The sequence below is a fragment of the Desnuesiella massiliensis genome (assembly GCF_001403615.1).
Taxonomy (GTDB): Bacteria; Bacillota; Clostridia; order Clostridiales; family Clostridiaceae; genus Desnuesiella; species Desnuesiella massiliensis.
Genome location: NZ_LN879456.1, coordinates 1035910 through 1398524, shown reverse-complemented (window position 1 = coordinate 1398524; position 362615 = coordinate 1035910). Strand labels below are relative to the sequence as shown.

Below are 362615 nucleotides of genomic sequence, written 5' to 3'. Positions count from 1 at the left end.
TGAACTGCTCCCTGTCAAGTAGACAGTGAAAAAAAGAAAAAATAGTAAAGTGCCAACCAAGAAGGTTGGTACTTTTTTATGATGAGATACCAAGAAGATACCTACGGTATTCCAGCGGTGTCATACAGTTTAAGCGCTTCTGGTAACGCTTATTATTATAGTAGTCTATGTATGCTTCAATAGCTTTCTTCAAACTCTCATAGTCATTAAACTTATGCAAGTAGTACATCTCAGATTTTAAAATTCCCCAGAATCCCTCCATAGGGCCATTATCTATGCAGCGAGATACCCTTGACATACTTTGTATCATTCCAGCCTTATCTAGCTTTGACTTAAATATTTTGCTGGTATATTGGAATCCACGATCGCTATGAAAGATGGGTTTTACATTAGGATAGGCTGCAACTGCTAAGTCAAAGGTTTCAAACACAAGAGCATTATTGTTTGAATGACCAATGACATAAGATACTATGCTTCTATCCCCAAGGTCAAGGATTGCACTTAAGTATGCTTTTTTTCCATCACCATACTTGAATTCTGTTATATCCGTGAGCCATTTCTCAAAGATATTTTCTGCCTTAAAATCTCGGTTTAGTACATTTTCAGCTGTAACTTCAGGAGTTGATTTTAGGTAGTTATATTTCTTTTTCCTACATACTGATTTCAGCCCAACTATTTTCATAAGACGATATATGCGTTTATAGTTTACCTTAAGGTTATGTTCACGACGAAGTTTTATAGTTATCTGCCTGTAACCAAGTATACCGTCTTTCTCCTCATAAGCTTCCTTAATAAGAATAAGGAGATTTTCGTTTTGAAGTTCATTCTGGCTTTTCTTCCTATGAAGCCATTTATAGTAAGCTGATCTGTTGATTTTAGCAATCTCACACAAAACCGAAACAGGATAGTGGCTTTGTTTTGAAAGCATCTTAATAGCCATGTATACTGTCTCCTGTTTAACCAGGCTCAGAACCGCCCCCTTTCTATTTCCTTGAGTTTTTTTAAGAAATCTATCTCCATCTGTTGCCTTTTATTCTCAGCTTCAAGAAGCTTGTTCTGCGCTCTTAACTTCTCAAGTTCAGACATTTCACCCTCAGGCTTTCTTTTACCCCTTCTGTCCAGAAGCGCTTCTATGCCATCTTTCTCATATTTTGTTGTCCATGCATAAACTTGCTGATATGATACCTTATATTTCTGCGCTGTCTCTGCGTAATTGCTATTGTTCTCAATACAGTATTTAACTATTTCAATTCTTTCATTGTAAGTTGTTTTGCGTCCTTTGGTCATGATAGTTCCTCCTGTTCCAGAAGCCTTTAACTCCTCATGACCATTATACTTCATAACCCATTGCCTGACAGTATCTTGACCTGGAATTTTGTATTTTACGGCAATATCTTGGAGTGAACCTTCTCCACTTAAGTAGGATTGAACAACCATTTCTTTAAACGCAGAAGAATATGAGTTATTTCTCTCATTGTTAATAAATGCCGTTTCACCTTGAGCCTTATATTTAGCAACCCATTTACGAAAAGGTGTACGACTTACACCATATTTACGAGCAATTGACTGAAACGAGCCATCGCCATTCATATACTCTATTACTGCCTGTATTTTTAATTCAGGTGATATTTTATCTTTTCTTCCCATAAAAAATACGCTCCCCTCTGTGGTAAACAGTTTTTATTACTTAAACTGTCTACTACAAGGGGAGCATATCATAACAGGGCTCTTTTTTAATACATAAAATTAAGGAGGTGAGCCTATGGCAAAATCTAGATGGGAAGATGTTAAAGAGAAACTAATCCTAATTGTGGGAAATTACTTGCCAAAATTACTGAATAATCTAGTATTTTAATGGATATTCAACTTATGGTTGAATATCCTTATCATGAGCGGTTATAGTTTTTAAATGATATTATCGGTATAATAATAGAAACAGCGCTGTTTAATTGATATAAGAGGAGAATATATATGAAGTTAGCTATTGGGAATAAAATAAAGTCGCTTCGCAAAAAACGCAATTTGACCCAAGAACAGTTGGGCGAGCATCTTGGTATTTCATTTCAATCTATAAGTAAATGGGAGAATAACATAGCCTTGCCAGATATAACATTAGTACCAAAAATAGCGACAATTTTGGGCATCTCCATTGATGAACTTTTTGACTATGATTTAAAAGAAATAAATGAAAAAATAAAATCAATTTGTAATGAAACATACGAATGTAGATGGAATGATGATTTTAGGAAAGAAAAAGAAATATTATTAGAGGGTTTGAAGGACTATCCTAACAACGAGATGTTACTTAATAATTATCTGTATACAATCAACTATAAGGAAAACCCTGAAGAAGTTATAGCTATTGCAGGAAAACTTGTTGCTGAAACAACAGATGATACAATCAAATACAATGCTTTAAGATTTTTATCTTATGCATATTACACAAAAGGTGAACTGGAATATGCCAAGGCAACACTTGAACAGATACCTGAATTATACTTTACCAAATTATCTGAAATGCACATTTGAAGTTGAGCCGCAATGTTCTTCTAAACCAAACCGTATGATTGCTTTTAAACAGATAAATAAAAAATGAATGCAATTAAACCCTAGGTTAACTTAATACTAACCTAGGGTTTTCCGCTTTATAAGAGGTGAATCTCATGATAAGCAAAATTGTAAGGGAATAAGGATTATTGGGTTCAATATTATTATATTTATCAATAATCGGAGTGTTACATAATATTATACTCATCTAGAAATACTATTCTAGTAAGTTGACTTGATCTTGCCCCTAGTGGGCTCTTTTTTATTTAAAGAGAATTATTAATATTCTTCAATTCCTTTAGCATCAAACTTTTTGTTCCGTATTCATGTAATATTTAATATAATATTCCTTAGGGGACAATCTTTGGATATTGGTTATTTTATATTTAAAAAATATATATATTTATTGAGGTGGATGATAATGGTTAAATCAAAAGAATGGAATTGGTCAGTAGTAACAGATAGCTCTTGGAATGAGCCCAGTGGGGATGTTTATTATTATGTGAACAGGTGGAAAAAGAAGAATTTAAACAGTTTTCTAGATTTAGGATGTGGACTTGGGAGGCATTCAATTTTATTTGCTGAAAATGGATTTGATACATATAGCATTGACTTATCACAATACGGAATAGAAGTACTAGATAACAAGGCTAGTGAACTAGGATTAGATATAAAAACAACAGTAGGAGATATTCACAATCTGCCTTTTGATGCAAATATGTTTGATTGTTTATTGGCTTATCATACAATATCTCATACAGATACTAGAGGAATTAAAATAATTATAAGCGAGATTAATAGAGTATTAAAAACTAATGGAGAATTTTTTGCCACATTATGTTCAAAACATGGCTCAGCATTCACTAACAAGCCTTATCCAAGGATTGATGAAAACACTATTCTTAGAACCGAAGAACCAGAATTAAATGTTCCACATTTTTATACGGACTTAGATGGTGTTAGGAATTTATTTAAAGATTTTGAATTAATCAAGATTAGACATATAGAAGATATATTTAATGACACAAGCAGTTGGCACTATTTCATTCATGGAATAAAGAGAGAATAGGCATTATAAAAATATTTACAGTAGAAAAAAGGAAATGGATTAAAACACCACATAACAAAAATTCCCCATCAGTTTGGCTTTTGAGGATAGCCAAGCTATACCTGTAACTATTTTAGAAAAGGAGAATATATATTGATTAGATATAGTGATATTTGTAAAAAAATACAAAACATTGAAATTAGACCCTTAAAGTTAACGGATTACTCGGCGTGGTTGAGAGGATTCCAAGAGCAAAAGGAATCTCAATCTCAATATGATGAGGGATGGTTCAAAACAGATTTTATGACAGAAGAATGGTACAGAAACAAATTAAAGGAACGTGAAGCGTTGGCAAATAAAGATTATAGCTATATGTTAAATATTTTACGTATTAAGGATGAAGCATCAGTTGGATATTGTGACATCACAACACACATGCGAGAAGATTTTCAGTATGCAAGAGTTGGTTACACTATACATAATCAGTTTTGGAGACAAGGATATGCTAAGGAAGCCATAAAGGCTCTAGTTGACATTGGATTTAATGACTTGAACTTTCATAGGTTGGAAGCACATATCAACCTTGACAATGATATTTCAAAACAGATTGTGTTATCAGCAGGATTTGAGTTTGAATGTATAAGAAAACAATTTATATTGGAGGATAATATTTGGACAGATAACGAAATCTATTACATTATTAATAATAGTTAAAAATAGTTAAAGTACTAACAGGCATTTTAGAAATCCTAGTAAAAATTGAAGTTAACTTGGGAGAGATAAATTTTGTAATGAAAGATTTGAAAAAGGAAATATTAAGGATTTTCAGCAGCCGATAGTAGAGAAGATAATATTACCTATAATTGTTGATGCTATTAAAATTGGTTTAAGTATAAAAATGAAAATGTAGAGATTACATTTATTGAATGGTGTGAAAATAATAAGAAAACTTATTCATGGATTAAATCTTATTATTATGATATAAGAAACCGTACTTAGGTAGAAATATATTTCTATGTGGAGGTAAAAATGATAGTAAGTGTAAGCAGAAGAACGGATATACCAGCCTTCTATAGTGAGTGGTTTTTTAATAGAATAAAAGAGGGTTTTGTATATGTAGTAAACCCCTTTAATCCAAAGCAAGTAAGCAAAATAGAACTTACACCTAAAACAGTAGATTGCTTTGTATTTTGGACTAAAGATGCAGAACCTATGTTAAATAGGTTGGATGAAATAGAAGATTTTAAATATTATTTTCAATTTACCATAACCTCCTATAGAGGTGACGTGGAGCCTGGAGCTAGAATGAAAAAAGATATTGTAGATACTTTTAGGAGACTTTCTGATAAGATTGGAAAAGAAAAAGTTATATGGAGATATGATCCTATACTACTAAATGATTTTTATACTAAAGAGTATCATTATCAATGGTTTGAAAAATTTTGTATGCAGTTAAGTGGACATACAGAAAAGTGCATAATAAGTTTCTTAGATTTGTATAAAAAAACGAAAAGAAATACAAAAGAGTTAAATATAAATTCAATCAGTGAAAATGATATGACGGATTTAGCAAGAAACTTAGCTACCATAGCAGCAAAATATAAAATAGATATTGAAACTTGTTCTGAAGGCATAGATTTATCTAAATATGGGATGAAAAAAGGCAAGTGCATTGATGATAAAATAATTTCTAGAATACTTAATTTGCCTATAGAAGTAAAAAAAGATGATACGCAAAGGGAAGTTTGTGGATGTGTCAAGAGCGTAGATATAGGTCAGTATAATACCTGTAAACATCATTGTTTATATTGTTATGCAAATTTTAACTATAAAACAGTTGAAGATAATTGTTTAAAACATAATTCTAAAGCACCTATATTAGTAGATTGTTTAAAGGGAGACGAAAAAATAGCAACTAGAGAAATGAAGTCTATAAAATCCCTGAATAGTTATAATGAACAGATAAACTTATTTTAATAAACTTTTTACCAAGTTATAACATACTCATAATAATTTCTTAACCTTTATGAATTATACTTATGCTATAAGTGAGGTGAAGAAATAATGAAAAACTTAAATATTTGCATTGATATTGATGGAACTATAACAGAACCATATTTTTGGCTTGAATTTACAAATAAATATTTTAATATGAGCTTAACAGAGGAGCAGGTAACAGAATATGATATACATGAAGTTATTGGTGTAGAGGAAAAGGTATTTTTAGAATTCTACGAAAAATATAAGTTTAAGATTCACTCCGAGCAAAAGCTTAGGGAGGATGTAGAGAGTGTTATAAAAAGGCTAAATTTAATTCATAATATTTATTTCGTTACAGCGAGAGATACAAGCCTTTCAATGGTAACACATTTATATTTAAAAAATAACAAAATTAACTATGATGAATTATTTCTCTTAGGTAGCCATTATAAAGTTGATAAAGCAAAAGAGCTAAACTGCAGCATTTTTATTGAAGATAATTATAATAATGCGCTTCAATTATCAAATGAAGGTTTTAAGGTGTTGCTCCTCGATACTAATTATAATAGAAAGCCTTTAAATGAAAATATAATAAGAGTTTACAACTGGAAGGAAATATACTTAATTATAAATGAACTGTTTTTACAAAGCAAAGCTATGTAATACCAGTTCATTTTTATATATTTAATATGTTGATAAACTAAGGGGAGGTATTTAGTTATTATGAGCGATGAGGAAAGAAAATTATATGACATATTGTTTCCTAATGACAATAATCATTACCACGTAAATTATGCATATTTTAGTGGAGGAAGCATGAGGGCTTTATCTATACTAAAATCCAAAATAAAGAAAAGCTATATAGAACCCATTATAGTAGAGGATGAAGTCAATGAGGGTTCTTTTTTTGCAAGAGTACTTCAAAAGGATGTAGATTTATTTTTAGCTATGGTAGAGCCATTAAAATATAACCAATTAAAGATACCAAATAGATATATGAGCAAGATTAAAGTTTTATTTGAGGATAGTAACTAATCATTTACATTTCATAGATGGCTTAAAAGCTCAAAAGATGATATAATTTCCATGATTAGTATTGTTTAAAATATGGGAGGAAAAAATGATAAAGAATATTGTTTTTGATGTAGGTAATGTATTGGTAAGTTTTAATCCCCTTCAATATTTAGAGAGCTTCAAACTAGATAAAGATGTAAAAGATCATATTATGGAAGCTATATTTAAAAGTAAGGAATGGATAGAACTAGATAGAGGAACTCTTACAGAAGACGAGGCTGTGCAAATGTTCTGCTTGTCTAGCGAAGAACATTCTGAAGCTATAAAAGCTATCATGGCAAATTGGATGTCTATGTTAACCCCTATAGAAGAGTCTATAAGTATACTCAAGGAGTTAAAAAGAAGAGAATACAAAATATACATTTTATCTAATTATCATGAAAAATCCTTTAAATACATCAATGAAAACAATGAATTTTTTAGCCTTATAGATGGTAAAGTGGTATCCTCTGAGATTAAATTGCTTAAGCCTGAAAAAGAGATTTATGAGGAACTTATAAATAAGTATTCCTTAAAGGCAGAAGAATGTTTATTTATAGATGATACTTTAACAAATATAGAGGCTGCTAAAGAAATAGGGATAAAGGGAGTTTGGTTTAAAAATCCTAATGAGCTAAGAAAAGAACTTACTATTAAAAAAATATTATAATACATATATTAAGTTTTATAAAACTTCTGTTTCACTATATAGCAGAAGTTTTTATTTTGAACTTAACTTATACTTAACAAAAAATATATGTAGATTAACAATGAAACTTTAAAATTACAAAAAAGAAAAATAGAATAAATTGACAATAAATGTTCTATATCGTAAAATTGTGTTACTAGATAATTGTTATCAATATAAAGTAATTCCTAATAAATTTCACAAGTTAATTATTTTCTACATACAAGGAGGAATATATGAAAACAAAATTTAATTCTAACGAAAAAGGAGATTTAAGAATCAGTACTAAAATAAAACTCATATTGATGTTTTTAGCACTGTTCTTATTGTTTATAATAGTAAACAATTTTTATACCTTTAATAGACTTAATGGAGATGCCCCAGCTATAAATCTTTCTGGTAGTGAAAGAATGAGAAGCTATAAGTTATCTTATATGGGGAATTTATATTTAGATGAAAAAGATGACAGCAAAAGAGCTCAAATAAAAGATGCTATACAAAAGGAAATTCAAAGCTTTGACAAGATATTAGTAGGTATATCAAAAGGTGATAAGGAGCTGAAACTATCACCCAATAGTGATAAAGAGGTATTAAAGGCCTTAGAAACCATAGATAATAAATGGAACACTATGAAAAGCAAGTACTTAGATATAATAAATAACTCCTCAAATCAGAAGGAAAGCATAAACTACATTAATAGTAATGTGGATGCTCTAGTAAAAGATATAAATGAACTAGTATATCTTTTGGACAACATGTCAACGGACAAAATAGAGCTTTCAAAAAAAGTGAGTATTTCATTCTTTACTCTATCTATAATAATTATAATCTTATCTTATATGTTAGTTAAGATTAGTATTATAAAGCCCATTGAGGTTTTAAAAATAAGAATGAGAGATATAGCTGAAGGTGAAGGAGATTTAACTAGTAGGATCCATATTAAAAAGAAGGATGAAATTGGGGAATTAGCACATTGGTTTAATAGCTTCATGGAGAATATTCATAATATAGTATTGTCAGTAATAGAAACTTCAAAAAGTGTTAAAGATACTTCAGAACAGATATCTCAAATTGCCTTTCAAAACGGACAAGCTATTGAAACCATAGCTGAATCAGCCCAGCAGGTTTCAGAAGGCAGTGACATTCAGAAACAAGGGATGAATGATTTATCTGAAGATATCCATAGTATAAGCGATAATATCAATAAAATAAACTCAATTGTTAATGAGGTAGTAAATAATTCTGAAGGTTCTAAAGATGAGGCTCAGAAGGGAAACGTAAAGATAGAGGAAACAAAAAATCAGTTAGAGGAATTGACTGTTACCATAAAAGATATTGAAAATAAAATGATAAAGCTAGATGATAATTCTAAAGAAATAGGTAAAGTAATAGAATTTATTACTAGTATAGCAGAGCAAACAAATTTATTGGCTTTAAATGCTTCTATCGAAGCGGCTAGGGCTGGAGAGCATGGAAGGGGGTTCTCTGTAGTAGCCGAAGAGGTAAGAAAATTGGCAGAAGAAACTGAGGGAGCCACTAAGCAAATCGTACCCTTTATTGAGCAAGTTCAAAGCAATATATATTATATAAAGAGAGAAATGAATAAAGTAAATGATGAGCTTAATAAGGAATTTAATGTACTTAATGAATCAATTGAAGTTTTACATAACATACTAGTTAAGAGTAATGACACTGTTATTGGTATAGATAGTGTAAGAGAAATAATTAACGCATTAAATTATAAGTTTAATGATACCAAGGAAGCTTCAAATAGGATAATGTCTATTACAAGCAATAATTCTCAAAGCCTACAAAGTGTAGCAGCTGCTGTAGAAGAACAATCGGCATCCACGGAAGAGATTTCAGCATCTATTGCAGATTTATTTTCTATGATTTCTGAGCTTTATAAAAAGGTATCTAGATTTAAAGTTTAGATTCTCTTATAATAGATATGGGGAAATTAAAATTCAAAATTTAATGAGGTAAGAATATGAATCAGCTTTTAAAATCTATTATTGAAAACAATAGAAGATATGCTTTAGAGGGGAAGGTAGCCTCTTATATACCTAGTCTTGCAAAGGCCAATGCTGAGCATTTAGGTATTTGCGTGGCTACTTTAGATGGCAAAGAGTTCAGTGCTGGAGATTGTGATGTTAAGTTTACTATTCAAAGCATATCAAAAGTTATAAGTTTAATGGTAGCCATATTAGATAATGGTACTAAAAACGTTTTTTCTAAGGTAGGAATGGAGCCTACAGGGGATAGCTTTAATTCTATAATGAGCTTAGAAGTGAAAAATCCTCAAAAGCCTTTTAATCCTATGATCAACGCTGGAGCTATAGCTACCACTGCTTTAATTTCAGGAGATAGCTTAGAGGAAAAGTTTGAGAAAATCATTAATTTCACCAGAAAGATCACCGGAAATGATGAGATTAACATCAATGAAGAGGTTTACCTTTCTGAAAGGGTTACAGGGGATAGAAATAGGGCTCTTGCCTACTTCATGAAAAGCAATAAGCTCATTGAGGGCGATGTAGAGGAAATTTTAGATTTATATTTTAGACAGTGCGCCATAGAGGGAACTTGCAGAGATATAGCTAGAATAGCTGCCATGTTAGCTAATGATGGTATATTACCTTGGAGTGGAGAAAGGGTAATTTCTAGAGAAGTCAGTAGAATCGTGAAAACCATAATGGTCACCTGTGGCATGTATGACGCTTCAGGAGAATTTGCTGTACATATAGGTATTCCTGCTAAAAGTGGTGTAGGTGGAGGCATACTGGCCGCAGTGCCTAGAAGAATGGGCATAGGTGTGTTTGGGCCTGCCTTAGATGCTAAGGGTAATACTATAGCAGGTATACAAGTATTACAAGAATTATCTAAAGAATTGGATTTAAGCATATTTTAAGTGGCATAGGAAAATAACTAGTCAGAATAATGACTAGTTATTTTTTCAAAATATTATAAGAATCCTAAAACTTAATGGTTGTCTAACTTTGTAGAGAGGTGATTTTATGTTAAGATTTTTGGATGGAGGAGAATCGCATGGTAAGGCTCTAGTAGCCATATTAGAAGGTTTTCCTTCTAACTTTCATATAGATGTAGAGGAGATTAATAAAGAGCTGCAGCGTAGGCAGCAAGGCTATGGTAGGGGAAAAAGAATGAGCATTGAAAAAGACCAGGTAGAAATTTGGTCTGGGCTTAGAGGAGATAAGACTACCGGGGCACCTATAACTATGATTATTAAAAATAAAGATTATGAAAACTGGAAAGATTTTTTTAATAGAGAGGCAAAGGAAGAAGAAAAAATTAAAATTATTAGACCAGGTCACGGAGATCTGGTTGGTTTTTATAAATATAAGACGGGTGATATAAGAGATGCTATAGAAAGAACCTCTGCAAGAAACACTGCTATAAGAACTGCTATAGGAGCTTTATGCAAACAATTGCTTAAAAGCTTAGACATTGATATAAGAAGTATGACTAAGAGTGTGGGAGCAGTATATGAAAATAAAGTGAATCTTTTTAATGAGGATATATATACTATTATACAAAATAGTGACATAAGGTGTTATAATAAGCCTATAGAGGAAAAGATTAAAGCTGCTATAGACAAATGTAAATTAGAAGGGGATACTATAGGTGGAAGTGTTTTTATATCTATTAAAGGAGTACCCCTAGGCATTGGCAGCTATACCCAATGGGATAGAAAGTTAGATGCCATAATATCTATGGGCATAATGTCAGTGCAAGCAGTAAAGGCCATAGCTTTTGGAGAGGGATTTAATAGTAATATACAAGGTTCCGAATTTAATGATGAAGCTTATTTTAAAAATAATGAGATAATAAGAGGAACAAATCATGCTGGTGGTATAGAGGCTGGAGTTTCCAACGGTGAGAACATAGATATTACAGCATTTATTAAGCCTATTCCCTCAGTGAAAAAAGGTATTGCCTCCATTAATTTAGCTAGTAAAGAAAATGTTATAAGCAGATATGAAAGGTCCGATGTGTGTGCGGTAATTCCAGCGGCAGTGGTCATAGAAAATGTTTGTGCTTTTCATATCCTATCTGAAATTCTTAATAAATTTCCTAGTGATGAATACAATGAGCTAAAACGGAATTTTTATGATTACAAAGCATATTTAAAAAAGATGTAAACTTTGTATTGTTATGTAATAATATACTGTTTACAAGGAGAAAATAATAAATAAGTTTAGGCATCGTAAAAAAATAACTAGTCAAATATACGAGTAGACTGAGTAGTTATTTTTTAGGAGATGACTAATGTAAATGGAGGATTAATGATGGAAAAATTACTGATACTTGACAGCAATAGCCTTTTGAACAGAGCCTTTTACGCACTACCTCCTTTAACAAATAGTGAAGGAATACATACCAACGCTATATTTGGGTTTACTAATATGCTATTTAAAATGAAAGAGGAGATAAATCCTGATTATATAGTTGCTACCTTTGATAGAAAGGCTCCTACCTTTAGGCATAAGGAGTATTTGGACTATAAGGCTGGTAGAAAAAAGATGCCTCCTGAGCTTGCTGAGCAATTCCCAATAGTAAAAGAAATGCTAGATTTACTTGATATAAATATATTTGAGATAGATGGCTTTGAAGCAGATGATTTAATAGGAACCCTATCTAACTTTGCAGAGGATAAGGGTATCGAAGTATATATAGTTACAGGAGATAGGGATGCGCTCCAATTAGCAACAGATAATATAAAGGTAATAATAACTAAAAAGGGTATTACAGAAAAAGAGATATATGATAAAAATAGAATGATAGAGGAAATGGGAGTTACTCCAAAGCAGTTTATAGATGTTAAGGGCCTAATGGGCGATACTTCAGATAATATACCAGGAGTGCCTGGAATAGGTGAAAAAACAGCCTTTAAATTGATTCAGACCTATGGAAGCATAGAAAATGTACTTCAAAATATAGAGGACATCAGTGGTAAAAAGGTAAAAGAAAATTTAGCTCAATATAGTGATCAAGCTATTTTTAGCAAAAAGTTAGCTACTATAGTAACGGAAGTGCCTATAGAAATTGATTTAGATTCCATAAAATCTAAAGAAAAATTTGATGTTGAGGGACTAAAAAAGTTGTTTTTTAGACTTCAATTTAAATCCTTATTAGATAAATTGCCACAAGAAGAAAAGGAAATAAAAGAGGAAACCGAAACAAAATTTAAGCTTATTAACCACACTGAAGCTCTTATAGATTTGAGAGAGAAACTAAAAAACTACAAGAATAGATTATATTTAAATTTTAACATAAATAATCCTATGATGTTTTCAAAAGTAAGCATAGATAAGATTTTTCTTAGCTATGAAGAGAATAATTATGTAATAGATTTAGAAGCCCTACTACAGCTTCAAAGAGAAAACACTATAAAAGACTTAAAAGAAATATTTGAGGTTTATGACCTATCTAAGGTATGCTATGATATAAAAAATGCCTATACAGCTTTATATAAGCTTGGTATTAATCTAAGGAATGTGGAATTTGATATTAAGATTGCAGCATATTTAATAGATTCCTCTAAGGGAGAATATGAACTTTTAACTTTGATTAATGAATACTTAAGCAAGGATCCTAAAGGTGAGGGCATAGAATTATTTGTTAAACAAAATAGTTATTTGAAGGAGCTTTATGAGTTATTAAAGGATAGAATTTCAAATAATGAAATGGATCAATTATTATATGAAATCGAACTGCCTTTAACTAAAGTATTAGCTTCTATGGAGCAGAAAGGCTTTAAGGTAAATAAGGATATACTAGAGGCGCTAGGCAAAAAATTTACTAAGGAAATTAGTAATATGCAAGAGGAAATCTATGCTTTAGCAGAGGAAGAGTTTAATATAAATTCTCCTAAGCAACTAGGGAAGATTCTTTTTGAAAAGCTTGACTTGCCAGTGATTAAAAAAACAAAAACTGGCTATTCCACTAATGCAGAGGTGCTGGAGGAGTTAGCTGATAAACATCCTATAATAGAAAAGATAGTATATTATAGGCAGCTCACAAAGCTTTATTCCACTTATATAGAAGGATTAAAGGCTGTAATAGATGAAGATGGTAAGATACACTCTAACTTTAATCAGACCGTTACTACCACAGGTAGATTATCTAGTACAGAACCCAATCTGCAGAATATACCAATAAAATATGAAATGGGAAGAGAAATAAGAAAGGTCTTTGTAGCAGAAGATGAAGAATCTGTTATATTATCTGCGGACTATTCTCAAATAGAGCTAAGAGTGCTAGCTCATATTGCAGAGGATGAAAATTTAATAGACGCCTTTAAGCATCATAGTGATATACATACAAAGACTGCCTCAGAAGTTTTTAAGGTGCCTTTAGAAGAAGTGACTACACTTATGAGAAGCAGAGCTAAGGCGGTAAATTTTGGTATAGTATATGGTATAAGTGATTTTAGCTTAGCAAAGGATTTAAAAATATCTAAAAAAGAGGCAAAAGAGTATATGGATACTTATTTTGAAAGGTATCCTAAGGTAAAAAAATATATGGAAGATACTATTGGCTTCGGAAGAGAGAAGGGTTATGTTGAGACCATAGTAAAGAGAAGAAGATACATACCTGAGATTAATTCTAGCAATAAAATAGTAAAATCCTTAGGTGATAGATTAGCCATGAATACACCTATACAAGGCAGTGCGGCAGATATAATAAAGCTAGCCATGGTTCATGTTCAAGATAGGCTTGATAAAGAGGAGCTAAAATCCACATTGATTCTTCAGGTACATGATGAATTAATACTAAATGTATACAAAGATGAACTAGAAGAGGTAAAAAATATTGTAAAAACTGAAATGGAAGAAGTTATGACCTTATCTGTACCTTTAGAAGCAGATATTAACATCGGAGATAACTGGTATGAGGCTAAATAAGGGAGTGGTAAAGTGTTAAAGATTGGTCTTACAGGAGGTATTGCCTCAGGTAAAAGTACAGTTTCAAACCTTTTAAAAGAACAGGGTTTTACCATTATTGATGCAGATATCATAGCTAGAGAAGTATTAGAAGTATATCCAGAAATATTAGAAAGCGTAAGAAAACACTTTGGAGAGGGATTTTTTGATTATAGAGGTACCTTTCTCAGAAAGGAATTTGGAAACTATATTTTCAAATATCCTAGAGAGAGAATTAAATATGAAGAAATAATAATGCCCTTTATTAAAAAAGAAATTTTTAATAAATTCGAGGAATATAATAAAAAAGGAGAGAGGGTAGTAATACTAGATGCTCCTACCCTCATAGAAAATAATCTGCAGGATAGTATGGACTATAATATTTTAGTTTGGGTAAGCAGGGAGGTTCAGCTCTCTAGACTTACAAAAAGAGATGTCATAACTAATAATGAAGCATTAAATAGAATAAAATCACAAATGGATTTAGACTTAAAAAAAGAATTTGTAAACTTCATAATAGATAATAGCAAGGACTTAAATAGTACAAAGGAACAGGTTAAGGACATAGTAAATATTCTTAATATGTATAAATAATAGATTCGAGGTATAAAATGAAGCTTAGAAAAAATAATATAACCTTTATTGTTTTAAGCATATTTTTATTAGTTTTAGCAGGAATATTTTTGGCAAAAAAGGCATTTCCGTATGATTATAGGGAATATATAAAAAAATACTCAGCTCAATATAATTTAGATCATTATCTAGTGGCATCACTTATAAGAGCAGAAAGTAATTTTGATCCTAAGGCATGCTCTAATAAAAATGCTATAGGATTAATGCAAATAACTGAAGATACAGGAAAATGGGCGGCTCAAGAGATGGGCATTAAAAACTTTAACAAGGATATGCTTAAAGAACCAGAATTCAATATAAGAATGGGATGTTGGTATTTAGATAATTTAAAGAAAGAATTTAATGGGGATATGAACTTAGTACTAGCTGCTTATAATGGTGGAAGAGGAAATGTACAAAAATGGTTAAAGAGCGAAAAACATTCTAAAGACGGAAAAACTCTTTTTTATATCCCTTTTAAAGAAACAGATAAATATATAAAAAAAATAAAAGTGAATTACAGTGTTTATAAATTATTATATAATTAATTTACGGAGGGTACTATGAACGATTTAAATAGTACAGATGTGGCAAAGGCTTCAGTGAAAATGGCCATATCTTCTAGAGTAGAAGAAGAGAAGCTTATTAAGGATTTTAAAGATCAAAATATTTCAGCAGTAGCAGTGGACATAGGGGGAAATCTTATTTCCTCCATACCTAAAATAATCGAGAGAGCTTTAGTCGCTTCAAAGCGCACTGGCATAATAAAGGATTGTCACGTTCATGATGGAGCCGTAGCCGGCGCTACTAGAGAGGCTATAATTCAGGTGTCTTCAAAAGCTACCGGAATGAATGTAGGAGGGAAAATAGGTATTGCAAGAAGCGGAGAGCATCTAAGTGTATGCATTTTTCTTAGTATAGGATTACTTCATCTAAATGAGGTAGTAATAGGACTAGGTCATAGATCTATTCCAGATATAACATAAGTTAGCTATTGACATATTTTAAAATAGTTTATATAATGATAAATATTTCATTAGTAATATAGTTTAAAATGTAGAATAGTAGTTTAGTAGAATTGTAGTATAGTAGTATGGTAGGAGAAAGACTAATTTTTATAACTAGAATAATAAATTTTATTTTATTATATATGTGAATAGAAGTCTCTCCATGGAGGGACTTTTTATTTTTATAAAAAAATTATATTTTTAGGAGGACAGTAGTATGGTAGGAAAAAACAAATCATCAATTATCATTTCATTAATTTTAATTCTATCTTTATTTGGAGGGTGTTCAAAAGGAGTAAATAGTGGACAAACTTCCTCTAAAAAAGTGAAGATAGGAATCTCTCAAATTGCAGAGCATCCTGCTCTAGATTTATCTCAAAAAGGATTTATTGAAGGTTTAAAATCAAAAGGATTAAAAGAAGGAGAAAACTTTGAAATAGAAGTTCAAAACGCTCAAGGGGATATTGCAAACGCACAGCTTATAGCTAATAATTTTGTATCTCAGAAGAAAGATATGATTTTTGCTATTGCAACACCAGCAGCACAAGCAGCTTATAACGCTACAAAAGATATACCTATATTGATTACTGCAGTAACGGACCCAGTAAAAGCAGGTATTGTAAAATCCATGGACAAATCTGAAACCAATGTGACAGGTACTAGTGATGCTATACCGATGGATAAGCAACTAGCCTTGGCTAAAGAAATACTCCCCAAGGTAAAGAAAGTAGGAGTGCTCTATAACACCGGAGAGATAAATTCTGAAATTCAGCTTTCAAAGCTTAAAGAACTATCCTCAAAATTTGACCTTGAGGTTTTATCTGTTGGAGTTAACAATGTAAATGATGTAGCTCAGGCTCTAGATTCAATCCTAGGTAAAATAGATATGCTTTATGTGTTAACAGATAATTTAGCTGCTTCTTCTATGCCTTTAATAGCTTCGAAGTCCATAGAAAAGAAAGTCCCTGTAATTGGTTCAGAGGAGGCTCATGTTAAAGCTGGAGCCTTAGTTACAGATGGTATAGATTATTTCAAGCTAGGTTTCCAAACTGGTCAAATGGCTTATGAAATTATTCAGGGAAAAGAAGTAAAGAGCATGCCTATAGAAACTTTGAAAGAAACAAAAATAGTGATAAATTTAAATACTGCTAAAAAGCTAGGTATAGACATTCCAGACACCATAGTGAAAAAAGCAGAAGCTGTTAAGGAGGGAAATTAATGAATACCTTCTTATTAGGAATATTTGAACAAGGAATTATATTTGCCATTGCCGCCTTAGGTGTATATATTACCTATAGTATTTTAGATTTTCCAGATCTTTCAGTGGATGGTAGTTTTCCATTAGGAGCAGCGGTTTCAGCAGCATTGATTGTAAAAGGATATAATCCATGGGTTTCAATAGTTGTAGCATTAATGGCGGGAGCCCTAGCAGGTTTCTTTACTGGACTTTTACATGTTAAGTTAAAGATAACCAATTTACTATCTGGAATATTAGTCATGTTTGCATTGTATTCTATTAATTTAAGGATTATGGGAAAGTCTAATGTGCCTTTATTTAAAGAAAGAGTTATCTTTAGTAATTCTATTGAACCTATTTATGTATTGATAGCACTGCTTATAATAGTAAAAATAATCATGGATTTATTTTTTAAGACAAAGCTAGGGTATATTTTAAAAGCTACAGGGGATAATGCCACGGTAGTAACCTCCTTGGGATTAGATACTGGGAAGATAAAAATACTAGGTTTAATGATATCAAATGGTTTAGTAGCTCTTTCAGGAGCTATAATGGTACAATACCAGAGATTTGCAGATATCTCTATGGGAAATGGAACTATAATCATAGCTTTAGCCTCAATTATACTAGGACAATCTATTATAAGAAATAGCAAATTAATAAAAGCTACAACTATTGTAACTATAGGTTCAATACTTTATAAGCTAAGTATTGCTCTAGCTTTAAAATTAGGACTTCCACCTACGGATTTAAAGCTAGTTACAGCGGCTATAGTGGTTTTAACCATAATGCTAAATAGTAAAAAGTTTTCTATTAGCTTCAAGAAATTTGCTGCAAAAGGAGGGGAACGCCGTGCTTCATATAAAGGAATTGGTTAAAGTATTTAACAAAGGAAACTCAGAAGAAAAAACTTTATTTAATAATTTAGACCTTCATGTGAACAAGAAGGATTTTATAACAGTCATAGGAAGTAATGGTGCAGGTAAATCTACACTATTAAATATTATTACGGGCACCTTAAGCTTAGATGAGGGTACCATAAGTCTAGAAAATGAAGAAATCACTAGGGTCCTAGAACATGAAAGGTCGAAATATATGGGTAGGGTATATCAAGATCCTTCGAAAGGAACTTCTCCTTCTATGACTATACTTGAGAATCTATCCTTAGCTTATAATAAAGGCAAAAGTTTTGGATTAGGCTACGGAGTGAATAAGAAGAATTTAAATCACTTTAAAGAGAGATTAGCCACATTAAATTTAGGATTAGAAAATAAGTTAAATGATAAAGTAAGTCTATTATCTGGAGGACAAAGACAAGCTTTGGCTTTACTTATGGCTACCATGGTAACACCTAAATTATTATTGCTAGATGAGCACACTGCAGCTTTAGACCCAAAAACTTCTGAAAATATAATTGGGCTAACAGATTCCATTGTAAAAGAAAAAAATATAACTACTTTAATGGTAACCCACAATATAAACCATGCAATAAAATACGGAAATAGAATCATAATGATGCATAAAGGTAGGATTATAATGGATGCTCAAGGGGAGGAAAAGCAAGCTCTAACGCCAGAAAAAATTATCGGGTACTTTAACAATATAAGCCAAGATGAAGGATTGAGTGATAGAATAATTCTAAATTAATGTTAGTCAGTTAAATTATCCAATAATAGGAGAATTACTTTCATTTATTGATGAAAATTCTTCTTTATCCATTTAAATCAGAGTATAAAAAACTTGACTCTTTATTTTTAGGTTGATATAATATGAATACGTTAAGGGCACAAAGTGATCTTAACAGATTTCATATGCGAGAGTGGCGGAATGGCAGACGCGCACGTTTGAGGGGCGTGTGGGAGACCGTGTGGGTTCAAGTCCCATCTTTCGCACCAATGGTCTAGAATATTCGAGAGGCTCTATATTTTGAACCTACATCACAACATCGGGAGTTCAATACCTAGAAGTGGATATGTACTTTCTTATGAGACCCTTAGACGGCATAGAAGGCGATAGAAACATCTGTGAGAACACCCACCTATCGAGAGATAGGTGTCAAAATTAGGGCGACGGTATTTTGGATTATATTTTGTAAATAGAGACACTGATCTAAGAGTGTCTTTTAAATACGATTATGTTAAAAAAACTATCACACACTTAGTGTCTAGAACAGGCAGTAAATGTGTGATAATTTTTTATGTTTTAGATTTATTACATAGGAAGGAGTCACCCCTTCCTATATTATTTTTTTAGAGTTAAAAGAAAGTTTTTTATATCTTCATAGGGTTGAGCTCCAACTATTTTGTATTTATCATTAATTATAAAAGTTGGGACGCTAGTGATGTTATATTGTTTAGCTAAGAACTTTGCTTTTTTTAGATTTTCATCAAAGTCACCCATATCAATCATGCTATTCATTTCCTTTATGTCTAAACCAGCATTCTTTCCTATTTCATTGATTATTTCAGCGTCACCAATATTCTTATTTTCTTCGAAATAGTATTTAAATAGTTTTAAAGAAAAGTCTTCATATTTACCTTTAAGTTTTGAATATTCAGCAGCTTTTAAAGCTCTGTTAGAGTTTGACAGTATAGTGAGATTTTCAAAGTTTATATTGAATTCTTTACCTTTTAAACTCAACATTTTTAGCATATTGTCAATATTGCTGCCAAACTTGTTTTTTAACAATTCTCCCTCTATAGGTGTTTCTGAGTGTAATTCAAAGGGAATCCATTCTACTTCTATATCCATTTCATCTTTTAATTTTTGCACAATACCTTTGGCAAGATAGCAGAAGGGTCAAACAAAATCTGAAAATACTTTTATATTAGTACTCATAGTTAATTCCTCCAATTTATTTATTTTCTCTTTAATATTATTATATATCAAAATATTTAAAAGTATAATAAAAAATATTTGTTAATAAAAATTATCATAATGCCATAGAAAAAGCCACATAAAAAATATATAATAATCTTATATTTGATGAATCTATAAAATATTATTATTAAATTTATCTAAAACTAGCATAGATAAGAATGTAGAGAGATATTCTAAAGCCATAGAGTTAAACTAGATATCATATGGAAATAGGAGTTGAAAGTATGAAAAAAAGTAACATTGATAAATCTGATAAGGAAGAATTGAAGAAGGTGCTTACACCTCTACAATTCAGTGTCACTCAAGAAAATGCTACAGAAAGACCTTTTGATAACGAATTCTGGAATCATAAGGAACAAGGGATTTATGTGGATATTGTTTCAGGTGAACCTCTGTTTAGTTCTTTAGATAAATTCGATTCTGGATGTGGATGGCCTAGTTTTACTAAGCCTATAGATAGAGAAAACATTAAAGAAAAAGCGGATTTTAGCTACAATATGCATAGGATTGAAGTTAGAAGTAAGGAAGGAGATTCTCATTTAGGTCATGTTTTTACAGATGGGCCAAGAGATAAAGGGGGGCTTAGGTATTGTATAAATAGTGCTGCACTTAGGTTTATTCCTGTAGATAAATTAAAAGAAGAAGGATTTGAAGAGTATTTAAATTTCTTTAAGTAAAGAGTAAATCACCCCTATATTATGAATAGAGGGTGATTTTTTATATGAAGTTTTTAAATATTCATAACAATATAATCATAGGAAAATGAAGGTGTTTATAAAAAAATATAGAATATATATTTTAAGAGTTTTTGTAAGGCATTTTGATAAAATACAATATTAGGAGGAATGAAGATGTTTAAAGAAATGAGAAAAATACAAAGACAGTTATCTCATGAAGAGACTATTGAAATATTAAATTCTGCAGACTATGGCTTTATTGCTATTAATGGAGAGGAATATGGCTATGGGGTGCCTGTTAATCATGTGTATTTAAATGATAAAATATATTTTCACTGTGCAAGGGAAGGTTATAAATTAGATAGGATAAGTAAAAACAATAAAGTTTCTTTTACAGCAGTAACAAAGCATGACATACTTGCGGATAAATTTAGTACGGACTTTAGGAGTGTAATGGCTTTCGGTGAAGCAGAAGAGGTATTTGGAGAAGAAAAAATAATGGCACTTATGGCTTTAATAGAAAAATTTTCTCCGCAATATATAGAAGAAGGAAGAAAGTATATAGAGAGAGGGGAAAAGGCTACAAAAGTATATGGAATAACAGTTAATCATATAACTGGAAAGGGTAGAAAGTAGGAAAAGCGGCATAGGTCGCTTTTTTTTTATTGACAAAAGAGGGTATATAGATTATTATATATTTACGGAGAATAATTATTAATTAATATAAATTATTAAAGTGTGGTGTTGAGTTATGAAAGAAGAAAAGAGACTTGATTTAGTTATAATAGGTTCAGGCCCTTCAGGTCTTACTGCAGCTATTTATGCGGCTAGATCTAGATTAGATTTTATAGTTTTAGAGGATGATTTAATAGGTGGACAAATTCGTTCTACTTATGTAGTTGAAAATTATCCAGGTTTTCTGAGCATAGGTGGTCAAGAATTAGTAGATAAAATGTATGAGCAAGCAATAAAAGCTGGAGCTAATATTGATGAATTTGATCCTATAATTTCTGTAAGATTAACAGAGGAAGAAAAGGTAGTTGAAACAGAAAATTACATATATAAACCAGAAGCGGTAATAATCGCAACAGGATCTAAATATAGGAGTCTTCCAATTCCAGAAGAATCTACATATCATGGTAATGGGATACATCACTGTGAATTATGTGATGGAGAGATGTACGATGGAAAAGATATTGTAGTGGTTGGAGGGGGTAACTCCGCTGTAGAGGGAGCTATGTTCTTATCAAAATATGGTAAGACAGTAACTATAGTTCATCAATTTGATACTTTACAGGCAGAAAAAAGACTGCAAGAAGAGTTGTTTAGGAATAAAAAGATAAAAATTATATGGGACAGCGAGGTAAGACACGCCTTAGGAGAGAGCAGACTAGAAAGTCTCCAAATAGAAAATATAAAAACTAAAGAAGTAACAAATATTAAAGCTGATGGAGTATTTGCTTATATAGGCATGATTCCTAAAACAGAATTATTCAAGGAGTATGTAAAGCTGAATGTTTGGGGTTACATCGAAGCTGGAGAAACCACAGAAACTAATGTAAAGGGAGTTTTTGTTGCAGGAGATGTGAGAAGCAAAATTATAAGGCAGCTTACTACTGCTACCGCTGATGGAACTGTGGCAGCTCTTATGGCAGAAAGGTATATTGTCGAAAAGAGGAGGAATAAATAAATGGTGAAGATTTATACAGCTCCAAATTGTCCTTACTGCAGGAAAGTAAAGACTTACTTGGATATGAATAATATTATCTATGATGATATAAATGTGGTTCAGAACAAAGAGGAAAGGGAAGAAATGATAAAGCTTTCAGGTCAGCAATCTGTTCCTGTGGTTAATATCGATGGAAAGATTATATTAGGTTTTAATAAGTTTGCTATAGATTCTGCTTTAGCAGAAATTAATAAATAAATTAAAAAATATTTTACATATAGGAGGTCTATTATGGAAAGATTAGTAGGTAAATTAGCACCAGAATTTAGAATGAATGCTGTTAAGGGAGATGGAAGTGACTTCTTAACAGTTAAATCAGAGGATTATAAAGGTAAATGGTTAGTGATGTTTTTCTATCCTCTAGATTTTACTTTTGTATGCCCAACAGAAATAACTGGATTCAGCGATAGATATGAAGATTTTAAGGCCGTAGGTACAGAACTTTTAGCTGTTAGCTGCGATAGCGAATATTCACATCAAGCTTGGATTAAACAAAGCAAGGAAGAAGGAGGACTAGGAAAGATCAATTTCCCAATAGCCTCTGATATGACTAAAGAAGTGGCTAAAAATTATGGAATACTTATTGAAGAAGAAGGTATTGCACTAAGGGGATTATTTATAATTGATCCTGAAGGTGCGGTTAGATATTCAGTAGTTCATGATTTAAACGTAGGTAGAAGCGTAGATGAAGCTTTAAGAGTATTAAAGGCTCTTCAAACTGGAGGATTATGCGCAGTTGACTGGGAAGAAGGAGACTCTAATCTATAAAAGCTCTTAGATACTTTTATAGTATGTACAATTTACGGTGCATGATGAAAGAAAAATTTTAAAATTATAGAGTTAAAGAGCAAGGCTTAAGGCTAAATATATAGTGCTAGGCCTTGCTTTTTAATTAAGAACATATAAATTACATATTTTTTTGTAGAGAAGGAAAAAAATTATCCGAAATTGTGCTCTCTGAATTGTGCATTGAGAATTAACCATGGTATTATATAGATATAAAATTAGCTTTAAAGTATTTTAGGAGGATATTATGAAAAATATTGTTACTTTAGATTGGTTAAAGAAGCATTTAAATGATGAAAACTTAATTATATTTGATTGTAGATTTGATTTAAAGGATGCTGAATATGGAGAAAAGGCTTATTCTCAAGCTCATATACCTAATGCCATACTTATAAACTTAGAAAAGGATTTAACAGGAGAAAAATCAAAACACGGAGGCAGACATCCATTACCTGATATGAAAATGTTTGCAAAGAGGATGAATAGCCTTGGTGTTTGCAATGAAACTAGAGTTTTGATTTATGATGATGGAGATTTATCAGGAGCGTCAAGACTATGGTGGATGTTAAAATACATAGGAAAGAAAGAGGTATTTGTATTAGAAGGAGGTATTGCAGCATGGATAAAACATAGTATGCCTATGTCTCAGGATGCAAATCTAGGTAAAAGTTGCGGAGCTCCTTTAGATGTTAAACTAAATGCTAATATGCATTGTGAAATGGAATATGTTAAAGAAAACATTAACAAAGATCATGTGGTAATCATTGATTCTAGAGAAAAAGATAGATATTTAGGTAAAATAGAGCCTGTAGATACTAAAGCAGGGCATATACCTAGTGCTTTAAACTACTTTTGGAAGGATAATCTTGATGGCATTAATTTAAAGAGCAAAGAGGCTTTAGAAGAGAGGTTTGAGGATTTAAAGAACTATAAAGAGGTAATTGTACATTGTGGTTCTGGAATTACTGGAGCAGTGAATGTTTTAATATTAGAGGAGTTAGGAATTGATTCTAAGCTTTATGCTGGAAGTTGGAGTGACTGGATTAGCTACGAAGAAAATGAAATAGTACAAGAATAATATGCGTTTTTGCAATATTTATAGATTTTTGTCATAATAAATGGTATAATTTTCTGAAAATAGATTGTAGGAGGTTATAAAATGAGTACTTTAGAAAAAGTTTTAGAAGTTCTAAAAAATTCTAAGGAGCCTTTAAAAGCTGGAGATATCGCTGAGTTAGCAGGGATAGATAAAGCTGAGGTAGATAAGGCTATAAAGGAATTAAAGAAAGAGGAAAAAATAACTTCACCTAAAAGATGTTTTTATTCTGTAAACCAATAAGAATTACATAGTCAATGAGTTAAGCTTACATGCAAATATAGAGAAACAACGTTAAAAGCTCAGGTTGTTTCCCTATGGTGTATGTAAGCTTTTTTATGTAAAAGTTTATGCATTTGAAAAAAACACAGCTAGCAAGTATAATATTAAATAATTCATTAATAAATAACTGATTATCAATGGTGGTGATTTTTTGAAAATAGGAATGAGAACTATAAAAACGGCCTTAGCTGTTTCTATATGTGTGTTTATATCAAGGCTATTTAACGTGACTACTGCATTCTATGCCTGCATAGGAGCCATTATATCCATGGAGAGTACAGTAGTATATTCTTATAGAGCTGGAGTAAATAGAATATTAGGTACAGTACTAGGTGCATTTATAGGTATGATATTTTCCTATATAAGACCTGGAGATGTGATTTTATCCGGCATAGGTATTGTAATTGTCATTACCTTATGTAATTTATTTAAATGGAAGAAATCCATAGTTATTGCGTCCACTGTTTTTTGTATTATAATGACAAATCTTCAAGGGAGAAATCCTTTGATGTATAGTGCATACAGGACCTTAGATACCTTGTTAGGTATTGGTATAGCAGTTATTGTCAATTTTTCTATTTTTCCTCCTAAGGTTCATGAAAACATAAATGAAAGATATAAAATATTAAAAGACATATGCATAAATGAATTTATAAATACGGTAAAAATCCATGGAAAAATAGACCTAAATAAAATTAAAGAAGGACTCGATGGATTTAACAAGTATATACAATTATATGAGGAAGAGTTTGAAATTATAAAAAAACATCATTATGATTTATATACTTTAAAAATTATGTATAGTAATTTTGAAAAAATATATGTATATTTAGAGATGATATCTTTTATAAATTTAGAATGCGTTGTTGATGAAACAAATCTATTAAGACTACAGCAATTTATGGATATAGAGGAAATTAGTCTGTTAGAAAAATGTAATAGTAATATTTACAGTAAAGAGAATATATTATTTAATTATAATCTATCTAAAATTATGGATTGTTTTATAATAATAAGCAATCTAGAAAAGAAAGAGATTATATAAAGAGTTATTTACGCAAAGAAGGGACAGTAAATATATGTTTAAACAAAGATATTTAAAAATTTTATTGTTATTTTTGATAGGAGTTGCTTTGTTTTTTATTTATCTAAATAGAGATAAAATAAGCAATTTGAAAGATCTACATTCTTTGTTGGAATTTATTAAGGAACATGGAAAGTATGCAGGTGTATGTTTTATTTTAATTTTTTCACTAAAACCTATTTTGTTAATAATACCTTCAGCTATGCTTTCTATCAGCGGAGGGGTTATATTTGGACCAATTGCAGGTTTTTTGCTTAACATGATAGGATTTTTTATCTCTGGAACCTTAGCCTTTTTTATATCCAGGATTCTTGGAAAAAGCTTTGTAGATAGAATATTAAAAGGTAAGATTATAGACTTAAACAATAATTTAGAGAAAAATGGTTTTAGAGTGCTGTTCTTATTAAGGCTTCCGCCAGTTCTTCCTTATGATCCATTAAGCTATACCTGTGGGCTTACTAAAATAAAATACTTAGACTTTATTGCTGCCTCGCTTTTGGGAGTAATCCCAGAAACCTTATGTTATTCTTTCATGGGAGAAAATATACTTAATCCTTTTTCATTAAAGTTCATAATTCCTCTAGCAATAATAATAATTGCCACAGCTACATCAGGATTTGTATTTAGTAAAACGAAAAAACTAACTTAAACTTCTTTAAAACAGTGATTTTTAACCTATTGGGTTAGAGATCACTGTTTTCATATGAAGGGGTATATTAGATAAAAATATATAATTTATACAGGAATAATTTTACAATTATTTTATTTCAGAGCACTAAAGGATTTTATACACATATGTAGAATTATATAAATCGGGAAGAGGTGATTTTATGTTTGATGTAGATATTATATTTGATGGTATTACTGTTTCGGGAATTGATAAATCAGATATATTAAAAATTCAACATTGGATGAACTCTCAAAGAGATGTAGAAGTGAATTTTAAAGATTTTTTTGAAAGATTCGTTGAATATTATATGAGTGAAAATGAAGTTTTTCTAAAAATAGAGCGTGAAAATAAGATATTAGGACTATTAAAAGGTAGGATAGAGTTTAAAAATAACAATGAGTTTTTAATATGGTATTATATTATAGATGATAAGTATAGGGGTAAAGGACTTGGATCTTTAATACTCAATAGTATCCAGAACTACTTTATTAAAGAATTTAATATTAAAGATTTTTTTGCAATAGTAAATGAAGACAATAAGCAAGGCTTAAGATTTTGGAACAAAAATCACTTTTATTTGCTAAGAGTAGCAAAAGATTTTTTTGAAAAGGATCATGAAATGAAGGATATGTTTGTTCTAAAAAGGACAAGTAAGGCATAATTTGTTAAAATAAGCATATAATTTATTATCATAATTAAAGTTGGATAAATTAGCTTTATTGACTTTTAAATAAAAATTTTATATAATATTTATTGTGCTGAATCCGAAATGGTACGGAGGAACCAATTTTGTACTAGAGGGGTTAATCTGGTTTTTGTACAAGCACCTTTTAAATTTGGGGGAATATGAAAAGGTTTGTATTTAATCTAGTAGGGTAATAACCTTCACCCGAACCCGACAGCTAACTCCGGAAGCAATAAGGAGGTAAAATCTATGAAAACGAGAACTATTAAACAGGGGATGAAAGTAATCGTATTAGCTTTATCTGTAGTAGCTATTAATGCTTTTGCATCTAAAGCTGATACTATAAGTAGTTCACAACAGGGGGTAGTACTTAGGTCCACTAATTTAGTTAGTAACAAGACCATTAAAGTACCAAAGAAAGAGCAAGAGATAAAAGCAAGTCAATCCTCAACTGCAAAAGCATCATCTAACATTTCTTATTCCAGAGGTGGAAATGAAGCCACTGCAAATTTAATTTCTTATGCATTTAAGTTCATAGGAAGACCCTATGTATTTGGAGCTTCTGGTCCTAAGGCCTTTGATTGTTCCGGATATACAGCTTATGTGTATGGAGCTTATGGCGTTACCTTACCACATTATACTGGTTCGCAGTTCCAAATGGGACAGGCGGTTTCAAAATCCAATTTAATACCAGGGGATTTAGTTTTCTTTAATACCTATGGTCCTATATCACATGTAGGTATATATATAGGTGGAGGAGAATTTATCCATGCAGCATCTGGAAGCAAGAATGTTACAGTTAGTGATTTAAGTGAAAGCTATTATGCAAAACGATATGCAGGTGCAAGAAGAATATTTAGATAAAACCCGGCAAACTTTGTCGGGTTTTTTTTATTATAAAAGTCCAAGTATAAGAATATTAATTTAATATAACAATTAAATTTGTTGTTGGATATTTTTATGTTTGGAGGGATGGTAAGATGAAATACACAAGATATAATTACAAAAATAAAAAAAATGATATGTTCATATTGTTTGGGACTCTGTTATTTATAGTGGTAACATCGGTTTTATTAGGAACTTTATTATCTAACATGTTTATAAAAGACTCTAAAACCATAAAAAATAACACTATAAGTCCTGGGGTGGAAGCTAATAAAAATGTCGAGGTAACTTCAACAAAATTTGTAGCACTACAATGTGGATATTTTGAACAAAAGGAAAATGCGGAAGAATTAAAGAATAAAATTAAGAGTCTAGTAATGCCATTTTCTATAGTTGATAATAATAAAATAAGAATTATGGCAGGTATATATGATGAAAAGGAAGCTGCTAACGTTATTAAAACTTTAAAGGATAATAATATTGATAGCGCTAAAATGGTTTTTGAAATCGCTAAAAGCGATGGATGTAATAGTGAAATTATAGAAATAATTAATGCTAAAATAGAGGTATTAACTAAACTAAAAGAAAAAGATGTCAAATCTATAAAGATTGAGGATCTTAAAAAATGGACTTTGTCATTAAAAGATGTAGATAAAAATTCCAAAAATTATTCTTTATTAGATGCATTGAAAAAGTATATAAATGAACTTCCTAATGAATTAACTAAGGACAAAGTAGAGGGCATATATATTTATTTATACGACATATTATATAAGCTTAAAAATTAGAAAAGCAATTAATGCTATGGATTATAGAATATTAAAAAAGGGTTAAAATTATGCAAACCGATGGTGTTGCATAATTTTTTTGTCATGTCTAAAATCTTAAAATTTTTTTAAATAAATTCTATATACTTGTTAAGTAATATATTAAATGCTAAACTATATAGTATGTATAAAAGGGGGGAAAGCTGTGAAGAATTCCAGTAAAAGCGTAGCTTTTTTGTTTTTTATTATTATACTAGGTGGAGTTTTTGGAAGTATAATAGGAGAATTTCTTGGAAGTAATATTCAGTCACTTTATTTTTTAAAGATCGTATATAATATTGGTACTACAGTTCCCCTAACAATCAATCTAAAATTTTTCAGTATTTCATTTGGTATTAATTTTAGTTTGAATATTATGTCTATAATTGGCATTATTTTGGCAATAATATTATATAGAAGATATTAGGAAGTGGTTTATATGAGAGTTATTCTAGCATCTGCCTCTGAGAGAAGGCATGAGCTGCTTAAAAAGGTAGTAGAAGATTTTGAAATTAAAGTTAGCAATTTTGATGAGGATTCTGTAAAATTTTTAGGAGACTTCTCGAAATATGTAATAGATTTATCTAAAGGCAAGGCACTAGAGGTAGGTAGACAATATATGGATGAAGATGTCTTAATAATTGGCTGTGATACCATAGTAGCCTTTGATGGAAGAGTTTTAGGAAAGCCTAAGGACAAAGAGCAGGCCTTCCAAATGCTTAAAGACTTAAGCGGAAATACTCATGGAGTCTACTCAGGAATAACCTTGATTAATCCTAAAAAGAGTATTATTATATCAGAAGCTATTTATACAGAGGTTAGGTTCTCCGAATTAAGTGATGATGAAATATGGGGCTATATCCGTACGGGAGAACCTATGGATAAGGCAGGGGCATATGGAATCCAAGGTTTTGGAGGAATTTTTGTTGAAGAAATTAAAGGATGCTATTATAATGTTGTAGGGCTACCTATTAATAAATTAAACAAAATGTTAAAAAGCTTAAATAAATAAAAATGGAGAGAGGGTAAATTTATATAATTAAGGAGACTAATATTTTAATGAGTAACAATATTAAGATAATGGATTTACCCGAAAATGAAAGACCTCGAGAGAAACTCTTAAGATATGGTGCAGACAGCCTATCAAACTCAGAGCTGTTAGCAATCATATTAAGAAGTGGCACTAGGAAAGAGAATGTAATATCTTTATGCAATAGGATTATGGCTCAGGCTAAAGGATTGAATGGCCTTTTAAATTCTAGTGCTGAAGAGCTTATGAACATCCAAGGAGTTAAGAGCTGTAAGGCTAGTCAATTGATGGCTATATGTGAACTATATAAAAGGTTTAAAGCTTTTAAGTCTGGTGATGAATACAAAATTTCTAATCCTAAAGATGCAGCTTTATTAGTGATGGAAGACATGAAGGAGTTAAAAAAGGAAGTTTTGAAAATAATACTTCTAAATACTAAAAATATGGTGATAGGAATTAGAGATGTTTCTCTTGGAAGTTTAAATTCTTCCATAGTCCATCCAAGAGAAGTGTTTTTGGAAGCCATAAAAAATAGTAGTGCATCCATAATAGTTTGTCACAATCATCCTTCAGGAGATCCAACTCCAAGTAATGAAGACATAAATATTACAATGAGATTAAAAGAATGCGGTAAGTTATTGGGGATAGAATTGCTAGACCATGTAATAATAGGGAATGGGATTTATGTAAGTTTAAAAGAAAAAAGTATCTTATAGTTTGAAAGGAGAATACATAATGGGATTGTTTGGAATTAATAAGGATATGGGTATAGATTTAGGGACAGCTAATACTTTAGTATTTGTAAAGGGAAAGGGAATAGTACTAAGAGAACCCTCAGTAGTAGCTATAAATAATATGACTAAAAAGCCTTTAGCTGTTGGAACTGATGCGAAGCAAATGATAGGAAGAACTCCTGGAAATATAGTTGCCATTAGGCCATTAAAGGATGGAGTAATTGCAGACTTTGACGTTACTCAAACCATGTTAAAAAAGTTTATAGAAAAAATAACAGCAAGAAGCTCTTTTGCGAGTCCTAGAATAATTGTATGTTTTCCATCTGGAGTTACAGAGGTTGAAAAACGAGCTATTGAAGAGGCAACAAAGCAAGCTGGAGCTAGAGATGTAGTTCTTATGGAAGAACCTATGGCAGCTGCTATAGGTGCAGGCTTACCTGTAGATGAACCTACCGGAAGCATGATTGTTGATATTGGAGGAGGAACCACTGAGGTAGCAATTATATCTCTTGGAGGTATTGTTACAAGCAAGTCCTTAAGGGTAGCAGGAGATGAGCTTGATCACGCAATTATAAGCTATATAAAAAGAGAATATAATTTAATGATTGGTGAGAGAACCGCTGAAACAGTAAAAATGGAGCTAGGTTCTGCTTTCAAGGTGGATGAGGAAGAAAGAACTATGGAGATAAAAGGTAGAGATTTGATATCAGGACTACCAAAAATAATAGTGGTTTCTGAGGTTCAAATAAGAGAAGCTCTAAAAGATCCTGTAGCTTCCATTATTGATTCTATTAAGACTACTTTAGAAAAAACTCCACCAGAATTAGCAGCAGACATTATGGATAAGGGCATTATGTTAGCTGGAGGTGGAGCGCTTCTAAGAGGGCTTGACGCATTAATTAATAACGAAACTCATATGCCAGTGCATATTGCAGAATCCCCTCTTGACTGTGTAGCACTTGGAACAGGTAAGGCTTTAGATAATTTTGATAGCATAGCTAGAAGCAGAAGAGGATAATTCTATGAAATTCTTTAGAAATAAACTGGCAGTAACTATAATAGTTCTGTCAGTTACCTTTTTAGGTATAATATTTTATAGTGTCAAGAGGGATAATAAATCAATAATCGAGAGCGGAGCAGGAAGCGTATTAAATCCTGTACAGAAGGTCTTATATTCCGTAAATAATTCCGTAAAGAATTTTCTTGACTTTGCCTTTAACTTTAGGGAGGTTAAAGAAGAAAACAAAAGATTGACGGAGAGAAATAATGACCTTGAAACAAAAGCTGTAGAGTATGACAATTTAAAGAACGAGAATGATAGATTAAGAGAAATGCTTGATTTTAAAAATCAAAGATCAGACTACGACTATATTTCCTGCAATATAATCGGAAAGAGCGGAGGAAGTCTCTTAGAAGGATATACCATAGATAGAGGTAAGAAAGATGGTTTAGAAGTTGGAATGGTGGTTGTGGGCGCTAAAGGATTAGTAGGTCAAGTTACCTCCGTAGATTCTAATTATGCTATAGTGCAAACTCTTCTTAATGAAAACATCGCTGTTAGTGTCTTGGTGGAAAGTACAAGGGAGACCACAGGGATAGTAAAAGGCTATAAGGATAGTAATAATAGATTATTAGCAAAGGTATATTATCTTCCTATAGATTCTCAGATAAAGGAAGGAGATGTAATTTTAACTTCGAATCAAGGAGGGATTTATCCAAAGGAAATAAAGATTGGACAAGTACTCTCCGTGGAAGAGGATAAAGGTAAAATTATGAAAAATGCTATAATAGAGCCCTACGTAGACTTCAATAAATTAGAAGAGCTACTTGTGGTAGTACCTAAAGATAAAAAGAATATAAAGTATTAGCAAAAAGGTGAAAGTATGAAGAAATTAGTTTTATTTTTAATAACCATAATGTTACTAATATTAGATAATACATTAATGCCTTTTTTTGCTGTTCATGGTATTTTTCCTAGTTTACTTTTTGCCTTTATAATCTGCTACTCTATAATTAATGGACCCTGGGAGGGGTTAACTCTAGGTATTTTCGCAGGAGTGCTGCAGGATTTATATCTATTTAGAGGCTTCGGAGTAAATGCGTTATGTAACATGTTAGTATGTGTTATAGCAGCAAAAATCGGAGAAAATATATTTAAAGAAAAAAAACTGGTACCAGTTTTCGCTGCTTTCCTGCTATCTTTGTTAAAAGGGCTATTACTATATGTTATACTTTATGTAAGCGGCGTTAAATTTGAAGCAATAAAAATTATTTATGTTAGTATATACAACCTGATAGTAACCATCATTATGTATAAGAAAATTTATAAACTTTCTTATAAAAGATTTATGAAAAAGGATTGGAATTTTTAATAAGCAGGTGATTAAGTGAAAAAGAAAGAGAGTTTAAGTAGATATACTGCTTTGAATATAGTGATGCTGTTAGCTTTTGCAGCAATATTGTGCAGATTATTTTATCTTCAGATAATTAAATACGAAGATAATAAAGATTTAGCAAATAACAATTCCGTTAGACAATTACCAGAGGCAGCTCCTCGTGGAGAAATTAAAGATAAAAATGGAATAGTTTTAGCCACAAACGTTCAAAGTTATAATTTAGAATTCATGGAAACTGATGAAAGTAAAAAATACTTTTTTCCAACCATGGATAAAGTTTTTAAGCTATTAGATTCTACTGGAGAAAAGCTGCAGGATGATTTTAAGCTTAAGGTAAATCCTTTTAGATTAGAATTTAATACTTCAGATCCAGAGGTTCAAAAGAGCATGGAGTTGCGTTTTAAAAAGGATAGAGGATTTGATTTTTATGTAACAAGGGAACTATATCCAAATCAAAAAGGGGATTTAACAGATGATCAAAAGGCTAAAATAGATGAAGAGCTTTTGAAAATAAGTCCTGAAAATGCGTTTTATACCCTGGTTAAAGATTATGAGTTGTATAAATTGCTAGGATTGACTGAAGAGGAAGAAAAAGCTCTAAAGAAAAATTCTTCTGGAGAAGAGATTACAAAATTATTGCTGGAAAAGTATTCTCTAGAAGAGCTAAGAAAATATATGCTAGTTAAGGATTCCTTAAAAATGCAAAGTTTCTCTGGATTTAAGCCTGTTACTATAGCTAGTAACATTAAAAGAGAGGACGCTGCCTTTATATTTTTGCAACAATTAAACAACTTACCAGGTGTAGATGTAAGATTGCAGCCTATAAGATATTATCCTTATAATGAGCTAGCCTCCTCTGTAATAGGATATATCGGGGCTATAGACAGTGGTCAAAAGAACAAATACGAAGAAAGAGGCTATGATGTTTCTACGGATTTAATAGGTAAGTCTGGTATAGAGTCTGCTTTTGAAGATAGGTTAAAGGGATCTAAAGGCGGAACTACTGTTAAGGTTAATAAGCAAGGAAGAAAAACTGAGGAACTATTTAAGTTAGAACCTTATCCTGGTCAAAATATTCAATTGACTATTGATGCCAATATACAAAGCGTAGCACAACAAGCTATGGATAATACTTTACAGTATTTGCAGAAAAATAGAATGCAAGATCAAGGAAAGCTAGATACTGGAAATGCTACAAGGGCAGCTGTAATAGCTACTGAGGTTAACACAGGTAAAATACTAGCTTTAGTAAGTAATCCAGGTTTTGATCCAAATATATTTGCAGTACCAGGAAGGCTTACTCCTGAACTTAGAAAAGAGTATTTCGCACCGGATTTAAAAGCTTTTGCTCAACAGCATATAAACAAGATGAATCTGCTTCAAAATCCTCTGAATAAAGATAGTAACATGAATAAATTAATAGATAAACTATTCCCTCTAGAATCAGGACAAAAGGAAGATGGCTTAAGAAAAGATCAGTATGATTTATATCCTAAACCATTCTTCAATTATGCTACTATGGGAACAATACCTCCAGGATCCACCTTTAAGCCTTTGACCTTGATAGCAGGCTTAGAAGAGGGTGTTATAAATCCTGGCACTCAGATACAAGATAAGGTAACCTTTGATTCTCATGGAGAAACGGATTATAAAGGATCTAATGATGGATTGAGAAATGATGGAACTGTAGATGTTAGAAAAGCTCTAGAAGTATCCAATAACTACTTTGTTTATGAGACAGGATATAGATTATATAAGAAGTTAGGACTTAATGCATTAGCAGAATATGCATGGAGATTTGGGTTAGGGGTAAAGCCTGGAAGTAATAGCAAATCCTCTACAGGTATAGAAATAGCTGAAAATCCTTATGCTCAGGTATTTAATGTGGAAAAACAAAGAAATGATGTAGCTTACTATGCTGTTTTTGGTTTAGTAGAGTTATTAGATAAGGGTTATTACGGTAATTATAGATTTAAGCCCTTAGACATTTCTGCTAATAATAGTGATAAGGAAGAAGTTAAAAAGCTGAAGGATGATATAAAAAACGCTGTAAGAGACAAGCTAAAAGAAGACATAAAAGAGAATCAAAAGGCACAAGAATATAAAAATTTGTCTGAAGATCTAAAGAAGAAAATTCAGGCTTATATAAATTCCTTACCTGAGGATCAGAAGAAAATTTATAGTAAATCTGATGTTAATTCCATGGCCTATGCTGTAGCGGATTATGTAATCTTCGATAGATTGACACAAATAAATACCCCTGCTAATGTATTCAATGCTTCTATAGGGCAAGGAACCAATGAAATTACTCCACTTCAGCTAGTAAACTATATTGCTACCCTTGCCAATGGAGGCACAAGGTACAAAACTCACTTAGTTGATAAAATCTTTGACGCTAATGGAAATCTAGTAGAAGAAGTTAAACCTGAGGTGATGGATAAGATTGATTTAAAGCCTGAAAATCTTGCTGCTATTAAAGAAGGTATGAGAAGGGTTAATGCAATCTATCCTAGTGGTTCGGCTTCCAGTGTATTTGCAGCTAATAATCCTTTCCCAATACCTACAGCTGGTAAAACTGGTACAGCAACTTACAAGGAGAATGGGGTACAAGAGTCTCTTGGTAGAGCTGCCTTTGGTGTATATGTAAGCTTTGCTCCAGTGGATAAACCAGAAATAGCTGTATGCGTGGTTATATACGATGGCGGCCACGGTTATTTAGGGGCTCCAGTAACTAGAGCGATATATGAGGCCTATTTCAAGGATAGACTTCAAAAGGAGTTCCCAAATTATGTACCAATGTATGACTATGCTTATAAAACTATAAAATAAATGTCAATAGCGGGTTTTAGGACCCGCTATTATAATAAAAATTTTTATGAAATTTAACTTTTTAAAGAAGGATTTTCTTTTACCATTGTTGAAATATAATAAAATATGTTGCCTGCATAATGGAGGTTTTTTATGAACGAAGACAGAATAATTATAAAAGGAAATAGGGAAGGAATTAATGCCATAATAAATATGGATAAATTCAATGACTTCGAAGATATGCTTGAGGCATTATTGGATAAGCTATCAAAGGGTAAAAGATTCTATAAAGGGGCTACTTTAAAAATCACAACAAGTTTAAAGTACATTAACGATAAAGAGGCTAAGAGGCTAAAGGATATTCTTTTTGAAGAAATTCTTATAAAAGATTGCATTTTTGAGGATAAAGAGGAGAAAACTAATAAAGTCTTTTCAGGAATTTACGAAGGTAGAACTAAATTTATAAGAAAGACCGTAAGAGGTGGACAAAGTATAAATTATCCTGGAAATATAGTGATTATCGGAGATGTAAATCATGGAGCAGAAATATATGCAGCTGGAAATGTTATCGTTCTAGGATCTTTAAAAGGTCAGGTTCATGCAGGTATAAATGGTAATGATAAAGCAATCATTGCAGCTTTTAGCTTACAACCGGAGATTTTGCAGATAGCAGATATTATTACCAGATCACCAGAAGACATAGAAAGACCTCATTACCCTGAGGTTGCCAAGATAAAAGATGGCGCTATTATTGTTGAGCCATATTTACCAAATAAGTACATATATTAAAAAAGTTTTAGCGGAGGTAGTGAACATGGGAGAATCTATAGTTATAACTTCAGGAAAAGGCGGAGTAGGTAAGACAACAACCACAGCAAACTTAGGAACAGCCTTAGCTTCTATGGGAAAAAAAGTTGTTGTAATTGATGGAGATACAGGTTTAAGAAATCTTGATGTTTTAATGGGTTTAGAAAATAGAATCGTATATACTTTACTTGATGTATTAGAAGAGAGATGCAGACTTAAGCAAGCTCTTATAAAGGACAAGAGGTTTCCAAATTTATTTTTATTGCCTACAGCACAAACTAGGGATAAAAATGATATAAGTACCAATCAAATGCTAGCCTTAGTTGAGGAACTAAAAAATGAATTTGATTATGTGCTATTAGATTGCCCAGCGGGAATTGAGCAAGGCTTTGAAAATGCTATAGTGGGAGCAGATAGGGCTATAGTAGTAGTAAATCCTGAAATAACCTCAGTAAGAGATGCAGACAGAGTAATCGGGAAGCTTGATGCAAAGGGATTAGATAGACATGAGCTTATTATAAATAGATTAAATTATGAAATGACTAAAAATGGGGATATGCTTGATATAAATGATATTATTGAGACTTTATCAGTAAAGCTTATAGGAGTAGTACCTGATGATAAGAATATAACTATATCCACTAATAAAGGGGAGCCTATAGTTTTAGATGAAAAAGCTTTTTCTGGACAAGCGTTTAAAAATATTGCTAGAAGAATAATGGGTGAAGAGGTTCCTTTAATGAATTTAGATATAGAGGAAACTGGATTTATTAATGCACTAAAAAAATTATTTAAGAGGAAATAGGGGGGATAGTAATGGATTTGTTCAAAATATTTTCAAATAGGTCATCCTCCAAAGAAGTAGCAAAGGATAGATTAAAGCTTATTTTGATTCATGATAGAGGTGACTTGTCTCCACAACTATTGGAAATGATTAAGAGTGAAATACTGGGAGTTATTTCCAAATACGTAGAGATAGATAGTTCAGATGTGGAAATAGCCTTAACTAGGACAGATTCCACAGAAGGTAATTCACCAGCTTTAGTAGCTAATATACCTATTAAGAATATGAGAGCAAGATAGGAAATTGTTAATTTTCTATAACCCCTTCGGAGTAATTTTAAATACATTGTAAAATTTTTTTCGTATCTATAATTAGTTACGTAATTTATGTTATACTATTTCTTGACTTACTTTTGGGAGGGGATAATGTGTTTAGTAAACTAAAAATTGACACTAAGGTTCTAAAAGAGTTAGATTTCGGGGTACTTATAGTATCAATAATCATTATGCTTTATGGAACCATTAATATATATAGTGCCACTAAAGCAAAATATGGAATTTATTATTTGAAACAACAGGCTATCTGGTTAGTATTATGCTTAATATTAACTTATGTAGTGCTATTGGTGGATTATACCATACTACAAAATTATGCTAATATTATATACTGGCTGACTATAGGGCTTCTTGTGATTACTAAATATTCGGGTATGGGCAAAACTGTAAATGGAGCTAGGGGTTGGATAAGAATCGGCGGTTTTGGATTTCAACCTGCGGAGCTAGCTAAGCTAGCTATGATAATAATGCTGGCTAAGAAGCTGGAGGAAATGGAAGGGAACATAAATAATGTGAAAAACTTTTTCGAATTATTATTTTATGCTGCTGTTCCTATGGCCTTGATAGTAATTCAACCGGATATGGGAATGACTATGGTTTGTTTCTTTATTGTGCTAGGTATATTTTTTGCAGCGGGACTAAATGGAAAAGTAATAGCAGGCGGCTTTATGGGAGTTCTGACAGTTATTGCTCTACTGTGGAATTCTGGCCTCATGCAAGAATATTGGAAAAGAAGATTAACCTCCTTTATTAATCCTCAGGCAGATGAGCTAGGAATGAATCTTCAGCTTTCTCAGTCTAAGATAGGTATAGGTTCTGGTGGATTATTTGGAACAGGACCAAGCTTTTTGCCAGGTGCAAAAAGGAGCTACGTGGCTGAATTCGTGCCAGAGGCCCATAACGATTTTATATTTGCAGTATCCGCAGAGCAATGGGGATATATAGGTGCAATTTTCTTGTTGACCTTATATGGAATATTTATCTATAGAACTATAAAGATTGCAAAGAGTTCTAAAGATATATTTGGTAGTATTATATGTATAGGTGTGGTATCCACATTTTTATTTTCCATATTTCAGAATATAGGCATGACTATTGGACTAATGCCTATCACAGGTATTACTTTACCTTTGATGAGTTATGGTGGAAGCTCAGCTTTAACTAATTTTTTAGCTATAGCTTTAGTATTAAATGTAGGAATGAGAAGAAAAAAGATTAATTTTTAATTTGAGCAAGGGAAAAAGTAACTAACAAAGATGGGGGACATATTTAATGAAAATAGCACTTATTGCACATGACAAGAAAAAAGACGATATTATTGATTTGGTTAGAAGGTATAAGGACGTATTTAAAGATCATGAGCTATATGCTACAGGTACTACAGGAAGATTGATTAATGAAATAATAGGATTAGAGGTACAACGATTTTTATCCGGGCCTCTAGGTGGAGATCAACAAATAGGGGCAAAAATCTGTGAAGGAAAAATTGATTTAGTAATATTTTTAAGAGATCCTTTAACCGCTCAGCCGCATGAACCAGATGTTTCAGCTTTATTAAGATTATGTGATGTACACTGCATACCTGTGGCTACAAATTTAGGATCTGCAGAAGTGTTTTTAAAGGTTTTAAAAACTAGGTAGTAATACCTAGTTTTTTTATTTTTAAGTAATAAATTTCAGTAAATAAAATATATATAGATTGTATATATAATAATATGTGTGAGGAGGAAGGTTGTGGGAAGCTATAATTCTCAATATGAAAGTTATTACGCAAAGATATTACAAAAAAGAAATGCTGGACCTTATTCATCTTATAGCTCTAGTAATAAGGAAAGTAATCCTATTATTCCTAAACTTGATATAAATTATCTATACAAAAGATTGATTAGAGATTTTATTGGAGTATTATGCCTCTTATTTATGGTAATAAGTTGTAAGCTTATAACTACCCCGCAGACCCTATCAGTTTATAGATATTCAAAAGAAATAGTTTCATATAATATAGACTATAAGATTATATACTCTAAAATAGTAAATATTAACCTAGAGGACATAAAGGATAAAATAGAGGATTGGATTGATGGAATTAAAGTTAAGATAACAGGAGATAAAGCTTTTAAAGATAAAATAAAAGAAGATTACTTGGTTCCTTTAAAAGGCAGCATAACCTCTGGCTTTGGTAAGAGAGAGGATCCTTTTACAAAGCAAATGAGTATGCATGAAGGTGTTGATATAGATGCTAAGGAGAATACAGAGATTAAAACTCCCTATAAAGGTAAAGTGAGAGAGGTTGGGGATGATAATATCTTTGGTAAATTTATTTTAATAAGCCATGGAGATGGAATTGAAACAAAGTACGCACATTTAAATGAGATATCAGTTAAAAAGGATGAAGAGGTTGAGAAAGCTCAAGTTATAGGTAAGAGTGGCAATACAGGAAGATCCACAGCTCCACATTTACATTTTGAATTTATATATATGGGACAAAATAAAAATCCGTTGGAGTATTTAAACTTTAATTAGCAATTATTACAGGAGTTTTCCATGATCAAAATTAACGTGATGAAAGTAAACAAGTATATTTCATACATATTAATACTAATGCTTGTGGTAGGTTTAAAATTTGATTTTGTTTTATCCTTCCTTTGGATTATGTTACATGAGCTTGCTCATTACTTTTCTGCGAAGTGTATGGGTATTAAAGATATGAAAATCACTGTAATGCCATTAGGCACTTCCTTGTACATGGAGGAATTAGATAATATTACTTTAAAACAGGATATAATAATATCTATGGCTGGACCAATGCTCAATTTATTATTTGGTATAATACTTTTTATTATTAATAATTATTATTCAAGCTATTTACTTCAAAAATCTATTATGATTAATATTGTACTTTTTATATTTAATATAATGCCAGCTTTCCCTTTAGATGGGGCAAGACTTCTGAGAGATATATTGGGTACGAGAATTATATACAAAAGAGCTAATAAAATAACCGTAAAATGCAGTTTTGTTATTGGTTTTATATTATGCGGTTGTTTTATTTTTTTGCTTTTTTTAAGAAAAGTTAATATAACTCTTCTTTTTGCCTCCCTTCTTATTCTGTTGAATACATATAAAGAAAAAGAAAGGATAGTATATATTATTATGGCAGATATTGTTAAGAAAAGAACAAGATTTATAAAATATAAGTATATTGAAAATAAAAGTATTTCTATTCATTATAAGAAGGATCTTATAAGCGCCCTAAGCATATTAGATAAAAATAAATTTAATATATTTACCGTATTAGATGATGATATGAAGGTACTGGCTGTAATATATGAAAGTGACATTATTGAAGAACTTAGAATAAGAGGGAATAGGAGCTTGGAAGAATTTATTAAGAGCTCTGACGAAAAATAGATTTTATAATTGAAGTACTACATCTTTAATGATAAAATATTTAGATAGAATATTAATGGGAGTATAATAATTAATTATACTTCTTTATTTTTGAAGCACTAGGAGGAAATTTAATGAATAAAATTACAGATGATATATTGTTCAGGGTTGAGAAACCAGCAAGATATATTGGTGGAGAATTAAATTCCTGCATCAAGGATACCTCTAAGGTAGATATAAGGTTTGCCTTCTGCTTTCCAGATGTTTATGAAGTGGGTATGTCGCACCTTGGAAGCAGGATTTTATACCATTCCTTAAATGAAAGAGAAGATACCTATTGTGAAAGGGCTTATGCTCCTTGGCCAGACATGGAGAAGCTTATGAGAGAGAATGATATAGCCCTTTATGCTTTAGAGAGTAAAGATTCTTTAGCTGATTTCGATTTTTTAGGCTTTACCCTTCAATATGAGATGAGCTATACAAATATTTTAAATATGTTAGATATGAGTGGTATTACTATAAGAGCTTCTAAGAGAGGAGAAGAAGAACCCATTATTATGGCTGGAGGTCCCTGTGCTTATAATCCAGAACCCCTACATGATATTGTAGACTTCTTTGAGTTTGGAGAAGGCGAAGAGGTAATGAATGATGTACTTGACGTTTATAAGAAATATAAAGGTAAAGGTAAGAAAAAAGATTTTTTAAGAGAGATATCTAAAATAGAGGGTGTATATGTACCTTCTCTTTATGAGGTTACCTATAATGAGGATGATACTATTAAAGAATTCCAACCAAAATATGAAGATGTGCCTAAAAAGGTGAGAAAAAGGTTTATTACTAACTTCAATGATGTAACCTACCCTGAAAATATGATAGTGCCTTATACAGAAATAGTTCATGATAGAATAATTTTGGAAACCTTTAGAGGTTGCACCAATGGATGTAGATTCTGTCAAGCAGGAATGATATATAGACCGGTTAGAGAAAAAAATACTAAAACCTTAATTGAATTAGCAGATAAGCTATTGAAGAGCACAGGTTACAGTGAAATATCTCTAAGTTCTTTAAGCATCTGTGACTACTCTGATATTCAAAATTTAGTGTTTACTCTTATAGAAAAGCATAAAGAAAGCAATGTGAGTGTTTCTCTGCCATCTATAAGAATAGATGCCTTTTCTGTAGATCTTATAAAAGAGATTCAAAAGGTAAGAAAGACAGGTTTAACTTTTGCACCAGAAGCAGGCTCCCAAAGAATGAGAGATATTATCAACAAGGGAGTAACGGAAGAAAAGGTATTAGAGGCTGCTAAAAATGCCTTCGAATCAGGTTGGTCTACTATAAAATTATATTTTATGATAGGGTTGCCTTATGAAAATGAAGAGGATGTAAAAGGCATAGGGGAACTTTCAGAAAAGATAGTATCTCAATATTTTATGGTACCTAAAGATGTAAGAAATAAGGGGTTAAGGGTAACAGCCAGCACATCTATCTTTGTGCCAAAACCTTTTACTCCATTCCAATGGGCACCTCAAAGCACCATGGAAGAGGTTAAGGAAAAGATAAAACTAGTTAAGTCTTCAATAAAAAGTAAGGCTGTAGTTTATAACTATCACGAGTCCATAGTTTCTTATATGGAGGCTATGTTTGCTAGAGGAGATAGAAAGCTTTGTGATGTAATAATAAAAGCTTTTGAAAAGGGTGCAAAATTTGATGGATGGTCAGAATACTTTAATTTTGATTATTGGAAAGAGGCATTAGAAGAATGCGCCGTTAATGGTGATTTCTATGCTTATAGAGAAAGAAGCTATGATGAAGTTCTACCTTGGGACTTTGTTGACATAGGAGTGAATAAAGAGTATTTAGTAAAAGAAAATGAAAAAGCTAAAAATGCAGAACTTACTCAAAATTGCAGATTAGGTTGCACCGGATGTGGTGTTAATGTTAATTTTAAAGAAGGGAAGTGTTTTGAAGGTGCGTTACCTAATAAAGTTTACTAAAGATAGTCATATAAAGTTCATATCTCATTTAGACTTAATGAGAACTATTCAGAGAATAATTAAAAGAGGAGATCTACCTATTGAATATTCTCAAGGGTTTAATCCTCATATGAGTTTATCCATTGCGCAGCCACTATCAGTGGGAGCCCACTCAGAAGGTGAGTATATGGATATAGTTCTTAAAGAAGAACTTTCAGAGGAAGAGGTTAAAGAAAGATTAAATGCAAATTGCCCTAGTGGTATAAAAATACTGGAGGCTAAAAAGGTTAAGTCCTTAGAAAATGTTAAAAAGACTCCCCAAGCCATGGCTTTAATCGATGCAGCCAGCTATACTATAAAAATGAGGTATGAGGGTATAGAAGATTTAGAGGCACAAATAACCTCTCTATTAGAGAGAGAACAATGGACTATTTTAAAGAAGAGCAAAAGTGGAGAAAAGATGGTAGATATTAAACCTATGGTAAAGACTATTAAATATTGGACAAAAGAAGATTTTATCGTATTTAACGTTTTAATAAGCTGTGGAAGTAGAGAAAACTTATCTCCAGACTTATTATCACAATATATAAAAGAGAGTACTAAGGGATTTAAGGAAAATAGCTTTATTGACATCAAAAGAGAAGAGATGTATGCTTATAAGCATGATAAGCTAGTTCCTATATATAAATACGTTTAATTAAAAAGTCGTGGCTAGCAGTAGCCACGCTTAATTTTATTCTAAATTGTGAACAGTGCATTAGGCATCTCCAAAAAATAACTAGTCAGTCTACTCGTCTATTTTGCGTAATACTGCGTCTACAGAACCCACTAATAGCCCCACTATTAATGGAACCTGTGTCCTTGCCTTACGCAAAATATACGACCCATCTTTGACTACTTATTTTCTTGCGATGCCTTAAACAAGGAAGGGATTATTATGAGAGAAATATTTATAGAAAGAGGCAATAAGCTTTTAAGGATAGCTATTAAGGAAAAAGAAAAGCTTGTGGAATGCTATATAGAAGAGGACAGTAACGAACCTTTTCCAGGGGAGATATATAAAGGGGTTGTAAAAAATATAGTTCCGGCTATTAAATGTGCCTTTGTAGACATCGGTCATGAAAAAAATGCTTATATGTATATAGACAAGAAATACAATAATGTGAAGCTGAAAAAAGGGGAAGAGGTATTAGTAGAGGTAGTTAAGGAGGAGTTGGGTAATAAAGGAGCCAAGGTAAATAATTTTATAACTCTGCCTGGTAGGTTTGTGGTTTTAACTAATGAGAATACTAATATATCCTTTTCAAAAAAAATTGAAGATGATGCATTTAAAGGGTATATAGAATCAAATATTAAAAAGCCTGAGAATATAGGGATACTTTTAAGAACTAATGCCATGGAGGCAGAGCTAGAGACTATAAATAAAGAGATCGAAGAGCTATATGAGGTATACAAGGATATATATGATAAATGGAAATATAGTTTAAAACCCAAAAAGCTATATGGAGAAGGGAGTATAATATATAAAATACTTAGAGACAGTGTAACTACAGAAACAAAAAAAATATTAGTAGATAGCCTAGAGGATTACAATATAGTAAAGGATTTTATAGACCATAAGCTAAATGCAGAAGTACATGTGGAGTTGTATGAAGGCCATAGAAACTTATTTGATTATTATGGAATAGAGAAAGAAATTCTTTCTCTAAGGAGTCATAAGATAAGCTTAAATTGCGGTGGATACATAACTATAGATAAGACTGAGGCTATGCATGTGGTGGATGTGAACTCGGGAAAGAATACTAGTTCTAAATCTATGGAAAAAACAGCTTTTATAACTAATGCAGAAGCGGCAGCGGAAATAAGCCGTCAAATTAGGCTCAGAAATTTAAGTGGCATTATAGTAATAGACTTTATTGACTTAAATATTGATGAGGATAAAAATAAGATAATGGAGATATTAAAAGAAGGTTTTGCAGAAGATAAAAATAAAACTGTTATATATCCTTTTACTCAGTTAAACTTAGTACAAATCGCTAGAAGAAGGCGAGGAAAAACTATATATGACTATATTGAGGAACCCTGCATGGAATGCAGAGGAATAGGTAAAAGATTAAAACTTTCTTATATTTCTTTACTAATTAGAAATGAGATATTAAAAGTGAACTCAGGTGATACAATAAAGGATATTTACATAGAAATCAATCCAATGTATAAGGAATTTATTGAAGGAAATCTATTAGAGTTTTTATCCTCTATTGGGGCTTTAGACAAAAATGTATATATTAGCTATTTAAGTAATACTGAATATTTTAAGGTAGAACCTTTAATATTTCATAGCCAAATCGAAAACTTAAAGGGTTATAAAGTATGGAGTAAAGATAGCATATAAAAAAATATTGATAAAAGTTTCTTTACAAAAGGTGCCACATATGTTAAAATGGCTTTTGTAGACCGCACACATAAGGTTTTAAAACACTTTTAGTGTACCTGAGATGGCGAGACTGGATAGAGGAGGTGTATTTAATGTACGCAGTATTAACTACAGGAGGAAAACAATACAGAGTTCAAGAGGGAGACGTTATAAGCGTTGAAAAGTTAAACGCTGAAGTTGACTCAGTTGTTGAATTGACATCTGTACTTGTTGTTTCAAAAGAAAACGGAGATTTAGTTGTAGGAAAGCCAGTAGTTGAAGGTGCTAAAGTTGTTGCTAAGGTTTTATCTCAAGGAAAAGCTAAAAAAGTAGTTGTTTTCAAGTACAAACCAAAGAAAGACTACAGAAGAAAGCAAGGACATAGACAACCTTTTACAAAATTAGTTATTGAGAAAATAGAAGCTTAATTATGACTAAGATAATTCTAAAAAAAAAGGATTCTAACATAGTTGCTTTTGCTATTAAAGATCATGCAGGGTTTGCTGAAAGTGGTGAAGACATAGTATGCTCAGCTATTTCAGTATTATCTCAAAGTATTTTAATAGGAATAGAAGAAGTTCTTAACATAAAGGCAGACTATAAAATCCAAGATGGATTTTTAAACTTGGATTTAAGCAAGAATAATAAGGAAGACATTGAAAAGTGTCAGGTTTTATTAAAAACCATGGAGAAGAGTTTAGAAAGCATAAAAGTTGCTTACGGAAAATATATAAAGCTTGAAACAGAGGAGGTGTAGCTCTATGTTAATAATGAACCTTCAGTTATTCGCTCACAAAAAAGGGGTAGGAAGCTCCAAAAACGGTAGAGATAGTGAATCTAAAAGACTTGGTGTTAAAAGTTCTGATGGACAATTCGTACTTGCTGGAAACATATTAGTAAGACAAAGAGGAACAAAGATTCATCCAGGAAACAATGTTGGTATTGGTAAGGATGACACTCTTTTTGCTAAAATCGATGGCGTAGTAAAATACGAGAGATTAGGCAGAGACAAGAAGAAAGCAAGCGTTTATCCAGTAGAAGTAGAAAATGCAATAGCAGAATAATTATTGATTTATAAGCACCCTTAATGGGTGCTTTTTTAAAATCATATTATTTATAAAAATAATATAACTGTAAATAATATTATTATGTTATAATTTGTTAAGGCATCGTAAAAAAATAAATAGTTAAAGATACGAGTAGACTGACCAATTATTTTTGGAGATGCCGTATATATAGGGAAACATTACGAAAACTTAACTTATACATGTTCGAAAATCGCATCTTTAAGCGATTATTGGGCATGTATAAGTTAATAGTTGAAGTTGTTTCTCTATAGAACCATTAAATTTATTAATTACAAGATAGGGTGATAAAAGTATGTTTATAGATACCGCCAAGATATATGTTAAATCTGGAGACGGAGGAAACGGCAGTGTTTCCTTTAGAAGAGAAAAGTATGTTCCATTAGGAGGACCTGATGGAGGTGACGGTGGAAGAGGGGCCGATGTAGTATTAGTAGCAGATAATAACATGACCACTCTTTTAGATTTTGCTTATAAAAGAAAATATGTGGCAGAAAAAGGTGTAGATGGATCTGGTTCAAAATGCTATGGTAAGGATGGAGACACATTATACCTTAAGGTTCCTACAGGAACTATAGTAAGAGATGTAGAAACTAATAAAATTATGGCTGACCTTTCTCATGCTGGGGAAAGCTATGTTGTAGCAAAAGGGGGAAAAGGAGGAAAAGGAAATACTAAATTCTGTACTCCTACAAGGCAAGCACCAAACTTTGCAGAACCTGGAATGCCTGGAGAAGAAAGATGGATTACTCTAGAGTTAAAGTTGTTAGCAGATGTAGGGCTGATAGGATTCCCTAATGTTGGAAAATCAACTCTTTTATCTATGGTGTCAAAGGCTAGACCTAAAATAGCAAATTATCACTTTACTACTCTTAAGCCTAATTTAGGTGTAGCGAGTATATCAGGATTACCTGGTTTTGTTATTGCAGATATACCAGGTATTATTGAAGGAGCCGCTGAAGGAGTAGGATTAGGCCTTGACTTTTTAAGGCATATTGAAAGAACGAGAGTATTGATTCATGTGGTAGATATTTCAGGAGTGGAAGGTAGAGATCCTATAGAAGACTTTATAAAGATAAATGAAGAGCTAAAGAAGTATAGCGTGAAATTATGGGATAGGCCACAGATTATAGCTGCAAATAAAAGTGATATGCTCTATGATGAAGAAAAGTTTGAAGAGTTCAAACAAAAATTAAATGAAATGGGATACAAGAGCATATTTAAGATATCAGCGGCTATAAATGAAGGTGTAGAAGAGCTTATGAAAGAGGCGGCAAGAGTGCTAAGTACAATTCCATTGGTAGACCTTGAAATTTCTGAAGAAGATATGTATATACCAGAGGAAAAGAGATTTACTTATACTATAAGACAAGAAGAAGAGGGTATTTTTGTAGTAGAAGGAACTTTTGTGGATAGACTTTTATCAGCTGTTAATGTCAATGAGCCAGATTCACTAAAATATTTCCATAAGGTTTTAAGAAACAAGGGTATTTTAGATGAGCTTATGGAAATGGGTATACAGGATGGGGATCTAGTAAGATTGAATGATTTTGAATTTGAATTTTTATTATAATAGAGGTGATTTTAGTGATAACGACTAAGCAAAGAGCTTATTTACGTTCCTTAGCTAATGATATGCAGCCTATTTTTCAATTAGGAAAGAACGGTATTGAAGAGAGCTTTTTAAAGCAAATAGACGATGCTTTAGAGGCTAGGGAGCTTATAAAGTTAAATGTATTAAATAATAGCGGATATGAAACTAGAGAGGCTTCAGATATAATTTGTAAAGAATTAAATTGTGAAGGTATTCAGGCTATAGGAAATAAGATAGTACTATATAGAAAGTCAACAAAGAAGCCAAAAATAGAATTATAGAATTTAGCATATGGTGAGGAATTTATGAAAATAGGTGTTTTTGGGGGGACCTTCGATCCCATACATAATGGTCATTTATATATTGCCAATGAGGCTCTTAAAAAACTAAATCTAGACCAAGTAATATTTATGCCTAGCGGTAATCCACCTCATAAAATAAAAAAGGTTATTACTGATGGTAATATAAGATATGAAATGGTGAATATGGCCGTCAGAGATTATAAACTATTTGGAGTAAGTGATTATGAAATAAGAAAGCAAGGTTTGAGCTTTACTTTTGAAACCTTAGAATATCTAAATAAACTATATGAAAATTCAACACTTTATTTTATAACTGGGGCGGATTGTCTTATAGATCTTCATACATGGAAAGCTATTGATAGAATTTTAAATGCTTGTACCTTTGTGGTCTTTAATAGACCTGGATATTCAAAAGAAGATATACTTAAGCAAAAATCCATTATTGAAGAAAGATTTAATAAAGAAATAATCTTTATAGAATTACTAAACTTAGAGATATCTTCAAGTTATATTAGAAATTCTATAAAAGAAAATTTAAGAGTAGATTATTTTCTTCCATCAGGGGTATATAATACCATTGAAGCCTTAGACTTATACAAGGAATAAGGGAAATTAAAGGTAAAATTTAACTTATACATGTTTCCAAATGGCGTACTTAAGCTATTATGGTGCATGTATAAGTTAATAGTTGAACTTATTTCTCTATAGAAAGGAGTATGGCTTATGTGGGATGAAGAGAAGATAAAAGAATACTTAAAAACTAATCTAAAACCTAAGAGATATAGGCATGTTATGGGAGTAAGAGACACAGCTTATAAATTAGCTATTATTCATAATGAGGATAGGAATAAAGCAATTTTGGGAGCACTGATCCATGATTGCGCTAAAAATAAAAGCAATGAAGAGATAATTAAAATAGTAGAGAATAGTCCTTATACAGTAGAGGATGATGAATATAAGATGCCAGAACTATTGCATGGCTTAGCTGGTGCTATCATTGCGAAAGAGCTTATGGGTATAGAGGATGAAGATGTTTTAAATTCTTCCATATACCATACTACAGGAAGGAAGAACATGACTTTGCTAGAAAAAATTATATATATAGCAGATTATATAGAGCCTAACAGGGACTTTCCTGGAGTAGAAGATTTAAGAGAAATTACTTTTAATAATCTAGATGAAGGATTGTTGAAAGCTTTTAACAATACCATCAAATATGTGGTAGAAAAAGGTGGGGTATTGCATAAAAGAACTATTGAAGCAAGAGACTACCTGCTTAAAGAGATGCAAGATAAAGCCTCTCGTAGTAAATAATGAATCATTGATGGTAAACTACAAATGGGTTAAGGGTGATTTTAATGAGTATAAAAGGGTTAAAAAAGAACAGATTAGCTATTAGTCTATTATTGATTTTAATTTTATTACTTTGTGCAGGAGTCAGTACCTTATCTTTTTTTTATGATTACCTTGGAAAATTTAGTAAAAATTCAAAGGAAAATGTTCCTTTAGCAAAAGTTACTGATAAGAATTCACCGATAAATATACTGATTCTGGGCGTAGATATTGGAGACGTTAATAGTAAAGATAATGACAATATAAAAAGAACAGATAGTATAATGGTAGCAAATTATAATCCTAGTATTCCAGAGCTCAAATTAATATCTATTCCAAGAGATACACTGATTCAAGTAAATGGAAAGAATAATAAGATAAATGCAGCTTATGCTTTAGGTGGCATAAAATATACTGTTGCCTCCGTAGAGGGCATATTAGGGATAGATATTAACTATTATGCCAAATTAGATTATGAAGGTTTTAGAAGAGTTATAGATGCCATAGGTGGAGTGGATATGGAAATAACTCAGAATATGAATTATGATGACGATGCTCAGAATCTTCATATACGATTTAAAAAGGGTGAAGTAGTTCATTTAGATGGTAAAAAGGCTGAGGAATTTTTTAGATGGAGAAAAAACAATGATGGCACTGGTTTAGCAGATGGAGATTTAGGTAGAATAGAAAACCAGCATAAGCTTATAAGTAAGGTAATAGAGAAGTTTAAAAGTGTTACTATAATACCTAAGATCAATAATATTTTAAATATTATACCAGAGTATGTTTCTACCAATATGCTGGGAGAAGACATACTTAAATATGGGTTAAGTTTTATAAAAATAGATAAGGCTAATATAGCTATGCATACCATAAAAGGCGATGCTAAATACATTAATGGAATATCCTATTTAATATATAATGAAAAGAATAATAGAGAGCTTTTAGCTAGTATACAACATACTAGCCAAACCTTTAAAAATATATCTAAGGGGAGCTTAAAGATAAAGATCTTAAATGGTACAAAAACCAATGGATTAGCCAGTAATATTTCTAAAAAAGCTGAAGCTTTGGGCTATAAGAATATAAGTATTGGTAATACGGATAAGGTTGAAAAAAGCAGAATACTTGTTAAATCCTACAGCGATGAGATGAAAGCACAATTAGAAAGAGATTTTAATATTCATAACATAGAAACTCTTAAAGAAAATAATGAAGATTTTGATGCCATAGTTTATATAGGTGAGGATTTTAAGAGTAATTAATTAGGAGGAAAGAATGAGTTTCTTGGAGTACAAAATAACAAAAGAATATGAAGGAATGAAAATAAGAGAGTTTTTAAAAAATAATATAGAGCTTTCTACCAGGCTTATAAGAGGAGCAGCTCTTGATAAAAGGCTTAAGGTTAATAAAAAAGATGTTAAGCTAAATTATGTACTAAAAGAAGGGGATATGATTAATATTCAAGTTTCAAAAGAAGAAACTCAAAACATAGAGCCACAAAATATTCCTATAGACATAGTTTATGAAGATGAAGACTTATTAATAGTAAATAAATCTCCATATATGGTAGTACATCCAACCAAAGGGCATCCTTCTGGGACCTTATCTAATGGAGTGTTATATTATTTTAAAGAGAAAGGAGAAAATTGCATAGTTAGATTAGTAAGCCGATTAGATATGAACACTTCAGGTCTGATAATAATAGCTAAAAATCAGTTTTGTCATATGGCTTTATCAAAGGCTATGCAAGGGGACACCTTTAAAAAGTACTATCTTTCAATTATCCACGGAAATTTAAAAGAAAAGGAAGGTACTATAGATTTGCCAATTTATAGACCTAGTGAGGATGTTATTAAGAGGATAGTACATGAAAATGGACAGAATAGTATAACCCATTATAAGGTTTTAGAAAGCTATGCTAAGGGAGAGTTAGTAGAATTATTATTAGAGACAGGCAGAACCCATCAGATAAGAGTACATTTAAGCCATCTAGGACATCCTATTTACGGGGATGAATTGTATGGCGAAGAATTTAGTGATGAAGAATTCATTAAAAGACAGGCTTTACATGCATATGGGGTAGAATTTATACATCCTAAGACTAAGAAAACCATAGTTATAAAGTCCGAGCTGCCAGAAGATATGAAAAAACTAATTGAATTGATAAAGTAAAGGTTCTATAGGTATAGGGAAACAAAGTGAAACTTAACTTATACATGTTCCAAAATAGTATCTTTAAACTATTTTGATGCATGTATAAGTTGATAGTTGAACTTGTTTCTCTAAGCTACCTATAGAACCTTTTTAACTAAGGCGTAGAACTTTTCTTTAAGGCGCTAAATTTTTTCATTCTTCTTGCTCTTCTCATCCTTAAATTAATGATTCTAACGGATATGAGGGCTAAGATAAGAACTATGGGCGTTATAATAAAGATACTTATAGAATTCTTTTTTATAGTTTCCTTTGCAGAGACTAAAGGAGTTATTTCTCTACTAACACCACTAGCTAAAGGAAGTTTGCCTATAATGTCATTATTTAAAGATATATTTGAATCAAGAATTTTATCTCCTCTATTAAAAGAAGTCTTTTCAAGATTTTGAGGAACCACAGAGCATACAGGAGAAAGATCCTTTAAACTGGCATCATCTTTATCCTTAATAAAATAGAAATCGTCATAAGCTAATAAAGGTATTGAGAGGCTATCATTAATTTTATAGGTAGATACTTCATCCCCTCTTGAGTATAGCTTTACAAGTTCGTATTTTGTAAAGCCATACTCAAATAACGCCTTTGCTTCAGGAAAATATACTGATTTATCATCAGATTTTAGTATGGTAACAATCAGTCTTTGACCGTTTCTTTCTGCTGTAGCAGTGAAAGTATGCTTAGAAGGAGTAGTAAATCCTGTTTTTCCAGCTACGCAGTCTTTATCAAAGTAACGATTATTTTTTAAAATTAGATTATTTTTATTATTTACCCATCTTATTTCATTGGATTTATTAGTAGGCTGTATTTTATAAAAAGGCTCTTGAGATATCTTTATATAATCACTAAGCTTTGATACCTCTCTAAGGATTAAGGACAAATCGTAGGCAGTAGTTAAGTGATCCTTTTCATATAGCCCGCTAGGATTTACAAAGTTAGTATTCTCACAACCTAGTTGCTTGGCTCTTTCATTCATGAGTTTAGCAAAGCCATCAATAGAACCTGATATATGCTCAGCTAAAGCTTCTGCACAATCATTAGCAGATTCGAGAAGCAATCCATATAATAAATCCTTTACAGAAATTATCTCTCCTTCTTTTAAGCCTATAGCAGTCCCTTCTGCATTAGGAGGATTCTTTCCTACAGTTACCTGTTCGTCCAATTTGCACTTTTCTATAGTTAATAATGCAGTCATTATCTTAGTGGTGGAGGCTGGAGCTAAAGGTTCCTTCATATTTTTATCATAGAGAACCTTTCCAGTGGTGGCGTCTATTAATACAGCACTTTCACTAGAAATTGAAGGTGGATGTGTAGCAGCCTTAGCCTTATTTGCAGGTAGAATTAAAAAAACTATGAATAATGCAAAAAATATTTTTTTCATATTTTCCTCCGCTTATGGATAACTAAATTATAAATATTCAAAAAAAATGTATCTTTTAAAAGTATATCAAAAAAAAAGTTTAAATGCGATATTTTTATATAAAAAATGTCAATAATCTGTAATAATTATAGTATTTTTTTTGTTGCGAGGTGAAATACATGGGAAAAAAAGAAAAAATAATAGGTTCTATAGCTATATTAATGATTCTTATAATTTTTATAGCTATAAATTTTTTTTCAAATAGACCTCAGAGATATAAGGAAGAAGATATTTTTATTGAAAAGCAAGAGGTTAAAGATACAAATAAATATGAGGAAAAAAAGAAAGGCAGATTAACTGTAGAAATTAAAGGAGAAGTAAAGAAACCTGATGTATATATCATTACAGAGGGAAGTATAATAAAGGATTTAATCACTGAGGCAGGAGGCATTACTGAGAAAGCAGACCTATCTAAGATAAATCAGGCTCGTAAGCTTAAGGACGGAGACTGTATTAGTATTTATTCTAAGGATGATTCATCACTATCCACCTTTTCAAATGGTTCTCAAAGTGCATCTAATGATGGTATGATCAACGTAAATACTGCCACAAAAGATGAGTTAATGAAGGTTCCGGGAATTGGAGAGGTCACTGCTGCTAAAATTATTGAGTTTAGAGAAAAGAATGGGAATTTCAAAAGCCTAGAGGACTTGAAAAAAGTAGGTAGGATAGGAGATAAAACCCTGGAAAAATTTAAAGAAAAGCTGGAAGTGAGATAAATGTCAATTCTTTAAACTTACGATGATATACTGTATAATTAAATAGAGATAATGCTTAATGCACAATTCACAATGCACAATTAAGGATGGATTTATCAGCTTAGCTGATAAATCTTGAATGATAATTTTTTTGCTCAGCAAAAAAAATTATTAATTGTGCATTGTGCTCTGTGCATTGAGAATTGAAAAAAGGTGGGTGATTTTATGGACGTTAAACTAACTCAATATGCTAAAACCTCTGGCTGAGCGGCTAAAATAGGGCCGGAGACCCTTTCAAAAATATTAGATAAACTTCCTAAAATGCATAGTGACAATTTAATTGTTGGTATAGAAACTAGCGATGATGCAGCAGTATATAAATTAAATGAGGAAATGGCTACTATTCAGACCTTAGATTTTTTTACTCCTATTGTAGATGATCCATATACTTTTGGACAGATAGCTGCAGCAAATTCCCTAAGTGATGTATATGCTATGGGAGGAAAACCTGTAGTGGCTTTAAACATAGTGGGATTTCCTAATTGCTTACCTATTGAAATATTAGGTGATATCTTAAGAGGAGGAGCAGATAAGGTTTTAGAAGCTGGAGCAGTGATAGTAGGAGGCCATTCAGTACAGGATGATGAGCCTAAATATGGACTTTCCGTTACAGGCATAGTTCATCCTCAGAAGGTTTTAAAAAACTATGGCTGCAGGGAAGGAGATGTGTTGGTTTTAACTAAACCTTTAGGAACTGGTATAATAAATACCGCTATCAAAGGGGAAATAGCCTCAAAGGAAGCTTATGATGAGGCTGTTAAGGTTATGAGTACCTTAAACAAGTATTCAGGAGAAATAATAGTAAATCATAATATAAATGCTTGTACAGATATTACGGGCTTTGGACTTATGGGACATGGTTATGAAATGGCAGCAGGATCAGAAGTTACACTAAAGATAGATGCAAAAGCTGTACCTTTTATAAGCTATGCAAAAGAGTATGCTGAAATGGGATTGGTACCTGAAGGAAGTTATAGCAACAGAAATTATTTAGAAGGAAAATATAAGCTTATCAATGTAAAAGACTGGATGGAAGATATTTTGTTTGATCCTCAAACCTCAGGAGGATTATTTATATCCATTCCTAAGAAGGATTCAGAGGCTTTAATGAAAGAATTAAGTGCGTTATCCATGCCTTCCGCAGTTGTAGGAGAGGTATTGCCTAAAGGAGAATATTATATTTTAGTTGAAGGATAAAAGGAGATTTAAGGATGAATAAGGAGCTTTTAAGAAGGTTGCCTAAGATGGATGAGCTTTTAGATATGGACAGCGTAAAAAAGTATTTAAAAGATTCTCCAAGAAAAATGGTACTAGAAAGCTTGAGGGAGACCTTAGACTATTTTAGAAAGTCTATTTTAGAAGGTGCCATTGAAGATTTTAATAATGAAGATATAGCAAATAAATTTGAGAATATAATAGAGTTACATAATAAATCAAAGCTTAATAGGGTTATAAACGCAGCAGGCATAGTAATACATACTAATCTAGGCAGGTCTATACTTAGTGAGAAGGCTATGAAAAACGTAATTGAGGTGGCCGCCAATTATAATAATCTAGAGTATGACTTAGAAAAAGGGCAAAGAGGTTCTAGATACAGCCATATAGAAGAACTTATAAAAGAAATAACAGGGGCTGAGGCTGCTTTGGTAGTAAATAATAATGCAGCAGCGGTGATGCTTGTACTTAATACTTTATGTGAAAATAAAGAGGCTATAGTATCAAGAGGGCAATTGGTTGAAATAGGAGGCTCCTTTAGAGTACCAGAGGTTATGAAATTTAGCAGAGCTACTTTGGTAGAGGTAGGCACTACTAATAGAACCCATGTATATGATTATGAAAATAATATAAAGGAAAATACAGGAGTGCTTTTAAAGGTCCATACTTCTAATTTTAAAATTATGGGTTTTACAGAAGAAGTGTCTTTAGAAGAATTAGCTGTTTTAGGAAAGAAATATAGTATTCCTGTGGTAGAGGATATAGGCAGCGGAGTATTAATTGATCTTTCTAAATATGGTTTTATATATGAACCTACTGTTCAAGAAAGCCTTAGAAAAGGTGCTGATGTGGTAACCTTTAGTGGAGATAAGATGCTAGGTGGTCCTCAAGCCGGTATAATCGTAGGTAAGAAAGAGTACATAGATAAAATTAAAAAGAATCAATTAACCAGAGCCCTAAGAATTGATAAAATGACTTTGGCAGCCTTAGAAGGTACCTTAAAATACTATGTGGATGAAGAATATGCTATAAAGAATATACCTACCTTAAATATGATGCTTATGAGTAAAGAAGATTTAAAGAAAAAAGCTTTTAAGCTAAGAAAAAAGCTTAGGAGTGCTACGGAGAATCTTCTATTCAATATGGCAGAGGATTACTCCATGGTAGGAGGAGGATCCATGCCTACAGAAAAGATGCCTACTTATGTTATTAAAGTTAAAAGTGATAAATTATCAGAAAAGCAAATTGAAGAGATGCTAAGAAAAAATAATGTGCCTATAGTGGCAAGAGTTTATAACGGAGAAGTAATACTAGATGTTAGAACTATATTAGAAGAAGATATGGACATTATTGCAGAAGCATTTAAGGTAATAGGAGAGAATGTGATATGAAGCATGTTATTATAGGCACTGCAGGGCATATAGATCATGGAAAAACTACTCTTATAAAGGCACTGACAGGAAGAGAAACAGACACTACTAAGGAAGAAAAGGCTAGAGGAATCTCTATAAACCTAGGATTTACTTTTTTTGATTTACCTTCTGGAAAACAAGCAGGAATAATTGACGTACCAGGCCATGAGAAGTTTATAAAAAACATGTTGGCTGGAGTTAGCAGTGTAGATGTAGTATTGCTAGTTATAGCAGCAGATGAAGGTATAATGCCACAGACAGAAGAGCATTTTGAAATACTTCAGCTATTAAATATAAAAAAGGGAATAGTAGTTTTAACTAAAAGTGATTTAGTGGATGATGAGTGGAAAGAAATGGTGGTAGGAGAGGTTAAAGAAAAATTTAAAAATACTTTTTTAGAAAGTGCACCAATAATTCCCGTTTCATCAAAAACTGGACAGGGACTAGAATCTCTCATAAAAGAAATTGAAAAGGCCACAGAGGAGGTAGCGGCTAAAGATACAGAAGGACATTTTAGACTTCCGGTGGATAGGGTATTTTCAGTTAGTGGCTTTGGTACTGTAGTGACAGGCACTGTAATCAGCGGAAAAATAAAAGAAGGAGAGACCATACAAGTTTATCCTTCTATGGTTTTAGGCAAGATAAGAAATATACAAGTGCATGAAACCAATGTGGAAGTAGCAGAGGCAGGACAGAGATGCGCTTTAAATATAGCTAATGTAAAGGTTGAGGATATAGAAAGAGGAGACGTAATATCAAAGGAAAAGCTGATGGAATCCTCTTTAATAGTGGATGGAAAGCTATATCATTTAAAAAGTGCAGAAAAGCCTATAGAAAATAGGCAAAGGATGAGGCTATATCATGGAACTTCAGAAGTCCTATGTAGAGTTATAATTTTAGATAAGGAAGAGATAAAGCCAGGTGAAGAAGCTTATGTTCAATTTAGACTTGAAAAACCTATTACAACTCAAAGAAATGATAGGTATGTATTAAGAACCTATTCTCCTATGATAACTGTAGCTGGTGGAACAGTTATTCAGCCCGTAGCTCATAAAGCTAAGCGCTTTGATAGTAATTACATTGAGGAGTTGAAAATCAAAGAGAGTGGAGAATTAGGGGGAATATTAGAAAAGACTATAGAGAAGCTAAGCAGTACTTATCCCACTGTTTCTGATATTCTAAAAGCTCTAGGAAAAAATGAAGAAAATATTGAAGAAAAACTGCAAGGATTATTAAGTGAAGGAAAAATTATAGAACTCACCTGGGGAGATAAAAAAGTATATATACATAAGAATTTCTTTAATAAGTCTATAGAAATAATGCAAAAATTATTACAAGCTTACCATAAGGAAAATCCGCTTAAAGCAGGTATTTCTAAAGAGGAATTAAAGGTAAAGGTTTATGGGAAGGCAATAAAACAAAAGAATTATGACGAGATATTAGATAAGCTTCAAAATTTAAATATAATAAAAATAACTAATAGTTATCTGTCTTTAAATGATTTTGAGATTAAATACACCAAAGAGCAGGAAGCTATAAAAGAAAACATTTTAAGGGCATTTAATGAGAATCCTTATTCTCCTCCTAAGTATGAAGAAATCTTAAATAAGGAAAAAGATAAAAAAGGTTTTAAGATGGTGTTTGACTCCTTAATAGATAATGAAGCTTTAGTAAAAACCTCAGAAGAGGCTATATTTTTAAAAGAACATTATGATAAAGCAAAAGAACATATTTTAGAAAAGATAAAAGTTCAAGGCTTTATAACAGCAGGAGAGGCTAGAGATATTCTAAATACCAGCAGAAAGTATGCTGTAGCAATATTAGAGCACTTTGACTCAATAAAATTAACTAAAAGACAAGAAGATAAAAGAGTGTTATATTAGCCGTTTTGTGCTATAATTAATGTAAATTTATAGCATCAAAGATTAATAATATGAGGGGAGGCTCTACTTATGGATGTCATGGAAATATTGAGAAATTTAGGATTAAGTTTAGTTTTTGGACTACTAGGAATTTTTATTATGGCTATAGGCTATAAATTTTTCGATTGGATGATACCTGTAGACTTTAATAAAGAGCTAGAAAATAAGAATATGGCTGTAGCCGTTGTAGTGGCAGGATTATTAATAGGTATAGCTATAATTGTATCTAGGGTTGTAGCGGCTTAGTTAATTCACAATGCACAATTCACAATAAGGGAGGAAATTTTTCCATAGGGAAAATTTCAGATTTAGATGCAATAAAAGGTAGCTAGTCAAATACATAAGTAATAGTGACTAGTTACTTTTTTATTGCGCTCTATATAAAGTTTTTAAACTATTGCATATCACAAGTTAAAAGTATTCAATTGTAAATTTTGTATTGGTAAATTAGAAGTTTAGTATATCTAAACTAATTCCTGAAAATCCAGAGATAATTTTATCTGCTTTATTTAAGATTTCAGGTGAACCTACGCCAATAGCTTTCATATTGGCACTTTTAGCAGCTTCAATGCCAGCCTCGGCATCTTCAAAAACCACACATTCCTCAGAGGAAACTCCTAATTCCTTAGCGCCTAGTACAAATACTTCTGGATCAGGTTTAGCCTTTGAAACCTTGTTCCCATCTATTATGGCATCAAAATATCCTACAATGCCTGTATTTTTTAGAATTGTCATAGAGTTCTTACTAGCAGAACCTAAGGCTATTTTTATTTCATTTTCTTTTAGCAGCTTAAAAAAATCCTCCACACCTGGAAGCAATTCGCTTTTGTCTACTTTAGAGATATATTCTACATACCACTGGTTCTTTTTCTCTGCCAACTCAAGTTTTGATTTTTCTTCCATTTCCATGTTGCCTATGGACAATAATATTTCTAAGGAAGCCATTCTGCTAACTCCCTTTAATCTCTCATTATCTTTTTCTGTAAAATCAAAGCCTAATTCACTAGCTAGTCTTTTCCATGCAAGATAGTGATATTTAGCAGTATCAACAATAACTCCATCTAAATCAAATAAACAAGCCTTTATATTCATATAAATTCCTCCTGTCGTAAAAATAATATGCTTAGGAAAAATTCTACATTAATAAAACAAAAAATGCAACAGGAATAGATGAAAAATATGCAATCGTTTGCGTGAAATGGATCCTAATTTTAATTAATATGGTAAATTTTATAGCACCATAAGAAAAAGTTAAAGAAATATGTAGAATAGAAAGCATACAAACTGTAAACAATTACATTGTAGGAATACACAAAAGAGAAGCATGGATGTAAATTAAGAATTAGAATTTTTAAAGTAAATATGCATAGATATGTGGACCAAAAGAAAATATTTAGTATTTTCTACAAAAGCGTATTGACTATTAAAAATCTATGTATTATAATTAAAACATGCAAACGGTTGCATTGAATAATGCATAAAAGAAAACGTTATAAAACGGAGGGGTTATTTATGAAAAATGTTAAAAAGCTTGTAGCACTAGCTTGCTCAGTAGTTTTAACAGCAGGCATATTTGCAGGATGCTCAAGTAAAGGCGATGATAAAGGTAGCACTGGAAATGATTCTAAGAAGAATGTAACTATCGATATTTTCCAGTTCAAGGTTGAGGCTAAGGATGCTCTTGAAAAAGCTACTAACGAATACACAGCTTTAAACCCAAATGTTAAATTTAATTTACAAACAGTAGGTGGAGGAGAAGATTATGGTGCTGCTTTAAAATCAAAGTTTGCATCAGGTCAGGAGCCAGTAATATACAATATAGGAGGAACTCAAGACGCGCTTGATTGGAAAGAGAAGTTAGAAGACTTGAGTGACCAACCATGGGTGTCAAAAGCATTCCAAGGAACTTTAGAGTCAGTTACATTAGATGGGAAATTATATGGTATGCCATTCAACCAAGAAGGATACGGTTTTATCTACAACAAGGACATATTTAGTAAAGCAGGTATAGATCCAGCTTCTATAAAGACTTTTGCAGATTTAGAAAAGGCTGCTGCAACCCTTGATTCAAAGAAAGCAGATCTAAAAATTGATTCAGTATTTGCCCTACCAGGAAAAGAAACTTGGGTAACAGGATTACATTTATCAAACGTGGCTTTCTCTAATGAATTTAAGAGTGCAAAAGATTCCTTTAATGCTAAACAAATAGAATTCAAGTACAATGATCAATTAAAGAAATTAATAGATCTTCAAATAAAATATGCTTTTAAACCAGACAACACAAATAAGTCTATAAACAGTGTTGACTATGCAACTCAAGTAGAAAAGAAATTCTCTCTAGGAAAAGCTGCTATGATTCAACAAGGTAACTGGGCTTTCGGTTCTGTAAGTGGCGTAGATGCTGACTTAGCAAAAAATATAGGAATATTACCAATGCCTTTAGATGGAGTCAAAGAAGGTGCTATTCCAGTTGGAGTGCCAATGTACTGGTCAATAAACTCTAAGAAGGATGCAGATACAAAGAAAGCAGCTAAAGAGTTCTTAAACTGGTTATATACTTCTGATAAGGGTAAAGAAATGATTATAAAAGACTTTAAATTCATACCAGCATTAAAAGGATATGAAAGTGAAGCTTTACAACCATCAGATCCACTAGCTAAAGATGTTTTAAAATACTCAAATGAAGGAAAAACAATGCCATGGGTATTCATGGGATATCCAACAGGTTGGGGAATGGATAAGCTAGGTGCAGATATTCAAAAATATACTGCAGGTGAAATCACTTGGGATAAGCTAGTTGAAAACGCTAAAAAGACTTGGTCAGAAGCTAGAGCAAAATAATTTTTATAGGAATTAAAAGTAAATATTCCTGGAGGAGTGAACACTCTTCCAGGAATTTAAATATAGTGGATTAATAAAGCAAAAGGGGAGATAGCATTGAAAAAGAATAATATTTCATTTTGGCTGTTTGTAGGGCCAGTACTAGTCGCCTTCCTATTAGTTGTATTACTACCTTTGCTATTCGGAATATATTATTCTTTCACAGATTGGAACGGTATTAAATCAGATGTTTCTTGGATTGGACTCAAAAACTATGTGGCTGCTTTTAAAGATCAAGGATTTTTAGATTCATTCATATTTACTTTCAAGTTTACTGTTGTATCTGTAATAGTATTAAATATATTAGGATTTGGATTAGCATTATTAGTTACAAGAAAATTAAAGATAAATAATTTATTAAGAACATTATTTTTTATGCCAAACCTTATAGGTGGACTCATATTAGGATTTATATGGCAGTTTATATTTAAAGAGATATTTGCCACTTTAGGAAATTTAACTGGACAACAATGGTTATTAGGTTGGCTGTCAGATGGAAAGACAGGATTTTATGGATTGATAATACTCATGTCTTGGCAAATGGCAGGATACCTAATGGTTATATATATAGCGGCTATTCAAAATATTCCGCAAGAGCTTGTAGAAGCTTCTATGATAGATGGGGCTAATACTTGGCAGAGATTAAAAAATATAATCTTCCCTTTGGTTAGACCAGCATTTACTGTAAGTTTATTTTTGACATTGTCAAACTCCTTTAAATTATATGATCAAAACTTATCTTTAACCGCAGGAGGACCAGGTAACTCTACTCAAATGATGGCTATGAACATTTATAATACTGCATTTAAATTTAATGAAATGGGTGTAGCTCAAGCAAAAGCTTTTATTTTATTCTTAATTGTAGGGGTTATAACTATAACTCAAGTTTATGTATCTAAGAAGGGTGAGGTGGAAGCATAATGGAAAAAACAACATCAAAGGGTTTTAAGAGCTCAAACATAGCCAATGGGATAGTCGGAGTGATTTTAGGGTTATTGTTTTTATCACCTTTTTATGTGATTCTTATAAATTCTTTTAAAACTAAAAAGGAGCTTTTCGAAGATACATTATCCTTCCCAAAGGTATGGAGTTTTGCAAATTATAAAGAAGCTTTTAAGCAATTAGACTTTTTTAGGGCACTAGGAAATTCGTTGTTTATTACAGTAACAAGTATAATAGTGATAATTGTTTTCTCCTCCATGGCAGCTTGGATGCTTGAGAGAACAAAAACTAAAACAAGTACCTTTATATTTTACTTATTCGTATCATCTATGTTAGTACCTTTTCAATCTGTAATGCTTCCTTTAGTAAGATTAATGGGTAAACTAAGATTATTGAATATGGGCGGTATCATCTTCATGTATCTTGGCTTTGGAGCAGCTATGTCCATATTCTTGTATCATGGATTTGTTAAAGGTATACCTAAGGAATTAGATGAAGCGGCTATGATAGATGGATGTACTAAATTCCAAACCTTTTGGCATATTATATTTCCACTATTAAAGCCCATAACTATTACTGTGGCTATATTAAATACAGTATGGATTTGGAATGACTTCTTATTGCCATCTTTAGTAATTAATAAGCCATCAACACAGACTATTCCTTTAAAAACCTTTTTCTTCTTTGGACAATATACTAAGCAATGGCATTTAGCCTTAGCGGGGCTAGTTTTAACTATAATTCCGGTAATAATATTCTATTTTAGTGCTCAAAAGCATATTATCAAGTCTATTGCGGCTGGAAGTATTAAGTAATATTTCTATTGATAAAATAATGAAAAGCATTTACACTTAAAATAGGTTATTTGACTAGAGGATGTATAGGAGGATGTGAAAAACATAGGTGTTCTTTTTCACGGGTCGCTCGTGGGGATCCACGTGCGGTGTAGGGAAACCTATAGAACACCTTTTTTCACATCCTCCTGCAGGGAAGCAACTGATTAACTTAACTTAAGCAGGTTCCAAAATTTCGAGCTTTAGGAGATTTCGGTACAAAAGATAAGTTTTAAGTTTGAGTTGTTTCCCTATAAAAATCCTGGTAAGCCAAAATTGTTTAATAGATATGGGAGTGAAATTTACAATGAATACCACAATAAAAGATGTAGCAAGGGAAGCCAATGTTTCCCCATCAACAGTTTCAAGGGTCTTAGCAGGAAATCCTAGAATAAGTGACGAAACAAAAGAGAGAGTTTTAGAAACCATAAAAAAGCTGAATTATCATCCCAATGCTATAGCTAGAAGTTTAGCTAATAGTCAGACTCACACCTTGGGATTAATTCTCCCAAGCGAAGGGGATGATTTGTTTAAAAATCCATTTTTCATACAAGTTATGACAGGTATAAGTGTGTACGCTCAAAAGAAAGGTTATTATATAATGTATGCCTTCAGCAAGAATGAAAATGAAGAGGTAAACTTTATTAAAAATTATACTAATAGCAGATTAGTGGATGGAATTATATTATTGACTTCCAGAGCTAATGATAAATGTATAAAGTTTTTAAATAAAATAAGCTATCCCTTTGTGGTAGTAGGACGACCAGAAAACACGGAAAATACCTTATGGGTAGACAATGACAACTTTCAAGCCATGTATAAAGTGGTAAATACTTTGATAATGAAGGGACATAGAAGTATAGCCTTTATCGGTGGCCCTAAGGATTGGAACATGTCAAAGGATAGATTAGATGGTTATAAGAGAGCCTTTCAGGTTCATGGTATAAACTTTAATGACAATTTAATAGCACAGGAAAATGATTTTACAGAAGAGTGTGGAATGGAGGGCATGAGAAAGATTTTAGATTTTACTATGCCTTCTGCAGTAGTAACTACCGATGATTTATTAGCTTTTGGAGCAAATGCCGTACTAGAGGAAAAAAAGATTAAAGACATATCCTTGGTGGGCTTTAATAATACTCCTTTAGCAGCCTATCAAACACCTTCACTTTCTTCCGTAGACATTAATGCAAATAAGCTAGGATATTATGCTGCAAAGCTATTGATTGATAAATTAAAGGATTCTTCTATTACGGATAATCATTATATCATCGAAACAAACCTAATAGAAAGAGATTCAATAATATAGATGTATTATTAAGAAAAACTAGTCAAATGTATGATTACAACTGACTAGTTTTTTTTATTAAGATAAATAGTAAAGGGAGACGAACTCCCTTTGCTATTTTATATACATTTTACTATAATATTCTTCTAACATTCTTTTTACTGAGAAATATTCTTTAGTGCTTAATATGCTGTTCTTCATCATTTCTACCCATTTTTCTCTGTTTCCATAGTAGGTTGGAAGAACTTCTTCTAATAAAACCTTGTATAAAGCTCTTAGATCATACTCATCTAATTCTTCTAAGGTGCTAAAATCATCTACTGATTTACCATCTCCAAATTGCCATCCATTTACACCATGATTGTAAGCTTCAGGCCACCAGCCATCTAATATGGAGCAGTTTAGAACACCATTCATGGCTGCCTTCATTCCAGAGGTGCCACTAGCTTCTAAAGGTCTTCTAGGATTATTTAGCCATACATCAGAGCCTCTAGTTAGCATTCTTCCAATGGTCATATCATAATTTTCTAAGAAAACCACGGAATTTGGATACTCTTTAGACATAGCTACTATGTTTTCAACTATTTTCTTTCCTGTATCATCTAAAGGATGAGCTTTACCGGAGAATACTATCTGTATCTTTCCTTCTCTTAGTAGAGGTTCAATTATTGCCTTATCTGTGAAAATTAAATTGCTTCTTTTATAAGGTGCCGCACGCCTAGAAAAACCAATCAACAATTTATCAGCAGCTAGCTTCACACCATTTCTTTCATAAACAAAATCTATAAGTGCCTCTTTATTTTTTATATGGTTTTCCCAAAGACCTTCATTACTTTCAGCGGACTTTATCATATTATCATCCACCCAAGTAGGTAAATGAATAGCGTTAGTGATGCCTATAATATCTGATTTATCTTCAATGTGTTCCCACATTTTATTTGAGGTTTCCTTATGGAGCTGGGCTACACCGTTAGATATTCTTGATAATCTTAAGGCTGCTACAGTCATATTAAAAGGAGCTCCACCTAATTCAATCATTTGCTCAATAGTTAATCCATTATTTGCCCCCATGTACATCAATCTATCAAGGGTGTGAGATTCATTTCCTTGAACTATAGGGGTATGCGTGGTGAACACTATCTCGTCTCTAGAAGCTTCCCATGCTTCTTTAAAAGTAAAACCTTTTTCTAGCTTTTCTCTCATTAACTCTAAGCCAGCAAAGACTGCATGACCTTCATTAAAATGATATACCTCAGCTTCATAACCAAGAGCTCTTAAGGCTCTAACTCCGCCAATACCAAGTACCATTTCCTGTGCAATTCTTTCTTCGCCAAACCAGCCATATAATTGACCAGTAATCCATGCATCTTCATTTTCAGGAATATCTGTGTCTAATAAATAAATAGGAGCATTACCGAATTTATCTAATTCCCATACCTTACACACTACATCTCTTTGACGAATTTTCACAGTTACCTTAATACCAGTATCTTTTAAAAAGTCATAGTCATAGTTATGATAGCTATCATAAGGACGGCCATCCTTTCCAATTTTCTGATCGGTATAGCCTTGCTTCCACTTTAGACCTAGGCCAACCAAGGGCACATTGTAATCCTTAGCACCTTTTAAATAGTCTCCAGCTAGTATTCCTAAACCACCAGCATAAGTTCTCATGCTGGTGTCTAAACCGTACTCCATACAAAAATAAGCTACTTTAGGTAAATTATTATTATTTAACATATCAATACCTCACTTATTATATTTTACATTGTTTCTACTACTATAGTAGAGCCTGGTTTAACAGTATATTCTTTTTCGTGTATCTTTAATGCAAGTTCAGAACCATTTTCAAGTTCTATGACCACATTAGATTTATCCACTGTAACCTTTAATAAATTCTTTCTAAACATAATCTTAAAGGAGAATTTGCTCCAAGCATCAGGAATAAATGGATTGAAGCATAGAACTCCTTGTCTTACTCTCATGCCGCCAAAGCCATGAACTATGGACATCCATGTTCCAGCCATGCTTGTAATATGAAGTCCGTCCTCTGTGTCATTATTATAGTTATCCAAATCTAACCTTGCTGTTCTTAGGTACATCTCGTAAGCTTTTTCCTGCATACCTATTTTTGCAGCTAATATGGAGTGAACGCAAGGGGAAAGGGAAGACTCATGAACAGTTCTAGGTTCATAGAAGTCAAAGTTTCTCTTTATAGTATCAAAGTCATATCTATCTTCAAAGAAATAAATACCTTGAAGTACATCTGCTTGCTTTATAAAGCAGGAACGGAGAATTCTATCCCAAGACCATTTTTGATTTAAAGGTAAATGTTTTGAATCTAAGTCCTTAACCAGGATTTGCTCTTTATCCATATAGCCATCTTGTTGAAGGAATATGCCTAATTTTTCTTCCACAGGGAAGTACATGTTTTCTATTATATCCTTCCATTTAACGGTTTCTTCTTCATTAAAGTTTAATATTTTAACTAGCTCTTCATATCTCTTAGGCTCATTGTTCTTCAAGTAGTCCATAACCTCTAAGGTATATTCCATAGTCCAGCAAGCTATGGTATTTGTATACCAGTTATTATTTACATTGTTGTCATATTCATTAGGACCAGTGACACCTAGCATTACATATTTACCTTTTGCTTCTGAGAAGTTTACTCTTTGGGCCCAGAATCTAGAAATACCTACTAGAACCTCAAAGCCATATTGTCCTAAATGCGCTATATCTCCAGTATAGTTTACATAATTATATATTGCATGAGCTATGGCACCGTTTCTGTGAATTTCCTCAAAGGTGATTTCCCATTCATTATGGCACTCTTCACCATTCATAGTAACCATTGGGTATAAAGCTGCTCCATTAGTAAAGCCAAGTTTCTCAGCATTTTCTATAGCTTTATCTAATTGTTTATGTCTATATATCAAAAGATTTTTTGATATAACTTCCTCGGCAGTGCTCAAATAAAAAGGTATACAATAAGCTTCTGTATCCCAATAAGTGCTTCCACCGTATTTTTCGCCAGTAAAGCCCTTTGGTCCAATATTAAGTCTTTCGTCTTCTCCAGTATAGGTCTGATTTAATTGGAAGATATTAAATCTTATGGATTGCTGAGCTTTAACATCACCTTCTATAACTATGTCACTCTCATTCCAATGATGATGCCATTTTTCAGCATGAGCCTTTAATAGAGCTTCAAAACCAGCTTCATAAGCAGCATTTACAGCTTCATAGGCTTTAGAAACTAATTCCTCATTGTTATAATATCTATTGCTAGTTATTGATATATACTTATTTAAAGTTACGGTATGTCCCTTTGAGGCTTCTAGAACTACTTTATTTCCTACGAATTTTTCTTTTTCAGTAAGCTCTGGGGTAAGATCTACCTTATTTCCATCCACTAGAATTTCATATTTCATAGCTGAGGTTACATAGAAATCTAGTTTTTTTGTCTTCATAGTTAGGTCTCCAGCATAGGCAGAAACATTTTTGCTTATTTCATCCCAGAATTTTTCATCATAGTTAGAATCCTTATTTTTAATATCGCCATCTAAATAAGGAGATAATTCTATTACGCCGTGGTAATTTTGAGGAGTTACACTATAAGATATAGCACCAATCTCCTTATTTGCTATACTTAGAAATCTTTTTGCTTCTACTTTTGTTTCTCTTCCTTCACCGTCCTCTATAGTAAAGGTTCTCAAAAGATAGCCATCTCTCATGTTTAGAATTCTTGAGAACTGATTTATTTTAACTTTAGCTAAGTCAAGATTTTCTCCGTTAATACTTACTCTTATTCCAATAAAGTTTACCGCATTTAAAACCTTTGCAAAATACTCCGGATAGCCGTTTTTCCACCAGCCTACGCGAGTTTTATCTGGATAGTAAACCCCAGCAATGTAAGTTCCTTTTAGTGTATTTCCGCTAAAATCCTCTTCGAAGTTTCCTCTCATGCCCATGTTGCCATTACCAAGGCTCATAAAGCTTTCATAGACTTCATTTTCTTCGGCATGAAAACCTTCCTCTATGATTTTCCATTCGTCAATGTTAACATAATTTTTCATATATACACACCTCTTCTAAAAAGTAGTTATAATTACTCAAACAATGCAATCGGTTGCACAAAAAGGTAAAAATAATATATTTCATAGTTTTTATGAAATATACACTTTTCTTTTTATATCATTATAATAATAATATACCATTGAATTATAGATGTTGCAATAAAAATATTATATTTCTTAGATGCAAAATTCAGCCAACTTAATAAGTTAGACGCTAGGGATTTTTGATATATTTATGTTGAAGAAAACACTTCTTGAGTTATATATTTTATTGTGTGATAATTATTTAAGATTGCATAAAGAAAAGGAGGTTATACTATGCATATTAAGCATGTGACCATAATGGTCAACAACTTGGAAGAATCTATTGAATTTTATGAGACGATTACAGAACTAACTATTTCCCGCCGCTTTAAAGCAGGACCTGGAGAACTTGCATTTCTGACAAATGGCAACGGAGAAACTGAGATTGAACTTGTCTGCATGCCACAAGGTCAGAAGTTTGAAGGCAAAGGTATGTTCATCTGCTTTGAGACGGATAAACTGGATGAAATGCATAAGCTTGCACAGGACAGAGGTCTTAACCCTTCTGCCATCCAGAACCCTGGCGATGAAACTCGCTATTTCTATGTTTATGACCCAAACGGGGTATCTGTACAGTTACGGGTTTTTCCGAAGTGATTTTCAAAAGCATCCGGCTTACTGTAATATACAGTTAAGTTGATTCGCTTTCTTATTTTATTACGTACTAAAGTCCAGCAAGTTTATTTGCTGGACTTTTTAATATAACATACTATACATGTATATAATGTTATTGCAATAACCTTGCAGGAGTGAAACCAAAAGTGCAAGGAATTTTATTTATTCATCTACTATACTGTTTTTAGAGAGGAGGGATACGTTTGAACTGGTATGAACGAATCAACGAAGCATTTGATTATATTGAAGATCACTTAGACAGCAACATTGATTTAGATAAAGTTGCAAAAATAATGTGTCAATCTACAGTTAGTTTTCAGCGTACATTTTCAGTGTTTATGAATATATCAATATATGATTATATTCGCAGAAGACGTATGACATTGGCTGCTATTGAACTGCAAACAAATTCTATAAAGGTCATCGATGTAGCCTTGAAATATGGTTATGAATCTCCAGAGTCATTTACGTGCGCTTTCAAAGAGATTCACGGGATATCACCATCAGCAGCACGTAAGAAAGGTGTCCAGCTTAATCTATTTCCACGTATCACTTTTCTACTAACAGTAAAAGGAGATATTGAAATAGATTACAAAATGGATAACAACAGTGAGCAAATTGTCAACCTTAAAGGACATAATTGGATGAATATTGACCCATCACCACATCTTAAGCCTGTAGATAATTGCATTTACTTAGCAAATAAATGGAGGGAATCAGGTTATGTTGATCTTTTAGATTTAGGAACAGGACTTGGTCGCCATGCCATTTATTTTTCAAAACAAGGTTTCAATGTAACAGCAATGGATATTTCTGATTATGCTGTTCAATACTTAAAAACATGGGCTGCAAAAGAAAATCAGCTTATAAATGCAGAGGTTGGTGATATGCTATCCCTCAATTACTCCAATCAATCCTTTGACTGTATCTTTGCTTACCATGTTATTTCTCATACCGATTCAATTGGCATGAAAAAAACAATTGCAGAAATTGAAAGGGTGCTCAAACCAAATGGTGAGGTATATTTGTCATTTTGCTCAAAAGAAAGTACAGAATTTATTGAGAATAGATGTAACAAATTAGACAAAAATGCCATTATAAGCCGAGATGGATTTGAAAAAGGTATACCTCATTTCTACGCCGACTTAAATGATATCAAAGAACTCTTAGCAAATTTTAAGATAGAGCTCATAAAGCATACAGAGTATTTCTACAGTGACTTCAACCCGGATAACCATCGAAGAGAAAAATTTTATTATGTTAATGCGATCCTAAAGTGAAGAAAATAAGCATAATTTAAGGAAAACTTAATACACAATATCTTTGTTATCTATACTTCGATGTATAGATATAAGTTAGATGGCTAACTTTAACGTTGGTTATATATCAACAACGAAAAGCTTTCACTTGAAAAATCTTATTCCAAAGTATGGAACTAAGTGATACTATTATATAGTAAGGTTAATTCAGAATTGTAAATTGGGACGACCTAGTAAGAGTTAAAACTGATAAATAGACAAATAGTAATTTGTAGAGTTGATGTAATATAATTTTAGATTTGTTGGACTGCCGAATCCCCCTTTTTTCTTGAACTAAGTTCTGAAAAGACAAGATAAGAGGAAATTACACTATTGAAAGAAAGTGCAATCCTTAAACATCTCATAACAAAAAATTCCCGTGCAGCTTGGCTTGAAAAGACAGCCAAGCTGCACCTGCGAAGCTAAGAAAAGAGCTTTCTATGCTTCTCGGTGTCGAGAATTAGAAACGTTAGGTGAAATGAGAAGGTAACTGACAATTCAAAAGAAAATAACATAATAGGAAGGATGTATAAAATGCCTAAGTGGAAAACAAGCAAGCAAACCGAGAATAAGGGGATTATTAAGCTAAAAGAAATAGTAAATGAAAATAATTGTATTTATAGAGACGTTCCAGGAGAAACAGATACAGGTATAGATGGTTTTATAGAATTTGTTGACTCTGAAAATGTTACTGGCCAAATAGTTGCAGTTCAAGTTAAGACAGGCCAATCTTACTTTAATAAGACAACAGATGAATTTGAACTAGATATTGATGAAGACAAACTTAACTATTGGAAAAACTATATGTTGCCTGTAATTATCTTCTTTTATTTACCAAGCATAAAGCTGGGGGCATGGATACCTATTAAAGAATTTATTGAACATGAAGAATACCACGGTAGAGTACCTATAACGAAAATTAAGGTTTCAGTTAAACGAGAGTTGAATTGTAACAATTTTCCTGACGTGAGAGAGTATACTAAAATGAATTTTGATTATAAATTTTCACTAACATGGTTAGATAAGTGCCTAGATGGAGATGAAAAAGACATATTAGATAACTTTTTAATTTTATCTAATCACCCATACTCGCGAGATAATAAAGTGACTCTATTTATTGCTAGGCATTTAGTACGTCATAATAGCGAAAAATTATTAAAGGAGGTTTTATGGTTATTGGGGTATGGGGCCGGAAGAAGTAGATGGTCATGGAATCCTAATAATAGTAATGAAAGAGATATTATTGACTATGCCTGTGAGATTTGTTCAAGTTTAAATCAAGATGAATTATATAAATTATTATGTATTATAGACGATGAAGGTTTTCATGGGCCCATGGCACTAGGAGAACGTTATCTTGATGTAGTAAGTTGTTGCGTAGATACTGCTTTACCTATGTTATATAGAGTAGCTGAAAATAAAACGGAACCGCTTCAGCGAAGATTAAATGCCTTATATGTATATTATGGATGTGATGATGAAGCCCTAGAAGAAGCATTTGATGAAAAAAGTTATGATAATTCTCTAGATGATTTATTTGAGTTCATTTTCAAAAAAGAAGATATTTAATATTTCACTTCACCTAACAAAAAATTTCCGTTCGTCTTGTCCTGAAAAGATGGACAAGACACACCTGCGACACTAAGCCAAGTCTGGCTAAGTGTCTCGACGTCGGGAATTAGAAACGTTAGACAAAATTTATTACTATGTTTTAGGAGGACAACATGATTTATACATTAGACGCAAGAGATAATATAATATTAAAATTAATAGCTAGTATATCAAAATCAAATAAAGAAATATATGACACAATAAAGTATTCACTTGAAGAAATGAAGATTATTTTAGCCAATAAGAATATCAGCTATGATGACTTGAAAAATACTTTAATTCCAAGGAATGACAGATTGGAGATGCTAGTACTTTTTAACACACAACATATAGAAAGAGCAGACTATGGTTATTATCTATTTGATAGAATTATTCCACGGTTAAACGTTGAATTAAATTGTAGTATCTTATCAGGAGATTTAATTAATATTGGTATTCCTAGCTATAAATTAGTAGAATTGATTGAATCAAGTATCGAAGATGACTCTTTTCCGTATTATCCCGAATATATGTACTTGGCTTATTTTAATAATTTATCTAAAAATCAATATAATACGCTAAAAGAAAATTTAAGTGAAATGGATGAATATGTTACAGCTGCAGACATGACATATTCGTCTGTATTTAAAGATTATTTATCCTTCATAATTGGAACGACATGCATTAAATTCAATAACTATATTATATTGAAACATGAGGACGATAGGGATCCATATGATAATTGCAATTTACGAGGATATCCTTTTGGTAAACATGGATACATTGAAAGAAGTATACCTGAATTATATTATAATATGTTTTTAAGTTACAAGATAGAAAGATCATATATCGGTGCAGATATTGAGGATATTAATTTTTCAATTAATGCAATAAAATATGATTTTGAAAATATTGAGTTGTTTGATATTTTGATTGAAGAGCCTAAACTCAAATATTTAAAAGAGAATAAGACTGGAGTATTAAAAAAATTAGATTTGCTTGAGATAAGTAAAAGTGATTTTCAGAAATTAATTAAGCAAAAAATTATGTCAAATTATTTTTATAATTTAGCATATGATGAAGAACATAATACTACAAAATTTAATATTTCAATTGAAATCATCAATAAGGATTACAAAAAAAACAAAGCGTTATGTTCATTTGAATATATTAGTGAGTCAAAAACACTTAGGTTAATTACGTTTTACTAGATTATCGTAATAACCTTCGTCTAACACAACATTAAAGTTCACTTTGGCTTGAAAAGAGCGCCAAAGCACATCCTTTCATCAAGCCAAGTCTGGCTAAGGTTCAAGGACGTCTTTAATGCGAGAACGTTATGGGCAGACATGATCGTTAATAAAAGAAATGAGGTAAAGAGAATGAGTATATTGGAAAAATTCTTCAGAAAAAAAGGAAAACAAACAAGAAGTAAATAAACATGAAACAACTATGGAGGAAAACAGGCCATCATTGATATTAGGATTCAAATCATTGCCAATATTAAATAGTTATAAGATTAAAGATATAATATCAAATATAGAAAAATTAAATAAAGAAGTCGAAATTACTTTAGATAATGAATTAAATAATGGGGAAACAACTGTCTTCATTTGGATAAAGCTCTTGAAAACATTATTTGGTTAATGTTTTTTTGATAAAGAAAAATTATTAAGTATTCAACAAAATTAGAGGTATGACGATTAAATAGAAAATTAGCAATAAAATAAAGCGTAATATGAGATTTTACTGAGAGTAACGAATATAATATGCACTATTCTGTTTATGCATATTATATATATTTTAACTGAAGAGAGTAGTTATTAGCATAATATGTTATTTTTAGAGCGGATATTTTAATACAAATTTTTAAAATTTGTAACTGAATTCTCATTGGCGATGTTGATAAAATCTAAGGTTATTAACTACCCATTATCCATATAATTGACCATGTTGTAGATATATTTATTGCGCTAATTATGGGCAGTCTAATGAAAGATGTAGCAGCCTGATAAATAGTAATTTATCGTTAAGTTAATTCGCAACTTTCTTTTATTACGAACTAAAGAAGTCATACATATTTAATTGTATATGGGCTTCTTTTAATTTTGTTATAATATCAACACTATTCTTTTACATAGCCTAAAATATATATTATCAGAAAATACAAAATAATATAAAAATTTAAAGGATTTAATGTAAATATATAGAATATATATAATTGAGAATTTAAGATTAAGGCATCGTAAAAAAATAGCTAGTCAAAGATGCGAAGTACATTTTGCGTAAGACAAAGACACGGGTTCCATTAATAGCGGGGCTATTAGTGGGTTCTGTGGACGCGGTATTACGCAAAATAGACGAATAGACTGACTAGATATTTTTTTGGAGATGCCTAAACTAGAGGGGGAGTATTTTTATGAGCAAACTATTTTATTGTGCAAGCTGTAGAAGAGTTTTTGAAGGAGGAGCAAGCTGTATATACTGTGAAGGAAAGGACATAAAAGAATTAGTAAAGAATTCTCCTGTAAATATATTAGGAACTAAATTAAAAGGTAGAATTTTAAAAATGGACAATAATGTGGTGAGGGTTCTGCTTGTAAATGAAAATAAGGAAAGACTTATAAAGGAATATGAAGCTAATCAATTGAAGAAAATAATATAAACTTATACATTAAAAGAGAGAAGAACAAAGTTTAAATAACAAATAAAGATAGTTCTCAAAGGTTAACTTTTGAGAACTATCTTTTATTTGAGCTTTTATTTTCTATAGCATGTTTATAAGCATCTTTATGGCAACGCCTAAGGACATGGTAACAAAGATAGGCTTAATGAGCTTTGATCCCTTTGCTAAGGCTGCTTTAGTCCCAAGCTGTGCACCTACAATCATAAATAAGGCAATGGGAATGCCATATAAGTATTGAATCTTACCTTCAATAGCAAACATCACTAAAGAGGTAATATTGCTTATGAAATTTAAGAACTTAGCATTGCCGCTGGCATTAGTAAAATCAAACTTAAATATATGAATAAGTCCAAAAATTAAAAAGGAACCAGTGCCTGGACCAAAAAAACCATCGTAAAAGCCAATGGAAAAGCCCAGTAAAATACCTAAAGTTATGTTAGTAGGGGTTATTTTTTCAAATTTATTATCTAGCCCAATAGTTTTAGAGAATAGGCTATATATGCCAACAAAAAGAACCATTACCATTACCAAAGGATACAAGAATTGTTGATCTATGAGCAGCACAGTTTTTACACCTAAGGCAGCCCCAACTAAAGTAAAGGGGATTATAAACTTTAAAACTTTGAAGTTTACTTTTCCCGACTTAGCAAATTTTAAAGAACTTGTAAAAGAGGCGGTAGTAGCGGCAAATTTATTAGTGCCTAAAGCATAATGAGGATTAAACCCTGCAATAAGAAAAGCAGGGACACTTATTAATCCACCACCACCTGCAATAGAATCTACAAAGGCAGCTAAAAATCCAGCAATGCAAAGAAAAAATAAATTAGCATAGTTTAACAATTATAACACCATCCCTAATAAGATTTATCTTAACGTTTTATACATCCCTGTTTAATTATATAATAACTAAAGAAACTTTAAATAGGTTTTAATAAATATCTGTGTCAATTTTAATAAATACTTTACATTTTCACCTCCTTAATTAAGTTTACAATGTAACCCATATGTAGTATATTTAAAGTCGTATATTAATTTTTTAGGAGGCATAAGTATGGAAGAAAAAAATAATTTAGATAAGGGTGCACAAGAAGAAGTTTTGGAAGAAGCAGTAGATTCAGTAGAAGAAGATTTAGCTTCACAAGAAAATCTAGCTACGGAAGAAGCAAGTGAAAGCAGAAAAGGAGAAAAGCCTTCATTCCTTCAAAGATTCCAATCCACTTTAATTGATCAAATCTTTGTAGGAGCGTTATCTCTTATTTTATTATACATATTTGATGGCATAATAGGACTTTTAGGATTCCGTGTTAGTGACAAATTAGGAATGTATTTAGTAGCTTATGTTTTACTTTCAATTATATATCCTCCAATAATAGAAAGCACAAAATTTGGCAATACTATTGGAAAGAAAGCCTCAGATATTATTACTGTAAGAATGAAATAATATTATTTTTCATATTATAGGGTTTCAGCTGAACTATTAACTTATCCATCCATAATCACTTAAAGCTGTGATTATGGATGGATAAATTAAGTTTTCAGGCAGAAAGCCTTTAGATAAAGGAGAACACTGATGAAAAAAGGACAATTATGTGAATTAGATATTATAAGCACTGAATTCGGTGGTTATGGTATAGCGGAAGCAGATGGCTTAAAGGTATATGTAAAAGCTGCTTTTCCAGGACAAAAGGTTTTAGGGAGAATATCTAAAAAAAGAAAAGAATATGCAGAAGCTAAAATAACAGAAGTTTTAGAAAAAGCTCCTTATGAAATAGAGGCTCCCTGTGTTCATTTTAAATATTGCGGCGGATGTCAAAGTCAAAATTTACCTTATGAAAAGCAGCTAGAGCTAAAGAAGGAACAGGTATTAAAGCTTTTTGAAGAAGCAGAGCTACCTACAGGAGATTTTTTAGGTATTGAGCATAGCGAAGAGCGGTATGAATATAGAAATAAAATGGAGTTTACCTTTGGGGATTTAGAAAAGGGTGGGGATCTAACCCTAGGAATGCACCTAAAAGGAAGTCCTTTCGGAATAATAACCGTAGATAACTGCATGTTAATAGATGAAGATTATAGAAAAATATTAAAAGAGGTTATAGAATATTTTAATGATAAAAAGTTACCTTACTATAGAATTATGAGCCACCAAGGCTATTTAAGACATCTTGTAATAAGAAAGACTAAAAATATCGCTGAGATAATGGTGAACTTAGTAACCACCTCTCAAATAGATTTTAATCTAGAAGAGTTTTGCGAGCTTATAAAAGGAATAGAATATAAAGGTAAGCTAAAATCCATCATACATACCTTTAATGATTCTCTATCCGATGCAGTAGTACCTGAAAAGGTAGAAGTGCTTTACGGACAGGATTATATAACAGAAGAGCTATTAGGATTGAAATTCAAGATTTCTCCTTTCTCCTTTTTTCAAACCAACTCAAGGGGAGCGGAAAAGCTTTATAGCTTGGTAAGAAACTTCATGGGTGATGCTGATAATAAAACAGTTTTTGACCTATACTGTGGCACAGGAACCATAGGTCAAATTGCAGCCTCTAAAGCTAAAGAAGTTATAGGTGTTGAACTAATAGAAGAAGCTGTAGCAGCAGCTAACGAAAACGCTAAGTTAAACGGTCTAAATAACTGCAGCTTCATAGCTGGAGATGTAGCTAAGGTGATTCAAGAAGTGAAACAAAAGCCAGATATAATAATACTAGACCCACCAAGAACAGGAGTGCATCCTAAGGCATTAGAATATGTGGTTAAATTTGATGCCAAGGATATAATCTACGTATCCTGCAATCCAAAGACCTTGGTGAATGATTTGAAATATCTAACATATCATGGATATGACATTGAAAAGACGGTGTTGATGGATATGTTCCCGAATACGCCGCATGTGGAGTGCGTAGTAGGAATACGTCGCAAGGATTCCTTATAATCATTGAATTTACTCACTTTGCAAGCTTTTATAACTTTAACACAAATGGTGATGATTTTAGAAATAAAGAAGTTATTCAGGGTGTTAGAGTAAGAGTGGGGATTTGATATGGTGAAAGTAGATATGTAATTATAAAAAGTAAGTATGTGATAAGAAAACTATGAAGTAGAAATATTTTTAATTATAACTTCATAGTTTTTTCTTTATAAATATTTTTATAAATGTATTGGAAAGTCTGTTTGTAAATCATATAAGTATTTTACCGTAATTATTGTTATATTATGACTATTAATGTTATAATTATTGTAAATATATCCAAATTAGCAATGATTAGAGTTTATCAATAAAGAGTGAGTGATGATTTCATGAATACAGAGAGAAAAAGATATGATTTAACTTCAGCGGACACAAAAATAATAGGAACTGACTATCAATTTTTCTATTTTATAAATGAGTTATTAAAATTAAAAAAAGGCCAGCAATTAGGATATGAAGTGAAAGATGATGTTCATATTGATTTGTCATGTGGAAAAACTACACTTATACAACTTAAACATACAACACAGAAACAGGCAAATGGAGAAACAATTAACTTGACGGAACTTGATGATGATCTTTTACATACAATAAACAATTGGATACTTGCAATTTGTGATGAAAATGACGGAAGGAAAAGTTATGATTCTCAAAAAAATTATGTAAAAAACACAACATTTGTACTAGCGACCAATAAATTAATTGATAAAAACCCTTTTATTATTAGCATGAAAAAAGCAAATGGTAATAATAGAAATTTTAAAGAATTTATTGTATATTTAGAGAATTTACTTAAAAATTGCAAAGGAGAAAGTTCTAAAGAATGTATTAGCAATATATTATCAATGAATAGAGTTTTATTAAAAGAATTTATTTCATCGATAAAAATAGAGGTACAAGCAGATACTATTGTTAATGATATTAGAGAAAGTATTTCAAATAAGTATATTCGTGATGAGAAAATAAATGATGTTTTTAGTGATATTTTTTTTGAGTTAAAAGTAAGTTTTTTTGATAAGGTAAATAGTGGACAAAAATTTATTGTAACTTATGAGGAGTGGCAACCTAAAGCAATTGCTATTTTTGAAAAATACCAAACAACAAATTTACCTATAAGGGAGTTCCAAAAGCCTTTACCAAGTAAATTACAAGAGCAGCCATTTATACAGGAGTTAATTGAAATTGGGGATATTGATGAAGAAAATATTGAGGAAATGGCTGAATACACAGGTTTTATGCTTGAAGTAGAAATGAATTTTAAGGAATGGTATGATAATGGAGAAATTACTTTACAACAAAAAGAAAAATTCCATGAAATAGCAACAACATATTGGAAAAATAGTCACAAAAAGTGGCATCGTAAAACTATTTCTTCAAATGATATAGATCATGCTATTCAGTGTATAAATGAAATAAGAGATAAAGAATTAAAATTTGATAAAATTGATTTTAATATACAATTAAGCAATGGAGAATTTTATCACCTTTCAAATAATAGAAAAATAGGATGGTTAAAACATTGGGAGGAAAGGTATAAAAGATGAAACAGATAGATACATTTTATAATAATGAGTTACTTACTGGTATTGCTATTTTAGCAGCACTTAAACAAAAAGGAAAAGTAGAAATAAGCAAAGTTTTGCTAATTCATCCTATATTAAGCTATAAAGGAATAGTGGAATTTTTAAAAGATAAACGAACAAAAATCAGGAGTGTAGAAGAATTAATTATTAAGAAGAATATGGCTTTTGCTAATTTTAATAAAAGATATTTAGAAGATCTGGAATTAAGTATAAATGCAATTTTTCTATTTAAAGAATTGGGAATGTTAGATATTATAAATAATGAATTGATATACATAGAGGCTGGTTTTGATTTTAAGAATAAAGTTTTAGGCAAAAGAGCTTTAGATATTATAGATGCAAGTTATAACCTAATAAATGTTCTTGATAAGGAGGAGGCAAGTAATTTATATTTAAGCTTGCGAGTAGAACTATGAAGTTTTGTATAAATAAGATTATTCTTTGGTTAAAAAATGGAGAAAAAAGAGAACTTTTATTTCAAAAGAATAAAGTTAATGTTATTACTGGTAATAGCGATACAGGCAAGTCAACTATATTGGAGATAATTGACTATTGTTTTTTTGGAAGTGAAAGTGGAATTCCTGATGAACATATTGGGGAAAATGTTGATTGGTATGGTTTAAATTTATCAATGAATGAAAAATGTTACACAATTGCTAGAGGTAAGAAAAAAGGCACTCGTTATTCGAATTCTTATTATTTTTCTGGTGTTGGAGTTATACCTGATTTACCCAACGAAAGTATAGGTGAGGATGAACTTAAAGAAACTATAGAAAGAGAGTTTGGAATAAATGACAAAGTTGTATTTCCTTATAACGGGAAAATAATCAAACAAAATACAAAGATATCTTTTCGCTATTTTTGGATGTTTAATACACAGTCAGGAGATGTTATAACTCATAGTCAAACTTATTTTGACAAACAACATAAAGAAAGGTATAGAGAGGCATTACCAAGAATTTTCGATTTAGCTACTGGTATTACTACAATTGAAAATTTATCTTTAGCAGAAAAGATAATGCGATTAGAAAAAGAAATTGTAAAGCTTGAAAAAAAAGAAAAAGAGGAATTGGCTGAAGAGGAAAAGAAAGATGATAAATTATATGAACTTATAAAAAAAGCAAAGGAATTTAAATTAATTCCAATTCAAACAAATAGCTTCAATGAAGATGTTGCAAACCTTTCATTAATTGTAAAAAATAATAAACTTGATTTGGTCGAATTTCCAGAGAATGATTTACTGGAGGAATTGCTAAAAGAACGACAGGAAATAATTTTAAAGATCAGAAAACTTAAAAGTTTTTCAGGCCGATATCGGAAATATAAAAATAAACTTTCAAAGGATGCGGAAAGTTTAAAACCAATAGAATACTTAAAAAAATATATAGATAATATTGAAAATAGTGAATATAAGAAATTTTTAAACATACTGGAAAATGATTACTATCAGATAAAAGAAACGATTAAGACTAAGATGCCATTTGAAATAGATATTGAGAATAAATTAAATAATTTAGAAGAACAATTGAAGAATAAAGAAGAGGAGATTAATAAGTATCCTAAAATAGATTTTAAACCTATAAGTGAAAAAGAAAGATATATAGCATTTGGAGAGATTAAAGCAGAGATCAACAAATTTTCAGAAGGGACATTAATTTCTTCTGGAACTAGAGAAAAAATAAAAGAAAAAACTAAAGAACTAGAACGTGCTAAGAAATCATTCATTCCATTGGAAGAAAGTAGAGCGAATACTATTGAAGCTTTGAATGAGTATATAAATACATATATTCAATCAGCAAAAGATGTATTTGGAACCTATAGTGATTATAAGGCATCATTTGATTATAAAGATAAAAAATTAAATTTAAGAAAAAGCAAATCATCAGAATGTGCTGGACACACAAGTAGTTCAGTAGATTTATTTAGGCATATTTGTCTATTTTTGGGATTGCATGAAATGATAATGAATAAAGATATTGCATATGTTGCACCATTTTTAATTCTTGATCAACCAACTAGACCATACTTTAATAGTTCAAAGAAACTTAATTATCAGGAAAGCAAAAGTAATACTAAGGATAAAGATGATTGGACAAAAGTAAGAAGAATTTTTTTATTACTAGATGAATTCATAAAAAATGTTGTTGAAAATGATAAAGAAATGCAGCTTATAGTTTTAGAACATGTTTCAACAGATGCATGGGAAGATTGTAATTATGTTCATCTAGTGGAAGAATTTGATGGAATAAAAAATGCTTTAATACCACCGAATATTGCTGAGATAAAATAATATGTTAAACAACACTGGTGAAAAGTCAAATTTAAGTATTCACTAGCGTTGTTTAATTTTTATATTTTATTCCCATCTTCAAAAACAAAAAATCCTTCAAATTTACACCCAAGAGCTTCAGCGATTTGCTGGAGCTCTTTTTCTGAGAAATTATCACGTGAGAGTTTATTGGATAAATTTTGGTTAGTTGTTCCAATTAATTTTGCAAGCTCCGATATAGTAATATTTTTTCTTTTTATTAAAATACGAATTTTTTCACCCATAGTTAATTGCATGTGATTCACCATCCTTAAATTTAAATATACACTTTTTAATGTGAATTTTCAATAATAATAAAAATAATTGATAAAAACAAAAGATTCTTCTTGAATAATTACATTTATAAGTGTAATATTAAATTAAATAGTGTGAATAAGAAAAGCAGGAAAAATGAATTTATAAAGGTGGAGGGTAAAAATGTGTAAAAGTAAAGTGATTTCAATTGTGAATCAAAAAGGGGGCGTTGCTAAAACCGTAACAACTTTAAACTTAGGATATGCATTAGCAGAAATGGGAAAGAAGGTATTGCTTATAGACTTCGACCCGCAGAGCAGTTTAACAGTATGCTTTGGATATGACAATACAGACAGTATAAAAACAACAATATATAATTTGATGTCGCAGGCTATTGAGGAAAAAAGCTTACCTAAGAAGGAAGAGTATATTATTACATCAGGAAATATTGATATTATTCCATGCAACTTAGAGCTATCAGCAATTGAAATAGCACTTGTTAATGTTATGAGCAGAGAACTTGTTTTAAAATCTATTGTTGATGAAATAAAAGATGATTATGACTATGTAATTATTGATTGTTCTCCATCACTAGGGATGCTTACTATAAATGCACTTGCGGCTTGTGATAGTGTGATTATCCCTGTTACTCCTCAATATCTTTCAGCTAAAGGCTTGGAGTTACTTCTTAGAAATATTATAAGAGTTAAAAAGAGAATAAATCCTAAGATTGAGGTTGATGGAATACTTTTAACAATGTATTCAGAAAGAATGAAGCTTTCAAAAGAAGTGTTATCAATAATTCAAGATGCTTATGGAAGTAGAATAAATATTTTTGAGAATAAGATACCAACTTCAGTTAAAGTTGGCGAGGCTAATATGAAAAGTAAGAGTACCATAGAATATGATTCTAAAAATAAAGTATCCATCGCATATAGAGAATTTGCTAAGGAGGTGGCGGCAATATGAGTGAGAAAAAATTAATGAGTTTAGATGATATGTTTGGAGATATCTCATCTGAAAAAGAAACTAATTCAGGAATAGCAGAGATTGAAATAGAAAAACTTGTGCCTTTTTGTAATCACCCTTTTAAGCTTTATGAAGGTGAAAGATTAAATGATATGGTAGAAAGTATTAAGGAGTTTGGAGTTATAGTACCTATAGTTATAAGACCTATAGGTACAAGCTATCAGATCCTATCTGGTCACAATAGAGTAAATGCTGCAAAACTTGCAGGAATACTTAAAGTACCAGCAGTTATTAAGGAAGGACTTACTGAAGATGAAGCTACTTTAATTGTTACTGAAACAAATACAATGCAAAGATCATTTTCAGATTTACTTCATTCAGAAAGAGCTGCTGTCATTTTTACAAGGCACAAAGCTATGGCTAATCAAGGAATTAGAAATGACTTATTAAATGAGATAGAAAGACTTTCTAAATCCAATGAAATCAAGGAAGATGCAACCTTTTCCCCATTGGGGAAAAAGTTAAGAACCCACGAAGAAATAGGTGAAACTTATAAACTTTCTAAAAATTCTATAGCAAGATATTTAAGAATCTTCAAGTTAATAGATGAAATAAAAGAATTTATAGATAAAGAGGAAATATCTATAAGAGCAGGTGTAGATTTATCATATTTATCAGAAGAACATCAAAATATGATTGTAGAAATTACAACAGAAAATAATTATAAAATAGACATGAAAAAAGCCGAAGTACTTAGGGATTACTCAGAGAAAGGTAAATTAAATGAAGAAACAGCTTATTCAATTCTTTCAGGAGAACTAAATAAAAAAACAAAATCAAATAAACCTGCATCTATAAAATTGAAGCCAAAACTAATAAGTAAATATTTTGCACCAGAAGTTAAACAGCCAGAGATTGAAGATATTATTGATAAGGCTTTAAAACTATATTTTGAAACACAGGGGAAGGAGGTACTTGATGAGTAGATTAACAGAGGTAAGAGAAATCTACGAAAAAGTAACAGGAATAGTTACAAGCAATAAAAAGGAATGGAAAGAGTTCTTAGATTTTGCAGCAAGAATTTATAAGTATAACTTTGATAATGCAGTTTTAATTTATGCTCAAAGACCTGATGCTACCATGGTTGCTACCATGGAAATTTGGAATAAAAAAATAGGAAGATATGTAAACAGAGGAACAAGAAGCATAGCAGTTTTTGATACTTCAATGCCAACTCTTAGATTAACATATTTATTTGATATTAAAGACACTAATGGAGAACCTCATACCATTCCTAAGTTATGGAAGTTAAGTGATGCTATTAGTGAAAAACTTTTAGAAAATATAAATGAAAAATATGAGTTAAATTGTAGTTCTATTGAAGAATTGATATTACAGCTTACAGATATCAAGGTTAATGAAAGCTTTGATAATATTTTAGAAGGCTATGAACAGGATATTAAAGAAACGTGGCTTGAAGGTTTACCAGAAGAAGGTTTTATAAGTTGTTTTACTCAAACTGTTCTTGAAAGTATAAATTATATGGTGGCAAAAAGATGTGGAATAGAAGCTTCAAACTTTGACAGCGAAAATAGCTTTAGAGTAATAAATCATTTTAATACGCTGCCATTAACTTTTAGACTTGGAAATTCTGTGTGTAATATATCACAGCAAATTCTTAGAGAATTTGAAAGTGAAATAGTAAAAATAATAAAAAAGCAAAGGAGCGAAAAAAATTATGAAAGAGAACTTAAATTTAAGTTACAAGGATATAGACGGAATATTTTATCCAGAGATACAAATATCCAGGAACAAGGAAGTAGATCAGAAGCCTTTAGGGAAGTACGGGAAGATGGCATTAAATTATCTAAAGAACAATCATCAGAGCAGATACAGCTTACTTTTAGCACAAGGGGAGCTGATGGAGAAAATGCATCAGGTGAACGAGGAAGCATATCAGAGGTTGGAAGTATTAATGGAGCAAATGCTGAAAACAGATCCAATAATGAATCCAGAGAATACAATAGAGAGCTTCAAGCACAGGAAGAGAATAAAGGAAACAGCAGAGGAGATAGTTCTTCACGAAATAGTATACAAAATGAGATAAAGCAAATAGATATTTTTGAGTCACAACAAAGTGGCTCTTTTTTTATTCCTGAAAATAAGCATAAGGAAGCTAAAAATATAGAAGATACTAAAAATGAAGATATTAGTAATAAAGGCGATATTCAAGATAAAATCTATGAGCAGGTTATTTATAAGCTAAAAGCACTAAATGCTGATTATTATAAAAGTGTAGAGTTTGAAGAACCATTAGAAAAGAACCTTTACTCAAAGACTTTACAAAATATATCAAACTTAATTACAAGTAAATTAGCATTAGAAGAAGCAAATATAGAAAGCAAGTTAGAAAAAATTCAAAATGTAATTGATAAAATAGTAAAAGAAATTACTTTTAATGATTTGGAGATAAATGTTGCTGTAAATAAAATAAACTCTTTAATTAATACAGAAGCATCAACTGTAGTAAATACAGAATATATAACTACAGGTAAAAATTCAACTTGGGAAGATTATAAAAATAAAGCCATAGAAAATTATGAAACTAATATTTTAGGGTGGCTAAATAACAATGGAGTTAATAGAAAACCTGAAACTAAAGGAAAAACAAATGCAAAAGAAAAAGATGAGAAAATAAACTACAACTATAGTCCAGATGATGAAATTGGAGTTGGAGGACTTAAAACTAAATTTAGAAACAATATAGAAGCTATTAAAACTTTAAAGGCTATTGAAGAAGAAAATAGATTAGCAACACCAGAGGAACAGAAAATACTTGCTAAATATGTAGGCTGGGGAGGGATGGCTCAAGCCTTTGATATTAATAGCACAGGATGGAATAGCGAATATACAGAGCTAAAAGCACTACTTACTCCTGAAGAATATGTATCTGCAAGAGCATCTACACCTAATGCTCATTATACTTCATCTACAGTAATAGAAGGAATATATAAAGCACTTGAAAGCTTTGGATTTAAAACAGGTAATATATTAGAACCTTCCATGGGAATTGGAAATTTCTTTTCTATGCTTCCAGACAGCATGAAAGATTCTAAGTTATATGGAGTAGAACTTGATGATATTTCAGGAAGAATAGCAAAGCAGCTTTATCAAAAGGCGGATATTAAAATACAAGGCTTTGAAGAAAATAACTATCCAGATAATTTCTTTGATGTTGCTATAGGCAATGTTCCCTTTGGAGATTATAAGCTTCATGATCCTAAATATGATAAATATAATTTTTTAATACACGATTACTTTTTTGCTAAGGCTTTAGATAAAGTAAGACCAGGTGGAATTATAGCTTTTATAACTTCTAAAGGTACTATGGATAAAGAAAACAATAGTGTAAGAAAGTATATTGCAGAAAGAGCAGAACTAATTGGAGCTATAAGACTTCCTAATACTGCCTTTAAATCAAATGCCAATACAGATGTTACAGCGGATATTATATTTCTTCAAAAGAGAGAAAGGCTACAGGTTGTAGAAGAAAATTGGCTTCATGTTGCAAAAACAGAAGATGGAGTGCCTATAAATGAATATTTTCTTGATAATCCAGAAATGCTTCTTGGAAAGATGGTTTTTGACCAGAGAATGTTTGGTGAAGGCAGTAAATACACAGCATTAGTTAATGATGATGAAAATTTTGATTTAAGTGAAGCTTTAGCTAAAGCAGTTCAAAATCTAAATGCTAATATAGTAAGTTTTGAAAGAGAAGAAGATACTGCGAAAGATTTTATTCCTGCTGATCCTAATGTTAGAAATTATACCTATACCTTTATAGATAACCAGCTTTATTATAGAGAAAATGCTGTAATGAGAAAGATTGAAGCTTCAGGAAAGATTTTAGAGAGAATAAAGGGACTTCATGCTATAAGGGAAATCACTAGAGAAATAATAGATATTCAAACTAATGGTTGTACCCATGAAGAGTTAAAAGAAAAGCAGGAAATTTTAAATAAAAGATATGATGCTTTTGTTAAAAGTTATGGATATATAACAGCAAGAACTAATAATACAGCTTTTAGAGATGACAATGATTATCCTCTCTTATGTTCTCTTGAAGTAGTACATGAAAACAAAAATGTTACTAAAGCTGATATGTTCACTAAACAAACTATAAGGCCTCAGATAAAGATAACAGAAGTTGATACAGCCATTGAAGCTCTTACTGTAAGTCTAAATGAAAAAGGAACAGTAGATTTATCTCTAATGTTAGAAATTTATGATAGCACAAGAGAGAACATTATAAATGAACTTAAGGGTTTAATATTCTTAAATCCTGAAAAATATAACAAAGATGATTTACTTCAAGGATGGGAAACTCAAGATGAATATTTAAGTGGAAATGTAAGGCAGAAATTAAAATTAGCAAAGCTTTATGCTGAAACTAATCCAGAGCTTTTTACACAAAATGTAGAAGCTTTAGAAAAAGTGCAGCCAGTAAATTTAGAGGCTAGTGAAATTGATATAAGGCTTGGAACAACATGGATTGAAGAAGGAGATATAGAAAAATTTATTTATGAAACCTTAGGAACTCCAAAGTATGCTCAAAACTCAGGTTCTCGTTATAGCAGCAATGAAATAAAGGTTCATTATAATAATTTCAATTCATCTTGGGTTATAGAAAACAAAGGTATAGATGGTTATTCCGTTGCAGCAACAGAAACCTTTGGAACTAAAAGGCTTAATGCTTACTACATTATTGAAGAAGCCTTAAACCTTAGAACTGTTACTGTAAAAGACAGAATAGAAGATGGAGATACTGTAAGATATGTACTTAATCAAAAGGAAACCATGCTGGCAAGAGAAAAGCAGAATCAGATTAAGGAAGAATTTAAGAACTGGATATTTAGAGATCCTGACAGAAGAAAGAAGTATGTTGAATTCTATAATGAAAACTTTAATAACATAAGGCTTAGAGAATATGATGGGAGCCATTTAACCTTCCCTGGAATGAATCCAGATATTAAGCTTAGACAGCATCAAGTAAATGCTATAGCTAGAATTTTATATGGTGGTAGTACACTTCTTGCTCATTGTGTTGGTGCAGGAAAGAGCTTTGAAATGATAGCAAGTGCTATGGAACTTAAAAGATTAGGTCTTTCAAAGAAAAGCATATTTGTAGTGCCTAATCATTTAACAGAGCAGATGGGAGCAGAGTTTTTAAGATTATATCCTTCAGCGAATATTTTAGTTACAACTAAAAAAGACTTTGAAAAGCAAAACAGAAGAAGATTTGTAAGCAGAATTGCTACAGGAGTTTATGATGCAATAATTATAGGTCATACGCAATTTGAGAAAATACCAATTTCAAAGGAAAGACAAGAAAGAATGTTAAATTACCAGATAGATCAAATGACATATGCCATAGAAGCTACTAAAAGAGAGCGAGGAGAAAACTGGTCTATAAAGCAGATGGAGAAATTTAAAAAGAGTTTAGAGAGTGAACTTAAAAGACTTCTTGATGAATCAAGAAAGGATGATATTATAAACTTTGAAGAGCTTGGTATTGACACTATGTTTGTAGATGAAGCACATTATTATAAAAATTGTGCAGTATTTTCTAAAATGAGAAATGTGGCTGGAATATCCAATACCAGAGCTAAAAAAGCCAGTGACATGCTTATGAAATGCCAATATATCCATGAAATAAATGAAGGCAGGGGAGTAATATTTGCTACAGGAACTCCTATTTCAAATTCTATGACAGAAATGTATGTAATGCAAAGGTATCTTCAAAACCATGAACTTGAAAGGAGAGGTATTCAGCATTTTGATGCTTGGGCAGCTAGCTTTGGTGAAGTGGTTTCTTCATTAGAACTTGCTCCAGAAGGTACAGGCTATAGGTTTAGAAGCAGGTTTTCAAAGTTTAAAAACCTTCCAGAACTAATGACCTTATTTAAAAATATAGCAGATGTTCAAACTTCAGATATGTTAAAGCTTCCAGTGCCAAAACTTAAAGATGATAAATATATTTTAGTATCTTCTGAGCCAAGTGAGTTTATAAAACATGAAATGGAAAACTATGTTGAAAGAGCAGAAAGAATTAGAAATGGCATGGTTGATCCTTCTGTAGATAATATGCTTAAGATAACCAATGAAGCAAGGCTTTTAGGAACTGATCCACGGCTTATAAATAAGGAAGCAATAAATGAGCCCGATTCAAAGGTTAATAAGTGTATTGAAAATATTTATGAAGAATATAAAAAATCAGAAAGTATAAAAGGAACTCAAATAGTATTTTGTGATGTGGGAACCCCTAACTCAGATGGGCGTTTTTCTGTTTATGATTCAATTAAAGCAGAACTAATAAATAAAGGAATTCCTGAAAATGAAATATGCTTTATTCACGATGCTAAAAATGAAATACAACGTGAAGAAATATTTTCTGATATGAGGTCCGGAAATAAAAGAATAATTATAGGAAGTACTCCTAAGATAGGAACAGGAACTAATATTCAAGACAGACTAACTGCACTTCATCATTTAGATTGCCCTTATAGACCAAGTGATATAGAGCAGCGTGAAGGAAGAATTTTAAGGCAAGGGAATATGAACCCAGAGGTAAATATTTATAGATATGTTACCAAAGATACTTTTGATTCATACCTTTGGCAGATTGTAGAGCAAAAACAAAAGTTCATATCGCAGATAATGACTTCCAAATCTGTTGCAAGAAACTGTGAAGATGTAGATGAAACAGTACTGTCCTATGCAGAAGTTAAAGCTTTAGCTACAGGAAATCCATTAATAAAAGAAAAGATGGATGTTGATAATGAAGTAGCAAGACTAAGAGTTTTAAAAGCTGCTTATGATAGTCAAAAATATACCCTTCAAGATAATTTCACTTTCAAATATCCAAAACTCATTAGTGAAGCTAACAGCCAACTTGAATGTGTTATTAAGGATATTGATAAAAGAAATATGGAGGATGGTACGGAGTTTTCAATAATTATAAATGGTAAATTATTTGATGAAAGAGAAAAAGCAGGAACAATGCTTCAGAGTCTTTATGAGAAGATACCTAAAGGTGAGGAACTTCATGTAGGAAGTTATAAAGGTTTTGAGTTAAAACTTAGAAAAAATCTCTTCTATGAAAAGCATGAACTCTTAATTCATGGTAATTTAAAATACACCGTAGACCTTGGAGATAGTGCTCATGGAAATATGCTTAGAATTGAAAATGTACTAAATAATCTTGAAAGCAAAATGGAGAATATAGAAACAAAGATTGAGGAATATAAAAGAAACTTAGAACAGTCAAAGATAGAATATGAAAAACCATTTCCTTATGAAGAAGCATTAAAAGAAAAGCTATCAAGACAATTTGAGCTAAACTCATTACTGGATCTTAATAAAAAAGACAATGAAGTTATAGTAGATGAAGATGCATTAAGTAAGGAATGTGAGGAAAATGAAGGGTTAAAAGAACAGGAATATGATGAAATGGCAATGTAAAAAAGATTTTGAAAAAGATGGGGTGAGGTAAGTGAATAAAAATAAAGGAATAAATAGAGATAACTATAAATATATAAGTTCTTTAATAGCACAGCTTTTAGAACTTGATATAGACACCGAAGAAAAAATAACAGGTTATATTGAAAACTATGGAGTAGATAATTTTATAAAAGACTATGACAAAATGGAACTTCCCTATGATACTTATGAAAAATTAGAAAGCTTAGGGATGATTATAGAAAATATGGGAGGTGCGGTGTAAATGGATAAGAACATGCCCTATACTAATAACTTTTTAAAAGGCTTAACCAGTTTGACAGGTATTCCTATAAAGAAAATTCAAGAATATGCAAAAGAAAATAATCCTTTTAATATATTAGAGCATCCAAAAGTTATAGAACCAAATGAAAAGCAACTTCAAAAAATAGGACTGCTTAATGAATTTATAGCTTCTTACAACCTACTTAAAGTACATGAAAGTGAAAATAAAATTAAGTTTTCATCTCCCAAAGAAGCAGCTGATTACTTTATTCCATTATTAAGTGGTATAAAGGATAAAGAAAAATTTATGGTGGCATTTTTAGATAATGGAAACAACATAATTCAGACAAAAATAATGTCAGAAGGTAATATAGCTCAAGCAGTAATTTATCCAAGAGACATTTTAAAAGAAGCTCTAGCTTGTGACTGCAAAGCAATGATATTAGCACATAATCATCCAGGAGGTTCTAATTCCCCATCCAATGAGGATAAAGCATTAACACAAAAGCTTGTAAATATATTTCATCCATTAGATATAAAAATACATGATCATATAATAGTTGCAGGAGTGAATTTTTGTTCTATGGCTGAAAAAGGTTATATGCCACAAGCTATAAATGAACTAGCTAGCTATGAACCAATAAAAATAGAAAATAAAAATATATTAGAAGAAAATCAAAGCTTCAATTCTCAGTTAGACGAGGAATTGGAGCTTTAACTTTATTTATAGGAGGGAATAGTCCATGGCAATGGAAAAACTAAGATTTACTGATGAAGAAATATCTAAAGCTGATAGTGTAAATATAATAAGCTATGCCTTAAGTGCAGGATATCCAGTAAAGCAAGTTACTTCTCGTTCCTTTAAAATAGATGGCTATGGAGGTTTATATATTCATAGTGATGGCCATAAATGGAATTGGTTTTCTCAGAATAAAGGTGGTGGAGCTATTCAGTTTGTAATGGAAATGGAGAATAAGTCCTGGGTAGATGCAGTAAAAACTCTAATAGGAAAAACAGATGAAATTGTACGATATAAACCTCCAGAAGTTATTGAAGAAGAAACAAAAGGAGAATTTATTCTTCCAGAAAAAAATACTACCTTTAAACATATCTTTGCCTATCTTATTAATTCAAGGGGCATTGATAGTGAAATTGTAAGAGATTTTGTTAAAGAACATAAGCTATATGAAAATACACATGGTAGCTGCGTATTTGTAGGCTTTGATAAGGAAAATAATCCCAAATATGCAAGTATAAGAAGTACTAATACTACAGGGAATTCTTTTAGATGTGATGTAAAAAACTCAGATAAAACCTATCCATTTTGTAAGGAAGGAAAGAATAATACAGTATGTATATTTGAAGCCCCTATAGATTTAATGAGCTATCTTACATTGATAAAAAAACACAATATACGAGGCTTTGATAATCACTGTATTTCTCTTGGAGGAGTTGCGGATAAAGCTCTTGAATACTACTTAAAAGAAAATCCTAATATAAATAAAATAATGCTCTGTCTTGATAATGATGAGGCAGGGCATTTTGCATGTAATCAAATTTTTAATAAATATAAAGATAGATATGAAATTGTAAGGCATAAACCTAAAGGAAAAGATTTTAATGAAGATTTAATAGCTTTAGATGAGGAGTCAAAAGTAACAAAAATAAGTGAAAATGAATCTATGTATGGAAGTAATAATTACTTAAATGAGTTTGATGATATGAGTATTTAGAAAGGCAAAGGATGATTTGAAATGCAATTTTTAAATAAGGAACATGCAGTCAATTTTAATGAACTAATACAGAAGGACAATACACATCCTAGAGATACTGAAAGGTACTCTTTATTTTATATTATTGCAGGTAATGAGGATTTATATAGAAAGAGAAGCTTTCTATATGACTTTGAAAGTAATGGTATTAAAGCTAACTGTCTTGATGATGGTACTGTTGATCTTTCTAGCAGTGCAAAAGCTCTTGTAAGATTAGCTTTTAATTTGTTCAACAACTATGAAGATAAATATACGACACCTATTGATATTTTTTATAGTTTAGATGATAAAAATTATAATCTGGCAATGAATTCAATAGATATAAGGTTTGGAAGGGAGGTTGAAAGTGAAAGAATTTGTGAAATGGAACAGGAAAATGATGAGGAATTCGAAGTTTAGTTCTTTTTTCAATATCCAAGAGGACTGAGCGAAAGCCATGGGCTTGAGGTGAAGGCAAGCTTCCTATTGGTATAGCCAATAGCTTGTATAAAGTTGGGAAATCCCCAAAACCCTTTTTAAAAATGATTCTTTCAAGAAAGAAGTGAAGGAATGAGAAAAAGAAATGTTCAAACTAATATAAGAATGACAGAAGAAGAAGTAGAGCAAATAAAAAAGAGAGCAAAGAAAGCTAATATGACCTTTAGCAATTATGTTATATCTTCTGCACTTAATAAAGAAATTGTGGTTATTGATGGAATAAAAGACTTTACTCATCAGCTTTCTAAAGTAGGTACAAACCTTAATCAGTTAACTATGCTTTGCCACCAAGGAAAGATAAGCTGTCCTGATATAAATTCTGTAAATAAGATGTTGAAAGAGATATGGGAGAAACTTATGCGTATTAGGAAATAGGATAAAAATTTTGGAATTGTTGAGAATTAAACGGGAAAGGAATATAATTTTATATAATCGGATTAACCCCTTTGTTTTGGACAAGGACTAATAAATTCTCTACTTTTCTTAGATTTACGCCCTTATCTCAATATTGGTTAGGCTTTCTCCAAAATAAAGGTTGTAAAACTCATTTGGTGACATAAACTTTAAGCTTGAATGCATTCGCCTATCGTTATAAAAGTCCATGAATTCGTTTACTATCTCATATGCTTCCGCATAATTTTGAAACTCATTGATTTTTAAACATTCATCCTCAAGTATTCTATGAAATGATTCTACATGAGCGTTTTTATTTGGTGTCTTTACTGGTATTCTTTCATGTTCTATTTTAATTTCTGTGCAGCATTTGCTGAATTTATGGCTTACAAACTGTGGACCATTATCTGTTCTTATTACGGGCTTTTTAGCTCCTTCCTCAAATAGATTTCTTCTTATTAGGCACTTTCTAAGTAATGCGGTAGCATCTTTAGCTTCACAGTGTAATCCCATATGGTAATCGATAATACTTCTATCAAAGACGTCAATCAAGTTTAACAGGTAAAAGAATTTATCCTCACCTTGGATGTAGCCATATTTTATATCCATTTCCCATAGTTGATTTGAGCCTGTTATAGTTCTGTTAGCTGCAATAATTCTCTTTATTTTAGGTTTAATAACTCTTTGATCTTTGAGCACACAGAGTTCTTTACATAGTCTATAAACCTTCTTATGATTAATCACAAGATTATAATACTTTCTTAAGTGGTGGGCTATTTTTCTATATCCATAGTTAATAGCATCACCATCGATTGACTCCATAATAAATTCTTTAATTTGCTCATCGCATATCTTTTTATTCTCTTTGTTTAAGCTATATCCTCTAGGCTTTCCGCCTTTAGGTTTTGCTTTTTCTTTGCCTTCCACATTTAAGTTATAGTAATATGTTGATCTCCCAAGCTTAACTACTTTCAGTACAAAAACTGCGTTATATCCTTGATCTATATACTTTTTAGCTATGTCTACTTTATCTTTAATTGAGGGTTTGCTTTTTTTATTAAGTCTTTAAGAATTGCTATTTCTAAGTCTTTTTCTCCTAATAACTTTTTTAACTGATCATTTTCTTTTGTTACTTCTGTAAGCTCGCTTTCAAGCTCCTTTTCTCCCCCAATTAAAGTCTTTCTTCCTGGCTTAACTTTAATTTCATCCTTAGCTTTTGAATTTTTTATCCAAGTAAATATGGTTGACTTTGACACTCCGTGTCTTCTTGCAACTAGTGAAACATTTCCTACTTCCTGTACTTCTCTTAATATTTCATCTTTTAGCTCTTTTGTATAACTTTTACCTTTCATAACTTACCTCCAATCACTTTCTACATTATAATAAATGTATAGGCAATTGTCCAAGTCAATCTAGGGGCTTAAGAGGCAACACAACGCGTGTATTTCTATAGTTCCAATATTTAACCATTTGGAAGATGAACAAATGGCTGAAATTATGGAAGTAACCAGAACTGTTTCATTTAAAAAGGGAGAGATAATTTATAAAGCAGGTGACTTTTCGGAATCACTATATATAGTAAGCGAAGGAAAAATTAAAATATACAGGTTATCTGAATCTGGAAAAGAACAGCTGGTACGTATTTTACGTATAGGAGACTTCACTGGAGAATTGGCGTTGTTTAACGAATCGATTCATGAATCATATGCAGAAGCAATGGAAGCAACCCAGGTTTGTACAATAAAACGTACTGATTTACAAGAATTTCTTATGAAATATCCCTCCATTTCGTTGAAAATATTAGCTGAATTTTCAAATAGATTAGAACATTCAGAAAAACAAACTTCTCGACTTGCTACTTTAAAAGTGGAAACCCGGATTGCGCTTTTCTTAGTTGAGTGCATGGGTGATGAGAAACAATCAGGGAAAATTGTATTACCAATGAGTAAAAAAGATTTAGCATCCTATTTAGGTACAACTCCGGAAACCATAAGTAGAAAGCTAAGTGAGCTTGAGGACGCAGGACTTATTAAACAGAAGATACACAAGAAAATTGAAATATTGGATTTGGATGGGCTTCTTCTTGTTTAACCTACTTCCAACTGGGACATTATGTTCTGGTATATCAAAAGGTTTAGAGCGTGTGTTAATGGGAATATATCGAGGGAAGTTTTTTTGAGTTGGGGGTGCCTTGACCGTTACTACTTTTCTTGATCCATAAGCTTTTGGTGCTCAATACGAAGTGAAATATAATCTACACTTCATAAAAATTCCATGGTGATATGTTCCCAAGAACGCAGACATCAATAATAAGCACTCGAGCCACGTTGAGACTAGAGAACTGCTTTTTGCCTTGCGAGTTAAGGCAAATACTGTATTGGCATGCGTAATCGAAGTATCTGAATCAGCAACTGATCTTATGCATAGATTGTTGTAGAGTCTTTAACATATTTTTTGTACTGTTTATAATTTAAATAAAGGCATTTCTTCCTACCTCAATACTGACAAAGAGCTTTTTATCCTTATCACCATTTTGAAGTACTATGGTGTCAGCAAAAACTGAGAATTGGTTCTAGTAGTATTAAAGTAAGCATGGGTAACAATTTAAATTTATGTTTTTTTATACATTTCCGGTAAATATCAAAAATAAAAGAACTGCGTTTGCAGCTATTATCCCACTTGATATAATCCATCCCATTATATTCGTAATAGGTTTATTTACTAAGGAACCCATTAAATCTTTCCTTTTTGTAATTAATAACATCGGAATGATAGCAACTGGAAGTATAAAACTTAATGTGACCTGACTAAAACAAGAGCATTCATCGGATTAAGGTCTAAAACTATTATGAGCATACTTGGAAACATTGTTACGAGCCTCGTTACATTATCATTGATATTAAGGACTATGAATCCCTGCATTATTGTCTGCCTTGCCATAGTACCAACGGTAGAAGAAAGAGCAGATGCTATAAGTGCCAAACCGAAAGAGCCACTTGATGCGGCACCCAGCAAGGGGGATAACGATTTATGTGTTTGTTCAATGGATTCAACAACCATACCATTTCTATAAAATACAGAAGCTGATACAATTACCATTGCTGCATTAACTATGAAGGCGATATTCATAGCGATGGTAATGTCCAATCTCTCCATTTTTAAATGTTTCTTTTTATCTTCTACTGATAAATCCTTATTTCTGCATCGTACAATTTTGACAATGAAGGTAAATTACATGCGGTGTTACTGTAGCACCTAACATTCCAACAGCAATAAGCACGGCTTCTCCATTTGGTAATGATGGTAAAAGTACATGTAAGCCTGCCAATCCCCAATCAGGCTTTGCTAGAAATAGTTCAATTGTATAAGATATGCAAATGACAGCAACTAAGATGTAGCAGGCACTGATGTGTATACAAAGATAACAGTGATTGTTTCAGGTGTAGTTTTTGTAGTTGTGGCGTATTTATTTATGAAAAAAGTTAAAGAATAAGCAGAACTAGGAGTAGTGGATATTAATAATTTGTAATAATTTATCATTATCGGAGAAATAATAAAATAATAGGAAGAACAGTTAATTGATGTATACACTAAAACAAAAAAACTTTAACAAATCCATCCAATTGTCTTGACAATTAAATAATATTTCGATATGATAATAATATCTCTTTGCGCTGCATTACATTTCTACTTGAAATGCGAGATCAACAGTACAAACTGAGCAGGCGATGAACCTTATTCATTAAGGTCGTGGGGCTGGGCCACCAAAGTGTGGCAGCAGATTGTGATATTATACACATCTGTGGGACAGTAGTATGTTCCATAGGTGTGTTTTTTTTATACCTAAAGGAACAAAGTGAACTTGAATGGAGTGCCATAGAGCTATCAATCGAATGCCAAATAGGCTAAACGGAGGTAACTTTTATGACAGACTACAAACAAAGCATGGCGGGACTAAGCTCCGTCGAAGCGAAGAAACTGCAGGACAAATATGGTAAAAACGAATTGACTCCACAAAAGAAAGATAGCTTCATTAAGAAGGTCTTTCACATCATTTGTGAGCCGATGTTTTTACTGTTAATTGTTGCTGCAGTTATTTATTTTATCCTTGGGGAACCAAGGGATGGTGCAATCATGCTGATTTTTGTTATAGGTATTATCAGTATTGATGTTATTCAAGAATGGAAAACAGATAAAACTTTAAATGCACTTAAAGATTTATCGGCTCCTCATGTCACAGTAATCCGTGATAGAAAAGAAACTGTTATCGCAAGTTCAGACCTTGTACCTGGCGACTTGATGATGATTTATGAGGGTGTGAAAATCCCGGCTGATGGTATTGTAGTAAAATGCAATGACCTTTGTGTCGATGAGTCTTCCCTTACCGGTGAGGCAGAGGGAGTCTGGAAGATAAACACAGAAAACGCAGAGCCTACGAAAGATTATTGGCGTAAAGATTATTGCTATGCGGGAACATTGGTAACTCAAGGAACAGCAACTGTATTGGTTGATAAAATCGGTGCAACGACTGAATATGGTAAAATCGGTGCTAATGTAGCCTCAGCACCAAATGAAGATACCCCTCTCCAGAAACAAACAGGTAATCTAGTGAAAATTTGTGCAGGAATTGCAGCTGTACTGTTTGCACTTGTCGGAGTGGTTACCTATTTTAATCTTCCTGATCATGTTTTTGGGGATAGAATTATTGAAAGTATTCTTTCAGGTATAACTCTTGCAATGGCGATGATACCTGAAGAATTTCCTGTAATTCTAACCGTATTCTTATCTATGGGAGCTTGGCGCTTGGCAAAAAAACAATCCCTTGTGCGTAAATTACCATCTGTTGAGACTTTAGGTGCAGTATCTGTACTATGCGTTGATAAGACGGGAACAATAACCATGAACCAGATGACTGTGCAGAATACCTGGGCACTGAACGATGATACACATTCTCTCATTGAAACTATGGGACTTGGTTGTGAGACAGATGCTTATGATCCCATGGAAAAAGCAATGTTAAGTTATTGTGATAGTCATGGAATTTCGAAGGAGCATTTGTTTGGCGGAGAACTTATCACAGAGTATGCCTTTACAAATGAACTGAAAATGATGGGGCATGTATGGCGCAGAAATGGTGAAATCATCATTGCTGCTAAGGGATCGCCAGAGCGAATTTTGACTGTTTGCAATATGTCAAATAAGGATAGAGAGCTTACTGAACAGAAAATTACTGAAATGTCTAAAGAAGGACTACGTGTTATCGCCGTAGCTAACATGAAGCCACAAACCGAAAGTGACATTCCAGAAAAAATCACAGATTGTTCGCTGACACTTCTTGGATTAATTGGTCTTGCCGATCCTCCGAGAGAGAGCGTAAAAAATGATATTGCTGTCTGTAACAAAGCTGGTATTCGCGTAGTAATGATTACAGGTGACAATGGTATTACCGCTTCATCCATAGCAAAAAAAATTGGTATGCCAAACAGTGACCATATTATAACTGGAGATATGTTAAATGAAATGAGTGACGAGGAGCTTCGTGAAAAAGTCAAGGACGTAAGTATCTTCTCCCGTGTTGTTCCTGAACATAAAATGCGTATTGTTAAAGCATTTAAAGAGAATGGAGAAATCGTTGCAATGACAGGTGATGGTGTAAATGACGCACCGGCACTTAAATATGCGGATATCGGTATAGCAATGGGCAAGCGTGGTAGCGAGGTATCAAGAGAAGCTGCTGATTTAATTCTAATGGATGATAACTTTACAACCATCGTTGAAACAGTGAAAGATGGTAGAAGAATCTACGATAATATTCGTAAGGCAGTAGGATATGTTTTCACAATTCATATTCCGATAGCATTTGCCTCACTTTTAGCTCCAATGTTGGGTATAACACCAGCAGCAATACTTCTTCTGCCTCTTCATGTTGTTTTACTGGAGTTGATTATAGATCCAACCTGTTCCATCGTTTTAGAGCGTCAGCCTGCTGAATCAGACATTATGGATAGGAAACCGCGCAATCCGAAAGAGAAATTATTAAACGCAAGAATCTTTATTAAAAGTATTATTCAGGGACTCGTAATTTTTGCAGCTTCCTTTGGTACTTACTTTACCATTCTTGGAGGCAATCCCGACAATGCACCATTAGCTCGTGCAATGGGGCTTGCAATTATTATGTTATCAAATCTGTTTTTAGTTCAGGTTAATAGCTCGGATCACGATTTTGCATTTCAATCAATTGTTCGTCTTGCAAAGGATAAGGTTATGTGGGCAGTTAATATTTTCACAGTCCTTGGGTTGCTCATTATCCTGTATACACCAATTAACCATTTCTTAAAATTTGAGCCACTATCGGCCAGTCAGTTTTTTGGAGCAGTAGGAATAGCAGCTGCAGCTGTATTGTGGTATGAAATTGTGAAACTTGTTAAGAAAATTATCAAATGATAAATGCTTAGTTATTTCATAAAATGACTTAACTGATATCTGATGGAATTATGACTTAAAGTTTCATCAGATATCGATGAAGTATTACTACTAGATTAAGAGCTATGTTATTTAAACAATGTACAAATTTACTAACCGCGATAACCATTCACAGTGAGAGGAGATACTATTATGCTTGATAACTCTTAAGCCCCTAGATTGACTTGGACAATTGCCTATACATTTATTATAATGTAGAAAGTGATTGGAGGTAAGTTATGAAAGGTAAAAGTTATACAAAAGAGCTAAAAGATGAAATATTAAGAGAAGTACAGGAAGTAGGAAATGTTTCACTAGTTGCAAGAAGACACGGAGTGTCAAAGTCAACCATATTTACTTGGATAAAAAATTCAAAAGCTAAGGATGAAATTAAAGTTAAGCCAGGAAGAAAGACTTTAATTGGGGGAGAAAAGGAGCTTGAAAGCGAGCTTACAGAAGTAACAAAAGAAAATGATCAGTTAAAAAAGTTATTAGGAGAAAAAGACTTAGAAATAGCAATTCTTAAAGACTTAATAAAAAAAGCAAACCCTCAATTAAAGATAAAGTAGACATAGCTAAAAAGTATATAGATCAAGGATATAACGCAGTTTTTGTACTGAAAGTAGTTAAGCTTGGGAGATCAACATATTACTATAACTTAAATGTGGAAGGCAAAGAAAAAGCAAAACCTAAAGGCGGAAAGCCTAGAGGATATAGCTTAAACAAAGAGAATAAAAAGATATGCGATGAGCAAATTAAAGAATTTATTATGGAGTCAATCGATGGTGATGCTATTAACTATGGATATAGAAAAATAGCCCACCACTTAAGAAAGTATTATAATCTTGTGATTAATCATAAGAAGGTTTATAGACTATGTAAAGAACTCTGTGTGCTCAAAGATCAAAGAGTTATTAAACCTAAAATAAAGAGAATTATTGCAGCTAACAGAACTATAACAGGCTCAAATCAACTATGGGAAATGGATATAAAATATGGCTACATCCAAGGTGAGGATAAATTCTTTTACCTGTTAAACTTGATTGACGTCTTTGATAGAAGTATTATCGATTACCATATGGGATTACACTGTGAAGCTAAAGATGCTACCGCATTACTTAGAAAGTGCCTAATAAGAAGAAATCTATTTGAGGAAGGAGCTAAAAAGCCCGTAATAAGAACAGATAATGGTCCACAGTTTGTAAGCCATAAATTCAGCAAATGCTGCACAGAAATTAAAATAGAACATGAAAGAATACCAGTAAAGACACCAAATAAAAACGCTCATGTAGAATCATTTCATAGAATACTTGAGGATGAATGTTTAAAAATCAATGAGTTTCAAAATTATGCGGAAGCATATGAGATAGTAAACGAATTCATGGACTTTTATAACGATAGGCGAATGCATTCAAGCTTAAAGTTTATGTCACCAAATGAGTTTTACAACCTTTATTTTGGAGAAAGCCTAACCAATATTGAGATAAGGGCGTAAATCTAAGAAAAGTAGAGAATTTATTAGTCCTTGTCCAAAACAAAGGGGTTAATCCGATAAAATATTTGAGAGTAAAAATATCGTTCACAAGGCTTTAGATGCAAGTTGGATGCGCAATCAAGTAATAGCTCAGAATATTGCAAATGTTGATACACCAAATTATAAAAGAAAAACGGTAACCTTTGAAGAACAACTACTTCAAGAAATTAGTAAAAGTGATTTTAAAAATAGCGATGTAGAAAATGTTGATATAGAAGTTATACAAGAAAACAGTAATCTAAGTTATAGACTGGATGGTAATAATGTGGATATAGATACTGAATCAGCAGCATTGGCAGAAAATACAATTCGCTATAATGCTTTAGTACAGAGTGCAGGATATTCAAGTTTAAAATACGTTTTAGAAAATGCTAAATAAACTACCAACATTGAACTATCGTATGGATATTACTATATTGTTCTTAAAAAATATAAGTGAAATCCCATCATTAAAAAAATAAAGGAGTGATTAAAATGAGTTTCTTTTCAAAATCATCAAAAGGTCATCACTATAAAAACGGTAATAATGGATACAATCATTACAGACAAAATGGAGTTTTGGGTAATCTTTTTAATACTATTTTTTCGGGAAGCCATTCAAAGGATCATTATGATCCCTACTACCAGCCTCATCCAAATCAACAGCCTTATCCAAATCAGCAGCCGTATCCAAATCAGCAACCGTATACGAACCAACCCAACCCTAATCAGCCAATGTATCCAAATCAACCAATACAAGCGAATCAGCCTTTACAAAATCAGACCATAGGTCAGCATAATAATTTGATTTGCAGTAAATGCAATTCTAAAATCCCTGCGGGTTCAAAATTCTGCTTGGAATGTGGTGAAAGGGTAAACGTAGAATTGACATGCCCTAATTGTAAGGAAAAGCTTTTACCAAACGCAAAATTCTGCATGAATTGCGGATCAAAGATATAGAAAAAGGAGAACCAATGAATAAAGAATCAGGAAATACAAAACAAGCAATATGGGTGTTATGGATTATCATGGGATTGAACTTTGGAGTTGCCATATTTAAAATTGTCATAGGAACAATCGCAAATAGTGGAAGTATAATCGCAGATGGTTATCACTCTTTAAGTGATGGAAGCGGCAATATTGTAGGTATTGTTGGTTTATCCATTGCCGGACGTCCGATAGACAAAAATCATCCATATGGGCACAAGAAATTTGAGACTATTTCAAGCATGATTATTGGAATGTTATTATTTGTTGTAGGAAGTAAAGTTGCATATAATTCTATAATAAATATAATACATCCCAAAACACCTGAGATATCTACGATTAGCTTTGTTGTAATGATTTGTACATTGATTGTAAATATTTTTGTTGTTATATATGAACGTTCACAGGGGATAAAACTATCAAGTGATGTTTTGATATCGGATTCGGAACATACAAAAAGCGATGTACTTATTACGTGTGGGGTTATTGTTACAATGATCTTATTGCGAATGGGTGTTCCTCCAATAATAGATGGATGCGTATCATTACTAATTTCATTGTTTATATTTAAGGCAAGTTTTGAAATTTTTATGGAAGCAACCAAAACATTAACGGACTCAGCAGTTCTGAACAGTGAAGAAATATATGAAGCAACAATGTCGTGTGAAGAAGTAAAAGAGTGTCATAAGATAAGAAGCAGAGGAAGAAAAGATGAAGTGTTTATAGATGAAAGTTGTATAGTAAAAGTACACACCTAAAACAGTTAAAAATATAGTATAATTTTAACAAATGGAGGTTGTGTACTTATGGCAAGAAAATATACAAGTGATTTTAAAATTCAAGCATGCGAATTAGTGGTAAACGAAGGTTTAAAACCGAAGGTTGTCGCTGAAAAATTTGGCATTAGCCATATAATGCTATATAGATGGATTGATGAGTTTAAAACTTACGGACATCAAGCTTTTGTAGGTAGTGGAAAGCTTCGTCCAGAGGACGCTAAATTAAAGAAACTTGAGAAGGAAAATGAAATTCTCAGGCAAGAGGTTGAAATACTAAAAAAAGCAGCGGCATACTTTGCGAAACAACAAAAGCACGATTAGAGTTTGCCAAAAAAGAACTCAATCAATATGACACAAGCTTAGTATGCCGTATCTTAAAAGTGTCAAGAAGTGGCTTGTATAAACACAAATTCAAATGTAAGACAGTTAAAGAAATAGAGGTTGAGCAGGAAGTAATTAATTGTTTTAAAAGACATCATGGAAACTATGGTAGAATTCGTATTAGAAAAGAACTTTTAAATAGGGATATCCATGTCTCGGAACCCAAAATTACTTCAATATTAAAGCATAATGGACTACAACCTAAATGTGGTAAAAAACGTAAAAGCTACGCTAAAAAGACATCTGCAGAATATCTTAGTGAGAATTTGGTTGTAGATAAATTTTCTATCACTAATCCAAATGCTCTTTGGTGTGCTGATATTACTGAAATAAAAATCTATAAATCTAAGCTTTATCTAAGTGCAATAATTGATGTAGCTTCGCGTAGAATAGTAGGTTGGAATATAAACACTCACATGAGACAAGAAATAGTACATGAAGCTATAAACATGGCGTATCATAGATTTAAGCCTACAGAGGGTGTTATATTTCATTCAGATCGTGGTTGTCAGTATACCTCAAACGCTACAAAGGATATTCTTATAGGTTACAAAATGCGTTCAAGCATGTCTAGACCTGGAAATCCAAGTGACAATCAACCTATAGAAACATTTTGGAAAACCCTTAAGCAAGAAATTGAGGACATTTCAAAATTAAAGTTCAAGGAAGCGAAGCGTGCAATTATCAAATATATTGAGTTGTACTACAATAGTGATAGAATGCACTCATCGCTTGATTATAAAACACCAAATCAATTTTGGAAAGAAAAATGTTCTTAAAAATTAACTGTTTTATTTGTGTAATATTCTTGACAGTTTTCGATCTACATGTATTGGTTATTCCAGATATGAAAGTTTCTGAGGCACATGCTTTGCAACATAAAATTGAAAACGTGCTTAAATCAAAATTTGGTAGCCAGACTTCAACGATTATTCATGTTGAACCATATGAGTCTATATAAAATTAATTGCGTAATGAATGTCAAAAAACCCTATATTGCCAGTTGGAAACATATCTCACTATGTAATGTGAGAATGATATTTGCACCAAAATAGCAAGGAGGTCTTCATTATGAAAAGTAAAAATTGTATTAACATAAGAAAATCTTTTCTCCGAAAACCAAGTTGTTCTTGCAATACGAAATATACGTTATTTATATGCTTAATTATTTGCCTATCAGCTGTACTGTTATGGCTTGTAGATTTACTTCTGTCATTTAGTTAAGGATATTAAATTAATTAGTTTGGAAAAAGGATATCATAAAGGAGCAAAAATATAGTACTATGATACTTCCATTTTACTCAAAAACATGCATGGAAAAGGAGATTGGTGGTTATACAGTCGTTCACTCTGTAGGGGAAGGTCGATATGGAAAGTGCTATTTTGCATCTTCTCCATCAGGGTCACCTGTTATAATTAAGCGTTTTAAATCCAAAATGCTTAAGAAGAATAAAGAAAAAAATGTACACGAAGCAGTCATCCTTTCACAGCTCAAACACGAAAAAATTCCAGAATTGTTAGGTGTAATAAATAATAAAGGGTTTTATGCCTTTGTTTTGGAATTTAAGCCGGGCAAGACGATAGAAGAAATGCTTTTCAAACAAAATTATGTTTTCAACGCTTCAGAGATATATAATATAGGACTTCAATTAATTGAGGTTATTAAGTACTTGCATTATAACGGTGTGGTTCACAGAGATATTAGGTGTGCCAATGTTTTGTATGACGGTAATAATATTTCGCTTGTGGATTTTGGATTAGCCAGATGGATTGATGGCAAGCAATATAAATGTGATACCGACTTTTCTTATTTGGGTGATTTGCTGTTATATCTTTTATATTCTACCTTTGAAAAGCCTAAGAAAAGCAAAAAACGCCCATGGTATGAAGAAATAAGTATTAATTACAATCAAAAATTATTTATAAAAAGACTTCTAAGATTAGAGCCTCCTTACAGCGATATCATTGAAGTAGAATGTGATTATATAAAACATTTTAAACCCAAAGAGACCACCATTTAAAGTAAGTGTAAGCTTTTGTACGTAAAACACTTGGCGAAACGCTTCGTGATTTCGGATTAACCCCTTTGTTTTGGACAAGGACTAATAAATTCTCTACTTTTCTTAGATTTACGCCCTTATCTCAATATTGGTTAGGCTTTCTCCAAAATAAAGGTTGTAAAACTCATTTGGTGACATAAACTTTAAGCTTGAATGCATTCGCCTATCGTTATAAAAGTCCATGAATTCGTTTACTATCTCATATGCTTCCGCATAATTTTGAAACTCATTGATTTTTAAACATTCATCCTCAAGTATTCTATGAAATGATTCTACATGAGCGTTTTTATTTGGTGTCTTTACTGGTATTCTTTCATGTTCTATTTTAATTTCTGTGCAGCATTTGCTGAATTTATGGCTTACAAACTGTGGACCATTATCTGTTCTTATTACGGGCTTTTTAGCTCCTTCCTCAAATAGATTTCTTCTTATTAGGCACTTTCTAAGTAATGCGGTAGCATCTTTAGCTTCACAGTGTAATCCCATATGGTAATCGATAATACTTCTATCAAAGACGTCAATCAAGTTTAACAGGTAAAAGAATTTATCCTCACCTTGGATGTAGCCATATTTTATATCCATTTCCCATAGTTGATTTGAGCCTGTTATAGTTCTGTTAGCTGCAATAATTCTCTTTATTTTAGGTTTAATAACTCTTTGATCTTTGAGCACACAGAGTTCTTTACATAGTCTATAAACCTTCTTATGATTAATCACAAGATTATAATACTTTCTTAAGTGGTGGGCTATTTTTCTATATCCATAGTTAATAGCATCACCATCGATTGACTCCATAATAAATTCTTTAATTTGCTCATCGCATATCTTTTTATTCTCTTTGTTTAAGCTATATCCTCTAGGCTTTCCGCCTTTAGGTTTTGCTTTTTCTTTGCCTTCCACATTTAAGTTATAGTAATATGTTGATCTCCCAAGCTTAACTACTTTCAGTACAAAAACTGCGTTATATCCTTGATCTATATACTTTTTAGCTATGTCTACTTTATCTTTAATTGAGGGTTTGCTTTTTTTATTAAGTCTTTAAGAATTGCTATTTCTAAGTCTTTTTCTCCTAATAACTTTTTTAACTGATCATTTTCTTTTGTTACTTCTGTAAGCTCGCTTTCAAGCTCCTTTTCTCCCCCAATTAAAGTCTTTCTTCCTGGCTTAACTTTAATTTCATCCTTAGCTTTTGAATTTTTTATCCAAGTAAATATGGTTGACTTTGACACTCCGTGTCTTCTTGCAACTAGTGAAACATTTCCTACTTCCTGTACTTCTCTTAATATTTCATCTTTTAGCTCTTTTGTATAACTTTTACCTTTCATAACTTACCTCCAATCACTTTCTACATTATAATAAATGTATAGGCAATTGTCCAAGTCAATCTAGGGGCTTAAGAGATAATTTTATATAATGAATCAATATATTTGAAAGAACAATAGAAATTTTATTGAGTTTGTTTATAAATTATGTAGAAGATCTATAACAATCGACAATGAAATGTACAAATTAGAGTTTGTTTAGAGGAGAAAAAGATTCTATGCAGGTACTATATCTTAATACAAATGGATTTTCTGGTAGTGAAGGTAAAAGAAGCAAAGAAATGAAAAATATAAGTATAGCAAAAACAATACTAGAAAAAATATTAGAAAAAGCAGAACCAGAGATAATGATATTTTCAGAATTTGATGTAAATTCACTTGCGGGTAGATATGTAATAGAATATCTCGAAGGTAAAGGATATTATTGTATGTATCCTAATAATTACACATACATAAGTAAAATGTATACATCGATAGTTTTGACATTTGCGAAAAGAAAAATTCATTCGACATCGAGTTTAGGCATAGAGTTAAAATGGAATGAAATACTGTATGGTGATTACAGAATTGTTGGTGTTCATATACCAGATAGTAAAAATGAATATGATAGAGCCGTTAAGTATTGGACTGACTTATCTAATCATTATCAAAAGCATAAAAATGAGAAGGTACTATATATCGGAGATATGAATGTTTTTAAAGATGACAGCTATGGAAAAAGTATGCTGAATGATTTGCTGAATTGTGGTGCAAAGGATGGTTGGATAGAAACAGGACATACTAATAATAAACTAGAGGATTTTACATTTACAGGTAAAACAAGGATTGATTATGCAATAATGTCACAAAAAACATTAGAGTATGTGAATTATATGGAGAATTTTCAAGAATTCTTTGAAAAAAGATTGTCTGATCATTCTGTGCTTTTAGTAGATTTAAAATAAACATACAAAATTCCAATTTATCGAAATTAAATTGCGCATTTTATAAGGATATTAAAATTATAAGAACACTTGTTGTTTTAAAATAGCAAGTGTTTTCTATTTTTACCGTAATTAAGTGAAAAAGTGTGGTGAATTCATGGCGGTAATAGAGTTTATAAATGCATCCAATAATACTTATAAAGGTATGAAAAGAGCTATAAATTATATAAAGAATCCTTTAAAAACAGCAGAATATTTAACTGGAGGAAAAGATTGTTCGCCAGATACAGCTTATGAAGAATTTATCATGACTAAGCAGAACTTCAATAAAGAAAAGGGAAGGCAGTTTATACATTTTATTCAGTCATTTTCCCCTAATGATAAAGTAACACCAGAAGTTATAAATGAGATAGGTAAAAGGCTCTTAGAGCATGAAGTTTTTAAGGATTTTCAGGTACTATATGCAACTCATACAGATAAAGAACATCTTCATACTCATTTTATTATAAATTCAGTTAGGTTTACTAAAGGATATAAGTGGCAGCTATCGAAGGAACAATTAGAAAGTGTGAAGGAATATTCAGATGAGTTATGCAAAGAATATGGTCTTATTGTTGTTGATGGAGAAAAAGGAAAGCATAAAAACAGAGGAGAATATAGAGCAACGGATAAAAAGCAAAGTTGGAAATACGAGCTGTATCTCGCAGTAAAGCATTGTAAATGGTGTAGCAGAAGCAAGAATGAGTTCATAAAAAATATGAATAAGCTTGGTTATAAAGTTGATTGGACAGATGAAAGAAAATATATAACTTTTACAACTTTTGATGGCAAGAAGTACAGGAATAGAAAACTATATCCCCCAGAACAATTTACAAAAGAAGCACTTTTTAAAGCTTTTGAATTAAATAAACAGAAGGCTGATAAAAAGCAACTTGAAGCAAGCATGGAATTATTATTGACAGCAATTGGAATGATTTCTAAGGATAATAGTAATAAGTATAATTCTCGGTTATCCTTGACTGCTCTGGAAGGACAAGCGAAGAAGGAAAGGGCTATTGAAGAAACTAAGGGCAGAGGATTGAATTGGGAAAATGAGAAATAATCTCTTAACAAACTAGTATATTTTTCGAAAATAAAATTGTAATAAATTATAAGTTTTGGGAGGTTAACTATGGACAGTAATTATAAAATTAATAAGAGAGATCCTAGATTAAGATATGCGTTATGGAAAGTGCATGAATTTAGAGATTATTATTCAGGTAATGAATTAGAGTTTGTTAATTTAGAAGTAGATCATATAATTCCGGAATCTTTATGTAAAAATACTGAAAAGTTTAAAGAATATTTGAAATTAATGAACTTAGATGATGATTTTGAAGTCAACAGTATCTTGAATTATGTTCCTACAAATAGATTTATAAATAATAGAAAAAGTAATGGTCTTTTACCACCAGCAATAGCAGCGCTTGCTTTAAATAGAGCTAAAAGAGTAGCTAAAAAAGTAATCAAATACATTGAATTGTTTGACAAAGATATAGAAGTAAATGAAATAATTACAAATTTAAAAACAAACATTAAGAGCGAAAAGGAAATAGAATATGTTTATGACATGATAACAGATGATAACTCTTAAGCCCCTAGATTGACTTGGACAATTGCCTATACATTTATTATAATGTAGAAAGTGATTGGAGGTAAGTTATGAAAGGTAAAAGTTATACAAAAGAGCTAAAAGATGAAATATTAAGAGAAGTACAGGAAGTAGGAAATGTTTCACTAGTTGCAAGAAGACACGGAGTGTCAAAGTCAACCATATTTACTTGGATAAAAAATTCAAAAGCTAAGGATGAAATTAAAGTTAAGCCAGGAAGAAAGACTTTAATTGGGGGAGAAAAGGAGCTTGAAAGCGAGCTTACAGAAGTAACAAAAGAAAATGATCAGTTAAAAAAGTTATTAGGAGAAAAAGACTTAGAAATAGCAATTCTTAAAGACTTAATAAAAAAAGCAAACCCTCAATTAAAGATAAAGTAGACATAGCTAAAAAGTATATAGATCAAGGATATAACGCAGTTTTTGTACTGAAAGTAGTTAAGCTTGGGAGATCAACATATTACTATAACTTAAATGTGGAAGGCAAAGAAAAAGCAAAACCTAAAGGCGGAAAGCCTAGAGGATATAGCTTAAACAAAGAGAATAAAAAGATATGCGATGAGCAAATTAAAGAATTTATTATGGAGTCAATCGATGGTGATGCTATTAACTATGGATATAGAAAAATAGCCCACCACTTAAGAAAGTATTATAATCTTGTGATTAATCATAAGAAGGTTTATAGACTATGTAAAGAACTCTGTGTGCTCAAAGATCAAAGAGTTATTAAACCTAAAATAAAGAGAATTATTGCAGCTAACAGAACTATAACAGGCTCAAATCAACTATGGGAAATGGATATAAAATATGGCTACATCCAAGGTGAGGATAAATTCTTTTACCTGTTAAACTTGATTGACGTCTTTGATAGAAGTATTATCGATTACCATATGGGATTACACTGTGAAGCTAAAGATGCTACCGCATTACTTAGAAAGTGCCTAATAAGAAGAAATCTATTTGAGGAAGGAGCTAAAAAGCCCGTAATAAGAACAGATAATGGTCCACAGTTTGTAAGCCATAAATTCAGCAAATGCTGCACAGAAATTAAAATAGAACATGAAAGAATACCAGTAAAGACACCAAATAAAAACGCTCATGTAGAATCATTTCATAGAATACTTGAGGATGAATGTTTAAAAATTAATGAGTTTCAAAATTATGCGGAAGCATATGAGATAGTAAACGAATTCATGGACTTTTATAACGATAGGCGAATGCATTCAAGCTTAAAGTTTATGTCACCAAATGAGTTTTACAACCTTTATTTTGGAGAAAGCCTAACCAATATTGAGATAAGGGCGTAAATCTAAGAAAAGTAGAGAATTTATTAGTCCTTGTCCAAAACAAAGGGGTTAATCCGATAAAGACCAATTTGAAGATAGAAAATATATTAATAAAGAAGATATATTTAGACCTTATCAAAGAAGTATAAGAAGAATTGATTTAGATGGATTTTTACCATCCTTTAGAGAAAGCGAAGCTAGTTGTATGTTTTTATTTAGGACGCTTTCAATTAGGGGATGTATGATGACATTAAATAATAAGCAAATAATAAATCAATTATTTAAAGGAATAAAAACCGATCCTAAATATGATTTAAGAGGATTTATTTCATATCACACAAAAGAAGATGATTATTGTATTCAATTAGGTAATAACAGATTTATTTTAAATAAAGAAGAAACATATGAGTTATGTACTATAGTAGATGATTTTACGTCTGAATATATGGAATCACTAATGGAAGTTGAAGAAAAATTAGGTACAATAAGCTTTAAGAGAAGTAGAAAAGGCGCTTATAAATTAATTAAAATTAATACAGAATTGTGGAAAATGATAGTAAGATTTATGAGCAAAAATGATGCATATAATACTAGTGGGGAATGGAGTATCTTTGATCCTAATGAATATATGATAAAAGTATATAGTCAAAATCATAAAAGATACCAGAATGGATATCATGCAATAATAAATTTAGAAAGAGACTATGATGATATTTTTGACCAATATAGTATTCCCAATAATGACATATGGCTGGTGTGGAAACCTCATTTTACAGTACATAGTCTTAAGGATCTTCAGAATATAGATGAAAAAAGTAATTGGAATGCCATAATGACATTTAAATGGTTAATAGAAGAACTAATACCAAAGGTTATATATGAAAATACAATATCTAACAATATATTTGGAAAACCTAAAATTGCTTACCGTGATTTTTTGGAGACTTTTAATGTATATTCATACATAAGTACTGATTGTATTCAAATAATTGAAATTGATAAAATTAAAAGTAAATTAAATCTACTAGAGGCTATGAATTGTTTACAAAGCTTTTTCTCAGTTTATGAGTCTACTTTTATGAAAAAAGAAAATATTGATAATATATATTTAGCTCTAATTGAAGTATTGAGAAGCTCTAAAAAATTCGATATAGGATATGTAACAGGAAATTTAGGGTTTACAAAAACAAATGATTATAAAACATTAATTCAAGATATACAAAACTATACAAGTAAAATTCAAGATAGTATAGTTGGTAGTTTTACAATTGATACTACATTAAGGTGTATAGTCGTAACTTTAAGAGATTTTGAGTGTTCACTTTCAGAGAATCAGATTAGTAATATTTGCTCACTGTTGAAGCCCCTGATTGAGATTTATAATAGAGAGATTTTATTAAAGAAACAATAAACGGATTTTTTTGAGTCTGTAAATTAATTTGTGTAAACCCTAAAAATCCTAAAGATGGATATATGAAAATTTAGTTGATAGGAATGCAACAGGATGTGCTGTATTCCTATCTTTTACTTTAATGCTATTTTTATGCATCCATTTAGAAAAAAAGTTATGTCGCCATAGAGTATGAATTGATGGACAAGTACTAAACTATGCTCTTATCAAGCCTATCTTCAAAATGTATAGATAGCTGCGCTAGAACAAGTGCCCAGTTTCTTATGTTTTGAGTCCATTTCTTTGTTATATCCTGAGTTGCTAGATACAGCATCTTTAGAAGTGACTCATCTGATGGGAAGATACTCTTAGCTTTAGTGACCTTCCTTAGTTGTCTATTATAGCTTTCCATTGAGTTAGTAGTGTATATTATCCTTCGGATCTCCTCAGGATACTTAAAGTAGGTAGATAGATCTTCCCAATTGTTCTCCCAACTGCTTATGGCAATTGAATATAGATGTCCCCATTTTGTTTTAAGATTTTCTAACTCCATAAGAGCCATGTCTTCTGTTGCTGAAGTATATACCTGTTTTAAGTCCTTACAGAACTCTTTCCTGTGTTTATACGGTATGTATTTTGTTGAGTTTCTTATCTGGTGGATTATGCATCGCTGAATTTCAGTATTGGGATAAATAGCTCTTATAGCCTCTCTGAATCCAGTTAGACCATCAATGGCAGCTATGAAGATATCTTTTACACCTCTGTTTTTTAAGTCCGTTAGGACACTAAGCCAATACTTAGCACTCTCATTTTCACCTACCCAAATTCCAAGCACATCCTTTATTCCATCAATGTTAACACCAATAATTATGTAAGCTGCTTTGTTTACTACTTTTCCGTCACTTCTAACTTTATAGTGTATAGCGTCTAAAAAAATTATAGGATATATGGGGTCTAATGGCCTATTCTGCCATTCCTGAGCTATAGGCATTATCTTCTCAGTTATCTTTGATATTAGTGTAGGGGATGCCTCCATACCATAAAGCTCCTCTAGGTGTGATGCTATATCTCGTGTGCTCATTCCCTTAGCATACATTCCTAATACCTTATCTTCTATTCCGGATATGTCATTTTGATACTTCTTAATCGCCTTCGGCTCAAAGTCGCCCTCGCGGTCTCTAGGTACTGCAATATCAACTTCACCGAAGTCCGATAGGACTCTCTTTGATGTAGACCCATTTCGGCTATTCTTTGTCGTTTTATTTTTGTAGTCATACTTTGAATATCCTAAGTGGTCATCAAGTTCAGCCTCAAGCATTTCCTGTAGTGTACTTGCAAATAGATCTTTTAACGCTTGTTGTAGTTCTTGTGCATTTGTTAGGTTATTCTCTCTTATAAACTCTCTAAGTAATTCTTTCTTAAGCATAATTGTCTGTGTACCTCCTCTGGATTACTATTTGTTAGTATATCCATCTTGAGGTTTACACAGACTATCATACACACTCATTTTTTTAAAGACTTACCATTTGGTAGGTCTTATTTTTATCCTCAAAAATAAATTCAGAAAGGAGCACTACTATATGAAATCCAAAAAGAAAAAGCTACTAATAAGCCTACTCATATTAGTGAGTGGCATTTTATTTAACCTTTATTTTTCTAGCATTATTCATCAGCTGCTTTCAAAGCAAATGACAATACTAAAAATCCCAAACTTAATAATATGTATCCATAGCATGGCGGTAAGTAAAAAACACTTACTGCTTTTTTTATGTCTTGATGGGTTTATAGCTTTATTTTCGGTATTCTACTATCTAGCAAACAATAAGCCTTATCAGAGTGATTTAAGGGTAATAACACCTAAAATTTCAACACCAGTACCAGCAGGGCAAAAGCAGTTTGGTTCTGCTGAGTGGCTTACAGAAAAAGAGAAGGATTCAGCTTTTAATAGCTTTATTCTAAATACAAATGACAACGGGATAAAGGTATTAATAGAACAAGGATATGATGATTTAAAAGAAATGAAGAAAGGATGGAATGAAAGAAATGAAAGAGAAGATGAAGGGGAAAAGAAGCAAGAAAAATGCTCAGAGAGGAAAGAACAGTTTACCATGGAAGGAGAAAAAGGAAATATTCAAGGAAAATCCAAAGATGAAACCTCAAAATGTTCAGGTGAATTTACCAAAACTCTTTTATCGCAGGGTGGGATAGTTTTAGGTTGTAAAAAACATAAGGGAAGTGAAAAGGTTTATTTTATAGGAGAAGATGTTCATAGCCTTTGTATTGGAGCTACTCGTTCAGGTAAAACAAGAACTGTAGTACTTGAAAGTATAGGTACAATAGCACTTGCAGGGGAAAGTATGATATTAAGTGATCCTAAGGGAGAATTGTATGCTTATACCTATCCTTTTTTAGAAAGGTTAGGTTATGAAGTTATAGCCATAGATTTCAAAAATCCTGAAAAGAGCAGTAGGTATAATTTCTTGCAGCCTATAATTGATGCAGTAGATAATAATGATGTTGCTAAAGCTATTGATGCAACCTGGGATTTAACCTCACAGCTTGTAGGAGAACCAAAGGGTGAGAGAATATGGACAGATGGTGAAGCTTCTATAATTGCAAGTGCTATTATGAGTGTGGTTTATGACAACAAAGATGGCAATAACAGAAAATATCAGAATATGACTAATGTTTACTACTTTATTAGTGAGATGTGCAAGGCTACTGGTAACACTATGCCAATAATAGAATATGTTAAAAAGCTAAATCCTTCCCATCCTGCTAAAGCTTTACTTGCTATTTCAGAAGTAGCACCAAGCAAAACTAGAGGAAGTTTTTATACTGCAGCTCTTACAACTCTAAGATTATTTACTAATCCTTTAATCAATTCCATGACTAATGTAAGTGACTATAATCCTAAGGAAACAGGAAGTAAAAGGAGGGCTATATTTATAATACTTCCAGATGAGAAAACAACTTACTATACCTTGGCAAGTCTATTTGTATCACAGCATTATATTGAACTTGTAAAAAGTGCAGATGAGAGAGGTGGAAGACTAAAAAACAGAGTAAATTTCTTACTTGATGAATTTGGTAATTTTGCTACAATACCTGATTTCTCTAATAAGCTAACCGTTGGTGGTGGCAGGGGAATCAGGTTTAATTTATTTCTACAGAGTTTTGCACAGCTTGATGATAAGTATGGAAAGGAGGTGGCGAAGACCATAAAAGGCAATTGTGAAAACTGGATTTATCTTCAGGCAGACGATATTGAAACTCTTGAGGAAATATCAAAAAAGCTTGGGAACTACACAGTATCTACTTATTCTTTAAGTGCATCCCAGGCAAAATTTTCTACTCCATCTAGCTCTCAAAGTATTAATTTAACCCATAGAGCACTACTTGCAGCAGATGAAATAAGGCTAATATCAAGACCTTACAGCTTAATTACTTCAAGAAATAACCCTGCAATTATGTATTCACCAGATTTGTCAGCTTGGGAGTTTAATAAAATGTTTGGACTTGGAGATAAAGAACATAACAGAAAAGTAAGGGAGCTAAGGCAAAACAGAAGAAAATCAAGAAACATAAACATGGTTGATATGGACTTATGGGGAATATGGCTTTACTATGCGGCAAAGGAGGAAGTAGGTTTAATAAAGCAATCAGTGAGAAATATGGGTATAAAGGCTTCTAAAATCCAATCAGGATATTTTTATGAAGAAAGCGAAAAGAAAGGAGAACTATACAGCGATGAAGATTAAGAATTTATTAAAGGAAGTAAAAGAAAAGGCTTGGGCAGTAATTTTAACTTTATACGCCTTATTTATGAGTAGCTATACAGTCTATGCCGATGATAATGTACAAAATAGCAAACTTGTAAAAGGTACAGAAAAACTTATAAATGACATAACAACTTGGCTTATGATATTTGCTCCAGTAGTAGCAGGAGTGCTTATAATATACTTCTTTATAAGACGTAGCGCTGCCGATGATATGGATCAGAAGAAGTGGAACAACAGAATTGTAGTTGCTATAGTTTCTTGCATAGGTGCAGTTATAGCTTCAGCTACATTAAATTTAATAATTGGATATTACAAATAATTTTAAAAAAAGTGGAGGTATTTATTAATGAGAAATTTAGTATTAATGATGCAATTAAAAGCAATGAATAAGGTGAATTCAGTAAAGGAAGCCTTAAAGAGCAAAAGTGGTGAGGGTTTTGTTGATACCGCAGTAAAGATTCTAATGTCAGTAGTAATAGGAGCACTTGTACTTGGTGGATTATACCTATTATTTAAGGACACAGTTTTACCAACATTAACTCAAAGAATAAAAGATATGTTTAATTTTAAAGGCTAATAAAACCGTTTAAAGGGCTTGCAAGTTGAACTTTAAGCCCTTTAAACTTGGAGGTGATGATGTTGGAGGCATTACTTGTAATTCTAATTGCAGGGATATTAAGTGGCTGCCTTGCATATGTAAATTCTCTTTTAAATGATCTTGTCCCTATAGCTCTTCATGCAGAAAAATATATGGATACTCTAATTGGTACAAATGGATTTACAGAAGTGTTTAATATATTTTTGGCTTTTGGTATATCCCTTATAGTGCTTAAATTTCTAAAGAAAGGCTTTGAGCAGTATGTGCTTTGGACTGAAGGTGATGCAGATACAGATCCCTTAGTATTTCTTACTGGATTTTTTAAAGCGTTGGCAATAGCAGTAAGTTTTCCTACACTATATCTTTGGCTTGCAACAATAGTTGAAGATTTAACAGATAAGGTAATAAATTTAATAAGTAAGGGAATGACAACAGATTTTTCAGCAGTAATAACAGGAATATCAAGTGCAGGACTATTTACAGCTATAATATCACTGATATTTTTCATATGTTTCTTTCTTTTATACTTACAGTTTTTAATGAGAGGTATGGAAATATTAATACTAAGGATAGGACTTCCCTTAGCCTGTGTAGGTATTTTAGATGCAGATAAAGGAGTATTTAGAACCTATATACAAAAGTTTTTTCAATCAACTTTAGCTGTGATGGTTCAGATAGTGCTTGCAAAGGTAGGAGTAGCATTAATGCTTAATACTCATGTGTTTTGGGGAATAGCAGCCCTAATGCTTGCCATAAAAACACCAAGATTCCTTCAAGAATTTATTATCGTATCTGGTGGTCAAGGCTCTGGATTAATGGGGAATATATATCAATCTGTAAGACTTGTACAGATAGCGAAAGGAGCTTTTAAGTAATGGATTTAGTAAAAGAAATGGCAGATGCTTTTATGGTATTAATAAGAGCAGGGGCAGTACTTAGAGTAATTTACTGTCTTATTCGTATGGGAGCATCTGAGGAAGAAAGCTCTATGTATAAGAAAAGAGCAAAAAACACAGCGATTTTTTATATAATAGCTGAGTGTATATGGCAAATTAAAGAATTAATAGTGAACTATTATAACTAGATTTTATCTTTAAGGAGTATTTCTATTTTAGAAATAAATGCACTAGGATTAACTTCTAAACTATCACAAATATTAAAAACAACACTAAGAGTAGGCTTTCTTTTTCCTCTTTCTAAAAGACTAATATAGGTTCTGTCTAAATCACATTTATCTGCTAATTCTTCTTGAGAAAGATTTTTTTCAGTTCTATATTCCTTTAAAACAATAGCTAAAGCTTCTTCTAAAAACATTACAATCATCCCTTTCTATATAATTGTCAAAAAAAAGCGACAAGAAGTCCACGGACTATAGTCTACAAATGATAAAATATATGGTATAATATCTCAATATGATATTATTATGGAAAATATGGGGTGAAGGGTATGAAAAATAGTGTAGAATATATAAATAATGAAATAGAAAATTTAAGAATTGTTTTAAATGAAATATGTGTATCTATAGATGATGAAAGTCTTACAGAAGAAATATTAGATTTAAGCAGACAAATGGACAAACTTATAATTGATTATATAGAAGCAAATAAGGTAAATGGTAAAAATGAAATAAAAATGGAGGATTACAATGGAGCAACTTGAAAAAGAAACTTTATATATACCACTGGGACTTAAAACAAGAACAGAAATTTTTGAAGGTTTTGGGAAAGAAGAGCTTTTAAAATCCATGGGAGCAACCTTTGTTGCAGCATTGATTGATATAGTAGTGTATTTAATCACAAGGAACACCGCATTTTGTGTGGTGTTTATTTTATCTTCAATTGCAGGTTCAGTTATGATGCTTACAAAGGATAAAACTAATGTTTCAGTAGTGGATCAGATAAAATTCATGGTTAGATTTCATAAATCTCAAAAGGTTTATAGATACAAATATTTAGATGAATGGAATATAAGCACCTAACATTTACTTAATTGAATGAAGGGTGTTTTAATTTTGACTGAAAGAAAGGTGAAAAGTTAGGGATGGATATATTTGTTCTTAAGGGTATCTTGTATGTCTTAATTTTAGCCTATGCAAGTTTTTGTGATATAAAGACTAAAACTATTCCAGATAAGGTTCATATCGTAATAATTATTGTAGCATTAATCAATTTAAACAGTTTAAATTCAATAATAGGACTATTACTTGTACCTATTCCATTTTTTACTACAGCTCTAATAAAAAATGGAGGTATAGGTGGTGGTGATGTTAAGTTTATGGGAGCTAATGGATTTTTTCTTGGATTGAAGGGAGGGCTTGTTGGAAGCTTTTTAGGGCTTATCATTGCTATAACAGTAAATAAAATTTATTACAAAATTAGAAATAAGGATATTAACATATCCTTTCCATTAGCACCTTATCTTTCGGTAGGGTGCTTTTTAACATATTTATTATTTTGAGGAGGAATTTTTCAATGAAAAATTTATTAAAAAACAGAACGGTAATAGGACTTTCAGCTATAGTTTTATCTCTTATTATATGCTTTGGTATAACACCATTATACAATAATGCATTACAGTCAAAGGTCAAAATAGTGAGGATAAGTAAAGATATTCCTAAGGGAGAAATTATAAGCTCTGATAAGATTGAAACCGTTGAAATAGGTGGATATAATCTGCCAAAGAATGTATTAATAGATAAAGATAGTGTTGTAGGTAAATATGCTACAGCAGATTTAAGTAAAGGAGATTATATTTTAAGTAGCAAGATTTCAAATAGTCCTTTAGCAGAAAATAAATATCTATATAGTCTTGATGGTAATAATCAGGCGATATCAATAAGCATAAAAAGCTTTGCTGCAGGGCTTTCAGGAAAACTTCAAACAGGAGATATTATTTCTATAATTGCATCAGATTATGGTGAGCTTAGAGAAACTGTTATACCGAAAGAGCTTCAATATGTAAGAGTCCTTGCAGTAACTACTAGCGAAGGAGCAGATAGGGTTTATAATCAAAAGCAAACAAATGAAAAAGATAAGGAACAGGAATTGCCATCTACTATAACTCTTTTAGTAAATAGAACTCAAGCAAAGTTGCTTGCAGATCTTGAGCAAAAAAGTAAAATCCATGTGTCCTTAATATATAGAGGTTCAGAGGAAAACTCTCAAAAATTCTTAGATGAGCAAAAGAAGCTTATAAATGATAATAAAGATAGTAGTACAGGAAATATGAGTAATACAGATAACTCAGTAAGTCAGGGGGCAAGTAGAAATGAACAATAATAAAATAATTGCTCTTTGGGGAAATCCTGATGCAGGAAAAACTACTGTAAGCATTAAACTTGCTAAAGAACTTTCTACAAAAAAGAAAAATGTTATAGTTGTGCTTTGTGATGTGCTTTCACCAAGCATTATGACAATATTACCCTATGCAAAAGAAGAAAATAAATCTTTAGGTAGCATATTATCAGCTCCAGAAATAACTCAGGAAGATATTTTATCAAAATGCATTACCTTAGAAAAAAATCCTTATATAAGTCTCTTGGGATATTCTCAAGGAGAAAATATATTTACTTATGCTTCTTATTCAAAGGAAAGAGCAGTAGATTTTTTAATACTTCTAAGGCATCTTGCAGATTATGTTATTATAGATTGTTCAAGTGTTTTTGCCTATGATACCTTATCAGCAGTAGCACTTGAAATGGCAGATAATGTAGTAAGGCTTTGCAGCAGTAATTTAAAGGCAATATCCTACTTCGCTTCTTATTTGCCACTGCTTGCAGATAGAAGATTTAATGTAGATAAGCATATTAAGGTTTTATCAAAGGTAAAGGAGAAGGAACCAAAGGATCAGATAATAGAAATGTATAGAGGAGTAAGATATGAGCTGACCTATACAGAAGAAATAGAAAATCAATTTTTATCAGCATCTCTTTTTAACCAGCTAAAGGATAAGAATAGCTTAGAATATGAAAATACTATAAGAGCTTTAAGTAATTATCTTATAGATGAAAAAGAGTATACTGTAGAAACTAAATCAAAAATAAAAGAGATTTCTTTATTTAAAAAAGCTTTTGGGAAGGGAGGAACTAATTCATGAATAATGCAGCTTTGTTTTTCAATACAGGGAAAAATTTAAAAGAATTCCCAGACATACTACAGGATGTACAGGAACATATTTCAAATAAATATTCAAATCTTATTTCAGATAACCCAAATGAGCAGAAGGAGCAAATAAAATCCTATATTTCAAAATATATTATGGACTATTCCTTAGGGGTAGAGGGATTAAGTTTTGATGAACTTGTAGAAAAACTTTATTCAGAAATGGCAGAGTTTTCATTCTTAACAAGGTATTTATTTAGAAAAGATGTAGAAGAAATCAATATAAATCAGTGGAGAGATATTAAAATAACTTATACTAACGGAGAAATTCTGCCTACAAAAGAGAAATTCAATTCACCTGAACATGCTATAGATGTAATAAGAAGACTGCTTCATAAGTCGGGAATGATTTTAGATAACTCTCAGCCCATAGTAAGAGGACATTTATCAAATAAAATAAGAATAACTGTATTTGGTACTGGTGTTATAGATGATGATAAAGGAATTTCAGCTTCTATCCGTATTGTAAATCCTCAAAAATTAGCTAAAGAGAACTTTATTAAAAATGGCACAGCTACAGAAGAAATGTTGGATTTTTTAAGTATATGCTTAAGATATGGCATAAGTATGTGTGTAACAGGAGCAACGTCTTCAGGTAAAACTACCTTAATGAGCTGGCTTTTATCTACAATTCCAGATGATAAAAGAATATTTACCATAGAAAATGGAACAAGAGAGTTTGACCTTGTGAAAACAGATGAAGAAGGAAAGGTAATAAACAATATAGTCCATACAGTTACAAGGTATAGTGAAGATAAAAAGCAGAATATAGATCAAGAAAAGCTCCTTGAAAGTGCTTTAACTTTTAACCCTGATTATATATGTGTAGCTGAAATGAAGGGAGAAGAATCCTTTGCAGCTCAGGAGGCAGCAAGAACAGGACATGCAGTAATAACTACAACCCATGCAAATTCCTGTGAAGCTACCTATTTTCGTATGATGACCCTTTGTAAAATGAAATATGATATAAATGATGACACCTTATATTCTTTAGTTACAGAAGCTTTTCCAATAGTTTTGTTTACTAAAAAGCTTGAAGATAATTCAAGAAAAGTAATGGAAATTACAGAGTGTGAAATACTGCCTAATGGTAAAAGGCAAATTCACACTCTTTTTCGTTATCATATTAAAGAGAATACAGTAAAAAATGGAAAAGTTAAAATAATAGGTAACTATGAAAAAGTAAAGGATATATCAAAGAATCTTCAAAAAAGGCTTCTTGAAAATGGAATGCCATTAAGTGTACTAGAAAGCTTGCTTTCTAAAAATGTAGTAGAAGAAGGTGAAGAAAAATGACCTTATTAAAATTAATAGCTTTCTTAGGAATAATTTCAGGGAGTTTTATATTACTTTCCTTGTCACCTTTTGAATTCTTTGAAGCTATAGCAAATAAATTTAAAGGAAAGAAAAAAACTATTAAAACAAAGGTTAAAGAAGCCACAAATAAGAAAAAGCCAAGAGGAATAAAGCTTCTTCTTGAAGAAACTAAAGAAATACTAAAGATTACAGGAAAAACAGAAAAGTTTTATACTCTATGTGTAGCTTCATTTTTCTTATTTTTAATGGGAGTTATTGTAGCTGTATCTATGAATAACTTCTTTTTAGTTCCAGTGCTCTCTATAGGCTTTTCGCTTGTACCCTTTTGGTATATAAAATTCACAGCAAACTTTTTTAAAAAACAGTTAAATGCTGAACTTGAAACAGCTCTTTCAGTAATTACCACATCCTATATGCGAAGTGAAAGTATAATAACCGCAGTAGATGAAAATATAACCTATCTAAATCCACCAGTATCAGATGTTTTTAAAGGCTTTTTAACTCAAACAAAGCTTATAAATTCTAATATGAAAATAGCATTAGAAAACCTTAGAAGCAAAATAGATAATGATGTATTCAGAGAATGGGTGGATGCAGTAATAGCTTGCCAAGAGGATAAAAACTTAAAAACCACATCAACGCCAATAGTATCAAAGCTTTCAGATATGAGAATAGTAGGAGCAGAGCTGGATTATCTCCTTTATGAACCTATGAAAGAGTTTATAACTATGACCATACTTTTAATAGGAAATATACCACTTATGTATTTTCTAAATAAGGAATGGTATGAAACTTTGATGTTCACAAGTTTTGGAAAGGCAATACTTGCAGTTTGCATAACTGTCATATTTGTATCATTGGCAGCAGTAATAAAATTAACTAAACCAGTGGAATATAAGAGATAAGACATTGACTAAAGTTATCGTATATGATAACATATAATTAATAAATGCATATATTATAAAGAGGGAGATATAAACGTGGATTGGAAGGTTGAATTCTACCAAAGAGAAAATGGTAACATCCCTGTAATGGAATTTTTATCATCACTCTCACCTAAAATGAGAGCAAAAGCATATAGTGAAATAGAACTTTTAAAGGAGCATGGCATTTATTTAAAAGAACCTTATGTAAAACCCATTAAAGGGGAACAATATAAAGGAATATATGAGTTAAGAATAAAATTAGGATCAGATGCATCAAGAATATTTTATTTCACTTATCAAAGAGACACTTTTGTATTGTTAAATGGATTTCTTAAAAAAACAGATAAAACGCCAAAGCTAGAGCTTGAAAAAGCAAAAAGATATAAAGAAGATTTTGAAAAGAGGTGTGAAGATGAGTAAAGCAAGTGTTGATTTTTCAGTAATTAAAAAAGAACTTATGAAGGATAATGAGTTCAAAGATGAGTATGAAAAACTAAAACCACGCTATGAGCTTATTTCAGAAGTAATAAAAGCAAGAAGAGAACTAAATTTAACTCAAGAAGAATTAGCTTACCGTATAGGAACTCAAAAATCAAATATTAGCAGGCTTGAAAGTGGAAATTATAATCCCTCTTTAGACTTTCTTAGCAAGCTTGCAAAAGGATTAGGAAAAGAAATTCATATTGAATTAAGGTAATGTAAAATAATTGGAACACGCAAGGCAAAAGCTTTGCGTGTTTTTGTGTGAGGTGAAATTAATATATGTTAACAATACTATTTATATTTTCCTGTCTATTTTCCTTTGGAGTATACATGCTGATGGCAGATTTGTTAAAGCTGCCTAGTTTAAAAGCTTCAAAGGCAGTAATAAGCATAAGCAGGAGAGAAAAGAAAAAGACACACAATGTGGAAATATATATATTACAGCTATCAACTAAGCTTTCAAAAATTATAAAGCTTAATGAGTATAAAAAAAGAAAACTTACAGCAATTTTAAAATCCGCAGAAATAAATTTAACTCCAGAAACCTATATTGCAAAAGCTTATGTTAAAGCAGGTTTAGTACTATTTAGTATTATTCCTGCTTTATTTATTTTACCAATAATAACTCCAGTAATCTTATTTTTAGCTATAGCAATATATTTTAAAGAAATTAAGGTGGCTGAGGATAAGGTTAAAAATCAAAGAGAGGAAATAGAATATGAACTTCCAAGATTTACTGCTACTCTAACTCAAGAGCTTAAAGCAAGCAGAGATATACTGTCTATTCTTGAAACTTATAAGCAAAATGCAGGAAAAGCCATGAAAAGAGAACTTGAAATAACTGTTGCAGATATGAAATCAGGAAGCTTTGAGGGAGCACTTACAAGGTTTGAAACAAGACTTGGAAGTTCAACACTTTCAGAGGTCGTAAGAGGGCTTATAAGCGTACTTCGTGGTGATGATGGAGTGGTATATTTTCAGATGTTATCCCATGATTTAAAGCAATTAGAACTTCAAAGACTTAAAACACTAGCAGCAAAACAGCCATCAAAAATAAGAAAATATTCCTTTGCAATGCTTATGTGCTTTGTACTAATGTATCTTGTTGTAATGGGGATTCAAATAATGAAAACCATGGGGCAATTGTTTTAGGAGGTGGTACAGTGATTAAACTTTTAAAAGAAAAGAAAGGCGAAGGATATATTGATACTGTAGTTATTATAATTGCAGCTATGATGGTTATTGCTTTTGCAGTAAAAATATTTCCTGTATTTGTGGCAAAAAATCAATTAAATACTTATGCCAATGAAATTATGAGAACCGCAGAAATTTCAGGAAGAGTAGGTACGGAAGTAAGTGCGAAGGTAGAAAGTTTAAAAGATCAAACAGGAATAAGTCCTGCTATATCATGGCAGGCAAATTACATTAGTGGAACAAATAAAGTACAGCTAAATGATGAAATTACTGTAACAGTTACTAAAATGGTGGATATAGGTTTCTTTAGTTTTGGCTCTTTTCCTATTGAACTTAAATCTAAAGCTACGGGGAGGAGTGAAGTGTATTGGAAGTAAAAAACATAAGAAGGATATTGAAGGAGAAAAAAGGAAATGCTCTTCCTCTTGCTTGCGCAATAGTTTTATCACTGATAATAATATTTAGTGCAGTATCAGAATACATGAGGCTTCAAATTATAGCAAAGGGAGTAAGGGATGCACTTCAAACTTCTGTAATAGCTGTGGCGGCTCAAAATTATGATGATGTATATAATGGGCTACGTGAAGGATATAGTGGAGGCTATAATCTAAACCAAGCTAATTTATGGGAGAGTAAAGTAGATACAGGAGATATATTTACTTATCTTGATAATCTTTTAGGTTTAGAGAAAAATGGTGTATATCACATTAAATTTACGGGAAAAGAGACAGAATATAAGCTTTCAGATCTTAAAATAAATATTATAAATACATCATTAGCACCGTTAAACCCTAATACTTCAAATAAATTTCAAGCTCAAGCTACTATCCATATTGAAGTACCTTTATCTTTTGGATGGGATAAGCTGCCACCACTACAAATAAACTTAAAGGTCAATGCAGGTTATACTTCTAAGTTCTAAAGTTAATCACATATACACAGGAGAGCGTGTGGACAACGTGTGAATAAGTGAAAATAAAAAATTAAAAAAACATCTGGACAAAATACAAAAAGTATGTTTATTTTTTAACAAGGGCAAAAAAACCCGTTATGTTGAAAAAAAATTAAGGGAGTGAATGTGGATGAAAAAACTTAATTTTAATGTAAAGAAAAATTTAACTGTAACACTTCTTGTTGTTTTAGCTATAGCTCTTGGAGCAGGCTTAATAAGTTATGTAAATAAAACACCTAAAAATAAAGAGGATAAAGTCTTATCAGATATTAATAAGGTAGATGAAGTTAAGGTAGACGAAATAAAAACAGAAAATGAAGAAAAAGCTAAAGTACCAGTTATTAATGCTGCTGATAGTACAGAAAAATCCTCTCAAAATAATGTTGTAAGTAGTAATACTGAAACAGCACCTAAAAAACCAGAACCACCAAAGGAAAAACCTAAGACTACAGATGATATAACAAATAAAAATAAAGTACCTACTTATCCTGAAAAAGCAGTAAAACCACAGAAAGAATCAAGTCCTAAGGGAGGAGAAAAAAATAACAAAGGACAAGTATATGTTCCAGGGTTTGGTTGGGTTAACGATGAAGGTGGTGGTGGTCAAGGAACAAATGTAACATCTGATGGTGATATTAATAAGCAAGTGGGTACAATGGATTAGTTTAATAAAAAAGTATTTTTAGAGAGTATGGTTAAAATCTGTACTCTCTATTTTTTTGGAGGTGTAAGCTTATGAAAAGAGTAACAGCATTTTTACTTTGTTTAATGTTAATAATTTTTTCTGTACCTATAAGTGTATTTGCTGAAGGAGATGGAAACTTTGACGGCGGAGGAGGTGGAATGGGAAATGGATCATCTCAAAACTTTTGGAATCCAGGGAATGATGGGGTAAGGATTACTGTTATCAGGTGTAGAGATCAAATGCCAGTAACTACACCTATTGATTTCTCAAATAAAAATCAAAATAATATAAAAATACATTTTGGAAAGAAATCAAAAATTCAATATAGAAACGGAAGTTCCTTGCAAGCATACACAAGTGTGTATAACTATTATATTCCATCTCAACCTATGCCAAGAATTATAGGTTCAAGTAGCTATACTATAAATATTGAAGCTACTAAAAAATACTTTTGTTCTGAATATGCTCTAAAATTAATTGCAAGCCTTACTGGTATGAATTATGAAAATCTTATAAGCGGAGATTATAAAATACTTATTGAACCTATAGCTTACATGACTTTTCAAGGAGTGTATATGGCAATGACTGCACATGAAGCAGCATTATATGATGAAAAACTTGGAGGAGGTTTAAGAGCAAAGATGGTAAGTTTATCTCATAAGAATTTGCCCCTTGCTTTGTTTTTACAAACTTCTGATTTAGGTTTTGCTGCTTGGTCAGGATCGAGTAATCAAAAGGTATCAAATACTCAAATAAAAGCCTATTTAGGACTTGGTGTCATAAGGTTTAGTGAGGCGGATAAGGGAGTAGATATTGATAGTAATTCCTATGAATATAGATGTGACACAGATGTTATTACTTCAATAACTGTAAATACAGATAGAAGAAGAACACCTGACAATCCTGTATCTGTAAGCTTTAGAGTAAATGGACAAAACTACACTGTAAGTAATATTTATATTCCAGAAGGAGAATCTCAAAAGGTTTGGTTTAAATGGCACACTCCCAAAACACCACAAACATTAAATATAGATGTAAGTATAAGTGGAGCATTTGCAAATAAAGCAAATATTACAGCCAAAATAGTAGACCTTAAAGAAAACACTCCACCAAATCCTACTGCTAATGATAAAAATCCAAGTTTTAAAGCTTCTAGTATTCCAAGTAAAGCTCCAAAAACTTCTGCTACATGGGGAAAATGGGATTGCTATTGGGAACCTAAATGGGAATGGCAGGCAAACTGGAGCTGGGTTAGTACAGGTAAAAACACAGGATACTGGGTTGATAATGGTCATTGGGTTGATAGAGGAGATTGGAAATATAAATGGATAAGTTACTATGCTTATCTTTCAGCCAATATGAACCTTCAGCCAGATGCTAAAGTCCCTACAGCCTATTCAAAAACTATGAAATCAGGATATGGAATAAACTTAAATGTAAATTCTAATCTTAGTTCTAATGCTCCAAGCTCATCCATAACAGGTGCTCAAAATGTTATTTCTTATTATCCTGAATTTAATTATAAAACTTATAATAGAGTATTAGAAATGATAACAGCAGGTTATTCCTCAAGTTTTCAGCTTAAAAAAAATAAATATTCTACCTATAATCAAAGAGTACATTTTACTCCAATATGGTATCCAGATGGAACCTATTCTGTATATGCAGAAGTAATAGATGTATGGACACCAGAGGGTATGCTTTCTGTTAATTTAAATGATTATGTAAACATAAAAGGCAGCTTGTATGACGATTGGCATATAGGCCCACAGTTTTAGGGTGAAACCTATGAGGTTTAATATAATTTATGCTGATCCACCTTGGAGCTATAAAGTGTATTCTAAAAAAGGTAGAGGAAGATCTGCTGAAAATCATTATAATACTATGAGTCATGAAGATATATACAATCTTGACGTAGCAAGTTTAGCTATGGAAGATTGTATTTTATTTTTATGGGTTACTTTTCCTAACTTACTTGTAGGGCTTGAAACTATGAAAAGATGGGGATTTACTTATAAAACCTTAGGGTTTTGCTGGGTAAAGAGAAATAAGAAAAGTCCAAATTGGTTTTGGGGACTGGGATTTTGGACAAGAGCTAATCCGGAAATATGCCTAATTGGAACTAAAGGTCACCCTAAAAGAATATCAAAAGCAGTTCATTCAGTTATAGATTTACCTATTGAAAAGCATAGTAAAAAACCTGAGGAAGTAAGGAAAAGAATAATTGAGCTTTGCGGAGATTTACCCAGAGTTGAACTCTTTGCACGAGAAACTCATGAAGGATGGGTTTGTCTTGGTAATGAAATTGATGGCTTAGATATTAGAGAAAGTATTAAAAAAGTAAAGGAGATGTAAAAACTTATGAGAGTATTAATAGTTCAACCTCAAATAAGGCCTTATGTTGCAGAAATAGAAGAAGGTTTAAAACCTATGCAGGAGATAGTTGGAGGCTCAATTGAAATGGTAGACTTAGATGATAATACAAGCCTTGTTTGTAATGAAGAAGGTAAAATAAGAGGTCTTGAAGGAAACAGACGTATCGGCAGAGACATAATTGCTGGTACGTTTTTTCTTTGCGGCTTTAATGAAGATGGAGCATCTATTTCACTAACAGATGAGCAGATTTCAAAATACTATGAAAGGTTTAGAGAACCAGAGTATTATTCTCAGGAAGAAGTAGAAGACTCAGCTTTTATGGATGTTTATGTACCAGATTATGAAGATGATATGGAGCTATAGGAGGGAGAATACTTGAAGTTTATTGATTTGTTTAGTGGTATAGGCGGATTTAGATTAGGACTTGAATTGGCTGGACATGAATGCGTAGGTCATTGCGAAGTAGATAAATTTGCAGATAGAAGTTATAGAGCTATGTACAGTTGTGAAGGAGAGTGGTTTATTAATGATGTCAGAAAAATCAATCCAAAAGAAATGCCCGAATTTGAATTGCTCTGTGCAGGATTTCCTTGTCAAAGTTTCTCAATTGCAGGAAAAAGGAGAGGATTTGAAGATATTAGAGGAACTATGTTCTTTGAAATTGCCAGATTGGTTAATGAAAGAAAACCTCCACTTCTTCTTCTTGAAAATGTCAAAGGACTGCTATCGCATGACCAAGGCAGGACTTTTAAAACCATCCTCAGTACACTTTATGAATTGGGGTATGATGCTGAATGGCAATTGCTTAACAGCAAAGATTTCGGAGTGCCACAAAACCGTGAAAGAGTGTTCATTATTGCACATATTAGAGGAAGAAGTTTCACAAAAATATTTCCTATCATCAGTTGCAACCCAAAAACTCTTAAGCAGCTTATAGGAGGTAAACAAGGACAAAGGGTATATAGTATAGATGGTTTAAGTACAACATTAACTTCTCATGGAGGCGGTCAAGGAGCAAAAACAGGATTATATTTTGTTGACTTAAATTTAAAACCTCAAGTAACTGAAAATGCAAGATGTATAAAAGCAAGATATAATTCTGGAATTACAAATAGAGCTGCAGATAATAGTGGAGTTTTAGTTATTCCAAGAGCTGTTCTTACCCCAGAAAGATTAAAAAAACGTCAAAATGGGCGTAGATTTAAAAATGAAAATGAACCAATGTTTACTTTAACAGCACAAGATAGACATGGAATATTATTGGGTGGGGCGATAAGAAAACTTACGCCCCTTGAATGTTTTAGATTGCAAGGATTTCCTGATGAATTTTATTATAAAGCACAATCAGTCAATTCAGATAGCCAGTTATATAAGCAAGCTGGTAATTCAGTTACCGTTTCAATAGTATATGAAATTGGCACAAGATTAAGAGTAGAGTGACTAGAATTTTAGATAATATGCACTGCTTAAAGAATAGCAAAAATGAGGATTATGAAAAAAAGATATTAATATTAAAACATGAAAGAATTAAAGAAGGATTAGAGATATAGGAGGTGCACCATGAAACCTATTATACCAATTGTTATGTTATTGCTTTGTTTAATTTGTGGAGGTTTAACACTGTTATTTTTAAAGAAGAATAGTAAAAGAACAAAGGTTACAGAAAATAAAGAGCAGAAAACTGCTAATGAGTTTGTAAATGTAAAAGATGTTAAAGAACGCTATTTATATACACGAGATGGCTACATTATCATGTATATAAAAATTAATCCTATAAGCATTGATTTGCTATCAGAAAGAGAAAAAAAGCTTTTATGTAAGACTCTCACAGCAGAACTTTCAAGTGAGCAAAAGCCTTATAAGTTTTTAGCAGTATCAAGACCAGTAGATATTTCACCACTTATAAATGAGTATACTGGTATTATTTCAAATAGCTCAGATCAAAAGCAAAAGGATTTGTTAAGAAATGAAATGCTTGTAATGAGTAATTATGCCTTATCTGGAGAAGTTGTTGAAAGGCAGTTTTATATAATGCTTTGGGAAAGGTATGAAGAAGATATAGAAAGAGAAATATCTAAAAGATGCTATGAATTTAAGTCAAAGCTTGAAAGTGGAAACATACAATGTGAAATATTAAAGCAGCAGGATATAGTAAGGTTATGTAATCTTGTAAATAATCCAGCTTATACAAATATAGAGGATAGTGAGTTTGAAGCCACTATCCCTATTTTTTAATAGAAAAGGGAGATGTGAAAATGATAAAAAATAAAAATACCTTAAATCAAGAAATATTATTAAACAAATCCTTGCTAAATATAATAACTCCAATGGGACTTGAAATAAAAAGAAACAGCTTGGTTATAGGTGAAAATACGGGAAAAGTATATGGAATAGTTAAATATCCTCAAAAAGTTGATTATGGATGGCTTTCTAAAATTACAAATATACCAAGTACTATTGTCAGTATATCTTTTAAGCCTATTGATAACAGTTCTTTTATTGAAAGTCTTTCAAGAAACGTAATTCAAAGTCGTGGAGCAGCAGAAAGTGCTAAAGATCCACTAGCTCAGAAAAGGGCAGAACGTTCAGCATTAGATGGAGAAAAGATAATGGTGCAAATAGACCAAAATGGTGAAACTGTTGGACTTATGGGAATTACTATTATGCCAATATCAAGAGAAGATGAAAGTTTCAATAAGGTTTGCAGAAAAACTGAAAGTACCTGTGCAATGAGTAAATGTAAACCAAGAAACCTGTCAAACTTGCAAGAGCAGGCATTTAAAAATTGTTCACCCTTTTATACTTCAGATGAAAATATAGAGCAGATAGTAAGCAGAATAGTTCCTTTATCCACCTTTGTAGGTGGATTTCCTTTTTCATCAAGTGGTTATAATGATGGAACAGGTTATTATTTCGGAAGAGATTCCAGTGGTGGATTAATTATACTGGATACTTGGAAGAGAGGAAATGATAGAACCAACACTAACATGGTTATAATGGGAGTAGCTGGTGTTGGAAAGTCTACAGCAGTTAAGCATATAGCCTTATCTGAATATATGAAAGACACTAAAATTATATTTGTAGATCCAGAAAGAGAATACAAAGAGCTATGCGAAGCTTTAAATGGAGATTGGATTAATGCAGGTGGAGGCAGCAATGGAAGAATAAATCCACTCCAAATAAGACCAACACCAGTAGATGATAATGATGAAGTTTATAAAGATGAAGGTCAGGGAATGGGTGATATGGCTCTTTACATTAAGAATTTAGAAATATTTTTTAGTCTATACATTCCATCCTTAACAGATAGAGAAAGAGCTATTCTTAAAGATTGCTTAATTGAGCTATATAATAACTTTGGCATAACTTGGGATACAGATATAACCAAACTTAGTAATGAAGATTTTCCTATATTTTTAGACCTTTATAATTTGATAGATAAAAAAGCAAAGGAAAAAGAAAAAACAAGAAAAGAAAGCGAAGCTAATATTTATGATGACCTTGCACTGCTTTTAAAAGATATAGCTATGGGAAGTGATTCTTTTCTTTGGAATGGATATAGCTCTATCAAAACTAATACAAGATGCATTTGCCTTGATACTCATGATTTGCAAAATACTAATGACAATATTAAAAGAACTCAATATTTTAATATTCTTACTTGGTGCTGGCAGGAAATGAGCAAAGATAGAAATGAAAGAGTGTTGTTAATCTGTGATGAAGCTTATCTTATGATTGATACCAATGTACCTCAAAGCCTAGTATTTTTAAGAAATGTTGAAAAAAGGGCAAGAAAATATGAAGCAGGAGTTGCTATAATAAGCCATTCAGTTGTAGATTTTCTTGATCCACAAATAAAAATGTATGGACAGGCACTTCTTGATATACCATGCTTTAAAATCATAATGGGCTTAATTTACTTAAAGTATGGAATAAATGAAACAGCAAAACAGCATAATTCCTTGATTTTCGTTAATTAATAAAAGGAAGGATGTTGTAAATTGAATAAAATAGATTTAAAGCTAAAGGAAGAAAATATTCAGTTAGGTAAATATGGAATGATGAAGCTGAATTATTTAAAGTATAATAAGCCAGATTTTTTCACAGAACTGCTTTTTAAGGGTGAGTTGATGAAATACTTGTTCAATGTAGAAAATCAATCCTACAAGCTTTTAGAGCGAATTCAAGAGGAATATTTTCAAATACATTCCTTGCCTAAGAACGGAGATTTTATGAAGGCTTATACAATAAGGCAACAGGCAAAAGATTATGCAGAAGAAATAGTTTTAAAAGAGCTTATATATAATTAGATTATATGAGCAGTTAAGTTAATGAGATAAATGCAAAAATATGAATATTATTAAAGCTTGTATGTTAATACTATAAATATTATAATAAACTTAGATTATTGAATGAGTGCATATAAAATATAACTATTTAAGCTAAAAAGCAATTTAGAGGTGATATTTTGGATAATGAAATTAAAGATATGCTCATTAAGTTATTAGAAGGTCAAACAAGGCTTGAAACTGAAATAAATGGAGTTAAAAACGATATAAAAAAGAATTCAATTAAACTTGAAGCCATAGAAAAAAAGATAGATATAATTACAGAAGTACAAACTTCACATAAAGAGCAAAATGAAAAATCATTTAAAAATACAGATTCAGTGATAGAAGAAAAAGCAAGTTTGATGGAAATATCAGTGAAAAGCGTCTCGAAAGATGTGAAGGAAATAAAAGAAAGTATAGAAGTATTAAAAGATATGACAGGAAGACATGAAGTAGATATTAATATATTAAAACGTAGACCAGTATAATTAAATAAAATCTATGCATAAAATAACCATTTTGCAAATAGTAAGATGGTTATTTTTTATTCATAAAATTAGATAAAACAGCGAAGGTAAGTTTACATCTCTTAGGAGATGGCAAGCTTACCTTTTGTGTTACAAAAGTGCTTGAATGATGGGAGAAGCCTCCCAAACCCTCTAAAAAATTACTATGATTAAAAACATGGAAAGGAGCTTTAAAAAGTGAATAAGAATAAATTTATAACCCTTAGGGTAACGGAAGAGGAATATATAAAAATCAAAGAAAAAGCAAAAAAATCTAAAGTAACTTTAAGTAAGTATGTAGCATTTTCAGCTTTAGATAAAAACATTATAGTAATTGATGGCATGAAAGATGTAGCAAAGCAGCTTATTAAAATTGGTACAAATCTAAATCAATTAGTAGTTTTATGTCATGAAGGTAAAATATCCTGCTTAGATTTATCACAGTGCAGAAAGGAGATTCATGAAATATGGCAGTTATTGAATTCATTAACAGACCCAATAAATCCCCCAAGAGTTTAAAGAAAGTTATAGAATATATTCTTAATCCTAAAAAGACCAAAGAACAGCTTATATGGGGCAAAGACTGCAATGGAGATAATGCTTTTATTGAAATGATGGCTATTAAGAAAAGCTATGGTAAAGAAACAGGAAGGCAGTATGTGCATTTTGTTCAATCTTTTGCTCCTTATGATAGAATAACTCCTAAAATAGCCTATGAAATAGGTAAAGAGTTATGCGAAAGGTTTAAGGACTATCAAGTGGTGATGGCTACGCATATAGACAGAAATCATATTCATAATCACTTTGTCATAAATTCAGTAAATTTTGAAACAGGTTATAAGTGGAGACAAAATCCTAAAGAACTCCAAGAAGTAAAAGATTATTCAGATAAAATATGCAGAAAATACGGGTTAATTATAATACCAAAAGTTAATATAGGAAACTATATAAAAAATGGTGAATATAGAAGTATTTCAAAAGAAGCAAGCTGGAAATACGAGCTGTATCTTGCAGTAACTAATTGCATAAAAACTTCTACAAGCAAAGATGAATTTATAAAAAATATGGAGAAATTAAAATACAAAGTAGATTGGCAGGAAAACAGAAAATATATAACCTTTACAACTCCTTCAGGTAAAAAGTGCAGGAATAAAAAACTATATCCTCCTGAGAATTTCACCAAGGAAATGATAGAAAAAAGACTAAGCCTAAATAAGCAATTTGCAAATAAAAGAGAACTTGAAAATGCTATGTATTTTTTAATAGAAGCCATAAATTCCATTTGTAAAGAGCCAGACAATCATTCTAAACAATATCCATTAATGACTCTTGAAGGACAAGCTTTAAAGGAAAAAATCATTGAAGAAAGCAAGGGAAAAGGATTAGATTGGAATACAAAGGAAGGGCAATGGGAGATTTAAAAAAATAGTTTTTTGCCATTAATCTCACCTATGATAGTTTATCTTCCAAGTAAAAGCCAATCTAATGTTACATTTAGAGCTTTTGATATAGCAACAACTTCATAATCAGATACAAACCTATCTCCTGATTCAATTCTTGATATAGATATTCTATCCAGTTTAATATTCATAAGTTCCAGCTTTGCAGATAAATTTTCCTGAGTTAATGGGGGAGTGTGTTTTATTCGAGCTTCTCTAACTCTATTTCCAATTATATTTTTACTTCCTTCATACCAATATATTTTCAAGTGCTACACCACCTATGTGCTAAAGATTAACTTTTATGTTGATTTTACATTTTTATACTGATATAATGGTGCTAAAGATGAACATACATTATATTACATATATCAACAGATTATGGGAGGGGGAAACTTGAAGAAAAACGAAAAACAAATAGAACTTGAAAATAAAATAGAAAAGTTAAGAGAAGAATTAAATATTAATATTATAGCTAATATAGAAAAATCAGAAGTACCTTTAAGTAATAAAGTAATATCTTTAAGTGAAGAGCTTGATATACTTATAGCTGAATACATCAAGGGAAAAGATATTCATATTTATTGAATTAGTCCTTCATTAATAGTAATACCTAGATTCTACGTCAGTACTTCAAAAAGCATAATCAAAGCCTTGATAAATATGCGTTCCTTCGAAATTCAGCTTTCACCCATTGGGTGAAAGAAAAGTGCTCAAAAATATGTTAAATTATCAGCTTTTATGACTCGATATATGGTAAAATAATAGTAAGAAAAGTAGTAAAAAGGGGTTCTAATTATGATTAATAAAATTGATTTCAAAGCTAAGAATCTAACATCAAATGCAGGTCTTTTTCTGCTCCTTGAGAATGCAAAAAGCAATGGGATTTTTGATTTTATTGAAAATGACCTCGTATTTGATAATGACTCAACAAATAAAATCAAGATGAATCATATAAAGACCATGCTCTGCGGTCACTTCATTGGCATTGATAAGTTAGAACGTCTAAAGCTACTTCAAAATGATCCCCTCGTCAACGAGTTTGATATTTCCGTAAAAGAACCTGAAACAGTGTCACGGTTTCTAGGAAACTTCAACTTCAAGACAACCCAAATGTTTAGAGACATTAATTTTAAAGTCTTTAAAAAACTGCTCACTAAAAGTAAATTGACATCCATTACGATTGATATTGATAGTAGTGTAATTAACGTAGAAGGTCATCAAGAAGGTGCGTCAAAAGGATATAATCCTAAGAAACTGGGAAACCGATGCTACAATATCCAATTTGCATTTTGCGACGAATTAAAAGCATATGTTACCGGATTTGTAAGAAGTGGCAATACTTACACTGCAAACGGTGCTGCGGAAATGATCAAAGAAATTGTTGCTAACATCAAATCAGACGATTTAGAAATTTTATTTCGAATGGATAGTGGCTACTTTGATGAAAAAATTATCGAAACGATAGAATCTCTTGGATGCAAATATTTAATTAAAGCCAAAAGTTATTCTACACTCACCTCACAAGCAACGAATTCATCAATTGTATTCGTTAAAGGAGAAGAAGGTAGAGAAACTACAGAACTGTATACAAAATTAGTTAAATGGGAAAAAGACAGAAGATTTGTCGTATCTCGCGTACTGAAACCAGAAAAAGAAAGAGCACAATTATCACTTTTAGAAGGTTCCGAATACGACTACTTTTTCTTTGTAACAAATACTACCTTGCTTTCTGAAAAAGTAGTTATATACTATGAAAAGCGTGGTAATGCTGAAAACTATATCAAAGAAGCCAAATACGACATGGCGGTGGGTCATCTCTTGCTAAAGTCATTTTGGGCGAATGAAGCCGTGTTTCAAATGATGATGCTTTCATATAACCTATTTTTGTTGTTCAAGTTTGATTCCTTGGACTCTTCAGAATACAGACAGCAAATAAAGACCTTTCGTTTGAAGTATGTATTTCTTGCAGCAAAAATAATCAAAACCGCAAGATATGTAATCATGAAGTTGTCGGAAAACTATTCGTACAAGGGAGTGTATGAAAAATGTCTGGTATAATAAGAATATCATCAATAAAATTGAGTGTTGCTCTGTGGATAACTTGCAGAGTTTATTAAGTATCATTGCAGCAAAGATGAAATCAATGATTTATCAAAAATGATTGAAAGGTGGTTGTAAATAATGTTACAATGTGTGAGAAGCAGTCTAAATTCTTCGTGAAATAGTGATTTTTGAAGCTAATAAAAAACACACGTGGAATTTAGGGTATTAACATAGCTTTAGACGATTTTGGAACAGGCTATTCTTCCCTTACCTATTTGAAAAAGCTACCCATAGATATAGTAAAAATAGATAAGGAGTTTATCAGTAATGCATTAAATGAAAAGGTGGATGAAAAGATTGTAAATACTATTATAAATTTAAATCACGAACTTAATTTAAAAGTTGTGGCAGAAGGTATCGAAACAAAGGAGCAGCTTAATTTTCTTAGGGAAACTGGCTGTGACTTTGGCCAAGGATTTTTATTTAGTAAAGCCATACCCGCTGAAGATTTTGAAAGATTACTAAAGGAAGAGAAATATTATTTTTAGGATCATATCTTTTTGAAAGGAGAAGTGAAGTGGAAAGAAAAGTTGTTTCTTATGATAAATTAGAAGAAAGTATAGATTTTTTAAAATCTATGTATGAAATAGTTAGGATAGTAGATCCATTAATGAAAAGAGTAATAAAATATGATAATAATGGTATGGAAGAAACAGGGGATGTATGTCACTCCTGCTGGGAAGATGATAAGATTTGCGACAATTGTATCTCTGTAAGAGCCTTCCTTCAAAAGGATACCTTGATGAAACTGGAGCATACTTCTAATAAGGTGTATATGGTCACTGCTATTCCTATAGAAACTGACAAACGCAGTGTGGTTTTAGAATTGTTAAATGATGTTACTAAGTCCATGCTAATGCAGGATGACAGCTATACGGATATTGAAGAGCTTAAAAAGGTTATTAATAATCTCAATGCTTTGGTGGTAAAAGATACCATAACCAATTTGTATAATAAAAGGTACATAAATGAAAGACTTCCGGTGGATATAATAAAAAGTGTCTTACATGAAAAGCCTTTATCCATTATCATATTTGATATTGATGGGTTTAAAGCTATAAATGACGAATATGGACACCCAGTGGGGGATGAAGTTATAAAATTATTAGGTAGAATATTAGAAAAGTATATAGTGTATAAAAAATCTTGGGCTGCTAGGTATGGAGGGGACGAGTTTATTATAGTTTTAAATGATACCAATAAAGAAGAAGCTTATGACTTTGCAGAGGAACTTAGAAAGACTATTGAAACTTCAACTTTAGATATAAAAGATATAAAAATTAATATCACAGCTTCTTTTGGTATTTATACGGCCTTTAAAGAAGAGCTTACCACAAATGATCTTATAGATTTAGCAGATAAAAATTTATATAAGGCCAAAGCAGCAGGTAAGAATAAGTTAGTAATCAATAATAATTAATAATGCAGAATATATAATACAGTATATATTCTGTATTTTTTATTAAATATGAGGATTTTTTTAATAATACATATTATCTTTGAAAAGTTTTTCAATATTTGAGATAATAATATTAAATTTGGGAGGTGTTTATATGAAAAAATTTATGACGGCAGTTATTATTATATTCATTACTATTTTTGCAGGCTATAATTATTTTTATTTGCCTAGAAACTATGTAAACACCTTCAAGGATAAGAATTCAGGTAATATAATAGTGTAGTTTTATGTTACTTTAATGAAGAAAGAGGAAGAAAAGATGTTAATATCGGAAATACTTAAAGATACAAATTATAAATTAAATCAATTTACAGAAAAAGAAATTAAAGCTTTAGAAAAAAACATATTTTTAAAACAAGTTAAACAAGCTCAAGTGCCATACATTACTTGTTTAATTAGAAAAAAGGAAATAAAGCTTACACCAGAAGAAGTAGTAAGACAATTATTTTTAATGGTGCTTATTGATAGGTATGAGTATCCTGCTTCAAGGATAGAAGTGGAGTTTCCAGTTTCTTTTGGAAGAGAAAAAAAGAGAGCAGATATTGTAGTTTACGAAAAAGAGCACAATGTACCCTATATCATAGTAGAACTTAAAAAGCCTAAATTAAAAGATGGTAAAGAGCAGCTAAAATCCTATTGCAACGCTACAGGTTCACCTATAGGAGTATGGACTAATGGAGAATCTATATCCTACTATCATAGGAAAGACCCTAATTATTTTGAAGATATAACTGTAATTCCAAACAACAATCAAAGACTTTCTGATGTTTTAAATGAAAAGTTTACTCTTGATGATTTGATAAAAAAAGACAAGCTTGTTAATGAAAGAAAGTCCCTAAAGGACTTAATCCTCGAAATGGAAGATGAAGTTCTTGCTAATGCAGGGGTAGACGTGTTTGAAGAAATATTCAAGCTTATTTTTTGTAAATTATATGATGAATGGCTTTCAGGTAAAGATAGGGAAAGGATACTTGAATTTAGAAATTCAGGGCAGACCGATACAGAACTAAAAGATAAGATACAAAGTCTTTTTGATAAGGCAAAAGGGAAATGGGAAGGTGTATTCAGTGAAGATTCAAAAATAATGCTTACTCCATCTCACCTTGCTATATGTGTATCTTCACTTCAAAATGTTAAATTATTTAATTCAAACCTTGATGTAGTAGATGAAGCCTTTGAATATCTTATAAATAAAAGCAGTAAAGGCGAAAAAGGACAATATTTTACTCCAAGATATGTTATAGATATGTGCGTTAAAATGTTAAATCCAAAGGAATCAGAATATCTTATAGATACCGCCTGTGGTTCAGCAGGATTTACCGTACACAGCATATTTCATGTTTGGAAACAGATAATTAAAGAAGAAGGTTTGAATATAAGCAACCTTTTTACCATAGAGAAAAAACCTTATAGATGTGAAGAATACGTTAAAGACAAAGTTTTTGGCATTGATTTTGATGAAAAATCTGTAAGAGTAGCAAGAACTCTTAATCTTATTGCAGGAGACGGACAGACTAATGTACTTCATTTAAACACTTTAGATTATGAAAGATGGAATGAAGTTACAAAAGAAGAAGCTTGGAATGATACTTATAATGAAGGTTTTAAAAAATTGAAAAAATTAGGAAAAGAAAAATCAAGCTACAAACAATTTAACTTTGATGTACTTCTTGCAAACCCTCCTTTTGCAGGAGATATAAAAGAAAGCAGAATACTTGCTAAGTATGAACTGGCTAAGAATGATAAGGGCAAGTGGCAGACAAAAGTAGGAAGAGATATTCTTTTTATAGAAAGAAACATTGATTTTCTAAAACCAGGTGGAAGAATGGCGATTGTACTTCCACAAGGAAGATTTAATAATTCCTCAGATAAAAGAATAAGAGATTATATATGTGAGCATTGCAGAATACTTGCAGTAGTAGGACTTCACCCAAATACTTTTAAACCTCATACAGGAACAAAAACATCAGTATTGTTTGTTCAAAAATGGAATGATGACCCTTCAAAAGGAGCTTTATGTAAAAAGGTAGATGACTATAATATATTCTTTGCCACAATGCAAAAATCAGGCAAAGACAATTCAGGTGAAAAAATATTTGTAAAAGCTAAAGCAGGAGCGAAAAACATATTAACAGCAGAAGAAACTTTAGGAAACTATGAAAATGTAGCTGAAAACAAAGATGTTTATGAAAGCAATGAAGAAAACAATATAGAAAATGGGTATTTACTTGATAGTCATGGACATTTAATAGTAGACCACGATTTATTTAATCATGACGGCTTAACAGAAGATGGAATAGCAGAAGCCTTTATAGAATTTGCAAATAAGGAGAAACTAAGTTTTTTCTAAACAGCCCGTCTTTAGCAGAATTTGATGAAGGCAAATATAAAAAGCTTATGGACGGGCTTGAAGCAGTGGAGATAAAGCTTAGTGAAGTTCTAAAGGAAAATTTAGAGTTTAGAATAGATAGCGAATTTTTTAAAAAAGAATACTTAGAATATGATAATATGATTAATAAATTAGGATATCATTATATAAATGATTTTGCTACTGTAACGGATGGAATTCATGAATCAATAGATTTTGATGAAAATTCAAATATCAATTTGATTTCAGCTAAATCCCCTAAACAAAATGTCTTTGATTTATCAGGTAATGGTTATATTTCTAATAGACAGCATGAAAAAAATCCAAGAACGGCATTAAAATATAAAGATGTAATAATATCAACGGTTGGAACTATAGGAAATTGTGCCGTAGTAAATAAAACTATATTACCTGCTAATTGTGATAGACATGTAGGTATAATTAGAGTAAATAAGACCTATAGTCCATATTACCTATCAACATTTATGCTTACTAAATACGGAGTATATCAGTCTATAAGGCATTCAACTGGAAATGTACAGCTTAATTTATTTATATATAAAATAAAAAATATTAAAATACCTAATGCGGGAAATAAATTTCAAGAGATTGTTGAAAAGACAGTAATTCATGCACATGAGCTACTGGCTCAATCCACCAAGTTATACAAACAAGCAGAAGAAATGCTTTTATCTGAAATAGGATTTAAAGAAAATGAATTAAATAATAAAAATATTTCCGTTAAAACTTTAAGCAGTTCTTTTAATGCTACTGGAAGGTTAGATGCTGAATATTATCAGCCAAAGTATGATGAAATAATAGAAAAAATTAAAAATTATAAAAATGGTAGTAAAAAGATTGCAGAGTTATGTGAATTAAAAGACAGTAACTACCTACCATTAAGTGGTAAAGAATATAAATATATTGAATTATCTAATATCGGAACTTTAGGAAACATTATAGATTCAACAATTGACTTTGGAGAAAATTTGCCATCAAGGGCAAGACGGCAAGTAAAAAGTGGTAATATTATTGTTTCTTCGATAGAAGGTTCATTGAAAAGTTGTGCTATAATTAATGAAAATTACAATAATGCAATATGTTCTACAGGATTTTATGTTCTTTCATCAAAATTAATTAATTCTGAAACTTTATTATTGCTTTTTAAGAGTGAACCTGTTCAACTTATTTTAAAACAAAATTGTTCAGGGACTATTTTGACTTCATTAAATAAAATAGATTTCTTAAACATAGAATTACCAATTATTGATGGAGAAATTCAAAATAATATAAAAGAATTAATTTTAGAAACTAATATTTTAAAACAAAACTCAGAAAAGCTTTTAAACATTGCCAAGCAAGCAGTAGAAATGGCTATAGAAGAAGGTGAACTAACTGCAATAAAATGGATTGAAGAAAAAATGAAAGATATTACTAAGCAATAAAAATCACATAAAAAATAGCAATAAAGTAATTGGATTTATAACTTCAAAATTAAATATAATTCCACAAATTTATTGCTATTTTTCTTTTTTTTTGTAAAATAATAGTATAGAGTTGCGGAATATATGATAAATTCATGAAATTTATATAAGAACATAAATAAAAGAAAGGGGTAAATATTGTGATTTCTAGCAAAAGTGTTATTCGAAGATATTTGTACTTATCACTATTTGTAGGTATTTTGATGGGAATTATTTTTCCTATTTTGGGGAGTTTTTTTACTTATTATAAGAAGTCTTCATATTCGATGTATTTTACTTTGATATGTATAGTAGCAGGTATAATTGTTGGATTTACTTCTTTTTTAATAGGGAAAATTACTTTAATTAATGCTATAAATAAATTGAATGTTTGCTTTAATTTTATAAATAATGGAGATTTAACTTATAAATGTGAATTGAAAAGTAATGATGAAATAGGTGTATTGTATAATAATGTTGCTAAAATGCAGGACTCTTTAAAAACTTTAGTAAGTAATGTCATAAATGAATACAATGAAATAGAAAATGTTTTAGAAAGTGTAAATTCAAATGTAACTAATTTAAATGAAAACATAGAAGAAGTATCGGCAACCACAGAGGAACTGTCTGCAAGTATGGAAGAAACAGCAGCCTCTGCTGAAGAAATGACAGCTACATCACAGGAAATAGAAAGAGCAGTGCATTCCATAGCAGAAAAATCGCAGGAAGGCGCTGTGCAGGCAGGAGAGATAAATAAAAGAGCCTATAAAACAAAAGAAAATGTGGAAAATGCTCAAAAGAAAGCTAATGAAATATTTATTAACACCAAAGCAGGACTTGAAAAGGCTATAGAAGAATCAAAAGTAGTCGAGCAGATTAATGTGCTTTCAAATGCTATTATGCAAATAACAGAACAAACAAATCTTTTAGCATTAAATGCGGCAATAGAAGCTGCAAGGGCTGGAGAAGCAGGAAGAGGATTTTCAGTAGTAGCTGAGGAAGTAAGAAAACTTGCAGAACAATCAAAGGATACTGTGAATGAAATACAAAACATAACAAGTAAAGTAACAAATGCAGTTAAAAACCTTACAGAAAACTCTAACAATCTTTTAAGCTTTGTGTCAACTGATGTGGATAAGGATTACAAAACTATGCTTGAAGTAGCTAATAAATATAGTCAAGATGCTAAATTTGTAGATAGTCTTGTTATGGACTTTAGCTCAACTTCCGAGGAACTTTTAGCTTCCATTAGTGATGTATTAAAAACTATAGATGGAGTAGCACAAGCAGCCAGTGAAGGTGCAGGCGGTACTACGGATATAGCAAACAAAATATCTGAGGTAAATAATAAATCCAATGAAGTTTTAGAAGAAGTTATAAAGACAAAAGAAAGTGCAGAAAAATTAAAATTTGAAATTTCTAAGTTTAAAATTTAAAATAAAGGTATTAAGTAAGGTGGAGGGATATAATGATTAAATGGAAAGATGAATATTCAATTGGTGTTGATAGAATTGATGATGAACATAAGCAATTAGTAAAAATAGCAAATAAGGCTTACGAAGTTTTAAATAATGATTTCTATACTGATAAATATGACAAAATAGTAGAAATTTTAAAAGAACTTGAAGATTATACAGTGTTTCATTTTAATGATGAAGAAGATTATATGCAGCAAGTAGGATATAAAAAATTCTTCTCTCATAAAATTGAGCATGAAGAATTTATTCAAAAGATAAAGAATGTTGATTTAAATAAAATGGATTACAATCAAGATAAATATTTATTGGAAATTGTTAACTTTATAGTTGATTGGTTAGTGAAACATATATTAGAAAAGGACAAACTTATTATAAGTGAAGAATAGAAATATTTCAAGGCGGGTGTCATAGTGTCACCTGCCCCCCGTCATTTTGTGACCCCAATAATATACAATATAAATATATAGGATATTGAAAGAAGGATTATAATATATTAAGTGTATAGAGCTATATATAACAATAGATTTAAGAGAATCGTTTTTAAGTAAGCGGTTCTTTTTTTATTTATCAATATCCTAAATAGAATATAAAAATACTTTTGAAAGTGTCCCCTTATAACCTTTTCTAAGGCTATATAGTGAGGACTTTTTTTAGTTCATTGAAAATTAAATAACACATACCAAGATTTATATTAAGTTTTGCTGAAAGTATGCCATGAACTATTTTAGGGAGCGTACCTGCAAATTAAAGGTCACATAGTGAGGCTTGAAGACGTGCTTATAGGAGCATAGGAATTGTATCGGAAGGTGTGAAGAAGAAAGGTGGAGGAATTTATGGAAATTAGGAGAGAAGAAACTATAAGAAAAGGTAATACAGTATTTTGCATTAAAAGTATTTTTAATGGCACTAAATCAGCTAAGGAAATATTGATTACAGCTATCTCTAAGGATATTGAAGAAAATCTTAATAAAAATAAAAAGAAGGATAGCGGTTAAAAAAATGAAATACATAAAAAGCATGTATGGAAATAATTCTTGATTCTGTATATAATAGATTCAACGGAAATCAAGGTACGTGCTTTTTATGTTGTTTCTTCAAAAAAGGAGGGCAAGAATATTGAAGAAACAAAAGAATTTATACAATGCAGCTTTATATTGCAGATTAAGCAGAGATGATGAAAATTCAAGTGAAAGCGAAAGTATTTTAAATCAAAAGCAAATACTCAGTGATTTTGCTAAGGAAAATAAATTCAATATAGTGGATTATTATGTAGATGATGGGTATAGTGGAACTAACTTTGATAGACCAGCCTTTAAAAGAATGATTAAGGATATTGAAAATGGTACTGTAAATGTGGTTATTACAAAGGATTTAAGCAGATTAGGAAGGAACTATATTCTAACAGGGCAATATACAGAAATATATTTTCCATCAAAAGGAGTAAGATATATTGCCATAAATGATGGTTTTGATTCAAACAATAGTGATAATGACATAGCTCCTTTTAAAAATATAATCAATGAAATGGTAGCAAAAGATACTTCAAAGAAGGTAAAATCAGTATTCCAAGCTAAAATGAAAAAAGGAGAATATATTGGCTCTTATGCACCCTATGGCTACAAGAAAGATCCTGAAAACAAGAACAGGTTTATTATTGATGAACCTGCGGCAGAAATAGTAAAAAGAATGTTTTATCTTGCAACTATAGGATATGGTTCAAGAAAAATTGCTAAAACCTTTAATGAAGAAGGTATATTACCACCTGCTGTATATAGATGTTTGCACTTAACTCATACTCCAGTAGAGAAATTTACAAAAACCTCAAGATGGTCAGACCAAGCTGTAAATGATATGCTCCATAACATGGCATATTTAGGGCATATGGTTCAAGGAAAGAGCAAAAAAACTTCTTTTAAAGTTAAAAAATTAGAAATGCAGCCTAAGGAAGATTGGATTATAGTCTATAATACTCATGAAGCAATTATAGATAAAGAACTATTTGATGAGGTTCAGTATAGGCTTAAATCAAAATATAGGGAAAAAAGAATAGGAATAAACCTATTTGCAGGTATTACTAAATGTGCTGATTGTGGTTATGCCATGACTTATAGTCCAAGACATAAAAAAGGTTTAGCATCTTTATTTTGCAGTAATTACAGAAGGCGTGGGAAAGAAGGCTGTACAAACCACATGATAAACTATGACCTATTATGTGAAATTGTTATAGAGGAAATAAGAAAATATGCACAGCTTGCTATAGAAGATGAAGAAGCTATATTAAAAAAACTTAAAGATAAAACAAAGGATACGGATAAAATAGGAAAGATAGCCTTAGAAGAAGAATTAACAAAGGCTGAGAAAAGGTATAGAGAAATAGATGATTTAATACAGCACCTGTATGAAGATAATGTAAGAGGGAAAATAACGGATGAAAGATTTACTAAACTATCAGTTAATTATGAAAATGAGCAAAAGGAAGTTAAAGAGAGAATAACTAACTTAAAGTTTGATATAGTAAATTTTAAAGATACAAGTAAAAATAATGAACGATTTATAGAACTTATAAAGAAATATTCAAATATAACGGAACTTAACCCTGTTATAATGCACGAACTCATTGATAGGATTGAGATTGGACAAGGCTATTATGAAAAATCTGAAGCAACAGGTAAAAGAGAAAAGCATCAAGACATCACTATTTATTATAAATTTATAGGCAATTTAGAACAAAAATAAAAAGTTGCTTTAAAACAATTAAGCCTGGGTACAGATGGCAGAAATCTACAAGAAACAAAAGACCTTTACAATTTAACAGATGCAGAGGAGGAGCTGCTTGCTAGTAAGAAAAGAGGAAATGCACTACTTATTATAGGGTCTAAGAGACTTCATGTGGTGTTTGAGATACCTGAATATAAATTTGAGTATATTGGGAAAGCTGGGGGAAGATAAATAGTAATATTATTAAAGTATAAAACTTATCGACAATAAAATTTAAGTAAAATAATAGAATAATTAGACAATTTATGATAATATAGTTTATGAAATTAAGGAAGGTGACATATTTATGGGATATAAATCAGAAGGAACTAAAAAAGCTGAAATAAGTATGAGATTTTCAGAGTTTGAAATGCCTCCTATGCAAGACATATTAATTGTTGGTAAGAAAGCGCCAATAGGTCCAGAGGCTGCTAGAAGAATGGTAGATATATTATCTCCTGATCAATATGAAATAGTTAAAATAGAACATCAGTGCGTGGAAGCAATAGTTGTTAGAAGGACTATCTTAAATATGCTTCCGCAAGATAAACTTATTCCAATAATAATGGAGGAGGTTGAAAGGATTGCTAATGAAGATATGATTATAAAGGCGCAAGTTAATATAACTATCAATGTTAGCAAATCTATAGATTTATGATACAAAGGGTTTTAGATATAATAGATAAAAATTTTTATAAAGTAGACGTATTAGATGGAGTAAAAAAAGTTCAGGAGATTTTTTATCAAAATAACATAGAGTGTTCTGCCGTTTATGATAAGAAAAAGTTAGTGGGAGTCTTAACTTTAAGAGAATTAGGAATTGCAAATCCTAACAGAATAGTTGCGGATGTTATGACTAATAGATATATTTGCGTAGGCTCAGAAACCTCTACATGGGAAATTAAAAATTTATTTGATTTTAATCAGAACATAGATGTAATATTTGTAGAAGATAATAGTAAAGTTGTAGGGGTTATTACGAAAAGTCAATTAAAGATAGAATTGGGAAGACATATTGATTTACTAACGGGTTTATATAAAAGCGATTATTTATTTTATAATATATATAGTTTAATAGAGCAAAGAAAAGAAGTTTCATTAATATTTATAGATTTAAATAATTTTGGATATATTGATAAGAAGTTTGGACACATAAATGGAGATAAAGTTTTGAAAATTGTGGCAGATTTACTTAAAAAAAATATACAACCAGATAATTTTTTATGTAGATATGCAGGGGATGAATTTGCAATTTTGACTACATATAATGCGAATAAATGTAAAATTCTTTCTAAAAAAATAGTAACGGCAATAAAAGATTATAATTATCCTTATAATATTCCAGTTTCAGCATCTGTTGGCATAGCATGTTGTAATTTCAGTGACAGAATAATTGACGATAGGATAGAAACAATAAGAAATTTAGTAAATGTAGCAAGTTTAGCATCAACAAAAGCAAAACAGAATAATAATGATCATATTATTATTGAAGATTTTGAAACAGGTATAACGGCATAAAATCTTAATAAATCTATAGTCTAGTAACAATTTGTATATTAGTTTAGAGAAGGATATGTAATAATTCAATCCTTCTTTTTTAGTTTAAAAATAATAATGGAGGCGGGTTCTATGCTATTAGATCCGAAATCAGCAGCTACAATTGCTAAAATAGTAATTCAAGCTGCAAAAGATGATGAAACCAGAAACAAAATAATTTTTATATCACTGGCACCGATTATTTCGGTGCTTTTAATTTTGGCTTTTATTGTATATATTCTTACAAATCCACTTGAAATGCTAAGTAGCATTTTCTTTGGAAATGAGTTAACACAGATTAAAAATATAAGAAGCCAGTATGGATATGAACAGTTGATAAATCCTAATGACAATAGCTATTTAGAAAGTAGTGGATTAGACTTTTCAGGAGTATCTTTTAAAGATGGAGTAACAGAAGTGGTTTATTATAATCAAGCTGATGAAAGGTGGAAGGACAAGCCTTATGGGAAAACAGGTACTATAGGAAGGAGTGGTTGTGGTCCGACTTCTCTTGCTATAGTTGTGTCAAGCCTTACAGATAAAAAAATTGATCCAGTTCAAATGAGCACATGGGCTTATGAAAATGGTTATTACTGCGAAGGGGTGGGTTCTTATCATACTTTAATACCTGATGGAGCAAAACACTTTGGACTTAAAGTAGAAGGTTGTGCTTCAAGTGAGCCACAAAAAATAGTAGATGCTCTTGTAGCGGGTAAACTTATAATTGCTATTATGGCAGAAGGACATTTTACAAGGAATGGTCATTTTATTGTGCTTAGGGGAGTAACAGAAGATAAAAAGATTTTAGTTGCTGATCCAGTAAGTAGGACAAGAAGTGAAGAAAAGTGGGATTTATCAATAGTATTAAATGAAGCAAATAAAGGAGCAGATGCAGGAGGTCCATTTTGGATAATCAGTAAACAATAAATAGAAAGGGGTAGAGTACTTTGAAAAAGAAGTTATTAATAGAGCTATTTATATATATTGTAATTGTGGTTATAGGGTTTATTTTACTATTTACTTATAAACCTAATCACAAACCTATAGACGTACCAGCAGACTATAAAGTGGCAAGGGGTGAGAGCAGTGCTTTTGTATCTATCAAGCAATGAAAATATAGGATTATTTGATTTTTTATCTAAGGAAAAAGGTATGGTAATTAAAAAGCTTTCAGGAGAATTTTATTTAAAAAAATTTGTAATTCATGATATGAGAAATTTAAGTCACTACTCTTATTTTGCTATAGATTTAAAAGCTCTTAAAGATACCGAAAATGAAATAATTGAAGCAATAACAGCCTTTAAAGCCATGTATGATTCAAGAATAATAATCTTTGCTGAAGGATTAAAAAGAGAAGACAAAATAATATCAAACCTTATAGAAGAAAAAATCTACAACGTTATAATTTCTAAAGAAATACAAGAGATTAAAGATGAAATATTAAAATGTTTAAGCAATATAGGAAAGACAGAGGAAGATTGGAATATAAAAGAAATTCATGGAAATCAGTATACATTTAATTATAAAAATATAAAAATAGCAGTTGCGGGAGTATCATCAAGAGTTGGTACAACTACAACTGCTTTTAATATGGCAAGATTTTTATTTAATATTGGAGCTAAGGTAAGTTATACAGAAGCTAATGACAGTGGGCATTTAAAAGAAATAGCTGCTTATTATGAATTTTTAAAGGTAGAAAATTATTATAGATACAAAGGAGTTGAATACTATCCTAATAAGCAATTTCCTAATGATGTAAACTATCAAATCTTTGATTTAGGAAGCTTAAACAAAGGAAATATAGCAATATTTAAAAGCTGTAATATTAAAATTTTATGCAGTGGAAGCAAGCCTTATGAGCTTATAGAAACATATGAAACAACTAATTCTGTAAAAGATTTTAATTATAATATTTTGTTTACTTCAGTATCTAATGAAGAGAATTTTAAAATAAGAAAAAGCTTTGTAAACAGAAAGGATAATATACATTTTCTTAAATATTCACCAAGTCTATTTGATGAAAAGATTAATGAAGATATATACAAAGAAATAATTAATGACTTTATTACCTAAACTTGAAGAGAGGAGGAGCTATTGTGAAAAAAGGAGAAATGCTTGATAAAGTATATAAATCAAATCTACCAAGCAGAGCAAAGCAAATAATGTTTTATTTTATAAATAGAGCTAATGCAGAAGGAACCTGCTTTCCTTCTGTAAAAACTATAGCCAGTGACTGCGGAGTATCAGAAAGAACTATACAAAGAAACATGAATATTCTTGTAGAAGAAGGATTCATTATTAAAGAAGAAAGATATAGGGATAATGGGGGACAAAGTTCTAATCTATATAGACTTCAAATAAAGCCTGAAAATAATAATATTAAACCTAATGCTAATGAAAATAAGTTAGATGAAGAAAAGCTAAAAGATATTGAAGTGAAAGAAGAAATAAGCAATATAGAGAATATTGAAGTAGTTAATTTTGAGGATTATGAAGAAGAAAAAGATGTTATAGAAAATGAAACAAAGAAAGAAAAAACGTATATAGTAGATGTTTCAATGGGCGTTCCTTCGAATAAAGCAAATCTTGTAAATAAATATAATTGTCACCCTAGTATTTTCTATGAAATAGGTAAAAAAAGAAAGCCGATTACAATCATGTCAGCATTAAGTTCACTATGTCATGGGGAGAGCGACAATTTGTACCCTCCATGAACTATACAATATAAGGTTTATAGGGATATTGAAAGATAAGTATAACTTGTCAATTAGTAAAATAAATATATAAGATATCATGTAAATATATGGTGAAATATAAAATAATGCATCTAAATTTATTGTAATTCTACGTTAAAGCGAATAAAATAAAAAGTGGGATATTATATAATTTTCAAATTAACGAGGTGCAATATGAAGGGATACATTACAGTTCAGGATGCAGCTAAAAAATGGAATATTACTATAAGAAGAGTACAAGCATTATGTGCAGAGGGAAGAATCAAAGGAGCTACAAAACACGCATCTGTATGGGCAATTCCAGAAAATGCTGAAAAGCCATCTGATGCACGTATTATATCAGGGAAATATAAAAAAGAATAAATATTTAGAAAGCAGGATGAAATTAATATATGAATTTTATTGACTTATTCGCAGGAGCAGGAGGACTTTCAGATGGATTTGTCTCAGCAGGCTTTAACCCTATTGCACATATAGAGATGAATGAATATGCATCATTAACATTGAAAACAAGAACATGCTATTATTATTTAAAAGAACATAGAAGGATAAACATGTATTATAGATATCTCAGAGGGGAGATTTCTCAAGAGGAATTATATAGTTCAGTACCAAATGAGCTACTATCAACAGTTATGAATGAAGAAATATCAGATAAATCCATTGAGAATATATTTAACAATATTGACAACATAATTCGTGAAAAACAAATTAATAAAATTGATGTTATTATTGGTGGCCCACCATGTCAAGCATATTCCCTTGTAGGTAGGTCGAGAGACGAAAATAACATGGAAGATGATCCTAGAAATTATTTGTATAAACAATACGTGAAATTTTTAAATAAATATCAACCAGATATGTTCGTGTTTGAAAATGTACCAGGAATACTTACAGCCAAAGGTGGAAAAACCTTTAAAAACATTATCGCTTTTATGAAAAGGGTTGGATATGAAGTAGAAGCAAGACCATTAAATGCTAGTGATTTTGGGGTGTTACAAAATAGAAGAAGAATCATTATTATTGGTTGGAGAAAAGGAAGCGGATTAAGATATCCAGATTTTCAGCCTATTAAAATTAATGCAATAGTAAATGATATTCTAAGCGATTTAAGTCCATTAAATCCAGGGGAAGAGATTAATGAATACGTAGAGCCTATAAATAAATATTTAAGATGGAGTGGTATAAGAAAGAAAAATGATATTTTAACTCATCATATGTGCAGAAACCATAATGAAAGAGATAGAAAAATATATAGATTGGCTATTAATGCTTGGAATGATGGACATAGAAGATTAAAATATACAGATTTGCCAGAAGAGCTATGTACTCATAAGAATAAAGAAGCATTTTTAGATAGATTCAAAGTAGTAGCAGGAGATATAGAAAGTGCACAAACAATGATGGCACATATTTCAAAGGATGGACATTATTTCATTCATCCAGATGCTAATCAATGTCGTTCTTTATCAGTCAGAGAAGCAGCTAGAGTACAATCTTTTCCTGACAATTATTATTTTGAAGGCCCTAGAACTGCAAAATTTGTTCAGATAGGCAATGCAGTTCCACCATTAATGGCAAAAGGTATTGCAGAAAAGATTAGGGAAATGTTAGAGTAACGTTATTTTGGGGGAATTAGAATTATGGGAGATAATATTTTTATACAACATTATGCAAGTATAAAAAAGGAGTTTTTGAAAAACAATCCATATAGTTGTTTAATAGGTTCTAATATTGATGTTAATCCACATCAAGTAGAAGCTTTTTGCTCAGCAGTATCTTCTTTAAAAACTGGAGGTATTATACTTGCGGATGAAGTTGGGCTAGGTAAGACTATAGAAGCAGGTCTTGTATTAAAATATGTTATTCAAAATGGTGGTAAAAGAGTGTTATTGATTATGCCATCAAATCTTAGAAAACAATGGCAAATAGAACTTGAAGAAAAATTTAATATATATTCCACAATTGTTGATAGCTATAATATGGATGAATATTATGAAAAGGTCGATTCGGAGAATGAAAATGTTGCAGTAATAATATGTTCTTATAATTATGCTTCTAAAAGGAATGATATATTCAGTAAGACAGCATGGGATTTTATTGTATTTGATGAAGCACATAAATTAAGAAATGTTCATAAATCAGGGACAAAGACATCAAAAAATTTATATCAATTAACAAAAGGAATTCCTAAAATTCTCCTTACTGCAACCCCTATTCAAAATAACTTATTAGACTTATATGGATTAGTTTATTTTATAGATGAGAAAATATTTTTTGATAAACAGATATATGGAAAAAGATATTTGAAGGATAAAAACTATGAAGAATTAAAGAAACAAATAAACCAAGTTATACATAGAACTTTAAGAAAAGATGTAGCAGATTATTTATCTTTTAAAGAAAGAATTTGTGTAACCGTTGATTTTAAATTATCACCTTCAGAAGCTATATTATATAAGATGGTTAATGATTATTTGAAGAGGGAAATCTTGTACTCAATTCCGTCTTCAAATAGAACTTTAATTACAGTGGTTGTAAGAAAATTATTAGCCTCATCAAGTCATGCAGTTGCAGAAACTTTTGAAGTATTAAAGGAAAGACTTAAATTATTAAAAGAAAGCACAAGAATTGAAAGCGTAGATAAAGGACTTGATTATTTTTTCTCTTATTTGGATGATGATAATGAAGATGAGGAAGAAAATAAAATTGCTGAGTTATATGATAAGGAAAAAGTAAATGAATTTATTCAGCATGAAATAGATATAGTTGATAACATTGTAAAATTAGCTAGAGATATAGATAAAAATGCAAAGGCAACTGCATTGTTTAAAGCATTATCTATTGCATTTAAAAGGCAAAATGAGCTAAAAATAGATGAGAAAGTGGTTGTGTTCACAGAATCTGTTAGAACCCAAGAGTATCTTTTTAATGAACTTATTAAAAATGGATATGAGAATGAAGTTTTGGTTTTTAATGGAACTACATCGGATAAACATACTGGAGATATTTACAGAGCATGGAAGGCGAAAAATTTTGGAAAGGTATTTGGTAGTAGAAACGTAGAAGTAAAACATGCTATAGTTGATTATTTTAAAAGCAATTGTAAAATTCTTTTGCTTACTGATGCAGGTTCAGAAGGTTTAAATCTACAATTTTGTAATACTGTTATAAATTATGACTTGCCTTGGAACCCACAAAAAATAGAACAGCGGATAGGTAGATGTCATAGATATGGTCAAAAAAACGATACAATAGTAATTAATTTATTAAATACAGAAAATTTAGCAGATAGAAGAGTTTATGAAATTTTATCGCAAAAGTTTATGTTGTTTGAAGGAGTGTTTGGTGCATCTGATCAAGCACTTGGATTATTAGAATCAGGTATGAATTTTGAAAAAAGGATATTACAGATATATCAAAGCTGTGATAGTATAGGTGAATTTAATAAAGAATTTAAAGCTCTTGAAAAGGACTTTGATAGGAAAAGAAATACTAGGTTCAAAGAATTAAAAACATTACTTGTTGAGGAAAAAGAAAATAATAAAAGTGGCTATTATAAAAGATTTTTATCAGAAATATTTAACTATTTGGATGAAAATGTAGCTTGGGAAAATGTACAGAAGCCAAACAGTAAAATAGGTTTGCCAGCTGCTTTCAAAGTAAAAAGTGACATTTTAAATAAATATAATTTAAGTCATGGATATATTTTCATAGGTGGTTTTTATAATAATGAAAAACTTATATATCCAGTATTAAGTGTTTTTGATGAAAATAATAATAAGATTAATTTAGATGAAAAGAGTATAATTGATATAATTCAAAACATTTATGAAAATACAGCAGAAAAGATAAATATAAAAGAGAAAGAAGTAGATAAGTGCGGTAATAGCATGTATAAAGAATTAACTCTAAATTATTATGCTCAATACCAAAAGTTAATTCAGTATAATAATGTTAAAATAAATAACTGGGCAGAAATTAGAAAAGAGCAGTTTAATTTAGAAATAGAAGCTATAACATCTGAAATACAAGAAATTATGGAGCAGTGTGCTGCAACTAAAGTTTTTAAAGAAAAAATAGATTATAAAAAGAAAGCAGAAGAAAGAGAAAAAGAACGTAACAATATTATTATAAAATATCATGAAGCTATTCAGGAAATAGAGGATGAAGCAAGTAAGCTTAAAGAAGATTTTAAGAAACAGTTTGATATAAATCCTTATTTGATAGTTAGATTAATACTAAAGTTTTGAACGGAGGAACAATAATGCTAAAACAAGGTAAACTTGAGTTAACTTGGGTAGGAAAATATGAAGAGAAAAAGATAGAACCAAGAATATTAATAGAAGATAAGTCAAAATCCTATGGTGATCCTAATACTGAAAATATGCTAATACATGGAGATAACCTTATAGCTTTAAAGGCTTTAGAACAGGATTATGCAGGAAAGATAAAATGTATTTTTATAGATCCACCATATAATACAAAGCAAGCATTTCATGATTATGATGATGGTATAGAACACTCTATTTGGCTAAATTTAATGAAAAATAGAATAGAATTGTTTTATGAGCTGCTGCATGAAGATGGTAGCATTTTTATATGTGTGGATGATAATGAAGTTCATTATTTAAAAGTTTTGTGTGATGAAATTTTTGGTAGGGAAAGATTTGTTTCCACAATAATTTGGCGTTCATCCGATAATAGTAACAACGATGCTAAGAAGTTTTCTCTAGATCATAACTATATTTTGGTATATTCAAAATCAGAAGAGTGGGTTTCAAATAAAATTGATAGAAGTGAATCACAGATGGGGCATTATTCAAATCCGGATAATGATCCAAGAGGTCCATGGTTTGATGGAAATCCTATTTCGTCACCTAAGCCAAGACCTAACTTGAAATATGATATTATAGCACCTAATGGGAATGTTATATCACCACCATCTAATGGGTGGAGATGGTCAAAGGAAACACTTGAAGAAAAAATGAAAACTGGGGAAATTAGATTTAATAGTGATTATACAAATATAAAAAGAAGAACTTATTTGTATGAACAAAAAGGATTACCACCATCAACCTTATGGGTTGATTTAGAGGAGACTGGTCATAATAGACAAGCAAAATATGAACTGAAAAAGATTTTCCCAGATACACCAACAGCAGAGTTATTTTCAACACCTAAGCCAGAGAGATTGATAAAAAAAATACTAGAAATTTCAACTAAACCTGATGATTATGTTTTAGATTCATTTTTAGGTTCAGGGACTACAGCGGCAGTAGCTCATAAAATGAGAAGAAAATGGATAGGAGTTGAATTGGGAGAACATTGTTATTCGTGTTGTATCCCAAGACTTAAAGCAGTTATTGACGGTGAACAAGGAGGCATATCCAAAGCAGTAAATTGGCAAGGTGGAGGAGGTTTTAAATTTTATGAACTTGCAGAACCATTACTTATTAAAAACTCTAAGTTGCCAATTTATAGTATAAATCCATCTTATACTTTTGACATGATGGCTGAGGCAATATGCAAAATAGAAGGATTTAAATATAAACCAATTGGAAATTTTCATGGGAAATCTTCTGAAAATAGATTTATTCATGTAACTAATGAATTTGTTAATAGTAAATATGTATTCTCTCTTGTTAATGAGTTGGAAGAAAGACAATCTTTGTTAATATATTGTACTAAAATGCAATCAGATATTAATCTGCCAGATAACGTTGAGATAAAGAAAATACCAAAAGACCTTTTAAATAAGTGTTCCTTTGAAAGCGAGGGAATGTAAAATGAGTATTGTTGATAAATTAAATTGGGCAATGAGCCTTAGAGAACCTCAATTTGAAGCTCTTAAAATTTTAGATAATATATGTTCTAAAATTGATTATAAAACCTATTCTAAAGAACAGGCGGAAGAAATTGCTACTGAAAATTGTCAAATGGGATCTAAAATAAATATAGATGATACGCTTAGCTTCCCTTCTTTCTGTTTTGAAATGACAACTGGTATTGGTAAGACAAGATTAATGGGGGCTTCTATATATTATTTATATAAAACTAAAGGCTACAAGCACTTTTTTATATTGGCTCCAGGGAATACAATATATGATAAACTGCGTAAGGAAGTAATGCCGCACCATCCTAAATATATGTTTAAGGGATTAGAAGCAGAAATGGGAAGACCTAAGGTATATGATGGTGAGAATTATTTATCCTATCCAGTGAAATATGTTCAAGGCGAGATAGAAATTGATAATTCTTCAGAGATTCAAATATTTATTTTTAACATTGGAAAAATATTTAATAGAGGAGATGTACAATTTAAGTTCCACGAGTTCCAAGAAGCATTAGGAAAGTCCTTTGCGGAAGTACTTGCTAGTTTTGACGATTTAGTAATTTGTATGGATGAGGCACATAGGTATTATGCTCCTGCATCTATGAAAGCTATAGATTATTTGAAACCAATATTAGGATTGGAGTTTACAGCTACACCGAAATCAACAAATAAAAATATTATTTACAGCTATGGATTAGCAGAGGGAGCAGGAAAATTTCTTAAAATACCTGTAGTTATGGGAAGAACAAATACAGCAGGTTTTACTGAAAAAGATATTGAAGAAATGAAAATAAAGGATGGTATTAAGCTGCATGAGCATAGAAAAGCCACAGTTTATAAATACTGTAGTGAAAATGGATTACCTCAAGTAAAACCTATAGTTTTGATATCATGTAAAGATACAAACCATGCTATGGAAATAAGACAGTTAATAGATTCTGATTCCTTTTTTGATGGAAAGTATAAGGGTAAAGTTATAGAAATACATTCTAAAACAGGTAGTGTAGAAACTGAAGATAATATAAAAAAGCTATTAACTATAGAAGAGAATACCAATCCTATTGAAATAGTTTTACATGTATACAAGCTTAAGGAAGGTTGGGATGTTAATAACTTATTTACGATTATTCCTTTAAATGCTGCAAAAAGTGAAATATTGACATTGCAGACGATAGGAAGGGGATTACGTTTACCTTTTGGGAAAATAACTGGACAAGAAGAATTGGATACATTGGATATAGTAGCACATGAGCATTATAGAGAATTAATTGATGAAGTAAAATCAAATCCAGTATATAAGAATCGTAACCTAGATGAAGAAGACATAGAGCAAACAGAAACAGTGGAAATAGAACCAGAGCTTAATAATATGCAGTTAGAATTATTTGAAAAAGCAATAAGTTATACTGATATGAAATCCTTTCAGGATATAAGTGATCTTAGAATACAGGAAGACCTGTATAAAGGATACTTAAAAACATATGCAAAAGAAGTAAAAGCAAAGGATAACTCCGATATACAGCAGATGACATTATTTGAACTAGAAAAGACTGTTGAAGAGAAGATAGATGAAAATTCAAAAGAAGCCTTTGAAGAACTCTCAAAGACTAAAGATAAAGCAAAAATTACTAAAACTCCAATACTGAAAAAAGATGAATTTATTGAAAAAATAAATAAGTTAAAGAAATTCGCTATTTCTGCACCTAAAATAAGTATAGGATACAGTTCTACAATAAAATTCAAACCAATTATGGTTAAGAAAGGCATTGTTAACTTTGAGCTGGAGCAATCATACATTGAAAGATATGATGTTATAAATAATAAATTACTTGAAACACTTGAAGCAGTAGCATTAGAAATTGATGATCCAGTAAATGAACTTGCATGTATGCTTCTTGAAAGTGTACCAGAGTTTAGTTCGGAAGATGCTGACTATATATTAAATGTGGTAGAACAATATCTTAAGCTTATTGAAGGTTCATATGAGGATAAGAAAAAAGTAGTAAGAAGATATGCTACTTTAATAGTAAATGAGATAAAAAAGCAAATTTATGCAGCAAAAGAAGAGCATACAGAATTTATATATAGAATAGAAAAAGACCTGATTATTTTCAAACCTTTTATAAAAAATATAAAACCAGGTGGAAGTGTTGATTTTTACAAGGATATAAAAGATAAAAAGAACATTAGACAATATTTGTTTACAGGATACAAAAAATCTTACTATCCTGAATATGGTTTTGACAGTGATGATGAAAGAAGATTCTCAGTTATATTAGAGGAAGATAAAAAGGTGTTAAGATGGATTAAGCCACCACTAAATCAAATGGGATTATTCTATAAGGCAGGAAAACAATATAATCCTGATTTTATTGTGGAAACTACAGATTCAAAATATTTAATTGAAATTAAAGCTAAAAATGAAACAGAAGATAAGGATGTTCTTGAAAAGGCTAAAGCAGCAATAAAGTGGTCTAAGTGTGCAACAGAAGTGGATGCTGATAAAAAACAATGGAATTATAGACTTATTGCAGGGGATAAAGTTATTATAGGTAATTCTTTCATGTACACAGTTGGTTTAAGTGAAAATTTGGGGGGAATTGAGAATGAATGATAAATCTTATAGTAAAGTTAGGGACAAGCTACTTGACGCTTTAAGAATTGACTTAATGGGGCCTTTGGAAGAAGAAGAGAAGTTAGATGAATCACCACTAAGCAGTTATATAACAGGACTGCTATATCCTAGGAAAATTTCTGTATCTCCTGATGTGGAATATGAGAATAATGATTTTATGTCAGCAATGGATGAAGAATATATAGATGATGAAGAAGACGAAATAGAAGAGATGGTTGGAGCTAAGTTCAAGCTTCAATCTTCTATGGGAATAAGATTTTATGTTAATAGTGACATAGAAAAATTAAAAGTTAAAGTAAAATGGGGACAATATTATAAAGATAAGATAAAACCAGATAAAGATAGTGATGAAGAAAATAAAAAGAAAACTGGTAGGACTGTTTTTGTACGTGTTCCAAAGGAAGAAGAACTTATTCTTGATATAGGAGATAAAAATAAGAATAAGAATATAGAAATGGCACTAAAAGATGATCCATCTATTAAAATTAAATCATCACAAATAAGGCTTAAGAGTGGTGCAAAATTAGTTGCAGTGTATTTGGTTAATGGGAAAGAAACCTGTGATGAAAGAGATTTTGAAAATGTGATGTTTCAAGCAGAACTCATAGTTTCAGGAATAGACAATCAACCAGTTTTTGAACCGGAACATCTTTGCAGAGACATTGAAATAGAAGATGAGTTTTATTATGAAAAAAGACCAATTTATGCTCGTGGCAATGGGTGTGCTGCAGATTGGACTAAATCAGAAGGAGACAAGGCTATAGAGGTTAAAACTGTTTTTATACCTGAACATGAAATTGCTTCTGTTAGTCCAAATCTTGAAGGATTTTCAGAAGATTATTTTTCTATGAAGTTTATGGCTAAGCCTTCAAATAAAGCTGAAACAATTAGCAGATTAAAAGCTTTAAATAGTGATTATTTTAAATGGATTAATGCTTTAAAAAGTAATTTCAAAATGCAAGAAGAGGGGTTTAGAGACAGAGGAGATAAGATTATAAATTCATGCCTAGAAGCTTATAATAGAATTTCTAAAGGTATAGAGCAAATAGAAAGCAATGATTATGCTTTTAAAGCCTTTTGCTTTATGAACCAATGTATGTATTTGCAAAGAGGAATGAGTGAATTCTCAAAAAAATATGGTAGCGGTATAAAGTGTAGTTTTAGAGATGAAGAATTTTGCAAAAAAGATCATAGCAAATGGAGACCATTCCAAATAGCATTTATACTTTTAAATATTTCTGGATGTATAAATCCTATAGATAATGAACGAAAAAATGTTGACTTGCTTTACTTCCCAACTGGAGGAGGAAAAACTGAGGCTTATTTAGGATTGATTGCATTTGTAATTGGACATAGAAGATTAACTGCAAGTAATGAAAAAGAATTTGAAAAAGATGGTGGAGTAACAGTTATTTTAAGATATACATTAAGACTTTTAACCACTCAACAACGTGATAGATTAACCAAAATGATATGTGCAGCAGAGATGATTAGAAGTAAAAATGAAAATGATTATGGTAAATCACCAATTTCAATAGGATTTTGGGTTGGAGGTGGAGTAACTCCAAATAGTTTTAATGAATTTAAGTTTAATAAAGAAGATCCAACAGCTAGTGATAAAGCCGTAAATAAACTTACTAAGCAAATTATTACTTGTCCTTTCTGTGGGAGTGAAATATATAGAGAGGATTATGAAATTGATATTGAAAAAGGAGAAGTAAATATTTATTGTCACGATGCTAATTGCTATTTTTATAAATATAAAGAAAAGCCAATACCAGTTTATATTGTAGATGAAGAAATTTATAGAAAATGCCCAACGGTAATTATTTCAACAGTAGATAAGTTTGCAAGGCTTCCTTGGGATGAAAAAACTGGATTAATCTTCGGTAGAACAGATAGAGTTTGTGAAAGGCATGGATATATAGCTTGTGGAGAAGACCATCCAAATCGCCATAATAAAAAAGAAAATTTAAGTGCAGCTAAAGTTGTTGAAACAAGACAATTCTATCCACCAGAACTTATAGTTCAAGATGAATTGCATCTTATAACAGGTCCTCTCGGAACAATTTATGGAGGTTATGAAACTGTAATAGAAGAAATGTGTTCATTTACAAGGAATGGAAAGAAAATATTACCTAAATACATAGTTTCCACAGCAACTATAAAAAACGCAGATGAACAAATAAGATGTTTATATGGAAGGAATAGTTTCTCTCAATTTCCACCAAGTGGTTTTGATATTGGAGATAGTTATTTTATTAAAGAAATTAGTTTAGCTGATAAGCCCTTTAGAAAATATTGTTCAGTTTGTGCCAGTGGGCAATCAATGAAAACTACTGTACTTAGAATATATGCAGTGCTGCTTCAAACAGTTAAGGAGTTATTAAATGATGAAGAGTATAAAGAATTTATAGATCCTTATTATACTTTAATTGGTTATTTTAATAGTATAAGAGAATTAGGTGGTACTGTAAGGTTATTACAGGATGACATTCCTAAGAGAATAAAAAGAATAAAGAAAAGATATAGATATAATCAGGAAAGATTCTTAAAGAGAACAAAAGAAATTACCTCACGTATATCTTCTTATAAGATTGCAGAACTATTAGAACAATTAACTCTATCCCATGACAATGAAGAATGTTTAGATGTTGCAATAGCTACAAATATGATTGCAGTTGGTATGGATGTTGATAGACTTGGGTTAATGACTGTAATGGGACAACCTAAGCAGAATTCTGAATATATTCAAGCCACAAGCCGTATAGGAAGAAGGTTTCCTGGGCTTGTAGTTACCATTTATAATCCATATAGACCGAGGGATTTATCTCACTATGAAAACTTTAAAGGGTTCCACTCACATATGTATAGATATGTAGAAGGAACTACTGCAACACCATTTTCTGCTCGTGCAAGAGATAGAGTTCTTCATGCAATAGTTGTAGCTTTATTAAGATTAAAAAATGAAGTTATGGCTGCTAACAAAGGAGCAAATAGTATTTGTGATATTGAAAATGAAATAATAGAAGAAACAAAGAAAGTAATAATAGAAAGGCTTAAGGTAGTATCAGCTAAGGCAAAAGAAGATACATCTTTTGAAATCAATCAATTTATTGAAGATTGGAAATGTTTATCAAAAGAAGAAAAAGAGTTATATTATTATATTAAAAATACTGAAAAGTATAATAGATTGTTAAATTATTACAACGAATATTGTACTGCTAAAGAAAAACCTACACTTAATTCAATGAGAGAAGTTGAAAGTTCATCGGCACTTTATTATTTTACAGAGGAGGCTAATAAGAATGAAAATAAATAAACTGGGTGAATTAAGACCTAACCAATTAATAACAACTTTTGGTCCAGGCTCCATATTAGATGCTCTTAATGATTCGGTAACAGTCTTAGATATTAATTATTGGACATCTTATGGAAAAACAATATATGATTCAAGATTAGCTTCTTACTTAGGAGTGGATTTTTTTAAAACACCTAAAGCTTCTTTTATTGGGGATATTCCAGTAGTATCATTTCCAAGCTATCATGTTTGTTCTAATAGTAGGTGCAATAACTTATTTGACATTACAGAAAATTTTAACTTAGATAAATATATTCAAAACGGTCCAGTGTGTCCTTTATGTGGTTTTAAAGCATATCCTGCCAGATTTATTACGGCATGTACTGACGGACATCTTGATGATTTTCCTTGGAGATGGTGGGTTCATAAAGGAGAAACTACTTGTAAAAAAAGTATGAAATTAATTTCTACTGGAAATACATCATCATTAGCAGAGTTAATAGTTCAGTGTGATTGTGGGGCTTCAAGAAATATGAGTGGCGCAACAAGTCCAGATAATTTTAGAGAATTAAAATGTAGTGGTAGACATCCCCATAACCCAAGAATAATTAAAAATTCAAAAGGAGTATATTCTACTTGCAAAAAACAAGTTATTCCATCACAGCGTGGAGCTTCTAACGTTTATTTTTCTGTAATAAGAAGTGCAATATCAATTCCACCTTGGATAAATCCATTATATTCATTAGTTGATGAACACTACAGGGACATTATCAATTATAGGGATGATTTTGGTGAAATGGGAGTAACAAAAGTTTATGAGAAGTATTTTAAAGAAAGATGCTCAAGAGAAGAATTTAATGCTGCAGTTAAAAAAAGAGATGAAAAAATAAAAGAGTTTACTGAGATTAAAGAAATGGAATATGCAGCGATTACTCATCATGATGATATGATATACCAAACAAATGTAAAATACTTTAAAGCAGAGGAAGAAGCCGTTCCTAATTATCTATCAAAATATTTTTCTAGGATTATTAAAGTTCATAGATTAAGAGAAGTAATGGTATTACTAGGTTTTATGAGAATGGAAGCACCTGAACCAGAAGTAGATGATCCTAAAAATATAGTGCCGCTAACAAAAAGTAAAGTAGAACCTTGGCTGCCAGCAGTTGAAATTAATGGTGAAGGGATTTTTATAGAATTTAACAAAGAAACAGTTAAAGAATGGAAGCAAAATCTAAAAACTCAAAAATTATCAGAAAAATATAAGAGTTATTATAGCGAATTTTGTCAATCGAGGGGATGGACAAAATTTAAGGAAAGAAATGCGGAATACGTTCTCTTACATACTTTTGCTCATTTAATGATTAAGGAAATGGCTATGCTTTGCGGTTATTCATCCTCTGCGATTAAAGAGAGAATATACAGTAGTGAAAACATGTGTGGCATATTACTTTATACTGGAAGTGCTGATAAAGAAGGATCTTTAGGTGGATTAGTTGAAATGGGTGAAATAAGGAGTTTTAATAAACTATTAAAGCAGGCATTGGAAAATGCACTGACCTGTACAACAGATCCAGAATGTATGGCAAATGAGCCTTCTGATGAAAGATTAAATGGTGCTGCTTGTCATTCTTGTGCAATGATTTCAGAAACAGCCTGTGAAAATGGAAACAGATTATTAGATAGAAAACTTGTTGTACCTTTAGCTATAGATGGAGATTGTAGTTATTTTAAAGATTTGGTGAAAGAACTATGTGGAATGGAAGTATAAGTGAAGCACTTCTTATAGAAACCATTGTATCAGATATTGAAAAAATTAATGATACTTTGGATTTTAACTTGAATTTTAAGGAATCTCTTATAGAAATTAATAAGAGATTCCCAAATCTATCTGTTGAAGAAGCAAATAGATTACTTCAAGTTGCAATTGGTTTATATAATTATAAAAATACTGAAAAGGTTGAGATTGTAATAACAGCACCAAATAGTTTCAAATTAAATGCCAGAAAGACCAGTGCAATCATAAAAGAATTAATATTTAGTGCGGAGAAGAGTATAACTTTAACAGGTTACTCAATATCCGACTATGCTATAGAACTATTTGATGAGATAGTTAATAAAAGTAGACAAGGTATATATGTAAATTTCTATCTTAATGATTTTGAGAATAAAAAAGAACATTTAGATAAGCTTTTATTGTATAAGAGTAGGTATTTAAATATTTATGATTATAACAAAAACACAAAAGACAAGATGGCAGCTCTTCATGCCAAAGTAATAGTTATAGATTCCTATAAAACTTTTATTTCTTCTTCAAATCTATCTTATCATGGAATTGAAGGAAATATTGAAATGGGTACAGTTATAGAGTCTTTTAAAAAAGCAGAATTAGTTGAGGGGATGTTAAAAGAGCTTAAGAGTCAGAAGGTGTTTGAAAAGATATAAAGAGGAGAGAACAAACTATGTCCGACTACATCTTAACCTACAAAAACTAAATTTTATCCTTTAGAACCATTAATGGAAGATATAAAAATTGAAGATATAGCCCATGCTCTTTCTTTGATGACAAGAGCAAACGGGCATTTTAAACACTTTTATTCTGTAGCGGAGCACTGCGTTAATTGTTATAAGGAAGCAAAAATTAGAGGATATTCAAAGCGAGTTCAGCTGGGCTGTCTTTTACACGATGCCAGTGAAAGCTATATTTCAGATTTAACAAGACCTGTTAAAAAGAATTTATCAGAGTATTTTGTTATAGAAGAAAAGCTTCAAGAGGTAATATATGAAAAATTTGGACTTATTAATTTAACAGAAGATGAAATAGATAAAATAAGAAAAATTGATGATGCAATGCTTTATTATGAATTTATAGAGCTTATGGATGAAAAAATATTTGATGAAAAGCCTTTTATAGCTATGAAGCATAACTTTTCACAAAGAGATTTTAAAAATGTTGAAAGCGAATTTATATATGCCTTTGAAAACATAAACAAATCTGATATTAAGAATAGTTATGTCGGTGTTGATGGCTGTAAATATGGTTATGTAGCAGTAAATATAACAGAAAATAGTTTTGAAATTAATGTTTTTAAAAATATAGAAGAAATATGTGAAAAATATAATGATAGTAATACTATTTTAATAGATATGCCTATCGGACTTCCTGAAAATACATGTGATATAAGACCAGAAACAGAAGGAAGAAAAATATTATCTTCAAGATCATCATGTATATTTACAGTGCCATGTAGACAAACTGTGTATGAAGATGATTATTATAGGGCTAATGAAATAAATAGAGATGTATTAGGAAAAGGTTTAAGCAAACAATCTTTTTCTATTTCCAGCAAAATAAAAGAGATAGATGAATTTTTAAATAATGCACCAGAGTATAAAAATAGGTTTTTAGAAAGCCATCCAGAAATTTGTTTTGCAATGCTTAATTTTGATGGAACAATGGCAATGCCTATTTTTGAAAATAAGAAAACAGAAGAAGGAATGGAAAGAAGATTAGAGGTATTGAGCCGCTATTATGAGAAAACTTATGAAATTAGAGAAGTACTATATTCTGATGAAAAGTTGAAAGGGATTAAGGATGATATCATAGATGCATTATGTCTTGCTATTACTGGAATGCTTGGATATAAAAATGGATTTAAAACTATACCCCAAAATCCAATGAAGGATAGCAGAGGACTGTTTATGCAAATGGTTTATGCTGATAAAATTTAAGAGAGGTATTATAAATGATTTCAAAACAAAATATAATTAACACAATAAATTCCTTGAGCAATAAAAGAAAAATATTTTTTTCCGAAGCAGACTTTCAGTTTGCTCTTTCTTGGGAGCTGCAAAGGCATATGCCCAAAAGTGATGTTAGATTAGAATACTCTCCGGCACATATTGATCCATCTATGCGTATTGATATTCTTCTTAAAGAAGAGGATGAGTTTTATCCTATAGAGTTAAAATATGTAACTGCTGCTTGTGATACTATTGTAGATGGAGAGAGATATTTATTAAAAAATCATGGAGCACAAGATATAAGAAGATATGACTTCTTAAAGGATATTATGAGAATTGAAAAACTCATTTATAACCATAATGAATATAAGAAGGGGTATGCTATTTTTCTAACTAATGACTGTAGTTATTGGACAAAGTCCTCTGCTAAGGAAACCTGTGATAGGAATTTTAGAATAAATCAAGATGAAATAAAATCAGGTGAACTTAAATGGGGAGAAGCAGCAGGAATAGGGACTAAAAAGGGCAGAGAAGAATCTTTATTGCTGCAGGGAAACTATAAATTAAACTGGCAGGATTATAGTAGTATTAGTGATGAAAAATGGGGTAAATTTAAAATTCTTATTGTTGAAGTAGAAAATAGCAAAGATATAACAAGTGTTACTAATAAATATTGGGTTTATGAAAATTGGGTAGCAGAAAAGAAAGCAGTAATTCACAAAGATAGCTGTGTATTTTGTAACCATGGAAAAGGTAATAATAAGAATATTCATGGAAATAGGAATGGAAAATGGCATGGGGAATTTTCAAGTTTTGTTGAAGCAGAAAAATTTGCAAATACACTTAAGGATAGAGAAATAAGAACTTGTAAAAAGTGCATTATATAGAATTATAGGAACATTGTATAAATTTAAAATGAGATGGTAACAATAAAAATGTTAGAATATCTAACATTTTTTGTTGCCAAAACAATCTAAATTGCATATAATAATAGTGAAAGGAAGTGAGAGGTATGTCAAATAAGTTAAATGAAAGGCTTAAACAAGCTAGAAAAAACTTAGGACTTTCACAAGAATATGTTGCCGATGTAATGAAGGTTCATAGAACAACAATAACTGCTATCGAAACGGGAAGTAGAAAAGTAACAGCAGATGAATTAAAGCAATTTGCTGAATTATATGGAGTAACCTTAGATGAGTTAGTTTATGATCAGGACAATACCAAAGAAACTAAAATGTTTGCAAGAGCATTTTCTAGTCTTTCAGATATAGATAAAGAAGAAATAATGAATTTAATTGAATTCAAGAAAAAAATAAAAGAGAGACTTGTAGCAAATGTTTAGTAGTATAGATTTATCAGATTATTTCTATAAGCCAGAAATTCTTGCAAAGAAAGTTTTAGAAATATATTTTTTTCAAAGAATACCTTCTTATCCAATAGATCCTTTTGATATTTTAAAGCAGATGAATGTAGTTTATCAATTCAGGGATTTTAAGGATTTAGAAGGTATTTATATTGTTCCTGAAGATGAGGATGATATAGCTATTGTAGGTATAAATAACAATAGACCAATAACAAGACAAAGATTTACAGCCGCACATGAACTATGCCATCATATAAAAGATAAAAATGAAAGTTCCATATGTCCAATTGATGGAAGAGAAAAAAATCCTATTGAAAAGTATGCTGATAAATTTGCTAGTGAATTATTAATGCCAACAGAAGAATTAAAAAAACAGGTAGAGAAGTTTGAAAATAATGGCTATGTAAGTTTTGAAAATATTATTTACATTGCTGATTATTTTGGCGTAAGTTTTGAAGCATGTGTGTTTAATATAGCTTATAAACTTAATAAAGTTGAGGGAGACATAGAACCCTCAAAGCTAAAAAAGCGAATAAATAAATTTAAACCTGATAAAAAGCGAATTGAGCTAGGGCTTAAGAAATATGATTCATCATTATTAAGAAATATAATAAATTCCTATGATTATTTTTATAACAATGAAAGCAAGGCTGTTTGGTATAAATTCAAAAATGACTTTATTTATAATGAAAATAGACTTGAAGGGGTAAATATTGATAGAGAGGATGTTGCTGAAATTCTAACAGATATTAGAATTTATAAGCAAAACAGTGAATATTGTAAATCTGAATACAAAGATATAATTGAAGTTGTTGGACATGCATCTATCTATGATTTTTTACTAGAAACTGAAGAATCAATTAGTATTTTTAAACTTTTAAAGCTACATACTATGCTTTTTCAATTTGCACCATTCCCAGAAGCCGCAGGGAAAATAAGAAACTCGAATAATTTTGTTACAGAAGCAAAGTTTGAAACAGTTGACTATAATAATATAATTAATGAGCTGTTAAAACTAGAAGAAAAGTTAAAGGAATTAATAAATAAAATGAATAACATGTCTACCGCAGAATATGTTGAAGAAGCTGTAAAAATCCATCATAGAATAACTGTAATTCATCCATTTATTGACGGAAACGGCAGGTGTTCTAGGGTTATGTTAAATTGGCTATTTAAGATTAAAGGGCTACCTCCTGTCTACTTAAAATATGAAAATAAAGATTATTACTATGAAGCTTTAAAAGAAGCAGATCTAAATAATGATTATTCTTATTTATGTGAAGTTTTTTATAGAGAGATACTAAAGTCAATGATTCAATTAAATACTAAATTTAAACTGTAAAATATAAAAAGCATTGACTCAAATCAAAAAAGTTCAATGCTTTTTACTTCTTTAAAAAGTTTCCTTTAGAAATGCATAGTGGACTTATATTATACCCTTTAGCTTTTAATATTTGACTTTTAAAATCAACTAACTCAATAGGCACGTTTAGTTCAGCAGCTACTGATGAAAAGGTACAGTCTTCATTAAATAATTCCATCATAGTAGAGTCTGGAATTAATAGTTCTGATGCGAAAAGATTAGCTTCTCTTTCGGACTTTGAAGTCATGTCAAACAAAGAGAATTCTCTTATGGCATCATTTTTGGCATAATTTTGATGAAATCTATCGTGTCCAAGCTCATGAGCACATATTACTGGTAAAAGTTCTTCTTGAATGTTCTTGTTTATTACAATGTATCTAAATTTAGACTGGTAAAAATAATATCCTTTTAAGTTGCCTAAATCATGATAGCATATATTAATTTTCATATCTTTAGCCATTTCAAAAGGATCTCTTGTCTTATATTTTTTAATAAGCTTATCCACTTCTTTAGAAATAAAATTAGTCATAAGCAATTACCTCTCTTAAGGAGTTTTATTATCGTCATTGCCTATAGATGCTGATTTATTACCATATTTTTTTCTTGCCTTTTGTTTTGCATCAAAATATATTTCCGTAATTGACTTAAAAAAAGCATCCTTATCTTCATCGGACAATTCCCCGCCTGCAAGTACTGCAGAAGTTCTCTTTAAAATCATCTCTGCTTCTTTTTTACCTTTATAACCAAACTCAGCTTTAGCAGAAGATATAAAATTCTCATTTCTTGAAATATTTTCATTATCTGAAATTAAGTAATCTACTGAAACATTGAATATTTCAGCAAGTCCAGTAATAATTTTTTGCCCTTTAGGGAATCTAGTATTATTTTCGTAATTACAGATAGATTTTTGAGTAATACCTAACTTTTTGGCTAAGTCTTCCTGAGAAAGTCCAGCTTCTCTACGGAGTAATTTTATTTTATCACCAAAATTCATTTCCGTGACCTCCAAATATATAAATTTAAAAAACAGAACATTTGTTCTTGAAATTATTGACAAGATAAATTTGCCAATATATACTTATAATTAGAACGAAAGTTCATAATATTATTCTAATTTAGAACAATATTTCTGTCAATGGGTAAAGTGTAAGGGGGATGTGTTAAATGGCTATTTTTGAAGAAATTCAAAGTAATAATATTAATGCTGGAATTGGTAACATAAAAGATAATAAGAAAGTAAGTCCTAATATTTATCATAATACTAAGCTGCTTTTAAAACTATACAATAAAGTTTTATGGAGAATAAATAATTCCTTTGATGAGATAGAGGAAGATTGTATTTCTTTCTCTGGAAAGAGACTGGATGAACTATTACATAGTCTTACTGATACAGAAGAATTCATAACAGAAGCAAGACTTGAAAGTAGGCTGCAATCTATAGAAGATAGTAAAAGTATTATAAATTTAATTGAAAAAGCTTTACTTATGTTAAAGTCCTATCCTGAAAATGGAGAGAGGTATTATTCAATAATTTATAAGATATATATTTCTGCCTACCCTTATAGTGAAAGTGAAATAATTGATTACTTATGTTGTTCAAGAGCTACCTATTATAGAGAGAAGAAAAATGCAATTAATTTACTTGGAACAATACTATGGGGATTTTTATTTCCTAATTTTATGAAAGAAATTAAAAGCATAAAATTGATACAAGATTGATACTAAAAAGATACATAACTGGTACTGACACCATACTTTGATACTGCTATGATATATACAATGGAAATAATATTAGCTGTTTTTTAGCCTTGAAGCGTTTATATACGCCTCAGGGCTTTTTTTATACCCAAAATTAAAAATTAATATAAAAACTCAGGAAGGAGTCGCACATTTTGTGCGGCTCCTTTTTGCGTTCTGAAAGGAGTTATTAAAAATGTCAAAGGAAGAAAAACAAAAATTTAATGAAGAATTCAAAGTTGTTATTGAGGAAGAAAACAAAAAAGAAAAGAACAATGAACGGAAGTATTATAGGCATAACATTTCTCTGGAATATTTACAAAGTTGTGAGGTGCCAGTGGAATTTGCAGAAACAGAAAAAGATTCTCAGGTTGAAAAAGAGGTAGACAAGCTTATGAAATTCATTGATTTAATTTCAAACCCACGGCTTATAAAAGCACTGAAAAGTTTAAAAGAAGATGATCTTAAAGTAATTGAGCTTAGGTATAGATTTGGGCTTTCTATAAATGAAATAGCATTAAAACTGCAAGTAAAGGATGAAACTGCAAAAAAGAAACATCAAAGAGCAATAAAAAAATTAAAAGTAATCTTAGAAAAAAATAAATAAAGTTTTCAACTTTTGTCCCCTAATGTATTTTCTCAAGGCTATATAGTGAAGGCATTTTTTATAAGTGCTTTTATAGTTCTTTGAGAATTTAATACTCCATATATCAAGAAAACTACCTTTGCTGCTGGGACACGGCAAGCAACTTAAGCAGAGCGCCAGGACCATTAAATATGTGAGCGATTAACTCTAGCTTTAAATAGTCTGTGGAAAGACTAATTGCGATGACAGGCAAAGGGATAAATAATGATACTTCTGCCTTGAACGCTTATCGGCATTGGGCAGCCCACAAAGAATGATGGGATAACGCTCCTTTGGTTTGAGAACTTATAGCCATGGCAGCTTATATGATGCTTCTCCAAAAGCAACTTGATATATGCCCGAAGGTGTCAGGGGTGTTGAGAACAAATATGATGCATATTAATTTAGAAAAAATTATTTTTATAAATAAACTGCTTGACAGCAGAAACTATGCGGTGGAGTAAATTCCACCGTATCCTTGTGCTGTCAAGGAGATGTGAGGAGAAGAAAATGAAAAAGGAAAGAGAAAATTTCCTATTGGAGCCACAAGAAATGATTGAATTTATTTTCAAAAGGCTCATGTATGGAAATGGATTTATAGTAAGAGATAATCAAATTGAACTATCTAAAAAAATATTTAATGGTATAAAAAATAATAATATTTCAATCTGTGAAGCAGGGGTAGGTACTGGTAAGACTTATGCATATTTAGTAGCCTCTATAGTATATTCCCTTTATAAAACAGGTAAGAACAAATCAGTTTCAATAATATCAACATCAAGTATTGAGTTACAGAATGCCATAATTAAGAACTATGTACCAGTTTTATCAAAAATTTTAGTTGATAATAAGATTATAGATAAGCCATTAAGTGCAGTTTTAAGAAAAGGTAAAGAACATTATTTTTGTATCTTAAGATTTAGTAGAATAATGAACTATTTGAAAAGCAGTGATAAGGATATTGATAAGGAACTGCTTAATAAATTAATAGGTTTAAGAATAGGAGAAATTTCAATAGATTTAGATGAGTATAAGGGACTTAAAAATCATATAGTACAAAAGATAAATGTACCTAAAGGCTGTAATTATAGTTGTCCTTTTTATGAAAATTGTAGTTATATAGAACTCATGAAATATGTAAAATCATCAACCCATGATTTTCAAGTTTGTAATCATAACTACTATATAGCCGATGCAATTAAAAGATCTAAAGGAAAGACAAGTCTTATGCCAGAGCATTCGGTAGCAATAATTGACGAAGCACATAAATTAATGGATGCTGCCATTCAAATTTTTGAAAAAAGATTTTCTTATGAAGACGTACTTATTATTGTTAATAGCTTAAAAAGTAAAATAAAGGGAAATAAAGCATATTTGACAGTGGCAAAAGGCTATTTAGATGATTTATCTCTGGAGGCTAAAAAGTTCTATCAAAGTCTTTTAAATCAGTTAAAAAACATTGAGCTTGGGGAAGAGAGTTCTCAGATTAGAGTTAAACTTGGAGCATATGAAAGAAAAATACTTGGAAATATCATTTTAAAACTTGATAAGATAAGCCTATATTGTAAAGCTGATATTGAAAAAAATAGACAGCTTGAGTTAATGATTGAAAGTTTAAGAGAAGTTATAGAAATATTTCATGGGTCGGTTAATATAATTTATTGGCTTGAAAATCCACAAAGTGAAAGATTAATTTCTATTTGCTCTATTCCAACGGATATGGAAAAACAGCTTTATAAGGTTCTATGGAAAAGTGGAGTGCCTAAGATACTAACATCAGGTACACTTTCAGATGATAGAGGCTTTAATTATTTTAAAAGCACTTCAGGAATAGATATGAGCTACAGTAATAAGCTAAGTGAAGTTAGTTATTCATCACCCTATGACTATAAGAATAATACCTTACTATATATTAATGAAAACATACCTTATCCAGATAAGCAAAGTGAGGAATATATTTCAGCCATAGCAGATGAAATTTTAAGGCTTATAGATGCATCTTTTGGACATGCAGTAGTTCTATTTACAGCCTATTCACTGTTATCAAAGGTTTATGAATTAACAAAAACTAAAATAGAATATCCATTATTTAAGATGGATAAAAGTGAGAAGAACATCGTTGATGCTTATAAAAGGAGTAAAAACGGTGTTTTATTTGCAACTGGTTCCTTTTGGGAAGGCGTTGACTGTCCTGGAGATATTTTATCATCACTTATAATTGTAAATTTGCCTTTCCCAACACCTACACCTATTTATGAGCATAAAAAAATGCAGTATGAGGAGCTAAAGGAATTTATAGAGTACATTGTGTTCCCTGAAATGCTAATAAAGCTAAAGCAAGGTATGGGAAGGCTTATAAGATGTGAAACGGATACAGGTGTTATTTCAATACTTGATTATAGAGTAAGCTTAAAAGGAAAGTACAGAAAAAGAGTTCTTCAAGCTCTTAAAGATTATAGGGTAACAGATTCTCTTTATGATGTGAGAAGATTTTTTAGGAAAGTTAAAAAAGAAGAATATTTTTTATAACAATATAAAGCAATTACAGGATTAGCTGCTTTTCCTATATTAAAAATTAACAAACACAAATTGTATTTATAAGTAACAGGCAAAGAATTAATGACTTTTTAATTCTTTGCCTGTTATTTTGATTAGAAAAAGTAAGGGGGATATTATTATATGGATAATAACATGAAATATAGTGTTCAGCTTGCAATGTTAAGTCAACTATTAAAATTAAATTTGATATCAAACAAAGAATTTGTAGCAATAAAAAATGAATTAATGAAAAAATATAAGATTAGTATGATCAGCGCTTGAAAAAACATGATAGGAGTCATATAATAGTAACTAATAAGTTATAGGAATACATGTTTTGAAGGAGCGATTCATATGGCAGATGTTCAGGTGATAAAAGCTAGTACAAGCAGAGTTAATAGAAAAAATGCAAAGGTTATAGAAAGATTAAGAGTAGCTGCTTATTGCAGAGTAAGTACGGATTCAGAAGAACAATTAAGTAGTTATAATTCCCAAGTAGAACATTATAGAAATATGGTAGAAAATAAGCCGGATTGGGCACTTGTTGATATATATGCAGATGAAGCGATTAGTGGGACTCAGACAGATAAAAGATTAGATTTCCAAAGAATGATAAATGATGCGGTAGATGGGAAGATTGATTTAATAATAACTAAATCAATATCCAGATTTGCAAGAAACACTTTAGATACATTAAAATATGTAAGACTTCTTAAAGAACATAATGTTGCAATCTTATTTGAAAAGGAAAATATCAATACCCTAACAATGAATGGTGAAATGCTACTTGTCATTTTAAGTTCTTTAGCTCAACAAGAAAGCGAATCTATTTCAGCTAATGTAAAAATGGGATTAAAGATGAAAATGAAAAGAGGAGAAATGGTTGGGTTCAATGGATGTTTAGGGTATGATTATGATCCAATAAATAAAGTAATTACAATAAATGAAGAAGAAGCTAAGACAGTTAGATACATTTTTCAAAGATATGTAGAAGGTGCAGGCTGTTTTGTTATAGCAAAAGAGCTTACCAAATTAAAGTATAAAACAAAGAAGGGAAATACAAATTGGAATGATGGTTCTGTAAGAGGTATAATTAAAAACGAAAAATACAAAGGAGATTTACTGCTAGGTAAGACTTTTACAGTTGATCCAATATCCCATAGAAGACTTGATAATATGGGAGAAGAAGAAAAATATTATATTAACTCACATCACGAACCAATCATTTCAGAAGAAATGTTTAATGAAGCTCAGAAGATATTAAATAAGAGAAATTCAGGAAGCAACAATATGGGAAGAAAAGAAAAATATAGCAGGCAGTTTGCATTTAGCAGTAAAATTGAATGTGGTTTTTGTGGAGGAACGGCTACGAGAAGAAGATGGCATAGTAATACTTCTCATGAAAAGACCATTTGGCATTGTGTTGTATCAACTAAAAAAGGTAAGAAATACTGCCCAGATAGTAAAGGGATAGACGAAAAGATAATAGAAAATGCATTTTTGGAAGCATTTAATATGTTTTGTCTTCAAAATAAAGAAATAGTAGAAGAATTTATGGAAACAGTAGAAAATACAATCAATGCTACTAATTCTATAAAAGAATTAAAAAAGCTTCAAAGAGAAGTTTCAGCTATAGAAAATAAGATTAGAAAATTAGTTGATATGAGAATAGATGAAATGATAGACAAAGATACTTATGAACTTAAATACACAGAACTATCAACAGAATTAGAAAAACTTAAAACACAAAGAGATGAAGCAGAACTGGTTAATGAAGATAATATTGATGTAAAGAAAAGAATTGAAAGTTTTAGAAAAGTTTTTGATAGCAATAAGCCTATAAAAGAATTTGATAGAGTAGTTTTTGAAAGTGCAGTTAATAAAATAATATTAGGTGGAACGGATGAAGAAGGAAATAAAGATCCATATATGCTAACATTCATATTTAATTCTGGCATGAGCCATTCATTAAAAGGTAAAGATGTGGTAAAATTTAATGGTGATTCAAAAGAGGGAAAAGTGTGTTCCTATACAGAACACGCCACATGTGGAGACGGTGGTAAGGCTGCAAAGGAAACACAGTTAGAAACGTTGACATATCTAGTATCAAAAAATAGAGAAAATAGAAATAATAGTGTGTGAAACACTGATAAATAAAGGGTTTCTGAGATTGGAAGTAGTGCTGATGATTTTTTAACAAAGCTTTCTAGTTTCGGGAATCTTTATTTTTGTATTTATTGGCAACTTACCGATTTGAAGAATATTTGTGAGGTTGAGTAGTTGAGATAGATATTAGTAGGTTGTGTAGACAGGATAGATGTGAGAGAGTGAGTAGGTGGGATGGATAAAATAGGATTAACATCTCCTTCTACATCAAATAAGGACTCCAACTTTGATACAATAGCTATCAGAGATGGAGCCCACTCATTTTGCCTGAAAACTTGATTTCAAGCATTTTCAATTAACTTTGAATATATGTCTTCTATAAAACAAGCCAGGCAAATGAGCCTGGCTTGTTTTATAGAGAGAAGTGGATTTTAGAAAATTCCTTTGATGAGGTCACATTCTTGAACAATTTTACGTAACCTCCTGATGTCATCTTTAACAGTTGAATTAGGTATGTCCAAAGTTTCGGCAATTTCACGGCTGTTGTATCCTTGGTAAAGGAGTTCAAAGATGCTAGAGTATTTGGGTTTGATTTCTCCGAGCATCTTAAGAAGCTCTTCAAGAATTACAGTGTAAATTGCAGTTTCATCCATAGAAGATGGATTCTCAGGTTCTACATTGGCTTCTTCATATAAGCGGTCGAGTGATACTACTGAGCCGTTGCGTTTACCAAAATTAAGGTAGTGTTCACACTGAGAACAATCATTTGTGCAACGGATAACCTTACCTTTACCGTCGCTGATAAGACAACGGCTGTTACGTTCTTTGCGTTTTTCCTCTGCCCAGATTGGACGCATATATTCGCTGTATTGCTCTAGGTTGTCCACAGGCATCATAGCAAGAGTGACTATTTCATTTCCACGTCTTTTGTGGATGATCTTTTTGCGGTCAATACCTAAATCACGAACCGCTTCATCGGTGGTTTCCATGGAGATTAATTTTTCTGTGTTTTGGTTATCGGTGCTCTGGTTTGCAGTGATTGACTGCTGGTTTACATCTTTTTTCATAGTTTGCCTCTTTCTCCCGAAGTGAGGCAGTGCGGCAGGATAGCCTTTTGAGAGAAGTAGCCCCAGACCATGCACCTATAAAGGGCGCAGGAAGGAAAGGGTACTTCAGACTGCTTTCAGACTACTGTCGCTTGGACAGCAGATTGAAAGCAATATGATGTATCCTGCCTAACTGCGCACCTTCAGGCTTGATATATTTTTGTTAGTTTAAGGTCATTCCGGACCATTTAGTGTTGCTGATGACATAACGCTTTTCCCGTTCTTTGTCTATGTACTCTGCCCAGGCTGGACATTTATAGGAAAGCTAGACTTCCCTTGTAACATAGGTTTTCTGACGATCAATTTCGAGATATTATCATATTGACTACCCCTACAGATTGACTATTTTTGAGCCTGTGTTAAAATGAATTAGTATGAATTGATATGAAATGTCGTTATTTGTGACATTAAAAAAACCTTCACAGATTGATCTCTAAGGTTATCTTGTAGTTTGTTGGGTTTGTAGTAAAACGTTTATTGGGTTTGTAAGGTTATTTTTTTATAAAGTTAGTCTAAGGAGGAAAAGCAGTGGGAAATTGCAATTATCCACGTCTCTGTGGCGGCACTTTTTACACACTGATGCTGCAAGCGAAAAAGCAACGTCTAAAGGCTCGTGACCGATGTAGCGGGGGAAGTGACGGACTATCGGACGGTGATGTGCTATTAGGGCTTATACGTGTGGCACAACCGCAGTTCATGGAACCGGCAGCATCTACATTTGCGCAGAACACTTCGACATATAAATCGTGTAATATTTCCAATAGCACCTATTTGCCGTTTAATGAAACAAGTTTCAAATCGGCATTTGATGTGAGGATTAAAACCAAATATCCAGAGGCTCTGGCTGCTATGAGGGAGTTTGTGATAAGATTCATAGATACCGGAAATGAGATGAAGTGTGAGCGACTTGTTAAGGCTCTACTCGAACTAATTAAAACAGATGAAAGCATTACAGATAAGTATGTATTCTTCTACAGTGGCGATGGACAGCCTATAAAAAAAGCCGTTATATGCAGCTTGACTGATATTTCCTTACAATCATTTCTATTAGGTGTATGGCATTTTATTGTGATGAATAGAACTGATAACACTGTTGGTAGGAATACATTTGAGCAGTGGCATGAAAAACCGGATACAAAAGGTCAACAGTGGCGTTTTATCAGTCGCATTGGTGAAAACAATACACAACCCATCAAAATAACAATACTTGAAACAAGAACAGATGATACGGAACAAGAAATTGCAGTTGGACACCAGTCGTTCGCTGAATGTGGCAAACCGTATATAGAACAATCTACCGAGGATAATTCCTCAAAATCGAAGGGACAGGTCGACAACCACCTTACCGTTTTTAACCAGTACGGCAACAATAATACTCAAGTAAGAAAATCACTAATTAAAAATGTATGTTTGCCATTCCTTGAAAACGAAAATTTTGTGGGTCAGCTTAAATATATAGAATCTATACGAAGAGTGTTTATTAACAACCGGAATAAAAGGTCAATAATAAACATTTTTGGCTTAGGCGGAATCGGTAAAACGCAGCTCGCATTAAAATATGCTTATGGAAATTTAAATGAATACGACACCGTTTGCTGGGTTTCCTGCACCAATATAGGTGCGGCAACACGGTCTTGTGAAATTTTTTTAGCAGGTGTAGGAAATACAGATAACGGTTTTCCTACTTCTCAGTTTACCCAATGGTTTCAGTCTAATAAAAATTGGCTTTTGATTTTAGATGATGTTAGCGAAGCATTTCCTATTGAACAGATAATACCAAAAATTGGTGAAGGACATATAATTATGACTACTCGCTTAACTAAAAGGAATAATACATACAACTTAGCATTTGAACTTAAAAATTTAAATGAAGAAGACGCAACAGAGTTTCTTATTAAACGTACAGGTATTAATGATAGAGAGAACGCAAAGAGAGTCGCTAAGCGCTTATTTTGTTTTCCGTTAGCTTTAGAACAGGCCGCAGCATATATTTGTGCTTTAGACGTTGATTTTAAATACTACTTTAATTTAATTGACAAATATAATCTTGAGGTTTTCGAGAACGATGATAATGTAGATAATTATAATTGGAATGTAAAAACTGTTTGGAATATAACTTTAGAAAATTTAAGCAATCAAGCAAAGCAATCATTACATTGTTTCGCATATATGTCTGCAGATAGTATAGAACTTAGCTGGTTGGTAGAGCACGCTAACAAGTTAAAAAGTGAAATAGAGAAACCAGATGAATTTATCGAACAAATAGGAAAGGATGGAAAAGTCACAGGTGTTGAGGTTAACATAAGCGAAATTTTCAGGAAGTATATTGAAAAGAGCAAGTTTCCTACAGATTTGATTGGGATTCTAACAAATGAAATCGCACTCAATAAGGCTGTTATGGAATTAAAGAAATTCTCTCTCATTTCCGAAAGAATGGATAAAACGCTCAACATGCACAGCCTCTTACAAGAAGTAATAAGGAACGGGATCACCGAACACACCTATTTGTTATGTGTGTTTGAAGTTCTGCAAGCTCGGTGCAACATGACTGATTTAGTGTATGACGATTATAGAATTGCCTTATCATTACCCCAGGCTAGACCGATACTGCTAAACATCTATACCTTATTACAATACAAAGATGAACTAGAAAAAAATCAATACAAAGAAAAACATAATAGAATAACTATAGACTTTGTAATTCTTCAATTTCAATTTTATAGTTTTTTTGCACAATTTTTAACGCTTGATAAAAAGTACGAGGAAGCAGATGAATGTTACTTCAAGGCTTGCGACTTGGCATTGCATTTATACGGCGGTGGAGAAAATGACACAGTTTCCAGTGCAGGAAGCTTCACATTAATTCAAGAAAAACACAGGAGATTAAGAGTCAACTTGATTCTAGAACGTTATGAAACAGCAATGAAATTATATAAAGAAGTAAAAAATGTTCTTGTTAACTCAATAGACATAAATCCTGGAATGGTGGAACAAGCATTCATTAACTACGGTGATATTTGGGGTGAATTCAAGTTTTTTGAACAAGCAAAAGAAGCATATAAACTAGCAGTTAAATGTGGTATATCACAAAATGCAGAAATTCTACGCGCAAAGATAACAGAATGTGAAAGTAATCTCAAAAATCAATAGAATATGATTGTATTGACAACAAAATCAAGCGGAGGGATCAATAATGCAAAATGTACAGAATGATGATAATAATACTATCCCTGAAAAGTGGGTAAACCTTGAAGATATTGCCGTACACCTCAGTCTGAGCGAAGATACCGTTCGGGCATGGGTCAAAGAGGGTAAGCTACCGTTTTACCGTGCGGGCAAGAGATATAAGTTCAAAATCTCTGAGGTTGATGAATGGGTCAGAAAAGGCAAGATTAGGGGATAAACAAATTGAAGATCTAAGGAGAAAACATTATGGCAGTTAAAAAAAGCGAATTATACAGTAGCCTTTGGGCAAGTTGCGACAGCCTTCGTGGAGGTATGGACAGCTCCCAGTATAAGGATTATATATTAACACTCTTGTTCGTGAAGTATGTTTCTGACAAGTTTAAAGGTGTTGCATATGGTGATATCGATGTGCCGGAAGGCGGTAGTTTTGACGATATGCTTGCGCTTATTGGAACAAAAAACATTGGCGAGGATATGGATAAAATTATTGCCAAACTTGCAGAGGCAAACAATCTTCGTGGTGTTATTGATAATGCACATTTTAATGATGAAGATAAACTTGGCAAGGGCAAAGAAATGGTTGATAAGCTGAGTGAACTGCTCGGTATTTTTCGTGACCAAATGCCGGACTTCAGTAAAAACCGTGCAGATGGTGATGATATAATCGGCGATGCGTATGAATACCTCATGCGAAATTTTGCCACAGAAAGCGGTAAAAGCAAAGGTCAATTTTATACTCCTGCCGAGGTTTCACGCATACTTGCAAAAGTCGTGGGGATTGAGCAAGCAACTGATAGCGTTACATTATATGACCCGGCTTGCGGCTCCGGTTCCCTCCTGATTCGTGCTGCAGAGGCTGCTCATGTTAATGTCGCTATATGGGGACAGGAAAAGGATGTAACAACTGCCGGTCTTGCTCGAATGAATCTTGTTTTGCACAATCATGCAACCGCAGAAATCAAAGGCGGATATAGTACCTTTTCCGATCCTCAATATAAAAACCCAAAAGATGAGAGCGTTTTGCGTCAATTTGATTTTGCCGTTGTCAATCCTCCGTTTTCCGATAAAAACTGGACACATGGGCTTAAAGAGTACGGACGATTTGATGGTTATGGTGACCGTCCACCACAAAAGAATGGTGACTTTGCATGGCTTATGCACATTATTAAATCACTCAAGCGAAACGGTAAAGCAGCTGTAATTTTGCCACACGGTGTGTTGTTCCGCGGTAATGCAGAGGCTACAATTCGTACAACGTTAATTGATAAGGGATTCATTAAAGGCATTATTGGCTTACCTGCTAACTTATTTTATGGAACAGGCATTCCGGCTTGTATTATCATAATCGACAAAGAAAACGCAGATGAGCGGGACGGTATTTTTATGATAGATGCCAGCCGTGATTTTATTAAAGATGGCAACAAAAACCGTCTGCGTGAGCGTGACATTTATAAGATTGTCACTACCTTCAATGAGGGTATCACAAGCGACCCCAAATATGCTCGTTTTGTACCTAATGAGGAAATCAAAGTCAAAAATGCTTATAACCTCAACATTCCACGCTACATAGATGGTAGAACTGCTGAGGATTTGCAAAATATTGACGGTCACTTAAAAGGCGGCATACCGAGTGTTGATATTGAAAGCCTTTCGACTTACTGGCAGACCTTCCCTAAGTTGAAAAGTGCTTTATTTACTCCACTTCGGGATGGCTTTTATTCCCTTGCTGTAGAGAAAGATACAGTCCGTGACACTGTGTATTCCGATGCCGACTTTTCAGCATACGCCGATAAAGTTGAAACAGCCTTTGAAAACTGGAAAAATGGTGTTGATGGTAAACTTCGCAATATTGATTGCAGAGTAAAACCCAAACTTATGATTGCTGAAATAGCACAGCTAATACTTAGCGAATTTGAGCCTGTTACACTTATTGATAAATATGATTCCTATGAAGTCCTTTTGTCCTATTGGAATGATGTTATGTCCGATGATGTTTATATGATTGTAGAGGATGGTTATAAAACCATTCGTGACATCGAAGTGTTTACCAAAACAACAACCAAAAAGAAAAAGGATGGCACGGAGGAAACCAAAACAACTGAAACAGGCTGGGAAGGTAAGCTTGTGCCTAAAAGCCTTATCATAGAAATGTTCTTTTCCACTGAACAAAAGATAATAAATGGCACCGAAACGGTTATTTCTGCCGCACAGGCAGAGCTCGATGAAATGATAGAAAATGCAGAGGATGATTCAGTTATTAACGAGATATTCTCCGATAAAGGTGCTTTGTCAAAGGATAAACTGAAAAAGGAACTCAAAGCACGAAAAGGCATAGATGACGATGATACAGCAATACTTTTGGATATTTCCGAAAAAGTTGCACTTATTGATGAAAAAAATAAACTGCTCAAGGAGTTAAAGGCTGCACTTGATAAAAAGACTCGTGAGCAGTACCCAAAACTGACAGATGATAAGTGTATGGAATTACTACTTGAACGCAAATGGTATTGTTCATTAGTTAAGGGCATTTTTGCACTTTATACAGCGGTATGTCACCGCATAACCGAACGTATTACTGAACTGGTAGAGCGTTACGAGGACACCCTGCCTCAGCTTGAAGAACAGGTGGAAGATTATGAGGTGAAGGTAAAAGCTCATCTGGGAAGGATGGGGTTTAAATGGTAGAGTGGAAAGAATTTTCATTGGAAGAACTCTGTGCTAATAATGGTTTAGTCAGAGGGCCGTTTGGTGGTGCTTTAAAAAAAGAAATATTTACAGATAGCGGATATAAAGTTTACGAACAAAGAAATGCGATATACGAAACTACAGAGATAGGCAATTATTATATATCCAATGAAAAATACAAAGAACTCCAACGTTTTTCAATTTCGGAAGGAGATTTCGTAGTAAGTTGTTCTGGAACCATAGGGTGCATTTATAGAATACCTCCCAACGCTCCAAAAGGTGTTATTAACCAAGCGTTATTAAAAATTACTGTTGATGAAGAGAAAATTGATGCAGAGTTGTTTCAACAATATTTTCGTTCAGAACCTATTCAAAAGTCTATTACTGATGATACTCAAGGTGGTGCGATGAAAAATCTTGTTGGTATGGAAAAATTTAAAAAAACAACATTTTTTATACCTATTGAAACAACAGAGCAACGCCGTATAGCCGAAGCCTTATCGGACATGGATAGCTACATTGTTTCCCTTGAAAAGCTAATAGCAAAAAAGCGCGCCATAAAGCAAGGTACAATGCAGGAACTGCTCACAGGCAAGCGGAGGTTAGCGGGGTTTAGCGGTGAGTGGGTTGAAAAACAAATACGAGACTTAGCAGTATTAGTTACTAAAGGTACAACTCCTACATCACTCGGATATGGCTTTACCAATTCAGGTGTTGCTTTTGTAAAAATAGAAAGCATCGAAAATAGTAAAGTGGTTAATAAATATTGTACATTTATAAGCGAAGAAACAAACAATGCTCTATCACGTTCGATATTGATAGAAAACGACATATTATTTTCTATTGCAGGTGCATTAGGAAGATGTGCAAAAGTAGAAAAAAATATTTTACCGGCAAATACAAATCAAGCTCTTGCAATAATTCGTTTAGATAAACAAAATGTTTGCGTTGATTATGTTTTTAGATTTTTACAAAGTGAGAAGATTATAAGAAACATAGCTGAAATTAATGTTCAAGGAGCACAAGCGAATCTGTCATTAGAGAATATTAACGAATTAACAATACTATTACCCCAAACTATTGAAGAACAAACTGCAATAGCCCAAATTCTCTCCGATATGGATGCAGAGATTGACACCCTAACCGCCAAACTAAGCAAACTGAAATACATCAAGCAAGGCATGATGAGCGAACTTTTAACAGGCAGAATAAGATTAAAGGGGGACACACCAAGTGGCAAAAGTTAACGAAGCCGAACGTATTACTCAAGAGCGTGTTATTGCTTTATTCCGTAATAAGGCGCTTCTGGACTACAAATTTTATGGTAATTTGCACAGACAAATTACCACAAACGTTCTAACGGACAAGCTGATGGCTTTCCTTTTAAGCCGAGGATATAGCGAAAGTCTGTCTAAAAAAGCCGTGGATATCCTTGTTCGTGCTGCAGGGAACTTGCAACAAGGCTTATACAAAGCCAATCAAGACGTTTATTCACTGCTCAAATATGGTGCAAAGGTGAAAGAAAACCCTGGCGAACCGGAAAAGACAGTATATTTCATTGACTGGGAACATTCTTACAACAATGAATTTGCTATTGCTGAAGAAGTGACCATAAAGGATAAAAGTGAACGCCGCCCTGACCTTGTTGTTTATATTAACGGCATTGCTATTGCTGTGGTTGAACTTAAAAGGTCCTCTGTGTCTGTGTCTGCCGGTATTCGCCAAAACCTTTCTAACCAAAGCGAGCATTTTAACAAACCATTTTTTACTACAATTCAATTTGCAATGGCCGGAAATAGCGGAGAAGGCTTACGTTATGGCACTATTGAAACAAAGGAAAAGTATTATCTTGAATGGAAAAACGACACGGTAAATACTGTTGCACAACCCCTTGATGATTTGTCTCTCGATATTTTAGAAAAATGTGAAAAGCTGGCAGATAGACTGGACGCACAGCTTTTCAGTATGTTTCAAAAGCGTAGGCTATTGGATTTAATTCATAACTTTATAATTTATGATAAGGGCATAAAAAAGATTTGCCGCCACAACCAGTATTTTGGTATAAAAAAGGCTCAAATTAAACTTGATAGAAGACAAGGCGGTATTATTTGGCATACCCAAGGTAGCGGTAAAACGCTGACGATGGTATGGCTCTCCAAGTGGATACTTGCAAATAACTCCAATGCAAGGGTTTTAATAGTTACTGACCGCGACGAATTAGATGAACAGATGGAAAAAGTCTATAAAGGTGTAGATGAACAGGTTTACCGCACAAGTTCATGTGCTGATCTTATTGAAAGACTTGATAAAACGGACAAGCGTTTAATTTGTACACTTATTCAAAAGTTTGGGGTGCGTAGAAATGCCGAAATAACTGATGCACAAGCGAAGAAATCTGTTGAAAAATTCATTAAGGACTTAAAAGGATCTCTGCCAAGTAATTTTAAGGCAAAGGGCGATTTTGTAGTATTCGTAGATGAATGTCACAGAACTCAGAGCGGATTGTTGCACGAAGCAATGAAAGAAATTTTGCCTAGTGCAATATTTATTGGTTTTACAGGTACACCGCTTCTTGTAGAAGACAAGAAAACAAGTATTGAGGTGTTCTCGCCTGGGTACATACATTCCTATAAATATGATGAAGCCGTGGCAGATGGTGTTGTGCTTGATCTAAGATATGAGGCCCGTGATATTGAACAGATAATTACTGCACAAGAAAAAATAGACGAATATTTTGAAGCCAAAACACGAGGGCTTAATGATGCCGCAAAAGCAAAGCTTAAGTCCAAGTGGGGCAACATGCAAAAGGTGTGCAGTTCTCGTAAACGCCTTGAGATTATTGCACAAGATATTATCAGTGATTTTGATTTTAAAAATCGACTTGTAGATGGCAACGGAAATGCCATGCTGGTGGCCGATTCAATATATTCAGCCTGTAAATATTACGAGATTTTTCAGTCTCGTGGTTTTAAGCAGTGTGCTATTGTAACATCTTTTGTGCCACTTGAAAGCAATCTGCGTACCGAAGCGGAAGGTTCAAAAGAGTTTGAGCAATATGAAATCTATATGAAGATGCTTGATGGCAAAAAGGCAGAGGACTTTGAAGTTGAGGTGAAACGAAAGTTTATTGAAGAACCTGCTCAAATGAAACTGCTAATTGTCGTAGATAAATTACTAACGGGATTTGATGCTCCACCGTGTACTTATCTTTACATCGACAAATCAATGCATGACCATGGGCTTTTCCAAGCTATATGTCGTGTCAACAGACTTGACGGTGAAGCCAAGGATTTCGGTTATATTGTTGACTACAAGCAGCTTTTTGGTGATTTGGCATCAGCACTTGGAAAATATACAGCTGGTGCATTTGAAGGTTATGCTACTGAGGATATTGAAGGCTTATTAAAAGACCGTCTTGGTGAGGCGAAGAAATATCTTGAAGAAACACTTGAAGAACTTGATGACCTGTGTGGTGGCGTTCCTGCACCTCGTGAAGAAATAGATTATATCCACTATTTCTGCGGTGAAACTGGAGTGGGTGGTATTGATGATGAATCTTGCTCTCGTAGCCGTGAAAAACTGTATAAGCTTGTTAACCGCGTTGTCCGAGCTTATGCCGAGGTCAAGGGAGATTTAGGTAAAATCGGTTATACTTCTGCTCAGCAAATAGATCTTGATAAGAAAGTAGTATTTTATGCTGCAATCAAGGAAACAATATGTAATGTCAGCGGTGACTTTATTGACCTTAAATCTTATGAAGCTGATATGCGACGTTTAATAGACACATATATAAGAGCAGAAGAAAGCCGTAAAATAGGCGAATTTGATGACTTTACTTTACTCGACTTTGTTGTAGCGCAGGGTGAAAAACTTGGTGGTAAAGGGAAAGAATCCGCTGCTGAAGCAATTGAAAACAATATCCGTAAAAAGATAGTTGAGAAAATCCTCATCAATCCAAAGTATTATGAAAAGATGTCTGCCATTCTCGATGAGTTAATTAGGGCAAGACGTGAAGGTGTTATCGCTTACGAAAAGATGCTTGAGCAATATGTTGAGTTGGTAAAAAAATCAGAAGAACCAGAAAACAATACTCATTATCCTGAAAGTGTTCGTCACAGTTGCGCTATGAGGGCATTTTATGATAATTGTGGTGAAGATGAAGCACTGGCAATCGCTCTTGATAAAGCCGTTCTTGAAAGCAAGGAGGAAGACTTCCGTCATAACGAATTTAAAGAGCGAAGAATTAAAAAAGCATTATACAAGATTCTTAATGATAAAGATGAGGTTGAGAGAATTTACAATATTGTTGTTGAGCAAGGAGAATATTAAATGACGCTAAACATTTCAGGCATACCAATTGAGGTGTGTAAAAAGAATATAAAAAATATGCACCTTTATGTTAAGCCGCCAAACGGGAATGTAATGGTGTCCGCCCCTCTTTCAATGAGCGATGAAGCAATAGAGCGTTTTGTGCGTACGAAAGTAAGTTGGATTAAGCGACAGGTTGAAAAATTTGATAATCAACCACGCCAATCCCAGCGTGAATATATTTCCGGTGAAACGCTATATGTTTGGGGCAAACAATACTATTTGAGAACCGAATACGGTAATAGAAACTCTCTTGTATTATCCGGTGATAAAGCGATTTTAACAGTTCGTAAAGAAAGCACTGCGCTTCAGCGTGAAAAATTCATCCGTGAATGGTACAGAGATTTGTTGAAAGCTGAGATTAACGTGCTATTACCCAAATGCGAAAAGATTACCGGCTTAAAAGCAACAAGCTGGCAAACAAAGTATATGACATCCCGTTGGGGGACCTGCAACACGCAATCAGGCAAAATATGGCTTAATTTACAGCTTGCAAAGAAGACGCCTGAATGCCTAGAATACGTTATTATTCATGAACTTGCTCATCTTATAGAAAAGAACCACAATGAGCGTTTTGTATCGCTAATGGATAAGTTTATGCCTATGTGGAGAGAGATCAAGATGACATTGAACGGGCAAACACTCGACTATATGGAATAACTACTTTACTGCCTTTCAGCGAAACAGCAGTGTCAATCAATCAGATACGACACTGCTGTTTTACATCAATCTTTTTTATAAAACATTGTCTCATAGCCATCGGTTCTTAACTGCAGACCTTTCATCCACGGAGGAGTTCTTCCCATCTGTTCACAGATTACATCTAAGGGCACATCCATACTGCGGATTAACCCCTTCGTTTTGGACAAAACCTAATAAATTCTTTTATTTTCTTAGAGTTAGACCATTATTTTAATATTTGTTAGATCTTCTCCAAAATAAAGGTTGTAAAATTCATTCGGTGACATAAACCTTAGACTTGAATGAATCCTCCTATTGTTATAAAACTCCATGAATTCGTTTACTGTTTCATATGCTTCTGCATAGCTCTGAAACTCATACTTTTTCAAGCAGTCATCCTCAAGTATTCTATGAAATGACTCTATATGTGCATTTTTGTTTGATGTTCTAACAGGTATTTTTTCATGTTCTATTCCTATTTCTTCGCAGCACTGGCTGAATTTATGGCTTACAAATTGCGGTCCATTATCCGTTCTTATCACAGGCTTTTTGGCTCCTTCTGCAAATAAGTTTCTACGAATTAAGCATTTTCTCAGTAATGCTGCCGCATCCTTAGCTTCGCAGTGTAAACCCATGTGATAATCAATGATACTTCTATCAAAAATATCAACTAGATTTAGCAGATAGAAAAATTTATCCTCACCATGAACATAACCATATTTTATATCCATTTCCCAAAGCTGATTAGAGCCCGTTATAGTCCTGTTTACTGCGATAGTCTTCTTTACCTTAGGCTTAATAACTCTTTGGCCTTTTAAGTATGCCAAGCACTTTACACAGTCTATAAACCTTCTTATGGTTGATTATGAGGCTATATTGCTTCCTTAGATGGTATGTTATTTTTCTATATCCATAATCACTGGCATCTCCATCAATTAACTTCATAATAAACTCTTTAACCTGCTCATCACATACCTTATTTTCTTTGTTTAGGCGGTATCCACGAGGCTTTGTCTTTTCTTTTCCTGCTACACTCATGTTATAGTAATATGTTGACCTTCCAAGTTTCACCGTCTTTAGTACAAAAACTGCGTTATATCCTTGATCTATTTATTTTTTAGCTATCTCTACTTTACCTTTAATTGAGGGTTTGATTTTTTTATTAGGTCTCTAAGTATTGCTATCTCTAAGTCTTTCTCTCCTAGAAGTTTCTTTAACTGATCATTCTCATTAGTTACTTCTGTCAATTCATCTTTAAGTTCTCTATCTCCCTTAACTAAAGCTTTTCTTCCTGGCTTAACTTTAATCTCTTCCTTATTTACGGAGTTTTTAATCCACGTAAATATGGTTGACTTTGATATTCCATGTCTTCTTGAGACTAGCTATACATTTCCCACTTCTTTAACTTCTCTTAATATTTCTTCCTTCAATTCTTTTGTATAACTTCTTCCCTTCATAGCTTACCTCCAATCACTTTCTACATTATAATAAATGTATAGGCAATTGCCCAAATCAATTTAGGGGCTTATGAGAAAGCATAGTATCTTAGCCGAGGTAATAGACGATATAAATTGTTATAAGGATAAAATTATTAGTTTATTGCGCGATAAGCAAGATTTTGAAGAGATAGCATTATTTTTTAGAGCTAGGTTATAAATTTTAATTAGGTATTGTTTAGATTTCTTTATTAAAAATAAGATTCCATGATAAAGTATATTTCAGCCAAGGGATAACGAGATCTTAATGACATCATTATTGTACTCTCAAGGTATGTGTAGACATTAGTAAGCCTTAAAAGTAAACTGTAACAAAACAATAAACCTCTGCTTTTTATAAAAAAGAATTGATTTAAGAGCTCACAGGATATGCCAGTGGGCTTTTTTCATACCCAAAATGCAAGAGATAAATGCTTAGAAATGAAGGAGAAAAAGCTTGAAACAATGGTTGAAATCATGTATTATCAAATAGTCAGAGGGAGAAAAATAGGCGGAAACCGAAAGAAAAAAGAGAAGAGATATAGAAGAAAATCTTGAAAAAATAGCTTGAAAAAAGCAAGAGATTTTTTTAATTGAACAAAACACATATAGCTAAAAGTTAGTAATATCAATGATTTGAAGCCCTTGGGTGCACATACACACATTCGAGGGTTTTCGTTTGCGGGAACATATTTAATTAGAGGAGGATACATTATGAAAATTTTAAAGAAGGATGCGTTAATGTGGTTTGAATTTTTTTCAATATTGCCAGAAGATGAGGAAGTTATGACAAAACAACAAGAAATCATTTACGCTACCTTTGCGCAAATTGAGGCGGCAATCGATCATAGAAATGATAAGTTAATGTCAGAAATTAAAAACTTTAAAACTTTGAGTAATAGAACTTTTTTTGTGGGAAATGAAGAGAAATTTTCTAAAGGATGTAGGTCTTGTCTCATGGGAACTGGGTTGAGTGCAATTAGAAAAACCAATAAATGTAACTTAGAGTGTAAATTCTGTTATAATTATGGAGAGCTAGATGATATTCCACCCGTTGGTGAAGGTATGTGGGAAATCGGAGGTACAAAATTTTATGACAAGGATATTGATTTACTTCTTTCCATCCACCAGAAACCTACGGGCATTTCATACGTTTATTTAGAGCCATTTATAGAAATTGAAAAATACTATTCGATTATAAAGAAATTTAGTGATGCCCAGATTTATCAACATCTATATACAAATGGCACTTTAGCTACGGAAGAGGCATTGAAAGCATTAGCTGAAGCTGGTCTTGACGAGATACGCTTCAACCTGGGTGCCTCTAATTGTTCGGACAAAGTTATTGAAAATATTAGAATAGCGAAAAAATATATTAAAAATGTAGGTATTGAAACTCCAATGACTCCTGAGTTTTTCGAAGCATTTTTTAAGAAAAAGCAAGCAATCTTAGAGACAAAACTCGATTTTATAAATTGTGCAGAACTACATTTAAATGAGAATAACATATACAATTATTTTGGAGAAAACATGTATATTTCTAGACATGGCTATATTTCTCCAATTTGGAGCAGGGAATTAACTCTGAAATTCATGAAAATAGCCGATGAAGAAAACTGGGATTTAGCAGTTCACGATTGCTCAAATCATACAAAATTTGCTAGAGATTTGAATTTGAGTAGCAAAGAGGGTAAGTGGTTCGGAGCCAGTAATTATGCCTGTGAGTTTTTAAAGGTTCCATACGAAGTATTTTTACCAATACTACGTGACGACAATTTCAAATTTTTAAGTGAAGAAGAACTGCCTTACGGCTATAAACCAGGAGAACTAATTTTTTAGAGAGTCTTGTGATTTTACTTTTCCTTTATAATTCTTTTTACGTAAAGAATGGCAGTTGAAGTGAAGAAGAACAAATAAAATAGAGTGAATAACTTAAATTCTTAAATTAAAGAAGTTAAGTTAATAATATAAATGATTTAAAGCCTTTGAGATGTTAGGTATGCTCAAAGGCTTTACTTATAGGAAAATACGGTAGCTATATTTTTAAAAACAATAGCATATAAAGGAATATCATAGTGGCTGTACATAATATTATTGCGTATTATTATATGTAAAGGGAGTAGGGAGGGTTAAATATGCTATTAAGTGAAAGATCTAAAATGGTTTATATATTTAGGGTAGAACAGAAAAGAGCCTTTAAAAAGATAACCACAGCTTTTGATGGAAATAAATATGCTACAACTAAGTTAGAAAACCAATTGCCTGTAAGAGTAAAGAAACATCAATCTGTACTAATAAGAAAACTTGGCAATTCAAATATAGAGCTTCAATATAATAAGGTGGTTAATTTAAAATTAGCTGCTGAGAAAATCAATGGAGTAATTATAACACCGGGAGAAACCTTTTCCTTTTGGAGACTAGTGGGGAAAACTTCAAAAAAGAAGGGTTACAAGGAAGGAATGTGCCTGTCCATGGGAGAAGTAAAGACAGGCGTAGGGGGAGGCCTTTGTCAATTATCTAACTTAATATATTGGATGGTACTTCACAGTCCTCTTACGGTTACAGAAAGATATAGGCATAGTTTCGACCCGTTCCCTGATAATGGAAGGGTTTTACCCTTTGCAAGTGGGGCTACAGTATTTTATAATTATGTAGACTTAAAATTTATAAATAGTACCCCTTATACTTTTCAAATAAATATAAGCTTTGATAATAAGTATATAAAAGGAGAAATAAGGGCAGACAAAGAACTTGAAGAATCTTATCATGTGTTTGAGAGAAATCATAGATTTATAGAAGGTGATGGTAAATACTATAGGGAAAATGAAATTTGGAGAACTGTTTTAGATAAAAATACAGGGAATAAGATAAGAGAAGAAATGCTTATAAAAAATCATTGCGAAGTTAAGTACAAATTAGATATGGATAATGATAAAATATAAGGAAGATGATAATGGTTTATTTAAATGTTTTTAAGTTTCCAAATGATGACATGGAATTTGACTTTTTGCTAGAGGAAAAAAGAATGTGCTATGACTCCTTTTATCCTTTTAAGATATTATCAAGACATGGTTTTGAAAGAATTGATTTTAAACCAATTACGATTCTATATGGTGGAAATGGTTCAGGAAAATCAACAGCATTAAATGTGATGGCAGAAAAAATAGGAATCCATAGAGATTCTATCTACAATAAATCTAATTTCTATTCTGCCTATGTGAATATGTGTGAGCTGGAGCTTGAAGTTGATATCCCTAAAAATAGCAGAATTATAACCAGTGATGATGTATTTGATTATATGTTGAATATCCGTAATCTCAACGAAGGAATTGACCAAAAGCGGGAAGAACTTTTTGAGGAATATTTAGATGCTAAATATTCTCATTTCCGAATGAAGTCTATAGCAGATTATGAGCAGTTAAAAAAAGTAAATGCTGCTAGAAGCAAAACACAGTCCCGGTTTGTGAGAAGTGAGTTGATGGCTAATGTGAGGGAGTATTCAAATGGAGAAAGCGCATTCAAATATTTTATTGAAAAAATTGGTGAAAATGGACTGTATATGTTAGATGAGCCTGAGAACAGTCTTTCACCAAAACGTCAGATGGAATTAGTGAAGTTTATTGAGGAGTCAGCACGGTATTTAGGCTGCCAATTTATTATATCAACACATTCACCATTTCTCCTTGCGATGAATGGAGCAAAAATATATGATCTTGATGAAGATCCAGTTGATGTGAAAAGATGGACAGAATTAGAAAATGTGCGTACTTATTATGAGTTTTTTAAAAGGCATGAAGAGGAGTTTTAAGCTAAGGTTAGATTTCACTGAAATTTTTTATACTTGACTATGATGTAAGGTCATAGCGTATTTTATATTCATAAATGAATGATACTGAAAAAAATAATTTATTTTATGTTTCTTCACTCATAGAATTTATAGGAAGAAAGTCGAAAAATAGAAGATCAACTATTGTAAAAATACTTGGAAAGAAGGAATGAATTAGGGGCTGCAGGCTTTAGTGCTAAAAAAAGTTTAGGGCCTATAGGCCCTAGTGATAAGTCAACTTTAAGGCCCATAGGCCCTAGTAGTGAACAAAAACTATGGCCTGGGGAAGAAGAAAAAGAAGAAGAAGAAAAAGAAGAATAAAAAGAAGTAGAAGAATATATAGATGCTGCCCAAGATAATTTAAAAGTAAAGATTATAGAAGGAGGACTGTTGTACTAAGAGATTAGTGCAGAGACCTCTTTTTTATGCAGTATTTTAAAAAATAAAAATTATTTTATAAGAACATATAAATTTCTCCTCCATTTGCATATTTACTGATCATAACAGAAACTATGGAAATGGGGGAAGAAAGGTATGAACAAGATTCTGCTTGTAAAGATGGTATGTTGTTGGAATATATTGAATAAATTTGCATTGTAATAATATGTATATGAGTTATACTATATTTAGTTTACTAACATTATACATACTATAATGTTATAAGTAACTTTTTATTTTAAATGGAGGTTTTTATGGAATATTTTACTGTAGGGGAAATGGCAAAACTCAACTGCGTTACAGAACAAACTCTCAGGCTTTATGATAAGATGGACTTGCTCTCACCTTGCTATCGTGATGGTAATAACAAATATAGATATTATGATATAAAACAATGTGCAATACTTGATATTATTCAGTATATGAAATCCTTGGGTATGCAGCTTAAAGAAATTAAATATCAACTGGATAACAAGAATATTGATATTATTGAAAATTTCCTATGTCAAAGGCATAGTCAGATACAGGATGAAATTCAAACCCTAAAATCCCAGATGAGGGGTATTGAACGTACAGTTGAAAGTCTGAAACGGTATCGTACCTCGCCGCCAGTTGGAATTATCATATTGGAATATATTGAAAAACGACAAATGTACTATGTGGATTCTGGGATAAATATCTATGATTATGATATAGAGACCTATGAGAAAATATTACGTGACTTACGTTATAGCCTTATGGCTGATGAACTTCCACAAATTTATTTCTGCAATGCTGGAATGATTTTGCGTAAAAAGGATCTGTTAGAAGGTAAATTTTATTCTACTGAAGCTTTTGTCTTTATTGATGAGGAGTATATGCTTGAAAAGCACAGTATAACCATTCCGGGTAACTACTATTTGAGTATTTTCTGCAATGATTTTTATAAGGAAAAAGAATATGTCTGTAGATTAATGGATGAAATAAAACAGAAAGGTTATGAGATATGTGGGGATTATCTTTGTGAAAGTATAGCAGATATTCCTGCAATAAGTACTAATGAACGTGGAATGCATCTCAGACTTCAGATTCCTATCAGATTTTCTCAAGTATAACATATTTATTTTCTGTTATAATATTTTGCTTGACCTTATTGTTATAATAACCTTTATGATTAAAACTATAGAAAGAATATTTTTTGTTTATACTATACTTTATCATACTAGGAGGTTTATTATGGAACGTAAAGTAAAAATCGCACAGTACGGCTGTGGAAAGATGAGTGCATGGCTTATGCGTTATGCTATGGAAAAGGGTGGGGAAATTGTTGCTGCCTTTGACGTAAATCCTGCAATAATAGGAAAGGATATTTCCGAAATTATTGGAGGCAATCCTATAGGTGTTACTATTTCTAATATCAAAGATGCTGATGCTGTTCTTAAAAACACTAAGCCAGATGTTTGTATTATTGCAACTCGCTCTACGATGAAAGAACTGGAACCAGCTTTTACAGTATGTGCACAAAATGGTGTTAATGCAATTTCTACCTGTGAAGAAGCTCTGTTTCCTTGGAATTCATCTCCAGATATCACTAAAAGACTAGATGAGCTTGCAAAGGCTAATAACTGCACATTATGTGGCAGCGGCTATCCTGACTTGTTTTGGGGTACCCTTGTTACAAATTTAGCTGGATCTTCAGCTAAAATCACAAAAATTGAAGGTGCTTCTAGTTATAATGTTGAGGACTATGGCATTGCTCTAGCAATTGCTCATGGTGCAGGATACGGTATTGAAAAATTTGGAAAGGAAATAGGCAACTATAACAGCTTGTCTTCTGATGAAATTAAAAAATTAGTTGAAAGTGGGGAATATCTTCCTTCCTTCATGTGGAACCAAAACGGCTGGTTATGTGAAAAATTAGGATTGACAATTGTTTCCCAAACACAAAAATGCATTCCTTGTACTTGTAAAGAAGATTTACATTCAAATACATTAGGTATGACTATTAAGGCTGGTGATGCCACTGGAATGCGTGCTGTGGTTACTACTGAAACAGAAGAAGGCATAACTATTGAAACAGCATGTATTGGAAAAGTATATGCTCCAGGAGAATTCGATTCAAATGTTTGGACTTTGAAAGGTGAACCTGATACTACAGTTACTGTTAATAATCCAGCTACAGTGGAGCTTACTTGCGCAACATTAATAGGACGCATACCTCAGTTGATTGATGCTCGTCCTGGTTATGTAACTACAAATAATATGCAAGATAATCAGTATATGGTTAAACCTATGAATTTTTACGTAAAATCATTATAAAAGAAATATACTTAATGTCTTTTAGATTCAGATGTCTATGAAAAATCCAGTTTAGGGGACTATGTTTAGAAGGTAGACATTCATAATCTTCTGTTAGATATGAATGTCTACCTTCTGCCCTATTTATGATATTTTCCTGTACACTCTATGATATCAATCTCAATCACAGCAGTACCCTTAATCATGTTATCAGGAAGCTCTTTCCCAGCAAATTGTGGCGTGTACTTCTCAACCAGCTTATTCAACACTTCACGTTTATAATCCAAGTCCTCAAGCAGCGAAGCGTTTCCAATAATCACAACACTATTGTACTCTGCCTCAGTGTCACAGGCATTCTCTATGTTGTCAGTCAAGAGACCAAACAATTCATCAACCTCAAAGCATGCTTTAGAATTTCGATTTATATTATCGATCTTTTGTCCCTTTGGAAGACCATGCATATAAATTTTGTTATTGTAGAAAACAAAATGCATGGCAATGACATATGGATAACCGTTCTCATTGATAGTAGCGAATCGTCCAGTATTTGCACGATGAAGTAACTCGTCAATCTGCTCCAATGTTAATTGAAACTTCTTCATTCTGTATTGCATAATTTCATCCTCCTCCTAATTATGTAAATTTGACTTTTATTCAATATATATATGTACTTGATATACAATCAAACACATTATATCACATAAGTGTACCTGTAAAAAGATACACTTATGTGATATAATATAGGGTACACTTTGGCATAAGGATGGTTATAATTCTATGATTTATATTCAAGAAAATTCAAATGATCCAATGTATCTTCAGATCTACCATCAGATCAAAGAAGATATTGAACAAGGTAATATTGTACATGGAGAACGGCTTCCAGGTATTCGTACACTAGCCCAAACATTGGGTATTGGGCGTAATACTGTCAGTCGGGCTTATGCCCAGCTGGCTGTGGAGGGATATGCTCAAGCAAGTCATGGTTCAGGATTTTTCGTTCTAGATACCTCAAATAAAGTTATGGAGAGGAATTATGTGCCACAGGATACAAAGGCTTTATCTGTTGAAAGATCAAAACCGAAGCAACCTGTAAGTCTATATGATTTTCAGTACGGCGGGCTTCCTTATGAGCAATTTCCTTTCAAGTTATGGCGGAAATATACCTCTCAAATTCTCTTATCGCCACAAAAAGATGTAGTTAATCAATATCCGGATAAGCAGGGTGATCTGTTGTTAAGACAAGAGATTAAAAAATACCTGCACAGGTTAAGAGGGATGGTTTGTTGTGAGGAGCAGATTATCATCGGCTCTGGGCTACACTATTCGTTAGATATTTTGTGCAAGATTTTGTGTAAAGAAAACAATACCATTGCCATGGAAGAACCTGGTTATAACGGAGCAAGGGATGTATTTATCAACAACAATTATAATTTGTATCCAATCCCAGCTAGTAAAGATGGACTTATCCTCTCGTCAATTCATAGTTCTGGTGCATGTGCTGCTTATGTAACACCTTCACATCAATTTCCTTATGGAACTGTGATGCCAATATCTCAGCGTAAGGAACTGCTTAATTGGGCAATTGCCAACGATGCATATATCATTGAGGATGATTATGACAGTGAACTCAGATATGATGCGGATCCAGTGCCAGCGCTTCATTCCCTAGACACCGACGACCGTACTATCTATATCGGAACTTTTTCAAAGTCCCTTTCTCCTTCCCTGCGTGTTAACTATATGGTGCTACCAGTAAGGTTACTCAAGAGGTATTATAGTGTATTCCGTTCTTACAATTCTCCTGTATCATGGTTGACGCAACGTGTTTTAGCGGAATATATGAGGGATGGAAACTATGAGCGCCATGCTCGAAAAATGTGCATCACCTACAAAAGGCGTCATGATGTGTTAGTACAGGAAGCAACGAAAATGTTTGGCAGCAAAGCAATCCTATATGGTCGTGGAGCAGGGTTGCATTTCATTATGGAGTTTCCAGGTGGCGAAGAACAGGATTGGCTTATTAAACAGGCAGAAAAAGTCGGCGTCAAAGTATATCCCATGATTCCATTCTGGAATGAGAGGAACGCTTGTCCCCGAAACCTTATATTTGTAGGATACAGCTTACTGGGTGAACAACAGATACGAAAAGGCATTGCATTGCTACAATCCGCATGGTTCAGTGCATTACCATAATGAAAATTAAATAGTGAAATTTCGGAAGACATAATGAACTGCTGATTAGTGATGATGTCCTAAAGTTTCCAATTGCTTAGAGCATATAACGCCGGATTTTCTTAATGCGAGGCTATTCTTTTGTATATTATATATAATCTCATTGCGTCGCTGTTATCGTATCTTATTGGAAAGCTGTCGAATAAAACCTGGCGTAAATATACGTTGTGTGCAGGCTACGCCCCACCACATTTGAAAGGCAGCGCATTAGGACGGGTTATTACCGGCTTCTCTTATGTCGGGCTTTTTGTGGTATGCCGAGGGTCAGGCGGCCCTGTTTGTCTTAGGCGGATGTCAATGAAGGTCAAGCAGATCGTTTCATTTGATCTTAGAAACTACGCGGCAGGATTTTCTTCCGATTATCCTGCCGCGTCCTTATGGGATCAAACATTGTATATCAAAATTATATAAATAAAAATAGTTGTTAAAATTAGATCTAAAATTCCAACTCATTGTCTGTATATTCACAACAGGTTGGGATTGGTGAGCCAGTATCATAGGCCTGACAAGCATCATGGTAATAATCGAGCTTTCGATCAATCAAACGAAGATATTTTTTTAAATCTTCGATTTGCTTTAAGACATCTTCTTTGTGGTTGACTAACATATCGTTACGTGCGTGGAGTGTATGATTCCCTTCATTTTGCCAGTCCGTAAATTGTTTTATTTCCTTAATGGGCATTCCGGTATTCTTAAGACAACAGATAAGGGAGAGCATTTCCATATCATCTTTTGCAAAGATACGATTGCCTGACTTATCCCTTTTAACATTAGAGAGCAGTCCCTCACGGTCATAGTATCTTAATGTATATGCTGTTAAGTTCATTTTTTTAGCCGCTTGTGTTATGGTATAGTTCACTTTCATCACCTCATATAGTTTTGTACATATTATATAGCTTACACTTAACTCTAAGTCAAGGGTGTTTATGAAAATTTCTTTTACAAATACTATTGACTTACAGTTAAGTGTAAGGGGTATACTAACCGCATAGTAGAAAAAGAAAGGAGTGTGAATTTATGAAAGTGATAGCTATTAATGGTAGTCCCCGTAAAAACGGTAATACAAGTCAGGCACTCAAGGTTATGACAGATGAGCTGGAGCAGCAGGGTATAGAAATTGAAATCATTCAAATTGGTCAGCTAAATATTCATGGGTGCATTGGCTGTGAATACTGCTTTACTTCCGAGGAAAATCATTGTGTTTTTAAAGATGACATTGTCAATGAGGTTGCAAAAAAAATGCGTGAAGCAGATGGCTTTATTCTTGCATCTCCTACCTATTATGCAGGAATAGCAGGAACAATGAAGTCTTTTCTAGACAGAGTATTCTACACAAGTTCAGATTATTTCAAATATAAAGTTGCAACTTCCATTTCAGTTGTAAGACGTGCCGGTGGTGTAGACGTAGTACACCAGCTCAATAACTATCTTAACTTAGCCCAGACAGTCATGCCGCCGTCTCAATACTGGACAGTAGCATATGGTTTGGAAAAAGGAGAAGTTCATCAGGACGAAGAAGGTATTCAGACCCTTCGTAAAAATGCCAGATCAATGGCCTGGCTCCTTAAGACAATTGACGCTGGAAAAGAAAAAATACCTGTTCCTGTAGAAGAAGACCATGTTATGACAAATTTTATACGATAATAAATTCAGAAAGGAAAATAAGTATGAAAGAAAATTTTTACACATTAAGCAACAACTATAAGATTCCGAATATAGGATTCGGTACATTCCGTACGCCTAGTGGAGATGAAACAGAGCAATCTGTATTAAATGCAATCAAGGCAGGATATCGACATATTGACTGCGCTGCCGCTTATGGAAATGAAAAAAGTGTTGGTGAAGCCATACGTAAATCCGGTGTGGCACGTGAAGAATTATTTGTAACAAGTAAATTGTGGAATGATGACAAAGGATATGAAAAGACGTTAGCAGCTTTTAATCGAACCTTAGAGGATTTACAGCTTGATTATCTGGATTTATACCTTATCCACTGGCCTATTGCAAAAGCATCCAAGAATAACTGGCAGGAAGCAAACAGCGAGAGCTGGAGAGCATTCGAGGAACTTTATAAACAGGGTAAAATCAAAGCAATCGGAGTTAGTAATTTTCTTCCGCATCATTTAGAGCCATTGCTCACAACGGCTAAGATTCAACCGATGGTGAATCAAATTGAATTCCATCCTGGCATGTTGCAGGAGGAAACAGTGGCATTTTGTAAAGAGCGTAATATTTTAGTGGAGGCATGGGCCCCATTTTCAAACGGCCAGATTTTAAAGCATCCGGTATTAATGGAAATTGCGGATCAATACAAAAAATCCGTAGCTCAGCTTAGTCTGCGCTGGATTATTCAAAAGGGTATTGTTCCACTACCGAAGTCCGTTACACCAGAGAGAATTAAAAATAATCTTGAGGTATTTGACTTTGAAATCAGTGCACAAGATGTTGAGAAGATTGACAGACTAACCGATTGTGGAAGTTCAGGGCTTCATCCGGATAAAGTAGATTTCTAAAGCTTTTATTTACAGGAAACTTATTTAGAAAGGATTTTATTACATGTGGAAAAAACAGATGATATTAGAGTTTTCATTAAGATAGATTGGGGAGGTAGTAATGGGGAATACGGATAAATTTGAAATGATAGCTGACATATATGACACTTCTGAAAGAATCCAAATCGCAAAGGTTTCATCAAATGCCATTTGTGAATATTTAGCTGATACTAAAAGTAAGAATGCTATTGATTTTGGGTGTGGAACTGGTCTTGTTGGAATGAACTTGGTAAACGATTTTTACTCTATGCTTTTTCTGGATATATCGCAAAACATGATTAATCAGATAAATCAAAAAATTTCTGGTTCTAATATACAGAATGCAGCTACATTGTGCTTTGACTTTGAAAAAGAAAGTCTTTTGGATTTACATGCAGACTATATTATTATGGCTCAGGTTTTACTCCATATTAATGATGTTGAATTAGTTTTATCAAGATTATATGAGGTTCTAAATGAAAGCGGACATTTACTAATTGTAGATTTTGATAAAAATGAAAATATAGTTTCAGATATGGTTCATAACGGATTTGATCAAATGGCGTTAACTGATATTATGACTAAAATAGGATGCAGGAATATTCAGTCTAAAACTTTTTATACTGGAAGAAAAATATTCATGGGGCATGATGCATCATTGTTTATTCTTGATTCTCAGAAATAGAGTTTGAAGTAGTTACTTCCGTCACTGGATTTAAGAATCTTGAGATTAATTGAAAGAGGCAAGTTATAATAGAGACAATTTGAAGGACTATTCATGTATTGATTTAAGAAAAAATGGCCTGCCTCCAAGGCTCACTAGGTTCAAGCGACATCTTATTTATCTCCTCAAGGCATACAGAGATGGTAGTTAAGCTTGTTAGATAAATGTAACTAAACAATAAACCTATTCTTATTAAATTGATTCAAATAGAAAAAGATTTGATTTTACAGCTCACAGGCTATGCTGTGGGCTTTTACTTAGCGAAAAAGCAAAGAAAATATTTTGCTGAAATTTATACTTGACTATGACGCAAGGTCATAGCGTATCATATATTTATAATAAAAAGTTAATATAGTGGAGCTAATAATTTAGTATTCATAGTAGATTAAATTATATCCCGCATATTTAAATATGGCATGAATCATTTATAAATGACTCGATAAGTCGGGATATTACGAAAGGAAATAACACATATGAACAAAACACTAATTGTTTATTATTCACTTTTCCAAAACACAAAGAATTTAGCATTAGAAATAGCAAAACACACTGGTGGCACTATAAGAGAATTAATTCCTGATAAGAATTATTCCTTTAATTATAATACTGCCGCTAAAGAAGTAAGGAATCAAATTGCGCGAGGATTTTGCCCTAACTTAATATCTGGAAGTGAGTCCATAGATGATTATCAAACAATATTTATAGGTACACCTAACTGGTTTAAAACATTAGCCCCACCAGTTATGAGCTTTATTAAGCAACATGATTTTACAGGTAAAACGATAATTCCCTTCTGTACTCATGGAGGCGGTGGATTTTGCCAAATTGAAAATGATATAACCAAAGAGTGCTCAAAATCCATCATTCTACCTGGTATTGCTGTAAATGGTACTGTTGTGCCTGAAGAGGTTAGAAAATGGCTTGAGACAATTGGATTCGAATTATAGACAGGAGATAAGGATTGTGGAATGAAGAAACTATTTTTTACCGTTAAAGACATTGTTCAGATAACAGGAATAACTCCAAGAACATTACATTACTATGATAAAATAAATCTATTAAAGCCAAGTCATAAGTCGGAAAATGGTTATAGAGGTTATGATAGAAATGATTTAGAAAACCTTCAAATGATTTTGTTTTTTAGGGAGATGGATTTAACTTTAAAAGAAATATCGGATATTATGCAACTTTCAAAACAAGAACAACATAAAAAATTAGAAACACATTACCAAACTTTAATTTTAAAGCAACGGCGATTAGGAACAATTATTAATGCATTAGAAGATTACCTTTCGGGTAAAGAGTTATTTAATTTGAATATATTTAAAAATTCAACAGTTCCACCATTACAGGAACAGTATGACCGTGAAGCCAAAATATTGTATGGTGAAACAGAGAAATACAAAGAATATGAGAGAAAACTAGAAAAATTATCTGACAATGAAAAAGCAGACTTATATTATGAGTTTGGAAAAAACATGGAAAAAATATTTAATAGTTTAGCAAAACATATTAATGAATCTCCTTCATCTAATGAGGTTCAAAAATTAATTGCGGAATGGAAAAGTCTCTTAGAAAAATATATGGCTTGTGATACAGATATACTAGAATGTATTGCAAATACATATAAATCTGATAGCAGATTTAAAAAGTACTTAAATCAATTCAGTGATAAGGATTTGAGTAATTTCCTTTATGAAGCAATTATGTGCTATTGTCATAAAGAGATGCGCTGTTTACACAGTAAATAAAAAACTGTTGTAATTAGCATAAGTTTGTATATGAAAAATAAGTATAGGTCTTATGCAGATAATTTCATCAGTATACTATAGTACTCCAGAATATTTAAATTATTCTTATTTAGAAGGAAAATTATTGGCATAATAAATTAGGATCTGCAGGCTTTAGTTTTAAAGAAAATTTAGCGCCTGTAGGCCCTAGTGATAAATCAAACTTAAGACCTATAGGTTCTATCAGTAAACAAAAACTATGGCATGGGGAAGAAAGAGAGGAACAAGATTATACTTGTAAAGTTTGAAGAAAATCTGTTGCAGATGATATAGAGCGAAGGCAGGAGAGGGATGTTTCAATAAAATCAGCAAATGACATTAGAGTTCCATGGAAATTAAATATTTTTCTTATATTCAGTCGGCGATACACCCTTAATTTTTTTAAATATCTTGGAGAAAAGAAGAGGGTCTGGATATCCGCAGGAATGAGATACCTGGCCTATGGTCAGTGACTTATCGTCCAATAGATTGCAGGCTCTTTGTATTCTATAGTTTATCAGATACTCTTGAGGTGACATACCGGAGTGAGTTTTAAATATGTAATGAAGATACTTTCTGTCAATGCCAACATATTTAGCAATACCTGATATACTTATTTTGCGGGAATAGTTCATACATATAAATTCAAGAGCTTTTTGAAAGTGCTGTTCTTTTCTACTCTTAGTATCTTCTACTCCTCTTTGATCATTATTGCTTTCTATCAGCAGGGCTAGAAAGTCGTAAAGGAGTCCTGTGAATTTTAAATCTCCTGATCTCTTATTTTCTTTACAGGTAAGCATTTCAGAAATGCAATTAAAAAGTAAATTATCCTTGTTATAGCTGATAACGGGATTTTCCAGGGAGAGGCCGGAGCGCCTTAAAAAATATTCTGCCTTAAGTCCGTAAAAGCCTATCCATAGGTAAGACCAAGGATTTGATTCATCAGCCTGGTAGGAATTTATTACATTAGGACAAGTAAGAAATAATTGATCCTTTTCAAGGTGGTATTCCTTATTATTTATTTTAAATGTACCAAAACCATCTATAATATAGTGTATCAAAAAATGGTCTCTGATGCCAGGACCCCAGCTATGGCCAGCGGTGCAATGCTGTATACCACAATAGTAGGGTACTAATTCATTATTAAAGCCTGATTTTGTTACAAACGGTATTAATATTTTATCAATCATGATAGTTCCCCTTATTATCAATTTAGATTAACGACATTATAACATAAGATAACGACTATAGTCCATTTACCACAGATATAAAAAGCTATAAAATTAAAGATGTAAATTAAATCAACCTTTATATGGGAGATTTACAATGGGACATATTAACAGGGGTGATGGTATGAAAAAAATTACTTTCATAGGCGCTGGAAGCTTTGGTTTCACAAGAACATTAGTTAAGGATATTCTTACTTTTCCTGCTCTTTCTGATTGCACAATAGCTTTAATGGATATTGATGAGGAAAGATTATCAGCAATTACAAAAGCAGTAACAAAAATTATTGAAAAGGGAAAATACCAGGCGAAGGTTATCTCGACAACAAACCGTGCAGAAGCTTTAGAGGGGGCAGATGGAGTTGTTTGCACAATACTTGCTGGGGGAGTCAATGTTTGGAGGCATGACATTGAAATTCCTAAAAAATATGGTGTGGATATTAATGTTGGTGATACCAGAGGACCATCAGGTATTTTTAGAGCTTTAAGAACTATTCCAGTTATGCTGGAAATATGCAAGGATATTGAAAAGTATTGCCCAGATGCAGTATTTTTAAATTATACAAATCCCATGGCAATGTTATGCAGAGCAATGCAGGGACAATTTGAGAAAATTAAAGTTACCGGATTATGTCATAGTGTTCAAGGCACTGCAGAAATGCTTGCAAGATGGATCGGAGCTCCTGTGAGTGAAATCACATATCTATGCGCCGGCATTAATCATCAAGCCTTCTATTTAGACTATAAGTGGAATGGACAGGATGCCTATCCATTAATAAGGGAAGCAATGAAAAAAACTGAAATATATAATGAAGAAATTGTTCGTAATGAAATGTTCTTAAACCTAGATTATTATGTCACTGAATCCAGCGGGCATAATTCCGAATATAACGCATGGTTTAGAAAAAGGACTGATTTGATAGAAAAATACTGTATTAACGGTACTGGCTGGAATCCCGGAAAGTATGGATATATACTTGATGAATATTTAAGAAGAGAAGATAGCTGGAAGGATGAAATTAATGAATGGCTACAGAAGGATGATATTGATCTAACCAGGGGCCATGAATACGCAGCATATATCTTTAACGCAACTATAGGCGACGGTTCACTATATGAATTCAATGGAAATGTACGCAATTTTGGACTTATAGACAATCTTCCTTTAGGCTGTTGTGTTGAAGTACCTGTTCTGGCGTCAAAGAGAGGGCTTGACCCTATGCATGTAGGCTCACTACCGGAACAATTGGCCATATTGGTTAATACCAGCGCAAGGTGTGAAGAACTCGCAGTTGAGGGAGCTATTACAGGAGATCCAAGAAAGGTTTTCCATGCCGTTTGCTTTGATCCATTAACATCTGCTGTGCTTTCCTTATCAGAAATAAAACAGATGGTTGATGAAATGTTCGAAGCAAATAAAGACTACCTGCCTCAATTCAAACATATAAAATAAAATCGAAGATTATGAAGGGAAGGGCTGTTGTGCTAAGAAATTAGTGAAGCGGCTCCTTTTATCATGCAACATTTTAAAAAACAAAAAATATTAAAGGGTGTACAATTTTTTATAGTTATTTGCTATAATTTTCATGTTGTTATTTAAATTTAATTATAGCAAAAAAGAGGAGTGATTATTAATGGAGAGCAAGGATTTAATAGGCTCAACCCCCAGCAAAGAAGAATTAGTTCGAGAAATATTAGAAAAAGATAAGGATTTAAAAGGCAGTAATATTGATGAAGAGTTACTTCATGAACTTATTAGTGGTAAGGTTTCTGAGAATATAAATAGTACACATGATGAGAATTTAACATTAGGTCAAAGGGCTGCTGATAAAATAGCAGCATTTGGTGGAAGTTGGCCTTTTATAATCACTTTTTCCTTGACCTTAGCAAGTTGGATTATTTTGAATGCTGTGATATTAAAGACTAAAGCATTTGATCCCTATCCATTTATACTTTTGAATCTGGTGTTGTCATGCCTTGCTGCCATTCAAGCTCCAATTATAATGATGTCACAAAACCGTCAAACCGAAAAAGATAGATTAACTGCTGCAAATGACTACCTTATTAACCTAAAGTCTGAAATTATAATAGAAGATTTGCACCATAAAATTGATATATTAATGGAACAATGCGAAGAGAATAAGAGAAATCAAGAAATACTATTGAAAATAATAGAAGAATTGAGGAATAGGAGTAGTTAATAGTAATTTCCTAAGGGATGTAAGCAATATATCTATCACAATGAAATATATTATAAAAAGACATTTGCATAACAACAAATGTCTTTTATTATTGACACAATAGAATAAAAATGATAGTATAATAATACATTGCCTTCCTTAAATATAATATACTATATTATCTCAATTATATTATACAACTTTTGAAAAGCAATGTCAATAGGTTTTTGGAAAAATCCTATCGAATTATTTATTAGTAGGAGGGGATATTGTGAACAAGAATGATTTTGAATGGAAACTTGAAAATGAATGGCTGCAAGCTGCGCTTAAAGAGGCGCAGAAACAGTTAAATGAAAAACGTGATTTTAAGGAAAAATTTAAAAATAATGCTCTTGAGACCCAAAGGGAGCTATGGCAGGACATAGGATCGGTCTCAATAACCAATGGGCTTGAGCAGATTGTAGATTTTCTGGGATTTATCAATAGCATGAAAATGCAAAAGAGAAACCATGAGTTAACTAGAAAACTTCAAGAGAAATATGAGAAGATGCTTTTATCACCTTATTTCGGAAGAATCGATTTTCTTGAAAAGGGAGAGGACAAAGTAGAGAAGTGCTATATCGGAGTTTCAAATCTCATTAATGATAATTATGATTTCCTCATATATGATTGGAGAGCACCGATTTCCAGCATGTTCTATGATTACGAAATTGGAAAAGCCAGCTATGAATGCCCTGAAGGAATTATTGATGGAAAACTTATGCTAAAAAGACAGTACAAAATTAATAATGGTGAAATTGCGTATATGTTTGACAGCAATCTTAAGATAGACGACGAAATGCTTCAGGATATCCTAAGTAAAAGTACTGATAGCAAAATGAAGGCTATAGTGACAACCATTCAAAGAGAGCAGAATAAAGTAATTCGTAATGAGGAGTACAAAAATTTGATAGTTCAGGGCCCTGCTGGAAGCGGGAAAACCTCCGTTGCTCTTCATAGAATTGCTTATCTCTTATATAAGCATAGAGATAAAATAACACCCCAAAATATAGTAATATTCTCCCCTAATGAAATTTTTAACGATTATATTTCAAATGTATTACCGGAACTTGGAGAAGATAATATGTGCCAGACAACATTTAAGGAATATATGCATAAGGCCTTAGGCAGTGGATTTATTAAGGAAGACTACTGTGAAATGATGGAATATATTCTGGGCTCAAAGAAGGAAGCAACCTATAAAAAGAGAATTAACAATATAAAATTTAAGTCTTCTATGGAATTTATAGATATGTTAAAACAATATGTAACCTATGTAGAAAAAATGGACAGAAACTTTAAAGATATTATTTTCAGAGACAGGCTAATAGTTTCCTGCAACGATCTACAAGAATTGTTTTTTAAAGATTATATACAACTTCCTCTGAAAAGAAGACTTCAAAAGATAAGAGAAAGAGTTTTGTTTCTTATAGAACCTTATGAAAAGCGTCGAGTAGAAGAAGTAGCAAGTGAACTTAGAGATTCAGGCTCTTATATAGATAAAGTAGAAATTATGGAGCACAGCATAGCTATTGTAAAGGATGAAATGAAGGACATATATTATGAAATTGATAGAGTGACAGGATTTGATTTGTTGGATATTTATAAAAAGCTTTTTGAGAATCTAGAGCTTTTTTCTAAAAGTCTAAATACTGAATACTGTGAGAAGGAAATTGATGAAATCAAAAACTATACTTTAGAAAACCTCAAGGCTAAAAAGCTAAATTATGAGGATCAGCCTCCTCTTTTATATCTAAAAAGTACATTTGGAGATATTCCAAAAACTTCAGAAATAAAATATGTGATTGTTGATGAGGCTCAGGACTATACACCGCTGCAGTATGAAATCTTTTATCAGCTTTTCAATCATGCGAATATAACTATGTTAGGTGATCTCAATCAATCCATCAATCCATTCATGAGCCTTAGAGATTATAATAATATTTCCCATATATTCCAAGGAGATAATACCTGCATAATAAATTTAACCAAAAGCTATAGATCTACAATGGAAATTACCATGTTTTCAAGGAGACTGCTTAATAGGGAGACTATGGATGAATGTGTAGAAAGAAGTGGAGATGAGCCTTTACTCGTGGGATTTCCAAACGAAGGAGTTATAAAGGAAAGACTTATTGAGGATATAAAAATGTATAAAGAGAAAGGATACAAATCCATTGGAATCATAACAAGGACTGTAAAGGAAGCAGGTGAGGTATACAATTATTTAAAAGACAAGGTTCATGTTAAAGCTATAATGAAGGATGATGATGAATATGTAAGTGATACCTTAGTAATCCCAGCTTATCTTGCTAAAGGATTAGAATTTGACGTAGTAATTATATATAATGCAGGAAATGAAAAGTACTGCTGTGAGGAGGAACGGTTGCTGCTTTATACCGCTTGTACCAGAGCGCTTCATATTTTATGCATATACTATTCCGGCAAAATTACAGCTTTACTGGAAGGAAGTTATTAACTTTATTTCTGCAAAATAAAAGATTAAATGTGAGATTTTCACTATCTTCTTCTTTTCCTTATTAAGACATATGTCATATTTATCCCAGCATTACAGTGATAAAATTAAATCATTGCCCATGCATATAGGCTATTTAAGATTTATTAGAAACACCGCTAATACCAAACATATGTGGATTGGCGGTGTTTTATTGTTATGGTGATATTTCTTAACATGAAAATATGAAACAAATGAGTTATAGATATTTACAGGGAAATGTTTTTTACATTTTACAGAGAGCTTTGTTTTTAAAAGAGTAGATTCATTTATAGTTATTCTAATAAATGCTATAATGTAGTTTATAAAATCTATTTACATTTATAAACTTGTGTATTACCTAAAAAACATAATAATTATATTTTTTTTACAAACGGTATAAATGCTGAAAATTATGAGGGTGATAGTGTGAAAGCAGTGAAGATAAATTTAAAAAATAGGAACCTCTCTTTAATAAATGAGATACTTTTGAAAATTTTTTACATATCTATAAGTATAGTATCTATTATAGCGTTTATTTCTTATATAAGTGTTTATGAAAGCGAGAAGAATAAACAGTTAGAAGAATTACGTGCTTACGTTTCGGAAAGAGTCAGAATCGATAGTGAGATTTTTAAACTAGCTGAAGATAATTTGAAGATTTTTGAAAAGGAATTTATGAAGCTTTATAATTCTGATATAAAAGTAACAGAAGATGAATTTTGGTCCTATTATTTTATTGACAACCAAGGTGCTACAAGGATGAAGAGAGAATATTTTGCAGGAATTACAGAATATAATAATACCTTTAATAGTCCAGAAGAAATAATAAAAGTTGCAGATGAAAAACTTTATATGGCTAAAGGGAAAGGGCGTAATTGTCTAGAAATTTGATAAATCATAAGTCTATTTTGCCAATAGTAAATAGTACAGCAGACCACCTTAAACAGCTTTCTAGGAGAATCTAATTCTATCCTAGAAAGCTGTTTTTATAGAATTTTTTCAAAATTACTTTTTATATTATTGGGAAGAGCTCTCTTCAGCAGCTTGCGCCATTGCTTTAGTTTTATGAACTGTACCATGTGGGTGATGGGGTGGTGCATAAATGGAGTATAATTTGAGCGGGGTATTACCTGTATTGATTATATTATGCCATTTGCCAGCAGGTATCATAATAGCAAAATTATCATAGATATTCTTCTGATAATCTAGCATATTCTTCCTATCGCCCATTTTAACAATCCCTTCACCTTCCTCAATACGTATAAATTGATCCACATCTGGGTGAATTTCTAAACCTATATCTTCTCCAACATTGATGCTCATCAAGGTAACTTGCAAATTCTCTCCGGTCCATAATGCGGTTCGATAAGTATTATTTTGCTTAGTTGCTTCTTCAATATTTATAACAAAAGGTTCTGGACCATAATCCTTTAATCTATTTAAATCATCATTCTTTATTGATTGCGAAAAATTAAAATTTAAATAATGATTCATTTCATCAGTAAAAGGAATATACCGATTAGTAAATTGCTCAGAAAAGTCTAAGTTGTACATAGGAGGATTAAAACAATAGGGACATGGATACATTTCGCAAGTATTGTACATATTTCTCATAGTATGCATTGGTGTGTTAAAGCAATAAGGGCATGGATATTTTTTATACATATTTTTCATTCCTTTCACAGGTTTACAACATTATCATATGCAATATGTTTAGAAGCTGTGCTCCTATTAACTTCTTTTCCTTATTATGACATATGTCATATTTACTCCAGAATCACAGTGATAAAATGGAAGTTAGAAAGAGGGTGATGAAGATGAAAACAAATTTAGAGACTGTATTATTAAAGATAGCAAAACTATTAAATCAGGAGAACATTTTATGGGGTGTGGGTGATTCTATGCTGCTATGGTGTTATGAATTAGTAGAGGAGTATAATAAAATAAGCATCATCATTGCAGAAAAAGACATTAGAAAAGTGAATATGCTTCTTTCAGATTTGGGTATCAGAACACAGAAAGAAAAAATCTGCTTTTATGATTCAGCATTTTTTCAGCAGTATCAGACTGAAGGAATTATCATTGATGTAATCAGTGGCCCTATAATATATAGTCACGGGAAGGTTTATCGTTACTCCTTTGATGAAAAGTCTATTCCTCATTACACGCGTATATGTGGAGAAAATATTCCCCTTACCACACTAGAAGAGTGGTATATTCTTTATTCTATGATGCCACAGGGCGAAAGTAGAGCAAAACTTATTGAAAACTTTTTTGAGAATATTGGTGTTATTTATCCTGAGGTACTACAACGGATGTTAAAGGATGAATTACCGAAGGATGTTATGAAAAAATGCGGCTCTATGTTAAAAATATCGTGAGAGGAATAAATTTGATGCTTGTTATTAATAATTTTCTAAATATAATTAAATTACTTCCTATGCATCTAGAAAATTTAAGATTTAGTGAGAAACACCGCTAATACCTAAGGTATGGGTATTAGCGGTGTTTTGCTGTCCATATATATGGCGTATGCACACATGATATTAGCCCTTGGGATGCTTATACAAGAATTAACGGTCATATTACAATTTGATAAAGTTAGGAATCTTAGCAATACTTGCATGCTTTGTACTCATACTTAAAAGGAAGAGATCATAGAAATAAGTTAAACCCTTGAATTTTCAAGGGTTTAACTATATTATCTCTAAAGAGAAGCTAATTTTTAAAAATAATAATCCTTTTGTTATTTATTTAAAGTATCAGTTATTTTAGCAAAGTTGCCAGTCATAGCATTTAATAAGTCATCATTACCCTCAATTAACCAACTATTTTTATCTTTAACCAGTTTAATATCAACTTCTGTAACTGTTTTTGGAGCATCTGGAGCATTAATAGAATTTAGAAAAGACTGTAGAATCATCTCTTCTTGTTTCTTTTCATCCTTCTTTTCATCGAATGCAGAAGCTAACATAGTTGGAAGCAAGTCAGCTATGGTTTTTGCAGATATTTTTGGTAAGTCACAGGAAGTTATTTTAGCCTTAACAGTAGCTGTATTACCATTTTTGCTTGTTGATATAATCTCATAATCGAGCTTAGAGAATACAGCTTTAATCATCTGCTCTTGTTCCTTACTATCATATTCAAACTCACTTTTATCATTTTCGTTGCTCATATATTTAGCCGCAGCACTAAAATCTTGTTTTTTTACTGTGTCAAGAAAGCCTTTAACAGCTGCATCAGGTTTTGCTCCACAACCTGTAAAGGATAAGATTACCATTGAAAGTAAAGATAAAGCTAATAATTTTTTAAATAACTTTTTCATATTATATTTCCCCCTCAAATTTTGTCCAATAACCATTATACAAGTAAAATAATGGTATGTAAACAAAGATTATGTAAAAATTACTGTGTTAAGCTTTTTTTCTTTCCCTACAGCTAACTGATTGCTTACACACTGAAATTTAATATTTATTTTTCATAAAATAATTATCTCTATGTTCTTGAGGGCTCTCATTAAACATTTTTCTAAATCTCTTATAAAAAAATCCTAGATTAGAAAATCCCACGTCTAAAGCTATTTCGTATATAGGCTTTTCAGAATTAGTTATGAGCATACTTGCTTCCTTCATCTGGTGCTCTAACTTCAACTCGCCAAAGGTTTTTCCGGTTTTATTTTTTAATAAATTACTCAGATAATTGGAATTATACCCAAAGTGAGCGGCCATGGAACTTAATGTACAATCTATATAATTATTTTCTATGTACTGCAGCATATCAATTATGGTTGCAGATTTTTTTAAGTCTAAGTACTTTTCGTTTGTATTATTTATATTAAATATTCTAACAAGCTCTGAAAATATAATTATTATATAGGAGTCTATAACTTCATTGTAGCAAATATCCCTATCAAGGTACTCACAGAGTAAATTTTTCATTAAGTAGTTTATTTTAGAATCTTTATTTGAATTAAATACTATATACTTATTATGATTTTGATCCTCTAATATGGAGTTTATTAAAAAACTAGTTATGATTCCTTCATTAGAAAGCCTGCTGAGAAAGCTGGTATTAAAAAAGGCTTTGGTCATTGCAATACTTATAACTATATCGTTCTCGCCTATAGGTAAGGTGCTGTGAATCACATTTGTATCGAACAGGCAAAAATCCCCTTCGTTTAGTACTATAGTTTTTTTATCAATTTTATAACTGCAGCTACCTGAGTATATGTAACTCATCATAATATCTGCATTGATGTGTTCTGGAATATAGGTGAATCTAGTATCTTTATTTACTGTTATATTTTCTTTTTTTAGTCTAATTCCAAAGTCAAATAAGTATACTTGAGAATTGTTTACCTTAACTTTATCTACTTTTTTATAAAATTCGCTTATTTTATCTGGGTTCCCTAGGTGCCATTTTTCACTGTTGGTCAATCTTCTTAAATAAACATCTAACTCTTGATAGTTCATTTTTACCTCCATGTAATCTGTAATTTTGTAAGTAAATCTATGTTTATATGTAATTGTTTGATTTCTTTTAATATTTATAATTATAGTTAAAGAAGAATTTATAAATCATTTTATATTCAGTATTATAACTTATATTTAAATCAATTTGTAAATATATGCTTTCAAAGAATACTTTAAGGCGCCTAGGGAGTATTATTTTATTATTAAGAAAGGTAGATGAATATGAATAATAATGATTTAGCAAAAAGTATAATTGAATTATCTGGTGGAGAAGAGAATATTGTTAAAGCAATTCACTGTATAACCCGTATACGTTTTAATTTAAAGGATGATAGTAAGGCCAATAGTAAAGCTATTGAGAATTTAGAAGGCGTTATAGGAACTACCTTTAAAAGTGGCCAATTTCAAATAATTATTGGAAATAACGTAAATAATGTATTTTCAGAAGTAGAAAAAATTTTAAACTTAGAACCTAATGGCATTGAAATTAAGGATAATGAAAAGTCTAGTGGATTCAAAGAAGCTAAAAAAGAAAAAGGTATAAAGAATATAGGAGGTCTTATTTTAGATACTATATCAAGTTCCTTCCAGCCAATCCTACCCGCCATAATAGGTGCAGGTATGATGAAAGGTATATTAGCTTTGTTTGTAGTAGCTGGATGGGTAGCTGATACCAGCGGCACTTATAAGATATTAAGCATTATAGCAGATTCTGCCTTTTACTTTTTACCATTCTTATTGGCTGTATCCGTGTCTAGAAAGTTTAATGTAAACGAATTTCTAGGTATTGTGGTGGCAGGTTCATTGATGTATCCAACTATAATAGACGCAGCAAAGGCAGGGCAATTAGATCCTATTAAATTTTTATCTATTCCGGTACCAATAGTAAACTATAGCTCTACTGTTTTTCCAATTATACTCAGTATTATATTAATGAGCTATATATATAAAGCCATAGATAGATTTATTCCAAAATCCTTGAAATTAGTACTTACACCAACAATAACGCTGCTTATAACTGTGCCCATAGTTTTAATCCTTATAGCGCCTCTTGGTAATTACTTAGGAAATTACTTAGCAATAGGGATGAATTGGCTCTTTGAAAACGCAGGATTCCTTGCTGGGCTATTAATAGGCTTTTTTAATCCTATTATTGTAATGACTGGAATGCACTATGGAATGTTCCCTATAATGATTCAAAACCTTGGAACCTTTGGTTTTGATGCTGGTTATTTACCAGTGAACTTGGTTACAAATCTAGCTCAGGCTGGTTCAGTTTTCGCCGTTGCACTTAGAACTAAGAATAAAACTTTAAAATCTGTGGCTGTATCAAGTGGTATATCTGCACTGTTAGGAACCACGGAGCCGGCGATGTTTGGTGTTAATTTAAAGCTAAAGAAACCTTTTTATGCGGCTATGATTGCTGGAGGAATTTCTGCTTCCATAGTAATAGCCTTTGGGTTAAAGACCTTTGGATTTGTTATACCTGGTCTTATAGCTCTTCCAACTTATATATCACCGGATGGTGCTCTTAAGAATTTTTTACTGGCCCTATTGGGTATAATACTAAGTTTCATAGTATCCTTTATACTAACTTTAGTACTTGGATTTGAAGATATAGATATAGCTAAAAAAGAAATATAACATAGATTATTAGGAGGTTTTCTCATGACAAAAGTAAGAAAAAATTTTCCCAAGGACTTTTTATGGGGAGGTGCCACTGCTGCTAGTCAGGTAGAAGGTGCATATAATGTGGATGGAAAAGGTTTATCTACATCTGATATGGTACCACTTAAATCTAGAACCCATAGCAATGATAACATGAAGATTGAAGTTACATCAAAGCAGCTAGAGGAATATCTTAAAGATGATTCTACTGAATACTTTCCAAAGAGAAGTGGAGTTGACTTTTATCATAGATATAAAGAGGATATCGCATTATTTGCAGAAATGGGCTTTAAAGTGTACAGGCTTTCTATTGCTTGGCCGCGTATATTTCCAAATGGGGATGATGAAAGTCCAAATGAAGCTGGCTTAATGTTTTATGATAAGATATTTGATGAATTAGAGAAATATGGCATTGAACCTCTGGTAACAATAACTCATTACGAAATGCCTATAAATTTAGTTCAAAAATATAATGGTTTTGAAAGCAGAAAGGCTATTGATGACTATCTAAGGTTTGCAGAGGTAATACTTGAAAGATATAAGGGTAGAGTGAAATATTGGGTACCTTTTAACGAGCTAAATATGATGCTTGTTAGCCCATTCACTTGCGCAGGAGTAATCTCAGATAGATCTCTAGAGAAAAATCCTATGCAAATAAAGTATCAAGCTAGCCATCATCAGCTCTTAGCCAGTGCTTTAGCTACCAAGCTTTGCAGAAAAATAATACCGGATGCAAAAATTGGTTGCATGATTGCAAGGTTAGAAACCTATGCCGCTACTTCAAAGCCAGAAGATCAATTGCAGGCTCTGCATGATGATCAGCTCAATGTATTCTACCCTGAAGTGCTAGTAAGGGGAGAATATCCAAAGTATATGTATAGATACTTTGAAGAAAATGGTGTAAGCATAAAAATGGAGCCAGAAGATGAAAAAATTCTAAAAGAAAATACTGCAGATTTTGTAGCTATAAGTTATTATATGACCTATATAGCCTCAGAAGGCGGAGACGGGGAATTGGCTTCAGGAAATCTTGTAGGAACTCAAAAGAATCCTCATCTTAAGATGACAGAATGGGATTGGCCTATTGATGCCATAGGTTTGAGAATTACACTGAATAGATTATATGATAGATTTAGAGTACCTCTATTTGTAGTTGAAAATGGTCTTGGAGCCATTGATAAAGTGGAGGAAGACGGCTCGGTACATGATCCTTATCGCATTGACTATTTACGTGAGCACATAGAGCAGATGAAAGAAGCCATTACCGATGGTGTTGACCTAATAGGATATACCACTTGGGGATGCATTGATCTCATTAGCTGCGGTACATCGGAAATGTCTAAAAGGTATGGATTCATATATGTGGATCAAGATGACCATGGGAATGGAACATTAAACAGAATAAGGAAAGATTCATTCTATTGGTATAAGAAAGTAATAGCTTCAAATGGAGAAGACTTAGAATAAATGCAAAAGGGGTGTTCCTTAAAATAAAGGGACACCCTTTTGCGTTAATGCTTTCTTCTTTGTATAAAATCTAGTACAAAAGCTGTAACTAGTGAGGATGCAAGTCCTACTATACTCATGATGGTTAATAAAATATAAGCTATGTCTAAAAATCCTTCTGTAGAGGTTTTTGCAACATAGAAGGTATATACAGCAAGTAGAAACATTATTATAGAAGGTATATATTTAATAAATTTTCTTTTCTTGAAATAATGATTAAGCAATAAGGTTAGTAATGAAAAAATAACAAGGATTAAAATCAGAATAAATATAAATTTTTTCATATATAGCCTCCTTTTGCATTGCCCTTTATTTTAAATATATCATTATTATTAGGATTAATAAAGTAATTAGAATAATAAAAGTCCGTGGTATATTGTTGAATATTAGCCATGGATATTGAGGAAATTTTTATTAACAAATAATATTTAATATTGACATACAAATGTCATAAATAATGTATATAATAAAACCATAGTTAATAAACAAGTAACCCCCTTTACAAAGCAGCTGGTTAGTCCCCCTTTCCAGCTGCTTTTTTATTTTTTTGTGATGCCTAAATTATAATATTTATTGATAGATTATAAAAATTTTAAGAGCATTAAAAAATTTATAGCATATAAACTATTTTGCGTTAGTCTATGCTTATAAGTTATAATGAGTCAATAACATGGTATGAGGTTAAATAAAGAGAACTGTTAAAGGAAGGTGGAGTATATGTTTTTAACTAAGCCTACAGCATTAAAACCAGGAGATAAAGTAGCTGCCATCAGTTTATCTTGGGGAGGTGCAGGTGATGCTGATGTATTATGGAGATATGTGGTTGGAAAGAAAAGGCTAGAAGAAGAGTTTGGACTAAATGTAGTAGAGATGCCTAATACACTTAAAGGTTCAGATTATTTATATAATAATCCTGAAAAAAGAGCAGAAGATCTCATGGCAGCATTTTCGGATCCTACAATTAAAGCTATTTTTTCTTGCATTGGTGGTTATGAAAGCGTGAGGATGCTGCCTTATATTGACTATAATGTGATAAGAAATAATCCAAAGATTTTTATAGGATATTCTGATACTACAGTTACACATTTTATTTGCCTTAAAGCGGGACTATCAAGTTTTTATGGACCAGCTATTTTATCTGAATTTGCAGAGAATGTTAAAATGTTTGATTATACTAAGCACTGGATAGAAAAGAGTCTCTTTGATAATACTGCTATAGGTGGCATAGAATCCTCTCCTATATGGACAAGTGAGTATTTACCTTGGGAAGAAAAGAATAAATTTATACAGAGAGAAACACATAAAAATGCAGGATATGAATTATTACAAGGCAAAGGTAAGGTACAAGGACATTTAATTGGAGGCTGCATGGAAGTACTAGAAATGTTAAAAGGAACTGAGGTGTGGCCTGAGCTAAAAACTTGGGAAAACAGCATATTATTCTTTGAAACCTCGGAAGATAAACCTAGTCCAACCTACGTTGAGTATTGGTTACGTAGTTATGGTTCTATGGAAATTTTGCAGAAGGCTAAGGGTATAATTTTTGGTAAACCTTATGATAATCTTTATTATGAAGAATATAAAAAAGTAATCATAAAGGTTATAAGAGAAGAATTAAAACTCTATGATTTGCCCATTTTGTATAATATGAATTTTGGTCACACTGCGCCTATGAATGTATTACCCTATGGAGCTATGGCGGAAATTAATTGTTCAACACAGAGCTTTAGTATTATAGAATCAGGTGTGATATAATTTTACTATCAAGAAAGATTTGTACTATAAAATAATTTTTAGTAGCACTTATATATGACAAACTTATGTCATATATAAGTGCTATAATTATTCTAAGGTGATGAATATGAAAATAAATAGGCTCATTGAGATAACGGTATTACTTCTTAACAGAAAAATTATAACTTCAAAAGAACTGGCTGAAAGATTTGGAGTTTCCACAAGGACTATTTATAGAGACATTGAAGAATTATCCGCAGCTGGAGTTCCGGTTTATATGAGTAAAGGAAATGGGGGAGGCATATCTCTTCTTGAGAATTACTCTGTAAGTAGTGCTATTTTATCTAAGGAAGATAAGGAAAGTTTAATTTTGGCCCTAAAGACTTTAGAGGCAACAAGATATCCTAAAATTAAGTCAGCTATTGAAAGATTTAGCAGCATCTTTAATGATGACAAAATAGAAGATTGGGTGCAAGTAGACTTTTCACAATGGGGCAGCAATCCAAACGACAATGATAAGTTTATAAATATAAGGGAGGCTATACTTAAAAGATTAGTTATTAATTTTGATTATATAAATAGCCTTGGTGATACGAGCAATAGGAGTATTGAACCCATGAAGCTTATGTATAAGGCACAGGCATGGTATCTATATGGTTATTGCAGAGGAAAAAAGGATTTTCGAGTTTTTAGAATTTCAAGAATTAAAAAGCTTACTTTTACAGGTGAATCCTATGAGAGAAGAGAGACCCAAACTACGCATATCTTAGAGTATAATGAACTACCTAAAAACATGGTTACTTTAAGGCTTAGGTTTAAGGCTAAAGCTCTATATAGGGCGTTTGATGATTTTGATAATAAACTAATAGTTAAGAATGAAGATAATACCTACGATGTAGAAGTTAGTTTTCCAGAGGATGAGTGGGTATATGGATATATACTTTCTTTTGGAGCATATGTTGAAGTGTTAGAACCAGCTCATATAAAGGAAAATATCGTAAATAGAATGAAAGAAGCAATAAATATTTATCATAAGTAAATTTTAATATGACAAACTATTGTCATATTAGCTTAATTATAATTATAGTATAGTTTTAAACTAAATGAGGATGAGCTAGGAGGAAAATTTATGGAAGATAAGAGGGATTATAAAAAGATATTCAAAGAACTATATAGCCAGTCTGAAAAGGAGATATCTATATTGGAGGTACCAAGATTTAACTACCTTATGATAAAGGGTAATGGCAATCCAAATACCTCAAAGGAATACGAAGACGCTGTACAAGCATTGTTCAGTGTTTCTTATGGCATTAAATTTATGATTAAAAAAAGTGAGTTAAAAATTAATTATGGAGTAATGCCTTTAGAGGGCTTATGGTGGACCGAAGATATGAAGGATTTTTCTATATATAATAAAGATATATGGAAGTGGTGTGCCATGATAATGCAGCCAGATGTGGTTACAGAAAATTATGTAAGTAAAGCATTAGATGAGATAGCTAAAAAGAAACAATTAAATTCACTTTCTAAGATAGAGTACAAGGAACATGAGGAAGGTATTGTTGCTCAAATTATGCATATTGGTCCCTATGCTGATGAAGCACCTACTATAGAGAGACTTCACAGTTTTATTGATGGAAAGGGATATAAGCTTAAAGGTCTGCACCATGAGATATATTTAAATGACCCAAGAAAATGTGCTCCAGAAAAAATGAAAACAATAATCCGTCAGCCTATTGAGAAGATATAAGTGATTATTAATATATTTTTAGAGTTGAAAGGGATGTTAACATGAATTTTATTACTTTGAATAAAGAAAATATAAAGGATGAACATATATGCTGTGCTATTTCAGATAAAAAGTGCAAACAGGGCTATGAGAATAAAAAACTATGGCTTAAGGAACAAATAGAAAAAGGGTATGTGTTTACAAAATTAGACGAGAGGGCTAAGGTGTTCATAGAGTATTGTCCTTCAGAAATAGCCTATCTTCCCATAGATGCACCTAATTATATGGTAGTAAACTGCTTTTGGGTATCTGGCAAATATTCAGGAAAAGGCTATGGAAAGCAATTATTAGATCAATGTATAAATGCTTCTATAAAAGATGGCAAGGATGGTATAGTTACTTTATGTAGTGATAAGAAAAGACCTTATATCAGCGATAAAAAATTTTTTATTAAATATGGATTTTCAGTGATAGATAAAGCTAAGCCTTATTTTGAATTGCTATATCTAAAGCTTAAGGAGGAGGCTGATGATCCAAAATTTTTACCTTCTGTGAGAGAGGGGATTTGTGATGATAATGGAGGGTTTAAAATTTATTATTCCGATGCCTGCCCTTTTACTGATTACTATGTGAATGTTCTTCAAAAGGACATAGCAAAGGATAATAATTGCACATATGAGGCTATTAAGTTAGTTAATAGAGAAGATGCTAGACATAATCCCTGTGCTTATACTAATTACTCTCTTTTCTATAAAGGAAAGTTTATTACTCATGAGATTAATCCTAAGAAATTTAAAAGTATAATAGATCAGATATAAAAACAGGCTGTATTTTTATAAATAAAAGGTTAGGCTAAGATAATAAACTTTTGCCTAGCCTTTTTTATTTTATTATATGTTATAATATAATAGTCTTAAGGAAGGTTTATGTAAATCAGATAACTTAAGTAATGCTTTAATGAAAGGCAGAATAAGGAGGAAACTCATGAAAAGTTTTATAAATTTTTTAAAAGGAATTGCAATTAGCGTGTCCACATTAGTTCCAGGAGTGAGTGGAGGAACCATGGCAATAATTTTAGGAGTATATGATAATTTAATACATGCCATAGGTTCGTTTTTTGAAAATTGGAAAAAACATAGTATTTTACTCATAGAGATAGGATTAGGGGGACTTGTAGGACTTCTATTATTTAGTCGAATTGTAGAGAAAGCTCTTAATACCTATCCTATACAGATGGGATTTTTCTTTATTGGAGTAGTAGCTGGAGGAGTGCCAGTACTTTACAAGAGAGCCACTTCTGGCGAAAAGAAAAAAAGTGATTTCTTATTTCTCATTATAGGACTTATAATAGCGCTGCTTATGTCTCTTGAACCAGAAGCTACAAGTGCCATGGCTACAGCTGGAGGAAGTAAGGGATTTATATTTTTAATCATTGCAGGCATTATAATTGCTGTTGCATTGATACTTCCTGGAATTAGTGGTTCTTTCATGCTACTTATTTTAGGACTCTATGATGTGACATTAAATGCTATTAATACATTTAATGTACCATTTTTAATACCCTTAGGTATTGGAGTTATTATTGGAACTATAGCCACAACTAAGACTATAGAAACACTTTTGAAAAAATATCCAGGTAAAACCTATATGTTAATATTAGGTTTTGTACTAGGATCGGTGCTGCCCATATATCCTGGAATGCCAAATGGATTTCAAGCAATTTGGTCCATATTATCTCTAGCTATTGGATTTGCACTTATATTTTGGATGGGCAAGAAAGAGTTTTAAAAAACTTTCCATATTGTTTGTAATTATTATTTGTGGATATTATTTATAATTTTTAAAATTTTCAAAAAATTAATAAATGCCATATTTATTTTTTGAAAAAACTATGTATAATTATATTTATAAATTCACAAAATTCTGGGAGGTGTAGATTTATGAAAAAATACCCAGACATTAATATTAAGCTTAAAAATTTAAGTGCAAAAATTGAATTACTGAGAAATACTTTAAATGAAACTTATATTAATGAAAATGTGGACTTCGATCAAAAACTAAGAGTTAGCATGGAAATGGACAAGCTTCTTAACAAGTATAATAAGCTATATGACAGTATATGTAACGAAAAAAGAATAATGAATTATAATTTAGGTGAGCTTGCGTTATGCAAAGACTAAGGTTTATTGAATATATATTGTATTTAAAGGTCTTAAAATTTCTAGATTTAAGGAATTTTAAGACCTTTAACTTTATAATCATATTAGCACTTGTTTCTCCGTACTCACTAACAAATATTAGACACTATAAATTAATTGTTCTATAATGGAAATATCACTATGGTTTAACTATTTAAATACATCGATATTCGTGAAGAGGGGAATGGCATGGGGAGATTATTAGAAAGTAAACTGAACTATAAAAAGGTTTTGAAAAGCTTTTTTATATTTTTTATTCCAGTAATTATAATATTTATATGTGTTTTTATTTTAATCTATAATTGGCAAAACCATAATAGTATAGAAAAAGTTAAAATAAAACAAAGTGAACAAGGGGAAATATTAAAGTATAATGTTCAGAATATGTTAAGCAGTGTTATTTCTGATATGGAAATAATAAGGCAATCTAATGATATTACTGATTATTTAGAAAATCAGACTTTGAACAGTAAGTTAAGTATGGATAATATGTTCTACAGATTTGCTGTTAATAAAAAAATATATAACCAAGTGAGATTTTTAGATTTAAAGGGTAAGGAGATAAGTAGAACTGACTTAAACAATGAAAAAGCCTCTATTATTTTAGATGAAAACCTTCAAAATAAAAGAGAGAGCTACTATTTTAAAGAAATAGAAAAATGCGCTGAAAATGAAATATATATATCTCCCTTTGATTTAAATTTGGAGAATGGTAACATAGGAGAGCCTAAAAAACCTATCATAAGATTTGGAATGCCTGTATACTTAAATCATGAAAAAAAAGGATACATTGTTTTAAGCTATTTTGGACAAAAAATATTAGACCAAATAAAAAAATTCGAAGATAATAATAAAGAATTTAGATTCATATTAGTAAATAATACTGGCGGATACATAAAAAGCGGCCTTGAGAGCAAGGATTGGAGCTTTATGAACAATAAAAGTCAGATTTCACTAAGCAATGAAATACCTGATTTGTGGGAAAAGGTAAAAAATAATAGTCAGGGCCATTATAAAGATAATAAAAACCTATATTATTTTTGCAACATAAGTCCTGTTAAATTTGATGCAAATAATATTATAAAACTTTTTAATGCTGATAGCAGTTGGAATTTAGTTATTGACTATCCTTTAAGCAATTTACTTCCTTCCGTTAATTCAGAGCTCAATACTATAATTGTTTTAAGCTCTATAACCTTTCTTTTAGTTATTATAGTAGTTTTTATTGCAGCCATAATAAATTATTATAAGGATGAAGCTTCAGAAAAAGTTGAGCTAGCTTTTACGGTATTTGAGAATGCCAATGAAGCTATCTTAGTTACAGATGAGCAAACAAAGATTATATATGTTAATAAGTCTTTTACTAGGATTACTGGCTTTACAAAGGGAGAAGTGTTAGGTAATAAAACCTCTTCTTTTAAGTCAGGTAGGCATGACCGAAAGTTTTATGAGGATATGTGGAATTCAATAAGTAGATTTGGAAGATGGCAGGGAGAAATATGGGACAGAAAGAAGAATGGAGAGATATATCCTAAGTTTTTAACTATAAATACTTTAAAAATTGGCGATAAGCTTCAATACATAGGCGTATTTCAGGATATGACCAAAATGAAAAAGGATGAAAATCACATAAATAAATTAAGAAATTATGATGCCACTACAGGATTACCTAATCAGCAGTTTTTTATGAAATTATTGAATAGAACTTTAAATAAAGAGAGTAATAAGAGAAAAGCTATTATTTCTATTATAATAAGCAATTTTAATAGCATAAATGACATCCTTGGAGTTAAATATTCTAAGGAATTTATAGTTGAAATAGTAAATAGGATTAGCTTGGAAACTGCTGGAAAAGGAATAGTATCAAGAGTAGCAAAGGATGAATTTATGGTCTTAATAAACAGTGTCTCAAATGAGGATGAAATCGCTAGCATATGTTCTAAGATACTTAAATCTATAAAGAAGCCCTTGACTCTTGATGGTGTAGCAGTATTTTGCGAGGCTTCCATAGGTATTTCCTTAAGTCCTGAAAATTCTAACAGTGGTGAGGAATTAGTAGAGTTAGCTAATATAGCACGAAATTATGTTCAAGAGGAGAACTTAAATAGTTACAAATTTTATAGCCAAGGCTTAAAAGAAAATTACTTATATTACATAAAATTAGAATCTTTATTGAGAACGGCCTTAGAGAAAGAAGAATTTATTCTTCAATATCAGCCTCAAATAAATATTATCACTGGAAAAGTAGAAGGGGCCGAAGCACTTATAAGATGGAATAGTAAGGAGTTAGGAAGAATTCCACCAGATAAATTTATAAGTATTGCAGAAAAAACAGAGCTTATCATCCCTATAGGAGAGTGGGTAATAAGAGAAGCCATAAAAGAAGCCAAGCAATGGATAGCTGTAGGCTTTGAAGATATGGTGGTTTCTGTAAATATATCTCCTATTCAATTTAAAAAATCAGATATTGTTAAAACTATCGGAAAAATATTGAGCAGAGAAAACTTCCAAGCAAAAAATTTGGAGATTGAAATTACTGAAGGCATAGTGTTAGAGAATATAAGTGATATAAAAGAGACGCTGAGTAAACTAAAAGCTATGGGTGTGCGTATAGCTATAGATGATTTTGGTACAGGCTATTCCTCTTTAGGTTATTTAAGGGACTTACCCTTTGACAAGTTAAAAATAGACAGGCAGTTTATTAAGGATTATCCTATAAAAGACGATGGCGCTATAGCAAAGATAATTATTGATCTTTCTCATAGTTTGGGTTTAAAGGTTATTGCAGAGGGAGTAGAAACAGAAGAACAACTAGCTTTTATGAAAGCTGCTAATTGTGATGAGATTCAAGGATATTATTTTAGTCCTCCTATAGATTCTCACCAATATATAAATTATATACAGGAGGTTCAGGATGATAGCAACTATAGTTAATTCTTTAGCCATACTTATAGGTGGATTTATAGGTATATCTTTAAAAAAAGGTATACCAGAGAAGATAAGCGCAACGGTTATGCAAGGCTTAGCCCTTTGTGTATTATACATTGGAATATCAGGAGCTTTAAAGGGACAAAATGTAATGCTCATAATAATATCCGTGGTGTTAGGCTCTCTTGTGGGAGAAGCTATTGATATTGAAGAGAAATTAAGGAGCTTAGGAGAAGTAATAGAAAATAAGTTTAAAGGCAAAAAAGGAAAAATTTCAGAAGGCTTTGTAACTGCCAGCTTATTATTCTGTGTTGGAGCTATGGCTATTGTTGGTTCCTTAGAAAGCGGATTAAGTGGTGAGCATAAAACCTTATTTGCTAAATCTATTTTAGATGGAGTTTCTTCTATTATTTTTGCATCATCTCTTGGTATAGGAGTTATATTTTCCGCCTTTAGTGTCTTGGTTTATCAAGGAGCTATAACCTTAGGAGCATCATTTTTGACTCTTTTATTAACTCCAAATGTGATAAATGATATAACCTCTATAGGAAGCTTGCTTATTATTGGATTAAGCATTAATATGTTAAAAATAGGAAATATAAAAGTAGCAAATTTATTACCAGCAGTATTCATTCCTATTATTTATCAATTTATAAATATGATATTTTTTTAGTCAAAAGGAGACGAGCGTATGAAGAAATACAAAAGTTTAGTATTTATAATAGTATTTATGTTTATTTTTGGAGGATGTAGTTCTAATAAGGTGAAGGAATCTAAGGTGGAGCCAATAAAAGATGTTAAGGTGTTTATGCCTGAAGGATTACCAGCACTAACTATGACAAAAATGATGAAGGATTCTACAAAAATAAAAGATGTAAATATAATTTATGAGGTTCAGAGTACCTCGGATAATTTAGTGACAAAGGTTTTAAATAGTGAAGCGGATATAGCAGTAGTCCCTTCAAATTTAGCTGCACAAGCCTATAATAAAGGATTGAAATATGTGGTAGCAGGAACTGGTGGATGGGGATCCTTATATTTGATTTCCAATGAAAATGTAAAATCTTGGTCGGAATTAAAAGGCAAAGAAATTTATTCCATAGGCAAAGGACTAACTCCAGACATTATGTTTAGATATATATTAAACAGTAATAAAATAGATCCAGATAAGGACTTAAAAATAACCTATTTAAATGCGGCTACAGAGCTGGCTCCTGCATTTATTTCAGGCAAAAGTACTCTATGTGTAATTCCAGAGCCTATGCTGACTACAGTAATGATGAAAAAGACTGATACAAAAATATTATTCGACTTAAATAAGGAATGGATTAATCTAACGGGAAGTAAACTTGGATATCCTCAATCCACTCTTATAATAAAAAAGGAGCTTGTAGAAAAAAACAAGGCTTTTGTAGATGAGTTTATAAAAACTTATGATGAAAGTATTAACTGGGCTAATAATAACAGGGATAAACTTGGAAGTTACATAGAAGAGCTCAAATTAAATATAAACAAATCCGTAGCAGAAAAGGCTCTAGATAGGGCTAATCTAAAATTTGTGAGCTCAAAGGACTCTAGAGAAGATTATGAAAAATATTATAATGTATTGCAAAGCTTTGAGCCTAAATCCATAGGAGGAAAAGTTCCTGATGAAGGATTATTTTTGTACAAATAAGAAGTATTCCCTAATATCTATAGTGATGATACTTGTAATATGGCAGGTGGGCGCTATAGTAATTAATAATGAAATCATTGTGCCTAAGATAGAAACCACTTTATTAAGTCTAGGAGAAATAGTAAATAAAGGAGATATAATTTTAGTAATTAGCTCCACTTTATTAAGAAGCTTTTTAAGCTTCTTAATTTCTCTTTTTTTTGCAGTTATGCTAGGAGTTCTGGGTGGACTTTTTGAAAAGTTTCATTATATGTTATTGCCCCTTTTATCTGTATTTAAATCTCTTCCTACCATGGGAATTATAATTTTAGCATTAATATGGCTAGATACGGACAAAGCGCCAATATTCATAGGATTTATAATTACTTTTCCTATATTGTATGGAAGCATAGTTACCAGTATAAAAAACATGGATACTAATCTTATCAATATGTGTAAGGTTTATAAAGTAAGTAAGGCTGCAATAGTTAAGGAGGTTTATATTCCTCATATATATTATTATGTAGCAGATACCTTCGCTACAGTGCTAGGCCTTACCATAAAAGTAGTTATAGCAGGAGAAGTGGTGGGGCAGGCGAAGAACTCTATAGGCGGATATATTCAGTTAGAAAAAGTATATTTAAATACCTCTGGGGTATTTGCTTGGATGATTATTGTGGTATTACTGAATTTTTTAATTGATTTAGTTTTAAACAGCATTATTTCTCATACTGTAAAATGGAAGTGATTTTATTGAGTTTTTATTTGCATAATATTACAAAAAACTATGAAGATCTAAAAGTATTAGATGGCATAAATCTTAATGTAGAAAGGTTGAAAATAAACTGCATTTTAGGACCCTCAGGCTGTGGAAAAACCACTTTGCTAAAGCTTATTTCTGGAATTTTAGAACCCGATGAAGGCTGTATAGAAAAAATAAAAGGTGAGATAAGCTATATTTTTCAAGAAGATAATCTTATTCCTTGGAAAACTGTCTATGATAATATTGACTTTGTGCTAAAGAATAAGCTGAAGAGCAGTGAAAGGAAAATAATAATAAATACCTACTTAGAAAATTTAGATATGAAGGAATATAGCCACTTTTATCCTAGTAAATTAAGTGGTGGAATGAGGCAAAAGGTAAGCATAGGCAGAGCCTTTGCTTATAATTCAGAATTATTAATAATGGACGAACCCTTTAAGTCCTTAGATTTAAATTCGAAAAATATTATAATAAAGGATTTTTTAAAACTTCAAAAATTGTATCCTAAAACCGTAATATTAGTAACTCATGATGTGGAAGAAGCCTGTATCTTAGGAGATAGGATATTTATACTTAGCAATAAGCCTACTAAAATAAAAAAAGAGATTATAAATACTACTAAATTAGAAAATTCCATAGAAAATAGTCAGGATTTTAAAAGCTTAAAGGAGGAAATAGAGAGTTTATTGATTCTTTGATTCTAATATTAATTCTTGTAGCAAATTTATATTATGCTCTAAGGCTAAATTCTCCTTTAATACTGCATTTTTTTCATGCTCACACTCTAAGTTTTCTTTTGATATTTTTTTTAGTTCTGTTTCTAACAGGTTATTTTGCTCTATAAGCTCTTTTATTTTGTTATCATAGGAACTGTCTATAGTTTTTTTAGATTTAAATATTAAATCTAAATTCTTAAGTATTTTCATTGTATATTGCTTTATAACTTTAGCTGTATGTAAAATAAATTCAGTTATTGCTTCAAGGATTTTATTTATGATTTCCATTCAAAACCCCCCTAATAAATAATAAGGATTATATGTTCAATAATAATACAAAAGATATTAAACAGTAAAGAGATTTTTGTTACTTATAGGAGACTGTGAAAAAAGGTACTCTATAGGTTTCGCTACACCGCGCGTGGAGTCCCACCAGCGGTCCGCGAAAAAGAGCACCTATGTTTTTCACATCCTCCTATAGGGAACATTGAAGGGAGGAAGTGTTATTAATAAAAATTTTAATAATAAATTCCAACACTTTTATACTAGAATAAAAGAAAAAGAATTTTTGAATTTAATAGAAAAGAATAAAGACCTAAACGAAAGGTTAATAAAAGATAAAAAATCCTTAAAGGAGAATAGAGATAGCTTAAATATTCTACTGCAGGAAAATAAATCTTTAAAACTACAATATGAGACTTTAACATCATTACTCCATAAGCAGGGGGTAAATTTTAATATAAGAAATAGAAATTTGAAACTACAAGAATGGGAGAATTTATTTTTCAATAAAAAAAATAGTACTTATTACTTAATTACCAAAAGTGAGGATGAGGTTTATATTATAAATAGCCGATATAACCAGGTCATTGAAGATGTAATTTTACAATATCAATATAGTCTAGTTATTACAAGAATTGATGGAGATAATATTAAAATTAATTTTAGAATAACAGGAGAAAGAGCTGATTAAACAGCTCTTAACCTTCTTTATATTGAAGCTTATACAGATTATAGTACAAGCCTTCTTTTTTCATTAAAGCTTCATGACTGCCTTCCTCTCTTATTTTCCCTTTATGAAGAACTATGATTTTATTACAATTTTTTATAGTAGAAAGTCTGTGAGCTACTATAATTGTAGTTCTATCCTTAGTTATTTTTTCTAAGGCATCTTGTATAAGAACTTCTGTCTCTGTATCTATATTAGAGGTAGCCTCATCTAGCACAAGAATTGGAGGATTAAAGGCAATAGCTCTAGCAAAAGCGATAAGCTGTCTTTGACCTTGGGAGAAGGTTGTACCCCTTTCGTTTACAGGAGAATTATATTTTTCGGGAAGCTTTTCGATAAATCTATCTGCATTAACATATTTACAGGCATCCATAACAGATTCTTCAGATATAGTATTATCATTTAATCTTACATTACTTTTTATATCACCAGTGAAAAGAAACACATCTTGAAGTACTGTGGCGATATTCTTTCTTAATAGCTCTTTTTTCATGCTTCTTATGTCTATACCGTCTATTAAAATCTCTCCCTTTTGAATATCATAAAGCCTTGTAATTAAGCTTATAATTGAGGTCTTACCTGCTCCTGTGGCCCCTACAAAAGCTACTTTTTCTCCTTTTTTGATTTTGAAGCTTACATCTCTTAAGACCCAGTCTTCATCATTATAAGCAAACCAAACATTTTTAAACTCTATGTCTCCTTGAAGTCTTTCTAGAAGTACAGGATTTTCGGGATTTTTAATAATGCTGTCGTTATCCATTAAGTCAAAAATCCTTTCAGAGGAGGCCATGGCTGACTGAAGGATATCATATTTTTCAGTTAAATCAAATATGGGCTGAAAAAACATGGTAATATAATTTACAAATGCAAAGACCACGCCAAATTCTAGTTCGTTACTTATAACTTTAATTCCGCCAAACCAGATTAACAGGGCCATGGTTAAAGAGGATAAAAGCTCAATAGTAGGCCTAAATATTGCAAAAACTGTAAGCTGTTCTAAATTTGCTTTTTTATAATCATTATTTATCTTATCAAATTCCTTAAATTTCTTTTCTTCTTTGCTATAGATTTGCACTACCTTCATACCGGATATATTCTCAGATAAAAAGGCATTGATTTTAGATAATCGCTCTCTTACTTTTCTATAGGCTGCTCTATCATATTTTTTAAATAATATTGCAGTTACAAAAATTATGGGCATAGTTATTAGGGATATAAGAGCTAGTTTAACATTTAATAAAAGCATGGCTATTAATATACCTGATAACATGAATATGTCTTTTATTAGATATATCAATACTCCAGTATACATTTCATTTAAGGTTTGTACATCGTTGGTGAGTCTTGTAACCAATTTTCCCACAGGAGTCTTATCAAAAAAGGAGAGATTTAAAGACTCTATATGTTTAAATAGTTGTTCTCTAATATTAAAAATAATCTTTTGTCCAGTAAATTGCAGCATATAAATTTGAATATAATTTATAATAAATGCTAGTATATAGCTAATAAGAATGACAATTACAATCTTTGTTAAGCCATTAAGGTCTTTTGAGCGTAAAGCCTTAATTTCTTCCTTAGCAAGTTGTTTGTATATATTATAGCTATAGCTTCCTTGATATACTTTATTATCTTCTTTAATTTTAAAAGTAGCATTATGATTTACTTCGCCTTCTACTAAATAAACTTTTTTTTCATAGTATACTAAAGAATAGGTATTTGAATTATCTTTAGTTGCATCATCCTTACCAATAAAGTACAGTTCTCCTATTTTTACAGAGTGTTCTATTTTTAAGTTACTTGCTACATAGTTTTTTCTAAAGCCATTTAAATCTTCATCAATAACATTTTTTATTAAAGCGGGCCTTACCAAGCCTATAACAGTGGATAGGACCATTAAGATTATTACTACAAAAAAGTAAGGTCTATAAGGTTTAGCAAATTTTAAAAGGCGTTTCATCAATTTTGAGTCATATTGTTTAGAAAGAATCTCTTCTTGTTCAAAATTATCCATAGCTAAACTTCACCTTCTTCCTGTATTTTTTGTTCAATCAATTGCTTTTCATAAATGCTAAAATAAAGACCTTTGTTATATAAAAGTTCCTCATGAGTTCCTTCTTCAATAATTTTTCCTTCATCTAAGACTATTATATTATCACTGTCTTTGACTGCTGATATCCTATGAGATATTATTATAGAGGTCTTGTCCTTCATGATGGATTTTAAGTTGTCTAAAATTCTCACCTCTGTTTTAGCATCTACTGCAGATAAGCAATCGTCTAGAATCAATATTTCAGGATCTTTAATTAGTGCTCTAGCTATGGATACTCTCTGTTTCTGTCCACCAGATAGCGTTACGCCTCGTTCACCAACCAAGGTTTCAAATTTCTTTGGAAAATCTATTATATTATCATATATATCAGAGTTTATAGCAGCTTTATGAACTTCATCCATATTAAGTGAGTCCTTAGCTAAATTTATGTTTTCCGCTATAGTAGAGGAAAATAGGAAGGGATCTGACACTAAACCAATGTTTTCTCTAAGAGTTTTTAGAGGGATTTTGTTAATGTCTATACCGTTTATGATTATTTTTCCTTCTTCCACAGCAAATAATTTCACCAATAAATTTATAAGTGTAGTTTTACCACTGCCAGTTCTTCCTACAATGCCTAAGGTATGTCCTTTTTCTACTCTGATATTTATATGGTTTAGGGCGGCTATCTCAGTGCCAGGATAAGTGAAGGTTAAATCTCTTATTTCTACAACCCCATTTATAGAGGGGATATTGTGAGTAGCATTATCATATATCTCAGGTTTTTCCTGCAATACTGCTTCTAATCTTTCCAAGGAAGCAAATCCCCTTTGAATCACATTGATAACCCAACCTATAGCCATCATAGGCCAAATTAGCTGACCTAAGTACATATTAAAAGCTACGAAGTCACCGAGAGTGATCTCTCCATATATTACATAAAAGCCTCCTAAGGCAATAAATATTACAAAACCTAGAGAAGATATAAATTCAACTAAAGGATTCATAAGCCCCCAAAGCTTAGAAAATTTCATATTGGTATTAAAGTTATTTTGATTTTGCTTAGTAAATTTTTTAAATTCTTCTTCTTCCTGCACAAAAGACTTTATTATCCTTATACCAGAAAGATTTTCTTGAACCACATCTGTAAGCTCTGAAAAGGATTTTTGCACCTTTAAAAATCTTTTATGTATTCTTTTTCCAAATTTCGAAGCGGTAAGGGAGATAAATGGTAGAGGGATTAATGAAATTAGAGCTAGTTTGACATTTATGGTCAGCATAGTAATTATGGTAATAGCAGATAAGAAAAGGGAATCTATTATCATAACCACACCAAAGCCTAATGCCATAATCACTGCATTTAAATCGTTAGTAGCTAAAGCCATTAGGTCTCCGGTTTTATTTTTATTATAAAAATTAACTGAAAGTTTTTGTAAGTGACCAAAAAAACTATTTCTTAAATCATATTCAATATGTTTAGACGTGCCTACTATTAAAATCCTCCATACGAATCTACCTACAGCAGTTAAAATTGCAACTATAATGAATAGAGCAATATTCTTTAAAATAAAGCTTTTTTCCGCTTGTCCTGTTGAAAAGCTATCTGTAATTCTTCCTAATATTTTTGGCGGAACAAGATGGAGCGCATCTATTATGATAAGCACTAAAATACCGATTAAGTACTGTCTTTTATATTTTAATGCATATTTAAATAATGCTTTCAATTTATTCATTATTTGGACCCCCTTCCAAAAATTAATACTTATTAATTATAAAATATCTTTTGAAAAATAACTAGGTGATATATTCAAAGATCATTCTTAATTTTTAAGAAAATATTTTAATATAACATTATTATTTGAAAAATATTTAAATTTTTTGTTAATTTATAATTTTTGCGGGCATAATAAATTTGAAAAACGTATTATATTCAATTGACTCAAAATAATGAAAATTCATTAAAAGCCTATATTGATGAAATCATGTGATATACTGTTAAAGGAGTTTAAGGATATATAGATTTCCGATATTTACCAACATGGCGTGAATGGAGTTTAATTATTGAAGAATTTTGTATGCAGGAATAGAAGATTAATATAAATTGGATTCTATATATAAAAGAGGAGGATAACATGGGAAATTACATACTTAATATTACCGCGGTTTTTCAAATTTCAGTGTTTATATTAGCATCGTACTATTTAATACTGTCTATTTTTGGGTTGTATAAGCGTAGAACAAAAGCGAGCTATGATCCTAAAAAAGCCTTTGCCTTAGTAGTAGCTGCTCATAATGAAGAAATAGTTATAGGTAAGATTGTTGAAAGCTTGCTTAAGCTAGATTATCCTAAAGAGCTTTATGATATTTTTGTTATAGCCGATAATTGTACTGATAGCACTGCAGCTATTGCTAGAGAAGCTGGTGCAAAGGTTTTTGAAAGAGCTAATAAAGAAAAAAGAGGTAAGGGTTACGCTCTTGAATGGATGTTTGATAAATTATTCAAGATGAATAAAAAGTATGATGCTATAGCAGTGTTTGATGCTGACAACTTAGTGTCTGCGAACTTTTTAAAGGAAATGAACTCACGCATGTGTGAGGGTTATAAAGTAGTTCAAGGATATATTGATAGTAAAAATCCGCATGATTCGTGGATTACAGAGTCTTACTCCATCTCCTTTTGGTCTGCTAGCAGGCTGTTTCAATTGGCTAGAACTAATTTAGGTCTATCAAACCAAATTGGAGGTACAGGTTTTGTAGTTGATACTGAAGTGTTAAGAAAATTAGGTTGGGGAGCTACCTGCCTAACAGAGGATTTAGAGTTTACCTGTAAGCTTATATTAAACGGTTATAAGGTAGGTTGGGCTCATGAAGCCGTAGTATATGATGAAAAACCTCTGACCTTAAAACAATCTTGGAATCAAAGAAAAAGATGGATGCAGGGCTTTGCAGATGTAGCAAGTAGATTTTTCACAAAGCTTATTAAAAAAGCTGTAAAAGATAGAGATTTTGTGGCTTTTGACTGTGCTTTATATGTTATTCAACCCTTCGTAGTACTTTTGCTTGGAGCTTCTTTAATACTAAACTTTGTTCAAAGCAATAGTGGCGGGTTATATATATTTGCTACAAGTAATTTATTCTCCGATAGCACTTGGAAGATCTTCAGCGTATTACAGTTTTTATTAACTCCTTTTGTAATGCTGTTAGAGAAAAAGCTATCAAAGAAGCTTTTTGCCTTCATGGGATTATACTCTCTAAATATATTTATATTTAGTTATTTCCTAAAAAGCGATGCAGGGCTTATAACCATAATTTTATACCACTTAGCATATCTATTGGTAGTATTACTGATGACATATATGTTCTTAGGTAAGCAATCATGTAAGATGTTTATTTGGTATCTTTTATATGGAGTTTATACTTTAACTTGGATACCTATTACTATTCAAGGAATTTTAAATAAAAATAATAAGGAGTGGAGCCATACTAAACATGTAAGACAAATAGGGATATATGACGTATAGCACCTCCTTAAAAAATAACTAGTCCAGCACTAGTTATTTTTTAATGCCTAAAAAGCTGTTGTTAAAAATCATATATTTTTTTATAATGTATACATTGTAACAGTCTAATATGATATAAGAACATAAGTTTGACATAATTTACATTAGAGCTTATACTATAAAGGTTAAATTCCTGTGTTATTTCTCTGAGTTAGGATGAAGGATTATCCTTATAATGGAAATAATTTTGATAAGGAATTTTTTTAAGGAGGATTTATGCTGAAAACCGTAGAATATAGTGAATTATTAAGTGAAAATAAAGACCATATATTAATCGATGTTAGAACCTCAAAAGAGTACGAAGAAGCTACCATACCTGGAGCTGTTAATATACCGCTTTTTACCGATGAAGATAGGGAAAAAATTGGGTATGTTTACGTAAACGAAAGTATAGAGAAGGCTAAGAGAATGGGCATTGAGGCAGTTTCAGCTCGACTTCCTTTTATTTATGATGAGGTATTAAAGAATTATAAAAAAAGAGGAAAATTGGTTTTCTTTTGTGCCAGAGGTGGCATGAGGAGTTCTAGCATTAGTTCTCTTTTAAATTCTCTAGGAATTAACTCTTATAAAATAAGAGGCGGTTATAAAGCCTACAGGGATTATATAAATGAAAGTTTACCAAAGCTACAAGAGCATGTAACCTATATTGTTATTCACGGTAAAACTGGTGTAGGAAAAACTCAAATACTAAAGGGTCTAAAGAACTCTGGCTATGATGTTATTGATTTAGAATGTGCGGCTAACCACAGAGGGTCATTACTAGGAAGTGTGGGTCTTGGTAAGCAAAGAAGTCAAAAGCTATTTGAGTCCTTGATACATGAGGAGCTTAGTCATAGAAAGAGCAATTATGTATTTATAGAAGGAGAAAGTCAAAGAATAGGAAATATAATAATTCCAAATTTCATGTTTAATAAAATGAGAGAAGGGATACATCTATACTTAGATGCAGATATAGATTTTAGAGCCAGGTTACTTATAGAGGAATATACCGCTAATGATAATGCTAAAGAGCAGATATTAGATTGCTTAGAGCTAATGAAAAGACACATTAGTGACGAAAATATAAAAAGATATAAAAACCTTGTAGAAGAGGAAGCTTTTAAAGAAGTTTGCAAAGAACTCATGGTAAAGTATTATGATCCTATGTATCAAAATTCAATGAAGAAATATAAATATGAAAAAAGTTTTAATATACACGATATAAAGGAAGGATGCTTTTTTATAGAACAATGGTTTGAAGATTATAAAGCATCTTTAAAAGATTGCAAAGGTAATTTGGAGGATTAACATGGAAGAGATAAGCAATGTTCAGTCTTATGATGTTACGGATTTAACATCTCTAGAAAAATTAGAACCTGTAAGAGTAAGGCCAGGTATGTATATTGGATCCACAGGAAGCAAAGGACTCCATCATTGCATATGGGAGATATTAGACAATGCTATAGATGAAATCACTAATGGCTTCGGTAATGAAGCTACTGTAATATTAAATAAGGATAAAAGCGTTACCGTAATAGATAATGGAAGAGGTATTCCTACTGGAATCCATCCTGTGAAGAAAAAGTCTGGAGTGGAGATGGTTTATACAGAACTTCATACTGGTGGGAAATTTAACAATAAAAACTATAAGACCTCTGGAGGTCTCCATGGAGTTGGAGCTGCTGTAGTAAATGCACTATCTGAGTGGCTTGTAGTAGAAGTACACCAAAACGGAAATATTTACAGGCAAAGATTTCAGTATTCCTATGATAAGCAATTAAAAAGAAATATGCCAGGAACTCCGGTAACGTCCTTAGCTATAGTAGGAGAGACTAAGGATAGCGGAACAAGAGTAACTTTTATGCCTGATAAACAGATTTTCACTACAATAGATTTTAAATTTGAAATGATAGATGAAAGGCTTCAGGAGTTAGCCTTCCAAAATAAGGGTATTAGGCTTAAGCTCATAGATGAAAGAAGAGAAGAGCCTATTATAAAAGAGTATTTTTCAGAGAGAGGTCTATTAGATTTTATAGATTACTTAAATGAAAGTAAAACCTCTCTTCATGATAATCCTATTTTATTCGAAGGGGATAGGCAAGTAGAGGGAATAGATATGTACGGGGAAGTTTGTATACAATTTACGGACTCCACCGCAGAATATATTGCGAGTTACGTAAATAATATTCCCACCACAGAGGCAGGCACTCATGAAACAGGATTTAAGACAGGCATGACCAGGGCCTTTAAGGATGGGGCTAAAAAGTTAAATTTGATAAAGGAAAAGGATAAAGATTTTGAAGGCGATGACTTAAGAGAAGGTATGACAGCCATCATAAGAATAAAAATAACTAATCCAATTTTTGAAGGGCAAACAAAGACAAAGTTAGGTAATAATGAAGCCTATACTATGATGAATGATTTAGCTTATACCAAATTAAGCGAATGGATTGAGGATAACAAGGAAATAGCTACTAATATAATAAATAATGCCTTGGAAGCAGCAGCAAGAAGAGAGAAAATTAAAAAGATCAACGAAGCAGAAAAGAAAAAAATTGGTAAGGGAACTGCTCCTTTGGCAGGTAAGATTGCCGTATGTACTCTAAGAGATAAAGGTGTAAATGAATTTATCGTGGTGGAAGGAGATTCCGCAGGAGGAAGTGCAAAGCAGGCTAGAGATAGGAGATTTCAGACTATAATGCCCTCTAAAGGAAAGATAATGAACACTGAAAAGCAGAAGCTAGAAAATGTATTGGCCAGTGAAGAACTAAAGATTTTTAACACTGCTATCGGTACAGGAACCTTAGATAATTATAATGAAGAAGATTTAAAGTATGATAAAATAATAATACTTAGTGATGCGGATGTGGATGGTTATCATATAAGAACTCTATGGATGACCTATATATATAGATATATGAGAGCCTTGATTGCCAATGGACATCTTTATATTGCTCAACCGCCTCTATACAAAGTTTATAAACAAAGCAAAAATGGAGAAGTTCATAAATATGCCTATAGTGATGAAGAACTAGGTAAAGTTAAAAAAGAAATAGGAAAGGGAGCTCTGATTCAAAGATATAAAGGATTAGGAGAAATGAACGCTGACCAGCTTTGGGATACTACTTTAAATCCTGAAACAAGGACTCTTCATAGAGTAACTATTGAAGATGCTTCAAAGGCAGAAAAGATGGTTTCTTTGCTTATGGGAGATATAGTGGAGCCTAGAAAAAATTATATGTATAAATACGCTGAATTCTAAAAGAGCTTTTAGAAAGGTAGAAAATATATGGCAAAAAAACTTGATATACCAAAAGATAATAATATTATAGATATTCCATTAGAAGAGGCAATGCCAGAAAACTATTTGCCTTATGCTGTAGAGGTAGCTAAGGATAGAGCACTTCCAGATGTAAGGGATGGCTTGAAGCCTGTTCATAGGAGAATTATATATGGAGCTTATATGTTAAAGGCTTTCCCAGATAAGCCTTATTTTAAATCTGCTAGAATAGTGGGAGATATATTAGGTAAATACCACCCTCATGGAGATGCTTCAGTTTATGATGCCATGGTAATATTGGCACAGAATTTCTCTACAAGAGAGCCTTTAATAGATGGTCATGGGAACTGGGGAAGTATTGATGGGGACAATGCAGCAGCTATGCGTTATACGGAAGCTAAGCTTACTCCCATTGCCCTAGAGATGATTAGAGATATCGATAAAGAAATAGTGGATATGGTTCCAAACTATTCTGATACAGAAATGGAGCCAAAGGTTTTACCTGGTAGATATCCTAATTTATTAGTAAATGGAACCTTTGGAATAGCAGTAGGTTTAGCTACTAATATTCCTCCTCATAATTTAAAAGAGGTTATAGATGCCACTGTGGCTTATATTGACGATGAAGAAATCACCACTAAAGGACTTATGAATTACATTAAAGGTCCAGACTTGCCTACAGGCGGCATATTAATAGGTAAGGACTCCCTTCTAGCAGCCTATGAAACTGGTGAGGGTAAGGTAACCCTAAGAGCGAAAACCTCTATTGAAAAGTTAGAAAATGGGAGATGGGGCATAGTTATAACGGAATTCCCTTATAGAAGGAATAAGGCTAAGCTTCTTCAGACTATTTCAGAAATGACTGCAGACAAGAAACATATGAAAGCCCTAGAGGCTATTACTGATATCAGGGATGAATCAGACAGAACAGGTATTAGGGCAGTTATTGAATTAAAAAAAGCAGCAGATGAAGATATGGCAAACAAAATACTAAAATATCTTTATAAGAAAACAGATCTTCAATGCAATGTAAACTTTAATATGGTAGCCCTGGCTGATGGCAAACCTGAAACTCTTGGGCTTAAAGCTATAATAAAACATTATGTATTGCATCAAAAGGACATAATTACCAGAAGAACAAGAAGGGAATTAGCCCTAGCGGAAAAAAGATTCCACATAGTTGAAGGCTTTATTAAAGCCATTAGCATTATGGATGAGATAATTGCCACTATTAGAGCTTCCAAATCAAAAAAAGATGCCAGTGAGAATTTAATAAATAAATTTGATTTTTCAGAAGAGCAAGCTCAGGCTATATTGGAGCTTATGCTTTATAGGCTTACAGGATTAGAAATAAAGACTTTTGAAAAAGAATATAAAGAACTAGAAAAAGTAATAAAAAGGTTAAATAAGATTTTGGAAAATGAAAAAGAGCTTTTAAAGGTAATAAAAGAAGAAATATTACAGATTTCAGAAAAACACGGCAGTGCGAGAAGAACAGAAATTGTCCAGGATGATAGTGAAGCTAAGATAGATTTAGATGAACTTGTGGTGGTAGAAGATGTAATGGTGACCTTATCTAAAGAGGGATTTATTAAGAGAGTACCTTTGAAGTCCTATAATAGATTAAACAGTAATTTAGAGGATATAGAATATAGAGAAGGGGATTATGCTAGATTTTTATTCCAGTCCAATACTAAGGAGTCCTTAACTATTTTCACTGATAAAGGCAATATGTATCAAATAAAGTGCAATAATATACCTGAATGCAAGTGGAAAGAAAAAGGTGAAAGACTAGATGAGCTTATTAAGGGGCTTAGTCTAAATGAAGAAAATATATTGAGTGCTTTTTCTATAGATAGCTTTAGCCCTAGTAAAGAATTATTGTTCTTCACTAGCAGAGGGGCTATAAAAAAGACTTCCTTAATTAAATTTGAAACAAGTTATTCTAAGCTACAAGCTTTAAAATTAAGAGAAGGAGAAGTCCTTGTAAAGGTAGAATTAGTAGAAGCAGAAAGAGAAGAAAAATTTATAAGAGTACTTACAAAGAATGGACTAAGCTTTAGCTTGGAAGAGCCTAAACTAGAACCTTTAGAAAGGGCAGTGTTAGGTACTCAAATGATTTTAATGCCTATAAAGGATGAAATAGTTTCTGTGGAATATGTAGAGGAATATGAGTATGCAGAATTTACCCTTGGCATAAACAAATATGGCAAAATCAAAGTTTATGACAAGGTAAAGGAAGATAGCTATAGAAAAGTAAGGACTAATAGTAAAGAAAAAATATTGATATTTGCAGATAATGCAAAGGCTTATTTACTATCTGCTTGCTTATTCCAAAATTTAAAGGATGAAGAGTTTGATTTAAGGAATTTAGTTGAAGGTTTTGAAGAGGAACACAGAGTATTAAATATGCTTTCCATAGATTCCTTTGAGGAGGAACTATATATATACTTCTTTACTAATAGTGGGATGGTAAAAAGGAGCCTTTTAAAGGAATTTGCAGGTGAATATTTAGAAATTCAAAGCTACAAGTATAAACAGCTGAAGGATAAGCTTATAGCTATTGAGTTTTCTGATAATGAGGATTCTAAGGCTCTATTAGTTACTAAAAAAGCTATGGCTATTAAATTTTCCGTGTCAGATATAAGCGTTATGGGAAGAATAGCCTCCGGGGTTACGGGAATAAGTTTAAAAGATGAGGACGAGGTTATTTTTGCGAAGGTGACAGATTCCTACAATACATTATTAAAGAAGGTCAAGGATGAAGTAGCTTTAGATAAAGAAAATAGCGAGGAAATAACCTTAGTGGCTTCAAATAAACAAGAAAAAACCTTTAACGTGGATGAAATTCGCTTACAAAACAGAGCCGGAAGAGGAACCAATTTAATGCTGGTTATTATGGGGATTTTTATAACCAAGGTAAAAAATAAAAAGTAAGAAGGGGTTTGAGGTAAAATGAATAAAACAAAAAAAGTTTTAGTTTTTCTTGCTGAGGGTTTTGAGGAGATAGAGGCTTTAACAGTGGTGGATGTACTTAGAAGAGCCGAAGTAAAATGCCATATGTGCAGTTTGGAAGGAGAGTATGTTTTAGGAGCTCATGATATAAATGTTAAGGCTGATGTTTGTATTTCAAATATAGATATTCACGATTATGATGCTATTGTGCTGCCAGGAGGCATGCCAGGAGCCAATAATTTAAAGAATAATTTAAGGGTTTTAGAAGCAGTAAAGGATTTTTACTCCTACGGACGATTAGTAGCAGCTATTTGTGCAGCTCCTATAGTATTAAAGGAAGCAGGAATATTAGAAGGAAAGGCAGTTACCTCCTATCCAGCTTTTAAAGATGCTTTAGGTAACTGTATATACAAAGAAGATAAAGTGGTAGCAGACATGAACTTATTAACTAGCAGAGGACCAGCTACAGCTTTAAATTTTGCCTACGAGATTTTAAGAAAATTAGGAGAAGAAGAAAAAGCTTCAGAATTAGAAAAAGCAATGCTTTATTAATTCACAATTCACAATGCACAATTAAGGAGAATTTTTCTCAGTGAAGCTGAGAAAAATTAATAAATAAAATTATTTTGCTTTTTTCCGATAAGCGGAAAAAAGCTTCTTTTAATTGTGAATTGTGACTGTGCATTTTGCATTGAAAAAAAGGGTGGTATTCAATGAATAAAGTAGTTTTACAAAATGGATTAACATTAATTCATGAAAAAAAAGAAGGTATTATAACTTCCTTTTGTATTGGTTTTGATGCAGGGGCAGGGAAAGAGAAGGATTTCTTTGGGGCGGCCCATGCTTTGGAGCATATGATATTTAAGGGGAGTAAAAATAGAAGTGAATATGAAATAAATAGGGAATTTGATAATTTATTTGGCTTTAATAATGCTATGACAAACTTTCCTTATGTTATCTATTATGGCACCGCTATAAATGAAAATTTTAAAGAGGCCTTCTCTTTATATATGGACATTTTATTAAACCCAACTCTAAGCCATTATGGCTTTAATGAAGAAATGGATGTGATTTTGCAAGAGTGCAAAGAATGGAGAGAAGATTTTGACCAGCATTGTGAGGATTTATTGTATGGTAATGCCTTTAGCAGCAGAAGAATAAAGGATATAATTATAGGCAATGAAAAGAGTATAAAAAAAATAAACTTAGAAGCCTTAAAACAATATTATAATGAATACTATGTGCCCAATAATTGTGTAATATCCATAGTTACCTCCTTAGATTATGAAGAAGTTTATGAACAGGTGGTAAAGCTTTGTGGACAGTGGAAGGAAAAGCCTTTGTCTATAAAAGCCTATGACTATGAGATTAACAAAAGTGGCATATTTATTAATGAAGTTTATGGATTAGAAGGTGCTAAAATAGAATATTGCTTGGATATCCATCATTTGAATTCAATGGAAATGAAAGCGTTGAATATTTTTAATATGATGCTTGGACAAGGATTGAGTGGAATATTGTTCGATGAAATAAGAACTAAGCGAGGACTAGCCTATGATCTCTCTACTATAATAAGAGAAGAGGAAGGAATTAAGTTGTTTCAAATAAAAGTTAGCACTGGTAAGAGCAATTATAAAGCTGTAATACAAATAATAGATGAAATTTTTAATAACTTAGAGCGCTATAAAAAGCTTTATGAAGAAAGTTATATGAACTACTTAAAGAGATTAAAGCTAAAGAAATTTTTAGAGATTGAAAAGTCCATAGAATTAGCTAAAAAACTTACTACTTATGAAATAATGTATGGAACAGCAGAAAAAGTTTATGAAGAGATGAATATAGATTCAATTATTTCTTGGGAAATACTGACAACCGTTATTGATAAAATTTGGAGCAATAAATCTATACAAGTGGTTATTTAATGCACAATTCACAATGCACAATTGAGGAAGATTTTTTTCTTTAGCGAAATAAATCAAAATAATTTTATATTCTTAAGTTTTCTCAGCGGAGCTGAGAAAATTAGCCTTAATTGTGAACTACGAATTGTGCATTGGAAAAGGAGTGTTTGAATGGAAAAGTGGATGATGAAGAATATTAAAGCAGATTTTAATGGGTTTGCTTCGGCTCTTAATGTAAGTCCCATTTTAGGAAAGCTTTTAATCAATAGAGATATATATAATCTTAAGGATGCTGAAAAATTTTTAAATCCATCCTTAGAGGTATTAAATAGTCCATTGGACTTAAAGGACATGGATAAAGCCATAAACCTCATAAAGGAACATATTGATGAAAATAAAAAAATCTTGATTGTAGGGGATTACGATGTAGATGGTGTTATCAGTACATATATACTATTTTCGGGGCTAAGTGACTTTGAAGCCAATGTAGATTATCATATTCCTGATCGTATAAATGAAGGTTATGGTATAAATGAATCTATAATAAGAAAAGCAAAAGAGATGAACGTAGATTTGATTGTAACCTGTGATAACGGCATAGCGGCTTTAGATCAAATAAAGCTTGCTAAGGAATTGGGATTAAAGGTTATAGTAACAGATCACCATGATATATCCTTTATAGAAAATGAAAGTGGACACAGGGATTACGTTTTACCCTTAGCTGATGCAGTAATAAATCCTAAAAGAAGTGATTGCAATTACAGTTTTAAAAAGCTATGCGGAGCTGGTATAGCCTTTAAGTTAATACAAGCATTATACATTAAAAGAGGAAAAGAAGAAAAAGAGGCTTTTAAATACTTAGAGTTTGCGGCTATAGCTACAGTTTGCGATGTGGTTGATCTCGTTGATGAAAATAGAATCATAGTTAGAAATGGGTTAGCCATGATAAATAGCACAAAGAATATAGGCCTAAAAGCTTTAATTCAAGAAGTGGGATTAGAAGAAAAGGAAATTGGTGCCTATCATCTTGGATTTATCATTGGACCAAGTATTAATGCTACGGGACGACTAGAAAGTGCCATAATTGCTTTAAAGCTATTATTAGCTAAGGAGGAGCAAAGTGCTAGAGAACTAGCAGAGCGGTTACATAATTTAAATATAGAAAGACAAAATATCACTAGCGAAGGATTAGAGAAGGCCATAGATATTATTGAGAGCTCTTCGCTGATAAGAGATAATGTTCTAGTGGTTTATATTCCTGAGGTTCATGAAAGTGTAGCAGGCATAATTGCAGGAAGAATAAGAGAAAAATATAATTTACCTTCTATTGTTTTAACTAAGGCGCAGGAAGGGGTAAAGGGCTCAGGAAGATCTATTGAAGGATATAATATGTTTGAAGAGCTTTTAAAGTGTAAGCATCTTCTAGCAAAATTTGGAGGACATCCTATGGCAGCAGGATTATCCTTAGAAGAAAGCAACATAGATAGGCTTAGGGAAGAGCTAAATAAAAACTGTACATTGACTGAAGAGGATATAATGCCAGAAGTAAATATAGATATGCAGATGAATTTTAAGGATATAACCTTAGAACTAGCAGAAGAAATCTCATACTTAGAACCTTATGGGAAAGCTAATAGTAAACCTAATTTTGCAGAAAAGTCAATCAGTGTTCAAAGGGCAACGGTTTTAGGCAAAAATAAAAATGTGTTAAAGCTAAAGCTTTATTCAAGAAAAAGCAATAAATTTATGGAAGCTGTTTATTTTGGAGATATAGAGAAGTTTAATGATTTAATTGTTGAAAAATATGGCAGAGATATATTAGAAAGGATCTATAATGGTGACAATAATCCTGTATTATTAGATCTAGTTTTTAATATAGGAATAAATGAATACCTGGGAAATAGGAGTATTCAGCTGATTGTTACTAATTATAGATTGTGAAAAATGGCCACGATGCATATTTCTATTCTTTATAAAATTATGTAAAATATTAGAAGGAAATATAAGGTTTTTATAGAATATAAGTAATTTAAAGGCATTAATAGGTGAATGATTATTAAGCATTTTTAACGATTATTTATCTTTATTAAAGGAGTAATTATATGCATATTGAAAGCCGTAAATTAGTACAATCTATAATCGATGCATTACCTTATTATCTATTTGTAACGGATACTGAGGGTAGGATTATATACTTTAATGATGAGGCTAAAGAGCTTTTTGATATAAGCAGCAATATTTTGACTGATATGTGTATGTATGATATATTTGATAACTATGAATTTATCCTTGAAAATGGTCAAAAATTAGATAAAAGTAATAATCCAGTTTTTAAAACAATTAATGAGGGTATAAAGTATAAAGATCTTATTTTAAAGAAAAGTAATGAGGTTAAAGATATATACTTGCTATTAAATTGCTCTCCTTTTATAGAAAATGAACGGGTTCAGGGGGCAGTAATCAGTATTTCTGATGTCACTGATGAATATTTGAAAAATTTAAGAATAAAAAAAGAACGAGAGCAATTTATAAGTATATCTACGGAGCTAAAAACAAAGTGTGATATCATAGAAATATTAAGAAATAGAGAAAAAGAGCATCTAATGCATTTGAAAGATGTGATGAATAATATCTCTGAGGGATTATTAGTTCTTGATTCTAAAGGCAAATTCAGCTTTTCAAATAAATCTCTAAATTCTATTATAGATATCACGCCAGCAGAGCTTTTATATCTGCCAAACATAGAGAAGAAATATATTATTCAGCATGTTAGCGGAGAAGGTGAACACTTATTTAACATATATAATGATGCATTTAAGAATAATCTTCCCATTAGAGATTTAGTTTTAAAGTTTATAGATAGAGAGAGTAATAACACTAAGTATATAGAGTTTAATGCAAATCCTATATCAAATAACAAGAAACAGCTGCTTTATACTATAATAACCTTAAAGGATATAACAGAAATTAAAGAGCATGAAATTTTTGCTGAGGATCAGGCGCGTTTTGTAAGAGATGTGGTAAATAATATGGATATACCTATTGCTGTATTAGAATACCCTTCTTTTAAAACTAAGCTAGCTAATAAGAAGTTTGAATATCTAATCAGATATATGTTAGATAACAACGAAGTTCTCGATGATAGAAGCTTAGTAGATGCATTAACCCAATATGGCAATGAAGGACTATATGACGCTATTGAGTTTTGTGGAAGGGTAGGAAGAGAATATACCTGTTCCCCTTATCATGTTAAGGATAATTCTGGTAATAGTAGATTTTATAAAATAAAATTTAAGCCCTTTAAAAATAGAAATGGTGAGGTGGATAGAATTCACATTCATGCTTCTGATATAACGGAGGAGATAAATCATAGCATGGAGCTAGAAAAGATAACTAAACTCAAGGATGAATTCTTTACAGTGATTTCCCATGAGCTGAGAACTCCTTTAACTATAATTTATTCTTCACTACAATTAGCTTACAACATATATGGAAAAGAAATAACACCTAATATTCATAAGACCTTATTTAGAATAAATCAAAACTGCAGTAGATTATTAAAGTTAATTAATAATATATTAGATATTTCAAAAGCAGAAGCGGGTTTTTTAAATATTAATTCAGTAAATTTTGATATTGTTATCACAACAGAGCTTATAGTAACTTCTGTAAACTCCTATGCAAAGAGCAAAGGTATAGATTTAATTTTCGATACTAATGAGGAGGAAGCAGAGGTACTTCTTGATAAGGATAAATATGAAAAAATACTATTAAATCTACTTTCTAATGCTATAAAGTTTACTCCAGAAGGAAAGCAAATTTTAGTTCAATTACTCATTGATAAAGCTAATATTTCATTGATAGTCAGAGATGAAGGCATAGGTATACCTGAAGAGAAAATCACCTATATTTTTGACAGGTTTGCTCAGGTCAATAGCTCTTTATCTAGGAGAGCAGAAGGTACAGGACTAGGACTTTCTCTGGTAAAAAAGTTAATTGAACTTATGGATGGAGAGATAATGGTAAGAAGCAAGATAGAAAAAGGATCAGAGTTTATTATTAAATTTAAGAGAGCTACGGATTTGACCAAAGAAAGCAAAAGTTATGCTATGATTGATGAAAATATGAATGATAAAATTAATATTGAATTTTCAGATATAGGGTAAGCCAATTCATAATGCACAATTCACAATTCACAATTAAGGATAATATTTTGATTTTTTCCTATAGGAAAAAATCTTCCTTAATTGTGCACTGTGCATTGTGAATTGTGCATTGAAAAAACCCTATTTTTTTTCTTTATAATATTTTATATTAACCTTTTTAAAAAAGTATATTATTATATTATTGTAGGGATTAGATATATATTTTACACAAAGATGAAAATTTTATAATAGTTGAGGAGATGATTTTTTGAGTTCCTATAAGATTATTATGACTGGCGGAGGTTCAGCAGGTCATGTAACTCCAAATTTAGCTCTTCTACCTAAATTAAAGAATAAGGACTATGAAGTACTTTATATAGGTAGTAAAGATGGTATAGAAAAAGAAATAATTAAAAAAGCTAATATACCTTATTTTGAAATATCCTGTGGAAAGTTAAGAAGATATTTTGATATAAAAAATTTTTCTGATCCTTTTAAGGTTATAAAAGGAATTTTCGACGCTAACAAAATTCTTAAAAAGGAAAAACCAGATGTAGTATTTTCTAAAGGTGGGTTTGTAGCTGTGCCCGTGGTAATTAGTGCCTATTTAAATAAGATCCCTGTAATTGCTCACGAATCAGATCTTACTCCAGGATTAGCAAATAAACTTTCAGCACCTTATTGCACAAAGCTATGTGTAACATTTCCAGAATCTATAAAACATATTAAAGAGGATAAAGGAGTTTTGACAGGAACACCTATAAGAGAAGAGTTGCTTCTTGGAAGTAGAGAAAAAGGTCTTAGTTTCTGTGGATTTACTCAAAATAGGCCAGTATTATTGATCATTGGGGGAAGCCTAGGCTCAAAATATATAAATGATTTAGTAAGAAATTCTCTTATGGAATTATTAAAAAAATATAATGTGATTCATATCTGTGGCAAGGGGAATTTTGACGAAAATCTGGCTAAACTTCAAGGGTATAAGCAATTTGAATATATAACTGAAGAACTTCCCCACATTATGAAAGCTGCTGATATGGTTGTATCAAGAGCTGGAGCCAATGCCATATATGAATTTTTAGCTTTAAGAAAGCCTAATTTGTTAATCCCCCTTTCTAAAAAGTCCAGCAGGGGTGATCAAATTTTAAACGCTGCATCTTTTGAAAATAGCGGTTATAGTATGGTGGTTCAAGAAGAGGATATAAATTCAAAAAACTTAGAAGAAAAAATTGATGAATTATATAAAAATAGAAATACTTACATCAAGGCTATGGAAGAAAGTACCGTAAAAAACGGAGTAGACAAAATTATCGATATAATAATAAATTTTTCTAAAAAGTAGATAATAAAGTGGGGAAGTTAATAAACCCCACTTGTTTTTTCGATTTTTTTCTTAATTATTTTAGAAAATTTATAATATTTAGATAAAGTGTGATATAATAACCATATAAAGGTATTATTTTGGAGGTGAAGGAATATGAAGTTAGAGTTTTTTGGAGCAGCAGGTTCTGTTACAGGTTCTTGTCATATACTAAGGGTAAATGACAAAAATATATTACTGGATTGCGGATTATTTCAAGGACGAGACGAAAAAGAAAGAGGTAATGATATATTTCCCTTTAACCCCAAAGATATAGATTATGTTTTACTATCCCATGCTCATATAGATCATAGTGGAAGAATCCCATTACTGTACAAAAAAGGCTTTAAAGGTGAGGTGATTTGTACAGAAGCTACTATGGAACTCAGCAGGGTTATGCTCATTGATAGCGGTCACATTCATGAAATGGAAGCTGAGTGGAAAAATAGGAAAAGAGCAAGACAAGGACTTGAAAAAGTAGATCCCTTATATACAGTAAAGATGGCAGAACTCAGCAGCTATCTATTTAGGGGAATTAAGTATAATGAAGTTATAGAACTTTTTCAAGGCTTTAAAATATGCTTTAAGGATGCAGGACATCTTTTAGGGTCTTCTATTATTGAGCTTTTTATTAAAGAGGAAAACAAAGATGAAGTTAAAATAGTTTATAGTGGTGATTTAGGCAATATAAATATTCCTATTATTAAAGATCCTACCACCATAGATAATGCAGATTATGTAATAATGGAAACTACTTACGGAAACAGATTACATGAAAAAGGAGATAAGGAATTTAGCGAATTAGTAAAAATAATAAAAGATACTTTTAGAAGAGGTGGAAATGTTGTAATCCCTTCTTTTGCAGTAGGAAGAACTCAAGAGATAATATATGTGCTAAATAATTTTATAGAAAATGATGAATTACAAGGAGTAAAAGTATATGTAGATAGTCCTCTTGCTAGAGAGGCCACAAGAATATTTAATAAGCATATTGAGTTATATGATGAAGAGGCTCTTAAGATTATTAACAATGGAGATCATCCTTTAGATTTTGAGGGGCTGGTATTTACTCAAAGCGCTGAAGAATCCGCACAAATAAATAAAGTTCAAAAGGGAGCAATAATTATTGCTGCCTCTGGTATGTGTGAAGCAGGCAGAATAAAGCATCACTTGAAGCACAACCTTTGGAGAAAAGAAAGTTCCATAGTTTTTGTAGGTTATCAAGCAGAAGGTACTTTAGGAAGAGCTATATTAGAAGGAGAGAAAAAGGTTAAGATCTTTGGAGAAGATATAGCAGTAAACGCTAAGATTTATAATTTGCCTGGATTATCAGGTCATGCTGATCAGCTTGGTTTGTTAAATTGGATTAGTAGTTTTAAGAAAAAACCTAAAGAGGTTTTATTAGTTCATGGTGATAAAGAAGCGCAAAATAGCTTTAAAAATCTGCTAACAGATAAAGGTTTTAAAGTGAGAAGAATGAATTTAGGAGATATTTACTATATAAATGAGAAAATTGAAAATACTATGAATGTTAAGGCAGAGATAATTAAATATATTAATTCTATCGCAGATATAGAAAATATGAATCCAGAAGAAATAATTGAGGTAATAAAAAGCCTTATATCAAAAAAATGAAGGTAAATATGCATAAAAGTGCATATTTTGATGTCATATGACAAATTATGAAACTTGCAAAAAATCCACATTATTATATAATAAGTGTGTGAATAACTACTATAAATTAGTATTTTTTATTATCAAAATGATATTAAGAACAGGGGTGAGTTTATGAAGAAGGTATCGATAGTTTATTGGAGTAGTGGAGGAAATGTGGAGGTACTTGCAGATAAAATTTCACAAGGAGCAAAAGATGCAGGTGCTGAGGTAATCATTAAAACAGTTTCTGAAGCTAAGGTTGAAGATGTAGTATCTTCTGATGCTATTGCTTTTGGAAGTCCATCTATGGATAATAATAGAATAGAACAACAAGAGATGGAACCATTCATAAATCAGTTTAAGCTACTTCCTAATAATCAAAAAAGCCTAGTTTTATTTGGTTCTTATGGCTGGGATGAAGGTAAGTTTATGGAAGGCTGGAAAGAAAGAATGAAGGACTATAACTTTAATGTTATAGGAGATTTAACAGTGAAAGAAGCTCCTAGTGCTGAAGAATTGAATAGAGCTTATGAACTAGGAAGATTATTAGCAAAATAATTTATAGGTATTCATTACAATTTATATTTAAGCTATTAGTAAACAGCTTTAATTTTTTATGGGTTGTTTATTTATAAACATATTTAATATAAGAAAAATCGAAAGAGAGGTCAGTAGTAATGAGAAAGATGAAAACTATGGATGGGAATACCGCTGCTGGATATATTTCCTATGCTTTTACAGATGTAGCGGCTATTTACCCAATAACACCATCATCACCAATGGCTGAGCATGTAGATGAGTGGGCGTCTAAAGGACAAAAAAACATATTCGGCCAAGTTGTTAAAGTTATGGAAATGCAATCAGAGGCTGGAGCTGCAGGAGCAGTTCACGGTTCATTACAAGCTGGTGCATTAACTACTACTTTCACAGCTTCTCAAGGTTTATTATTAATGCTTCCAAATATGTACAAGATTGCTGGAGAATTACTACCAGGAGTTTTCCATGTAAGTGCCAGAGCGATAGCAGCTCACGCTTTATCAATATTTGGTGATCATCAAGACGTTATGGCTGCAAGACAAACTGGTTTTGCTTTATTAGCGTCAAGTAATGTCCAAGAGGTTATGGATTTATCACCAGTAGCTCACTTAACTGCTATTAAAGGAAGAGTTCCTTTCTTAAATTTCTTTGATGGTTTCAGAACATCTCATGAAGTTCAGAAGATAGAAGTATTAGAATATGATGAATTAAAGAACCTAGTAGATATGGAAGCTGTTGAAGCTTTCAGAAAGAGAGCTTTAAATCCAGAGCATCCAGTTACTAGAGGAACAGCTCAAAATCCAGATATATACTTCCAAGGAAGAGAAGCTTCTAACAAATACTATGAATCAGTACCTGAGTTAGTTGAAAGCTACATGAACGAAATTAACAAATTAACAGGAAGAGATTATCATCTATTTAATTACTATGGAGCACCAGATGCTGAGAGAGTTATAGTAGCTATGGGATCTGTATGTGATGTTATAGAAGAAACTATAGATTACTTAAATGCAAGAGGGGAAAAAGTAGGTTTAATCAAGATACACTTATTCAGACCATTCTCCTTAAAGCACTTCTTTGCTCAAATGCCAAAGAGCGTTAAGAAGATAGCAGTGCTTGATAGAACTAAGGAACCAGGATCTGCTGGAGAACCATTATATCAAGACGTAAGAAATGCTTACTATGATGAAGCAGTAAGACCAGTTATAGTAGGTGGAAGATATGGATTAGGCTCAAAAGATGTTACACCAGCTCAAATATTAGCTGTATATGACAACTTAAAGGCTGAAAGTCCAAAGAATAGATTTACTGTAGGTATAGAAGATGACGTAACTTTCACATCATTACCAGTAAAGAATGAAATAGATACTACACCAGAAGGAACTAAAGCATGTAAATTCTGGGGACTTGGTTCTGACGGTACTGTTGGAGCAAATAAGAGTGCTATCAAGATTATAGGAGACCATACAGACATGTATGCTCAAGCATATTTTGCTTATGACTCTAAGAAATCTGGTGGTATAACAATTTCTCACTTAAGATTTGGTAAGAAGCTAATAAAATCTCCATATTTAATAAATAGAGCTGATTTCATAGCTTGTCATAACCAATCTTATGTAAATAAATATGATGTTTTAGTGGGATTAAAGAAAAATGGAACTTTCTTATTAAACTGCATCTGGGATAAAGATGAGTTAGAAGCTCACCTACCAGCAAAAATGAAGAGATTTATTGCAGAAAACAATATAAACTTCTACACTCTAAATGCTGTAAAGATAGCTCAAGAAATAGGTCTTGGCGGAAGAATAAACATGGTGATGCAATCAGCCTTCTTCAAATTAGCTAACATAATTCCAGTAGAAGATGCTGTTAAATATTTAAAAGCTGCAGTAGTATCTTCTTATGGTATGAAGGGCGAAAAAGTTGTTAATATGAACAACGAAGCTATAGATAAGGGAATATCTTCTGTAGTTAAAGTAGAGGTACCAGCGCATTGGATAGATGCAAAGGATGCAGAAAAAGCTGAAGATAACAGACCAGAATTCATTAAGAACATATTAGAGCCAATGAATAGACAAGAAGGAGATCATCTTCCAGTAAGTGCTTTTATAGGTATGGAAGACGGTACATTCCCACAAGGAACTGCTGCCTATGAAAAGAGAGGAATAGCTATAAATGTTCCAGAATGGCAAATGGACAAGTGTATACAATGTAACCAATGTTCATATGTATGTCCACATGCTGTAATAAGACCGTTCTTATTAAATGAAGAAGAAGTTAAGAATGCACCAGAAGGCTTTGAAAGCAAGAAGGCTGTTGGTGGAAAGAGCTTTGAAGGATTAAACTTTACAATCAAAATAAGTCCATTAGATTGTACAGGCTGTGGAAACTGTGCTCAAGTATGTCCAGCTCCAGAAAAAGCTTTAATCATGAAGCCAATAGAATCTCAATTAGAGCAAACTAAGAACTGGGATTATGCATTGACATTATCACATAAAGAAAACCCAATGAACAATGAAACTGTAAAGGGTAGCCAATTTGAGCAACCATTATTAGAGTTCAGTGGAGCTTGCGCAGGTTGTGGAGAAACTCCATATGCTAAGCTTATAACTCAATTATATGGAGATAGAATGATGGTAGCTAATGCTACAGGTTGTTCATCAATTTGGGGAGGAAGTGCTCCTTCAACTCCATATTGCACTAATAAAGATGGTCATGGACCAGCTTGGGCTAACTCTCTATTTGAAGATAATGCTGAGTATGGTTTAGGAATGTACTTAGGAGTTAAGCAATTAAGAGAAAAATTAGCAGCTATGGTACTTGGAGCTATGGAAGCTAATGTAAGCCAAGAATTAAAAGAAGCATTAAAAGCTTGGTACGATGTAAGAAATAATGGAAAAGCATCAAAGAAAGCAGCTTTAGCTTTACTACCATTATTAGAAGCTGAAAAAGGAAATAACCTAGTAGCTGATATTTACAAGAATAGAGAATTCTTAATAAAGAAATCTCAATGGATCTTCGGTGGAGACGGTTGGGCTTATGATATAGGCTTCGGTGGATTAGACCATGTACTAGCTTCAGGAGAAGATATAAATGTATTAGTAATGGATACTGAAGTTTACTCAAATACTGGAGGACAATCTTCAAAATCTACACCAACTTCAGCTATAGCTAAATTTGCTGCTTCAGGTAAGAGAACTAAGAAGAAAGACTTAGGAATGATGGCTATGAGCTATGGATATGTATATGTAGCTCAAATAGGTATGGGTGCTGATAAGAACCAAGCTATTAAGGCTATTACAGAAGCAGAAGCTTATGAAGGACCATCCTTAATAATAGCTTATGCTCCATGTATAAATCATGGATTAAGAGCTGGAATGGGTAACAGCCAATTAGAAACTAAGAAGGCTGTAGAATCTGGATATTGGGCACTTTATAGATACAACCCATTATTAAAAGATCAAGGAAAGAATCCATTTAGCTTAGACTCAAAAGAACCAACTGCAAACTTCAGAGAGTTCTTAATGGGTGAAGTTAGATATTCTTCTTTAGCTAAAGCTTATCCAGACGTAGCAGAAGAATTATTTGCTAAGACTGAAAAAGATGCTAAGGAAAGATTAGATGGGTATAAAAAATTAGCAAATCAACAATAATATAAGTGAGGGAGACTTCTGTAGTCTCCCTTATTATTCATATTAAATATATTAAAAACAATAATTATTTTTAAATATTTATATAAAAAGTAAAAAAAACTCTTTTAATATTTCATAATTAAGGTTAAAATTAAACCATAACATATAAGGAGGTGAAAATCTGTACTTCTGAATTGATATTTCAGTTATAGAGGACAGAGAATACATGAATAAAGAAGAATTAAACAAATGTGGTTGTGGCTGCGAAGAGGAGAATACTTCCTGCGGATGCGGTGAAAATGATGAAGCTTGCGGTTGTGGCTGCGGATGCGAAGATCACGATCATGAACATGAATCTTTCGTTGTAGATTTAGAAGATGAGAATGGAAACATTATACCATGTGATGTTATAGATGGATTTGAATATAAAGATACTAACTATATTTTAGTTCAAAATCCTAACGATGGATCAATGTATCTTTTTAAAGCAGAAGGAGAAGATGGAGAGCTAGTAATCCCAGATGATGAAGAGTTTGAAGAAGTTTCTGCTTACTATGAAAGCCTTTTAGAGGAAGAAGAGGAAGAAGAATAATAATATAAAGCATAAAGCTGCTGCACATTGCGGTAGCTTTTGTTTTAATTCACAATACTAATTTTTTAATACCAAATCTCTTTAGCAAAAACCATAAAAACATATATTTTTTCTTAAGAAAAAATACTCATTAATTGCGCATTGTGAACTGTGAATTGTGCATTGAAAAAAGGTTGGTGTTTAAAATAGAAAAACTTGCTATTTTTGATGTAGATTATACCTTAACTAAAAAAGAAACCCTTATGGAACTATATAAATTTATGATAAGTAAGGATTTAAGATATATAAGATTCTTGCCTAGAGCCATATTTTCTGGAACTATGTTTCTAATAGGTGCTTTTGATGAGAAGAAAACAAAAGAAACCTTTTTAAAGTTTATAGAGGGCCTAAAGGAAGAAGATATGGGCAACATAGTAAAAGAATTTTACTCAAAAAGACTGAGTAATATCATTTATAAAGATGCCATGGATATGATTAAAAAATTAAAAGCTGAAGGCTTTAAAATATATCTGATATCTGCTTCACCAGAATTTTATTTAAAAGAGCTGTACAATATTAAAGAAGTAGATAGGGTAATAGGCACTAGGTTCCTTTGCAGTAAAGGTATTCATACGAGAAGAATGGAAGGGGAAAACTGTAAAGGAGAAGAAAAGGTTCTAAGATTAAAAGAGGTGCTAAAAAAAGAAAATATAGAAGTGGATTTTAAAAACTCCTATATGTTTTCTGACTCTTTATCTGACAAACCCTTATTTGACCTAGTAGGTAAGCCCTATTTAATAAATTACAAAAAGAAGCACCCTAATATTGAAATATTAAAATGGAGATAAAAGGAAGTGAGTGTTTTGGAATGCATAAATAATTTTTTTATACAGGAAGGCATTTCTTATGAGATTTCAGACTTTGAACAGCATAAGGTATTTGGCAGTACTAATATATATGAGGTCATAAGAATTATAGAAAATGTACCATTGTTCTTTGAGGCTCATATTAAGCGATTAAACAATTCATTAAAGCTTTTAAATAGAGAAAATGCAGTAAGTTTTGAAGAGGTGAAAAATAATATAAATAAGTTAATTAAGCTAAATAATAATAAAGAAGGCAATATTAAAATTATATTTAATGTAGATAATGAAAAAATTATAGATACTTATTATTATATTAGTCATTCCTACCCCTCAAAAGAAGAATATGAAGATGGAGTTTCCACGGTTTTATATTATGGTGAAAGAGAAAATCCTAATGCTAAAATCATAAATAATAATTTTAGAGAAGAAGTAAATAAGGTTATAAAAGAAAATAAGGCCTATGAGGCTATATTAGTGGATAGGGAAGGATATGTAACTGAAGGAAGCAGGTCCAATATTTTTATGGTGAAAGGTAATGCATTAATCACATCCCCTGTAGAAAAAGTCCTTCCAGGTATAACCAGAGAAGTTATAATAAAATTATGTGTGGAAAATGGAGTGGAAGTTATAGAAAGAAGAGTAAAGGATGATGAAATAGCACAATTAGATGGATTATTCATCTCCGGTACTTCACCTAAGGTGCTTCCTATATGTAAAGTTAATAATTATATTTATAATTCACCAAAAAATGATATAATATCATTAATTATGAAAAAATACGATGACTTTATATATAATTATATTAAAAGCTATAAATAGCATAAAATGTTTAATATAAATTAAAAATGTCAATATTAATCCGTAATTAAATAAAATATTAAATAGTATTATATAATATTTTATAAAGTATTAGCAAAAATTTACGATAAATTAGGAGTAAAAAAACAAAAATAATTAAAAAAAATCAGAATTTATGATATACTTTAATTGAATAGTATGGGTTGAATAGTAATATAAACCTTAATTAGTATAAATGAATTTTATTAAATTTAGGGAGAGTAAAAGGTATGGAGGGTAAAATCTATAATTCTAGTACTGTAGAAAAATGTTTAGAAATGGCATCACAAGAACTTAATGTTCCTATGAATCTATTAGAATATAAGGTTATAGAGGAAAAGAAGGGTTTATTTAAAAAATCTGCCAGTATTGAAGTTTACATAAAGGATGAACCTAAGGAGGCGGCTGTGCAAGAAGTACAGAGCCAGCATGGAACTATAGCTGTAGTAGAAGGGAAATTAGTTGTGAAAAATCCAAAGGACGGGGGGAGTCCTGCTACTATTACACCTTCTAATAATATTTATATAATTGTAAATGAAAAAGCTATTGAAAACAAAACATCAGTATTTGAAGAAAGCCAAATTGAAGTAAGATTTAAAGAAGAAGAAGCAAAGCGAATTTTAAATATTAATATTACTCCAGATAGAATGAAGGCAGTTATTAATATAGAATATATTGCTAAGTGTAAATATAAGCTAAAAGATTTAAAAGAGTCTAATCATGCATCTTTAAGCCTTGAAATAGTGGAGGAGGAGTATCCTCCACTATATACGCTATCAGATATAAGAAATGAATTGTCTAAGGTGGGTATTACCTATGGTATTGTAGAGACTAATCTTATAAAATGCACTATAGAAAGAGATATCAATGAGATGATCATAGCGGAAGGTGTACAAGCTATTGATGAGGAACCTGAGATCTTAGATATTAAATTTAATGCCTCTGGAATGATGCAATTAAAGGAAGATAAAAAAGGGAAAATCGATTATAGAAATCTAAGCGCTATAGAAACTGTAAGACCAGGAGACTTACTAGCTGTTAAGATTGATGGTAAACCAGGTAATGATGGCATAAATATAAGAGGGGAAATCCAAAAACATAAGCTTTCTAAGAAAATTACATTAAAAGCTGGCAATGGAACAGAAATAAGAGAAGACAATAAGGTATATGCAACCATTGAGGGTAAACCTTCAGTGAAAAACGGGGTTTTTATAGTAAATCCAGTGCATGAAATCAATGCAGATGTAGATATGAAAAGTGGTAATGTGAAATTCTTAGGAGATGTATTGATTCATGGAGATGTAAAACAAGGCATGAAGATTGAAGCTGGAAATGCCATTGTTATTGATAAAAATGTAGAATCCTCAGAAGTTATGGGTAAGGGAGATATAACCATTAAGGGTAATGTTATTTTATCTAAGATTTTTGGTGGAGGAGAGGATGTTTTTAAGCTTCAACACTTGAATAATTTAGAAGAACTTAAGAAGCAGCTAAAGCTTTTGATGGATACTGTTGTAGAAATAAAAAGATTTAACCTTTTAGGTAAGAATGCTTCTGATGGAGAGATAGTAAAAGCTCTTATAGAAAATAAATTTAAAGTAATTTCTAAATTATGTATTAATATTATAAGGGATAATTTATTGGATAGTAGTGAAGACAATGAAGTGGTAATAGCTATAAAAGATAAGCTTGTAGGGTTAGCTCCTTTAAAAATAAAGCATTTTGGAGAGATAGATGATATCATATCCTTACTAAGCATGAAAAGTGAAAATATGAGAAATGCTTTAAGTATACCGGTAACTGTAAATATATCTTATTGTCAGGATTCCACTATACAGAGTTCTGGAGATATTATATTTACTGGAAAGGGTATGTATGTATCTAATATAATAGCAAACAAGAGTGTTTATTTTAATAGCGATAAGACCATAGCAAGAGGTGGAACTATAAAGGCAAATAGTGAAATAAGATGTAAAACTGTTGGAAGTTCTGGAGGAGTTACTACTAAACTTATGGTAGGAGCTAAAGGTCATATCTGGGCAGATGTGGCTTTTCAAAACACTATATTTGCAGTAGGAGGAAGAGAATACTTGCTGGAAAACCCTAGTAAGAATATACATGTATATATTCATGAATCTGGCGATCTAATGGTTGACAAACTATTATTGTAGGAGGAGTATACTATGAATGACAAAGAAATAAAAGTATTGGTATTTAACTTAAATGGAGAGTTTTATGCTACAGACATTATGGAGGTAGAAAGAATACTTGGCTATGAGCAAACTACAGTATTACCCGATTCTCCAGATTTTGTAGAAGGGGTAATAAACTATGAAGGAAATATTTTGCCCATAATTAGTTTATCTAAGAGATTTAATCTTCCTTCGCCTGAAAAACAAGATTCTAAAGTAATAGTTGTAAAGCAAGGAAAAACTAAAATAGGAATGATCGTTGATGTGGTATCAGAGGTTAGAGATGTAAAATTAAGCAATATTGAAAATCCACCAGAAATTGCGGCCCCTATATCAAGAAGATATATTAAAGGGCTTATAAAAATAGATAAAAAAATAATCATATTCTTAAATCTAGGAAGCATATTAACAGACGAAGAAAAAGAAATGATAAGTTAATAGGTGCTGCTTATGGAGATAAAAGAGGTAAGAGTAGGTATTGCAGATTTAAATATAGTGAGTTCTCCGGGAAAATTAATTACTGTAGGGTTAGGCTCTTGTATAGGTATAGCTTTTTATGATAAAGTATATGGTTTTGGAGGACTAGCCCATATAATGCTTCCTGATAGTACTCAGTTTTCAAATGTCACAAATCCTTTTAAATTTGCGGATTTAGCACTTCCTGTTCTGTTGGAAAAAATGGAAAAGCAGGGATGCCATAGAAGAAATATAAAGGCAAAAATTGCTGGAGGAGCTTCTATGTTTAACTTTTCAGATAAGAATATGATTATGGACATAGGAAATAGAAATGGTATAGCTGTGAAACAAGCGTTGGATAAGTTATCTATACCTATATTAAGTGAAGATATAGGGGGAAATAAGGGTAGAACCATGATTTTTGATACATCAAATGGAGTAGTTCAAATAAAGACTGTAGGATTAGGCGTTAAAGAAATATGATGGAGTTGATAACTTGAAAAAAATTAAAGTTATAGTAGTAGATGATTCAGCTTTGATGCGAAAAGTCGTATCAGATATGATAAATGAAGAAGAGGATATGGAGGTATTGGACACGGCCAGAAATGGAGAGGACCTATTCTCTAAATTAGAAAAAATGTCACCGGATGCTATAACCTTAGATGTTGAGATGCCAAAAATGGATGGTATATCAGCATTAAAAGAGCTGAAAAAGCGAAACATAGATATACCAGTAATAATGCTTAGCAGCATTTCTACAAAAGGAACCGAGCTGACTATGGAATGCTTAGAAGCTGGAGCTTTTGATTTTATACCAAAACCTTCAGGAACTATATCATTAGACATTAATAAAGTAAAAGATGATCTAGTTCAAAAAATAAGATTAGCTTCTGCAAGAAATAGAAGTAAGGATAATAGTAATATAAAAGCAAGAAAAGAAGTGTCCATAACTAGTAGAGAAACACCTAAAGCAGTTAGGAGTACTCATGCTTCAAAGATAGAAGCTGTGGTTATAGGAGCTTCTACAGGGGGGCCTAAGGCGCTATACACAGTAATAACGGCTTTACCTGCTAATTTAGGAGTACCTATTTTTATTGTTCAGCATATGCCTGCAGGTTTTACAAAAGCCTTTGCAGATAGATTAAATAATAATAGTGATATTAAAGTAGTAGAAGCGAAAGAAGGAGATATGATACAAAATGATGTAGTTTATATAGCTCCTGGTGGATACCATATGGAGATAGGTATGGATAAAAAAATACACTTAAATACCGAGCCAACCCTTTGGGGGGTAAGACCAGCAGTAGATAAGTTATTCTCCTCCGCAGTAAAAGTTTATGGTGCTAATTTAATGAGTGTTGTATTAACAGGTATGGGAAGAGATGGGGCTAATGGTACTGTAGAGGTTAAGAAGGCTGGGGGATATACCCTATCTGAGGACCAATCCACCTGTACCATATATGGAATGCCAAAAGCTACTTTTGAAACTGGGATGGTAGATACTGTACTTCCCATAGATCAGATTCCTATCGAAATTGTGAAGACGTTAGTGGGAAGTAGGAGGTAAATATGGACTTAATTCAATTTGAACAGTGGGTTTTAAAAGAATTTGGTATAAATTTATCCGCATATAAATCTAATCAACTTCATAGAAGGATTTTAAGTTTGATGTCTAGAGTAGGAGTAAATACTGTAGATGAATATATTGCTCTTTTAAAAAAGGATCCTAATCAAAGACAGAAGTTTTTAGATTTTATAACTATAAATGTAACTGAGTTTTTTAGAAATCCTGAAATTTTTGATGATTTAAAAGGCAAGCTTCAATCAGAGTTATTACCTTATAACAAAAACTTAAAGATTTGGAGTGCTGCTTGCTCCATAGGAGCAGAACCCTATTCCATAGCCATGATACTAGACAGTATATCACCAATGTCAAGACACACAATTCTAGCCACGGATATAGATAGTACTATATTAGAAAAGGCTAAGAAGGGTGAATATGTTTATTCAGAGGTGAAAAATGCTAAAAAGGAATACATGGATAAATATTTTAAAATTATAGGGGATAAATACATAATTGACAGTAAAATAAAAAATATGGTTACTTTCAAAAAACATGATTTGATCTTAGAAAAGTATGAAAATAATTTTGATTTAATTGTATGTAGAAATGTAGTAATATATTTTAATCAGGATGTAAAAAACGAAATATATAAAAAGTTCAGTTCTTCTTTAAAAAAAGGCGGCTTACTATTTGTAGGTGCCACAGAAAGCATTTATAACTATAGAGACTTTGGATTTGAAAAAGCTTCAACTTTTATTTATAAGAAGCTATAAGGAGGTATATTTATGGATACACTACAGTATTTATCCATGTTTTTAGAGGAATCTATGGATAATTTGCAAACATTAAATGAATCCTTACTCCAACTTGAACAACAGCCAGATGATATAGATAAGTTAAATGAAATTTTTAGAGTTGCTCATACTATTAAAGGTATGGCTGCAACTATGGGATTTACACATATGGCTGAGTTAACTCATAAGATGGAGGATGTATTATCAAAATTTAGAGAGGGCGAATTAAAGGTTACTCAAAGGGTGGTAACTGTATTATTTGAATGCCTAGATACTTTAGAGCAAATGGTTAATATCATATCAGAAGGAACAGAAGAAGTTGTGTCTATTGAAAGTATAATTGAGCAATTAGAGTCTATAGCAAAGGTTCAAGATGAAGAAGAACAAGTTCATGAAGAAAAGGAAGAATCCGATGGAGATGCTGAAGCACTAAAAGATAGAATGCAATTAAATGAATATGATATAAATATTATAAAGCAAGCTAAAGATAGAGGCTTTGACTCCTATGAGATAAAAATTACATTAAGCGAAAATACATTATTAAAATCTGCCAGAGCATTTTTGATATTTAAGAGCCTCGAAGAAAATGGAGAGATTATAAAATCCTTACCTGGGGCTGAAGAGTTAGAGAATGAAAATTTTGATTTAGAAATTTCTCTAGTTTATTTAACTACAAAGTCACAAGAATATACTAAGGATTTAATAATTAATATTTCAGAGGTAGATAAGGTATATATATCTAAAATCGAGTTAACCAATGAAAAATTAAAGAGCATTGAAGATAACAATGTAAAAGTAATAAAAGAAGAGATAAAGGAAAAAACTATTGAAAACTTTACTAAAGAAGAAAATAAAGTTAATGAAAGTAAAAGAGAAAAAGTAAGCGCTAATAAGGAAAAAGAGGCTTCTACTACTCATAAAAAATCTCATCAGTCTGTAAGAGTAGATTTAGAAAGATTGGATAAATTTATGAACATGGTTTCAGAGCTGGTTATTCATAGAACTAGATTAGAGCAAATAAGTGGTAACCATAAGCTTAATGATTTAAATGAAACCTTAGAGCAGGTAGCGAGAACTACTTCTGATCTTCAAGATTTGGTTATGAAAATAAGAATGCTTCCTTTAGACGTAGTATTTAATAGATTCCCAAGAATGATAAGGGATTTATCTGTAGAATTAGATAAAGAGATGGAGTTTATCATTCAAGGTCAAGACACTGAATTAGATAGAACTGTTATTGACGAAATAGGAGAGCCACTTATTCATCTTATAAGAAATGCGGCAGACCATGGTATAGAATCACGAGAAGACAGAATAGCAAATGGTAAATCTCCAGTGGGGAAAATTAAACTTATCGCTTACCAAGAAGGTACGAAAGCTGTAATTAAAGTAGAAGATGACGGTAAAGGCATTGATGTTGATAAAGTAAGGGCTAAAGCTGAAAAAATTGGAATTAATACTGAAGGCATGAGCGAAAATGATATAAAGAACTTAATTTTTGGACAAGGCTTTAGTACTAATGAGCAAGTTACAGATATATCAGGTAGAGGAGTGGGCATGGATGTAGTTAAGACAAAGATCTCTGCTCTTGGCGGTACCGTAGATGTAATAAGCGAAATAGGTAAAGGCTCTACCTTTATAATTAAATTGCCTTTAACACTTCAAATAATTCAAGCTTTACTAGTTAAAGTAGGAACAGAGACCATGGCTATATCTTTAGGATATATTGATAGAGTAATAGATTATAAGGAAGATTTAATAAAGAAAACTAATAATAAAGAAGTTATTATCTATAGAGGAAATGTGATTCCATTAGTTAGAGTCAATGAAAAAATAGGAATAGAAAAATCATCTCAAGACAAAAACTTTATAGTGATAGTAAAGGTAGGAGAAAAAACTGTAGGTCTATTAGTAGATACTTTACTAGGACAGCAAGAGATAGTAATTAAGCCTCTAGGAAAGACACTACAAGGGTTAAAAGAATATATAGGAGCTACTATCCTAGGAGATGGATTGGTTACACTTATACTTGATGTGGCAGCCTTAATATAGTGTAAGGAGGATGAAGATGAGTTATCAAGAGTTTAATGCATTGCAGTTAGATGCATTAAGGGAAGTAGGTAATATTGGAGCGGGGAATGCGGCTACGGCTCTATCTCAATTACTGAATAGAAAGGTAGACATGACAGTACCAGCAGTAAATATAGTTCCCTTTAGTGATGTTTTTTCTCGCATAGGTGCAGAAGATATTGCTATAGGAGTAATAGTTAGGGTACTAGGGGACACTCCAGGAAATATATTATTTGTTTTTGAAAAAGAGGTGGCCTTAAATATAATAGAATCTTTGACGGGAATGCGAGATGAAGAATTTGGAGAGCTAGGAAGCTCAGTATTGTGTGAAATAGGAAATATCATTTCAGGATCTTATATGAATGCTATAGCTAAATTTACTAACTTAGTTATAATGCCTTCAGTTCCCGCTATGGCTTATGATATGCTAGGAGCCATATTATCCACAACCTTTATTGAATCAGGGCAGTTCGATGATTCTGTCCTTGATATAGAAACAATGTTTATTAATGACGATGAAAATAAGAAAATAGGAGGGCACTTTTACTATGTGCCAATGCCTGGATCTTTAGAAAAAATACTTAATACACTAGGAGTAATTTAAAGTTGGAGGTATGAAAGATGGCTAGAGTGTTAATTGTTGATGATGCTGCTTTTATGAGAATGATGATTAAGGATATTTTAGAGAAAAATGGTTTCGAGGTAGTGGGTGAAGCCAGCAATGGAATTAAAGCAGTGGAAATGTATAAAAAGGATAAACCAGATATAGTAACTATGGATATAACTATGCCTGATATGGATGGAATAGAGGCTGTAAAACAGATAAAAGCTTTTGATCCAGCTGCAAAGGTGATAATGTGTAGTGCTATGGGACAACAAACCATGGTTATGGATGCTATAAGAGCAGGAGCAAGAGACTTTATAGTTAAGCCTTTCCAGGCTGATAGAGTGTTAGAAGCCATAAAAAAAGCTTTAGGCTAAAGGGGGCTTTATAAATGCAAATAGTGATTTTTAAATTAAATGATGAACAATTTGCAGTAGAAACTGCAAAGGTTCAAGGAATAAACGATATGATGGAAATCACCAAGGTTCCGAAGGCACCCAGTCACATTAAAGGATTGATTAATTTAAGAGGAAGCATAATATCCTTACTAGATATTAATTTGCTTTTAGATCTTCCAAAAGACATAAACCAAACTAATATAATCATCCTTAATATGAATGAGGAACAAGTAGGTATCACGGTAGATCAAGTAGATGAAGTGCTTGAAATAGAAGAGAACTTAATAGAGAGAATTGATGATGAAAGAAGAAAAGGGTATATTAAAGGAGTCATTAATTTCAAAGATAGAATAGTTACACTTATAGATATAGACAAACTATTAAATTAATTTGAGAAATGAGGGAATAATATGGCAGAAGTATTATCGCAAAGTGAAATAGATGCCTTGTTATCTGCCTTGTCATCCGGCGAATTGGTGCCGGATGAGCTTCCAAAGGAAGAAGATAAGCAAAAGGTTAAACCCTATGATTTTAGAAGTCCTCAAAAATTCTCAAAGGATCATATAAGGACTCTAGAACTTATTCATGACAATTATGCAAGAATAATAGCAAATTATCTAACTGCTCAGGTTAGGACTAATGTAAAAGTAAAAATAGAATCTGTAGAACAAATAACTTATGAAGAGTTTATACATTCAATACCTAATCCGACCATACTTACTATATTTAAAATGTCACCTTTAAGTGGGTCTATATTATTTGAAACCAACCCACAATTTGTGTTTCAGGTATTAGACATACTACTTGGTGGTAATGGTGATAGAAAGTATAAGATGAGAGAGTTTACTGATATTGATAAAAACATAATAAGACAGGTAAACAAAGGATTGATCTCAAATTTGCGATTGGCCTGGGAGGATGTGCTAGAGGTTCAACCTGAAATTGAAGGACTTGAAACCAATCCAGCCTTAAATCAGACCTTGGCGCCTAATGAACCTGTAGCATTAATAACCTTTTCAGTAGAAATGGGAAAAAGCAATACTTTTATAAATATATGTATACCTTACTTAAGTATAGAAAAAGTTTTAGATAAACTAGTGGTTCAATACTGGTTCCAACAAAATGATGAACAGGTGTTAAGAGAATCAAGAGAAAAACTTAAAAACAGGTTAAATATTGTAGATGTTTCTGTCACTGCTGTATTAGGAAAGACCAATATAATAGTGGATGATTTCCTTAAGCTAAATGCAGGAGATGTATTAACCTTAAATAGTAGGTTTAATGCACCTATTAAATTAGTCATAGAAGATGAAGAATACTTCTACGCTAAACCAGGTATACTAGGAAAAAACATGGGGGTAGAAGTACTAGATATTATAGATAAGGATGTGGAAAATTATGAGTAACGGATTTCTTTCTCAAGAAGAAATTGATTCATTATTAAATGGTGGTCCTAGTGAATCTAGTGTTCAAAAGGAAGAACCAAATGAACAATCAATTTCAGAAATAGATAAAGATTTGCTAGGGGAAATAGGAAATATATCCATGGGATCTGCTTCAACGGCTCTTTCCCAGGTGATCAATCAGCCTGTGAATATAACCACACCTGTGGTAACCGTTACTACTTTAAGAGAGCTTAAAAATAGCTTTGAAATACCTAATATAGCCCTTGAGGTAGAGTTTACCAGCGGTATTTTAGGTAAAAATCTATTAGTGATGAAAACCACAGACTCAGCGGTTATAGCAAATCTTATGATGGGTGGGGATGGTACAAATGTATCTCCGGCATTATCAGAACTGGAGATGAGTGCTGTATCAGAAGCAATGAACCAAATGATAGGTTCTGCAGCTACATCCATGGCTACTATGTTTTCAAGAGAAGTAAATATATCTCCACCTACATCTAAAATATGGGAAGACACTACAGAGCCTCTTTTAGATGATATGGATGATGACGAAGAGATAATTAAAGTTTCCTTTAGCATGACTATAGGAAGTTTAGTTGATAGTACTATAATGCAGTTGTTACCAATAAACACAGGTAAGAAAATAGTATCTATAATGATGGGTGAGGAGGAACCTATGGTTAATACAGAAAAAAGCAAGCCAAGTTCTCAAACTCAAAATACTCAACCAGTACAACCCGCACCACAATATGCTAGCACCACAAATGCAGAACCAACTTATTATGAGCCTGTATATGAAAAACCCATAGAAAGGCCGCAGCCTAAGGTTGAAGTTCATCAAGCCAGCTTCCAGCCTTTAAATGAAAAAACTTACGCTGGAGCACCTAAAAACATAGACTTAATTTTAGATGTACCTTTAGAGATTTCGGTGGTGCTTGGAAGAACTAAGAAAAATATAAAAGATATCTTAAATTTGGGCACTGGTTCTTTAGTAGAATTAGATAAATTAGCAGAAGAACCTGTAGAGATATTAGTAAATGGTAAAAGGGTAGCTTATGGTGAAGTGGTAGTGGTAGATGAGAATTTTGGAGTTAGAATAACAAGTATTGTGAGTAATGCAGAAAGAGTTAAAAGTTTAGGGCAATAACAAAAGTGAATTTTATTGTGTAGGAAGAAATAAAGTAAGAACTTTATTTCTTTTTATTTTCCAATATGATTTATAACTATAAACTTTGATAAAAAAATTTCGATAATGAAATAAGAAGTTTCTTTGATTGATTTGAAGAGGGGATAAAGAAAATATTTAACCTCCACATGAATCAAAGGAATTAATTAAGTATCTTGGAGGTTGTACTATGAATATTAAAGGGGTAAATGCCAGCAATGTTTTAAAGGTTTATTCCGATAAAAAAGTAAAAAATACAGAAGTAAAAGCAGTTAAAGAAAGTAAGGATTCTATAGAAATATCTGCCCTAGGCAAAAGTTTGAGCGGATATAATTTTGATACACCTAACGTAAATAATGCTGAAAAACTTCAAAGAATAAGGGAACAAGTTTCTAATGGAACTTATAAGCCTAATGCTCAATTAGTAGCTAAGAAAATGGTTGATATGATAAAAGGGAGAGAATTTTAGCCATGAAGAGTACATTAAATTCCATAATGCTTGGAGAATTAGATGCTTTAAGGGTTCTTCTAGTTTTGTTAGATACCCAGCATAAACTCATATTAAACAATGATTTGTTTGGATTAGAAGCTATAGTGGAAGATATACAAAAGGCTAATAAAACCATAGCTGAAATAGAAATGGAAAGAAGAGCCTTAACCAAAGGAGAGGCTATGAGCAAAATCATAGCAGATTTAGCCGATGAAGAAACTGAAAACAATTATAATTCAGTAAAAAACATGTTAAAGGAGCTTCAGCTTCAGAAGGATACTAATGAAATGCTTTTAAAGCAGAACTTAACTTTTACATCAAAGATATTAAATGTAATAAATCCACATAGGGAGGCTAAAACTTATAACTCCTATGGTAAATTCAAAAAATAATTTTAGTGATGAGGTGTTTCAATGTCAGGATTATTTGGAACTTTTAATGTGGCGAAAAGGGGGATGTATGTACAACAAAAGTCCTTAGATGTTACGTCCCATAATATAGCCAATGCTAATACAGAGGGTTATTCAAGGCAGAGAGCAAAGATCGAAACCACAAGACCTTTCGGTATGCCTTCTATAAATAGCGTGGCTGAACCAGGGCAGTTAGGAACAGGAGCACAGATAGCAGCTATAGAGAGAATAAGGGATGCTTTTTTAGATTATCAGGTGCGCAGTGAGATAAGTAATTTTTCTAAATTTGGCAGCAGATATAATTTTTTAAATGAGGTAGAGGGCATAATAAATGAACCTACGGATACGGGTATTTCTAATCTTATGACAGAATTCTACAAATCTTGGAGTGAACTTTCTAAGAAAACAGAAAGTTCTAGTGCTAGAACTGTAGTAGCGGAAAAATCACAATCTCTTACCAATGCCTTAAACCACACCTATACTCAATTAAATAAATTAAAGGACAATGCTCAGCAGCTTATAAAAGATAATGTTTTTGAAATAAATAACATACTAAATCAAATCGATGGACTAAATCAAGAGATCATGGCAGTAAAAATAGCTGGAAATATGCCAAATGACCTTATGGATAAAAGAGATCTACTGTTAGATCAGTTAAGTAGTAAATTTAACATAAAAATAGATAAGAAAAAACATGAAGGCATAGACTTGATACCGGAAAGTGGAAACAATCCATTGACAATGGTAAGAGCTGTGGAGAATACAAAGGATATTTATAGGTTATCTTATGTAGATAATATAGAAAAAAATGCTGATGGAACCTATAACATAACGTACTATAAAAATGGTGATAAGCAGAGTTCAGCTAATAGGGTGGTAATAGAAAAACTAAGCCTTACTGATGATCAGAAAAAGCAACTGGAGGAATGTAGAGTTATATGGACAGATCCTAAAAGAGGAGGACCTGTGTATAAAAACGGATCAACAGTAGACCCAGTGGGAAGTCTTAGTGGAGGTACTGTTACAGGGGCAACTACAGCAAGCTTTATGAGTTCTTTATTTAGCCCTAGTACGGGAGAGCTTAATGGACTTATGACAATACAAGAAGATGTAAATAAATACATCAATGAGATCAATAAATTGGCAAAAGCTTTAGCTTGGTCAGTAAATGAGATACATACTAGCGGATTGACTGGAGCAGATGGTGACAGGTTATTCTTTGTTAATAAGGAAGACCCATTAGATGAAAATGGTATTAACGCAGGAAATATAAGTGTTAATGAAGAAATAATGAAGAATGTTATGAAAATAAATGCAAAGAAAGACGCCAATGCGGGTGAATCCGATAATTTAAGGGCTTTATCTATTTCTACCTTAAAAGATGTGATGATGATGATACAGGACATAGGTATTACCATAAATGATAGAGCAAGTTTTATTAGTGCTAATGGAATAGATTCATCTACTTTAATGATAAAAAACAATACTAATGGAATGAAGATGGATACTTATTTTAAAAACACCGTAAATACCTTAGGAGTACAAGCACAAGAAGCTAAAAAAGGAGTAAAAAATAAGCAAGATCTATTAGATACTTTTACCGAAAGCAGAATGAGCGTATCTGGTGTTTCTCTAGATGAAGAAATGGCAAATATGGTTCAATTCATGCATGCTTACCAAGCTAATGCTAAGATCATAGCTACAGTGGATCAACTTTTAGATGTGGTGGTTAACGGGCTTAAAAAGTAGTTTATAAGCTTACTGAGAATTAAAAAAAGAGGTGGTAAAGTGAGAGTTACAAATAAGATGCTTTCTTATAATTTTTTAAAGGATATGAGAAATAATTTAGGCAATATGAAGACTTTGCAGCAGCAGCTTACTTCTGGTAAGGAAATAAGAAGACCTTCAGATAACCCTTTTAAGGTATCTAGGGCTATGCAGCTTCATACTGATATAGGAGCTAATAAACAGTATAATGAAAATATTAAAGACACTATAAATTGGCTAGATACAACAGATACAGCTTTAGGACAAGCTGGAAATGTAATTCAAAGAGTCAGAGAACTTCTATTAGCTTCTGGAAACGCAGGTTATGGTACCTCGGAAAGAAAAGCTATAAAGGATGAAATAAATCAAAAAATTGGAGAGTTTTCTCAGATATTAAATACAAATTTTGACGGTAAGTATATCTTTGGAGGAACTAGAGCTACGTCAAAACCTGTGGATGTAGTAGGTGGAACAAAATTTGATAAAGCAGCCAGCACAGATGCTATAACAATGAGTGATCTTTTGGATAATACTACACCTAGTGGATTAAAGAACGATATAAATATATCTATTGGATCGATTTCTATAATCTTAAAAAAAGATTCTACTATGGAAGTTAAAGAAAGTGCTACAGGGGTAAATCTTGCAGCAGGAGAAAAATTTGCTCCTATTAAAGACTTAAATGATTTATCAAATGTGATAAATAAAGCAATGGGTTACAGTCCATCTCTTGAAAATAATTTGAGAGTAGTACCGAATTTTTCAGATTCAAAATTAATGTTTGTTAATACTAACGAGTCCAACCCAAGCACTTTATATATGATAAGCATGGGAAAAGCTCCAAGTAATAATGATATTATGAATGCTCAAACATCAACTTATGACAGCACTGCTACAGAAAATGCTAGATTAATGTATAGGAAAAAAGATGGTGGAGAACTTGTAAACGGAGTTGAATATGATCAAATTTTAACTAAAATGCAAGTAGAAGTATCCCAAGGTGTGTTTATGGAATATAACACAACAGCTAATGAAGTATTAGAGTTTACCAATGAAAAAGGCGTTTCTAAAGATATAAGAGCTATATTTGAGGATATAGTAAAGCATTTAGACAGTGCAGATCCAGATGATAATAGTCAGTTAACAGGAACTGATTTAGATAATATCTCCGACTGTTTGAAAAACTTATTAAAACTTCGTGCAGTGGCAGGAGCCAAGGAAAACAGAATGGAGGCTGCTAAGGATAGAAACGTTGAAGAAAACTTTAATATGACGGATATATTAGCAAACACTGAGGATATTGACATAACAGAAAAGACCATGGAATTTGCCACTATGCAGACTGTATATGTAGCTTCACTTCAAACCAGTGCAAAGATAATACAACCTTCCTTAATGGATTATTTAAGATAGTAGAGACAGTTCGCAGAGCTTTAGTCTAGGAGGAAAAAACTATGAAACTAGAAACGAAGTACCATGGTGTTTTAAACTATGAAGAAGAGGAAATTATAACTTTCCCAAATGGAATGTTAGGCTTTGAAAATTTAAATAAGTTTATAATGTTTTCTGCTGAGGAAAATCCTATGTTTACCATACTACATTCCTTAGATGATAAGGATATTGGCTTTTTAGTCATATCGCCCTTTGAAGTTATGGAAAACTATGAGGTAAAGCTTTCAGATAATATTATACAACAGTTAAATATAACGGAAGAAAAAGATGTAATTCTATTAAATACAGTGACATTAAATACAAAAGTTGAAAATATAACAGTAAATTTAAGAGCGCCTATAGTAATAAATATAAAACAAAAATTAGGGGAACAAATAATAGTAGATAATGAGGAATACCTGATAAAATATCCTCTAATTAAGGGGTGATAGAATTTGCTAGTTATTACAAGAAAAAAAGGAGAATCTATTTTAATAGGAGATAATATTGAAGTAACCATAGTAAAAGCAGAGGATGGTACTGTAAAATTAGCTATTGAAGCTCCTAAAGAAGTTAGAGTACTTAGAAAAGAATTATATAACCAAGTAAAAGATGAAAATAAAAATGCCCTTAAAGGGGATTTAAGTATTTTAAAACAAATAAAAAAATAATATGGTGATTTTAAGAGGTGTTAATATGGAGATTAACAGGGTTAGTCAGGGAGGACAAAATAATTTACAAGGCAATGCTGGTGAAATTGCCGGAAACACAAATGTAGACAAAATTGTTACGAAAGATGCTGTTTCAAATAGCAAGGATACAGGTAAAAAGGAAGTAGGAAAAGAAGACGTAAAGAATGCAGTAGATAAACTAAATAAGTTTCTAGAAGGTGAACAGGTACATGCAGTCTATGAAATACATGAGAAGCTAAACGATGTGATGATAAAAATAGTAAATAATGAAACAAAAGAGGTAATTCTAGAAATACCACCTAAAAAAATATTAGACATGGTAGCTAAAATGTGTGAGATGGTGGGGATTTTAGTGGACAAGAAGGCTTAATTAATGCACAATTCACAATTCATAATTTAGGAAAACTTTTTTGCAAAGCAAAAAAGTTATATATTTTAAATTTTCTCAGCTATCTGAGAAAAATTATCCTTAATTGTGCATTGTGCACTGTGAATTGTGAATTAAAAAAAGGGGGTTGATTCTATGGAATTTAGGCTTAATAAAATAGAACCAGACCTAAGACAAAAAATAAATGAGGAAACCAAGGAAGGTAAAGTTCATTCTAAAAAGGGTATTGCTATAAATAAAGATAAAAGTGAAGAAAGACAAAGAAGAAATAAAGAACAGCAAAAACCAAAAGAAAAGTTTAATCTATCAAAATACGTCAAAGAAGGTAAAAAGATAACCATAAATGCAATAAAAACTTCAGAAATATCTATAAAAGTAGAGAAACAAGATGAAGAGAAAGTGCAAAATTTGTACAAAGGTGTATTTATTGATGCGGTAAAATAGGAGGAATATAGTATGTATGCTTCAAATGCTTACAATGCTTATAAAAATAATAGTGTAAATTATGCATCTAAAGAGCAATTACTATTGATGCTAGTAGATGGTGCAGTAAAGTTTTCTAAAATAGGAAGACAAGCTATTCTAGAAAAGGATGTTAAAAAAGCTCATGAAAACATCGTGAAAACTCAAGATATTTTTATAGAGCTTATGGCTACCCTAGATATAAATCAAGCAGGCCCTTGGGGGAAACAACTAATGTCCGTTTATGAATTTATAAATTACAATTTAGTTCAAGTTAACTTGAAAAAAGATATTAAAAAATTAGATGAATTAATTCCTGTTATAGAAGAGGTTAGAGATACTTGGCATGAAGCATATAAATTATCTAAGAGAGAAGTATAAGGAGGTAATGGGATATGATGATTAGCCCAAATAGAATAACAGGTCTTGCCACTGGAATGGATACAGACAACATGGTAAAGCAGATGATGAAACCCTATTTAATGAGGATGGATAAACTAAAACAAGATAGACAAATAGTTCAATGGAAACAAGATCTTTTAAGAGAAACGATAGGCAATGTTGGCGGGTTTAAAAGAAATTACTTTGATGTTTTAAAATCAGATAAATATATGCTTTCTGGAAATGCAGTATCTACTTTTAGTGTTGATGGATTAACAGATAATTCACTAAAGGTAAAAGCGGGAGCTGGAGCAAAGGCTGGGAACTATGAGGTTACTATAGATCAATTAGCAAAGGCTGCAGAGCTGGAGGGAAGTTCTATAATAAATACTGTAATAGCTGGAAAAGCAAACTATGGTATAAAAATAGATAGTAATAATAACACCTTTACAGTAGATGGTACACAATTTTCTTTGGATGTAGATTCTGTAAAGGGATATAATAAGTATTCAAGTTTATCCGAATTAGCTGCCGCAATGAACAGCAAAATGGCAGCTACAGACTTAGGTGGAGGACAAAAATTAAGTGATACAGTAAAGGCCGTAGTTAAAAATGATTCTATACAGTTTATGGAGGTAGTTAATTTAGTAGAGGATAAAGCTACTCCAGCAAACAGTAATAACAAAATAACTCTTAATTATGGCGGTAAGGATTACCAAGTTACTTTAGCAGCTGGAAAATACACAGCAGATGAATTAACAGCAGCAATTAACTCAAAGTTAGCAGGTTTAAAATCTACAGATGGAACTACCACATTTCCTAAGGATAAAAAAATAACTGCCACTACTAATGCCAGTGGAACTAATTTTCAAATAGATGGAGCGGCTGTGTCAATTAAGGATGGAAAGAGTGTAGTTTTAAATCCAGCAGCGAAATCCGTTAATTCCAATAATTCTGCTCCAGGGGTAAATACAGATGCAGTAATTGTGGATGGAATATCACTTCAGTATAAAAATGAAATAATAGCAGGCTTTAATGATACTTTAACCTTAAGAATAGGTACAACAATAAAAAACATAAAATTAACTGAACAGATCATAAATAGTGATAATGATTTAAAAAATAGTATTAATGCTGCATTAACTGCTGCAGGGGTTACGACTGATGAGTTGTCTGTAGATATTAATGCGGAGGGAAAATTAGTATTTAACTCTAAATCAGGAAATCAACTAAGCTTTTTTGGAAATGCTTCTTCTGTATTCGGAGCTTTTGATAATTTTGAGATAAATATGGGAGGCAATACAAGACTGTCAGAACTGTCTCAGTTTAGCGGAAAGCAAGTTAATTTCATTATAAATGATAAGGAGTTTAAATATGATTTTAGCACCGATGTTACATCTGGTGATATGATAGGAGCTAAGAATAAAACTCTAGATCAGATTATAGGAGAAATAAATTCCAAAGCAGAGGTAAATATAAGCTATAGTACTGCTAGCAAGAAATTTACCATAGCATCTAATGGAACAGGTGCAAGTTCTTCCTTAACTTTTACTGATAAGTCAGGCGGATTTTTAAATACTATTTTTGGAACTAATTCAACTAATAAGACTGGAGAAGATGCTCAAGTAACTATTAAAGGTCCTAATGGTACAAGTACCTATTCAAAACCACAAAATGCTTTTGAGATAGATGGAGTGTCTTATAATTTAAATTCCATGCCAACAGGCACAGTAAAATTTTCTCTAACTCAAAACGTTGATGAGGCCTTTAATAAAATAAAAGCCTTCATAGATGATTATAATAAACTTATAGGAGATATAAATTCTAAAATAATTGAAAAGAAACAATATAAATATCTTCCATTAACTGATGAACAGAAAAAAGACATGAAAGAAAATGATATAAAGCTTTGGGATGAGAAAGCTAGACAGGGTTTAGTAAGAAATGATTCAGATTTAAGTAATATGCTAGGAAGCTTAAGAAGAGCATTCTATGATAGTGTTAAGGATGTAGGATTATCTCTTAAGGATATAGGATTAGATACATCTAGTGACTACAGTGAAAATGGTAAAATTGTAATAGATGAAACCAAACTAAGAGAAGCCTTAAAAAATAATGGAGATAAAGTTACAGAGTTATTGACTAAAAAATCATCATCTTTCTCAAGATATGACCCTAATATGCCATCTTCTGCTAGGGATACCCGTTATAAAGAAGAAGGTATCTTCCAAAGAATCAGTGATGTTCTAGAAGACTACACTAGAACCACTAGTGGAAAAGGTATATTACTAAATAAGGCAGGCATAAAGGGTGATTTTACTGATAGTAATAACACTATTTCAGAGGATTTGAAAAATAGAGATAAAAAAATAAAGGAAATGGAAGAGAAGCTTTTTGACAGAGAAAACAAATATTATCTACAATTTGCTAGATTGGAAAAAGCTATGCAACAGATGAATGCTCAATCCAATTGGCTTGCACAGCAATTAGGTGGAGGTGGCAAATAATATAAAAATATGGAGAAAAGCATGGATAAGCTATTAGAAGAATCTTTAATAGAATTTAAAAGTATAACTTTAGATTTAATAAATGCCTTAGAATACGATGATTTTGATAAACTTGAATCACTTATAGAAAAACGTCAGGCTATAATAAACATATTAGAAAAGGCTAATTACGCAGAAGAAGAATTTAAACATATAGCTAGCTCCATAGACTTACTAACTCTACAGAAGAAAGTATTGGACTTAATGAATTCTAAAAAAGTAGAGCTAAGAAGTGAAATGGATAAATTGTCAGAAATAAAAACTGCAAATAAGAGCTATAATTCTAAATTTGCTGTGGATTCGGTGTATTTTAATAAAAAGATATAAAACTTTTAATATAAGGTATAAAGTATAATTGATTCATTTCGATTATATGAATATATAAAGAATAAATAATTTAAAAAATATTTATTTTTTATATAAAGTATATGATTTAATATACGATATAAAAAATATAGCTGATCAGCAAATGGTAATAAGTCTAATTAGACTTCATTATAATTAGGACAAGGATGTCCAAAATTTCAAAAATCAAGGAGGAATATAAAATGATAATCAATCACAATCTTAATGCTATGAACGCTCATAGAAATATGGGAGTAAACATCGGAAACTCTGCAAAGGCTATGGAAAAATTAAGCTCAGGTTTAAGAATAAACAGAGCTGGAGATGACGCAGCAGGACTATCAATTTCTGAAAAAATGAGAGCTCAAATCAGAGGTCTTAACCAAGCTTCAAGAAATGCTCAAGACGGTATATCTTTAATTCAAACTGCAGAAGGTGCTTTAAACGAAACTCAAAACATACTTCAAAGAATGAGAGAATTATCTGTACAAGCTGCTAATGACACTAACGTAAAAGTGGATAGAGAGGCTATAGCAGAAGAAATTAAATCATTAAACTCTGAAATCGATAGAATAGCAAAAACAACTCAGTTCAATGAGAAAAACCTATTAAATGGATCATTAAAAGCTACTGGTGCAAAACTTCAAATAGGTGCTAATGCTGATTCAGCTTTAACTTTAGAAATAAAAGTAGGTAGCATGGGAGTATCTGCATTAGGTGTAAATGGTATAGCTGTATCAACAAACGCTAAAGCTACTAGTGCTATATCTCTTGTAAATTCAGCTATAAAGAAAGTTTCTACACAAAGATCACAACTTGGAGCATACCAAAATAGATTAGAACATACTATAGCTAACCTTGATAATGCATCAGAGAACTTACAAGCAGCAGAATCAAGAGTAAGAGACGTAGATATGGCTAAAGAAATGATGAACTTTAGCAAGAACAACATTTTACAACAAGCTGCACAAGCTATGCTTGCACAAGCTAACCAAGCTCCACAAGGAGTTCTACAATTATTAAGATAATATATAATTTAAAAAGGCTCTTAAGATTTTTTCTTAAGAGCCTTTTTTGCGTAAAGTTTTATAGATTATTGTCGATAAATAGTAAAAGGACATACTATTTAAATTGTAGGTGATTAAAAAGTGAAAGTATTAACAGAATATTTAAAAGGGATTGCAGAAGATAAGAATATTAATACTAATGGAGTTATTTTAGAAAAAAGTAAAGATAATAAAGATATTTTTAAGGTAAAACATAATAATAAAATTAGGTATATTGGAAGTAAATATAACGTGCAGCAGGATATAGATAATTTTTGTGAGGATTTTAAAGACATTAATATTGATACAATTATAATTATTTTTGGTCTATCTACAGGAGAACATATAAATAAAATTCAAAAAATAATCAAGAAGTTTAATAGGGTACTAGTAATAGAACCTGATAAAAGGGTATTAAAATCTTTTTTAACTCTGGAAAAATCAAAAGCTATATTAGAAGATGAGCGTATAAGTATAATAGGATTTGAAGAAAAAAATCTACAAGATTACATAGCAGGTTTTATTTGGCATGAAAGTAATTACAATAATATCAAAGTTTGTTTTTATAGTAATTATGATAAGTTATATTTATCAGAATATACTAGTTTTTTGAGAATATTAAAAGATACATTAAGGGCTATAGAAACTAATGTAGCTACAGAAATAGTACTTGGTAAAAAATTTATGGAATCCTATTTAAATAATATTAAACATATTTCAAATAGCTATACCATAAACCATGTTAAAGATAAGTTTAAAGGCTTTACCGCTATAATTGTGTCTGCAGGCCCTTCTTTAGAAAAAAATATACATAAACTGAAGCAGGTAAAGGATAATGCTATAATTATATGCGGTAATAGAACGTTAAAGCCATTGATGGAAAAGGGTATAACTCCACATTTCATGTGTGCCGTAGATTGCAGTGATCTTTTATATGAGATGACTAGTGATTATTTGTATAAAAGAGTACCTTTAGTTTTTACAGAAACAACAAACTCAAAGTTAGTAGAGGCACAAGAGGGACCAAAAGTGTTTTTTAAGTACGGGGTGGTAGACACTAACATAGGAAATATTTTTGGTAAAAGTATAGATAGCCTATATTCAGGAGGTTCTGTAGCTCATTCTTGCGTGGATTTTGCAAAATACTTAGGGTGTATTAGTATAATATTTGTAGGGCAAGATTTGGCTTATACTGAAAATAAACATCATGCAAATATTGCAGGGACAAATGGGGATAAGGAACTTAATTATAATGTAGATCTTATTAAAGTTAAAAGCTTAGAGGGAGATACAGTCTATACCACTAGGGTTCTGGATGGATTTAGAAAAAACTTTGAAGATTATATAGAACAAGAAAAGCAAATTAAGTTTATTAATGCTACAGAAGGTGGGGCGCATATAGAAGGCACAGAAATTCTAACTTTGGAGGAGTCTATAAATAAATATGCTGTAAAATCTGGAATAGATAAAATTATAAGTGAAATATTTCAATATAAAAATACTATAAATGAAAACAAAAATATAATAAAGAAAAATTTAATACATAATTATGATTCTATTGTTGATATGAAAAAAAACCTAGAAAAGCTTAGAAAAGCTATTAAAGACTCTTTAGATAGTGATAGTATAAAAAAGATTAGAAAAACTCAAAAATTAATAGCAGATGTTAATAGAAAAATAGATAATGATAGTTATATGAAGTTTTTAAACTTTTTAACTTTACCGGTTATAAGTAAATCTCCAGTATATTTTAGATACGAAGAGTCAGAAGTAGAAATAGAGAATGTAAAAAATATATTAGAAGGTTTTTATAGATTATATGGTGATTTTATAAAATGCATTGAAGATGTAAAAGTTAAAATAGAAGATTGTATAGAGGCACAATAATTATTATAAGGTATAAATCGATGATTTTAAAGGTGATAAGATTATGAAAAATAACATAAATAGATTGTTTGTTTATAAAAGCCATACTATAAGGCAAGTAATTCAGTCAATTGATTTAGGGGCAAAGGGAATTGCTTTATTAGTAAATCAAGATGGCTTATTATTAGGAACCATTACGGATGGTGATATAAGGAGAGCTATATTAAAAGGAGTACCATTAGATGATTCTATAGAAAATGTAGTTCATTATAATCCTATAATTGTGAAGCAAAACATGACTAAAGAAGAAATAAAAGATATTTTCATTAAAAAAGCAGTTAGGCATATTCCTATAGTAGATGCTAACAATAAAGTTATAGACTTAATAAGTATAAATGATATTTTGTTGCCAGAGGGGAAAGATAACCTAGTAATTATAATGGCAGGTGGTCTGGGTACTAGGTTAAAAGAACTTACTAAGGAAATCCCTAAACCTATGTTAAAGATAGGAAAAGACCCTATTCTTCATCATATAATAAATAACTTTAAGCAGTATGGCTATAACAAAATGGTTTTATCCGTCAATTATAAAGCTGATATAATAGAAAATTATTTTCAAGATGGCTATGCATATGGAGTTAAAATTGAGTATGTAAGAGAAAAAAAGAGACTAGGAACTGGTGGAGGAATAAAATTAGCGAAAAACTATATAGAAGCTCCATTCTTTGTTACCAATGGAGATATATTTACTAGCCTTAATGTAGAAGATATGATGAATTTTCATATAGAAAATAAATTTGATATAACTGTAGGGGTTAGAAGACATTCCTTTCAAATTCCTTATGGAGTTATAAGCTCAGAAGAAAATAACATTAGAAGTGTAGAAGAAAAACCTACTATAGAGTATTTAATCAATGGAGGAATTTATTGTATCAATCCGGAAATTATTGAATATATCCCAGATGATGAATATTATGAAATAACTGATTTAATAAATAAATGCATAAAAGAAGGGAAAAATGTTGGTAGTTATGAGATAAAAGATTATTGGATGGATATAGGGAAGATAGAAGATTACTATAAAGTGAATGAGGATATGTATGAATTAATAGCTTGTGAGAAATTAGGTGATGAAGATGATAAATAGTAAAAGGATTTTGGCTATAATACCAGCTAGAGGAGGTTCAAAAGGTATACCAAGAAAAAATATAAAGGATTTAAATGGTAAGCCACTTATTGCGTATACCATAGAAGAAGCTAAGAAAAGTAGATATATTGATAGTATAGTAGTTTCAACGGAAGATGAGGAAATAGCAAAAGTAAGTAAAAAATATAATGCAGAAGTGCCTTTTTTACGACCTAAGGAATTATCGGAGGATGATACTCCAGGAATAGAACCTATAATATATACAATAAAGAGGCTTCAGGAGAGTGGAGATGATTTTGATTATATAATGTGCCTTCAATGCACTTCTCCCTTTAGAAAGACTGAGCACATTGATGATGCTTTAAAAAAATTAATAAATGAAGATGCAGATTCTATTGTAAGTGTATGTGAAAGTGAAGTAAGTCCTTACTGGATGAAAAAAATAAAAAATGGTATAATGGAGGACTTTTTAGATGATATTCCATTTTATTCAAGAAGACAGGAGATTCCTACAACTTATAGGCTCAATGGAGCAATATACATTGCTAAAAGGGAAGTTTTATTAAAAAATAAGAATTGGTATACGAAAAATACTTTAGCATATATTATGGATAAAAAATCATCAATTGATATAGATGAAATGATTGATTTTAACTTTTCAGAGTTTCTTATGAAGGAGGATGAACATGACTAAAAATATGACATTTGGTGATGGAAAGCCGTGTTTTATAATAGCAGAAGCAGGTGTGAATCATAATGGTGATATAAATATAGCAAAAAAACTTGTAGATGCTGCTTTTGAAGCTGGTGTAGATGCGGTAAAATTTCAAAGCTTTAAAGCTGAAAATTTAGTAACTAATAAGGCACCAAAAGCTGATTATCAAAAGGAAACTACAGGTAATGGGAATCAATACGAAATGCTTAAAAGCTTGGAGTTATCATATGAAGATCATATAGTATTGAAAAGTTATTGTGAAGAAAAGGGAATATTATTTATTTCAACTCCTTTTGATTTTGAAAGTGTAGATTTATTGGAGAAACTAAATGTTCCTCTTTATAAAATAAGCTCTGGAGATTTGACAAATATTCCTCTTTTAAAATACATAGCAAAATTAAAGAGGCCTATGATTATATCAACAGGCATGGCTAACTTAGTGGAAATAGAAGATGCGGTGGAAGTGACAAAAAAAGAAGGAAATGATAAAATTAGTTTATTGCATTGCACATCTAATTATCCCACAGAATATGAGGAGGTAAATTTAAATGCTATGACTACGCTAAAAAATGCTTTTAAATTACCAGTAGGATATTCTGACCATACCATAGGAATAGAGGTACCTATTGCAGCAGTAGCTATGGGTGCAAAGATTATAGAAAAACATTTTACTTTGGATAAAGAAATGGGTGGTCCTGATCATAAAGCATCTTTAAATCCAGAAGAGCTAGGAAGAATGGTGTTAAGCATAAGGAATATTGAAAAAGCCTTTGGGGATGGAATTAAAAAATGTAATAAAAGTGAAGAAAAAAGTAAGTTTGTATCAAGAAAAAGTATTGTAGCTAAAAGATTTATAAAATCTGGGGAGATTATTACAGAGGAAATGTTAGACTTTAAAAGACCGGAGAATGGGCTATCGCCTATATATTTAGATGAAATTTTAAATAAGGTAGCTATTACAGAGATTTGTAAAGATGAAATAATAAATTTCTTTAATGTTAGGTGATTACAATGAAAAAAAATAAGTGTATTTTTTTAGACAGAGATGGGACGATAAATGTCTATAAATGCCTACTTCATGAATCAGAAGATTTTGAGCTATTACCTAGAGTATCAGAAGCAATAAGATTAATTAATAAAAGTGATTTTATGTGTATAGTTGTATCTAATCAACCTGTTGTTGCTAGAAATTTATGTTCTCTAGAAGATGTTTGGAAAATAAATGATAATATGAAAGAGTTATTAGCTGGTGAAGGGGCATATTTAGATGATGTATTTATATGTCCGCATCACCCAGATTCGGGATATTTAGGTGAAAATAAACAATATAAGATTAAATGCAATTGTAGAAAACCAGATATAGGTATGATAGAAAAAGCAGCACAAAAATATAACTTAGATTTATCAAAATCTTATATAATAGGGGATACAACTATAGATATTCAAACAGGAAAAAATTGTGGAATGAAAACTGTACTGCTTAAAACAGGATTAGCTGGAAGTGATAAAAAATACGATGTTTGCTCAGATTATAATGCAGAAACCTTGGTACAAGCTGTGAAAATAATTTTAGAAATAGATGAATAAATAGAATAATTCTTAGATGAATAAGGATAACTTTTGAAAATAATTATTTTAGTTTTGTAAGATTCCATAGAATTTTAGATAGTATATTAGTTGATATTGTATTTAATGTACAAAAGATTATAAACAAGAAGGAGCTGTTTATTATGAGCGAAGCATTTCTTAAGTACGATTATGATGTAAATATAAAATTGAATAATTTTGAAAAGTATATGATAAGACAAGATTTAGCAAGATTTAGCAAGATTTATAGGAAGATATGAAAATTTTAAGCTTATAAAAAACGTAAAGGGCTCAATTATAGAGTGTGGTGTGTACCATGGAGGAGGCCTAATGGACTGGGCTAAGTTATCTTTTAATTTGGAGCCATATGCAATGCATAGAAAAGTAATTGGGTTTGATACATTTGAAGGGTTTCCAAGCATATCAGAGAATGATGGCAGTAAGTATAAAAATGAAAATTTAAAGGAAGCAGGATTTGCCACTGAATATAATGTGCATAATGAACTTATAGATGTTATACAAGAATATGATAATAATAGGTCCTTAAATCAATTTAATAAAATAGAATTGATAAAAGGCGATGCTACAAAAACAATACCTGAATACTTAAGATTTAATAAACATTTAGTAGTAGCTTTATTATTTTTAGATTTTGATTTATATGACCAACTAAAGTAGCTTTAGACACACTTTTACCAAAAACACCCAAAGGTGGAATAATAGCTTTTGATGAAATAAATAATCAATACTGGACAGGAGAAACAATGGTGTTGCTAGATAAATTTACCAAAATAAATGATTTACAGATAAAGAAGTTTGAATTTGATCCTAATATAGCTTACATTCAATTATAAAATAAAGAGGGCGGATATAGATGAAGGTACTAGTAGAAGGCATAGGAAGTATGGTTTTTGGAACTCAATTAAAATACTATAGTGAAATGGATTGGAACTTAGTTGGAATAGATATCACAAATAAATCTTTTGGATTATATAAAGAATTAAAACCATATATTGTACCTAAATATTTAGATAAAGATTGTTTTAATATTATTGAAAATATAATTAGAAGTGAAGAAATACAGCTAGTATTTCCAACTATTAATGAAGGCTTACTCGAGTGGAGCAAAAGAAAAACATATTTTAAGGAAAAATATAACACTAATGTTGTTATATCTGATGAAGAAGTAATAAAGATTTGCACAGATAAGTGGAACACATATAAATTTTTTAGTGATAATAAAATTCCAACGCCTAAGACATCACTTGGTATGGATTATGAATTATTAAAGCCTAGAGTTGGTAGAGGGAGTTCTGGAATATATTTTAGGAATAATGTTGAGAAAAGCTTTGATATGGATGGATATATATCACAAGAAATAGTTAATGGTCAGGAATATACTATTGATGTTTTATGTGATTTAAATTCAAAGCCAATTTATATAATTCCGAGAAAAAGAATTGGGGTTGAATCAGGAGTTTCTGTGATGGGAATGACAGTATTCGATGAACAAATGGTGGGTTATGTAAAAAAAATAGTTAAAATCTTGAAACCAGTAGGTATTATAAATATTCAATGTTTTAAGAATGAAAAAAATATTTATTTTATAGAAATAAATCCTCGAATTGCTGGGGGAAGCTCATTATCTTTTGCTTCTTCGGATAATTGGTTTAACGCTATTAGAGCCTTTTATCAGGGCAAAGAATATGTTCCTAAAAAAGCTATTTATAATAACTATATGTTTAGATATTATCAAGATGTTATTGTAAATGAGAGAAATTTAGTATTTTGGAGTGAACAATAATGAAAAAGATATTAGCAGTAACTGGTATACGGTCTGAGTACTTTATATTGCAACCTATTTTTGAAGAATTAACTAAAAGAAATGATATTAGACTGAAAGTTGTAGTTACTGGAACACATCTTTCACCATTACACGGTAATACATACAAACTAATAGAAAATGATGGATACAACTTAATAAAACTGGAGACGCTGTTATCTTCTGATTTATTATCTGGAAGATGTAAATCAGTAGGAATTCAACTTATGGGACTTACAGATATTGTTCTTAGGGAAAAGCCTGATTGGCTAATGGTTTTAGGCGACAGGGAAGAAAGCATAACTACTGCTACTGTTGGAACTTATATGAACATACCTGTTGCGCACATTTGTGGAGGGGATCGGGTAGTAGGAAATATTGATGATTCTGTTAGACATGCAGTAACTAAATTAGCACATTTACATTTTCCCACTACAAGAGAAAATGGAGATAGAATCTTAAAAATGGGCGAAGAACCTTGGAGAGTTAATGTGGTTGGGAATCCAGCATTAGATTCAATTAGAAAACAAGAAAACTTATCATATGATTATATAAATAACAGGTTGGGAACGAATTTAAAAGAAGAAAAACCGTTTATATTATTAATAAAACATCCATTAAGCTCTGAAATAGAAGAAGCTGAAAATCAAATGAGGGTAACATTAGAAGCAGTATCTGAATTAGGGTATAGTACAATAATAACATATCCTAACTCTGATGCAGGTGGGTATGACATGATAAGAGTTATAAAGGAGTTTGAAAGAAAATACAGTTTTATAAAAGCCTTTGAAACTTTGCCTAGGGATATATTTGTGAATTTACAAAGAAAGGCTGCTTTATTATTAGGTAATTCTAGTTCGGGAATACTAGAAGCACCATTTCTAAAGTTGCCAGTTGTTAATGTCGGAAATAGGCAAAAACAAAGGCAACATGCAGAAAACATTATATTTGTACCTCATGAAAAAGAAAAAATAAAAGAATCTATAGAGAAGGCTATTTTTGATAAAGATTTTATTGAATTATGCAAAAATTGTATTAATCCATATGGTGATGGATATAGTGGAGAAAGAATTGCAAGAATCATTGCTGAAACTGAAATAAACAATGAGTTAATTAATAAGCAAATAATCTATTAACATAAAAGGAGCTAAATGTAATGAAAGTATTAGTAATTTCAGTTCATCCAGATGATGAAACTTTGGGATGCGGTGGAACAATTTTAAAACATAACGAATTAGGAGATGAATTGTATTGGTTAATTATAACTAAAGCAGATGCATCTTTAGGGTTTTCTGATGAATTTTTATTGAAACGTAGAGAGCAAATTAAAAAAGTTTGTAAAAGATATGGGTTTAAAAAGATGCACGAATTATCTTTGTTAACTACAAAATTACATACTATAGACTTTAGTGACTTAATACAAGCTATTTCAAAGGTAATAAATGAAGTAAAACCAGAAATAATTTATATGAATAATAGGTCAGATATTCATACAGATCATCAAGTTGCAGCAAAAGCTATAATGAGTTGTACTAAAAGTTTTAGATATCCTTTTATTAAGAAAATTTTGATGTATGAGTGCATTTCAGAAACAGAAATAGCCCCGGCCTTACCTGAGAATTTGTTTATACCTAATGTATATTCAGATATAACAGAGTTCATTGATAAAAAAATGGAGATAATGAAGATGTATGAGTCAGAAGTCCAGGAACCACCGTTACCCAGAAGTTTAGATAATATAAGAGCTTTAGCAAGATATAGAGGTTCATCGTGTGGTGTTGATTATGCGGAAGCTTTTATGCTTTTAAGGGAAAGATTTTAAAAGGAGATACTTTTTATGAGTAAAAAGATAGTTCTTTTAGGTGCTGGAGGACATTGTAAGGTTATTATAGATATTATAAAAAGTACAAGTCAATATGAAATAATAGGAATAACAGATAAAAATGTTAGAAGGAGTACACTTGATATACCTATACTAGGTGACGATAACATACTTGAAAATTTATACAAAAATGGAATTGAATATGCATTTATATGTTTAGGAGCAATAGATAATTTGTCTCTGAGGAATAATCTTTATAAAATGTTAAAAAATATAGGGTTTAAGATACCTGTACTAATTCATAAAAATGCTATAATTTCACAAAATGTTTCTATTGGTGAGGGTACATGCATAATGCCTGGTGCCATAGTAAATTCAGGAGCTTATATTGGTGAGAATTGTATAATAAATACTGGCAGTGTAATTGAACATGATTGTAAAATACAAAATAACACTCATATATCACCTAAGGTATGTCTAGGTGGAGGTGTTAAAATAGGATATAATTCTCATATAGGAATTGGGGCTAATATAATTCAAGGTATAAGTATAGGCAATGACGTTACTATAGGTGTTGGAGCTGTAGTTATCAATAATTTAGAAGATAATTGTACTGCAGTAGGAGTGCCAGCTAAACCTATAAAATTTAAGTAATTTAAATTAAAGTGCGGATAAGGAAGTGGAATGATGAATTTAAAAGGTAAGAAAGTACTTGTTACTGGTTCAGAAGGTTTTATAGGAAGTCATTTAACAGAAAGACTTATAGAAATTGGAGCAGAGGTAACAGCACTGGTTCAATATAATTCCTTTAATAATTGGGGATGGATAGATATTTTTGATAAAAATACAAAAGATAGCATTAAAGTAGTAACTGGTGATATTAGAGAATATGATGGAATGAAAAGAATTATAAAAGAACAAGATGTAGTTTTCCATTTAGCAGCTCTTATAGCTATTCCTTATTCATATTTATCACCTATGGCATATGTAAGAACTAATGTGGAAGGTACGACAAATGTTTTAGAGGCTTGTAGAGAATATGAGGTGCAAAAGGTTATACATACATCAACTTCAGAAACCTATGGTACAGCACTATATGTCCCTATAGATGAAAAGCATCCTATGCAGGGACAGTCTCCTTACTCAGCATCAAAAATAGGTGCAGATAAGATAGCTGAAAGCTTTTATAAAAGTTTTAACCTTCCAGTAGCTACTATAAGACCATTTAATACCTATGGTCCAAGGCAGTCAGCAAGAGCAGTTATACCGACTATAATATCACAAATTTTGTCAGGTAAAACTGAAATTAAGCTTGGAAGTTTAGTTCCCACAAGAGATTTTAACTACGTAAAAGATACTGTAGAAGCCTTTATAAAAATTGCCGAAAGTGATAAGACCATTGGAGAAGTTATAAATGCTGGATCTAATTATGAAGTTTCAATAGGTAATACAGTTAAAAAGATTATAGATATTATAGGCAAAGATGTAAGGATAGTTACTGATGATGAACGAATCAGGCCAGAAAATAGTGAGGTAAATAGATTGTGGGCAGACAATACTAAGATTAAAGAATTAACGGAATGGAAACCTCAATATAGTTTAGAGGATGGATTAAAAGAAACTATTCAGTGGATAAGAAATAATATGAATTATTTCAAAGCTGATATTTACAATGTTTAGATAATTTAAGTAAATATGAAGGAATTGGAGTTGAGCACATGATACCTTTATGCATACCTAAAATGAAAGGGAATGAATGGAAATATATAAAACATTGTCTTGATACTAATTGGGTATCCTCAGCAGGATCTTATGTAAATAAATTTGAAGAGGATTTTGCTAATTTTACACAGTGTACCAGTGCCGTGGTAACTATGAATGGTACTGCTGCTTTAGAGCTTGCACTTAGAACTCTAGGCATAGGAGTTGGAGATGAAGTTATAGTACCTTCTTTAACTTTTATATCCCCCATAAATACTATAAAGTATGTAGGAGCAGAGCCAGTATTTGTTGATGTGTGTAGAGATACTTGGGTTATAGACGTAGAAAAAATAGAAGAGATGATAACTCCAAGAACAAAAGTTATTTTACCTGTGCATATTTATGGTCACCCAGCAGAGATGAATAAAATTATGGAAATAGCAAAAAAGTACAACCTTTATGTTATAGAGGATGCTACTGAAAGTTTGGGATCTTTATATAATGAAAAGGCTGTAGGCACTATAGGACACATAGGATGTTTTTCTTTTAATGGTAACAAGCTTATAACCACTGGAGCAGGTGGAATGCTTGTAACTAATGATAAAAAGCTAGGAGAAAGAGCAAAATATTTATCCACTCAAACCAAAACAATTTTAGATAATGGTGCTTTTTATCACGAAGAGATAGGTTATAATTTTAGAATGCCTAATTTACTTGCAGCTATGGGTTGTGCACAACTAGAGAATATAGACGAGTATATAAAAATTAAAAGAGAGAATGCAAAAGTTTATAATGAACTTTTAAAGAATGTAAAAGGCGTAACACTACCTGTAGAAAAAGAAGAAGTAAGAAATGTTTATTGGCTATATTCTATTTTAGTAGAGGAGGATTATCCTTTAACTAGAGATGAACTTATAGCTAAATTAAAAGAAAATGGAATAGAATCTAGACCATTTTTTATGCCTATACATGAAATGCCGTCTTATAAGCAGTGTAAATGTGGTGATATGAAGATTACTAATGAATTAGCTGTTAAAGGTATAAATCTTCCAAGTTCTGTAGAATTGAAAAAACAAGATATTGAAAGTATTTGTAGCATAATAAGTAATTATTAAAATAAAATATATTTTATTCAATAATTTAGAATGGAGATAGGCTATGGATAATAAAATAGAATTATTAAAAATTACTAGTGAATATATATTAAGTGTAAAACATTCTATAGAACAAATTATAGAATATTTACAAAGTGATAAGGAAGCAAAAGGACTTTCATTAATAGGGGATGTAGCAAATAATTTAAGTTTGTTGTTCGAGTCAATAGAAAGCACTAAAGATTACCAAAAGGAAGAGGTTAATTTAAACGAATTAAATGAAAAGTTAAGTGAAATAGTTGAAGCTATGGAAAATGGAGATACTATATTAATAGGTGATTTATTTCAATATGAATTAATACCTATTTTAGATAATATACAAAAAATAATTAATGATTCTATAAAATAAGATATCAGTTAAAAATTTCATTGTTAGCTATGAATTTAATCCTAACAAGGAGTATAATATATGTTTTTGTGAGAGGGTAAGTAAACTAGAAAAAGTAATAAATAAATTTCAATCTAATTTTGATTTATATTATAATTTAGCTCTTATTTGTTTTTCCAAAGGCGACTATGAAAAATCTTTAATTTATTATTATACAAATTAATATTTAAGTGGTAATGAAGAGCTAACTGATTCTATTATGAAAAGTATAGATACTTTTACTAATGACAAATTAATTGGATAAAATAAAGTACTTAGTACTATAAAACTCAAAGAAGTATCTTTGAGTTTTCATATAAAGAGATTAAACATTTACTTGGGACTTTTATTTAATTACTTAGAAAAACTTTGAAGATGAAAAAGTATCTGTAAGTTTAATATCAGATTATGGACAAGGCTTTTTAATTTTAGAAAGAAAAGATTTTTATCTCATCACAGCGCTAAAGTTCCTTTTATGTTTATGGGAAATAATATTAAAAGAAGCAATTGTAATGAATTAATAGAGGGATTAGATTTATTTAATATATTATTAAAAGGTGTGAGCATAGAGGTTGATAATAGTAGAGATGCTAAACTACCTAGATATTTTAGAGGACACAAAGAAGAGTATACAGATTTATGTAATAGTTATTTAAAGGTATATTTTAATATATAAAAGAGTATATGATTATATAAGTATTTTAAAAGTAGACTAAATAGGTAAAATTTATATTTTTAGTGCAGGTAAAGAAATATATGAAATAGGAAAAAGATATAATTGTTATGATAATATTTTAAAGGGTTCTAGAGTTAAGTTGCATATTGGAGTTTCTAATGATTTTTTCAACAATTTAAATGCAGTTCTTAAGCAAATTGAAGATATTATTATATATACACCTTCAATTAAAGTGTTACCAAACCAATACTCTAATATTAAGTACGTATTTATTAATTTTAAGATGGCTAGAGATGGAATTAATAAGTTCAAACATATTATAGAGGAAAATTACAAGTCTAATTTAAAAGAATCTTATGGTACAAATAAGGAGTTTTTTAATACCTATACTTTTAATGATAAAAAAATATCATAATGGCTGCTGCAGGTCCATCCTTAGATGAAAATATTAGCTCTTTAAAGATGTTGCAAGATAAGATTAAAATATTTTGTGTGGGAAGTGCTCTTAAGACCTTAATGAATAATTGAATAAAACCTTATATGATATGTATAAAGATTACTCAGAAATTGTATATAATCAAATAAAAGGCTTCGAAAACCTAGATATACCCTTATGCTTTTTAAGCACTGCTTCTAGATGGGCGATGGCTAATTATAATGAATCTAAGCACATGTTTTATAATGAAGAAAATCATAGTAATGATGTAATAATTAATACAGGCAAAACCGTCGCTATTCCTACCATAGATATAGCTGTTAAAGGTGGAGCAAAGGAGATTATTTTAGTAGGACAGGACTTAGCCTTCGTAAATAATAAAACTCATACTGATTCTTTTAATGAAAGTTATAAAGACATAAATTTGACCAATGAAGTAAAAGGAGAAGTTTCTTTATTTAAAAAAGTTGAAGGTGTAACCGGTGAAATTTTGTATACTAAATCAGAGTATCTTAATTTTAAGTACTACTTAGAATTAGAAATAGAACATAATCCTCAAGTAAAGTTTATTAATTGCAGTAGTGGTGCTAGAATAAAAGGAACTAAGGAAATGAAGCTAGATAAAATAATAGAAACTATGTAAGGATATAAAGCAAGCATTAGTAGTTATAGAGATATCTATTGATGCTTTTTATATGTTTAAATAAGAACATCTATGATAATATATAATTAAAAAGTGTAAAGTACTAAGAAAATATTATTGAAAGTATAATAAAATAACGCTTCAGAAATTTAGTAAACTTAATTATAAAGGAGAGAACCTTAATTGATAAATGGCATTTATGAAAAGAATATAAATTATCTAGCTCAGGTTAATCCATCCTTAAGGAATAGATTATTAACAATAAAAAATAGTTCAGCAAAATTAGTACGAGGAGAAGGTGGAAAGCGAACTATATCTGTTGGAAGAGGAGGAGAAATCTTCATCCATAGTACTAAGGATCCAAAGGAAGAGGCTAAAGCTTTTTGCGAAGAGGTTTTTAAGGAGGATTCTCATATAGTGCTTTTATTCGGACTTGGATTAGGTTATGAACTTAGAGAACTGCAAAAGAAAGACCCAAGAAAGGTCTATTTTGTGGTAGAGCCTGATTTAGAGGTATTTAACTGCAGTTTAATGGCTAATGATATCAGGCCTATTATGGAAGAAGTTAATTTATTCGTAGGAAATAATGAAAAGCAGATTATAGAAGCATTAAATTATATAATAAATACTCATAAGTCTATAAAAGTTAAGTTAGCAGTGCTGCCTGCCTATGAGATAATGTATAAAGAGCTTTGGGAGAAAGTTCTTGAAGGTTTGAAAAAGATATTAAATGAATACTATGTGGCTATTAACACTAGTAATTCTCATCATAAGGAGTGGGTTAGAAATTATGTAATGAATTTGAAGTATATGGATAACATGCGTCCGTTAGAAAGCTTAAGACCTTATTTTAAAGATAGACCAGCTATAGTAGTGGCTGCAGGCCCTTCCTTAGAAGAAAATTTAGAAACATTAAAAAAAGTAGGAGATAAAGCCTTAGTTGTAGGAGTAGGTAGTGGTGTAAGTATCCTTGAAAGCCATGGTATAAAGGCTCATATACTAGGTTCCATGGACGGAAGTAAACTTCAAGAAAAGATTTTTATGGATCTAAAATATAATAAAGATTCTATGCTCCTTTATTCCATCCAGGGATATTATAAAGTCCCGAGTCATGTAAGTGGAAGGAAATTTTTAATGAATCAAACTGCCATGGATAGATATTTACATAAACAGCTAGGGTGGAAATATTTTAATAAATACTCTGCACCCTCTATCTCTAATGTTATTACTTACAATCTTTCACAGTTAGGCTGCAATCCTATTATAATTCTAGGGCAAGATATGTGTTATAGTAAAAATAAGTCCTATGCCAAAGGAGCTACCTACTTTGGAGAGTTTAAAGAAGAGGACCTGGAAAATAACCCTAATTACATAAAAACTTTAAATAATAGAGGGGAACAGGTATACACCACAGGCGGATTATTATCCTTCAAATATGCTACAGAGGATATAATTAGAGCTCATACAGGTACTACTTATTTAAATGGTGCAAACCAAGGACTTAAAATTGAAGGAGCAGAAAACATAGACTTTAACCAATATTATGAAGAAAAGCTTTCTTTAAATGAAGATATAGATCTGCCAGAGTCCTTTAAGGAAAACAATGAAAAAGTAGAACTTATAAAAAAACAAATATATGAAGAAAATCAGAAGGTAATACATAGCTGCGAAGAAATAGTAAAGGTTATAGAACAAAAGGATAAAGATTTAATAAGTATTATAAAGGAAAAGGAAGAGATTTTAAGCACTATTCCACTATACAATGAAGTGTTAAAAGATCTTTTGTATTTTATTGAGTATTTGCTTCCTAAGGAATATATAGGAAACATATTAAACAAATACTTGTACATTTTGGATAAGTGTTATATAATGGACAAAGCTTTTAGTGGAGAAGAGCTTATAAAGGAATAAAAGTGTGTGGTTATTAATATGAAGGTGTGGATTTTGTTATGGGTAATGAGAATATAGTGGTGGACAAGGAAACTATGGACAAAATAGAGCTAAAGCTCAGAGGATTAAAGTTACAGCTTCAAGATAAAACCTTAATAAAGGATTTACAGGAAATCATCGATTTATTAGAAGGTGAAATAAAAACTAAAGCTAATTCATTACAGGAAAACATAAAAGAAAAAATGAATGAAACAAAGCATTCTAATCCAGAAGTACATTTTAAATTCTATATGCTTTATAGAAAGCTAGCGGATAATCAAATTACTGAAGAAGAAGCTTTAAAAGCCTATGAAATATACATTAGAGATTAATAAAAAAATTTTAAGTTAAAAACAGAGAAATTATCTCTGTTTTTTTATTACTTAATTTTAGACGAGTATAAAGAATTATTTAGGTTGTACGATAAAGAAGAGAAAACTAAAGGAATAAAAATTAAAAAAATTATATTATTAAATTAAAGTAATAATAATACTAAAATAATCTAAGACTGTAATATTAAATTAAAGTTAGGTGGTGCGTATTATAGTGAAACTGTTTTTGGCTCAGTTACTAACATTGGTTATTATATTATTTTTTGTAAAAGTAATAAATGCTTTATTAGTAAAAAGTCTAGAAAAAACTAAATATAGGATCACATCAAGATTTTATTGCATTTTTAATTATTTGGTTATATTTATAATGGCTTTTGTCATAGGGAAAAAAGTTTTTTATGTTCTATTTTAGTAATAAACAAGTATGAATTAATAATTTAATATAGAGGGGAAGCATTATGGCAAAGATTATGTCTTTTTTAGAGAAATTAAATGTGATTGAAAAAGTTAATACTAATGAGATTAAGAATGAGATTAAGAATGATGAGGCTATGATTCAAAATGATGTGAACATTGAAGAGATTAAGGAAGTAGCTATCGAAGAAAATGTAGAACTGAAACCATATAAAGAGAAGCCGGCAGAGATTAGTTTTGATTATAATTCAAATTTAGAAGTAGACGAGATATATGAAAAATACAATATAGATAATAATAGTATGAACTCTATTTTCATGCTAGAGAACTTTATAAATGCTCTTCCTCAGAATCTACCTAATGATGTGAAAAGAAATTCTGTTTTAAATATATTAAGTGCATCTAAGCTTGAATTATATAATCTTATTGAAAATGGCAATCATAGAGTAAAGGTATTGAATGAGTTTTATGAGAGTTATAACAGAACCACACTGGACTCTATAAATCAATATAAAGAAGAGATAAAAAGATTAAAAGAAACTATCTCCTCTTATGAGCAGCAGATAAAAATTAAGGAAAGAATGCTAGAAGAACAGGGATATAAAGTAGATTATGAGCTTCAAAAGATTTGTAATATCATTAATTTCTTTGAAGGTCATAAATAAATAGATATTTGAGATAAAATAGCTTACATATATTTTACTGGCACCTCCATTTTGCTTTAAGTGAGGTAGTATGAAAAATAGAAGTTACAGGTTAACGAGAAAATTAAAAATATTAATTACAAAAATTTCAATTTGTATTTTTGGTACTTTTTGTGGATATGCCTTAGAGATATATAATGAAAATAATAAATGGGATAATTTAATATATCCTGGAGCTAAAATAGCAGAATTAGATGTAGGTGGAAAAACAAAGGAAGAGGCTATAAAGTTAATAAAATCACATTACATAGATGTATTGGTGAATGAAGAAATCGAAATTAAAGCTAATGATAATAAATATACTATAAATAAAGGTAGAATTATAAAGGAGTATGATTTGAATACTTCTGTAAATAATGCCTTTGATTATGGTAAAGATATGGACTTTTACAAAAAACATAAACTTATAAAGCAAGGTGTTAGTAAAAAATATAATGTTAATTTTATTTTAAATGAAGAGTATATAAAAAACTTCTTAGTTAATTTAGAGAAGGAAATAGATAAATCACCAGTAGGTGCAGCAATCATAAAGGAAAAAGGACAATGGGATAAGGTATGGAAGGATGAAAATGGTGTAAAATTACAAAGTGAGAAGCTTGAGAAATATATTAAGGAAGCTGTATACAATGGGAACAAATACATAGAAGCACCAGTTCAAGAAGAGGTTTCTAGCATTACTTTAGAGGAGATTAATTCTATAAACACAAAAATATCATCTTTTAGTACAAGTTTAGTTGCGTCTTCTATAGAAAGACTTAAGAATGTTGAAGTTGCCACTTCATTTGTTAATGGTAAGCTGCTTATGCCCGATGAGGTTTTTAGCTTTAATGAAACTGTAGGAGAGAGAACTAAAGCCAGAGGGTTTGAGGAGGCGCCTATAATAGTAGGCAACACAGTAGACAATGGGCTTGGCGGAGGCATTTGTCAAGTTTCTTCTACATTATATAACGCATTGCTAAAGGCTGGAATAAAACCTGTGGAAAGGGTTAAGCATAGCATTCCCGTAAATTATGTACCCTTTGGACTTGATGCTACGGTGGTTTGGGGACAAATTGATTTTAAGTTTAGAAATACATTACAGTATCCAATGTATATAGAAGCTTATATAGAGAATAATGAGCTTAAAGTTAATATATATTCTAATGGCTCGTTATTGTATAGAAGCTATGGTATAAATAGAAGTTTATACGGAAGTATACAAGGAAGCTTACAGAGGATTAATATAGATGAAAGCAATGCTTTTAAGCTTAAAAAGCTCTATGATGGGTATGTGGTGAGGGTAACCATGGACTATTATGAAAATGGCAACCTAATAGGTTCAAATTTAATTTCAGAAGATTATTATGGTTGGAATTATATAATAAAATAACTTATTGGATTTAACTATGATTTTATTGGAAATACCATTAAAGAAATCATATATTTACACGATAAAAATATAGAATAAAAATTTATGGAGTTGGTTATATGAGATTATATCACAATACTATGTCTTTAAATGTATATAGAAACTATTCTCAAAATCTAATAAAGCAAAGTAAAACTGTTGAAAAGATTTCTACTGGATATAAAATCAATGGTGCAGGAGACGATCCAAATGCATTAGCTAAAAGTGAGACCATGAGGATGCAAATTAGAGGCATGCAGATGGCTCAAAGAAATGTCCAAGATGGTATAAGCATGCTTCAATCTGTAGAAGGAAGCTTAGACAAAGTAAGTTCCATTTTGAATAGATTAAGAGAGCTTACTATACAGGCAGGGGGAACGGGAACTTTAGAAGATAAGCAGACCATACAAAATGAAATGGAGGAAATGGTAAAAGGCTTAAATACTATAGTAGCTGGAAGTGACTTTAACGAAGTGAATCTTGTTAATGGTTCTATCACTGGCGGTAAAGAATTGGCATGTGGTTCTCTTACGGGAGAAAAAATAACCATACCTGCTAAGAATTTAACACCAGCTGCATTGGGTGTAAATTCTATTGATGTTACTGTCGTGCCTGATGGAGTTAAGAATTCTTTAGGAATTATTGATGCTGCTATTTCAGAGGTAGTATCAATTAGAAGTGAATATGGTGCTATACAGAATAGGCTTGAATCGACCTATGAGATATCTAGCGAAAATCAATTGGTTTCAGAAAAAGCTGAAAGTGGAGTTAGAGATTTGGATGTAGCAGAAGAAATGATGTATTTTTCAAGAAATAATATACTCATAGAAGCTGGAAATGCCATGATGGCTCAAACTAATAGATTCCCTCAGGATATATTAAGAGTGTTAGAAAATGTTAGAGGAAGATAGATAACTAGTTGCTTAAATAATTATAGCACTTAATTAAACAATTTCTTTAAATAAAAGGATTATAAATAAATAAAAATAAAAAAATAACTACATTGCTACATAGCTTTGTAGTTATTTTTTTATTTATTTAATGAAGATTATTATTAAGCTTACATTTTTGGAAAAAGAAGAGCAAAGTATAAAGCGGAAAATATTCAGAATATTCTAAAAATAAAGGTTCGAAGGTACTAAAACTTACCCTAAATACATTAATTAAATTTAAAATAAATTTTAATTAAAAAAAGCTAGAAAAAAATAAAAAAATATAATATAATAAGAAAAGATGGTGAAAGAAAATTTTTACTTTTTAGGTAATTAAACATTTTTTATCATATAAAAACATATTACAGAAATTTTCTATTTATTTCAACATCTACTTTTACAAAAACCACCTTAATTCTTATGAATTTAGTAGACAAATTTTATTATTTAATATAAAGTAAAATTATATAAATCATAATAAAAAGTACTATTATATAAAGAAAAAATAAAATAATCATTTCTTTATAATATGATATATAATTCTACTTAAATTATAGTATAAATGTGGAGGTGAAATTATGAATCTTAATGGATTATCAAAAGATAATATGACCTATGAGCTAATAAAGAAAAGTTTAGATGCCTCTACCATCAGAGGAAAAGCTATAGCAAATAATCTAGCTAATATAAACACAAAAGGATATAAGAGATTTAATGTATCCTTCGAGGAAAGTCTAAAAAATGCTTCTGATGAGTTAGAAATGAAAACTACTAATGAAAAACATTTTAAGAATGGTAATGATTTTGGGGAAATTAAGGTGGAACAAGATGAATCTCATAGTATGAGAGAAGATGGAAATAACGTAGATTTAGACAATGAAAAAGCTAATCAAGCTGCTAACACATTGATGTATAATGCCTTAATTACTCAGATAAATGGAAGATTATCCAATACTAAGTATGTTATAAACGGGGGGAGATAGTTAGATGATGAACGCTTTTAGATCTTTGAGAATCAGTGCTAGTGGACTAGCTGCGGAAAGATTGAGAATGGATACTATAACTTCAAATATGGTCAACGCTACCACCACCAGAGGAGACGATGGTAAACCCTATGTAAGAAAAGTAGCAGTATTTCAGACTAATCTAGACGATGCAATGTCAAAAGGCAAAGAAAATGGAAACACTTTATTAGGTGTTAAAGCAGTAGGCATTGAAGAAGATAAATCACCCTTAAGGAGAGTATATGATCCTACTCATCCAGATTCCGATGCTGAAGGCTATGTTACTATGCCGAATGTAAATATACTAAATGAAATGGCAGACATGATAGCTGCAACTAGAGCCTATGAGGCTAATGTGGATACTTTAAATGCTAATAAACAAATGTTTTCTAAAGCTTTAGAAATTGGTAGATAGGGGAAAAATATATGAAGATAAATGAATTTGTGCCAAGTGGTAAAATTTTTGATAGTATGAGTGTGGATACAAAGAAAAATAACATTGGTAGTGAATCTGAAAATTTTGCTGATATGCTAAAAAACAATCTGGATAAGGTTAATGAAAAACAACTATCTTCTGAAGAATTATCTCAAAAGTTTTTAAGGGGAGAAGATGTAGATATACATGAAGTGATGATTGCCAGTGAAGAAGCTAGAATTTCTTTGCAAATGGCAGTGCAAATACGAAATAAATTAGTAGAAGCCTATCAGGAGTTAAATAGAATGCAGTTATAGTAGGTAAGGAGTGCAAGGAATGGGAAAGCTGTCAGAAACCATTAGGGGGGTATTGCAGCGGTTAAAAGATATGAGAAAGGGTATGAAGATAGCCTTAGGGGCGTCTATTGCAGCCATCATATTAGCCGCTGTATTTTTAGGATTTTATACTAGTTCAAATAAATATGACTTATTATTTGGTAATATGGATAAAAATGACGCAAAAATAGTTAATGACAAATTAAAAGAAATGAAAGTAGATACTAAGGTAAAAGGAAATAATATCTATGTACCTAAAGGACAAGTAGAACAATTAAGACTAGAATTATCACCAGAGATAACTAATGGAAGTAAAGGCTTTGAACTTATGGATAGTGGAAATTCCTTTGGAATGACCGATGAAGAGTTTAAGCTTAAAAAACAAAGAATGCTTCAAGGGGAAATAGAAAAAACTATTAAAAGTTTTCCTCAGATACAAAATGCTAGAGTACATATAACTCCGGCTCAGGAGTCCGCCTTTGTAAGAGATGCTAAGCCAGGAAAGGCAGCAGTATATATCCAGTTAAAACCATCAAACAAGCTGAGTTTAGAACAGGTAAGATCCATTGTAGCTTTAGTATCAGGAGCTTCACAAGGAATACCTAAGGAAAGTGTAGAAGTTGTTGACGATAAGATGAACCTTTTAAGCAGAGATATATTTAAGGATGAAAATGAGCAATTAGTAAGTTCCAGTTCCGTAGAAAAGCAGCAGGATATAGAAGCAGCTTTTGAAAGAAAATTAGAATTAGCACTGATGGACTTATTAGAACCTAGTATTGGAAATGGAAAAGTTAAGGTTAAAGTTAATTCTGATCTAGATTTTGATTCTAAGCAAAAGAGTGTAGTAATAATTGATCCTAATAAGGTGCCAGTAAGTGAAAAAATATTGAAAGAAAACAATACCAATAATGGAGACAGGCTAACTCAAAGTCCTGTTGACAATAATATGAATAATGGAGCTGTAGGTAATGCTAATAACAACTCTACTAGCTCTAAGGAAGAGACTCAAACTAATTATGAAGTAGGAAAAACTGAAAGTAAAACTATAAGTGCTCCAGGAGAGGTTAAAAGAATAACAGCTTCTGTTATAGTAGATGGAAATCTTGATGCAGCCTCTACTCAAAAGATAAAAAATATTGTAGCAGGAGCTATTGGTTATAAACAGGACAGAGGAGATGAAATAAGTGTAGAAAGTCTTCCTTTTGATCCGGAATTAAAGAACGCAGCTACAAAAGAAATGCAAGAGATGCAAAAACAGGCTGAAGCAGAAAGAAGAATGAAATTGTATAGAACTATAGCTATAGCTGGAATAGCATTGCTAGCAATTATTATAACTATTATTGCTTTAAGAAAGAAAAATAAACCAAAAGAACAGCCATTAGAAGAGGCAGTAGGTTTAGATGTTGTTATTGGTGATGAAATTGCACCTAAAGAAGAGATTCAGTATGCACCTATAAATTTTGAGGTCAATGATGAGAAGAGTCATATAGAAAAAGAAATTAAAAAATATGCTACGGATAAGCCTGAACAAGTAGCAGAAATCATTAAATCATGGTTAATTGAGGATGAGAGGTGATAATATATGGCGAAAGAGAATAAGTTGACAGGTATACAAAAGGCTGCCATACTGTTTATTACCCTTGGGCCAGAAGCTTCAGCAGGAATAATAAAGAGATTGCCTGAGTCAGAAATTCAAAAGATTACATATGAAATTGCAAATATAACCTCTGTTTCTCAAGAGCAGAGGCAAGAGATACTGAATGAATTCGTAGTGATGAATCAAGCAAAGGATTTTATTTTAGAAGGCGGATTAGATTATGCACGAACTTTATTAGGTAAAGCATTAGGACCTCAAAGAGCCAAAGAGATATTGGAAAAAGTAACAGAGGCTACTCAACAATATAGACCTTTTGCTATTGCAAGAAAAGCTGATGCTCATCAGCTAATGAATGTTATAGCTAATGAGCATCCTCAAACTATAGCTCTTATTCTATGCTATTTGCAGCCAGATAAATCCGGACAGCTCCTTTCATCTCTATCAGAAGAGGTTCAAAGTGAAGTAGCTTATAGAATTGCAACTATGAGCAATACTTCTCCTATGGTAGTAAAGGAGATTGAAAAAGTTCTAGATAGTAAGCTTTCTTCAGTGGTTAGGTCTGATGTAGCTGTTATTGGTGGCGTAGATACCTTAGTAGATATATTAAACCAAGTGGATAGAACTACAGAAAAGAATATCACTGAAGTATTGGAAAGAGAAGATCCAGAATTAGCAGAAAAGGTAAAGGAATCTATGTTTGTATTCGAAGACATCATTACCTTGGACGATGTTTCTATTCAGAGAATTTTAAGAGAGATAGAAGTGAAGGATTTGGCTCTTGCGCTTAAGGGTTGTTCTGATGAAGTGGCTAATGCTATATTTAGAAATCAATCTAAGAGAGCTGCTGCTTCTCTAAAAGAAGATATGGAATTCTTAGGACCTGTAAGACTTATGGATGTAGAAAAGGCACAACAAAAGATAGTTGGAGTTATTAGAAGGCTAGATGAAGCTGGAGAAATAGTCCTTTCAAGAGGTGGAGAAGATGCAATCATTTTATAGTGTCATAAAAAATAGCAGAGTGGAAACTCAAGGTAAAAAGCTAGTAGACACTTCTTACTTTACAAATAAGCTATCTGAAGTTCAGTTAGAAGATATAAATGAAGAAGTTTCTGAGAAGATGATAGAAAACTATGAAAATCTTGCAAAATCCATATTGGAAAACGCTAGGAAACAGAGCGATGAAATATCCTCTAAAGCCATAGAAGACGCTCATAGATTAGAAAAAGAGGCTTACGAAAAAGGATATTCAGAAGGTGTGACTTCAGGGTATAGCCAAGGGCATGATCAAGGCTATAAAGAGGCTTATGATGCTAATATTGAAAAAGCTCTAAAAGAAGCGGAAGATATTGTGAATAATGCAAAATCTATACTTTTAAGCGCTCAAGATCAGTATGTTAAATACTTTGAAGAAAAGAAAGAAGAATTGATTCAATTGTCTTTAACTATAGCAGGTCATATATTAAAAAGGGAGTTAGAGAAAGACTCTTCTCTAGATAACATAATTTTTGAAGCTTTAGGCGAATCGAGAAGTGCTAGTTCTTGCGTTATAAGATGTAAAGGTAAGTATGTGTCTCATTTAAAATCTCAGCTAGAAGCCTGGAAAGAGCGATTAGCTATGAAGGCTGAAGTATTTGTTGTAGAAGACAATATACTAGAAGATGGTAATGTGGTTATTGAGAAAAATAATGGTAGTGTAGTGGTAGATATAGATGATAGTTTAGATAAGATAAGAAAAGAAATATTAGGGTAGTTGAATTTTGGGAGGCTTAGCTGATGATTGATATAAACTTTGATTACCTAATTAATAAGATTATTGAATGTGATACTATTCATTATGAAGGTCAGGTAAAAAAAGTAATTGGATTAACTGTAGAGGTAGAGGGGATAAAATCCTTCGTAGGTGAATTATGCATTGTGTATAATGAAAAAAATCACCCTATATATTGTGAGGTAGTGGGTTTCAAGGATGATAATGTAATACTGATGCCCCTAGGAGAATTGATAGGTATAGCACCAGGGTGTAAGGTAGTACCTCAAGGTAGGCCCCTTAGTGTAAAGTGCAGTGATAACCTATTTGGAAAAGTATTAGATGGATTAGGTAACCCTCTAAAGGATGAAGAAATAACTAGTGGAGATTATTATGCCTTAGACCGAGAGCCTCCTGACCCTCTTAAAAGAAGAAGAATTAAAAATATTTTACCTACAGGAGTAAGAGCCATTGATGGTTTCTTAACCTGTGGAGAGGGACAAAGAATAGGTATATTTGCTGGTAGTGGAGTAGGAAAAAGTACTACCTTAGGCATGATCGCTAGAGAAGCACAGGCAGACGTGAATGTTATTGCTCTTATAGGAGAGAGGGGAAGAGAGGTCTTAGATTTTATTGAAAAGGATCTAGGAGAGCAGGGACTAAAAAAATCTATAATAGTTTGCGCCACCTCGGACAAACCCGCTTTAATAAGGTTAAAGGGAGCCTTTACGGCTACTGCCATAGCTGAGTACTTTAGAGATCAAGGCAAAAAGGTTATTTTGATGATGGATTCTGTAACTCGTTTTGCTATGGCTCAAAGAGAAGTGGGATTAGCCATAGGAGAACCTCCGGCTACAAAAGGATATACACCTTCTGTATTTGCAATGCTTCCGAGACTTATGGAAAGATCAGGAATGTCTGATAAAGGGTCTATTACGGCTTTTTATACGGTGTTAGTGGATGGTGATGATTTTAATGAGCCAATAGCCGATGCCGTAAGAGGTATTTTAGATGGACATATAGTATTATCTAGATCTCTAGCCCATAAGAATCACTATCCTGCTATAGATATTTTAAACAGTGTCAGCAGGCTTATGCCAGAAATTGCAGAGGATAAACATAAGCAGACAGCTTCCTTTGCCAGAGATTTATTGGCTACCTATAAAGACTCGGAGGATTTGATTAATATAGGAGCCTATGTAAAAGGCAGTAATAAAAAAGTGGATTTAGCTATTAATTATTATGATAATATTATAAATTATTTGAGACAAGGTATTAAAGACCATTCAGATTTTTCAGAAAGTATTGAAAGATTAAAAAATATGTTTAGCTGATCTTCATATACATAAGTGTAATTTTAGAAGAGAAATACAATTAAGAGAGGATATAGAAATTATGATGGGCTTTAATTTTAAACTTCAAAAGCTATTAGATATTAGAATATCCAAGGAAGATGAAAGTAAGAGAGTATTTAAGGAAGCGCAGCAACAAAAACTTAAAACAGAAGAAAAATTAAATAATCTTAAAGAAAACTATAATAAATATAATGTTATAAATAAAAATGAAACTCTAATTCAGCAAAAAATAAAAAAGAATTATTTAAATGTTATTAATACCAGTATAAATGAAACTTCTAAAGAATTAGAGAAGAAGGTATTTGTCTTAGAACAAAAAAGGGAAGATTTGAAGAGAAAGCAAATTGATAGAAAGACAGTAGAGATATTAAAGGAAAAAAAATTAGATAGCTTTGTGAAAGAACAGAATAGGATCGAGCAGATAAATAATGATGAATTTGCTCTTTACTCCTATATAAGAAAGACTGAAAGGAGGTGAGAAAATGCAAATAAAGCCATTAGTAAAAAGCGTTGAAAATATAAACAATGCTAAAGTTAAAGACAAAAATGCGGTGGGAAATAAGGAAGATATGTTTAAGAACTTATTACTCAATAATGCTCAAGGCTCTAAGAGTGAAAAGACTTCAGAAAATAAATCATTATCAGAAAACAAGTCATTAAAAGATAGTGCCGAAAATCTAAATAAATCAGAAAAAAATGTAAATACTGGAGAACAAGAGCTAGAAAAGGTTAAAGATAATGATTCTGAAGATGTCCTAGCTGAAAAAGCTCCTGAAAAAGAAATAACTAAAGATATAGCCACGCTTATTATGCAGCTGCTACAATCTATAGCTAAAGATGCTAATTCCGAAATGAAGCCAGAGGATAAAGCCTTGGTTAACAGCATAAAAGAATTAATTAGCGCTGCAGAAAACATAAATGCTCCTCAGCAACAAATAGTAGCTTTAGCTAATATGCTTAAGGAAAACAATAGTCTGCTAAATTCATTAAAGGAGCTAGTAAATAATTTAGAATCAGTGCCCTTAACTTCTGAGGAGTCATTAGATCTTGAAAGCTTATGGGAGTTTATACCAAATTCTAATGAAAATGCTGTAGATGCTAATAGCGATAATTTGACACAAATTAAAGGCTTAATAAACAAGATTTTAAAAGAAGAAAATACAGAAAATAAAGTAGCTACCAGTACTCCAGAGAATGTAACGGACTTAGAGCCAATCATTAAAGAAGAAAGTATTAGCAAGATTCTTACAGAAAGTGGCACAGAAGAACAAGGAGCATCAGATACTAATGCTCATGCAGCTAATAAGGAAGAAAAACTACTAAACTCCTTAGTTAGAAGCAGTGATGAAGGTAAGAGCAATAAGATAAATATGTTTATGCAAAACCTTACTAAGTTTAATGGAGATGTAGAGAAAATACCTTCTGCTGAAAATATGGTGGTAAATAAAAGTACTTTTAATGCAGATATAATTAAAGCTGTAAAATACATGGATGTAAATAACCTTAAAGAGCTGACGGTAAAATTATATCCAAAGGAACTTGGACAGATAACTATCAAATTAACTATGGAAGCTGGAATTATGAAGGCTAATCTAGCTACTAATAACAAGGATACTTATAATCTTCTTCATGCTAACATAAAAGAATTAAACGAAAACTTAAACAATTCTCAGTTTAAGGTAAATGAAGTTACTATTAATATTTATAACGAAGATACTACTTTCTTTAAGCAACAAGGTTTTTCAGATAATCAAAACAGACAAAATCAAAGCGAAAACGGAAGCGGTAAAAATTCCGTTATAAGAGAAGAAGAAACGTTAACACTAGAACAATTAAATGTTAGCTCAGAACAAAAGGACAAGCTTTTGAATAGCAATGTAAGTATATTAGCTTAAAGGAGGTATTGTAATGAGTGATGTTAATGTAAAAACTAATACCAAGGCACCTTCTGATTTCCAAAGGCCTAAGACTGCTATAGGAAATGAAGAAGCTGGCAAAACAAAAAGAGGTACTAGGATAGTTAAGTCTAATGGTGCTATGGATAAGAATGCCTTTTTAAAAATACTGTCTGCAGAGCTTTCTAATCAGGATCCTATGAACTCCAAAGATTCCACTCAATTCATTGCACAGATGGCTCAATTTGCTTCCATGGAACAGATGTATAATTTAAACAACACCATGTCTTCCTATGCTGCTAATAATTTAGTAGGGAAGGGAATTACTTTAAAATTAGTAGATGGGGCAGGTAAGCAGGTAGCAGGCATAGTAAGAACTGTGACAAAGATTGGAGATAAATTTAAAATAGGTGTAGAACTTAACAAAGATGGCAAAGTAGATGTATATGAATTTGATTCATCAGAAATTGATAGTGTCTTAGATGTACCAGATTATAGATTAGATTTCTTAAATGGAAATACATCACTACTTGCAGGAGCTTCAATGATTGGGAAGAAAGTAGAATTTAATGTTAAAGATTCTCAAGGAACTGGTAGTGAAGGCGGTACTTCAGAAGGAGAAAAGCCAGAGGAGAAAAACATTGTTGGAATAGTTAAGGGAGTAGTAAGAGAAAACGGTATTGTGAAGTTAAAGGTTCAAGTGGAAGGGAAGGATGAAATTAAGACCATACCTCTTGATAATGTAATAAAAGTTGATGTTCCCTAGGAGTGAATAAAGAATGGGCTTTAGAGTAATTAATGGTAAGCTTTATGAAGTAGGAAATTTCCCTCAGTATAATAATGTAAACAAAGAAAGAATTTCTAACAATACTAAGGAAAGCTTTAAAGCTATACTGGAGAAGGAGATTCAATCAAAGGATAGTTTTAAAATATCAAATCATGCTGCAGAAAGAATTAAAGATATCGAACTAGATGATGGTGATATGAAGAAAATTAATGAGGGAATAAATTTAGCAGAGGAAAAAGGAAGTAAAAACTCAGTGCTGCTATACAAAGATATAGCTTTGGTGGCTAGTATTGAAAACAGAACTATAATAACTGCAGTGCAAAAGGAAAGAACTAAAGAAAATATATTCACTAACATAGATAGTGTAGTGATTCTATAGGGCTGGACCTTAAAAGGAGGCTCTAACCTTGCGGAAGGATGGAAGCAAGGGAAAATTAATTTGCAATTTATAATAGGAGGTCATATATATGTTAAGATCCATGTATTCCGGTATCAGTGGAATGAAGGTAAATCAAACAAAGCTAGATGTTATAGGTAATAATATTGCTAACGTTGGAACAACTTCTTTTAAGGTTTCTAGAGTTAGATTTCAGGATATGCTTAGCCAAAGTGCAGGTAAAGCTTCAGGGCCAGCTTTAAACACAGGAGGGGTTAACCCTAAGCAAGTAGGATTAGGAGTAAAGCTTGCAGGGATAGACACTGTAGTGTATCAAGGTATGATGCAGCCTACTTCAAGAAACCTAGATGTAGCTGTAGATGGAGAAGGTTATTTTATGGTAGCTAAAGGTCCAAGGACCTTTGATAATACTTCTTTAGTTGTAGACGCAAATCATGAGTTGAGCGGTAGTAGCAACTTAAGTATTATGTATACTAGAGATGGATCCTTTATATTAGATACAGAAGGAAATCTTTTAACTTCAGATGGATATAGAGTGTTGGGATATTCTGTTAGTGGTAACGGTATGAAACCAACAGGATCAGGAGCAGGAGCAGCATCAGCTGTATCAAGCAGTATAGATGCTAGCGGTAACATCATTTTTGTTGATGCAGATTCAGTATCAGGAACAGCATCAAATCTAAAGGCAAATGATGGATTAAAGACACTTAGAATACCTGAAAAGATTTTTGTTGGTTCAGGTACTGGTTCTGGTGCTATTCAAAAGAGAATAATTTCTTTCTCCATTGAAAAAGATGGTTTAATTAAAGGAGTAGTAGAAGGTGGACAAGTAGCTGTATTGGGTCAAATAGCCATGGCTTCTTTTAAAAACCCAGCTGGATTAGAGAAACTAGGAGGAAATCTTTATTTAAACTCTGCAAACTCAGGAAATGCTGTGGTAAGGAGTGGAATAGGAACTGACCCAACAAAAGATAATAGCAAGGGCTATGGAGATATGCTTCAAGGTATGCTGGAGATGTCCAATGTAGATCTAGCGGAGCAATTTACAGATATGATAGTGGCAAGCAGAGCCTTCCAGGCTAGCGGTAAGATGATAAGCACTGGGGATGAGATTCTTCAGGATATCATAAATCTAAAGAGATAGTTTTTTAATGAATAACTTATTTTAATGCACAATTCACAATGCACAATGCACAATTAAGGAAGATTTTTTTCGCTAGTCGAAAAAAATCAGATAATTTTATATTTATAATTTTTCTAAGCTTTGCTCAGAAAAATGTCCTTAATTGTGAATTGTGAACTGTGCATTGTGAATTTATGAAGGAGGTTTATATGATAAATGTTACCGGTCTTAACCATAAAGAGTTTATTTTAAATGCAGAACATATAGAAAAAATAGAAGAAGTACCTGAAACATTAATTACTTTAGTCAATGGAAAAAAGTACATAGTGTTAGAAACCACAGAAGAAGTAGTTAATAGAGTTATAAAATATAAAAATAGGATTTTTACTTTAAGTATTTAGGAGGCATTTAGACATGAAAAAGCAAGACTTAATGACCTTACTAGGTGTCGTAGCAGGTATTATATTATTGCTATGGGGAATGAGTTTGGGAGGATCTAAATTAAAGATATTCTATGATTTTCCATCCATTATAATTACAGGGTTTGGTTCCTTCTGTTCTCTTTTAATTAATTATCCTTTTAGAGAAGTAAGCAAACTAGGTTCAATTATAATAGAATCCTTTAAAGAACTTAAATCATCTAAAATAGATATGATTGAACGATTCTCAAGCCTTTCAAAAAAGGCGAGAAGAGAAGGCTTGTTATCTTTAGAGGATGAAGTTTCAAATATAGAGGATGATTATCTAAAAAAAGGCTTACAGATGGTTATAGACGGAATTGAGCCAGAAACTATTAGGGAAATAATGGAACTTGAAATAGGAGAAATGGAGAAGAGACACAAAATAGGTATAGACATGCTAAAATCGTGGGCGGCCTATGCTCCAGCTTTTGGTATGATAGGTACTTTAATAGGACTTATCCAAATGCTTGATGGATTAGATGACTCAAGCAAGATTGCTTCTGGTATGGCTGTTGCTTTAATAACAACCTTTTATGGTGCTGTTATGGCGAATTTAATCTTCACACCTATGGCCGCAAAATTAGCTTTAAGAAGTGAAAAGGAATCTGGACTTAATGAAATGCTTCTAGAAGGAATTTTGGCTATACAATCTGGTGTAAATCCAAGAATAGTGGAAGAGAAATTAATATGTTATTTATCTCCTGAAGAAAGAAAAAAATATGGTGAAGTTACAAAATTGCAAGAAGGAGTTGCATAATAATGGCAAGAAAGAAAACGGAATCAAATGGTGGCCCTTCTGGACAAGAATGGTTAGCTACCTACTCTGATACTGTAACTTTATTATTAACCTTCTTTATATTGCTGTATTCTTTCTCAACAGTAGATGCTCAAAAGCTAAAAAATCTATCTGCTGCAATGCAAACAGTTCTTTCAGGTCAAGGAGGAACTTCAATATTAGAATATAATATAAATACTGGGAATGCTCCTTTAGTTGGAGAAGATATGAATACAGATGCTGCACAAAATGTTGGACAAGCTACTGATATGTATTCAACAGTGAAAGAGTTTATTGAGAAGAATAATATGCAGTCTTCAGTACAAATTAAAGAAGATGAGAGAGGTGTAATAATCCAGCTTAGGGATAATATACTATTTGAGTCTGGAAAAGCTGATTTAAAGGATAATAGTAAGAGTATTTTAGATAAGATAAACAGTTTGATTTCCACCTTTCCTAACAATATAATAGTGGAAGGGCATACTGATAATTTACCCATTAATACCTTTAAGTTTGAAAGTAACTGGGAGTTATCTACTGCTAGAGCAGTAAATGTAGTAAGATATTTTGTGGAACAGAGAGGTCATAATCCTGTAAGGTTTTCAGCAGCAGGCTATGGTGAATTTAAGCCCGTGGCACCAAATGACACTGCAGATAATAAGGCTATGAATAGAAGGGTAAACATATTAATAGTAGCTACAGAAAAGGAGAAGAAAAAATAATGGCTGAGAAGAAAGTGAATGCTAATAAAAAAGAAAAAGAAAAAGAAAAGAGTAGTGGTAGTGGATTAAAAATTATTATTATTATTCTATTAACATTAATTTTATTAGGTGGAGCAGCTTTTGCAGGATTTTTTATATTTTTTAAAGATAATAATAACACTCAAGCAGTAACTCCTAATGTTGTAAACTCTAATAATATACCAACAGTATTACTAATTGATGAAAATATTTTTGATTTGGGAGAATTTACAGTAAATCTGTCTGACGAGGGTGGAAAAAGATATTTAAAGGCTAAAATATCCATTGGATATGATAAAAAGAATAAAAATTTAGCAAAAGAAATGGAGCCTAAAAAAATTATTTTGAGGGACTCTGTAATTACTGTATTGACATCTAAAAAAGCTACGGATATGACTCAAAAAGGTAAAGAGGATTTGAAAAAGGAACTATTAGATAAGATTAATCCACTGTTTAAAGATGGTAGAATAACTAGTATATATTTTGATGATATTTTAGTTCAATAGGGACGATGATTATGGAATTTTGGGTGTTACTTTTTAAAATTGCTATTTTCCTACCTTTTATACTATTTTTGTTTTTTATATCTATTAAGTATGGAGGAGGAAAGCTTCAACAGATTCAAAACACTAAATATTTAAAAGTTATGGAAAGACTATCTCTTTCAAAGGATAATTCTATATTAATTGTTAAAATAGGAGAAAAGGCATATGTAATTTCCTCTGGTAATAAAGGAGTAGAAATACTTATGGAGTTACCAGAGGAAGAAATAAAAAAGGTTGAAGCTTATAAAGCAATTCCTCAATATAGTAATCTTAAAGATTTTTATAACAAACTTAAGGTTAAAGGAAGATATGATGATGAAAAATAAAAAAAGATATGGCCTTATATTGCTTTTTGCGGTAATAACATTATGCTTTATTGCCATAAAAGCAAATGCGGCACCTGAAAATGTACCTGTTCCTAAGATTAATTTTTCTGTAGATGGGGCAAGTACTCCTAAGGATTATGTAGATAATATTAAAATATTGATTTTTTTAACTCTATTAACATTATTACCGTCCTTTGTGATAATGATGACTAGCTTTACAAGAATAATTGTAACCTTTTCCTTTTTAAAAGGAGCTTTAGGCGCGCAGCAGTCTATACCAAATCAGATATTAATAGGCTTAGCTTTATTTTTGACGATTTTTATAATGGCTCCGGTTTATAATAATATGAATGAAAAAGCTTTTAAACCTTTCTTAGAAAATAAAATTAATCAAGAGCAAGCTATAGAGGAAGGTGCCAAGCCTATAAGGGAGTTTATGCTTAAGCAAACTCGCCAAAAGGATCTAAAACTCTTTATGGAAGTAGCCAAGCTAGGGGAAGATGTTACTAAAGAAAATGTACCTCTTTATGTGGTTATACCAGCTTTTGCTATAAGTGAGTTAAAAACAGCCTTTCAGATAGGCTTTTTACTATACATTCCTTTCTTAATTATAGACTTAGTGGTAGCTAGTGTTCTTATGTCTATGGGGATGTTCATGCTTCCTCCAGTGATGATATCCATGCCTTTTAAATTATTATTATTCGTAATGGTGGATGGATGGTATCTACTGGTTAAGTCCTTAATTATGAGCTTTTCGTGAGGTGAAAAAATATTATGAGTGAAACCATGATAATGGGCATTATTAAAGATGCTCTATCAACAGCCATGCTAGTGGCTGCACCTATACTTCTTGTATCTATAATAGTAGGCTTACTGATAAGTATTTTTCAAGCTACTACACAGATACAAGAGCAGACTCTTACTTTCGTTCCTAAACTTATTGCTATCGCTGTTGTAGGATTAATAGCTGGCAGCTGGATGCTTAATACTATAATTAGATTTACAGAGAGGATTTTCGATGTTATTGCCAATATAGTTCAATAGGGGGAAATACTTTGATTGATGTCTTATACTTTACAGCAGTAATTTTAATTTTTTTACGAATAGGTACTTTTCTTATTACAGTACCCACTTTTTTCCCTAATGGTACTCCTAGTATAATGAAAGTGTTCTTAGGACTCATGTTTTCTTTTATATTGGTACCGGGAATCAAATATGGCTATTTATCCAATATAAACTCTAATTGGACCCTATTTATGTACTGCTTAAATGAAGTAGTAACAGGATTGGTGCTAGGATTTATAACTAACTTATGCTTTAATGTTATAAGAATGGCAGGAAGCTATATGGATATGCAATTAGGATTTGCCATGCTATCTATGTTTGATCCTAATACTAAAAGTAATTCCACCTTATTTGAAAGACTTATATATTGGTTAAGTCTCATGATATTTTTTATTATAGATGGCCATCATATGCTTATAAATTTAATGATTGACAGTTTTAATATAGTTAATTTAGGAAATTCTTTGGTTACTGATGGATCCATAACTTATATTTTTGAGATTTTTTCTAAATATTTTATTATAGGCTTTAAAATAGCCATTCCAATAATTTTTATAATGATAATAGTAGACTTATCTTTAGGCTTGGTGTCTAGGCCTGTGCCGCAGCTAAATGTTATGATATTAGGAATGCCTATGAAAATTTTAGTAGGCTTAGCTACTTTTTCTCTAGCTCTACCTTTAATAGTAAAAGCTATAGTGTTAGCTATAGATGAGTTGCCCAATATATTTAGAGAACTTTATAAATATGTTCCTTTAGTCTTTGTATTTGCCTCAGAAGATAAAACAGAGGAGGCAACCCCTAGAAAAAAGAGAGATGCTAGAAAGAAAGGGCAGGTGGCTAAAAGTAAGGATGTGCCTTTGGCATTAACATTGCTGACGTCAACTTTAGTAATTTCAATATTAGGAGCTTATGTTGGCAATAACTTGAAATCTTTAATGATACATTATCTTAAGGATGGCATAACTCAAGATGTAAATTTGCTGAACCTTAATTCAAATAGTATAAATTTAGTTTTGAAATTTCTTTTGACTTTTTTACCTATAGTTCTACCACTAACAGCAGTGGGTGTTTTTGCGAATTATATACAAACGGGTTTTTTACTTACTTCAGAACCATTAAAACCTAAACTATCAAAGCTTAATCCGATTAATGGATTTAAAAGGATATTTTCCAGTAGAACTGCAGTTGAATTATTGAAGGACATTGGTATAGTAAGTATAGTAGGATATGTAGCCTATAATTTTGTGAAAGACAATTACATTAAAATATTAAATGTAGGCAATCTAAGTATAAATTCTCTAGGTTCTGTCATGGGGGACTTAGTTATAAGCATATTTACTAAAATAACTATAATTATGATTATTCTAGCTTTGGCTGACTACATATACCAAAGATATATGTATAATAAAGATTTAAAAATGACGAAGCAAGAGGTGAAAGAAGAATTCAAGCAGGATGAAGGAGACCCTCAAATTAAGTCTAAAATAAAGCAGAAACAAAGGGAGTTTGCAACTAGAAGAATGATGCAGTCCGTGCCAGATGCTACCGTGGTAGTTACAAACCCTACCCATTTAGCCGTAGCATTAAAATATGAGGAAGGCAGAAGTGAAGCTCCTATAGTTGTAGCTAAGGGAAGCGATTATGTAGCGTTAAAGATAAAAGAAATAGCTAAGAAAAATGAGGTACCCGTCATTGAAAATAAACCTCTAGCAAGATTACTTTATTCAGAGGTTGATATAGATTCTGAAATTCCAGTTAATATGTATCAAGCTGTAGCTGAGATACTAGCATTAGTTTTAAAATTAAAAAAGAAAAAAACATATAAGTAGCAAAGGGTGAGATGGCTTGGCAGGAAATAGCTTATCTAAATTTAATATAAAAGATAGATTTGACACTATAGTGGCCTTTGGATTAATTGGTATAGTTCTTATGATAATTATTCCATTGCCTCCGTTTATTTTGGATATTTTATTAGCGATTAACATAACAGTGTCAGTTATGATAATGCTATTAACAATGTTTACCACTGAAGTTTTACAATTCTCAGTATTTCCAACATTACTATTGATAACCACTTTATTTAGACTAGCACTTAACATATCTTCTACTAGGTTAATACTATCGGAAGCTTATGCCGGGCAAATTATTGAAGCTTTTGGTAGCTTCGTTATAGGTGGAAACTATGTAGTTGGTATTATAATATTTTTAATAATCATAATTATACAGTTTGTAGTTATTACTAATGGTGCAGGCAGAGTTTCTGAAGTGTCAGCAAGATTTACCTTAGATGCCATGCCAGGTAAGCAGATGAGTATAGATGCGGATTTAAATGCTGGATTAATTGATGAAAGTGACGCTAGAGATAGAAGAAGAAAACTGCAAATGGAAGCGGACTTTTATGGAGCTATGGATGGAGCCTCTAAATTTGTTAAGGGAGACGCCATAGCAGGTATAATAATTACTGTAATAAACATATTAGGCGGTATTATCATAGGTGTGGTAATGCTTAATATGGATATAAGCAAAGCAGCTACTACCTATATCAGATTGACTGTAGGGGATGGACTAGTTGGTCAAATACCTGCTCTTTTGATATCTACTGCTTCTGGTATATTGGTAACTCGTTCAGGAACGGATGAGAATTTAGGTAGTGCTCTTACTAGGCAGCTTACAGGATTTCCTGTAGTAATGGCTCTTGCTTCAGCAGTATTGTTCTTTTTAGCTATAATACCAGGACTGCCTACTGTTCCTTTTTTAACATTATCTATAGGAGCAGGGGTAGGAGCTTACTTTTTATATAAAGATGAAAAGGAAAAAGTTATACAGCAGATTGAAACAGAACAGGCCGAAATAATTGAAACGGAAAAAAAAGAACCAGAAAATGTAATGAATCTAATATCTGTAGAACCTATGGAGGTAGAGATTGGTTATGGATTAATACCTTTAGCAGATGAAGCTTCAGGTGGAGATCTGTTACAGAGAATTGCTTCTGTTAGAAGGCAATGCGCCATAGAGATGGGCATAGTAGTTCAACCTATTAGAATAAGAGATAATCTCCAGTTAAAAACTAATGAATATGTGGTTAAAATAAGAGGAACAATCATAGCTTATTCAGAGCTAATGCCTAATATGTTACTATGCATGGATCCTACTAATGAGAACTTAGATATGCCAGGTATAAAAACTGTAGAACCAACTTTTGGTTTACCTGCGGTATGGATAAATAAGGATCAAAGAGAAGAAGCAGAGATAAAAGGGCTAACTGTGGTAGATCCTACTACAGTAATGGTTACTCACTTAACTGAAACCATAAAAGCACATTCTTATGAATTACTAGGAAGACAGGAAGTCAAACTAATTATCGACTCTGTAAAGGAGAGATATAGCGCTGTAGTTGAGGAGTTGATTCCAGATCTTATGACCATAGGTGAGCTTCAAAAGGTACTTCAAAATTTATTAAGGGAAAAGATATCAATTAAAGATATGGTTACTATATTGGAGTCATTAGCAGATAACGCTAGAAATACAAAAGATATAGAAGTATTAACAGAATACGTTAGATTTGCTTTAGGAAGAAGTATATGTAATCAATTTGTTGATGAAAATAGGAGTATAACTGTAGCCACTTTGGATCCTAGGGTTGAAGATATAATCGGCAATAATCTTCAAAAGTCTATTCAAGGAACCTTCCCTGCGGTAGATCCTGATACTACTGGGCAAATATTAAACTCTATAAGATATGTACTAGATACGGTGTACTTCCATGAGAATCAGCCAGTTATTCTTGTTTCTCCAAAGATTAGACCAGCTTTTAGAAGACTTATAGAAATGGTCTATCCTAATATAGCGGTAGTTTCATTAAATGAAATTCCAAATGATGTTGAAATAAGAACCGAAGGAGTAGTGACCATATAGATGATAATAAAGAGATATCTAGTAAATAACATGAATGAGGCCATGACTAGAATTAGATATGAGCTTGGTAAGGATGCAGTTATAATAAGCCAAAGAAAGGTAAAAAAGCCTGGTTTTAAAGGCTTTTTTTCTAAAAAAATGATTGAAGTAACTGCTGCTATAGAAAATGATAAAAGAGAAAATGATAAAAAGTTAGAAAATAATAAAAAAATAGATGGATATAGTAAAAGTGAGGAGGAAAATGTACAGGATAGCTTAGTTGCATTAAGAAAAATTATAGCAGCTGAAAAGGAAAAAACTCCAACTGTACTAGAGCCTACAAGAAAAGAAACATCTATGAATAACCTTACCAAGCAAGACGATAATGAGCTTTTAAAAGAGATGAGAGAGATGAAGGGTATGATTAATAGCATCTTTAATACTTCTAATAAGCCAGTAGAAGAGAAAAGCAGGGTACAAGCTATATTAGAAGAAAATGATGCTAATGAAAAGGTCATTGAAAAAGTAATACAAAGCTATAAAGAAGAGTCTGAGGAATTAAATGAAGAATTAAAAGTAAAGAATGCTATTGAAAATATTATAAGTGTAGGTAAAAGTAAAACGGATGGAGTCATGATATTAGTTGGTCCTACAGGAGTTGGAAAAACTACTACTATAGCTAAGTTAGCAGGTAGATTAGCTCTAGTTGAAAAGAAAAAGGTAGGTTTGATTACTGTGGATACTTATAGAATTGGAGCAGTAGAACAACTAAGAACCTATGCTGAGATAATGAGTATACCTTTTAAAGTAGTTATTACTACAAAGGAGATGGAAGCAGCCATAGAGTCTATGAATAACTGCGATGTTATACTAATAGATACCACAGGAAGAAGCAGTAAAAATGTAATGCAGATTTCCGAATTAAGAGCTTTTGTAGATAAAGTTAATACTGAGAATATCCATTTAGTTTTAAGCTGTACCACTAAGAATAAGGATATTGAATCTATTATAGAAGGATACAAGGTTTTAAATTATAGCAATGTTATTATTACTAAATTAGATGAAACAAATACCTATGGTTCTATTTTAAATATTCTTGATTCTGCTAAGAAACCGCTAAGTTTTGTAACTACTGGTCAAAATGTACCGGATGACATAAAACAATTAAGTCCATCAGACATAGTAAGTCTTGTGCTAGGGGAGGACGGTATATGCTAGATCAAGCTGAAAGACTTAGACAAATGATGAATAGTACCAATAGTACTCCTTCCAAACCTAAAATAATCACAATAACCTCTGGAAAAGGTGGAGTAGGAAAGAGCAATATTGTTGTAAATTTATCCATAGCTCTTCAGCAAATGGGGAAAAAAGTTATGATTTTTGATGCAGATATCGGTATGGGTAATGATGATGTATTAATGGGTTTTTTGCCAAAATTTAATGTTTTTGATATAATATTTAGTAACAAAGAAATTAAGGATGTAATAATCACTGGTCCCTTTGGAGTAAAATTATTGCCAGGTGGTTCTGGACTTAATAAAATAGAGGATTTAGATGATAGACAAAGAGATAAATTTTTAAATAAATTAGAGTCTATTGAGGATTTAGATTATATTATAATGGACACAGGAGCAGGTATTAACAGGAGTGTCTTAGCTTTTATAGCTTGTGCCGATGAACTTATTGTAGTAACTACTCCGGAACCTACATCACTAACGGATGCTTATAGCTTATTAAAAGCAGTTAACCATTTTAAAATTAAAAATAAAGCTAAGGTTATAGTAAATAAAGCCATAGATTATAAAGAGGGAGATATTACCTTTGGAAAGTTTGATAATGCAGTTACTAATTTTTTGAAGATGAAATTAGACTTTCTAGGGACTGTTTTAGAGGATAGAAAATTGACTCAAGCGGTTAGAACTCAGACTCCCTTTGTTATAAGCTTTCCAAACTGTGATGCTTCAAAGGATATAATAAATATTGCCAATAAGATTTTAGGTAATGAAGAAATAATTAAAGGAACTGGTGCAAAAGGCTTATTTAAAAAGATATTCAGTATTTTTTCATAGGGAGTTGTGGATGAATTGAAAGGCTTTGAACTAAATATTAACGGAAGATTAGATATTTATTGGGAGGATGCTATTTATAAGAGTACTGTTCAAGATGTTAGCGATGATTATTTTGCCATGAGCATTCCGATGTTCGAAGGGGAATATTTACCTCTTGCGAGAGGTGAAAAGGTTGAAATTATATATTATGATAATTTGGTATTATACAAATTTATTGGAGTAGTTATTAGTAGAAAAATTGATAATAATGTTCCTCAGCTTATTTTACAATTTCCTGACAAGGTTCAAAGAATACAAAGAAGGAATTATGTTAGAGTAGACTTGATTGAATATATTAATTATTGTCAATTTATTGATGACAAAAAAATAGATGATATATATTATGAAGATGATAAAAACATATTTAAAGCCATACTGCTAGATGTAAGCGGAGGTGGCATAAAATTAAAGATAAAGGAAAGAGTAAAAGCCAATGATATTTTGCTTATACAATTACCTACTAACGAGGGAATCCTTAAGCTAAAAGGAAGAATTGTCAGGGTGATTAAGGACGATGATAATAGAAATCTTTGTGGTATAAGTTTTATAGAGTTAAATAGTAAAACCAGGGAGAGAATAATTAGATATGTGTTCGACATAATGAGGAAACAAAGGAATGCGGCGTTAAAGGAGGGGTAGGTAATGGCAATAGCTAATACCTCAAATGTGAAAGAAGAAATCGTAAAAAAATATATTCCTTTAGTTAAGTATATTGCTTCTAGAGTAATTATTGGAAAAAGTAAGTATATAGAATATGAGGATTTAGTTAGCTATGGAATGATAGGCCTTATGGATGCGCTAAATAAGTTCGATGAGAGCAAGGGGATGAAATTTTCTACCTATGCCTCTATAAGAATAAAGGGTTCCATGATAGATGAGATAAGAAAAACTAGCCCTATATCAAAAGGGGCTATGGATAAATTAAATAGATATAATGAAGCTATAGAAGACCTCCAAAAAAGGCTTATGCGGGAACCTACTAATAACGAAATAGCTAAGGCGCTGAACATGTCCTTAGAGGATGTTGGAGAAGTAGAAAATTATATTAATTACATATCTATTATATCTTTAGAAGATATAATTTTTTCAGAAGATGACGATATGCCTTTGATGGGGACTATCGAGGATGAAAAGAGCCCTAGTCCTGAAAAGACTCTTGAAGAAAAAGAAGAGTTAGAGTACTTAGCTAAATCTATTGAAATCTTGAATGAAAAAGATAAATTAGTACTATCTTTATACTACTATGAAGGACTAACCTTAAAAGAGATTGGAAAGGTTCTTGAGGTATCTGAGTCTAGAGTATGTCAGCTTCATAGTAGGGCAATAATCCATCTTAGAAGTGCCATGAAAAAGTTAAAGTATGTATAAAATTTGGAGTGTATAATATGCCTTTATTTTTAATTATTATTGGAATAGTACTTATACTTTTAAATATTAGAGCAGTAACTAAAGAAAAAAAATCCTTTCAAAACACCTTAAACAAAGAAGAGATAGATATTACTGAGGTAGAGATATTGGTAGGGGAGTTAAGAAGGGAGTTTTCTGAAACAATTATAGAATTGCAGCAGGATATTCTAGAACTAAAAGAGAGTAAATATGCCATTAAGGAAGATGTACATAGTATTAAAGAAGTTAGTTCTTCTAAATTAGAAACCATGGATCTCTTAGAAGCAAAAAGTAATAATGATATGGATGAAAAAGAAGAGATTATAGGAAATAGTGAGGATAAGGTAAAAAATGTTTCTCAATTATTATCACAAGGCTTATCCATAGAAGAAATCTGTGAGAAGCTTGGTATTGGTAAGGGGGAAGTATTATTAATAAAAGAATTATACAAAAAATAAAAGAGATTATAAATTTTCTAAGTGATAGGAAATTGCTCATAGGTATAGGTATAGGTATAATAATAGGAACTATAGCTATGTTTGGATATAAAATGGAAGTATCTTTGAGCAAGGAAGCCATAGAAAGAAAAGCTAAGTCTTATGGAATGGATTATCCTGAAGAATTTAAAGTAATAAATAAGAAGGATGTGGGTAAATGATAAGAAGTCTTTATACTGCAGTTTCAGGGTTAATAACTATGGAAGCAAAGCAGGATGTGGTAACTAATAATTTAGCTAATGCCAATACTGTAGGCTTTAAATCAGACAACTTAGTTATGAAAAAATTTGATGATGTTTTAATAGAAAATTACGATAAAATATCAGGTGGAAAAAATGTAAGAAATCTCATAGGATCCTTATCTATGGGGAGTAAAATTGATGAAACTCTAACAGATTTTACTCAAGGAAGCATTCAAAGCACTGATAAGGATACAGACTTTGCTATTGATGGTCCAGGCTTTTTTGCAGTACAAAGAAGCACTGGAGGCAATAATCAGGTTTTTTATACCAGAGATGGCCATTTTAGAGTAAGCATGCAAGGATACTTAGTAAATGATAGTGGTGATAGAGTATTAGGGGTCAATTCTAACACTGGCGCCTTAGAACCAATATTTGTTGGCAATGGTAAAATATCTTCAGATCCAAATAATAATTTACTAATAGATGAAAAGGTTGCCTATAGATTTAATATATCAGATTTCAATGACTATAAAGCACTAAGAAAAGTAGGAGATAATTTATATCAAGGCGAAAATCCAGTCCAAGGTACTGGTGTTACAAAGCAAAAGTCTCTTGAGAGATCTAATGTAAATATAATTAACGAAATGGTTAATATGATGACTACAATGAGAAGCTTCGAAACTAGCCAGAAAATTGTACAGTCAATTGATGAAACCCTAGGGAAAGCTGCTAATGAAGTAGGAACAGTGAGGTAGAGCTTAGAAAGGCGGTATTATTATGTTAAGAGTACTTTGGAATAGCAGAAGTGCTATGAATGCAAATCAAGAAAAATTAGATGCCATATCGAACAATCTAGCTAACGCAGGTACAGAGGGCTATAAAAGAGTAGGTGTATCTTTTAAGGATTTAGTTTATGAGACTCTTGATAGACAGGGATATCCTTTATCTGAGAATAATAATAGACAAGTAGAGCCATTAACTGGTGGAGGAGTTAGAACCACTGGTTGGATAAGAGATAATGGTCAAGGAATATTAATACAAAGCGACATACCTACAAATCTAGCTATTGATGGTGAAGGGTATTTTAAGGTTATAACTCCGCAAGGTAATGAGGCTTATACTAGAGCAGGTACCTTTAATATAGATGCAGATGGTAAGCTTGTAGATAGCTTAGGAAATTTATTGGAGATAAAATTCAATGAAGGTATTAATCCACAAGAAATAAAATTTAATAAGGATAATTTTAGTGTGGATAAGGATGGCAGCATCTTATATGAGAATAATGGAAATACTACTAATGTAGGTAGAATTCAACTTTATTCTGCAGTAGGTAATAATGCCTTAAGATCCATAGGTGAAAGCTTATATGTGCCTAATGAAGCTGCTCAAATGTATACAGTGCAGGACGCAGACATAAGACAAGGTTTTATTGAAGGATCTAATGTAGATATGGCTCAAGAATTTACGGATATGATATTGACTCAAAGAGCCTTTGAATTAGGCTCAAGAGGAATAAAAACTGCAGATGAAATGTGGGGCATGGTTAATAATTTAAGAGGAAGATAGTTTCTTAATTCACAATGTATTATATGCTTCTCAGTTATACTGAGAAGCATATAATTTTTTGACTTTTTTCGCTGACGAAAAAAGTCTTCCTTAATTATGCATTGTGCATTGTGAATTGTGAATTAATATAGGTAATTAGTAATATACTTTACCATAAGCTATTTTATGGAGGATGGAAAATTGGGGTAGGGTATATATTAGGATGTTTATTAAGTTTATTGTTTTGGAGAATAGATAGACAAAGGATAGTTAGAGTAGTAGATGGGTTTTTATTTAGGAGAATAAAAATTAAAGGGATAGTTTTATTTTTATATACCGTATTAACTATATTACTTATTTACATGTTAAGTTTTATAACTGAAAAAGAGTTACTTAACTTCATAACAGCCTTCTTAGTTATAGATATAAGTAATAGTGAGAAGAAAAACCTAGAGCTTAAAGATAAGATTAAATTTTATGAATCTATAACTTTGGCCAGTAAGAGTCTATTATGTGGCTTTGTTGCACCCTTATTTTATATTTTGATATTTTCTTCAAATCTTATAGGAATTATCTATATAATTCTATACAATATCAGCGAAACTAGAAGGTATAATATAATAGATTTCGTACTTAATGCATTAAATATAGTTCCTTCATTAATAATACAAGGGCTATTTTATGTAGTTTATGTTATTAGAAATAAAAGCTTCTCTATAGACTTTAAGGGGGACTATATTTTAAATACACTAACAAGACCTTTGCTTAATATTGAGATAATGGCAGCTTATATAGAATCAGTAAATTTCTATTATCATTTTAATTCAAAGGAACTAAGTTTTATTAAAAGCTATGGAAAATATAATAATAAAATTGATGAGGTATGCCTAAAAGATTATTTAAGCATAAATTATGCTACGGCATTTATATATTTTATGATTTTTATACTAATAAATTTCTTTATAAAATAAAAGGTGACCGAGAAAGGTCACCTTTTTATAATGTTTTAACTTGATTTATGGTTTGCAATAGTAGTAGTAAGGGGAGGAATTATTTGCTTCTTCCTAGATAGTACTCCAGGTAAGTAAACAGAATCCTTTCCAAGTTTTATGTCAAAGGTCTTTTCAACAATCTCCTTATTAGGGCCTTCTACCATGATTTCTGAACCTTCATTAAAAATATCTGTAAGTACAAATATTAAAATATTGAAGTTTTCTCTTTCCACCTTTGATTTCATTAAGCTTGTCATTTCATCCTTTATGGGAAGGAAGCTCTCCATATCCATAGTGTTTATTTGAGATACTCCAATTTTCATATCACTCAAATTAAATATTTTAAAGTCTTGATGGAATACATCTTCAGCGGTTCTATCCTTTAAAGAGGTACCAGCCTTAAACATTTCCTTAGCGAATTTTTCTACATCTATATCAGCTATTCCAGCTAATCTTTTTAATACTAATTTATCTACTAGAGTAGAGGTGGGAGATTTAAATAACAAAGTATCTGAGATAATTGCAGCGCATAGAACGCCTGCTGCTTTTTTAGAGGGTCTGATGCCATTTTCAAAGAATATGGAGCCTACTATAGTAGAAGTGCTTCCAACAGGCTCATTTCTAAAATAAATAGGATTTCCAGTTTGAACATCAGCTATTCTGTGATGGTCTATTATCTCTAATATCTCGGCATCCTCTATACCATGGACGGATTGGCCTAATTCGTTATGATCTAGCAGTATTACTTTTTTCTTATTTTTAGATATTAAATGATATCTAGATATGCTACCCACCACCATATTTTCTGTATTTACCACAGGGTAGCTCCTATATCTTGTTTCTAACATAACATCTTTAATATCTTCCACAAAATCCTCTGTAGAAAAGCTTATAAGATTATCTTTTGCCATGACATATTCTACAGGTATGCTTTGAGTAATGAGCCTTGCAGCTGTAAAAGTATCATAGGGAGTAGTTATAATGGAGCAGCCTAGTTTTTTAGCATTTTCAATTAAGGACTCCTTTATGTCATGATTCCCTGTAACTATCATAAGTGAAGCTTTGGAGGCCACTATGATTTCCTGGGTATCTTCTCTATCTCCACAAATAGCTATATCTCCTTCTTCAATTAGACCTTTTACACTATTTGGTCCCATGGCTGTAACAATGATTTTTCCTAAAAAGTTAGGATTTTCTCCGTGGACATATATAGGCTTAGCAGACAAGGTGTCTAAAATATTTTCAAGCTTAGTTCCACTTTTAGATAGTATGCAATTATCCCACACATCCATGTAACTAGAGGTAAGGCTTGATACAGATACCACTCCTATGAGCACGCCGCTTTCATCTGTTACAGGCAGAGTCTTCACATTATTTCTTTTCATCAAATTCCAAGCCATTTTTAACGAAATATCAGGTGCTATAGGTGCTATATTGTCTATATTTAAATCGGCAACCTGAAGTTTTACAGTTTCTATTAATTGAGGAGGTTCCACACCAAAGTGTTCTAAAATAAATTTTGTTTCCCTGTTTATTTCTCCAAGTCTAACAGGGATTGCTGTGGCAGTGCCAGTTTTGTTTTTAAATTCTGAATAAGCTAGGGCAGCACAAATAGAATCCGTATCTGGATTTTTGTGCCCTGTTATGTAAATAACATCTTTCACTAAAATTCTTCCTCCTTTGTGCATCTAAGAAAATGACCAGTCAAATAGCATAAAGAGCTGATTAGTTATTTCCGAAGATACATTAATGATTATATGGATATATTTTATAGATAAAACTTTTAGTTGTAAAGTATTCATTATGATAACATAACAAAAAACTTTCATAACTATACCCTCTATGTTCATATATTACTATATAGATATGAAAGTCTACATTATATTAGGCATCGTAAAAAAAATAACTAGTCAAAGATGCGAAGTATATTTTGCGTAAGACAAGGACACAGGTTCCATTAATAGTGGGGCTATTAGTGGGTTCTGTGGACGCAGTATTACGCAAAATAGACGAGTAGACTGGCTAGTTATTTTTTTGGAGATGCCTTAAAAGGGGGGTTACACTTTGGTTGAAGAAAAGGAAATACTCAGAGGACTCACTTCACAAGAAGCTGAAAGAAGACTAAAAGAGTATGGGTATAATGTAATTGAGAATAAAAAGAAAATCTCACCATTTCTTATCTTCTTTGCTCAATTTAACGATTTTATTGTATGGGTTCTCATAGCTGCCACTGTAATATCCGGGGCCATGGGAGATATGGCAGATGCCATTACCATATTAATAATAGTTATAATTAATGCTATCTTGGGATTTATTCAGGAGTATAAAACTGAAAAGTCACTGGAGGCTTTAAAAAGTCTAGCTGCACCTACAACTAAAGTAATTAGAAATGGCCATATACAGGTAATTAATGCAGAATTAATCACCATTGGGGATTTAGTTGTGCTAGAAGCTGGAGATAAGGTACCCGCAGATGGTATGCTGATGGAATGCAGTGGCATGGTAGTAGATGAATCTCTGCTTACAGGGGAATCTGTAGGAGTTAATAAAAGCTCAAGTGCAAAAGAAAATGGAGTTTTCATGGGGACTATTGTGCTTAAGGGTAGAGGGGTAGCTAAGATAATTCATACAGGTATGAAAACAGAAATGGGTAAAATTGCAGATATGCTTCAAAGCATAGAAGCTGAAAAGTCACCTTTAAAAGAAAAGCTAGAATCCTTAGGACGTATATTAGTAGTTATATGTGTAGCCATTTGCGCGGTGGTAACATTAGTAGGTATAAGCAGAGGGCAAAAAATAACTGAGATGTTCTTACTAGGTGTTAGCTTAGCTGTGGCAGCCATACCAGAAGGACTAGCTGCTATAGTAACAGTATCCCTAGCTCTCGGGGTATCTAGGATGTTAAAAAGAAAAGCCCTTGTTAGAAAGCTGCCAGCAGTAGAAACATTAGGTTGTACATCTGTAATATGCAGCGATAAAACCGGAACTTTGACTGAAAATAGAATGAGTGTTAAAGCTCTATATTTTGATGAACATTTATACGAAATGGACAAGGTTTCCTTGGCACAAAATAATATTTTAAAGAAAATTTTTGTATATTGTAATGATTGTAGTTGTAATTATGAGGAGAAAAATATAGTAAAAGCTCTTATGGGTGATCCTACGGAAACCGCTTTGATTAAGGTGTATTTTAAGGAGGTAGAAGCTTTAAAAAATTACCTTATGAAAGGGAAGAGAACCTATGACATACCCTTTGATTCTAACAGAAAGATGATGTCTGTGGTGATTAAAGAAGATAATAAAGAGTGCTGTTATGTAAAAGGAGCACCAGAAAGGTTAATAAACAAATGTGACTATATATTAGAAAATGGTGTTGTTCAACCCTTTACCTCTATGAAAAAGACCAAGGTAGTAAAGATGGTGGAGGAGATGTCTAATAAAGCCTTAAGATGTATAGCTGGAGCTTATAAGGATAAGGATATAGTAAAGAGCTTTAGTCTGGAAAGAAATCTAATATTTGTTGGCATAGCGGGCATAATAGATCCTCCTAGACCAGAAGTAAAGGATGCAGTATTAAAGTGCAAAATGGCAGGCATAAAGCCTATAATGATCACAGGAGATCACAAAAATACTGCTTATGCTATAGGTAGGGAATTAGACATATGCAAGAACATAGAAGAGGTCATAACAGGGGATGAAATCGAGACTTTAAGTGATAAAGACTTAGAGAGTAAGATAAATACCATAAAAATTTTTGCAAGAGTAAGTCCTAATCACAAGTTGAGAATAGTAAGGGCCTTTAAAAAGAAAAAAAATATAGTAGCTATGACCGGTGATGGAGTAAATGATGCCCCAGCTATAAAAGAGGCAGACATAGGAATCTCCATGGGCATATCTGGTACGGATGTAACGAAAGAAGCCTCATCTATGATACTTATGGACGATAACTTTACTACTATAGTAGCTGCTGTGGAGGAAGGCAGAATAATTTATGATAATATAAGAAAGTTTATAAGGTACTTATTGTCCTGTAACTTAGGAGAAGTTCTCACCATGTTTTTAGCAGCTTTATTTTATATAGAGAACCCATTAAGTCCAATTCAAATACTATTTGTAAACTTAGCTACAGATGGGTTACCAGCCATTGCTTTGGGAGTGGATCCTCCAGATAGAGATATAATGAGCCAAAAACCTAGAAGAAAGGATGAAAGCATATTTGCAAGAGGGCTTACAGAAAAGATTATAATTAGAGGAAGTTTAATAGGTGTATGCACTCTTATATCTTTCCTCATGGGAAAATACTATAACATGCCTTTGGCAGCTTGTAGAACTATGGCATTAAGCACACTAGTTTTATCTCAGCTTATACATGTGTTCGAATGTAGGTCTGAACATCATTCCATATTTGAAATAAAATTATTTACTAATATATATTTGGTAGGAGCGGTGCTAGTGTCTACAATTATGTTACTTAGCATAATTTATATTCCAGTGTTCCAAGGCATTTTTCATACCTATGCATTAAATATTGGACAATGGGCTATAGTAGTTTTCTTTTCTGGAATAATAGCCTTTATAAATAGTATGTATCTTTATATAAAAAGGTAAAGGTTAATGCACAATTCACAGTGCACAATTGCGGTAGATTTTTCTACGCTACTCTACGAAAAATCTTTAATTTATATTTTAAAAATAAAAAGGCAAAGTCTGTGGCTAAGAATTAGCCACGCTTTGCTTTTTTTATAAATTCACAATTTTTTCGTAATGCTAATGGAGAAAGAATTTCCTTCATTGTGAACTGTGAATTGAAAAACTCTATTTCATTCTCTGAACTTTCTGCACTCTTTTAACTTGAGCCCCTTCTACAGGTACTAAGTCTTTTTTAGTAGTAAGGTTCCTAACATTCATAATCTCAATTACTTCTCTATTTTCCTTACCCTTTTTACCCTTCAACCCTTGAACAATAACCAAATTTCCTTGATTTATAGTAATAAATTCAGGCTTCTTAAACCATTTGTTCTTCTTGTAGGTGCATTTTATAACACTTTTACTTCTTTCAGGTCTTACTATAAGTACCGCTGATATTTTATGAAAAATCCATAAAATTGTTTTTTCTTCAACTTTTACAGAAACCACATTTCCTTGGACTTGAGCAAGTCTGTCTCCATACTTTTTTAAATAAGATTCAGTGTAATGTTTTGCTAGTTTTTCTTTAAAACCCATAATAATAACTCCTTTTCAAATTAATTTTTATAATAAGCATAATTGCGATATAAACATATTATTTTATTGCTAGAAAGTATTATAACATAGTATATTTTTTTATGAAATAGCCTTTAGTAATATTATAAACATTTTTATAAAATATAACAGTAGAAAATATTATAAAATAAACTATGAAACTTACATATTTTTATAAAATATGATATTATTAAAATGATAATGGATAATTTTATAGAATAAGGTGATAGTATGTGTCTTGGAATAGCTTTGAAAATTGTTGAAATAGATGGAAATATAGGGATTGGCGAAGTAAACGGTATCAAAAAAAATATAAGATTGGATTTAGTGCCTAGCATTAAGTTAGGTGATTTTGTTATGGTTCATGCAGGCTTTGCTTTGGATATAATAGATGAAGCTACGGCCAATGAGAATATAGAGGCCTTAAATGAAGTGGCTGAAGCCCTTAAGAGAGGTTAGTTTAGATATATGAATGAGAATATAATGAAAAAAATAGATTTTATTAATTCCTACAAGGAGTCTATAAATATAATGGAAGTCTGTGGTACTCATACCATGGCTATTGGAAAATACGGTATAAGACAAATAATTAATGACAACATAAATTTAATATCGGGACCAGGATGTCCTGTATGCGTGACCCCTAATAAATATATTGATTATATTTATGAACTTTCCTTAGAAAAAGAGATAATTGTAGCCACTTATGGAGATATGATAAGGGTGCCTGGCTCTACACCATATATAAGTCTAGAAAAGGCCAAAGCTCAAGGTGCAAATGTAAAATTAGTTTATTCAAGTCTAGATGCATTAAAGCTGGCAGAAAAACATAGAGATAAAAAGGTGGTTTTTTTAGGAATTGGCTTTGAAACTACCGCTCCTGCTACAGCTATAGCTATAAAGGAGGCCTATAATAACAATATAGATAATTTCCATGTTCTTTCTATGCATAAAATCATAGAGCCAGTGATGAGCTTACTTTTAGAGGATAATACCTTAGATATTCAGGGATTTTTATGTCCAGGCCATGTGGCTGTAGTAATAGGAGAACAAGGCTTTAAATTTATTGATAAGTATAATTGTGCTAGTGCCATAACAGGCTTTGACTTAGAGGACATTTTGAGTGGATTAGTAGACATAATTAAATGTATAAAAAATAAAGATTTTACCTTAAAAAACAGCTATAATAGATTAGTAAAACCTGAAGGCAACAAACAAGCCAAATTTATTATAGAAGAGGTTTTCTGTATAAAGGATGATGAATGGAGAGGCCTGGGAACCATTAGGGACAGTTCCTTAAAGATTAGAGAGAGGTTTAGTGAATTTGACATCGAAGCTCTTTATCCTATGAAATCAGATATTAGTGTTACTACACCTTGCCAATGTGGAGAGGTCTTAAAGGGGAGTATTAAACCCTGTGAATGTAAATTATTTCATAAGGTGTGTAATCCTGATAATCCTATAGGACCTTGTATGGTTTCTAGTGAAGGAAGTTGTGCAGCTTATTATAGATATGGCTAGTTTTTATTCTTCTAAACTTATGATGGAGGTTGTGACGATATGGAAGAAATAATTTCATTATCCTATGGAAATGGTGGTAAAAAAACATACAAATTAATAAATGAACTATTGATACCTAATATTGGCAATGATATTTTAAATTCTTTAGGAGATGGTGCTTCACTCAGGATGAATAGTTCTGACATTTGCTTTTCTACAGATAGTTTTGTTATAGATCCTTATATATTTCCAGGTGGAGATATAGGAAAGCTTAGCGTGTGTGGTACCATCAATGATCTGGTCATGTGTGGTAGTATTCCGAAATTTTTAAGTCTTTCTTTTATATTGGAAGAAGGATTTCTTCTTTCTCATCTAGAATTAGTAATAAAATCCATCGCTGACACTGTAAATAAATTAGGAGTATTAGTGGTGACAGGAGATACTAAAGTAGTGGATAGAGGTCATGGACATGGGATTTATATTAACACTTCGGGTATTGGAGAAAAAATTCCCTCATTAAATTTAAGTGAAAAAAGAATTGCAAAAGGAGATAAGGTTATTCTAACTGGTGCTTGCGGGAATCATGGTATAGCTATACTTTGCGCGAGAGAAGAACTTTTAGAAAGCAATATTACTTCAGACTGCATGCCTTTAATCGATATATTAAATGTAGTCCAAAAATATGGTGAGTCTGTAAAAATTATGAGAGATCCTACTAGAGGAGGTATTGCTACTACATTAAATGAATTTGTGGAAAACATAGAATACTCTATAGAGCTACAAGAAGAACTTATTCCCATAGATGATAATGTAAAAAATGCCTGCGACCTTTTAGGTTTAGATCCATTGTACAGTGCTAATGAGGGAAAAGCTTTAATTGTGGTATCAGAAGAGAAAGCAGAGGCTTTTCTAAAGGATTTAAGGGAGATTCACAGCTTTAAAGATGCAAGTATTATAGGACAAGTGGTGGACTATACAAAGTCCAAGGTAATCTTACAAAATCCTCTTGGAGGAAAAAGGATTTTGGACAAACTAAGCTATGATTTACTACCTAGGATATGCTAAAAATTTTTAGATAGAATTGTCTAAATATTTTTATTTATAATAATATTAACTTTTTATATTTTTAGTTAAAATATTCACAAAATATGAGGAGGCAAATTATGCATAAGTTTGATGGAACTTATATTACGAAAGAGGAACTGGTACCTTTAGCAAAAAAAATGCTTAGTGAAAAAAGACGATTGCTCATTATGAATGGATATGTGGATAAAGAGGGGAATAACGTGGTAGCTTATAATTTTGATATAAGCGGCGATGTTAAGACTTATTTATGTAAAGGATATGATGTTCTACCCTCAATTACACCTATTTATGGAGGCTCCGCCCAATGGTGTGAGGAAGAAATTTGCGAAATGATGCCTATTAATTTTGAAGGTTTAAATAAATCCGGAAGATTATTTTTACCTGATGATTTTGATGGCAGCGGTCAAATTTTGGTTATGCCTCTATCAGAACTTAAAAAATGTGACTGTGGAAATGAAAACTGCAAAAAATGCAATAAGGAGGGCTAACATATGAGTTATACTATTCCAATTGGACCATACCATCCATCATTAGAAGAGCCAGTACATGTTAAGCTTTATACTGATGGAGAGATTATTCAAAATTCAGATGTATTTATAGGCTATAATCATAGAGGTATTGAAAAATTAGCCACAGAAAGAAACTTTATTCAAACTATTACATTGGTTGAAAGAGTTTGTGGGATTTGCTCTCATTCACATACCTTAGCTTACTGCTTGGCTTTAGAGAGTATTGCAGACATGGAAGTGCCAAAAAGAGGATCTTACATAAGAGTTATAATAGGAGAGCTGGAGAGACTTCATTCTCACTTTTTGTGGTTAGGTTTAGCTTCTCATATAATTGGTTTTGATAGCGCCTTTATGTATACCTTTGCAGCTAGAGAGAAAGTAATGGAAATGTTAGAGATGCTGACAGGAAATAGAGTTAACTATGCTATGAATATAGTAGGTGGGTCAAGAAGGGATTTAAGTAAAGAACAGCTACAAGATCTAGTGAGAATGGTGGAGGAGTTAAAAGAGCCTTTCAATAGAATATTAAATATATTTGGAACAGATAAAACCATAGTTTTAAGAACTAAGGGTGTAGGTATATTAACCTTAGAGGATGCTTGGATTTATGGTGCATGCGGACCTCATGGAAGAGCTTCAGGTATGACTGACGATGTTAGAAAGGTAGATCCTTACTGCTGCTACGAGGATTTTGAGTTCAATGTAGCTATTCAAGAGGCTGGAGATGTGTTCTCTAGAGCAGTAGTGAGACTTCTAGAAATAGAGGAAAGTTTAAAAATTATAACTCAAGCTTCTAAAAATATGCCTGATACGCCGATTAACCTAGGCATTAAGTTGCCTAAAATACCAGCCGGAGAGTATGTTAGCAGAATAGAAGCACCAAGAGGAGAGGTAACCTATTATGTAGTTACAGACGGTGGACAAAACAATTGGAGAGTAAATATACATGTTCCTACTTTTAAAAATGCAGCTACAGTGCCTGTAATGCTTAAGAATAATTCCATCGCAGATGCAGGTTTGATTGTGGCAAGTATCGACCCTTGTTTCTCCTGTCTAGATAGATAATAAAATGCATGAACTTTCGGTAACGCAAAATATTATAAAAATATCTAGTGAAGAGGCATTAAAACATAATGCCTCTAAAGTAAAAGAAATCAGAATTAAAGTAGGAGAGCTTTCAGGACTTATACCTAGCTGCATTCAATATTATTTTGATATAGCTAGCCAAGGAACTCCTGTAGAGGGAGCCTTATTAAATATTGAAAAAATACCTATTGCTATAAGCTGTAGTAATTGCAATTATGAAGGAAATATTAAGGAAAAATCATACAATTGCCCTGTTTGTGAAAGTTATAATGTAAAGATAATTAGAGGCAATGAGTTTTTAATCGATAGTTTGGAGGTTGACTAAGTTGGATATAAAGGTTGTTAGGCAGATCATGGAGTGGAATGAAAATTGCCATGAAGAGTTACAACAGCATTTTAATGACAAGAAAATATTAATGATAAACATTATGGGCTCCCCAGGAGCTGGAAAGACTACATTCATATTAAAGTTAATAGAAGAGCTAAAGAGTGAAAATCTTAGGGTAGGAGTTATTGAAGGCGATATAGCAGGAAAGATTGATGCTGAAAAAATGGCGGAAAAAGGAATACCTGTGGTGCAACTAAATACGGATGGAGCTTGTCATATTGAAGCTCAATCTATAAAAAATATAGTACCTGAATTTGATTTAGATGATTTAGATATACTCATTGTGGAGAATATAGGAAATCTAGTTTGTCCTGCAGAGTTTGATATAGGAGAGCATTTAAAAGTGGCACTTTTAAGCATTCCTGAGGGAGACGACAAGGTAGAAAAATATCCATTAATGTTTACTAGATCTAATGCTTTAGTGCTTACTAAATATGATATGAAGGATTATTTTGGTTTTGACGAAGAAAGAGTAATAAAAAATTGTAAAGCTATGAACAGGGAGGCTGAAATATTTAAAGTCAATTCCTTAAAAGGAGATGGACTAAAAGATTTTATATGCTGGATTAAAGGGTTCATAATTAAGAGCAATTAGAAAGGAGGACAAGTATGAAAAAAATAGCTCCAATAATTTCAACATTTTTATTATGTTTATTATTTTGGATATTCTATGTTTTGCAAGATGTAAATATAGCAAAGATAGATAGTCAAGAGCTTATAGGAGGAATTATAGTTTCACTGATAGTAGCTTTATTCAGTAGTAGATTTCTAATTAAAGAGGATGCTTTTTGGCTACTTAACCCCAAGAGATTAGGTGCTTTAATAGCTTTTATTCCTATATATGCTATAGAGTTATTTAAAGCTAATTGGGATGTAGCTAAAAGAGCCTTATCTCCTAAATTAAATATTAAACCTGGAATTGTAAAGATTGAAACAGAGGTAAAATCAGACTATGGGCTAGCCATGCTAGCAAATTGTATTACACTGACCCCAGGAACCATAGTTATGGACGTGGTGGAGGAAAAAGGAAAATGTTATATGTATATACATTGGATAGATGTACAAAGCCAAAACATTAAAGAGGCTTCAAATACCATTAAAGGAGCTTTTGAACCTTGGGTAAGGAGGATTTTTAAATGATGGCAGATATGACTATGGATTTTATGGTAGTAGCAATAGTGCTTACTATATTAGCTATAAGTTTAATTTATAGAGTTTTAAAAGGACCTCATGCCATAGATAGAGTGGTTGCTGCTGACTCCATAGATGTAATCATTGGATTAGTGATGGTTATCTTCGGTTGTTATGAGGGAAGAGCCCTATATATAGATTTAGGTTTAATAGTTGCTTTACTTGGCTTTGTGGGCACTATATTAATTTCAAAATACTTGGAGGGGAGATTATAATGGTAGTTAGAATCATTATTGATTTATTTTTTGCTCTAGGAATATTTTTTATAATTGCTGGAGTTATTGGTATGATAAGAATGCCAGATACCTTTTGTAGACTACAATCCTCCACTAATATTGTTACTATGGGAGGACTTCCTATACTAATAGGCTGCGCTATATATGGTTTTTCCATAGGAAATAGCTCTATGGGTATAAAGTCTATAATTATAGGAGTGTTTATAATTTTGACTAATCCAGCAGCCTCTCATGCTATGACAAGAGCTGCCTATAGAAGTGGAGCAAAAATGGATGAGAAAAGTGTCTGTGATGAGTATGGGAGGGATAAGATAGATGAGTAGCATATCCATATTAAATACTCTAATTTTAATTGGAATCATAATATCTGGAATATTAGCAGTGGTAATAGATGAAATTCTTCCATGTATTATTGCTACTTCCGTAGTGGGGACTTTTATTGCCATTGAATTTTTACTATTAAGAGCTCCAGACGTGGCTATAGCTGAAGGAGCCGTTGGAGCTATACTTACTCCTGTTATATTTATAATTGCGCTGCAAAAAATCAAGGACAAGGTGCAGCCAGACAATGATGAGGGAGGTAAGTGATATGAAAAAAGCTGTTGCTTGGTTTTCTATAACAGTAATTACTATATTTACTATATATGCTAGCTTTAAAATGGCCGCGTTACCTTCAACTTATGAAGGTATTGCAAATTATATGGTAAATGACACTATGGAAAAGACAGGGGCCATCAATGCGGTTACTGCCATTGTGTTCGACTTTAGGGGATACGATACACTAGGAGAATCCTTTGTGCTATTTACTGCAGTAAGCGGAGCTGCTGTTATCTTAAGGAAAAAATCAAAAGCAAAGGAGGGTAACTGATGAAAAATAAAAATATAAAAAGAAAAGAAGTAATAGTTACTTCCTGTGCAAACGTAGTTTTACCTATAGCATTAGTTCTGGGAGCTTATGTAATATTACACGGACATCTAAGCCCAGGTGGAGGCTTCCAAGGCGGAGTTTTAATTGCTGGAGCTGTAGCTATTTTATATGTAGCTTATGGTCCTAATAAAATTGTGGATACCTTTAATGGTAAAAGATTGAAAATATATGAGGATTTAGGGGCTTTAGGTTTTGTATTTTTAGCTTCTTTAGGCTTAATATATGGGGGAAGCTTTTTTGGAAACGTAGTCAATAGAGGAACCATAGGAAAACTATATAGTTCCGGAACAATTTTTTGGATGAACTTTGCTGTAGGTTATAAAGTACTTGCTGGTATCGGTTTCCTTATAATTGTTATGGTTAGTACTTTAAATAGCGATAAGGAAGAATAAGGGGTGAAAGTATGCTACTTAATTATATAACAGCTTTTCTTCTTATGATATTTGGTCTTTATATAATGATATTTAAGAAGAATTTAATGAAAATAGTAATAGGAATGACTTTATTTGATAGTGGTATAAATTTGCTTTTAATATCCATTGGATTTAGAGCAGGTGGAACAGCTCCTATTTTTATCAGTGATTTAAAAGAAGGAGCATTTTTCGTAGATCCAGTACCTCAAGCTTTGACCTTAACATCTATAGTTATAGGTGCCTGTGTTACAGCCCTTGCTTTATCCCTAGTTATTAAGGTTAAGCAGCATTATGGTACTATAGACGCTGATAAGGTAAGGAGGTTAAATGGATGACTTCATTTGTTAGTAACTTGCCAATAATAGCTATAATTACTCCTTTTACATTAGCTTTCATTATTGGTCTTTTTAAAGATAAGTATATGAATGTTAAGCGTGCTGCTGCATTTTTGGCTACATTAATTTCCCTTATATCAGTGATTCTATTAATAAAACCTATAATGATAGAAGGAAATGTTGCTACCTATTGGATGGGAAATTGGGTGCCAGAAAAGCAGTGGGCTATAGGAATAGGATTAGAAGTGGATGCTCTTGGACTATTTGTAGGTCTCATAATAGCTCTAACTTGTTTGATATCTGCAGTGTATTCCATTCATTATATGGAAAAAGATAATGGATTAGAGAAATATTATACATTATTCTTACTTTTAACTGCCAGTATGATGGGATTTGTATTTACTGGAGACTTATTTAATATGTATGTAATGTTAGAGATCATGACCTTCGCTGCTATAGGGTTAACTGCCTTTAGAAATCAGTTATATAAATCCATAGAGGCAGGGTTTAAATATATAGTAATAGGTTCTCTAGGATCTTCTTTAATACTTTTAGGTACTTGTTTGTTATATGCACAGGTACATACATTGAACTTGGCCCAGATTGCAGCTATTCTACATAGCGATAAATTTACACCAGTTACTATATTAGCTTTAGCTCTGATGTTAACTGGATATGCTGTAAAGGCCTTTTTGGTTCCTTGCCATACCTGGCCGCCAGATGCTCATATGTCAGCCCCATCATCCATATCTATGTTATTATCTGGGGTTATGAGTAAAACAGGAGTTTACGCTATTATCAGAATACTATATATGTTATATCAAGCTTCAGGAAATAAAAGTCTTGAGTTTTTAATAATATTCTGGGGTACTGTAACCATGTTCGTTGGGGTTACTATGGCTCTTATACAAACAGACTTTAAGAGGTTATTGGCTTTTCACTCTGTGTCACAAATAGGATACATAGTGGTGGCCTTAGGGGTAGGTTTAGCATCTAGCAGAACTGTAGCTGTGGTAGGGACTATGGGAGGACTTTATCATATGCTAAATCATGCTATGTTTAAATGCTTACTTTTCTTAAGTGCTGGAGCAGTTTTATATGCTACAGGTACTACTGATTTAAATAAATTAGGTGGATTATCCAAGAGAATGCCTTATACTACAGTTTTATTCCTAATTGGAGCGGCATCTATCAGTGGAATACCTCCTTTTAATGGCTTTGTGTCAAAATGGCTCATATATCAAGCTACCTATGAATCAGGATATGCCGTAGTAACTATAATTGCACTTTTAGTATCAGTAATGACCTTAGCATCCTTCGTAAAAGTAGCTCAATCAGTGTTCTTTGGTCAAATAAGCGAAGAGAACAAGAAGGTAAAAGAAATACCTTGGCTTATGAGAATCCCAATGATGATGTTAGCTTTAGTATGCATAATCGGTGGTGTGGCACCAGATTTAATCAATAGATATCTTATAAAGCCCGCAGCCTTTGCCATGTATAACATAGGTAATTATATAGATGTAATGTTTAGTAAGGGTTTTGCAGCAAAGATGTTTAAGGAAAAAATAGAAATACCAGATATGAATTATGTTTTAGCTGGATATTGGAAACCGGAATCTTGGTTACTTCTTTTCTTTGTTTTATTAATTGCTTTTATATTAATAACTACTATGAATTTAAAATCTAGAAGCAAAAACAATTTAGAAGTAATAGATGAACTAGATACAAAATATGAAAGCTTTACAGGAGGGGAGAAGGAAGAATACTCCCATGTAGGTGGTCATGATTTATTCTGGGGTCTGAAACATCAATTGAAAGGATATTTTAATACTATTCATGAAGCACATAGTGGAGTTGTAAATGACTATGTATTATGGGTGGTGGCTTGTTTAGCAGTAGTTATTATTTACTGTTTTGCACTGCTTTAGGAGGAGGAGAAGAGATATGAGTTCAGTAATAACCACTTTAATATACGTATTAATTTTTCCAGGTCTACTGTTTAGTTGCTTTATGGGCCTTTTATTAGCAGGTATAGACAGAAAGATAGTAGCAAAGATGCAAAGAAGAGTAGGACCGCCTTTAGCTCAGCCTCTCTATGATTTTTTTAAGCTTGTAGGAAAAGATCATATAATTCCAAGAGGAGCTTCAAGAAAAGCATTTATATTAGCACCTATTTTAGGAATTGTAAGTGTTATAACCATATCCTTGTTTATACCTATATTTGGTTATAACTTTAAGCCTGATACTGCAGACGTTATTGTTATAATATACTTATTAACTATACCAGCAGTTTCTTTAATAATGGGAGGGTCTTCTTCAGGATCTCCTTATGCAGGAGTAGGAATATCAAGAGAAATGGTTACTATGTTATCTTATGAGTTGCCTTTAGTAATAGTACTATTGGCAGTAGGGGCCAAAGCAGGGCTTGCTTTAAATGGCAACGTTACCTTTTCTTTAGCAAAAATTCAAGAATATCAAGCCTCTAATGGAATAATGCTGTTTCAGTGGTCTCTTATACCTGCAGCTATTGCTTTTTTACTAGTAATCCCTGCAGAGGTAGGAAGCGTGCCTTTTGATGTGGCAGAAGCAGAGACAGAGATTTGTGAAGGTCCTTTAGTAGAATATAGCGGCTTTTATTTGGGAATGTATAAATTAACTCAATCAGTAAAGATGTTTATTATGGCAAGCCTCTTTATAGCTTTATTCCTAGGGGGAAAAGGTTTTGGTACAATCACTGGAAATAATGTAGTTAATTTATTGTTGAATATTATATTACTTATCATATTATGTATTGCAGTAGTAGCTATATCCATATCCTTTATAAAAGGAGTTATAGCAAGAATAAAAGTTGAACAGACCTTAAAATTTTTCTGGACAATACCTACTGGATTAGCATTATTAAGTTTATTACTTGCTTATTTAGGATTTTAATGATATAAGGATGGTGAGTCACCTTGCTAGATAAATTTATAGAGAAAAGCAGATCAAAATCTCCTTGGATATATCATCTAAACACAGGTTCTTGTAATGGCTGTGATATAGAGTTAATTGCGTTACTAGGACCTAAATATGATGTAGAGAGATTTGGAGTAAAATTAACTGGTACTCCAAGACATGCAGATATTGTTATAGTAACTGGACCAGTTACTACTCAGTCTAGAGATAGAATGCTTAGAGTTCTATCTCAAGTTCCAGAACCTAAGGTAGTAATTTCTTTAGGATCATGCCCCATGTCCTGTAATGTATTTAAAGGGAGCTACTCTGTAGATGGTCCTTTAGATAAATGGGTACATGTAGATGTCTCCGTAGGCGGCTGTGCTCCTAAACCAGAAGCTATGATAGATGGAATATTAAAGGCTGTAGAGATATTAAAGGAAAAAAGGGGGATAAAATAATGGGAAAGGTGCCCTATATAAAAGAAGCTTTTAAGAGCTTATTTAAGCCTGCAATTACCAATAAATATCCCTATGTAACTGTTGAAGCGCCTGAAAATTATAGAGGTAAAATAGTTTTTAAAGCAGACCAATGTGTAGGCTGCGGTATGTGCATAAGAGTATGTTCGCCTGCTTCCATAACTAAAGCAGTAGAAAATGTAGAGGATGGTCAAAGGATCACCATGAAGTTTGACATGGGATCTTGTACCTTCTGTGGAATGTGCGCAGATTTTTGCGGTAAAAAGGCTATAGAGTTTAGTAAAGAGTATTCTATGGTGGTAACAGATAAAGATACATTAATCATAGAAGGAAGCTTTTGTAAAAAATTACCGCCTAAACCAGCTCCTAAGCCTGTAGCAGAAGCAGCAGCTGCTGTGGAAAAGCCTTTAGAAAGCAAATAGCTTTTTAAAAATTCACAATTCACAATTAAAGAAATTTTTTCTCCACTACGTTACGAAAAACTTATAATTTTATATGTGAAAATAAAGCTTATGCTAATTACTTAGTGTAAGCTTTATTTTTAAGTTACATAAAGTTAATCATAGATTTTTCGTGGAGCAACGAAGAAAAGTTAACCATAATTATGAACTGTACATTGTGCATTGAGAATTGAAAAAATGCTTTGCATTTTTTTTACTTTTTGTTACTAATTTGAGTATTTGGGAATATTATTATATTAGTAATGTGAAAGGGGGACACTGCTTCATAAAAGTTGATTTAGGCATCTTGATGCTTGACTCAATTTTATAAGTTAGTGAGGAGCTATGAAAAGAGAGTTAACTCCAAAGGAAATAATATATGATGTAACCATAGAGGAAGAGAGTCTTAATCATGATGAAAATCATATTCCTGAATATAATGAGGTTTATAAGAAGATAAAAACTGCTTTAGAAATAGATAAGGAAGGATTTAATGTATATCTTATAGATGATTTTTCAAAGGATAAATTAGAAACACTTATGGAATATATAAAAGAGCTCTATTCAAAAAGAGAAAAGCCCAAGGATATTTGCTATGTGATCTATGAAGAGGAAAAAACACCTAAAGCTATATACTTAAATAATGGAAAAGGGATTATTTTTAAGGAGAAGATAGAAGAGCTTCAAAATACCTATTATGAGTATGTGTTTAAATTTTATAATAGCTCTTTTAGTAAAGAAAAAGAGTCTGTAATGGATAGCATTCATAAAAAAAGAAATGAATATATTGGTAGTCTCATGGATATGGCTAAAAATGAAGGCTTTGATGTAAAACCAACTACTAATGGTTTTGCCTTTATTCCCTTAAAAGAAGGGGAAAACATGTCAGAAAAAGATTATGACGGATTAGAAAGCTTATATAAGGAAGAAATATTAGATAAAGTAGGTAAACTTAAGGTAAATGCTGAAGAGGTATTAGAGCAACTAAAGGATTTAGAAAATGAATCCCTAGAGCAATTAAGAATAATACTTAAAACTTTTTTTCAAAGTAATTTAGGAAAAGTAAAGGAGAAGTATAAAGAGGAGTTTGTAGGAGATAGCAATGCTATAGAATATCTAGATTTTTTCTGCAAATCTATAGAAAAGCAATTGATGGAAAATTTTTCTACAAGTTTTGAGGAAGATGAAGAAAAAATAAACGAGATAATATATGGTCATGTAGTTAATGTTATAGTAGATAATAGTATTAATTCCTATCCGCCGGTAATATTTGAAGGGGATCCTAGTGTTAATAATCTAATAGGTACTATGGAATATGAAAATCATAATGGAACTTATGTCACAGATGTATCCTTGATAAAAGGCGGAGCTTTATTAAGGGCTAATGAAGGGTGTCTTATATTGCGTTTAACAGATCTAATGAACAATGCTAGCGCTTATTATTACCTAAAGAAAACCTTGATAACGGAGAAGGTAGATTTAGATTATAATAGAGGATATTTGGAATTATTATCCTTAAGTGGATTAAAGCCAGAACCAATAAAAGTGGATGTTAAAATCATTCTTATTGGAGACTATGAGATTTATGATTTGCTTTATTCCTACGATGAGGATTTTAAGAAGATATTTAAGATAAAGGCAGAATATAATCCTTTGTTAGATATAAACGATGAAAATAAGAAAGCTTTAATTGCAAGTATAAACCATATAATAAACAAAAATGGATTGTTTAATATAGAGCCTAAGGCGTTAAAAGAAATAGCAAAGTACCTTTCAAGAAGGGCTGAAGATAAAAATAAATTATATTTTGACCACTATGAAATAAACAGAATAATGATATTAGCTAATAATATAGTTAAGAGCGAAAAAAGAAAAACCATAAGCTCAGCAGATATTTTAAAGGTATATATTAATAAAGAATTTATAGAAGAAGAGATCTCTAGAATGTATAAGGACAAGAAAATTCTTGTTAATGTAGATAAAGAAATAATTGGATCAATAAATGGATTATCTGTTATAGACATGGGATATTATAGATTTGGTAAACCTGTGAGAATAACCTGCGTATGCCATAAAGGTGAAGGAAACATCATAGATATACAGAAAGAAAGTAATTTAAGTGGAAATATACATCATAAGGCTATAAATATACTAAAGGCCTATTTAAATAATTTCATAGATCCCTATAGCAAGCTTCCCGTAGATTTTTATCTTAGCTTTGAACAGACTTACGGCAAAATTGATGGAGATAGTGCTTCTATTGCAGAAATAGTATGTATAATATCTGCTTTAACAAAGATTCCTATAAGGCAGAGTGTTGCAGTAACAGGATCTATAAATCAATTTGGAGAAGTACAGCCTATAGGCGGCATTAATGAAAAGATAGAGGGGTTCTTTAATATTTGCAGAGAGCTTCATGAAGTAAAGGGCAAAGCAGTGCTCATACCCCATTCAAATATTCAGGACCTAGTACTGAATGAAGAGGTAGAAGAATCTATACTAAGAGGAGATTTTAAAATATATACTATGGAGAGTGTAGAGGATGCAGTAGAAGTAATGATGGCTAATGAAAAATATAGCTGTGAGGATATACTCAATATAATAGATTTGGAAATCAAAAAATTTAATACTAAAAAATAGAGAGGCCTATAAAAAAGTGGGCGATTTACTCGAAAAAGGGTAAATCCTCCACTTTTTATTATTTTTTATGGAATTTTTATGGAAAAGAAGGAAAATAATGATAAGCATAGAATATATAATCATACAGAATTATAGGAGGTGAATTGCTCTTAAATTTATTTTAGGAGTGTAGCATATGTATTTAAAGTTTGATAAGAATGAAGATAAATTGATTGTTACTTTAATGGGAGAATTAGATCACCATAGCTCAGAAGAGGTAAGAAATAAAATAGATGATAGATTAGACAGAGATAAAATAAATAAATTAGTTTTAAACTTTTCTGGAGTATCTTTCATGGACAGCTCAGGTATAGGAGTGGTTATAGGAAGATATAAAAAATTATCAACTAAAAATGGTAGAGTCTGTGTGGCTGAGGTCAATGGCAGTGTTAAAAAAGTATTTGAACTTTCTGGCATGTTTAAAATTATAAAAGCTTTTGATAACGTAGAAGATGCGGTGAACCACATATAAGGAGGAATAACTATGAGGGATAATATGATGAAAATTGAGTTTATTAGTAAATCGCAAAATGAAAGCTTTGCAAGAGTAGCTGTAGCAGCTTTTGTATCTCAACTAGACCCTACTATTGAAGAACTAACTGATGTTAAAACAGCTGTATCGGAGGCTGTAACTAATGCTATAATTCATGGCTATGAAGGAGAAGCAGGGCTAGTAAGGATTCAAACAGAAATTCAAGGTAATGAAGTAACGATAATCATTGCAGATGAAGGTAAGGGCATTGAAGATATAACAAAAGCTATGGAGCCTTTATACACCTCAAGACCAGATTTAGAAAGATCAGGTATGGGTTTTACTGTTATGGAAACTTTTATGGATAGCTTAGAGGTTAAAAGTGAAAGAGGAAAGGGTACAACTATTATAATGAAAAAAATCTTTAAATCTTTAAATTAGGTGGCGCTTATGGATGAAGAAATTTTAAAAAAGCAAGTTTATGACTATGATGATAATATTAATCTTATTCAACTAGCTAAGTCCGGAAATAAAGAAGCTTTGAATAAGATCATAGAGATTAACCTCCCTCTGGTTTCTTCCATTAGCAGAAAGTTTTTAAATAGGGGCTATGAGTATGAAGATATATTTCAAATAGGTTCTATGGGTCTCATTAAAGCCGTTAATAATTTTGATACTAATTACAATGTTAAATTCTCAACCTATGCTGTGCCTATGATAATAGGTGAAATTAAAAGATTTTTAAGAGATGATGGTATTATAAAGGTAAGCAGAAATGTAAAAAATACTGCGAAAAAGCTTCACTATGACAAGGAGGAGCTTACTAAGAAGTTAGATAGAGAACCAACTATTGAAGAATTAGCTGTGTTTTCAGGCATTGACAAAGAAGAGATAATATTTGCTATTGAATCAGCCAATAGCCTTCAATATCTATATGATACCATACATCAAGATGATGGTGCTCCAGTGCTCCTAATTGATAAGCTAAGTGAAAACGTAGAAGAAGACAATAATATGATAGATAGAATAGCACTAAAGGAGGCACTACGAGATTTAGATATAAAAGCTAGGCAAATAATAATGCTTAGATATTTTAAAGATAAAACTCAGGTACAAGTGGCTAAGATGCTTGGAATAAGTCAGGTTCAGGTATCTAGGATTGAAAAAAAGGTATTAAAAAAAATGAAAGAGATATTAAAAGAATAAGGTGTATGACCTTATTCTTTTTTTTGGAAGATTCATTATGTTTAAAAATTTAAAAAACGCAAATAATAATTGAAAATATAGAACTAATGAAAATGAATCTAAAGGAGATTTTTTATGAATAATAAGGAACAAAAAATAAAAACTCGATTTCAAAAGCTATCAAAGAGTGTAGAGCCAAAACCAAAGCTTATAAAGCACTGTATTTATGCTTTTATAATTGGAGGACTCATTTGCGACGTGGGCCAATTTTTCTTTAATGTATTTACCAATATGGGAATGTCAGCAGAAGAGGTAAGCACCTGGGTATCAATTATTATGGTATTTATAGGAGCATTGTTAACAGGGATAGGTATTTACGATAAGATAGCCAATATTGCGGGAGCTGGTACCGTTGTGCCTATAACTGGTTTTGCAAACTCTATAGTATCTCCAGCTATAGAATTTAAAAAAGAGGGCTTTGTATTTGGAGTAGGCGCTAAGATGTTTACAATAGCTGGTCCTGTGTTAGTTTATGGCATAAGCTCTTCTGTATTAGTTGGACTGATATATTATTTTATAAAATTTTTGGGATGATTAAAAGGAAGGGATGTGGCATAGTTGAAAGAAATGCACATAAACAAAAGGGTAGGAGAGCAGACTGTAATGTTAATGCATGAGCCAAGGATTATAGCAACTACTAGTATAGTAGGTCCTAAGGAAGGTCAAGGTCCTTTAAAGGATTATTTTGATGTAATCCTTCAGGATGATACTAATGGAAAAGATAGCTATGAAAAAGCAGAAAGCAGCATAATGTATGATGCCATTATTCAAACTATACAAAAGGCAAATTTAAAAGAGGATGAAATAAATTATTTATTTGCAGGGGATTTACTAAATCAACTTTCTTCATCTAGCTTTGCGGCTAGGGAAATAAATATACCTTTCGTAGGACTCTATGGAGCTTGTTCCACTATGGCAGAGTCTTTAAGTATAGCCTCTTTAATAATGGATGGAGGTTTCGCAGACTATGTTATAGCATCTACCTCCTCTCATTTTAGTTCTGCGGAGCGTCAATTTAGATTTCCTTTAGAATTCGGCAGTCAAAGATCCTTAACCTCTCAATGGACAGTAACCGGTGCTGGAGCAATGCTTTTAGGTAAAGAAGGAAATTTCCCTAGAGTAACTTATGTTACTACTGGTATGGTAAGAGATTATGGTATTAAGGATGCGAATAATATGGGAGCAGCTATGGCTCCAGCTGCAGTGGATACTCTATATAAACACTTTAAGGATACTGGCAGGGATCCAGACTATTATGATATTATTGCCACTGGAGATTTAGGTAAGGTTGGAAGAGAATTAACACAAAAGCTCTTGTTAGAATATGGTTATGATATAAGTAAAGTCTATATAGATTGTGGTGAAAGAATATTTAATAACGAGGAACAAAACACCTGTTCAGGAGGTAGCGGTTGTGGTTGCTCTGCGGTAGTAAGCTGCGGGTATATTTATAAAAACATGTTAAAGGGGAAATTTAAAAGGGTGTTTTTGGTTTCAACAGGGGCTTTGATGAGCACTACTTCTTCTCTACAAGGAGAGTCAATACCTGGCATAGCTCATGGAGTAGCCATAGAGTTTTAAATTAAATATTGTTTTATAATATGGAGGTACATTAAATGTTAAGTTATATTAGAGCATTTATAGTAGGTGGTTTTATTTGCGTAGTAGCTCAAATACTAATGGATAAGACAAAATTAACCCCGGCTAGAATACTAGTGAGCTTTGTGACTTTGGGAACTTTATTAGGAGCTTTAAATATATATGATGTTCTTATTAAATTTGGAAAAGCAGGAGCTAGTGTTCCATTACCTGGATTTGGATATTCCTTAGCAAAGGCTGCTATAAAAGAGGTAGATAGAGTAGGACTACTAGGAGCTTTTACTGGAGGAATAAAAGGTACAGCAGGAGGCATCACTGCTGCTATTGTGTTTGGATACATAATGGCCTTAATATTTAATCCAAAAACTAAGGATTAAAGATGGAAGGTTTTGCAGCAGCAGAACCTTCCATCTTTATTTCTTGATATGCCTAAAGTACTATGATTTTCATCCGAATAAAAAAGAAGTACTACAATTATAAAGGGTGTTAAATATGACTGAATGGTATAACAATTCTTGGAATTTTATAGTAAAAAAACTAAAAAGTGATATATATATAGGCTTGAAGAATATAGAAATAGAAGAAAGACAGAAACTGTTAGGAAAGAATATTATTAATATAATAAAAACTAATAGTTTATTTTCATTAGTTTTAAAAGATATCTGTAGTTTATGGGTAGTTGCTTTTTTAATTAATATTGGATTAAGCCTCTATAATAACCATTATATAATAAGTGTTTTAATAATTTTATTACTTGCTTCTTCTTTATTTCAAGTTATAAAGAAAAAATATGAAAATGAAAAGAGATTAAAGGACTTAGAAAACTTAAATAAGACTAATGCTAATGTAATAAGGGATGGACGGGTTTTAACCTTAGGTTGTGAAGAACTGGTAATAGGGGATATAGTTTTACTAGAAAAAAATTATATTATACCTGCGGATTTAAGAATTATTGAAAGCAAAGAGCTAAAAATAAAAGAAACTGCTGTTACTGGAGAAAATTATATATCAGAGAAATATGAAGCAAAAATTGAAGAGCGAGATATAAATCTTTCTGAAATGAAAAACATAGCCTTTAAAGGAAGTACAGTGATGGAAGGCTCTGGATTAGGCATTGTAATTGCTGTAGGAATGAATACCCAAATTGGTAGAATAGTAAGTATGCTTACTAAGCCTGAATCAGATAAATTTGATATAAATTCCTCTTTTAATAAAATAGTAAATAAGATATCCATTATAACCATAGCGATATCTTGTATTTATGCCATTATAATGAACTATTATAGCCATAATACTCTTAGTTATATATTAGTAAATGTAGAAAATATATTTTTAGCAGGAATTTCCTCATGTATAATATTAGTTTTTGGGTTTTTTATAATGAAAACAGAGAAGGATCTTCAATATAAAGATATTGAAATTAAAGATATATCAGTATTAACCCTTCTTCCCCAAATAAATTATATATTTATGAATAAGATTGGCGCATTAACTAAAAGCGATGTAAATATTAAAAAAATATATACTGATGATAATCTATATGATATTCAAAAGACAAAATTAAAAAAGGATATAAATCTGGAGAGAATTTTAAATATAGGATTACTTTGTAATGATGCTAAATTTAACTTTGAACAAGGAACTTCTAAAGGGAGTATAATAGAAATAGCTCTGCTTAAACTAGGTTCTGAAAATGAAATGTATAAATATGATTTAGAAAGCAATCAAAAAAGAATATTTGAACTATCCTACGATAGTGATAAGAGAATTATGACCACAGTAAACAAATTTGATGAAAATTATAGAGCTAATATAAAGGGTGCTTTAGATGTAATATTAGATAGATGTACTCACATTATGAGAAGCGGCGTTGAAAAAGAATTAAGTATAGAGGAAATAGATGCTATAAGAGAAATAGACATAAAATTATCGGAAGAGGGATTAATTACTATGGGTTTTGCCTATAGAAATTTTAATTATGAACCTAGTCCTGATGAAAATATAGAAAGTAATTTAGTGTTTGTAGGAATAATAGGCTTTCATAATCCAATTAATGAAGAGATTATGGAGGATATTAAATATTGTGAAGCTAAAAATATTAAAGTAGCATTTTCTACAGAAGATAATAAGCTTTCTTCTTATGCCATGGGTAAAGAAATACAATATATAAATTCTTTAACTAGTGTATTATCTGGTATAGAAATGGATTTTATTCCAGAAAAGGATTTTAGCACCGTAGCAGATAAAATAAAAATTTTCTCAAGAATAAATAGCAATCATAAACTTAAGGTTGTAAAGTTATTAAAAGATAAAGGATATAAAATCGCTACAGCTGGAACTAATTTCACCGAGTTACCTTCTATGAATACCTCTCATATAAGCTTAGCTGTAGGAGAGGAATGCAGCACCTTAGTAAAGAAGCTGAGTCATATTCATATCAAAGATAATTATTTTAGAAACTTTGTTAAGCTAATAAAATATAGTGAAAGTTTTATTAGTAATATTAATGATTGCATAAATTTTATCTGCATCACATTTTTATTAAATATATTTTTAGTTTTATCTATAACTACCCTATTTAATGTAGATGCTTTAAATCCATATATGATATTGTATCTAAATAGTGTTATAGTGCCTCTATGCTCTTTTGTAATTTTAAGCAATGAGAATGTAAAGGCATTAAAAGAGAAAGAATCAACCATAAACGAAAGGTTATTTATAAGAAAAAAAGGTATGAACAATATCCTTATTCCTTTAATAGTATTGCCTATTATCATATTAGCCTATTATTATGTAGTTACTACAAGTAGTAATAACGATGCAGCTGTATTAAATACTTTTATAATAATTAGTTTTATCTATGCAATAATTACTTTTTCTTTATGTAGCCTAAATAAAAATATTATTTATTATTTAACGTTGAGTTTATCATTCATTATTTTACTAGGAATACTAATACTGAGTAAATTTTTCCATATTAAACTAAATCTACATATGTTTGCTTTTGATTTAGTAATAATAGTTTTCTTTGTATTATTAAACAAGGTATTTATAAAAAATTTATATAAGGCATCCTAAAAACTCTTGCTATGGTTTGTTGAAACTATAGCAAGAGTTTTTTATATTTTAAGGCATACATATATAAGATTAAATAATCTTCTTAGTGGTTAAAATATAAATGGGAGGTGCTTTTTATGTTTAATAATATTTTTGAAACGACTTTTTCTGATATGAAGACTATATGCTTGAATGTGCCATCAGAGGATTATCTTTTTAGCTATGATAGTTTAACTAAAGAAAGTGCAAAGGATTTGGTAAATAATTATTTTACAGTTAAAAGTAGGGATGGAATACCTACAGTTCATGATGTAAGCTACGATGAGAATACCAATATGGTAAAGATATTTTTAACCGTAGATTATAACAAAAGCTTAAGCAATAAATCCTATGAAATACCAGATTTTAATAGTATGGGTATATTTTATGACTAGACCTTTAATATATTATTCTGTAGCTGTGTTTTTAGGTTCCGTTATATCAGTATGCTTTATGAATAAATTTTTTATTTTAGGTGCAGTGCTAGCTGCACTTTTTCTTATTTTATTTATGCATCTTACCTTCAAAGAAGCCTTTATAATAATATTATTTGCTATATTTTCAATGGTAAATACCTATATATATTTTAACAAGTTTAACGCTTATTTATTCAAAGAAAATATAAGAGTAGAAGGAAAGCTTGGATTAGATACTTTAGGTGTTTATAAAGGTAAAAAAGTTATAATAGATAACATTGATTTCGAAAGCTACAAAAATGGATTGATTAATGTAAGCGGATATATAGAAAAAAGTCCTAAATATGAGTTTGGAATAATAGGAAAGTTATATGTGGCTGAAAATCATAGCTTTAAAAAAGACTATATTTATAAAATAAATTTATTAAAAGAGCAGGTTTATAATAGTCTTGTAAGTTCTATAGGTGAGGAAAATGCTGCGCTTACTAGTGGTATATGCTTTGGAGAGGCAAGCAATATAAAAAAAGAACAGAAGAATTTGTTTAGAGATTTAGGAATATCACATATAATAAGCGTTTCAGGTCTTCATATAGCTATGATATATAAGATAATAGAAAAACTCTTTAGCTATAAGGTCTCTATTATAATAACAGTTTTATATTCCATATTAACAGGTGCAAAGGCTCCTACATTAAGGGCTTTATTTATGATAATATTACTAAAATGCTCAAGTAAGATATATAAAAAATATGATAATATGTCTTCCTTAGCTTTTTCAGCTATAATTTTACTTGTCATAAAGCCATATTTATCTTTTGACATGGGATTTCATCTATCTTATCTTGCTACTTTAGGTATACTTTTATTCTACAAGAAAATAAAAAGAACTTTATATAAGTTACCAAGTTTTATAAAAGATCCTCTAGCAATTACTTTAAGCGCTCAAGTATTCTCTTTACCCTACTCAGTGTTCGCCTTTAAAAGCATAAATTTAAATTTTATTTTAAGCAATCTTATACTTATTCCATTTTACACAGCAATATTAATATTAGGTAATTTGTATTTTATACTTGGCAATATTGCTGTAATAAATAGTATGATTATTTTTCTCTTAAAACTATGCTTTTCAGCCTTGGAGGGAGGATATATTCTTTTTAATAATATTGGATTTTCCACAAGTTATTTAAGTTATCTAGATGGCATAATAATCTTAGCTTTGTATATTTCCTATGGATTATATAAAAAAGGATATGAAAGAATTAAGCTTTTCCCCTTAACGCTATTATTGTTAGCAATAATTCAATACTATTGTTTTATACCTACTATTGAATATTTTAAATATGGAAAGGATGTATTTGCTTTATTTAAATATAAGAATAGCAATGTATTAATAGCTAATAATCCTATAAAAAGAGAAGAAATATTAAACACATTGAAAGTTCAGAAAAAGTTAGTTTTAGGAGAAGAAGATATAAATTTAATATTAAAGAATAAGACATTTATAACCCTTCAAAAGGATATAGAATCTTTTAATGTTCATATAAATACTAAAAAGAAGAAAAACATAATAGTATCTAAAGATAAAAATAAGGATTTACCCTTAATAACTTATAAAGAATCTGATATAATTAGAGTTGATGCAAATACTGAGGAATACAGTTTTAATGTAGAAAATTTAAAAACCATATACATATTCAATGATAGTGTTTATGTAATAGATAATTTTCCATAATTAAGGTATCTTAAAAATAATTAATCAGTTTAATCATATTTGACTAGCTATTTTTATTTAGATGCCTAAATCTATTTGAGAGGCTGGATCGCATGATAGATATTGAAACTTTAGAGAATAATATAAAAAAGAATATTATTGAAAATTGCTATATTTTTTGTGGTATAGATGAAAAGCTTATAAAGGAAAGTGTAAATAATATAATTAATTCTGTTATAGATGATGGATTTCTAGATTTAAATCTAATTAAGTTCTCGGGTAGTAATGTGACCTTTGATGAAATTTTAAATGCTTGTGAAACATTGCCTTTTATGAGTGACAAAAAGGTAGTTCTAGTATATAGAGCAGAATTTTTAAAGGATAAGGGTGATAAAGAAGGTACTAAAAAATTTGAAGAGCTTCAAAAGTATGTGGATAATGTACCTAAGCACTGCATTCTTATATTATATTATTTATTTGAAGAAGAAAGAGAGAAACCAAGCAATAGAGTAAAAAAATTAGAAAAAAAATGTTGCTTAGTGAAGAGTGATAAGTTAAAAGGAGAAAGACTATATAAAAAAGTAAATAATTTATTTTCAGAAAAAAATAGAGAAATAGGAAAGATAGAATTAAAGTTCTTTTGTGATAATATTGATAATAATATGGATATCATTGAAAACGAAGTAGAAAAATTAATTTATTATACAGAAGGTAGAAGCATAACAAAAGAGGATATATCAAAACTATCACCTCAAAAAAGTGATAATGATATTTTTGATTTAGTGGACTTTTTATCTCAAAAAAAGCCAGAAAAAGCTCTAGATATATTAAATGAATTGGTATTCAGAGGAGAAAACATTCTAGGAATTCTTTCTATGATAGAAAGGCAATTTAAGCTATTGCTAAGTATAAAGTTTTCTGTAAATGAAGGAAAAAATAAAGATATTATTGCAAAGGAATTAAGACTACTTCCTTTTATTGCAGAAAAGCTTATGTTTCAAAGCAAAAAATTCACATTAAAGCAATTAAAAACTTGTCTTGAATTATGCTTAAATACTGAAAGAATATTAAAAACTTCTGGCAATGATAAAAAAACAGAAATGGAACTTCTAATAATTAATACTGTTAGAATGTAAAAAAAGGCATAATAAATAACCGGTAAAAAATACCGGTTTATTTATTATGCTGATAAAGCATTTAACTTTGCAGCTAATCTTGATTTTTTTCTAGCAGCTTTATTTTTATGTAATACTCCCTTTGAAGCAGCCATATCTAAAGCCTTTGCTGCACTTTTGAAAGAAGCTTTAGCTTCTTCAACATTATTTGATGTTAATGCAGTTTCAAACTTCTTTATTACAGTTTTTAAAGCTGACTTTATCATCTTATTTTTTAATGTTTTAGCTTCAGTCACTTTTATTCTCTTTTTAGCTGATTTTATATTTGCCATTGTGTTTCACCCCCTTTATTTTAATAGGGTCTCTGCAGTTTGGGGAATCTGCGTACGAGTCTACTATTTAACAAAGGATATTATAGCATTATTCTTCTAATACTTCAATACCTTATTTTAACTTTAGAGATTTTAAAATCTAGTTTCATAAATAATTTTAAAGAAAATTACTAAAAATATTTATATAACTTATTAGGGAGTGATATTATGTATAATATTAGAACTGATTTGGCTGTAGAAGCTAGAGAGATTTATGCTCAGCAACATAATAATGAAGATTCAGAAGGTGTTGAATTTAAAGAAGAGAAGCAGGGAGAGATAAACATAACTCAGGTTAAAATTTTAAACGATATTGGTGAGAGAAATATGGGAAAGCCTATGGGGACCTATATAACTATAGATATGCCAGAATTTACTCACTACGATGGTGAAACTATGAATGAGGTAAGTGAAGTTCTAGCTAACAATCTATCTTCTATGATAAAGTTAGATAAAAGTATGACTGCATTAGTTGTAGGATTGGGTAATTGGAATGTTACACCCGATGCCTTAGGCCCAAAGGTGGTTTCTAAGATAATGGTTACAAGACACCTTAAGCAGTTGATACCGGATAGTATCGATGAAGAGATTAGGCCTGTTTGTGCTCTGTCTCCAGGAGTTTTAGGTCTCACAGGAATTGAGACAGGAGAAATAATAAAAGCTGTGGTAAGTAAGCTTAAGCCCAATCTAATAATATGTATCGACGCTTTAGCCTCTAGAAAGCTAGATAGGGTTAATAGAACTATTCAAATAGGTGATAGCGGAATATCTCCTGGCTCTGGGGTTGGAAATAAACGTATGGTTATCAGCGAAAAAACTTTAGGAGTACCTGTCATCGCCATAGGAGTACCTACAGTAGTTGATGCTGCAACCATAGCTAATGATAGTATAGATCTAGTGCTAGATGAAATGATAAATCAAGCTACTAAGGGAGGGGAGTTTTACAATCTTTTGAAATCTATAGATAAAAATGAAAAAACAAAGATGATACAGGAGCTTTTAAATCCTTATGTAGGAGATTTGGTAGTTACCCCTAAGGAAGTAGACACTGTAATAGATTCTGTCTCAAGAATTATTTCTACAGGAATCAATATGGCTTTACAACCAGCATTAAATTTGGAAGAAATTAATAACTTTTTAAGTTAACATTTTCCAATTTTTATTAGAGTAATAAAAATCAGACCCCCTTCATATAATATTTTTATACGAGGGGGGTATTAAATTGAATTACAATATAAAAAATTATAAAAACCTAACTGCAAGATATAGTATGTTCTTTATAATAATAATAATTTGTATTGTTGCAACTATGAAATTGATAAATAGCACTTTCTCAAATAATAATAATAAATCTAGCATTTTATACATAGAGCTTTTAAATTATGGCATGCCTATAGTCAACGCTTCTACTGATAATAATGAGCATTTACTTGAAGCTAAATATAGTTTTAAGGACTTTATATTAGAAGGACTAGGTATAAATATATATAATCCAATAAAGATAATTAGCAAAGAAATAGCCTTTTTATCCTTACCTAATAGCAAAAATAATAGCAGTGATTATATTTCAGATGTAAGCTTTAATCCTTTTAAGCTTCAAGATAATAGTATCTTTAAAAACGAAGAAAAGGGTAGTTCTCAAGAAAATAAAGGTGAAGATACCAGTACTTTAATTAATACAGTGGCAAATGTTTATGATCCTAAGCTTAAAAAGCCTTTAAATAATTCTAAACCAGAGGTTCTTATTTATCATACTCATACCTCGGAAAGCTATAAGCCAGGAGAGGTGGATAGCTATGATGAAACAAAAAATATTTGTGCTGTAGGAAACGAGCTTGTAAAGGAACTGGAAAATAATTATGGAATTTCAGTAGTGCACGATAAAACCATTCATAGTACTACCTATAATCAAAGTTATACAAGATCTAGAGAAACCTTAGATAAGTACTTAAAAAAATATGGAGATTTTAAGCTTATAATAGACCTTCATAGGGATTCTGGTATTAGTAAGAAAGCAGTAACCACGAAGCTTAATAACGAGGAAGTTGCAAAGATAATGTTTGTTATGACAAAAAACAATCCTCACTTTAACAAAAACAATGCTATAGCTACTCAAATGACAAATGCTAGCGATAAACTCTTTCCAGGACTGAGTAGAGGTATTCTTTATTATAACAATGGAATAAAATATTATAACCAAGATAAAAGCAATAATGCTATACTAATTGAGGTAGGTTCAGAGTTAAACACTACTAACGAAGCTAAAGGATCAGCTAAGTATATAGCAAGAATATTAGCAGAATATTTAAATGGTAAAAGATGAAGCTGAATAAAAACTTTTTAAAAAGAGCATCCTTATAGATATCAATTTGATAAAAGGGGATGCTTTTTTGAATAGAATAAAGTATATATTGCTTTTTATAATATTAATTTTAACCATGGTAGCTGGTTTAACCAAAGTAAACATAGAGTGCAGTAAAAGTAATTATGCTCTTGCTGGCAGTGAATGGCAAAGTGGTAATGCAGATATACAAAAGGATGAAGGATATTATAAAGTACTTAGAGAGTTAAGAGATGAGGCTCCGATAAAAATACTTTTAAATAAGGAGTCTAATAGTATTAGTATAAATTTAAAAAGCTATGAAATAAAATTTAAGAAAGACTTGTTCACTAATCTGAAAAACAATATAGTTAACTTTTTAGATAACACATATCACTTTATAAAAGGATTCTTTAATAAAGTATCTTAAAAAAAATAGTCTATACAACAGCTATAATTATTGACAAATTCTGAGGTTATTATGTTATAATTTAATGTGATTTAAATAGGACAATTTGCGCAATTATTAGTACATTGCTGAACAGGCATGAATATTTGCTGTTAAAATTGTGATTTTAATATATAAACAGCTTTAAAGGGGCGGGTTAAGATTATGCAATCAGAAAGACAAAAGTACATAAGAAATTTTTGTATAGTAGCTCACATAGATCATGGTAAATCTACACTTGCGGATAGATTATTAGAAACCACAGGTACTTTGACTCAAAGAGAGATGGATGAGCAAGTTTTAGATAAAATGGAGCTTGAAAGAGAAAGAGGAATAACTATAAAGGCTCAAGCCGCTAGATTGGTATATAGAAGAGAAAAGGATGGTAAGGAATATATACTTAATCTTATTGATACACCTGGACATGTAGACTTTAACTACGAAGTTTCCAGAAGCCTTAATGCCTGTGAAGGAGCTATTTTAGTAGTAGATGCTACTCAAGGAATACAAGCACAAACCTTAGCAAACTGCTATTTAGCTTTGGATCATAACTTAGAGATTGTACCTGTAATAAACAAAATAGATTTAGCTAGTGCTAGACCAGAGGAGATTGTGGAGGAGATAGAGGATGTTATAGGCATAGAGGCTCATGATGCTCCTAAAGTTTCTGCAAAGTCTGGACTTAATATTGAACAAGTACTAGAGGCCGTGGTAGAGAAAATTCCTGCACCAGAAGGTGATGAAGATGCACCTTTAAAGGCTCTTATTTTTGATTCCTACTACGACAGCTATAAGGGTGTTATATCTTATATAAGAGTTATAGAAGGAACTGTAAAAGCTGGAACTAAAATAAAACTAATGGCAAGCAATAAGGATTATGAAGTTACTGAGGTAGGAGTATTTTCTCCTAATTTTCTTCCTATTGGTGAGCTAAAAGCTGGTGATGTGGGTTATTTAACTGCATCTATAAAAAACGTTAGAGATGCAAGAGTTGGAGACACTATTACAGAGTCAGATAGACCAGCTGGTGAAGCTTTGGAAGGTTATAGACCAGCAGTATCCATGGTATTTAGCGGTATCTATCCAGTAGATGGAGCAGATTATGAAGAATTAAAGGATGCCTTGGAAAAGCTTCAATTAAATGATGCTGCGCTATCCTTTGAGCCAGAAACTTCTATAGCTTTAGGCTTTGGTTTTAGATGCGGCTTTTTAGGATTGCTTCACATGGAAATAATTCAAGAGCGAATAGAGAGAGAATTCAATTTAGATATTATAACAACTGCGCCATCTGTTATATATAAAGTTATAAAAACTGATGGAACTTTGCTAGAGATTACAAATCCAACTAACATGCCAAGTCCTACAGAGATTGAATATATGGAAGAACCGGTGGTAAAGGCTTCTATAATTACTCCTACGGAATATGTGGGAGCTGTAATGGACTTGTGTCAATCTAGAAGAGGAACTTATCTTAATATGGAATATATCGAGACCACAAGAGCTGTGCTAAACTATGATATTCCTTTAAATGAGATAATATATGATTTCTTTGATGCACTAAAATCTAGAACTAGGGGATATGCATCTTTAGATTATGAACTAAAAGGATATACAAGAACTAAACTTGTAAAGCTTGATATTTTATTAAATGGAGATATTGTGGATGCTCTATCAATGATAGTTCCGGAAGAAAGAGCTTACACTAAAGGCAGAAACATTGCTGAAAAGCTGAAGGATATAATTCCAAGACAGTTATTTGAGATACCTATACAAGCAGCTGTAGGAGCGAAGATCATCGCTCGTGAAACGGTAAAAGCTATGCGTAAAGATGTGTTAGCAAAATGTTATGGTGGAGATATATCGAGAAAGAAAAAATTATTAGAAAAACAAAAAGAAGGAAAGAAGAGAATGAGGCAAGTAGGTTCCGTTGAAGTACCTCAAGAAGCCTTTATGTCCGTGTTAAAAGTAGAATAAATCATGTAAGTGAGATGGAGGTTAAAATATGAAAGAAATTTCATTATATATACATATACCATTTTGTAAAAAGAAATGCTGGTATTGTGATTTTCCTTCGTTTTGCGGTAAAGATTATTTAATGGTAGATTATGTTAAAACTTTAACAAAAGAAATAGCCTTAAGAACTGAAAACTATATTATGAAGACAATATTTATAGGTGGGGGAACTCCCACCTATTTGTCTTTAGAGTGTTTAAATTATTTAAAAGAAGCTATGTTAAAGGTTAACAAAACTATGGATTGTGAATTTACCGTGGAATGTAATCCAGGAACTCTCAATGAAGATATTTTAAAACTATTAAAATCTATGGGGGTGAACAGACTTAGTATAGGATTGCAAGCTGTTCAGAATGAATTATTAAAATCCATTGGCAGGATACATGATATGAATGATTTCATAGATAATTATAAATTAGCTAGAAAAATAGGCTTTAATAATATAAATGTGGATATAATGTTTGGACTACCTAACCAAAGCATAGAGCAGTGGAGGGAAACCATTAATAAGGTATGTGAGCTTTCTCCTGAACATATTTCGAGTTATAGTCTGATTATTGAAGAGGACACTCCTTTCTACAACCTCTATAAGGAGAATAAACTAAATTTACCACAGGAAAATATAGAAAGATCTATGTATTTGGAAACTCTAAAATTATTAAAGGGATTTGGATATAATCAGTATGAGATATCTAATTACTCTAAAGCACATAAAGAATGTAGGCATAATTTAGTTTATTGGAATTTGGAAGATTATATTGGATGTGGCTCTGGAGCTCATTCCTTTATGAATAACCTAAGGTATAGAAATGAGGAAAAAATAGAAGAATATATTATGGGCATGAATAGCAAAAATAATAGTTATGCTGAAATAAAAGAAAATACCTTAGAAGATACTATTGAAGAATTTATGTTTATGGGGCTGAGGAAGATAGAGGGCATTAAAGAGTCTGTGTTTAAGAATAGATTTAAGAAGGATATAGATTTTTTTTATAAGGAAGTTATAGAAAAGCATAGGGCTAATGGTCTTTTAAAGCGAGAGAATAACAGTATATTTTTAACAGAAAGAGGCATAGAATTGTCCAACTATGTTATGAGTGACTTTATATTGTAAAGATTTAAATATGTAAATATGTAAATATGTAAAGATACAATGCCTAGGAGAAAATAATAAAGTTAAATAAAGCATTTATAATAAGTTTCTATGATTTTTAAGAAAATGAAAGTAAAAATGAGAAATTAGGAGTAAAATTTTAATAAAGCAGATTATTAAAATTATATGGAAAAATAAGCTGTATTAGGCGGTATTGACAAAAAAATTTTGAAGTGTTATTTTAAAATCGTAGTCATTAGCACTCACCTTGATAGAGTGCTAATAAATGAGGTGATACCATGGAGATGGATGAAAGAAAAATTAAGATTCTTCAAGCCATTATTAATGATTATATTAATACAGCAGAACCTGTAGGATCTAGAACTATTGCAAAGAAATACGATTTAGGTATTAGCTCTGCTACTATAAGAAACGAAATGTCTGATTTAGAAGAGATGGGATATTTAGAGCAGTTGCATACATCTTCTGGGAGAAAACCCTCTGATAAAGGATATAGATTATATGTAGATAAATTGATGCAGATTGAAAGGATTCCTCAGGAGGAGGAGCTATTGATAAAAGGCTATCTCTTAAATGTAGCATTATATGAGGTTGATAGGATATTAAAGCAGGCTACATCACTTTTATCGGAGCTAACAAAATTGACTTGTGTTTTAAGGTCACCCTCCGTAAAAAAAAGCTATATTAAATCTATACAGCTGATAAAGATTGATAATGTTGATATTCTATCTGTTATAATAACTGATGCTGGAATAATTAAAAATAATATCATAAAAGTAAGTAAAATAATAAGCAATGAAATACTTAGCAAGCTAACCTTAATTTTAAATGCAAGATTAAAAAACTTAACAATAGAGCAAATAAACCTAGAGGTTATTAATAATTTGAAGAATGACTTAATAGGTTATGAAGACATATTTAATGCTATTATTCCTGCTCTTTATGATACTTTAAATGCAGTAGAATCCTCAGAAGTTTATTTAGAAGGTGCTACAAACATATTTAACTATCCTGAGTACAATGATATAGATAGAGCTAGGGAGTTTTTATCTTTACTTAATAATAAGGACTATGTTAAAACTCTAATAGATGCTGAAGAGGGATTATCAGTGAGAATTGGGGAAGAAAACTATGTGCCTGGAGCTAAGGAATGTAGTGTAATTTCAGCTTCTTATAATCTAGGGGATAGACCTTTAGGCACTATAGGTATAATAGGACCAACTAGAATACCCTATTCTAAAGTAATCAGTGTAATGGCTATGGTGATGAAACACCTAAATAATAGCTTAAGACAATATAATGATGAATAATATTTAGAGATGAGGTGGAATTTTCAGTCATGAAAGAAATGGATAATAAAGATAATTTAGAGGCTGAACTGAAAAATGAACAGGTAGAAAAAGGAAATATTAAAGAACAAACTATTGAAGAAAATTGGCAAGAAGCCGAAAAACTTGAAGACGAAGAATTTGAAACAGTGAATGAAGAACAAGTATCAAAAGTCCAAGAGGAAAATGCTAAGTTGTATAATGAGGTAGAAGTTTTAAAAGATAGGCTTCTAAGAATAAGTGCTGAATATGACAACTTTAGAAAAAGAACTGCTAAGGAAAAAGAAGGCATATATTCTGATGCTTGCACAGATGTTCTAAAAAATATGCTGCCTGTTCTAGATAATCTTGAAAGAGCTGTTTCTGTAGAGGGAAATTTAGATGACCTAAAAAAAGGAATAGACATGACCTTAAGGCAGTTTAAAGACTCCTTAAAAAAATTAAATGTAGAAGAAATTTCTACGGAGGAAGGCTTTGATCCTAATTATCATAATGCAGTTATGCACATGGTAGACGAAAATTATGGTAAGAATGAAATTGTAGAAGTTTTCCAAAAAGGCTATAAACGTGAAAATAAAGTTATAAGATATAGCATGGTTAAAGTTGCAAATTAAATTTTCATTAGATAGATCATAGGGAGGTATAAGAAAATGGGTAAAGTAATAGGAATTGACTTAGGAACAACAAACTCTTGTGTAGCAGTTATGGAAGGTGGAGAGCCAGTAGTTATTACAAATGCAGAAGGTGCAAGAACTACTCCTTCAGTAGTATCTTTCCAAGCTAATGGAGAAAGATTAGTGGGACAGGTTGCAAAAAGACAAGCAATCACCAATCCAGATAAAACTATAATTTCAATCAAAAGACATATGGGAACTAATCATACTGTTAATATTGATGGAAAACAGTATACTCCTCAAGAGATTTCTGCTATGGTATTACAAAAAATTAAGGCTGATGCGGAAGCATATTTAGGAGAAACAGTAACTCAAGCAGTAATAACTGTACCAGCATATTTTAATGATAGCCAAAGGCAGGCCACTAAAGATGCAGGTAAAATTGCGGGATTAGAAGTATTAAGAATAATAAATGAGCCAACAGCAGCTTCTTTGGCTTATGGTATAGATAAAATTGAAAACAGCCATAAGATATTTGTTTATGACTTAGGTGGTGGTACCTTTGACGTATCCATTCTTGAGCTAGGGGACGGAGTGTTTGAGGTTAAAGCTACTAATGGAGATACTCGCTTAGGTGGAGATGATTTTGACCAAAAGGTTATGGATTATATAGCAGATACTTTTAAGTCAGAAAATGGTATAGATTTAAGAAATGACAAGATGGCACTTCAAAGACTAAAAGAAGCAGCAGAAAAAGCAAAAATCGAACTTTCTTCTTCAATGCAAACAAGTATAAATTTACCATTTATTACTGCAGATGCTAGTGGTCCAAAACATATAGATATGAATCTTACTAGAGCTAAGTTTAATGAATTAACTCATGATTTAGTTCAAAGAACCATAGAGCCAATGAGAAAAGCACTTCAAGATGCAGGCTTAACTATGAATGATATAGATAAGATAGTGCTTGTAGGAGGTTCTACAAGAATACCAGCAGTACAAGAAGCAGTGAAGAACTTTACAGGAAAAGAGCCTTCAAAGGGAGTAAATCCTGATGAATGCGTAGCAGTAGGTGCTGCAATACAAGCAGGTGTATTAACAGGGGACGTTAAGGACGTACTATTACTAGATGTTACTCCTCTAACTTTAGGTATAGAGACTCTTGGAGGAATAGCAACCTCTTTAATACAAAGAAATACTACAATACCTACTAGAAAGAGTCAAATATTCTCTACGGCAGCAGATGGTCAGACTTCTGTAGAAATACATGTAGTTCAAGGTGAAAGACAAATGGCTGCAGACAATAAAACTCTTGGAAGGTTTACTTTATCTGGTATAGCACCAGCTCCAAGAGGAATTCCACAAATTGAAGTTACTTTTGATATTGATGCTAATGGTATTGTTAAAGTTTCAGCAGTAGATAAGGGAACTGGCAAGGAAGCAAATATAACTATAACAGCTTCAACTAATTTAAATGATGATGAAATAGATAAAGCTGTTAAAGAAGCAGAGAAGTATGCTGAAGAAGATAGAAAGAGAAAAGAATCTATAGAAGTTAAAAACAATGCAGATCAAATAGTATATCAAACTGAAAAGACTCTTAAAGAGTTAGGAGATAAAGTTTCTGCTGAAGATAAATCTAAGATTGAAGCTAAAGCTGAAGCATTAAAGGCTGTTAAAGATGGAGAAGACTTGGAGGCAATTAAAAAGGCTACAGAAGAGTTAACACAAGAATTTTATGCCGTTTCTTCAAAGATATACGGTGCAAATGGCCAAAACGCTGGCTTTGATCCAAACAATATGGGAGCAGAAAATAATGCTTCTTCAAATCAAAAGGATGATAATGTAGTAGATGCTGATTTTAAAGTAGAAGATGATAAATAGTTAGTTGGATTTTAAGGGGAAGGCAATCCTAGGTCTTCCCCTATTGTAGGTTAAAATATTTTTTAGGTGGTGAAAAAACAGCATGGCTAAAAAAGACTACTATGAGATTTTGGGACTAGAAAAAGGGGCCAGCGATGATGATATAAAGAAAGCCTTTAGAAAGCAGGCCATAAAATATCACCCAGATAAAAATGCTGGGAATAAAGAGGCTGAAGAAAAATTTAAAGAAATAAATGAAGCTTATCAAGTACTAAGTGATCCTGAAAAGAAGGCTCAATATGACCAATTCGGAACTACGGATTTTAATGGTGGAGCTGGAGGCTTTGATGGAGGCTTTGATTTTTCAGGTATGGGAGGATTTGGAGACATTTTTGAAAGCTTTTTTGGAGGGGGAGGCTTCGGCGGAAGCGGAAGAAGAAGAAATGGTCCTGAAAAGGGCGCGGATATGGAATATAATATAACTTTAACCTTTGAAGAAGCAGTCTTTGGAGTAGAAAAAGAAATAAATATTTCTAGAAGTGAAAACTGTGAAACTTGTAGGGGAGAGGGAACTAAGCATGGAACTTCTGCGAAAACCTGTGATAAATGTGGCGGTTCAGGACAGATTAGAGTTCAAAAAAATACTCCGTTAGGTAGCTTCGTTACTATGTCTACTTGTGACAAATGCTCTGGAAAGGGAAAGGTAATTACAGATCCATGTCCAGATTGTCGTGGATCTGGAAAACAAAGAAAACAAAGAAAGATAAAAATTGATATACCTGCAGGAGTAGATACAGGCAATGTAATGCCTCTTAGAGGACAAGGAGAACATGGTACTAAAGGAGGTCCTCCAGGGGATTTATATATTAATATAAAGGTATCGCCTCATAAAATATTTAAAAGAAAAGCCTTCGATATATATATAGATACACATATAAGCATTGTGGAAGCTGCTTTAGGTATAGAAATGAAGGTACCTACGGTAGATGGAGAGGTTAAGTATACAATACCAGAAGGCACTCAATCAGGAACTA

General features: G+C 31.6%; 359 protein-coding genes, 1 tRNA gene, 1 other RNA gene, 8 pseudogenes and 2 riboswitches (1 of these 371 running past the window's edge). Of the genes and pseudogenes, 332 read left to right on the top strand and 37 right to left on the bottom strand.

Features of this window, described 5'->3' with window-relative positions; all coding sequences use genetic code 11:
- Positions 1-76: 76 nt before the first annotated feature.
- Complete coding sequence (locus tag BN2665_RS17575; RefSeq protein WP_242865871.1) at positions 77-964, bottom strand: IS3 family transposase; 888 nt, start codon at positions 962-964, stop codon at positions 77-79.
- 2 nt (positions 965-966) lie between these two features.
- Positions 967-1647, bottom strand: coding sequence for a helix-turn-helix domain-containing protein (locus BN2665_RS17570; RefSeq protein ID WP_055665086.1), 681 nt, complete (start codon positions 1645-1647; stop codon positions 967-969).
- A 324-nt stretch (positions 1648-1971) separates the two neighbouring features.
- Here BN2665_RS17570 and BN2665_RS17565 point away from each other — a divergent pair, with 324 nt between their 5' ends.
- From BN2665_RS17565 to ssrS, 19 genes are all read left to right on the top strand, one after another.
- Positions 1972-2529 carry a helix-turn-helix domain-containing protein gene (locus BN2665_RS17565; RefSeq protein ID WP_055668372.1) on the top strand — a complete coding sequence of 186 codons (558 nt, stop codon included), beginning with the start codon at positions 1972-1974 and terminating at the stop codon, positions 2527-2529.
- Between the two features lie 439 nt (positions 2530-2968).
- Positions 2969-3616, top strand: coding sequence for a class I SAM-dependent methyltransferase (locus BN2665_RS17560; RefSeq protein WP_055668371.1), 648 nt, complete (start codon positions 2969-2971; stop codon positions 3614-3616).
- Between the two features lie 132 nt (positions 3617-3748).
- Entirely contained in the window at positions 3749-4309 is a 561-nt protein-coding gene (locus BN2665_RS17555; RefSeq protein WP_195892712.1) for a GNAT family N-acetyltransferase, read from the top strand.
- A gap of 315 nt (positions 4310-4624) precedes the next feature.
- On the top strand, positions 4625-5572 hold the full coding sequence (locus BN2665_RS17550; RefSeq protein ID WP_055668370.1) for a DUF1848 domain-containing protein: 948 nt from the start codon (positions 4625-4627) through the stop codon (positions 5570-5572).
- Positions 5573-5659: 87 nt separating this feature from the next.
- Positions 5660-6238 carry a 5' nucleotidase, NT5C type gene (locus BN2665_RS17545; RefSeq protein ID WP_055668369.1) on the top strand — a complete coding sequence of 193 codons (579 nt, stop codon included), beginning with the start codon at positions 5660-5662 and terminating at the stop codon, positions 6236-6238.
- A gap of 60 nt (positions 6239-6298) precedes the next feature.
- Positions 6299-6610: a hypothetical protein gene (locus BN2665_RS17540; RefSeq protein WP_055668368.1), complete on the top strand. Its 312-nt coding sequence runs from the start codon at positions 6299-6301 to the stop codon at positions 6608-6610.
- 85 nt (positions 6611-6695) lie between these two features.
- Entirely contained in the window at positions 6696-7298 is a 603-nt protein-coding gene (locus BN2665_RS17535) for an HAD family hydrolase (RefSeq protein ID WP_055668367.1), read from the top strand.
- 254 nt (positions 7299-7552) lie between these two features.
- A complete protein-coding gene (locus BN2665_RS17530; RefSeq protein ID WP_055668366.1) occupies positions 7553-9250 on the top strand; it encodes a methyl-accepting chemotaxis protein in 1698 nt (565 codons plus the stop codon).
- A 56-nt stretch (positions 9251-9306) separates the two neighbouring features.
- A complete protein-coding gene (gene glsA / locus BN2665_RS17525; RefSeq protein WP_055668365.1) occupies positions 9307-10224 on the top strand; it encodes a glutaminase A in 918 nt (305 codons plus the stop codon).
- A 106-nt stretch (positions 10225-10330) separates the two neighbouring features.
- Entirely contained in the window at positions 10331-11476 is a 1146-nt protein-coding gene (aroC, locus tag BN2665_RS17520) for a chorismate synthase (RefSeq protein ID WP_055668364.1), read from the top strand.
- Between the two features lie 147 nt (positions 11477-11623).
- Complete coding sequence (polA, locus tag BN2665_RS17515; RefSeq protein WP_055668363.1) at positions 11624-14242, top strand: DNA polymerase I; 2619 nt, start codon at positions 11624-11626, stop codon at positions 14240-14242.
- Positions 14243-14254: 12 nt separating this feature from the next.
- The gene (gene coaE, locus BN2665_RS17510) at positions 14255-14854 is read left to right on the top strand and encodes a dephospho-CoA kinase (protein ID WP_055668362.1); all 600 of its coding nucleotides are present in this window, start codon (positions 14255-14257) and stop codon (positions 14852-14854) included.
- A 17-nt stretch (positions 14855-14871) separates the two neighbouring features.
- Positions 14872-15420, top strand: coding sequence for a lytic transglycosylase domain-containing protein (locus BN2665_RS17505; RefSeq protein ID WP_055668361.1), 549 nt, complete (start codon positions 14872-14874; stop codon positions 15418-15420).
- A 15-nt stretch (positions 15421-15435) separates the two neighbouring features.
- Positions 15436-15858 (top strand): HutP family protein, encoded by a 423-nt coding sequence (locus BN2665_RS17500; RefSeq protein ID WP_055668360.1) that lies wholly within the window; start codon positions 15436-15438, stop codon positions 15856-15858.
- A 238-nt stretch (positions 15859-16096) separates the two neighbouring features.
- A complete protein-coding gene (locus BN2665_RS17495; protein WP_055668359.1) occupies positions 16097-17098 on the top strand; it encodes an ABC transporter substrate-binding protein in 1002 nt (333 codons plus the stop codon).
- Positions 17098-17994, top strand: a complete 897-nt coding sequence (locus BN2665_RS17490) for an ABC transporter permease (protein ID WP_055668358.1) — start codon at positions 17098-17100, stop codon at positions 17992-17994. Before BN2665_RS17495 ends, BN2665_RS17490 begins: the two co-directional genes overlap by 1 nt.
- The gene (locus BN2665_RS17485) at positions 17969-18763 is read left to right on the top strand and encodes an ABC transporter ATP-binding protein (protein WP_055668357.1); all 795 of its coding nucleotides are present in this window, start codon (positions 17969-17971) and stop codon (positions 18761-18763) included. The genes BN2665_RS17490 and BN2665_RS17485 overlap by 26 nt, the downstream gene beginning before the upstream one ends.
- Before the next feature lie 166 nt (positions 18764-18929).
- Positions 18930-19011, top strand: a tRNA-Leu gene (locus BN2665_RS17480).
- A non-coding RNA gene (gene ssrS / locus BN2665_RS26375) (6S RNA) lies at positions 19011-19204 on the top strand. Before BN2665_RS17480 ends, ssrS begins: the two co-directional genes overlap by 1 nt.
- Before the next feature lie 153 nt (positions 19205-19357).
- Here ssrS and BN2665_RS17475 read toward each other — a convergent pair.
- Positions 19358-19903 (bottom strand): annotated as a pseudogene (locus BN2665_RS17475) (DsbA family oxidoreductase); the annotation flags it as partial.
- Between the two features lie 317 nt (positions 19904-20220).
- Here BN2665_RS17475 and msrB point away from each other — a divergent pair.
- The 38 genes from msrB to BN2665_RS17285 all read left to right on the top strand — a co-directional run bounded on the left by msrB (position 20221) and on the right by BN2665_RS17285 (position 51857).
- Positions 20221-20673, top strand: a complete 453-nt coding sequence (gene msrB, locus BN2665_RS17470) for a peptide-methionine (R)-S-oxide reductase MsrB (protein WP_055668355.1) — start codon at positions 20221-20223, stop codon at positions 20671-20673.
- A gap of 174 nt (positions 20674-20847) precedes the next feature.
- On the top strand, positions 20848-21309 hold the full coding sequence (locus BN2665_RS17465) for a pyridoxamine 5'-phosphate oxidase family protein (protein WP_055668354.1): 462 nt from the start codon (positions 20848-20850) through the stop codon (positions 21307-21309).
- 115 nt (positions 21310-21424) lie between these two features.
- A complete protein-coding gene (locus BN2665_RS17460) occupies positions 21425-22363 on the top strand; it encodes an NAD(P)/FAD-dependent oxidoreductase (RefSeq protein ID WP_055668353.1) in 939 nt (312 codons plus the stop codon).
- Complete coding sequence (locus tag BN2665_RS17455) at positions 22364-22600, top strand: glutaredoxin domain-containing protein (RefSeq protein WP_055668352.1); 237 nt, start codon at positions 22364-22366, stop codon at positions 22598-22600.
- Between the two features lie 33 nt (positions 22601-22633).
- On the top strand, positions 22634-23170 hold the full coding sequence (locus tag BN2665_RS17450) for a peroxiredoxin (protein ID WP_195892711.1): 537 nt from the start codon (positions 22634-22636) through the stop codon (positions 23168-23170).
- A gap of 265 nt (positions 23171-23435) precedes the next feature.
- Positions 23436-24266, top strand: coding sequence for a sulfurtransferase (locus BN2665_RS17445; RefSeq protein WP_055668350.1), 831 nt, complete (start codon positions 23436-23438; stop codon positions 24264-24266).
- A gap of 81 nt (positions 24267-24347) precedes the next feature.
- Entirely contained in the window at positions 24348-24527 is a 180-nt protein-coding gene (locus BN2665_RS17440) for an HTH domain-containing protein (protein ID WP_055668349.1), read from the top strand.
- Positions 24528-24717: 190 nt separating this feature from the next.
- The gene (locus BN2665_RS17435; protein WP_055668348.1) at positions 24718-25611 is read left to right on the top strand and encodes an FUSC family protein; all 894 of its coding nucleotides are present in this window, start codon (positions 24718-24720) and stop codon (positions 25609-25611) included.
- Positions 25612-25699: 88 nt separating this feature from the next.
- Positions 25700-26299 (top strand): TVP38/TMEM64 family protein, encoded by a 600-nt coding sequence (locus tag BN2665_RS17430; protein WP_242865967.1) that lies wholly within the window; start codon positions 25700-25702, stop codon positions 26297-26299.
- Between the two features lie 181 nt (positions 26300-26480).
- A complete protein-coding gene (locus BN2665_RS17425) occupies positions 26481-26981 on the top strand; it encodes a GNAT family N-acetyltransferase (protein ID WP_055668346.1) in 501 nt (166 codons plus the stop codon).
- An 85-nt stretch (positions 26982-27066) separates the two neighbouring features.
- A riboswitch (cyclic di-AMP (ydaO/yuaA leader) is annotated at positions 27067-27252 on the top strand.
- 2 nt (positions 27253-27254) lie between these two features.
- The gene (locus BN2665_RS17420) at positions 27255-27869 is read left to right on the top strand and encodes a C40 family peptidase (protein WP_055668345.1); all 615 of its coding nucleotides are present in this window, start codon (positions 27255-27257) and stop codon (positions 27867-27869) included.
- Between the two features lie 116 nt (positions 27870-27985).
- The gene (locus tag BN2665_RS17415; protein ID WP_055668344.1) at positions 27986-28678 is read left to right on the top strand and encodes an SPOR domain-containing protein; all 693 of its coding nucleotides are present in this window, start codon (positions 27986-27988) and stop codon (positions 28676-28678) included.
- A 184-nt stretch (positions 28679-28862) separates the two neighbouring features.
- Complete coding sequence (locus tag BN2665_RS17410; protein ID WP_055668343.1) at positions 28863-29123, top strand: DUF4321 domain-containing protein; 261 nt, start codon at positions 28863-28865, stop codon at positions 29121-29123.
- Between the two features lie 12 nt (positions 29124-29135).
- A complete protein-coding gene (locus BN2665_RS17405; RefSeq protein WP_055668342.1) occupies positions 29136-29708 on the top strand; it encodes a Maf-like protein in 573 nt (190 codons plus the stop codon).
- Between the two features lie 47 nt (positions 29709-29755).
- On the top strand, positions 29756-30442 hold the full coding sequence (radC, locus tag BN2665_RS17400) for a RadC family protein (RefSeq protein WP_055668341.1): 687 nt from the start codon (positions 29756-29758) through the stop codon (positions 30440-30442).
- Between the two features lie 19 nt (positions 30443-30461).
- The gene (locus tag BN2665_RS17395) at positions 30462-31478 is read left to right on the top strand and encodes a rod shape-determining protein (protein ID WP_055668340.1); all 1017 of its coding nucleotides are present in this window, start codon (positions 30462-30464) and stop codon (positions 31476-31478) included.
- A gap of 4 nt (positions 31479-31482) precedes the next feature.
- Positions 31483-32328 carry a rod shape-determining protein MreC gene (gene mreC, locus BN2665_RS17390; protein ID WP_055668339.1) on the top strand — a complete coding sequence of 282 codons (846 nt, stop codon included), beginning with the start codon at positions 31483-31485 and terminating at the stop codon, positions 32326-32328.
- 15 nt (positions 32329-32343) lie between these two features.
- Positions 32344-32832, top strand: coding sequence for a rod shape-determining protein MreD (mreD, locus tag BN2665_RS17385; protein ID WP_055668338.1), 489 nt, complete (start codon positions 32344-32346; stop codon positions 32830-32832).
- A gap of 15 nt (positions 32833-32847) precedes the next feature.
- Positions 32848-35685 carry a penicillin-binding transpeptidase domain-containing protein gene (locus tag BN2665_RS17380; protein ID WP_055668337.1) on the top strand — a complete coding sequence of 946 codons (2838 nt, stop codon included), beginning with the start codon at positions 32848-32850 and terminating at the stop codon, positions 35683-35685.
- A 132-nt stretch (positions 35686-35817) separates the two neighbouring features.
- On the top strand, positions 35818-36453 hold the full coding sequence (minC, locus tag BN2665_RS17375) for a septum site-determining protein MinC (RefSeq protein ID WP_055668336.1): 636 nt from the start codon (positions 35818-35820) through the stop codon (positions 36451-36453).
- 25 nt (positions 36454-36478) lie between these two features.
- A complete protein-coding gene (gene minD / locus BN2665_RS17370) occupies positions 36479-37276 on the top strand; it encodes a septum site-determining protein MinD (RefSeq protein WP_055668335.1) in 798 nt (265 codons plus the stop codon).
- An 11-nt stretch (positions 37277-37287) separates the two neighbouring features.
- A complete protein-coding gene (gene minE, locus BN2665_RS17365; RefSeq protein ID WP_055668334.1) occupies positions 37288-37554 on the top strand; it encodes a cell division topological specificity factor MinE in 267 nt (88 codons plus the stop codon).
- 128 nt (positions 37555-37682) lie between these two features.
- Positions 37683-38816, top strand: coding sequence for a rod shape-determining protein RodA (rodA, locus tag BN2665_RS17360; RefSeq protein ID WP_055668333.1), 1134 nt, complete (start codon positions 37683-37685; stop codon positions 38814-38816).
- 46 nt (positions 38817-38862) lie between these two features.
- On the top strand, positions 38863-39231 hold the full coding sequence (gene mgsA, locus BN2665_RS17355) for a methylglyoxal synthase (protein WP_055668332.1): 369 nt from the start codon (positions 38863-38865) through the stop codon (positions 39229-39231).
- A 93-nt stretch (positions 39232-39324) separates the two neighbouring features.
- The gene (locus tag BN2665_RS17350; protein WP_055668331.1) at positions 39325-40113 is read left to right on the top strand and encodes a M23 family metallopeptidase; all 789 of its coding nucleotides are present in this window, start codon (positions 39325-39327) and stop codon (positions 40111-40113) included.
- A 21-nt stretch (positions 40114-40134) separates the two neighbouring features.
- Complete coding sequence (locus tag BN2665_RS17345; RefSeq protein WP_082435941.1) at positions 40135-41001, top strand: site-2 protease family protein; 867 nt, start codon at positions 40135-40137, stop codon at positions 40999-41001.
- 113 nt (positions 41002-41114) lie between these two features.
- Positions 41115-42977, top strand: coding sequence for a TIGR03960 family B12-binding radical SAM protein (locus BN2665_RS17340; RefSeq protein WP_055668330.1), 1863 nt, complete (start codon positions 41115-41117; stop codon positions 42975-42977).
- The gene (locus tag BN2665_RS17335) at positions 42952-43653 is read left to right on the top strand and encodes a TIGR03936 family radical SAM-associated protein (protein ID WP_055668436.1); all 702 of its coding nucleotides are present in this window, start codon (positions 42952-42954) and stop codon (positions 43651-43653) included. The genes BN2665_RS17340 and BN2665_RS17335 overlap by 26 nt, the downstream gene beginning before the upstream one ends.
- Before the next feature lie 240 nt (positions 43654-43893).
- Entirely contained in the window at positions 43894-45348 is a 1455-nt protein-coding gene (locus BN2665_RS17330; protein WP_055668329.1) for an Rne/Rng family ribonuclease, read from the top strand.
- A gap of 134 nt (positions 45349-45482) precedes the next feature.
- Positions 45483-45797, top strand: a complete 315-nt coding sequence (gene rplU, locus BN2665_RS17325; protein WP_055668328.1) for a 50S ribosomal protein L21 — start codon at positions 45483-45485, stop codon at positions 45795-45797.
- A gap of 2 nt (positions 45798-45799) precedes the next feature.
- The gene (locus tag BN2665_RS17320; protein ID WP_055668327.1) at positions 45800-46126 is read left to right on the top strand and encodes a ribosomal-processing cysteine protease Prp; all 327 of its coding nucleotides are present in this window, start codon (positions 45800-45802) and stop codon (positions 46124-46126) included.
- Positions 46127-46130: 4 nt separating this feature from the next.
- Positions 46131-46433 (top strand): 50S ribosomal protein L27, encoded by a 303-nt coding sequence (rpmA, locus tag BN2665_RS17315; RefSeq protein ID WP_055668326.1) that lies wholly within the window; start codon positions 46131-46133, stop codon positions 46431-46433.
- 316 nt (positions 46434-46749) lie between these two features.
- On the top strand, positions 46750-48027 hold the full coding sequence (gene obgE, locus BN2665_RS17310; RefSeq protein ID WP_055668325.1) for a GTPase ObgE: 1278 nt from the start codon (positions 46750-46752) through the stop codon (positions 48025-48027).
- A 14-nt stretch (positions 48028-48041) separates the two neighbouring features.
- The gene (gene yhbY, locus BN2665_RS17305; protein WP_055668324.1) at positions 48042-48329 is read left to right on the top strand and encodes a ribosome assembly RNA-binding protein YhbY; all 288 of its coding nucleotides are present in this window, start codon (positions 48042-48044) and stop codon (positions 48327-48329) included.
- A gap of 24 nt (positions 48330-48353) precedes the next feature.
- Positions 48354-48956 carry a nicotinate-nucleotide adenylyltransferase gene (gene nadD / locus BN2665_RS17300; protein ID WP_055668323.1) on the top strand — a complete coding sequence of 201 codons (603 nt, stop codon included), beginning with the start codon at positions 48354-48356 and terminating at the stop codon, positions 48954-48956.
- Positions 48957-49073: 117 nt separating this feature from the next.
- The gene (gene yqeK, locus BN2665_RS17295; RefSeq protein WP_055668322.1) at positions 49074-49664 is read left to right on the top strand and encodes a bis(5'-nucleosyl)-tetraphosphatase (symmetrical) YqeK; all 591 of its coding nucleotides are present in this window, start codon (positions 49074-49076) and stop codon (positions 49662-49664) included.
- Positions 49665-49708: 44 nt separating this feature from the next.
- On the top strand, positions 49709-50947 hold the full coding sequence (locus tag BN2665_RS17290; protein WP_055668321.1) for an LCP family protein: 1239 nt from the start codon (positions 49709-49711) through the stop codon (positions 50945-50947).
- A 13-nt stretch (positions 50948-50960) separates the two neighbouring features.
- Positions 50961-51857: an RluA family pseudouridine synthase gene (locus tag BN2665_RS17285; protein ID WP_055668320.1), complete on the top strand. Its 897-nt coding sequence runs from the start codon at positions 50961-50963 to the stop codon at positions 51855-51857.
- Between the two features lie 136 nt (positions 51858-51993).
- Here the strand turns inward: BN2665_RS17285 and BN2665_RS17280 are convergent, their stop codons facing one another.
- Positions 51994-53271 (bottom strand): D-alanyl-D-alanine carboxypeptidase family protein, encoded by a 1278-nt coding sequence (locus BN2665_RS17280; RefSeq protein WP_055668319.1) that lies wholly within the window; start codon positions 53269-53271, stop codon positions 51994-51996.
- Positions 53272-53429: 158 nt separating this feature from the next.
- Here BN2665_RS17280 and BN2665_RS17275 point away from each other — a divergent pair, with 158 nt between their 5' ends.
- From BN2665_RS17275 to BN2665_RS17255, 5 genes are all read left to right on the top strand, one after another.
- Positions 53430-54029, top strand: coding sequence for a ComEA family DNA-binding protein (locus BN2665_RS17275; RefSeq protein ID WP_055668318.1), 600 nt, complete (start codon positions 53430-53432; stop codon positions 54027-54029).
- Between the two features lie 204 nt (positions 54030-54233).
- Complete coding sequence (gene selD, locus BN2665_RS17270; RefSeq protein WP_082435940.1) at positions 54234-55265, top strand: selenide, water dikinase SelD; 1032 nt, start codon at positions 54234-54236, stop codon at positions 55263-55265.
- A 14-nt stretch (positions 55266-55279) separates the two neighbouring features.
- Positions 55280-56674 carry an L-seryl-tRNA(Sec) selenium transferase gene (gene selA / locus BN2665_RS17265; protein WP_055668316.1) on the top strand — a complete coding sequence of 465 codons (1395 nt, stop codon included), beginning with the start codon at positions 55280-55282 and terminating at the stop codon, positions 56672-56674.
- Positions 56671-58578 carry a selenocysteine-specific translation elongation factor gene (gene selB, locus BN2665_RS17260; RefSeq protein ID WP_055668315.1) on the top strand — a complete coding sequence of 636 codons (1908 nt, stop codon included), beginning with the start codon at positions 56671-56673 and terminating at the stop codon, positions 58576-58578. The genes selA and selB overlap by 4 nt, the downstream gene beginning before the upstream one ends.
- A gap of 69 nt (positions 58579-58647) precedes the next feature.
- Positions 58648-58863, top strand: a complete 216-nt coding sequence (locus tag BN2665_RS17255) for a DUF350 domain-containing protein (RefSeq protein ID WP_055668314.1) — start codon at positions 58648-58650, stop codon at positions 58861-58863.
- 201 nt (positions 58864-59064) lie between these two features.
- On the opposite strand, the gene pgmB is transcribed toward BN2665_RS17255, so the two are convergent.
- Positions 59065-59709, bottom strand: coding sequence for a beta-phosphoglucomutase (pgmB, locus tag BN2665_RS17250; RefSeq protein ID WP_055668313.1), 645 nt, complete (start codon positions 59707-59709; stop codon positions 59065-59067).
- Positions 59710-60129: 420 nt separating this feature from the next.
- Between pgmB and BN2665_RS17245 the strand changes: the two genes are divergently transcribed.
- The 4 genes from BN2665_RS17245 to BN2665_RS17230 all read left to right on the top strand — a co-directional run bounded on the left by BN2665_RS17245 (position 60130) and on the right by BN2665_RS17230 (position 64581).
- Entirely contained in the window at positions 60130-61458 is a 1329-nt protein-coding gene (locus tag BN2665_RS17245) for an ABC transporter substrate-binding protein (protein WP_055668312.1), read from the top strand.
- 96 nt (positions 61459-61554) lie between these two features.
- Entirely contained in the window at positions 61555-62418 is an 864-nt protein-coding gene (locus tag BN2665_RS17240; RefSeq protein ID WP_055668311.1) for a carbohydrate ABC transporter permease, read from the top strand.
- Positions 62418-63254, top strand: coding sequence for a carbohydrate ABC transporter permease (locus tag BN2665_RS17235; protein WP_055668310.1), 837 nt, complete (start codon positions 62418-62420; stop codon positions 63252-63254). The genes BN2665_RS17240 and BN2665_RS17235 overlap by 1 nt, the downstream gene beginning before the upstream one ends.
- Positions 63255-63579: 325 nt before the next feature.
- Positions 63580-64581 (top strand): LacI family DNA-binding transcriptional regulator, encoded by a 1002-nt coding sequence (locus BN2665_RS17230; protein WP_055668309.1) that lies wholly within the window; start codon positions 63580-63582, stop codon positions 64579-64581.
- A gap of 93 nt (positions 64582-64674) precedes the next feature.
- On the opposite strand, the gene glgP is transcribed toward BN2665_RS17230, so the two are convergent.
- Together glgP and BN2665_RS17220 are read right to left on the bottom strand one after the other, a co-directional pair.
- Positions 64675-66300 (bottom strand): alpha-glucan family phosphorylase, encoded by a 1626-nt coding sequence (glgP, locus tag BN2665_RS17225; RefSeq protein ID WP_055668308.1) that lies wholly within the window; start codon positions 66298-66300, stop codon positions 64675-64677.
- Between the two features lie 23 nt (positions 66301-66323).
- Positions 66324-68633, bottom strand: a complete 2310-nt coding sequence (locus tag BN2665_RS17220; protein WP_055668307.1) for a glycoside hydrolase family 65 protein — start codon at positions 68631-68633, stop codon at positions 66324-66326.
- A 318-nt stretch (positions 68634-68951) separates the two neighbouring features.
- Between BN2665_RS17220 and BN2665_RS17215 the strand changes: the two genes are divergently transcribed.
- From BN2665_RS17215 to BN2665_RS17195, 6 genes are all read left to right on the top strand, one after another.
- Positions 68952-69314, top strand: coding sequence for a VOC family protein (locus BN2665_RS17215; protein ID WP_055668306.1), 363 nt, complete (start codon positions 68952-68954; stop codon positions 69312-69314).
- 221 nt (positions 69315-69535) lie between these two features.
- Positions 69536-70612: a methyltransferase domain-containing protein gene (locus BN2665_RS26730; protein ID WP_055668305.1), complete on the top strand. Its 1077-nt coding sequence runs from the start codon at positions 69536-69538 to the stop codon at positions 70610-70612.
- Between the two features lie 552 nt (positions 70613-71164).
- A complete protein-coding gene (locus BN2665_RS17205) occupies positions 71165-72199 on the top strand; it encodes a DUF4365 domain-containing protein (protein WP_055668304.1) in 1035 nt (344 codons plus the stop codon).
- Between the two features lie 155 nt (positions 72200-72354).
- Positions 72355-73431, top strand: coding sequence for a hypothetical protein (locus BN2665_RS17200; RefSeq protein WP_055668303.1), 1077 nt, complete (start codon positions 72355-72357; stop codon positions 73429-73431).
- Positions 73432-73672: 241 nt separating this feature from the next.
- On the top strand, positions 73673-73867 hold the full coding sequence (locus BN2665_RS27105; RefSeq protein ID WP_154674975.1) for a hypothetical protein: 195 nt from the start codon (positions 73673-73675) through the stop codon (positions 73865-73867).
- Between the two features lie 772 nt (positions 73868-74639).
- A complete protein-coding gene (locus BN2665_RS17195; protein ID WP_055668302.1) occupies positions 74640-74885 on the top strand; it encodes a hypothetical protein in 246 nt (81 codons plus the stop codon).
- Between the two features lie 102 nt (positions 74886-74987).
- Here the strand turns inward: BN2665_RS17195 and BN2665_RS17190 are convergent, their stop codons facing one another.
- Positions 74988-75746, bottom strand: a complete 759-nt coding sequence (locus tag BN2665_RS17190; RefSeq protein ID WP_055668301.1) for a TSUP family transporter — start codon at positions 75744-75746, stop codon at positions 74988-74990.
- Positions 75747-75957: 211 nt separating this feature from the next.
- Here BN2665_RS17190 and BN2665_RS17185 point away from each other — a divergent pair, with 211 nt between their 5' ends.
- The 5 genes from BN2665_RS17185 to BN2665_RS17165 all read left to right on the top strand — a co-directional run bounded on the left by BN2665_RS17185 (position 75958) and on the right by BN2665_RS17165 (position 81750).
- A complete protein-coding gene (locus tag BN2665_RS17185; RefSeq protein ID WP_055668300.1) occupies positions 75958-76347 on the top strand; it encodes an RDD family protein in 390 nt (129 codons plus the stop codon).
- Positions 76348-76476: 129 nt separating this feature from the next.
- Positions 76477-77841 (top strand): 23S rRNA (uracil(1939)-C(5))-methyltransferase RlmD, encoded by a 1365-nt coding sequence (gene rlmD / locus BN2665_RS17180; protein ID WP_055668299.1) that lies wholly within the window; start codon positions 76477-76479, stop codon positions 77839-77841.
- 365 nt (positions 77842-78206) lie between these two features.
- Positions 78207-79421, top strand: a complete 1215-nt coding sequence (locus BN2665_RS17175; RefSeq protein WP_055668298.1) for a hypothetical protein — start codon at positions 78207-78209, stop codon at positions 79419-79421.
- The gene (locus tag BN2665_RS17170; protein ID WP_055668297.1) at positions 79418-79876 is read left to right on the top strand and encodes a hypothetical protein; all 459 of its coding nucleotides are present in this window, start codon (positions 79418-79420) and stop codon (positions 79874-79876) included. Before BN2665_RS17175 ends, BN2665_RS17170 begins: the two co-directional genes overlap by 4 nt.
- Positions 79873-81750 (top strand): DUF3732 domain-containing protein, encoded by a 1878-nt coding sequence (locus BN2665_RS17165; protein WP_055668296.1) that lies wholly within the window; start codon positions 79873-79875, stop codon positions 81748-81750. The genes BN2665_RS17170 and BN2665_RS17165 overlap by 4 nt, the downstream gene beginning before the upstream one ends.
- Positions 81751-81809: 59 nt before the next feature.
- Here the strand turns inward: BN2665_RS17165 and BN2665_RS17160 are convergent, their stop codons facing one another.
- Positions 81810-82025 carry a helix-turn-helix transcriptional regulator gene (locus BN2665_RS17160; protein WP_055668295.1) on the bottom strand — a complete coding sequence of 72 codons (216 nt, stop codon included), beginning with the start codon at positions 82023-82025 and terminating at the stop codon, positions 81810-81812.
- A 181-nt stretch (positions 82026-82206) separates the two neighbouring features.
- Between BN2665_RS17160 and BN2665_RS17155 the strand changes: the two genes are divergently transcribed.
- The 8 genes from BN2665_RS17155 to BN2665_RS17120 all read left to right on the top strand — a co-directional run bounded on the left by BN2665_RS17155 (position 82207) and on the right by BN2665_RS17120 (position 93398).
- Positions 82207-82992, top strand: a complete 786-nt coding sequence (locus BN2665_RS17155) for a ParA family protein (protein ID WP_055668294.1) — start codon at positions 82207-82209, stop codon at positions 82990-82992.
- Positions 82989-83978, top strand: coding sequence for a ParB N-terminal domain-containing protein (locus tag BN2665_RS17150; RefSeq protein ID WP_055668293.1), 990 nt, complete (start codon positions 82989-82991; stop codon positions 83976-83978). The genes BN2665_RS17155 and BN2665_RS17150 overlap by 4 nt, the downstream gene beginning before the upstream one ends.
- Positions 83971-90513, top strand: coding sequence for a helicase-related protein (locus tag BN2665_RS17145; RefSeq protein ID WP_055668292.1), 6543 nt, complete (start codon positions 83971-83973; stop codon positions 90511-90513). The genes BN2665_RS17150 and BN2665_RS17145 overlap by 8 nt, the downstream gene beginning before the upstream one ends.
- A gap of 31 nt (positions 90514-90544) precedes the next feature.
- Positions 90545-90775, top strand: coding sequence for a hypothetical protein (locus BN2665_RS17140; protein ID WP_055668291.1), 231 nt, complete (start codon positions 90545-90547; stop codon positions 90773-90775).
- Entirely contained in the window at positions 90776-91492 is a 717-nt protein-coding gene (locus BN2665_RS17135) for a JAB domain-containing protein (protein WP_053241524.1), read from the top strand.
- 25 nt (positions 91493-91517) lie between these two features.
- The gene (locus tag BN2665_RS17130) at positions 91518-92507 is read left to right on the top strand and encodes a DUF3991 and toprim domain-containing protein (protein ID WP_055668290.1); all 990 of its coding nucleotides are present in this window, start codon (positions 91518-91520) and stop codon (positions 92505-92507) included.
- A gap of 21 nt (positions 92508-92528) precedes the next feature.
- Positions 92529-92945, top strand: coding sequence for a DUF6075 family protein (locus BN2665_RS17125; protein ID WP_055668289.1), 417 nt, complete (start codon positions 92529-92531; stop codon positions 92943-92945).
- Between the two features lie 150 nt (positions 92946-93095).
- Positions 93096-93398: a MobC family plasmid mobilization relaxosome protein gene (locus BN2665_RS17120; protein ID WP_055668288.1), complete on the top strand. Its 303-nt coding sequence runs from the start codon at positions 93096-93098 to the stop codon at positions 93396-93398.
- Positions 93399-93512: 114 nt separating this feature from the next.
- Here the strand turns inward: BN2665_RS17120 and BN2665_RS17115 are convergent, their stop codons facing one another.
- Positions 93513-94391, bottom strand: a complete 879-nt coding sequence (locus BN2665_RS17115; protein ID WP_242865980.1) for an IS3 family transposase — start codon at positions 94389-94391, stop codon at positions 93513-93515.
- A 47-nt stretch (positions 94392-94438) separates the two neighbouring features.
- A complete protein-coding gene (locus BN2665_RS17110) occupies positions 94439-94768 on the bottom strand; it encodes a transposase (RefSeq protein ID WP_055668276.1) in 330 nt (109 codons plus the stop codon).
- Between the two features lie 133 nt (positions 94769-94901).
- On the opposite strand from BN2665_RS17110, the gene BN2665_RS17105 reads away from it, so the two are divergent.
- The gene (locus tag BN2665_RS17105) at positions 94902-95507 is read left to right on the top strand and encodes a Crp/Fnr family transcriptional regulator (protein WP_082435938.1); all 606 of its coding nucleotides are present in this window, start codon (positions 94902-94904) and stop codon (positions 95505-95507) included.
- Between the two features lie 529 nt (positions 95508-96036).
- Here BN2665_RS17105 and BN2665_RS27615 read toward each other — a convergent pair.
- Positions 96037-96810 (bottom strand): annotated as a pseudogene (locus BN2665_RS27615) (Nramp family divalent metal transporter); the annotation flags it as partial.
- A gap of 313 nt (positions 96811-97123) precedes the next feature.
- A riboswitch (NiCo riboswitch) is annotated at positions 97124-97229 on the top strand.
- Positions 97230-97340: 111 nt separating this feature from the next.
- Between BN2665_RS27615 and BN2665_RS17095 the strand changes: the two are divergent.
- From BN2665_RS17095 to BN2665_RS17050, 10 genes are all read left to right on the top strand, one after another.
- A complete protein-coding gene (locus BN2665_RS17095; protein WP_055668286.1) occupies positions 97341-99860 on the top strand; it encodes a cation-translocating P-type ATPase in 2520 nt (839 codons plus the stop codon).
- Between the two features lie 257 nt (positions 99861-100117).
- Positions 100118-100447 carry a transposase gene (locus BN2665_RS17090; RefSeq protein WP_055668276.1) on the top strand — a complete coding sequence of 110 codons (330 nt, stop codon included), beginning with the start codon at positions 100118-100120 and terminating at the stop codon, positions 100445-100447.
- The gene (locus BN2665_RS17085; RefSeq protein ID WP_154674971.1) at positions 100432-101373 is read left to right on the top strand and encodes an IS3 family transposase; all 942 of its coding nucleotides are present in this window, start codon (positions 100432-100434) and stop codon (positions 101371-101373) included. The genes BN2665_RS17090 and BN2665_RS17085 overlap by 16 nt, the downstream gene beginning before the upstream one ends.
- 61 nt (positions 101374-101434) lie before the next feature.
- On the top strand, positions 101435-101791 hold the full coding sequence (gene flgB / locus BN2665_RS17080) for a flagellar basal body rod protein FlgB (RefSeq protein WP_074042330.1): 357 nt from the start codon (positions 101435-101437) through the stop codon (positions 101789-101791).
- Between the two features lie 95 nt (positions 101792-101886).
- The gene (locus BN2665_RS17075) at positions 101887-102351 is read left to right on the top strand and encodes a zinc ribbon domain-containing protein (RefSeq protein ID WP_055668284.1); all 465 of its coding nucleotides are present in this window, start codon (positions 101887-101889) and stop codon (positions 102349-102351) included.
- A gap of 14 nt (positions 102352-102365) precedes the next feature.
- The gene (locus BN2665_RS17070) at positions 102366-103136 is read left to right on the top strand and encodes a cation diffusion facilitator family transporter (protein ID WP_055668283.1); all 771 of its coding nucleotides are present in this window, start codon (positions 102366-102368) and stop codon (positions 103134-103136) included.
- 48 nt (positions 103137-103184) lie between these two features.
- Positions 103185-103478: a transposase gene (locus BN2665_RS17065; RefSeq protein WP_055668282.1), complete on the top strand. Its 294-nt coding sequence runs from the start codon at positions 103185-103187 to the stop codon at positions 103476-103478.
- Positions 103448-104317: an IS3 family transposase gene (locus BN2665_RS17060; RefSeq protein WP_154674973.1), complete on the top strand. Its 870-nt coding sequence runs from the start codon at positions 103448-103450 to the stop codon at positions 104315-104317. The genes BN2665_RS17065 and BN2665_RS17060 overlap by 31 nt, the downstream gene beginning before the upstream one ends.
- Positions 104308-104499, top strand: coding sequence for a cation transporter dimerization domain-containing protein (locus BN2665_RS27905; RefSeq protein WP_055668280.1), 192 nt, complete (start codon positions 104308-104310; stop codon positions 104497-104499). The genes BN2665_RS17060 and BN2665_RS27905 overlap by 10 nt, the downstream gene beginning before the upstream one ends.
- Positions 104500-104821: 322 nt before the next feature.
- Positions 104822-105559, top strand: coding sequence for a protein kinase family protein (locus BN2665_RS17050; protein ID WP_074042328.1), 738 nt, complete (start codon positions 104822-104824; stop codon positions 105557-105559).
- Between the two features lie 108 nt (positions 105560-105667).
- Here BN2665_RS17050 and BN2665_RS17045 read toward each other — a convergent pair whose 3' ends face one another.
- A complete protein-coding gene (locus BN2665_RS17045; RefSeq protein WP_242865980.1) occupies positions 105668-106546 on the bottom strand; it encodes an IS3 family transposase in 879 nt (292 codons plus the stop codon).
- A 47-nt stretch (positions 106547-106593) separates the two neighbouring features.
- The gene (locus BN2665_RS17040) at positions 106594-106923 is read right to left on the bottom strand and encodes a transposase (RefSeq protein ID WP_055668276.1); all 330 of its coding nucleotides are present in this window, start codon (positions 106921-106923) and stop codon (positions 106594-106596) included.
- 215 nt (positions 106924-107138) lie between these two features.
- On the opposite strand from BN2665_RS17040, the gene BN2665_RS17035 reads away from it, so the two are divergent.
- From BN2665_RS17035 to BN2665_RS17010, 6 genes are all read left to right on the top strand, one after another.
- Positions 107139-107864: an endonuclease/exonuclease/phosphatase family protein gene (locus tag BN2665_RS17035; RefSeq protein ID WP_055668279.1), complete on the top strand. Its 726-nt coding sequence runs from the start codon at positions 107139-107141 to the stop codon at positions 107862-107864.
- A gap of 136 nt (positions 107865-108000) precedes the next feature.
- Complete coding sequence (locus tag BN2665_RS17030; RefSeq protein WP_055668278.1) at positions 108001-108945, top strand: relaxase/mobilization nuclease domain-containing protein; 945 nt, start codon at positions 108001-108003, stop codon at positions 108943-108945.
- A 69-nt stretch (positions 108946-109014) separates the two neighbouring features.
- On the top strand, positions 109015-109476 hold the full coding sequence (locus tag BN2665_RS17025) for a DUF1524 domain-containing protein (RefSeq protein ID WP_055668277.1): 462 nt from the start codon (positions 109015-109017) through the stop codon (positions 109474-109476).
- Between the two features lie 68 nt (positions 109477-109544).
- Positions 109545-109874 (top strand): transposase, encoded by a 330-nt coding sequence (locus BN2665_RS17020; protein ID WP_055668276.1) that lies wholly within the window; start codon positions 109545-109547, stop codon positions 109872-109874.
- Positions 109859-110800, top strand: a complete 942-nt coding sequence (locus BN2665_RS17015; protein ID WP_154674971.1) for an IS3 family transposase — start codon at positions 109859-109861, stop codon at positions 110798-110800. The genes BN2665_RS17020 and BN2665_RS17015 overlap by 16 nt, the downstream gene beginning before the upstream one ends.
- A 223-nt stretch (positions 110801-111023) precedes the next feature.
- Positions 111024-112190, top strand: a complete 1167-nt coding sequence (locus tag BN2665_RS17010) for a hypothetical protein (protein WP_055668275.1) — start codon at positions 111024-111026, stop codon at positions 112188-112190.
- Between the two features lie 190 nt (positions 112191-112380).
- On the opposite strand, the gene BN2665_RS17005 is transcribed toward BN2665_RS17010, so the two are convergent.
- Complete coding sequence (locus BN2665_RS17005) at positions 112381-113595, bottom strand: IS256 family transposase (RefSeq protein ID WP_055668274.1); 1215 nt, start codon at positions 113593-113595, stop codon at positions 112381-112383.
- Between the two features lie 154 nt (positions 113596-113749).
- Between BN2665_RS17005 and BN2665_RS17000 the strand changes: the two genes are divergently transcribed.
- The 5 genes from BN2665_RS17000 (at position 113750) to BN2665_RS16980 (ending at position 117633) form a co-directional block, all read left to right on the top strand.
- A complete protein-coding gene (locus BN2665_RS17000) occupies positions 113750-115930 on the top strand; it encodes a VirD4-like conjugal transfer protein, CD1115 family (RefSeq protein ID WP_055668273.1) in 2181 nt (726 codons plus the stop codon).
- Complete coding sequence (locus tag BN2665_RS16995; RefSeq protein ID WP_055668272.1) at positions 115920-116270, top strand: Mbov_0395 family pilin-like conjugal transfer protein; 351 nt, start codon at positions 115920-115922, stop codon at positions 116268-116270. The genes BN2665_RS17000 and BN2665_RS16995 overlap by 11 nt, the downstream gene beginning before the upstream one ends.
- A 27-nt stretch (positions 116271-116297) precedes the next feature.
- The gene (locus tag BN2665_RS16990) at positions 116298-116528 is read left to right on the top strand and encodes a DUF6133 family protein (RefSeq protein ID WP_055668271.1); all 231 of its coding nucleotides are present in this window, start codon (positions 116298-116300) and stop codon (positions 116526-116528) included.
- Positions 116529-116590: 62 nt separating this feature from the next.
- Positions 116591-117424 carry a conjugal transfer protein TrbL family protein gene (locus BN2665_RS16985; RefSeq protein ID WP_055668433.1) on the top strand — a complete coding sequence of 278 codons (834 nt, stop codon included), beginning with the start codon at positions 116591-116593 and terminating at the stop codon, positions 117422-117424.
- On the top strand, positions 117424-117633 hold the full coding sequence (locus BN2665_RS16980; protein ID WP_055668270.1) for a hypothetical protein: 210 nt from the start codon (positions 117424-117426) through the stop codon (positions 117631-117633). The genes BN2665_RS16985 and BN2665_RS16980 overlap by 1 nt, the downstream gene beginning before the upstream one ends.
- On the opposite strand, the gene BN2665_RS16975 is transcribed toward BN2665_RS16980, so the two are convergent.
- The gene (locus BN2665_RS16975; RefSeq protein ID WP_055668269.1) at positions 117630-117863 is read right to left on the bottom strand and encodes a helix-turn-helix domain-containing protein; all 234 of its coding nucleotides are present in this window, start codon (positions 117861-117863) and stop codon (positions 117630-117632) included. The two genes, BN2665_RS16980 and BN2665_RS16975, sit on opposite strands and share 4 nt — an antisense overlap.
- A gap of 132 nt (positions 117864-117995) precedes the next feature.
- On the opposite strand from BN2665_RS16975, the gene BN2665_RS16970 reads away from it, so the two are divergent.
- The 23 genes from BN2665_RS16970 (at position 117996) to BN2665_RS16860 (ending at position 134900) form a co-directional block, all read left to right on the top strand.
- Positions 117996-118208: an aspartyl-phosphate phosphatase Spo0E family protein gene (locus BN2665_RS16970; protein WP_055668268.1), complete on the top strand. Its 213-nt coding sequence runs from the start codon at positions 117996-117998 to the stop codon at positions 118206-118208.
- Positions 118195-118527, top strand: a complete 333-nt coding sequence (locus BN2665_RS16965; protein ID WP_055668267.1) for a hypothetical protein — start codon at positions 118195-118197, stop codon at positions 118525-118527. The genes BN2665_RS16970 and BN2665_RS16965 overlap by 14 nt, the downstream gene beginning before the upstream one ends.
- A gap of 62 nt (positions 118528-118589) precedes the next feature.
- Positions 118590-119006 (top strand): prepilin peptidase, encoded by a 417-nt coding sequence (locus BN2665_RS16960; RefSeq protein WP_055668266.1) that lies wholly within the window; start codon positions 118590-118592, stop codon positions 119004-119006.
- A 14-nt stretch (positions 119007-119020) separates the two neighbouring features.
- Positions 119021-119827 (top strand): Flp pilus assembly protein CpaB, encoded by an 807-nt coding sequence (gene cpaB / locus BN2665_RS16955; protein ID WP_055668265.1) that lies wholly within the window; start codon positions 119021-119023, stop codon positions 119825-119827.
- Positions 119817-120644: an AAA family ATPase gene (locus BN2665_RS16950; protein ID WP_055668264.1), complete on the top strand. Its 828-nt coding sequence runs from the start codon at positions 119817-119819 to the stop codon at positions 120642-120644. The genes cpaB and BN2665_RS16950 overlap by 11 nt, the downstream gene beginning before the upstream one ends.
- A complete protein-coding gene (locus tag BN2665_RS16945) occupies positions 120641-122005 on the top strand; it encodes a CpaF/VirB11 family protein (RefSeq protein ID WP_055668263.1) in 1365 nt (454 codons plus the stop codon). The genes BN2665_RS16950 and BN2665_RS16945 overlap by 4 nt, the downstream gene beginning before the upstream one ends.
- On the top strand, positions 122002-122931 hold the full coding sequence (locus tag BN2665_RS16940) for a hypothetical protein (RefSeq protein WP_055668262.1): 930 nt from the start codon (positions 122002-122004) through the stop codon (positions 122929-122931). Before BN2665_RS16945 ends, BN2665_RS16940 begins: the two co-directional genes overlap by 4 nt.
- Before the next feature lie 75 nt (positions 122932-123006).
- Entirely contained in the window at positions 123007-123372 is a 366-nt protein-coding gene (locus BN2665_RS16935) for a type II toxin-antitoxin system RelE/ParE family toxin (protein WP_055668261.1), read from the top strand.
- On the top strand, positions 123365-123649 hold the full coding sequence (locus BN2665_RS16930) for a helix-turn-helix transcriptional regulator (protein WP_008423823.1): 285 nt from the start codon (positions 123365-123367) through the stop codon (positions 123647-123649). The genes BN2665_RS16935 and BN2665_RS16930 overlap by 8 nt, the downstream gene beginning before the upstream one ends.
- A gap of 65 nt (positions 123650-123714) precedes the next feature.
- Positions 123715-124587: a hypothetical protein gene (locus tag BN2665_RS16925; RefSeq protein ID WP_055668260.1), complete on the top strand. Its 873-nt coding sequence runs from the start codon at positions 123715-123717 to the stop codon at positions 124585-124587.
- A gap of 11 nt (positions 124588-124598) precedes the next feature.
- Positions 124599-125006, top strand: a complete 408-nt coding sequence (locus BN2665_RS16920) for a DUF4320 family protein (protein ID WP_055668259.1) — start codon at positions 124599-124601, stop codon at positions 125004-125006.
- The gene (locus tag BN2665_RS16915; RefSeq protein ID WP_055668258.1) at positions 124997-125551 is read left to right on the top strand and encodes a hypothetical protein; all 555 of its coding nucleotides are present in this window, start codon (positions 124997-124999) and stop codon (positions 125549-125551) included. Before BN2665_RS16920 ends, BN2665_RS16915 begins: the two co-directional genes overlap by 10 nt.
- A 160-nt stretch (positions 125552-125711) precedes the next feature.
- A complete protein-coding gene (locus BN2665_RS16910; protein ID WP_055668257.1) occupies positions 125712-126245 on the top strand; it encodes a DUF6550 family protein in 534 nt (177 codons plus the stop codon).
- A 71-nt stretch (positions 126246-126316) separates the two neighbouring features.
- On the top strand, positions 126317-128044 hold the full coding sequence (locus BN2665_RS16905) for a DUF8193 domain-containing protein (RefSeq protein ID WP_055668256.1): 1728 nt from the start codon (positions 126317-126319) through the stop codon (positions 128042-128044).
- A 10-nt stretch (positions 128045-128054) separates the two neighbouring features.
- The gene (locus BN2665_RS16900) at positions 128055-128621 is read left to right on the top strand and encodes an MT-A70 family methyltransferase (RefSeq protein ID WP_035283401.1); all 567 of its coding nucleotides are present in this window, start codon (positions 128055-128057) and stop codon (positions 128619-128621) included.
- A gap of 6 nt (positions 128622-128627) precedes the next feature.
- Positions 128628-129005 carry a DUF3846 domain-containing protein gene (locus BN2665_RS16895; RefSeq protein ID WP_055668255.1) on the top strand — a complete coding sequence of 126 codons (378 nt, stop codon included), beginning with the start codon at positions 128628-128630 and terminating at the stop codon, positions 129003-129005.
- Between the two features lie 12 nt (positions 129006-129017).
- Entirely contained in the window at positions 129018-130082 is a 1065-nt protein-coding gene (dcm, locus tag BN2665_RS16890) for a DNA (cytosine-5-)-methyltransferase (protein WP_055668254.1), read from the top strand.
- A 120-nt stretch (positions 130083-130202) separates the two neighbouring features.
- Positions 130203-130877: a hypothetical protein gene (locus tag BN2665_RS16885; RefSeq protein ID WP_055668253.1), complete on the top strand. Its 675-nt coding sequence runs from the start codon at positions 130203-130205 to the stop codon at positions 130875-130877.
- Between the two features lie 20 nt (positions 130878-130897).
- The gene (locus BN2665_RS16880; RefSeq protein ID WP_242865966.1) at positions 130898-132622 is read left to right on the top strand and encodes a VirB4 family type IV secretion system protein; all 1725 of its coding nucleotides are present in this window, start codon (positions 130898-130900) and stop codon (positions 132620-132622) included.
- Positions 132623-132643: 21 nt separating this feature from the next.
- Positions 132644-132952: a TnpV protein gene (locus tag BN2665_RS16875; protein WP_055668252.1), complete on the top strand. Its 309-nt coding sequence runs from the start codon at positions 132644-132646 to the stop codon at positions 132950-132952.
- Positions 132953-133110: 158 nt separating this feature from the next.
- The gene (locus BN2665_RS16870; protein WP_055668251.1) at positions 133111-133461 is read left to right on the top strand and encodes a hypothetical protein; all 351 of its coding nucleotides are present in this window, start codon (positions 133111-133113) and stop codon (positions 133459-133461) included.
- A gap of 216 nt (positions 133462-133677) precedes the next feature.
- A complete protein-coding gene (locus tag BN2665_RS16865; RefSeq protein WP_055668250.1) occupies positions 133678-133998 on the top strand; it encodes a MobC family plasmid mobilization relaxosome protein in 321 nt (106 codons plus the stop codon).
- A complete protein-coding gene (locus BN2665_RS16860) occupies positions 133947-134900 on the top strand; it encodes a relaxase/mobilization nuclease domain-containing protein (RefSeq protein ID WP_055668249.1) in 954 nt (317 codons plus the stop codon). The genes BN2665_RS16865 and BN2665_RS16860 overlap by 52 nt, the downstream gene beginning before the upstream one ends.
- Before the next feature lie 38 nt (positions 134901-134938).
- Here the strand turns inward: BN2665_RS16860 and BN2665_RS16855 are convergent, their stop codons facing one another.
- A complete protein-coding gene (locus BN2665_RS16855; protein WP_055668248.1) occupies positions 134939-135187 on the bottom strand; it encodes a helix-turn-helix domain-containing protein in 249 nt (82 codons plus the stop codon).
- 127 nt (positions 135188-135314) lie between these two features.
- On the opposite strand from BN2665_RS16855, the gene BN2665_RS16850 reads away from it, so the two are divergent.
- The 30 genes and pseudogenes from BN2665_RS16850 (at position 135315) to BN2665_RS16725 (ending at position 169041) form a co-directional block, all read left to right on the top strand.
- Entirely contained in the window at positions 135315-135506 is a 192-nt protein-coding gene (locus BN2665_RS16850) for a Spo0E family sporulation regulatory protein-aspartic acid phosphatase (RefSeq protein WP_055668247.1), read from the top strand.
- Positions 135507-135716: 210 nt separating this feature from the next.
- Positions 135717-136979, top strand: a complete 1263-nt coding sequence (locus tag BN2665_RS16845; RefSeq protein WP_055668246.1) for an IS1380-like element ISEcp1 family transposase — start codon at positions 135717-135719, stop codon at positions 136977-136979.
- Between the two features lie 209 nt (positions 136980-137188).
- On the top strand, positions 137189-137512 hold the full coding sequence (locus BN2665_RS16840; protein WP_082435934.1) for an EAL domain-containing protein: 324 nt from the start codon (positions 137189-137191) through the stop codon (positions 137510-137512).
- A gap of 29 nt (positions 137513-137541) precedes the next feature.
- The gene (locus BN2665_RS16835; protein WP_055668244.1) at positions 137542-138444 is read left to right on the top strand and encodes a GGDEF domain-containing protein; all 903 of its coding nucleotides are present in this window, start codon (positions 137542-137544) and stop codon (positions 138442-138444) included.
- A gap of 133 nt (positions 138445-138577) precedes the next feature.
- Positions 138578-138706 carry a hypothetical protein gene (locus tag BN2665_RS27760; protein WP_278335902.1) on the top strand — a complete coding sequence of 43 codons (129 nt, stop codon included), beginning with the start codon at positions 138578-138580 and terminating at the stop codon, positions 138704-138706.
- A 36-nt stretch (positions 138707-138742) separates the two neighbouring features.
- Complete coding sequence (locus tag BN2665_RS26720; RefSeq protein ID WP_082435933.1) at positions 138743-140833, top strand: type I restriction-modification system subunit M; 2091 nt, start codon at positions 138743-138745, stop codon at positions 140831-140833.
- A gap of 47 nt (positions 140834-140880) precedes the next feature.
- Positions 140881-142296 carry a restriction endonuclease subunit S domain-containing protein gene (locus BN2665_RS26715; protein WP_055668242.1) on the top strand — a complete coding sequence of 472 codons (1416 nt, stop codon included), beginning with the start codon at positions 140881-140883 and terminating at the stop codon, positions 142294-142296.
- Positions 142297-142727: 431 nt separating this feature from the next.
- Positions 142728-143750: pseudogene (locus BN2665_RS16820) on the top strand (methyl-accepting chemotaxis protein); the annotation flags it as partial.
- Between the two features lie 32 nt (positions 143751-143782).
- A complete protein-coding gene (locus BN2665_RS16815) occupies positions 143783-144178 on the top strand; it encodes a bacteriohemerythrin (RefSeq protein WP_055668240.1) in 396 nt (131 codons plus the stop codon).
- Positions 144179-144625: 447 nt separating this feature from the next.
- Positions 144626-144787: a hypothetical protein gene (locus BN2665_RS27090; protein WP_154674970.1), complete on the top strand. Its 162-nt coding sequence runs from the start codon at positions 144626-144628 to the stop codon at positions 144785-144787.
- Positions 144788-144908: 121 nt separating this feature from the next.
- On the top strand, positions 144909-146528 hold the full coding sequence (locus BN2665_RS16810; RefSeq protein WP_242865965.1) for a recombinase family protein: 1620 nt from the start codon (positions 144909-144911) through the stop codon (positions 146526-146528).
- A 15-nt stretch (positions 146529-146543) separates the two neighbouring features.
- Positions 146544-146741: pseudogene (locus BN2665_RS27610) on the top strand (VirB4 family type IV secretion system protein); the annotation flags it as partial.
- Between the two features lie 115 nt (positions 146742-146856).
- A complete protein-coding gene (locus BN2665_RS16805; protein ID WP_008423847.1) occupies positions 146857-147207 on the top strand; it encodes a hypothetical protein in 351 nt (116 codons plus the stop codon).
- Positions 147204-148067, top strand: coding sequence for a diguanylate cyclase (locus BN2665_RS16800; protein WP_055668238.1), 864 nt, complete (start codon positions 147204-147206; stop codon positions 148065-148067). The genes BN2665_RS16805 and BN2665_RS16800 overlap by 4 nt, the downstream gene beginning before the upstream one ends.
- Before the next feature lie 111 nt (positions 148068-148178).
- On the top strand, positions 148179-149012 hold the full coding sequence (locus tag BN2665_RS16795; protein WP_055668237.1) for a C39 family peptidase: 834 nt from the start codon (positions 148179-148181) through the stop codon (positions 149010-149012).
- A gap of 20 nt (positions 149013-149032) precedes the next feature.
- Entirely contained in the window at positions 149033-149197 is a 165-nt protein-coding gene (locus BN2665_RS27390; RefSeq protein WP_195892709.1) for a hypothetical protein, read from the top strand.
- A complete protein-coding gene (locus BN2665_RS16790; RefSeq protein ID WP_055668236.1) occupies positions 149172-150158 on the top strand; it encodes a hypothetical protein in 987 nt (328 codons plus the stop codon). The genes BN2665_RS27390 and BN2665_RS16790 overlap by 26 nt, the downstream gene beginning before the upstream one ends.
- A gap of 23 nt (positions 150159-150181) precedes the next feature.
- The gene (locus BN2665_RS16785) at positions 150182-150799 is read left to right on the top strand and encodes a helix-turn-helix domain-containing protein (RefSeq protein ID WP_008423855.1); all 618 of its coding nucleotides are present in this window, start codon (positions 150182-150184) and stop codon (positions 150797-150799) included.
- A gap of 195 nt (positions 150800-150994) precedes the next feature.
- On the top strand, positions 150995-151183 hold the full coding sequence (locus tag BN2665_RS16780) for a MerR family transcriptional regulator (RefSeq protein WP_055668235.1): 189 nt from the start codon (positions 150995-150997) through the stop codon (positions 151181-151183).
- Positions 151184-151212: 29 nt separating this feature from the next.
- Positions 151213-152439 carry a DNA cytosine methyltransferase gene (locus BN2665_RS16775; protein WP_055668234.1) on the top strand — a complete coding sequence of 409 codons (1227 nt, stop codon included), beginning with the start codon at positions 151213-151215 and terminating at the stop codon, positions 152437-152439.
- 24 nt (positions 152440-152463) lie between these two features.
- Complete coding sequence (gene drmD, locus BN2665_RS16770; RefSeq protein WP_055668233.1) at positions 152464-155073, top strand: DISARM system SNF2-like helicase DrmD; 2610 nt, start codon at positions 152464-152466, stop codon at positions 155071-155073.
- A gap of 14 nt (positions 155074-155087) precedes the next feature.
- Complete coding sequence (locus BN2665_RS16765; RefSeq protein ID WP_055668232.1) at positions 155088-156608, top strand: site-specific DNA-methyltransferase; 1521 nt, start codon at positions 155088-155090, stop codon at positions 156606-156608.
- A gap of 1 nt (position 156609) precedes the next feature.
- Entirely contained in the window at positions 156610-159270 is a 2661-nt protein-coding gene (locus BN2665_RS16760; protein WP_055668231.1) for a DEAD/DEAH box helicase, read from the top strand.
- On the top strand, positions 159263-162613 hold the full coding sequence (gene drmA / locus BN2665_RS16755) for a DISARM system helicase DrmA (RefSeq protein WP_055668230.1): 3351 nt from the start codon (positions 159263-159265) through the stop codon (positions 162611-162613). The genes BN2665_RS16760 and drmA overlap by 8 nt, the downstream gene beginning before the upstream one ends.
- The gene (gene drmB, locus BN2665_RS16750) at positions 162600-164363 is read left to right on the top strand and encodes a DUF1998 domain-containing protein (protein ID WP_055668229.1); all 1764 of its coding nucleotides are present in this window, start codon (positions 162600-162602) and stop codon (positions 164361-164363) included. The genes drmA and drmB overlap by 14 nt, the downstream gene beginning before the upstream one ends.
- Positions 164345-165037, top strand: a complete 693-nt coding sequence (locus BN2665_RS16745) for a phospholipase D-like domain-containing protein (RefSeq protein WP_055668228.1) — start codon at positions 164345-164347, stop codon at positions 165035-165037. Before drmB ends, BN2665_RS16745 begins: the two co-directional genes overlap by 19 nt.
- A gap of 72 nt (positions 165038-165109) precedes the next feature.
- The gene (locus BN2665_RS27815) at positions 165110-166324 is read left to right on the top strand and encodes a DUF429 domain-containing protein (RefSeq protein ID WP_074042327.1); all 1215 of its coding nucleotides are present in this window, start codon (positions 165110-165112) and stop codon (positions 166322-166324) included.
- A gap of 14 nt (positions 166325-166338) precedes the next feature.
- A complete protein-coding gene (locus tag BN2665_RS16735; protein WP_055668227.1) occupies positions 166339-167223 on the top strand; it encodes a hypothetical protein in 885 nt (294 codons plus the stop codon).
- 125 nt (positions 167224-167348) lie between these two features.
- Positions 167349-167678 carry a helix-turn-helix transcriptional regulator gene (locus BN2665_RS16730; protein WP_055668226.1) on the top strand — a complete coding sequence of 110 codons (330 nt, stop codon included), beginning with the start codon at positions 167349-167351 and terminating at the stop codon, positions 167676-167678.
- Complete coding sequence (locus BN2665_RS16725; protein WP_055668225.1) at positions 167671-169041, top strand: ImmA/IrrE family metallo-endopeptidase; 1371 nt, start codon at positions 167671-167673, stop codon at positions 169039-169041. The genes BN2665_RS16730 and BN2665_RS16725 overlap by 8 nt, the downstream gene beginning before the upstream one ends.
- A 43-nt stretch (positions 169042-169084) precedes the next feature.
- On the opposite strand, the gene BN2665_RS16720 is transcribed toward BN2665_RS16725, so the two are convergent.
- Entirely contained in the window at positions 169085-169591 is a 507-nt protein-coding gene (locus BN2665_RS16720) for an ImmA/IrrE family metallo-endopeptidase (protein ID WP_055668224.1), read from the bottom strand.
- Between the two features lie 15 nt (positions 169592-169606).
- Positions 169607-170056: a helix-turn-helix domain-containing protein gene (locus tag BN2665_RS16715; RefSeq protein WP_055668223.1), complete on the bottom strand. Its 450-nt coding sequence runs from the start codon at positions 170054-170056 to the stop codon at positions 169607-169609.
- 170 nt (positions 170057-170226) lie between these two features.
- Here BN2665_RS16715 and BN2665_RS16710 point away from each other — a divergent pair, with 170 nt between their 5' ends.
- The 5 genes from BN2665_RS16710 (at position 170227) to BN2665_RS16695 (ending at position 176104) form a co-directional block, all read left to right on the top strand.
- On the top strand, positions 170227-170781 hold the full coding sequence (locus BN2665_RS16710; RefSeq protein WP_055668222.1) for a hypothetical protein: 555 nt from the start codon (positions 170227-170229) through the stop codon (positions 170779-170781).
- Between the two features lie 214 nt (positions 170782-170995).
- Positions 170996-171406, top strand: a complete 411-nt coding sequence (locus BN2665_RS16705; protein WP_008423903.1) for an RNA polymerase sigma factor — start codon at positions 170996-170998, stop codon at positions 171404-171406.
- A gap of 528 nt (positions 171407-171934) precedes the next feature.
- Complete coding sequence (locus BN2665_RS16700) at positions 171935-173953, top strand: ATP-dependent DNA helicase (RefSeq protein ID WP_008423905.1); 2019 nt, start codon at positions 171935-171937, stop codon at positions 173951-173953.
- Between the two features lie 150 nt (positions 173954-174103).
- Positions 174104-174244, top strand: a complete 141-nt coding sequence (locus tag BN2665_RS27385) for an SHOCT domain-containing protein (RefSeq protein WP_008423908.1) — start codon at positions 174104-174106, stop codon at positions 174242-174244.
- A gap of 72 nt (positions 174245-174316) precedes the next feature.
- The gene (locus BN2665_RS16695; RefSeq protein ID WP_055668221.1) at positions 174317-176104 is read left to right on the top strand and encodes a recombinase family protein; all 1788 of its coding nucleotides are present in this window, start codon (positions 174317-174319) and stop codon (positions 176102-176104) included.
- A gap of 395 nt (positions 176105-176499) precedes the next feature.
- On the opposite strand, the gene BN2665_RS16690 is transcribed toward BN2665_RS16695, so the two are convergent.
- Positions 176500-177135 carry an RNA polymerase sigma factor gene (locus tag BN2665_RS16690; protein WP_055668220.1) on the bottom strand — a complete coding sequence of 212 codons (636 nt, stop codon included), beginning with the start codon at positions 177133-177135 and terminating at the stop codon, positions 176500-176502.
- 567 nt (positions 177136-177702) lie between these two features.
- Here BN2665_RS16690 and BN2665_RS16685 point away from each other — a divergent pair.
- Genes BN2665_RS16685 through BN2665_RS16660 form a run of 6 tightly spaced genes read left to right on the top strand, consistent with a single transcriptional unit; the run spans position 177703 to position 188073 of the window.
- Entirely contained in the window at positions 177703-180324 is a 2622-nt protein-coding gene (locus tag BN2665_RS16685) for an NB-ARC domain-containing protein (RefSeq protein WP_055668219.1), read from the top strand.
- A 43-nt stretch (positions 180325-180367) separates the two neighbouring features.
- The gene (locus BN2665_RS16680; RefSeq protein ID WP_055668218.1) at positions 180368-180577 is read left to right on the top strand and encodes a helix-turn-helix domain-containing protein; all 210 of its coding nucleotides are present in this window, start codon (positions 180368-180370) and stop codon (positions 180575-180577) included.
- A gap of 29 nt (positions 180578-180606) precedes the next feature.
- Positions 180607-183045: a type I restriction-modification system subunit M gene (locus BN2665_RS16675; protein WP_055668217.1), complete on the top strand. Its 2439-nt coding sequence runs from the start codon at positions 180607-180609 to the stop codon at positions 183043-183045.
- The gene (locus tag BN2665_RS16670; protein WP_055668216.1) at positions 183039-184292 is read left to right on the top strand and encodes a restriction endonuclease subunit S; all 1254 of its coding nucleotides are present in this window, start codon (positions 183039-183041) and stop codon (positions 184290-184292) included. Before BN2665_RS16675 ends, BN2665_RS16670 begins: the two co-directional genes overlap by 7 nt.
- Positions 184279-187374: a type I restriction endonuclease subunit R gene (locus BN2665_RS16665; RefSeq protein ID WP_055668215.1), complete on the top strand. Its 3096-nt coding sequence runs from the start codon at positions 184279-184281 to the stop codon at positions 187372-187374. Before BN2665_RS16670 ends, BN2665_RS16665 begins: the two co-directional genes overlap by 14 nt.
- Positions 187375-188073, top strand: a complete 699-nt coding sequence (locus BN2665_RS16660; protein WP_055668214.1) for a M48 family metallopeptidase — start codon at positions 187375-187377, stop codon at positions 188071-188073.
- Positions 188074-188138: 65 nt separating this feature from the next.
- Here the strand turns inward: BN2665_RS16660 and BN2665_RS27965 are convergent.
- The 4 genes and pseudogenes from BN2665_RS27965 to BN2665_RS27895 all read right to left on the bottom strand — a co-directional run.
- Positions 188139-188240, bottom strand: a pseudogene (locus tag BN2665_RS27965) (DNA polymerase family A protein); the annotation flags it as partial.
- 72 nt (positions 188241-188312) lie between these two features.
- On the bottom strand, positions 188313-188921 hold the full coding sequence (locus BN2665_RS16655; RefSeq protein WP_082435930.1) for a DDE-type integrase/transposase/recombinase: 609 nt from the start codon (positions 188919-188921) through the stop codon (positions 188313-188315).
- Positions 188890-189039, bottom strand: coding sequence for a helix-turn-helix domain-containing protein (locus BN2665_RS27900; RefSeq protein WP_195892708.1), 150 nt, complete (start codon positions 189037-189039; stop codon positions 188890-188892). Before BN2665_RS27900 ends, BN2665_RS16655 begins: the two co-directional genes overlap by 32 nt.
- A 182-nt stretch (positions 189040-189221) precedes the next feature.
- Positions 189222-189461, bottom strand: a pseudogene (locus tag BN2665_RS27895) (transposase); the annotation flags it as partial.
- A 498-nt stretch (positions 189462-189959) separates the two neighbouring features.
- On the opposite strand from BN2665_RS27895, the gene BN2665_RS27375 reads away from it, so the two are divergent.
- The 7 genes from BN2665_RS27375 (at position 189960) to BN2665_RS16625 (ending at position 196131) form a co-directional block, all read left to right on the top strand.
- A complete protein-coding gene (locus BN2665_RS27375; protein ID WP_195892707.1) occupies positions 189960-190127 on the top strand; it encodes a hypothetical protein in 168 nt (55 codons plus the stop codon).
- A gap of 156 nt (positions 190128-190283) precedes the next feature.
- Positions 190284-191408: a radical SAM protein gene (locus BN2665_RS16645; RefSeq protein WP_055668213.1), complete on the top strand. Its 1125-nt coding sequence runs from the start codon at positions 190284-190286 to the stop codon at positions 191406-191408.
- A gap of 296 nt (positions 191409-191704) precedes the next feature.
- The gene (locus BN2665_RS16640) at positions 191705-192511 is read left to right on the top strand and encodes a VanW family protein (RefSeq protein ID WP_055668212.1); all 807 of its coding nucleotides are present in this window, start codon (positions 191705-191707) and stop codon (positions 192509-192511) included.
- A gap of 11 nt (positions 192512-192522) precedes the next feature.
- Positions 192523-193377, top strand: a complete 855-nt coding sequence (locus tag BN2665_RS16635) for an AAA family ATPase (RefSeq protein ID WP_055668211.1) — start codon at positions 192523-192525, stop codon at positions 193375-193377.
- A 174-nt stretch (positions 193378-193551) separates the two neighbouring features.
- Positions 193552-193716: a hypothetical protein gene (locus tag BN2665_RS27075; protein WP_154674967.1), complete on the top strand. Its 165-nt coding sequence runs from the start codon at positions 193552-193554 to the stop codon at positions 193714-193716.
- A gap of 371 nt (positions 193717-194087) precedes the next feature.
- Positions 194088-194927 (top strand): MerR family transcriptional regulator, encoded by an 840-nt coding sequence (locus BN2665_RS16630; RefSeq protein WP_055668210.1) that lies wholly within the window; start codon positions 194088-194090, stop codon positions 194925-194927.
- A gap of 121 nt (positions 194928-195048) precedes the next feature.
- Positions 195049-196131: an NAD(P)H-dependent amine dehydrogenase family protein gene (locus BN2665_RS16625; protein WP_055668209.1), complete on the top strand. Its 1083-nt coding sequence runs from the start codon at positions 195049-195051 to the stop codon at positions 196129-196131.
- Between the two features lie 119 nt (positions 196132-196250).
- Here the strand turns inward: BN2665_RS16625 and BN2665_RS16620 are convergent, their stop codons facing one another.
- Positions 196251-196724 carry a pyridoxamine 5'-phosphate oxidase family protein gene (locus BN2665_RS16620; RefSeq protein WP_055668208.1) on the bottom strand — a complete coding sequence of 158 codons (474 nt, stop codon included), beginning with the start codon at positions 196722-196724 and terminating at the stop codon, positions 196251-196253.
- 163 nt (positions 196725-196887) lie between these two features.
- Here BN2665_RS16620 and pdxR point away from each other — a divergent pair, with 163 nt between their 5' ends.
- Positions 196888-198306: a MocR-like pyridoxine biosynthesis transcription factor PdxR gene (gene pdxR / locus BN2665_RS16615; protein WP_055668207.1), complete on the top strand. Its 1419-nt coding sequence runs from the start codon at positions 196888-196890 to the stop codon at positions 198304-198306.
- A gap of 475 nt (positions 198307-198781) precedes the next feature.
- On the opposite strand, the gene BN2665_RS16610 is transcribed toward pdxR, so the two are convergent.
- The gene (locus BN2665_RS16610) at positions 198782-199204 is read right to left on the bottom strand and encodes a MerR family transcriptional regulator (RefSeq protein ID WP_055668206.1); all 423 of its coding nucleotides are present in this window, start codon (positions 199202-199204) and stop codon (positions 198782-198784) included.
- 158 nt (positions 199205-199362) lie between these two features.
- Between BN2665_RS16610 and BN2665_RS16605 the strand changes: the two genes are divergently transcribed.
- From BN2665_RS16605 to BN2665_RS16585, 5 genes are all read left to right on the top strand, one after another.
- Positions 199363-199989 carry a flavodoxin family protein gene (locus BN2665_RS16605; RefSeq protein ID WP_055668205.1) on the top strand — a complete coding sequence of 209 codons (627 nt, stop codon included), beginning with the start codon at positions 199363-199365 and terminating at the stop codon, positions 199987-199989.
- A 23-nt stretch (positions 199990-200012) separates the two neighbouring features.
- Positions 200013-200858 (top strand): aldo/keto reductase, encoded by an 846-nt coding sequence (locus BN2665_RS16600; protein ID WP_055668204.1) that lies wholly within the window; start codon positions 200013-200015, stop codon positions 200856-200858.
- 100 nt (positions 200859-200958) lie between these two features.
- Entirely contained in the window at positions 200959-201561 is a 603-nt protein-coding gene (locus BN2665_RS16595; RefSeq protein ID WP_055668203.1) for a class I SAM-dependent methyltransferase, read from the top strand.
- Between the two features lie 512 nt (positions 201562-202073).
- Positions 202074-202547 (top strand): flavodoxin, encoded by a 474-nt coding sequence (locus tag BN2665_RS16590; protein ID WP_055668202.1) that lies wholly within the window; start codon positions 202074-202076, stop codon positions 202545-202547.
- Between the two features lie 21 nt (positions 202548-202568).
- Positions 202569-203351 carry a MerR family transcriptional regulator gene (locus BN2665_RS16585; protein WP_055668201.1) on the top strand — a complete coding sequence of 261 codons (783 nt, stop codon included), beginning with the start codon at positions 202569-202571 and terminating at the stop codon, positions 203349-203351.
- 374 nt (positions 203352-203725) lie between these two features.
- Here BN2665_RS16585 and BN2665_RS16580 read toward each other — a convergent pair whose 3' ends face one another.
- A complete protein-coding gene (locus BN2665_RS16580; RefSeq protein WP_055668200.1) occupies positions 203726-204559 on the bottom strand; it encodes an AraC family transcriptional regulator in 834 nt (277 codons plus the stop codon).
- Positions 204560-204722: 163 nt separating this feature from the next.
- Here BN2665_RS16580 and melA point away from each other — a divergent pair, with 163 nt between their 5' ends.
- The 4 genes from melA to BN2665_RS16560 all read left to right on the top strand — a co-directional run bounded on the left by melA (position 204723) and on the right by BN2665_RS16560 (position 210202).
- A complete protein-coding gene (gene melA, locus BN2665_RS16575) occupies positions 204723-206048 on the top strand; it encodes an alpha-galactosidase (protein WP_055668432.1) in 1326 nt (441 codons plus the stop codon).
- A gap of 181 nt (positions 206049-206229) precedes the next feature.
- Complete coding sequence (locus BN2665_RS16570; RefSeq protein WP_055668199.1) at positions 206230-206796, top strand: DUF1003 domain-containing protein; 567 nt, start codon at positions 206230-206232, stop codon at positions 206794-206796.
- Between the two features lie 250 nt (positions 206797-207046).
- The gene (gene helD, locus BN2665_RS16565) at positions 207047-209293 is read left to right on the top strand and encodes an RNA polymerase recycling motor HelD (protein ID WP_055668198.1); all 2247 of its coding nucleotides are present in this window, start codon (positions 207047-207049) and stop codon (positions 209291-209293) included.
- 444 nt (positions 209294-209737) lie between these two features.
- The gene (locus BN2665_RS16560; protein WP_055668197.1) at positions 209738-210202 is read left to right on the top strand and encodes a hypothetical protein; all 465 of its coding nucleotides are present in this window, start codon (positions 209738-209740) and stop codon (positions 210200-210202) included.
- A 126-nt stretch (positions 210203-210328) separates the two neighbouring features.
- Here the strand turns inward: BN2665_RS16560 and BN2665_RS16555 are convergent, their stop codons facing one another.
- The gene (locus BN2665_RS16555; RefSeq protein ID WP_055668431.1) at positions 210329-210985 is read right to left on the bottom strand and encodes a cupin domain-containing protein; all 657 of its coding nucleotides are present in this window, start codon (positions 210983-210985) and stop codon (positions 210329-210331) included.
- Positions 210986-211128: 143 nt separating this feature from the next.
- Here BN2665_RS16555 and BN2665_RS16550 point away from each other — a divergent pair, with 143 nt between their 5' ends.
- On the top strand, positions 211129-211692 hold the full coding sequence (locus BN2665_RS16550) for a hypothetical protein (protein ID WP_055668196.1): 564 nt from the start codon (positions 211129-211131) through the stop codon (positions 211690-211692).
- A 365-nt stretch (positions 211693-212057) separates the two neighbouring features.
- On the opposite strand, the gene BN2665_RS16545 is transcribed toward BN2665_RS16550, so the two are convergent.
- Entirely contained in the window at positions 212058-212636 is a 579-nt protein-coding gene (locus BN2665_RS16545) for a DUF4878 domain-containing protein (RefSeq protein ID WP_055668195.1), read from the bottom strand.
- Positions 212637-212775: 139 nt separating this feature from the next.
- The gene (locus tag BN2665_RS16540) at positions 212776-213783 is read right to left on the bottom strand and encodes an AraC family transcriptional regulator (protein ID WP_055668194.1); all 1008 of its coding nucleotides are present in this window, start codon (positions 213781-213783) and stop codon (positions 212776-212778) included.
- A gap of 222 nt (positions 213784-214005) precedes the next feature.
- Here BN2665_RS16540 and BN2665_RS16535 point away from each other — a divergent pair, with 222 nt between their 5' ends.
- Positions 214006-215427 carry a PTS transporter subunit EIIC gene (locus tag BN2665_RS16535; protein ID WP_055668193.1) on the top strand — a complete coding sequence of 474 codons (1422 nt, stop codon included), beginning with the start codon at positions 214006-214008 and terminating at the stop codon, positions 215425-215427.
- 24 nt (positions 215428-215451) lie between these two features.
- Positions 215452-216918: a glycoside hydrolase family 1 protein gene (locus tag BN2665_RS16530; RefSeq protein WP_055668192.1), complete on the top strand. Its 1467-nt coding sequence runs from the start codon at positions 215452-215454 to the stop codon at positions 216916-216918.
- A 44-nt stretch (positions 216919-216962) separates the two neighbouring features.
- Here BN2665_RS16530 and BN2665_RS16525 read toward each other — a convergent pair whose 3' ends face one another.
- Positions 216963-217241 (bottom strand): hypothetical protein, encoded by a 279-nt coding sequence (locus BN2665_RS16525; RefSeq protein WP_055668191.1) that lies wholly within the window; start codon positions 217239-217241, stop codon positions 216963-216965.
- Between the two features lie 433 nt (positions 217242-217674).
- Here BN2665_RS16525 and BN2665_RS16520 point away from each other — a divergent pair, with 433 nt between their 5' ends.
- From BN2665_RS16520 to BN2665_RS16470, 11 genes are all read left to right on the top strand, one after another.
- Positions 217675-218712 (top strand): S66 family peptidase, encoded by a 1038-nt coding sequence (locus BN2665_RS16520; protein WP_055668190.1) that lies wholly within the window; start codon positions 217675-217677, stop codon positions 218710-218712.
- Between the two features lie 106 nt (positions 218713-218818).
- Positions 218819-219730, top strand: a complete 912-nt coding sequence (locus BN2665_RS16515; RefSeq protein ID WP_055668189.1) for a helix-turn-helix transcriptional regulator — start codon at positions 218819-218821, stop codon at positions 219728-219730.
- Positions 219731-219820: 90 nt separating this feature from the next.
- Complete coding sequence (locus tag BN2665_RS16510) at positions 219821-220441, top strand: GyrI-like domain-containing protein (RefSeq protein WP_055668188.1); 621 nt, start codon at positions 219821-219823, stop codon at positions 220439-220441.
- Between the two features lie 41 nt (positions 220442-220482).
- The gene (locus tag BN2665_RS16505; protein ID WP_055668187.1) at positions 220483-221238 is read left to right on the top strand and encodes a GNAT family N-acetyltransferase; all 756 of its coding nucleotides are present in this window, start codon (positions 220483-220485) and stop codon (positions 221236-221238) included.
- Positions 221239-221404: 166 nt separating this feature from the next.
- Positions 221405-222208, top strand: coding sequence for a DUF368 domain-containing protein (locus BN2665_RS16500; protein WP_055668186.1), 804 nt, complete (start codon positions 221405-221407; stop codon positions 222206-222208).
- Between the two features lie 152 nt (positions 222209-222360).
- A complete protein-coding gene (locus BN2665_RS16495; RefSeq protein ID WP_055668185.1) occupies positions 222361-222600 on the top strand; it encodes an aspartyl-phosphate phosphatase Spo0E family protein in 240 nt (79 codons plus the stop codon).
- A 207-nt stretch (positions 222601-222807) separates the two neighbouring features.
- A complete protein-coding gene (locus BN2665_RS16490; protein ID WP_055668184.1) occupies positions 222808-225552 on the top strand; it encodes a sensor domain-containing protein in 2745 nt (914 codons plus the stop codon).
- Positions 225533-226219, top strand: coding sequence for a DUF554 domain-containing protein (locus BN2665_RS16485; RefSeq protein ID WP_055668183.1), 687 nt, complete (start codon positions 225533-225535; stop codon positions 226217-226219). The genes BN2665_RS16490 and BN2665_RS16485 overlap by 20 nt, the downstream gene beginning before the upstream one ends.
- Before the next feature lie 18 nt (positions 226220-226237).
- Entirely contained in the window at positions 226238-227221 is a 984-nt protein-coding gene (locus tag BN2665_RS16480; RefSeq protein ID WP_055668182.1) for an ABC transporter substrate-binding protein, read from the top strand.
- The gene (locus tag BN2665_RS16475) at positions 227196-227948 is read left to right on the top strand and encodes an ABC transporter permease (RefSeq protein WP_055668181.1); all 753 of its coding nucleotides are present in this window, start codon (positions 227196-227198) and stop codon (positions 227946-227948) included. The genes BN2665_RS16480 and BN2665_RS16475 overlap by 26 nt, the downstream gene beginning before the upstream one ends.
- A gap of 5 nt (positions 227949-227953) precedes the next feature.
- Positions 227954-228661: an ABC transporter ATP-binding protein gene (locus tag BN2665_RS16470; protein ID WP_423229863.1), complete on the top strand. Its 708-nt coding sequence runs from the start codon at positions 227954-227956 to the stop codon at positions 228659-228661.
- Here BN2665_RS16470 and BN2665_RS16465 read toward each other — a convergent pair.
- A complete protein-coding gene (locus BN2665_RS16465) occupies positions 228647-228967 on the bottom strand; it encodes a hypothetical protein (RefSeq protein ID WP_055668180.1) in 321 nt (106 codons plus the stop codon). The genes BN2665_RS16470 and BN2665_RS16465 overlap by 15 nt on opposite strands.
- Positions 228968-229247: 280 nt before the next feature.
- On the opposite strand from BN2665_RS16465, the gene BN2665_RS16460 reads away from it, so the two are divergent.
- Entirely contained in the window at positions 229248-229652 is a 405-nt protein-coding gene (locus BN2665_RS16460) for a hypothetical protein (RefSeq protein ID WP_195892706.1), read from the top strand.
- Between the two features lie 7 nt (positions 229653-229659).
- On the opposite strand, the gene BN2665_RS16455 is transcribed toward BN2665_RS16460, so the two are convergent.
- Positions 229660-231699 (bottom strand): ABC transporter ATP-binding protein, encoded by a 2040-nt coding sequence (locus BN2665_RS16455; RefSeq protein WP_055668178.1) that lies wholly within the window; start codon positions 231697-231699, stop codon positions 229660-229662.
- Positions 231700-231701: 2 nt separating this feature from the next.
- Positions 231702-233450 (bottom strand): ABC transporter ATP-binding protein, encoded by a 1749-nt coding sequence (locus tag BN2665_RS16450; protein ID WP_055668177.1) that lies wholly within the window; start codon positions 233448-233450, stop codon positions 231702-231704.
- Positions 233451-233849: 399 nt separating this feature from the next.
- Here BN2665_RS16450 and BN2665_RS16445 point away from each other — a divergent pair, with 399 nt between their 5' ends.
- From BN2665_RS16445 to BN2665_RS16010, 90 genes and pseudogenes are all read left to right on the top strand, one after another.
- Positions 233850-235238 carry a glycosyltransferase family 2 protein gene (locus BN2665_RS16445; protein WP_055668176.1) on the top strand — a complete coding sequence of 463 codons (1389 nt, stop codon included), beginning with the start codon at positions 233850-233852 and terminating at the stop codon, positions 235236-235238.
- Positions 235239-235493: 255 nt separating this feature from the next.
- Complete coding sequence (gene mnmH, locus BN2665_RS16440; RefSeq protein WP_055668175.1) at positions 235494-236564, top strand: tRNA 2-selenouridine(34) synthase MnmH; 1071 nt, start codon at positions 235494-235496, stop codon at positions 236562-236564.
- A gap of 1 nt (position 236565) precedes the next feature.
- Entirely contained in the window at positions 236566-238518 is a 1953-nt protein-coding gene (locus BN2665_RS16435) for a DNA gyrase/topoisomerase IV subunit B (RefSeq protein ID WP_055668174.1), read from the top strand.
- Positions 238519-238545: 27 nt separating this feature from the next.
- Positions 238546-241473 carry a DNA topoisomerase IV subunit A gene (locus tag BN2665_RS16430; RefSeq protein ID WP_055668173.1) on the top strand — a complete coding sequence of 976 codons (2928 nt, stop codon included), beginning with the start codon at positions 238546-238548 and terminating at the stop codon, positions 241471-241473.
- A gap of 18 nt (positions 241474-241491) precedes the next feature.
- Positions 241492-242043 (top strand): DJ-1 family glyoxalase III, encoded by a 552-nt coding sequence (locus BN2665_RS16425; RefSeq protein ID WP_055668172.1) that lies wholly within the window; start codon positions 241492-241494, stop codon positions 242041-242043.
- Positions 242044-242204: 161 nt separating this feature from the next.
- The gene (locus BN2665_RS16420) at positions 242205-243413 is read left to right on the top strand and encodes a M16 family metallopeptidase (protein ID WP_055668171.1); all 1209 of its coding nucleotides are present in this window, start codon (positions 242205-242207) and stop codon (positions 243411-243413) included.
- A 150-nt stretch (positions 243414-243563) separates the two neighbouring features.
- Positions 243564-245333, top strand: a complete 1770-nt coding sequence (gene recJ, locus BN2665_RS16415; protein ID WP_055668170.1) for a single-stranded-DNA-specific exonuclease RecJ — start codon at positions 243564-243566, stop codon at positions 245331-245333.
- A 161-nt stretch (positions 245334-245494) separates the two neighbouring features.
- Positions 245495-247558, top strand: coding sequence for a sensor histidine kinase (locus tag BN2665_RS16410; RefSeq protein ID WP_074042323.1), 2064 nt, complete (start codon positions 245495-245497; stop codon positions 247556-247558).
- 247 nt (positions 247559-247805) lie between these two features.
- Complete coding sequence (locus tag BN2665_RS16405) at positions 247806-248879, top strand: undecaprenyldiphospho-muramoylpentapeptide beta-N-acetylglucosaminyltransferase (RefSeq protein WP_278335901.1); 1074 nt, start codon at positions 247806-247808, stop codon at positions 248877-248879.
- Positions 248880-249014: 135 nt separating this feature from the next.
- A complete protein-coding gene (locus BN2665_RS16400; protein ID WP_055668169.1) occupies positions 249015-250532 on the top strand; it encodes an MBL fold metallo-hydrolase RNA specificity domain-containing protein in 1518 nt (505 codons plus the stop codon).
- Positions 250533-250685: 153 nt separating this feature from the next.
- A complete protein-coding gene (locus tag BN2665_RS16395) occupies positions 250686-251111 on the top strand; it encodes a flavodoxin (protein WP_055668168.1) in 426 nt (141 codons plus the stop codon).
- Positions 251112-251230: 119 nt separating this feature from the next.
- Positions 251231-254743, top strand: a complete 3513-nt coding sequence (gene nifJ, locus BN2665_RS16390; RefSeq protein ID WP_055668167.1) for a pyruvate:ferredoxin (flavodoxin) oxidoreductase — start codon at positions 251231-251233, stop codon at positions 254741-254743.
- A 205-nt stretch (positions 254744-254948) separates the two neighbouring features.
- Positions 254949-255314 carry a DUF1292 domain-containing protein gene (locus BN2665_RS16385; protein ID WP_055668166.1) on the top strand — a complete coding sequence of 122 codons (366 nt, stop codon included), beginning with the start codon at positions 254949-254951 and terminating at the stop codon, positions 255312-255314.
- Between the two features lie 185 nt (positions 255315-255499).
- Positions 255500-256141: an HAD-IB family hydrolase gene (locus BN2665_RS16380; protein ID WP_055668428.1), complete on the top strand. Its 642-nt coding sequence runs from the start codon at positions 255500-255502 to the stop codon at positions 256139-256141.
- Positions 256142-256156: 15 nt separating this feature from the next.
- On the top strand, positions 256157-256978 hold the full coding sequence (locus BN2665_RS16375; protein WP_055668165.1) for an aminotransferase class IV: 822 nt from the start codon (positions 256157-256159) through the stop codon (positions 256976-256978).
- Between the two features lie 248 nt (positions 256979-257226).
- Positions 257227-259167: a flagellar assembly protein A gene (locus tag BN2665_RS16370; RefSeq protein WP_055668164.1), complete on the top strand. Its 1941-nt coding sequence runs from the start codon at positions 257227-257229 to the stop codon at positions 259165-259167.
- Positions 259168-259179: 12 nt separating this feature from the next.
- Positions 259180-259626: a chemotaxis protein CheW gene (locus tag BN2665_RS16365; protein WP_055668163.1), complete on the top strand. Its 447-nt coding sequence runs from the start codon at positions 259180-259182 to the stop codon at positions 259624-259626.
- 12 nt (positions 259627-259638) lie between these two features.
- Complete coding sequence (locus BN2665_RS16360; protein ID WP_055668162.1) at positions 259639-260127, top strand: chemotaxis protein CheD; 489 nt, start codon at positions 259639-259641, stop codon at positions 260125-260127.
- Positions 260128-260140: 13 nt separating this feature from the next.
- Entirely contained in the window at positions 260141-261211 is a 1071-nt protein-coding gene (locus BN2665_RS16355) for a protein-glutamate methylesterase/protein-glutamine glutaminase (RefSeq protein WP_055668161.1), read from the top strand.
- A gap of 2 nt (positions 261212-261213) precedes the next feature.
- A complete protein-coding gene (locus BN2665_RS16350) occupies positions 261214-261981 on the top strand; it encodes a CheR family methyltransferase (protein WP_055668160.1) in 768 nt (255 codons plus the stop codon).
- A gap of 12 nt (positions 261982-261993) precedes the next feature.
- Positions 261994-262365, top strand: a pseudogene (locus BN2665_RS27890) (Hpt domain-containing protein); the annotation flags it as partial.
- A gap of 84 nt (positions 262366-262449) precedes the next feature.
- Positions 262450-264054 (top strand): annotated as a pseudogene (locus tag BN2665_RS16345) (chemotaxis protein CheW); the annotation flags it as partial.
- 16 nt (positions 264055-264070) lie between these two features.
- A complete protein-coding gene (locus tag BN2665_RS16340) occupies positions 264071-264676 on the top strand; it encodes a chemotaxis protein CheC (protein WP_055668158.1) in 606 nt (201 codons plus the stop codon).
- Positions 264677-264693: 17 nt separating this feature from the next.
- Complete coding sequence (locus BN2665_RS16335; protein ID WP_055668157.1) at positions 264694-265053, top strand: response regulator; 360 nt, start codon at positions 264694-264696, stop codon at positions 265051-265053.
- Between the two features lie 14 nt (positions 265054-265067).
- Complete coding sequence (locus BN2665_RS16330) at positions 265068-265463, top strand: chemotaxis protein CheW (protein ID WP_055668156.1); 396 nt, start codon at positions 265068-265070, stop codon at positions 265461-265463.
- Between the two features lie 21 nt (positions 265464-265484).
- Positions 265485-266480, top strand: a complete 996-nt coding sequence (gene fliM, locus BN2665_RS16325; protein WP_055668155.1) for a flagellar motor switch protein FliM — start codon at positions 265485-265487, stop codon at positions 266478-266480.
- Complete coding sequence (fliY, locus tag BN2665_RS16320) at positions 266473-267627, top strand: flagellar motor switch phosphatase FliY (protein ID WP_055668154.1); 1155 nt, start codon at positions 266473-266475, stop codon at positions 267625-267627. The genes fliM and fliY overlap by 8 nt, the downstream gene beginning before the upstream one ends.
- A 208-nt stretch (positions 267628-267835) precedes the next feature.
- Entirely contained in the window at positions 267836-268114 is a 279-nt protein-coding gene (gene flgM / locus BN2665_RS16315) for a flagellar biosynthesis anti-sigma factor FlgM (RefSeq protein ID WP_055668153.1), read from the top strand.
- 2 nt (positions 268115-268116) lie between these two features.
- Complete coding sequence (locus tag BN2665_RS16310; RefSeq protein ID WP_055668152.1) at positions 268117-268527, top strand: flagellar protein FlgN; 411 nt, start codon at positions 268117-268119, stop codon at positions 268525-268527.
- A gap of 21 nt (positions 268528-268548) precedes the next feature.
- A complete protein-coding gene (flgK, locus tag BN2665_RS16305; RefSeq protein WP_055668151.1) occupies positions 268549-270294 on the top strand; it encodes a flagellar hook-associated protein FlgK in 1746 nt (581 codons plus the stop codon).
- A gap of 39 nt (positions 270295-270333) precedes the next feature.
- On the top strand, positions 270334-271725 hold the full coding sequence (gene flgL / locus BN2665_RS16300; protein ID WP_055668150.1) for a flagellar hook-associated protein FlgL: 1392 nt from the start codon (positions 270334-270336) through the stop codon (positions 271723-271725).
- 41 nt (positions 271726-271766) lie between these two features.
- Positions 271767-272192 (top strand): flagellar assembly protein FliW, encoded by a 426-nt coding sequence (fliW, locus tag BN2665_RS16295; protein WP_055668149.1) that lies wholly within the window; start codon positions 271767-271769, stop codon positions 272190-272192.
- A 6-nt stretch (positions 272193-272198) separates the two neighbouring features.
- Complete coding sequence (csrA, locus tag BN2665_RS16290; protein ID WP_055668148.1) at positions 272199-272414, top strand: carbon storage regulator CsrA; 216 nt, start codon at positions 272199-272201, stop codon at positions 272412-272414.
- Positions 272415-272439: 25 nt separating this feature from the next.
- A complete protein-coding gene (locus tag BN2665_RS16285) occupies positions 272440-272805 on the top strand; it encodes a flagellar protein FlaG (RefSeq protein WP_055668147.1) in 366 nt (121 codons plus the stop codon).
- 153 nt (positions 272806-272958) lie between these two features.
- Positions 272959-273267, top strand: coding sequence for a hypothetical protein (locus tag BN2665_RS16280; protein ID WP_055668146.1), 309 nt, complete (start codon positions 272959-272961; stop codon positions 273265-273267).
- A 12-nt stretch (positions 273268-273279) separates the two neighbouring features.
- Positions 273280-273666, top strand: a complete 387-nt coding sequence (gene fliS / locus BN2665_RS16275; RefSeq protein WP_055668145.1) for a flagellar export chaperone FliS — start codon at positions 273280-273282, stop codon at positions 273664-273666.
- Positions 273667-273680: 14 nt separating this feature from the next.
- Positions 273681-276173, top strand: a complete 2493-nt coding sequence (fliD, locus tag BN2665_RS16270; RefSeq protein ID WP_055668144.1) for a flagellar filament capping protein FliD — start codon at positions 273681-273683, stop codon at positions 276171-276173.
- Positions 276174-276194: 21 nt separating this feature from the next.
- On the top strand, positions 276195-276539 hold the full coding sequence (locus tag BN2665_RS16265) for a flagellar protein FliT (RefSeq protein ID WP_074042349.1): 345 nt from the start codon (positions 276195-276197) through the stop codon (positions 276537-276539).
- Between the two features lie 221 nt (positions 276540-276760).
- Positions 276761-277585, top strand: coding sequence for a flagellin N-terminal helical domain-containing protein (locus tag BN2665_RS16260; RefSeq protein ID WP_055668142.1), 825 nt, complete (start codon positions 276761-276763; stop codon positions 277583-277585).
- 120 nt (positions 277586-277705) lie between these two features.
- Positions 277706-279490 (top strand): motility associated factor glycosyltransferase family protein, encoded by a 1785-nt coding sequence (locus tag BN2665_RS16255; protein ID WP_055668141.1) that lies wholly within the window; start codon positions 277706-277708, stop codon positions 279488-279490.
- A gap of 43 nt (positions 279491-279533) precedes the next feature.
- A complete protein-coding gene (locus BN2665_RS16250) occupies positions 279534-280616 on the top strand; it encodes a nucleotidyltransferase family protein (RefSeq protein ID WP_055668140.1) in 1083 nt (360 codons plus the stop codon).
- A complete protein-coding gene (locus tag BN2665_RS16245; protein ID WP_055668139.1) occupies positions 280606-281310 on the top strand; it encodes an acylneuraminate cytidylyltransferase family protein in 705 nt (234 codons plus the stop codon). The genes BN2665_RS16250 and BN2665_RS16245 overlap by 11 nt, the downstream gene beginning before the upstream one ends.
- Entirely contained in the window at positions 281303-282337 is a 1035-nt protein-coding gene (neuB, locus tag BN2665_RS16240) for an N-acetylneuraminate synthase (protein WP_242865963.1), read from the top strand. Before BN2665_RS16245 ends, neuB begins: the two co-directional genes overlap by 8 nt.
- A gap of 5 nt (positions 282338-282342) precedes the next feature.
- Complete coding sequence (locus BN2665_RS16235; RefSeq protein WP_055668137.1) at positions 282343-282918, top strand: D-glycero-alpha-D-manno-heptose-1,7-bisphosphate 7-phosphatase; 576 nt, start codon at positions 282343-282345, stop codon at positions 282916-282918.
- 246 nt (positions 282919-283164) lie between these two features.
- Entirely contained in the window at positions 283165-283596 is a 432-nt protein-coding gene (locus BN2665_RS27480) for a TylF/MycF/NovP-related O-methyltransferase (protein ID WP_341452684.1), read from the top strand.
- A 196-nt stretch (positions 283597-283792) separates the two neighbouring features.
- Complete coding sequence (locus BN2665_RS16225) at positions 283793-284722, top strand: ATP-grasp domain-containing protein (protein WP_055668135.1); 930 nt, start codon at positions 283793-283795, stop codon at positions 284720-284722.
- Entirely contained in the window at positions 284722-285876 is a 1155-nt protein-coding gene (gene neuC / locus BN2665_RS16220) for a UDP-N-acetylglucosamine 2-epimerase (RefSeq protein WP_055668134.1), read from the top strand. Before BN2665_RS16225 ends, neuC begins: the two co-directional genes overlap by 1 nt.
- A 20-nt stretch (positions 285877-285896) precedes the next feature.
- The gene (locus BN2665_RS16215; protein ID WP_055668133.1) at positions 285897-286562 is read left to right on the top strand and encodes a PIG-L deacetylase family protein; all 666 of its coding nucleotides are present in this window, start codon (positions 285897-285899) and stop codon (positions 286560-286562) included.
- A 15-nt stretch (positions 286563-286577) separates the two neighbouring features.
- Entirely contained in the window at positions 286578-287216 is a 639-nt protein-coding gene (locus BN2665_RS16210; protein WP_055668132.1) for an acetyltransferase, read from the top strand.
- A 33-nt stretch (positions 287217-287249) separates the two neighbouring features.
- A complete protein-coding gene (locus BN2665_RS16205) occupies positions 287250-288242 on the top strand; it encodes an NAD-dependent 4,6-dehydratase LegB (RefSeq protein ID WP_055668131.1) in 993 nt (330 codons plus the stop codon).
- Positions 288243-288280: 38 nt separating this feature from the next.
- Entirely contained in the window at positions 288281-289378 is a 1098-nt protein-coding gene (locus BN2665_RS16200; RefSeq protein ID WP_055668130.1) for a LegC family aminotransferase, read from the top strand.
- Positions 289379-289421: 43 nt separating this feature from the next.
- On the top strand, positions 289422-289766 hold the full coding sequence (locus tag BN2665_RS16195) for a DUF8042 domain-containing protein (RefSeq protein ID WP_055668129.1): 345 nt from the start codon (positions 289422-289424) through the stop codon (positions 289764-289766).
- A 493-nt stretch (positions 289767-290259) separates the two neighbouring features.
- Complete coding sequence (locus BN2665_RS16190) at positions 290260-290460, top strand: hypothetical protein (protein WP_055668128.1); 201 nt, start codon at positions 290260-290262, stop codon at positions 290458-290460.
- Between the two features lie 414 nt (positions 290461-290874).
- Complete coding sequence (locus tag BN2665_RS27885) at positions 290875-290988, top strand: 6-hydroxymethylpterin diphosphokinase MptE-like protein (protein WP_423229862.1); 114 nt, start codon at positions 290875-290877, stop codon at positions 290986-290988.
- The gene (locus BN2665_RS27600; protein ID WP_278335900.1) at positions 290985-291539 is read left to right on the top strand and encodes a 6-hydroxymethylpterin diphosphokinase MptE-like protein; all 555 of its coding nucleotides are present in this window, start codon (positions 290985-290987) and stop codon (positions 291537-291539) included. The genes BN2665_RS27885 and BN2665_RS27600 overlap by 4 nt, the downstream gene beginning before the upstream one ends.
- Before the next feature lie 183 nt (positions 291540-291722).
- On the top strand, positions 291723-293450 hold the full coding sequence (locus BN2665_RS16180; RefSeq protein WP_055668127.1) for a motility associated factor glycosyltransferase family protein: 1728 nt from the start codon (positions 291723-291725) through the stop codon (positions 293448-293450).
- A gap of 38 nt (positions 293451-293488) precedes the next feature.
- The gene (locus BN2665_RS16175) at positions 293489-293800 is read left to right on the top strand and encodes a hypothetical protein (protein ID WP_055668126.1); all 312 of its coding nucleotides are present in this window, start codon (positions 293489-293491) and stop codon (positions 293798-293800) included.
- A 458-nt stretch (positions 293801-294258) separates the two neighbouring features.
- Positions 294259-294879 (top strand): hypothetical protein, encoded by a 621-nt coding sequence (locus BN2665_RS16165; protein ID WP_055668124.1) that lies wholly within the window; start codon positions 294259-294261, stop codon positions 294877-294879.
- Positions 294880-294949: 70 nt separating this feature from the next.
- The gene (locus BN2665_RS16160) at positions 294950-296287 is read left to right on the top strand and encodes a VanW family protein (RefSeq protein ID WP_055668123.1); all 1338 of its coding nucleotides are present in this window, start codon (positions 294950-294952) and stop codon (positions 296285-296287) included.
- Between the two features lie 98 nt (positions 296288-296385).
- On the top strand, positions 296386-297216 hold the full coding sequence (locus BN2665_RS16155; protein WP_055668122.1) for a flagellin N-terminal helical domain-containing protein: 831 nt from the start codon (positions 296386-296388) through the stop codon (positions 297214-297216).
- 599 nt (positions 297217-297815) lie between these two features.
- Positions 297816-298220, top strand: a complete 405-nt coding sequence (flgB, locus tag BN2665_RS16150; RefSeq protein ID WP_055668121.1) for a flagellar basal body rod protein FlgB — start codon at positions 297816-297818, stop codon at positions 298218-298220.
- 7 nt (positions 298221-298227) lie between these two features.
- The gene (flgC, locus tag BN2665_RS16145) at positions 298228-298656 is read left to right on the top strand and encodes a flagellar basal body rod protein FlgC (protein ID WP_055668427.1); all 429 of its coding nucleotides are present in this window, start codon (positions 298228-298230) and stop codon (positions 298654-298656) included.
- A gap of 11 nt (positions 298657-298667) precedes the next feature.
- A complete protein-coding gene (gene fliE, locus BN2665_RS16140) occupies positions 298668-298973 on the top strand; it encodes a flagellar hook-basal body complex protein FliE (protein WP_055668120.1) in 306 nt (101 codons plus the stop codon).
- A gap of 19 nt (positions 298974-298992) precedes the next feature.
- The gene (fliF, locus tag BN2665_RS16135) at positions 298993-300567 is read left to right on the top strand and encodes a flagellar basal-body MS-ring/collar protein FliF (RefSeq protein ID WP_055668119.1); all 1575 of its coding nucleotides are present in this window, start codon (positions 298993-298995) and stop codon (positions 300565-300567) included.
- A gap of 6 nt (positions 300568-300573) precedes the next feature.
- Positions 300574-301587 (top strand): flagellar motor switch protein FliG, encoded by a 1014-nt coding sequence (fliG, locus tag BN2665_RS16130; RefSeq protein WP_055668118.1) that lies wholly within the window; start codon positions 300574-300576, stop codon positions 301585-301587.
- The gene (locus BN2665_RS16125) at positions 301571-302338 is read left to right on the top strand and encodes a FliH/SctL family protein (RefSeq protein ID WP_055668117.1); all 768 of its coding nucleotides are present in this window, start codon (positions 301571-301573) and stop codon (positions 302336-302338) included. The genes fliG and BN2665_RS16125 overlap by 17 nt, the downstream gene beginning before the upstream one ends.
- 23 nt (positions 302339-302361) lie before the next feature.
- Complete coding sequence (fliI, locus tag BN2665_RS16120; protein WP_055668116.1) at positions 302362-303669, top strand: flagellar protein export ATPase FliI; 1308 nt, start codon at positions 302362-302364, stop codon at positions 303667-303669.
- 61 nt (positions 303670-303730) lie between these two features.
- On the top strand, positions 303731-304168 hold the full coding sequence (gene fliJ / locus BN2665_RS16115) for a flagellar export protein FliJ (protein WP_055668115.1): 438 nt from the start codon (positions 303731-303733) through the stop codon (positions 304166-304168).
- Between the two features lie 4 nt (positions 304169-304172).
- Positions 304173-305585 carry a flagellar hook-length control protein FliK gene (locus tag BN2665_RS16110; protein ID WP_055668114.1) on the top strand — a complete coding sequence of 471 codons (1413 nt, stop codon included), beginning with the start codon at positions 304173-304175 and terminating at the stop codon, positions 305583-305585.
- A gap of 13 nt (positions 305586-305598) precedes the next feature.
- On the top strand, positions 305599-306351 hold the full coding sequence (locus BN2665_RS16105) for a flagellar hook assembly protein FlgD (RefSeq protein WP_074042322.1): 753 nt from the start codon (positions 305599-305601) through the stop codon (positions 306349-306351).
- Positions 306352-306364: 13 nt separating this feature from the next.
- Entirely contained in the window at positions 306365-306751 is a 387-nt protein-coding gene (locus tag BN2665_RS16100) for a TIGR02530 family flagellar biosynthesis protein (protein ID WP_055668113.1), read from the top strand.
- A gap of 88 nt (positions 306752-306839) precedes the next feature.
- Positions 306840-307913 carry a flagellar hook-basal body complex protein gene (locus BN2665_RS16095; RefSeq protein ID WP_055668112.1) on the top strand — a complete coding sequence of 358 codons (1074 nt, stop codon included), beginning with the start codon at positions 306840-306842 and terminating at the stop codon, positions 307911-307913.
- 188 nt (positions 307914-308101) lie between these two features.
- Positions 308102-308293: a flagellar FlbD family protein gene (locus BN2665_RS16090; RefSeq protein WP_055668111.1), complete on the top strand. Its 192-nt coding sequence runs from the start codon at positions 308102-308104 to the stop codon at positions 308291-308293.
- A gap of 13 nt (positions 308294-308306) precedes the next feature.
- A complete protein-coding gene (locus tag BN2665_RS16085) occupies positions 308307-309110 on the top strand; it encodes a motility protein A (protein ID WP_055668110.1) in 804 nt (267 codons plus the stop codon).
- Between the two features lie 2 nt (positions 309111-309112).
- A complete protein-coding gene (locus tag BN2665_RS16080) occupies positions 309113-309850 on the top strand; it encodes a flagellar motor protein MotB (protein ID WP_055668109.1) in 738 nt (245 codons plus the stop codon).
- Entirely contained in the window at positions 309850-310374 is a 525-nt protein-coding gene (locus tag BN2665_RS16075; protein WP_055668108.1) for a flagellar basal body-associated FliL family protein, read from the top strand. Before BN2665_RS16080 ends, BN2665_RS16075 begins: the two co-directional genes overlap by 1 nt.
- An 11-nt stretch (positions 310375-310385) precedes the next feature.
- On the top strand, positions 310386-310739 hold the full coding sequence (fliO, locus tag BN2665_RS16070) for a flagellar biosynthetic protein FliO (RefSeq protein WP_242865962.1): 354 nt from the start codon (positions 310386-310388) through the stop codon (positions 310737-310739).
- On the top strand, positions 310729-311499 hold the full coding sequence (gene fliP, locus BN2665_RS16065; protein ID WP_423229861.1) for a flagellar type III secretion system pore protein FliP: 771 nt from the start codon (positions 310729-310731) through the stop codon (positions 311497-311499). The genes fliO and fliP overlap by 11 nt, the downstream gene beginning before the upstream one ends.
- A gap of 14 nt (positions 311500-311513) precedes the next feature.
- Positions 311514-311783 (top strand): flagellar biosynthesis protein FliQ, encoded by a 270-nt coding sequence (gene fliQ / locus BN2665_RS16060; protein ID WP_055668105.1) that lies wholly within the window; start codon positions 311514-311516, stop codon positions 311781-311783.
- Positions 311784-311794: 11 nt separating this feature from the next.
- Positions 311795-313636, top strand: a complete 1842-nt coding sequence (locus BN2665_RS16055) for a fused FliR family export protein/FlhB family type III secretion system protein (RefSeq protein ID WP_055668104.1) — start codon at positions 311795-311797, stop codon at positions 313634-313636.
- A gap of 16 nt (positions 313637-313652) precedes the next feature.
- Positions 313653-315722, top strand: coding sequence for a flagellar biosynthesis protein FlhA (gene flhA, locus BN2665_RS16050; protein ID WP_055668103.1), 2070 nt, complete (start codon positions 313653-313655; stop codon positions 315720-315722).
- Positions 315723-316919, top strand: coding sequence for a flagellar biosynthesis GTPase FlhF (gene flhF, locus BN2665_RS16045; RefSeq protein WP_055668102.1), 1197 nt, complete (start codon positions 315723-315725; stop codon positions 316917-316919). It begins immediately after the preceding gene.
- Positions 316913-317770: a MinD/ParA family protein gene (locus BN2665_RS16040; protein ID WP_055668101.1), complete on the top strand. Its 858-nt coding sequence runs from the start codon at positions 316913-316915 to the stop codon at positions 317768-317770. Before flhF ends, BN2665_RS16040 begins: the two co-directional genes overlap by 7 nt.
- A gap of 6 nt (positions 317771-317776) precedes the next feature.
- Positions 317777-318448, top strand: a complete 672-nt coding sequence (locus tag BN2665_RS16035) for a flagellar brake protein (protein WP_082435927.1) — start codon at positions 317777-317779, stop codon at positions 318446-318448.
- 3 nt (positions 318449-318451) lie between these two features.
- A complete protein-coding gene (locus BN2665_RS16030) occupies positions 318452-319177 on the top strand; it encodes a FliA/WhiG family RNA polymerase sigma factor (RefSeq protein WP_055668099.1) in 726 nt (241 codons plus the stop codon).
- 17 nt (positions 319178-319194) lie between these two features.
- Positions 319195-319653, top strand: a complete 459-nt coding sequence (locus BN2665_RS16025) for a DUF6115 domain-containing protein (RefSeq protein WP_055668098.1) — start codon at positions 319195-319197, stop codon at positions 319651-319653.
- Between the two features lie 32 nt (positions 319654-319685).
- Entirely contained in the window at positions 319686-319853 is a 168-nt protein-coding gene (locus tag BN2665_RS27370) for a hypothetical protein (RefSeq protein ID WP_195892705.1), read from the top strand.
- Positions 319850-320629, top strand: coding sequence for a flagellar basal-body rod protein FlgG (locus BN2665_RS16020; RefSeq protein WP_055668097.1), 780 nt, complete (start codon positions 319850-319852; stop codon positions 320627-320629). The genes BN2665_RS27370 and BN2665_RS16020 overlap by 4 nt, the downstream gene beginning before the upstream one ends.
- Before the next feature lie 22 nt (positions 320630-320651).
- Positions 320652-321440 carry a flagellar basal-body rod protein FlgG gene (locus BN2665_RS16015; protein WP_055668096.1) on the top strand — a complete coding sequence of 263 codons (789 nt, stop codon included), beginning with the start codon at positions 320652-320654 and terminating at the stop codon, positions 321438-321440.
- 218 nt (positions 321441-321658) lie between these two features.
- Positions 321659-322390, top strand: coding sequence for a hypothetical protein (locus BN2665_RS16010; RefSeq protein WP_055668095.1), 732 nt, complete (start codon positions 321659-321661; stop codon positions 322388-322390).
- 35 nt (positions 322391-322425) lie between these two features.
- Here the strand turns inward: BN2665_RS16010 and BN2665_RS16005 are convergent, their stop codons facing one another.
- Complete coding sequence (locus tag BN2665_RS16005; RefSeq protein ID WP_055668094.1) at positions 322426-324075, bottom strand: putative manganese-dependent inorganic diphosphatase; 1650 nt, start codon at positions 324073-324075, stop codon at positions 322426-322428.
- Between the two features lie 400 nt (positions 324076-324475).
- Between BN2665_RS16005 and BN2665_RS16000 the strand changes: the two genes are divergently transcribed.
- Positions 324476-327019, top strand: a complete 2544-nt coding sequence (locus BN2665_RS16000) for a calcium-translocating P-type ATPase, PMCA-type (RefSeq protein ID WP_055668093.1) — start codon at positions 324476-324478, stop codon at positions 327017-327019.
- A gap of 207 nt (positions 327020-327226) precedes the next feature.
- Here BN2665_RS16000 and BN2665_RS15995 read toward each other — a convergent pair whose 3' ends face one another.
- The gene (locus BN2665_RS15995; protein ID WP_055668092.1) at positions 327227-327634 is read right to left on the bottom strand and encodes a hypothetical protein; all 408 of its coding nucleotides are present in this window, start codon (positions 327632-327634) and stop codon (positions 327227-327229) included.
- Between the two features lie 249 nt (positions 327635-327883).
- Between BN2665_RS15995 and BN2665_RS15990 the strand changes: the two genes are divergently transcribed.
- From BN2665_RS15990 to holA, 29 genes are all read left to right on the top strand, one after another.
- On the top strand, positions 327884-328111 hold the full coding sequence (locus BN2665_RS15990; RefSeq protein WP_055668091.1) for a HypC/HybG/HupF family hydrogenase formation chaperone: 228 nt from the start codon (positions 327884-327886) through the stop codon (positions 328109-328111).
- A gap of 9 nt (positions 328112-328120) precedes the next feature.
- Positions 328121-329173, top strand: a complete 1053-nt coding sequence (hypD, locus tag BN2665_RS15985; RefSeq protein WP_055668090.1) for a hydrogenase formation protein HypD — start codon at positions 328121-328123, stop codon at positions 329171-329173.
- A gap of 39 nt (positions 329174-329212) precedes the next feature.
- Positions 329213-330217, top strand: a complete 1005-nt coding sequence (hypE, locus tag BN2665_RS15980; RefSeq protein ID WP_055668089.1) for a hydrogenase expression/formation protein HypE — start codon at positions 329213-329215, stop codon at positions 330215-330217.
- Between the two features lie 98 nt (positions 330218-330315).
- Complete coding sequence (locus BN2665_RS15975) at positions 330316-330726, top strand: NADH-quinone oxidoreductase subunit C (protein ID WP_055668088.1); 411 nt, start codon at positions 330316-330318, stop codon at positions 330724-330726.
- A 3-nt stretch (positions 330727-330729) separates the two neighbouring features.
- Positions 330730-331812, top strand: coding sequence for a hydrogenase large subunit (locus BN2665_RS15970; protein ID WP_055668087.1), 1083 nt, complete (start codon positions 330730-330732; stop codon positions 331810-331812).
- A gap of 4 nt (positions 331813-331816) precedes the next feature.
- Complete coding sequence (hypA, locus tag BN2665_RS15965) at positions 331817-332158, top strand: hydrogenase maturation nickel metallochaperone HypA (protein WP_055668086.1); 342 nt, start codon at positions 331817-331819, stop codon at positions 332156-332158.
- Position 332159: 1 nt separating this feature from the next.
- Positions 332160-332816: a hydrogenase nickel incorporation protein HypB gene (hypB, locus tag BN2665_RS15960; RefSeq protein WP_055668085.1), complete on the top strand. Its 657-nt coding sequence runs from the start codon at positions 332160-332162 to the stop codon at positions 332814-332816.
- 14 nt (positions 332817-332830) lie between these two features.
- The gene (locus tag BN2665_RS15955; RefSeq protein ID WP_055668084.1) at positions 332831-333361 is read left to right on the top strand and encodes a Na+/H+ antiporter subunit E; all 531 of its coding nucleotides are present in this window, start codon (positions 332831-332833) and stop codon (positions 333359-333361) included.
- Positions 333358-333627 (top strand): monovalent cation/H+ antiporter complex subunit F, encoded by a 270-nt coding sequence (locus BN2665_RS15950; protein ID WP_242865961.1) that lies wholly within the window; start codon positions 333358-333360, stop codon positions 333625-333627. The genes BN2665_RS15955 and BN2665_RS15950 overlap by 4 nt, the downstream gene beginning before the upstream one ends.
- Positions 333627-333971 (top strand): monovalent cation/H(+) antiporter subunit G, encoded by a 345-nt coding sequence (gene mnhG, locus BN2665_RS15945; RefSeq protein WP_055668083.1) that lies wholly within the window; start codon positions 333627-333629, stop codon positions 333969-333971. Before BN2665_RS15950 ends, mnhG begins: the two co-directional genes overlap by 1 nt.
- Positions 333964-334236 (top strand): Na(+)/H(+) antiporter subunit B, encoded by a 273-nt coding sequence (locus BN2665_RS15940; RefSeq protein ID WP_055668082.1) that lies wholly within the window; start codon positions 333964-333966, stop codon positions 334234-334236. Before mnhG ends, BN2665_RS15940 begins: the two co-directional genes overlap by 8 nt.
- Before the next feature lies 1 nt (position 334237).
- Complete coding sequence (gene mbhE, locus BN2665_RS15935; protein ID WP_055668081.1) at positions 334238-334516, top strand: hydrogen gas-evolving membrane-bound hydrogenase subunit E; 279 nt, start codon at positions 334238-334240, stop codon at positions 334514-334516.
- A complete protein-coding gene (locus tag BN2665_RS15930; RefSeq protein ID WP_055668080.1) occupies positions 334516-334968 on the top strand; it encodes an MnhB domain-containing protein in 453 nt (150 codons plus the stop codon). The genes mbhE and BN2665_RS15930 overlap by 1 nt, the downstream gene beginning before the upstream one ends.
- Before the next feature lie 11 nt (positions 334969-334979).
- On the top strand, positions 334980-335324 hold the full coding sequence (locus tag BN2665_RS15925) for a sodium:proton antiporter (protein ID WP_055668079.1): 345 nt from the start codon (positions 334980-334982) through the stop codon (positions 335322-335324).
- Positions 335321-337252 (top strand): proton-conducting transporter transmembrane domain-containing protein, encoded by a 1932-nt coding sequence (locus BN2665_RS15920; protein ID WP_055668078.1) that lies wholly within the window; start codon positions 335321-335323, stop codon positions 337250-337252. The genes BN2665_RS15925 and BN2665_RS15920 overlap by 4 nt, the downstream gene beginning before the upstream one ends.
- Before the next feature lie 16 nt (positions 337253-337268).
- Positions 337269-338255 carry a respiratory chain complex I subunit 1 family protein gene (locus tag BN2665_RS15915; protein WP_055668077.1) on the top strand — a complete coding sequence of 329 codons (987 nt, stop codon included), beginning with the start codon at positions 337269-337271 and terminating at the stop codon, positions 338253-338255.
- A 23-nt stretch (positions 338256-338278) separates the two neighbouring features.
- Positions 338279-338719: an NADH-quinone oxidoreductase subunit B family protein gene (locus BN2665_RS15910; RefSeq protein WP_055668076.1), complete on the top strand. Its 441-nt coding sequence runs from the start codon at positions 338279-338281 to the stop codon at positions 338717-338719.
- Positions 338719-339159 carry a 4Fe-4S binding protein gene (locus BN2665_RS15905; RefSeq protein ID WP_055668075.1) on the top strand — a complete coding sequence of 147 codons (441 nt, stop codon included), beginning with the start codon at positions 338719-338721 and terminating at the stop codon, positions 339157-339159. The genes BN2665_RS15910 and BN2665_RS15905 overlap by 1 nt, the downstream gene beginning before the upstream one ends.
- Positions 339160-339522: 363 nt before the next feature.
- Entirely contained in the window at positions 339523-341817 is a 2295-nt protein-coding gene (locus BN2665_RS15900) for an AAA family ATPase (RefSeq protein WP_055668074.1), read from the top strand.
- A 175-nt stretch (positions 341818-341992) separates the two neighbouring features.
- Positions 341993-342328, top strand: a complete 336-nt coding sequence (spoIIAA, locus tag BN2665_RS15895) for an anti-sigma F factor antagonist (RefSeq protein ID WP_055668073.1) — start codon at positions 341993-341995, stop codon at positions 342326-342328.
- 12 nt (positions 342329-342340) lie between these two features.
- The gene (gene spoIIAB / locus BN2665_RS15890) at positions 342341-342769 is read left to right on the top strand and encodes an anti-sigma F factor (RefSeq protein WP_055668072.1); all 429 of its coding nucleotides are present in this window, start codon (positions 342341-342343) and stop codon (positions 342767-342769) included.
- A 9-nt stretch (positions 342770-342778) separates the two neighbouring features.
- Positions 342779-343534, top strand: coding sequence for an RNA polymerase sporulation sigma factor SigF (gene sigF, locus BN2665_RS15885; protein WP_055668071.1), 756 nt, complete (start codon positions 342779-342781; stop codon positions 343532-343534).
- A 114-nt stretch (positions 343535-343648) separates the two neighbouring features.
- On the top strand, positions 343649-344107 hold the full coding sequence (spoVAC, locus tag BN2665_RS15880; RefSeq protein WP_055668070.1) for a stage V sporulation protein AC: 459 nt from the start codon (positions 343649-343651) through the stop codon (positions 344105-344107).
- A gap of 33 nt (positions 344108-344140) precedes the next feature.
- Positions 344141-345154, top strand: a complete 1014-nt coding sequence (gene spoVAD, locus BN2665_RS15875) for a stage V sporulation protein AD (protein WP_055668424.1) — start codon at positions 344141-344143, stop codon at positions 345152-345154.
- A gap of 35 nt (positions 345155-345189) precedes the next feature.
- Positions 345190-345549 carry a stage V sporulation protein AE gene (gene spoVAE / locus BN2665_RS15870; protein ID WP_055668069.1) on the top strand — a complete coding sequence of 120 codons (360 nt, stop codon included), beginning with the start codon at positions 345190-345192 and terminating at the stop codon, positions 345547-345549.
- Between the two features lie 115 nt (positions 345550-345664).
- Positions 345665-348250 carry a P-type ATPase actuator domain-containing protein gene (locus BN2665_RS15865; RefSeq protein ID WP_055668068.1) on the top strand — a complete coding sequence of 862 codons (2586 nt, stop codon included), beginning with the start codon at positions 345665-345667 and terminating at the stop codon, positions 348248-348250.
- Between the two features lie 116 nt (positions 348251-348366).
- Entirely contained in the window at positions 348367-348663 is a 297-nt protein-coding gene (locus tag BN2665_RS15860; protein ID WP_055668067.1) for a hypothetical protein, read from the top strand.
- Positions 348656-350416: a ComEC/Rec2 family competence protein gene (locus BN2665_RS15855; RefSeq protein WP_055668066.1), complete on the top strand. Its 1761-nt coding sequence runs from the start codon at positions 348656-348658 to the stop codon at positions 350414-350416. The genes BN2665_RS15860 and BN2665_RS15855 overlap by 8 nt, the downstream gene beginning before the upstream one ends.
- A gap of 92 nt (positions 350417-350508) precedes the next feature.
- On the top strand, positions 350509-351531 hold the full coding sequence (holA, locus tag BN2665_RS15850; RefSeq protein ID WP_055668065.1) for a DNA polymerase III subunit delta: 1023 nt from the start codon (positions 350509-350511) through the stop codon (positions 351529-351531).
- Between the two features lie 44 nt (positions 351532-351575).
- On the opposite strand, the gene rpsT is transcribed toward holA, so the two are convergent.
- Entirely contained in the window at positions 351576-351842 is a 267-nt protein-coding gene (rpsT, locus tag BN2665_RS15845) for a 30S ribosomal protein S20 (protein WP_055668064.1), read from the bottom strand.
- 207 nt (positions 351843-352049) lie between these two features.
- On the opposite strand from rpsT, the gene gpr reads away from it, so the two are divergent.
- The 9 genes from gpr to dnaJ form a co-directional block, all read left to right on the top strand.
- Entirely contained in the window at positions 352050-353027 is a 978-nt protein-coding gene (gene gpr / locus BN2665_RS15840; RefSeq protein ID WP_055668063.1) for a GPR endopeptidase, read from the top strand.
- 76 nt (positions 353028-353103) lie between these two features.
- Positions 353104-354204: a stage II sporulation protein P gene (locus tag BN2665_RS15835; protein ID WP_242865960.1), complete on the top strand. Its 1101-nt coding sequence runs from the start codon at positions 353104-353106 to the stop codon at positions 354202-354204.
- 67 nt (positions 354205-354271) lie between these two features.
- Positions 354272-354631, top strand: a complete 360-nt coding sequence (locus BN2665_RS15830; RefSeq protein ID WP_055668062.1) for a hypothetical protein — start codon at positions 354272-354274, stop codon at positions 354629-354631.
- Between the two features lie 183 nt (positions 354632-354814).
- The gene (gene lepA, locus BN2665_RS15825; RefSeq protein ID WP_055668061.1) at positions 354815-356623 is read left to right on the top strand and encodes a translation elongation factor 4; all 1809 of its coding nucleotides are present in this window, start codon (positions 354815-354817) and stop codon (positions 356621-356623) included.
- 28 nt (positions 356624-356651) lie between these two features.
- The gene (hemW, locus tag BN2665_RS15820; RefSeq protein ID WP_055668060.1) at positions 356652-357776 is read left to right on the top strand and encodes a radical SAM family heme chaperone HemW; all 1125 of its coding nucleotides are present in this window, start codon (positions 356652-356654) and stop codon (positions 357774-357776) included.
- Positions 357777-358054: 278 nt separating this feature from the next.
- Positions 358055-359086, top strand: coding sequence for a heat-inducible transcriptional repressor HrcA (gene hrcA, locus BN2665_RS15815; protein ID WP_055668059.1), 1032 nt, complete (start codon positions 358055-358057; stop codon positions 359084-359086).
- A gap of 29 nt (positions 359087-359115) precedes the next feature.
- Positions 359116-359718, top strand: coding sequence for a nucleotide exchange factor GrpE (grpE, locus tag BN2665_RS15810; protein ID WP_154674965.1), 603 nt, complete (start codon positions 359116-359118; stop codon positions 359716-359718).
- A gap of 36 nt (positions 359719-359754) precedes the next feature.
- On the top strand, positions 359755-361602 hold the full coding sequence (gene dnaK, locus BN2665_RS15805) for a molecular chaperone DnaK (protein WP_055668058.1): 1848 nt from the start codon (positions 359755-359757) through the stop codon (positions 361600-361602).
- An 82-nt stretch (positions 361603-361684) separates the two neighbouring features.
- Positions 361685-362615, top strand: partial view of a molecular chaperone DnaJ gene (gene dnaJ, locus BN2665_RS15800; RefSeq protein WP_055668057.1) — the 5' portion only. Its footprint extends 197 nt past the window's final position; only the first 931 of its 1128 coding nucleotides appear in the window; it begins with the start codon at positions 361685-361687; its stop codon lies off the right edge, out of view.

Excerpts from the sequence above, each read along its gene's own strand:
- BN2665_RS17570 (WP_055665086.1), bottom strand. The coding sequence starts at position 1,647 with ATGGGAAGAAAAGATAAAATATCACCTGAATTAAAAATACAGGCAGTA.
- BN2665_RS17565 (WP_055668372.1), top strand. The coding sequence starts at position 1,972 with ATGAAGTTAGCTATTGGGAATAAAATAAAGTCGCTTCGCAAAAAACGC.
- BN2665_RS17560 (WP_055668371.1), top strand. The coding sequence starts at position 2,969 with ATGGTTAAATCAAAAGAATGGAATTGGTCAGTAGTAACAGATAGCTCT.
- BN2665_RS17550 (WP_055668370.1), top strand. The coding sequence starts at position 4,625 with ATGATAGTAAGTGTAAGCAGAAGAACGGATATACCAGCCTTCTATAGT.
- BN2665_RS17545 (WP_055668369.1), top strand. The coding sequence starts at position 5,660 with ATGAAAAACTTAAATATTTGCATTGATATTGATGGAACTATAACAGAA.
- BN2665_RS17540 (WP_055668368.1), top strand. The coding sequence starts at position 6,299 with ATGAGCGATGAGGAAAGAAAATTATATGACATATTGTTTCCTAATGAC.
- BN2665_RS17535 (WP_055668367.1), top strand. The coding sequence starts at position 6,696 with ATGATAAAGAATATTGTTTTTGATGTAGGTAATGTATTGGTAAGTTTT.
- BN2665_RS17530 (WP_055668366.1), top strand. The coding sequence starts at position 7,553 with ATGAAAACAAAATTTAATTCTAACGAAAAAGGAGATTTAAGAATCAGT.
- glsA (WP_055668365.1), top strand. The coding sequence starts at position 9,307 with ATGAATCAGCTTTTAAAATCTATTATTGAAAACAATAGAAGATATGCT.
- aroC (WP_055668364.1), top strand. The coding sequence starts at position 10,331 with ATGTTAAGATTTTTGGATGGAGGAGAATCGCATGGTAAGGCTCTAGTA.
- polA (WP_055668363.1), top strand. The coding sequence starts at position 11,624 with ATGGAAAAATTACTGATACTTGACAGCAATAGCCTTTTGAACAGAGCC.
- BN2665_RS17505 (WP_055668361.1), top strand. The coding sequence starts at position 14,872 with ATGAAGCTTAGAAAAAATAATATAACCTTTATTGTTTTAAGCATATTT.
- BN2665_RS17500 (WP_055668360.1), top strand. The coding sequence starts at position 15,436 with ATGAACGATTTAAATAGTACAGATGTGGCAAAGGCTTCAGTGAAAATG.
- BN2665_RS17495 (WP_055668359.1), top strand. The coding sequence starts at position 16,097 with ATGGTAGGAAAAAACAAATCATCAATTATCATTTCATTAATTTTAATT.
- BN2665_RS17490 (WP_055668358.1), top strand. The coding sequence starts at position 17,098 with ATGAATACCTTCTTATTAGGAATATTTGAACAAGGAATTATATTTGCC.
- msrB (WP_055668355.1), top strand. The coding sequence starts at position 20,221 with ATGAAAAAAAGTAACATTGATAAATCTGATAAGGAAGAATTGAAGAAG.
- BN2665_RS17465 (WP_055668354.1), top strand. The coding sequence starts at position 20,848 with ATGTTTAAAGAAATGAGAAAAATACAAAGACAGTTATCTCATGAAGAG.
- BN2665_RS17460 (WP_055668353.1), top strand. The coding sequence starts at position 21,425 with ATGAAAGAAGAAAAGAGACTTGATTTAGTTATAATAGGTTCAGGCCCT.
- BN2665_RS17455 (WP_055668352.1), top strand. The coding sequence starts at position 22,364 with ATGGTGAAGATTTATACAGCTCCAAATTGTCCTTACTGCAGGAAAGTA.
- BN2665_RS17450 (WP_195892711.1), top strand. The coding sequence starts at position 22,634 with ATGGAAAGATTAGTAGGTAAATTAGCACCAGAATTTAGAATGAATGCT.
- BN2665_RS17445 (WP_055668350.1), top strand. The coding sequence starts at position 23,436 with ATGAAAAATATTGTTACTTTAGATTGGTTAAAGAAGCATTTAAATGAT.
- BN2665_RS17440 (WP_055668349.1), top strand. The coding sequence starts at position 24,348 with ATGAGTACTTTAGAAAAAGTTTTAGAAGTTCTAAAAAATTCTAAGGAG.
- BN2665_RS17425 (WP_055668346.1), top strand. The coding sequence starts at position 26,481 with ATGTTTGATGTAGATATTATATTTGATGGTATTACTGTTTCGGGAATT.
- BN2665_RS17420 (WP_055668345.1), top strand. The coding sequence starts at position 27,255 with ATGAAAACGAGAACTATTAAACAGGGGATGAAAGTAATCGTATTAGCT.
- BN2665_RS17415 (WP_055668344.1), top strand. The coding sequence starts at position 27,986 with ATGAAATACACAAGATATAATTACAAAAATAAAAAAAATGATATGTTC.
- BN2665_RS17405 (WP_055668342.1), top strand. The coding sequence starts at position 29,136 with ATGAGAGTTATTCTAGCATCTGCCTCTGAGAGAAGGCATGAGCTGCTT.
- radC (WP_055668341.1), top strand. The coding sequence starts at position 29,756 with ATGAGTAACAATATTAAGATAATGGATTTACCCGAAAATGAAAGACCT.
- BN2665_RS17395 (WP_055668340.1), top strand. The coding sequence starts at position 30,462 with ATGGGATTGTTTGGAATTAATAAGGATATGGGTATAGATTTAGGGACA.
- mreC (WP_055668339.1), top strand. The coding sequence starts at position 31,483 with ATGAAATTCTTTAGAAATAAACTGGCAGTAACTATAATAGTTCTGTCA.
- mreD (WP_055668338.1), top strand. The coding sequence starts at position 32,344 with ATGAAGAAATTAGTTTTATTTTTAATAACCATAATGTTACTAATATTA.
- minC (WP_055668336.1), top strand. The coding sequence starts at position 35,818 with ATGAACGAAGACAGAATAATTATAAAAGGAAATAGGGAAGGAATTAAT.
- minD (WP_055668335.1), top strand. The coding sequence starts at position 36,479 with ATGGGAGAATCTATAGTTATAACTTCAGGAAAAGGCGGAGTAGGTAAG.
- minE (WP_055668334.1), top strand. The coding sequence starts at position 37,288 with ATGGATTTGTTCAAAATATTTTCAAATAGGTCATCCTCCAAAGAAGTA.
- mgsA (WP_055668332.1), top strand. The coding sequence starts at position 38,863 with ATGAAAATAGCACTTATTGCACATGACAAGAAAAAAGACGATATTATT.
- BN2665_RS17345 (WP_082435941.1), top strand. The coding sequence starts at position 40,135 with ATGATCAAAATTAACGTGATGAAAGTAAACAAGTATATTTCATACATA.
- BN2665_RS17340 (WP_055668330.1), top strand. The coding sequence starts at position 41,115 with ATGAATAAAATTACAGATGATATATTGTTCAGGGTTGAGAAACCAGCA.
- BN2665_RS17330 (WP_055668329.1), top strand. The coding sequence starts at position 43,894 with ATGAGAGAAATATTTATAGAAAGAGGCAATAAGCTTTTAAGGATAGCT.
- rplU (WP_055668328.1), top strand. The coding sequence starts at position 45,483 with ATGTACGCAGTATTAACTACAGGAGGAAAACAATACAGAGTTCAAGAG.
- BN2665_RS17320 (WP_055668327.1), top strand. The coding sequence starts at position 45,800 with ATGACTAAGATAATTCTAAAAAAAAAGGATTCTAACATAGTTGCTTTT.
- rpmA (WP_055668326.1), top strand. The coding sequence starts at position 46,131 with ATGTTAATAATGAACCTTCAGTTATTCGCTCACAAAAAAGGGGTAGGA.
- obgE (WP_055668325.1), top strand. The coding sequence starts at position 46,750 with ATGTTTATAGATACCGCCAAGATATATGTTAAATCTGGAGACGGAGGA.
- nadD (WP_055668323.1), top strand. The coding sequence starts at position 48,354 with ATGAAAATAGGTGTTTTTGGGGGGACCTTCGATCCCATACATAATGGT.
- yqeK (WP_055668322.1), top strand. The coding sequence starts at position 49,074 with ATGTGGGATGAAGAGAAGATAAAAGAATACTTAAAAACTAATCTAAAA.
- BN2665_RS17290 (WP_055668321.1), top strand. The coding sequence starts at position 49,709 with ATGAGTATAAAAGGGTTAAAAAAGAACAGATTAGCTATTAGTCTATTA.
- BN2665_RS17285 (WP_055668320.1), top strand. The coding sequence starts at position 50,961 with ATGAGTTTCTTGGAGTACAAAATAACAAAAGAATATGAAGGAATGAAA.
- BN2665_RS17280 (WP_055668319.1), bottom strand. The coding sequence starts at position 53,271 with ATGAAAAAAATATTTTTTGCATTATTCATAGTTTTTTTAATTCTACCT.
- BN2665_RS17275 (WP_055668318.1), top strand. The coding sequence starts at position 53,430 with ATGGGAAAAAAAGAAAAAATAATAGGTTCTATAGCTATATTAATGATT.
- selA (WP_055668316.1), top strand. The coding sequence starts at position 55,280 with ATGAATAAGGAGCTTTTAAGAAGGTTGCCTAAGATGGATGAGCTTTTA.
- selB (WP_055668315.1), top strand. The coding sequence starts at position 56,671 with ATGAAGCATGTTATTATAGGCACTGCAGGGCATATAGATCATGGAAAA.
- BN2665_RS17255 (WP_055668314.1), top strand. The coding sequence starts at position 58,648 with ATGGATGTCATGGAAATATTGAGAAATTTAGGATTAAGTTTAGTTTTT.
- pgmB (WP_055668313.1), bottom strand. The coding sequence starts at position 59,709 with ATGAATATAAAGGCTTGTTTATTTGATTTAGATGGAGTTATTGTTGAT.
- BN2665_RS17245 (WP_055668312.1), top strand. The coding sequence starts at position 60,130 with ATGAAAAATGTTAAAAAGCTTGTAGCACTAGCTTGCTCAGTAGTTTTA.
- BN2665_RS17235 (WP_055668310.1), top strand. The coding sequence starts at position 62,418 with ATGGAAAAAACAACATCAAAGGGTTTTAAGAGCTCAAACATAGCCAAT.
- BN2665_RS17230 (WP_055668309.1), top strand. The coding sequence starts at position 63,580 with ATGAATACCACAATAAAAGATGTAGCAAGGGAAGCCAATGTTTCCCCA.
- glgP (WP_055668308.1), bottom strand. The coding sequence starts at position 66,300 with ATGTTAAATAATAATAATTTACCTAAAGTAGCTTATTTTTGTATGGAG.
- BN2665_RS17220 (WP_055668307.1), bottom strand. The coding sequence starts at position 68,633 with ATGAAAAATTATGTTAACATTGACGAATGGAAAATCATAGAGGAAGGT.
- BN2665_RS17215 (WP_055668306.1), top strand. The coding sequence starts at position 68,952 with ATGCATATTAAGCATGTGACCATAATGGTCAACAACTTGGAAGAATCT.
- BN2665_RS17205 (WP_055668304.1), top strand. The coding sequence starts at position 71,165 with ATGCCTAAGTGGAAAACAAGCAAGCAAACCGAGAATAAGGGGATTATT.
- BN2665_RS17200 (WP_055668303.1), top strand. The coding sequence starts at position 72,355 with ATGATTTATACATTAGACGCAAGAGATAATATAATATTAAAATTAATA.
- BN2665_RS27105 (WP_154674975.1), top strand. The coding sequence starts at position 73,673 with ATGGAGGAAAACAGGCCATCATTGATATTAGGATTCAAATCATTGCCA.
- BN2665_RS17195 (WP_055668302.1), top strand. The coding sequence starts at position 74,640 with ATGAGCAAACTATTTTATTGTGCAAGCTGTAGAAGAGTTTTTGAAGGA.
- BN2665_RS17185 (WP_055668300.1), top strand. The coding sequence starts at position 75,958 with ATGGAAGAAAAAAATAATTTAGATAAGGGTGCACAAGAAGAAGTTTTG.
- rlmD (WP_055668299.1), top strand. The coding sequence starts at position 76,477 with ATGAAAAAAGGACAATTATGTGAATTAGATATTATAAGCACTGAATTC.
- BN2665_RS17175 (WP_055668298.1), top strand. The coding sequence starts at position 78,207 with ATGAATACAGAGAGAAAAAGATATGATTTAACTTCAGCGGACACAAAA.
- BN2665_RS17170 (WP_055668297.1), top strand. The coding sequence starts at position 79,418 with ATGAAACAGATAGATACATTTTATAATAATGAGTTACTTACTGGTATT.
- BN2665_RS17165 (WP_055668296.1), top strand. The coding sequence starts at position 79,873 with ATGAAGTTTTGTATAAATAAGATTATTCTTTGGTTAAAAAATGGAGAA.
- BN2665_RS17160 (WP_055668295.1), bottom strand. The coding sequence starts at position 82,025 with ATGCAATTAACTATGGGTGAAAAAATTCGTATTTTAATAAAAAGAAAA.
- BN2665_RS17155 (WP_055668294.1), top strand. The coding sequence starts at position 82,207 with ATGTGTAAAAGTAAAGTGATTTCAATTGTGAATCAAAAAGGGGGCGTT.
- BN2665_RS17150 (WP_055668293.1), top strand. The coding sequence starts at position 82,989 with ATGAGTGAGAAAAAATTAATGAGTTTAGATGATATGTTTGGAGATATC.
- BN2665_RS17145 (WP_055668292.1), top strand. The coding sequence starts at position 83,971 with ATGAGTAGATTAACAGAGGTAAGAGAAATCTACGAAAAAGTAACAGGA.
- BN2665_RS17135 (WP_053241524.1), top strand. The coding sequence starts at position 90,776 with ATGGATAAGAACATGCCCTATACTAATAACTTTTTAAAAGGCTTAACC.
- BN2665_RS17130 (WP_055668290.1), top strand. The coding sequence starts at position 91,518 with ATGGCAATGGAAAAACTAAGATTTACTGATGAAGAAATATCTAAAGCT.
- BN2665_RS17125 (WP_055668289.1), top strand. The coding sequence starts at position 92,529 with ATGCAATTTTTAAATAAGGAACATGCAGTCAATTTTAATGAACTAATA.
- BN2665_RS17120 (WP_055668288.1), top strand. The coding sequence starts at position 93,096 with ATGAGAAAAAGAAATGTTCAAACTAATATAAGAATGACAGAAGAAGAA.
- BN2665_RS17110 (WP_055668276.1), bottom strand. The coding sequence starts at position 94,768 with ATGAAAGGTAAAAGTTATACAAAAGAGCTAAAAGATGAAATATTAAGA.
- BN2665_RS17105 (WP_082435938.1), top strand. The coding sequence starts at position 94,902 with ATGGCTGAAATTATGGAAGTAACCAGAACTGTTTCATTTAAAAAGGGA.
- BN2665_RS17095 (WP_055668286.1), top strand. The coding sequence starts at position 97,341 with ATGACAGACTACAAACAAAGCATGGCGGGACTAAGCTCCGTCGAAGCG.
- BN2665_RS17090 (WP_055668276.1), top strand. The coding sequence starts at position 100,118 with ATGAAAGGTAAAAGTTATACAAAAGAGCTAAAAGATGAAATATTAAGA.
- BN2665_RS17075 (WP_055668284.1), top strand. The coding sequence starts at position 101,887 with ATGAGTTTCTTTTCAAAATCATCAAAAGGTCATCACTATAAAAACGGT.
- BN2665_RS17070 (WP_055668283.1), top strand. The coding sequence starts at position 102,366 with ATGAATAAAGAATCAGGAAATACAAAACAAGCAATATGGGTGTTATGG.
- BN2665_RS17065 (WP_055668282.1), top strand. The coding sequence starts at position 103,185 with ATGGCAAGAAAATATACAAGTGATTTTAAAATTCAAGCATGCGAATTA.
- BN2665_RS27905 (WP_055668280.1), top strand. The coding sequence starts at position 104,308 with ATGTTCTTAAAAATTAACTGTTTTATTTGTGTAATATTCTTGACAGTT.
- BN2665_RS17050 (WP_074042328.1), top strand. The coding sequence starts at position 104,822 with ATGATACTTCCATTTTACTCAAAAACATGCATGGAAAAGGAGATTGGT.
- BN2665_RS17040 (WP_055668276.1), bottom strand. The coding sequence starts at position 106,923 with ATGAAAGGTAAAAGTTATACAAAAGAGCTAAAAGATGAAATATTAAGA.
- BN2665_RS17035 (WP_055668279.1), top strand. The coding sequence starts at position 107,139 with ATGCAGGTACTATATCTTAATACAAATGGATTTTCTGGTAGTGAAGGT.
- BN2665_RS17030 (WP_055668278.1), top strand. The coding sequence starts at position 108,001 with ATGGCGGTAATAGAGTTTATAAATGCATCCAATAATACTTATAAAGGT.
- BN2665_RS17025 (WP_055668277.1), top strand. The coding sequence starts at position 109,015 with ATGGACAGTAATTATAAAATTAATAAGAGAGATCCTAGATTAAGATAT.
- BN2665_RS17020 (WP_055668276.1), top strand. The coding sequence starts at position 109,545 with ATGAAAGGTAAAAGTTATACAAAAGAGCTAAAAGATGAAATATTAAGA.
- BN2665_RS17010 (WP_055668275.1), top strand. The coding sequence starts at position 111,024 with ATGACATTAAATAATAAGCAAATAATAAATCAATTATTTAAAGGAATA.
- BN2665_RS17005 (WP_055668274.1), bottom strand. The coding sequence starts at position 113,595 with ATGCTTAAGAAAGAATTACTTAGAGAGTTTATAAGAGAGAATAACCTA.
- BN2665_RS17000 (WP_055668273.1), top strand. The coding sequence starts at position 113,750 with ATGAAATCCAAAAAGAAAAAGCTACTAATAAGCCTACTCATATTAGTG.
- BN2665_RS16995 (WP_055668272.1), top strand. The coding sequence starts at position 115,920 with ATGAAGATTAAGAATTTATTAAAGGAAGTAAAAGAAAAGGCTTGGGCA.
- BN2665_RS16990 (WP_055668271.1), top strand. The coding sequence starts at position 116,298 with ATGAGAAATTTAGTATTAATGATGCAATTAAAAGCAATGAATAAGGTG.
- BN2665_RS16980 (WP_055668270.1), top strand. The coding sequence starts at position 117,424 with ATGGATTTAGTAAAAGAAATGGCAGATGCTTTTATGGTATTAATAAGA.
- BN2665_RS16975 (WP_055668269.1), bottom strand. The coding sequence starts at position 117,863 with ATGTTTTTAGAAGAAGCTTTAGCTATTGTTTTAAAGGAATATAGAACT.
- BN2665_RS16970 (WP_055668268.1), top strand. The coding sequence starts at position 117,996 with ATGAAAAATAGTGTAGAATATATAAATAATGAAATAGAAAATTTAAGA.
- BN2665_RS16965 (WP_055668267.1), top strand. The coding sequence starts at position 118,195 with ATGGAGCAACTTGAAAAAGAAACTTTATATATACCACTGGGACTTAAA.
- BN2665_RS16960 (WP_055668266.1), top strand. The coding sequence starts at position 118,590 with ATGGATATATTTGTTCTTAAGGGTATCTTGTATGTCTTAATTTTAGCC.
- cpaB (WP_055668265.1), top strand. The coding sequence starts at position 119,021 with ATGAAAAATTTATTAAAAAACAGAACGGTAATAGGACTTTCAGCTATA.
- BN2665_RS16950 (WP_055668264.1), top strand. The coding sequence starts at position 119,817 with ATGAACAATAATAAAATAATTGCTCTTTGGGGAAATCCTGATGCAGGA.
- BN2665_RS16945 (WP_055668263.1), top strand. The coding sequence starts at position 120,641 with ATGAATAATGCAGCTTTGTTTTTCAATACAGGGAAAAATTTAAAAGAA.
- BN2665_RS16940 (WP_055668262.1), top strand. The coding sequence starts at position 122,002 with ATGACCTTATTAAAATTAATAGCTTTCTTAGGAATAATTTCAGGGAGT.
- BN2665_RS16930 (WP_008423823.1), top strand. The coding sequence starts at position 123,365 with ATGAGTAAAGCAAGTGTTGATTTTTCAGTAATTAAAAAAGAACTTATG.
- BN2665_RS16925 (WP_055668260.1), top strand. The coding sequence starts at position 123,715 with ATGTTAACAATACTATTTATATTTTCCTGTCTATTTTCCTTTGGAGTA.
- BN2665_RS16910 (WP_055668257.1), top strand. The coding sequence starts at position 125,712 with ATGAAAAAACTTAATTTTAATGTAAAGAAAAATTTAACTGTAACACTT.
- BN2665_RS16905 (WP_055668256.1), top strand. The coding sequence starts at position 126,317 with ATGAAAAGAGTAACAGCATTTTTACTTTGTTTAATGTTAATAATTTTT.
- BN2665_RS16900 (WP_035283401.1), top strand. The coding sequence starts at position 128,055 with ATGAGGTTTAATATAATTTATGCTGATCCACCTTGGAGCTATAAAGTG.
- BN2665_RS16895 (WP_055668255.1), top strand. The coding sequence starts at position 128,628 with ATGAGAGTATTAATAGTTCAACCTCAAATAAGGCCTTATGTTGCAGAA.
- BN2665_RS16885 (WP_055668253.1), top strand. The coding sequence starts at position 130,203 with ATGAAACCTATTATACCAATTGTTATGTTATTGCTTTGTTTAATTTGT.
- BN2665_RS16880 (WP_242865966.1), top strand. The coding sequence starts at position 130,898 with ATGATAAAAAATAAAAATACCTTAAATCAAGAAATATTATTAAACAAA.
- BN2665_RS16860 (WP_055668249.1), top strand. The coding sequence starts at position 133,947 with ATGGCAGTTATTGAATTCATTAACAGACCCAATAAATCCCCCAAGAGT.
- BN2665_RS16845 (WP_055668246.1), top strand. The coding sequence starts at position 135,717 with ATGATTAATAAAATTGATTTCAAAGCTAAGAATCTAACATCAAATGCA.
- BN2665_RS27760 (WP_278335902.1), top strand. The coding sequence starts at position 138,578 with ATGAAAAAATTTATGACGGCAGTTATTATTATATTCATTACTATTTTT.
- BN2665_RS26720 (WP_082435933.1), top strand. The coding sequence starts at position 138,743 with ATGTTAATATCGGAAATACTTAAAGATACAAATTATAAATTAAATCAA.
- BN2665_RS26715 (WP_055668242.1), top strand. The coding sequence starts at position 140,881 with ATGGACGGGCTTGAAGCAGTGGAGATAAAGCTTAGTGAAGTTCTAAAG.
- BN2665_RS16815 (WP_055668240.1), top strand. The coding sequence starts at position 143,783 with ATGATTAAATGGAAAGATGAATATTCAATTGGTGTTGATAGAATTGAT.
- BN2665_RS27090 (WP_154674970.1), top strand. The coding sequence starts at position 144,626 with ATGGAAATTAGGAGAGAAGAAACTATAAGAAAAGGTAATACAGTATTT.
- BN2665_RS16805 (WP_008423847.1), top strand. The coding sequence starts at position 146,857 with ATGGGATATAAATCAGAAGGAACTAAAAAAGCTGAAATAAGTATGAGA.
- BN2665_RS16800 (WP_055668238.1), top strand. The coding sequence starts at position 147,204 with ATGATACAAAGGGTTTTAGATATAATAGATAAAAATTTTTATAAAGTA.
- BN2665_RS16795 (WP_055668237.1), top strand. The coding sequence starts at position 148,179 with ATGCTATTAGATCCGAAATCAGCAGCTACAATTGCTAAAATAGTAATT.
- BN2665_RS16780 (WP_055668235.1), top strand. The coding sequence starts at position 150,995 with ATGAAGGGATACATTACAGTTCAGGATGCAGCTAAAAAATGGAATATT.
- BN2665_RS16775 (WP_055668234.1), top strand. The coding sequence starts at position 151,213 with ATGAATTTTATTGACTTATTCGCAGGAGCAGGAGGACTTTCAGATGGA.
- drmD (WP_055668233.1), top strand. The coding sequence starts at position 152,464 with ATGGGAGATAATATTTTTATACAACATTATGCAAGTATAAAAAAGGAG.
- BN2665_RS16765 (WP_055668232.1), top strand. The coding sequence starts at position 155,088 with ATGCTAAAACAAGGTAAACTTGAGTTAACTTGGGTAGGAAAATATGAA.
- BN2665_RS16760 (WP_055668231.1), top strand. The coding sequence starts at position 156,610 with ATGAGTATTGTTGATAAATTAAATTGGGCAATGAGCCTTAGAGAACCT.
- drmA (WP_055668230.1), top strand. The coding sequence starts at position 159,263 with ATGAATGATAAATCTTATAGTAAAGTTAGGGACAAGCTACTTGACGCT.
- drmB (WP_055668229.1), top strand. The coding sequence starts at position 162,600 with ATGAAAATAAATAAACTGGGTGAATTAAGACCTAACCAATTAATAACA.
- BN2665_RS16745 (WP_055668228.1), top strand. The coding sequence starts at position 164,345 with ATGTGGAATGGAAGTATAAGTGAAGCACTTCTTATAGAAACCATTGTA.
- BN2665_RS27815 (WP_074042327.1), top strand. The coding sequence starts at position 165,110 with ATGGAAGATATAAAAATTGAAGATATAGCCCATGCTCTTTCTTTGATG.
- BN2665_RS16735 (WP_055668227.1), top strand. The coding sequence starts at position 166,339 with ATGATTTCAAAACAAAATATAATTAACACAATAAATTCCTTGAGCAAT.
- BN2665_RS16730 (WP_055668226.1), top strand. The coding sequence starts at position 167,349 with ATGTCAAATAAGTTAAATGAAAGGCTTAAACAAGCTAGAAAAAACTTA.
- BN2665_RS16725 (WP_055668225.1), top strand. The coding sequence starts at position 167,671 with ATGTTTAGTAGTATAGATTTATCAGATTATTTCTATAAGCCAGAAATT.
- BN2665_RS16720 (WP_055668224.1), bottom strand. The coding sequence starts at position 169,591 with ATGACTAATTTTATTTCTAAAGAAGTGGATAAGCTTATTAAAAAATAT.
- BN2665_RS16715 (WP_055668223.1), bottom strand. The coding sequence starts at position 170,056 with ATGAATTTTGGTGATAAAATAAAATTACTCCGTAGAGAAGCTGGACTT.
- BN2665_RS16710 (WP_055668222.1), top strand. The coding sequence starts at position 170,227 with ATGGCTATTTTTGAAGAAATTCAAAGTAATAATATTAATGCTGGAATT.
- BN2665_RS16705 (WP_008423903.1), top strand. The coding sequence starts at position 170,996 with ATGTCAAAGGAAGAAAAACAAAAATTTAATGAAGAATTCAAAGTTGTT.
- BN2665_RS16700 (WP_008423905.1), top strand. The coding sequence starts at position 171,935 with ATGAAAAAGGAAAGAGAAAATTTCCTATTGGAGCCACAAGAAATGATT.
- BN2665_RS27385 (WP_008423908.1), top strand. The coding sequence starts at position 174,104 with ATGGATAATAACATGAAATATAGTGTTCAGCTTGCAATGTTAAGTCAA.
- BN2665_RS16695 (WP_055668221.1), top strand. The coding sequence starts at position 174,317 with ATGGCAGATGTTCAGGTGATAAAAGCTAGTACAAGCAGAGTTAATAGA.
- BN2665_RS16690 (WP_055668220.1), bottom strand. The coding sequence starts at position 177,135 with ATGAAAAAAGATGTAAACCAGCAGTCAATCACTGCAAACCAGAGCACC.
- BN2665_RS16680 (WP_055668218.1), top strand. The coding sequence starts at position 180,368 with ATGCAAAATGTACAGAATGATGATAATAATACTATCCCTGAAAAGTGG.
- BN2665_RS16675 (WP_055668217.1), top strand. The coding sequence starts at position 180,607 with ATGGCAGTTAAAAAAAGCGAATTATACAGTAGCCTTTGGGCAAGTTGC.
- BN2665_RS16670 (WP_055668216.1), top strand. The coding sequence starts at position 183,039 with ATGGTAGAGTGGAAAGAATTTTCATTGGAAGAACTCTGTGCTAATAAT.
- BN2665_RS16660 (WP_055668214.1), top strand. The coding sequence starts at position 187,375 with ATGACGCTAAACATTTCAGGCATACCAATTGAGGTGTGTAAAAAGAAT.
- BN2665_RS27900 (WP_195892708.1), bottom strand. The coding sequence starts at position 189,039 with ATGAAGTTAATTGATGGAGATGCCAGTGATTATGGATATAGAAAAATA.
- BN2665_RS27375 (WP_195892707.1), top strand. The coding sequence starts at position 189,960 with ATGCCAGTGGGCTTTTTTCATACCCAAAATGCAAGAGATAAATGCTTA.
- BN2665_RS16645 (WP_055668213.1), top strand. The coding sequence starts at position 190,284 with ATGAAAATTTTAAAGAAGGATGCGTTAATGTGGTTTGAATTTTTTTCA.
- BN2665_RS16640 (WP_055668212.1), top strand. The coding sequence starts at position 191,705 with ATGCTATTAAGTGAAAGATCTAAAATGGTTTATATATTTAGGGTAGAA.
- BN2665_RS16635 (WP_055668211.1), top strand. The coding sequence starts at position 192,523 with ATGGTTTATTTAAATGTTTTTAAGTTTCCAAATGATGACATGGAATTT.
- BN2665_RS16630 (WP_055668210.1), top strand. The coding sequence starts at position 194,088 with ATGGAATATTTTACTGTAGGGGAAATGGCAAAACTCAACTGCGTTACA.
- BN2665_RS16625 (WP_055668209.1), top strand. The coding sequence starts at position 195,049 with ATGGAACGTAAAGTAAAAATCGCACAGTACGGCTGTGGAAAGATGAGT.
- BN2665_RS16620 (WP_055668208.1), bottom strand. The coding sequence starts at position 196,724 with ATGCAATACAGAATGAAGAAGTTTCAATTAACATTGGAGCAGATTGAC.
- pdxR (WP_055668207.1), top strand. The coding sequence starts at position 196,888 with ATGATTTATATTCAAGAAAATTCAAATGATCCAATGTATCTTCAGATC.
- BN2665_RS16605 (WP_055668205.1), top strand. The coding sequence starts at position 199,363 with ATGAAAGTGATAGCTATTAATGGTAGTCCCCGTAAAAACGGTAATACA.
- BN2665_RS16600 (WP_055668204.1), top strand. The coding sequence starts at position 200,013 with ATGAAAGAAAATTTTTACACATTAAGCAACAACTATAAGATTCCGAAT.
- BN2665_RS16595 (WP_055668203.1), top strand. The coding sequence starts at position 200,959 with ATGGGGAATACGGATAAATTTGAAATGATAGCTGACATATATGACACT.
- BN2665_RS16590 (WP_055668202.1), top strand. The coding sequence starts at position 202,074 with ATGAACAAAACACTAATTGTTTATTATTCACTTTTCCAAAACACAAAG.
- BN2665_RS16585 (WP_055668201.1), top strand. The coding sequence starts at position 202,569 with ATGAAGAAACTATTTTTTACCGTTAAAGACATTGTTCAGATAACAGGA.
- BN2665_RS16580 (WP_055668200.1), bottom strand. The coding sequence starts at position 204,559 with ATGATTGATAAAATATTAATACCGTTTGTAACAAAATCAGGCTTTAAT.
- melA (WP_055668432.1), top strand. The coding sequence starts at position 204,723 with ATGAAAAAAATTACTTTCATAGGCGCTGGAAGCTTTGGTTTCACAAGA.
- BN2665_RS16570 (WP_055668199.1), top strand. The coding sequence starts at position 206,230 with ATGGAGAGCAAGGATTTAATAGGCTCAACCCCCAGCAAAGAAGAATTA.
- BN2665_RS16555 (WP_055668431.1), bottom strand. The coding sequence starts at position 210,985 with ATGAAAAATATGTATAAAAAATATCCATGCCCTTATTGCTTTAACACA.
- BN2665_RS16550 (WP_055668196.1), top strand. The coding sequence starts at position 211,129 with ATGAAAACAAATTTAGAGACTGTATTATTAAAGATAGCAAAACTATTA.
- BN2665_RS16545 (WP_055668195.1), bottom strand. The coding sequence starts at position 212,636 with ATGAAAAAGTTATTTAAAAAATTATTAGCTTTATCTTTACTTTCAATG.
- BN2665_RS16540 (WP_055668194.1), bottom strand. The coding sequence starts at position 213,783 with ATGAACTATCAAGAGTTAGATGTTTATTTAAGAAGATTGACCAACAGT.
- BN2665_RS16535 (WP_055668193.1), top strand. The coding sequence starts at position 214,006 with ATGAATAATAATGATTTAGCAAAAAGTATAATTGAATTATCTGGTGGA.
- BN2665_RS16530 (WP_055668192.1), top strand. The coding sequence starts at position 215,452 with ATGACAAAAGTAAGAAAAAATTTTCCCAAGGACTTTTTATGGGGAGGT.
- BN2665_RS16525 (WP_055668191.1), bottom strand. The coding sequence starts at position 217,241 with ATGAAAAAATTTATATTTATTCTGATTTTAATCCTTGTTATTTTTTCA.
- BN2665_RS16520 (WP_055668190.1), top strand. The coding sequence starts at position 217,675 with ATGTTTTTAACTAAGCCTACAGCATTAAAACCAGGAGATAAAGTAGCT.
- BN2665_RS16515 (WP_055668189.1), top strand. The coding sequence starts at position 218,819 with ATGAAAATAAATAGGCTCATTGAGATAACGGTATTACTTCTTAACAGA.
- BN2665_RS16510 (WP_055668188.1), top strand. The coding sequence starts at position 219,821 with ATGGAAGATAAGAGGGATTATAAAAAGATATTCAAAGAACTATATAGC.
- BN2665_RS16505 (WP_055668187.1), top strand. The coding sequence starts at position 220,483 with ATGAATTTTATTACTTTGAATAAAGAAAATATAAAGGATGAACATATA.
- BN2665_RS16500 (WP_055668186.1), top strand. The coding sequence starts at position 221,405 with ATGAAAAGTTTTATAAATTTTTTAAAAGGAATTGCAATTAGCGTGTCC.
- BN2665_RS16495 (WP_055668185.1), top strand. The coding sequence starts at position 222,361 with ATGAAAAAATACCCAGACATTAATATTAAGCTTAAAAATTTAAGTGCA.
- BN2665_RS16490 (WP_055668184.1), top strand. The coding sequence starts at position 222,808 with ATGGGGAGATTATTAGAAAGTAAACTGAACTATAAAAAGGTTTTGAAA.
- BN2665_RS16485 (WP_055668183.1), top strand. The coding sequence starts at position 225,533 with ATGATAGCAACTATAGTTAATTCTTTAGCCATACTTATAGGTGGATTT.
- BN2665_RS16480 (WP_055668182.1), top strand. The coding sequence starts at position 226,238 with ATGAAGAAATACAAAAGTTTAGTATTTATAATAGTATTTATGTTTATT.
- BN2665_RS16475 (WP_055668181.1), top strand. The coding sequence starts at position 227,196 with ATGAAGGATTATTTTTGTACAAATAAGAAGTATTCCCTAATATCTATA.
- BN2665_RS16465 (WP_055668180.1), bottom strand. The coding sequence starts at position 228,967 with ATGGAAATCATAAATAAAATCCTTGAAGCAATAACTGAATTTATTTTA.
- BN2665_RS16455 (WP_055668178.1), bottom strand. The coding sequence starts at position 231,699 with ATGGATAATTTTGAACAAGAAGAGATTCTTTCTAAACAATATGACTCA.
- BN2665_RS16450 (WP_055668177.1), bottom strand. The coding sequence starts at position 233,450 with ATGAATAAATTGAAAGCATTATTTAAATATGCATTAAAATATAAAAGA.
- BN2665_RS16445 (WP_055668176.1), top strand. The coding sequence starts at position 233,850 with ATGGGAAATTACATACTTAATATTACCGCGGTTTTTCAAATTTCAGTG.
- mnmH (WP_055668175.1), top strand. The coding sequence starts at position 235,494 with ATGCTGAAAACCGTAGAATATAGTGAATTATTAAGTGAAAATAAAGAC.
- BN2665_RS16435 (WP_055668174.1), top strand. The coding sequence starts at position 236,566 with ATGGAAGAGATAAGCAATGTTCAGTCTTATGATGTTACGGATTTAACA.
- BN2665_RS16430 (WP_055668173.1), top strand. The coding sequence starts at position 238,546 with ATGGCAAAAAAACTTGATATACCAAAAGATAATAATATTATAGATATT.
- BN2665_RS16425 (WP_055668172.1), top strand. The coding sequence starts at position 241,492 with ATGAATAAAACAAAAAAAGTTTTAGTTTTTCTTGCTGAGGGTTTTGAG.
- BN2665_RS16420 (WP_055668171.1), top strand. The coding sequence starts at position 242,205 with ATGAATAAAGTAGTTTTACAAAATGGATTAACATTAATTCATGAAAAA.
- recJ (WP_055668170.1), top strand. The coding sequence starts at position 243,564 with ATGGAAAAGTGGATGATGAAGAATATTAAAGCAGATTTTAATGGGTTT.
- BN2665_RS16410 (WP_074042323.1), top strand. The coding sequence starts at position 245,495 with ATGCATATTGAAAGCCGTAAATTAGTACAATCTATAATCGATGCATTA.
- BN2665_RS16400 (WP_055668169.1), top strand. The coding sequence starts at position 249,015 with ATGAAGTTAGAGTTTTTTGGAGCAGCAGGTTCTGTTACAGGTTCTTGT.
- BN2665_RS16395 (WP_055668168.1), top strand. The coding sequence starts at position 250,686 with ATGAAGAAGGTATCGATAGTTTATTGGAGTAGTGGAGGAAATGTGGAG.
- nifJ (WP_055668167.1), top strand. The coding sequence starts at position 251,231 with ATGAGAAAGATGAAAACTATGGATGGGAATACCGCTGCTGGATATATT.
- BN2665_RS16385 (WP_055668166.1), top strand. The coding sequence starts at position 254,949 with ATGAATAAAGAAGAATTAAACAAATGTGGTTGTGGCTGCGAAGAGGAG.
- BN2665_RS16370 (WP_055668164.1), top strand. The coding sequence starts at position 257,227 with ATGGAGGGTAAAATCTATAATTCTAGTACTGTAGAAAAATGTTTAGAA.
- BN2665_RS16365 (WP_055668163.1), top strand. The coding sequence starts at position 259,180 with ATGAATGACAAAGAAATAAAAGTATTGGTATTTAACTTAAATGGAGAG.
- BN2665_RS16360 (WP_055668162.1), top strand. The coding sequence starts at position 259,639 with ATGGAGATAAAAGAGGTAAGAGTAGGTATTGCAGATTTAAATATAGTG.
- BN2665_RS16350 (WP_055668160.1), top strand. The coding sequence starts at position 261,214 with ATGGACTTAATTCAATTTGAACAGTGGGTTTTAAAAGAATTTGGTATA.
- BN2665_RS16340 (WP_055668158.1), top strand. The coding sequence starts at position 264,071 with ATGAGTTATCAAGAGTTTAATGCATTGCAGTTAGATGCATTAAGGGAA.
- BN2665_RS16335 (WP_055668157.1), top strand. The coding sequence starts at position 264,694 with ATGGCTAGAGTGTTAATTGTTGATGATGCTGCTTTTATGAGAATGATG.
- BN2665_RS16330 (WP_055668156.1), top strand. The coding sequence starts at position 265,068 with ATGCAAATAGTGATTTTTAAATTAAATGATGAACAATTTGCAGTAGAA.
- fliM (WP_055668155.1), top strand. The coding sequence starts at position 265,485 with ATGGCAGAAGTATTATCGCAAAGTGAAATAGATGCCTTGTTATCTGCC.
- fliY (WP_055668154.1), top strand. The coding sequence starts at position 266,473 with ATGAGTAACGGATTTCTTTCTCAAGAAGAAATTGATTCATTATTAAAT.
- flgM (WP_055668153.1), top strand. The coding sequence starts at position 267,836 with ATGAATATTAAAGGGGTAAATGCCAGCAATGTTTTAAAGGTTTATTCC.
- BN2665_RS16310 (WP_055668152.1), top strand. The coding sequence starts at position 268,117 with ATGAAGAGTACATTAAATTCCATAATGCTTGGAGAATTAGATGCTTTA.
- flgK (WP_055668151.1), top strand. The coding sequence starts at position 268,549 with ATGTCAGGATTATTTGGAACTTTTAATGTGGCGAAAAGGGGGATGTAT.
- fliW (WP_055668149.1), top strand. The coding sequence starts at position 271,767 with ATGAAACTAGAAACGAAGTACCATGGTGTTTTAAACTATGAAGAAGAG.
- BN2665_RS16285 (WP_055668147.1), top strand. The coding sequence starts at position 272,440 with ATGGAGATTAACAGGGTTAGTCAGGGAGGACAAAATAATTTACAAGGC.
- BN2665_RS16280 (WP_055668146.1), top strand. The coding sequence starts at position 272,959 with ATGGAATTTAGGCTTAATAAAATAGAACCAGACCTAAGACAAAAAATA.
- fliS (WP_055668145.1), top strand. The coding sequence starts at position 273,280 with ATGTATGCTTCAAATGCTTACAATGCTTATAAAAATAATAGTGTAAAT.
- fliD (WP_055668144.1), top strand. The coding sequence starts at position 273,681 with ATGATGATTAGCCCAAATAGAATAACAGGTCTTGCCACTGGAATGGAT.
- BN2665_RS16265 (WP_074042349.1), top strand. The coding sequence starts at position 276,195 with ATGGATAAGCTATTAGAAGAATCTTTAATAGAATTTAAAAGTATAACT.
- BN2665_RS16260 (WP_055668142.1), top strand. The coding sequence starts at position 276,761 with ATGATAATCAATCACAATCTTAATGCTATGAACGCTCATAGAAATATG.
- BN2665_RS16250 (WP_055668140.1), top strand. The coding sequence starts at position 279,534 with ATGAAAAATAACATAAATAGATTGTTTGTTTATAAAAGCCATACTATA.
- BN2665_RS16245 (WP_055668139.1), top strand. The coding sequence starts at position 280,606 with ATGATAAATAGTAAAAGGATTTTGGCTATAATACCAGCTAGAGGAGGT.
- neuB (WP_242865963.1), top strand. The coding sequence starts at position 281,303 with ATGACTAAAAATATGACATTTGGTGATGGAAAGCCGTGTTTTATAATA.
- BN2665_RS16235 (WP_055668137.1), top strand. The coding sequence starts at position 282,343 with ATGAAAAAAAATAAGTGTATTTTTTTAGACAGAGATGGGACGATAAAT.
- BN2665_RS16225 (WP_055668135.1), top strand. The coding sequence starts at position 283,793 with ATGAAGGTACTAGTAGAAGGCATAGGAAGTATGGTTTTTGGAACTCAA.
- neuC (WP_055668134.1), top strand. The coding sequence starts at position 284,722 with ATGAAAAAGATATTAGCAGTAACTGGTATACGGTCTGAGTACTTTATA.
- BN2665_RS16215 (WP_055668133.1), top strand. The coding sequence starts at position 285,897 with ATGAAAGTATTAGTAATTTCAGTTCATCCAGATGATGAAACTTTGGGA.
- BN2665_RS16210 (WP_055668132.1), top strand. The coding sequence starts at position 286,578 with ATGAGTAAAAAGATAGTTCTTTTAGGTGCTGGAGGACATTGTAAGGTT.
- BN2665_RS16205 (WP_055668131.1), top strand. The coding sequence starts at position 287,250 with ATGAATTTAAAAGGTAAGAAAGTACTTGTTACTGGTTCAGAAGGTTTT.
- BN2665_RS16200 (WP_055668130.1), top strand. The coding sequence starts at position 288,281 with ATGATACCTTTATGCATACCTAAAATGAAAGGGAATGAATGGAAATAT.
- BN2665_RS16195 (WP_055668129.1), top strand. The coding sequence starts at position 289,422 with ATGGATAATAAAATAGAATTATTAAAAATTACTAGTGAATATATATTA.
- BN2665_RS16190 (WP_055668128.1), top strand. The coding sequence starts at position 290,260 with ATGTTTATGGGAAATAATATTAAAAGAAGCAATTGTAATGAATTAATA.
- BN2665_RS27885 (WP_423229862.1), top strand. The coding sequence starts at position 290,875 with ATGGCTGCTGCAGGTCCATCCTTAGATGAAAATATTAGCTCTTTAAAG.
- BN2665_RS16175 (WP_055668126.1), top strand. The coding sequence starts at position 293,489 with ATGGGTAATGAGAATATAGTGGTGGACAAGGAAACTATGGACAAAATA.
- BN2665_RS16165 (WP_055668124.1), top strand. The coding sequence starts at position 294,259 with ATGGCAAAGATTATGTCTTTTTTAGAGAAATTAAATGTGATTGAAAAA.
- BN2665_RS16160 (WP_055668123.1), top strand. The coding sequence starts at position 294,950 with ATGAAAAATAGAAGTTACAGGTTAACGAGAAAATTAAAAATATTAATT.
- BN2665_RS16155 (WP_055668122.1), top strand. The coding sequence starts at position 296,386 with ATGAGATTATATCACAATACTATGTCTTTAAATGTATATAGAAACTAT.
- flgB (WP_055668121.1), top strand. The coding sequence starts at position 297,816 with ATGAATCTTAATGGATTATCAAAAGATAATATGACCTATGAGCTAATA.
- flgC (WP_055668427.1), top strand. The coding sequence starts at position 298,228 with ATGAACGCTTTTAGATCTTTGAGAATCAGTGCTAGTGGACTAGCTGCG.
- fliE (WP_055668120.1), top strand. The coding sequence starts at position 298,668 with ATGAAGATAAATGAATTTGTGCCAAGTGGTAAAATTTTTGATAGTATG.
- fliF (WP_055668119.1), top strand. The coding sequence starts at position 298,993 with ATGGGAAAGCTGTCAGAAACCATTAGGGGGGTATTGCAGCGGTTAAAA.
- fliG (WP_055668118.1), top strand. The coding sequence starts at position 300,574 with ATGGCGAAAGAGAATAAGTTGACAGGTATACAAAAGGCTGCCATACTG.
- BN2665_RS16125 (WP_055668117.1), top strand. The coding sequence starts at position 301,571 with ATGCAATCATTTTATAGTGTCATAAAAAATAGCAGAGTGGAAACTCAA.
- fliI (WP_055668116.1), top strand. The coding sequence starts at position 302,362 with ATGATTGATATAAACTTTGATTACCTAATTAATAAGATTATTGAATGT.
- fliJ (WP_055668115.1), top strand. The coding sequence starts at position 303,731 with ATGATGGGCTTTAATTTTAAACTTCAAAAGCTATTAGATATTAGAATA.
- BN2665_RS16110 (WP_055668114.1), top strand. The coding sequence starts at position 304,173 with ATGCAAATAAAGCCATTAGTAAAAAGCGTTGAAAATATAAACAATGCT.
- BN2665_RS16105 (WP_074042322.1), top strand. The coding sequence starts at position 305,599 with ATGAGTGATGTTAATGTAAAAACTAATACCAAGGCACCTTCTGATTTC.
- BN2665_RS16100 (WP_055668113.1), top strand. The coding sequence starts at position 306,365 with ATGGGCTTTAGAGTAATTAATGGTAAGCTTTATGAAGTAGGAAATTTC.
- BN2665_RS16095 (WP_055668112.1), top strand. The coding sequence starts at position 306,840 with ATGTTAAGATCCATGTATTCCGGTATCAGTGGAATGAAGGTAAATCAA.
- BN2665_RS16090 (WP_055668111.1), top strand. The coding sequence starts at position 308,102 with ATGATAAATGTTACCGGTCTTAACCATAAAGAGTTTATTTTAAATGCA.
- BN2665_RS16085 (WP_055668110.1), top strand. The coding sequence starts at position 308,307 with ATGAAAAAGCAAGACTTAATGACCTTACTAGGTGTCGTAGCAGGTATT.
- BN2665_RS16080 (WP_055668109.1), top strand. The coding sequence starts at position 309,113 with ATGGCAAGAAAGAAAACGGAATCAAATGGTGGCCCTTCTGGACAAGAA.
- BN2665_RS16075 (WP_055668108.1), top strand. The coding sequence starts at position 309,850 with ATGGCTGAGAAGAAAGTGAATGCTAATAAAAAAGAAAAAGAAAAAGAA.
- fliO (WP_242865962.1), top strand. The coding sequence starts at position 310,386 with ATGGAATTTTGGGTGTTACTTTTTAAAATTGCTATTTTCCTACCTTTT.
- fliP (WP_423229861.1), top strand. The coding sequence starts at position 310,729 with ATGAAAAATAAAAAAAGATATGGCCTTATATTGCTTTTTGCGGTAATA.
- fliQ (WP_055668105.1), top strand. The coding sequence starts at position 311,514 with ATGAGTGAAACCATGATAATGGGCATTATTAAAGATGCTCTATCAACA.
- flhF (WP_055668102.1), top strand. The coding sequence starts at position 315,723 with ATGATAATAAAGAGATATCTAGTAAATAACATGAATGAGGCCATGACT.
- BN2665_RS16040 (WP_055668101.1), top strand. The coding sequence starts at position 316,913 with ATGCTAGATCAAGCTGAAAGACTTAGACAAATGATGAATAGTACCAAT.
- BN2665_RS16030 (WP_055668099.1), top strand. The coding sequence starts at position 318,452 with ATGGCAATAGCTAATACCTCAAATGTGAAAGAAGAAATCGTAAAAAAA.
- BN2665_RS16025 (WP_055668098.1), top strand. The coding sequence starts at position 319,195 with ATGCCTTTATTTTTAATTATTATTGGAATAGTACTTATACTTTTAAAT.
- BN2665_RS16020 (WP_055668097.1), top strand. The coding sequence starts at position 319,850 with ATGATAAGAAGTCTTTATACTGCAGTTTCAGGGTTAATAACTATGGAA.
- BN2665_RS16015 (WP_055668096.1), top strand. The coding sequence starts at position 320,652 with ATGTTAAGAGTACTTTGGAATAGCAGAAGTGCTATGAATGCAAATCAA.
- BN2665_RS15995 (WP_055668092.1), bottom strand. The coding sequence starts at position 327,634 with ATGGGTTTTAAAGAAAAACTAGCAAAACATTACACTGAATCTTATTTA.
- BN2665_RS15990 (WP_055668091.1), top strand. The coding sequence starts at position 327,884 with ATGTGTCTTGGAATAGCTTTGAAAATTGTTGAAATAGATGGAAATATA.
- hypD (WP_055668090.1), top strand. The coding sequence starts at position 328,121 with ATGAATGAGAATATAATGAAAAAAATAGATTTTATTAATTCCTACAAG.
- hypE (WP_055668089.1), top strand. The coding sequence starts at position 329,213 with ATGGAAGAAATAATTTCATTATCCTATGGAAATGGTGGTAAAAAAACA.
- BN2665_RS15975 (WP_055668088.1), top strand. The coding sequence starts at position 330,316 with ATGCATAAGTTTGATGGAACTTATATTACGAAAGAGGAACTGGTACCT.
- BN2665_RS15970 (WP_055668087.1), top strand. The coding sequence starts at position 330,730 with ATGAGTTATACTATTCCAATTGGACCATACCATCCATCATTAGAAGAG.
- hypA (WP_055668086.1), top strand. The coding sequence starts at position 331,817 with ATGCATGAACTTTCGGTAACGCAAAATATTATAAAAATATCTAGTGAA.
- BN2665_RS15955 (WP_055668084.1), top strand. The coding sequence starts at position 332,831 with ATGAAAAAAATAGCTCCAATAATTTCAACATTTTTATTATGTTTATTA.
- BN2665_RS15950 (WP_242865961.1), top strand. The coding sequence starts at position 333,358 with ATGATGGCAGATATGACTATGGATTTTATGGTAGTAGCAATAGTGCTT.
- mnhG (WP_055668083.1), top strand. The coding sequence starts at position 333,627 with ATGGTAGTTAGAATCATTATTGATTTATTTTTTGCTCTAGGAATATTT.
- BN2665_RS15940 (WP_055668082.1), top strand. The coding sequence starts at position 333,964 with ATGAGTAGCATATCCATATTAAATACTCTAATTTTAATTGGAATCATA.
- mbhE (WP_055668081.1), top strand. The coding sequence starts at position 334,238 with ATGAAAAAAGCTGTTGCTTGGTTTTCTATAACAGTAATTACTATATTT.
- BN2665_RS15930 (WP_055668080.1), top strand. The coding sequence starts at position 334,516 with ATGAAAAATAAAAATATAAAAAGAAAAGAAGTAATAGTTACTTCCTGT.
- BN2665_RS15925 (WP_055668079.1), top strand. The coding sequence starts at position 334,980 with ATGCTACTTAATTATATAACAGCTTTTCTTCTTATGATATTTGGTCTT.
- BN2665_RS15920 (WP_055668078.1), top strand. The coding sequence starts at position 335,321 with ATGACTTCATTTGTTAGTAACTTGCCAATAATAGCTATAATTACTCCT.
- BN2665_RS15915 (WP_055668077.1), top strand. The coding sequence starts at position 337,269 with ATGAGTTCAGTAATAACCACTTTAATATACGTATTAATTTTTCCAGGT.
- BN2665_RS15905 (WP_055668075.1), top strand. The coding sequence starts at position 338,719 with ATGGGAAAGGTGCCCTATATAAAAGAAGCTTTTAAGAGCTTATTTAAG.
- BN2665_RS15900 (WP_055668074.1), top strand. The coding sequence starts at position 339,523 with ATGAAAAGAGAGTTAACTCCAAAGGAAATAATATATGATGTAACCATA.
- spoIIAA (WP_055668073.1), top strand. The coding sequence starts at position 341,993 with ATGTATTTAAAGTTTGATAAGAATGAAGATAAATTGATTGTTACTTTA.
- spoIIAB (WP_055668072.1), top strand. The coding sequence starts at position 342,341 with ATGAGGGATAATATGATGAAAATTGAGTTTATTAGTAAATCGCAAAAT.
- sigF (WP_055668071.1), top strand. The coding sequence starts at position 342,779 with ATGGATGAAGAAATTTTAAAAAAGCAAGTTTATGACTATGATGATAAT.
- spoVAC (WP_055668070.1), top strand. The coding sequence starts at position 343,649 with ATGAATAATAAGGAACAAAAAATAAAAACTCGATTTCAAAAGCTATCA.
- spoVAD (WP_055668424.1), top strand. The coding sequence starts at position 344,141 with ATGCACATAAACAAAAGGGTAGGAGAGCAGACTGTAATGTTAATGCAT.
- spoVAE (WP_055668069.1), top strand. The coding sequence starts at position 345,190 with ATGTTAAGTTATATTAGAGCATTTATAGTAGGTGGTTTTATTTGCGTA.
- BN2665_RS15865 (WP_055668068.1), top strand. The coding sequence starts at position 345,665 with ATGACTGAATGGTATAACAATTCTTGGAATTTTATAGTAAAAAAACTA.
- BN2665_RS15860 (WP_055668067.1), top strand. The coding sequence starts at position 348,367 with ATGTTTAATAATATTTTTGAAACGACTTTTTCTGATATGAAGACTATA.
- BN2665_RS15855 (WP_055668066.1), top strand. The coding sequence starts at position 348,656 with ATGACTAGACCTTTAATATATTATTCTGTAGCTGTGTTTTTAGGTTCC.
- holA (WP_055668065.1), top strand. The coding sequence starts at position 350,509 with ATGATAGATATTGAAACTTTAGAGAATAATATAAAAAAGAATATTATT.
- rpsT (WP_055668064.1), bottom strand. The coding sequence starts at position 351,842 with ATGGCAAATATAAAATCAGCTAAAAAGAGAATAAAAGTGACTGAAGCT.
- gpr (WP_055668063.1), top strand. The coding sequence starts at position 352,050 with ATGTATAATATTAGAACTGATTTGGCTGTAGAAGCTAGAGAGATTTAT.
- lepA (WP_055668061.1), top strand. The coding sequence starts at position 354,815 with ATGCAATCAGAAAGACAAAAGTACATAAGAAATTTTTGTATAGTAGCT.
- hemW (WP_055668060.1), top strand. The coding sequence starts at position 356,652 with ATGAAAGAAATTTCATTATATATACATATACCATTTTGTAAAAAGAAA.
- hrcA (WP_055668059.1), top strand. The coding sequence starts at position 358,055 with ATGGAGATGGATGAAAGAAAAATTAAGATTCTTCAAGCCATTATTAAT.
- grpE (WP_154674965.1), top strand. The coding sequence starts at position 359,116 with ATGAAAGAAATGGATAATAAAGATAATTTAGAGGCTGAACTGAAAAAT.
- dnaK (WP_055668058.1), top strand. The coding sequence starts at position 359,755 with ATGGGTAAAGTAATAGGAATTGACTTAGGAACAACAAACTCTTGTGTA.